The organism is Streptomyces sp. R33, from assembly GCF_041200175.1.
Classification (GTDB): Bacteria; Actinomycetota; Actinomycetes; order Streptomycetales; family Streptomycetaceae; genus Streptomyces; species Streptomyces katrae_B.
The window spans coordinates 4943611-5402036 of record NZ_CP165727.1 but is presented as its reverse complement, the minus strand read 5'-3'; the positions used below and the strand labels follow the sequence as shown (position 1 = coordinate 5402036).

General features: G+C 72.0%; 385 protein-coding genes, 5 tRNA genes, 3 rRNA genes, 1 other RNA gene, 6 pseudogenes and 1 riboswitch (2 of these 401 only partly in view). Of the genes and pseudogenes, 162 read left to right on the top strand and 238 right to left on the bottom strand.

Features of this window, described 5'->3' with window-relative positions:
* A protein-coding gene (locus AB5J51_RS24725; RefSeq protein ID WP_369778662.1) for an RDD family protein crosses the window boundary here: on the bottom strand, positions 1 to 518 show its 5' end (the start). Its footprint begins 1087 nt before the window's first position; only the first 518 of its 1605 coding nucleotides appear in the window; it begins with the start codon at positions 516 to 518; its stop codon lies beyond the left edge, outside the window.
* 269 nt (positions 519 to 787) lie between these two features.
* On the opposite strand from AB5J51_RS24725, the gene AB5J51_RS24720 reads away from it, so the two are divergent.
* Positions 788 to 1267, top strand: coding sequence for an SsgA family sporulation/cell division regulator (locus tag AB5J51_RS24720; RefSeq protein WP_053784850.1), 480 nt, complete (start codon positions 788 to 790; stop codon positions 1265 to 1267).
* Positions 1268 to 1314: 47 nt separating this feature from the next.
* Here AB5J51_RS24720 and AB5J51_RS24715 read toward each other — a convergent pair whose 3' ends face one another.
* Complete coding sequence (locus AB5J51_RS24715; protein WP_053784851.1) at positions 1315 to 2697, bottom strand: FAD-binding oxidoreductase; 1383 nt, start codon at positions 2695 to 2697, stop codon at positions 1315 to 1317.
* A gap of 105 nt (positions 2698 to 2802) precedes the next feature.
* On the opposite strand from AB5J51_RS24715, the gene AB5J51_RS24710 reads away from it, so the two are divergent.
* Complete coding sequence (locus AB5J51_RS24710) at positions 2803 to 4329, top strand: tetratricopeptide repeat protein (RefSeq protein WP_369778661.1); 1527 nt, start codon at positions 2803 to 2805, stop codon at positions 4327 to 4329.
* A gap of 155 nt (positions 4330 to 4484) precedes the next feature.
* Here the strand turns inward: AB5J51_RS24710 and hppD are convergent, their stop codons facing one another.
* Complete coding sequence (gene hppD, locus AB5J51_RS24705) at positions 4485 to 5639, bottom strand: 4-hydroxyphenylpyruvate dioxygenase (protein ID WP_030299922.1); 1155 nt, start codon at positions 5637 to 5639, stop codon at positions 4485 to 4487.
* 129 nt (positions 5640 to 5768) lie between these two features.
* On the opposite strand from hppD, the gene AB5J51_RS24700 reads away from it, so the two are divergent.
* From AB5J51_RS24700 to AB5J51_RS24685, 4 genes are all read left to right on the top strand, one after another.
* Positions 5769 to 6239 (top strand): Lrp/AsnC family transcriptional regulator, encoded by a 471-nt coding sequence (locus AB5J51_RS24700; protein ID WP_053784852.1) that lies wholly within the window; start codon positions 5769 to 5771, stop codon positions 6237 to 6239.
* Between the two features lie 77 nt (positions 6240 to 6316).
* Positions 6317 to 6922: a transcriptional regulator gene (locus tag AB5J51_RS24695; RefSeq protein ID WP_053784853.1), complete on the top strand. Its 606-nt coding sequence runs from the start codon at positions 6317 to 6319 to the stop codon at positions 6920 to 6922.
* Between the two features lie 58 nt (positions 6923 to 6980).
* Positions 6981 to 7193, top strand: a complete 213-nt coding sequence (locus tag AB5J51_RS24690; RefSeq protein ID WP_369778660.1) for a hypothetical protein — start codon at positions 6981 to 6983, stop codon at positions 7191 to 7193.
* Entirely contained in the window at positions 7190 to 8515 is a 1326-nt protein-coding gene (locus AB5J51_RS24685; protein ID WP_369778659.1) for an MFS transporter, read from the top strand. The genes AB5J51_RS24690 and AB5J51_RS24685 overlap by 4 nt, the downstream gene beginning before the upstream one ends.
* On the opposite strand, the gene AB5J51_RS24680 is transcribed toward AB5J51_RS24685, so the two are convergent.
* From AB5J51_RS24680 to AB5J51_RS24660, 5 genes are all read right to left on the bottom strand, one after another.
* On the bottom strand, positions 8445 to 9242 hold the full coding sequence (locus AB5J51_RS24680) for a S16 family serine protease (protein ID WP_133897914.1): 798 nt from the start codon (positions 9240 to 9242) through the stop codon (positions 8445 to 8447). The genes AB5J51_RS24685 and AB5J51_RS24680 overlap by 71 nt on opposite strands.
* A gap of 114 nt (positions 9243 to 9356) precedes the next feature.
* The gene (locus AB5J51_RS24675) at positions 9357 to 9998 is read right to left on the bottom strand and encodes an IclR family transcriptional regulator (RefSeq protein ID WP_053784856.1); all 642 of its coding nucleotides are present in this window, start codon (positions 9996 to 9998) and stop codon (positions 9357 to 9359) included.
* Between the two features lie 567 nt (positions 9999 to 10565).
* Positions 10566 to 12350, bottom strand: coding sequence for a DEAD/DEAH box helicase (locus tag AB5J51_RS24670; protein ID WP_053784857.1), 1785 nt, complete (start codon positions 12348 to 12350; stop codon positions 10566 to 10568).
* A gap of 126 nt (positions 12351 to 12476) precedes the next feature.
* Positions 12477 to 12695, bottom strand: coding sequence for a Fic family protein (locus tag AB5J51_RS24665; protein WP_369778658.1), 219 nt, complete (start codon positions 12693 to 12695; stop codon positions 12477 to 12479).
* 76 nt (positions 12696 to 12771) lie between these two features.
* Positions 12772 to 14253 carry an MFS transporter gene (locus tag AB5J51_RS24660; RefSeq protein WP_136225439.1) on the bottom strand — a complete coding sequence of 494 codons (1482 nt, stop codon included), beginning with the start codon at positions 14251 to 14253 and terminating at the stop codon, positions 12772 to 12774.
* 131 nt (positions 14254 to 14384) lie between these two features.
* On the opposite strand from AB5J51_RS24660, the pseudogene AB5J51_RS24655 reads away from it, so the two are divergent.
* From AB5J51_RS24655 to AB5J51_RS24630, 6 genes and pseudogenes are all read left to right on the top strand, one after another.
* Positions 14385 to 14720, top strand: a pseudogene (locus tag AB5J51_RS24655) (IS982 family transposase); the annotation flags it as partial.
* Between the two features lie 56 nt (positions 14721 to 14776).
* Positions 14777 to 15987 (top strand): IS3 family transposase gene (locus AB5J51_RS24650; protein ID WP_369778657.1). Its coding sequence is split into 2 segments (ribosomal slippage): positions 14777 to 15068 and positions 15068 to 15987, totalling 1212 coding nucleotides; the frame shifts between segments, so codons are not numbered across the junction.
* Positions 15935 to 17134, top strand: coding sequence for an IS30 family transposase (locus AB5J51_RS24645; protein WP_369776403.1), 1200 nt, complete (start codon positions 15935 to 15937; stop codon positions 17132 to 17134). Before AB5J51_RS24650 ends, AB5J51_RS24645 begins: the two co-directional genes overlap by 53 nt.
* Positions 17135 to 17141: 7 nt before the next feature.
* Positions 17142 to 17441: pseudogene (locus AB5J51_RS24640) on the top strand (integrase core domain-containing protein); the annotation flags it as partial.
* A 29-nt stretch (positions 17442 to 17470) separates the two neighbouring features.
* A pseudogene (locus AB5J51_RS24635) lies at positions 17471 to 18043 on the top strand (IS982 family transposase); the annotation flags it as partial.
* Positions 18044 to 18174: 131 nt separating this feature from the next.
* Positions 18175 to 18246: transfer RNA gene (locus AB5J51_RS24630), tRNA-Cys, on the top strand.
* Positions 18247 to 18306: 60 nt separating this feature from the next.
* Here AB5J51_RS24630 and AB5J51_RS24625 read toward each other — a convergent pair.
* The 12 genes from AB5J51_RS24625 to AB5J51_RS24570 all read right to left on the bottom strand — a co-directional run bounded on the left by AB5J51_RS24625 (position 18307) and on the right by AB5J51_RS24570 (position 34121).
* Complete coding sequence (locus AB5J51_RS24625) at positions 18307 to 18855, bottom strand: hypothetical protein (RefSeq protein ID WP_133897911.1); 549 nt, start codon at positions 18853 to 18855, stop codon at positions 18307 to 18309.
* Complete coding sequence (locus AB5J51_RS24620) at positions 18855 to 21119, bottom strand: hypothetical protein (RefSeq protein WP_369778656.1); 2265 nt, start codon at positions 21117 to 21119, stop codon at positions 18855 to 18857. The genes AB5J51_RS24625 and AB5J51_RS24620 overlap by 1 nt, the downstream gene beginning before the upstream one ends.
* Before the next feature lie 57 nt (positions 21120 to 21176).
* Entirely contained in the window at positions 21177 to 21605 is a 429-nt protein-coding gene (locus AB5J51_RS24615) for a hypothetical protein (protein WP_053784875.1), read from the bottom strand.
* A gap of 437 nt (positions 21606 to 22042) precedes the next feature.
* Positions 22043 to 23212, bottom strand: a complete 1170-nt coding sequence (gene mycP / locus AB5J51_RS24610) for a type VII secretion-associated serine protease mycosin (RefSeq protein WP_369778655.1) — start codon at positions 23210 to 23212, stop codon at positions 22043 to 22045.
* A gap of 27 nt (positions 23213 to 23239) precedes the next feature.
* Positions 23240 to 24667 (bottom strand): WXG100 family type VII secretion target, encoded by a 1428-nt coding sequence (locus AB5J51_RS24605; protein WP_369778654.1) that lies wholly within the window; start codon positions 24665 to 24667, stop codon positions 23240 to 23242.
* Positions 24667 to 25215, bottom strand: a complete 549-nt coding sequence (locus AB5J51_RS24600; protein WP_369778653.1) for a hypothetical protein — start codon at positions 25213 to 25215, stop codon at positions 24667 to 24669. Before AB5J51_RS24600 ends, AB5J51_RS24605 begins: the two co-directional genes overlap by 1 nt.
* A 168-nt stretch (positions 25216 to 25383) precedes the next feature.
* Positions 25384 to 27729 (bottom strand): xanthine dehydrogenase family protein molybdopterin-binding subunit, encoded by a 2346-nt coding sequence (locus AB5J51_RS24595; RefSeq protein ID WP_369778652.1) that lies wholly within the window; start codon positions 27727 to 27729, stop codon positions 25384 to 25386.
* A complete protein-coding gene (locus AB5J51_RS24590; protein WP_369778651.1) occupies positions 27726 to 29984 on the bottom strand; it encodes a 2Fe-2S iron-sulfur cluster-binding protein in 2259 nt (752 codons plus the stop codon). The genes AB5J51_RS24595 and AB5J51_RS24590 overlap by 4 nt, the downstream gene beginning before the upstream one ends.
* The gene (locus AB5J51_RS24585; RefSeq protein ID WP_107093410.1) at positions 29981 to 30883 is read right to left on the bottom strand and encodes a xanthine dehydrogenase family protein subunit M; all 903 of its coding nucleotides are present in this window, start codon (positions 30881 to 30883) and stop codon (positions 29981 to 29983) included. Before AB5J51_RS24585 ends, AB5J51_RS24590 begins: the two co-directional genes overlap by 4 nt.
* 510 nt (positions 30884 to 31393) lie before the next feature.
* A complete protein-coding gene (locus tag AB5J51_RS24580; RefSeq protein WP_369778650.1) occupies positions 31394 to 33046 on the bottom strand; it encodes a beta-N-acetylhexosaminidase in 1653 nt (550 codons plus the stop codon).
* A gap of 200 nt (positions 33047 to 33246) precedes the next feature.
* Positions 33247 to 33531: a DUF3039 domain-containing protein gene (locus tag AB5J51_RS24575; RefSeq protein WP_030010729.1), complete on the bottom strand. Its 285-nt coding sequence runs from the start codon at positions 33529 to 33531 to the stop codon at positions 33247 to 33249.
* A gap of 29 nt (positions 33532 to 33560) precedes the next feature.
* On the bottom strand, positions 33561 to 34121 hold the full coding sequence (locus AB5J51_RS24570; protein WP_053784881.1) for a YqgE/AlgH family protein: 561 nt from the start codon (positions 34119 to 34121) through the stop codon (positions 33561 to 33563).
* Between the two features lie 288 nt (positions 34122 to 34409).
* Between AB5J51_RS24570 and murA the strand changes: the two genes are divergently transcribed.
* Positions 34410 to 35756, top strand: coding sequence for a UDP-N-acetylglucosamine 1-carboxyvinyltransferase (murA, locus tag AB5J51_RS24565; protein WP_053784882.1), 1347 nt, complete (start codon positions 34410 to 34412; stop codon positions 35754 to 35756).
* A 262-nt stretch (positions 35757 to 36018) separates the two neighbouring features.
* Here murA and AB5J51_RS24560 read toward each other — a convergent pair whose 3' ends face one another.
* The 9 genes from AB5J51_RS24560 to AB5J51_RS24520 all read right to left on the bottom strand — a co-directional run bounded on the left by AB5J51_RS24560 (position 36019) and on the right by AB5J51_RS24520 (position 47237).
* The gene (locus AB5J51_RS24560; RefSeq protein ID WP_030161324.1) at positions 36019 to 36300 is read right to left on the bottom strand and encodes an HU family DNA-binding protein; all 282 of its coding nucleotides are present in this window, start codon (positions 36298 to 36300) and stop codon (positions 36019 to 36021) included.
* A gap of 392 nt (positions 36301 to 36692) precedes the next feature.
* Positions 36693 to 38096, bottom strand: coding sequence for an NAD-dependent malic enzyme (locus AB5J51_RS24555; RefSeq protein ID WP_053784883.1), 1404 nt, complete (start codon positions 38094 to 38096; stop codon positions 36693 to 36695).
* Between the two features lie 443 nt (positions 38097 to 38539).
* Positions 38540 to 40846 (bottom strand): UvrD-helicase domain-containing protein, encoded by a 2307-nt coding sequence (locus AB5J51_RS24550; protein WP_133897904.1) that lies wholly within the window; start codon positions 40844 to 40846, stop codon positions 38540 to 38542.
* Between the two features lie 115 nt (positions 40847 to 40961).
* A complete protein-coding gene (locus tag AB5J51_RS24545; RefSeq protein ID WP_053784885.1) occupies positions 40962 to 41531 on the bottom strand; it encodes an ABATE domain-containing protein in 570 nt (189 codons plus the stop codon).
* A 171-nt stretch (positions 41532 to 41702) separates the two neighbouring features.
* On the bottom strand, positions 41703 to 42785 hold the full coding sequence (locus AB5J51_RS24540) for an IS630 family transposase (RefSeq protein ID WP_369780307.1): 1083 nt from the start codon (positions 42783 to 42785) through the stop codon (positions 41703 to 41705).
* 52 nt (positions 42786 to 42837) lie between these two features.
* Positions 42838 to 43383, bottom strand: a complete 546-nt coding sequence (locus tag AB5J51_RS24535) for a GNAT family N-acetyltransferase (RefSeq protein ID WP_136225379.1) — start codon at positions 43381 to 43383, stop codon at positions 42838 to 42840.
* A 131-nt stretch (positions 43384 to 43514) separates the two neighbouring features.
* Entirely contained in the window at positions 43515 to 44672 is a 1158-nt protein-coding gene (locus AB5J51_RS24530; RefSeq protein WP_053784887.1) for a uroporphyrinogen-III synthase, read from the bottom strand.
* Between the two features lie 125 nt (positions 44673 to 44797).
* Positions 44798 to 46168, bottom strand: a complete 1371-nt coding sequence (locus tag AB5J51_RS24525; protein WP_053784888.1) for a NarK/NasA family nitrate transporter — start codon at positions 46166 to 46168, stop codon at positions 44798 to 44800.
* Positions 46169 to 46265: 97 nt separating this feature from the next.
* Positions 46266 to 47237, bottom strand: a complete 972-nt coding sequence (locus tag AB5J51_RS24520; RefSeq protein ID WP_369778649.1) for a LysR family transcriptional regulator — start codon at positions 47235 to 47237, stop codon at positions 46266 to 46268.
* Positions 47238 to 47321: 84 nt separating this feature from the next.
* Between AB5J51_RS24520 and AB5J51_RS24515 the strand changes: the two genes are divergently transcribed.
* Genes AB5J51_RS24515 through AB5J51_RS24505 form a run of 3 tightly spaced genes read left to right on the top strand, consistent with a single transcriptional unit; the run spans position 47322 to position 49136 of the window.
* Positions 47322 to 48578, top strand: a complete 1257-nt coding sequence (locus AB5J51_RS24515) for an MFS transporter (RefSeq protein ID WP_053784890.1) — start codon at positions 47322 to 47324, stop codon at positions 48576 to 48578.
* 28 nt (positions 48579 to 48606) lie between these two features.
* Positions 48607 to 48882, top strand: a complete 276-nt coding sequence (locus tag AB5J51_RS24510) for a type II toxin-antitoxin system Phd/YefM family antitoxin (protein ID WP_136225375.1) — start codon at positions 48607 to 48609, stop codon at positions 48880 to 48882.
* On the top strand, positions 48879 to 49136 hold the full coding sequence (locus tag AB5J51_RS24505) for a Txe/YoeB family addiction module toxin (RefSeq protein ID WP_053784892.1): 258 nt from the start codon (positions 48879 to 48881) through the stop codon (positions 49134 to 49136). The genes AB5J51_RS24510 and AB5J51_RS24505 overlap by 4 nt, the downstream gene beginning before the upstream one ends.
* A 72-nt stretch (positions 49137 to 49208) precedes the next feature.
* Here the strand turns inward: AB5J51_RS24505 and ssrA are convergent.
* The 5 genes from ssrA to ftsE form a co-directional block, all read right to left on the bottom strand.
* Positions 49209 to 49597: a transfer-messenger RNA gene (gene ssrA, locus AB5J51_RS24500) on the bottom strand.
* Positions 49598 to 49679: 82 nt separating this feature from the next.
* Positions 49680 to 50165 (bottom strand): SsrA-binding protein SmpB, encoded by a 486-nt coding sequence (gene smpB / locus AB5J51_RS24495; protein ID WP_030161337.1) that lies wholly within the window; start codon positions 50163 to 50165, stop codon positions 49680 to 49682.
* A gap of 18 nt (positions 50166 to 50183) precedes the next feature.
* Entirely contained in the window at positions 50184 to 51386 is a 1203-nt protein-coding gene (locus tag AB5J51_RS24490) for a S41 family peptidase (RefSeq protein ID WP_369778648.1), read from the bottom strand.
* 67 nt (positions 51387 to 51453) lie between these two features.
* Entirely contained in the window at positions 51454 to 52386 is a 933-nt protein-coding gene (gene ftsX, locus AB5J51_RS24485) for a permease-like cell division protein FtsX (protein ID WP_053784894.1), read from the bottom strand.
* Positions 52387 to 52402: 16 nt separating this feature from the next.
* The gene (gene ftsE, locus AB5J51_RS24480) at positions 52403 to 53092 is read right to left on the bottom strand and encodes a cell division ATP-binding protein FtsE (RefSeq protein WP_030161344.1); all 690 of its coding nucleotides are present in this window, start codon (positions 53090 to 53092) and stop codon (positions 52403 to 52405) included.
* Positions 53093 to 53329: 237 nt separating this feature from the next.
* On the opposite strand from ftsE, the gene AB5J51_RS24475 reads away from it, so the two are divergent.
* Positions 53330 to 53521 carry a hypothetical protein gene (locus AB5J51_RS24475; protein WP_053784895.1) on the top strand — a complete coding sequence of 64 codons (192 nt, stop codon included), beginning with the start codon at positions 53330 to 53332 and terminating at the stop codon, positions 53519 to 53521.
* Positions 53522 to 53610: 89 nt separating this feature from the next.
* Here the strand turns inward: AB5J51_RS24475 and prfB are convergent, their stop codons facing one another.
* Positions 53611 to 54720, bottom strand: coding sequence for a peptide chain release factor 2 (gene prfB / locus AB5J51_RS24470; RefSeq protein ID WP_133897895.1), 1110 nt, complete (start codon positions 54718 to 54720; stop codon positions 53611 to 53613).
* Positions 54721 to 55034: 314 nt separating this feature from the next.
* Here prfB and AB5J51_RS24465 point away from each other — a divergent pair, with 314 nt between their 5' ends.
* Entirely contained in the window at positions 55035 to 56045 is a 1011-nt protein-coding gene (locus AB5J51_RS24465; RefSeq protein ID WP_053784897.1) for an isopenicillin N synthase family oxygenase, read from the top strand.
* A gap of 62 nt (positions 56046 to 56107) precedes the next feature.
* On the opposite strand, the gene AB5J51_RS24460 is transcribed toward AB5J51_RS24465, so the two are convergent.
* The gene (locus AB5J51_RS24460; protein ID WP_369778647.1) at positions 56108 to 57370 is read right to left on the bottom strand and encodes a serine/threonine-protein kinase; all 1263 of its coding nucleotides are present in this window, start codon (positions 57368 to 57370) and stop codon (positions 56108 to 56110) included.
* A gap of 150 nt (positions 57371 to 57520) precedes the next feature.
* Positions 57521 to 59278 carry a protein kinase gene (locus AB5J51_RS24455; protein WP_369778646.1) on the bottom strand — a complete coding sequence of 586 codons (1758 nt, stop codon included), beginning with the start codon at positions 59276 to 59278 and terminating at the stop codon, positions 57521 to 57523.
* 468 nt (positions 59279 to 59746) lie between these two features.
* Between AB5J51_RS24455 and AB5J51_RS24450 the strand changes: the two genes are divergently transcribed.
* The 5 genes from AB5J51_RS24450 (at position 59747) to AB5J51_RS24430 (ending at position 69094) form a co-directional block, all read left to right on the top strand.
* Entirely contained in the window at positions 59747 to 62926 is a 3180-nt protein-coding gene (locus AB5J51_RS24450) for an FHA domain-containing protein (protein WP_369780306.1), read from the top strand.
* A gap of 117 nt (positions 62927 to 63043) precedes the next feature.
* Positions 63044 to 64432, top strand: a complete 1389-nt coding sequence (locus AB5J51_RS24445) for an ABC transporter substrate-binding protein (RefSeq protein ID WP_369778645.1) — start codon at positions 63044 to 63046, stop codon at positions 64430 to 64432.
* A 37-nt stretch (positions 64433 to 64469) separates the two neighbouring features.
* Positions 64470 to 65789 (top strand): carbohydrate ABC transporter permease, encoded by a 1320-nt coding sequence (locus AB5J51_RS24440; RefSeq protein ID WP_369780305.1) that lies wholly within the window; start codon positions 64470 to 64472, stop codon positions 65787 to 65789.
* Positions 65786 to 66697: a carbohydrate ABC transporter permease gene (locus AB5J51_RS24435; protein WP_133897890.1), complete on the top strand. Its 912-nt coding sequence runs from the start codon at positions 65786 to 65788 to the stop codon at positions 66695 to 66697. The genes AB5J51_RS24440 and AB5J51_RS24435 overlap by 4 nt, the downstream gene beginning before the upstream one ends.
* Positions 66698 to 66820: 123 nt before the next feature.
* Positions 66821 to 69094: a CDP-glycerol glycerophosphotransferase family protein gene (locus AB5J51_RS24430; protein WP_369778644.1), complete on the top strand. Its 2274-nt coding sequence runs from the start codon at positions 66821 to 66823 to the stop codon at positions 69092 to 69094.
* Between the two features lie 36 nt (positions 69095 to 69130).
* On the opposite strand, the gene AB5J51_RS24425 is transcribed toward AB5J51_RS24430, so the two are convergent.
* Complete coding sequence (locus AB5J51_RS24425; RefSeq protein WP_369778643.1) at positions 69131 to 69772, bottom strand: TetR/AcrR family transcriptional regulator; 642 nt, start codon at positions 69770 to 69772, stop codon at positions 69131 to 69133.
* A gap of 148 nt (positions 69773 to 69920) precedes the next feature.
* Between AB5J51_RS24425 and AB5J51_RS24420 the strand changes: the two genes are divergently transcribed.
* Positions 69921 to 70838, top strand: coding sequence for an ABC transporter permease (locus tag AB5J51_RS24420; protein ID WP_166663165.1), 918 nt, complete (start codon positions 69921 to 69923; stop codon positions 70836 to 70838).
* The gene (locus tag AB5J51_RS24415) at positions 70831 to 71649 is read left to right on the top strand and encodes an ABC transporter ATP-binding protein (protein ID WP_240805422.1); all 819 of its coding nucleotides are present in this window, start codon (positions 70831 to 70833) and stop codon (positions 71647 to 71649) included. Before AB5J51_RS24420 ends, AB5J51_RS24415 begins: the two co-directional genes overlap by 8 nt.
* 86 nt (positions 71650 to 71735) lie before the next feature.
* Here AB5J51_RS24415 and AB5J51_RS24410 read toward each other — a convergent pair whose 3' ends face one another.
* From AB5J51_RS24410 to AB5J51_RS24400, 3 genes are all read right to left on the bottom strand, one after another.
* Positions 71736 to 76706, bottom strand: coding sequence for an NAD-glutamate dehydrogenase (locus AB5J51_RS24410; protein WP_369778642.1), 4971 nt, complete (start codon positions 76704 to 76706; stop codon positions 71736 to 71738).
* A 353-nt stretch (positions 76707 to 77059) separates the two neighbouring features.
* Positions 77060 to 77761, bottom strand: a complete 702-nt coding sequence (locus tag AB5J51_RS24405) for an HAD family hydrolase (RefSeq protein WP_240805718.1) — start codon at positions 77759 to 77761, stop codon at positions 77060 to 77062.
* Complete coding sequence (locus AB5J51_RS24400; RefSeq protein WP_136227498.1) at positions 77758 to 78258, bottom strand: hypothetical protein; 501 nt, start codon at positions 78256 to 78258, stop codon at positions 77758 to 77760. The genes AB5J51_RS24405 and AB5J51_RS24400 overlap by 4 nt, the downstream gene beginning before the upstream one ends.
* A gap of 302 nt (positions 78259 to 78560) precedes the next feature.
* Between AB5J51_RS24400 and AB5J51_RS24395 the strand changes: the two genes are divergently transcribed.
* Complete coding sequence (locus AB5J51_RS24395; RefSeq protein ID WP_136227497.1) at positions 78561 to 78941, top strand: Rv3235 family protein; 381 nt, start codon at positions 78561 to 78563, stop codon at positions 78939 to 78941.
* A gap of 98 nt (positions 78942 to 79039) precedes the next feature.
* Here the strand turns inward: AB5J51_RS24395 and secA are convergent, their stop codons facing one another.
* Complete coding sequence (gene secA / locus AB5J51_RS24390; protein ID WP_053784908.1) at positions 79040 to 81811, bottom strand: preprotein translocase subunit SecA; 2772 nt, start codon at positions 81809 to 81811, stop codon at positions 79040 to 79042.
* Positions 81812 to 82037: 226 nt separating this feature from the next.
* Between secA and AB5J51_RS24385 the strand changes: the two genes are divergently transcribed.
* Together AB5J51_RS24385 and AB5J51_RS24380 are read left to right on the top strand one after the other, a co-directional pair.
* Positions 82038 to 82661 (top strand): GNAT family N-acetyltransferase, encoded by a 624-nt coding sequence (locus AB5J51_RS24385; RefSeq protein ID WP_369778641.1) that lies wholly within the window; start codon positions 82038 to 82040, stop codon positions 82659 to 82661.
* The gene (locus tag AB5J51_RS24380) at positions 82658 to 83818 is read left to right on the top strand and encodes a winged helix-turn-helix domain-containing protein (protein WP_053784910.1); all 1161 of its coding nucleotides are present in this window, start codon (positions 82658 to 82660) and stop codon (positions 83816 to 83818) included. Before AB5J51_RS24385 ends, AB5J51_RS24380 begins: the two co-directional genes overlap by 4 nt.
* Positions 83819 to 83839: 21 nt before the next feature.
* Here AB5J51_RS24380 and AB5J51_RS24375 read toward each other — a convergent pair whose 3' ends face one another.
* From AB5J51_RS24375 to mtrA, 6 genes are all read right to left on the bottom strand, one after another.
* On the bottom strand, positions 83840 to 84541 hold the full coding sequence (locus AB5J51_RS24375; RefSeq protein WP_030300047.1) for a response regulator transcription factor: 702 nt from the start codon (positions 84539 to 84541) through the stop codon (positions 83840 to 83842).
* A 199-nt stretch (positions 84542 to 84740) separates the two neighbouring features.
* A complete protein-coding gene (gene hpf, locus AB5J51_RS24370) occupies positions 84741 to 85436 on the bottom strand; it encodes a ribosome hibernation-promoting factor, HPF/YfiA family (RefSeq protein WP_053784911.1) in 696 nt (231 codons plus the stop codon).
* A gap of 270 nt (positions 85437 to 85706) precedes the next feature.
* Positions 85707 to 86450 (bottom strand): ComF family protein, encoded by a 744-nt coding sequence (locus AB5J51_RS24365; protein WP_369778640.1) that lies wholly within the window; start codon positions 86448 to 86450, stop codon positions 85707 to 85709.
* 85 nt (positions 86451 to 86535) lie between these two features.
* Positions 86536 to 88401 (bottom strand): LpqB family beta-propeller domain-containing protein, encoded by a 1866-nt coding sequence (locus tag AB5J51_RS24360; protein WP_369778639.1) that lies wholly within the window; start codon positions 88399 to 88401, stop codon positions 86536 to 86538.
* The gene (gene mtrB / locus AB5J51_RS24355; RefSeq protein ID WP_369780304.1) at positions 88391 to 90367 is read right to left on the bottom strand and encodes an MtrAB system histidine kinase MtrB; all 1977 of its coding nucleotides are present in this window, start codon (positions 90365 to 90367) and stop codon (positions 88391 to 88393) included. The genes AB5J51_RS24360 and mtrB overlap by 11 nt, the downstream gene beginning before the upstream one ends.
* Positions 90368 to 90437: 70 nt before the next feature.
* Positions 90438 to 91127, bottom strand: a complete 690-nt coding sequence (gene mtrA / locus AB5J51_RS24350) for a two-component system response regulator MtrA (RefSeq protein ID WP_189973359.1) — start codon at positions 91125 to 91127, stop codon at positions 90438 to 90440.
* A gap of 397 nt (positions 91128 to 91524) precedes the next feature.
* On the opposite strand from mtrA, the gene AB5J51_RS24345 reads away from it, so the two are divergent.
* The 6 genes and pseudogenes from AB5J51_RS24345 to AB5J51_RS24320 all read left to right on the top strand — a co-directional run.
* The gene (locus tag AB5J51_RS24345; protein WP_369778638.1) at positions 91525 to 92814 is read left to right on the top strand and encodes a hypothetical protein; all 1290 of its coding nucleotides are present in this window, start codon (positions 91525 to 91527) and stop codon (positions 92812 to 92814) included.
* Between the two features lie 7 nt (positions 92815 to 92821).
* Positions 92822 to 93502, top strand: a complete 681-nt coding sequence (locus AB5J51_RS24340; protein ID WP_369778637.1) for a DUF4129 domain-containing protein — start codon at positions 92822 to 92824, stop codon at positions 93500 to 93502.
* Positions 93499 to 94767 (top strand): DUF4350 domain-containing protein, encoded by a 1269-nt coding sequence (locus AB5J51_RS24335; protein WP_136227490.1) that lies wholly within the window; start codon positions 93499 to 93501, stop codon positions 94765 to 94767. The genes AB5J51_RS24340 and AB5J51_RS24335 overlap by 4 nt, the downstream gene beginning before the upstream one ends.
* Positions 94764 to 95726: a MoxR family ATPase gene (locus AB5J51_RS24330; protein WP_136227489.1), complete on the top strand. Its 963-nt coding sequence runs from the start codon at positions 94764 to 94766 to the stop codon at positions 95724 to 95726. The genes AB5J51_RS24335 and AB5J51_RS24330 overlap by 4 nt, the downstream gene beginning before the upstream one ends.
* A complete protein-coding gene (locus AB5J51_RS24325; RefSeq protein WP_369778636.1) occupies positions 95726 to 97036 on the top strand; it encodes a DUF58 domain-containing protein in 1311 nt (436 codons plus the stop codon). The genes AB5J51_RS24330 and AB5J51_RS24325 overlap by 1 nt, the downstream gene beginning before the upstream one ends.
* Before the next feature lie 46 nt (positions 97037 to 97082).
* Positions 97083 to 97448: pseudogene (locus AB5J51_RS24320) on the top strand (Uma2 family endonuclease); the annotation flags it as partial.
* 90 nt (positions 97449 to 97538) lie between these two features.
* On the opposite strand, the gene rrf reads toward AB5J51_RS24320, so the two are convergent.
* From rrf to AB5J51_RS24300, 4 genes are all read right to left on the bottom strand, one after another.
* Positions 97539 to 97655 (bottom strand): 5S ribosomal RNA (gene rrf, locus AB5J51_RS24315).
* A 76-nt stretch (positions 97656 to 97731) separates the two neighbouring features.
* Positions 97732 to 100855 (bottom strand): 23S ribosomal RNA (locus AB5J51_RS24310).
* Positions 100856 to 101138: 283 nt separating this feature from the next.
* Positions 101139 to 102663, bottom strand: a 16S ribosomal RNA gene (locus AB5J51_RS24305).
* The 16S, 23S and 5S rRNA genes sit together here, the layout of an rRNA operon.
* Before the next feature lie 598 nt (positions 102664 to 103261).
* The gene (locus AB5J51_RS24300) at positions 103262 to 104269 is read right to left on the bottom strand and encodes a stage II sporulation protein M (RefSeq protein ID WP_369778635.1); all 1008 of its coding nucleotides are present in this window, start codon (positions 104267 to 104269) and stop codon (positions 103262 to 103264) included.
* A gap of 111 nt (positions 104270 to 104380) precedes the next feature.
* On the opposite strand from AB5J51_RS24300, the gene AB5J51_RS24295 reads away from it, so the two are divergent.
* Both AB5J51_RS24295 and AB5J51_RS24290 read left to right on the top strand, forming a co-directional pair.
* A complete protein-coding gene (locus tag AB5J51_RS24295; protein WP_369778634.1) occupies positions 104381 to 105370 on the top strand; it encodes an RDD family protein in 990 nt (329 codons plus the stop codon).
* Positions 105371 to 105388: 18 nt separating this feature from the next.
* Entirely contained in the window at positions 105389 to 105694 is a 306-nt protein-coding gene (locus AB5J51_RS24290; protein ID WP_053791107.1) for a hypothetical protein, read from the top strand.
* Positions 105695 to 105721: 27 nt separating this feature from the next.
* Here the strand turns inward: AB5J51_RS24290 and AB5J51_RS24285 are convergent, their stop codons facing one another.
* Entirely contained in the window at positions 105722 to 106342 is a 621-nt protein-coding gene (locus tag AB5J51_RS24285; protein ID WP_053791106.1) for a hypothetical protein, read from the bottom strand.
* Between the two features lie 89 nt (positions 106343 to 106431).
* Positions 106432 to 107868: an adenosylhomocysteinase gene (gene ahcY / locus AB5J51_RS24280; RefSeq protein ID WP_369778633.1), complete on the bottom strand. Its 1437-nt coding sequence runs from the start codon at positions 107866 to 107868 to the stop codon at positions 106432 to 106434.
* A gap of 407 nt (positions 107869 to 108275) precedes the next feature.
* On the opposite strand from ahcY, the gene lepB reads away from it, so the two are divergent.
* Positions 108276 to 108818 carry a signal peptidase I gene (lepB, locus tag AB5J51_RS24275; RefSeq protein ID WP_369778632.1) on the top strand — a complete coding sequence of 181 codons (543 nt, stop codon included), beginning with the start codon at positions 108276 to 108278 and terminating at the stop codon, positions 108816 to 108818.
* Between the two features lie 84 nt (positions 108819 to 108902).
* Here the strand turns inward: lepB and AB5J51_RS24270 are convergent, their stop codons facing one another.
* From AB5J51_RS24270 to AB5J51_RS24245, 6 genes are all read right to left on the bottom strand, one after another.
* Complete coding sequence (locus tag AB5J51_RS24270; protein WP_053791104.1) at positions 108903 to 109838, bottom strand: cation diffusion facilitator family transporter; 936 nt, start codon at positions 109836 to 109838, stop codon at positions 108903 to 108905.
* A gap of 93 nt (positions 109839 to 109931) precedes the next feature.
* A complete protein-coding gene (gene manA / locus AB5J51_RS24265; RefSeq protein WP_053791103.1) occupies positions 109932 to 111089 on the bottom strand; it encodes a mannose-6-phosphate isomerase, class I in 1158 nt (385 codons plus the stop codon).
* Between the two features lie 43 nt (positions 111090 to 111132).
* The gene (locus AB5J51_RS24260) at positions 111133 to 112266 is read right to left on the bottom strand and encodes an SIS domain-containing protein (protein ID WP_053791102.1); all 1134 of its coding nucleotides are present in this window, start codon (positions 112264 to 112266) and stop codon (positions 111133 to 111135) included.
* A 144-nt stretch (positions 112267 to 112410) separates the two neighbouring features.
* Positions 112411 to 112596, bottom strand: a complete 186-nt coding sequence (locus AB5J51_RS24255) for a Trm112 family protein (RefSeq protein ID WP_030296876.1) — start codon at positions 112594 to 112596, stop codon at positions 112411 to 112413.
* An 86-nt stretch (positions 112597 to 112682) separates the two neighbouring features.
* Positions 112683 to 114053, bottom strand: a complete 1371-nt coding sequence (locus AB5J51_RS24250; RefSeq protein ID WP_369778631.1) for a phosphomannomutase/phosphoglucomutase — start codon at positions 114051 to 114053, stop codon at positions 112683 to 112685.
* 76 nt (positions 114054 to 114129) lie between these two features.
* Complete coding sequence (locus tag AB5J51_RS24245) at positions 114130 to 114561, bottom strand: DUF3499 domain-containing protein (protein ID WP_078988185.1); 432 nt, start codon at positions 114559 to 114561, stop codon at positions 114130 to 114132.
* A gap of 87 nt (positions 114562 to 114648) precedes the next feature.
* Here AB5J51_RS24245 and AB5J51_RS24240 point away from each other — a divergent pair, with 87 nt between their 5' ends.
* Positions 114649 to 115128, top strand: coding sequence for a metallopeptidase family protein (locus tag AB5J51_RS24240; protein ID WP_078988167.1), 480 nt, complete (start codon positions 114649 to 114651; stop codon positions 115126 to 115128).
* Positions 115129 to 115156: 28 nt separating this feature from the next.
* On the opposite strand, the gene AB5J51_RS24235 is transcribed toward AB5J51_RS24240, so the two are convergent.
* The 3 genes from AB5J51_RS24235 to AB5J51_RS24225 form a co-directional block, all read right to left on the bottom strand.
* Complete coding sequence (locus AB5J51_RS24235; protein ID WP_369778630.1) at positions 115157 to 116635, bottom strand: DUF5719 family protein; 1479 nt, start codon at positions 116633 to 116635, stop codon at positions 115157 to 115159.
* Positions 116632 to 120270: a glycosyltransferase family 2 protein gene (locus AB5J51_RS24230; protein ID WP_369778629.1), complete on the bottom strand. Its 3639-nt coding sequence runs from the start codon at positions 120268 to 120270 to the stop codon at positions 116632 to 116634. Before AB5J51_RS24230 ends, AB5J51_RS24235 begins: the two co-directional genes overlap by 4 nt.
* A 257-nt stretch (positions 120271 to 120527) precedes the next feature.
* Positions 120528 to 120791, bottom strand: a complete 264-nt coding sequence (locus AB5J51_RS24225) for a WhiB family transcriptional regulator (protein ID WP_003983763.1) — start codon at positions 120789 to 120791, stop codon at positions 120528 to 120530.
* 643 nt (positions 120792 to 121434) lie between these two features.
* Between AB5J51_RS24225 and AB5J51_RS24220 the strand changes: the two genes are divergently transcribed.
* The 3 genes from AB5J51_RS24220 to AB5J51_RS24210 are packed head-to-tail and all read left to right on the top strand — an operon-like array spanning position 121435 to position 124262.
* On the top strand, positions 121435 to 121944 hold the full coding sequence (locus tag AB5J51_RS24220; RefSeq protein WP_369778628.1) for a cysteine dioxygenase family protein: 510 nt from the start codon (positions 121435 to 121437) through the stop codon (positions 121942 to 121944).
* Between the two features lie 30 nt (positions 121945 to 121974).
* Positions 121975 to 122934 (top strand): 2-phospho-L-lactate transferase, encoded by a 960-nt coding sequence (cofD, locus tag AB5J51_RS24215; protein WP_053791096.1) that lies wholly within the window; start codon positions 121975 to 121977, stop codon positions 122932 to 122934.
* Complete coding sequence (locus AB5J51_RS24210; RefSeq protein ID WP_053791095.1) at positions 122931 to 124262, top strand: coenzyme F420-0:L-glutamate ligase; 1332 nt, start codon at positions 122931 to 122933, stop codon at positions 124260 to 124262. Before cofD ends, AB5J51_RS24210 begins: the two co-directional genes overlap by 4 nt.
* Before the next feature lie 26 nt (positions 124263 to 124288).
* On the opposite strand, the gene AB5J51_RS24205 is transcribed toward AB5J51_RS24210, so the two are convergent.
* Positions 124289 to 125326 (bottom strand): DNA-3-methyladenine glycosylase, encoded by a 1038-nt coding sequence (locus AB5J51_RS24205; protein ID WP_136226194.1) that lies wholly within the window; start codon positions 125324 to 125326, stop codon positions 124289 to 124291.
* 155 nt (positions 125327 to 125481) lie between these two features.
* On the bottom strand, positions 125482 to 126906 hold the full coding sequence (locus AB5J51_RS24200; RefSeq protein WP_053791128.1) for a peptidoglycan recognition protein: 1425 nt from the start codon (positions 126904 to 126906) through the stop codon (positions 125482 to 125484).
* A 139-nt stretch (positions 126907 to 127045) separates the two neighbouring features.
* On the opposite strand from AB5J51_RS24200, the gene AB5J51_RS24195 reads away from it, so the two are divergent.
* The 4 genes from AB5J51_RS24195 to AB5J51_RS24180 all read left to right on the top strand — a co-directional run bounded on the left by AB5J51_RS24195 (position 127046) and on the right by AB5J51_RS24180 (position 132942).
* On the top strand, positions 127046 to 127798 hold the full coding sequence (locus AB5J51_RS24195) for a TIGR03089 family protein (RefSeq protein WP_133897867.1): 753 nt from the start codon (positions 127046 to 127048) through the stop codon (positions 127796 to 127798).
* Positions 127799 to 128001: 203 nt separating this feature from the next.
* The gene (locus AB5J51_RS24190; protein ID WP_369778627.1) at positions 128002 to 129210 is read left to right on the top strand and encodes an LCP family protein; all 1209 of its coding nucleotides are present in this window, start codon (positions 128002 to 128004) and stop codon (positions 129208 to 129210) included.
* A gap of 224 nt (positions 129211 to 129434) precedes the next feature.
* A complete protein-coding gene (locus AB5J51_RS24185; protein ID WP_136226197.1) occupies positions 129435 to 131171 on the top strand; it encodes an LCP family protein in 1737 nt (578 codons plus the stop codon).
* A 127-nt stretch (positions 131172 to 131298) separates the two neighbouring features.
* On the top strand, positions 131299 to 132942 hold the full coding sequence (locus AB5J51_RS24180; protein WP_240805502.1) for an LCP family protein: 1644 nt from the start codon (positions 131299 to 131301) through the stop codon (positions 132940 to 132942).
* A 78-nt stretch (positions 132943 to 133020) separates the two neighbouring features.
* On the opposite strand, the gene AB5J51_RS24175 is transcribed toward AB5J51_RS24180, so the two are convergent.
* Positions 133021 to 134049: a glycosyltransferase family 2 protein gene (locus AB5J51_RS24175; RefSeq protein ID WP_053791091.1), complete on the bottom strand. Its 1029-nt coding sequence runs from the start codon at positions 134047 to 134049 to the stop codon at positions 133021 to 133023.
* Between the two features lie 175 nt (positions 134050 to 134224).
* Here AB5J51_RS24175 and AB5J51_RS24170 point away from each other — a divergent pair, with 175 nt between their 5' ends.
* The gene (locus AB5J51_RS24170) at positions 134225 to 135772 is read left to right on the top strand and encodes an LCP family protein (RefSeq protein ID WP_369778626.1); all 1548 of its coding nucleotides are present in this window, start codon (positions 134225 to 134227) and stop codon (positions 135770 to 135772) included.
* A gap of 19 nt (positions 135773 to 135791) precedes the next feature.
* Here the strand turns inward: AB5J51_RS24170 and AB5J51_RS24165 are convergent, their stop codons facing one another.
* Entirely contained in the window at positions 135792 to 136343 is a 552-nt protein-coding gene (locus tag AB5J51_RS24165) for an acyl-CoA thioesterase (RefSeq protein ID WP_053791090.1), read from the bottom strand.
* A 106-nt stretch (positions 136344 to 136449) separates the two neighbouring features.
* On the opposite strand from AB5J51_RS24165, the gene AB5J51_RS24160 reads away from it, so the two are divergent.
* The gene (locus AB5J51_RS24160) at positions 136450 to 137805 is read left to right on the top strand and encodes an LCP family protein (protein WP_133897863.1); all 1356 of its coding nucleotides are present in this window, start codon (positions 136450 to 136452) and stop codon (positions 137803 to 137805) included.
* A gap of 54 nt (positions 137806 to 137859) precedes the next feature.
* Here AB5J51_RS24160 and AB5J51_RS24155 read toward each other — a convergent pair whose 3' ends face one another.
* From AB5J51_RS24155 to AB5J51_RS24140, 4 genes are all read right to left on the bottom strand, one after another.
* Positions 137860 to 138942: a sugar phosphate nucleotidyltransferase gene (locus tag AB5J51_RS24155; protein WP_369780303.1), complete on the bottom strand. Its 1083-nt coding sequence runs from the start codon at positions 138940 to 138942 to the stop codon at positions 137860 to 137862.
* Positions 138943 to 139086: 144 nt separating this feature from the next.
* A complete protein-coding gene (locus tag AB5J51_RS24150) occupies positions 139087 to 140181 on the bottom strand; it encodes a hypothetical protein (protein ID WP_369778625.1) in 1095 nt (364 codons plus the stop codon).
* Positions 140182 to 140211: 30 nt separating this feature from the next.
* Positions 140212 to 140862 (bottom strand): hypothetical protein, encoded by a 651-nt coding sequence (locus tag AB5J51_RS24145; RefSeq protein WP_369778624.1) that lies wholly within the window; start codon positions 140860 to 140862, stop codon positions 140212 to 140214.
* 83 nt (positions 140863 to 140945) lie between these two features.
* Complete coding sequence (locus tag AB5J51_RS24140; protein ID WP_053693660.1) at positions 140946 to 142103, bottom strand: acyl-CoA dehydrogenase family protein; 1158 nt, start codon at positions 142101 to 142103, stop codon at positions 140946 to 140948.
* Positions 142104 to 142330: 227 nt separating this feature from the next.
* Between AB5J51_RS24140 and AB5J51_RS24135 the strand changes: the two genes are divergently transcribed.
* A complete protein-coding gene (locus AB5J51_RS24135; protein ID WP_369778623.1) occupies positions 142331 to 143674 on the top strand; it encodes a UDP-glucose/GDP-mannose dehydrogenase family protein in 1344 nt (447 codons plus the stop codon).
* Between the two features lie 10 nt (positions 143675 to 143684).
* On the opposite strand, the gene AB5J51_RS24130 is transcribed toward AB5J51_RS24135, so the two are convergent.
* The 4 genes from AB5J51_RS24130 to AB5J51_RS24115 all read right to left on the bottom strand — a co-directional run bounded on the left by AB5J51_RS24130 (position 143685) and on the right by AB5J51_RS24115 (position 147791).
* Positions 143685 to 144788, bottom strand: a complete 1104-nt coding sequence (locus tag AB5J51_RS24130; RefSeq protein ID WP_369780302.1) for a membrane dipeptidase — start codon at positions 144786 to 144788, stop codon at positions 143685 to 143687.
* 137 nt (positions 144789 to 144925) lie between these two features.
* Positions 144926 to 146122 (bottom strand): dipeptidase, encoded by a 1197-nt coding sequence (locus tag AB5J51_RS24125; RefSeq protein WP_240805503.1) that lies wholly within the window; start codon positions 146120 to 146122, stop codon positions 144926 to 144928.
* A complete protein-coding gene (gene purE / locus AB5J51_RS24120) occupies positions 146119 to 146655 on the bottom strand; it encodes a 5-(carboxyamino)imidazole ribonucleotide mutase (protein WP_053791083.1) in 537 nt (178 codons plus the stop codon). The genes AB5J51_RS24125 and purE overlap by 4 nt, the downstream gene beginning before the upstream one ends.
* Positions 146652 to 147791 (bottom strand): 5-(carboxyamino)imidazole ribonucleotide synthase, encoded by a 1140-nt coding sequence (locus AB5J51_RS24115; protein WP_078988154.1) that lies wholly within the window; start codon positions 147789 to 147791, stop codon positions 146652 to 146654. The genes purE and AB5J51_RS24115 overlap by 4 nt, the downstream gene beginning before the upstream one ends.
* 225 nt (positions 147792 to 148016) lie before the next feature.
* Between AB5J51_RS24115 and AB5J51_RS24110 the strand changes: the two genes are divergently transcribed.
* Positions 148017 to 148547 carry a GtrA family protein gene (locus tag AB5J51_RS24110; protein ID WP_053791081.1) on the top strand — a complete coding sequence of 177 codons (531 nt, stop codon included), beginning with the start codon at positions 148017 to 148019 and terminating at the stop codon, positions 148545 to 148547.
* Between the two features lie 63 nt (positions 148548 to 148610).
* Here the strand turns inward: AB5J51_RS24110 and AB5J51_RS24105 are convergent, their stop codons facing one another.
* On the bottom strand, positions 148611 to 149876 hold the full coding sequence (locus AB5J51_RS24105) for an ATP-binding protein (RefSeq protein ID WP_136226203.1): 1266 nt from the start codon (positions 149874 to 149876) through the stop codon (positions 148611 to 148613).
* Between the two features lie 12 nt (positions 149877 to 149888).
* Entirely contained in the window at positions 149889 to 150566 is a 678-nt protein-coding gene (locus tag AB5J51_RS24100) for a response regulator transcription factor (protein ID WP_030865957.1), read from the bottom strand.
* A 495-nt stretch (positions 150567 to 151061) separates the two neighbouring features.
* Between AB5J51_RS24100 and AB5J51_RS24095 the strand changes: the two genes are divergently transcribed.
* Positions 151062 to 152579, top strand: coding sequence for a peptide MFS transporter (locus tag AB5J51_RS24095; RefSeq protein ID WP_053791079.1), 1518 nt, complete (start codon positions 151062 to 151064; stop codon positions 152577 to 152579).
* Positions 152580 to 152660: 81 nt separating this feature from the next.
* On the opposite strand, the gene AB5J51_RS24090 is transcribed toward AB5J51_RS24095, so the two are convergent.
* The 8 genes from AB5J51_RS24090 to hutU form a co-directional block, all read right to left on the bottom strand.
* Positions 152661 to 153959, bottom strand: a complete 1299-nt coding sequence (locus AB5J51_RS24090) for a hypothetical protein (RefSeq protein ID WP_369778622.1) — start codon at positions 153957 to 153959, stop codon at positions 152661 to 152663.
* A 14-nt stretch (positions 153960 to 153973) separates the two neighbouring features.
* Positions 153974 to 155065, bottom strand: a complete 1092-nt coding sequence (locus AB5J51_RS24085; protein WP_369778621.1) for a hypothetical protein — start codon at positions 155063 to 155065, stop codon at positions 153974 to 153976.
* Positions 155062 to 156048, bottom strand: a complete 987-nt coding sequence (locus tag AB5J51_RS24080) for a hypothetical protein (protein ID WP_369778620.1) — start codon at positions 156046 to 156048, stop codon at positions 155062 to 155064. Before AB5J51_RS24080 ends, AB5J51_RS24085 begins: the two co-directional genes overlap by 4 nt.
* 17 nt (positions 156049 to 156065) lie before the next feature.
* Positions 156066 to 156731, bottom strand: coding sequence for an LPXTG cell wall anchor domain-containing protein (locus tag AB5J51_RS24075; protein ID WP_133897859.1), 666 nt, complete (start codon positions 156729 to 156731; stop codon positions 156066 to 156068).
* Between the two features lie 158 nt (positions 156732 to 156889).
* A complete protein-coding gene (hutI, locus tag AB5J51_RS24070; RefSeq protein ID WP_053791076.1) occupies positions 156890 to 158068 on the bottom strand; it encodes an imidazolonepropionase in 1179 nt (392 codons plus the stop codon).
* Positions 158069 to 158192: 124 nt separating this feature from the next.
* A complete protein-coding gene (locus AB5J51_RS24065; RefSeq protein WP_369780301.1) occupies positions 158193 to 159533 on the bottom strand; it encodes a formimidoylglutamate deiminase in 1341 nt (446 codons plus the stop codon).
* Positions 159524 to 160714, bottom strand: coding sequence for an allantoate amidohydrolase (locus AB5J51_RS24060; RefSeq protein ID WP_053791122.1), 1191 nt, complete (start codon positions 160712 to 160714; stop codon positions 159524 to 159526). Before AB5J51_RS24060 ends, AB5J51_RS24065 begins: the two co-directional genes overlap by 10 nt.
* Positions 160715 to 160749: 35 nt before the next feature.
* Entirely contained in the window at positions 160750 to 162414 is a 1665-nt protein-coding gene (gene hutU, locus AB5J51_RS24055) for a urocanate hydratase (RefSeq protein ID WP_369778619.1), read from the bottom strand.
* Positions 162415 to 162518: 104 nt separating this feature from the next.
* On the opposite strand from hutU, the gene AB5J51_RS24050 reads away from it, so the two are divergent.
* Together AB5J51_RS24050 and AB5J51_RS24045 are read left to right on the top strand one after the other, a co-directional pair.
* Positions 162519 to 163883 (top strand): diaminopimelate decarboxylase, encoded by a 1365-nt coding sequence (locus tag AB5J51_RS24050; RefSeq protein ID WP_369778618.1) that lies wholly within the window; start codon positions 162519 to 162521, stop codon positions 163881 to 163883.
* A 197-nt stretch (positions 163884 to 164080) separates the two neighbouring features.
* Entirely contained in the window at positions 164081 to 164566 is a 486-nt protein-coding gene (locus tag AB5J51_RS24045; protein ID WP_136226208.1) for a hypothetical protein, read from the top strand.
* Positions 164567 to 164681: 115 nt separating this feature from the next.
* Here AB5J51_RS24045 and AB5J51_RS24040 read toward each other — a convergent pair whose 3' ends face one another.
* Positions 164682 to 165524, bottom strand: coding sequence for a MurR/RpiR family transcriptional regulator (locus tag AB5J51_RS24040; RefSeq protein WP_053791071.1), 843 nt, complete (start codon positions 165522 to 165524; stop codon positions 164682 to 164684).
* Positions 165525 to 165714: 190 nt separating this feature from the next.
* Here AB5J51_RS24040 and AB5J51_RS24035 point away from each other — a divergent pair, with 190 nt between their 5' ends.
* The gene (locus AB5J51_RS24035; protein ID WP_053791070.1) at positions 165715 to 166080 is read left to right on the top strand and encodes a hypothetical protein; all 366 of its coding nucleotides are present in this window, start codon (positions 165715 to 165717) and stop codon (positions 166078 to 166080) included.
* A 416-nt stretch (positions 166081 to 166496) separates the two neighbouring features.
* On the opposite strand, the gene AB5J51_RS24030 is transcribed toward AB5J51_RS24035, so the two are convergent.
* Positions 166497 to 167882 (bottom strand): cystathionine beta-synthase, encoded by a 1386-nt coding sequence (locus tag AB5J51_RS24030; RefSeq protein WP_030296949.1) that lies wholly within the window; start codon positions 167880 to 167882, stop codon positions 166497 to 166499.
* A gap of 134 nt (positions 167883 to 168016) precedes the next feature.
* Here AB5J51_RS24030 and AB5J51_RS24025 point away from each other — a divergent pair, with 134 nt between their 5' ends.
* The 3 genes from AB5J51_RS24025 to AB5J51_RS24015 all read left to right on the top strand — a co-directional run bounded on the left by AB5J51_RS24025 (position 168017) and on the right by AB5J51_RS24015 (position 171588).
* Positions 168017 to 169069: an SGNH/GDSL hydrolase family protein gene (locus AB5J51_RS24025; protein WP_234382998.1), complete on the top strand. Its 1053-nt coding sequence runs from the start codon at positions 168017 to 168019 to the stop codon at positions 169067 to 169069.
* Between the two features lie 165 nt (positions 169070 to 169234).
* Entirely contained in the window at positions 169235 to 170455 is a 1221-nt protein-coding gene (locus tag AB5J51_RS24020; protein WP_053791068.1) for an acetyl-CoA C-acetyltransferase, read from the top strand.
* Between the two features lie 293 nt (positions 170456 to 170748).
* Positions 170749 to 171588 (top strand): hypothetical protein, encoded by an 840-nt coding sequence (locus tag AB5J51_RS24015; RefSeq protein WP_206310777.1) that lies wholly within the window; start codon positions 170749 to 170751, stop codon positions 171586 to 171588.
* Here AB5J51_RS24015 and AB5J51_RS24010 read toward each other — a convergent pair.
* Positions 171572 to 171937 (bottom strand): hypothetical protein, encoded by a 366-nt coding sequence (locus tag AB5J51_RS24010; RefSeq protein WP_053791066.1) that lies wholly within the window; start codon positions 171935 to 171937, stop codon positions 171572 to 171574. The genes AB5J51_RS24015 and AB5J51_RS24010 overlap by 17 nt on opposite strands.
* A 106-nt stretch (positions 171938 to 172043) precedes the next feature.
* Here AB5J51_RS24010 and AB5J51_RS24005 point away from each other — a divergent pair, with 106 nt between their 5' ends.
* Entirely contained in the window at positions 172044 to 172274 is a 231-nt protein-coding gene (locus tag AB5J51_RS24005) for a DUF4287 domain-containing protein (protein ID WP_030156482.1), read from the top strand.
* Between the two features lie 129 nt (positions 172275 to 172403).
* Here the strand turns inward: AB5J51_RS24005 and AB5J51_RS24000 are convergent, their stop codons facing one another.
* Positions 172404 to 173252 (bottom strand): Bax inhibitor-1/YccA family protein, encoded by an 849-nt coding sequence (locus AB5J51_RS24000; protein WP_369778617.1) that lies wholly within the window; start codon positions 173250 to 173252, stop codon positions 172404 to 172406.
* A 134-nt stretch (positions 173253 to 173386) separates the two neighbouring features.
* Positions 173387 to 173468: transfer RNA gene (locus tag AB5J51_RS23995), tRNA-Leu, on the bottom strand.
* 467 nt (positions 173469 to 173935) lie between these two features.
* On the opposite strand from AB5J51_RS23995, the gene AB5J51_RS23990 reads away from it, so the two are divergent.
* Both AB5J51_RS23990 and AB5J51_RS23985 read left to right on the top strand, forming a co-directional pair.
* Positions 173936 to 174700 (top strand): ABC transporter ATP-binding protein, encoded by a 765-nt coding sequence (locus AB5J51_RS23990; RefSeq protein WP_107093736.1) that lies wholly within the window; start codon positions 173936 to 173938, stop codon positions 174698 to 174700.
* A gap of 59 nt (positions 174701 to 174759) precedes the next feature.
* On the top strand, positions 174760 to 177312 hold the full coding sequence (locus AB5J51_RS23985) for an ABC transporter permease (RefSeq protein ID WP_136226211.1): 2553 nt from the start codon (positions 174760 to 174762) through the stop codon (positions 177310 to 177312).
* Between the two features lie 136 nt (positions 177313 to 177448).
* Here the strand turns inward: AB5J51_RS23985 and AB5J51_RS23980 are convergent, their stop codons facing one another.
* From AB5J51_RS23980 to AB5J51_RS23940, 9 genes are all read right to left on the bottom strand, one after another.
* Positions 177449 to 178834, bottom strand: coding sequence for a class I SAM-dependent methyltransferase (locus AB5J51_RS23980; RefSeq protein ID WP_369778616.1), 1386 nt, complete (start codon positions 178832 to 178834; stop codon positions 177449 to 177451).
* Positions 178835 to 179041: 207 nt separating this feature from the next.
* Positions 179042 to 180427 (bottom strand): NAD(P)/FAD-dependent oxidoreductase, encoded by a 1386-nt coding sequence (locus AB5J51_RS23975; RefSeq protein WP_030296962.1) that lies wholly within the window; start codon positions 180425 to 180427, stop codon positions 179042 to 179044.
* 446 nt (positions 180428 to 180873) lie between these two features.
* On the bottom strand, positions 180874 to 181815 hold the full coding sequence (locus AB5J51_RS23970; RefSeq protein ID WP_136226212.1) for a Ppx/GppA phosphatase family protein: 942 nt from the start codon (positions 181813 to 181815) through the stop codon (positions 180874 to 180876).
* Positions 181812 to 182360 (bottom strand): DUF501 domain-containing protein, encoded by a 549-nt coding sequence (locus tag AB5J51_RS23965; protein WP_136226213.1) that lies wholly within the window; start codon positions 182358 to 182360, stop codon positions 181812 to 181814. Before AB5J51_RS23965 ends, AB5J51_RS23970 begins: the two co-directional genes overlap by 4 nt.
* 74 nt (positions 182361 to 182434) lie before the next feature.
* Entirely contained in the window at positions 182435 to 182923 is a 489-nt protein-coding gene (locus tag AB5J51_RS23960; RefSeq protein WP_369778615.1) for a septum formation initiator family protein, read from the bottom strand.
* Between the two features lie 118 nt (positions 182924 to 183041).
* Positions 183042 to 184328, bottom strand: coding sequence for a phosphopyruvate hydratase (gene eno / locus AB5J51_RS23955; RefSeq protein ID WP_053688163.1), 1287 nt, complete (start codon positions 184326 to 184328; stop codon positions 183042 to 183044).
* A gap of 319 nt (positions 184329 to 184647) precedes the next feature.
* Positions 184648 to 185340, bottom strand: a complete 693-nt coding sequence (locus tag AB5J51_RS23950; protein WP_369778614.1) for a transglycosylase family protein — start codon at positions 185338 to 185340, stop codon at positions 184648 to 184650.
* 2 nt (positions 185341 to 185342) lie between these two features.
* A riboswitch (cyclic di-AMP (ydaO/yuaA leader) is annotated at positions 185343 to 185514 on the bottom strand.
* A gap of 282 nt (positions 185515 to 185796) precedes the next feature.
* Positions 185797 to 186843, bottom strand: coding sequence for a transglycosylase family protein (locus tag AB5J51_RS23945; protein WP_369778613.1), 1047 nt, complete (start codon positions 186841 to 186843; stop codon positions 185797 to 185799).
* Between the two features lie 102 nt (positions 186844 to 186945).
* A complete protein-coding gene (locus AB5J51_RS23940; RefSeq protein ID WP_369778612.1) occupies positions 186946 to 188220 on the bottom strand; it encodes a cytochrome P450 in 1275 nt (424 codons plus the stop codon).
* A gap of 130 nt (positions 188221 to 188350) precedes the next feature.
* Here AB5J51_RS23940 and AB5J51_RS23935 point away from each other — a divergent pair, with 130 nt between their 5' ends.
* Positions 188351 to 189547: a globin domain-containing protein gene (locus AB5J51_RS23935; RefSeq protein ID WP_234382995.1), complete on the top strand. Its 1197-nt coding sequence runs from the start codon at positions 188351 to 188353 to the stop codon at positions 189545 to 189547.
* A gap of 12 nt (positions 189548 to 189559) precedes the next feature.
* Here AB5J51_RS23935 and AB5J51_RS23930 read toward each other — a convergent pair whose 3' ends face one another.
* Entirely contained in the window at positions 189560 to 190567 is a 1008-nt protein-coding gene (locus AB5J51_RS23930) for a nucleoside triphosphate pyrophosphohydrolase (protein WP_136226233.1), read from the bottom strand.
* 61 nt (positions 190568 to 190628) lie between these two features.
* Complete coding sequence (locus AB5J51_RS23925) at positions 190629 to 191255, bottom strand: SurA N-terminal domain-containing protein (protein ID WP_053791052.1); 627 nt, start codon at positions 191253 to 191255, stop codon at positions 190629 to 190631.
* A 177-nt stretch (positions 191256 to 191432) separates the two neighbouring features.
* Here AB5J51_RS23925 and AB5J51_RS23920 point away from each other — a divergent pair, with 177 nt between their 5' ends.
* Positions 191433 to 193865 carry a YfhO family protein gene (locus AB5J51_RS23920; RefSeq protein WP_369778611.1) on the top strand — a complete coding sequence of 811 codons (2433 nt, stop codon included), beginning with the start codon at positions 191433 to 191435 and terminating at the stop codon, positions 193863 to 193865.
* Positions 193866 to 193874: 9 nt separating this feature from the next.
* Here the strand turns inward: AB5J51_RS23920 and AB5J51_RS23915 are convergent, their stop codons facing one another.
* Together AB5J51_RS23915 and AB5J51_RS23910 are read right to left on the bottom strand one after the other, a co-directional pair.
* A complete protein-coding gene (locus AB5J51_RS23915; protein WP_276611487.1) occupies positions 193875 to 195386 on the bottom strand; it encodes a serine/threonine-protein kinase in 1512 nt (503 codons plus the stop codon).
* Positions 195383 to 195967 carry a hypothetical protein gene (locus AB5J51_RS23910; RefSeq protein WP_206310774.1) on the bottom strand — a complete coding sequence of 195 codons (585 nt, stop codon included), beginning with the start codon at positions 195965 to 195967 and terminating at the stop codon, positions 195383 to 195385. The genes AB5J51_RS23915 and AB5J51_RS23910 overlap by 4 nt, the downstream gene beginning before the upstream one ends.
* Before the next feature lie 269 nt (positions 195968 to 196236).
* On the opposite strand from AB5J51_RS23910, the gene AB5J51_RS23905 reads away from it, so the two are divergent.
* Positions 196237 to 197088 carry a hypothetical protein gene (locus tag AB5J51_RS23905; protein ID WP_369778610.1) on the top strand — a complete coding sequence of 284 codons (852 nt, stop codon included), beginning with the start codon at positions 196237 to 196239 and terminating at the stop codon, positions 197086 to 197088.
* Between the two features lie 72 nt (positions 197089 to 197160).
* Entirely contained in the window at positions 197161 to 197343 is a 183-nt protein-coding gene (locus AB5J51_RS23900) for an antitoxin (RefSeq protein ID WP_369778609.1), read from the top strand.
* Between the two features lie 117 nt (positions 197344 to 197460).
* Here the strand turns inward: AB5J51_RS23900 and mfd are convergent, their stop codons facing one another.
* The 3 genes from mfd to AB5J51_RS23885 all read right to left on the bottom strand — a co-directional run bounded on the left by mfd (position 197461) and on the right by AB5J51_RS23885 (position 204579).
* The gene (gene mfd / locus AB5J51_RS23895; RefSeq protein ID WP_369778608.1) at positions 197461 to 200994 is read right to left on the bottom strand and encodes a transcription-repair coupling factor; all 3534 of its coding nucleotides are present in this window, start codon (positions 200992 to 200994) and stop codon (positions 197461 to 197463) included.
* 235 nt (positions 200995 to 201229) lie between these two features.
* Positions 201230 to 203806, bottom strand: a complete 2577-nt coding sequence (locus AB5J51_RS23890) for an ABC transporter permease (RefSeq protein WP_369778607.1) — start codon at positions 203804 to 203806, stop codon at positions 201230 to 201232.
* Positions 203803 to 204579 carry an ABC transporter ATP-binding protein gene (locus AB5J51_RS23885; RefSeq protein ID WP_369778606.1) on the bottom strand — a complete coding sequence of 259 codons (777 nt, stop codon included), beginning with the start codon at positions 204577 to 204579 and terminating at the stop codon, positions 203803 to 203805. Before AB5J51_RS23885 ends, AB5J51_RS23890 begins: the two co-directional genes overlap by 4 nt.
* A gap of 362 nt (positions 204580 to 204941) precedes the next feature.
* On the opposite strand from AB5J51_RS23885, the gene AB5J51_RS23880 reads away from it, so the two are divergent.
* Complete coding sequence (locus AB5J51_RS23880; RefSeq protein ID WP_369778605.1) at positions 204942 to 206519, top strand: MFS transporter; 1578 nt, start codon at positions 204942 to 204944, stop codon at positions 206517 to 206519.
* Positions 206520 to 206658: 139 nt separating this feature from the next.
* Positions 206659 to 207489 (top strand): hypothetical protein, encoded by an 831-nt coding sequence (locus AB5J51_RS23875; protein WP_369780300.1) that lies wholly within the window; start codon positions 206659 to 206661, stop codon positions 207487 to 207489.
* A gap of 1 nt (position 207490) precedes the next feature.
* Here the strand turns inward: AB5J51_RS23875 and AB5J51_RS23870 are convergent, their stop codons facing one another.
* Positions 207491 to 208348, bottom strand: coding sequence for an alpha/beta fold hydrolase (locus tag AB5J51_RS23870; protein WP_369778604.1), 858 nt, complete (start codon positions 208346 to 208348; stop codon positions 207491 to 207493).
* Between the two features lie 82 nt (positions 208349 to 208430).
* Between AB5J51_RS23870 and AB5J51_RS23865 the strand changes: the two genes are divergently transcribed.
* Positions 208431 to 208991, top strand: a complete 561-nt coding sequence (locus AB5J51_RS23865) for an ABATE domain-containing protein (RefSeq protein ID WP_136226220.1) — start codon at positions 208431 to 208433, stop codon at positions 208989 to 208991.
* A gap of 28 nt (positions 208992 to 209019) precedes the next feature.
* On the opposite strand, the gene AB5J51_RS23860 is transcribed toward AB5J51_RS23865, so the two are convergent.
* The 3 genes from AB5J51_RS23860 to AB5J51_RS23850 all read right to left on the bottom strand — a co-directional run bounded on the left by AB5J51_RS23860 (position 209020) and on the right by AB5J51_RS23850 (position 213628).
* Entirely contained in the window at positions 209020 to 209901 is an 882-nt protein-coding gene (locus AB5J51_RS23860; protein ID WP_240805506.1) for a cellulose-binding protein, read from the bottom strand.
* A gap of 135 nt (positions 209902 to 210036) precedes the next feature.
* Positions 210037 to 212607: an SUKH-4 family immunity protein gene (locus AB5J51_RS23855; RefSeq protein WP_369778603.1), complete on the bottom strand. Its 2571-nt coding sequence runs from the start codon at positions 212605 to 212607 to the stop codon at positions 210037 to 210039.
* Between the two features lie 7 nt (positions 212608 to 212614).
* Complete coding sequence (locus AB5J51_RS23850) at positions 212615 to 213628, bottom strand: SMI1/KNR4 family protein (RefSeq protein WP_053791042.1); 1014 nt, start codon at positions 213626 to 213628, stop codon at positions 212615 to 212617.
* Between the two features lie 230 nt (positions 213629 to 213858).
* On the opposite strand from AB5J51_RS23850, the gene AB5J51_RS23845 reads away from it, so the two are divergent.
* Positions 213859 to 214431 (top strand): YwqJ-related putative deaminase, encoded by a 573-nt coding sequence (locus AB5J51_RS23845; protein ID WP_078988145.1) that lies wholly within the window; start codon positions 213859 to 213861, stop codon positions 214429 to 214431.
* 11 nt (positions 214432 to 214442) lie between these two features.
* Complete coding sequence (locus AB5J51_RS23840) at positions 214443 to 214955, top strand: SUKH-3 domain-containing protein (protein WP_053791041.1); 513 nt, start codon at positions 214443 to 214445, stop codon at positions 214953 to 214955.
* A gap of 127 nt (positions 214956 to 215082) precedes the next feature.
* On the opposite strand, the gene AB5J51_RS23835 is transcribed toward AB5J51_RS23840, so the two are convergent.
* On the bottom strand, positions 215083 to 216372 hold the full coding sequence (locus AB5J51_RS23835) for a sensor histidine kinase (protein ID WP_369778602.1): 1290 nt from the start codon (positions 216370 to 216372) through the stop codon (positions 215083 to 215085).
* Between the two features lie 131 nt (positions 216373 to 216503).
* Between AB5J51_RS23835 and AB5J51_RS23830 the strand changes: the two genes are divergently transcribed.
* The 6 genes from AB5J51_RS23830 (at position 216504) to pth (ending at position 221617) form a co-directional block, all read left to right on the top strand.
* Positions 216504 to 217409 (top strand): hypothetical protein, encoded by a 906-nt coding sequence (locus tag AB5J51_RS23830; protein ID WP_369778601.1) that lies wholly within the window; start codon positions 216504 to 216506, stop codon positions 217407 to 217409.
* Positions 217410 to 217420: 11 nt separating this feature from the next.
* Positions 217421 to 217491: transfer RNA gene (locus AB5J51_RS23825), tRNA-Gln, on the top strand.
* A 109-nt stretch (positions 217492 to 217600) separates the two neighbouring features.
* Positions 217601 to 219046 (top strand): bifunctional UDP-N-acetylglucosamine diphosphorylase/glucosamine-1-phosphate N-acetyltransferase GlmU, encoded by a 1446-nt coding sequence (glmU, locus tag AB5J51_RS23820; RefSeq protein WP_053791114.1) that lies wholly within the window; start codon positions 217601 to 217603, stop codon positions 219044 to 219046.
* 145 nt (positions 219047 to 219191) lie between these two features.
* Complete coding sequence (locus AB5J51_RS23815; RefSeq protein ID WP_030297029.1) at positions 219192 to 220169, top strand: ribose-phosphate diphosphokinase; 978 nt, start codon at positions 219192 to 219194, stop codon at positions 220167 to 220169.
* A 179-nt stretch (positions 220170 to 220348) separates the two neighbouring features.
* Positions 220349 to 220936: a 50S ribosomal protein L25/general stress protein Ctc gene (locus AB5J51_RS23810; RefSeq protein ID WP_053791039.1), complete on the top strand. Its 588-nt coding sequence runs from the start codon at positions 220349 to 220351 to the stop codon at positions 220934 to 220936.
* 90 nt (positions 220937 to 221026) lie between these two features.
* Entirely contained in the window at positions 221027 to 221617 is a 591-nt protein-coding gene (pth, locus tag AB5J51_RS23805; RefSeq protein WP_030297032.1) for an aminoacyl-tRNA hydrolase, read from the top strand.
* A 272-nt stretch (positions 221618 to 221889) separates the two neighbouring features.
* Here pth and ppc read toward each other — a convergent pair whose 3' ends face one another.
* Complete coding sequence (gene ppc, locus AB5J51_RS23800; protein ID WP_053791038.1) at positions 221890 to 224655, bottom strand: phosphoenolpyruvate carboxylase; 2766 nt, start codon at positions 224653 to 224655, stop codon at positions 221890 to 221892.
* 383 nt (positions 224656 to 225038) lie between these two features.
* On the opposite strand from ppc, the gene AB5J51_RS23795 reads away from it, so the two are divergent.
* Both AB5J51_RS23795 and AB5J51_RS23790 read left to right on the top strand, forming a co-directional pair.
* A complete protein-coding gene (locus tag AB5J51_RS23795; protein ID WP_369778600.1) occupies positions 225039 to 226025 on the top strand; it encodes an acyl-CoA desaturase in 987 nt (328 codons plus the stop codon).
* Entirely contained in the window at positions 226022 to 226696 is a 675-nt protein-coding gene (locus AB5J51_RS23790; RefSeq protein WP_030297040.1) for a TetR/AcrR family transcriptional regulator, read from the top strand. Before AB5J51_RS23795 ends, AB5J51_RS23790 begins: the two co-directional genes overlap by 4 nt.
* Before the next feature lie 93 nt (positions 226697 to 226789).
* Here AB5J51_RS23790 and AB5J51_RS23785 read toward each other — a convergent pair whose 3' ends face one another.
* Positions 226790 to 227167 (bottom strand): VOC family protein, encoded by a 378-nt coding sequence (locus tag AB5J51_RS23785; protein ID WP_136225551.1) that lies wholly within the window; start codon positions 227165 to 227167, stop codon positions 226790 to 226792.
* Between the two features lie 2 nt (positions 227168 to 227169).
* The gene (locus AB5J51_RS23780) at positions 227170 to 228027 is read right to left on the bottom strand and encodes a trans-aconitate 2-methyltransferase (RefSeq protein WP_053791035.1); all 858 of its coding nucleotides are present in this window, start codon (positions 228025 to 228027) and stop codon (positions 227170 to 227172) included.
* Between the two features lie 175 nt (positions 228028 to 228202).
* On the opposite strand from AB5J51_RS23780, the gene AB5J51_RS23775 reads away from it, so the two are divergent.
* Positions 228203 to 228700: a MarR family winged helix-turn-helix transcriptional regulator gene (locus AB5J51_RS23775; RefSeq protein ID WP_030297045.1), complete on the top strand. Its 498-nt coding sequence runs from the start codon at positions 228203 to 228205 to the stop codon at positions 228698 to 228700.
* Here AB5J51_RS23775 and AB5J51_RS23770 read toward each other — a convergent pair.
* The 13 genes from AB5J51_RS23770 to rsmI all read right to left on the bottom strand — a co-directional run bounded on the left by AB5J51_RS23770 (position 228659) and on the right by rsmI (position 244894).
* Positions 228659 to 229423 carry a response regulator transcription factor gene (locus tag AB5J51_RS23770; protein WP_053791034.1) on the bottom strand — a complete coding sequence of 255 codons (765 nt, stop codon included), beginning with the start codon at positions 229421 to 229423 and terminating at the stop codon, positions 228659 to 228661. The genes AB5J51_RS23775 and AB5J51_RS23770 overlap by 42 nt on opposite strands.
* A gap of 492 nt (positions 229424 to 229915) precedes the next feature.
* Positions 229916 to 230863: a UDP-glucose 4-epimerase GalE gene (gene galE, locus AB5J51_RS23765; RefSeq protein WP_030297049.1), complete on the bottom strand. Its 948-nt coding sequence runs from the start codon at positions 230861 to 230863 to the stop codon at positions 229916 to 229918.
* Between the two features lie 95 nt (positions 230864 to 230958).
* A complete protein-coding gene (locus AB5J51_RS23760; protein ID WP_053791033.1) occupies positions 230959 to 231657 on the bottom strand; it encodes a response regulator transcription factor in 699 nt (232 codons plus the stop codon).
* 144 nt (positions 231658 to 231801) lie between these two features.
* The gene (locus tag AB5J51_RS23755) at positions 231802 to 233604 is read right to left on the bottom strand and encodes a PQQ-binding-like beta-propeller repeat protein (RefSeq protein WP_369778599.1); all 1803 of its coding nucleotides are present in this window, start codon (positions 233602 to 233604) and stop codon (positions 231802 to 231804) included.
* Between the two features lie 41 nt (positions 233605 to 233645).
* The gene (locus AB5J51_RS23750; protein ID WP_369778598.1) at positions 233646 to 235301 is read right to left on the bottom strand and encodes a PQQ-binding-like beta-propeller repeat protein; all 1656 of its coding nucleotides are present in this window, start codon (positions 235299 to 235301) and stop codon (positions 233646 to 233648) included.
* 155 nt (positions 235302 to 235456) lie between these two features.
* Positions 235457 to 237253, bottom strand: coding sequence for an ABC-F family ATP-binding cassette domain-containing protein (locus tag AB5J51_RS23745; RefSeq protein ID WP_053791030.1), 1797 nt, complete (start codon positions 237251 to 237253; stop codon positions 235457 to 235459).
* Between the two features lie 52 nt (positions 237254 to 237305).
* Complete coding sequence (locus AB5J51_RS23740) at positions 237306 to 238628, bottom strand: acyltransferase (protein ID WP_369778597.1); 1323 nt, start codon at positions 238626 to 238628, stop codon at positions 237306 to 237308.
* A gap of 98 nt (positions 238629 to 238726) precedes the next feature.
* On the bottom strand, positions 238727 to 239635 hold the full coding sequence (locus tag AB5J51_RS23735) for a 4-(cytidine 5'-diphospho)-2-C-methyl-D-erythritol kinase (protein ID WP_053791028.1): 909 nt from the start codon (positions 239633 to 239635) through the stop codon (positions 238727 to 238729).
* A complete protein-coding gene (rsmA, locus tag AB5J51_RS23730; protein ID WP_053791027.1) occupies positions 239632 to 240543 on the bottom strand; it encodes a 16S rRNA (adenine(1518)-N(6)/adenine(1519)-N(6))-dimethyltransferase RsmA in 912 nt (303 codons plus the stop codon). Before rsmA ends, AB5J51_RS23735 begins: the two co-directional genes overlap by 4 nt.
* Positions 240540 to 241739 (bottom strand): ubiquitin-like domain-containing protein, encoded by a 1200-nt coding sequence (locus AB5J51_RS23725; protein ID WP_369780299.1) that lies wholly within the window; start codon positions 241737 to 241739, stop codon positions 240540 to 240542. The genes rsmA and AB5J51_RS23725 overlap by 4 nt, the downstream gene beginning before the upstream one ends.
* 629 nt (positions 241740 to 242368) lie before the next feature.
* Positions 242369 to 243256, bottom strand: a complete 888-nt coding sequence (locus AB5J51_RS23720; RefSeq protein WP_133897817.1) for a TatD family hydrolase — start codon at positions 243254 to 243256, stop codon at positions 242369 to 242371.
* A 62-nt stretch (positions 243257 to 243318) separates the two neighbouring features.
* Positions 243319 to 243825, bottom strand: a complete 507-nt coding sequence (locus AB5J51_RS23715) for a hypothetical protein (protein ID WP_369778596.1) — start codon at positions 243823 to 243825, stop codon at positions 243319 to 243321.
* Between the two features lie 160 nt (positions 243826 to 243985).
* The gene (rsmI, locus tag AB5J51_RS23710) at positions 243986 to 244894 is read right to left on the bottom strand and encodes a 16S rRNA (cytidine(1402)-2'-O)-methyltransferase (protein ID WP_369778595.1); all 909 of its coding nucleotides are present in this window, start codon (positions 244892 to 244894) and stop codon (positions 243986 to 243988) included.
* 135 nt (positions 244895 to 245029) lie between these two features.
* Here rsmI and AB5J51_RS23705 point away from each other — a divergent pair, with 135 nt between their 5' ends.
* The 4 genes and pseudogenes from AB5J51_RS23705 (at position 245030) to AB5J51_RS23690 (ending at position 250331) form a co-directional block, all read left to right on the top strand.
* Entirely contained in the window at positions 245030 to 246799 is a 1770-nt protein-coding gene (locus tag AB5J51_RS23705) for a dolichyl-phosphate-mannose--protein mannosyltransferase (RefSeq protein WP_136225561.1), read from the top strand.
* Positions 246800 to 246932: 133 nt separating this feature from the next.
* Positions 246933 to 247904, top strand: coding sequence for an alpha/beta hydrolase (locus AB5J51_RS23700; RefSeq protein WP_369778594.1), 972 nt, complete (start codon positions 246933 to 246935; stop codon positions 247902 to 247904).
* A gap of 245 nt (positions 247905 to 248149) precedes the next feature.
* Entirely contained in the window at positions 248150 to 249793 is a 1644-nt protein-coding gene (locus AB5J51_RS23695) for a penicillin-binding transpeptidase domain-containing protein (protein ID WP_369778593.1), read from the top strand.
* Positions 249794 to 249865: 72 nt separating this feature from the next.
* Positions 249866 to 250331, top strand: a pseudogene (locus AB5J51_RS23690) (YbaK/EbsC family protein).
* Between the two features lie 37 nt (positions 250332 to 250368).
* Here the strand turns inward: AB5J51_RS23690 and AB5J51_RS23685 are convergent.
* The 4 genes from AB5J51_RS23685 to AB5J51_RS23670 form a co-directional block, all read right to left on the bottom strand.
* A complete protein-coding gene (locus tag AB5J51_RS23685; RefSeq protein WP_369778592.1) occupies positions 250369 to 251550 on the bottom strand; it encodes a serine hydrolase domain-containing protein in 1182 nt (393 codons plus the stop codon).
* 171 nt (positions 251551 to 251721) lie between these two features.
* Positions 251722 to 252504 (bottom strand): energy-coupling factor ABC transporter ATP-binding protein, encoded by a 783-nt coding sequence (locus tag AB5J51_RS23680; RefSeq protein WP_369778591.1) that lies wholly within the window; start codon positions 252502 to 252504, stop codon positions 251722 to 251724.
* Positions 252492 to 253253, bottom strand: coding sequence for a cobalt ECF transporter T component CbiQ (gene cbiQ / locus AB5J51_RS23675; RefSeq protein ID WP_133897810.1), 762 nt, complete (start codon positions 253251 to 253253; stop codon positions 252492 to 252494). Before cbiQ ends, AB5J51_RS23680 begins: the two co-directional genes overlap by 13 nt.
* A 1-nt stretch (position 253254) precedes the next feature.
* On the bottom strand, positions 253255 to 254313 hold the full coding sequence (locus tag AB5J51_RS23670; protein ID WP_136225569.1) for an energy-coupling factor ABC transporter permease: 1059 nt from the start codon (positions 254311 to 254313) through the stop codon (positions 253255 to 253257).
* A gap of 181 nt (positions 254314 to 254494) precedes the next feature.
* Here AB5J51_RS23670 and AB5J51_RS23665 point away from each other — a divergent pair, with 181 nt between their 5' ends.
* Positions 254495 to 254905 carry an SsgA family sporulation/cell division regulator gene (locus tag AB5J51_RS23665; RefSeq protein ID WP_136225571.1) on the top strand — a complete coding sequence of 137 codons (411 nt, stop codon included), beginning with the start codon at positions 254495 to 254497 and terminating at the stop codon, positions 254903 to 254905.
* Positions 254906 to 255013: 108 nt separating this feature from the next.
* On the opposite strand, the gene AB5J51_RS23660 is transcribed toward AB5J51_RS23665, so the two are convergent.
* Complete coding sequence (locus AB5J51_RS23660; RefSeq protein WP_369778590.1) at positions 255014 to 257221, bottom strand: MMPL family transporter; 2208 nt, start codon at positions 257219 to 257221, stop codon at positions 255014 to 255016.
* A 115-nt stretch (positions 257222 to 257336) separates the two neighbouring features.
* Complete coding sequence (locus AB5J51_RS23655; protein WP_053791016.1) at positions 257337 to 257927, bottom strand: TetR/AcrR family transcriptional regulator; 591 nt, start codon at positions 257925 to 257927, stop codon at positions 257337 to 257339.
* 153 nt (positions 257928 to 258080) lie between these two features.
* On the opposite strand from AB5J51_RS23655, the gene AB5J51_RS23650 reads away from it, so the two are divergent.
* Positions 258081 to 261371, top strand: a complete 3291-nt coding sequence (locus AB5J51_RS23650; protein WP_133897806.1) for a S41 family peptidase — start codon at positions 258081 to 258083, stop codon at positions 261369 to 261371.
* A 66-nt stretch (positions 261372 to 261437) separates the two neighbouring features.
* On the opposite strand, the gene AB5J51_RS23645 is transcribed toward AB5J51_RS23650, so the two are convergent.
* The 4 genes from AB5J51_RS23645 to AB5J51_RS23630 form a co-directional block, all read right to left on the bottom strand.
* Complete coding sequence (locus AB5J51_RS23645; protein ID WP_166663161.1) at positions 261438 to 261611, bottom strand: hypothetical protein; 174 nt, start codon at positions 261609 to 261611, stop codon at positions 261438 to 261440.
* A 76-nt stretch (positions 261612 to 261687) separates the two neighbouring features.
* Entirely contained in the window at positions 261688 to 262581 is an 894-nt protein-coding gene (locus tag AB5J51_RS23640) for an SDR family oxidoreductase (protein WP_053791013.1), read from the bottom strand.
* The gene (locus AB5J51_RS23635) at positions 262578 to 263492 is read right to left on the bottom strand and encodes an alpha/beta fold hydrolase (RefSeq protein ID WP_369778589.1); all 915 of its coding nucleotides are present in this window, start codon (positions 263490 to 263492) and stop codon (positions 262578 to 262580) included. The genes AB5J51_RS23640 and AB5J51_RS23635 overlap by 4 nt, the downstream gene beginning before the upstream one ends.
* Complete coding sequence (locus tag AB5J51_RS23630; protein WP_133899824.1) at positions 263489 to 265024, bottom strand: NAD(P)/FAD-dependent oxidoreductase; 1536 nt, start codon at positions 265022 to 265024, stop codon at positions 263489 to 263491. Before AB5J51_RS23630 ends, AB5J51_RS23635 begins: the two co-directional genes overlap by 4 nt.
* Positions 265025 to 265231: 207 nt before the next feature.
* Here AB5J51_RS23630 and AB5J51_RS23625 point away from each other — a divergent pair, with 207 nt between their 5' ends.
* A complete protein-coding gene (locus AB5J51_RS23625) occupies positions 265232 to 265888 on the top strand; it encodes a MerR family transcriptional regulator (RefSeq protein ID WP_234382987.1) in 657 nt (218 codons plus the stop codon).
* Here AB5J51_RS23625 and AB5J51_RS23620 read toward each other — a convergent pair.
* Positions 265870 to 266673 (bottom strand): exodeoxyribonuclease III, encoded by an 804-nt coding sequence (locus AB5J51_RS23620; RefSeq protein ID WP_369778588.1) that lies wholly within the window; start codon positions 266671 to 266673, stop codon positions 265870 to 265872. The two genes, AB5J51_RS23625 and AB5J51_RS23620, sit on opposite strands and share 19 nt — an antisense overlap.
* Before the next feature lie 38 nt (positions 266674 to 266711).
* On the opposite strand from AB5J51_RS23620, the gene AB5J51_RS23615 reads away from it, so the two are divergent.
* A complete protein-coding gene (locus tag AB5J51_RS23615) occupies positions 266712 to 267206 on the top strand; it encodes a GNAT family N-acetyltransferase (protein ID WP_369778587.1) in 495 nt (164 codons plus the stop codon).
* A 142-nt stretch (positions 267207 to 267348) separates the two neighbouring features.
* Here AB5J51_RS23615 and AB5J51_RS23610 read toward each other — a convergent pair whose 3' ends face one another.
* From AB5J51_RS23610 to galU, 9 genes are all read right to left on the bottom strand, one after another.
* Positions 267349 to 268701: a CoA transferase gene (locus tag AB5J51_RS23610; protein WP_369778586.1), complete on the bottom strand. Its 1353-nt coding sequence runs from the start codon at positions 268699 to 268701 to the stop codon at positions 267349 to 267351.
* A gap of 214 nt (positions 268702 to 268915) precedes the next feature.
* Complete coding sequence (locus AB5J51_RS23605) at positions 268916 to 272239, bottom strand: hypothetical protein (protein ID WP_369778585.1); 3324 nt, start codon at positions 272237 to 272239, stop codon at positions 268916 to 268918.
* A 344-nt stretch (positions 272240 to 272583) separates the two neighbouring features.
* Positions 272584 to 272657 (bottom strand) — tRNA-Ala (locus tag AB5J51_RS23600).
* A gap of 76 nt (positions 272658 to 272733) precedes the next feature.
* A complete protein-coding gene (locus AB5J51_RS23595) occupies positions 272734 to 273759 on the bottom strand; it encodes a hypothetical protein (protein ID WP_053787003.1) in 1026 nt (341 codons plus the stop codon).
* 177 nt (positions 273760 to 273936) lie between these two features.
* Positions 273937 to 274545, bottom strand: a complete 609-nt coding sequence (locus AB5J51_RS23590) for a GNAT family N-acetyltransferase (protein ID WP_053787002.1) — start codon at positions 274543 to 274545, stop codon at positions 273937 to 273939.
* Positions 274546 to 274562: 17 nt separating this feature from the next.
* Positions 274563 to 275063 carry a molybdenum cofactor biosynthesis protein B gene (locus AB5J51_RS23585; RefSeq protein WP_369780298.1) on the bottom strand — a complete coding sequence of 167 codons (501 nt, stop codon included), beginning with the start codon at positions 275061 to 275063 and terminating at the stop codon, positions 274563 to 274565.
* 128 nt (positions 275064 to 275191) lie between these two features.
* A complete protein-coding gene (moaC, locus tag AB5J51_RS23580) occupies positions 275192 to 275704 on the bottom strand; it encodes a cyclic pyranopterin monophosphate synthase MoaC (protein ID WP_030302752.1) in 513 nt (170 codons plus the stop codon).
* A 74-nt stretch (positions 275705 to 275778) separates the two neighbouring features.
* Positions 275779 to 277119: a gephyrin-like molybdotransferase Glp gene (gene glp, locus AB5J51_RS23575; protein ID WP_369778584.1), complete on the bottom strand. Its 1341-nt coding sequence runs from the start codon at positions 277117 to 277119 to the stop codon at positions 275779 to 275781.
* Between the two features lie 4 nt (positions 277120 to 277123).
* On the bottom strand, positions 277124 to 278026 hold the full coding sequence (galU, locus tag AB5J51_RS23570; RefSeq protein WP_053787000.1) for a UTP--glucose-1-phosphate uridylyltransferase GalU: 903 nt from the start codon (positions 278024 to 278026) through the stop codon (positions 277124 to 277126).
* A gap of 96 nt (positions 278027 to 278122) precedes the next feature.
* Between galU and AB5J51_RS23565 the strand changes: the two genes are divergently transcribed.
* Positions 278123 to 278737 (top strand): 5-formyltetrahydrofolate cyclo-ligase, encoded by a 615-nt coding sequence (locus AB5J51_RS23565; RefSeq protein ID WP_053786999.1) that lies wholly within the window; start codon positions 278123 to 278125, stop codon positions 278735 to 278737.
* Here the strand turns inward: AB5J51_RS23565 and AB5J51_RS23560 are convergent.
* The gene (locus AB5J51_RS23560; RefSeq protein ID WP_369778583.1) at positions 278727 to 281564 is read right to left on the bottom strand and encodes a penicillin acylase family protein; all 2838 of its coding nucleotides are present in this window, start codon (positions 281562 to 281564) and stop codon (positions 278727 to 278729) included. The two genes, AB5J51_RS23565 and AB5J51_RS23560, sit on opposite strands and share 11 nt — an antisense overlap.
* A 200-nt stretch (positions 281565 to 281764) precedes the next feature.
* Between AB5J51_RS23560 and AB5J51_RS23555 the strand changes: the two genes are divergently transcribed.
* The 8 genes from AB5J51_RS23555 (at position 281765) to mscL (ending at position 290425) form a co-directional block, all read left to right on the top strand.
* Positions 281765 to 283312, top strand: a complete 1548-nt coding sequence (locus AB5J51_RS23555; RefSeq protein WP_369780297.1) for a potassium/proton antiporter — start codon at positions 281765 to 281767, stop codon at positions 283310 to 283312.
* A 400-nt stretch (positions 283313 to 283712) separates the two neighbouring features.
* Positions 283713 to 285050, top strand: a complete 1338-nt coding sequence (locus AB5J51_RS23550) for an MFS transporter (protein ID WP_369778582.1) — start codon at positions 283713 to 283715, stop codon at positions 285048 to 285050.
* A 67-nt stretch (positions 285051 to 285117) separates the two neighbouring features.
* Positions 285118 to 285414 carry an FmdB family zinc ribbon protein gene (locus AB5J51_RS23545; RefSeq protein ID WP_078613644.1) on the top strand — a complete coding sequence of 99 codons (297 nt, stop codon included), beginning with the start codon at positions 285118 to 285120 and terminating at the stop codon, positions 285412 to 285414.
* Positions 285415 to 285498: 84 nt separating this feature from the next.
* The gene (locus tag AB5J51_RS23540) at positions 285499 to 286332 is read left to right on the top strand and encodes an S-methyl-5'-thioadenosine phosphorylase (protein ID WP_053786995.1); all 834 of its coding nucleotides are present in this window, start codon (positions 285499 to 285501) and stop codon (positions 286330 to 286332) included.
* A 278-nt stretch (positions 286333 to 286610) separates the two neighbouring features.
* Entirely contained in the window at positions 286611 to 287936 is a 1326-nt protein-coding gene (locus AB5J51_RS23535) for a hypothetical protein (RefSeq protein ID WP_369778581.1), read from the top strand.
* A gap of 509 nt (positions 287937 to 288445) precedes the next feature.
* Positions 288446 to 289003 (top strand): carboxymuconolactone decarboxylase family protein, encoded by a 558-nt coding sequence (locus AB5J51_RS23530; RefSeq protein ID WP_136225589.1) that lies wholly within the window; start codon positions 288446 to 288448, stop codon positions 289001 to 289003.
* A 210-nt stretch (positions 289004 to 289213) separates the two neighbouring features.
* Positions 289214 to 289750, top strand: coding sequence for a hypothetical protein (locus AB5J51_RS23525; protein ID WP_166663160.1), 537 nt, complete (start codon positions 289214 to 289216; stop codon positions 289748 to 289750).
* Between the two features lie 123 nt (positions 289751 to 289873).
* The gene (gene mscL / locus AB5J51_RS23520; protein WP_369778580.1) at positions 289874 to 290425 is read left to right on the top strand and encodes a large conductance mechanosensitive channel protein MscL; all 552 of its coding nucleotides are present in this window, start codon (positions 289874 to 289876) and stop codon (positions 290423 to 290425) included.
* A gap of 4 nt (positions 290426 to 290429) precedes the next feature.
* On the opposite strand, the gene AB5J51_RS23515 is transcribed toward mscL, so the two are convergent.
* Positions 290430 to 290651, bottom strand: a complete 222-nt coding sequence (locus AB5J51_RS23515) for a hypothetical protein (RefSeq protein WP_053786992.1) — start codon at positions 290649 to 290651, stop codon at positions 290430 to 290432.
* Positions 290652 to 290845: 194 nt separating this feature from the next.
* Here AB5J51_RS23515 and AB5J51_RS23510 point away from each other — a divergent pair, with 194 nt between their 5' ends.
* Both AB5J51_RS23510 and AB5J51_RS23505 read left to right on the top strand, forming a co-directional pair.
* Positions 290846 to 292000 (top strand): low temperature requirement protein A, encoded by a 1155-nt coding sequence (locus AB5J51_RS23510; RefSeq protein ID WP_053786991.1) that lies wholly within the window; start codon positions 290846 to 290848, stop codon positions 291998 to 292000.
* A gap of 113 nt (positions 292001 to 292113) precedes the next feature.
* Positions 292114 to 293340 carry a cytochrome P450 gene (locus tag AB5J51_RS23505; protein ID WP_369780296.1) on the top strand — a complete coding sequence of 409 codons (1227 nt, stop codon included), beginning with the start codon at positions 292114 to 292116 and terminating at the stop codon, positions 293338 to 293340.
* Between the two features lie 88 nt (positions 293341 to 293428).
* Here the strand turns inward: AB5J51_RS23505 and AB5J51_RS23500 are convergent, their stop codons facing one another.
* Both AB5J51_RS23500 and AB5J51_RS23495 read right to left on the bottom strand, forming a co-directional pair.
* Positions 293429 to 293920, bottom strand: coding sequence for a DUF5949 family protein (locus AB5J51_RS23500; RefSeq protein ID WP_053786989.1), 492 nt, complete (start codon positions 293918 to 293920; stop codon positions 293429 to 293431).
* A 56-nt stretch (positions 293921 to 293976) separates the two neighbouring features.
* On the bottom strand, positions 293977 to 294585 hold the full coding sequence (locus tag AB5J51_RS23495; RefSeq protein ID WP_053786988.1) for a DUF4352 domain-containing protein: 609 nt from the start codon (positions 294583 to 294585) through the stop codon (positions 293977 to 293979).
* 164 nt (positions 294586 to 294749) lie between these two features.
* Between AB5J51_RS23495 and AB5J51_RS23490 the strand changes: the two genes are divergently transcribed.
* Entirely contained in the window at positions 294750 to 295190 is a 441-nt protein-coding gene (locus tag AB5J51_RS23490) for a DUF6299 family protein (protein WP_136225593.1), read from the top strand.
* Positions 295191 to 295222: 32 nt separating this feature from the next.
* On the opposite strand, the gene AB5J51_RS23485 is transcribed toward AB5J51_RS23490, so the two are convergent.
* The 5 genes from AB5J51_RS23485 to AB5J51_RS23465 all read right to left on the bottom strand — a co-directional run bounded on the left by AB5J51_RS23485 (position 295223) and on the right by AB5J51_RS23465 (position 300603).
* Positions 295223 to 295420, bottom strand: coding sequence for a hypothetical protein (locus tag AB5J51_RS23485; RefSeq protein ID WP_053786986.1), 198 nt, complete (start codon positions 295418 to 295420; stop codon positions 295223 to 295225).
* Positions 295421 to 295508: 88 nt separating this feature from the next.
* Entirely contained in the window at positions 295509 to 297596 is a 2088-nt protein-coding gene (locus AB5J51_RS23480; protein WP_053786985.1) for a SpoIIE family protein phosphatase, read from the bottom strand.
* A 12-nt stretch (positions 297597 to 297608) separates the two neighbouring features.
* Complete coding sequence (locus tag AB5J51_RS23475; RefSeq protein ID WP_078987374.1) at positions 297609 to 297899, bottom strand: hypothetical protein; 291 nt, start codon at positions 297897 to 297899, stop codon at positions 297609 to 297611.
* A gap of 18 nt (positions 297900 to 297917) precedes the next feature.
* Positions 297918 to 299192 (bottom strand): NAD(P)-binding domain-containing protein, encoded by a 1275-nt coding sequence (locus tag AB5J51_RS23470; RefSeq protein WP_369780295.1) that lies wholly within the window; start codon positions 299190 to 299192, stop codon positions 297918 to 297920.
* 118 nt (positions 299193 to 299310) lie between these two features.
* Complete coding sequence (locus AB5J51_RS23465) at positions 299311 to 300603, bottom strand: ATP-grasp domain-containing protein (protein ID WP_369778579.1); 1293 nt, start codon at positions 300601 to 300603, stop codon at positions 299311 to 299313.
* A 294-nt stretch (positions 300604 to 300897) separates the two neighbouring features.
* Between AB5J51_RS23465 and AB5J51_RS23460 the strand changes: the two genes are divergently transcribed.
* Complete coding sequence (locus AB5J51_RS23460; protein WP_369778578.1) at positions 300898 to 302505, top strand: glycoside hydrolase family 26 protein; 1608 nt, start codon at positions 300898 to 300900, stop codon at positions 302503 to 302505.
* 5 nt (positions 302506 to 302510) lie between these two features.
* Here AB5J51_RS23460 and AB5J51_RS23455 read toward each other — a convergent pair whose 3' ends face one another.
* The 9 genes from AB5J51_RS23455 to AB5J51_RS23415 form a co-directional block, all read right to left on the bottom strand.
* Positions 302511 to 303653 carry a GNAT family N-acetyltransferase gene (locus tag AB5J51_RS23455; protein ID WP_369778577.1) on the bottom strand — a complete coding sequence of 381 codons (1143 nt, stop codon included), beginning with the start codon at positions 303651 to 303653 and terminating at the stop codon, positions 302511 to 302513.
* Positions 303650 to 304360 carry a hypothetical protein gene (locus AB5J51_RS23450; protein WP_053786982.1) on the bottom strand — a complete coding sequence of 237 codons (711 nt, stop codon included), beginning with the start codon at positions 304358 to 304360 and terminating at the stop codon, positions 303650 to 303652. Before AB5J51_RS23450 ends, AB5J51_RS23455 begins: the two co-directional genes overlap by 4 nt.
* A gap of 71 nt (positions 304361 to 304431) precedes the next feature.
* Positions 304432 to 305724 carry a glycosyltransferase gene (locus AB5J51_RS23445; protein ID WP_369778576.1) on the bottom strand — a complete coding sequence of 431 codons (1293 nt, stop codon included), beginning with the start codon at positions 305722 to 305724 and terminating at the stop codon, positions 304432 to 304434.
* Entirely contained in the window at positions 305721 to 306497 is a 777-nt protein-coding gene (locus AB5J51_RS23440; protein ID WP_053786981.1) for a polysaccharide deacetylase family protein, read from the bottom strand. The genes AB5J51_RS23445 and AB5J51_RS23440 overlap by 4 nt, the downstream gene beginning before the upstream one ends.
* Positions 306487 to 308283, bottom strand: a complete 1797-nt coding sequence (gene murJ, locus AB5J51_RS23435; RefSeq protein ID WP_369778575.1) for a murein biosynthesis integral membrane protein MurJ — start codon at positions 308281 to 308283, stop codon at positions 306487 to 306489. Before murJ ends, AB5J51_RS23440 begins: the two co-directional genes overlap by 11 nt.
* Positions 308280 to 309683, bottom strand: a complete 1404-nt coding sequence (locus AB5J51_RS23430; RefSeq protein ID WP_369778574.1) for an O-antigen ligase family protein — start codon at positions 309681 to 309683, stop codon at positions 308280 to 308282. Before AB5J51_RS23430 ends, murJ begins: the two co-directional genes overlap by 4 nt.
* Positions 309683 to 311200, bottom strand: coding sequence for an exopolysaccharide biosynthesis polyprenyl glycosylphosphotransferase (locus AB5J51_RS23425; protein ID WP_369778573.1), 1518 nt, complete (start codon positions 311198 to 311200; stop codon positions 309683 to 309685). Before AB5J51_RS23425 ends, AB5J51_RS23430 begins: the two co-directional genes overlap by 1 nt.
* Entirely contained in the window at positions 311197 to 312414 is a 1218-nt protein-coding gene (locus tag AB5J51_RS23420) for a glycosyltransferase (RefSeq protein WP_369778572.1), read from the bottom strand. The genes AB5J51_RS23425 and AB5J51_RS23420 overlap by 4 nt, the downstream gene beginning before the upstream one ends.
* Positions 312415 to 312433: 19 nt before the next feature.
* Complete coding sequence (locus tag AB5J51_RS23415) at positions 312434 to 313555, bottom strand: DUF3344 domain-containing protein (RefSeq protein WP_053787012.1); 1122 nt, start codon at positions 313553 to 313555, stop codon at positions 312434 to 312436.
* A 191-nt stretch (positions 313556 to 313746) separates the two neighbouring features.
* On the opposite strand from AB5J51_RS23415, the gene AB5J51_RS23410 reads away from it, so the two are divergent.
* From AB5J51_RS23410 to AB5J51_RS23390, 5 genes are all read left to right on the top strand, one after another.
* On the top strand, positions 313747 to 313974 hold the full coding sequence (locus AB5J51_RS23410) for a chaplin (protein WP_369780294.1): 228 nt from the start codon (positions 313747 to 313749) through the stop codon (positions 313972 to 313974).
* A 130-nt stretch (positions 313975 to 314104) separates the two neighbouring features.
* Complete coding sequence (locus AB5J51_RS23405) at positions 314105 to 314515, top strand: rodlin (RefSeq protein ID WP_136225600.1); 411 nt, start codon at positions 314105 to 314107, stop codon at positions 314513 to 314515.
* A 232-nt stretch (positions 314516 to 314747) separates the two neighbouring features.
* Positions 314748 to 314981, top strand: coding sequence for a chaplin (locus tag AB5J51_RS23400; RefSeq protein ID WP_136225601.1), 234 nt, complete (start codon positions 314748 to 314750; stop codon positions 314979 to 314981).
* Between the two features lie 120 nt (positions 314982 to 315101).
* The gene (locus AB5J51_RS23395; protein WP_369778571.1) at positions 315102 to 316286 is read left to right on the top strand and encodes a chaplin; all 1185 of its coding nucleotides are present in this window, start codon (positions 315102 to 315104) and stop codon (positions 316284 to 316286) included.
* A 164-nt stretch (positions 316287 to 316450) separates the two neighbouring features.
* A complete protein-coding gene (locus tag AB5J51_RS23390) occupies positions 316451 to 316798 on the top strand; it encodes a hypothetical protein (RefSeq protein ID WP_053786977.1) in 348 nt (115 codons plus the stop codon).
* Positions 316799 to 316885: 87 nt separating this feature from the next.
* On the opposite strand, the gene AB5J51_RS23385 is transcribed toward AB5J51_RS23390, so the two are convergent.
* Positions 316886 to 317125 (bottom strand): chaplin, encoded by a 240-nt coding sequence (locus tag AB5J51_RS23385; protein WP_053786976.1) that lies wholly within the window; start codon positions 317123 to 317125, stop codon positions 316886 to 316888.
* Between the two features lie 167 nt (positions 317126 to 317292).
* Complete coding sequence (locus tag AB5J51_RS23380) at positions 317293 to 317907, bottom strand: hypothetical protein (RefSeq protein WP_369778570.1); 615 nt, start codon at positions 317905 to 317907, stop codon at positions 317293 to 317295.
* A gap of 282 nt (positions 317908 to 318189) precedes the next feature.
* On the opposite strand from AB5J51_RS23380, the gene AB5J51_RS23375 reads away from it, so the two are divergent.
* Positions 318190 to 318600 carry a rodlin gene (locus AB5J51_RS23375; RefSeq protein WP_136225658.1) on the top strand — a complete coding sequence of 137 codons (411 nt, stop codon included), beginning with the start codon at positions 318190 to 318192 and terminating at the stop codon, positions 318598 to 318600.
* Positions 318601 to 318706: 106 nt separating this feature from the next.
* On the opposite strand, the gene AB5J51_RS23370 is transcribed toward AB5J51_RS23375, so the two are convergent.
* Positions 318707 to 319348 (bottom strand): vitamin K epoxide reductase family protein, encoded by a 642-nt coding sequence (locus AB5J51_RS23370; protein WP_369778569.1) that lies wholly within the window; start codon positions 319346 to 319348, stop codon positions 318707 to 318709.
* A 191-nt stretch (positions 319349 to 319539) separates the two neighbouring features.
* On the opposite strand from AB5J51_RS23370, the gene AB5J51_RS23365 reads away from it, so the two are divergent.
* Positions 319540 to 320322, top strand: coding sequence for a DUF6227 family protein (locus tag AB5J51_RS23365; protein ID WP_136225605.1), 783 nt, complete (start codon positions 319540 to 319542; stop codon positions 320320 to 320322).
* An 18-nt stretch (positions 320323 to 320340) separates the two neighbouring features.
* Here the strand turns inward: AB5J51_RS23365 and pfkB are convergent, their stop codons facing one another.
* Positions 320341 to 321291, bottom strand: coding sequence for a 1-phosphofructokinase (pfkB, locus tag AB5J51_RS23360; protein WP_369778568.1), 951 nt, complete (start codon positions 321289 to 321291; stop codon positions 320341 to 320343).
* A gap of 117 nt (positions 321292 to 321408) precedes the next feature.
* The gene (locus tag AB5J51_RS23355; protein ID WP_369778567.1) at positions 321409 to 322980 is read right to left on the bottom strand and encodes an MFS transporter; all 1572 of its coding nucleotides are present in this window, start codon (positions 322978 to 322980) and stop codon (positions 321409 to 321411) included.
* 63 nt (positions 322981 to 323043) lie between these two features.
* Between AB5J51_RS23355 and AB5J51_RS23350 the strand changes: the two genes are divergently transcribed.
* Entirely contained in the window at positions 323044 to 323988 is a 945-nt protein-coding gene (locus AB5J51_RS23350) for a YafY family protein (protein WP_053786969.1), read from the top strand.
* A gap of 110 nt (positions 323989 to 324098) precedes the next feature.
* Here the strand turns inward: AB5J51_RS23350 and AB5J51_RS23345 are convergent, their stop codons facing one another.
* The 4 genes from AB5J51_RS23345 to AB5J51_RS23330 all read right to left on the bottom strand — a co-directional run bounded on the left by AB5J51_RS23345 (position 324099) and on the right by AB5J51_RS23330 (position 328777).
* Positions 324099 to 325076 (bottom strand): sigma-70 family RNA polymerase sigma factor, encoded by a 978-nt coding sequence (locus tag AB5J51_RS23345; RefSeq protein ID WP_369778566.1) that lies wholly within the window; start codon positions 325074 to 325076, stop codon positions 324099 to 324101.
* A 381-nt stretch (positions 325077 to 325457) separates the two neighbouring features.
* A complete protein-coding gene (locus AB5J51_RS23340) occupies positions 325458 to 326225 on the bottom strand; it encodes a dioxygenase (RefSeq protein WP_369780293.1) in 768 nt (255 codons plus the stop codon).
* A gap of 183 nt (positions 326226 to 326408) precedes the next feature.
* Positions 326409 to 327947, bottom strand: coding sequence for an MFS transporter (locus AB5J51_RS23335; RefSeq protein WP_133897773.1), 1539 nt, complete (start codon positions 327945 to 327947; stop codon positions 326409 to 326411).
* Between the two features lie 92 nt (positions 327948 to 328039).
* On the bottom strand, positions 328040 to 328777 hold the full coding sequence (locus tag AB5J51_RS23330; protein ID WP_369778565.1) for a TetR/AcrR family transcriptional regulator: 738 nt from the start codon (positions 328775 to 328777) through the stop codon (positions 328040 to 328042).
* Positions 328778 to 329026: 249 nt separating this feature from the next.
* Between AB5J51_RS23330 and AB5J51_RS23325 the strand changes: the two genes are divergently transcribed.
* The gene (locus AB5J51_RS23325) at positions 329027 to 330304 is read left to right on the top strand and encodes a M6 family metalloprotease domain-containing protein (RefSeq protein WP_133897771.1); all 1278 of its coding nucleotides are present in this window, start codon (positions 329027 to 329029) and stop codon (positions 330302 to 330304) included.
* 41 nt (positions 330305 to 330345) lie between these two features.
* A complete protein-coding gene (locus AB5J51_RS23320) occupies positions 330346 to 330828 on the top strand; it encodes a RidA family protein (protein WP_053786966.1) in 483 nt (160 codons plus the stop codon).
* Positions 330829 to 330855: 27 nt separating this feature from the next.
* On the opposite strand, the gene AB5J51_RS23315 is transcribed toward AB5J51_RS23320, so the two are convergent.
* Both AB5J51_RS23315 and AB5J51_RS23310 read right to left on the bottom strand, forming a co-directional pair.
* Positions 330856 to 331731, bottom strand: a complete 876-nt coding sequence (locus tag AB5J51_RS23315; protein ID WP_369778564.1) for a xanthine dehydrogenase family protein subunit M — start codon at positions 331729 to 331731, stop codon at positions 330856 to 330858.
* An 839-nt stretch (positions 331732 to 332570) separates the two neighbouring features.
* Complete coding sequence (locus AB5J51_RS23310; protein WP_369778563.1) at positions 332571 to 333482, bottom strand: hypothetical protein; 912 nt, start codon at positions 333480 to 333482, stop codon at positions 332571 to 332573.
* 414 nt (positions 333483 to 333896) lie between these two features.
* On the opposite strand from AB5J51_RS23310, the gene AB5J51_RS23305 reads away from it, so the two are divergent.
* Positions 333897 to 333969, top strand: a tRNA-Arg gene (locus AB5J51_RS23305).
* A 159-nt stretch (positions 333970 to 334128) separates the two neighbouring features.
* On the opposite strand, the gene AB5J51_RS23300 is transcribed toward AB5J51_RS23305, so the two are convergent.
* The 5 genes from AB5J51_RS23300 to AB5J51_RS23280 form a co-directional block, all read right to left on the bottom strand.
* On the bottom strand, positions 334129 to 334713 hold the full coding sequence (locus tag AB5J51_RS23300) for a sortase domain-bontaining protein (protein WP_369778562.1): 585 nt from the start codon (positions 334711 to 334713) through the stop codon (positions 334129 to 334131).
* A gap of 42 nt (positions 334714 to 334755) precedes the next feature.
* Positions 334756 to 334986: a hypothetical protein gene (locus AB5J51_RS23295; protein ID WP_369778561.1), complete on the bottom strand. Its 231-nt coding sequence runs from the start codon at positions 334984 to 334986 to the stop codon at positions 334756 to 334758.
* A gap of 252 nt (positions 334987 to 335238) precedes the next feature.
* A complete protein-coding gene (locus tag AB5J51_RS23290) occupies positions 335239 to 335442 on the bottom strand; it encodes a hypothetical protein (protein WP_234382129.1) in 204 nt (67 codons plus the stop codon).
* A 109-nt stretch (positions 335443 to 335551) separates the two neighbouring features.
* Positions 335552 to 337471, bottom strand: a complete 1920-nt coding sequence (locus AB5J51_RS23285; RefSeq protein ID WP_369778560.1) for an MFS transporter — start codon at positions 337469 to 337471, stop codon at positions 335552 to 335554.
* Between the two features lie 153 nt (positions 337472 to 337624).
* On the bottom strand, positions 337625 to 340378 hold the full coding sequence (locus AB5J51_RS23280) for a D-alanyl-D-alanine carboxypeptidase family protein (protein WP_369778559.1): 2754 nt from the start codon (positions 340376 to 340378) through the stop codon (positions 337625 to 337627).
* A gap of 166 nt (positions 340379 to 340544) precedes the next feature.
* Here AB5J51_RS23280 and AB5J51_RS23275 point away from each other — a divergent pair, with 166 nt between their 5' ends.
* The 3 genes from AB5J51_RS23275 to AB5J51_RS23265 all read left to right on the top strand — a co-directional run bounded on the left by AB5J51_RS23275 (position 340545) and on the right by AB5J51_RS23265 (position 342889).
* A complete protein-coding gene (locus tag AB5J51_RS23275) occupies positions 340545 to 341285 on the top strand; it encodes a GPP34 family phosphoprotein (RefSeq protein WP_030302629.1) in 741 nt (246 codons plus the stop codon).
* A gap of 287 nt (positions 341286 to 341572) precedes the next feature.
* Positions 341573 to 342457 carry a helix-turn-helix transcriptional regulator gene (locus AB5J51_RS23270; RefSeq protein WP_053786959.1) on the top strand — a complete coding sequence of 295 codons (885 nt, stop codon included), beginning with the start codon at positions 341573 to 341575 and terminating at the stop codon, positions 342455 to 342457.
* A 219-nt stretch (positions 342458 to 342676) separates the two neighbouring features.
* Positions 342677 to 342889 carry a DUF397 domain-containing protein gene (locus AB5J51_RS23265; RefSeq protein WP_369778558.1) on the top strand — a complete coding sequence of 71 codons (213 nt, stop codon included), beginning with the start codon at positions 342677 to 342679 and terminating at the stop codon, positions 342887 to 342889.
* A gap of 165 nt (positions 342890 to 343054) precedes the next feature.
* Here the strand turns inward: AB5J51_RS23265 and AB5J51_RS23260 are convergent, their stop codons facing one another.
* Entirely contained in the window at positions 343055 to 343921 is an 867-nt protein-coding gene (locus AB5J51_RS23260; protein ID WP_369778557.1) for a hypothetical protein, read from the bottom strand.
* A gap of 131 nt (positions 343922 to 344052) precedes the next feature.
* Between AB5J51_RS23260 and AB5J51_RS23255 the strand changes: the two genes are divergently transcribed.
* From AB5J51_RS23255 to AB5J51_RS23235, 5 genes are all read left to right on the top strand, one after another.
* Positions 344053 to 345255, top strand: coding sequence for a PLP-dependent aminotransferase family protein (locus tag AB5J51_RS23255; RefSeq protein ID WP_369778556.1), 1203 nt, complete (start codon positions 344053 to 344055; stop codon positions 345253 to 345255).
* A 658-nt stretch (positions 345256 to 345913) separates the two neighbouring features.
* Positions 345914 to 346714: a hypothetical protein gene (locus tag AB5J51_RS23250; RefSeq protein WP_369778555.1), complete on the top strand. Its 801-nt coding sequence runs from the start codon at positions 345914 to 345916 to the stop codon at positions 346712 to 346714.
* Positions 346711 to 347379: an RNA polymerase sigma factor gene (locus AB5J51_RS23245; RefSeq protein ID WP_369778554.1), complete on the top strand. Its 669-nt coding sequence runs from the start codon at positions 346711 to 346713 to the stop codon at positions 347377 to 347379. Before AB5J51_RS23250 ends, AB5J51_RS23245 begins: the two co-directional genes overlap by 4 nt.
* A gap of 131 nt (positions 347380 to 347510) precedes the next feature.
* Positions 347511 to 348293, top strand: a complete 783-nt coding sequence (locus tag AB5J51_RS23240) for an SDR family oxidoreductase (protein WP_136225619.1) — start codon at positions 347511 to 347513, stop codon at positions 348291 to 348293.
* 40 nt (positions 348294 to 348333) lie between these two features.
* Positions 348334 to 350898, top strand: a complete 2565-nt coding sequence (locus AB5J51_RS23235) for a bifunctional FO biosynthesis protein CofGH (protein WP_136225620.1) — start codon at positions 348334 to 348336, stop codon at positions 350896 to 350898.
* Between the two features lie 110 nt (positions 350899 to 351008).
* Here AB5J51_RS23235 and AB5J51_RS23230 read toward each other — a convergent pair whose 3' ends face one another.
* Entirely contained in the window at positions 351009 to 352124 is a 1116-nt protein-coding gene (locus tag AB5J51_RS23230; RefSeq protein ID WP_369778553.1) for a tyrosine-protein phosphatase, read from the bottom strand.
* Positions 352125 to 352392: 268 nt separating this feature from the next.
* Between AB5J51_RS23230 and AB5J51_RS23225 the strand changes: the two genes are divergently transcribed.
* From AB5J51_RS23225 to AB5J51_RS23210, 4 genes are all read left to right on the top strand, one after another.
* A complete protein-coding gene (locus AB5J51_RS23225) occupies positions 352393 to 353661 on the top strand; it encodes an ADP-ribosylglycohydrolase family protein (protein ID WP_369778552.1) in 1269 nt (422 codons plus the stop codon).
* Between the two features lie 132 nt (positions 353662 to 353793).
* On the top strand, positions 353794 to 354654 hold the full coding sequence (locus AB5J51_RS23220) for an LLM class F420-dependent oxidoreductase (RefSeq protein WP_053786951.1): 861 nt from the start codon (positions 353794 to 353796) through the stop codon (positions 354652 to 354654).
* Between the two features lie 60 nt (positions 354655 to 354714).
* Entirely contained in the window at positions 354715 to 354960 is a 246-nt protein-coding gene (locus tag AB5J51_RS23215; RefSeq protein WP_133897744.1) for a hypothetical protein, read from the top strand.
* Entirely contained in the window at positions 354957 to 355487 is a 531-nt protein-coding gene (locus tag AB5J51_RS23210) for a hypothetical protein (protein ID WP_369778551.1), read from the top strand. Before AB5J51_RS23215 ends, AB5J51_RS23210 begins: the two co-directional genes overlap by 4 nt.
* 18 nt (positions 355488 to 355505) lie before the next feature.
* On the opposite strand, the gene AB5J51_RS23205 is transcribed toward AB5J51_RS23210, so the two are convergent.
* From AB5J51_RS23205 to AB5J51_RS23195, 3 genes are read right to left on the bottom strand one after another with little or no spacing between them, the layout of a single operon-like run.
* Positions 355506 to 355910 carry a PIN domain nuclease gene (locus AB5J51_RS23205; protein ID WP_369778550.1) on the bottom strand — a complete coding sequence of 135 codons (405 nt, stop codon included), beginning with the start codon at positions 355908 to 355910 and terminating at the stop codon, positions 355506 to 355508.
* Positions 355907 to 356149, bottom strand: a complete 243-nt coding sequence (locus AB5J51_RS23200) for a type II toxin-antitoxin system VapB family antitoxin (RefSeq protein WP_133897741.1) — start codon at positions 356147 to 356149, stop codon at positions 355907 to 355909. The genes AB5J51_RS23205 and AB5J51_RS23200 overlap by 4 nt, the downstream gene beginning before the upstream one ends.
* A gap of 45 nt (positions 356150 to 356194) precedes the next feature.
* The gene (locus tag AB5J51_RS23195; protein WP_136225625.1) at positions 356195 to 356620 is read right to left on the bottom strand and encodes an ATP-binding protein; all 426 of its coding nucleotides are present in this window, start codon (positions 356618 to 356620) and stop codon (positions 356195 to 356197) included.
* 126 nt (positions 356621 to 356746) lie between these two features.
* Between AB5J51_RS23195 and AB5J51_RS23190 the strand changes: the two genes are divergently transcribed.
* The 3 genes from AB5J51_RS23190 (at position 356747) to AB5J51_RS23180 (ending at position 359771) form a co-directional block, all read left to right on the top strand.
* A complete protein-coding gene (locus AB5J51_RS23190; RefSeq protein ID WP_136225626.1) occupies positions 356747 to 357583 on the top strand; it encodes a helix-turn-helix transcriptional regulator in 837 nt (278 codons plus the stop codon).
* Positions 357580 to 357825 (top strand): DUF397 domain-containing protein, encoded by a 246-nt coding sequence (locus AB5J51_RS23185; protein WP_136225627.1) that lies wholly within the window; start codon positions 357580 to 357582, stop codon positions 357823 to 357825. Before AB5J51_RS23190 ends, AB5J51_RS23185 begins: the two co-directional genes overlap by 4 nt.
* Positions 357826 to 359372: 1547 nt before the next feature.
* A complete protein-coding gene (locus tag AB5J51_RS23180; RefSeq protein ID WP_133897738.1) occupies positions 359373 to 359771 on the top strand; it encodes a VOC family protein in 399 nt (132 codons plus the stop codon).
* Between the two features lie 4 nt (positions 359772 to 359775).
* Here the strand turns inward: AB5J51_RS23180 and AB5J51_RS23175 are convergent, their stop codons facing one another.
* Both AB5J51_RS23175 and AB5J51_RS23170 read right to left on the bottom strand, forming a co-directional pair.
* Positions 359776 to 360570: a DUF4239 domain-containing protein gene (locus AB5J51_RS23175; RefSeq protein ID WP_369778549.1), complete on the bottom strand. Its 795-nt coding sequence runs from the start codon at positions 360568 to 360570 to the stop codon at positions 359776 to 359778.
* Positions 360571 to 360584: 14 nt separating this feature from the next.
* The gene (locus tag AB5J51_RS23170; protein WP_369778548.1) at positions 360585 to 361004 is read right to left on the bottom strand and encodes a winged helix-turn-helix transcriptional regulator; all 420 of its coding nucleotides are present in this window, start codon (positions 361002 to 361004) and stop codon (positions 360585 to 360587) included.
* A gap of 58 nt (positions 361005 to 361062) precedes the next feature.
* On the opposite strand from AB5J51_RS23170, the gene AB5J51_RS23165 reads away from it, so the two are divergent.
* The gene (locus tag AB5J51_RS23165) at positions 361063 to 361674 is read left to right on the top strand and encodes an NAD(P)-dependent oxidoreductase (RefSeq protein WP_369778547.1); all 612 of its coding nucleotides are present in this window, start codon (positions 361063 to 361065) and stop codon (positions 361672 to 361674) included.
* Positions 361671 to 362201, top strand: a complete 531-nt coding sequence (locus AB5J51_RS23160) for a nitroreductase/quinone reductase family protein (protein ID WP_369778546.1) — start codon at positions 361671 to 361673, stop codon at positions 362199 to 362201. The genes AB5J51_RS23165 and AB5J51_RS23160 overlap by 4 nt, the downstream gene beginning before the upstream one ends.
* Before the next feature lie 6 nt (positions 362202 to 362207).
* Here the strand turns inward: AB5J51_RS23160 and AB5J51_RS23155 are convergent, their stop codons facing one another.
* From AB5J51_RS23155 to AB5J51_RS23125, 7 genes are all read right to left on the bottom strand, one after another.
* The gene (locus tag AB5J51_RS23155; RefSeq protein ID WP_136225632.1) at positions 362208 to 362495 is read right to left on the bottom strand and encodes a hypothetical protein; all 288 of its coding nucleotides are present in this window, start codon (positions 362493 to 362495) and stop codon (positions 362208 to 362210) included.
* A gap of 155 nt (positions 362496 to 362650) precedes the next feature.
* Positions 362651 to 364231, bottom strand: a complete 1581-nt coding sequence (locus AB5J51_RS23150) for an APC family permease (RefSeq protein WP_369778545.1) — start codon at positions 364229 to 364231, stop codon at positions 362651 to 362653.
* Positions 364232 to 364464: 233 nt separating this feature from the next.
* A complete protein-coding gene (locus AB5J51_RS23145; protein WP_053790854.1) occupies positions 364465 to 365937 on the bottom strand; it encodes an aldehyde dehydrogenase family protein in 1473 nt (490 codons plus the stop codon).
* On the bottom strand, positions 365934 to 367673 hold the full coding sequence (locus tag AB5J51_RS23140) for an amidohydrolase family protein (protein WP_053790853.1): 1740 nt from the start codon (positions 367671 to 367673) through the stop codon (positions 365934 to 365936). Before AB5J51_RS23140 ends, AB5J51_RS23145 begins: the two co-directional genes overlap by 4 nt.
* 175 nt (positions 367674 to 367848) lie before the next feature.
* Positions 367849 to 368970, bottom strand: coding sequence for an LLM class flavin-dependent oxidoreductase (locus AB5J51_RS23135; protein WP_030303877.1), 1122 nt, complete (start codon positions 368968 to 368970; stop codon positions 367849 to 367851).
* 117 nt (positions 368971 to 369087) lie between these two features.
* Entirely contained in the window at positions 369088 to 369873 is a 786-nt protein-coding gene (locus AB5J51_RS23130) for an SDR family NAD(P)-dependent oxidoreductase (protein WP_053790851.1), read from the bottom strand.
* Positions 369874 to 369893: 20 nt separating this feature from the next.
* Positions 369894 to 370844, bottom strand: coding sequence for an LLM class F420-dependent oxidoreductase (locus AB5J51_RS23125; RefSeq protein ID WP_369778544.1), 951 nt, complete (start codon positions 370842 to 370844; stop codon positions 369894 to 369896).
* A gap of 181 nt (positions 370845 to 371025) precedes the next feature.
* Here AB5J51_RS23125 and AB5J51_RS23120 point away from each other — a divergent pair, with 181 nt between their 5' ends.
* A complete protein-coding gene (locus AB5J51_RS23120; protein WP_369778543.1) occupies positions 371026 to 371676 on the top strand; it encodes a hypothetical protein in 651 nt (216 codons plus the stop codon).
* A 69-nt stretch (positions 371677 to 371745) separates the two neighbouring features.
* Here AB5J51_RS23120 and AB5J51_RS23115 read toward each other — a convergent pair whose 3' ends face one another.
* Genes AB5J51_RS23115 through AB5J51_RS23105 form a run of 3 tightly spaced genes read right to left on the bottom strand, consistent with a single transcriptional unit; the run spans position 371746 to position 374689 of the window.
* Entirely contained in the window at positions 371746 to 372699 is a 954-nt protein-coding gene (locus AB5J51_RS23115) for a L,D-transpeptidase family protein (protein WP_369778542.1), read from the bottom strand.
* Between the two features lie 26 nt (positions 372700 to 372725).
* On the bottom strand, positions 372726 to 373991 hold the full coding sequence (locus tag AB5J51_RS23110) for a sensor histidine kinase (RefSeq protein ID WP_369778541.1): 1266 nt from the start codon (positions 373989 to 373991) through the stop codon (positions 372726 to 372728).
* Entirely contained in the window at positions 373988 to 374689 is a 702-nt protein-coding gene (locus tag AB5J51_RS23105; protein ID WP_369778540.1) for a response regulator transcription factor, read from the bottom strand. The genes AB5J51_RS23110 and AB5J51_RS23105 overlap by 4 nt, the downstream gene beginning before the upstream one ends.
* 102 nt (positions 374690 to 374791) lie before the next feature.
* Between AB5J51_RS23105 and AB5J51_RS23100 the strand changes: the two genes are divergently transcribed.
* The 7 genes from AB5J51_RS23100 to AB5J51_RS23070 all read left to right on the top strand — a co-directional run bounded on the left by AB5J51_RS23100 (position 374792) and on the right by AB5J51_RS23070 (position 381394).
* On the top strand, positions 374792 to 375304 hold the full coding sequence (locus AB5J51_RS23100) for a hypothetical protein (RefSeq protein ID WP_053790846.1): 513 nt from the start codon (positions 374792 to 374794) through the stop codon (positions 375302 to 375304).
* Positions 375289 to 376419: a peptidoglycan-binding protein gene (locus tag AB5J51_RS23095; RefSeq protein ID WP_369778539.1), complete on the top strand. Its 1131-nt coding sequence runs from the start codon at positions 375289 to 375291 to the stop codon at positions 376417 to 376419. The genes AB5J51_RS23100 and AB5J51_RS23095 overlap by 16 nt, the downstream gene beginning before the upstream one ends.
* Positions 376416 to 377153, top strand: coding sequence for an ABC transporter ATP-binding protein (locus AB5J51_RS23090; protein WP_369778538.1), 738 nt, complete (start codon positions 376416 to 376418; stop codon positions 377151 to 377153). The genes AB5J51_RS23095 and AB5J51_RS23090 overlap by 4 nt, the downstream gene beginning before the upstream one ends.
* Complete coding sequence (locus AB5J51_RS23085; RefSeq protein ID WP_369778537.1) at positions 377150 to 378352, top strand: ABC transporter permease; 1203 nt, start codon at positions 377150 to 377152, stop codon at positions 378350 to 378352. Before AB5J51_RS23090 ends, AB5J51_RS23085 begins: the two co-directional genes overlap by 4 nt.
* 76 nt (positions 378353 to 378428) lie before the next feature.
* A complete protein-coding gene (locus AB5J51_RS23080; RefSeq protein WP_369778536.1) occupies positions 378429 to 379022 on the top strand; it encodes a 2'-5' RNA ligase family protein in 594 nt (197 codons plus the stop codon).
* Between the two features lie 1455 nt (positions 379023 to 380477).
* Entirely contained in the window at positions 380478 to 380918 is a 441-nt protein-coding gene (locus AB5J51_RS23075; RefSeq protein WP_053790606.1) for an NUDIX hydrolase, read from the top strand.
* An 80-nt stretch (positions 380919 to 380998) separates the two neighbouring features.
* Positions 380999 to 381394, top strand: coding sequence for a VOC family protein (locus AB5J51_RS23070; protein WP_369778535.1), 396 nt, complete (start codon positions 380999 to 381001; stop codon positions 381392 to 381394).
* 32 nt (positions 381395 to 381426) lie between these two features.
* On the opposite strand, the gene AB5J51_RS23065 is transcribed toward AB5J51_RS23070, so the two are convergent.
* Complete coding sequence (locus AB5J51_RS23065) at positions 381427 to 382290, bottom strand: serine protease (protein ID WP_136225640.1); 864 nt, start codon at positions 382288 to 382290, stop codon at positions 381427 to 381429.
* Between the two features lie 45 nt (positions 382291 to 382335).
* The gene (locus tag AB5J51_RS23060; protein WP_053790600.1) at positions 382336 to 383556 is read right to left on the bottom strand and encodes an amidohydrolase family protein; all 1221 of its coding nucleotides are present in this window, start codon (positions 383554 to 383556) and stop codon (positions 382336 to 382338) included.
* Positions 383557 to 383699: 143 nt separating this feature from the next.
* On the opposite strand from AB5J51_RS23060, the gene AB5J51_RS23055 reads away from it, so the two are divergent.
* From AB5J51_RS23055 to AB5J51_RS23045, 3 genes are all read left to right on the top strand, one after another.
* Positions 383700 to 386930: a BTAD domain-containing putative transcriptional regulator gene (locus AB5J51_RS23055; protein WP_369778534.1), complete on the top strand. Its 3231-nt coding sequence runs from the start codon at positions 383700 to 383702 to the stop codon at positions 386928 to 386930.
* A gap of 173 nt (positions 386931 to 387103) precedes the next feature.
* On the top strand, positions 387104 to 387331 hold the full coding sequence (locus AB5J51_RS23050) for a hypothetical protein (protein ID WP_053790598.1): 228 nt from the start codon (positions 387104 to 387106) through the stop codon (positions 387329 to 387331).
* A gap of 264 nt (positions 387332 to 387595) precedes the next feature.
* Entirely contained in the window at positions 387596 to 388324 is a 729-nt protein-coding gene (locus AB5J51_RS23045) for a class I SAM-dependent methyltransferase (RefSeq protein ID WP_369778533.1), read from the top strand.
* On the opposite strand, the gene AB5J51_RS23040 is transcribed toward AB5J51_RS23045, so the two are convergent.
* Complete coding sequence (locus AB5J51_RS23040) at positions 388325 to 389938, bottom strand: FadD3 family acyl-CoA ligase (RefSeq protein WP_369778532.1); 1614 nt, start codon at positions 389936 to 389938, stop codon at positions 388325 to 388327.
* Positions 389939 to 390024: 86 nt separating this feature from the next.
* On the opposite strand from AB5J51_RS23040, the gene AB5J51_RS23035 reads away from it, so the two are divergent.
* The 3 genes from AB5J51_RS23035 to AB5J51_RS23025 all read left to right on the top strand — a co-directional run bounded on the left by AB5J51_RS23035 (position 390025) and on the right by AB5J51_RS23025 (position 392481).
* Positions 390025 to 391176: a lipid-transfer protein gene (locus AB5J51_RS23035; RefSeq protein ID WP_133897718.1), complete on the top strand. Its 1152-nt coding sequence runs from the start codon at positions 390025 to 390027 to the stop codon at positions 391174 to 391176.
* 103 nt (positions 391177 to 391279) lie between these two features.
* The gene (locus AB5J51_RS23030) at positions 391280 to 391705 is read left to right on the top strand and encodes a Zn-ribbon domain-containing OB-fold protein (protein WP_053790605.1); all 426 of its coding nucleotides are present in this window, start codon (positions 391280 to 391282) and stop codon (positions 391703 to 391705) included.
* A complete protein-coding gene (locus AB5J51_RS23025; RefSeq protein WP_369778531.1) occupies positions 391702 to 392481 on the top strand; it encodes an enoyl-CoA hydratase/isomerase family protein in 780 nt (259 codons plus the stop codon). Before AB5J51_RS23030 ends, AB5J51_RS23025 begins: the two co-directional genes overlap by 4 nt.
* Positions 392482 to 392529: 48 nt before the next feature.
* Here the strand turns inward: AB5J51_RS23025 and AB5J51_RS23020 are convergent, their stop codons facing one another.
* On the bottom strand, positions 392530 to 393012 hold the full coding sequence (locus AB5J51_RS23020; protein WP_133897716.1) for a hypothetical protein: 483 nt from the start codon (positions 393010 to 393012) through the stop codon (positions 392530 to 392532).
* A gap of 254 nt (positions 393013 to 393266) precedes the next feature.
* Between AB5J51_RS23020 and AB5J51_RS23015 the strand changes: the two genes are divergently transcribed.
* From AB5J51_RS23015 to AB5J51_RS23005, 3 genes are read left to right on the top strand one after another with little or no spacing between them, the layout of a single operon-like run.
* Positions 393267 to 394577 (top strand): hypothetical protein, encoded by a 1311-nt coding sequence (locus tag AB5J51_RS23015; protein WP_053790604.1) that lies wholly within the window; start codon positions 393267 to 393269, stop codon positions 394575 to 394577.
* A 37-nt stretch (positions 394578 to 394614) separates the two neighbouring features.
* Positions 394615 to 395112 (top strand): hypothetical protein, encoded by a 498-nt coding sequence (locus AB5J51_RS23010; RefSeq protein WP_369778530.1) that lies wholly within the window; start codon positions 394615 to 394617, stop codon positions 395110 to 395112.
* Between the two features lie 2 nt (positions 395113 to 395114).
* Entirely contained in the window at positions 395115 to 395624 is a 510-nt protein-coding gene (locus AB5J51_RS23005; RefSeq protein ID WP_053790590.1) for a hypothetical protein, read from the top strand.
* Positions 395625 to 395711: 87 nt separating this feature from the next.
* Here the strand turns inward: AB5J51_RS23005 and AB5J51_RS23000 are convergent, their stop codons facing one another.
* The 3 genes from AB5J51_RS23000 to AB5J51_RS22990 all read right to left on the bottom strand — a co-directional run bounded on the left by AB5J51_RS23000 (position 395712) and on the right by AB5J51_RS22990 (position 399800).
* On the bottom strand, positions 395712 to 396206 hold the full coding sequence (locus tag AB5J51_RS23000) for a peptidylprolyl isomerase (protein WP_053790589.1): 495 nt from the start codon (positions 396204 to 396206) through the stop codon (positions 395712 to 395714).
* Between the two features lie 56 nt (positions 396207 to 396262).
* On the bottom strand, positions 396263 to 398689 hold the full coding sequence (locus AB5J51_RS22995) for a serine/threonine-protein kinase (protein ID WP_199828192.1): 2427 nt from the start codon (positions 398687 to 398689) through the stop codon (positions 396263 to 396265).
* 310 nt (positions 398690 to 398999) lie between these two features.
* Complete coding sequence (locus AB5J51_RS22990; RefSeq protein WP_053790588.1) at positions 399000 to 399800, bottom strand: VOC family protein; 801 nt, start codon at positions 399798 to 399800, stop codon at positions 399000 to 399002.
* A 375-nt stretch (positions 399801 to 400175) separates the two neighbouring features.
* Here AB5J51_RS22990 and AB5J51_RS22985 point away from each other — a divergent pair, with 375 nt between their 5' ends.
* The gene (locus AB5J51_RS22985) at positions 400176 to 400823 is read left to right on the top strand and encodes a TetR family transcriptional regulator (RefSeq protein WP_053790587.1); all 648 of its coding nucleotides are present in this window, start codon (positions 400176 to 400178) and stop codon (positions 400821 to 400823) included.
* Positions 400824 to 400873: 50 nt separating this feature from the next.
* On the opposite strand, the gene AB5J51_RS22980 is transcribed toward AB5J51_RS22985, so the two are convergent.
* Positions 400874 to 401347, bottom strand: coding sequence for a nitroreductase family deazaflavin-dependent oxidoreductase (locus AB5J51_RS22980; protein WP_369780292.1), 474 nt, complete (start codon positions 401345 to 401347; stop codon positions 400874 to 400876).
* Positions 401348 to 401352: 5 nt separating this feature from the next.
* Positions 401353 to 402552 carry an acyl-CoA dehydrogenase family protein gene (locus AB5J51_RS22975; protein WP_369778529.1) on the bottom strand — a complete coding sequence of 400 codons (1200 nt, stop codon included), beginning with the start codon at positions 402550 to 402552 and terminating at the stop codon, positions 401353 to 401355.
* Positions 402553 to 402719: 167 nt separating this feature from the next.
* Here AB5J51_RS22975 and AB5J51_RS22970 point away from each other — a divergent pair, with 167 nt between their 5' ends.
* Entirely contained in the window at positions 402720 to 403913 is a 1194-nt protein-coding gene (locus tag AB5J51_RS22970) for an acetyl-CoA acetyltransferase (protein ID WP_369778528.1), read from the top strand.
* 1813 nt (positions 403914 to 405726) lie between these two features.
* Positions 405727 to 406422 (top strand): pyridoxal 5'-phosphate synthase, encoded by a 696-nt coding sequence (locus AB5J51_RS22965; protein ID WP_206310748.1) that lies wholly within the window; start codon positions 405727 to 405729, stop codon positions 406420 to 406422.
* 90 nt (positions 406423 to 406512) lie between these two features.
* On the opposite strand, the gene AB5J51_RS22960 is transcribed toward AB5J51_RS22965, so the two are convergent.
* From AB5J51_RS22960 to AB5J51_RS22950, 3 genes are all read right to left on the bottom strand, one after another.
* The gene (locus AB5J51_RS22960) at positions 406513 to 406716 is read right to left on the bottom strand and encodes an EF-hand domain-containing protein (protein WP_053786469.1); all 204 of its coding nucleotides are present in this window, start codon (positions 406714 to 406716) and stop codon (positions 406513 to 406515) included.
* 175 nt (positions 406717 to 406891) lie between these two features.
* Positions 406892 to 407308 (bottom strand): Zn-ribbon domain-containing OB-fold protein, encoded by a 417-nt coding sequence (locus AB5J51_RS22955; RefSeq protein WP_136225648.1) that lies wholly within the window; start codon positions 407306 to 407308, stop codon positions 406892 to 406894.
* Positions 407305 to 407757 carry a DoxX family membrane protein gene (locus AB5J51_RS22950; protein WP_369778527.1) on the bottom strand — a complete coding sequence of 151 codons (453 nt, stop codon included), beginning with the start codon at positions 407755 to 407757 and terminating at the stop codon, positions 407305 to 407307. Before AB5J51_RS22950 ends, AB5J51_RS22955 begins: the two co-directional genes overlap by 4 nt.
* A 169-nt stretch (positions 407758 to 407926) precedes the next feature.
* Between AB5J51_RS22950 and AB5J51_RS22945 the strand changes: the two genes are divergently transcribed.
* From AB5J51_RS22945 to AB5J51_RS22935, 3 genes are all read left to right on the top strand, one after another.
* Positions 407927 to 409165 carry a flavin-containing monooxygenase gene (locus AB5J51_RS22945; protein WP_369778526.1) on the top strand — a complete coding sequence of 413 codons (1239 nt, stop codon included), beginning with the start codon at positions 407927 to 407929 and terminating at the stop codon, positions 409163 to 409165.
* A gap of 278 nt (positions 409166 to 409443) precedes the next feature.
* A complete protein-coding gene (locus AB5J51_RS22940) occupies positions 409444 to 411678 on the top strand; it encodes an acetate--CoA ligase family protein (RefSeq protein WP_133897709.1) in 2235 nt (744 codons plus the stop codon).
* A gap of 105 nt (positions 411679 to 411783) precedes the next feature.
* A complete protein-coding gene (locus AB5J51_RS22935; protein ID WP_053786474.1) occupies positions 411784 to 412587 on the top strand; it encodes an enoyl-CoA hydratase/isomerase family protein in 804 nt (267 codons plus the stop codon).
* A gap of 15 nt (positions 412588 to 412602) precedes the next feature.
* Here the strand turns inward: AB5J51_RS22935 and AB5J51_RS22930 are convergent, their stop codons facing one another.
* Together AB5J51_RS22930 and AB5J51_RS22925 are read right to left on the bottom strand one after the other, a co-directional pair.
* Positions 412603 to 413394, bottom strand: a complete 792-nt coding sequence (locus AB5J51_RS22930) for a VOC family protein (protein WP_053786475.1) — start codon at positions 413392 to 413394, stop codon at positions 412603 to 412605.
* A 133-nt stretch (positions 413395 to 413527) separates the two neighbouring features.
* Positions 413528 to 414460 (bottom strand): hypothetical protein, encoded by a 933-nt coding sequence (locus AB5J51_RS22925; RefSeq protein WP_369778525.1) that lies wholly within the window; start codon positions 414458 to 414460, stop codon positions 413528 to 413530.
* Positions 414461 to 414599: 139 nt separating this feature from the next.
* Here AB5J51_RS22925 and AB5J51_RS22920 point away from each other — a divergent pair, with 139 nt between their 5' ends.
* Positions 414600 to 415226 carry a flavin reductase family protein gene (locus AB5J51_RS22920; RefSeq protein ID WP_053786477.1) on the top strand — a complete coding sequence of 209 codons (627 nt, stop codon included), beginning with the start codon at positions 414600 to 414602 and terminating at the stop codon, positions 415224 to 415226.
* A gap of 65 nt (positions 415227 to 415291) precedes the next feature.
* Here AB5J51_RS22920 and AB5J51_RS22915 read toward each other — a convergent pair whose 3' ends face one another.
* The 5 genes from AB5J51_RS22915 to AB5J51_RS22895 form a co-directional block, all read right to left on the bottom strand.
* On the bottom strand, positions 415292 to 415963 hold the full coding sequence (locus AB5J51_RS22915; protein ID WP_369778524.1) for a hypothetical protein: 672 nt from the start codon (positions 415961 to 415963) through the stop codon (positions 415292 to 415294).
* Positions 415960 to 416373 carry a hypothetical protein gene (locus AB5J51_RS22910; RefSeq protein WP_136227442.1) on the bottom strand — a complete coding sequence of 138 codons (414 nt, stop codon included), beginning with the start codon at positions 416371 to 416373 and terminating at the stop codon, positions 415960 to 415962. Before AB5J51_RS22910 ends, AB5J51_RS22915 begins: the two co-directional genes overlap by 4 nt.
* A gap of 101 nt (positions 416374 to 416474) precedes the next feature.
* Positions 416475 to 417542: a Zn-dependent alcohol dehydrogenase gene (locus tag AB5J51_RS22905; protein ID WP_133897704.1), complete on the bottom strand. Its 1068-nt coding sequence runs from the start codon at positions 417540 to 417542 to the stop codon at positions 416475 to 416477.
* The gene (locus AB5J51_RS22900) at positions 417539 to 418732 is read right to left on the bottom strand and encodes an acyl-CoA dehydrogenase family protein (protein WP_053786481.1); all 1194 of its coding nucleotides are present in this window, start codon (positions 418730 to 418732) and stop codon (positions 417539 to 417541) included. The genes AB5J51_RS22905 and AB5J51_RS22900 overlap by 4 nt, the downstream gene beginning before the upstream one ends.
* Positions 418733 to 418747: 15 nt before the next feature.
* Complete coding sequence (locus AB5J51_RS22895) at positions 418748 to 419668, bottom strand: SDR family oxidoreductase (RefSeq protein ID WP_136227445.1); 921 nt, start codon at positions 419666 to 419668, stop codon at positions 418748 to 418750.
* 117 nt (positions 419669 to 419785) lie between these two features.
* Here AB5J51_RS22895 and AB5J51_RS22890 point away from each other — a divergent pair, with 117 nt between their 5' ends.
* Positions 419786 to 420712, top strand: coding sequence for a cyclase family protein (locus AB5J51_RS22890; protein ID WP_136227446.1), 927 nt, complete (start codon positions 419786 to 419788; stop codon positions 420710 to 420712).
* Positions 420713 to 420803: 91 nt separating this feature from the next.
* On the opposite strand, the gene AB5J51_RS22885 is transcribed toward AB5J51_RS22890, so the two are convergent.
* The 5 genes from AB5J51_RS22885 to AB5J51_RS22865 form a co-directional block, all read right to left on the bottom strand.
* Positions 420804 to 421388 carry a hypothetical protein gene (locus tag AB5J51_RS22885; protein ID WP_159047173.1) on the bottom strand — a complete coding sequence of 195 codons (585 nt, stop codon included), beginning with the start codon at positions 421386 to 421388 and terminating at the stop codon, positions 420804 to 420806.
* 568 nt (positions 421389 to 421956) lie between these two features.
* Positions 421957 to 422427, bottom strand: coding sequence for an ATP-binding protein (locus tag AB5J51_RS22880; RefSeq protein WP_133897699.1), 471 nt, complete (start codon positions 422425 to 422427; stop codon positions 421957 to 421959).
* A 333-nt stretch (positions 422428 to 422760) separates the two neighbouring features.
* Positions 422761 to 423660 carry an acyl-CoA dehydrogenase family protein gene (locus AB5J51_RS22875; RefSeq protein WP_369778523.1) on the bottom strand — a complete coding sequence of 300 codons (900 nt, stop codon included), beginning with the start codon at positions 423658 to 423660 and terminating at the stop codon, positions 422761 to 422763.
* A gap of 5 nt (positions 423661 to 423665) precedes the next feature.
* Positions 423666 to 424829: an acyl-CoA dehydrogenase gene (locus AB5J51_RS22870; protein WP_053786487.1), complete on the bottom strand. Its 1164-nt coding sequence runs from the start codon at positions 424827 to 424829 to the stop codon at positions 423666 to 423668.
* Positions 424829 to 426016 (bottom strand): amidohydrolase family protein, encoded by a 1188-nt coding sequence (locus tag AB5J51_RS22865; protein ID WP_369778522.1) that lies wholly within the window; start codon positions 426014 to 426016, stop codon positions 424829 to 424831. Before AB5J51_RS22865 ends, AB5J51_RS22870 begins: the two co-directional genes overlap by 1 nt.
* 166 nt (positions 426017 to 426182) lie before the next feature.
* On the opposite strand from AB5J51_RS22865, the gene AB5J51_RS22860 reads away from it, so the two are divergent.
* Positions 426183 to 427748, top strand: coding sequence for a class I adenylate-forming enzyme family protein (locus tag AB5J51_RS22860; protein WP_369778521.1), 1566 nt, complete (start codon positions 426183 to 426185; stop codon positions 427746 to 427748).
* Between the two features lie 178 nt (positions 427749 to 427926).
* Complete coding sequence (locus AB5J51_RS22855; RefSeq protein WP_136227452.1) at positions 427927 to 429198, top strand: acyltransferase; 1272 nt, start codon at positions 427927 to 427929, stop codon at positions 429196 to 429198.
* 41 nt (positions 429199 to 429239) lie between these two features.
* Here AB5J51_RS22855 and AB5J51_RS22850 read toward each other — a convergent pair whose 3' ends face one another.
* Positions 429240 to 429758, bottom strand: a complete 519-nt coding sequence (locus AB5J51_RS22850) for an EF-hand domain-containing protein (RefSeq protein WP_136227453.1) — start codon at positions 429756 to 429758, stop codon at positions 429240 to 429242.
* 302 nt (positions 429759 to 430060) lie between these two features.
* Here AB5J51_RS22850 and AB5J51_RS22845 point away from each other — a divergent pair, with 302 nt between their 5' ends.
* Both AB5J51_RS22845 and AB5J51_RS22840 read left to right on the top strand, forming a co-directional pair.
* Positions 430061 to 430639, top strand: coding sequence for a sigma-70 family RNA polymerase sigma factor (locus AB5J51_RS22845; RefSeq protein WP_053786492.1), 579 nt, complete (start codon positions 430061 to 430063; stop codon positions 430637 to 430639).
* Positions 430636 to 431891 (top strand): annotated as a pseudogene (locus AB5J51_RS22840) (zf-HC2 domain-containing protein). Before AB5J51_RS22845 ends, AB5J51_RS22840 begins: the two are co-directional and overlap by 4 nt.
* Positions 431892 to 431957: 66 nt before the next feature.
* On the opposite strand, the gene purU reads toward AB5J51_RS22840, so the two are convergent.
* Together purU and AB5J51_RS22830 are read right to left on the bottom strand one after the other, a co-directional pair.
* Positions 431958 to 432833 carry a formyltetrahydrofolate deformylase gene (gene purU / locus AB5J51_RS22835; RefSeq protein ID WP_030298580.1) on the bottom strand — a complete coding sequence of 292 codons (876 nt, stop codon included), beginning with the start codon at positions 432831 to 432833 and terminating at the stop codon, positions 431958 to 431960.
* Between the two features lie 14 nt (positions 432834 to 432847).
* Positions 432848 to 433294, bottom strand: a complete 447-nt coding sequence (locus AB5J51_RS22830) for a hypothetical protein (protein ID WP_053786494.1) — start codon at positions 433292 to 433294, stop codon at positions 432848 to 432850.
* A 196-nt stretch (positions 433295 to 433490) separates the two neighbouring features.
* On the opposite strand from AB5J51_RS22830, the gene AB5J51_RS22825 reads away from it, so the two are divergent.
* The gene (locus AB5J51_RS22825) at positions 433491 to 434765 is read left to right on the top strand and encodes an ABC transporter substrate-binding protein (RefSeq protein WP_369778520.1); all 1275 of its coding nucleotides are present in this window, start codon (positions 433491 to 433493) and stop codon (positions 434763 to 434765) included.
* 30 nt (positions 434766 to 434795) lie between these two features.
* On the opposite strand, the gene AB5J51_RS22820 is transcribed toward AB5J51_RS22825, so the two are convergent.
* Positions 434796 to 436265: a hypothetical protein gene (locus tag AB5J51_RS22820; RefSeq protein WP_369778519.1), complete on the bottom strand. Its 1470-nt coding sequence runs from the start codon at positions 436263 to 436265 to the stop codon at positions 434796 to 434798.
* Positions 436266 to 436370: 105 nt separating this feature from the next.
* On the bottom strand, positions 436371 to 437750 hold the full coding sequence (locus tag AB5J51_RS22815; RefSeq protein ID WP_053786496.1) for a hypothetical protein: 1380 nt from the start codon (positions 437748 to 437750) through the stop codon (positions 436371 to 436373).
* Positions 437751 to 437970: 220 nt separating this feature from the next.
* Between AB5J51_RS22815 and AB5J51_RS22810 the strand changes: the two genes are divergently transcribed.
* The 3 genes from AB5J51_RS22810 to AB5J51_RS22800 all read left to right on the top strand — a co-directional run bounded on the left by AB5J51_RS22810 (position 437971) and on the right by AB5J51_RS22800 (position 441319).
* On the top strand, positions 437971 to 438651 hold the full coding sequence (locus AB5J51_RS22810; RefSeq protein ID WP_053786571.1) for a bifunctional DNA primase/polymerase: 681 nt from the start codon (positions 437971 to 437973) through the stop codon (positions 438649 to 438651).
* A 170-nt stretch (positions 438652 to 438821) separates the two neighbouring features.
* Entirely contained in the window at positions 438822 to 439664 is an 843-nt protein-coding gene (locus AB5J51_RS22805) for an ABC transporter ATP-binding protein (RefSeq protein WP_053786497.1), read from the top strand.
* Positions 439661 to 441319, top strand: a complete 1659-nt coding sequence (locus AB5J51_RS22800) for a transporter (protein WP_369778518.1) — start codon at positions 439661 to 439663, stop codon at positions 441317 to 441319. Before AB5J51_RS22805 ends, AB5J51_RS22800 begins: the two co-directional genes overlap by 4 nt.
* A 68-nt stretch (positions 441320 to 441387) precedes the next feature.
* Here the strand turns inward: AB5J51_RS22800 and AB5J51_RS22795 are convergent, their stop codons facing one another.
* Together AB5J51_RS22795 and AB5J51_RS22790 are read right to left on the bottom strand one after the other, a co-directional pair.
* Entirely contained in the window at positions 441388 to 442257 is an 870-nt protein-coding gene (locus AB5J51_RS22795) for an alpha/beta fold hydrolase (protein WP_053786499.1), read from the bottom strand.
* Between the two features lie 304 nt (positions 442258 to 442561).
* Positions 442562 to 443254 (bottom strand): metal-dependent transcriptional regulator, encoded by a 693-nt coding sequence (locus AB5J51_RS22790; protein ID WP_030156851.1) that lies wholly within the window; start codon positions 443252 to 443254, stop codon positions 442562 to 442564.
* Positions 443255 to 443444: 190 nt separating this feature from the next.
* Between AB5J51_RS22790 and AB5J51_RS22785 the strand changes: the two genes are divergently transcribed.
* On the top strand, positions 443445 to 444200 hold the full coding sequence (locus AB5J51_RS22785) for an SIS domain-containing protein (protein WP_053786500.1): 756 nt from the start codon (positions 443445 to 443447) through the stop codon (positions 444198 to 444200).
* Positions 444201 to 444213: 13 nt separating this feature from the next.
* On the opposite strand, the gene AB5J51_RS22780 is transcribed toward AB5J51_RS22785, so the two are convergent.
* The gene (locus AB5J51_RS22780; protein WP_369778517.1) at positions 444214 to 445560 is read right to left on the bottom strand and encodes a PAS domain-containing protein; all 1347 of its coding nucleotides are present in this window, start codon (positions 445558 to 445560) and stop codon (positions 444214 to 444216) included.
* A gap of 374 nt (positions 445561 to 445934) precedes the next feature.
* On the bottom strand, positions 445935 to 446597 hold the full coding sequence (gene pdxH / locus AB5J51_RS22775) for a pyridoxamine 5'-phosphate oxidase (protein WP_234382066.1): 663 nt from the start codon (positions 446595 to 446597) through the stop codon (positions 445935 to 445937).
* A gap of 200 nt (positions 446598 to 446797) precedes the next feature.
* Here pdxH and AB5J51_RS22770 point away from each other — a divergent pair, with 200 nt between their 5' ends.
* A complete protein-coding gene (locus tag AB5J51_RS22770) occupies positions 446798 to 447904 on the top strand; it encodes a citrate synthase 2 (protein ID WP_136225736.1) in 1107 nt (368 codons plus the stop codon).
* Positions 447905 to 447979: 75 nt separating this feature from the next.
* Here AB5J51_RS22770 and AB5J51_RS22765 read toward each other — a convergent pair whose 3' ends face one another.
* The 7 genes from AB5J51_RS22765 to AB5J51_RS22735 all read right to left on the bottom strand — a co-directional run bounded on the left by AB5J51_RS22765 (position 447980) and on the right by AB5J51_RS22735 (position 456814).
* Positions 447980 to 448597, bottom strand: a complete 618-nt coding sequence (locus AB5J51_RS22765) for a TetR/AcrR family transcriptional regulator (protein WP_030298607.1) — start codon at positions 448595 to 448597, stop codon at positions 447980 to 447982.
* Positions 448585 to 449322, bottom strand: a complete 738-nt coding sequence (locus AB5J51_RS22760) for an enoyl-CoA hydratase family protein (RefSeq protein ID WP_369778516.1) — start codon at positions 449320 to 449322, stop codon at positions 448585 to 448587. The genes AB5J51_RS22765 and AB5J51_RS22760 overlap by 13 nt, the downstream gene beginning before the upstream one ends.
* Before the next feature lie 95 nt (positions 449323 to 449417).
* Entirely contained in the window at positions 449418 to 450590 is a 1173-nt protein-coding gene (locus AB5J51_RS22755) for an acyl-CoA dehydrogenase family protein (protein ID WP_053786505.1), read from the bottom strand.
* The gene (locus AB5J51_RS22750) at positions 450587 to 452611 is read right to left on the bottom strand and encodes a biotin carboxylase N-terminal domain-containing protein (RefSeq protein WP_369778515.1); all 2025 of its coding nucleotides are present in this window, start codon (positions 452609 to 452611) and stop codon (positions 450587 to 450589) included. Before AB5J51_RS22750 ends, AB5J51_RS22755 begins: the two co-directional genes overlap by 4 nt.
* Positions 452612 to 452619: 8 nt before the next feature.
* Positions 452620 to 454218: an acyl-CoA carboxylase subunit beta gene (locus tag AB5J51_RS22745; RefSeq protein ID WP_136225740.1), complete on the bottom strand. Its 1599-nt coding sequence runs from the start codon at positions 454216 to 454218 to the stop codon at positions 452620 to 452622.
* Entirely contained in the window at positions 454215 to 456017 is a 1803-nt protein-coding gene (locus AB5J51_RS22740; RefSeq protein ID WP_369778514.1) for an acyclic terpene utilization AtuA family protein, read from the bottom strand. Before AB5J51_RS22740 ends, AB5J51_RS22745 begins: the two co-directional genes overlap by 4 nt.
* Complete coding sequence (locus AB5J51_RS22735) at positions 456014 to 456814, bottom strand: TIGR03084 family metal-binding protein (RefSeq protein WP_369778513.1); 801 nt, start codon at positions 456812 to 456814, stop codon at positions 456014 to 456016. Before AB5J51_RS22735 ends, AB5J51_RS22740 begins: the two co-directional genes overlap by 4 nt.
* A gap of 306 nt (positions 456815 to 457120) precedes the next feature.
* Here AB5J51_RS22735 and AB5J51_RS22730 point away from each other — a divergent pair, with 306 nt between their 5' ends.
* A protein-coding gene (locus AB5J51_RS22730; RefSeq protein WP_369778512.1) for an alpha/beta fold hydrolase crosses the window boundary here: on the top strand, positions 457121 to 458426 show its 5' portion. 308 nt of this gene lie beyond the right edge of the window; the window shows 1306 of its 1614 coding nt (coding positions 1-1306); it begins with the start codon at positions 457121 to 457123; its stop codon lies off the right edge, out of view.

Sequence of the window (458426 nt, the reverse complement as noted above, 5' to 3'; positions counted from 1 at the left end):
CCCCGGGCCGCGGCCTGAGCGGGGAACCGCTCCGCGGTGGCCGCCGCGGCGGACGGCGTACGGGCGAAGGACACCCCCGGCCCGCGCTCGGGCCGTTCGGCCGCGTCCAGCGGCTCCGGACGCGGCCCGCGGCCCGGCGAGACCCCCGCCGAAGGGGCGGGCGCGTGCCCCGCTTCGGGCTCGGGCGGCGGCGGGCTGCCCCAGGACACGCGGTGGTCGCGGGGCCCTCCGAAGCCGGACTGGTGCAGCGGGTCGGCCTGCCAGGCGGGTGCGGGAGCGGGAGCCGGTACGGCCGGCCCGTCGACGGGTTCGGGCCCGGGTTCGGGTTCGGGCAGCGCCTCGGTCACGCCGGTCTCGTCCAGGAACACCGGGCCAGTCTCGTCGGACCGCGCGGCGGGGCGGCTCGTACCCGGAACCCAGTTGAGGCCGTTCCAGTACCGGACGAATCCGGGGATGGACGGATCGGGGTAGTAGCCCTCGCGGGCCGCGTGCTCGCCGTCACCAGGGGAGGCCGTCAATGTCCCCAACTCCGATCGTGGCTTGAGGCTTGTGCAAGGGGAGGACCATAGCCAAGAACCGTGCCCCGACAGGTCCGGTAACGGGAGAATCCAAGCCTTTGAGCGAACGCCGCACCCTACGGCTGTTTTCAGCCAGCCGACAGGATCAGGCCAATCCCGGATTCGGTGCGCGAAGTCGCGTCATACCCGGGCACATCGGTGCTCTCTCCGGGTGTGGGGCGCGAACCCGGCCCCACGACACGAACCGGAGATCCCGAAGTGAGGCCGCCATGCACCACCCCGTCGTCGAGCGCGAGCTGGAACTCAAGCTGGTCCTGTCCCCCGAGCGCAGCATCGCCGTCCCCGCCCGGCTGGTGTACCTGACGGACGACCCCTACGCCGTGCACATCACCTTCCACGCCGGCTCCAGCACCCCCGTCAACTGGACCTTCGCCCGTGAGCTGCTCGTCGAAGGGGTCTTCCGTCCGTGCGGCCACGGAGACGTCCGGATCTGGCCCACGAAGGTCGACAACAAGGCCGTCCTCTGCATGGCCCTGACCTCCCCCGACGGCGACGCCCTGCTGGAGGCCCCGGCCGGCTCGGTGTCGGCGTGGCTGGAGCGCACGCTGCACGTGGTTCCGCCCGGCACCGAGGCCGAGCGGCTGGGCCTGGACGACGCGCTGGCGGAGCTGCTGGCGCCGACCCCGGCCGACGACCTGTGGATGCGGGACCCGTGGCCGTCGGACGAGTCGGCGGACGGCGACCTGTGATGCGGATCCGCCACCTCGGGCTCGTACGTTCCATACCGGGCGTACGGTCAGAAGAGCTTGCCGGGGTTGAGCAGGCCGAGCGGGTCGAAGGCCTGCTTGACCGCGCGCTGCATCTCCAGCCCCACCGGCCCCAGTTCCCGCGCGAGCCACTCCTTCTTCAGGACCCCGACGCCGTGCTCGCCGGTGATGGTCCCGCCGAGGGTCAGGCCGAGCGCCATGATCTCGTCGAAGGACTCGCGGGCCCGGCGCGTCTCGTCCTCGTCGGCCGGGTCGAAGCAGACCACCGGGTGGGTGTTGCCGTCGCCGGCGTGCGCGCAGACCCCGATGAGCAGGCCGTACGTGCGGGCGATGGCGGCCGTGCCGTCCAGCATCTCGGCGAGCCGCGAGCGCGGTACGCAGACGTCGTCGATCATCGTCGCCGGGCGCAGGGTGTCCAGGGCGGTCAGCGACATCCGGCGGGCCTGGAGCAGCAGTTCGGACTCGGCCTCGTCCTCGGCGGGGACGACGGCGGTGGCTCCGGCGGCCGTGCACAGCTTTCCCACGGCCGCGAGGTCGTCGGGGGCGTGCGGGGTGTCGAAGGCGGCGAGGAGCAGGGCCTCGGTGGTGTCGGGGAGGCCCATGTTGCCGAGCGCGTTGACGGCGCGGACGGTCGTACGGTCCATCAGTTCCAGCAGCGAGGGCGTGAGTCCGGCCTCCATGACGGCGCAGACGGCCGCGCAGGCGGCCGCGGCCGAGGGGAACTCGGCGGCGAGCGCGAGCTGCCGGGGCGGCGCCGGACGCAGGGCGAGGACGGCCTGGACGACAACGCCGAGGCTGCCCTCGGAGCCGACGAAGAGCCGGGTGAGGTCGTATCCGGCGACTCCCTTGGCGGTGCGCCGGCCGGTGCGCAGGAGCCTGCCGTCGGCGAGGACCACGTCGAGGCCGAGCACGTACTCGGCGGTGACCCCGTACTTGACGCAGCACAGGCCGCCGGACGCGGTGCCGATGTTGCCGCCGATCGTGCACTGCTCCCAGCTGGAGGGGTCGGGCGGGTAGTACAGGCCCTGCGCGGCGACGGCCCGTGAGAGCACCGCGTTCACGACGCCGGGTTCGACGACGGCGATGCGGTCGACGGTGTTGACCTCGAGGATCCGGTCCATCTTGACGAGGGAGAGCAGGATGCAGCCGTCGGAGGCGTTGGCGGCGCCCGACAGACCCGTGCGGGCGCCCTGCGGGACGACGGGGACCCGTAGGGCGGTGGCGGTGCGCAGCACGTGCTGCACCTGTTCGACCGTGCGGGGCAGGACCACGGCCGCCGGGCTGCCGGCGGCGCAGAAGTTGGCCATGTCGGTGGCGTAGGAGGCGGTCACCTCGGGATCGGTGAGGAGGGCCTCGGCGGGGAGCCCCTCCAGGAGGCTCGCGCGCAGACGTACGGAGAGATCGTCGTCCATGACATCCATGAGCCCAGCGTGACACCGGGGGCCATCGGTGTGAACACGGCCGCGACGGGCTTCGGACACCTCGGCTAACTCATCATATTGACGCACAGTGACCCCATGGACCGTATCGACCGAATCGCCCGAATCGACGAGGAAGCGCAGCAGCCCGCGCCACCCGTGACCTTCACCGGCCGCAAGACCCTCGTGGCGGCCGCGGTCGCGGTGGTCCTGATCGCCGGGGCCCTGCTGATCCGGCCGGCCCGCCAGGGCGACGACGCGCGCCCGCCGGGGCCCACCGAGCGGGCCGCCTCGGCGGTCGGCATGGGTGCGCCGGCGGCGGCGGTGGACCTGACGGCGCTGGTCGCGGACCGGGAGCAGTGGGTCGCGGGGCACGACAAGGACGACGCGTCCTGGGCGGTGCTCGGGGCGGCGTACCTGGAGCAGGCGCGCCGGACGGCGGAGCCCGGCTGGTATCCGAAGGCGGAGAAGGCGCTGAAGCGGTCGCTGGAGATCCGCCCGGCCGAGAAGGGCAACTTCGACGCGATGACGGGCATGGGCACGCTGGCCAATGCCCGGGGCGACTTCGCAACCGGGAAGAAGTGGGGCGAGCTCGTACGGGCGCAGGCGCCGAAGCGGTGGACGGCCTACCCGGTGCTGGTGGACGCGTACACGGGCCTCGGCGACTACAAGGCCGCCGAGCGGTCGATGGAGCGGCTGGTGGACCTGCGGCCGGGGCTGGCGGCGTTCATCCGGGCCTCGCAGGTGTACCGGGACCGCGGCTGGCGCGAGGACGCGACGATGGCGATGGAGCACGCGGGGGGTGCGGCGAAGTCGCCGGCGGAGAAGGCGTACGTGCTGTTCCGTCTCGGGGAGCTGGCCTGGGAGCGCGGGGACGCGAAGGAGGCGCTGCGCCAGTACGAGGGCGCGCTGCGGGCGGACCCGGCGCAGGCGGAGGCGCTGGGCGGCCGGGCCAGGGCGCTGGCCGGGCTGGGCCGGGGCGGGGAGGCGGTCCGGGACTACCGGATGGCGCTGGGCCGGGCGCAGGTGCCGCGGCTGGCGCTGGAGCTGGGCGAGCTGCTGGATGCGCTGGGGCGCGGGGCCGAGGCGAAGGTCCCGTACGACATGCTGCGCACGGCGGCGGCGCGGGGCGCGGCGGAGGGGGTGAACGAGGCGGTGGTCCTCGGCCTGTTCGAGGCGGACCACGGGAATCCGGCGGCGGCCGTGCAGCGGCTGACGCAGGAGTGGTCGCGGCACAAGAACATGCAGGTGGCGGATGCGCTGGCGTGGGCGCTGCACAAGACGGGCGACGACGCGGGGGCGCTGGAGTACGCGAAGAAGTCGACGGAGCGGGGGGCGCGGAGTGCGGACTTCGCGTACCACCGGGGGATGATCGAGCGGGGTCTGGGCGACGACGCGGGGGCCCGGCGCCACCTGGAGGAGGCGCTGCGCACGAACCCGCGGTTCTCCCCCGCGCGGGTCCCGCTGGCGAAGCAGGCCCTCGCCTCGATCGGCCAGCCGCCGCCGGGCGGCCCGGAGAACATGCAGCCGACCAAGCCGTGGGTCGCCCCGGACCTCCCGAAGGCGGCGAAGCCGAAGCCGAGCCCGTCGCCCAAGCCGGCCGAGTCCGGCCCGTCCAAGGCCTGAAGCCGCCGGCGAATCCAGCCCCGCCGGCCGGGGAACCGGGGCGCAGCCCCCCGCAACGGCGCCGCACCCGAAACCAACGGCAAGGCCCCCGGCGCCGACAGGCGGCGCCGGGGGCCCGGGACCTGCGACCTAGCCGGGGGCCCGGTACCTGCGGCCTACAGGTTGCCCCGCTTCTCCTGCTCCCGCTCGATCGCCTCGAACAGTGCCTTGAAGTTGCCCTTGCCGAAGCCCATCGACCCGTGCCGCTCGATGATCTCGAAGAACACCGTCGGACGGTCCTGAACCGGCTTGGTGAAGATCTGCAGCAGGTAACCGTCCTCGTCCCGGTCGGCCAGGATCTTCAGCTCGCGCAGCTCGTCGATCGGGACCCGCGTGTCACCGACCCACTCGCCGAGCGTGTCGTAGTACGAGTCCGGGACCGACAGGAACTGCACGCCCGCCGCGCGCATCGTGCGCACGGTCGCCACGATGTCGTTCGAGGCCAGCGCGATGTGCTGGACGCCGGGGCCGCCGTAGAACTCCAGGTACTCGTCGATCTGCGACTTCTTCTTCGCGATCGCCGGCTCGTTGATCGGGAACTTGACCTTCTTCGTCCCGTCCGCGACCACCTTCGACATCAGCGCCGAGTACTCGGTCGCGATGTCGTCGCCCACGAACTCCTTCATGTTCGTGAAGCCCATGACCTTGTTGTAGAACGCGACCCACTCGTTCATCCGGCCGAGCTCGACGTTGCCCACGCAGTGGTCGATCGCCTGGAAGGTCCGCTTGGCCGGCGCCGCCACCATCGGCTCGACGGCGACGTAACCCGGCAGGTACGGCCCGGTGTAGTCGACGCGCTCGACCAGCGTGTGGCGGGTCTGCCCGTACGTCGCGATGGCGGCCAGCACGACCGTGCCGTGCTCGTCCTTCATCTCGTACGGCTCGTCCAGCCCGCGCGCGCCCTGCTCGACGGCGTACGCGTACGCCGCCCGCGCGTCCGGGACCTCGATGGCGAGGTCGATGACACCGTCGCCGTGCTCGGTGACGTGCTCGGCGAGGAAACGGCCGTGGTCCGTCGTCGGCTTGATCACCGAGGTCAGGACGAAGCGCGCGGAGCCGTTGGTCAGGACGTAGCTGGCCGTCTCGCGGACGCCGTTCTCCGGTCCGGAGTAGGCGACGAGCTTCATGCCGAAGGCGGTGGAGTAGTAGTGCGCGGCCTGCTTGGCGTTGCCCACGGCGAAGACGACCGCGTCCATGCCCTTCACCGGGAAGGGGTCTGCCTCACGCGCGGTGTGCGGGGTGGTTTCGAGGTTCACCAGAGACTCAGTCATAGGCGCAGAGTCCCGCCGATCCACAAGCTGCGCAATAGTTTCCGTTTTGGCTGTACAGACTGACCAGCCGGAGCAGAGTATGCCTAAGAGATCTGTGCAGTATGACCAGCCGATCGAGGGAAGGCTTCCATGGGCATCGACGAACTCGACGGCCGGCTCATCGTCCTGCTCGCCCGCGAGCCCCGGATCGGCGTCCTGGAGGCCTCGCGCCGGCTCGGCGTGGCCCGCGGCACCGTGCAGGCCCGGCTCGACCGGCTCCAGTCGAACGGGGTCATCCGCGGCTTCGGACCGCAGGTGGACCCGGCGGCCCTCGGGTACCCGGTGACCGCGTTCGCGACGCTGGAGATCAAGCAAGGCCAAGGGGCCGACGTACGGGCGCACCTGGACGGCGTACCGGAGGTGCTGGAGCTGCACACCACCACCGGGCACGGGGACATGCTGTGCCGGCTGGTGGCGCGGTCCAACGCGGACCTCCAGCGGGTGATCGACCGGGTGGTCGGCTTCGAGGGGATCGTGCGGGCCTCGACGGCGATCGTGATGGAGAACCCGGTGCCGCTGCGGGTCATCCCCCTGGTGGAGCAGGCGGCGCACGAGGGCTGAGGGCCGCCCCGAAGTTCCAAAGAAGGCGTTGCAAAGAAACCCTTGCACAGGACTCTTTGCAAGCCTAGGGTTGAGTCATGCCCGAAGAGCCGGAAGCCCCGGAAACCCCAGCGGAGGCGGAACTCCAGGTCCGCAAGCTCGATGCCCGCTCCTTGCGCGGCCTCGCCCACCCGCTGCGCATGCGCATGCTGGCCGCCCTGCGTCACGACGGCCCGGCCACGGCCTCGCGGCTGGCGGAGCAGTTCGGGGAGTCCAGCGGGGCCACCAGCTACCACCTGCGCCAGCTCGCCGCGCACGGGTTCGTCGAGGACGCGCCCGGGCACGGCAAGGGCCGCGAGCGGTGGTGGAAGGCCACCCACGACGGCACGCAGTTCGACGAGACCCTGATATACGCCACCGATCCGGAGACGCGCGGCGCCGCCGAAGCCTTCCTGCACGAGATCATGACGATCCACGCGCAGGAGATGAACGCCTGGCTCGGCAACGCCCACACCTGGCCCCAGGAGTGGCGGGCCGCTTCTGACCTCAGCGACTTCACACTGCGCCTGTCGCCCGCCCAGAGCCACGAACTCGTCCACAGGATGCACGAGTTGGTGAACAGCTACCGCAACCTGCCGGCGGCCGACGACGCGGAGACGGTCCGCATCCACACGCACGCCTTCCCGCGCCACAGCGGCGAGTAACGGCCGCCTCACCTCCCTGGTTCACCTCTTCCCGCTCGCCAGAAGGAGTCGTCCTGCCATGAACACCTTCACGCACGCCGAGATGCACCTCGAGAACCACACCACCCGCACCGCCGAACTGGCCGCCGAGGCCGCCGCCCGGCACCTGGCCCGGTCGGCGGACGCCACCCCCGCCCTGCGCAACCTGCTCGGCGAGGCCCTCGTCAGCGCCGGGATCCGGCTGATGCAGCCCGCCCACCTCCAGGCCCGCATCGTCCGGCACGCCGCATGAGCCGACGACCGTTCGCGGCCGTCCTGGCCGCCAACACCGTTTCCATAGCCGGAAGTTCGCTCACCCTGATCGGCGTCCCGTGGTTCGTGCTCCAGACCACGGGCAGCGCCGGCCGGGCCGGGGTCGTCGCCTTCTGCGCCACCCTGCCGGTCGTCGTCGCCGCGCTCGTCGGCGGCCCGGTCATCGACCGGATCGGCCGCCGCCGGGTCTCCGCGGCCTCCGACCTCATCTGCGCCTTCTCGGTCGGCGCGATCCCGCTGCTGCACTACGCGGGCGCGCTGGAGTTCTGGATGCTGTGCGCGCTGATGGCCGTCGGGGGCCTCGTCCACACCCCCGGCCTGACCGCCCGCGGCGTCCTGCTGCCGGACCTCGCCGAGCACGCCGGGACCACCGTGCCGCGGGCGGCGAGCCTGTACGACGCGGTCTCCCGCGGAGCCCGGATGATCGGGGCCGCGCTGGCCGGCGTACTGATCGCGGTCTTCGGTGCCGAGTCCGCCCTGCTGCTGGACGCGGCCACCTTCGCCGTGTCGGCGCTGCTGGTCACCGCCTTCCTGCGCGGGGTACCGGCCGCCGAGCCGCAGCGCGCCTCCGGGAAGATCTCCTTGGCCGGCTACCGGGCCGAACTGGCCGAGGGCTGGACCTTCCTCACCCGCTCGCGGCTGCTGGCCGGCATCACCCTGATGGTGATGATGACCAACGGCCTGGACCAGGGCTGGTCCGCCGTCCTGCTGCCCGTGCACGGCCGCGAGGCCCTCGGCGGCGCCACCGCGGTCGGCCTGCTCGTCTCCCTCTTCGGCGGCTTCGCGCTGCTGGGCGCCCTGCTCTACGGGGTGTGGGGCGAGCGGTTTCCCCGCAGGACCGTGTACGCGACGGCCTTCCTGCTGTGCGGTGCACCCCGGTACGCGGTGGCCGCCTTCACCGACACCCCGCTGCCGCTCGCGGTGACGATGGCGCTGTCCGGGCTGGGCGCGGGCATGCTGAACCCGATCCTGACCACCGTGCTCTACGAGAGGGTTCCGGACGAGCTGCGCAGCCGCGTCTCGGGCGTGACCACGGCCGGCTGCGAGCTGACCATGCCGCTGGGCGGGCTCGCGGCGGGCCTGCTCGCCGACGGGTTCGGGGCGAGGCCGGCCCTGCTGCTGTTCGGCGGCGCGTACCTGCTGACCACGCTCGCACCGCTGGTCTTCCCGGCCTGGCGCACGATGGAGCGCCTGCCGGAGACCGGCCGGGATCCGGTCGCCACGGCGCAGCTCAGCAGGACGGAACCGGCTCTCCCCGGGTCAGCGCACGCAGCGACTGCACCGCATCCGTCAGAGAACTGACGGGGACCAGCCGGAGCCCCTCGGGGAGTTCGGACTGCGCATCGGCGCACTCGGCCTCCGGTACGAGGAACACGCTCGCCCCGTCGCGCTGCGCGGCCTGGGTCTTCAGGGCCACGCCGCCGACCGCGCCGACCTTGCCGTCCGCGCTGATGGTGCCCGTACCGGCGATGGTGCGGCCGCCGGTGAGATCGCCGCCGCTGCCGTCGCCGTCGAGCTTGTCGACGATGCCGAGGGAGAAGAGCAGGCCGGCGCTCGGGCCGCCCACGTCGGCGAGGTTGAGCTGGACCTTCACGTCCTTCGGGTCCTTGTGGAGGTAGCCGAGGGCCGCCTGGGTGGCCGTCGACTGCGACGTGGCCATTTCCTCCAGGTTGTGCTCCTCGATCTCCTTGTCGCTTCCGCCCGAGGGGTAGACCGCCTCCTTGGGCATGACCGCCCGGCTGCTGTCGAACCAGTCGTCGACGAGCTCGGGCAGGGTCACGGTGGTGGAGGGACCGGTGGCCTGGATGGTGGTCATCCGGAGCTGGCCCGTGGTCTGCCGGGTCGGGGCGCCCGTCACGGTGATCACGGGCTTGCCGTCGCGGGCGCCGAGCACGTCGGCCGTGAGCCCCGGCTGGGCGATCACGAAGGGCAGCGGCGCGAAGGCCGCGGCGGCGAACAGCCCGAGCACGGGCAGGGCGCAGACGGCCAGGGCGGCGGGACGCGGCAGACGTGTGAGGCGAGAGAGCACCCGCCCAATCTATCGGGCGCCCCCACCGCCCCCGCGCCCCGCCGTCCCGCCACCCCCGGCGCAGGGAGGGCGGCGCGCCTCGGCGCAGGACGTGGCGCGCCTCGGCGCAGGACGTCAGCGCAGGGCGTCGGCGACCTCGCGGGCGGCGTCCACGACGCGCGGGCCGACCCGCTCCGGCACGGCGTCGGACAGCATCACGACGCCCACGCTGCCCTCCAGTCCCGTGATGCCCACGAGGGGCGCCGCCGCGCCGCTGGCGCCCGCTTCGAGCTCCCCGTGGGTCAGTGTGTAGCCGGGCTCGGTGAGCGTGCCCTGACGGGCCGCCAGAATGGCCCGCCCGGCCGCCCCGCGGTCCAGCGGGTGGCGGAAGCCGGGCCGGTAGGCCACGTGGTAGTCGGTCCAGGTCGGCTCGACGACGGCCACGGCGAGCGCCTCGGTGCCGTCCACGAGGGTCAGGTGCGCGGTGGCGCCGATGTCCTCGGCGAGGGACCGCAGCGCCGGCAGGGCCGCCTCGCGCACGAGCGGGTGCACCTGCCGCCCGAGCCGCAGCACTCCGAGCCCGACGCGGGCCCGGCCGCCGAGGTCGCGGCGGACCAGGGCGTGCTGCTCGAGGGTGGCCAGCAGGCGGTAGACCACGGTGCGGTTCACACCGAGGCGGTTGGAGAGCTCGGTGACGGTCAGACCGTGGTCGGTGTCGGCGAGCAGTTTGAGGACTCTGAGTCCTCGGTCCAGAGTCTGGGAGGTTTCCGCGGTCACGACGCCTCTCCCTCTCTCGGTGAGCGGCGGTGACTCTCGGGATGGAACGACGCCGGTCCCTCGGCGACGCACGGAGAGGCCGCCGGTAGCGGCCATGGCACCGGCTGCGCTCCCGCGGCGGCGCTGCCACGGGGCGTTCGATGCGGGGACAGTAGCGAGCGGGTCCGCTCAGCGGAAGGCCTCGTCCAGAATCCGGGCGCCAACTACCCCTTTATGCCGGTTCAGGAGTGCCCGCGGAGGCGGTTCGTGAGCTCGGCCCGCCGACGGTGCCTGTGCGATCCCCCGACGCCGGTGCCGCGTCCGCGGCCCCCGCAGCGCCGTACGCGGACCCGCGGACGGACACGGAACGTGACCGGGGCCCGTGCGAACCTCCGCACGGGCCCGGTGTCACAGTCCGTAGAAAGTCCGTGGGAACGGGGACGGGACGACCGTACGAACAGGCGACCGGAGGCGGGCCACCGGGCCACCGGGCCACCGGGGTACCGGGCCACCGGGGTACCGGGGTACCGGGGTACCGGGGTACCGGGGTACCGGGGTACCGGGGTACCGGGGTACCGGGCTACCGCGCTACCGCATCCGCGTGGCCCACTCCTGCACCTTCTTGATCCGCTCCCGCAGCTGCCCCGCCGTCGCCTCCGCACTCGGCGGCCCGCCGCACACCCGCCGCAGCTCGGTGTGGATCACCCCGTGCGGCTTGCCGCTCTGGTGGACGTACGCCCCCACCATCGTGTTCAGCGACTTCCGCAGCTCCAGCAGCTCCTTGTGCGAGACCACCGGCCGCCGGTCCGCCGGCAGCTCCAGCAGGTCCGCCTCCGCGTCCGGCTTGCGGCGGCTGTGCGCGATCTGCCGCGACTGCCGCTTCTGCAGCAGCATCTGCACCTGGTCCGGCTCCAGCAGCCCCGGGATGCCGAGGTAGTCCTGCTCCTCCTCGCTGCCCGGGTGCGCCTGCATGCCGAACTCGGCCCCGTCGTACAGCACCCGGTCGAAGACGGCGTCGGACTCCAGCGCCTCGAAGGACATCTGCTCGTCTTCGCCGGTGTCCTCGTCCTCCTGCCGGTTCGCCTCGTCCATCTCCTTCTCGGACTCGGCGTACGGGTCGTCCTCGCCCTTCTTCTTCGGCTTGTCGAGGACGTGGTCGCGTTCGACCTCCATCTCGTTCGCGAAGCCCAGAAGATAAGGAATGGTCGGCAGGAACACGGAAGCCGTCTCGCCGCGCCTGCGCGACCGTACGAAACGCCCGACGGCCTGCGCGAAGAACAGGGGCGTCGAGATGGTCGTGGCGTACACCCCGACCGCGAGGCGCGGGACGTCGACGCCCTCGGACACCATCCGGACCGCGACCATCCAGCGGTCGTCGTTCGCGCTGAAGGTGTCGATGTTCTTCGAGGCGCCGGTGTCGTCGGAGAGCACCAGGGTGGCCTTCGTCCCGGTGATCTCGCGGATCAGCTTGGCGTACGCGCGCGCCGAGTCCTGGTCGGAGGCGATGACGAGCCCGCCCGCGTCCGGGATGCCCTTCCTGACCTCGGTCAGCCGCTGGTCGGCGGCGCGCAGCACGTTCGGCATCCAGTCGCCGCGCGGGTCCAGCGCGGTGCGCCAGGCCTGCGAGATGGCGTCCTTGGTCATCGGCTCGCCGAGCCGGGCGGCGATCTCGTCGCCGGCCTTGGTGCGCCAGCGCATGTTGCCGCTGTAGGAAAGGAAGATCACGGGCCGGACGACGCCGTCACCCAGGGCGTTCCCGTACCCATAGGTGTAGTCGGCGGACGACCGCCGGATCCCGTCGTTCCCCTCCTCGTAGGTCACGAAGGGGATGGGATTGGTGTCGGACCGGAAGGGCGTACCGGTCAGCGCGAGGCGCCGGGTCGCCGGGTCGAAGGCCTCGAGGCAGGCCTCGCCCCAGGACTTCGAGTCACCGGCGTGGTGGATCTCGTCGAGGATGACGAGGGTCTTGCGCTGCTCGCAGCGGTTGCGGTGCAGCATCGGCCGCACGCCCACACCCGCGTACGTGACCGCGACCCCGTGGTAGTCCTTGCTCAGCGGCCCGGCGGAGTACTCCGGGTCCAGCCGGATGCCTATCCGGGCGGCGGCCTCGGCCCACTGCTTCTTCAGGTGCTCGGTCGGCGCGACCACGGTCACCTGCTGCACGACATGGTGGTGCAGCAGCCAGGACGCGAGCGTCAGCGCGAAGGTCGTCTTGCCTGCGCCGGGCGTCGCGACCGCGAGGAAGTCCCGCGGCTGGGTCTGCACGTACCGGTCCAGCGCACCCTGCTGCCAGGCGCGCAGCTTGCTGGCGGTACCCCAGGGGGCACGGCCGGGGAAGGCGGGTGAGAGGTGGTGGGAGGCGGTAGTAGTCACGGTCTCCGGTTCGGGCTCTCGGCGGCGGGCGCGGCGTTCGTACGTAGGACAACCGGGCCACCCTACCGGGGCCGGCCGGCCCCTCGCGGAGGGACAGGCCCGTGACCTCGGCGGGTGCGGTGAGCGTCACATCCGGCGCAACCGCTCGGCGATACGGGCCACATCGGCCTCGCCGCCGGCCGCGACATCGATGACCAGGCCGTACGCGGCGTCCTGGTCGACGTCGGCGAGGTCGATGCCGTTCACGGCGAGGGAGGTCGCGCCGGCGAGCCGGGCGGTGCGCTTGTTCCCGTCGACGAAGGGAGGGTTGGTCGCGATCCCTGCAGCAGCGTGGCGGCCTGCCAAACCCGGCCCGGCCGGCGCTTGAGGCGCGGGGGTCCGGGGGCGGGCCAGCGCCCCAGCTGCCCGCGGTGCAGCCCGCCTACGCCTGCGCAGCCACCGGCTGCGGCCCGGACCCGTCGGCGTTCAGCCTGGTCGCGACCCAGGCCCCCGCCAACGCCACCGCGGCCATCGGCAGGAACACGACCAGGAACGCGGCGGGGTGCGAGCCCGGCCCCTCGGCGGTCACGGCATGCGCCGCCCCCACCGCTCCCCCGCCCAGCGCGGCGAACGCCGCGCCCCCCGCCGCCAGCAGCACGACATTGGCCAGCGCGTCCGAGATCTGCAGCGCAGCGGAGTTGGCCCCCGCCTCCTCCGGCGCCGAGAGCTCCAGCAGCAGCACGCTCGTCGAACCGATCACCAGCCCCATCCCCAGGCACCCCACCGCCCACGCGGCGGCCAGCGTCCACACCGGCACGGACTCGATCAGCACGGCCGGGGCGGTGGCGATGGCGAAGGCCACGAGCACCATCCCGGCGACCATCAGCCGCTCCCGGTACGGCGCCATCCGCCCCTTCGACTGCAGCCACGAACCGCCCGCCCAGGTCACCCCGCCCGCCGCGAGCGAGAACCCGGCCAGCGTCGGGCTCAGCCCCCGCTGGGTGACCAGCATCAGCGGCACGAAGCTCTCCGCCGCGATGAACGACCCCGCGGCCACCCCGCGCAGCAGCACCACCGACGGCAGCCCCCGCCGCGCCAGGTAGGTCCCGCGCGGCAGCAGCCCCCGTACGGCGGGCACCAGCAGCGCCGTACCGGCCGCGGCCGGGAGCAGCGACAGCCACCGCGGATCCTGGGCGGCGTACTGCAACAGGCCCGCCCCGACGGAGATCCCGAGCGCCAGCCGGATCCGCCGCCGGTCGGGGGCGGCGGGCGGCGCGTCCGGATCCACCGGGCCGGACGCGGTCCGCCGTATCGCCGGCAGGGCCACCACGAGCGGGACGACGACCAGCACCGGGATGCCGAGGAACACCCACCGCCAGCCGAGGTGCTCGGTCACGGTCCCCGCGGCCAGCGGCCCGACGATGGACGGCACCACCCAGCTCGCGGCGAACGCGGCCATGATCGCGGGCCGCAGCCGCTCCTCGTACGCACGGCTCACCACGACGTACAGGGCGACGATGACGAGCCCCCCGCCGAACCCCTGCACGGCCCGCCCGAGGACGAACACCCACATGTCCCCGGCGGTCCCCGCCAGCACGAGCCCGGCGGCGAAGGCCCCGATCCCGACGGTCAGCGGCCCCAGCGGCCCCTGCCGGTCGGCCCACTGCCCGGACAGCACCATGCCGAAGAGGCTGGTGGTGAAGTAGGCGGAGAAGGCGAAGGCGTACAGCCCGATCCCCTCCAGCTCCCGCGCGGCGACGGGCATGGCCGTCCCCACGGCGGTCGCCTCGAAGGCGATCAGAAAGATGACGGAGATGATCCCGATACTGAGCGTCCGGTACGCGGACCCCAGAATCCCGCCCTGGGCTCGGGGCGGGACCGGCGGAGCATTGCGCTGTGGCACACGGGGTTCGAGGGCACTCATCGCCCCAGAGTAAGGCGCGTGCCGGGGTTGCGCCCCTGTCATTTCGGCGGATCCCGCACTAGTCCGCGAGACCTAGACGAGTAAGTCCGAAGTCTTCGAGCGCATGAAGCGAGGGTCTCGTTGGTTCGCTTGTGACGACAAACCTCGAAACCCTCGCGACAGCACTGTACGTGAGGATCGATGACTCTCTGGCAGGAACGCGGCGGCCGGGCCGTCCTCCGAGGCTGACGGATGCCGAGCTGTTGACGCTCGCGGTGATGCAGGCCGTGCTCGGCTTCGTCTCCGAGGCCAGGTGGCTGCGTTTCGCTCGCTGCCACCTGGCCGCCGAGTTCCCCTACCTGCCCGGACAGTCCGGCTACAACAAGCGCCTGCGGGCCGCGAACAGACTGATCGGCCGGTTCATCCGAACCCTGGCCCGGGACACCGATCTGTGGCACGACGACGTGTGGATCGTGGGCCTTGACCCCGGGTTTTGGACACCGGAGACACTTGGATCTTGATGGTCCAGGAGAACGGAGTCCCCGTGGGGATGAAGCACTATCCCGCCGAGTTCAAGGCGGACGCGGTCGCGTTGTACCGGTCGAGGCCGGGAGCGACGATCAAGTCGGTCGCGGCTGATCTCGGGGTGAACACCGAGACACTGCGAAACTGGATCCGGGCCGCCGACGGGCGCCGGCCCGGCGCCCATTCCGCACCGCCGGCCGCTGCCCGGGATGGCGGTGACGACGTTCAGGCGGAGCTGGCCGCGGCACGCAAGAGGATCCGTGAGCTGGAGGAAGAGCGCGACATTCTCCGCAAGGCGGCCCGGTATTTCGCGACGGAGACGCGCTGGTGAACCGCTGCCAGTTCGTTGAAGATCACCAGCGCCGTCACGGCGTGAAGCGGCTCTGCGACATCCTCGGCCTCTCCCGCTCGAGCTTCTACTACTGGCGCCGCACCGCGGCCGCGAGGGCGGCCCGGCAGAACGTCGAGGCCGGGCTCGCGGCTCGGATACGCAAGGTTCACCAGGACTCCGACGGCACCTACGGAGCCCCCAGAATCACTGCCGAACTCCGTGACGAGGGCGGCCCGGCGGTCAACCACAAGCGCGTCGCGAGGATCATGCGGACCATCGGACTTGAGGGGGTCCGTCTGCGCCGCCGGCACCAGACCACCGTCGCGGACCAGGCCGCGGCGAAGGCGCCGGATCTGATCGGCCGTGACTTCACCGCGGTCGTAGTGAACACGAAGTACGTAGGAGACATCACGTATCTGCCGGTCAGTGGCGCGAAGCCGCTCTACCTCGCGACCGTCATCGACCTCGCCTCACGCCGGCTGGCCGGGTGGGTGATCGCCGATCACATGCGAGCCGAGCTCGTCACCGATGCCCTGGCGGCCGCCGAGCGAACCCGCGGGAGCCTGGCTGGAGCGATCATGCACACCGATCACGGCTCGCAAGGCGGATTCAACTGGTCGTCGCAACACCTCATGATCATGGAGGTGTGGGGTGGTTCGTCGTCAGCGGGCAGCGGATCGGGCGGTGCGTCCGAAGCTGAGGTCTCCGGGGCATCCGAAGTACCAGCGACACGTCGAAGTGGCGTTCTGGGCGGAGATCGCGAAGGGCCTCCTTGCCGAGGAGGCCGCGGGCATTGTCGGCGTGGCGCCGGCGGTCGCGACGCGCTGGTTCCGCCAGTGTGGCGGTATGCGGCCGTTCGATACGAAGCCCTGTTCGGGCAGGTACCTGTCGTTTCGTGAGCGGGAGGAAATCGCGCTCCTCAAAGCCCAGGGCAAGGGAGTTCGCCAGATCGCTCGAGACGTCGGTCGTGATCCGGGAACGATTTCCCGTGAACTGCGGCGCAACGCGGCCACCAGAGGCGGCAGGAGTGACTATCGGGCATCAGTCGCCCAGTGGAAGGCCGACATGGCCGCGCGCCGGCCGAAAACGGCGAAGCTGGTTGCCAACCCGCGGTTGCACGCTTACGTCCACGAGCGGCTGTCCGGTCAGATCAGCACGTCACGCGGCAGGGCGATCGCGGGTCCCGCGACAGGCGAGTGGACGGGACGGAACAAGCCACATCGCAAGGATCGGGCGTGGGTCCAGGCATGGAGTCCGGAGCAGGTCGCGAACCGGATCAAGGTTGACTTCCCGGATGATGAGTCCATGCGCATCAGCCACGAGGCGATCTATCAGGCCCTCTACATTCAGGGCCGCGGAGCGCTGAAACGCGAGCTCATCCTGTGTCTTCGGACCGGTCGCGCTCTGCGTGTGCCGCGAGCGCGATCACGGCGGAAGACTTGGGCGCACGTCACGCCGGAAGCGTTGATCAGCGAAAGGCCCGCCGAGGCCGAGGACCGTGCTGTTCCCGGTCACTGGGAAGGTGATTTGATCATCGGGCTGGAGCGTTCCGCGATCGGCACCGTGGTCGAGCGGTCGACCCGGTTCACGATGCTAGTCCATCTGCCCCGCGAGGACGGATACGGCACGATCCCTCGAACGAAGAACGGCCCCGCGCTGGCCGGCTACGGAGCGATCTCCATGAAGAAGGCACTCGCCAACACTATGTCGACGCTGCCCGAGCAGCTGACACGGTCCGTGACATGGGACCGCGGCAAGGAAATGTCGGCACACGCGCAGTTCCGCATCGAGACCGGCATCCCCGTATTCTTCGCCGATCCCCACAGCCCATGGCAGCGAGGCACGAACGAGAACACGAACGGACTCCTGCGCCAGTACTTCCCGAAGGGCACCGACCTCTCGCGCTGGTCCGCCGAAGAAATCGAAGCCGTCGCCCACACACTGAACACCAGGCCACGCAAGACACTCGGTTGGAAGACCCCGGCCGAAGCATTCAACGAGCAGCTACTGTTGCTCCAACAGACCAGTGTTGCAACGACCGGTTGAGTCCAAGCAATATACGAGTAGGGCCTTCGCTGAAGCCTGCAGGTCAGCAGGGGTCCTGCAGAGCATGGGCGCGATCGGGTCCAGCGCGGACAACGCCGCCGCGGAAAGCTTCAACGCCGCCTTCAAGAGGGAGACGCTCAAAGGCCGGAAGGCCTGGTCGAGCGAGCGTGAGGCCAGGCTCGACGCCTTCCGCTGGCTGACCCGTTACAACACCCGGCGCCGGCACTCCCGCCTCGGTCAGCGGTCTCCGATCGCCTACGAGAACACCCTCCGACCAGCAGCAACTACCCTGGCCCAAGCCGCATAGACGTGTTCAAAATCCGGGGTCAAGGCCCCGTGGACTCCACCCCGGTGGAGTGCGCCCGGTCCCGGCCCACCGTCAAGCGGTCCGACCTGGCCGGCTGGGCCGCCTACTCCTACTGCCCCTCGCACTCGCGGTTCTTCTGGGGTCTTCGCCTGCACCTGCTCTGCACCCCCGGCGGACTCCCGGTCGCCTGGGCCCTGGCCAACCCGAAAACGGACGAGCGGGAAGTCCTGGCCGCCATGCTCACCCAGGACGCCGATCTGCTGGCCACCCACCCCGGGCAGACCGTCATCGGCGACAAGGGCTACGTCTCCAAGCACCTCGACGCCTTCATGACCGACCACGGCCTGACCCTGCTCCGGCCCAGCTACCGCAACCGCACACCGCGGCCCGGCGAGCACCTGCTCAAGCCGGTCCGCCAGCTGATCGAGTCGGTCAACGACACCCTCAAGGGCCAGCTCGACCTCGAACGCCACGGAGCCAGGACCCCAGCCGGAGTCCTGGCCCGCGTCGGGCAACGGATCCTGGCCCTGACCGCGGCGATCTGGCACAACCGGGCCAACGGAACACCGTTAACCAGGTCACTCATCGCCTACGACCACTGACCAGCACTTCGGACTTACTCGTCTAGGCCCCCACGGCCCATGAACGCAGCATGGCAGTCACGTTGCAGCCCCCACGCCCCTCTTCCCGCCCCTCGGAACCCCTCGTACGGTCATACCCGTAACCACCCCACAGCCGTGTGCCCGAGTGGTTGAGGGACTCGCCTGCAAAGCGAGTTACGCGGGTTCGATCCCCGCCACGGCTTCTCCGAAGGCCGCTCAGGAGTGTTCTGAGCGGCCTTCTCTCTTCCGTCCCGCGGTGTCGGCTAGCTCGCGCACTGGGTCTGCTGCTTGCCCGCCTCGACGAACTTCGTCATGAGCCGGGTGAACAACGGGCGGGATCCGCCCTTCTCGACTTGGTCGGTGGATCCGCTGAGCGACAGCTCGACCTGAAAGGGCTCGTCGCTCCCCTTGCAGACGAGGAGTACCCGAGCCCCCGTGTTGTACACGATGCCCTTGTCGCCCAACGGCAGCGGATCCGCCGCCGGCTTGATCAGCTCGGTGTTCCAGAAGAAGCTCTGCTCCAACGGCTGGCGCGTCGCCGAGGCCAGGAACCGATCTTTGCCGTCCACATCGACGCTGCACGTGGCGCCCCGGCGCACCGCGGTCAGCCGCATGTCGGCCGGTCCCGACTCCTTCACCTGCTCGCCGTTGCCCACCAAGGGCCCCAGGTCGGATCGGGAGAACACTCCGAAGCAAGTGCGCTCGGGCAGCTTCGAGGCAGCCGTTTCGGTCCCCTCGGAGCAGCCGGTCAGTGCGGCCAGGGCTACGGGGGCGGCCGCCGCCAGCACAAGGGCGGACCGATGGACAGGCATCAGGAACCTCCGTTGGACGTCGCGACCTGGCCTCGGCCGACGGCATGGGCGTTCGCAGTCTCGGTCGACGCGACTCCAGCGAGGGCGTCGATGGTCCGCTGGGTCATGCCGGTTCCCTCGGCGGCCTTCCGGACCGACTGCGCTGCCGACAACCCGGCCTCCCTCTGGGCGTCCGTGTAGTCGATCACCGCCTTGTGGTCGATCTCGCCGATCTTCTCAGCCTTGTCCTTCGTCGCCCGCTCGACCACGCCTTCCGTGATGTCCTCCTGGAGCCACTCCACGACGTCCCCGGCCAGGGGGACCATCTCCAGGTACTTGCCGCCTGCCGCACTGATGGCGCGGTTGACCCACTTGGCGTTGTCCTCGACGCCCTTTACGTACTCTTCCTTCGTGTGGGCGTTCTCGCCGAACGTGCCCTCGGCCCTGGCCTCGGACAGGATGCCCGCGATCTGACCGCCCGGGTGTACGGCACTCTTGATCGCCGCGTCGACATCGTCGTATTCACTGCGATGCGCGATGACGTCGTTGATGAGCGTGGTCGTGAAGGCCCGCTGGGAGTTGGTGATCGCGCCGTACGCGTCCGGGTCCCGGCCCACCGCGCCGATGAACGCCGCCATGTCGGCTTTGTGGAAGTCGGCCATCTCACCGTTGGCCTTGATCATCCCGCTGCCGTTCTCCGCCGAGGCCTGGATGTCGGGCATATACTCGGCCGCCATCTGACCGAAGTGGCCTGACAGCCCCTTCAACGGGTCGCTGCCGTCCTCGCCGGGCTTCCCGGTGACCAGCTCGGGCTTGTCCCCGATCTTCTCGACGACCCGTTCCATGACGGCGGCCATCTCCTTGGTGTGCGGTACCGGCTTCGCGTCCTCGTCGCCGGTCACCCGGCCCGAGACGGCCGCTTCCAGGGCATTGCCGAGCGCATCCTGAGCCGGGTGGAGACTGCTGGTCCTCGACATGTCGAAGCCGTCCACGTACGGCTTCTTGTCGAGCATGTAGTCGACCATGCCCTGTGCCTTGCCGTGCTGCCCGCCGACCGTCTTGTCGTCCTTCGTGACGATGCCGTCCCCGTTACTGTCCTCACGTACCGGCTCGTTGAAGAAGGCGGTCGCGGCCTCCGGGTTGTGGTTCAACGCCTCCATGAGACCTGTCAGCGGGTAGAAGCCCCTGCCGCCCTCCGCCCCGTGGTTGAGGGTCAGCTTCGGGTCGAACGGCGCACCGTGCTCCCACACCTTCGGATTCTGCCGATCCATGGCGACCATGTCGCGGCCGACCGAGGTCAGGAACTCCTTGTCGTACGTCCCCTCGCGCAGCAGGGCCCCCAGCGCCTGGTAGCCGTAGACGTTCGTCATCAGGCCGACGTCCATCTCCTTGCGGCCCGCCTTCATCAGCTGGGTCGTCCACGCGGCGTCGAGGTGGTTCGGGACGTCCTTGTGGGTCGCCAGGCCCAGCATCGCGCCAAGGTCGCTCTGGATGTTGCCGACCATGAGTGCGCGGTCCAGGCCGGCCGGGCCGAGGCCGGTCGCATCCAGCGACATCCTCGAGTACGCCTGGAGGGTGCCCTCGGGACCCACCTGGCGGTAGAAGCCGGTCGCGAACTCGGGGTCGTTGCGGTTGTCGTCGAGCAGGTCCTCCAACTCGCGCAACGCCTCAGGATTACGCGCCGTGCCGCCCTCGCCGGTGACCTTCTTCATCAGATCGGCGGCGCGGTCGACCTGCTCCGCGTCGAGGGTGGTGTATTTCGGCGCGCTGAAGTCGTGGTCGTCGGCGAGATTGGCCTGGAGGGCGCGGACCAGCGAGTCGTCGGCGTCCTGCGCGTCCTCGACCGCCCGGTTGACCCGCTCCTGCCACAGACCGCGGTTCTTGCGGAGGGACTCCTGGTAGTCCGGGTCGTGCTGCGCGGCGTACTGGTCCTTCGGGTCGGCGAGCGGGACGGCGCTGACCCGCCCGGACTCGTCGATCCGGAAGCCGGCCGCCGGGGCCTCGTCGATCAGCTTCCTGATCTGGTCCTGGGCGGCCTTGAACGTGGCGTGCCCGTCGGTCAGGAGCAGGTGGATGCCCTTGGCCTCCTTGGCCGCGTCGTCGAACTCCTTGGCCGTCTTGTCGATGAACGGCCTGGCCACCCCGGCGGTGACCCCGCTCCACTCCGCCTTGTCGGCCTTGGCCTTCATCCCGTTGCGGGCGGACTCGGCCAGCTCCTCCAGCTTCGTGACCATCGCGCCCCAGTCAGTGATCGCGGTCCGGAGCTTGTCCAGGGGAGCGTTCATCACGTTCTCGTACGTCAGCACTTGTCCTGCGCCTTTCCTGCACGCCCTGTGCGGCCGCTACTTGAGGAGCTGGTCGATCTTGGAGGCCGTGAACTCGGCGTACAGGTTCTTCTCCTCCTTGTTGTGGGAGGAGACGGAGTAGTTCAGGCCGTTAGAGATGTTCGCGCAGGCCGCGATGAGGGTCTTCAACTGGCTCTCCCAGCGCGTGTTCAGCTTGAGCAGGGCGGCTCCGCTGGCGAAGTTCTCCTTGGAGAGCGCACCGGCAGCCTCGGCGGTCGCCGTGGCGGCGTGCTTGCCATCGGTGGACAGCCGCTCGTGGAGCTGGAAGGCCTCGGTTCCGATGGCGCCGATGTGGTCCTGGTTGATCTCGAGATCACCGCCGCCGGTCCCACCACCGCCGGGGTCGGTGGGGACGTGGTTGAGCCGCATCGAAACGCTGGCCGCGGCGGTGGCGCGCGCGGTGGACCATTCCTCGTCGAACGACATCGCGTGCTTTTCTCCTTGTGTCACATCAGCGTCTAACACGTTGAACTGTGCTCATGGTTACGGCTCCGGCGTTGAGCAGGCAGGCTCCCATCCCGGGGACGGCCGGGGGAAGGAGCCTGCTGGTGTCTGTCCGGTTCCGTACACGGGGTGCGGATGCGGGGGCCGGTTTGCGTCGGCCGGGGCTGGTGAGGCGGATGACGTTGCTGTCGCCTCGACGATGTCCGCCGGAACGGGTCGCCGGGGGCGGACAGCGCGGTGGGCGGGGCGTACTGCTCCGCAGCCGACGGGGTTACTTGGCCGCTCGGAGCCGGCCCACCGATGGGGTCCACCGCGAAGGGCCGAACCGTCTCGGCGCGGGCGGCCGGGAGCGCGGCGCCCCCGGCCGGTGGGAGACCCACCAAGACCGAGGTCGTCCCGCGCCTCCGCATCTGACGCCGTCAGGCGTTTCTACGCCGGATTACGACCGCCGTGACGGCGCCCCCGATGAGGACGCATGCCCCCAGGGCAAGCCCGATCCAGAGAATGCTGCTGCCGCCGTCCTTCTTGGCTTCCGCCTGGGGCGCACTGGACTCGGGCTTCTTGCCGTCGGCCGACGGGGCGGGCGAGTTCTTCCCGTCCGCCGCCGCCAGGTCGGGCAGCGGGAAGACATCCGCCGGACCGGGGTCGCCGGGGGTGGGCACGGCGATTCGAGGCCGGACGATGCCGTAGCCGATGTAGTCGTTGCGCTGAGCGCCGTCAGACGGCTTGCCGGCGGTGTTCAGGAGGACGCGGAGGACCTGGTTGTTGGTCCAGTTCGGGTGTGCGGACCAGAGGAGGGCGGCGGAGGCGGAGGCGAGGGCGGTCGCGTCGCTGGTGCCGTGGGTCTTACACAGCCCTGACTTGCCCTTGCATGCGGTGACGATGTCCATGCCCGGGGCAGCCATATCGATCTGCGGGCCGTGCTGGGATTCCTTCGTCGGCTCGCCCTTGGCGTCCACCGCACCGACCGCCACTACTCCGGGGGTTGCGGCGGGATACATGACCCCGTTGACCGTATCCCCGTCATTACCGGCACCGGCAAAGATCAGCTTCCCCTTGGAAAGCGCATACTTCACTGCTTCACGACGGGCTTCATCGTCTTTCGGCGTACCGGCAATGGCCAGGGAGATATTGATGACCTTGGCGTCGGAATCAGCCGCATACCGAATGGCATCGACCCAGGAGGGGGTGCTCAGCCCCTCCTGCACGCTGCCCACCCGGATCGGGAGGATCTTAGCCCCGGGCGCAAGACCGTATGCTCCATCGCCAGTCGGGTGCTTTCCAGTTGCGGCGATCATGGAAGAGACACCGGTGCCGTGCCCGTTGTAATCGTTGTCTCGGCCAGTCTCTACATCCCCAGCAGGAAAATTCTTGCCCGGTAGGACCTGGCCCGCGAGCTCCGGGATCTGGTCGACACCGCTATCGATCACCGCAACGTTGACGCCTTTACCGGTGCTGATCTTCCAGATGTCTTCGGCTTTCATCGTGTCGAGATGCCATTGCTGCGAGCGAATGGTCTCCGCATGGGCCGGGGTCGCGGCGACCCCGGCCAGCAGCAGGCCCACCAGGGCCGCGGTCGCCTTACGCATGTGCATCTCGTACAACGTCCGTTCTGCTCAGTCGATCACCGGCGGAGCAACACGACGGTCGCCCTGCCAGGTCTCTTCGTCTTCGACCAGGTAGTCGGGGCGTTCGCCGCCCTGGTCCTCACGTCGCCTGCCCGGAGCATGCGTACCCGCACCCGCGTGGCCCATGGCACCGCCGCCGTTGCGCACGAGACCCGAGCCGCCCTGGGTGAACGGCTGCCCACCGGTGGCCATGCGTCCGCCTGCCACAGACTGACGGCCGCCCACGATGCCGCCCGGCTCCGAGGCCAGCCGACGAGCCGCCGGGGAACCGCTCACGCCGCCGACGTGGCCACCGCCACCACCGTGGGGACCGCCGCCCATCACGCCTCGGCCCGTCTGCGTCCCCTCGGTGCCGATGACCGTACCGCGCGGGATACCCGGGTTGGGGCCGCTGGTCGGCACTTGGCGGCCGCCCATGATGCCGGAATCCCGCGGGGGCAGGCCGGCGATCGGGTTGACCTTGCTGAGGCCGTTACCGCCGGGACCGAGACTCGGGAGCTGACCGGGCCCGAGGCCGGGACCCGTCTTCCCGGTGATCGGCGGGAGCGCCACGGGCGGGATGGGAGCGATGGGGCCCGGTCCGGGGCCCACCGGGAGGTTGGGGACCGGTGTGCCCGTCGTCGGGGGCAAGGTCGTCGTGGGTGGCGGCAGGGTCGAAACGTGGTCGAGGTCCACGTCCACGTTGCGGTCCGGGATCCCGGGCACGTGCGTCGGCCCCGTCGTCTGGGGCAGAGTTACGTCCGCAGTCGGCTGGTGGCCCGGCACCAAACCAGGCTCGTTCGAGGGGGCCTCATGGCCCGCGGGCGCGTATGAGTGCGAGGATCCGACGGACCCAACGCCTCCGCCGGATCCAGGCCGCGCCATGTCCTCGCTTTCATAGACATGTGGCGGCACGAAGTTCCCCGGCGGCGGCGGAAACGTAGGAATCTCCGCCTTGTTCATCTCGCCGTACGACAGCTCGTACGACTGCGCCAGGTTGTTCATCAACCTGATCGACTCGCGGTGATCCGCGTCGAGCTTGCTCCGCTCCTGGCTGGCAATTTGCTGCGCATCCGGGTCGTTGTGCGCCTTGCGCGCCGCTTCCAGGTTCTCGGCGGACTTCGTGTCGTAGGCGGGCATGTCCCGCGCCTCGATCATCTTCTGGACGGTGTCACCCATCCACTTGGCGCCCGTCGCGCTGTACTCGCTCAGCCGGAGCGTCGCGTTGCCGGCCCGGCCCACCCATTCCTGGAAGGCCGTGGCCGCTTCACCTTCCCAGCCGGTGACGCGGTGGTTCTTGAGCTTCTCCGCGATCTTCGCGATGTCCTCGGACGCCTTCTGCAGGCGGTCGGCGCGGTCCTTGACCGCTGTCGGGTCCAGCGAGGCCCTCATCTCGCGCAGCTTCTGGTGCGAGTAGCCCTCAAAATTCGTTGCCATCAGTAGTTACCCCCCTTCGCGTTGCCACCGGTGCCAGGAGTCTCGGGGCCAGGGTGCTTCGACGCCGCCAGCTTGCGCTGCTCCTCCACATACGGGTCGCGCTCCGGCACGTACTCTTCCTTCGCCTTCTTGGCGATGGCCGCCATACGTCGCTGCGTGTCCTCGTCCACACCGCTGTAGCCCTTGCCCGCCATCAAGATCGCGATCCCCATGGCCTCGATCAGCCCCGCCAGGCCCTTCGAGAGCTTCTCCAGCTCCGAGACGACCGTCGTGTACGACTTGAAGAGAGCGTCCGCCTCCGGGAAGCCCGAGCCGAGCTTGGCTGCCGGCAGGGTGTTGGTAGCCAGCTTCTTGTGGTCCGCAGCCGAGCCCGTGAGGTCGTCCAGGAGGTCATCGACCATCTTCTGGTACTCCGACAGCGTGTCGTGCTCGATCTTCAGGTCGGCCGCGGCCTGCTGTGAGGCCGCCTGCCTCCTGATCGCATCCGCCAGGCCCGAATTGAGGCCACCAAGCCCCGCCAGCCCGCCCGGCGCGTTCTCCTCTGCCACGATGGCCTCCCCGACTCCCCGAAATCCCCGTGGTCGCAGCGTTTCCGCCGCTCCCCGTCCCCGTTCGCACCCGTTCGCACGCGCGCGTACTACGTCTTACCGATCACTCTAGCGACCGGTTCCGACAGTCCCAAGCTCGGGGTTGCACGTGCAATGGGGGTCACACGGTCATGAGTTGGGCGCCGCGACCGCCGCCGAGGGGCGGATCGGGAGCCTGTTGACCGGGCGGCCCGTGGCCGAACGTACCGCCGAGGCTACCGCCGCCGGGGCCGTGACCACAGGGATCGCACTGGCCGCCTTCGCCCCGAACGGGGCCACCACGTCCCGCTCTTCGACCAGTTTGACGATGCGTACCACCGGGGCGTCCAGCGACGTCGGCAGCGCATAGCCCGTCAGGTCGGGGTGGCGGATCAGGCCCGAGGCCGAGCGGAGGTTCTCCGTCAGCGCCGCGCCCACGCCCTGCGTGACGCCCGCTTCGATACGGGCCTCCAGCTGGCGGGGGTTGAGGATGCGGCCCACGTCCTGGGCCACCGCCAGCTCCACCACCCGTACCGAGCCCAGCTCGATGTCCACGTCCACCACCGCGCGGATCGCGCAGAAGGCCAGGCCCACGAAGGCGTCGCCCTGGCCGTCGCCGTCCAGGGGCTCCGTCGGGTGGGGGCGGCACTGGGCCGTCGCCCAGAGTTCCTTGCCCGCGATGGCTTCCGCGACCGACATCGAGAACGCGCCGTCGTACGACGTGATCCGGCCGTCCTGGATCTGGAGGAGTTCCGTCGACATGCCCAGCTTGTGGGCCATCGGCTGGAGGAGCTGGGTGCGGACCATCTTGGCCGCCCGCTCCACCGCGCCTCCGCTCACCCACGTGTGGCGGCCGTGCGCCGCCGGGCCCGCCGGCGGCTGGTCGGTGTCGACCGGGGCCGTCACCACCTCGTCCACGCCCAGCGTCTCCTGGACGATCTGGCGCGCGAGGGTGGAGAAGCCCTGGCCAGTGTCCACCGCCGCACAGATGACCGTCGCCGAGCCGTTGACGACCTTGACCGTCGCCGTCGAGACCTCGTCCGTTCCCTCCGCGCCGAGCATGTGGACCATGCCCACGCCGTACCCGACCCCGCGCCGCACCGCGCCCGGCTCGCCCGCGCCCTCCGGGCCGCCCGGCAGCAGCCAGTCCTCCTCCGGGGTGTCCTTCGGGAGGGAGGGGAGTTCGTGATCGCGGACCGCGCGCAGGAGTTCGGCCACGGGCGCCGGGCAGGTGACCGTCTGGCCCGTCGGGAGCAGGTCGCCGGTCGCCAGGACGTTGCGCAGGCGCAGTTCCGCGCCGTCGATGCCGAGGGCCGCGGCCAGTTTGTCCATCTGGCCCTCGTACGCGGCGCAGACCTGCATCGCGCCCTCGCCCCGTACGTGGCCCGACGGCGGGTTGTTCGTACGGACCGCCCAGCCTTCCACGAAGGCGTGCGGGACCACGTACGGGCCGCACGCGAACGCCACCGCCGCGGCCAGCGATTCGGAGGACGAGTCCGCGTACGCGCCCGCGTCCATCAGGATCTGGGCCTCGACCTTGACCAGGCGGCCGTCCGCGTCCGCGTGGTGGCGGTAGCGCAGCAGCGTCGGGTGGCGGTGGGTGTGGCCGAGGAAGGACTCCTCGCGGGTCGCGGCCAGCTTCACCGGGTGGCCGGTGCGCAGGGCCAGCAGGCCCAGCGGCAGCTGGAACGCCGCGTCCTCGCGGTCGGCGGTCGCGCCGGGGACGCCGGTCACCACGACCCGCACCCGGTCGGGTTCGAGGCCGAAGCACGCCGCCGCGAGGTCGCGGTCCAGGTGCGGGTCGGTGGAGGCGGTGTAGATCTCCACGCCGCCGTCGGGCCGCGGCACGGCCAGCCCGGCCTCGGCGCCGATGGGCGCGGGGTCCTGGCGGCCGATCCGGTACAGGCCCTCGACGACGACCTCGCCGGTGGCCTCCGGGTCGCCGTAGCGCAGCGGGATGTGCCGGATCAGGTTGCCGTCGGGGTGCAGGGCGGGGGCCCCGAAGGACTGCTCGGGGTCCGTGACCGCGTCGAGCAGCTCGTACTCGACGGCGATCGCGGCGGCCGCGAGGCGGGCGGTGTCCGGGTGGTCGGCGGCGACGGCGGCGATGGGCTCGCCGTGGTGGCGTACGACGTCGTGGGCGAATACGGGCCGGTCGGCGATCCGGCGGCCGTGCGTGGTCGCGCCGGGGACGTCGGCGTGGGTGACGACGGCGCGCACGCCGGGCATGGCGGCGGCCGCGGAGGTGTCGACGGAGAGGATGCGGGCGTGGGCGTGCGGGGAGCGCAGGACGGCGGCCCAGAGCAGGCCCTCGGCCCACAGGTCGGCGGCGTACGGGAAGGTGCCCTCGCTCTTGGCGCGCGTGTCGGCGGCCGGTACGGAGGCTCCGATTCCGCGCGGTACCTCGTGCTCGCCCGCCTCGGGCGGCGCGGCGGCCGAAGCGCTCGTGGAGACCGTTACCGTCGCCGTTGCCGTGGCCGCGTCGTGCCCGCTCACGCCATGCCTCCGTGGTGGTGGATCCCGCCCTCGCCGGGCGGCGCCTGGTGCGGGATGCGCGCCTCCGGGCCGTTCCCGGGACCGGACCCGTGAGCGGCCCCGTTCCCGGCCGCAGCCGCAGGCGCGTCGCCCGCAGCCGTCGCCTCGCGCTCCGCGACGACCTCGCGGACGGCCTCGATGACGCCCTTGTAGCCGGAGCAGCGGCACAGGTTCCCGCACAGGGCCTGCCGGGTCTCCAGCTCGCTGGGGGCGTGGTTGCCCTCCAGCAGGTCGTGGATGGTCATGGCCATGCCGGGCACGCAGAACCCGCACTGCACCGCACCCGACCTGCACAACGCCTGCTGCACGTCCGAAAGTTCCCCGCCGCTGGCGAGCCCCTCCACGGTGCGGACCTCGCTGCTCGCCGCCGTCGCGGCCGGGACCAGGCAGGAGGCCACGAGCCGGCCGTCGACCTGCACCGCGCACGCACCGCATTCGCCCTGCGAGCAGCCGTCCTTGGCGCCGGCGAGGCCGAGGCGCTCGCGCAGCACGTAGAGCAGGGACTCGCCGATCCACGCACCGGTGACGGGCCGGTCGGCGCCGTTGACGCGCAGGACGTAGGAAGCCAGCGGGTGCTCGTGATGGGCGACGGCCTCGGCAGTCGCTCCTTCTTCGTACGTCGGCCCCTCGGACGGAAAACCTCCGGCCGATCCCGCATCCGGCGCTGCCACAGCGCTGTCGGCGGTGTCCGCACCCGGCGCGCCCGCAGCCCCGGCTTCGCCAGAGCCCGAGCCCGGGCCCCCGACCGCCGCGGCCTGCGAAACCCCCCCGGCGGCTTCGCCCAGCCCGCCACCGCCAGCGCCACCAGCACCAGCACCAGCACCAGCACCGAACTCGAAGCCGCGCCCGTCCGTGCCGGCGGGCTCCGCCGTGAACCCGTGCTCACCGTGCTCACCGGCCGGCCCGGGCTCCGCCCCGGCGGCGCCGTGGCCGGATGCCGTGAAACCGTGCCCGTTCGTGTCCCCCGGCTCCGCGAAGCCGCCGGTACCACCCATGCCGTCTGCGCCCGGACCACCCGCGAGGGCGTACTCCGCCGCCGCGACGGCGCTCACCTCGCGCTCCCGCTCCGCGGCCCCGGCCGCGTCGGCAGCCGCAGCCACCGCCGGCAGCTCGGGGGCCTCCGCCCCCGGATGCGGCCGCTCCGCCGTGACCGGCGTCGCCGCCGGGCCGTGGGCGGCCTCTACGTCGTGCGGAGCCGGATGTGCCAGCTCCCCCTCCGGGAGCGTGCCCACGCCGGGCCCGCCCAGCACCCTCGGACCGCGCCCGGGGCCACCGACCCCGGGGCCGCCGAGCCGCCGCAGGCCCGCGCCCGAGGTACCCGCGTCGATCGCGTCCGCACGCGCCTCGGGCAGCACGCCCGAGCTCATCCCGGCACCGGGAAGCGCATCCGGAACGGCACCGGGAACGGCACCCGGAACGGAACCCGCAAGGGCGTCCGGACGCCCGGCTGCCGCCGCCTCGAAGTCGGGGTGGGTCGCCCACGGGGCAGCCGCGCCGCCCGGCAGCGTCGCCGGAGCCTGGCTCCAGTCGGCCTCCAGCCCGCTCCGCCGGAACTCGCCCGTCTCCTCGGGGATTTCCGGAAGGGTCCACTGGCCGGTGGTCACCGGCTCGGAGTCCTGCACGGCCTCCGGGAACCGCCACTCGGCGGTCGCACCGGGATCGTGGCCGGCCTCGGCCGAAGCCGGACCGTGGCCCGCGGCCCGGCCCTGGGCGGCGTGGCCGTGGGCCTGGCCCTGCCCGAGCTCCTGGCCGTGGCCCGAAACCTGCCCCTGGCCCTGCCCCTGATCCGCGAACGCCGCAGCCACCGACGCCGGAATCGGGATCGAGGCCGGGATCGGCCCGCCGACCGGCGCGGGCGCAGCCGCGCCCGCGGCAGCGGAACCGCCGGACCCCGTACCGCCCTGGGGCGTCGTCCCCGCGTCCGGCCACTGGACCGGAATCGTCCACGTCCCCGTGGCCGCCGGATCGGCACTGGCGGAGCCCAGCGGCACGATCATCGGCGGCGGCACGTAGCCGTGGCCGGGTGCCGCGAGCGGCTCACCGGTGCCCAGCGCGTCCAGCATGTCCTGCGGCAGTTTCACGAAGGCCGTCGCGTCGGAGTCGTACTCGCCGCCCTGCGGCACCGGCTCCCAGCCCCAGCCGTCGCCGGTCCGGCCCGCGGGCCCTGCCGGTCCCGCGTCCCCCGTCGTTCCGCTCACGTTCTCGTTCTCACTCATGAGGTCAGCGCCCTCCCCAGGGCCCTCCGTGCCAGTACGGCCACCGTCCGCCGCAGATGCAGTACGCCGGGAGCCACCGGTTCCCCCTGGTCGGGCACGCAGGCGGCCGCGACGTACTCGCCGAAGGCCTCCAGCGCCTCGGGGGCCAGGGTCCGCTCCCCGTCCCAGTCGATCAGCGAGGCCACCCACTGCTCGGCCTCCAGCGGCCGCAGCGGCATCGGGGCGACCGCGCCGATGGCACAGCGCACACCCCGGCGCGCCGGGTCCAGTACGAGCCCCACGGACGCCACGGCGCGCCCCGGCCCCGTACGGCCCGTGGCCTTCAGGAAGACCTGCGGCGCGTGCAGCAGCGGCACCCGTACGAAACCGATCAGCTCGCCGGGCCGCAGCATCTCGCGGCCGGCCAGCAGGTGCGAGACCGGGATCTCCCTGCGCGAGCCGCCCGGGCCGTGGATGACGAGGATCGCCTCCAGCGCGGCCAGTACGGGCAGTGCGTCGCCCGTCGGCGCAGCGGTGGCGATGTTGCCGCCGAGGGTGCCGGCGTTGCGGATCTGCGGCGGCCCGGCGGCGCGCGCGGCCGCGGCCAGCGCGGGGATCAGAGCGGCGAAATCCGGCCGTCCCATCCGCGCGTGGGTGAGCCCGGCGCCGAGCAGGGCGTGCCCGTCCTGGTACTGCCAGCCGCGGATCTCGTTGATCCGGCCCAGGCCCACCAGCGCGGCGGGCCGCAGCAGCCCGGCGTTGACGGCGGCCATGAGGTCGGTGCCGCCGGCGACGGGCACGGCAGCGGGCATGGCGGCGAGCGCCGCCACGGCCTCGTCGAGCGAGGCCGGCAGCGTCACGGACTGCGCCGCCTGCGGCCCCTGAGATGAATGCAGTGCATGCGGTGCGTGCGTGGTCAACCCAGCTGCCCCTTCCCGATGTCCCGGTCCCGGCGCTCACGCCTGTCCGCCGTACGGTACGTGCTCACCGCCGGGACGTGGCAACTCTGGCACATCTTCCCCACCACCCGGCGCGAGGGTCCGGCGGGCGCCCCCTGAAGCTCCCGGCCGTCCGGTTTCCCCCGTATCCACCGAATCAACCGAATCGGAAGTATTCGCCGAATACACCGAAATCGAGCAAGAGTTCCCGACAACCCCCAAGGACGAAGGACGTCCCGGAAGCCGCGAGAGTTCCACAGAAGTCCGAAGGATTCCGAACAGTGCCGAACCGTCCGGAAGGCCGCACACGACGGCCCGCAGCCGCCGACCGCCGCCCACGGCCGGCCGCGGCCCCCTGGACACCCCGCGCGACCACACGAGACCCCCGCAGCCGACGCGCCAGGGGCGTGCGAGGGCACGGCAGGCGCGCGGAAGGGCACGCAACGGCGCGGAACGGTTCCGGCCACCGGTCCCCGCCCGCCCCCACCCGCATCACACGTTCGGGGGCTCCCCTTCGATCGGACGCCCGAGCACCCCGGGCCGCCGCTGCCACGGCAACGGCCCGCCCGGCGGCCGGTAGTCGACGCCCAGCGCGTCCAGCCGCCGGTAGTGGCCGTCCATCCGGGCCTCGAAGCCCGGGTAGTCCCGCTCCGCCGGCTCCGGCAGCCGTGACCACACCACCTCCGCGAAGGCCGCCAGCCGGGGGAACACCTGGTAGTCGACCCGGGCCTGGTTCTCCATCACCTCGGTCCACACGTTGGCCTGCGCGCCCAGCACATGGGCCGCGGCCTGCGCGGACAGCTTCGGCGGCACCGGTTCAAAGCGGTACACGTCCTCCAGCGAACGCACGTACCCGATCGGCACCGGCTCGTCGGGGCCGCCCGCCTGACGGTGGTCCAGGTACACCTGCTGCTCCGGGCACATCACCACGTCGTGCCCGGCCTCGGCGGCGGCGATCCCGCCCGCGTACCCGCGCCACGAGGACACCGCGGCCCCCGGCGCGAGCCCGCCCTCCAGGATCTCGTCCCATCCGATGAGCCGCCGCCCGCGCTCGGCGAGCCAGCCGTCGAAGTGCCGGATGAACCAGGACTGCAGCCCGTCCTCGCCGTCCGCCCCCAACTCCCGGATCCGCTCCTGCGCGAGGGCCGAGGCCCGCCACTGCCCCTTGGGGCACTCGTCGCCGCCCACGTGCACGAACGGCGAGACGTCCGCCGGGAACAGCTCCAGCAGCTCCTCGAAGACCCCCTCGTAGAAGCGCAGTACGGTCTCGGTCGGCGCGAGCACGTTCTCGTTGATCCCCCAGTCGTCCCACACCTCCAGCGCGCCGGTGTCCACGACGTCGGTGTTGCCGAGCTCCGGGTACGCGGCGATCGCGGCCTGAGAGTGCCCCGGTACGTCGATCTCCGGGACCACCCGGACGTGCCGCTCGGCGGCGTACGCGACGATCTCGCGGATGTCGTCCTGCGTGTAGAAGCCGCCGTGCGGGGTCTCGTTCCACAGCGGCGAGGCCCGGTGCCCCCAGCGGCTGCGCGGCCGCCACGCACCGACCCCGGTGAGCCGCGGGTGGCGCTTGATCTCGAGCCGCCAGCCCTGGTCGTCCGTCAGGTGCAGGTGCAGCACGTTGAGCTTGTGCGCGGCGAGCAGGTCGATGTACCGCAGCACCCCGTCCTTCGGCATGAAGTGCCGGGCCACGTCGAGCATCATCCCGCGCCAGCCGAACCGGGGCCCGTCCTGGACGTCTCCCACCGGCAGCCGCCAGCCGCGGCCCGGCGCCGTGGGGGCGCGCCGGCAGGCCTCGGGCCCGAGCAGCTGACGCAGCGTCTGGGCGGCGTAGAAGAGGCCCGCCGGGTCGGCGCCTTCGAGGAGCACCCACCGTTGCGTGACGTGCAGCTCGTACGACTCGGCGCCGACGCTCGTCGCAAGCTCGGGGCGGAGCACCAGCCGGATCACCGCGCGCTCGCCGTACGACTCCCCCGCCGCCGGCGCGGGCAGCTCCCAGCCGGTGGCGGCGCCGAGCTCGCGGCGCAGCCAGCGGGCGGTGCCCCCGGCGCCGGGGCCGACGTCGAGCAGCGGATCGTCCAGCACGCACGTGCCGGCGTCGCGGGCGAATCGCGCGTACCGCGGCTCCGGAATCAAATCGGGCATGGCCTCGGCCCCTCCACCGTCCGGGCGTTGCGCGATGCGCAACGCGCGTTTCGCATGGCGCGTGGCGCCTGCGCTGCGGCCGACCTTAGCCCTGGCCCCGGGCACGGCAAAGGGCGCGGGGACGGCAAAGGCCCCCGGACGCGCACCGGCGCATCGGGGGCCTCGGTCCTGCCGGGCTGGAGCGAAGGACTGCTCGAGGACTACTTGTCCTTGCCGCCCTTGTCCTTGTCCCCGCCGGGACCCATCGACTCGTAGATCTCCTTGCACATGGGGCAGACCGGGTACTTCTTCGGGTCCCGGCCCGGCACCCAGACCTTGCCGCAGAGCGCGACGACGGGGGTCCCGTCGAGGGCGCTCGCCATGATCTTGTCCTTCTGGACGTAGTGGGCGAAGCGCTCGTGGTCGCCGTCGCCGTGGGACACCTGCGGCGTCGGCTCTACGAGGGTCCCCGTACCAGTCCCGCGCTCGGGCTCAAGAGTGCTCATAAAAGCCAGGGTACCGATCCCGCCGCGGGTCAGTTGAGCGACGGGTCGTCCGGATAGGTGGCGACCATCGCGAGCTCGCTGCGCTGGCGGCGCAGCACCGCGCGCCACAGCCTTTCCGGGTCGGGGAACGACACGTCCCCCGGCTCCGACTCGACGACGTACCAGGCGCCGTCACCGAGCTCGACCTCCAGCTGGCCCGGGCCCCAGCCCGAGTATCCGGCGAAGATCCGCAGCGAGCCGAGGGCCGCGGCCAGCAGCTCCGGCGGGGCCTCCAGGTCGACCAGGCCGATCGCCCCGTACACGCGCCGCCATCCGAGTGGCCCCTCCTCGCCCGGGATGACCGCCACCCCGAGGGCCGAGTCCAGGCCCACCGGGCCGCCCTGGAAGACGACCCCCGGATCGCCGGCCAGCGTCGCCCAGGGCAGCAGGATGTCGCCGACGCCCACGGGGGTGGGCCGGTTGAGGACCACGCCGAGCGAGCCCTGTTCGTCGTGGTCGAGCAGGAGCACCACCGCGCGGTCGAAGTTCGGATCCGCGAGGGCGGGGGTGGCCACGAGCAGCCGCCCTGTGAGGGAGGACACCTCGGTCATGCCGACATGATCTCGCACATTCGCCTTTCAGGGGGAGCGGGCGGAGGCATCGGATCGAACGCAGCTCAGGGCGCACCGCAGCAGGAAGGAGCGCGCGGGGCCGGTACGGGCGGAATGCGACACTCCGCCATGGGGTGGGCACTGAGGGTGTTGTGGCTAATTCATGACAGTCCTACGGCCGCGTCGACCTTACGAACAAGGGGGTCGTGCCCCTTACCCTTTTCCCTGGCCCCCTGCCCACCCTCCTCTGGCTTCGCCGGGGGAGCCCCTCTCCGGAACGCGAGATTCATGACCGGCACAGACAGAGACGACGTACTACTTGTCCATGGCGGTACCCCGCTCGAGGGCGAGATCCGTGTCCGCGGTGCGAAGAACCTCGTGCCCAAGGCCATGGTCGCCGCTCTGCTCGGCAGCGGACCCAGCCGGCTCCGCAACGTTCCCGACATCCGCGACGTCCGGGTCGTGCGCGGGCTGCTCCAGCTGCACGGGGTGACCGTGCGCCCCGGCGAGGAGCCGGGCGAGCTGGTGCTCGACCCGACGCACGTCGAGAGCGCGAACGTTGCGGACATCGACGCGCACGCGGGCTCGTCGCGCATCCCGATCCTGTTCTGCGGCCCGCTGCTGCACCGTCTCGGCCACGCCTTCATCCCGGGCCTCGGCGGCTGCGACATCGGCGGCCGGCCGATCGACTTCCACTTCGACGTGCTCCGCCAGTTCGGCGCGACCATCGAGAAGCGCGAGGGCGGCCAGTACCTGGAGGCCCCGCAGCGCCTCCGCGGCTGCAAGATCCGCCTGCCCTACCCCTCGGTCGGCTCGACCGAACAGGTGCTGCTGACGGCCGTCCTGGCCGAGGGCGTCACCGAGCTCAGCAACGCCGCGGTGGAACCGGAGATCGAGGACCTCATCTGCGTCCTGCAGAAGATGGGCGCCATCATCTCCATGGACACCGACCGGACCATCCGGATCACCGGTGTGGACCGTCTCGGCGGCTACAACCACAAGGCGCTCCCGGACCGCCTGGAGGCCGCGTCCTGGGCTTCCGCGGCGCTGGCGACCGGCGGCAACATCTACGTGCGCGGCGCGCAGCAGCGCTCGATGATGACCTTCCTGAACACGTTCCGCCGTGTCGGCGGCGCGTTCGAGATCGACGACGAGGGCATCCGCTTCTGGCACCCGGGCGGCCCGCTCAAGGCGATCGCGCTCGAGACGGACGTGCACCCCGGTTTCCAGACCGACTGGCAGCAGCCGCTGGTGGTGGCCCTGACCCAGGCCGCGGGCCTCTCGATCGTCCACGAGACGGTCTACGAGTCCCGGCTGGGATTCACCTCGGCCCTCAACCAGATGGGTGCACACATCCAGCTGTACCGGGAGTGCCTGGGCGGCAGCGCCTGCCGCTTCGGCCAGCGCAACTTCCTGCACTCGGCGGTCGTCTCCGGCCCGACGAAGCTGCAGGGCGCCGACCTGGTCATCCCCGACCTGCGCGGCGGGTTCTCGTACCTGATCGCGGCTCTGGCCGCCGAGGGCACCTCGCGGGTCCACGGCATCGACCTCATCAACCGCGGCTACGAGAACTTCATGGAGAAGCTCGTGGAGCTGGGAGCCAAGGTCGAGCTCCCGGGCGGCGACCTCGTCTGAGGCGTTTCGCCGGGCGAGTTCGAGGCGGGCGCCCCCGAGGGTGGCGCCCGCACCTCGCGCCGCCGGCCCTGCGGATCCGCGCCGCCGGCTCTGCAGATCGCGCCGCCGGCCCTGCAGAGGCCCGCAGATGCCCCGTCAAGGCCCTGCAAGGGGCCCTGGACAGGCCGAAGGGCGGCCACCCACCCGGGTGGCCGCCCTTCGGCGTTTCTCTGCGTACTGCTGCCGTCCCGAGGGCCTGCGCGGCCCCCGGCACAAGGGCGGACTACTTGCCCTTGGCGGCTTCCTTGAGCTTGGAGCCCGCGGAGACCTTCACGCTGAACCCGGCCGGGATCTGGATGGGGTCGCCGGTCTGCGGGTTGCGCGCGGTGCGAGCGGCACGGTGGGTGCGCTCGAAGGTCAGGAAGCCGGGGATGGTGACCTTCTCGTCGCCCTTGGCGACAATCTCGCCGACGGTCTCGGCGAGCGCGGCCAGAACGGCGTCGGCGTCCTTGCGGGTCACCTCGGCGCGCTCGGACAGAGCGGCCACCAGCTCACTGCGGTTCATGTTGTACTCCCGTGTTCAACTTGCCTTAGAGGCGTGAGATCGAAGCCGATGCTGCCAGGGCCCTCGGACAGTCCCCGGACCCGGGTCTGAACGTCAGACCCTCTCGCCCGGTTACGCATCCTGCCCCCACCAGCGGCGGGAAAGCCAATCCGGCACCCGCCAGGGTCACACGAAAAGCGCCACAGTCACGCCGCGGTGACGCTCCGTCCGCACTTGGTGGATGCGGACCGCGGACCTCGCGGGCATCCCCGCAACCCTAGAGGCGGCCCGGCGGGCCCGCATCTCGCGACGCGCCGGGATCGGGAAGCCGTGAGGGCCGTCACAGCGGCCCTCACGCCCCGCGCCGGAGCCCGTCGGGCCCTGGCCGGGACCCGCTTCGACCGGACCCTGCGTCAGGTCGCCGAGGCGGCCTTGCGGACGGCTCCGGCGACCGCGCCGGCCACCTTGTCGTTGAAGACCGACGGGATGATGTAGTTCGCGTTCAGCTCGTCCTCGCCGACGACGTCCGCCAGCGCGCTCGCCGCGGCCAGCATCATGTCCGTGTTCACCGTGCGGGACTGGGCGTCCAGAAGGCCGCGGAAGACACCCGGGAAGACCAGCACGTTGTTGATCTGGTTCGGGAAGTCGGAGCGGCCGGTGGCCACGACGGCGGCGGTCTGGCGCGCGACGGCCGGGTCCACCTCGGGGTCCGGGTTCGCGAGCGCGAACACGATCGCGCCTTCCGCCATGGCGGCAACGTCCTCGCCGGACAGCACGTTGGGGGCCGAGACGCCGACGAACACGTCCGCGCCGACCACGGCCTCCTTCAGAGTGCCCGTGTAGCCCTCGGGGTTGGTGTTGTCGGCGATCCAGCGCAGCGGGGAGTCGGCGTCCGCGTCGACCAGGTCGGGGCGGTCCGCGTGCACGACACCGTGGATGTCGGCGCTGACGACGTTCTTGACGCCGGCCGCGAGGAGCAGCTTGAGGATGGCCGTACCGGCCGCGCCGGCGCCCGACATGACGACCTTGACGTCGCCAACTGCCTTGCCCACCACGCGAAGTGCGTTGGTGAGGGCGGCGAGGACGACGATGGCGGTGCCGTGCTGGTCGTCGTGGAAGACGGGGATGTCGAGGGCCTCGCGCAGGCGGGCCTCGATCTCGAAGCAGCGCGGCGCGGAGATGTCCTCGAGGTTGATGCCGGCGAAGCCCGGGGCGATCGCCTTGACGATGGAGACGATCTCGTCGGTGTCCTGGGTGTCCAGGCAGATCGGCCACGCGTCGATGCCGGCGAACCGCTTGAAGAGGGCCGCCTTGCCCTCCATGACGGGCAGTGCGGCCATGGGGCCGATGTTGCCGAGGCCCAGGACGGCGGAGCCGTCCGTCACGACTGCGACGGAGTTGCGCTTGATGGTGAGGCGGCGCGCGTCCTCGGGGTTCTCGGCGATGGCCATGCACACGCGGGCGACGCCGGGGGTGTAGATCATCGAGAGGTCGTCGCGGTTGCGGATGGGGTGCTTGGACGCCATCTCGATCTTGCCGCCGAGGTGCATCAGGAAGGTTCGGTCGGAGACCTTGCCGAGGCTGACGCCCTCGATCCCCCGGAGCTTGCCGACGATCTCGTCGGCGTGCGCGGTGGAGGTCGCGGCGATGGTGACGTCGATACGGAGCTTCTCGTGACCGGAGGCGGTCACGTCGAGGCCGGTGACCGATCCGCCGGAAGACTCCACGGCGGTGGTGAGCTGGGAGACCGCGGTTCCGCTCGCGGGCACTTCCAGGCGGACCGTCATCGAGTACGAGACGCTGGGCGCCGTTGCCATGGCCGTGTTCCTCTGTTCTGTCCCTGGTTCTTCTGTACGCACAGGGTCCCGCTGCACGCCGGGTGCGGCAGGACCTGTTGTCCGATCGTCCCACCTACCAGCCAGTACAAGGTAACCAGCTACAAATTTCGGAAAGACACTTCCACCATACGAGATTGTCGGGATGCGGGGAAGCGTAGCCGCGTACGAAAAAGGTCCGCGCCCCTCGGTGACCGAGGGGCGCGGACCTGTGTGAACGTCTATGACACCGACCCGCCATGCTCGCCTCGCGGCAAGTGGTCGCTCTAAGCGACGAAGGTTGGGCCCGGGGGCTTGGATCGAGTCGGTGCCGTACCCAGGCTAACAAAGGATCGCCGGAAGCGATCCCCCTCCAGGGGCTTGACCTCGCCCGACCACGCCGTTGGCTGCGAGCCATCCGGTCGTACGGGGCGGGTTCGGCAGGACTACGGCCTCAGCAGCGCGGGGACGCCCGCCTCGTCGGGCTCGTCGCGGCCCGTCGAGACCACCGTCAGCTGCTGCGTCGCGCGGGTCAGGGCCACGTACAGGACGCGCAGGCCCGCCGGGGACTCGTCCCCGATCTCCGCAGGGGAGACGACCACCGTGGCGTCGTACTCCAGGCCCTTCGCCTCGAGGCTGCCGAGCGCCACCGCCCGCTCCCCCAGGTCCGCCAGCCAGCCCGCGGCCTCCGCGCGCCGGTCCATGGCCACCACCACGCCGACCGTGCCGTCCACCTGCTCCAGCAGCCGCCGGGTCTCCTCCCGGACCGCCGCGCCCAGATCGGCCCCGGCAGCCGTGAAGCGGGGCTCCAGGCCCGTGGAGCGGACCGCCGTCGGCGGCTCCATGCCCGGCATCGCCAGCCGCAGCACCCGGGCCGCGACCTCCGCGACCTCCGCCGGGTTGCGGTAGTTCACGGTCAGGGTGAACCGCCGGCGCGGCCGGGACCCCAGGGCCTCGTCCCGCGCGGCCGCCGCCTCGTCCGGGTCCGTCCACGAGGACTGCGCCGGGTCGCCGACCACCGTCCAGGTGCCGTGCCGGCCGCGGCGGCCCACCATCCGCCACTGCATCGGCGTCAGGTCCTGCGCCTCGTCGACGATCACGTGCGCGTACTCGGTGCGCTCCGCCGCGATCCGCTCCGCCCGCTCCCACTGGGTCTCCTCGCGGGTCGGCATCAGCTCCTCCAGCCCGCTGAGCTGGTCCAGCGGGTCGAGCTGCCGCTTGCGCCTGGGCCGGGCCGGCGCGCCGAGCAGCAGCTGGAGCTCGTCCAGCAGCGCCACGTCGTGCACCGACAGCGGGCCCTTGCCGTCCGGGCCCACCCGGCGCAGCGAACGCGCCAGCTGGCGGGTCTCGCGCGGGTTCAGGACCCGCCTCGACCAGCGGCCGAGCCGGCGCTCGTCAGCCATCGCGGCCAGCACCCCGCGCGGGGTCAGCTCGGGCCACCAGGCGTTGAGGAAGTCGATGAACGCGTCCTCGGTGGAGATGTCCTCGTCGAACGCGGAGCGCAGCTCGGCGGCGAGTTCGGGATCGCTGTGCCGGCCGGCCCCGCCCGAGCGCGCGTACAGGGCGTCGAGGAGCAGCTTGCGGGCGCGCGGGCGCAGCAGGTTCACCGGCGCGGTGCCGCTGAGCACGTTCTGCCGGATCCGGTTCAGCTCGTCGGCCTCCAGCTCCTGGCGCCGCCCGAAGGCCACGACGCGCAGCCGCTCGGGCGCGTCCCCGAGTTCCAGTGCGCCCCGTACGGCCTTGTGGAGCACCTTGCGCATGCGGGAGGAGCCCTTGATGCGGGCCACGGCCGGTTCGTCGTACGTCGTCGCCTCCGCGCCGTCGACCAGCGAGCCGAGCGCCCGGATGGCGACCTGGCCCTCCTCGCCGAGGGAGGGCAGCACGCCCTCGGTGTACGCGACGAGCAGCGGGGTCGGCGAGACGATCAGGATGCCGCCAGAGTAGCGGCGCCGGTCCTGGTAGAGCAGGTAGGCGGCGCGGTGCAGGGCGACGGCGGTCTTGCCGGTGCCCGGCCCGCCCGCGACCTCGGCGACCGAGGCGGCGGGGGCCCGGATCACCATGTCCTGCTCGGCCTGGATGGAGGAGACGATGTCCCGCATCGAGTGCGTACGGGCCCGCCCGAGCGCGGCCATCAGGGCGCCGTCGCCGATGGCGGGCAGCTCCCGGCCGTCGAGGAACGCGGTGATCTCGGGGCGCATCAGGTCGTCCTCGACGCCGAGCACCTTGCGGCCCTTGGAGCGGATGACGCGGCGCCGCACGACCCGGCCGGGGTCCTTGGGCGTGGAGCGGTAGAACGGCGCGGCGGCCGGCGCGCGCCAGTCGATGACCAGCGGCGCGTAGTCGGCGTCGAGCACGCCGATGCGCCCGATGTGGAGCGTCTCGGCGATGTCGGCGGTGAGGTCCTCGCGGATCGCGTCGTCGGCGGGCTGGACGGAGGTGTACGCGCCGTCGGGCCCGCGCTCCCCGTCCTTGCCGAGGACGAGATCGATCCGCCCGAAGAGGAAGTCCTCGAACTCGTTGTTCAGCCGGTTCAGGTGGATACCTGCCCGGAAGACCTGCGCGTCGCGCTCGGCGAGCGCGCCGGGCGTGCCGACCTGACCGCGCTTGGCCGCGTCGTTCATCAGGAACTCGGCCTCGTCGATTTTCTCCTCGAGGCGGCGGTACACCTGGTCCAGATGCGTCTGCTCGACCGCGATCTCCCGATCGCGGACGGAATCCGCCGTGCTGTCGACAGCGGCATTCTGCGCGGCCACCAAGGCCCCCTTCTGACGTGCATGGGCGACCGTCAACCGTACGCGAATCCGCACCCGGTCCGCACGCCCGTTCCGGTGACCGGGCGAAGATCACTGCCCGGGCGCCGTCCGGTCGCTACCCGGGGCGCGCCGCGAGGACCCTGCGGCGGTGCCGGGCGACCCGCTCGCGGTTGCCGCACAGCTCGCTGGAGCACCAGCGCCGCCGGTGGCCCCGCGAAGTGTCCAGGTAGACGCGGGTGCAGCCGTCCCCCTCGCAGGACCGCAGCAGGGCCCGCTCGCCGGGGTCGGTGAGCAGTTCCACCGCGTCCCGGGCGACGGCGGCGAGCAGCGCACCGCACTCCACCCCGCCGCACAACTCCCGTACGAGGTGACCCTCTTGGTCCTGGACGGCACACAGTCCCGGGGGTGGACCGGCAGCCAGCGCGTTGACCCGGGCCAGCGCGCCCTCGTCGGGACCGGCCCCGGCGAGCTCGGCCCGTACGAGGCTCCCCACGTCGCAGCGCAGCGCCCGGAAGGCCTCCACCCAGTCGGGGCCCACCCGGGCGATCGGCGTCCGGTCGGGCACGAGCCCGGCTCCGGCGAGCCACAGCCGCAGCTCGTCGCCGTCCTGGATCTCCTCGGCGCCCGCGGGGGCGGCGAGGGTGGCCACCAGGTCCAGGCAGACCCGCCCGGAGTCGAACCACATGCCCGTCACCGCCTCTTGCGCCGGACACCCCGTGGGGGCGTGCCTCTCAGAGTGCCGCGCGCCGCTTCGATGCGGAACCCCCCGTACGGGGGCCAGGGCGCGCGTGCCAGACCCCGCCGGCCTGGGGGCACCTCCCAGCGGTAGCTGGGGGAGGGACTTTGACGACACCCCCTAGTCTTCTGAGTCGGGAATTCTGTTCAGAAAGCTGGCGAGGCGTTCGAGGATCTCGTCTGCAGTCTTGGTCCAGACGTAGGGCTTGGGGTCGGTGTTCCAAGCGGCGATCCAGTCACGGATGTCCTTCTCGAGGGCCTGGACGGACTTGTGGACGCCTCGCCGTATCTGCTTGTTGGTGAGTTCGGCGAACCATCGCTCCACCAGGTTCAGCCAGGACGACCCGGTCGGCGTGAAGTGCAGGTGGAACCGGGGGTGGCCGAGCAGCCACTTCTTGATGTCCGGCGTCTTGTGGGTGGCGTAGTTGTCGCAGATCAGGTGGACGTCCAGACCGGCAGGCACTTCCTTGTCGAGCTTGACCAGGAACTTCTTGAACTCCTCGGCGCGATGCCGGCGATGCAGGGAGCCGATCACCTTGCCGGTGGCCACGTTGAGTGCGGCGAACAGGGTGGTCGTGCCGGCGCGGACGTAGTCGTGCGTTGACCGCTCCGGGACTCCTGGCATCATCGGCAGCACTGGCTGGGACCGGTCCAGGGCCTGGATCTGCGATTTCTCATCCACGCAGAACACCAGCGCCCGCTCGGGAGGGTCCAGGTAGAGGCCGACGACATCGTGGACCTTGTCGACGAAGTAGGGATCGGTCGACAGCTTGAACGTCTCCGACCGGTGCGGCTGCAGGCCGAACGCCCGCCAGATCCGTGAGACCGAGGACTGGGACAGGCCCATTTCCTTCGCCATCGACCGCGTCGACCAGTGCGTTGCGTTCTTCGGCGTGGACTCCAACGTCCTGGTGACCACTGCGGCCACCTGCTCATCCGTCACCGACCTGGGGCCGCCGGAACGCGGCATGTCTCCCAGGCCCGCGATCCGGTACTGCACGAAACGGGCCCGCCAACGGCCGACCGCATGAGGCGTCGATCCGAGACGGACGGCCACATCCTTGTTCGAGACGCCCTCGGCGCAGGCCAGGATGATCCGGCACCTCAAAGCCCACGCCTGCGGCGTGGAACGACGCCGCACCCACCCCTCCAGTGCGGCCCGTTCCTCGTCCGACAGCGTCAACTCGGCCTTCGGCCGCCCCATCCGCGCCATAGGCCAAGCCTACACATCTGAACAGAACTCAAGACTCAGAAGACTAGAGCGGCGGGTCGTCGTGCAGGATGCGCTGGAAGAGGCGGTGGTCGCGCCAGGCGCCGTTGATGTGCAGGTAGCGGGGCGCGAGGCCGTACTGCTCGAACCCGGCCTTGGCCAGGACGCGCTGCGACGCCACGTTGTCGACCAGGGTCCCGGCCTCGACGCGGTGCAGCCCGATCTCGTCGCGGGCGATCCGGCAGACCTCCTCCAGGGCGGCGGTGGCCAGCCCCTTGCCGGCCCAGGCCTGGTCGACCCAGTAGCCGACGCCGCCGCTGCGGAAGGGCCCGAGGGAGATGCTGCCGAGGTTGATCGTCCCGACGGGCGCGCCGGTGGCGGCCTCGACGAGCACGTACGGCGCGAGGCGACCGCCGTCGCGCTCGGCGAGCAGCGCCTCGATCCGGGCGACCTGGCCCTCCTTGGTGAAGAACACCTCGGACCGCCACGGCTCGAAGGGCGCCATGTACGCCCGGTTCCGCGCCAGCACATCGGCCAGCCCCCCGGCGTCCCCGACCTCGACGCCCCGCATCTCCACCCCGTCAATGATCATGCCCGCATCATTGCAGCGCCGAAGACGAAAATCAGCCCCGCCGACGGGGCTGGGCCGCATCCGGCCCGCCGGCGTTCGAGGCGCGGGGTCCGGGGCGGAGCCCCCGGCGACGGCGCCGCACCCGAGCCCGTTCAACCGGCGGAGCCACTGGCGCACTCACCCGCGTCCAGCGCCAACCGGTACCCCCTCTTCACCACCGTCTGGATCAGATTCGGCACGCCCAGCGCCCCCCGCAACCGCGCCATCGCCGTCTCCACGGCGTGCTCGTCCCGCCCCGCCCCCGGCAGCACCCGCAGCAGCTCCGGCCGCGCCACCACCCACCCAGGCCTGCGCGCCAGCGCCCGCAGCAGGGCCATCCCCGCCGGCGGCACCGGCCGCAGCTCCGCGTCCAGGAGCACCCCGTGCCCCCGGATCTCCATCCGGTGCCCCGCCACCGGCAGTACCCGGGCGCGCCCCGGCAGCTCCTGGCACAGCAGCTGCACGAGCGGGCCCAGCCGGAACCGCTCCGGCTGCACGGTGTCCACGCCGCGCGCCTGCAGCGGCAGCGCGGTCACCGGCCCCACGCACGCCGACAGCACGTCCCCCCGCAGCCCCGCGAGCACGGCCTCCGCCATCCCCCGCTGCTCCGCCCGGGACAGCAGCGAGGCGGCCGCCGGAGCCGAGGTGAAGCTCACCGCGTCGACCCCGCCGCAGGCCACCGCGTCCAGCAGCCGGTCCAGCGGCCCGAGGTCCTCCGGGGCCATCCACCGGTACACCGGGACCACGACCACTTCGGCCCCGCCGGCCCGCAGCGCCTCGACGAACCCGGGCAGCGGTTCCCCGTGCAGCTGGAGCGCGATGCGCCGCCCGGCGACCCCGGCGGTGAGCATCCGGTCGAGCACCTCGGCGAGGGACTCCGATTCCGGGGACCAGGTCTCCACCAGCCCGGCGGCCCGGACGGCGCCCTTCACCTTCGGTCCGCGCGCGAGCAGTTCGGCGGCCCGCAGCCGCGCGAGCAGCTCCTCGCCGATGCCCCACCCGTCGGCGGCCTCGATCCAGCCGCGGAATCCGATCGCGGTGGTGGCGACCACCGTGTCCGGTGCGCAGTCGATCAGTTCCTTCGTGGCGGCGAGCAGTTCGCTGTCGTCGGCCAGCGGCACGATCCGCAGGGCCGGGGCGTGCAGGACCGTGGCGCCCCGCCGGCGCAGCAGGGCGATCAGCTCGTCCGCCCGCCGGGCTGCGGTGACTCCCACGGTGAATCCCGCCAGCGGGCCCGCCGTCGGGGCGGTGCCGGTGTGCGTGTCGTCCATGGTGACCTGCCTTGCCCAGTGGGTCGGTATCACATCGCGCATCACGTGTCGCGTGAACGGGACCGAGCCTGTCAAGTCGGCGTGTCAGGCTCGGTTCCGTCGTATTTCGTGCCCGTAAACCGCCGTTACACCGAGGTGAGCTGCGGCTTCGCCCCGGCCCCGGCCGCCGGGAGCTCCGCGGGGGCGGGCCGGCGAAGGTATACCGCCCACGTCACCGCGCAGCACACCGCGTAGAAGCCGAGGAAGGTGACGAAGGCGGCCGTCCCGGACCCGGAGGTCGAGAACGCCTCCCGGAACACCAGGTTGATGCCGAGTCCACCGAGTGCGCCCACCGCGCCGATGAGCCCCATGGCGGCCCCGGACAGCCGGCGCCCGTACGCGGCCGCGGCCTCGGCGCCCATGCCCCGCGCGAGCCCCTTGGCCTGGAAGATGCCGGGGATCATCTTGTACGTGGAGCCGTTGCCCAGCCCGCTCAGCACGAACAGGGCCACGAAGCCGACGAGGAAGACCGACAGCGACTTCTGGCCGGAGGCGTAGACGACGACCCCGGTCGCGGCGGCCATCGCGACGAACGTCGCCAGGGTGATCCGCGCCCCGCCGAACCGGTCCGCGAGGGCGCCGCCGACGGGCCGGATCAGCGAGCCGAGCAACGGGCCGATGAAGGTGAGCGAGGCGGCCTGCAGCGGGGTGCGGCCGAACTGCGTCTGGAGCACGAGCCCGAAGGCGAAGCTGTAGCCGATGAAGGACCCGAAGGTGCCGATGTAGAGGAAGGCCATGATCCAGGTGTGGGCGTCCCGGGCCGCCTCGCGGACGGCGCCCGCGTCGTTGCGTACGGGAGCCAGGTTGTCCATCCGCAGCAGGGCCAGCGCGGCCGCGGTCACGATCAGCGGCAGGTAGACCGCCAGGAGCAGCCTCGGGTGTCCGGCCCCGGCGGTACCGATGACCAGCAGGGCGACGAGCTGCACCACGGGCACGCCGATGTTGCCGCCGCCCGCGTTCAGGCCGAGCGCCCAGCCCTTCTTGCGCAGCGGGAAGAAGGCGTTGATGTTGGTCATGGAGGAGGCGAAGTTCCCGCCGCCCACGCCCGTCAGGGCGGCCACCGCCAGGAAGGTCCCGTACGAGGTCCCGGGCTCCATGACGACCAGTGCGGCCACCGTCGGCGCGAGCAGCAGCAGGGCGCTGACGACCGTCCAGTTCCGGCCGCCGAACCGGGCGACGGCGAAGGTGTACGGCACCCGGACGAAGGCGCCCACGAAGGTCGCGGTCGCGATGAGGAAGAACTTCCCGGCCGGGTCGATCCCGTAGGCGGGGCCCATGAAGAGCACCATCACCGACCACAGGGACCAGATGGAGAAGCCGATGTGCTCGGAGAGCACGGAGTAGATCAGGTTCCGGCGGGCGATGCGCTCCCCCGACTCCTTCCAGAACGTCTCGTCCTCGGGTTCCCACCGCTCGATCCAGCGGCCCCCCTTGCGCGGTGCGGTCGTACTGGTCATCACACGCCTCCACAGCTGTCGCGTCCGTGGTGACGACCGTAGGAACGGCGCGTTTCGGCCCCGGTCCCCGCCGGATGACCGGTGGGAAACCTTGCACTCACCCGCCGCCGTGGGCGCCTGTGAGCGCCGCGGGGCGCCAGCCGGCCGGGGGTACGTCCAGCCAGCCGCGCTCGGCGGCGATCCCGGCCGCGGCCTGGTGCAGTGCGTCGAGTCCTGGGTGGCTGAAGCCCTTGCGCCAGACCATCGACAGCGGGGACAGCGGCAGCGGATCGACCAGCGGCCGTTTCACGGACCCGGGCAGGTCGAGGAAGTCCACGGTGACCAGCACCGGATGGCGGGTCTTGGCCATGACCCGGCGGAACTCCTCCTTCCCGATCGCGACAGGGGCGGGCGGCGCCAGGGCGATCCCGCGCCCGGCGAACAGTTCGCGGGCGAGCCCGGTCCACTCCAGGGTCCGCGGATTGCCGGCCCCCGCGTACACGGTCTCCCCGGCCAGCGCATCGAGCGGTACCTCGGCCCGCTCGGCCAGCGGATGCCCGTCGGGCAGCAGCACCGCGAGCGGCTCGTACCGTACGGGCCGGTGCGCGAGGCGGGCCCGCAGCGCCGGGTCCAGCCCGTGGGCGTACCCGAAGGACACGTCGAGGCGCCCGGCGGCGACCTCGGCGGCGGCGTACGTCAGCCCGCTCTCGAAGCGGGCCATCAGCTCGCAGTCCGGGGCGAGTTCCCGGGCTCGCTCGAGCACCGTACGGGCGGTGCTCGGCCCGTCGGTGTTCAGGTCCACGAGCAGCGGCCGGGGGACTGCGGAGGCGAACGCGGCGGCGAGCGCCTCGTGCGCGGCCAGCACCCGCCGGGCCAGCGGCAGCAGCCGCTCCCCGTCGGCGGTCAGCTCGACGGCGCGGGTCGTCCGTACGAACAGCACTGCGCCCAGGGCCGCTTCGAGCCGCCGCACGTCCCGGCTGAGCGCCTGCTGGGCGACGTACAGGCGGGCGGCGGCGCGGGTGAAGTGCAGTTCCTCGGCCACGGCGACGAACCCGCGCAGCAGCCGGGGTTCCACATCACGGGGATTCACCCGAGGAGACTAACAACGGAAGCGGGTGAATGGCCCCGGAACAGGTGTTGGACGCCCGGGCACCGCACGCCGGAGCCTTGGATCATGCCGCAGACCACCTCCGCCCCGCTGATGACCGTGACCGGTTCGACCCTCGTGATCGCCCCCGCCCCGCGCCGGCGGGCGGCCCGCGCGCCGGGCCCGTACGGCAGGCTCTTCGCCCTCCCCGGGACCCGCGCCTTCACCGCCGGGAACCTCATCGCCCGTCTCCCCATGGGCATGTTCGGCATCAGCGCGGTCATGATGATCGCCGGCCAGCGCGGCTCGTACGCCCTCGCCGGTGCGGTCACCGCCACCGGGCTGGCCGCCACCGCGGTGGTCGCGCCGTGGACGGCCCGCCTGGTCGACCGGTACGGCCAGGCCCGGATCGCCGTCCCGGCGACGCTGATCGCGGTGCTCGGCTCGGTGGGGCTGGTCCTCTGCGTCCGTACGCAGGCCCCCGCCTGGACCCTCTTCGCCTCCTACGCCGCCACCGCGACCACCCCCAACATCGGCGGCATGTCCCGGGCCCGCTGGACCCACCTGCTGCGCGACTCCCCCGCCGCGCACCACACGGCGATGTCCTTCGAGCAGGCCGCGGACGAGCTGTGCTTCATGTTCGGCCCGGTGGTGGCGGCGTTCCTCTGCTCGGCCGTCTTCCCGGAGGCGGGCACCCTCACGGCGGCCGCCCTCCTGCTGGCCGGCATGCTGCTGTTCACGTCCCAACGGGCCACGGAGCCCCCGGTGTCGGCGCCCCGGCACGGCACCTCCCCGCTGCGCGCGGTGCTGCCCCTCCTGGCCCTCTTCCTCCCGCTGGGCCTGCTCTTCGGCTCGATGGAGGTCACCTCGATCGCCCACCTCGAAGCCCGCGGCCTGGGCGCCGCCACCGGCCTGGTCCTGGCCCTCCAGGCGGCCGGCTCCTGCGCGGCCGGCCTGCTCTACGGAGCCTTCCGCCCGCGCAGCCTGCGGACCTGCCTGATCACCCTGGCCCTCGCGATGACCCTCCCCTGGGCGGCGGCGGCCACCGGCTCCCTCGCACTGCTGGCCGGCGCCCTGCTCCTGGCGGGCATGGCCACGGCTCCGACGATGGTCACGGCGATGTCCAAGATCCACGCCCTCGCCCCCGAGGGCCGCCTCAACGAGTCGATGACCCTGGCGGTGACGGCCATCCTGGCGGGCATAGCCCTGGGCTCGGCCACGGCAGGCTCCCTGGTGGACCACCTGGGCCCCACCACTCCCTACGCCCTCCCGGCGGCGGCAGCCGTCCTGGCCCTCCTCATCTGCCAGACGGTACGACTTTCCGGTACGAGTCAGGTACCGTGAAGTCGTACCACGACCGGAGGAGCGGACCATGTCCATAAGCGCCAGTGAAGCCAGGGCGACCCTGTTCCCGCTGATCGAACGCGTCAACACCGACCACGCCCCGGTGCGCATCACCTCCAAGAACGGTGACGCCGTTCTGATGTCCGCCGACGACTACGACTCCTGGCAGGAGACCGTCTACTTGCTGCGCTCCCCCGCCAACGCCCAGCGGCTGATGGAAGCCGTCGCGCGCGACCGCGAGGGCGCGGCGTCGGCCGCCAAGAGCATGGACGAGCTGCGGCAATTGGCCGGAGGGGAGGAGTGACGAGCGTTCACTTCGACCCGGCCGCGTGGGAGGACTTCCTGTTCTGGCTCTCCTCCGATCTGAAGATGGCCCGCCGGATCACCCGTCTGATCGGCGAGATCCAGCGCGACCCGTTCACCGGCATCGGCAAGCCCGAACCGCTGAAGGGCGAACTGTCCGGCTACTGGTCTCGCCGCATCGACGACGAACACCGCCTCGTGTACCGGGCGGACGACAAGGAAGTGAAGGTGCTCAAGGCGCGCTATCACTACTGATGCCGCCGACGCTTCCGGCATGACGAAGGCCCCGCAGCCTGACCGGCTGCGGGGCCTTCGCCCACATGGGATGAGTGGAGATGGCGGGAATCGAACCCGCGTCCAACGGTGCAGAAGCAGGGCTTCTCCGAGCGCAGTCCGCTGCGCTTTTCTCGGCCCCGGAGATCACACGGACAAGTCTCCGACGGGCTCAGTCACTGTTTGGTTTCCCTCCAACCCCCGTGACCGGGGCTAGAGGTTTAGATCCCTAATTGACGCCAGGATCCGGACCGGGACCACTTCCGGGCTGACGCTCCTCACAGAGGCTTCAGCTCACTGTTATTAGGCAGCGAGGGTGAAGCGGGAGTTATCGCTCTTGGAGTTGGCGATTATTTTTTGCGACATGTGGTTAGCGAGATCATTGCCGCTTCCTCGGCTCGCTTCCCCTGCATCGACATCCGCTGTCGAAACCGATCATCCCCATGTTTTTTTAACAAGGTGCTCCACCCCGGGGGGCGGTGCTGACGCCATGGTACGCGAAGTGGACCACGGGATGCCAGGAGATTACAGCTGACCGCGCTCCTTGCGCTTCACGGCCGAGATCACCCGGTTCGTCTCGCGCGTGTCCTGCTTCTCGCGCAGGGCCTGGCGCTTGTCGTACTCCTTCTTGCCCTTCGCCAGCGCGATCTCGACCTTCGCCCGGCCGTCCTTGAAGTACAGCGAGAGCGGCACGATCGTGTTGCCCGTCTCGCCGGTCTTCGAGTCCAGCTTGTCGATCTCCTCGCGGTGCAGGAGGAGCTTGCGCTTGCGGCGGGCGCTGTGGTTGGTCCAGGTGCCCTGGCTGTACTCCGGCACGTGCACGTTGTAGAGCCAGGCCTCGCCGCTCTCCACCGACACGAAGCCGTCCACCAGCGAGGCCCGGCCCTGGCGCAGGGACTTGACCTCGGTACCCGTGAGCACGAGGCCGCACTCGTAGGTGTCGATGATCGTGTAGTCGTGCCGTGCCTTCTTGTTCTGGGCGATCAGCTTGCGCCCTTTTTCCTTAGCCATAGTGCGGTCATTTTCGCACTACGGACCCACCCCGAGGCCACCCAATACCGTGCGCGCCCGTTCCTCGACGCCGTCACCCGCCGCGAGGTCCGGGGTGATGCCGTCGCCGTCGAGGCTGCGGCCCGCCGGGGTGCGGTACGTGCCGACCGTCAGCTCCGCCACCGAGCCGTCCGGGAGCTCCGTCGGCATCTGCACCGAGCCCTTGCCGAAGGTCCTCGTGCCCACCGCCACCGCGCGGCCGCGGTCCTGGAGGGCGCCCGTCACCAACTCCGCCGCGCTCATCGTGCCGCCGTCGACCAGCGCCACCAGGGGTCTCGCGGTGTCCCCGCCGGGGCTCGCGTACAGGGCGCGCTGGGCCCCCCGTACGTCGTACGTGGCCACCAGCCCGCCGTCCAGGAAGGCGGAGGCGGCCGTCACGGCCTCGGTGACCAGGCCGCCCGGGTTGCCGCGCAGGTCGAGCATGAAGCCGGCGCCGGACGGGGCCGCGCGGACGGCGGCCCGGACCTGCTCTCCCGAGCCGCGGGTGAAGGAGGCGACCTTGATGACGGTGATCCCGCCCGGGAGCTCCCGTACGGTCACGGGCTCGGTGTGCAGCTGCTCGCGGCGCAGGGTCTCGGTGCGGTCGACGCCGTCCCGGGTGAGGTGCAGGACGACGGGGGTGCCGGCCTCGCCGCGCAGCAGGGCGACCACGTCGCAGACGCGCAGGCCGGTGACGGGGTGGCCGTCGACGCTCAGCAGCCGGTCCCCGGCGCGCAGGCCGGCCCGGGCGGCGGGGCTGCCGGGCTGGACCTTCTCGACGGCGATGCGGTCGTCGCTGCGGCTCTCGATCCAGAGCCCGACGCCGGTCCAGCGGCCGTCGAGGTCGTCGGCGAAGGCTGCGTACTCGCCCTGGTCGTAGACCATGCCCCAGCGGTCGCCGCTGCGGCTGACCACCTCCTGGGCGGCCTTCTTGCCGGACTTGCCCTCGGCGGCGGCTTCGGCCGCGGCGCGGGCGACGGCCTCGCGGTCGGCGGTGCCGCCCTCCCGGGGCGCCTCGGACCCGGCCGCGGGGGTCTGCGTACCGGCGGCCGTTAACCCGGCGCCGGCGGCCCCGAGGGCGTCCGCGCGGTCCCAGCAGCCGGTGCCCGCCGCGGCGCCGACGGCGGCGATGAAGGCCAACGTCAAAACGGCCCCGCGACGCAGGTCGCGGGGCCGGAGACAGAAGGCGGGCAGTCCCGGCATGGCGCCGAGTCTAGGACAAGCCCCGTGGGGGCACGGCGGGTTGGCCGGACCTCACACGGGGCGCTTGTCACACCTTCAGGTACTTGCGCAATGCGATGAAGGCGGCCAGCGAGGGCATCAGCACCCCGATGACCAGCACCAACGGCAGCTTGGTCAGGACGGAGTCCCAGCCGATGAAGTTGATCAGTTCCATCTTGGTGCGCAGCGAGGCGCCGTGGTCGATGACGAAGTACTGGCCGGCGCCGAGCATGACGCAGGCGAACACGCCGCCGATGAGGCCCGCGAAGGCGGCCTCCATGATGAACGGGACCTGGATGTAGAAGCTGGAGGCGCCGACGAGCCGCATGATCCCGGTCTCCCGCCTCCGGCTGAAGGCGGAGACGCGCACGGTGTTGACGATCAGCAGCAGGGCCACGATCAGCATGATCAGCATGATGCCGAGGGCGGCCAGGTTGAGGTAGCCGAGCATCGTGAAGAGGTTGTCGAGCTCCTGGTGCTGGTCCTCCACCGACTGCACGCCGTCGCGGCCCGCGAAGGCGGTGGTGATGACCTTGTACTTCTCGGGCTGCTCCAGCTTCACCCGGAAGGATTCGGGCATCTGGTCCGGGGTGATCACCGAGGCGAGCGCGGTGTGCCCGAAGCGCTCCTTGTAGTGCTTGAAGGCCTCGTCCGAGGACTCGTAGTGGACCGTCTCGACGAGGTCCATCTTCTTCAGGTCGGCCTCGATCTGCTGCTTCTGCTCGGGCGTGACCGCGCCCTTGGCGCAGGCCTTGCTCCCGCTCTCGCCGGTCTCCTCCGCGTCACTCTTGTTGCAGAGGTAGATCGAGACGTTGACCTTGTCGTACCAGTAGCCCTTCATCTGGCTCACCTGGTCGCGCATGAGCAGGGAGCCACCGAACAGGGCCAGCGACAGGGCCACGGAGATGATGACCGCGAAGGTCATGGTGAGATTGCGACGGAGACCGACGCCGATCTCCGACATGACGAACTGGGCGCGCATGACGTCTCAAAGCCCTTCAGTGCTGGTAGCCGTAGACGCCGCGCGACTGGTCGCGTACGAGTCGGCCCTGTTCGAGTTCGATGACGCGCTTGCGCATCTGGTCCACGATCTGCTGGTCGTGCGTGGCCATGATCACGGTGGTGCCGGTCCGGTTGATCCGGTCCAGCAGCTTCATGATGCCGACCGAGGTCTGCGGGTCGAGGTTGCCGGTGGGCTCGTCCGCGATCAGGAGGGCCGGCCGGTTGACGAACGCGCGGGCGATGGCCACGCGCTGCTGCTCACCGCCGGAGAGCTCGCCGGGCATGCGGTCCTCCTTGCCGCCGAGGCCCACGAGCTCCAGGACCTGCGGTACGGCCTTGCGGATCTCGCCCCTCGGCTTGCCGATGACCTCCTGGGCGAAGGCGACGTTCTCGGCCACGGTCTTGTTGGGGAGGAGGCGGAAGTCCTGGAAGACGGTCCCCAGCTGGCGCCGCATCTGCGGGACCTTCCAGTTGGAGAGCTTGGCGAGGTCCTTGCCGAGCACGTGGACCTGGCCGTGGCTCGCCCGTTCCTCGCGCAGGACCAGCCGCAGGAAGGTGGACTTGCCGGAGCCGGAGGAGCCGACCAGGAAGACGAACTCGCCCTTCGCGATGTCCAGGGAGACATCTCTGAGTGCAGGGCGGTTCTGCTTCGGGTAGGACTTGGAGACGTTGTCGAATCGGATCACGGGTGCACCACGGTCGCCGGGAGTAGGTGTGCGGAGTCGGTGTGCGTGACCATACGCGAACGGGCGGGGGGTGGGGACCCGGCGTCCGGAGTTGCCCGATATATCCCCTGGTCCGGGAGGGGTCGGTCCGTGATTGCCCGGACGGGCCGCGCCGAATGTCGCGGGAGCTGGCACAGTGGTAGGGGAACGGAGTCGTTCCGTCAGGCGTTGTTCAAGGGGACGAGAGGAGGAGAGCGCATGACATATGACCGGCTCGTGTGCGCGAACTGCGCCGCGCCCGTCAGTCAGGGCCGCTGCCCGGTGTGCCGGGCGAACCGGGAGCGCCTCCAGCAGGAGGGTCCCTTCGCCGGCCTGAACCCGATGGCGCTCATCTTGCTCCTGGTGGTCCTGGTGGCAGCCCTGGCCTGGGTGGCACAGCAGGCGGCGTAGCCTCCCCGCGTTCCGATCATGACGTTCAGGCGTGGGAAGGGCCCGGACACCTCGGGTGTCCGGGCCCTTCCCATGCGTCGTTCGCCGCCTTACGCGGTCTGCTCCTGCTGCTTGCGCCAGCGGATGCCGGCCTCGAGGAAGCCGTCGATCTCGCCGTCGAGCACCGCCTGCGGGTTGCCGACCTCGAACTCCGTCCGCAGGTCCTTGACCATCTGGTACGGGTGCAGGACGTAGGACCGCATCTGGTTGCCCCAGGAGCTGCCGCCGTCCTTGAGGGCGTCCATCTTGGCCTGCTCCTCCTGGCGGCGCCGCTCGAGGAGCTTGGCCTGGAGGACGTTCATGGCGCTGGCCTTGTTCTGGATCTGCGAGCGCTCGTTCTGGCAGGAGACGACGATGCCGGTCGGGATGTGCGTGATGCGCACCGCCGAGTCGGTCGTGTTGACGCCCTGGCCGCCGGGGCCGGAGGCGCGGTACACGTCGATGCGCAGCTCGGTCTCGTCGATCTCGACGTGGTCGCTGGTCTCGACGACGGGCAGCACCTCGACGCCCGCGAAGGAGGTCTGGCGGCGGCCCTGGTTGTCGAAGGGGGAGATGCGCACGAGGCGGTGGGTGCCCTGCTCGACCGAGAGCGTGCCGTAGGCGTACGGGGCCTTGACCACGAAAGTGGTCGACTTGATGCCGGCCTCTTCCGCGTACGAGGTCTCGTAGATCTCGGTGGGGTAGCCGTGGCGCTCGGCCCAGCGCAGGTACATGCGCTGCAGGCGCTCGGCGAAGTCGGAGGCGTCGACGCCGCCGGCCTCGGCGCGGATGTTGACCAGCGCCTCGCGCTCGGCGTACTCGCCGGAGAGCAGGGTGCGGACCTCCATCTCGTCCAGCGCCTTGCGGACGGAGGTCAGCTCGGCCTCGGCCTCGGCGAGGGTGTCCGCGTCGTCCATCTCCTGGGCGAGCTCGAACAGCACCGCGAGGTCGTCGATGCGGCCGCGCAGGGTCTCGGTCTTGCGGACCTCGGCCTGGAGGTGCGAAAGCTTGCTCGTGATCTTCTGGGCGGCGTCCGGGTCGTCCCACAGGGACGGCGCGGCGGCCTGCTCCTCGAGCACGGCGATTTCTGCCCTCAGCTTGTCGAGGTCCAGGACGGCCTCGATCGACCCCATGGTCGAGGAGAGGGACTTCAGCTCTTCGGAAACATCGACGACTGCCACGGGTCCAGCGTAGCCGGTCCGCGGACGGCACTGTCCGGGCAGGCCGGATCACCCGTTCTGGTGACCGGGAGAACGGGCGTACGCTCACGGTATGACTCTCCTCCTCGTCAAGCGCCGCCATGTGGACCACATGCGTGTCACGACGACGAGCTGTCTGCCGCCGGACCACCCCCAAGCCTGATCCACCCCGATCCGACTTGGTCCTGTACGCGGCCCAAGCGGCTCCGGCGCCATCCCTGCCGGCGGCCCTCCCCATCCGCTGCCCCGACACCCTTTGGGGAACAGGACCCCGTGACATCCGAAACGGAGCCGTCATGCCGTCCGCGCACACTTCTCTTCCCGTCATCGATCTCTCCCAGGCCGACGACCCGACCCAGCGGGCCGACTTCCTGAAGCAGCTGCACGCGGCAGCCCGGGACACCGGCTTCCTGCACCTGACCGGGCACGGCATCACCGATGCGGAGACCGCCCGCATCCTCGAGCTGACCAGGGCTTTCTTCGCCCTGCCCGAGGCCGACCGGCTCGCCGTGAGCAACCTGAACTCGCCGCACTTCCGCGGCTACACCCGTATCGGCCACGAGCTGACCGGCGGGGCCTCCGACTGGCGCGACCAGCTGGACGTCGGCGCCGAGCGCCCGGCGCCGGTGGTGGGCCCCGGCGACCCGCCGTACCTGTGGCTGGAGGGCCCGAACCAGTGGCCACAGGCCCTGCCTGAACTGCGTCCGGTCGTGCTGGAGTGGCAGTCCCGGCTGGCCGCGGTGGCGCACCGCCTGCTGCAGGAGCTGCTGACCTCGATCGGCGCCCCCTCCGACTTCTTCGACGAGGCCTTCGCGGACCGGCCCCACCTGCACACGAAGCTGATCCGCTACCCGGGCTCCTCCCCGACCGGCGCCGACCAGGGGGTCGGGGCCCACAAGGACTACGGCTTCCTGACGCTGCTGCTGCAGGACTCGGTGGGCGGCCTGCAGGTCCGGCGGGGCGACGGGTTCCTGGACGTCCCGCCGATGCCGGGGGCGTTCGTGGTCAACCTGGGCGAGCTGCTGGAGATCGCGACGGAGGGATACCTGGTGGCCACGGACCACCGGGTGGTCAGCCCGCCGGGGGCGGTGGAGCGGTACTCGGTGCCGTTCTTCTACAACCCGCGGCTGGACGCGGTGGTGGAGACGGTTCCCGGGGAGTACCTGCGCTCGGCGCCGGGGGTGGCGCACGACGCGTCGAACCCGCTGCACGCGGAGTACGGCCGCAACGAGCTGAAGGGCTGGACCCGGGCCCACCCGGCGGTGGCCCGCCGCTGGCACCCGGAACTCGTCGCCTCGGGCACGTAGCCCCTGCGGGGCCGCCGGGGCGCCACCCGCCCCGCAGCCCCGGGTGGCTGCGCAGAGGGCGGCTACGGCTTCGACGGGGCCGAGTGCTTGCTGTCCTTCGGGGGTGGCGGCTCGTCGCCGGAGGCGGCCAGCCAGCCGCCGACGCCGAGGGCCGCCGCCAGGGCGACGGCTCCGGCCGTCAGCGCCAGGCGCCGCTTGCGGGCCGTCTCCGCGCGGTGGCGGGCCGAACCCGGCCGGTGGCCGCCCGCGGGGCGGGGGACCCGGGCCGTGCCCAGTGCGCCCCCGGCCAGCTCGTCCGGCCCCGGTACCCGCATCGAGGTGTGCGTGTCCCGGTTCGAGTCCGTCGCGGAGCCCGGCACCAGCGGGACCACCCCGCGGCGGCGGACCGGGCCGCCGTCGGCTTCCGCCGGCTGCACCGACTCCGGCTCGGGCTCCGGCTCGTCCGGCTCGTCCACGTCCAGCGGCGGCATCCCGGCCAGCAGGGGGAGCAGGTCCCTCAGGCGGACCGACAGCTCCGAGGCGCGAAGGCGCGACGCCGGCGCCTTCGCGAGGCACTGCACGATCAGCTGCCACAGCTCGTCGGGGATCCCGGGGAGGGGGACGACGGTCTCCGTCACGTGCCGGCGCAGGACCGCCCCCGGGTGGCCCCCGCCGAACGGCGTGAAGCCCGCCAGCAGCTCGTACAGGACGGTCGCCAGGGCGTATATGTCCACCGCCGCCCGCGGCGGCAGGCCCTCGACGATCTCCGGCGCCAGGTAGTCCGGCGTGCCGATGATCCGGGTCGTCGGGGCCGAGGCCCGCGCGCCCGGCGCCCCGGCGGCCCGCCGCGGCGAGTCGATCAGCTTGGCCACGCCGAAGTCCGTCAGCAGCGCCGGGTGCGATCCGCCCGGTCCCAGCGGCCCCTGCATGTCCAGCAGGACGTTCTCCGGCTTCACGTCCCGGTGCACGACCCCGGCCGCATGCGCCGCCGCCAGCGCGTCCGCGACGTCGGCGACGATCGCCACGGCCGCCTCGGGGGCGAGCCGGCGCTCCCGGTCGAGGCGCGTGCGCAGGTCCGTACCGCGTACGAGGTCCATGACCAGGGCCAGGTCGTTGCCGTCGACGACGAGGTCGCGGACGGAGACGACGTGGGGGTGGTCCAGGCCGAGCAGCGCGCTGCGCTCCTGGACGAAGCGTCCGACCAGCTCCTGGTCGGACGCGAGGTCCTCGCGCAGCAGTTTTACGGCGACGGGCCCGTCCGGCCCCTCGCCCAGCCACACCGTGCCCGCGCTGCCGCGCCCCAGGATCTGGTGCGCGGTGTACCGGCTGCCGATCTTCCGTGCCACGACTGCTCCCTCAGCGGCTGGCGTACGCACCAAAGCTACGCGGCCGGGTGGGGGTTGGACGCCCCGGAACGCGGCGACCTTCACTTCTGGGGGCGAAATCACGTCCCAGAAGTCGACAAATCCACGAAGTCGGCGCTACGAGGGCCCCGTTCAGGGCGTGCCGGTGCCCGTTCCGCCGCCCGTGGCGTCGCCGATCGCGCCGACCCAGTCGACGATGTCGGAGCCCCAGGTCCACAGCTGGTCCCACCAGCCCTTGCCGGTGCCGACCCACTCCTGGAGCGGGGTGAGCTCCCAGACCAGCCAGCCCGCCACGACGAACAGCAGGATCAGGACCAGGCAGCCCTTGAGGCAGCCCAGGCCCGGGATCTTGACCGGGTTGGCGCTGCGGCGACGCGGCTCGCGCGGCTCCCGGGGCGCGCGCTGCGGCGGGGCCTGCGGAGGCTGCTGCTGCGGGGGCGCCTGGCGCTGGGGCTGCCGCGGGGGCTGCTGCTGGTACGGGGGCTGCTGCGGCTGCTGGTACTGCTGGGGCGGCGGCTGCGGCTGGTAGTACGGCTGCTGCTGCGGAGGCTGCTGGTACTGCGGCGGCTGGGGGCGCTGCTGCTGGTACGGCTGCTGCGGCGGGCCCTGCCGGTACTGCGGGGGCTGCTGCGGCGGCGGGGGTGCCTGGCGCTGCGGGCGCCGGCGCAGCGGGTCCTCGCTCGGGTCGAGGTACTGGATCTGCGTCTGCTCGTTGCGGTCGCGCGCGGCCTGCATCTGCGACTGCCACGGGTGCGGCTGGTCCGGCTGCTGCACCGGGGGCATGACCGAGGTCGGGTCCGCGCCGGGGCCGCCCGTGCTGGGCAGCACCGAGGTGGCGTCGGCGGCGCCGACCGGCGGGAGTACGCTGGTCATGCCGTTCGGGTCGTACGCGCCCATCGGCGACGCGGCGGCGGCACGGCCGGGCAGCACCTGGGTCGGGTCGGCGGCGCCGCCCGGGGTCTCGGGGACCGGAGCGGGCGAGGGGTCGGGCGCGAGCAGCGCGCCGACGCCGAGAGCCGCCTCCACCTCGGAGGGGGCGCTGTGCACGCCGATGCCGGAGGCGACCACGCGCAGTCCGCGGGCCAGGTTCTCGGCGCTGGGGCGCTCGTTCGGCTCCTTGCGCAGGCAGCGCTCGATGACGATCCAGAGCGGCTCGGGCACGTTGGCCGGGCGCTGTGGGTCCTCGCTGAGGTGGCGGTGGAGCACTTCGAGGGCGGTGCCCCCGGCGAACGGCGGGCGTCCGGTGACCAGTTCGTACAGCAGGATGCCGGCGCCGTAGACGTCGACGGCGGAGGTCTGCGGGCGGCCCTCGGCGGACTCGGGGGCGACGTAGGCGGGGGTGCCGACGAACTCGTGCGTGCGGGTCAGGCCCGGGGAGTCGGCGAGGCGGGCGATGCCGAAGTCGGTGAGCATCGGCTTCATCTGGCCGCCGCGCTCGTCCAGCAGGACGTTGGCGGGCTTCAGGTCGCGGTGGACCACGCCGTCGGCGTGGCTGGCGGCGAGCGCGTCCGCGATCTGGGCGGTCAGCAGGCTCGCCGCGACCGGCGTGAAGGGGCCGTTCTGCCGGATGTACTTGTGCAGGTCCGGGCCGTCGATCAGGTCCATGACGAGGGCGAGGAGGTCGCCCTCGACGACGAGGTCGCGGGTGCGCACGATGTTCTGGTGCGTCAGGCGCAGCAGGACCGAGCGCTCCCGCAGGAAGCGCATGACGATGTCCGCGTCCTGGGCCAGCTCCTCCTTGAGGACCTTGATGGCCACGGTCTCGCCGGGCTGCCCGGCGACGGCTGCCTCCGCGCCGGCGGTCTCCCGCTGGCGGGCACGCCAGACGGTGCCCGTGGCGCCGCGTCCGAGCGGCTCCTCGAGCAGGTACTTGCTGCCGACTGGCCGCACGTCTCGCGCTCCCTGCTGTCGTCCTGCTGTGGTTCGTTTCGTGGTTCGTTTTCCGGCCCACTCTAGGGGGTGTCCCCGGGGAAGACGCGGGGTGCCGGGGGTTGGTTGCCGCACATATATACGAAGAGTGATGTTTGGCGGGGTATGCCGGGGGCGATTTTCCCCGGGGTTGCCCTGCGGTCCCCGGCCTTCCTCGGCTTTCGTCGGCTCGTATGACCGGATGCGCACCCCGGGTGGACGAGGGGTGTGATCATTCAAGATCATTTATTGGCCGGTGCCGGGCGTGTTGTCCGTGACAGGTGCGAGGATGCACCCGTACGGAACGGCCGGGACGGGAGCCCCGCCTTCCGGGCAGACCTGACCGGACGACGCGCCGTGCCGGGTGGGGGGTTGATCGGGCAGGCACGCCCGTCGTACCCCTGCCGGGCGCACGCACCGCGCACCGCGCAGAAGGGACCGCTGACGGCGATGCAGATCCGGCTGACCGTCCTTGGGTCGCGCAGCGGCCACCAGACCGCGCCCGCCGGCTGTGACGTGCTCGTCACCGCGCCCGTGGGCACCGCCCTCGCCGCCGTGGCCTCCGGCCTGGCGGCGACCGTCGGCGGACCCGACACCGGCGGCACGGTCGTGCTGTACGCCGGTACGGAGCGGCTCGACCTCCAGCGGCGGGTGCTCGGTGAGCCGCCGCTCGTGGACGGGGCGGTGCTGGGGCTGCACGCGCCGGTGCCGGACGTCCTGCCGGACGGCACGGACGGCGCGCAGCTGCACGTGGTGGCGGGCCCGGATGCGGGCGGGGTGCACCTGCTGCACCCCGGGGCGATCCGGATCGGGCGCTCGGCCGACGCCGATGTCCCGCTGGACGACCCGGACGTGTCGCGGCTGCACTGCGCGGTGACGGTGATGCCGGACGGGCGGGTGGCGGTGGCCGACCTGAACTCGACGAACGGCACGACGGTGGACGGTGCGGTGGTCGGGGCGCAGCCGGTGGCGCTGCCGCCGGGTGCGCTGCTCCGCATCGGGGAATCGACCCTCCGCCTGGCTCCCGACGCGGCGTCCCCGCTCCCCGTCGTCCCGGACCTGGAGGGCCACCTCTCCCTGGCCGGCCCGCCCCGGGACACCTCCGGCGAGGCCGGCCCCGACGCGGGGCGTTCCGGCGCGGGACGGTCCGCCGAGGCCGGCGCACAGCACGGCGCCCCCGGCGCCGACCGGACCTCCGGCCGGCCGTCCGGGCCGGGCCGGACCGACGGAGCAGAACACGGCCCGGCGCACGGGACACCGTCCGGCGAGGGCCGGGCCGGCGCCGGCGGCACCGGGTGGGGCGGCGCAGCCGGATCCCGCCCGGGCTCGGCGCCCGGCGGGCCCTCCGGGGCCGCTTCGGGCACGGGCCTGCACATCGGCACGCCCGGCGCCGACCAGGCCGGTCGGGCCGCGGCGGCGCACGGCTCCCCCGGCGCCGCACGGGGCGCAGCCGAACCCGGCGCGGGCGGGCAGGAGGGGTCCGGCGGGGAGCGGGCCGGGGGTGAACAGCGCGGAGGGCTCCGGCGGGGCATCGGGGCCTGGGCGCGGAAGTGGGTCCGGGGCGACGAGGGGCCCGCGTACGGGAGTGCAATCGCCGAGGCGGCCGTGGCCGCCGTGCCCGACGCCGACGATCCTGCCGCGCTGCTGCTGGCCGCGCTCGGGCCGACCCGGCGGTTGTGGTCCCGTCCCCGGGGGCAGCTCGACGTCGGCCTCGGGGCCGGCAGCCGGATCGCGTTCCAGGACGTCGGCTCGCTCGGCATCGCCGGGCCCCGTGCGCGACTGACCGGGGTCGCCCGGTCCGTCGTCGCCCAGCTCGCCGGGCTGCACGCGCCCGGCGAGCTGGAGATCGTGCTCCTCGCCGCCGACCGGGCGCGCGGTGTCGCCGAGCGGCGCGGCGACTGGGGGTGGCTCGGCTGGCTGCCGCACGTGCGCGCCGCGCACGGCCAGGACTGCCGGCTGCTCCTCGCGTACGACCGCGACCAGGCCACCGCCCGTACCGGTGAGCTGACCCGCCGCCTCGACGACAGTCCCCTCGGCACGCACTGGGCCGCCGCCGACCCCGGCAGCGTCCGCGAAGCCGCGGACGCCCACCAGGGCCCGTACACGCTCCTCGTCGTCGACGGCGATCCCGGCTCCGGGGCGCTGCGCGACATCACCGGCCGGCTCGCCTCGCACGGGCCGGCCGCCGGGATCCACGTCCTCGTGCTGGCCGAGACCCCGGCCGCCACGCCCGCCTCCCCGCTCGCCGAGACGTACGAAGCCGCCTGCGCGAGCAGCCCCGCCTTCCGGGACTGCGGGGCGGTCGCCCTGCTCAGCGGCGATGTGGCCACGACCGTACGGACGTTCACGGTGACGGGCGGCAAGCCGGTCCCGCCCGGTACCACCGCCACCGCCGACGCCGTCTCCGCGGCCTGGGCCGAGCGGTTCGCCCGGGCCCTGGCCCCGCTGCGCGCAGAGCCCTCCCCCGCCGCGCCCCGGCGGGCCGTCGCCGCCGCGCTGCCGAACAGCGCACGCCTGCTGGACGAGTTGGGGCTGGCCCGGGCCACCCCGGCCTCCCTGATGGCCCGTTGGGCCGCCGCCACCGACCAGGGGCAGGAGGTGGGCGGCCGCGCCGAGCTCGTGCTCGGCAGCGGGCGCCGCGGGCCGGTCGGGGCCGAGCTCGTACAGGACGGTCCGCACCTCCTCGTCGAGGGGCCCGCCGGCAGCGGCCGTACCGAGCTCCTGCGGTCGGTGGCCGCCTCCCTCTCCGCGGCCGCCCGGCCCGACCGGCTGGGCCTGGTCCTGCTGGACGGGGCCGGCGGCGAGCGCGGCGACGGGCTGCAGCCCTGCACCGAGCTCCCGCACGTCGCCGCCCACCTCGTGGCCTGCGACCCCGTCCGGATGCGGGAGTTCGCGCAGGCCCTCGGCGCCGAGCTGAAGCGCCGGGCCGAGCTCCTGGACGGGGTTCCGTTCGCCGAGTGGCACGCCCGGCACGAGGTGTCCCACCGGATGGTCTCGCCGCGCCGGCCCGGCCCCGGCGAGCTGCTCGGCGACCTCGACCCGCAGCGCACGGGCACGCTCCGGCTGCGCACGGCCGCCCCGCGCACCGAGCCCGCCGGGCCGAGCCCGCTGCCCCGGCTGGTGGTGCTCGTGGACGACTTCGACGCGCTGGTCGCGCCGGGGCTCGGCAGTACGGGCCGCCCCGCCGCCGGCTCCGTCGTCCGGGCGCTGGACGCGGTGGCCCGCGACGGCGCCCGGCTCGGCGTGCACCTGGTGGCGGCCAGCGCCCGCCCGGACCGTACGGCCGACAGCGAGCTGTCCCGTTCGAAGCCGCTGCGGATCGATCTGGACGCCCCCGACCAGCCGGGTCCCGGCCGCGGCCTGCTGCGGTACGCGGACGGGCGGACGGTCCCGTTCCAGGCCGGCCGGGTGACCGGCCGGATCCCGCGGACGGCGACGCAGCGGCCGACCGTGGTGCCGGTGGAGTGGGAGCGGATGGGCGATCCTCCGGCCCGCCGGCCCGTGCGCGAGCTGGGCAACGGGCCCACCGACCTGGCGCTGCTGGCGAGCGCCCTGGACCGGGCCTCGCACCTGGTCTCGGCGATACCCGTGCTTTTCCCGCCCGCCCCGCCGGCCGCCCCGGCGCCGTGAGCCCCGAACCCCGACCCCGCGACACGCGGCGACACGGCTGAGGCGGTATTGCGGGGGTGCGCGGCTCGGCGTAGACCTTGTGGGACCAGTCACACCACGGGCATCGGGGGCAGAGCCATGCGCAGGCAGGGAACGAGCCGTACGACGAACCGTAGAAGCAGCCACGCCGCCGCCTGGACGGCACTGGCGGCCGCGGGCGCCCTCGCGCTGAGCGCGTGCGGGGACGGCGGGGACAAGAAGGACGGCCCGCCGAAGGGCGGTGAGGCGTCCACGGCCGGGCAGCGGGTGGAATTACCGAAGCTGAACGGCGAGAAGTTGGAGGTCGCGGCGGTCTGGACGGGGCCGGAGCAGGCGAACTTCACGAAGGTCCTGAAGGAGTTCGAGAAGCGGACGGGTGCCACGGTCACCTTCGTCCCGGCCCAGGACCCGATCGTCACCTTCCTCGGTACGAAGATCGCGGGCGGCCAGCCGCCGGACGTGGCGCTGCTGCCGCAGGTCGGGGCCCTGGTCTCGGCGGTGCAGAACAAGTGGGTGCAGCCCGTCGGCCCGGAGGCCAAGGCGCAGCTCGACAAGAACTACTCGGACGGCTGGAAGAAGCTCGGCGCGGTCGACGGCACCCAGTACGGGGTGTACTACAAGGCCGCCAACAAGTCGCTGGTCTGGTACAACGCGAAGGCCTTCGAGGCGGCGGGCGTGCAGCCGCCGAAGACCTGGAAGGAGCTGCTGACCGCGGCCGACACCCTCTCCGCGTCCGGTACCCCGGCCGTCTCGGTGGCCGGTGCGGACGGCTGGACCCTGACGGACTGGTTCGAGAACGTCTACCTCTCGCAGGCGGGCCCGCAGAAGTACGACCAGCTCGCCAAGCACCAGATCAAGTGGACGGACGACAGCGTCAAGCAGGCGCTGACCACCCTCGGCGAGCTGTTCGGGCGCAAGGACTTCCTGGCGGGCGGCCCGAGCGGGGCGCTGGCCACCGAGTTCCCGAAGTCGGTGACGCAGACCTTCACCGGGGGCGGCCGGCCGGCGGCCGCGATGGTCTTCGAGGGCGACTTCGTGGCGGTGAACATCGCGCAGACCGAGGCGAAGGTGGGCGAGGACGCCCTCGTCTTCCCGTTCCCGGCGGTCGGCGGCAAGGCGCCGGTGGTCTCGGGCGGTGACGTCGCGGTCGCGCTGAAGCCGTCGGCCGGGGCGCAGGCGCTGCTGACGTTCCTGGCCTCACCGGACGCGGCGGAGATCCAGGCCCGCGAGGGCGGTTTCGTCTCCCCGAACAAGTCGGTCGACACGAAGGCCTATCCGAACGACATCCAGCGGAACATCGCCAAGGCCCTGATCGCGGCGGGCGACGACTTCCGCTTCGACATGTCGGACCAGGCTCCGGCGGCGTTCGGCGGGACCCCGGGCGCGGGCGAGTGGAAGGCGCTGCAGGACTTCCTGGCGAACCCGTCGGACGTGGCGGGCATCCAGGCCAGACTGGAGGCGGACGCGGCCAAGGCCTACGGGAACTGATCCCGTGGCAGCCAAGGCCACCGCGCCCACCCAGGCCATACCCCCCTCGGCTTCACGGTCCTCGGAGGCCCGGCGCCGCCGCATCGTCGCGGCGGCGTTCCTCCTGCCCGCCCTGGTGCTGCTCGGCGCGCTCGTCGTGCACCCCATCGGCTATTCGGTCTACCGCAGCTTCTTCGACCGCTCCGGCGACACGTTCGTGGGCGGCGGCAACTACCAGGAGATCCTGCACGACGACACGATCCGCACGGCCCTGAAGAACACGGCGCTGTGGGTGGTGCTGGCGCCGACCACGGCCACCGCCCTCGGCCTGATCTTCGCGGTGCTCACCGAACGGGTGCGCTGGGGCACGGCGTTCAAGCTGCTCGTGTTCATGCCGATGGCGATCTCGATGCTGGCGGCGGGCATCATCTTCCGGCTCGTGTACGACCACGACCCCGACCGGGGGGTCGCGAACGCGGTCTGGGTCGGGGTCCACGACACCTTCGCGGAGTCCTCCGCCTTCCCCAAGGCCCGTCCGGGCCGCGACTCCCCGCTGGTCCCGGCCGCCGGAGCCGCCGCGGGCGGCTTCACCACCCGGGATCCCGTACGGGCGGGCGTACCGGTGCTGCTCCCGCTGGTCGGCGTGGCTCCGGAGGACCTGCCCGAAGGGACCCGTACGGCCCGGGCCGCGCCCGCCGACCCCGGCAAGGTCACCGGAACGGCCTGGCAGGACTTCACCCGGGGCGGCGGCGGCCGGACGAACGGCGTCGACCCGACCGAGTCCGGCTTCGCGGGGATGCGGATCGAGGCGGTCAAGGACGGCAAGGTGGTCGACTCGGCCACGGCCCGCGCCGACGGCACCTTCACCCTGTCCGCGAAGGCCGACGGAGCCCTGCTGCGGCTGCCGGCGTCGAACTTCCGGGAGGCGTACGCGGGGGTGGAGTGGCTCGGCCCGACGCTGGTGACCCCGGCGGTGATCGGGGCGTACGTCTGGATGTGGGCCGGTTTCGCGATGGTGCTGATCGGGGCCGGGCTTGCCGCCGTACCGCGGGAGCTGCTGGAGGCGGCGCGGGTGGACGGGGCGAACGAGTGGCAGGTGTTCCGCCGGGTCACGGTGCCGCTGCTGGCGCCCGTGCTGGCGGTCGTCCTCGTCACCCTCGTCATCAACGTGATGAAGATCTTCGACCTGGTCTTCGTGATCGCTCCGGGCTCGGTGCAGGACGACGCGAACGTGCTCGCCCTCCAGCTGTACCGCACCTCCTTCGGCACCGACGCCGATCCGGGGCTGGGCAGCGCCATCGCCGTACTGCTGCTGGCGCTGGTGGTCCCGGTCATGCTCTACAACATCCGCAGGCTGCGGAAGGAGGGTTCCCGATGAGCGCCTCCGCCCAGGCCCGCCCGGGAGAACGTGCCGGTGCCCGCCCCGTTCCCCGCGCCGGTGCGCGGGCCGGCCGGCTCGCGGCCGGCGCGGCCTCGGGGGCCGTCCGCGTGTTCCTGGTGCTGGCCGCGCTGTTCTGGCTGCTGCCCACCCTCGGGCTGCTGATCTCCTCCCTCCTCTCCCCCACCGACCTGAACAAGGGCGGCTGGTGGCAGGCGCTGACCGCGCCGACGCGGCTGACGGCCGACAACTACGAGCGGCTGCTGGCCAACGACACCATCACGAACGCCCTGCTCATCACGGTGGCCATCACGGTCCCGGCGACCCTGCTCGTGGTCGTCCTGGGTTCGCTCGCCGGATACGCCTTCGCCTGGCTGGACTTCCCGGGCCGGGACTGGCTGTTCCTGATCGTGGTGGGGCTGCTCGTCGTCCCGGTGCAGGTGGCGCTGATCCCGGTATCGGAACTGTTCGGCGCCATAGGGCTGTTCGGGACCACGGCCGGGGTGGTCCTGTTCCACACCGCGTTCGGGCTGCCGTTCGCCGTGTTCCTGCTGCGCAACTTCTTCGCGCAGATCCCGCGCGAGCTGCTGGAGGCGGCCCGCCTCGACGGCGCGGGCGAACTGCGGCTGTTCACCAAGGTGGTGCTGCCGCTGGGCGCGCCCGCGATCGCCTCGCTCGCCATCTTCCAGTTCCTGTGGGTGTGGAACGACATGCTGGTCGCGCTGGTGTTCGCCGACTCGGCGCACCCGCCGGTCACGGTCGCCCTCCAGCAGCAGGTCCGGCAGTTCGGCAACAACATCGACGTGCTGGCGCCCGGCGCGTTCCTGTCGATGGTGGTGCCGCTCGTGGTGTTCTTCGCCTTCCAGCGGCAGTTCGTCACGGGGGTGATGGCGGGGGCGGTCAAGTAACTCCCACAGCCTCGTTGACGTGCGGCGTTGACGCTCGGTAACCCGAATGCCACACGCTGCGTAACCCGATCGCCACGCCGGGGGTTGCTGGGCAATATGCCCACGCCGACCCCTGGATGTGCCGTGCCCCGGTTCAGCGTCATCGTGCCCGCGTACAAGGTTCAGGCATACCTCCAGGAGAGTCTGGACTCGGTCCTGTCCCAGTCCTACCCGGATCTGGAACTGATCGCGGTGGACGACGCCTCCCCGGACGCCTGCGGCGCGATCATCGACGAGTACGCGGCGCGGGACGCCCGGGTGACCGCCGTGCACCTGGCGCACAACCTCGGCCTGGGCCCGGCCCGCAACGCGGGCCTGGCCCGGGCGACCGGCGACTACCTGGTCTTCCTCGACGGCGACGACACCCTCGCCCCGGGCGCCCTGCAGGCCATCACCGACCGGCTCAAGGACACCGGCTCCCCCGACGTCCTCGTCTACGACTACGCGCGCACCTTCTGGACGGGGGAGCTGGTGCGCAACCGCCTCGCGCACCGGCTGTCCGAGGAGGGCCCGGCCAGCTTCCGGCTCGCGGACCGCCCGGCCCTGCTCGGCATGCTGATGGTCGTCTGGAACAAGGCCTACCGCCGCGAGTACGTGGAGCGCGAGGGCCTGGAGTTCCCGCCCGGGTTCTACGAGGACACCCCCTGGACCTACCCGGCGCTGCTGGCCGCCGAGTCCCTCGCCGTCCTGGACCGGGTGTGCGTGCACTACCGCCAGCGGCGCACCGGCTCGATCCTGACCACCACCAGCCTCCGCCACCTCGACATCTTCGACCAGTACGACCGGGTCTTCGGGTACCTCGCCGGCCGCCCCGAGCTGGAGCGCTGGCGCCCCACCGTGCACCGGCGGATGGCCGAGCACTTCTGCGCCCTGTACGCGGACCCGCACCGCCTCCCGCGCAAGAGCCGCGCCGAGTTCTTCCACCGGGCCTCGGGGCTGCTGCGCCGCTACCGGGCCGCCGGCTCGCGGCCGCTGTCCCTGTCGCGCACCGACCGGATCCGGCACACCCTGATGCGGTTCGGGGTGCGCCGCACGTACCGCACGCTCTCGCTGCTCCGCTCGGCCGCGCTGGCGGCAGGGCGTACGGGGGCGTCGCTGTGGCGGGGCCTGCGCGAGAGCGCGCTGCGCCTGCACTACCGCGTCCAGCGGCTGCTGCCGCTGCGCCCGGAGCTGGCGGTCTTCTCCGCGTACTGGCACGGCGGCTACGCCTGCAACCCGGCGGCCGTCGAGGCCAAGCTGCGCGAGCTCGCGCCCCGGATGCGGACGGCGTGGATCTGCGACCCTCGGCACGCCGCGACGCTGCCGCCGCAGACGGCGATGCTCCGCCCCGGCTCCGCCGCGTACTGGACCGCGCTCGCCAGGGCCACGTACCTCACCACGAACGTCAACTTCGACCGCGCCCTGGTCAAGCGGCCGGGCCAGGTGCTGCTGCAGACCCAGCACGGCACCCCGCTCAAGCGGGTCGGCCTGGACCTCCAGGACCGGCCCGCGGCCACTCCCACCACGGACTTCGCGGGCCTGCTGCGCGGCGCGGACCAGTGGGACTACCTGCTCTCCGCGAACCGGCACTCCACCCTGGTGTGGGAGAAGGCGATCCCCTCCTCGTACACCACGCTCGAGTACGGCTACCCGCGCAACGACGCCTTCCACCGGGCCACCCTGGAGAACGTCCTGGCGCTGCGCGAGCGCCTCGGCATCCCGGCGGGCTCGACAGCGGTCCTGTACGCGCCGACCCACCGCGACTACCGGCGCAGCCGGCCCGAGCACCTCGACTTCGAGCGGGTGCTGCGCGATCTGGGCCCGCGCTTCACGATCCTGGCGCGCACGCACCTGACGTACGCGGACGCGCCCGGCCGGCAGGTGCGCCACCCGCGCCTGGTCGACGTCTCCGCGTACCCGTCGGTGGAGGAGCTCTGCCTGGCCTCGGACGCGCTGGTGACGGACTACTCGTCCCTGATGTTCGACTACGCGGCGCTGGACCGGCCGATCGTGATCCACGCGGACGACTGGGAGGCGTATGAGGCCGCCCGCGGCACCTACTTCGACCTGCGGTCGTGCCCGCCGGGAGCGATCGCCCGGACCGAGGACGAGCTGGTGGACATCTTCGCCACCGGCCACTGGCAGGGCTCGCGTTCGGCGCAGCTGCGAGCGGCGTTCCGCTCCCGTTTCTGCTCGTACGACGACGGCCGCGCGGCCGAGCGCGTCGTCCGCCGCGTCTTCCTGGGCCAGCCGGCCGCGGTCCCGCCCGTCGTCCCGCTCGCGGAGCGCCGCCCCGCTCCCACGGCCCCGTCCCCGACCCCCTCCGCCACCCCCGAACCCACACTGGCCCCGCTGACGACTCCCGGCCTCTGGCCGTAGCCCGCGGCCCCGGCTTCGGCGGCCACGTCGTCCGCGTCAGGACGCGGACGACGTGGCCGTCAGGCCCGCCACCACCGATCGGGCCAGGTCGTCCAGGTACTGCGCCGGCACGGCGTCGCGCACGACGACCTGCCGCCAGTAGAGCGGGCCGATCGCCAGGTCCAGCGCCCGGCCCGGGTCCGTTCCCGCCGCGAGTTCACCCCGCGCCACCGCCTCCGAGACGATCCCCTCGGCCATCCGCCGCTCCCCCTCCAGCAGGGCGCCGCGCACCGCGTCCGCGATCTCCGGGTTGCGGGCCGCCTCGACCAGCAGGTCCGGGATCACCGCCGAGGCGACCGGGTGCTGCAGCACGTGGGACATCACCTCGAGCAGGGCCCGTACGTCCCCGTACAGCGAGCCCGTGGCCGGCACCGGCAGGCCGTCCACCGCGAAGGCCCCCACCAGGTCGAGCACCAGGTGCAGCTTCGACTTCCAGCGCCGGTAGACGGCCGTCTTGCCGACGCCCGCGCGCCGGGCGATCCCCTCGATGGACATCCGCGAGAACCCGACCGCGGCCAGTTCGTCCAGTACCGCGGCCCGGATCGCCTCGGTCACGTCCTCGCGCAGGACGGCGGCCCCGGCGGGGGCACGGCGGGCGGGAGCGGGGGCGGGAGCGGCGGCGGCAGGGTCGGTGGTCATGCACAGAGCATAGCCGGGCACGCCGGGACCAGCTCGTCGCGACGATACGGTTGCGTTCCGACGTGCCGCGCCCTAACCTCGCCGTAGCGACGATACGGACCCGTCCCATCGCCGACCGACGCCCCGACCCCCGTCGAAAGCGACCCCCGTGACAGTGACCACCCACCCCGCCGAACCCGCGACGGAACCGGCGGCACCCGCCTCACTCGCAGCACTGGCGGCGGCCCACGGCCTGACCGTCAGCGGCGCCCGCCCCCCGCTCCCGAGCTACGTGCGCCGGCTCTGGGGCCGCCGTCACTTCGTGACCGCGTACGCCACCGCCCGGATGCACGCCACGTACAGCACGGCCCGGCTCGGCCAGGTCTGGCACCTGGTGACCCCGCTGCTCAACGCGGCCGTCTACTACTTCATCTTCGGCATCGTGATGAACGCCAGCCACGACGTGCCGGACTACATCCCGTTCCTGATCACGGGCGTCTTCGTCTGGGACTTCATCGGCAGCTCCATCAACGCCTCGACCCGTGCCGTGCACAGCAACCTCGGCCTGGTCCGCGCCCTGCACTTCCCGCGCGCCAGCCTGCCGCTGTCCACCGTCGTCCAGCTCTTCCAGCAGCTGCTCGTCACCATGGGCGCGCTCGTCCTGCTCCTGCTCGCCTGCGGCCAGACCCCGGCCCCGAGGTGGCTGCTGGCCGCGCCCGCCCTGGCCCTGATGGCCGTCTTCTGCGCCGGCGTCGCCATGGTCATGGCCCGCATCGGCAGCAAGAGCCCGGACGTCAGCCAGCTGATGCCGTTCATCCTGCGCACGTGGATGTACTCCTCCGGGGTCATGTGGTCCATCGACCAGATGCTCAGCAAGGACCACCTCGCGCACTGGGTCACCGTCGTGCTCAAGACCAACCCGGCAGCCGTCTACATCGACCTGATGCGCTACGCGCTGATCGACAGCTTCGACCCGCACGCGCTCCCGCACCACGTGTGGGCGATCGCCGTCGGCTGGGCCCTGCTCGCCGGCGTCGGCGGATTCATCTACTTCTGGAAGGCTGAGGAGGAGTACGGCCGTGGCTGACACCGCAACCGCCCCCGCACACCGCGCACCGTCCGTGGCGGTCGACGCCACGCGCGTCCCCACCGTCATCGCCGACGACGTCCACGTCGTCTACAAGGTGCACGGCTCCGGTGGCCGCAAGGGCGGCGCCACCGCCGCCCTCAGCCGGATCTTCTCCCGCAAGCCGGCCCCCGGCATGCGCGAGGTGCACGCCGTCAAGGGCGTCACCTTCGTCGCGTACAAGGGCGAGGCCATCGGCCTGATCGGCTCCAACGGCTCGGGCAAGTCCACCCTGCTCTCCGCGATCGCCGGCCTCCAGCCCGTGGCACGCGGCAGGATCTACTCCCACGGCCAGCCCTCGCTCCTCGGCGTGAACGCCGCCCTGATGAACGACCTCACCGGCGAGCGCAACGTGGTCCTCGGCGGCCTCGCGATGGGGATGTCCAGGCAGCAGATCCACGAGCGCTACCAGGGCATCGTCGACTTCTCCGGCATCAACGAGAAGGGCGACTTCATCTCCCTGCCCATGCGCACGTACTCCTCCGGCATGGGCGCCCGGCTGCGCTTCTCCATCGCCGCCGCCAAGGACCACGACGTCCTGATGATCGACGAGGCCCTCGCCACCGGCGACGCCGCCTTCCAGCGCCGCAGCCAGGCCCGCATCGAGGAGCTCCGCGAGCGCGCCGGCACCGTCTTCCTCGTCAGCCACGGCATCGGCACGGTCCGCGAGACCTGCGACCGGGCGATCTGGCTGGAGGCCGGGGTCCTGCGCATGGACGGCCCCTCCGCCGAGGTCTGCGACGCGTACGAGGAGTTCACGTCGGGCCGCTGACGCCTCGACCCCCTACGAGAACGGGCGGCCCCGGGACCATCAGGTCCCGGGGCCGCCCGTTCATCCGCCCAGGCGGAGCGCAGCGACTAGGCGTGGGCCCGCAGCAGCGAGCGCATCGTCCGCATCGCCACGGACAGGTTCGCCAGGTCGAAGTCGTCCGATCCCCGGATCTCGTCCAGGGTCGTCCGGGCCCGGCTGATGATCGCCGCGTTCTTCTCCTCCCACGCCTTGAAGCGCTCCTCGGGAGTCGAGTCGCCGTTGCCCACCGCCAGCACGTCGGCGGTCAGCGCCGCGTGTGCCGCGAACAGGTCCTCGCGGATGGAGGCGCGGGCCATCGACTGCCAGCGGTCGGCCCGGGGCAGCTCGATGATCCGGTCCATCAGCTGCGTGATGTCCAGGCGGTCGGCGAGGTCGTAGTACACCTCGGCGACACCCAGCGGGTCGACGCCGGTGCGGTCCGAGATCGCGACGATGTCCAGCGTCGGGAAGGCCGAGGAGAACCCGGCGACCTTGGCCGCCAGCTCCTCCGGCACGCCCTCGCCGATCAGCTCGTCCATGATCGACTGGTACCACTCGAGGTCGGCGCCCCGCACCAGCTTGGGCAGCTCGGACCAGACCGTGCTCACCCGGTCGGAGAAGAGCTCGATGGTCTCGGTGATCTGGAGCGGCTGCGGCCGGTTGTTCAGCAGCCAGCGCGTGCCGCGCTCGACCAGGCGCCGCGAGTGCAGCCGCACCCGGGTCTGGACGTCGGCCGCGACCTTGTTGTCCAGCGCCTCGACCGCGTCCCACACCTCGGCCAGGCCGAAGATCTCGCGTGCCGAGAGCTGCGCCCGGACGATCTCCTCCGTGGAGGCCCCGGTCTCCTCGCGCAGCCGGTGCAGGAAGGTCGAACCACCGGTGTTGACGGTGTCGTTGACCAGCAGCGTCGTGATGATCTCGCGGCGCAGGGCGTGCGTGTCGATCTGCTCGGGGAACTTCCCGCGCAGGGCGGCCGGGAAGTACGCGTGCAGCAGGCGGCGCAGGTACGGGTCGTCCGGCAGCTCGGTGGCGATGAGCTCGTCCGCCACCGTGATCTTGGTGTAGGCGAACAGGACGGCCAGCTCCGGCTGGGTCAGACCCTTGCCGTTGTTCAGCAGCTCGCGGATCTGCCGGTCGGGGGGCAGGAACTCCAGGCTCCGGTCCAGCAGGCCGGCCGTCTCCAGGCGGCGCATGAAGCGCTGCTGGGCGTGCAGCAGGCTGGGGGCCTGGGCGATGCCGTTGGCCAGGGCCACGTTCTGCGCGTAGTTGTTGCGCAGCACCAGGTGGCCGACCTCGTCGGTCATCTCCGCCAGCAGCTTGTTGCGCTGCTTGACGGTCATGTCCCCGTCCGTGACGACCGAGTTGAGCAGGATCTTGATGTTCACCTCGTGGTCGGAGGTGTCCACGCCCGCGCTGTTGTCGATGGCGTCGGTGTTGACCTTGCCGCCCTCGCCGCCAACGCCGATCCGGGCGAACTCGATCCGGCCGAGCTGGGTCAGGCCCAGGTTGCCGCCCTCGCCGATGACCTTGGCCCGGACGTCCCCGCCGTTGACGCGGATGGCGTCGTTGGCCTTGTCGCCGACGTCCGTGTGCGTCTCGGTCGACGCCTTGACGTACGTACCGATGCCGCCGTTCCACAGCAGGTCCACCGGGGCCTGCAGGATCGCCTTCATCAGGTCGGCCGGGGTCATCTTGGTGACGCCCGCCTCGATCCCGAGGGCCTCGCGGACGTGTGCGTTGACCGGGATGGACTTCGCCGAGCGCGGGTGGATGCCGCCGCCCGCGGAGAGCAGCTCCGCCTTGTAGTCGGCCCACGAGGAGCGCGGCAGCTCGAACAGGCGTCGGCGCTCGGCGTACGAGGTCGCCGCGTCCGGGGTCGGGTCGAGGAAGATGTGCCGGTGGTCGAACGCTGCGACCAGCCGGATGTGCTCGGAGAGCAGCATGCCGTTGCCGAACACGTCGCCGGACATGTCGCCGACGCCGACGACCGTGAAGTCCTCGGTCTGGGTGTCGTGGCCGAGCTCGCGGAAGTGCCGCTTGACGGACTCCCAGGCGCCGCGGGCGGTGATGCCCATGCCCTTGTGGTCGTAGCCGGCCGAGCCGCCCGACGCGAACGCGTCGCCCAGCCAGAAGCCGTACGACTCGGCGACGCCGTTGGCGAGGTCGGAGAAGGTCGCGGTGCCCTTGTCGGCGGCGACGACGAGGTAGGTGTCGTCCTCGTCGTGGCGGACCACGCCGTTCGGGGGCACGACCGCGCCGCCGACCATGTTGTCGGTGATGTCGAGCAGCGCCGAGATGAAGATCTTGTACGAGGCGATGCCTTCGGCGAGCCACGCGTCGCGGTCCACCGACGGGTCCGGCAGGTTCTTGGCGACGAAGCCGCCCTTGGCGCCGACCGGCACGATGACGGTGTTCTTGACCATCTGTGCCTTGACCAGGCCGAGGATCTCCGTACGGAAGTCCTCGCGGCGGTCGGACCAGCGCAGGCCGCCTCGGGCGACCTTGCCGAAGCGCAGGTGGACGCCCTCGACGCGCGGGGAGTACACCCAGATCTCGTAGGCCGGGCGCGGGGCCGGGAGTTCCGGGATGGCCTGCGGGTCGAACTTCATCGACACGTACGCGTGCTGCTCGCCCGCGTCGTTGAGCTGGAAGAAGTTGGTGCGCAGGGTCGCCTTGATCAGCGTGAGGAAGGACCGCAGGATCCGGTCCTCGTCCAGCGAGGCGACCTGGTCCAGGGCCCCGTCCAGCTCCTCCAGCATGGCGTCGATGAGCTCGGTGCCGGCGGACTGGCGGCCGGGCGACAGCCGCGCCTCGAAGAGCGAGATCAGCAGCCGGGTGGTGTGGACGTTGTTGCGGAGGGTGTCCTCCATGTAGTCCTGGCTGAAGTTCACGCCGGCCTGGCGCAGGTACTTGGCGTACGCGCGCAGCACCACGGCCTGGCGCCAGGTGAGCCCGGCGCTCAGCACCAGGGTGTTGAAGTTGTCGTTCTCGGCGTCGCCCTGCCAGACCGCGGAGAAGGCGTCCTGGAAGCGCTCGCGGGCGTCGTCACCGAGATAGGTGGCGTCGCCGTTGCCGGCGGGCAGCGGCATCCGCAGGCCGAAGTCGTAGATCCACGCGTTGGTGCGGTCGCTGCAGCGCAGCTCGTACGGGCGCTCGTCGGTGACCTCGACGCCCAGGCGCTGGAGCACGGGCAGCACCGCGGACAGCGAGACCTGCTCACCGGTGCGGTAGATCTTGAACCGGCGCTCGCCGGGCGCCGCGCCGACCGGCTCGTACAGCGACAGGGCGAACTGCCGGTCGCTGGCGGAGAGCCGCTCGAGGTGGCAGAGATCGGCCACGGCCGCACGCGGCGAGTGGTCGGCCTTGTAGCCCTCGGGGAAGGAGGTGCCGTACTTGCGCAGCAGCTCGGCGGCGCGCTCCTCGCCCAGCTCGGCGACCAGGGCCTCGCCGAAGCCGTCGGCCCAGGAACGGGCGGCCTCGACCAGGCGGGTCTCGAGGCGCTCGACGTCGGCGTCGGTCAGCGCGGGCAGCTCGGTGCCCTGCGGGACGCGGACGACGAAGTGGATGCGGGAGAGGATCGACTCGGTGTTCCAGGCGGTGAAGTCGACGCTGCTGCCGCCGAGCTCCTCCCTCAGGATGTCCATCAGGCGCAGCCGGACGCCGGTGGTGAACCGGTCGCGCGGCAGGTAGACGAGCGCCGAGTAGTAGCGCCCGTACTCGTCCTGGCGCAGGTACAGCCGCAGCCGGCGGCGCTCCTGGAGGTACAGGACGGAGGTGGCGATCTCGCGGAGCTTGTCGACCGGCGTCTGGAACAGCTCGTCGCGCGGGTAGGTCTCCAGGATCTGCAGCAGGTCGCGGCCGTCGTGGCTGCTCGGCGAGAAGCCGGCGCCTTCGAGGACCTCCGCGACCTTGCGGCGGATGACCGGGACGCGCCGCACGGACTCGGTGTACGCGGCGGAGGAGAACAGGCCGAGGAAGCGGCGCTCGCCCACGACGTTGCCCTCGGCGTCGAACTTCTTGACGCCGACGTAGTCGAGGTACGAGGGGCGGTGCACGGTGGAGCGGCTGTTGGCCTTGGTCAGCACCAGCAGGCGGTGCTCGCGGGCCTTGGCGCGGGCGTCGGCAGGCAGCCGGTTGAAGGACGGCGAGACCGGGTGGCCGTCGTCCTTGCCGCTGTGGTGCGGGTCGGAGCGCAGGATGCCGAGGCCGGTGCCGGGCACGGCGGCCAGCGAGTCGCCGTCGACCAGGTTGTACTCGCGGTAGCCGAGGAAGGTGAAGTGGTCGTCGGAGAGCCAGCGCAGCAGTTCACGGGCCTCTTCGAGCTCGTACTCGCGCAGGTCCGGGGCGACCGGCTCGTCGGGCAGGGCGTCGGCGATGCGCAGCGCGGCGTCGCGCATCTTCTCCCAGTCCTCGACGGCCTCGCGGACGTCGGACAGGACGCGCTTGAGATCGTCGTTGATCTGCTTCAGGTCGGCGCGGTCGGTCTCGCGGTCGATCTCGACGTGGATCCAGGACTCGACGAGGGAGTCGTGGGGGCGCGCGGTCTTGGGGCCGTGCGCGTCGCAGTCGGGGCCGAGGATCTCGATCAGCTTGCCGGTCAGGTCACGGCGGACGACGACCTGCGGGTGGATCACGACGTGGATGCCGCGGCCCTGCCGGGACAGCTCGTTCGTCACGGAGTCCACGAGGAACGGCATGTCGTCGGTGACGACCTCGACGACCGAGTGGCTGGACGTCCAGCCGTTCTCCTCGACCGTGGGGGTGTGCACGCGCACGTTCGCGGTGCCCTGCGGCCGGTTCTCGGCGAGACGGAAGTGCGAGAGCGCCGCCCCGAACACGTCGACCGGGTCCCGGTCGAGGAGGTCCTCCGGGGCGGTGTGCAGGTAGTAGCGCTGGAGGTAGGCGAGAGTGGTGTCCCGGTCGGGGCGCTCTCCCTGCTCGGCCCCAGTCGGAAGTAGCCCCCCGGCCGGGCTGTGCTCAGCTACCCGGGCCGCCCGCGCGAGCAGCTCGGCCTTTGCTTCGTCCAGCTTGGTCTGCATGTCCTCTGGCTCCTGTCGCGCGCCATTGCGTGACGTAGGTGAAGGAAGGAATGGCATGGCGCCGCGACGCGGGGTGACCGCAGGGGATCGGCGCTCTGCCGTGATGTGAGGCGGCCGGGAAGGAACTGGCCATGATCGGCTGCGGCTCCCGGCAGCAGGGATCAGCGAAGGCCCGGGCACGGTCGTGCGCCGGGCGCTGGCCGGAGGCGTCAATGCCTCCGATGACTATCGCGCTGATCACGGGTACCAGGCTATCTCGCCGGACCCCCTGTCCGTCACGCACCGGATCTGTACAAAAGCAGGTCCCGAACTTTGACGTTGTGCGCAGTGACGGGGGCATATTCGGCACGTATTTATTCGGCCAGTCGGCGAGCAGCGGATACGGCTTCTGCCAGCGTGTCGACGACGGCGACACCCGCCGATTCCAGACTGCGCCGGCTGTGCGAACCACCCGTGTAGAGGACGGCTCTCGCACCCACGTGCGCAGCGGCCAGGGCATCGTCCACGGCGTCCCCGATGAGGACCGTACGGGCGGCGGTCACCCCCGTCTGCTCCAGTGCCGCCAAATGGCGTACGAGATGCCCTGCCTTGCTCGTGTGCGAGGGGCCGGTACGGCCGTCGACGCGCAGGAAGTGCCGGTCGATGCCGTGCGCCTGCACGAGCGGTACGAGCTTCTCGTGGGGCGCCAGGGAGAGCAGGGACTGCGTGAGCCCGTCGGCCTGCCAGTCGCGCAGGAGCTCGCGGGCACCTTCGGTGAGCCCGGCGGCGTCGGCGGCGGCCCAGTAGTGGCGGTGGAAGGTGGCGTCCATGACCTCCCACTCGGCGTCGGTGGGCAGCCGTCCCATCAGCCGCTCGTAGAACTTCGGGACGGGTACGACGTACAGCTCGCGGTAGCGCTCCAGGGTGATCGGAGCGAAGCCGAACTCGGCGAAGGAGGCGTTGGTGGCGACGATCACGGCGTCGATGTCGTGCAGCAGCGTGCCGTTCCAGTCCCAGACTATGTGGACGGGGGCGGCGGGGTCGGCCGGGGTGGCCGGGGTACCGGAAGCGATCACTTGAGCAGCCCCGGGATCTCCTGGACGCCGAACCACAGCAGCTCGTGGTCCTCGGCGCCGTCCACGGTGAACTGCGCGTCGTCGTCCCCGCCGTCCGCGGCCCCGAGGGCAGCGGCGGCGGCCGTCACGTCGTCCAGGGCGTCATCGGCGTCCACGTGCACGGCGGCGGCCACGGAGAGGCGTACGGCGGCGGCGAGGGTCACCTGGCCGAGGGTGGCCTCGTCGACCCCGGGGGTCGCGGCGGCGGCCTTGTCGTCCACGTCGACGGCGACGACGACGCGCTTGCGCGGGGCGGCCGCGTCCTCGGCGAGCATCCGGAGGGAGGCCGCGGCGGCCCGGCCGAGGGCGGCGTACTCCAGCTCCTCCAGGTCGTCCGACACGTACCACTCCCGCAGGCCGGGCGTGACGGCGTACGCACGCAGCGGGGCGGGGCCCAGCTCACCCGCCTTGTGCGCCTCGGCGAGCCCGGGGAGGGTCAGGGGGACGTACACGCGCATGGCCGGCTGCTTTCGGTAGTCGGAAACGCCCTCAGGATACGACTTGACCGAACTCCGCCGGGTGACGGCTCCGGTCCCCCTTCGGGCTCCCGTCCGCCGCCCGGATTCCGTCCACCGCGCGCCGCTGTGAGGCGTGGCGACCGGCCGGGGGCCGCGCGGCGCCCACCCGGATAGGTGAACGGGTCCCGGCCCGCGCGGGCCCCGCGGACGCCGTTGCGGAGGGTGGTCACGGACCGTAGAAGTCCCCTACCAAGTTACCGCCCGGTACCGCTCCGGGCCCGGACTTCTCGGGGACGACCGCCATGACCAGGACCAGGAACACCACCCGGCCCCCCGGCCGCCACGACCAGCGCCGCCCCCGCATGCCGCGGGGCCCGCACGACTGGTTCGCGGAGCGGCTGCTGGCGGTGGTCAGCGGCCAGCGGCCGGTCCACTCGCTGCTGGGCCACACGGTCGGCCCGGCCTACGACCAGTTGGTCATCCTGGCCCCCACGGCCCCGTTGCGGGACCGGCTGCGCCCGGTCCTGCGCCAGTGCGGCCGCTTCCACCCGGGCCCGGGCGTGATCGAGGCCTTCGCCCGCATCACGACGGGCGACCGCGTCTCGGCGATGGCCTTCCGCCTGGAACAGGGCCCGGACCTCCGCTGGCGCTGCGCAGCCATCGAAATGGCGCCCCTCCCGTGACCGGGTCCCGGGGGCTCGGCTCGGGGCCCGGGAAACGCCGCGGGGCCGGACACCGTGTGCGGTGTCCGGCCCCGGCGGGGTGCCCGTGGGGGCAGGGGTCACTTCTTGCGGCGGCGGCCGCCCGCGGCCTTCTGGGCCTTGCGGCGCTCGGCACGCGTCATCCCGTCACCGGCCTCGTCGGCGTCGAAGTCGCCCTCGACGACCCCGCCCTCGCCGTCCACCGTCGGCGCCGAGAAGTGCAGCCGGTCCGGCCGCTGCGGAGCGTCCAGCCCCTTGGCCCGGATCTCCGGCTTCGTCAGCGACGGCGCCGCGTCCTGCACCGGAACCTCCTCGACCTGCTGCTCGACCTGGACCTCCAGGTTGAACAGGTAGCCGACGGACTCCTCCTTGATGCCCTCCATCATGGCGTTGAACATGTCGAAGCCCTCGCGCTGGTACTCGACCAGCGGGTCCTTCTGGGCCATCGCCCGCAGGCCGATGCCCTCCTGCAGGTAGTCCATCTCGTACAGGTGCTCACGCCACTTGCGGTCCAGCACCGACAGGACCACGCGCCGCTCCAGCTCGCGCATGATGTCGGAGCCCAGCGCCTTCTCGCGCGCCTCGTACTGCTCGTGGATGTCGTCCTTGACGGACTCCGCGATGAACTCGGCGGTGATGCCCGCGCGGTCGCCCGCCGCGTCCTCGAGCTCGGCGACCGTGACCTTGATCGGGTAGAGCTGCTTGAAGGCGCCCCACAGCCGGTCCAGGTCCCACTCCTCGGCGAAGCCCTCGACCGTCTCGGCCGCGATGTACGCGTCGATCGTGTCGTCCATGAAGAAGCGCACCTGCTCGTGCAGGTCCTCGCCCTCCAGGACGCGGCGGCGCTCGCCGTAGATGACCTCGCGCTGGCTGTTGAGGACCTCGTCGTACTTCAGGACGTTCTTGCGCGTCTCGAAGTTCTGGGTCTCGACCTGCGACTGGGCCGACGCGATCGCGCGCGTCACCATCTTGTTCTCGATCGGCACGTCGTCCGGCACGTTCGCCATCGACATGACCCGCTCGACCATCTGCGCCTTGAACAGGCGCATCAGGTCGTCGCCCAGCGACAGGTAGAAGCGGGACTCGCCCGGGTCGCCCTGACGGCCGGAGCGACCGCGCAGCTGGTTGTCGATGCGGCGCGACTCGTGCCGCTCGGTGCCCAGCACGTACAGCCCGCCGAGCGCCTTGACCTCTTCGAACTCGGCCTTCACGGCCGCCTCCGCGCGCTTCAGCGCGGCGGGCAGGGCGTGCGCCCACTCCTCGATGTGCTCTTCCGGGTCCAGGCCCTGCTGGCGCAGCTCCGCCTCGGCGAGGTCGTCCGGGTTGCCGCCGAGCTTGATGTCGGTACCACGGCCGGCCATGTTCGTGGCGACCGTCACGGCGCCGCGGCGGCCGGCCTGGGCGACGATCGAGGCCTCGCGCTCGTGCTGCTTCGCGTTGAGCACCTCGTGCGGGATGCCCCGCTTGGAGAGCTGCTGCGAGAGGTACTCGGACTTCTCGACCGAGGTGGTGCCGACGAGGATCGGCTGGCCCTTCTCGTGCTTCTCCGCGATGTCGTCGACGACGGCGGCGAACTTCGCGACCTCGGTCCGGTAGATCAGGTCCGGCTGGTCCTTGCGGACCATGTCGCGGTTGGTCGGGATCGGGACGACACCGAGCTTGTAGATCTGGTGGAACTCGGCGGCCTCGGTCATGGCCGTACCGGTCATGCCCGACAGCTTGGTGTAGAGGCGGAAGAAGTTCTGCAGGGTGATCGTGGCGAGGGTCTGGTTCTCGTCCTTGATGTCCACCCCTTCCTTCGCCTCGATCGCCTGGTGCATGCCCTCGTTGTAGCGGCGGCCGGCGAGGATACGGCCGGTGTGCTCGTCGACGATCATGACTTCGCCGTCGATGACGACGTAGTCCTTGTCCTTCTTGAACAGTTCCTTCGCCTTGATGGCGTTGTTCAGGTAGCCGACGAGCGGGGTGTTCACCGACTCGTACAGGTTCTCGATGCCGAGCCAGTCCTCGACCTTGGCGACACCGGCCTCGTGGATGCCGACGGTGCGCTTCTTCTCGTCGACCTCGTAGTCGCCGGTCTCCTCGATGCCCTTGAGCGGCTGGCCGGCCTCGCCCTTGGTGAGGCGGGTGACCAGCTTCGCGAAGTCGGCGTACCACTTCGTGGCCTGGTCGGCCGGGCCGGAGATGATCAGCGGGGTACGGGCCTCGTCGACCAGGATCGAGTCGACCTCGTCGACCACGGCGAAGTTGTGGCCGCGCTGCACCAGCTCGTCCGCCGACCACGCCATGTTGTCGCGCAAGTAGTCGAAGCCGAACTCGTTGTTCGTCCCGTACGTGATGTCGCTGCTGTACTGCTCCCGGCGCTGGGCCGGGGACATGTTCGCCAGGATGCAGCCGACCTCGAGGCCGAGGAACTTGTGCACCCGGCCCATCATCTCGGAGTCGCGCTCGGCGAGGTAGTCGTTCACCGTGATCAGGTGGACGCCCTTGCCGGACAGCGCGTTCAGGTACGCGGGGAGCGTGCCGACGAGGGTCTTGCCCTCACCGGTCTTCATCTCGGCGACGTAGCCGAGGTGCAGCGCGGCGCCGCCCATGATCTGGACGTCGTAGTGCCGCTGGCCGAGGACGCGCTTGGCGGCCTCGCGGACGGTCGCGAAGGCCTCGGGCAGCAGGTCGTCCAGGCTCTCGCCGTCCTGGTGGCGCTGCTTGTACTCGTCCGTGAGCGCCCGCAACTCGGCGTCGGAGAGGTTGACGAAGTCCTCTTCGATGGAGTTGACCTGGTCCGCGATGCGGTGCAGTTTGCGCAGGATCTTGCCTTCGCCTGCACGCATGAGCTTGTTGAAGACGGACACCGAGGTTTGTCTCCTTGCCGGTCGGGCCTGGCACTGGTTCGTACACGGGCACGGAGGGTGGGCCCCACCGCAACGGCCATCGTAAGCGAGGACGCGGTCGCGTCGGGAGGTCCGCACCTTCCGCAGGGCGCGAGCGCCCGGAATGAGAACGTACGGGAGCCGCCGAAGGTGCCGGGGCAGACGAAAAGTGTTCGCCCCCGGCACAGCGGCGAACCAGAATCACCCCATGGAGCCCACCACCCTGAACACCGCCCGTCTGGAGCTGCGCCCCTTCGGCCCGGCCGACGAGGACGAGGTCTACGCGGCCTGCCAGGACCCCGACATCCAGCGCTGGACCATGGTCCCCTCCCCTTACGCGCGCGAACACGCCCGCGGCTTCGTCGGCGAGTTGGTCCCGGGCGGCTGGCGCGAGGACACCGCCTGCTCCTTCGCCGTCCGCCTCGGCCCCGGCGGCCCGCTGGTCGCGGCCGTCGGCGTCCACGTGCACGAGGTCTTCGGGACGAAGGCGTACGAGATCGGCTTCTGGGCGGTGAAGGAGCACCGCGGGCAGGGCTTCATGACCGAGGCGGTGAGCGCCGTCGCCCGCTGGGCCTTCACCGAGCTGGGCGCCGCCCGTCTGGAATGGCGCGCCGAGGTCGGCAACACCGCCTCCCGGGCCGTCGCCGAAAAGGCCGGCTTCCGCATGGAGGGCCTCCTGCGGGCCTCCCTGCACCGCGCCGACTCCGTCCACGACTCCTGGGTCGGCGCCCTGCTCCCCGGCGACCTCGGCATCACCCCCGCCGTGCCCTACCTTCCGTCGGGCTCCCGTACGAGCCCGCTGTCAGTGGAGCCGCCTAGGCTGCAGCCATGACCTTGATCTCGCTGTCCGCCGACGAGGCACGCCGGATCGCCCTGCGCGCGCAGGGCTTCCTCGGGGCGCCCGACCGCCGCGGCGGGGTCCGCGGGGTGCTGCGGCATCTGGGGGCCGTCCAGCTGGACACGATCTCCGTGCTGGCCCGCTCGCACGAGCTGATCCCGTACGCCCGGCTCGGCGCGGTGGGCCGGGATGCCGTGGAGAAGGCGTACTGGTCGGACCGGCACGCCTTCGAGTACTGGTCGCACGCGGCCTGCATCCTGCCGATCGAGGAGTGGCCGCACTTCGCCTTCCGTCGCCGGATCAAGCGCGCGCACGGCTACCGCTGGCACAAGATGAAGGACAAGGAGGCCTCCTGCCGCCTCGTCCTGGACCGGCTGCGCGCCGAGGGCCCGCTGACCTCGACCGAGCTGGGCGGCGCCAAGAACGGCGGCCCGTGGTGGGACTGGTCCGAGACCAAGATCGCCGTGGAGTGGCTGCTGGACGCCGGCGACGTGGTCGTCACCGAGCGCCGCGGCTGGAAGCGGCTCTACGACCTCCCCGAGCGGGCGGTCCCGGACGCGCTGCTCCACGACGACATGGACGACGCCGAGTGCCTGCGCCGGCTCGTCGCCCTGGCCGGGCGCTCCCTCGGCGTCGGCACCCGCGCCGACATCGCGGACTACCACCGCCTCAAGGGCGAGCAGGTCGACGCGGTGATCGCCGACTCGGGCCTGGTCCCGGTCGAGGTCGAGGGCTGGGGCAAGCCGGCCTGGGCCGACCCCGCAGCGCTGGCGGCGGCTCCCCGGGGGCGCCACCGCACCACCCTGCTCTCCCCGTTCGACTCGCTCGTCTGGGACCGCCCACGCACCGAGCGGATCTTCGGCTTCACGCACCGGCTGGAGGCGTACGTCCCCAAGCCGAAGCGGATACACGGCTACTTCGCGATGCCTTTGCTGGCCGGCGGACGGCTCCAGGGCCGCGTCGACCCGGCCCGCGAGGGCGGCACGCTGGTGGCCCGGCAGCTCTCCCTGACCAGCCCCAAGGCGGCCCGCCCCATGGCGGAGGCGCTGCGCGAGGCGGCCGGCTGGGTCGGCTGCGACACCGTCCGCATCGAGCGCGCGGGCTCTGCCGAGGAGGCGGCCGCCGTCACCGCGGAGCTGGCCGCCCTCTGAGCCCGCACCCGGGGGCGGGCCTCAGCGGATCTCGAGGATCTTCTCCCGCATCGCGTAGACCACGGCCTCCATCCTGGAGTGCAGCTGCAGCTTCTCCAGGATGTTGCGGACGTGGTTCTTCACGGTGTTCTCGGAGATGAACAACTCCTTCGCGATGTCGCGGTTGTTCATCCCCGTCGCCACCAGCTTCAGCACCTCCAGCTCGCGGTCCGTCAGCCTCGGCGCCGGCACCAGCCGCCGCTCGTCCGTCCGCTGGATCATCGACTTGAACTCCGTCAGGAGCTTCGAGGCCATCGACGGACTGATCTGCGACTGCCCGTCGGCCACCGCGCGGATCGCCGTCGCCACCTCGTCGGTCGAGATCTCCTTCAGGAGGTATCCGGTCGCACCCGCCTTGATCGCGTCGTAGAGGTCCGCCTCCTCGTCGCTGATCGTCAGCATGATGATCTTCGCGGAGGGGGCCACCTCCTTGATCGAAGTGCACGCCTCGATACCGCCGCGCCGGGGCATCCGCACGTCCATCAGCACGATGTCCGGCAGCAGGTCCGCCGCCTTGTCCACCGCCTCCGCGCCGTCCCCCGCCTCACCGACGACCTGGATGTCCTCCTCCTGCGCGAGGACGATCTCCAGCCCGCGCCGGAACAGGGCGTGGTCGTCGACGACGAGCACCCGGATCGGCTCGCCGCCCTCATCACCGCGCACCGGCCCGAAGCTGTCCGCCATCGTTCCTCCCCCTGCATGTACCGAGCTGCCGTGCCAACCGGACGGCAAAGCGCGCCGGTTGACTGCCCGCCATGATTCCATGCCCGCGCCACCCGGCGGGGAGCCTGCGACAGCCATCTGGCGCATACGAGTCATACAGAGGCCCCCGGAGACGCTGCTGCGTCCCCGGGGGGCATTCACCGAAATTCAGGACGCGGCGTCAGCCGCCGAGCGCCCCGCCCGCGCCGGCGCCGGGCTCACCCGAGCTGGAGGCCTGGTCGGAGTTGAGGTGGATCACGCCGTAGTCATAGCCGTGGCGCCGGTAGACGACGCTGGGCATCTTGGTGTCGGAGTCGACGAACAGATAGAAGTCGTGGCCGACCAGTTCCATTTCGTACAGAGCCTGGTCGAGCGGCATGGGTGCTGCTGAATGCGTCTTCTCGCGGACGATGAGCGGGCCTTCGCCCTGTACTTCCAGCGATCCGATCCGGGTGGTCGGGATCGCCTCCGCCTTCTCCCCCGTGAACAGCTCGCCGTTCCCGTTCAGCTGGGCCACGCCCGGCACCACGTCGGCGACCTCTGCCGCCGAGAGCCGGCCGTTGCCACGGCGGGTGTAGCGCTTGTCGTGCTGCTTGCGCAGCCGGGCTTCAAGCTTCTCCTGTGCCAGGTCGAGCGCCGCATACGGGTCCGCTGCGGCGGCCTCGGCACGGATCACCGGGCCCCGCGAAATCAGGGTGATCTCCACGCGGTCGGAACGGTCGGCCTGGCGCGGGTTGTGCTCCTTGGACACCTCGACGTCCAAGCTGATCACCTTGGCGTCGAGCTTCTGGATCCGCTCCGGATTCAGCTTCTCGGCCACGTGCTTGCGGAACCGCTCGGGCACCTCGGTCTTGCGGCCCTTGACGACGATGTCCACGCAGAACTCCGTTCCCGGATAGCTCCGCCTCATGGGGCGAAGCGTCTCCCTTTCGCACCAGGCCCCGGTGAACACCGGAGCCCCGGACTTGGCGACTTTCACCTCCGAAACGTGCGATCCGATGCGTGTAGCCAGGACTCGCCAGTTCCTTACAACCGAACATATCCCTCCATGCCGGTTGTCGGCACCCGCTACCGGACCGTACCTCCGTTCAGGTGGCTGTTCTCTCTTACTACCTGCAACGATGCGCCTTCCCCGAGAGTTCCAAATCTATTCACAAGAGCGTTGCTCTGTACGGGTTGTCGACCGATTTCTTACGAAGGATCCTGGTGGAGCGGCCACCACCGCCGCCCCGGCCACCGCTGCGGCCGCCGTCGCCGCCCGCAGCGCCCGGGCGGCCTCCGCGAGCGTGGCTCCGGTGGTGATCACGTCGTCCACCAGGACGATCCGAGCCCCGGGCGGCAGCCGCACCACGCCCCCGGGGCGCACCCCCAGGGCCCCCGCCAGGTTCTCCCGCCGCTCCCGGCCCCCCAGACCCGCCTGATCGGCGACCGGCCGGACATGGCGCAGTACGGCTGCCACCCGCGCGGGAACACCGGCCCGCCGCAGCCGTCCCGCCGCCGCCAGGGCGATCCTGCGCACCGGATCGTGCCCGCGCGCCCGCACCTGCCGCCGCGCCGACGGCACCGGGACGAGCACCAGCTCCCGCCCCGCCCCGCCCACGCGGACGGCCGCGCGGACGGCCACCGCCAGGGCGGCACCGAGCGGCCCGGCCAGCGGCAGCACCCCGCGCTCCTTGTGCGCCAGTACGGCCTCCCGTACGGCCTCCTCGTACACGGCGGCCGCATACACCACGGGCAGCCCCGCAGGTCCCGGAGACGGCCGCACACACCCCGCCGCGGCCCCGCTCAGCGCCTGCGCGCAGCCCGCGCACAGCAGGACGCGGGCAGCACCGCAGCCGGTGCAGTCGACCGGCAGGACCAGCCCGGCGAGCTCCTGCCACCACCCCCGCATACCCACCACTGTGCCGGGCCGGCCCGACACCCCGCCACCCCTGTGGACAACCTGGGAGCGGGCATAAAAATGCAGGTCAGACTGCTTAGCCGGGGTAGACCGGAGCCCGGCCGCCCGGCGCCACCGTGCGCCACTGCGCCCCCGGCGGCAGCCACACGATCCCGTCCTCCTCCGAGTACGCGACCACCGGCTTCTTCTCGTCCTCCGTCGCCGCGACCGCGCCCAGCCCGGTCGCCCCGGGCAGGCTCGCCGCGACCATCGAACCGTCGGCCAGCATGTACCGGGCCTGCACGACCCCGCCGCTCTCCCGGCCCACCACCAGCAGCCGGCCGCGCGGCGCCCAGCTCAGCGCCGTCACGCTCGCCATCTGCGGGGCCGCCGGACGCAGCTCGCGCACCGACACCGGCCCCGCGTCGCCCTTGCCCTCGGGCCGCTCTATCCGGCCGATGTACAGGTTCTTGCGGCCGTCCTTCTCCACCAGCAGCGCTATCCGCACCCCGTCCGGCGACGCCTTCAGCGCCCTGATCCGCCCGCCGTCGAGCCCGGCCACGTCGATCTTCTGCGGGGCGCCCGTACCGCCCGGCACCCGGTACAGGGCCGCGTTCTGCGGATCCTGGTCCGCGATCCACAGGTCACCCGCCGTGTCCCAGCTCGGCGCACCCAGCACGTTCGGCTTGGCGCCCTTGCCGGTCAGCACCGGCTGCGGCATGGGCCCGGCCGTCGTCAGGTTCACCAGGTACAGCCCGTGCCCGTCCTCGGACACCACCGCCGCGCGCTTCTCGTCGTACGAGACCGCCGCGGATCCGATCTTGAACCCGGGGCTCGTGGCGGTCGGGGACAGCGGCCCCGGCACCGGCTCCGGCTTGTACTGCTGGTCCTCACTGTTGACGTCGAGCTTCATCCGGACCAGCCGGCTGTCGCTGTCCACGTAGTACTGGTACTCGGGAGGGTTCGGCCGGTGGGCGATCGTCCCCGCGGTCGCCTCGGTCACGGAGCACAGCGAGGACCGGTCCGAGCGCAGCAGCTCGACCCGCGCCAGCCGGGAGGCCGTCAGATCCTGCACGGTGTACAGGAGTTGCGCGGCCATCTTCTGGCACTGCGGCTGCGCGACGTTGTCGGCCTTGTCGTTGAGCGGCACCTTCAGCGCGTTCTGGCCGTCGTACGCAAGGGACTTGGTGCCCTCGCGCAGTTCCGTGCCCGTGGGGAAACTCGAAGTCACCACGGGCCCCAGCCACTTGGACGGCCCGGCCAGCAGCGACTGCACCGTCTGCGTGGTCGGGTCCATCCGCGAGTCGGGGTCGCTGCGCTGGCGCACGTACACCGGATCGGCGACGAGGCCGGCGCCCGCGAAGTAGTACTTGTTGACCGGCATGTAGATGCGCTGGAAATCGGACTCGCTGAGCACGAGGCTGCTCGGCGGCGTCGAGATCCGCCACTGCTTGTTCTCCTGGACCAGCTGGAGGTACTCCTCGTAGCGCGCCCCGGTGGTCTCCGGCTGGTACGCGCTGCGCTCGTCCACCGTCGCGAGCTTCGTGCCGGTCATCTTCCAGCGGGGGCCCGAGGGCTCCTTCTCGCCCTGTACGGAGAACCGGTCGATGCCCGCGGAGAGCACGGTGACGGCGGCGCCGGGCTTCCAGTTCTTCGCCGCGTCCTCGGTGAGGTACTTCCGGGCGGTCTGCAGCTGCGGGTCGTCGCTGGTCATCGCCTCGAGGAAACCGTCGACGATGTCGGCCGCACTGGCCTTGTCGGCCGGCGGCACGCCGAACACCCGCACCTGCGAGTCGACGCCCTGCGAGGCCTTCACCTCGCGGATCTCGCCGTGGTCGGGCATGGAGGCGCAGCCGGCCAGCAGCAGCCCGGCCGCGCCGAAGGCGTACGCCCGCACCGTCCGCCACCGGCGGCGGTCGTCCCTGCGTACCCGTACCCGTACCCGTGCGGGCTCAGCGTCCACCTGCGCCATCCTCCTGTGCTGCTGCCTGATCGGCCGTGCCGGCCCGGTCGGCCGACGCCCGGTCCGCCGCCGCCCTGTCCGCCGCCCTGTCCGCCGCCTGGTCGGCCGGGCGGGCCACGACGCGGGCCCCGTTGCCCGGCAGGGCCGTCGGGTCCGCGGGCACCGGCAGCGCCCCGGCGACCGCCGACCGGGGCGGTATCGGCGAGCGGTCGGGCCGCCCCGGGGCCGGCGGCGCCTGCGGGGGCGTACCGGCGCCCGCCGCGTCGGCCGCGGCCCTGGCCCGGTTGGCCCGGGAATCCTCCGGCTCCAGCGGGATCGGGGACCCGCGCAGCGGCTCGTCGGCGGTCCGCGGCAGCGTCAGCCGGAACTGCGAACCGCCGCCCGGCTCGCCCCAGGCCTGGAGCCAGCCGCCGTGCAGCCGCGCGTCCTCGACGGCGATGGACAGGCCGAGGCCCGTCCCGCCGGTGGTACGGGCACGGGCCGGGTCGGCCCGCCAGAAGCGGTTGAAGACGCGGGTGGCCTCGCCGGGCTTGAGCCCGACGCCGTAGTCCCGTACGGCCACCGCGACGGCCCCGCCCGCCGACGCGAGCCGGACCACCACGTCGCGGCCCTCACCGTGCTCCACGGCGTTGACGACGAGGTTGCGCAGCACCCGCTCCACGCGCCGCGCATCGGCCTCGGCTATGACGGGCTGGGTGTCGCCCAGCACCCGGATCCGGGTTCCCTTGTGCTCCGCGAGCGGTTCGGCCCCGTCGATGACCCGGCGTACGACCTCCCGCAGGTCGATCGGCTCCGCCTCCAGCGCCGCGGCCCCCGCGTCGAACCGGCTGATCTCCAGCAGGTCCGCGAGCAGCGACTCGAAGCGGTCGAGCTGCCCGGCGAGCAGCTCGGCGGAGCGGGCGGTGATCGGGTCGAAGTCGACCCGTGCGTCGTGGATGACATCGGCTGCCATCCGTACGGTCGTCAGCGGCGTCCGCAGCTCGTGCGAGACGTCGGAGACGAACCGGCGCTGCATCCGCGACAGGTCCTCCAGCTGCTGGATCTTGAGCTGGAGGTTCTGGGCCATCTTGTTGAAGGCCTCACCCAGACGGGCGATGTCGTCCTCGCCGGTGACCTTCATCCGCTCCTGGAGCCGCCCGGCCGAGAGCCGCTCGGCGATCCCGGCGGCCATCCGCACGGGCGTCACGACCTGGCGCACGACGAGCCACGCGATCGCGCCGAGCAGCACGACCACGAACACGCCCGCGGTGGCGATGGTGACCTTGATCAGGTTGAGGGACTCCTCCTCCTGCGTGAGCGGGAAGAGGTAGTACAGGTCGTACGGGTCCCCGTTGATGTCGGTGAGCCGCTTGCCCACGACCAGGGCGGGCTCGGGCGCCTTGTCCCCGGCCCCGGCCGTGTACTTGATCTGGGAGAACGTCTTGAAGGTCCCGGTGGCGTGGTTGACCTCCCGCCGCAGCTGCGGGGGAACGCTCGCCGTCGGATCCACGTTCCCGGAGGCGCGGGCGCCCTTGACGCCCGAGACGCTGGGCCCGCCCGGCTGCCCTTCGCCCTGCCCGCCGGGGCCGGCACCGAGCGCGACCACCTCGAAGGCGGTCTGTCCGCCACTGGCGAGCTGCTTGACCAGCGAGTTCATCCAGGTGCTGGCGTCCCGCCCGACCTTGTTGTCGGTGGCGTCGGGCCCGTCGACCGTGGAGGGCGTGTTGGCCTTCTCCTGCGCGACCGCGAACCCGCCCGCCGCCTGGCTCTGCGCGGCCTCCTCCTTGGCGTCGAGGAGCCCCTTGCTGACCTGCGCGATCACGACGAAGCCGAGCGAGAGGACCACGGCCAGCGACATCAGCAGCGTGGCGGCGACCACCCGCAGCTGGATGTTGCGCCGCCACAACCGGACAGCCGGAAGCAGCGGCCGTCGTACGAGGCGTACGAACAACCGCAGCACGGGGCCGCCGGGCGCTCCGTCGGCCATCTGACGGAGCTGCCGGCCGCCCCTCAGGGCGCCCCAGCGGGACCCGCGCCGGGACTTGCCGGGCTGCACGTCAGCTGGGTCCGGCCTTGTAGCCGACACCACGCACCGTCACGACGATCTCGGGGCGCTCCGGATCCTTCTCGACCTTGGAGCGCAGCCGCTGCACATGCACGTTGACCAGGCGGGTGTCCGCCGCGTGCCGGTAGCCCCAGACCTGCTCCAGCAGCACCTCACGGGTGAACACCTGCCAGGGCTTGCGCGCGAGCGCGACCAGCAGGTCGAACTCGAGCGGGGTCAGCGCGATCGAGGCACCGTCCCGCTTGACCGAGTGCCCGGCCACGTCGATGACCAGGTCACCGATGGCCAGCTGCTCGGGCGCGGGCTCCTCCGAGCGGCGCAGACGGGCCCGGATACGGGCCACCAGCTCCTTCGGCTTGAACGGCTTGACGATGTAGTCGTCGGCCCCGGACTCCAGGCCCACGACGACGTCCACCGTGTCGCTCTTCGCGGTGAGCATGACGATCGGTACGCCGGACTCGGCCCGGATCAGCCTGCAGACCTCTATGCCGTCCCGTCCGGGCAGCATCAGGTCGAGCAGCACGAGATCCGGCTTCGCCTCGCGGAAGGCCGCCAGCGCCTTGTCACCGTCCGCTACGAACGACGGCTCAAAACCTTCTCCACGCAGCACAATGCCGAGCATCTCGGCCAGCGCGGTGTCGTCGTCGACGACAAGGACTCGTCCCTTCATGCTTGACATCATCCCATTAGCTAATCGTTACCTGTCGGTGAGCTGTCCCACAGCCAAAAGGGCTGGAAATCGACCCTCGGACCTGCGTGGAGATCAGACCGACCAGTCTGCCCCGGATCCGGGCGACAATTGAAGGCGCGGGCCGCCGGAGTTCCGGGGGGACGGCCGGTCCGCTCAACGTTCCCACGTGGCACGATGGCAGCCGAATAGGGGGTGTCTTGTGGGTCGGGCCGGACCAGGGAGCGGCGTCCGGTGTCGTGGATCGCAAGGCGGAGGGAGGGAGTCGACGCGGAGCGTCGGCGACCGACGAGAACGCGGCGGGGCGCGGCACCGGACGCCGCGAGCCCGGCCTGACCCACAAGACACCCCCTGACGCCCCCCGCCCTGCTGTGCACGTGAAGGAGCGACGATGAACGACTCTCCGGGCCGGGCCGTGCCCGGACCCTCCCCGTCCGACGGCGAGCGGCCGGGCGCACCCGACGGCCGGGACGGCACCGAAGGAACCGAAGGCGGCACCCCGCCGCCCGCCGGCGGACCGAAGTGGTCCGCCGAGCAGCCGCCCCCCGGCGAGTGGTCCAGCCCCGGCGCCCCCCAGGCCCAGAAGGCCCCGCAGCAGCAGCCGCAGCCGGGCGCGGGCTGGGGCTCGTACGGCGGCCCGCAGGGCACCCCGGGCGCGCAGGGCCGGTACGGCTACCCGGGCGGCCCCGGCCAGTGGGGCAAGCCCCCGGCCGCCAAGCCCGGCGTGATCCCGCTGCGCCCCCTCGACCTGGGCGAGATCCTCGACGGCGCGGTCGCCACCATGCGCGCCCACTGGCGGAGCGTCCTGCCGATCACCCTGGTCGTGGCCACCGTCATCCAGGTCATCAGCGTGCTCGTGCAGAGGTACACCTACGCCGACCTCGCCGTCGTCTCCGACCCCGGCTCCCAGGAAAGCCTCGAGGACGTCCTCGACGCCCTCGGCGGCAGCATGGTGGCCGTGCTCGCGAACGCCTTCGTCCAGCTCCTCGGGACCATCGTGGCCACGGCCATGCTCACGATGATCTTCAGCCGTGCCGTGCTCGGCCACGGCTCCTCGATCGGCGAAGCCTGGCGCGACGCCCGCCCCCAGCTGCCCCGCCTGCTCGGGCTGACCCTCCTGACCGCCCTCGGCGGCGTCGTCATCATCCTCGTGATGCTCCTGCCCGGCATCCTCCTGGGCAGCGTCGGCATCGCCATCGCCGGCGGCCTCGCCGCGCTCCCGCTGCTCATCTGGCTCGCGCTCAAGTTCAGCCTGGCCTCGCCCGCGCTGATGCTGGAGAAGAGCAACGTCATCACCTCGCTGCGCCGCTCCTCGAGGCTCGTCCAGGGCTCGTGGTGGCGCATCTTCGGCATCACCGCCCTGACCGGCCTGATCACCGCGTTCGTCGCGGCGATCATCGTCTGGCCGCTGACGGCGGTCGGGTTCGCCATCGGCATCGCCGACGGCGGGATGGAAAGCCTCAAGAACGGCACCGCCGCCACGGGCTGGGCGCCGCTGATCCTCTCCGCGGTCGGCGCGGTCATCGCGCAGACCATCACCATGCCGATCCAGTCGGGCGTCACCGTCCTCCTGTACGTCGACCAGCGCATCCGGCGCGAGGCCCTCGACCTGGAGCTCGCCCGGGCGGCAGGCCTGGAGAACTACGGCCCGGACGCCGCCGCACCGCCGACCGGAGGCTGATGCACGGATGATGAGCACGGGGGGTCTCATCACGCTCTCCGCGGCGCTCCTGCCGGCCGCGGAGCAACCACCGGTGACGACACCGCGCGACGCCGCCCGCGAGGCGGCAGAGCACGAACTGTCCGAGCCGATGTACCACCGGGACGACCCGGGCCTGTTCCAGCGCGCCCTGGACCGGTTCTGGGAATGGGTCGGCAACCTCTTCGACCACGCCTCGGGCGCCACCCCCGGCGGCACCCTGGGCCTGGTCGCGATCGCCGCCCTCGTCGTACTGGCCCTCGCCGCCCTGTGGTGGCGGCTCGGCTCCCCCCGCCGGACCGCCACCGCGTCGGCCGGGGTCTTCGGCGACTCCTTGCGCAGCGCCGCCGACCACCGCACCGCCGCCGACGCGCACGCCGCCGCGGGCCGCTGGACCGAAGCCGTCCAGGAACGCATGCGGGCCGTCGTCCGCTCGCTCGAGGAACGCACCCTGCTCGACCCCCGCCCGGGCCGCACCGCCGACGAGGCGGCCGCCGAAGCCGCGCGCTCCCTCCCGGACCACGCCGACGCCCTCCGCGCGGCGGCCCGCACCTTCGACGACGTCACGTACGGCGGCCGCCCCGGCGACGAGGCCGTGTACGCCCGCCTCCGCACCCTCGACACCACCCTGGCCCGCACGAAGCCGCTCCTGACGGGACCCCCGGCATGACCGCCCCCGGCGCCCCAGACCCGCGCACCCCCGCCCCGGCAGCCGCCCCGCAGCCCGGCGCAGCCACGGCCAAGGCGCCCGGCGCAGCCCCTGGCACGGCCCTCGGGGGGATCACCCCCGGCGTCGTCTGGCGGCGTTCCCGCGGGGCTCTCATCTGCCTCGGCATCCTGCTCGTCGGCGCCGTCGCCCTCGCGGCCCTCGGCTCCGGGAGCCGCCACGGACGGCTCGACCCCCGCTCCGCCGACCCCGACGGCAGCAGGGCCGTGGCCGAGCTGCTCCAGGCCCGCGGCGTCACCACCCGCGTCGTCACCACCGCCCGCGAGGCCGCCGCCGCGGCCGGCCCCGGCACCACCCTGCTGGTCACCGACCCCGACCGGCTGGGCGACACCCAGCGCCGCGACATCCGCTCCGCCATCGACCTCTCCGGCGGCCGCACCGTCCTGCTCGCCCCCGGCGTCGTCAGCCTCCCCGACCTGGCCCCGGCCGCCCGCACCAAGGGTGACGCCCTCGACGAGAACCTCGACCCCGGCTGCGCCCTGCCCGCCGCCGTCGCCGCCGGCCGCGCCACCACCGGCGGCGGCCACCGCTACGCCGGCGGAGCAACCGGCACCGCCTGCTACCCCAGTGGCGGTCACCCCACCCTCCTCGTCCTCCCCTCCGGCACCCCCGGCGGCGACACCGTCCTCCTCGGCTCCGAAACGCTCCTCCTCAACAAGCAGCTCGCCTCCGAAGGCAACGCCTCCCTCGCCCTCCAACTCCTCGGCTCCCGCCCCGACCTCGTCTGGTACCTGCCCTCCCTCACCGAGGTCCAGGACGAGGACCCCGCCCAGGAGAAGGGCCTCCTCGAGCTCGTCCCCCGCGGCTGGGGCTGGGCCCTCCTCCAGCTCTTCACCGCCGCCGCCCTCGCCGCCCTCTGGCGCGCCCGCCGACTCGGCCCCCTCGTCACCGAGAAGCTGCCCGTCGCCGTCCGCGCCTCCGAGACCACCGAGGGCCGCGCCCGCCTCTACCGCAAGGCCGGCGCCCGCGACCGCGCCGCCACCGTGCTGCGCACCGCCGCCCGCGAACGCCTGGCCGCCCTGGTCGGCGTACCGCCCGGCCGGGCCCACGAACCCGCGGCCCTGGTCCCCGCCGTGTCCGCCCGCCTGACGGACCGACAGCAGGACCTGACCGCCCTCCTCTTCGGCACCACACCCACCACCGACGCGGCACTCGTCGCGCTCGCCGACCACCTCGACGCCCTCGAAAGAGAGGTCCGCACCTCATGACGGCCACCACGGACAGCGCCCGCTCCTCGCTGGAAGCGATCCGCACCGAGATCGCAAAGGCCGTCGTCGGCCAGGACTCGGCCGTCACCGGTCTCGTCGTCGCCCTCCTGTGCCGCGGCCACGTCCTCCTCGAAGGCGTACCCGGCGTCGCCAAGACCCTCCTCGTACGGGCCCTCGCCGCCTCCCTCGCCCTCGACACCAAGCGCGTCCAGTTCACCCCGGACCTGATGCCCAGCGACGTCACCGGCTCGCTCGTCTACGACGCCCGCACCGCCGAGTTCTCCTTCCAGAACGGCCCGGTCTTCACCAACCTCCTCCTCGCCGACGAGATCAACCGGACCCCGCCCAAGACCCAGTCCTCCCTCCTCGAAGCCATGGAGGAGCGCCAGGTCACCGTCGACGGCACCCCGCGGGGGCTCCCCGAGCCGTTCCTCGTCGCCGCCACCATGAACCCGGTCGAGTACGAGGGCACGTACCCCCTCCCCGAAGCCCAGCTGGACCGCTTCCTCCTCAAGCTCACCGTGCCCCTGCCCTCCCGCGCGGACGAGATCGGCGTCCTGACCCGGCACGCCGCGGGCTTCGACCCCCGCGACCTCCAGGCCGCGGGCCTGCGCCCCGTCGCCGGCGCGGCCGAGCTCCAGACCGCCCGCGAAGCCGTCGCCAAGGTGTCCGTCTCCCCGGAGATCGCCGGGTACGTCGTCGACATCTGCCGCGCCACCCGCGAATCGCCGTCCCTCACCCTCGGCGTCTCCCCGCGCGGCGCGACCGCCCTGCTGGCCACCGCCCGCGCCTGGGCCTGGCTCACCGGCCGCGACTACGTCACCCCTGACGACGTCAAGGCCCTCGCCCTGCCCACCCTGCGCCACCGCGTCCAGCTCCGCCCTGAAGCCGAGATGGAAGGGGTCACGGCCGACGCCGTCATCACCGCGATCCTGGCCCACGTCCCCGTCCCGCGCTGATGGCCCTCACCGGACGCGCCGCCCTGCTGGCGGCCCTCGGAAGCCTCCCCGTCGGCATCCTCGAACCCAGCTGGACGGGGATGCTCGCGGTCAACGGCACCCTCGCCCTGGCCTGCGCCGTCGACTACGCCCTCGCCGCACCGGTCCGCAGGCTCAACCTCACCCGCACGGGTGACACCTCGATCCGCCTCGGCGAACCGGCGCAGGTCCACCTCACCGTCACCAACCCGGGCACCCGCACGCTCCGGGCCCGGATCCGCGACGCCTGGCCCCCCAGCAGCTGGCTCCCCGGCACCGAGGCCGAAGCCTCCCGGCACACCCTGACGATCCCGGCCGGCGAACGCCGCCGGATCACCACCCGGCTGCTCCCCACCCGCCGCGGGGACCGCCGCGCCGACCGCGTGACGATCCGCTCGTACGGACCGCTCGGCCTGCTCGCCCGCCAGGGCACCCACACCGTCCCCTGGACGGTCCGGGTCCTGCCGCCGTTCACCAGCCGCAAGCACCTCCCCTCGCGCCTGGCCCGGCTGCGCGAACTGGACGGCCGTACGAGCCTCCTGACCCGCGGTGGGGGCACCGAGTTCGACAGCCTCCGCGACTACGTCCCCGGCGACGACACCCGCTCCATCGACTGGCGGGCCACCGCCCGCCAGGACAAGGTCGCCGTCCGCACCTGGCGCCCGGAACGCGACCGGCACATCCTGATCTGCCTGGACACCGGCCGCACCTCGGCGGGCCGGGTCGGCGACGCCCCGCGCCTGGACTCCGCGATGGACGCGGCCCTGCTGCTGGCCGCACTGGCCTCCCGCGCGGGCGACCGCGTCGACCTGCTGGCCCACGACCGCCGTACCCGTGCCCAGGTCCAGGGCCGCTCGGCCGGCGACGTCCTCCCGGCCTTCGTGAACGCCATGGCCACCCTGGAGCCGGAGCTCGTCGAAACCGACGCCCGCACCCTGGTCTCCACCGTCCTGCGAAACGCCCCGCGCCGGTCCCTGGTGGTCCTTCTGACGAGCCTGGACGCGGCCCCGATAGAGGAAGGCCTGCTCCCCCTCCTCCCCCGCCTCACGCAGCGTCACACGGTTCTGCTGGCTTCGGTCGCCGACCCCCACGTAGAGGAGATGACGAAATCCCGCGGCACGCTCGACGCGGTCTACGAGGCCGCGGCCGGCACCCAGTCCCAAGCCGCCCGCCGCCGCACCGCGGAACAGCTCACCCGCCACGGCGTCCACGTGGTCGACGCCACCCCGGACACCCTGGCCCCCGCCCTGGCAGACGCCTACCTGGCCCTGAAGTCCGCCGGCCGCCTCTAAGGGCTCCACTGGATACGCTGGCGGCGTACCCACCAGGAGGACATCATGGCCGATGACCGGCCTGACCAAGGTTCCGGATCTCATGGTCATCACGGAGGAGGACACCGACGACACGGCGAAGGTCGTCAACTCCCGCGATGTCCTGATGGTGGTGGAGGTCGTCTCCCGCACGAACTCACTGACCGACATCCGCGACAAGCTGCACGACTACCCGAGGATGGGGGTCCCGCTGTACGTCGTCGTAGACCCCCGCAAGGACAAGAGGACCGTCACGGTGCACAGCGACCCATCGGAAGGCCCCGACGGCATCCGCTACCGCAAGAAGGTCCCCCATGCCTTCGGGAGCACCGTCACCGCCGGCCGCTGGACGCTCGACACCAGCAGCCTCAAGAGCTACCCCGCCGACTGGTAGGAAAAGCGGCGCGAGACCGAATTTCGACCATCGGCCCGTAAACGCAGAAAAGCCCCGCACCATAAGGTGCGGGGCTTTCCCACAATGATTGTTCGGCGGCGTCCTACTCTCCCACAGGGTCCCCCCTGCAGTACCATCGGCGCTGAAAGGCTTAGCTTCCGGGTTCGGAATGTAACCGGGCGTTTCCCTAACGCTATGACCACCGAAACACTATGAAATTTGAACGCTGGCATGAACACAGCTGTTCGTTATTTCAGAACTAACACAGTGGACGCGAGCAACTGAGGACAAGCCCTCGGCCTATTAGTACCAGTCAGCTCCACCCGTTACCGGGCTTCCACATCTGGCCTATCAACCCAGTCGTCTACTGGGAGCCTTACCCTCTCAAGGAGGTGGGAATACTCATCTTGAAGCAGGCTTCCCGCTTAGATGCTTTCAGCGGTTATCCCTCCCGAACGTAGCCAACCAGCCATGCCCTTGGCAGGACAACTGGCACACCAGAGGTTCGTCCGTCCCGGTCCTCTCGTACTAGGGACAGCCCTTCTCAATATTCCTACGCGCACAGCGGATAGGGACCGAACTGTCTCACGACGTTCTAAACCCAGCTCGCGTACCGCTTTAATGGGCGAACAGCCCAACCCTTGGGACCGACTCCAGCCCCAGGATGCGACGAGCCGACATCGAGGTGCCAAACCATCCCGTCGATATGGACTCTTGGGGAAGATCAGCCTGTTATCCCCGGGGTACCTTTTATCCGTTGAGCGACGGCGCTTCCACAAGCCACCGCCGGATCACTAGTCCCGACTTTCGTCCCTGCTCGACCCGTCGGTCTCACAGTCAAGCTCCCTTGTGCACTTACACTCAACACCTGATTGCCAACCAGGCTGAGGGAACCTTTGGGCGCCTCCGTTACCCTTTGGGAGGCAACCGCCCCAGTTAAACTACCCATCAGACACTGTCCCTGATCCGGATCACGGACCGAGGTTAGACATCCAGCACGACCAGAGTGGTATTTCAACGGCGACTCCACCCCAACTGGCGTTGGGGTTTCAAAGTCTCCCACCTATCCTACACAAGCCGAACCGAACACCAATATCAAACTGTAGTAAAGGTCCCGGGGTCTTTCCGTCCTGCTGCGCGAAACGAGCATCTTTACTCGTAGTGCAATTTCACCGGGCCTATGGTTGAGACAGTCGAGAAGTCGTTACGCCATTCGTGCAGGTCGGAACTTACCCGACAAGGAATTTCGCTACCTTAGGATGGTTATAGTTACCACCGCCGTTTACTGGCGCTTAAGTTCTCAGCTTCGCACGCCCGAAAGCGCACTAACCGGTCCCCTTAACGTTCCAGCACCGGGCAGGCGTCAGTCCGTATACATCGCCTTACGGCTTCGCACGGACCTGTGTTTTTAGTAAACAGTCGCTTCTCGCTGGTCTCTGCGGCCACCCCCAGCTCACGGAGCAAGTCCGATCACCAGTGATGGCCCCCCTTCTCCCGAAGTTACGGGGGCATTTTGCCGAGTTCCTTAACCATAGTTCACCCGAACGCCTCGGTATTCTCTACCTGACCACCTGAGTCGGTTTAGGGTACGGGCCGCCATGAAACTCGCTAGAGGCTTTTCTCGACAGCATAGGATCATCCACTTCACCACAATCGGCTCGGCATCAGGTCTCAGCCTTATATGAGGGACGGATTTGCCTACCCCTCGGCCTACACCCTTACCCCGGGACAACCACCGCCCGGGCTGGACTACCTTCCTGCGTCACCCCATCGCTTACCTACTACAAGTCTGGTTCGTCGGCTCCACCACTTTCCTTTCCCCGAAGGGTCCGGAACGGCTTCACGGACTTAGCATCGCCTGATTCGATATTGGGCGTTTCAAAGCGGGTACCGGAATATCAACCGGTTGTCCATCGACTACGCCTGTCGGCCTCGCCTTAGGTCCCGACTTACCCTGGGCAGATCAGCTTGACCCAGGAACCCTTAGTCAATCGGCGCACACGTTTCTCACGTGTGTATCGCTACTCATGCCTGCATTCTCACTCGTGAACCGTCCACAACTAGCTTCCGCTGCTGCTTCACCCGGCACACGACGCTCCCCTACCCATCACAGCGGGCGTTGGCCCTATTGCTGCAATGACACGACTTCGGCGGTACGCTTGAGCCCCGCTACATTGTCGGCGCGGAATCACTTGACCAGTGAGCTATTACGCACTCTTTCAAGGGTGGCTGCTTCTAAGCCAACCTCCTGGTTGTCTCTGCGACTCCACATCCTTTCCCACTTAGCGTACGCTTAGGGGCCTTAGTCGATGCTCTGGGCTGTTTCCCTCTCGACCATGGAGCTTATCCCCCACAGTCTCACTGCCGTGCTCTCACTTACCGGCATTCGGAGTTTGGCTAAGGTCAGTAACCCGGTAGGGCCCATCGCCTATCCAGTGCTCTACCTCCGGCAAGAAACACACGACGCTGCACCTAAATGCATTTCGGGGAGAACCAGCTATCACGGAGTTTGATTGGCCTTTCACCCCTAACCACAGGTCATCCCCCAGGTTTTCAACCCTGGTGGGTTCGGTCCTCCACGAAGTCTTACCTCCGCTTCAACCTGCCCATGGCTAGATCACTCCGCTTCGGGTCTAGAGCGTGCAACTCAATCGCCCTATTCGGACTCGCTTTCGCTACGGCTTCCCCACACGGGTTAACCTCGCTACACACCGCTAACTCGCAGGCTCATTCTTCAAAAGGCACGCAGTCACGACCCATTGGGTAAACCCAATGAGCGACGCTCCCACGGCTTGTAGGCACACGGTTTCAGGTACTATTTCACTCCGCTCCCGCGGTACTTTTCACCATTCCCTCACGGTACTATCCGCTATCGGTCACCAGGGAATATTTAGGCTTAGCGGGTGGTCCCGCCAGATTCACACGGGATTTCTCGGGCCCCGTGCTACTTGGGAGATGAGCAAGCAAGCCGCTGATGTTTCGTCTACGGGGGTCTTACCCTCTACGCCGGACCTTTCGCATGTCCTTCGACTACATCAACGGTTTCTGACTCGCCGACCGGCCGGCAGACCGATCAAGCTCATTCCCACAACCCCGCATGCGCAACCCCTGCCGGGTATCACACGCATACGGTTTGGCCTCATCCGGTTTCGCTCGCCACTACTCCCGGAATCACGGTTGTTTTCTCTTCCTGAGGGTACTGAGATGTTTCACTTCCCCTCGTTCCCTCCACACTGCCTATGTGTTCAGCAGCGGGTGACAGCCCATGACGACTGCCGGGTTTCCCCATTCGGACACCCCCGGATCAAAGCTCAGTTGGCAGCTCCCCGGGGCCTATCGCGGCCTCTCACGTCCTTCATCGGTTCCTGGTGCCAAGGCATCCACCGTGCGCCCTTAAAAACTTGGCCACAGATGCTCGCGTCCACTGTGTAGTTCTCAAACAACGACCAGCCACCCATCACCCCACCAGACAAGCTGGCGAGTTCACTGGGGCCGGCACTGAAGACAAGACCATACGGCCGTACCTTCAGGACCCAACAACGTGCCAGGCACGATCCTCCGTCAGTGAGTCACTTTCCACGCCGAAGCAGTACTCGTGATCCATCCGGAAAACCGTGCCAACTAATCAACGTTCCACCCATGAGCTGACCGTGCAGAACGTTTGTCTGCAATCGGTACTGTGCTCCTTAGAAAGGAGGTGATCCAGCCGCACCTTCCGGTACGGCTACCTTGTTACGACTTCGTCCCAATCGCCAGTCCCACCTTCGACAGCTCCCTCCCTTACGGGTTGGGCCACCGGCTTCGGGTGTTACCGACTTTCGTGACGTGACGGGCGGTGTGTACAAGGCCCGGGAACGTATTCACCGCAGCAATGCTGATCTGCGATTACTAGCGACTCCGACTTCATGGGGTCGAGTTGCAGACCCCAATCCGAACTGAGACCGGCTTTTTGAGATTCGCTCCACCTCACGGTATCGCAGCTCATTGTACCGGCCATTGTAGCACGTGTGCAGCCCAAGACATAAGGGGCATGATGACTTGACGTCGTCCCCACCTTCCTCCGAGTTGACCCCGGCGGTCTCCTGTGAGTCCCCATCACCCCGAAGGGCATGCTGGCAACACAGGACAAGGGTTGCGCTCGTTGCGGGACTTAACCCAACATCTCACGACACGAGCTGACGACAGCCATGCACCACCTGTATACCGACCACAAGGGGGGCACTATCTCTAATGCTTTCCGGTATATGTCAAGCCTTGGTAAGGTTCTTCGCGTTGCGTCGAATTAAGCCACATGCTCCGCCGCTTGTGCGGGCCCCCGTCAATTCCTTTGAGTTTTAGCCTTGCGGCCGTACTCCCCAGGCGGGGAACTTAATGCGTTAGCTGCGGCACCGACGACGTGGAATGTCGCCAACACCTAGTTCCCAACGTTTACGGCGTGGACTACCAGGGTATCTAATCCTGTTCGCTCCCCACGCTTTCGCTCCTCAGCGTCAGTAATGGCCCAGAGATCCGCCTTCGCCACCGGTGTTCCTCCTGATATCTGCGCATTTCACCGCTACACCAGGAATTCCGATCTCCCCTACCACACTCTAGCTAGCCCGTATCGAATGCAGACCCGAGGTTAAGCCTCGGGCTTTCACATCCGACGTGACAAGCCGCCTACGAGCTCTTTACGCCCAATAATTCCGGACAACGCTTGCGCCCTACGTATTACCGCGGCTGCTGGCACGTAGTTAGCCGGCGCTTCTTCTGCAGGTACCGTCACTTTCGCTTCTTCCCTGCTGAAAGAGGTTTACAACCCGAAGGCCGTCATCCCTCACGCGGCGTCGCTGCATCAGGCTTTCGCCCATTGTGCAATATTCCCCACTGCTGCCTCCCGTAGGAGTCTGGGCCGTGTCTCAGTCCCAGTGTGGCCGGTCGCCCTCTCAGGCCGGCTACCCGTCGTCGCCTTGGTGGGCCATTACCCCACCAACAAGCTGATAGGCCGCGGGCTCATCCTTCACCGCCGGAGCTTTCAACCCCCGCCCATGCAGGCAGGAGTATTATCCGGTATTAGACCCCGTTTCCAGGGCTTGTCCCAGAGTGAAGGGCAGATTGCCCACGTGTTACTCACCCGTTCGCCACTAATCCACCCCGAAGGGCTTCATCGTTCGACTTGCATGTGTTAAGCACGCCGCCAGCGTTCGTCCTGAGCCAGGATCAAACTCTCCATGAATGTTTACCGGTAATCCGGTGCACACACACGTTGAGCGGGCCAGTCATGGTCGGAATATGACCGACTGACCACTGCGTCCTCGCTGTGTTGTTGCCTGCAAGCATCACCCGAAGGCGACCTCACAGGTCTTTTTCAAAGGAACCTCATCCACCGAAGTGGACGGGGTATCAACTTCTGGCGTTGATTTTTGGCACGCTGTTGAGTTCTCAAGGAACGGACGCTTCCTTTGTACTCACCCTCTCGGGTTTTCCTCCGGGCTTTCGTTCTTCGTTTCCGACTCTATCAGACTCTTTCGTGTCCGATTCCCGGTCGAAGCGGGGTTTGCTTTCCAGGTCTTCGCTTTCGCGTTTTCCCTTTCCGGCGATGCCGACCCTACCAGAAGTTTTCCACCGGATTTCCCGGCTTCGGATTCCTGGATGAGGAGTCGACGGTGCCCCAGTGGAATTCAATTCCTTGGGGGCGAGAGAGATGTTAATCGATCACTGCCGAACTTGTCCAGTTCGAGGCAACCGTTGAAATCTACCTCCCCACGGCGCCTGTGTCAACAGTCGCTGCGGGACGACGAGGAGACTAGCAGCTCAGCGGGGTCGTACGCACATCAGGCCGCGGTCGGCAGGGTGGCCGTCTGGTCGGCTGCCTCCACGTCGCCCGCCTCGCCCGCGCTCGAGGCCCGGCCGCCCAGGACGTAGACGTACGCCAGGAACGCGGCCTCGGCGACTACTCCGATCGCGATGCGGGCCCAGGTCGGGAGGCCGGAAGGGGTTACGAAGCCCTCGATCAGGCCCGAGACGAACAGGACCACCGCCAGGCCGATCGCCATGCCCAGCGCGGCGCGGCCCTGCTCGGCGAGGGCGGCGCGGCGGGTGCGGGGTCCCGGGTCGATGACCGTCCAGCCGAGGCGGAGGCCGGTGCCCGCCGCGACGAAGACCGCGGTCAGTTCGAGCAGGCCGTGCGGCAGGATCAGGCCGAGGAAGACGTCGAGGCGGTCGGCCGAGGCCATCAGGCCGATGCCGGTGCCGAGGTTGAGCATGTTCAGGAAGAGGATCCAGAGCACCGGAATCCCCAGGAACGCGCCCAGGACCAGGCATATCGCAGCGGCCTGGGCGTTGTTCGTCCAGACCTGCGCCGCGAACGAACCCGCCGGGTTGCTCGAGTAGTACGTCTCGTACCCGCCGCCCGGCTTCGTGAGCGCCTTCAGGTCGTCCGGGGCCGCAATGGCGCTCTGGACCTCCGGGTGGGTGGCTATCCACCAGCCCAGGAGCACCGCGATCGCGACGGAGATCAGAGCCGTCGGTATCCACCAGCGGCGGCTGCGGTAGACCGCCGCCGGGAAGCCGACGGTGAAGAAGCGGGCCGCGTCGCGCCAGCCGCCGCGGCGGGCGCCGGTCACCGTGGCACGGGCGCGGGCGACGAGCTGCGTCAGCCGGCCCGTGAGCCTGGGCTCGGGGGCGCTGGACTGGATCAGAGAGAGGTGCGTGGAGGCCCGCTGGTAGAGCGCGACCAGCTCGTCCGCCTCGGCGCCGGTCAGCCTCCGGCCGCGGCCCAGCAGCTGTTCGAGGCGGTCCCATTCCGCCCGGTGGGCCGTCACGAAGACGTCGAGATCCATCCGGTTGCCGCTCCCCTGCCCCAGGACCCTGCTTCTGCTTACTCCTGCCGTGGTCAGCTTGGCAGACTGGACGACCAAGGGGCGGGTCCGGTCACGGGAAAGGTGTGCAGGGTGAGCGATCTGGTGACGGGGGACGCGGTCGTCCTGGGTTTGCGGCCGGCGAGGCTGCCGAGCCGGGCACTGGCCATCTTCCTCGACCTGCTCGTGTACCTCACCGGGCATCTGATCATCTCGATCGGGCTGACCTTCGCGACCGCCTCGCTGGACGTGGCCGCGCAGGCCGCGGTGTCGGTGGCGAGCTTCGTCCTGGTGCTGGTCGGGGTCCCGATCGCAGTGGAGACGCTGTCCCACGGGCGCTCGCTCGGCAAGCTCGCCTGCGGGCTGCGCGTCGTGCGCGACGACGGCGGCCCGATCCGGTTCCGGCATGCGCTGGTGCGCGGGGCGATGGGGGTCGTGGAACTGCTGGGGACCTTCGGGGCCGTGGCCTGCATCGCGTCGTTGGTGTCGGCGCGGGGGCGCCGGCTCGGGGACGTGTTCGCCGGCGCACTGGTCGTGCGGGAGCGGGTGGCGGGGGCGCCGGTGATGCCGATGCCCCCGCCGCCGCCGTGGCTGGCCGGACGGTTCTCCGGGCTGGATCTGTCGGCCGTGCCGGAAGGGCTCTGGCTGGCGATACGGCAGTACCTGACGCGGATGAACCAGCTGGACCCGCAGGTGGGAGCCGCGATGGCGGCGAAGCTCGCGGACGATCTGGTCGCGCGTACGGGGACGCCGCCGCCGGTGGGGGTGCCGGCTGCCGCGTTCCTGATGGCGGTGGTGCACGAGCGGCAGGCCCGGGACGCGGCCCGCGCCTTCGGCGCCGGTCCCGGTGCGCCCGGGGTGCCCGGGACCGTGGCGGGCCTGCGGGGGACGGCTCCGGGGACGCCGCCCGCGTGGGGGCACCCGGCTCCCGGGGCGCCCGTACCTCAGGCCGTACCGCAGGCGGGTGAGCCGGCCCCGGTCCCGGGCGGGGCGCCCGCAGCGCCCGCCGCCCCGGTGGTGGCGCCCGCTCCGGCGGCTCCCGTGCCGCCGCGGCCCGCGACCGGGTTCGCGCCCCCGGCGTGATCGCCTAGCCTGCACGGCATGTCGGCGAACATCTCCTTCACCTTCCGCGTCACGGGCATCGAGGACGAGCCCCGGGCGCGGGCGGTCGTCGAGGAGCTCCGGGAGCTGATGCGGGACGAGAGCATCGGCGGCCAGGTGAGCATCGGCGTCGAGCCGGGGTGTGGTGGGCACGTCGTCACCGGCGGGACCGACTTCCCGGTCTCCGTCAGCCGCGCCCACCTGTGGTGCCCGGAGTTCGAGAAGTCCCTCGCCTGGTACGCGAAGGAGGCCGCGCCTTCGGCGACGTGCGCGGTCGAGTGGAGCCACCCGGACGAGGAGCACTGACGCCGGGCCGCCTCGCGGAGCGCCGCTTCAGTCCTCGGGGAAGGCCGACGGCGGGGTCTCCAGGTGTTCGAGCTCGATGCCCGGGGCCGCGAGGACCACGTCCCCGGCCAGGTGGACGGTGTGGACCTCGCCGGTGTCCAGGGCGGTGACGCGGTACTCGTCCACCACGAGCGGCCCGCTGTCCGTCTCGTGCTCGGCGCGCCCCAGCAGCGCCCAGGCCTGGTCGACCGTACGGGGCGCCAGCACCGGGTCGGTGAGTGCGACGAGCCGGACCCGGGTGGCGGGGGCGCCGGGGGTCAGGCGCAGCAGGCGGGCCGTCGCGACGAGGAAGGCCGGCGAGGTGCCGGTGAAGCCAGCGGCGGGGACGTTGCCCTCGATGGCCTCGGTGCCGGTGGGGTCGGAGCGCACCCAGGTGACACCGTCGATGGCGGCGCCGCGCACCTGCCAGCTGGAGGCGTTCACCTCGAGGCGGATGGGACGGCCGAGTTCGTCGACCGCCAGGTCGACCGAGCCGCGGTGGTCGCCGTCCGGGCCGGTGAGCTGGGAGACGTAGCGCCAGCCGGAGGGGCCGGGGGCGCAGTGGAAGTGCTCCTCGCCGAGCGGGGTGTGGTCGTGCGGGTCGTGGAGCGAGTAGCGGCCGCGGGGCATCGTGTCGGTCCTTGCCTGAGTACGGGGCAGGCCCCCGGCATCTCCGCCGGGGGCCTGCGTGACGTGCTGTCGCTGCTGCCGCGTGGGGATCAGTAGCGGTAGTGGTCCGGCTTGTACGGGCCCTCGATCTTGACGCCGATGTACTCGGCCTGCTCCGGGCGGAGCGTGGTGAGCTTGACGCCGAGGGCGTCGAGGTGGAGGCGGGCGACCTTCTCGTCGAGGTGCTTGGGCAGCACGTAGACGTCGGTCGGGTACTCCTGGGGCTTGGTGAAGAGCTCGATCTGGGCCAGGGTCTGGTCCGCGAAGGAGTTCGACATCACGAACGACGGGTGGCCGGTCGCGTTGCCCAGGTTCAGCAGACGGCCCTCGGACAGCACGATGAGGACCTTGCCGTCGGGGAACTTCCAGGTGTGGACCTGCGGCTTGACCTCGTCCTTGACGATGCCCTCGATCTTGGCCAGGCCGGCCATGTCGATCTCGTTGTCGAAGTGGCCGATGTTGCCCACGATCGCCTGGTGCTTCATCTTGGCCATGTCCGAGGCCATGATGATGTCCTTGTTGCCGGTGGTCGTGATGAAGATGTCGGCCGTCTCGACGACGTCGTCCAGCGTCGCGACCTGGAATCCGTCCATCGCGGCCTGCAGCGCGCAGATCGGGTCGATCTCGGTGACGATGACGCGCGCGCCCTGGCCGCGCAGCGACTCGGCGCAGCCCTTGCCGACGTCGCCGTAGCCGAACACGACCGCGACCTTGCCGCCGATGAGGACGTCGGTGGCGCGGTTGATGCCGTCGATCAGCGAGTGGCGGCAGCCGTACTTGTTGTCGAACTTCGACTTCGTCACGGCGTCGTTGACGTTGATCGCCGGGAACAGCAGCGTGCCCTCGGCCATCATCTCGTACAGGCGGTGCACGCCGGTGGTCGTCTCCTCGGTGACACCGCGGATCTCGGACGCGAGCTGCGTCCACTTCTGCGGGCTCTCGCCGAGGGTGCGGTTCAGCAGGGTGAGGATGTGGCCGTACTCCTCGGAGTCCGCCGTGGACGGGTCCGGGGCGGAGCCGACCTTCTCGAACTCGACGCCCTTGTGGACGAGGAGGGTGGCGTCACCACCGTCATCGAGGATCATGTTGGGGCCGCCGGTGGGGGTGTTCGGCCAGGTCAGCGCCTGCTCCGTGCACCACCAGTACTCCTCCAGCGTCTCGCCCTTCCAGGCGAAGACGGGGACGCCCTGCGGGTTTTCCGGGGTGCCGTTCGGGCCGACGGCGATGGCGGCGGCCGCGTGGTCCTGGGTGGAGAAGATGTTGCAGGAGGCCCAGCGGACGTCGGCGCCGAGGGCGACCAGCGTCTCGATCAGGACGGCCGTCTGAACGGTCATGTGCAGCGAGCCGGTGATGCGGGCGCCGGCCAGCGGCTGGGCCTCGGCGTACTCCCGGCGGATCGACATGAGGCCGGGCATCTCGTGCTCGGCCAGCGTGATCTCCTTGCGGCCGAAGGCGGCGAGGGAAAGGTCTGCGACCTTGAAGTCCATGGGTGCTGCTCCTCATGGTTCGAGAGGGTGGGTACGGCTGAGCCGGGCATCGCCCGTGGGGACGGTGCACCGAGCACTCAGTCCGTCGGGGGCCCTCTCTCCCCTCGGCCGGTCGCGAGGACCGCCCGACCGCCATCAGCAGCGACGCCTGACACTGACGACGAATCTACACCGAAGCAGGGGCAGTCCGGCGGGCGGTATTCAGGTCTTCCGGTTCTTTTGGACCGCCCCTCGAGGGTGGGAGGCGCAGGGCTCATCGGGGCCGAGAAGCGCCGATTTCCGCGAGCGGCTGCAGTCCCGCGCCGGACGGCCCGGCGATCCTCGGTGTGCTCCGCGAGATCCGGTAGCCGACCGCACCCCGGCTGCGGGCCCTTCGTACGGTTCCGGTTCACGGGCCGGGCGAAACGGTGTTCTACCGGAAGTCCACCGCGGACCTGCGGCGCGGCGACGTCGTGGTGTTCCGGCCGCAGGGATGGGACCCGGCGGGGGTCCGGGCGAACCGCATGCTGCGCGTCGTGGCGGTGGGCGGCGATGCGGTCGCCTTCGCGCCCGGCAGCGCGGCACCGACCCTCAACGGGCAGCCGCTCGCCGAGCCGTACCTGAACGGCGCGGATCCGGCCCCGGACAAGATCCGCTTCTCGGTCGCGGTGCCCGAGGGCAAGGTGTTCCTGATGGGCGACAACCGGGGGAACTCCGCCGACTCCCGCTACCACCAGGACGTGGCGGACGGGACGGTGCCGGTCGCGGACGTACTCGGGGTGGTCGTCGACGGGAGCCGGCCGGTGTTCACCGTCGTCCCCCTGGTGGTGATGAGCGGTCTGCTCGCGCTGCCGGTCGCCGCCGGGCTGGGGATCGCGGCGCTCGTCGCGCGCCGGCGGGCCGCGCGGCGGCCCCCGCAGGCCTGGCCGGTGTTCGGGGCCGTGGGGCCCGTCGAGGGCCCGCAGGGGTAGGCCGGGCGGGCCGCCCGTACGTACGAAGGCCCCCGCCGAGCGCGAGACGCGCGGCGGGGGCCTTCGTACGGGTGCGGCGCCGGGTCAGGCCTTGGCGGAGGTGTCCGACTGCGCGTGATAGATGTCCGGCTCCAGGTAGATCACGCGGGCGATCGGGACCGCCTCGCGGATCCGGGCCTCGGCGGCGTTGATCGCGTCGGCGACCTGCGTCGCGGTGTCGTGGCCCTCGACCGCGATCTTGGCGGCGACCAGGAGCTCCTCCGGGCCGAGGTGGAGGGTGCGCATGTGGATCACGCGGGTGACGACGTCGCCGTCGACGAGGGCTGCCCTGATCTTCTCGACGTCCTCCGTGCCCGCGGCCTCGCCGAGCAGCAGGGACTTGGTCTCGGCGGCCAGCACGACGGCGATGACGAGCAGCAGGGTGCCGATGCAGAGGGTGCCGATGCCGTCCCAGACGCCGTTGCCGGTCGCGAGCGCGAGGCCGACGCCGCCGAGGGCGAGGACCAGGCCGACGAGGGCGCCGAAGTCCTCCAGGAGGACCACCGGCAGCTCGGGGGCCTTGGCGCGCTTGATGAACTGGCTCCACGACAGGGAGCCGCGGATCTCGTTGGACTCCTTGATCGCCGTACGGAACGAGAAGCTCTCGGCGATGATGGCGAAGACGAGCACGCCGATCGGCCAGTACCAGGCCTCGATGGGGTGCGGGTGCTGGACCTTCTCGACGCCCTCGTAGATGGCGAACATGCCGCCGACGGTGAAGAGCACGATGGAGACGAGGAAGGCGTAGATGTAGCGTTCGCGCCCGTACCCGAAGGGGTGTTCCGGCGTCGCCTCGCGCTGGGCCTTCTTTCCGCCGAGGAGCAGCAGCCCCTGGTTCCCGGAGTCGGCCAGCGAGTGGACGCTTTCCGCGAGCATCGACGACGAGCCGCTGAAGACGAAGGCCACGAACTTGGCTACAGCGATGGCGAGATTGGCGGCGAGTGCCGCCACGATCGCCCTGGTACCGCCCGACGCGCTCATGGGTTTTCGGAGTCCCTTCCTCGGTGCGGCGGCCCTGCCCGGGGCGCCGCGCTACGGCGGCACATTGTTGCAGCCGCAGCGCCGGACGCCATGTCAGAGGGCGACGGTGGCCCGGAAGATGGTACCGATTCCGGACAGTTCGACCTTTTCGCCTGCCGGGACGAAGACCGACTCTCCGGGGGCCAGGGTCACTTCGCCGGCCTTCGGGCGGCCCGCCGTGCACAGCAGGATCTGCGGGGCGTCGTCCGGGAGGGTGTGCGGGGCGGCGCCGGCGGCCAGGGCGAAGCGGGAGAGGCGGAATTCGTCGATGGGGCTCTCGTAGACCTCCTCGCCATTGCCCTCGGGGCGCTGCACGGCCGGGTCGCCCGGCTCGAACCGCACGATCTTCAGCAGCTCGGGCACGTCCACGTGTTTGGGGGTGAGTCCGGCGCGCAGCACGTTGTCGGAGTTGGCCAGCAGCTCCACGCCGAGGCCGTCGAGGTAGGCGTGCGGGACTCCGGCACCGAGGAACATGGCCTCGCCGGGCTGGAGTCGGACGTGGTTGAGGAGCATGGCCGCGATCACGCCCGGGTCGCCGGGGAAGTGGTGCACGAGCGAGGCGTACGGCGCGTACCGGCCCCCGAGGCGTTCGACGGCGGCGCCGGTCTCCGCCACCGTACGGGCCATCTCGGCGCGGTCCGCGGTCAGTACGGCGGTGAGCATCTCGCGCAGGGCCGCCTCCTGCGGGTGGGCCCGGAGCAGGTCGACGTACGGCACGAGGGAGTTGACGCCGAGGCCCGCGAGCAGGTCGGCGGCCTCCAGCGGCGGGCGGAAGCCGCACAGGCCGTCGAAGGGCGTGAGCGCGCAGATCATCTCGGGCTTGTGGTTGGGGTCCTTGTAGTTGCGGTGGGCCGCCTCGGCGGGGATCCCGCGGCGCTCCTCGTCGGCGTAGCCCTCCTTCGCCTGCGCGAGGTCGGGGTGGACCTGGAGGGAGAGCGGGGCCCCGGCCGCGAGGATCTTCAGGAGGAAGGGCAGCCTGGGGCCGAATTTGGCGACGGCGGCCGCGCCGAGCTCGCGCTCGGGATCGGCGGCGATGACGTCCGCGAGGGTGGTCTCGCCGGCACCGCGGTCGAGGCGGGACGGGGCGCCCGGGTGCGCGCCCATCCACATCTCGGCCTGGGGCTCCCCGGTGGGGGCGACGCCGAGGAGCTGGGGGATCGCGGTGGTCGATCCCCAGGCGTAGGGGCGGATCGTGTTCGTCAGGCGGTCCATCTTCGTCCGTCTTCCTGGATGAAGGGCCGGCACGGTGGTGTGCTCAGCCGTGTCCCCTGCTCGCCAGCGCCAGGTAGGCGGTGGCGAAATCCGTGACGGCGAGGAGTTCGGCGAGCTGTTCCAGTTCGCTGCCTTCCTCTGGTTCGAGCTCGCTGATGGCCGTGTCGTGGCTGAGGGCGAGCTCGCGCGCGGCCGGGGCTGCGGAGAGGCCGCCCGTGGGCCGGTCGCGCAGCAGGACGATGCGGGCGCGGAGGGCCTGGGGCTCCTCCACCCGGTCACGGAAGAAGTCTTCGGGGTCGGCACCGGCGGCGAAGGAGCCGGCGAGCAGGACCCCGTGGGCGGGCAGCGCCTCGGGGAGGTCGGCGGCCAGTGCGGGGCGGCCGGCGAGTTCGGCGAGGGTGGCGGCGAAGCGGCGGCCGGCCGGGCCCGCGCCGGCGCCCTCGCTCCAGATGAGCGGGAGGGTGTCGGCGAGCTCGGCGGCGAGGGTCTTGGCCGGATTGGAGTACGTGGCGATGGCCGGTCCGCAGCGCTCGGCGGTGTGGTCGAGCCGGTCGGCGACGCGCTGGAGGGTGTCCGGGGCGGCGGTGATCAGCCCGACCTTGTCGAGGAGCAGCAGCAGCGGGGTCAGCAGGGCCCACAGGGCGCCGGGCCCGGCCGCGGCGGACTCGTCGTACTCCTGGTACGGGGCCTTGGCCATCGGGACCAGGAGCCCGTGCGCGCCGTCCACGGCCTCGCTCAGCGGGGAGCGCTCGGGGGCGACGGCGACGACGGTGCAGCCGCGCCGGTAGGCCTGCTCGGCGAGGACGGCGAGCCCGGGTTCGGTGCCGTCGGTGGTGGCGATGAGCAGCAGGTCGACAGAGCCGGCCCAGCCGGGCAGCGCCCAGCGCAGGGCGCCGGCGGCGTGTGCGACGCCGGTGGGGTGCAGGCGGGTGACGGGTGCGGAGGCTCCGGCGAGGGCGCCCAGCAGGTCGGCGACGCCGGTGGCGGCGGTCCCGGGGCCTGCGATGAGGACGGCCCGGGGCCGGCCGTCGGGGCGCAGGTCGGCGAGGCCTGCCTCGGTCGCGTGCCGGGATGCGGTACGGACTCTGGCCCCGGCCTCGGCGGCGCCGCGGAGCAGGCCGCGGCGGTCGGCGCGGGCAAGTTCGTCCGGTGCGTCGAGGAGCGACTCGTCGAGCATTGCGGCCTCCGGCTGACAGCTGGTTCAGAAGGGCGGGCGACTCGGTTGCTCGGGCGCCCGGCGCTGCGACGGGCGCCCCGTGGGGCCTGTGCGGTGCCTGCGCGGCCTGGGGCTGGACGCCCCGGGTGGCCGGGCGGCGGCGGCTCAGGCGGGGCGGCGTGCCTCGTCGACGAGGAGGACCGGGATGCCGTCGCGGACCGGGTAGGCGAGGCCGCAGTCCCGGCCGGTGCAGATCAGCTCGGGAGCCGCTTCGTCGGCCGACTTGTCCTCGAGGGGCGAGTGGCAGGCGGGGCAGGCGAGGATCTCCAGAAGGCCGGCTTCGAGCGGCATGGGGCGGTTCCCTTCGAACATGCGGATTGGGCGAGGTCAGCGTACCGCCGGGCTGCACGTCGCGCGGCCCGGCGGTGACACGGTGCTTACGCGCGGACCAGGGCCAGGACCTCGTCGCGGACCTTGGCGAGGGTCGCGGAGTCGCGGGCTTCGACGTTGAGGCGCAGCAGCGGCTCGGTGTTGGAGGCGCGCAGGTTGAACCACCAGTCGGCGGAGCTGGCGGTCAGGCCGTCGAGCTCGTCGAGGGTGATGCCCTCGGCGGTGCCGTACGCGGCCTTGACGGCGGCGAGCCGGCCGGCCTGGTCGGCGACGGTGGAGTTGATCTCGCCGGAGCCCTCGTAGCGGTCGTAGGAGGCGACCAGCCCGGAGAGCGGGCCGTCCTGGCCGCCGAGGGCCGCGAGGACGTGGAGCGCGGCGAGCATGCCGGTGTCCGCGTTCCAGAAGTCCTTGAAGTAGTAGTGCGCGGAGTGCTCGCCGCCGAAGATGGCGCCGGACTTGGCCATCTCCTCCTTGATGAAGGAGTGGCCGACGCGGGTGCGGACGGGGGTGCCGCCGTGCTCGCGGACGACCTCCGGGACGGACCAGGAGGTGATCAGGTTGTGGATCACGGTGCCGGTGCCGCCGTTGCGGGCCAGCTCGCGGGCCGCGACCAGGGCGGTGACGGCGGACGGGGAGACGCCCTCGCCGCGCTCGTCGACGACGAAGCAGCGGTCGGCGTCGCCGTCGAAGGCGAGGCCGAGGTCGGCGCCCTCGGCCTTCACTCGGGCCTGGAGGTCCACGATGTTCTTCGGGTCGAGGGGGTTGGCCTCGTGGTTCGGGAAGGTGCCGTCCAGCTCGAAGTACATCGGGACGACGTCGAGGGGCAGGCCGTCGAAGACGGTCGGGACGGTGTGGCCGCCCATCCCGTTGCCGGCGTCCACGACCACCTTGAGCGGGCGGATGCCGCTCAGGTCGACGAGGGACTTGAGGTGCTCGGCGTACCCGGCGAGGGTGTCCTGCTCGGTGACCGTGCCCGGGACGGTGCCGTCCGCGACGGCCGGGGCGCCCTGGTCGGACCACGTCTCGACGAGCTCGCGGATGGCGGAGAGGCCGGTGTCCTGGCCGACGGGGGCGGCGCCGGCGCGGCAGAGCTTGATGCCGTTGTAGCGGGCCGGGTTGTGCGAGGCCGTGAACATCGCGCCGGGCAGGTCCAGCATGCCGGAGGCGTAGTACAGCTGGTCGGTGGAGCACAGCCCGATCAGGGTGACGTCGACGCCGCGGACGGCGGCGCCGCGGGCGAACGCGCCGGACAGGGCGGGCGAGGAGGGCCGCATGTCGTGGCCGACGACGATCGCCGTGGCGCCGGTGACCTCGACGAAAGCAGCACCGAACAGCTCGGCCAGCGACTCGTCCCACTCGTCCGGTACGACACCACGTACGTCGTACGCCTTGACGATGTTCGAAAGATCTGCGGCCACTGCCTGCCCTCCTGAGGTGCTGTGCGTGGAGCAAACCTACCCTGCACGGAGAGCGACTTTTCAGACCATGTGTATGTCAGGAGTCGGGCGAACGCAGGACGCGCAGGTGTCCTCGACGGGTCTCCCCGGTGTTGCCGCCGCCGCTGCCGGGACGGGTTCCGCCGGCCTCGGCGGCCCGGTCGTGGGGGCGGGCCGCTTCGCGGACGGCGTTGGCCAGGGCTTCGAGGTCGTCGCCGCTCGGGCGGGACGGCGCGGAGCCGTCGGTGAGGCGCACGACGTCCCAGCCGCGCGGGGCGGTCAGGCGCTCGGAGTGCTCGGCGCACAGGTCGTAGCAGTGGGGTTCCGCGTAGGTGGCGAGCGGGCCGAGAACTGCGGTCGAATCGGCGTAGACGTACGTCAGTGTCGCGACGGCAGGGCGGCCGCACGCAGTGCGCGAACAGCGACGTACAAGGCTCACGACGTTGGACGGTACCGCACTCTTGACCGGGCCGCGACGACTCTCCCGCAGCCCACTCCCCCGTGTCGTGCCTGCGGAGGGGCGCGGCGGGTCCGGAAACCCCCGGGTGGGAGGGGTTGCGGGGGCTACGCTGCGGGGGTGACGGACAGCCCCCTGCCTCCCGGCCCGCCCCGCCCCGCCGAGCCTCCCGCCGAGCCGCGGCCGCGCCGTCGCGACCGGCACGGGCGGGGGATGCGCGGGCCGCTGGCCCCGCCGCAGGTGCCGCTGTCTGCGAGCCGGGCGGAGCTGTTCGGGGACCTCGTACGGGATTCGGTCGAGCGGCTCGAGCGGCGCTTCCCGCAGCTGGCGGAGGTGGAGTTCGTGGTCGCGGACGTCCCTGGACCGCCGGGTGGTCCGGACGCCGGCTGGAACGACGAGGCGGTGCCGCTCGGGGCGCTGTCGGAGGCGGCGGGCACGGGGCGGCCGGCGCGGGTCGTGGTGTTCCGGCGGCCGGTGGAGATCCGCACGAAGAGCCGGGACGAGCGCGCCCTGCTCGTGCACGAGATCGTGGTGGAGCAGGTGGCGGAGCTGCTGGGGCTGTCCCCGGAGACGGTCGACCCGCGGTACGGCCAGGACTGACCGGCCGTACCGCGGGCGCCTCAGGTTCCTAGTCGGTCAGGACCGTGAGGTCCTGGGTGGCCCTGGGGACCGAGACCATCGCGTGGTCGTCCGACAGCGGCTGGATCGTGAACATCGGGATGCCCTCGTGCGGCAGCGTCAGGGTGCGGGCCGCGTACACGGGGCCGCCGGAGACGGTCTCGACCGTCAGCGCGTAGGCGCCCTTGGCGCCCGCCGGGGCCAGTGACACCGTCTGCGTCGTGCCCGCCTTGACCGTGACCTCCTTCGAGGCCGGCTCCCCGGCCTCCGTGCCCGCCGAGGCCGTCACCTTCACCTTCGCGTCGGCGCCGCCCGCCGCCGTGAGCGCGAGCACCGTCGCGTTCTCGTCGGCCCGGTCGTCGGCGACGGTCGCCCGCGTCCCGACGGGCCCGGTCGCCGGGACGAAGCCCAGCTCCTGCTTGGCGCCGCTGCCGCGGACCACGCGGACGGCCGCCACCACCGGCACGGCCTTCTTGTCGTTCGCCGGGGCCAGCAGCAGCGAACCCGCTTCGCCCCGGGTCACGTCCTTCAGGTCGACACCCACCGTCATGCCGCCCTTGAGGTGCAGCTGCTCGTTGCCCGCCGGGCTGATCGAGCCGTTCGGCCCGGCCAGCTTGAGGGTGAGGTCCGCGTCCTCCTCGCCGGGCGCGAAGGCGACCAGCCGTACCGAGGTGGCGTCGGCCGGGATCCCGGGCAGCACCAGCGAGCCCGCCGGGTCGGTGGAGGCCGGCAGCCAGTCGGCGCCCACCCCCTCCTCGCCGACCTGCACGGTGGCGCCGACCCGGCCCGCCCGCGTCGTCACACGGGCGGTGACGTCCGCGAGCTGGGCCCCGGGGGCGAGGGAGGCCAGCGAGACGGACTTGGTGGACCTGGGGTCGATCCGGATGTTCTCGCCGGTGCCGCCCTCGGACTTGACCGCCCCGTCCGGGCCGAACATCTTGATGTCGATCACGGCCGCGGTGTCGTCCGGGTTGGTGAGGTGCACGTAGTCCTCGCGCCCCTTGGCCGTACTCGCGCCGGGGAACCAGAAGTCGGTGCCGGGCGCGGTGCAGCTCACGCCGAGGACGCCGCGCGCCCGGCCGACCGAGACCTTCGTGGTCTGCTGTGCGGTCCAGCCGGGAGCCAGGATCCCGTCGGCGACACCCACCAGTGCGGGCGCCTCCGCGCCGGAGGCGGCGGCCCCGGCCGGCTTGCCGCGCTCCTTGAGCTCGAGCACCGGCTTGGCCTCCTTGGTCGCGCCGAGGAGGCGGGCCGTGCCCTTGCCGCCGCCGGCCGCGCCCGGGGTGATCGCCGTGTACGTGGTCTCCGCGATGTCCGAGGAGCTGGGCGCCGGGCAGACCAGCGCGGACCGCTCCACCGGCATCCGGGCCGCGGCCGCCGTCCGGTCGTCGGCGGCCGGGGCGGCGGGGGCGGCGAGGTATCCGACGCCGGTGACGGCCGCCAGGGCCGCGGCCACCGCCGCCAGCGTCAGGGGTGCGCGCTGCTTCACTGCTGGGGGCTCCCGTCCGGACGCGGGTCGTGCTGTCCGTAGGTGTCGTACGGCTGCTCGTACGGCGGGTAGGGGTACGGCTGCTGCGGCTGCTGCGGGTACCCCTGCTGGGGGTCGTAGCCCTGCTGCGGGTACGGGTACTGCTCGTACTCCGGGGCCTGGGCGGGCGCCGGCACGTACGGCTGCTGGGGCTGCTGGTCGTACGCGTAGCCCTGGTCGCCGTAGGCCTGGTACGCGTAGGTCTCCTCCCCGTACACCGGCTGCGCCGGGATCTCCGCGTACGGATCGGCGACCGCGCCCGAGGGCTCCTCGGCGGCGGCCGTGGCGGCGGCCGAGGACTGCGCCTCCGCGCGCAGCCGGCGGGCCCGGCGGCCCTCTCCGGCCTCGGACCGCTCGGCGGCTTCCGCCTCTTCCTCGGGCAGGTCGTCGTCGAGGCTCGCCCGGCGGCCGGGCAGGGCCATCACGAGCAGCACCAGCGCGAGGAGGCCCTGGGCCCAGTGCCAGGCGGTCCGGGTCAGCGCGTCCTCGTGGACGAGGTCCAGGCGGCCGCCGGCGGCGGGCAGTTCGAAGCCCTGCGCCCAGCCGTCGAGGGTCTTGGGCTTGAGGGGTTTGCCGTCGAGGGTGGCCTGCCAGCCGGGGGCGGCCCGGTCGGCGATGCGCAGCATGCGGCCCGCTTCGCCGGCCGGGATCTTGGTGTGGGCCTCGACGGGGCCGGAGGCGACCGGGATGGGGGCCTCGCCCGGCTTGCCGGAGACGAGGACGGCGCGGGCGACCTGGCGGTCCACGCGCCACAGGGCGCTGCCGTCGAGCTGGCTCAGGCGGCTGAGCCCCGGGGTGGCGTCGAGGACCTTGCGCATCTGCTGCGGGGCCCCGTCGCGGACCAGGATGTAGCGGATGGCGAAGCCGCTGAGCTGGTCGGTCTGGTCGGCGCCGGAGCCTGCGACGAGGCTGGAGACGACCTTGTCGAGCTGGGGGCTGCTGCCGGCCGCGGCGGCGCGTTCGGCGTCGCCGAGGTGGCCGCCGGAGCCGCGGACCAGGGTGTAGGAGACGGTGGCGGGCGAGGTGCCACCGAGGACGAGGGTGCGGGCCTGGTCGCGGGTGCCGCTCTCCTCGGCGACGAACGCGGGGACCTGGACCGGGTCGCGCCGCTCCAGCGGGCCGTCGGCGCCGCTGATCATCCAGCCGGCGGCGCCGAGCAGCGGGCCGGCGACGGCGCCGAGCGCGATCAGCGCGGCCAGCGGCTGGCGCCAGCCGAAGCTGCTGGCGGCGACCCGCTCCTTGGCCCCCTCGGCGCCGACGGCGGCGGCCGCGAGGAGGGCCAGTCCGTAGACGAGGGTGGCGGGCCCGGCCCAGCCGGTGCGGTTGACGACGACGGCCAGGAGCAGGGCGGCCAGGGCGACGGCCCAGGCGGTGCGGACCGCGAACCGGCGCTCGGCGCGCAGCAGGGCGGCCAGGGCGGCGAGGACGATGCCGATGAGCAGCAGGCCGCCGGCGGTACGGGGGCCGCCGGGGCTGATGCCGAGCAGGTCCAGGGCGGTGGCCGAGCCGGATCCGTACGCCAGACCGGCCTCGTGCAGGAGCCGGCCGGGGTGCACGAGCAGGCTCAGCGACCAGGGGGCGAGCACGAGGAGCGGGACGGCGAGGGTGGCGAGCAGGCGCAGGCCGTACGTCTTCCACTCGGTGCGGCGCAGCACGAGGGCGGCGGTGCCGAGGACGACGGCCAGCAGCCATACGACGGGGGTGAAGGCGGTGGCCAGGGTCAGCAGGAGGGTGTACGTCCACACCGGGCGCCAGCCGGCCCGTTCGCCTTCGGCCGCGCCGTCACCGCCCTTGGGTCCGGCGGAGCCGAAGTTGAAGGCGGCGACCGCCGAGCGGGCGATGAGCGGGAGCAGGATCGCCAGGACGGCGGTGCCGAGGCGCCCGCCGGCCAGCGCGCCGGTGACGGCGGGCAGGAAGGCGTAGGCGACGGCGGCCCAGGCGCGCAGCAGCCGGGAGTCGACGAGCGGCCGGGAGGCGAAGTACGCGGTGAGCCCGGCGAGCGGGACCGAGCAGACCAGCAGCAGGGTCAGTGCCGCGCTGGTGGAGCCGAACAGCAGGGTGGCGAAGGCGCCGAGGACGGCGAGGTACGGCGGCGCCCCGGCGGTGGAGCCGGCGGCGACGGGCTGCCAGTCGTCGGTGTAGCTGCGCCAGAGGGCGAGCCCGCTGTCGGGGGCGGGCAGCAGGGCGCCGCCCATGAGGGAGCCGCCGCCGAGCAGGGCGCGGCAGGCGATGACGGAGACGAGCAGGAGGAGGGCGAAGAGGACGGGCGCGGGGTTGCGGGCGATCCGCTTGAGGCGCGCGAACTGTTCGATCTCGAGGTAGTCGGCGTCGTCGCCGCCGGGGCCGGACTCGACGGCTCCGCCGTGCCGGCCGATGGCGGCCGTGTCGGTGTCGCGGTCGCCGCCGAAGTACCCGGCGAGCTGTTCGGCGTTGGCCCGCAGGCTCGCGCCGGGCGGCGGGAACAGGGGGCGCAGTTCCTTGGCCGGGACGGCCGGGCGGCCCCGTCTGCGGCGCGCGCCGAGGATCCGGCCGGGGCGCAGCAGGGTGGCGAGGAGGCCCGTGATCTCGTCGACGGCCTGGCCGGGGGCCTTGCCGACGAGGTAGGCGAGGGTGCGGAGCACGGTGCCGACGAGGAGGCGCAGCAGGACGTACGGCAGGGCGCGCCCGGAGCTGTTGGCGAGCACCGTGTAGACGGCGCCGGCCTTGTCGACGCGGTGGGGGCTGGCGCTCGTACGTCCGGCGCAGTCGACGGTGCGGCGCTCGCGGGCGGCCGCCTCGGCGTGCCGCAGCACGGCGTCGGGGGCGACGAGGACGGTGTGGCCGGCGCTCTGGGCGCGCCAGCAGAGGTCGACGTCGTCGCGCATGAGGGGCAGGCGGCGGTCGAAGCCGCCGAGGGCCTCGTACACGTCGCGGCGCACGAGCATGCCGGCGGTGGAGACGGACAGGACCGGGCGGACCTGGTCGTGCTGGCCCTGGTCCTGTTCGCGGCGGTCGAGGCCCGTCCAGCGGCGGCCGCTGCGGGCGATGGTGACGCCGGCCTCGAGGAGCTGCTTCTTGTCGTACCAGCCGCGCAGCTTGGGGCCGATGACGGCGGCGTCGGGGTTGTCCTCGGCGACGCGCAGCAGTTCGGTGAGGGCGTCGGGTTCGGGGGCGCTGTCGTCGTGGAGCAGCCAGAGCCACTGGACGGGTTCGCCGTGGGGGAGTTCGGGGAGGTCGTAGGAGTCGTCGCGCCAGGTGCGGCTGACGGGGTCCCAGCCGCTGGGGCGCTTGAGGTACGGGAGGTCCTCGGGGCTCAGGGTGCCCGCGGTGCGGGCGGCTTCGTCGACGGCGGCGCCGAAACCGGTGCGGCGGGCGAGGTGGAGGACGCGGTCCTCGCCGAAGGCCTCGCCGAGCAGGCGCGCGGATTCGTCGGCGCTGCCGGTGTCGGCGGCGACATGGCTCTGCGCGGGGCGTTCCTGGCCGAGGAGGCCGGCGAGCGTCCTCGGTAGCCAGCGGGCGCCGTCGTGGGCGACGAGGACCGCGGTGACCACGTGCCGGGGGAACTCGGGTGTGGCGGCAGCCTGGTAGGAGGCCGTCGACTGGCTGTGCAGGGACATCGCTCTACTGGCCCTCCGGCCTGGGGATCCCCCCGGACGCGGTCCGGGGAGTGGGTCCGGGGGTGGTTGTGCTCCCGGAGGCTGCTGGACAGCGCCCCACACTAACGGCTGGGAACACAGCGGTCCGCCTCCTGCGGGGAAGGTGCAGGAGGCGGACCGTTTGCTCTGCTCATTGCTCTGTTCTGAAGCTTTGTTCCGAAGCTCGTTCTGCGTACTGACCGGTGTTGCCCAGTGTTGCCCTGTGTTGCGCTGCGTGCTCAGACCGCGGCTTTTTTCAGCCGTCGGCGTTCACGCTCGGACAGACCGCCCCAGATGCCGAATCGCTCGTCGTTGGCGAGTGCGTACTCGAGGCATTCGGAGCGGACCTCACAGGCGAGGCAGACCTTCTTGGCCTCGCGGGTGGAGCCGCCCTTCTCGGGAAAGAAGGACTCGGGGTCGGTCTGGGCGCAAAGAGCACGCTCCTGCCATCCGAGCTCTTCGTCCGCCTCCTCGACCAGCAGTTCCTGAAACAGCTCGGTCATGTGCGCCCCTCGCTCTGTCTGTGCGTCCCCGTGGTGGTGTCGTTACTGATCGCTACGTAACGACACGAGTGAAATTACAAGTGGGCCGCTCCAGCGCAGTCAAGCCGAGATCTGCTATTGGGCCCCTTATTCACTCTGCGGAACCAAGCGTATGCAGAAAGTGTTCATATCGCCAAAAATCGTGACACATGCCACTGGCGTCCCACTGTGCCCCTGTTCACCCGCAATCGACGCGTCACTCCGTGGTGAGGTTGCGATCAAGCCAAAGAAGCGGCGCAGATCACATTCCGGTCACGGAGCGGCGTGTCGCGGTCCGGGCGGTTCGTGGGCTCCGGCGTGACGTGGAGCGCCACCTCCCCTACATCGGTATGCACAAACCTTTCGCCGAGCACAGCAACCGGATCAGATGAAACTTTCGCGACAAACGAGGCATTGGGTTGACAGTCCGGCCCACGACCCGGTCTCCTTGTCCCCATGTCAGTGACCTCAGCAGCCACCCGGACCCCCATTCGTGGGTTCCTGTGCGCTGCCCAGGTTCGCTGTTGCTGTTGCTGCTGTTGATGCCTTCGGAGCCCCCGGCTCCCCTGAGCTCCGGCCCCCACAGCGACCGCCAGCACGACTGACATCCATCGAGGACTCCCCGATGAACACCACTCCCGTAACCGTCGAGAGCGACCTCCAGATCGCCGGCGACATCCTCTCCGTCCAGCACCTCCTGCAGCCCGCCCGCGAGCACCCGGCCACCGTCGCCGAGTTCGTCGGCCTCGCGCGCACCATCGCCGCGAACCGCGCCGAGTGGGAGCACCTGGTCGAGTACGACGCCACCACCCGCTGGTACAACCGGCTGCGCACCGGCCCCGGCTACGAGGTCTGGCTGCTCAGCTGGGTCCCCGGCCAGGGCAGCGGCCTGCACGGCCACGGCCCCTCCTCCGGCGTCCTGACCGTCCTCGAAGGCGAGCTCACCGAGCACGGCCCGCGCGGACCGCTCGCCCTCGGCGCCGGCTCCCAGCGCGTCTTCGCCCCCGGGTACGCCCACGAGGTCGTCAACGACGGCCTCGACGGAGCGGTCAGCCTGCACGTCTACTTCCCGGGCCTGACCGAGATGCCGATGCACCACTGCTCCCCGGCCCGGCCGGAGACCCTTTCGGTCTGACCGGCTCGCGCACCTGCCAGACTGCCGTGCATGCGCATTGTTGTTCTGGCCGGCGGCATCGGCGGCGCCCGTTTCCTCCGCGGACTCAAGTCGGCGGTTCCCGACGCGGACATCACGGTCATCGGCAACACCGGTGACGACATTCACCTGTTCGGGCTGAAGGTGTGCCCCGATCTGGACACGGTGATGTACACCCTCGGCGGTGGCATCAACGAGGACCAGGGCTGGGGCCGCACCGACGAGTCCTTCACCGTCAAGGAGGAGCTCGCCGCGTACGGGGTCGGACCCACCTGGTTCGGCCTCGGCGACCGCGACTTCGCCACCCACATCGTCCGTACGCAGATGCTCGGCGCGGGCTACCCGCTGAGCGCCGTCACCGAGGCCCTCTGCGACCGCTGGCAGCCCGGGGTCCGGCTGCTGCCCATGTCCGACGACCGCGTCGAGACCCACGTCGCCGTCAACGACCCCGAGAGCGGCGAGCGCCGCGTCATCCACTTCCAGGAGTACTGGGTCCGGCTGCGCGCCTCGCTCGACGCCGAGGCCGTCGTACCCGTCGGCGCCGAGCAGGCCAAACCCGCTCCCGGCGTGCTCGAGGCCGTCGCGGCCGCCGACCTGATCGTCCTGCCGCCGTCCAACCCGGTCGTCTCGGTCGGCACCATCCTCGCCGTGCCCGGCATCCGCGAGGCCGTGGCAGCCGCAACGGCGCCCGTCGTCGGCCTCTCCCCCATCGTCGGGGGCGCTCCCGTGCGCGGGATGGCCGACAAGGTGCTCGCCGCCGTGGGCGTCGAGTCCACCGCCGCGGCCGTCGCCCTGCACTACGGCAGCGACCTGCTCGACGGCTGGCTCGTGGACACCGCCGACGCGGCTGCGGTCGCCGAGGTGGAGGCCGCCGGGATCGCCTGCCGTGCGGTACCGCTGATGATGACCGACCTGGCCGCCACCGCCGCGATGGCCCGCGCCGCGCTGGAGCTCGCGGAGGCCTCCCGGTGAGCGTTCCCTCCGCCGCCTCCGTCCCCTCCGCTCCCGCCGTTCCCTCGTACGAGGTGCGCGCCGTCGCCGGGATCCCGGAGGTCCGCCCCGGCGACGACCTCGCGCGGCTCATCGCGGCGGCCGGGGCGGGGCTGCGGGACGGGGACGTCCTGCTGGTCACCTCGAAGATCGTCTCCAAGGCGGAGGGCCGGATCGTCCGCGCCGACTCCCGCGAGGAGGCCATAGACGCCGAGACCGTACGGGTCGTCGCGCGCCGGGGCCCGCTGCGGATCGTGGAGAACCGGCAGGGGCTGGTCATGGCCGCGGCCGGCGTCGACGCCTCGAACACCGAGCCCGGCACGGTGCTGCTGCTGCCCGAGGACCCCGACGCCTCGGCCGCAGCGATCCGCGCCGGCCTGCGCGAGCTGCTCTCCGTCGACGTCGGCGTCATCGTGACGGACACCTTCGGGCGGCCGTGGCGCACCGGGCTGACGGACGTGGCGATCGGCTCGGCCGGGGTGCGGGTCCTGGACGACCTGCGCGGCGGTACGGACGCCCACGGCAATCCGCTCAGCGCGACGATAGTGGCCACGGCGGACGAGCTGGCCGCGGCCGGGGACCTGGTCAAGGGCAAGGCGGCCGGGCTGCCGGTGGCGGTCGTACGCGGGCTGGGGCACCTACTCGGCGGAGGTTCGACGGCGGCCGATCTGGTGCGCTCGCCGGCCGACGACATGTTCCGGCTGGGCACCTCGGAGGCGGTACGGGAAGCCGTGACGCAGCGCCGTACGGTACGGGCCTTCACGGCGGACCCGGTGGACCCGGACGCGGTCCGCCGGGCGGTGGCGGCGGCCGTGACGGCCCCGGCGCCGCACCACACGACGCCGTGGCGGTTCGTCCTGCTGGAGTCGGCGGCGGCGCGGCTGGAGCTGCTGGACGCGATGCGGGACGCCTGGATCGAGGACCTGCGGCGGGACGGCAAGTCCGAGGAGTCCATCGCGAAGCGGGTGCGGCGGGGCGATGTGCTGCGCAATGCCCCGTACCTGGTGGTGCCGTGCATGGTGACGGACGGCGCGCACGACTACGGGCACGCCCGGCGCGATGCGGCGGAGCGGGAGATGTTCGTGGTCGCGATGGGCGCGGGCGTGCAGAACTTCCTGGTCGCGCTGGCCGGGGAGCGGCTGGGCTCGGCGTGGGTGTCCTCGACGATGTTCTGCCGGGACGTGGTGCGCAAGGTGCTCGGGCTGCCGCAGGACTGGGACCCGATGGGAGCGGTGGCCGTGGGCCACGCGGCCGAGGCCCCCCGGGAGCGGCCGGCACGGTCGGCGGAGGCGTTCGTCGAGGTGCGGTGACGACGGCGCCGCATTGACGACGCCGCCTAGATCTTGCCGATGTCGTTGCGGTACATGCGGGGTGCGCGGCGGGGCGGGGTGTGGCCGGCGAGGAGGATGAGGCGGGCCGCGCGGTGGCGCTGGCCGGCGTACGGGGCGAGCAGCTCCAGCATGGCCTCGTCGTCGGCGTCCCGGTTCCCGGCGAGGGCGTAGCCGATGATGCCGGGCAGGTGCAGGTCGCCGGTGGTGACCGCGTCGGGGGCGCCGTTGCTGCGCTGGAGGGTCTCGGCGGAGGTCCAGGGGCCGATGCCGGGTACGGCCTCCAGCCGTTGCGCCGCCGCGGTGAGGTCCATGGCCGCGGCCTCCTCGAGCCGGCGCGCGACCCGGACGGCGCGGACGATGGTCGCGGAGCGCTTGGCGTCGACGCCCGCCTTGTGCCAGTCCCAGGACGGGATCAGCGCCCAGGTCCGGGCGTCGGGCATGACGTACAGGCCCTGCGGGCGGTGCTCGGGGCCGGGTGCGGGCTCCCCGTACTGGCACACCAGGCGCCGCCAGGCCCGGTACGCCTCGTCGGCGGTGACCTTCTGCTCCAGGACGGTCGGGATCAGGCACTCCAGGACCAGTCCGGTACGGGTGAGGCGGAGGCCGGGGCGGCGGCGGTGGCTGGCGTGCAGGAGCCGGTGGCGGGGAACGAAGGCGGCGGGGTCGTCGCCGTCGCCGAGGAGGGCGGGGAGTCCGTCGAGCATCCACTCGGCGCCGGGGCCCCAGGCCTCTGCCTCGGCGGTACCGGTGCCCGGGCTCAGTGCCACGCGGAGGGTGGCCGCGCCCTGGGGGGTGCGGGTGGTCTTCCAGACGGAGCCGTCGGGGGTGGTGCGGAAGGTGGGGTCGCCGGGGCCGCGTCTGAGCGGGCCGAGCGTGAGCCCGAGGTCGACGACGCCCTCGGGGGTCCAGGTCCGGGCCAGGGCCCCGGCCGCGGTCCGGGCGGGCCCCGTTTGGGCCACGGGCCGCCCGGCGGTGCCTGCGGGCACGGTGGTGCGGCCGCCGCGGACGGCGGCGCGGGTGAGGGGGTCGAAGCGGCCGGCCATGCCATTGAGCGTAGCCCTGCGGGGCCGGTCCCCTACCCGCCCTGCCCCCTTCCCCGCGCTCCGCCCGGACCCCGCACGGCTGCGGCGCCGCTGCTGGGGGCCAGCCCCCGGACCCCCGCGCCTCGAACACCGGCGGGGGCTGGATCGTGCCGGATCTAGGGACGGCCCTGGAGCTTGGCCGAGGAGGTGCGGGTGGGGGGGAGTTGGCCGTACAGGAGCTTGCCCGGGCATTCCGTGGCGAAGCCGTCGCGGTGGCCCGAGATGACGTTCAGCTGCACGTTCGTGCCCTTCGCGAACTTGTTGCCACCGCCGGACTTCAGGGTGGTCTTCGCCCGCGGGTCCCGGTTGAACAGGCCCAGCTTCCAGGCCGTCAGCTGCGCCACCGCCTTCACCGCGGCAGCGGGCGGCGCGGTGGTCGAGTACGTGCCGATCACCGCGATGCCCATGCTGTCCGTGTTGAACCCCATGGTGTGCGCGCCTTGCACCGCCTTGGCGACTCCGCCCGCCCGGCCCTCGTACACCGTGCCGCACTTGTCGACGGCGAAGTTGTAGCCGATGTCGCGCCAGCCGCTGCTGACCACGTGGTAGCGGTACAGGCTGCGCAGTACCTTCGGGGCGTCCTTGCAGGTGTAGTTGTTGCCCGAGGCGCTGTGGTGGACGAAGGCGGCCTTGACCGTGCTCGTGTAGATGAAACCCGGCTCGCGCAGGGATTCGTCCGCGCCCCAGCCCAGCCGCGTGACGATCCGCGGCCGCGGGCCGATGTACGGGCGGGCCGCCGCGCTGAGGGTGCCGTCGCTGGCGAGGACCGCGTCGGCGGTGGAGTCCGCCTTGTTGAGCGCGGCGATCTCCATCGCCCCGAGCGGGGCCAGCGGGACGTTGGCGGAGGAGGACTCCGCCGTCTCCATGCTCATGCCCGGCAGGGCCTCCACGTCGCCCTTGTCGTCGCCATCGGGCTCGTCGGAGGTGCCCGAGGCGCCGTTCTTGGCGTCGATCACCGTCACCGGGTCCGACGCGCCGGGGTCGACGAGTTCGATCCGCAGGCCCGACGGGAGCCGGGCCGCCGCGCGGGCGGCCGGGGCGCCCGGTTCCGCCTGGACGCGGACCTCGACCCCGTCGGAGTCGCCGACCCACAGCGGGGCCGTGCTGCCGCGGACCCGGCCGGTGCCGCTCTCCGCGGTGCCGAGGTCGGGGGCGTGTTCGCTGTTGCGGGTCTCGACGTCCTGCCAGTCGGACCAGGTCCCGGTCGCCACCGCGCGGGTGCGGACCTGGACCCGGCCGAACAGTTCGGTGCTCGCGTCGTCCCAGACGACGCCGACCAGCGAGAACCTCTTGACCTCGCGCGGCGGCAGACCCTGGGTCTCGGGCAGCCGCGGCGAGGCGCTCATGCCGGGGACGCCGGGCGACCGGTCGGCCGCGGGCCCCAGGGGGGCGAGCGGCAGCGACTCGGTCGACCCGGCCGGGGCCACGGGGGCGGCCGCGCCCCCGGACGGCGCGGCCAGGGCCGGAGTGGAGAGCGCGAGCGGCAGGGCCAGAGCGGCGGCCGTCGCGACACCGATCGAGGAAGCAAGGAATCCACGCATGAAAGCGATGCTGAGCACAGTCACCACGAAGCGCCATCGGAGAACTGACGGACCGTCCGATCCGGTGCGCGTGTCCCTCGCCCGTACGGAGGAGCCGGTGCCCGCCGTACGGGCGGGGCCCGCGCGTAGGCTGGGGCGGGTGAACGCCACTGACCGCACCCCTGCCGACCTGCTGCGATCCGCGCTCGCCGCCGATCCGGGCCGCCCGCTCGTCACCTTCTACGACGACGCCACGGGCGAGCGCGTCGAATTGTCCGTCGCCACCTTCGCCAATTGGGTGGCCAAGACCGCCAATCTGCTCCAGGGCGACCTGGGCGCCGAGCCCGGCGACCGGCTCGCGCTGTTGCTCCCCGCGCACTGGCAGAGCGCCGTGTGGCTGCTCGCCTGCGCCTCGGTCGGGGTCGTCGCCGAGGTGGGCGGGGATCCGGCCGGTGCCGATCTGGTGGTGAGCGGGCCCGACACCCTGGAGGAGGCCGCGGCCTGCTCCGGCGAGCGGGTCGCGCTCGCGCTGCGGCCGCTGGGCGGGCGGTTCCCGCAGCCGCCCGCCGGGTTCGCGGACTACGCGGTGGAGGTGCCGGGGCAGGGCGACCGCTTCGCCCCGTTCGTCCCCGTGGACGCGGACGGCCCGGGGCTGGTGGTCGGCGGTGAGGAGTTCTCGTACACCCGGATCGTCGACCGGGCCCGCGAGGACGCGGCGAAGCTCGGCCTCGGCACGGGTTCGCGGCTGCTGTCCGGGCTCGGCTACGACAGCTGGGACGGGCTGTCGGCAGGGCTGTTCGCCGCGCTCGCGGCGGGCGGGTCCGTGGTGCTGTGCCGGAACCTGGACCGGCTGCCTGCGGACGGCCTGGCGCAGCGGATCGAGAGCGAGCGCGTCACCCACACCGCCGCCTGACCGGTCCCGCCGCAGGGCGGCGCCGTCACCCACTCCGCCCAACCGCACGGCGGGGCGATCTGTCACCCGGACGGCCCTAGACAGGGGCCTGCCCCCGGGCCCTCCCGACGGGCCGGGGGCACGATCGGCAGAGGCCGTGCATCCACCCGTACGGCCCGCACGAGTCACCGACTCAGCCGGTGCGGCGAGGGGACGGAACGCGAGTGACGGACAGCGCAGGCATACCGGGCGGCACCCCGGCCGGCGGAGGCTCCTCGAAGCCTCCGCGCGGCCGCCGGCGCCGTCTGCTGCGCTGGATCGGGCTCGGGCTGGCCCTGCTGGTCCTGGCCGGGGCGGCCACCGGCTGGTGGCTCTACCGCAAGCTCGACGCGAACATCACCGAGGACACGTCCGCGGCGGCCGAGCTCGAGCGCTACGAGCGGGAGCGCCCCACGCACCTCGTGGGCGGCGCGCAGAACATCCTGCTGATCGGCTCGGACTCGCGCTCCGGCGAGGAGAACGCCCGGTACGGGCGGGACGGGGGCACCGAGCGCTCGGACACCGCGATCCTGCTGCACCTGCCCGCGGACCGCAGGAGCGCGACGGCGGTCTCCATACCCCGGGACCTGATGACGCGGATCCCCGCCTGCCTGACGGAGGGCGGGAGCCGGACCGTCGAGCGGCTCGCGCAGTTCAACTGGGCGTTCCAGTGGGGCGGTGCCGCCTGCACGATCCGCACGGTGGAGAAAATGACCGGAATCCGGATCGACCACCACATGGTGGTGGATTTCGTCGGGTTCAAGAAGATGGTCGACACGGTCGGCGGGGTGGAGGTCTGCCTCAAGCAGCCGATGAACGACCCCGAGGCGAAGCTGAAGCTGCCGGCCGGCCGGCAGACCCTGCACGGGGAGCAGGCCCTCGGCTTCGTCCGCGCCCGCTACAGCCTGGGCGACGGCAGCGACACCGAACGGATGGAGCGCCAGCAGCAGTTCCTCGGCTCGATGGTCAAGAAGGTGCAGAGCAACGGTGTCCTGCTGAACCCGGGCCGGCTGTACCCGCTGCTGGACGCGGCGACCTCCTCGCTGACCACGGACCCGGGGCTGGCCTCGCTGCGCGACCTGTACGAACTGGTTCGGGGCATCCGGGACGTACCGGCCGAGCAGGTCAAGTTCCTGACGGTGCCGCGCCGCCCGTACGCCGCCGACCCGAACCGGGACGAGCTGGTGCAGCCGGCCGCGGCCCAACTCTTCGAGCAGCTGCGGGCGGACCGGCCGCTGACGGTCACCCCGCCGACGGCCGAAACCGAACAGCTCCGGGAGAGCGCCCGCGCCGGCGAATCCAACGCCTCCGCACCCCCGTCGGGAACCGGCTCCACCCCGGCTCCCGTCCCCACCTTCACGGGAACCACGGCGGGTACGGCCGATTGCCGGTAAAGCAATCCCCAAAGGCGGTGCCCGTACAGAGGGGGTTGGGGGGTTTGGGCCGTTATAAGGGCAGTGGAATTTGTCACCACCATGGTTTGCAGTTGACCTGGCCGGATAAGGTGAGCGATCCGGTGCCCCGGCCAGAAAAGAGGCCGTGCACCAGCAGCCGGATCGTTGACCGGGCGTCTTGGGGGAGGCGCGTCGCGAGGCACCGACGGAGGATTCGAGCAACCGTGGATGCGCAAAGCCGTGGGCGGGCGAACGATATCGACCCCGCAGACCAGTGGGTGCTCAATCCACGCACAGGCAACTACGAACTGCAACTGGACCGCTCCGCTGCGCAGCAGCGGCCTTCGGCCGCAGCTCCCCGCAGATCGTCCTCGGCCCGCCCCGGAGCGCCGGCAGCCCCCAAGGCCCCGTCCCCGGCGGTACCCGGCCCGCGGCGCGGCGACGGTCCGCCCGGGCGGCGCGGCGGACGTCCACGCAAAGGCGGCGCAGGCGGCGGCCGACGCAAGAGGATCCTGGTCGTCACCGGCGGCACCCTGGCCTTCCTGCTGGTCGCCGGTTCGGTGGGCGCGTACCTCTACTACGACCACCTGAACAGCAACCTCAACGTCACCGACGTCGGCGACGCGGGCTCGGGCGGGTTCAAGAAGGACCAGCCCATCAACATCCTGGTCATCGGCACCGACAAGCGCAGCGGCGCGGGCAACGAGGGTTACGGGGACGCGGAGAGCGTCGGCCACGCCGACACCACGATCCTCTTCCACGTCTCCAAGGACCGCAGCAACGCCACCGCGCTGTCCATCCCGCGCGACCTGATCACGAACATCCCCGCCTGCCCGACGAAGCAGCCCGACGGTTCGACGAAGACCATCCCCGGCCAGAAGGGGACGCGGTTCAACGTCAGCCTCGGCCAGGAGGGCCGCGACCCGGGCTGCACCATGCGTACGGTGAAGGAGATCACCGGCGTCACCGTCGACAACTTCATGATGGTCGACTTCAACGCGGTGAAGGTGCTGAGCACGGCGGTCGGCGGCGTTCCGGTCTGCCTCGCGAAGCCCGTGGACGACAAGGACTCCAAGCTGAAGCTGGACGCCGGCGAGCACCGGCTGCAGGGCGAGCAGGCCCTGGCCTTCGTACGGACCCGGCACTCGTTCGGGAACCACGGCGACCTCGACCGGATCAAGACCCAGCAGCAGTTCCTGGGCTCGATGATGCGCGAGATGAAGTCGAAGGAGACGCTGACCAGTCCGAAGAAGTTCTTCTCCCTCGCGGAGGCGGCCACCAAGTCGCTGACCGTCGACTCGGGCATAGGGTCCATCGACAAACTCACCAACCTCGCCGGTGAGTTGAAGGACATCGACCTGAAGAACATCACCTTCACCACGCTCCCGGTGCTCGACAACCCTGCCGAGCCCGAGGGCAAGAAGGCGACCGTCGTCGTCGACCAGCGCGTGGCCGACCCCCTGCTGAAGATGATCCAGGCCGACGTCTCGCTGACGGAGGTCGAGCAGAAGGAGCAGGCGGCGAAGGACGCGGCCGACGCGGAGGCCAGGAGCAAGGCGGACGCCCTGCTCCAGGGCAACCGCGCGCCCGCGGGCGACGTACGGGTGGACGTCTACAACGGCGGCGGACCCGGGGGCGCCGCCTCCAGCACCCTGAGCTGGCTGCAGAACAGCAAGGGCGTGAACAAGGCCAGCAACCGCGGCAATGCGCCCGCGAAGGTCGACGCGACGCAGCTGGAGTACGCGCCCAACCAGGCCGACCAGGCCCGGGCGCTGGCCGACATGATGGGCCTGCCGGCCACGGCACTGAAGATGGGCCCGGCGGACGCCGCGCCCAAGACCCCGATGAAGCTGACGCTCGGCGCGGACTTCAAGGGGGCGGGGGTCTCGCTGACGGCGCCTCAGAAGGCGCCGGAGGAGATTCAGCGGGCCGAGGCCGACAAGGCGGTCTGCGCCAAGTAGGCCGAGAGGCCTGACAGGCCGAGCAGGGCAAGAAGGCCGGACGGCCCGGACCGGCTGTCCGGCCGGGGGCCGGCCTGTGCCGGTGGACCGGCACACCACGACACGAAGTGAATCTTGAGGGGGACGTGTGAGGCACAGCAGTGTGCGAGGGGAGGGGGCGCCCGCCCAGCCCGACGGTGGCATATCCGGCGCCGGAGCCGGCAGCGGCGGCCCGAAGCGACGGGGCCGCCGGCGCGTGCTGCGCTGGGTGTCCACCGTCCTGTCCTTCCTCATACTCGCAACGGCGGCGGGCGGCTACCTCTACTACCGCCACCTCAACGGCAGCATCAAGACGGACGCGCTGAACCTCGGCGAGACCAAGCTGGGCGGCTCCAAGCCCAACGCCTTCGGGCAGACCCCGCTGAACATCCTCCTCATCGGCTCCGACGCCCGTGACGACGCGGCCAACCAGGCCCTCGGCGGGGCCAGGGACACCTTCGACGGCCCGCCCCTCGCGGACGTGCAGATGCTGCTGCACCTGTCGGCGGACCGCAGCAACATGTCGGTCGTGTCGATGCCGCGCGACACCATGCTGATGATGCCGAAGTGCACCGAGCCGGGCGGCAAGGTCCACCAGGCCAGCAGGGGCCTCGTCCAGACCAACGAGTCCCTCAGCCGGGGCGGGCCGGGCTGCACGGTCGCCGCCTGGCAGGAGCTCACGCACATCCCGATCGACCACTTCATGATGATCGACTTCAAGGGCGTGGTGACGATGGCGGACGCCATCGGCGGCGTCCCGGTCTGCGTCCAGCAGAACGTGGAGTCGCGCACCAAGGACGGCAAGGGCTCCGGCCTGAAGCTCCCCGCAGGAACGAACACCATCCAGGGCGAGCAGGCCCTGCAGTGGCTGCGCACCCGCTACGGCTTCGAGGACGGCACCGACCTCGGCCGGACCCACGCCCAGCACATGTACATGAACTCGATGGCCCGCGAGTTCCGCAAGAACGCCAAGCTCAGCAACCCGGTGAAGCTCAACAGCCTGGCGCAGGCGGCCATCAAGGCCATGGTCGTGGACCCCGGCCTCAACAAGATCGACAAGCTGTACGACCTCAGCATGGAGCTCAAGAAGGTCCCCACCGGGCGGATCACGATGACCACCATGCCGTGGGTGTACAGCACCCGCGAGGAGGGCCGGGTCGAGCCCAAGCCGGTCGAGGCCGAGGGCCTGTTCCGGATGGTCCGCGAGGACATCGCACTCGACGGCAAGGGGTCCGGGAACCCGGCCGCCGATCCGTCGGCGCCGGCCGCCTCCGGGTCCCCCGCCGCCTCCGGGTCCCCCGCGGCCCCGTCCCAGCCGGCCGCCGACCCGGCCGCGCCCCCGGCGAAGATCCCGGTCACGGTGCGCAACGCGACCGGCGGCAAGGACGGCGCCCAGACCCGGGTCAAGGGCCGGGCCGACGACGTCGCCGCCCTCCTGGTCGGCAAGGGCTTCACCAAGGCCTCGTCCGCCACGCAGACCGCGGCCGAGGACACCACCGTGATCCGCTTCTCGAGCCCGGACCAGGCGGGTGACGCGGCGGCCGTGGCCACCGCGCTCGGCCTGCCGGCGAGCGCCCTGGAGAAGTCCGACGACGTCACCGGGATCGTCCTGTTCGTCGGCAAGGACTGGCGGACCGGCAACGCGCCGACCCCGCCGCCGCCCGCCCCGACCAAGGCGCCGGACTCGGCCCGCCCGTTCAACGGCGACGACGACAAGGAGTGCATGGCGATCCAGCCGGGCTTCACCTGGTAGCGCCTGCACGTGAAGGGGCCCGGGGTGCTGTCGGCCGACAGCACCCCGGGCCCCTTCACGTGTACGTACGCGGCCCGCTCAGACCTCGCTGGCGAAGTCGCGGCGCACCGCCGGGCGGCGGCTCGCGATGACCTTGGCCGCGAGCGAGCGCGGGCTGGTCAGGAAGCCGAAGCCCCAGGACATGTGCATGGTGGCCATGGCCACCGGGATCTGCGCCCGCGCCTTCAGGGACAGGCCCTTGCCGGCCGGGATCGAGCCGACGGTGATCGCCGCGAGGTAGCCGGCCGGGACCACGAAGCCCCACGGGCTGACGACCGCACCGGCCAGCACGCCGGCCACGATCGCGCACAGGGCGGTCGGCGACGCGAGGTAGCGCAGGTTGATCGAGCCCGAGTGGTAGCGGGCCACCACGTGCCGCCAGCGGCCGTAGTCCTTGTACTGCTTGGCGAGCGCCCGTACGGACGGCCGCGGGCGGTACTGGACCTTCAGCTCGGGCGAGAACCAGATGAGCCCGCCGGCCTCACGGATGCGGAAGTTCAGCTCCCAGTCCTGGGCGCGGATGAACTCCTCGTTGTACCCGCCGGCCAGCTCCAGCGCCTCGCGGCGGAAGACGCCCAGGTAGACGGTGTCGGCCGGGCCGGCCTTGCCCCCGGTGTGGAAGGCCGCGTTACCGACGCCGATCTTCGAGGTCATCGCGGCGGCGACGGCGTCCTCCCAGGCGTTCTCGCCCTCGGCGTGCATGATGCCGCCGACGTTCTGCGCACCGGTCTCCTCCAGGAGGCGGACCGCGGTGGCGATGTAGTTCGGCGAGAGCATGCCGTGGCCGTCGACGCGCACCACGACGGGGTGTCGCGAGGCCTTGATGGCGGCGTTGAGGGCGGCCGGGGTGCGGCCGGAGGGGTTCGGAACGGTGACGACGCGGGGGTCCTCGCGTACGAGCTCGGCGGCGATCTCGTCGGTGCGGTCCTTGGACGGCCCCAGCGCGATCACCACCTCCATCTCACCGGCGTACTCCTGTCCGAGGATGTGGCGGACGGAGTCACGCAGATGGCGCTCCTCGTTGAGCACCGGCATGATCACCGAGACTGCGGGCTGCTGGGCGGGCATGTGGTCCTTCAAGGTCGGGTATCGGTGTCACGTTACCGCGTACGGGGGAAACGGGTGCGCGCCGCATGATCGGTAGGGACAGAGGCTGATCGTATGGGCCTACTGTTCTGACGATCTGCCCGCTGTGTCTGGTTCGTTCCTGTCGGCCCCTACTGCCCCCGCGGAGGTGTCCCCCGTGCCCCAGCCACACCGCCCCACCCGACCCGCCCGGCCCCCGCAGCCGCAGCGCGCGCGGCGGGGCGGTGGTCCGGCCCGGCGCCGGGGGGACCGGCCGCGGTGGGGGGTACGGCTGGCGGCCGGGCTGGCCGTGGCGGTGCTGGGCTCCGGGGCGATCGGGCACGCGGTGATGACCGGCCTGGACACCGGGATCGAGCGGGTGGACCCGTTCAAGGACATGAAGAACCGGCCGCAGGCCGGGCACGGCCTGAACTTCCTGCTGGTCGGCACCGACGGCCGGGACAAGATCACCCGGCAGGACAGGCGCGAGTACCGCCTCGGCGGCGCCCCCTGCCACTGCACCGACACCGTGATGCTGGTGCACCTCTCCGCGAACCGGCAGCGGGCCAGCGTCGTCAGCCTGCCCCGCGACAGCTACGCCGAGCTGCCCGCGCACCGGGACGAGTCCAGTGGGAAGCAGCACGGACCGCACGCCGTGAAGCTCAACGCGGCGTACGCGGAGGGCGGGCCGCAGCTGACCGTGCGGACGGTCGAGAACCTGACCCGGGTGAAGATCGACCACTACCTGGAGGTCGACTTCAGCAGCTTCATGAAGACCGTCGACGCGATGAGCGGCGTGGAGATCTGCACCGCCAAGGCCCTGCACGACAAGAACACCGGCCTGGACCTGCTGCCCGGCACCCACCGGCTCAGCGGCGGACAGGCCCTGCAGTACGTGCGCTCGCGCCACGTGGACGGGGCCGCCGACCTCGGCCGCATGCAGCGCCAGCAGCGGTTCGTCGCCGCCCTGGTCAAGCAGGCGACCGGCGGCGGGGTACTGCTGAACCCGGTGAAGTTCAAGGAGGTCAGCTCCACGCTGCTGGGCTCGGTCCGGGCCGACCGGGGCTTCGGATCGGAGCAGATGCTGGCCCTGGGTCAGGCCATGCGCGATTTCACCCCGGCCTCCTCGGAGTTCGCCTCGGTGCCGATCGGGAACCCCTCGTACCCCGTCAAGGGCATCGGCTCGACGGTGAAATGGGACGAGCCGAAGGCCGCGAAGCTCTTCGAGGCGCTGCGCCAGGACAGGCCGCTGGCCGCCCCCTCCGCACCGGGACCGGTGCGGGGGCAGGCGCAGGCACAGGCACAGGGGCAGGCACAAGGGCAGTCCGGGCTCCGGGCGCAGCAGCAGCCGGCGGTGCGGGTGGACGTGCCGCCGCAGCAGATCCGGGTCCAGGTGGAGAACGGGACCCGGATCGACGGGCTGGGCGGGCGGGTGGACACGGCACTGCGCGCCACCGGCTTCGACACCACCCGGGCCCCGGTGGGCGGCGCGAGCCGCAACGTCAAGCGCACGGTGATCGCGTACGACCCCCGCTGGGACCGCTCGGCCCGTACGGTCTCGACCGCGCTGCCGGGCAGTGAGCTGCGGGCGGTGGCGGGCCAGGGCCGGACGGTCCTGGTGATCGCCGGAGCGGACTACCGGAAGGTGGTGCCGGTCCGCCCGGAGGACCCGTACCAGGGCCAGGTCGGGGTGGTCACGGGCGACCAGGTGATCTGCGGGAAGTAACCGGCGGCCGGGCGGCGGCTCAGTCGCTGTCGAAGCCCTGGGCCGCGCGCTCCTCGCGCAGCGCCATGATCGCCCGGCGGCGGGCGAGCCGGTGCGTGCGGCGGATCTGGGCCTCCTGGTTGCGGCGGCGGTCCTGGTCGGTCTCGGGGAGCACCGGCGGGACCGTACGGGGCTTGCCCTCTGCGTCCACGGCGGTGAAGACGAGGTAGGCGCTGCCGACCTGGGTGGCGGGGGTCGACTCGTTCCACCGCTCGGCCAGGACCCGTACGCCGATCTCCATGGAGGAGCGGCCGGTCCAGTTGCACTGGGCCTTCACGTGGACCAGGTCGCCGACGCGGACCGGGGCGAGGAAGGCCATCTCGTCCATGGACGCGGTGACGGCGGGCCCGCCGGAGTGGCGCCCGGCGACGGCGCCGGCCGCGTCGTCCACCAACTTCATGATCACACCGCCGTGCACCGTGCCGAGGAGGTTGGTGTCGTTGGCCGTCATGATGTGGCTGAGGGTGGTCCGCGAGGCCGAGATCGGCTTGCCCTGCAGGTCGCCAGCCGTGGCGCCCGGTATCTCTGTCATGCGCCCACCTTAAAGCCGACGCGCAGGCATCAGCTGTGCAACAGCACCGGAACGAAGCTCCGCCCGGACTGTCGGGCACCCCGTCCGGCCAGGCATCCTAGGCGGCATGAGTGAGTGGCCCCAGGGGCGCAACGACAGCGGCGACGACCGGTACGGACGCGGCAGCGCACAGGCGCAGCCGGAGGGTGCCCGGCGGATGCCGCATGTCCAGCGCCGGCAGCAGCGGCCGGTGCCGCCGCAGCAGCAACCGCAGCGACCGGCGCAGCCGCCGGCCCGGCCCGGGCAGCCGCCCGCGTACGGGGTACCCCCGCAGCAGGCCCCGGGCCACGACACTTACGGCGGCTACGACAGCGGCTACAACACCGGCCAGGTCTACGGGCGCCCGCAGACCAGCCCGGCGGGTCCGGGCGGCCCGGGTGCGCCGAGCGGGCCCGGCGGCCCCGGGGGTCCCGGCGGGCCGGGCCGCAGGCCGGCCGGACCGGCTCCGGACTGGCGCAAGCGGATCAAGATCGGCTCCATCGTGCTGGTCACGGCGCTGCTCGCGACCACGATCGGCACCTACTTCTGGGCCGACTCCAAGGTGCGCCGCGAGGTCGACCTCTCCAAGGTCATCGAGCGCCCGAAGGAGGGCGACTGCACGACGTACCTGATCGTGGGCTCCGACAGCCGCGAAGGCCTGTCCGACGAGGACAAGAAGAAGCTCCACACGGGCTCGGCCGAAGGCAAGCGCACCGACTCGATGATGATCCTGGCGGCCTGCTCCAGCGGGAACACCATGATCTCGCTGCCCCGCGACTCCGACGTGGAGATCCCCTCCTTCGTCGGCTCCCAGTCGGGCAAGAAGTTCGCGGCGCAGGGCCGGCACACCAAGCTCAACGCGGCGTACGCGGAGGACGGCCCGGAGCTGCTGGTGCGCACCGTCGAGCACAACACGGGGCTGCGCATCGACCACTACGCGGAGATCGGCTTCGCCGGTTTCGCGAACATCGTGGACGCGCTCGGCGGTGTCGACATGAACATCGAGAAGGGCTTCAAGGACGAGAAGTCGGGCGCCGACTTCAAGGCCGGCGAGCAGACGCTCAACGGCGAGCAGGCCCTCGCCTTCGTCCGGACCCGGTACGCATTCGCCGAGTCGGACCTGGCGCGTACGAAGAACCAGCAGAAGTTCCTGGCGACGCTGGCCAACCAGGCGGCCACGCCGGGCACGATCCTCAACCCCTTCAAGCTGTACCCGGTGCTGGGCGCGGGCCTGGACACGCTGATCGTGGACAAGGACATGTCGCTGTGGGACATGGCCGACATGTTCTTCGCGATGAAGGGCATCAGCGGCGGCGAGGGCGTGTCGATGAACATGCCGATCGCGGGCGAGCGCGGCGGCAACCTGCTCTGGGACAAGGCGAAGGTGCAGCAGCTCGTCAAGCAGATCCAGAACGACGAGAAGGTCACCGTCACGGCCAACTAGCCGGACACGAAGATGCCGCCGACCTCACGTGGTCGGCGGCATCTTCGTGTGCTGTCAGCGGTCGGAGGAGAAGCGGACGGCGGCGGAGGGCAGTTCGGCCCCGCACCACACCCGCGCGCCCGCGCGCAGTTCGTTGTCGGAGCCGACGACGGCCCCGTCCCCGAGGACCGCGCCGTCCAGGACGGTGCGCGTGCCCACCGAGGCGCCCACGCCGATCAGGCTGGCGCGCACCCGGGTGTCCGGGCCGATGACCGCGCCGTCGAGCACGATGGAGCCGTCGACGACCGCGCCCGCGGCGATACGGGCTCCGGCGCCCACGACGGTGCCTCCGGACAGCTTGGCTCCGGCTTCCACCTCGGCGCCCGGGAGCACCAGGGACTCGCCGCGCGGGCCCGGGACGGCCGGGGAGGGGACGACTCCGCGTACGAGGTCGGCCGACGCCTGGACGAAGGACTCGGGCTTGCCGAGGTCCAGCCAGTACGTGTTCTCGGTGACCCCGTGCAGCTTCGCACCCGAGGCGAGCAGCCCGGGGAACGTCTCCCGCTCGACGGAGACGGGACGCCCCTGCGGAATCGAGTCGATGACACTGCGCCGGAACACGTAGCAGCCGGCGTTGATCTGGTCGGTGATGATCTCCTCGGGGGTCTGCGGCTTCTCGGTGAAGGCCAGCACCCGCCCCTCGGAGTCGGTGGGGACCAGGCCGAAGGCCCGCGGGTCCTCCACCCGCACCAGGTGCAGCGAGACGTCGGCGGCGGCCGCCCGGTGCGAGTCGACGAGCCCGGCGATGTCCAGGCCCGTGAGGATGTCACCGTTGAAGACGAGGACGGAGGAGTCCGGTCCGCCGGTCAGCCGCCGCGCGGCGTTGCGGATGGCTCCGCCGGTGCCGAGCGGCTCGTCCTCGACGACGTACTCGAGCGAGACGCCGAAGGCGGAGCCGTCACCGAAGTACGGCTCGAAGACCTCGGCGAGGTAGCAGGTGGCCATCACGATGTGCGTGACGCCTGCGGCGGCGGCCCTGGCTATCTGGTGGGCGAGGAACGGAACCCCGGCCGCGCGCACCATCGGCTTGGGGGTGTTGACCGTGACGGGGCGCAGACGCGTCCCCTGCCCCCCGACCAGCAGGATGGCTTCCAAAATTGTTTCTCCCCACCCGGTTCGGGAGTCCGAAGTTCTCCAAAGTTAGCCCATCCGGGAGGCGGCACAGGCCGGAGGCGGCTCAATTGTGTTCGCCGCCTCCTTCCGACAGGCGCTGACGCCCTCCTGAGAGGCCGCCGGGTCGTTCTACTGGAAGCTGAGCCGGTGCGGATGCGTCGGGGTGGCGGGGCAGGTGTGGACGCGCATGAGGCCGCGGCCGAGGTAGACGCCTGCCGGGTCACTGATCCGGTCGTCCGGTACGGAGTCCCGGTCCTCCAGCGGGATCCAGCTCTCGGAGGCTCCGTCCCATTCGCCGCCGGCCACGGTGAGCAAGGGGGGCATGGTTGCTCCGCAGACCTCGCAGCCGATGTGCACCGGGTCGGTGAGGTGCCACGGTGCGAAGCCTCCGACCTTCCAGCCGGGCGGGATGGACAGATCACCTCGGTAGGTGACCTCGTTCTCCCCGTCCTCACCGGCGCGCGCGGCGGCCATGGCGGCCTCGTACTCCTCGTACGTGTCGAAGCTGGAGGGCGAGGCCGAGGAGTCGAAGGCGTCGTCCTCTTCGTCGTCTCCTGCCTCCCACGCTTCGATGGCCTCCTGAAGGTCTTCGTCCAACAGGCCTTCGTACTCGTGCTCCACCACTTGTTCGGGGTGAAGCTCGCAGGTGTTCGGAACGCATTCGGCCCTGCCCACCACCACGGGCTCCGGGATCACGGCGAGGGCCTCGGTCACGTCTTGGGAGCGCCGCCACTTCAGCACGACGTCGATGGTCCGGCCGGGTCCGTGCACTTCGAAGGGGCACCAGAGGACCTGGAGGAGGTCACAGCCCTCAGGTCCGGTGAGGTCGAGGATGTCGCGTGCGAAGAGCTGCGCGGCGGCGAGCAGCGGAATCGGGTCCGCGTCGTCGATCCGGGGGGCGTGCGGTCCCGGCACAAGGGTGTCCAGGACCGCACGTTCGGCGTCGGTGGGACCAGTTCCGGGATCCCTGTGCCAGGCCTCGTCGAGGATCCGCCGCCGGAGGCGCACGTCTGACAGCCGGTGGCCCCAGCCCTTGGAGTGGACCACGGTGCACACGGGCCACGGCTCGTCCGCGGGCCACAGGAACGGGCCGGCCACCGAACTGTCGTCCGCCTTCGGGGAGCCGTGGCGCGGGTGCAGACGGGTGCTGGTGCGGCGGTGGTCGGCGAGTGCGGGGAACAGGCCCTCGGCATCGACCGGGCGGGGCGGGGTGGTGCGGGTCATGTGGTCCTCACTTGCTGTTCGGGGCGAGTGCTACACGCCGGTCCTGACGCCGGACGCAGGATTCTCGAGGCTGTGGGTGAAGGTGAAGCCCTTGTTTCCGAAAGCTGTGAAGTCCAGACGGATGGGGATGGGGTTGGCTCCCGCGTAGACGGGCACGATGCGGACGAGGCGTCCTTCGACCTGCCGGGAGGTCAGCCGGTCCATGGAGTCCCACGTGTACGCGACCGACACCCCTTGAGGGCTCGTACGGCAGGTCAGACGGCCCGCCTGATCGTAGGCGTAGCGAGTCCGGCGGCCGTCGAAGTCGTCCTCGGCCACGAGCCGTCCCGCGCTGTCGTAGGTGTAACTCCACTTTTGCCCGAGCGGGTTGGTCACCCGGGCCAGACGCAGTTCGGTGTCGTAGCGCAGCTCGTGGCGGGCGCCGTCTGCCGCGATACGGGCAAGTTGCATGTCGAAATGGCCGTACTCGGTGGCCGAGACACCACCATGGGCATCGGTATGGGCGAGGCAGTTGCCCTCAGGATCCCAGCGCCAGGACTCACGGCTGCCGTCGGCGGTGACGCGGTGCAGCAGCCGGTCGTCCGCATCCCAGGTGAAGTGCTGCGCACTGCCCGCGGGATCGGCGATGCGGGTGGGGCGGCCCCGAGCCGCCCTGCCCGCCGGGACGGTCGAGCAACGCAAGAAGCCCCGGCCGATCGGCCGGGGCTTCTTGCGGAAGTGTCATCACGGAGAGGCGGCGAAAGCGCCTGACCGCGAAAACCTTGCTACGGGAGGTTCCTCGCCATGACGATGCGCTGGACCTGGTTCGTGCCTTCGTAGATCTGGGTGATCTTCGCGTCGCGCATCATGCGCTCGACCGGGTAGTCGCGGGTGTAGCCGTAGCCGCCGAGGAGCTGGACGGCGTCCGTGGTGACCTCCATCGCGATGTCGGAGGCGAAGCACTTGGCCGCGGCGCCGAGGTAGGTGAGGTCCGCGTCGCCGCGCTCCGAGGCGGCGGCCGCCTGGTAGGTCAGCGCGCGGGCGGCGGAGACCTTCATGGCCATGTCCGCGAGCATGAACTGCACGCCCTGGAAGTCGCCGATCGGCTTGCCGAACTGCTTGCGCTCCTGGACGTAGCCCTTGGCGTAGTCCAGGGCGCCCTGGGCGATGCCGAGCGCCTGGGCGGCGATGGTGATGCGGGTGTGGTCGAGGGTCTTCATCGCGGTGGCGAAGCCGGTGCCCTCGGCGCCGATCATGCGGTCGGCGGGGATCCGCACGTTGTCGAGGTAGACCTCGCGCGTCGGGGAGCCCTTGATGCCGAGCTTCTTCTCCGGGGCGCCGAAGGAGACGCCCTCGTCGGACTTCTCGACGACGAAGGCGCTGATGCCCTTCGAGCGCTTCTCCGGGTCCGTCACGGCCATGACCGTGTAGTACTCGGAGACGCCCGCGTTGGTGATCCAGCGCTTGACGCCGTTGAGGACCCAGAAGTCCCCGTCGCGCACGGCGCGGGTCTTCATCCCGGCGGCGTCGGAGCCGGCGTCGGGCTCGGAGAGGCAGTACGAGAACATGCCGTCGCCCTTGGCCAGCGGGCCGAGGTACTTCTTCTTCAGGTCCTCGGAGCCGGAGAGGATCACCGGGAGCGAACCGAGCTTGTTCACGGCCGGGATCAGGGAGGAGGAGGCGCAGACGCGGGCCACCTCCTCGATCACGATCACGGTGGCGAGGGCGTCCGCGCCGGCGCCGCCGTAGGTCTCCGGGACGTGGACGGCGTGCAGGTCGTTGGCGACGAGCGCGTCATGGGCCTCCTGCGGGAAGCGGGCCTCCTCGTCGACCGCGGCTGCGAACGGCAGGATCTTCGCCTCGGCGAGCGAGCGGACGGACTCGCGGAGCATGTCGTGCTCCTCGGCCGGGCGGTACAGGTCGAAGTCGGCAGAACCCGCCAAGACTCTCACTCCCCAAGTGTGATGCGCGTGCGATGCGCGTGCGACGCATGTGCGCTGCGTGATGCTAACTACCGTTAAGTAACCCAAATCTTAGTGTCCGGCGTCGTGGCAGCGATATGTACGAGGTACGTGAGCTGCGTGACAGCCGGGTCTCCTGGGGAACGTCCCCTCGGACCGGCCCGACTATGCTCAGTGGCCGCAAACGGCCCCGCACCTCTGGAGCACCCATGGCCCCCCTCAGGATCACTGTGATCGGCACCGGCTACCTCGGCGCGACCCATGCCGCGGCGATGGCGGAGCTGGGCTTCGAGGTGCTCGGGCTGGACGTGGTGCCGGAGAAGATCGAGATGCTGTCCGCGGGCCGGGTGCCGATGTACGAGCCCGGGCTCGAGGAACTCCTCGCCGGGCACGTCGCGGGTCTGCCGGGTTCCACCGGGCGGCTGCGCTTCACGCAGTCCTGGGAGGAGGTCGGCGCCTTCGGCGACGTCCACTTCGTCTGCGTGAACACCCCTCAGAAGCACGGCGAGTACGCGTGCGACATGTCGTACGTCGACTCCGCGGTACAGTCACTGGCCCCGTACCTGACCCGGCCGGTGCTGGTCGTCGGCAAGTCCACCGTGCCGGTGGGCTCGGCCGAGCGGCTCGCCGTGAAGCTGGCCGAGCTGGCCCCGGCGGGCGCCGAGGTCGAGCTGGCGTGGAACCCGGAGTTCCTGCGGGAGGGCTTCGCCGTGCAGGACACCCTGCACCCCGACCGGATCGTGATCGGCGTCCAGGGCGAGCGCGGCGAGAAGCTGCTGCGCGAGGTGTACGAGACGCCGATGGCGGAGGGCACCCCGCTGGTGGTGACCGACTTCCCGACGGCCGAGCTCGTCAAGACCGCCGCGAACTCCTTCCTCGCCACGAAGATCTCCTTCATCAACGCGATGGCGGAGGTCTGCGAGGCCGCCGGCGGCGACGTGGTCAAGCTGGCCGAGGCCATCGGCTACGACGAGCGGATCGGCGCGAAGTTCCTGCGCGCCGGCATCGGCTTCGGCGGCGGCTGCCTGCCCAAGGACATCCGGGCGTTCATGGCGCGCGCCGGCGAGCTCGGCGCGGACCAGGCGCTGACCTTCCTGCGCGAGGTCGACTCCATCAACATGCGCCGGCGCGGCCACATGGTCGAGCTGGCCCGCGAGGCCGTCGGCGGCTCCTTCCTCGGCAAGCGCGTCGCCGTGCTCGGCGCCACCTTCAAGCCGGACTCGGACGACGTCCGCGACTCCCCCGCGCTGAACGTGGCCGGGCAGATCCACCTCCAGGGCGGCCAGGTCACCGTCTACGACCCGAAGGGCATGGACAACGCCCGCCGCGTCTTCCCGACGCTCGGGTACGCGGACTCGGCGCTGGAGGCGGCCCGCGGCGCGGAGGTCGTCCTGCACCTCACCGAGTGGCGCGAGTTCCGCGACCTCGACCCGGTGGAGCTGGGCGAGGTCGTCACCGACCGGCTGATCCTCGACGGCCGCAACGCCCTCGACACCGACCGCTGGCGCGCGGCCGGCTGGACGTACCGCGCGATGGGCCGCCCGCGGGCCTAGGCCCGGCGGCCTACGCCGGTCTGCGGTGCTGGGCGGCTCGGGCCGTGAATTCCGCGTCGCGCAGCACCCGCTGGGTGTTTTCCCAGGTCAGCAGGGCCAGGTCGGCCTCCGACCAGCCCCGCTCCAGCAGTTCCGCGATCAGCCGCGGATAGCCCGAGGGGTCGGTCAGGCCGGTCGGCCGTGGGGTGGCCAGCTCGGAGCCGAAGGTGGCACCGAGGCCCACGCAGTGCGGGCCCGCGACGGCCCGTACGTGTTCCACGTGGTCGGCGACCGCGTGGAGCGAGTCCCCGGTCTGCTCGGCGTCGAAGGTGACCATCGCCAGACCGTTCGCCGCCCGCAGGGCCAGCAGCACCTCGTCGGTCACGTTCCCCGGATGCGGGTTCAGCGCGGCCGCCGCGGTGTGCGAGACGATCACCGGGGCCTTAGAGGCCCCCGCGAGCTGGCAGGCCACCTCCGGCGTACAGCCGGTCAGGTCCACCAGCATCGCCAGCCGGTTCATCTCCCGGACCACCTCGTGGCCGAACGGCGTCAGGTCGTGGTGGGCCCAGGCCGCTCCCGCGGGCGCGAGTGCCCGTACGCCCAGGGCGTGGAACGCGCGCAGGGCGCCCAGCGAGTCGGTCAGCGTACGGCCGGGCACGGGGCCCAGGAACGAGGCGATCCGGCCCCGGTTGCGGGCATCGGCCATGTCGTCCGCGGTCAGCGCGAGGGACAGGCCGTCGGGATAGCGGCGCGTCAGGGCGAGCGCCACGTCGATCTGTTCCAGCGTCTCGGACACCACCTGGTCGGCGCCCGCGGCCTCGCGCGGCAGCAGCATCGACCAGAACTGGGCTCCGACCCCGCCGGCGCGCAGCCGCGGGATGTCGGTGTCGACGCCCGAGTCCGGGGTTTCGATGTCGTGGTACGGGCTCTGGCGCAGCGTCCAGACCAGCGTGTTGTGTCCGTCGGCGACGGGATGCACGGACAGCAGCGCGACGGCCCGCTCCAGGGCGCTGCCCGGTACCGCGGCGGGCGGGTCCTCGGCTCCGGGGGAGCCGGAGCCCGCGGGGGGCGTATCGGCGTCGTAAGCGGTGTGTGCGGTGTACGCGGCGTTCTGTTCATCCTGCAGGTCGGCCATGGCGTTCGCTCCGGTCTCGGCGGCAGCAGGGAGGGATGCTGCCACCGTGACACGCCGGACGGCCGGGTCGCCCGGCGGATGTGGCGTTCGGGTGTAACCCGCAGGTCACACCCCTCGCCGCAGCCGCCGGGCCGCGGCTACAGGACCGCGTTGGAGGGGCCGCGGGACGCCGAGAGCTCACGCGCCACCGCTTCGGCGTCGCGCAGCGCCCGTACGGCGTTGGACCAGGTCAGCTTGGCCAGGTCGGCGTGCGACCAGCCGCGCGCGAGCAGCTCCGCGATCAGGTTCGGGTAGCCGGCCACGTCGTCCAGTCCGGCCGGGGTGAAGGCCGTGCCGTCGTAGTCGCCGCCGATGCCGATGTGGTCGACGCCGGCCACCTCGCGCATGTGGTCGAGGTGGTCGGCCACCGTGGCGGCCGTGGCCACCGGGCGCGGCCGCTCCGCCTCGAAGGCGCGGTGCAGGGCCATCGCCTCGGGCGAGGTGTCCAGGTGGTGGAAGCCGTGCGCCCGCAGGTTCTCGTCCGCGGCCAGGGTCCACTCGACCGCTGCCGGGAGGATGAACTTCGGTACGAACGTGGCCATCGCGACACCGCCGTTGGCCGGCAGCTGCGCCAGCACGTCGTCCGGGATGTTGCGCGGGTGGTCGCACATCGCCAGCGAGGACGAGTGCGAGAAGATCACCGGCGCGGCCGAGACGGCGAGCGCGTCGCGCATCGTCGTCGCGGCGACGTGCGAGAGGTCGACGAGCATGCCGATGCGGTTCATCTCGCGGACGACCTCGCGGCCGAAGTCACTCAGGCCGCCGTGGCGCGGCTCGTCGGTCGCCGAGTCCGCCCAGTCGATCGTGTCGTTGTGCGTGAGCGTCATGTACCGCACGCCCAGCTGGTGCAGGGCGCGCAGCGTGGCGAGCGAGTTGTTGATGGAGTGCCCGCCCTCGGCGCCCATCAGCGAGGCGATCCGGCCGTCGGCGCGGGCCGCCTCCATGTCGTCCGCCGTCAGCGCCCGCACCAGGTCCGCCGGGTAACGGTCGATCAGCTGGGCGACGGCGTCGATCTGCTCCAGGGTGGCGCTGACCGCCTCGTCGCCGGCGAAGTCGGAGCGGACGTAGACCGACCAGAACTGCGCGCCGACGCCGCCGGCGCGCAGCCGCGGGATGTCGGTGTGCAGCAGGCCGCGCTGGTCGCCGGCGATGTCGCGCCGCGCCAGGTCGTAGCGGACCTGCTCGCGCAGGGCCCACGGCAGGTCGTTGTGCCCGTCGACCACCGGATGCGCGGCGAGCAGCTCGCGGGCCTCGGCGAGGCGGTCCGCCGCCACGGACGTGTGCGCCGCGCTCACTTGCCGAACCCGAAGGACTCCGCGCCCGCGACCTTCGTCCGCAGCCGCTTGCCCTTCTCGGTGGCCTGGTCGTTGAGCTCCTGCTGGAATTCCTTCATCCGGCCGAGCAGCTCGGGGTCGTGGGCGGCCAGCATCCGTACGGCCAGCAGCCCGGCGTTGCGCGCCCCGGCGACGGAGACGGTGGCGACGGGAACCCCTGCGGGCATCTGGACGATCGACAGCAGGGAGTCCATGCCGTCGAGGTACTTCAGCGGCACCGGGACGCCGATGACGGGCAGCGGGGTCACCGAGGCGAGCATGCCGGGCAGGTGGGCGGCCCCGCCGGCGCCGGCGATGATCGCCTTCAGGCCGCGCCCGGCGGCCTGCTCCCCGTACGCGACCATCTCGCGCGGCATCCGGTGCGCGGAGACGACGTCGACCTCGTAGGCGATCTCGAACTCGTCCAGGGCCTGGGCGGCGGCCTCCATGACGGGCCAGTCGGAGTCCGAGCCCATGACGATGCCGATGACGGGACCTGCGGTGGAGGTGCTCATGCGGTGATCGTTCCCCTGAGGTAGCCGGCTGCGTGGCGTGCGCGTTCCAGCACATCGTCCAGGTCTTCGCCGTAGGTGTTGACGTGGCCGACCTTGCGGCCGTGTTTCACGTCCTTGCCGTACATGTGGATCTTGAGCTGCGGGTCGTGGGCCATGCAGTGCAGGTACGCCGCGTACATGTCGGGGTAGTCACCGCCGAGCACGTTCGCCATGACCGTCCAGCGGGCCCGGGGGCGGGGGTCGCCCAGGGGGAGGTCCAGGACCGCGCGGACGTGGTTGGCGAACTGGGAGGTGATCGCACCGTCCTGGGTCCAGTGGCCGCTGTTGTGCGGGCGCATCGCCAGCTCGTTGACGAGGATCCGGCCGTCGGCGGTCTCGAACAGCTCCACGGCCAGGTGGCCGGTGACGCCGAGCTCCTTGGCGATGCGCAGGGCGAGGGCCTGGGCCTCGCCCGCGAGGGCCTCGGACAGGTTCGGGGCGGGCGCGATCACCGTGTCGCAGACGCCGTCCACCTGGACGGACTCGACGACGGGGTAGGCCACGGCCTGCCCGTGCGGGGAGCGGACGATGTTCGCCGCGAGCTCGCGGACGAAGTCGACCTTCTCCTCCGCCAGGACCGGGACGCCCGCCTTGAAGGGGGCCTCCGCGTCCTCGGGGGTCCGGACGAACCAGACGCCCTTGCCGTCGTAGCCGCCGCGCACGGTCTTGAGGATGACCGGGAAGCCGCCCACCTCCTCGGCGAAGGCCGCCGCGTCCGCCGGATCGCTCACGATCCGGTGGCGGGGGCTCGGGGCGCCGATCTCGTCGAGCTTGGCGCGCATCACCCCCTTGTCCGCGGCGTGCATCAACGCGTCGGGCCCCGGGCGGACGGGGACGCCGTCCGCTTCCAGGGCCCGCAGGTGTGCGATGGGCACGTGCTCGTGGTCGAAAGTGATCACATCGCAGCCGCGCGCGAAGGCGCGCAGCGTCTCCAGGTCGCGATAGTCGCCGATGACGACATCGCTCACGACCTGGGCCGCCGAGTCCTGTGGGGTGTCACTGAGGAGCTTGAATCTGATGCCGAGGGGGATGCCCGCCTCGTGGGTCATGCGGGCGAGCTGTCCGCCGCCGACCATGCCGACTACCGGGAACGTCACCTCTCCAGGGTATCCGCCGGTATTCCGCCATACGGACGTGGCCCTGGCCCGTTCTGGTCGACGCGCGTAGCATTCCCGCCCATGTGTGCCGTGCGTCGCACGGTGTGCGGAGGCACAGACGGGCCCGTGGGACGACACTTAGCATGTCTGGGTTGACCGAAGGCGGGCACACGCCTCCACGGACGCCTCCGCGCGGGGCGGCGAAGGACAGGACCGATCCATCTCATGAGCACCCCGCAGCAGGGATCCGCCCTCGACCGCCTCCGCGGCCTGGGCCGCGAGGTCGCGAAGTTCGGGGCCGTCGGCGGCGTGGGTGTGCTCGTCAACCTGGGTGTCTTCAACCTGATCCGCCACACGACGGACCTGCAGGTGGTCCGGGCGAGCGTCATAGCCACCGTCGTGGCGATCGTCACCAACTACATCGGCTTCCGGTACTTCACCTACCGCGACCGCGCACACACGGGGAGCTCACGCGAGCTGCCGCTGTTCGCGGCCTTCAGCGTGATCGGCCTGGTGATCGAGAACGGCGTGCTGTACACGGCCACCTACGGGTTCGGCTGGGACGGCCCGCTCGCCACGAACGTGTTCAAGTTCATCGGCATCGGCACGGCCACCGTGTTCCGCTTCTGGTCGTACCGGACGTGGGTCTTCAAGGCCCTGCCGGAAGCCGCCCCGGCTTCGCCGGCCGCCGCGGCGCGCGGCGGGGCCGGGAGCGGCGAGAGCTCCGCACGCGCCCCCGAGCCCGCCGGCAAGTAGCCGTACGCGGCCCTGCGGGCGCCCGGACGGCTCAGCGAACCGTCTGCTCAGCGGACCGTGTGCTCAGCGGACCGTGTGCTCCGGCTCCGGCCGCTCCGGCGCCGTCCGGCTCAGGAACAGCGCGAACACCGGCGGCTGCGTCTGCAGCAGCTCCAGGCGCCCCCCGTCGGCCTCCGCGAGGTCCCGGGCCACCGCCAGGCCGATCCCGGTGGAATTGCGGCCGCTGATGGCCCGCTCGAAGATCCGGTTGCCGAGGTCCGCCGGGACCCCCGGCCCCTCGTCCGTGACCTCCAGCACCGCCTGGTTCCCGATCACCCGGGTACGCAGCGCCACCGTGCCGCCCCCGTGCATCAGCGCGTTCTCCACCAGCGTGGCCAGCACCTGCGAGACCGCCCCCGGGGTGCCGACGGCCCGCATGCCCGTCTTGCCGGAGCGCACGATCGCCCGGCCCGCGCTGCGGTAGGCCGGCCGCCACTCCTCCACCTGCTGCTTGACGACCTCGTCCAGGTCGAAGGGGACCGCCGAGCCCGTGCGCGGGTCCCGCGAGTTCGTCAGCAGCCGTTCGACCACGTCCGTGAGCCGCTCCACCTGGGTGAGGGCGATGCTCGCCTCCTCCCGCACGGTCTCCAGGTCCTCGGTGACCGTGATCTCCTCCAGCCGCATCGACAGGGCCGTGAGGGGGGTGCGCAGCTGGTGCGAGGCGTCCGCGGCCAGCCGCCGCTCGGCGGTCAGCATCCGGCCGATCCGCTCGGCGCTGGAGTCCAGCACGTCCGCGACCCGGTCCAGCTCGGGGACCCCGTACCGCTTGTGCCGGGGCCGCGGGTCGCCGGAGCCCAGCCGCTCGGCCGTCTCGGCCAGGTCCGTGAGCGGGGAGGCCAGCCGGTTGGCCTGCCGTACGGCGAGCAGGACGGCCGCCACGACGGCGAGCAGCGCCACCGCGCCCACCACCGCCAGGGTCCGCCCGACCTCGCGGGTCACCGTGGAGCGGGACTCCTCGACGACGACGGTCTCGCCCTGCTCGCCCTTGGCGGTGCCGCGGATGACGCTGTCGGGGATCCGGTCGCCGACCTCCACGGGCGGCTGCCCGGGGACGGTGATGCGGGCGAAGCGGCCCATGTCCAGCTGCTCGGCGAGGGCCTGGGCGTCGATGGGCTTGTGCTCCAGGACGCTCGCCTCGACGATGCCGACCAGGCGCAGCGCCTCGGACTCGATGCGGTCCTGGGCACTGCTGGTGATCGTCCGGGTCTCCACGATCACGAGGGAGACCCCGAAGACGGCGATGACGACGAGCACCACGGCGAGCGTGGAGTTGATCAGACGGCGGCGCATGCTCCGGTGCCGCTAGCTCTTCTCGAAGCGGAAGCCGACGCCGCGGACGGTGGCGATGTAGCGCGGGTTGGCGGCGTCGTCGCCTAGCTTCTTGCGGAGCCAGGAGATGTGCATGTCGAGGGTCTTGGTGGAGGACCACCACGTGGTGTCCCAGACCTCGCGCATCAGCTGGTCACGGGTGACGACCCGGCCGGCGTCGCGGACCAGGACCCGCAGCAGGTCGAACTCCTTGGCCGTGAGCTGGAGCTCCTCCTCCCCCATCCAGGCGCGGTGCGACTCGACGTCGATCCGCACGCCGTGGGTGGCCGGGGCCTGGGTGGCGTCGTTGGCGCCGCGCCGCAGCAGGGCCCGTACCCGGGCCAGCAGCTCGGCGAGGCGGAAGGGCTTGGTCACGTAGTCGTCGGCGCCGGCGTCCAGGCCGACGACCGTGTCGACCTCGTCCGCCCGGGCGGTGAGCACCAGGATGGGGAAGCCATGGCCCTCGGCGCGCAGCCGGCGGGCGACCTCGAGGCCGTCCATGCCGGGCAGGCCCAGATCCAGGACGACGAGGTCGACGCCGCCCTGCAGTCCCGCGTCCAGGGCGGTGGGGCCGTCCTCCCGGACCTCGACCTCGTACCCTTCCCGGCGCAGGGCGCGGGCCAGGGGCTCCGAGATGGATGCGTCGTCCTCGGCGAGCAGTACACGCGTCATGTGGGTGATGGTAGTCCGCGGGGACGATGCGCAGGGGCGCACCTGCGCACCCCTGCCGATCTGGTCTTATGTCTGAGAGCGGCCTTCGAATGTGGCCAAACGGTTCCCTGACCGCCTTGTGATCCATCTCTCAAGTCCTTTCATATGCCGCAGTGTCGTGTCGTATGGTGGCGAGACGCCTGATGCACTACCTCTGAGACCTTTGTGCCGAAAAGCGAGCCGAAGGTCTCGATTCTGTCCGGATCGATCAGGGGGTCTTGACGACCTGCCTCTTCGACTTCGGTGACAGTGAATGACCTGTGGGCCGGGCCCCGCGCGCGAAATGGTGCGCCTGGGGCGTGGATCCCGGTTACGGACATCCCGCTGCCCCCCTCCTGTCGGGACGGGGGCAGACCCCTGGGCGTGGGGTGGGAACCCGTCGCCGGTGCCGGCCGCCCCCCACCGGGCGCTGTTCCGCTCACGAAGCGAAGCGTCCCGACCAAGCAAGGATCGACCATGGCTTCCAGCCTGACGAGGGACTCGGCGGATCCGTCCACCGAGAAGACCTTCTTCGGCCACCCCCGTGGCCTGGCCACTCTGTTCATGACCGAGATGTGGGAGCGTTTCTCCTACTACGGCATGCGTGCACTGCTGGTGTACTACCTGGTCTCGGGCGGCGCCGACGCCGCCACGGGCAGCCAGGGTGGCGGTCTGGCCATGACCGCGGCCACGACCACGGCCATCTACTCCGTGTACGTCTCCATGGTCTACCTGATGGCCATGCCGGGCGGCTGGTTCGGTGACCGCGTCTGGGGCGCCCGCAAGACCGTCGCCATCGCAGGCTTCGTGATCATGGCCGGTCACCTGTCGCTGGCCCTGCCGGGCCAGGCGATGTTCTTCGTCGGTCTGATCCTCGTCGCGGCGGGCTCCGGCCTGCTGAAGGCCAACATCTCCACGATGGTCGGCCACCTGTACGACGGTCCCGAGGACCCGCGCCGTGACGGTGGCTTCACGCTCTTCTACATCGGCATCAACCTCGGCGCCTTCGTCGCCCCGCTCGTCGTCGGAACGGTCGGCAAGGAGCACAACTGGCACCTGGGCTTCGCCCTCGCCGCCCTCGGCATGGGCCTGGGTCTGACCCAGTTCCTGCTCGGCACCAAGCACCTGAGCCCGAAGAGCAGCCTGGTCCCGAACCCGCTGACGCCGGAGGAGCGCAAGGCCGTCCTCACCAAGGTCGTCCTCGCGGTCGTGGGCATCGCCGTCTTCTACGGTGCCGTGGTCGCCCTCGGCGCCTACACGCTGAACTGGGCCCTGGTCCCGCTGACGCTGGCCGGTCTGTTCATCCCGATCGCCGTCCTGACGCGCATCAAGCGCGACAAGGACCTGTCGGGTGCCGAGCAGTCGAAGATGACCGCGTACATCTGGTTCTTCATCGCCGCCGCCGTCTTCTGGATGATCTACGACCAGGGTGGCTCCACGCTGTCCCTGTTCGCCGACGACAAGACCGCCAGCACCGTCTTCGGCCTCGGCTTCTCGGCCACCTGGTACCAGTCGCTGAACCCGCTGTTCGTGATGGCGCTGGCCCCGGTCTTCGCCTGGCTGTGGGTGTGGCTGGCGCGCAAGAACCAGGAGCCGAACACCATCGTGAAGTTCGCGATGGGCCTGGTCCTGATCGGTGCCTCGTTCTTCGTCTTCATCGTCCCGATGAACATGGCGGGCGGCGACGTCAAGGTCTCCCCGATGTGGCTGGTCTCGATCTACATGATCCAGACCATCGGTGAGCTGTGCGTCTCCCCGGTCGGCCTCTCCGTCACCACGAAGATGGCCCCGCAGAAGTACGCCTCCCAGATGATGGGTGTCTGGTTCCTCGCGGTCACCGCCGGTGACTGCATCACCAGCCTGCTCTCCATCGCCGGTGTGGACCTGAACGGCCTCTGGGTGATCGCCCTGCAGGCGGCCGCCGCCGCCCTGGCCGGCTTCGCGGTCTACGCGTACCGCAAGAAGGTCCAGGCGCTGATGGGCGACGTGCACTGACGCACCCCCGCAACGCGCGCAGCGGCCCGGCACACCTCCTGGTGTGCCGGGCCGCTGCGTTGTACGAAGCCGTCGTACGGGTTACCGCGTGCCGCGCAGCCGGCGCCACGGGGTGAAGGTGAAGACCGCGCCGCCGAGCAGGATCACCGTGCCCGCGACCAGGGCGAGGGCCTTGATGCCGCCCTCGTCCTCGGCGCCCGTCTCGGCCAGGCCGCCCGAGGCGGTGGTGGAGCCGGTGGTGGCCGGCGAGCCGGAGCCGCCCTCCTGGGCCGTGGTGTCGAGCTCCAGCGAGACGCCGCTGCTGGCCGCCTTGCAGGGCACGTTGATCGGCGTGGACCCGGGGGCCATCGTGACGTCGATCGTCAGCTGGTCCGGGCTCAGCGTGACCTTGCCGGTCTTGCCGGGCTTGTAGGTGCCGGTCATGTCACTGAGGCTGACCGGGGCCTTGTCCGGGATCGGCTCCGCGTTGGCCGGCCCGGAGACCTTGACCATGCCGCTGTCGGCGCCGCCGAGCTTGACGTTCATCGAGGGCTTGAGGGCCCCCGCCGGCAGGGCCATCGGGCTGGCCATCGCGCCCTTGGCGGTCTTGACGGTCAGGTCGTAGCTGCCGCCGTTCTTCTTGGCGTTGATCGTGACCGGGGTCTTGATGCCCCCGGGGACGACCGGGCCGCAGTCGAAGGCGACCTCGACGGGCTTGCCCGGGAAGTCGGTCTGACCCCCGCCGCCACCGCTGGTGGACCCGCCGTTGGCCGAGCCGCCACTGGTGGATCCACCGTTGGTCGACCCGCCGTTCGTAGACCCGCCGTTAGTGGAGCCGCCGTTAGCGGAGCCGCCGCTCGTCGTGCCGCCGCTGGTGCCGGCCGTCACGTCGATGGTGGCCCCGACGCCCACGGCGCCCGTGGGTGCGCACTTGGTGACGAAGGTGCCGAAGGAGAAGGTGACCGCGACGTCGTACTTGCCGGGGGTCAGGGTGATCTTGCCGGCCTTGGTGAGCTTCAGCTTCCCCTTCATCGTGGACATCTGCATGGGGGCCTTCTTGGGGATCGGCGGGTTCTTCTTCTCCCCGACGACCTTCAGCTCGCCGCCCCCGCCGCCCACCGTGATCCAGCCGGTGGGCTGGACCGAGTCCTGCGGGATGTCCATCAGGTCCGTGTTGTTCGAGGCCGGCTTCACGGTCTCCCAGGACACGTCGACCTCGTCACCGACCTTCGCCGAGGCCGGAGCGGTGACCTTGGCGGTGGTCTCGCCCTCCACCGGGTCGCCGCCGCCTGCCGGCGGCACGCACTTGACGTTGAACTTGGTCTCGGCCGCCTGGGCGGGAGTGGCCCCGATGGCTATGCCTGCGCCGCCGAGCAGCAGCGCGATCACGGCCGCGCTCACCCTCCGTTGGGTCTTCACAAAGGTCCTTTCGTCGTCGGGCTGTTCTCAGACGGTGCGGACGCCTGTGGTACGTGTGGGGATCTCGGCCCGGGCTCGCTGTCCGGGGTGAACCACGGCAGGACCGCCGTGGTGGTCCCGGGGGAGTCCTGCGCGGCCGCCGGCCCGGACTCGGCAGCGCCCGGCTCCGGGGCCTGCGCGCCCCGGTGGCGGCCGCCGGCCGGCGCCGTACGCGGCCGGACCCGGTCGACGACGGCCATGCCGATCCGGAAGACCGCGGCCGGGATCACCAGCAGGAGCAGGCCCCAGAACAGCAGCACCCCGTACGGGCGGTCCACGCCCCAGGGCTGCGTGGCCACGACCGTGTCGCCGTACTTGAGGGAGACGGTGTAGTCCCCGTGGGCCCCCGCGGCGAGGCTGACGTCCAGCCGGACCTCCGCCTTGCCGCCCGGCGGGATCGTGCCCTTCCACCGGACCTCGTCCCACAGCGGTGCGTACACCCCGTGGGCGGTGCCGAGCTGGAAGACCGGGTCCTTGACCGGGGCCGAGCCGAGGTTGCCGACGGTGACCGTGAACTTCCTGCCGGGCGGGGCGCCGAACCAGGTCAGCACCCCGTCCTCGCCCTCGAGCCGGACCCCGGTGAGCATCGCCAGGCGCGCCGTGCCGGACTCGGCGGGCAGCTCGGCCACCGGGTGGTCGGTGATCTTCAGGGGGGCGGCGACGGTGGACTGGTCCCCGTTGACGGAGGTGACGTTGACGACGCAGGGGCAGGGCTTGGGCGGTGCCACGACGGGCAGCCGGGCGGTGAAGTGCCCGTCGTCGCCGACCGAGACCGCGGTTCCGTCGGCGTTGGCGCAGCTGTTGGTGCCGCCGATCATGTTCTGTCCGCAGACCAGCAGCATCACCAGGGTCTTCGCCCGCCAGCCGGTGCCGGTGACGGTGATCTCCGTGCCCTTCGCGGCCTCCTGGAGCGAGAGCGCCACGGCGGGCTTGCCCTCGGCGGCCACCACGGCCGGGGCCGGGAACAGGACCAGGGCGCACACCGCCAGCCCCGCCGCGAGCAGGGCCCCGGCCTTGCCGCCGACCGTTCCGCCGACCTTGGCGCTCACCTGGATGCTCCCGTCAGCTCGTGTTCCGGTGCCCGGCTCCCCGCGGGTACGGGCTCCTCGTACGCCGGCGGCTCCCTGCGGCTGCGCCGGCTGCGTACGAGGAGCAGAGCGGCCGCGGTGACCCCGCCGAGGCCGAGCAGCCCGGCGCCCGTCCGGGCCGCGAGGCCCCAGGGCACGAACCACGCCGAGGCGGTGGCGGTGGCCGGGGCGGCGCCGGGGGCGGTGACCGTGAGGGTGAGGGCGACGTCGTCGAGGACCGGGGCGCCGGGCCAGGGCTCGGTCAGCGACACCCGCTGGCCGGGGAGCAGCTCCACCGGCAGGGCGCGGGCGGTCCGGCCCGGGACCTCGCCGAAGAGGCCCTCGGCGCGCAGCGCCAGTTCGGGGGCGAGGGCCACGTTGCCGCGGTTGACCAGGGTGTACGCGACCACCGCGGCCGCGCCCTTGCCGCGTACGGAGACGTCCTCGACCGTGAGGGCGGCCAGCGTCGGGCCGCCGACGCGCAGGTCGACCCGTACGCCCACCTCGCGGCCGTCCTCGGTGGCGACCACGGCGGCCGGGTGGTCGCCGGGGAGGGCCGCGGGCGGCAGGGTGACGGTGAAGGGGACCACCGCGCGGGTGCGGGGCGGGACCTTCACGGTGGCGGCGGCCCCGAAGCTGATCCAGGACCCGGCGCCGGCCGATTCCTGCCCGGGGCGCACGGCGAAGGCCCCGCCGGCCGTGTTGTAGGCGTCGGCCCCGCGCAGGGTGACGGTGCGCTCCCGGTCGGAGGTGTTGGTCAGGGCCAGCCGGTCCTCCAGGACGGTGCCGGCGGGGCCCGCGAGGTAGAAGGACGGCCGGGCCGCCGCGGCGCCGCCCGCGGCGGGCTCGGCGGTCCAGCCGGGCTCGTCGGCGGCGGCCCCCGCCACGGACCCGAACAGCAGGGCCGCGGCGAGCAGCGCGAGACACAGGCGCCGGACGGAACCGGGGATGTGGAGCACGGGCATGGCCGGGGGTGCTCCGTTCAGGACCGGGCCCGCTGGCCGCGCCGGGTCAGCCAGAGCACGCCGGCGGCGCCGGTGAGCAGCACGGTGCCGCCGAGGGTGCCGAGGGCGAGGGCGGAGTCGGTGGGCCCGGTCTGCGGGAGGGTGTCCTGCGGGGTGCTGCCCCCGGACTGCGGGCCCGCCGTCACGTCCAGCTCCAGGGACGGCTTGGGGCTGTTGCCGGGGGTGCAGGTGGTGGTGGTCCCCAGCGCCTTGATGGTGAGCACGCCCGCGGTGAAGGTGACCTTGCCGCTCTTCTTGGGGGTGTAGGTGCCCGAGAGGTCGGTGATCTTGATGGGGGTGTTGGCGGGCACGGCCTCGGGGTTGGGCGCACCCGACACCGGCACGGACACCTTCTCCGCGCCGTCGGCCAGGATGACGGCGCTGGGGCTCATCGCGCCCTTGCCGAGTTCGACGGGGCTGGACGAGACGCCCTTCTGGAAGGACATCGTCAGCTTGTAGCCGTCGCCCTCCTTGACGGCTTTGATGTCGATGGGCGACACCGCCGACTTGTCCCCGATGGGGGTCTTGCAGTCGTACGCCACGTCGACGACGTCGGCCCGGGCTGCGGGGGCGGCCAGCAGGACCGCCGTTCCGGCCAGCGCGGAGGCCAGCGCAAGCGCGGTGGAGCGTTTCCGGTCGGTCACCTTCGTCTTCCCCTCGGGCCACAAGTTACTGACGACACATCAGATTGGTGGCTCAAGGTACGCCCGGGACCTTGCGGAGGGAAGACACGGGACAGGCCTGGATCCACGGCCTTTCGGCCGCCTGGATTCAGGCCATGTCCGGGCGGATCGGCGGTCGTTCAGGCGGCGCGGACGCCTCGCTGCCAGACGGCGCGGACGAGCGGGACACCGGGCCGGTAGGCCAGGTGGACGTGGCTCGGGGCCTCCAGGAGGGCCAGGTCGGCGCGGGCTCCGGGGGCGATCCGGCCGATGTCGCTGCGGCGCAGCGCCCGCGCGCCACCGGCGGTGGCCGCCCACAGCGCCTCGTCCGGGGTCATCCGCATGTCCCGGACCGCGAGCGCGATGCAGAACGGCATGGAACTCGTGTACGAGGAGCCCGGGTTGCAGTCGGTGGACAGCGCGACGGTGGCGCCCGCGTCGATGAGGCGGCGGGCGTCGGGCCACTGGGCGCGCGTGGAGAACTCGGCACCGGGCAGCAGCGTCGCGACGGTGGTGTCCGCGGCCTGCACGAGGGCGTCGACGTCGGCGTCGGTGAGGTGGGTGCAGTGGTCGGCGGAGGCGGCCTCCAGCTCGACGGCGAGCTGCACGCCGGGGCCGTAGGACAGCTGGTTGGCGTGCACGCGCGGGATCAGCCCGGCGGCGGCGCCGGCGGTGAGGATCGCGCGCGCCTGGTCGCCGTCGAAGGCGCCCTTCTCGCAGAACACGTCCACCCAGCGGGCGTACGGGGCGCAGGCCGCCAGCATCTCGCCGGTGACGAGGTCGACGTAGCCGGCCGGGTCCTCGGCGTAGTCGGGGGACACGATGTGCGCGCCGAGGTAGGTGACCTCCTCGGTGTGCGCGGCGGCGATGCGCAGCGCGCGGGCCTCGTCCTCGACCGTGAGGCCGTAGCCGGACTTCGTCTCGAACGTGGTGGTGCCCTGGCGGCGGGCCTCGTCGAGGTGGCGCAGCAGGTTGGCCTCGAGCTCGGCGTCGGTGGCGGCACGGGTGGCGGCGACGGTGGTGCGGATGCCGCCGGCGGAGTAGCTGCGCCCGGACATCCGGGCGTTGAACTCGGCGGTGCGGTCCCCGGCGAAGACGAGGTGCGAGTGGGAGTCGACGAAGCCGGGGATCAGCGCACGGCCCTGCGCGTCGAAGGCCGAGTCGGTGGCGGGGGCGCCGGCGGCCGGGCCGACCCAGGCGATGGTCTCGCCGTCGATCACGACGGCGGCGTTCTCGATCAGGCCGAGGGGGCTGCCGTCGCCGAGCGCGGGGTCGTTGGTGACGAGGCTGCCGATGTTGGTGATGACGGTGGTGGTCATGGTTCCCTTCGGGTTCGTTCCAGCCCGCGCGGCGTTTGAGCGCACGGGCGCGGAGCGCACGTACGGGGGTCCGGGGCCTGCCTGCCCCGGTTTCGGGAAGGGGCGGGGTGGGGGGAGGACAACGTCAGCCGCGGACGGCCGCGATGGACTCGGACAGGGCGGACGCCACGTCCGGGACAAGGGTGTGCGACCCGTCGCGGACGATGTGCCGGCCCCCTACCACCGTGTGGCGGACGTCCGAGGCGGTGGCCGCGAACACCGCCGTCTCGGCGCCGAGCCGCGGCAGGGGACCTGCGGTACGGACGGAGTCCAGCGCGATCGTGGTGAAGTCCGCGAGCGCACCCGCCTCCAGGCGCCCCGCGTCGGCCAGACCAAGGGCCGCATGACCGTCCGCCGTCGCCGCCGTCAGCAGCGCGTTCGCCGTCCAGTGGCCCCGGGTCCGGCTGCTCAGGCGCTCGTTGAGCTCCATCGCCCGCGCCTCCTCCAGCAGGTCGATCACCGCATGGCTGTCGCTGCCGAGCGAGAGCGGGCTGCCGGCCTGCTGGAGCCGGCGGGCCGGGCCGATGCCGTCGGCGAGGTCCCGCTCGGTGGTGGGGCACATGCACGTACCGGTCGTGGTCCCGCCCAGCAGCGCGATGTCCCCGTCCGTCAGGTGCGTGTTGTGGACGCCGGTGGTGCGCGGGCCGAGGACCCCGTGGTCGGCCAGGAGCTGGGTCGGGGTACGCCCGTGCGCGGCCCGGCAGGCCTCGTTCTCGGCGGTCTGCTCGGAGAGGTGGACGTGCAGCGGGGCCTGCCGCTCCTCGGCCCAGCGGGCGACCGTGGCCAGCTGCCCGGCCGGTACGGCGCGCACGGAGTGGATCGCCGCGCCGATCAGGGCGTGCCCGCGGGGCTTGAGCGCCGAGACGCGCTCGGCCCAGGCGTCGGCCGTCCCGTCGGAGAACCGCACCTGGTGCGGGTTGGGCGCCTCTCCGAAGCCGGACGACAGGTACGCCGTGTCGAGCAGCGTGATCCGGATGCCCGCCTCCGCGGCCGCCTCGATCAGGGCCTCGCCCATGGCGTTGGGGTCCGCGTACGGGGCGCCGCCGGGTGCGTGGTGGACGTAGTGGAACTCGCCGACGTTGGTGATGCCGGCCAGCGCCATCTCCGCGTACACCGCGCGCGCGAGCGCGAAGTACGTGTCGGGGGTGAGGTTCTGGGCGACCTGGTACATGAACTCGCGCCAGGTCCAGAAGGTCCCGGAGCCCACCTGCACCAGCGAGCGCAGCGCCCGGTGGAACGCATGCGAGTGCGCGTTGGCCAGCCCGGGGACGGTCAGCCCGCGCAGTACCTCGGCCCCCGGCGGCGGGGCGTCGACCCCGGTCCGCAGGGCCGCGATCCGCCCGTTGGCGCCCACCTCGAGGGCCACGCCCGGCTCGACGTGGGCGCCGAGCCAGGAGTGTTCCAACCAGTACGTCTTCACCGGCAGGCCAGTCCTTCCAGTACGTCGGCCAGAGCGAGGACACCGGCCACGCAGTCGTCCTCGGGGGCGAACTCCTTCGGCGAGTGGGAGACGCCGGTCGGGTTGCGTACGAACAGCATCGCGGTCGGCACGGCTGCGGAGAGGATTCCGGCGTCGTGTCCCGCCCCGGTCCCGAGGACGGGGACGGAGCCGCCGAGGATCCGGTTCATCTCGTCGCGCAGCGCGTGCTCGAACTCGACGACCGGGGTGAAGGACTCCCGGACGATGGCCAGGTCGATCCCGTCCTGGTCGGCGCGCTCGCGGGCGGCCTTCTCGATGGCGGTGACCACCGCGTCGAGGGTGGCCTGGTCGGCGGCGCGGGAGTCGAGCCAGCCGCGTACGAGGGACGGGATGGCGTTGACCCCGTTCGGCTCGACGGCGATCTTGCCGAAGGTCGCGACGGCGCCGGCGAGGGCCGCCTCCGTACGGGCGGCCAGGACGGTCGCCGCGTACGTGAGCATCGGGTCGCGCCGGTCCACGAGGCGGGTGGTGCCCGCGTGGTTGGCCTCGCCGTGGAAGTCGAACCGCCAGCGGCCGTGCGGCCAGATCGCGGACGCGATGCCGACGGCGTCACCGGACAGGTCCAGCGCCCGGCCCTGCTCGACGTGCAGCTCGACGAACGCGCCGATGCGGGCGAGGCGTTCCGGGTCGGCGCCGATGGCCTCGGGGTCGTACCCGGCGGCCTCCATGGCCCGGGGCAGGCTGATCCCGTCGGCGTCGCGGAGCTCGTACGCCTTCTCCTTGGTCAGCTGCCCGGCGGCGAGCCGGGAGCCGACGCAGGCGAGACCGAAGCGGGCCCCTTCCTCGTCGCCGAAGTTGGTGATGGCCAGTGGCCTGGCGAACTCCGCGCCCCTCCTGCGGAGTTCGTCCAGGGCCGCGAAGGAGGACACCACGCCGAGGGGGCCGTCGAAGGCGCCGCCGTCGGGCACGGAGTCCAGGTGGGAGCCGGTGACGACGGCGTCACCGGCGAGGGGGTCGCCGAGCCAGGCCCACTGGTTGCCGTTGCGGTCGGTCTCGTACGTGAGGCCGCGGGCCTCCGCCTGGGCCTGGAACCAGGTCCGGCAGTCGGCGTCGGCACCGGTCCACGCGTAGCGGCGGTACCCGCCGGAGTCGGCGTGGCGGCCGATGGGGGCGAGCTCGTTCCACATGCCGTGGAACGAGGTCGCCCCTGCGGGGTTGTCGCTCACGCGTCGTCGCCCTCGCGCATGGGGACCCGGACGCCGCGCTCGTCCGCGACCGACTCGGCGATGTCGTAGCCCGCGTCGACGTGGCGGATGACGCCCATGCCGGGGTCGTTGGTGAGGACGCGGCGGATCTTCTCGCCCGCGAGCTTGGTGCCGTCGGCGACGGTGACCTGGCCCGCGTGGATCGAGCGGCCCATGCCGACGCCGCCGCCGTGGTGGATCGAGACCCAGGAGGCGCCGGAGGCGACGTTGACCATGGCGTTGAGCAGCGGCCAGTCGGCGATCGCGTCGGAGCCGTCGAGCATGGCCTCGGTCTCGCGGTACGGGGAGGCGACGGAGCCGCAGTCGAGGTGGTCGCGGCCGATGGCCAGCGGGGCGGCGAGGGTGCCGTCGGCCACCATCTCGTTGAAGCGCTCGCCGGCCTTGTCGCGCTCGCCGTAGCCGAGCCAGCAGATGCGCGCCGGCAGGCCCTGGAAGTGGACGCGCTCGCCGGCCATCTTGATCCAGCGGTGCAGCGACTCGTTCTCCGGGAAGAGCTCGAGCATGGCCTTGTCGGTCTTGTGGATGTCCGAGGCCTCGCCGGACAGGGCCGCCCAGCGGAACGGGCCCTTGCCCTCGCAGAACAGCGGGCGGATGTACGCCGGGACGAAGCCGGGGAAGGCGAACGCGCGGTCGTAGCCGGCCAGCTGGGCCTCGCCGCGGATGGAGTTGCCGTAGTCGAAGACCTCGGAGCCGGCGTCCATGAAGCCGACCATGGCCTCGACGTGCCTGGCCATGGACTCGCGGGCCCGCGTGGTGAAGCCGGCCGGGTCCTTGGCCGCGTACGCCGCCATGTCGTCGAAGTCGACACCCACCGGGAGGTAGGAGAGCGGGTCGTGGGCCGAGGTCTGGTCGGTCACGATGTCGATCGGGGCGCCCTCGGCCAGCATCTGCGGGAGCAGCTCGGCCGCGTTGCCGAGCAGGCCGATGGAGAGGGGCTTGCGGGCGTCGCGCGCCTCGACCGCGAGCTGCAGCGCGTGCCGCAGATCGTCGGCCTTGACGTCGAGGTAGCGGTGCTCGATGCGGCGCTCGATGGCGCGCGGGTCGACGTCGATGCAGATCGCGACGCCGTCGTTCATCGTCACGGCCAGCGGCTGGGCGCCGCCCATGCCGCCGAGGCCGGCGGTCAGGGTGATGGTGCCGGCGAGGGTCCCGTTGAACTTCTTGGCCGCGACGGCCGCGAAGGTCTCGTACGTGCCCTGCAGGATGCCCTGGGTGCCGATGTAGATCCAGGAGCCGGCGGTCATCTGGCCGTACATGGTCAGACCGAGGTGCTCCAGGCGGCGGAACTCCTCCCAGTTGGCCCAGTCGCCGACCAGGTTGGAGTTGGCGAGCAGCACGCGCGGCGCCCACTCGTGGGTCTGCATCACGCCGACCGGGCGGCCGGACTGGACGAGCATCGTCTCGTCCTGCTTGAGGGTCCGCAGGGTGCGGACCATCGCGTCGAAGGAGCGCCAGTCGCGCGCCGCCTTGCCGGTGCCGCCGTAGACGACGAGCTTGTCGGGGTGCTCGGCGACCTCGGGGTCGAGGTTGTTCTGCAGCATCCGGAGGGCGGCTTCCTGCTGCCATCCCAGGGTGCTGAGCTCGGTGCCTCGCGCAGCACGTACGGGGCGGGGTCCTGACATGGCGGTGCCTCCTCCGATGTTGGTCAATCTATTCACATCCTGACTTCCTGAATAGATTCAGTCAACAGCTGCGGGCCGACCCGCCGGATGATTGGCTGACGGACATGCCTGCCGAGATGCACGCGATGAACGCGATGACGCGCCGGGACATGGCCGTACGGGCCGCGGTCGAGCAGGGTCTGGTGGGCGGGGCGGACGCTGCGGAGCCGCTGGTCTGCCTGCTGGACGTGACCGGGATCCGGTCCTCCGCCGACGCTCTGACCAGCGCCTTCGCGAGCGCGCTGGCGCCCGGCACCCCCGTCCTGCACGCCTTCGCGGTGAAGGCCTGCCCGCTCGTGCCGGTGCTGCGGCTGCTCGCGGACTGCGGCCTCGGCTGCGAGGTCGCGAGCCCCGGCGAGCTGGTGCTGGCCCGGGCGGCGGGGGTCGGGCCGGAGCGGACGGTTCTGGACTCCCCCGCCAAGACGGTGGCCGAGCTGCGCGAGGCGCTGGCGCTCGGGATCGCCGTCAACGCCGACAACCGGCAGGAACTGGAACGCCTGGACGCCCTGGTCGCCGAGGCCCCCACGACGGCCCCTCTGGGGATCCGGATCAACCCGCAGACGGGCGCGGGCACGATCGACGCCCTCTCGACGGCCACCGCGACGTCGAAGTTCGGGATCGCGCTACGGGATCCGGGGGCGCGCGAGTGGCTCGTACGCGCCTTCCTGGACCGGCCGTGGCTGACCCGGCTGCACGCCCACTCGGGCTCCCAGGGCGTGCCCCTGCCCCTGATCGCGGAAGGGGTCCGCGCCCTCCACTCCCTGGCGGAGGAGATCAACGCCGCGGCCGGCCGCCGCCAGGTCGACACCCTCGACATCGGCGGTGGCCTGCCGGTGAACTTCGCGTCGGACGTTGAGAGCCCGACGTACGCGCAGTACGTGGCGGCCCTCCGCGAGGCCGTCCCGGCACTGTTCTCCGGCCGCTACGGCCTGGTGACGGAGTTCGGCAGGTCACTGCTGGCCAAGCACGGGCTGGTGCTCTCCCGGGTCGAGTACACGAAGACCACCGGGGGCCGCCCCATCGCCCTCACGCACGCCGGGGTCCAGCTGGCGACCCGTACGGTCTACGCGCCGGCGGCGTGGCCGCTGCGGATCCTGCCGTACGACGCGAAGGGCACCCCGAAGACGGGACCGCCGGTCGCCCAGGACATCGCGGGCCCGGCGTGCTTCGCGAGCGACCTGCTGGCCACGGCCCGGGAGCTCCCGGAACTGGCCCCGGGCGACCTGATCGCGGTCCCGGACACGGGCGCGTACTTCTTCACGGCCCACTACGGCTACAACAGCCTCCCGCGCCCGGCCGTCCACGGCTACACGACGACCCGCTCGGGCGCGGTCCACTTCACCCCGGCCCGCCCGGCCCAGTCGGCGGCATCGATCGTGACGGAGGCGGGCGGCGACTTCGGGGAGGCCCTGGTCCGGATGGACGACTGATCGCCGTCGGGTCTGCGGGGCGGGGAGGAGCGGGGCGGCAGTCCTCCCGGCGACATGGGCGGCTATCAAATCCACCAAAATCCGTCAAGTCACGAATTCCAGGGTCATGACGCGATCCGGCCGCCGGGGCTTACTGGATGCACGGGCTCACGCAGAACCGGTGGCCCACTCCCCCTCCCTCCCCTGGAAGGTCTCCCATGTCTCTCACCTCCCGCACCCTGCGTCTCGCGCTGCTGACCGCCTCGACCTCGCTGGCCGCCGGAGGCGTACTGCTCCCCACCGGCGCGTTCGCCGCCCCGGCGACGCCGCATACGATCACCCTCCCGGCCGACCGCGGCGGCAACGACCACGACGACCGCCGGGGCGAGGACAGCAAGGACGACCGGGTCCCGTCCGACGAGAAGGTCCCGTCTGACGAGAACCCCGCGGGCGAGGGCGAGGTTCCTTCCAAGCCGGCGGACTCCGACGGTGTGGTTCCGGAGAGCTACTGCAACGACCCGAAGGCGGCCCCGGGGCTGTGCGTCGACGGCAAGCCCCTGCCGAAGGGCGACGGCACCGTCAAGGTCCCGATGGGATCGGTGCTCTGCCTCGGGGTCGACACTCCCGAGCAGTGCGCGGCGAGGCAGCCCAAGCCCCCCGTCCCGGGCGGCACGGGCAGCTCCACCATCGGGCTCGCGGTCTGACACCGCCAGTCCCCGGAGCACACGAAGGGCGCGACTCCCCCAGGAGCCGCGCCCTTCCGCACACGCGCTCCGCCCCCCCGGGCCCCGGGGGGGTGGAGGCCCCGCACAGGAGCCCCTACTCCACGAACAGCCCCCGCGCCGCCGCCCGGGCGTCGAAGGCTTCCAGGCGGGCCTGGGCGTCCGGGAGGGCGTCCGCCATCGCCTCCAGGAGGACCCGGCCCAGCAGCATCGGCGCGCACGCGGTGTCGAAGGCCAGTCCCGTCCCGACGGGCGCCGGGATCAGCAGGTCCGAGGAGCGGGCCACCGGCGCGAACGCCGAGTCCGCGACCGTCACCACCTTCAGTCCGGCCGCCCGCGCGTGGTCCAGGGCCTCCGCCACCTCCCGCGGATGCCGCGGCAGCGCGAAGCACAGCAGCGCCGAGGCCCCGGCCCCGGCGGCCGCGTCGATCCGGTCGGCGAGCATCGAGCCGCCCTCGTCGAGGAGCCGTACGTCCGGATGCACCTTGGCGGCGAAGTACGCGAACCCGCGCGCCTGCGAGGACGCCGCCCGCAGTCCGAGCACGGGCAACGGCCTGGACGCGGCGAGCACCCGGCCCGCCTCCTCGACCGGCGAGGGGTCGGCCAGCATCGCCGACAGCTGCCGCAGGTTTTCGATCTCGCCCTGGACGGCCTGCTGGTACTCGTTGTACCCGTCCTCCTGCGCGGCCTCGGCCCGCTCGGCGGGAGCCACCTCGCGCAGGTGCCGGCGCAGCGCCGGATATCCGTCGAAGCCGAGCGCCACCGCGAAACGGGTCACCGAGGGCTGGCTCACCCCGGCCAGCTCGGCGAGCTCCACGCTCGACAGGAACGGTACGTCCGCCGCGCCCCGGACCATGCAGTGGGCGATCCGCCGCTGGGTGGGCGTCAGCCGGTGCCCCTCGAACAGCTTCTGCAGCCGTGCTGCCGGGCTGTCGCTCATCCCGACCCCCTCCGTCCCCGTGATTATTCAGTCACCGAGCACTCTGCATGCGGTTATGCAGGACGGCAAGCCGCGGACCGCTCCGCGAGACGGTCCGGAGCGTGGAGGGCGGGGATACGGGCGGCGACGGCCCGCGGATACGGGGGCTACCCCCAGTGCCGCGGCCGGCGCCCGTTCCTACCCTGGGCGCATGGAGTCCCAGGAGCTGAAGAAGGAACTCGACGCGACGTTGGACGCCCGGCGCGAGCTGGGGCCGGACTACGAGGCCGCGCTCGTGGACTCCTTCGTGGAGAAGGTCGACACCCAGGTGCGCCGCCGGCTGGCCGAGGAACGCCTGGCCGCCGTCCGCGGGGGCCGGGGCGGGGGCTCGCCGGCACCGCTGGACGGCACCTTCGGCGAACGCTTCGGTTTCGCGATCATCACACTGGTCCTGGCGATCCCGCTGTCGGCCATCGGCGCCACGCAGGCGGGGTTCAAGGGCCTGCTGGTCGCCTGGGCGGGCGTCGTCGGCGTGAACTTCGTCCACGCCGCCAAATCCTTCCGCCACCGCCCCTGACCGCTGCGCGGTCCCCTCACCGCTGCACGGGCGAGCGAGCCGAAGGGGCGCGCCTGGGGGCCCTGTGAGTCGGGCAACGGCGCCCCGGAGGCGAGCCGAGCCCCATAAAAAAGGGTGTGCGCGGGGACCGCCGCACCCTCGCGAGAGCGAGGGGCGGGACGACGGCGGTCCCCGCGAAGGACACGGGCCGGGTCAGGGCCGGCCGCGTCCGTGGCGTCCGCGCGGTCCGGGAGCCGCTCCGGATTCACGCCAACACCGTTCGGTGGTGCCGGCCGGGGCGTTTGCGCTCCTGCCGACAACCACCACTGTGCCGGAGCCGTGTTAAGCCGGTGCTGCCGCCACATGACGGGCCCGTACCGTTTGCGCGACATGCCGACCCGACTGCCGACACGACGTCATCCCGCCACCGGCAGCGGCTACTTCGCGCCCTTCGCGAGGAACGCCAGCAGGTCCTGACGGCTGACCACGCCGGTCGGCTTGCCCTCGACCAGCACGATCGCCGCGTCCGCCTCGCCCAGTACGGACATCAGCTCCGACACCGGCTCGCCCGAGCCGACCTGCGGCAGCGGCTTGCTCATGTGCTTCTCGAGCGGGTCGGACAGCGAGGCCTGCTTCGCGAACAGCGCCGACAGCAGCTCCTTCTCCACCACCGAGCCGATGACCTCGGCGGCCATCACGTCCGGGTGGCCGGCGCCGGGCTTGACGATCGGCATCTGCGAGACGCCGTACTCGCGCAGCACCTCGATGGCCTCGCCCACGGTCTCCTCGGGGTGCATGTGGACCAGGGACGGCATGGCGCCCTCCTTGTCCGCGAGCACGTCGCCGATGCGCGCCGCGGGGCCCGCCTCCTCGAGGAAGCCGTGACCGGCCATCCACTCGTCGCTGAAGATCTTGCTCATGTAGCCGCGGCCGCTGTCCGGCAGCAGGACGACGACGACGTCGTCCGGGCCGAGCCCCTCGGCGGCCTTCAGCGCCGCGACGACCGCCATGCCGCAGGAGCCGCCGACGAGGAGGCCCTCCTCCTTGGCGAGGCGGCGGGTCATCTGGAAGGAGTCCTTGTCGGACACCGCGATGATCTCGTCGGTGACGTTCGGGTCGTACGCGGTCGGCCAGAAGTCCTCGCCGACGCCCTCGACCAGGTACGGGCGGCCGGAGCCGCCGGAGTAGACCGAGCCCTCGGGGTCGGCGCCGATGACCTTGACCTTGCCGCCGGACACCTCCTTGAGGTAGTTGCCGGTGCCCGAGATCGTGCCGCCCGTGCCGACGCCCGCGACGAAGTGGGTGATCTTCCCGTCCGTCTGCTCCCACAGCTCGGGACCGGTGGTCTCGTAGTGCGAACGGGGGTTGTTCGGGTTGCTGTACTGGTCCGGCTTCCAGGCGCCCGGGGTCTCGCGGACGAGGCGGTCGGACACGTTGTAGTACGAGTCCGGGTGCTCGGGGTCGACGGCCGTCGGGCAGACCACCACGTCGGCGCCGTACGCGCGCAGCACGTTGATCTTGTCCATGGACACCTTGTCAGGGCAGACGAAGATGCACTTGTAGCCCTTCTGCTGGGCCACGATGGCGAGTCCTACGCCGGTGTTGCCGCTGGTCGGCTCCACGATGGTGCCACCGGGCTTGAGGGCACCGCTCTGCTCGGCGGCCTCGATCATCCGGACGGCGATCCGGTCCTTCACGGATCCGCCGGGATTGAAGTACTCGACCTTGGCAAGGACGGTGGCCTGCAGGCCTTCGGTCACACGGTTGAGCTTCACCAGCGGGGTGTTGCCGACGAGGCTGATCATCGAGTCGTGGAATTGCACCATGTTCTCCAGGGAGGGGACTCCACGGGTTCTCCGGGAGGTCCGGCCAGACTATGCGGAAAGGGATTGGCCGACCGGCAGTACGGGGCAGGAAGGTCATCGAGGCCAGGCAGCGAAGCGAGGTGGCTCGAGAGGTGTCCAGGGCGAGGACGGCCCGCCGGATCGCGGCGGGCGCGGCGTACGGCGGCGGCGGGCTCGGGCTGGTCGGAGCCGCCGCCGTGGGGCTGGTGCTGGCGGAGGTCCAGTTCGCCAAGCGGACGGTGGGCACCGGACTGGGCGATCCGCCGCGCGCGGACGGGCTGTACGGGAGCGAATTCGGCAGACCCGAGGCCGGCCCCGGGCTGGAACCGGGCACCGTCCCGCTGCGGCTCGCCATGCTGGGCGACTCCACGGCCGCCGGACTCGGCGTACGCCGGGCCAGACAGACCCCGGCCGCGCTGCTGGCCTCGGGGCTGGCGGCGGTGGCCGAGCGGCCGGTGGAGCTGCGCAACGTGGCCCTCTCCGGGGCCATGTCCGACGACCTCGACCGCCAGGCGGGCCTGCTCCTGGACGGCGGGCTGCCGCCGCCGGACGTGTGCGTGATCATGATCGGCGCGAACGACGTGACGCGGCGCATGCCGCCGACGCAGTCGGTGCGCCACCTCACCTCGGCGGTACGCCGGCTGCGGCTCGCGGGCGCCGAGGTGGTGGTCGGCACCTGCCCCGACCTGGGCACCATCGAGCCGGTGTACCAGCCGCTGCGGTGGCTGGCCCGGCGGGTCTCGCGCCAGCTGGCCGCCGCACAGACCATAGGGGTCGTCGCGCTGGGGGCCCGTACGGTCTCGATGGGGGACCTGCTGGGCCCGGAGTTCGCGGCGAACCCCCGCGAGATGTTCGGCCCGGACTCCTACCACCCGTCGGCGGAGGGGTACGCGACCGCCGCGATGGCCGTCCTCCCCACCCTGTGCGCGGCGCTCGCCCTGTGGCCGGAGTCGGACCGGCTGGAGGTCTCGCGCAACGAGGACATGCTTCCGGTGGCCAAGGCCGCGTCTGCCGCTGCCGGGCAGGCGGGCACCGAGGTCACGGCCGCACGCGGGCCGTGGGCCCTCCTCAAGCACCGTCGCCGCCGCCGCGTCCCGACCGAGGACGTCTCCGCGCCCCCGCCCAACCCGGACCCCGTCCCGGGCCCCCAGGTGGCCGGCACCTGACCCGTCCCGGGCCGATCCGGCGCGGGGCGGGGCGGAACAGGAGACGGCGGGCCGGGCGTTGAACCCGCGGAGCGACCGGCATCACATGCCGAAGCCGGTGACCTCGACCGTACGGGGCGGTAACTTCGCATGCGGTCCCGCAACGACGCACCCCTTGGAGTCCCGATGCCCGAAGCCGTCATCGTTTCCACCGCCCGCTCCCCCATCGGGCGTGCCGGCAAGGGCTCGCTCAAGGACGTCCGCCCGGACGACCTGACCGCCACGATCATCCAGGCCGCCCTCGCCAAGATCCCCGAGCTGGACCCGCGCCAGATCGACGACCTGATGCTCGGCTGCGGCCTCCCCGGCGGCGAGCAGGGGCACAACCTCGCGCGTATCGTCGCGGTGCAGATGGGCATGGACTACCTGCCCGGCACCACGATCACCCGCTATTGCTCCTCCTCCCTCCAGACCTCCCGCATGGCGCTGCACGCCATCAAGGCGGGCGAGGGCGACGTCTTCATCTCCGCCGGCGTCGAGACCGTCTCCCGGTTCGTGAAGGGCTCCTCCGACGGCCTGCCGGACACGCACAACCCGCTCTTCGCCGACGCCGAGGCCCGTACCGCCGCCGTCGCGCAGAGCGAGGGCAGCGACTGGCACGACCCGCGCGCGGACGGCCTGATCCCCGACGCCTACATCTCCATGGGGCAGACGGCCGAGAACCTGGCCCGTCTCAAGGGCGTGACCCGCCAGGACATGGACGAGTTCGGCGTCCGTTCGCAGAACCTCGCCGAGGCCGCGATCAAGAACGGCTTCTGGGAGCGGGAGATCACCCCGGTCACCACCCCGGACGGCACCGTCGTCTCCACGGACGACGGCCCGCGCGCCGGCGTCACCCTGGAGGGCGTCCAGGGCCTCAAGCCCGTCTTCCGCCCCGACGGCCTGGTCACGGCCGGCAACTGCTGCCCGCTCAACGACGGCGCCGCCGCGCTGGTCATCATGAGCGACACCAAGGCCCGCGAGCTGGGCCTGACCCCGCTGGCCCGGATCGTCTCCACCGGCGTCACCGCCCTGTCCCCCGAGATCATGGGCCTGGGCCCGGTCGAGGCGTCGAAGCAGGCCCTGAAGCGCGCCGGCCTGACCGTCGGCGACATCGACCTGTTCGAGATCAACGAGGCCTTCGCGGCCCAGGTCATCCCCTCCTACCGGGACCTGGAGATCCCGCTGGAGAAGCTGAACGTCAACGGTGGGGCCATCGCCGTCGGTCACCCGTTCGGGATGACCGGTGCCCGCATCACCGGCACGCTGATCAACAGCCTGCAGTTCCACGACAAGCAGTTCGGCCTCGAGACCATGTGCGTCGGGGGCGGCCAGGGCATGGCCATGGTCATCGAGCGCCTGAGCTGAGCCGGGGCGAGCATCCGTCCAGACGCCGCAAGGGATCCGCTTGATCCCTTGCGGCGTACTGACACCGATTCCAATCCCGTCGCGGCCGACCTGTGACCGAATCTCCCCCAGGATGTGACCTTTGTCCTGGGGGTTTGCCATTTCCCCAGGTCAGGGCACATCTGCACGCCCCTGGTGTGACCAAAGCCCTGTCCAATTCGTGACGTAATGCACTGCACGCCATTCCCAGGTCGGGACACTCTGATGTAGGAAGTCGGGGGATCGAATCAACCAGGAGTTAGTCAGTGAGCGCCATGTCTCTTGCCCTGCTGCTGACCACGGCCGCCGCCGCGGCCGTGGGCGCTGCTGCGCTGCACGCTGTACACGGCCTGCGCAAGCAGGTGGCGGCCCTCCGCGGTGAGCTGGCCACGCCGGCCCACGTCCGCGGCGGTGCGACCGTCCCGCACGCCCGCAGTGCCGTGCATTCCCCCGCCGCCGAGATACGAGCCGCCGTGGCCGAGGCCCTGGCCGAGGAGCGCGAGCGCGAGCTCGCCGAGGCGCGGGCCTTCTGGGCCGCGCAGGAGGCCCGTGACGCCGCCGACGCTTCCCCACGCTTCGCTGGGGAGGCCCCTACCTCCCTGCTGGGCGGCCTGCCCGGGCTCGGCGAGGACGGTCCGGCCGTCTTCCTGCCCCGCCAGGCGGACCTCGTGGGTCTGGAGCCGGTGCTCGGCGACGAGGCGGCCGACGACTACCCCGAGGATTCCGCCGAGCTGGCCGCCGCCCGCCGGCGTCACCCCTCGCACCCCGACTTCGTACCGGTCCAGGCCTCGGCCCCCGGCGCCGACCACGAGCGCACGGTCAGCCGCCTGGAGGAGCTCGCGGAGGCCCGCACGGCTCTCGCCGACGTCCGCCCGGGCCCGCTGGGCACGCTCGACGTGTACGTCTTCACCGACGGCACCACGCTGTGCATGACCCCGGGCCACCGGGAGACGGCGGAGCGCCTCGCCGAGGCCCTGCGCTCGGGCACCGCGCCGGTCCTGCTGGGCGGCTCGGGCATCTCGGGCGCCTATGCGCTGACCTTCTCCTGCGGTGACCCCCAGGACCCGGACAACAACGTCTACATCCTCGCGGACCGCGTCATCGCGTCGCTCTGACTTCCGCCTGTTCCACCAGCCGCACGGCCTCGTCCAGCATCTCGGACGGGGCCTTCGCGGTTGCCGGGGACTCCTCGGCAGCGGCGGCGCGCAGCGCCTGCGCGAGGTCCAGCCCGGCCACCGCGACCTGGTCCCCGACCACGAAGACCCCCGCGTCGGGCATGTTCCGCGCCGGAGCCGCCCCCTCGGCCCGCTCCGGCGCCTCGAGCACCTGGGCCCGTACGGAGAGCTCCCGGGCCAGCTCCAGCGCCTCGGCGGCGGCCCCCTGCCGGAGACGGCTCTGCGGCATGGCCCGCAGCCGGTCGGCGAAACGTTCCACGGCGGCGGTCAGAGGCGAAGTATCAAGCACCCGGCCGACCTTACGCGCCGCCGCGGCACCATTGCCAACGGGCGAACTCTCCGGCACGGTGGCGTGAAGAGAACAGCACAGCACGGCGATACCTCCGGAGGCGCCCATGTCCGTAGAGTTCTCCGAGCAGACCCACCGGAACATGATCGACAGAATCCCCCAGACCACCGGTCGTGAAGTCTCCGACTGGCTCCGCACGGTGGACGACGGCCCCTCCCTCGTCCGGTTCGAGGAGAAGGTCAGCTGGCTGCGCGGCGCGCACGAGCTCTCGTACGGCCAGGCCAAGGCGATCATCCACGAGTACGACCTGCGCAGGGCCGCCCGCAAGTTCGGCTGAGCCCTCCCCCGTCCCCCTGCCCCTCGATCCCCCGACCCCGACCCCGTACCCCCTCCGAGACGCGGGAAGGCCCCGCGAGCGGTGAGCTCGCGGGGCCTTCCCCACTCCGTGCGGACGGTGCCGGTACGACTAGTCGTCGCCGGAGAGGATCTGGAACAGGCGCAGCAGCTCCAGGTAGATCCACACCAGGGTCACCGTGAGACCGAATGCCGCCAGCCAGGCCTCGTCGCGCGGCGCGCCGTAGGCGATGCCGTCCTCGACCTGCTTGAAGTCCAGGGCGAGGAAGCAGGCGCCGAGGACGACGCCGATGATGCCGAACAGGATGCCCAGGCCGCCGCTGCGGAAGCCGAGGCCGTCGCCGCCCGCGAAGACCGAGAACAGCAGGTTCGCGACCATGAGCAGCATGAAGCCCATGGCGGCCGCCATCACGAAGCCGTAGAAGCGGCGGGTGACGCGGATCCAGCGCATCTTGTACGCGAAGAGCACCGAGGCGAACACGCACATCGTGCCGAGCACGGCCTGGATGACCACGCCGGCACCGAGGTAGGTGCTGGTGGCCGAGCTGATGACGCCGAGGAAGAAGCCCTCGAAGGCCGCGTAGCCCAGGATGATCGCCGGGGAGGCCTTGCGCTTGAAGCTCTGGACGAGTCCGAGGACCATCGCGACGAGCGCTGCGCCGATGGCGACGCCGTACGACTTGCCGACGTTCGCCGGGTCGACGGGCATGGCGATCCACGCGATCGTCGCCGTGAGGATGACCGTACCGAGCGTCATGGCCGTACGGCTCACGACGTCGTCCATCGTCATGACGCCGGTGCGCGCGGGCGCCTGCGGCATGCCGGTGGTCACGTCGGTGGCGTAAGGATTCGTCGCGTACGGGTTGGTCCCGGCCTGCTGGTGCTGCGCGTCAAAACCCGCGTAGCCCCCGCTGTCGCGGCTGAACCCCCGTCGCGAGAAGACCGGGTTGCTGCTCCTCATCTCACTCCTCCATGGCCACCGTGCGCGGCCTTGCAACAAGAGTAATGCGCTCGCAAAGAAAGCACCCTACTGCTCGAGGAGGATCTTAGGAGAAGGCACGGCGAAGCGCCGGAGATATCGGGAAGGTGCGGGAGTGCCCGGAGCCGGACTTGAACCGGCACGGCCTTAAGGCCAGCGAGGTTTAAGCTCGCCGTGTCTGCATTCCACCATCCGGGCAGGGCGTAGCGGCTCCCGTACAAAAAGCACTGAACGCTGCGCCGAGCCTATCCGGAACGCCCAGGTCGCAACCGGGTCCTCTATCCGATGTTGTCTGATTCTATTGGCGCTTGAGGGTCCGTCAGGAGCGAGAACACACGGTGGGCCCGTTACGGGTGGCGATCACACCCGAAACGGGAATGACGGGATTTCGATGGCTCGCGCCACCCTCCCGCCACCCCGGGCCACCCCGGGCCGCGCGCCCCGCCCCCGGGCACGGCCGGGCACCGGTCCGCCCCCGAGTGCCGCCCGGCCGGCTGTCATACCAGAGGAGGAGGCGGGACGTCCCGCGATCAGACTCCAGTGGGCCAGGGAACGGGCACCGCGGCTGATCCCCGGAGCCACGGGCGCGGCGACGATGGGAGAGTCCCGCCGATCAGCAGACCGCACCCCGGTCCGCAGCCCGAGGAGTCGCTTCCGTGACCACCATGAACTACGCCCCCCACACCACCCAGGCCGTCGCCGCCCGGGCGACCGGCCTCTCCAAGGTGTACGGCCAGGGCGAGACCCAGGTGGTCGCCCTCGACAACGTCTCCGTGGACTTCGGGCAGGGCCAGTTCACCGCGATCATGGGGCCCTCGGGCTCCGGCAAGTCCACGCTGATGCACTGCGTCGCCGGCCTGGACACCTTCTCCGCCGGCTCCGTCCGCATCGGCGACACCGAGCTGGGCACCCTCAAGGACAAGCAGCTGACCCAGCTGCGCCGGGACAAGATCGGCTTCATCTTCCAGGCGTTCAACCTGCTGCCGACCCTGACGGCGCTGGAGAACATCACCCTGCCCATGGACATCGCGGGCCGCAAGCCCGACAAGCAGTGGCTGGACAACGTGATCAGCATGGTCGGCCTCTCCGACCGGCTCGGCCACCGCCCGACCCAGCTCTCCGGCGGCCAGCAGCAGCGCGTGGCCGTGGCCCGCGCCCTGGCCTCCCGCCCCGAGATCATCTTCGGTGACGAGCCGACCGGAAACCTGGACTCGCGCTCCGGCGCCGAGGTCCTCGGCTTCCTGCGCAACTCCGTCCGCGAGCTCGGCCAGACCGTCGTCATGGTCACCCACGACCCGGTGGCCGCCTCCTACGCGGACCGCGTCATCTTCCTCGCCGACGGCCGCATCGTCGACGAGATGCTCAGCCCCACCGCCGACGGGGTGCTCGACCGCATGAAGGCCTTCGACGCCAAGGGCCGCACCAGCTGAGGGACTGCCCCTCCGCCAGTCCTCCGCCGCTGACCCACGACATCCTGGACTCCTCCACCATGTTCCGTACCGCCCTGCGCAACGTCCTCGCGCACAAGGCCAGGCTGCTGATGACGGTGCTCGCCGTCACCCTCGGCGTCGCCTTCGTATCCGGCACCCTCGTCTTCACCGACACCCTCAAGAAGTCCCTCTCCGGCCAGTCCGCCAAGAGCTACGAGGGAGTGGCCGTCTCCGTCACCTCCTACGGCCAGGGCCGCAACGCAGCGGGCGAGAAGGAGGGCGAGCCCGGCCTCAGCCAGCAGACCCTCGACAAGGTCAAGGCGCTCCCGGGCGTGGCCTCCGTCTCGGGGCGCGTCTCCGGCTTCGCCGGCGTCGGCGACGAGAACGGCAAGCTGATCGGCTCCGGCTGGTCCAACCAGGGCGCCAACTACACGCCCGCCAAGGACGGCAAGGACCCGCGCTACGCGTTCACCCAGGGCGCCGGCCCGGCCAAGGCCGACGAGATCGCGCTCGACAGGGCAACCGCCGACAAGGGCAAGTACAAGGTCGGCGACAAGGTCCGCGTCGCCACCAACGGCCCGGTCAAGGAGTACTCCCTCGCCGGTGTCTTCACCACCGAGGACGGCGCCGTCCAGGCCGGCGGCAGCCTGGTGCTCTTCGACACCAAGGTCGCCCAGGAGCTCTACCTCAAGCCCGGCTACTTCCAGGAGATGTCGGTCGGCGCCAAGGACGGCACGTCCGCCGACAAGCTGCTCGCCGACATCAAGCCCCTGGTCGACGGCAAGAACACCAAGGCGCAGACGGGTGCGGCGCTCGCCAAGGAGCAGGCCAAGGAGATCGAGAAGGGCCTGGGCCAGATGGGCACCATGCTGCTCGTCTTCGCCGGCATCTCGCTCTTCGTCGGCATCTTCCTGATCTACAACACCTTCACCATGCTGGTCACCCAGCGCACCAAGGAGCTGGCCCTGCTGCGCGCCGTCGGCGCCAACCGCGGCCAGGTCATGCGCTCGGTGCTCGCCGAGGCCCTGGTCGTCGGCGCCGTGTCCGCCGCCGTCGGCCTGATCAGCGGTATCGGCCTCGCGGTCGGCATGCGCTCCCTGATCGGCTCCTTCGGCGCCAAGCTCCCGGGCGGTGGCCTGGTGATCGCCCCGGGGACCGTCGTCGCGGCCCTGGTCATCGGCGTCCTGGTCACGACGATCGCCGCAGTGCTGCCGGCCTGGCGCACCGGCCGGATCGCCCCGGTCGCCGCCATGGGCAGCGCCCACCTGCCGGCCACCGCGAAGTCCCTGGTCCTGCGCAACGTCCTCGGTTCCGTCATCAGCCTCCTCGGCATCGGCCTGGTCGTGCTCGGCGTGTCCATGGGCGGCGACGAGGGCCGCATGACCATCGGCGCAGGCGCCTTCTTCATGCTCATCGGCATGATCGTGCTGCTGCCGCTGCTGTCCAAGCCGGTCATCGGGGCCGTCCGCCCGCTGCTGCAGAAGGTGTTCGGGATCCCCGGCAAGCTGGCCTCCCAGAATGCCGTCCGCAACCCGCGCCGCACCGCCGTCACCGCCGCGTCCCTGGCCATCGGCCTGACCCTGGTCACCACGCTGTCGGTGCTCGGCATCACCGTGGGCAAGGTCGTCGACCGCATGAGCACGGAGAAGCTCAAGGCGGACTACAAGGTCTCCATGGCCGACGACATGGGCGGCCTCGACAAGTCGGTGGCCGAGACCCTGGCCAAGGCTCCCGGCATCAAGGCCGTCTCCCCGCAGACGGCCGGCTACTTCAAGGTCGGCGAGGACTTCCGGTCGGCGTCCGGTGTCAACCCGGCCGCCATCGGCCAGCTGCTGAACATCGAGACGGTCAGCGGCTCGGTGGACTCCCTCGGCAAGGGCGAGATCCTGGTCGCCGAGAAGACCGCGAAGAAGCAGAACCTCGGCGTCGGCTCCACGCTCAAGGTGCGGTACGACGACGGCCAGGAGGCCACCCTCAAGGTCGGCGCGGTCTACAAGGACATGGAGGGCCTGCTCTCCCCGTACGTCATCGACGGCAAGATCCTCGGCGAGCACAGCGAGGAGCAGTACGTCCGCGAGGTGTACGTCAACGTCGACGGCGGGGCGTCCAAGGCCGGCCAGCAGAAGGTCATCGACGCCCTCGGCAAGAACCCGGCGATCACCGTCGCCACCCAGCAGGACATGCGCAACGAGATGGGCGGCATGATCAACACGATGCTGAACGTCATGTACGGCCTGCTCGGCATGGCGCTGATCATCTCGGTGCTCGGTGTGGTCAACACCCTGGCGATGTCCGTCTTCGAGCGGACCCAGGAGATCGGCATGCTGCGGGCGATCGGTCTCGACCGGGGCCGGGTCAAGAACATGATCCGCCTGGAGGCCGTCGTGATCTCGCTCTTCGGAGCGACCCTGGGCGTCGCCATCGGCATCTTCCTCGCCTGGGCGGTCGGCACCACGCTGGCGAAGGCCATGCCGAACTACGAACTGATCCTCCCGTGGGACCGGATCGGCATCTTCCTCCTGCTGGCCGCCGTGGTCGGCGTCCTGGCCGCCATGTGGCCGGCCCGCAGCGCGGCCCGCCTGAACATGCTGACCGCCATCAAGACGGAGTAGCGCAGAGCGGTTCGCAGGGACACGGAAGGGCCCCGGGGCACACGCCCCGGGGCCCTTCCCGCGTTCGTGCGGGGACCTGGGGTACGGGACCTGCCGTACGCGGGGCCTGCCGTACGCCGGGCCTGCCGTACCGGGCTCACGCGCCCCAGGTGCGCAGCCGCAGCGGCAGGCCCGAGCGGCCGGCCGTCGCGGGCTTCACCGCGAGGACCTGGTTGACGCCGAGCCGGCCGTGCTCGAAGCCCAGCGCCGAGGCCGCCATGTACAGCAGCCAGACCCGGGCCCGCCCTGGCGAGGTCAGCCGTACGGCCTCCTCCCAGTGCTCCTCCAGCCGGGCCACCCAGGCGCGCAGGGTCAGCCCGTAGTGCTCGCGCAGCGCCTCCACGTCGCGGACCTCGAACCCGGCGCGTTCCAGCTCGCCCACCGTCGTGCCCAGCGGGGAGAGCTCCCCGTCGGGGAAGACGTAGGCGTCGATGAACTCGTCCACGTGGTACGCCTCTTCGTCCGGGTCCGGCGGGCGCGCGATCTGGTGGTTCAGCAGCCGGCCGCCCGGGGTCAGCAGGCCGTGCAGGGTGCGGGCGTACTCGCGGTAGCGCTCCGCGCCGACGTGCTCGGCCATGCCGATGGACGAAATGGCGTCGTACGGGCCGTCCTTGACGTCCCGGTAGTCCTGGATCCGGATGTCGACCCGGTCGGCCAGGCCCTCCTCCGCGGCCCGCTTGCGGGCGTACACGGCCTGTTCGCGCGAGAGGGTGACGCCGGTGACGCGGACCCCGTACTCCCGGGCCGCGTGCAGGGCCATGGAGCCCCAGCCGCAGCCGACGTCGAGGAGCCGCAGGCCGGGCTCGAGGCCCAGCTTCCGGCACACCAGGTCGAGTTTGTCCCGCTGGGCGTCCTCCAGGGTGGCGCTGGGGCTCCAGTAGGCGCAGGAGTACACCATCGAGGGGCCCAGCACGTGCTCGTAGAACTCGTTGCCGACGTCGTAGTGATGGCTGATCGCCTGCCGGTCGCGGCTTCTGGTGTGCAGGGGGCCGCCGCGGCGCGGGGCCTCCTCCGGCGGCGGAGCGGGCGCCGGCCACGGCCGGGCCAGGGCGACGAGGTCGCGCAGGGCGGACCGGGCGGCGGGGTCGCGCAGCAGCGCGGCGGTCCCGGCGGCGCCCGTCATCGCCCGGTGCGGCAGGTGGGGGCGCAGGGCGGCGAGTTTGCCGAGCCCCGAGCGGCGGACCGCCGGCTCGGCTTCGGGGGCGGTGACGGGATCCCGCTCCCAGAGCAGGCCGGCCACCCGGTCGAGCAGTTCGAACAGGTCGCCCTCGACGGTGATGTCGCCGGCGACCCAGGCACGGGCCAGGCCCAGTTCACCCGGTCGCCACAGGACACGGCGCAAGGCGCGCCGGTTGGCCAGCACCAGGGTGGGGCCGGTGGGCGGTCCGGCCTCGCTGCCGTCCCAGGCGCGAATCCGGACGGGCACGGGGGCGCCCAGCAGTGTCTCGGCGAGAGCGGCCAGCCGCGGCGCGGCGTCGGTCATCGTAGGCACCTCCAGAACGATCCGACCGAACGGCCTACCCATTTCCGGGATCCGTCAATCGGACACCGCTCCAACGGCGGGGTCGCCGGAGGGCCGCCGAGGAGGCCGCCGAGGGGGCCGCCGGGAACGCCGAAGGGGCCGCCCGCACCACGGATGGCGGGCGGCCCCTTCGGGGACGTGCTGGAGGTGTTGCCGGTCAGGCCCGGGTCAGGAGGCCTTGGCCTTCGCGGCGGGGGCTGCCGCGGCGGCCGGAGCCGGCGCCGGCTTGGCGGCCTCGTAGAACTCCTCGCGCGGGGTCTCGAGCGCACCGAGGGAGACGACCTCGCGCTTGAGGAACATGGCGAGGGTCCAGTCGGCGAAGACGCGGATCTTGCGGTTCCAGGTCGGCATGGCCATGCCGTGGTAGCCACGGTGCATGTACCAGGCGAGCCGGCCCTTGAGCTTGATCTTCGTCTTGCCCATGACGATCATCGCGACGCCCTTGTGGAGGCCGAGGCCCGCCACCGCACCCTTGTTGGAGTGCGAGTACTCGGCCTGCGGGAAGCCCCGCATGCCCGAGATGACGTTGTCGCCGAGGACCTTGGCCTGGCGCAGCGCGTGCTGGGCGTTCGGCGGGCACCAGGCGTTCTCGACGCCGGCCTTGCGGGCGGCGACGTCCGGGACCTGGGCGTTGTCGCCCGCGGCCCAGATGTAGTCGGTGCCCTGGACCTGGAGGGTCGGGGCGGTGTCGACGTGGCCGCGCGGGCCGAGCGGCAGGCCGTAGCGGGCCAGCGCCGGGTTGGGCTTGACGCCTGCGGTCCACACGATGGTGTCGGAGTCGACCTCGAGGCCGTTCTTCAGCACCACGTGGCCGTCCACGCAGGAGTCCATGGAGGTGCTGAGGTAGATCTCGATGCCGCGGGACTCGAGGTGCTCCTTGCCCCAGGTGCCGAGCTTGGGCCCGACCTCGGGGAGGATCTTGTCGGCCGCGTCCACCAGGATGAAGCGCATGTCCTCGCGCTTGATGGTGGTGTAGTACTTCGCGGCGTCGCGGGCCATGTCCTCGACCTCGCCGATCGTCTCGGCACCGGCGAAGCCGCCGCCGACGAAGACGAAGGTGAGGGCCTTGCGGCGGACGTTCTCGTCCGTCGTGGACTCGGCCTTGTCAAGCTGCTCGAGGACGTGGTTGCGCAGGCCGATGCCCTCTTCGACGCCCTTCATGCCGATGCCCTGTTCGGCGAGGCCGGGGATCGGGAAGGTGCGGGAGACGGCGCCGAGCGCGATCACCAGGTAGTCGAAAGGCAGCTCGTACGCCTCGCCGACGAGCGGCGTGACGACGGCGACCTTGCGGTCCTGGTCGATGCTGGTGACCCGGCCGGTGAGAACCTCTGCCTTGGGCAGCACGCGTCGCAGCGGGACGACGACGTGCCGAGGCGAGATGCTGCCTGCGGCCACTTCGGGGAGGAAGGGCTGGTAGGTCATGTACGACCGCGGGTCGACGACCGTGACGGTCGCCTCGCCATAGCGCATCTTCTTCATGATCCGCTTGGCCGCGTACAGGCCTACGTACCCACCTCCTACAACGAGGATCCTGGGACGCTCCGTGGTGCTCATGGAACGAGTATCCAGCACCCAAAGGGGTGTCGCTCGTGAGCCCCTTCACAAGGTGCCGAAAGGGCTCTGCTACACTGCGCGGCCCACGTGACGGAGGTCATGGCGCCGAACGGGAACCAGGGTGTAACGGGAGTCGTTGTTCACCCGTCCTGAACTGGCCTCCAAGCCCGTAAGCGGAGTAGACCACCGGGTTGGTGGATACCTACCGACGAGGCCGGACTGCGCCCTCGAAACGCACGAACGCCACGAAAAAGAGGCCTGCGAGCCCCGGGAGCCCCCCAAAGAGGCCTTCCCGCGGCCCATCAGGCCCCGTTTCCTTGTGAAGAACTTCACGAACTTTCTGCGGAGGACGGGACCTAAAGCCCCCGTAAGGGCCCCCGGACGTCCCCGACAGGCTCCCCACGACGCCCGCACGAGCCCCGCACCAGCCTCCCGCGACCCACCCGTCAGGCGATGGACCAGGCGATTCCGTCGAGGATGTCGTGCTCCGAGACCACGACCTCCGCGGCGCCGATGCGCTCCATGATCGCGAGCAGCACGAGGGCGCCCGCGCCGATGACGTCCACCCGGCCCGGGTGCAGGACCGGGATCGCCGCGCGTTCGGCGTGCACCGACGTCAGCATGCGTTCGGTGATCTCACGGACCTGCTCGTACGGGATGCGCGCGTGGTGGATCGCGGAGGAGATGTACTCCGGCAGCCCCAGCGCGATCCCGGCGACCGTGGTCACCGAGCCGGCCAGGCCCACCAGCGTGCGCGCCTCGGACAGCGGGACCGTCTGCTCCACGAGGTCCAGCGCCGCCTCGATGTCGGCCTTTATGGCGGCGATCTGCTGCGCGGTCGGCGGGTCGGTGACCGCTCCGTCCACCACCAGGTGGCGCTCGGTCATGCGGACGCAGCCCACGTCGACCGAAAGGGCCGCCCGTACGTGCTCCTCGCCGACGACGAACTCGGTCGAGCCGCCGCCGATGTCCACCACCAGGAACGGCTTCTCCATGTGGGTGGTGCCCGTCAGCTCCTTGGTGGCGCCGATGAAGGAGAACTCCGCCTCCTGGTCACCGGAGATCACCTCGGGCTCGACGCCCAGGATGCCGAGGACCCCCTGAACGAACTCGTCCCGGTTCTCGGCGTCGCGGGAGGCCGAGGTCGCCACGAAGCGCAGCCGCTCCGCACCCAGCTCCTTGATGACCGCCGCGTACTCGCGGCAGGCAGCGAAGGTGCGCTCCAGCGCCTCCGGGGCCAGCCGGCCCGTCTTGTCCACGCCCTGGCCCAGGCGGACGATCGTCATCCGCCGGTCCAGCTCGACCAGCTCGCCGGTGGCGGGGTCGCAGTCCGCGACGAGCAGGCGGATGGAGTTCGTACCGCAGTCGATGCCGGCGACGCGGGTCACGCGTCCGCCTCCTTCTTCTCCGCCTTCTGCGCGCACGGGGTGACGCAGGCGCCCTTGGCCCACCACTCCGGCAGCATGGCGAGGGCCTCGTCGCCGAACGGGTTCACTCCGGGGCCGGCGGCCAGCGAGTGACCGACCAGCACGTGCAGGCACTTCACCCGGTCCGGCATCCCGCCGGCGCTCGGGAAGCCCTGGAGCACCTCGATGGCGTCACGGCGCCGGATGTAGTCCTCGTGCGCGGCCTGATAGGCGGCGGCCAGCTCGGGGTCCTCGGCGAGGCGGGCCTGCATCTCCTTCATCACGCCGTTCGCCTCGAGCGTGCCGATCGCGGAGGCCGCGCGCGGGCAGGTGAGGTAGTACAGCGTCGGGAAGGGCGTGCCGTCGGGGAGGCGCGGGGCGGTCTCCACCACGTCCGGCTGGCCGCAGGGGCAGCGGTGGGCGATGGCGCGCAGCCCGCGCGGCGGGCGGCCGAGCTGCTGCTGGAACGCGTCGATGTCCGCGTCGGTCGGCTCGGTCCGGTCGGTCTGGGGCGGGGGCGTCTGCATGCCTGGAGGAAGTCTCTTCGTTCTCGTGGATGGGTGCGGTGCTCGGGGCGCGGTACTCGCAGTGCCGTTGCCCGTCACTCGCCGGGGCGGTCGGCCTTGTCGACGCCGTCCCAGACGTTCGAGTACCAGGGCCGGCCGGATCCGGCCGTTCCGGTGCGGTGCCGCTCGGTGGCCCCCGCCCCGGGGTCGGTCATGATGTAGCTGATCTCGCCCGGTCGGACGAAGTGCAGGTGCTTGCGCGCCTGCTGCTCCGCGTACGCGTTGTCCTGCCAGCGGGCCTTCTCGTCGCGGAGGCGTTCGAGGCGTCGGCTCGCGGCCTCGGCGGCCCGCTGCTGCTCCGCGATCTCCGAGCGCTGGGAGACGTACTGGCGCATCGGATACGCGAGGGCGACGACCAGCGTACAGAGGACGAGCACCAGGAGTGCGGCCCGGCCGGTGAGCCGGCTGCGGCGGACCTGGCGGCGCGTCTGCGAGCGGTAGACGTGGGCGGCGGTCCGCTCGCCGAGCTGCTTGAGCCTGGTCGCGGTGGAGAAGGTGGAGAACCGATCCCGGTTCCCGGCCATTGATCCCGCCTCCCCTTGTACGCGGTACGCACTACGCAATACGTCCCCGCACACGGTACGGGACCGAGTGCGGGGACGTACGGAAGCAAGAGCGTGATTAACGCTCGGCCTTCAGCCCTCAGCCCTTGAAGCGCGGGAAGGCGGAGCGGCCCGCGTACACCGCGGCGTCGTCGAGGATCTCCTCGATGCGCAGCAGCTGGTTGTACTTGGCGACGCGGTCCGAGCGGGCCGGGGCGCCGGTCTTGATCTGACCGCAGTTCACGGCGACGGCGAGGTCGGCGATGGTGACGTCCTCGGTCTCACCGGAACGGTGCGACATCATGCACTTGAAGCCGTTGCGCTGGGCCATCTCGACGGCGTCGAGGGTCTCGGTCAGCGAACCGATCTGGTTCACCTTGACGAGCAGGGCGTTCGCGGAGCCCTCCTCGATACCGCGGGCCAGGCGCTCGGGGTTGGTGACGAAGAGGTCGTCGCCGACGATCTGGACCTTGGAGCCCAGCTTGTCGGTGATGACCTTCCAGCCGGCCCAGTCGTCCTCGTACAGCGGGTCCTCGATGGAGACGAGCGGGTACGCGGAGACGAGCTCCTCGTAGTACTCGGTCATCTCGGCGGCCGAGCGGGACTGGCCCTCGAACTCGTACTTGCCGTCCTTGTAGAACTCGGACGCGGCGACGTCGAGCGCGAGCGCGATGTCCTTGCCCGGGGTGTAGCCGGCCTGCTTGATGGCCTCGACGATGAGGTCGAGCGCGGCGCGGTTGGACTCCAGGTTCGGGGCGAAGCCGCCCTCGTCGCCCAGGCCGGTGGACAGGCCCTTGGTGTGCAGGACCTTCTTGAGGGTGTGGTAGACCTCGGCACCCCAGCGCAGCGCCTCGGAGAAGGACTCCGCGCCGATCGGGGCGATCATGAACTCCTGGATGTCCACGTTGGAGTCGGCGTGCGACCCACCGTTGAGGATGTTCATCATCGGAACGGGCAGCAGGTGCGCGTTCGGGCCGCCGAGGTAGCGGAAGAGCGGGAGGTCCGAGGCCTCGGACGCGGCGTGCGCGACGGCGAGGGACACGCCGAGGATGGCGTTGGCGCCGAGCGAGCCCTTGTTGTCGGTGGCGTCCAGGTCGAACATGGCCTGGTCGATCAGGCGCTGCTCGGTGGCGTCGTAGCCGACGAGCTCCGGGCCGATCTGCTCGATGACCGCGAGGACGGCCTTCTCGACACCCTTGCCCATGTAACGGTTGGGGTCACCGTCGCGGAGCTCAATGGCCTCGAAAGCACCGGTGGAGGCGCCGGACGGAACTGCAGCACGGCCGGTGCTGCCATCGTCGAGGCCCACCTCGACCTCGACCGTGGGGTTGCCTCGGGAGTCCAGGATTTCCCGGGCTACGACGACGTCGATGGACGGCACGAGCATCTCCTTCTGGGATGTGACGCTGGGTGTGCGGTGGCATGTCGGGCCGTGGGATGGCCCCGCCGACTAGAGCCTAACCGGCTCCGGGCACTAGGCCGGCCGACCGCCCGCCTCCTGGGACGAAAAAGGGCCCGAATACCCGCCTTCCGGTACATAGGACTCCTGATCGCCACCGTCCCGGCCGGGTCCGGGGCGGGTCCGGGAGGGGAACAGGAGGGGCCCGGGCCGGAAAAACGCCGCCGCCCGGCGCGTGAGGGGAAGACGCGCCGGGCGGTGGGGATGCTGCGTGCTGTGCTCGCTGCCGCAGTTGTTACGGCAGGGTTCAGCTGAGCTTCAGCTTCTGACCGGGGAAGATCAGGTCGGCGTCCGAGACGATGTCCTTGTTGAGCTCGAAGAGCTTCTCCCAGCCGCCCTTGACGCCGTTGGTCTCGGCGATGGTGCCGAGGGTGTCGCCGGGCTTGACCTCGTACGAGCCGTTGCCGGTCTTCGGGGCCGGGGCCTCGGAGCGCTCGGAGCGGGTCGTCGGAGCCTCGGAGCGCTTCGTCTCCTTCTTCGGCTCGGTCTTCTTCGGCTGGGTCTTCTTGGTCTCGGTCTTCTGCTCCGTCTTCTTCGGGGTGTCGGTCGTACCACCGCCGGTGTAAGAGGAGTTGGAGAGGCCGACGCCGCAGGACGGCCACGCACCCTTGCCCTGGCCCTTGAGGACCTTCTCGGCTATGGCTATCTGCTGCGACTTGGAGGCCTGGTTGGCCTGCGCGGCGTACGCCTTGCCGCCGTACGCGGCCCAGGTGGAGGACGAGAACTGCAGGCCGCCGTAGTAGCCGTTGCCCGTGTTGATGGACCAGTTGCCGCCGGATTCGCACTGCGCGACGCGGTCCCACTCGGACGCGGTGGCGGCGGAGGCCGAGCCGGCCGCCATCAGCGGGGCGGCGACGACGACACCGGTGACGCCGGCGAGCGTGACGATGCGGGCAGCCTTGGAGGCGCGACGGTGCTTGCCCTTGCCGGAAAGCAGCATGGAGTTCTCCTCACCGACGCCTGCGAGGTGAGCTGTCGGGTTCGGGCGGATGAGTGCCCGGCCGTGCGACGTGGCGCACGACTTAACCCCTAGCCGTTTCCGTGACCGTCTCTCAACGGCCGGTCCCGGCGCCTACCTTGGTTCCCCCGCTCCTGCCTTCGGCGCTTGACGCGACGACTGTTCCCTCCGGCCGCCGGCAGGATTCGGCGATGCGGTCGAAGGAGCCCGCGGTGGCGGGCGACTCAGAAGGTAGACAGGTCTCTCCCCGATGTTCAACGAGGAACACCGGGGAGAAACGGCCCCTACTTGCGCTCCCCTTACGGGCGTTTGCGCAGGTGAGGACGGGGTTTGCGGAAGGCTCCGGACGGGACACGCCAGTTGACCGGAAGAGACACATGTCTCACTTGCAGATAACGGACATTCAGCTCTTTCCGGGTGTCCGAAGTGCCGCTATTCCTAGCTTAGATCCAGGTTCTGGCCGGGCTTGATCAGATCCGCGTCCTCGCCGATGACCTGCTCGTTGGCCTGGTAGAGCGCGTTCCAGCCGCCCTTGACCCCCTTGGCAGACGCGATGGTGGCCAGGCTGTCGCCCGCCTGGACGGTGTACGAGGGCGCCGACACCCCCTCAGATGCGGCGGGCAGCTCGAGGGCGGGCGTACCACGGTGCTTGCCGGTGCCGGTGGGGTCCGGGATGGCACTCGGGTCGGTGGAGGCGCCCGGGGCGCCCGGGGCCGCGGGGGAGCCGGGGTCGGCCGGAACGACCGGAACGGTCGGGTCCGCCGGGCCGCCGGGCTTGGTCGGGCTTCCCGGGGCCGTCGGCGCGGTCGGGTCCGTCGGGGCCGTGGGAGTACCCGGGTTGGCGGTCGGGTCGCCCGGGAGCACCGGGACGGTCGGCGACGTGGACGGCACGTCCGGGTCGGGCATGACGGGCAGTCCGCTGTTCGGCGCGAGCGGCGCCGGCGGGAGCGTGAAGTCCGGCGCCGGGGCCGGAGCCGGGGTCGGGGCGCCGAAATCGTGCGCCTTCGCGCCGGTACCGCCGGCCGGGACCGAGTGGTCGGGGCGGGAGGGGCTCGCGGCGACGGGGCCGAGCGTGCCGGGCAGGCCCGGGTCCACGGACGCGGCGGGGGCCTGCCGGGTCAGCCCGGCCGACTCCGAGCACTGCCCCCACGCCTGGGGGCCCTGCGTGCCCAGGACCCGCTCGGCGACGGCGATCTGCTGCGAACGGCTCGCGAGGTCGGGGCGCTCGGCGAAGTCGAGGCCGCCGGAGGAGTTCCACTGCTCCTGCGTGAACGAAAGTCCGCCGTAGGACCCGCTGCCGGAGTTGGCGCTCCAGGAGCCGCCGCTCTCGCACTCGGCGACCTTGTCCCACGTGGAGGTGTCCGCCGCGCTCGCGCCGGTGGCGGCGAGCAGCGGCAGAGCCAGGGCGGAACCGGTGACTCCGGCGGTGACGACTATCGCGGGTACCTGGCGGGGGCGTCTGTGGCGGCCGTTCCCGGAACGCATGAGCTGCACCTTTCGCATAACGGCTGGGTAACGGCAGAACCTAGCCGTCTTAGCACGCAAGTCACAACTCTTGACCGTGGCTGACTTACGGTCAGGGTGCCTTCAGATGTTTCGGGCTGTGAACCTGACGGGAAGAGTGCGCAGGCCACGCATGATCAGACCCCCGCGCCAGCGAAGCTCGTTGGGCGGAACAGCGAGTTCCAGATCGGGCAGACGCGTCAGCAAAGTCGCAAGCGCCGTCTGCCCTTCAAGTCGTGCGAGCGGAGCACCCAGGCAGTAGTGGATGCCGTGCCCGTATCCGAGGTGCTGGTTGTCGGTGCGTGAGAGGTCGAGGGTGTCGGGATCGGCGAACCGATCGGGGTCCCGGTCGGCCGCGGCGAGGACGACGAGCACCGGATCGCCGGCCGCGATGTCCTGGCCCCCGAGGGTCAGCGGCTCGGTGGCGAACCGCCAGGTGGCCAGCTCCACGGGGCCGTCGTAGCGGAGCAGCTCCTCGATGCCGGTCTCCAGCAGGCTGCTCTCCCCGGCGGCCAGGGAGTCCTGGAGGCGGGTGCGCTGACCGGGGTTCATGAACAGGGCGTGCACCCCGTTTCCGATCAGGTTCACCGTGGTCTCGAAGCCCGCGAACAAGAGGATGAAGGCCATCGCCGTGGCCTCGGCCTCCGTCAGGTGGTCGCCGTGGTCGCTCGCGCGGATCAGGTCGGAGATGAGGTCATTGCCCAGATCATCCCTTTTGCGGTGGATGAGTTCGCCGAGGTAGGTCCGCATCTGCTTCACGGAGCGGGCGACACCGCCGCGCGGGCCGCCGCCGTGGCGGATCATCATCCCGGCCCAGTCGCGGAAGTCGTCCTGGTCCTCGCGCGGTACGCCGAGCATCTCGCAGATGGCGTAGATGGGGAGCGGGAAGGCGAACTCGTGGATGAGATCGGCTTCCCCCTTGCTCGCGAACCCATCGATGAGGTGGTCGGTCAGCTCCTGCACCCGCGGGGTGAACTCGGCCACCCTGCGCGGGGTGAACGCCTTCGACACCAGCCGCCGCAGCCGGGTGTGGTCCGGCGGGTCGATGTTGAGCAGGTGCGTCATCAGCTCCGCCTTGCGCTCCCCCGGGATCCCGGTCTTGCCCTTGGCGTGCGCCGGCTCCGCGTGGTGCGCCGGGTTCTTGCTGAGCCGCTGGTCCGCGAGGGCCTGGCGGGCGTCGGCGTACCGGGTGACCAGCCAGGCCTCGACCCCGCTGGGGAGCTTCGTGCGGTGCACCGGGGAGTGCTCGCGCAGCCAGGCGTACGCCGGATACGGATCGGTCGCGAACTCCCAGTCGAACAGGGGCGGGCCCTGGGGAGGAGTGCTGTCTGCGGGGGCTGCGGAGGTCGGCTCGTGCACCCGATGACCGTATCCCGCGGGCCGGCCGGCATCCCATATGGGTCGTTCGCCGCGGCTGTCCGTAGATCCGCCATCGCTTGACCTCGCGTTCCCCGGCCCTCCTACTTTCGGTTCTGTGGATGCGAGGATCTTGAAGAGCAGTTTCGCGGTGGTGGAGAGAAGGGCCGAGCACGCGGTCAAGTACTTCTACTCCCACCTCTTCTGGCACAACCCCGGGATCCGAGAACTCTTCCCGTCCTCCGCCGAGGACATGGAACGCCAGCGCGACCGGCTCTTCGCCGCGCTGACCCACGTGGTCGCCCACCTCGACGACGAGGGCCTCCTCCCCTATCTCCACCACCTCGGCCGCGACCACCGCAAGTTCCTCGCCAGGCCCGAGCACTACGCGGCCGTCGGCTCCAGCCTGCTCGCCGCACTCGCCCGGACCTCCGGAGAGGCCTGGACCCCGGGCGTGGAGAAGGCCTGGTCCGAGGCGTACCAGGTGATCGCCGACGCCATGATGGAAGGAGCCGCCGCGAGCGAGGACCCGCCGTGGTGGGACGCCGAGATCGTGCGCCACCTCCAGTACGGGGAGGACATAGCGGTGCTGACCCTGCGCCCGCACGCCCCCCTCCCCTATCTCCCCGGCCAGTACGTGAGCGTGAGCAGCGAACGGGTCCCGACGACCTGGCGCACCTACTCCATCGGGAACGCCCCGCGCCCGGACGGCACCCTCGACCTGCACGTCAGCCGCATCGAGCAGGGGCGGCTCAGCACCGCCCTGGTCCGCGAGGCCCGGCCGGGCGAGATGCTGCGGCTCGGCGCGGCCGGTGGGCGGCTGACCTTCCGCCGCGCCGACCGGCCGGTCAGCTTCATCGCGGCGGGCACCGGCTGGGCGCCGGTCCGGGCCATGCTGGAGGAGCTCACCGGGCAACCCCCCGATCAGGACGTGAGGCTCTTCGTCGTCGCCCGGGACGCCGCCCACCTCTACGACCGCCCGCTGATCGACGAGTACGCCGCCGCCTTCGGCTGGCTCGGCGTCACCTACATCACGCCCGCCCCCGGACAGCACCGCAACCAGGCCACCGGGCGGCTCGCGACCGCGCTCGGCCACCGGGCGCTGTGGCCCGAGCAGGACGTCTACCTCAGCGGCCCGCCGCCGTTCATCGACGAGACCGCGTACCTGCTCCGGGAGCTCGGTGCCCTCCCCGGCCGGATCTTCCACGACTCCGTACCCGCCGCCGGCACGGGCCACGGCCCGAACGGCCGGCCCCTGGGCTTCGGGGAGTGGTTCCTCAGCCGCCCCGCCCCGCACTGGCACGACCCGTCGGCGCGCGCCCCCCGGTAGACCTCCTGCGGGCTACTCGCCGGCCACGCCCTCGGCGGCGCGGATCGCGTCCCGGTAGACGCGGGCCGCGGCGCGCAGCGCGGTCTCGGGGTCGACGCCCGCCGCCTCGGCGCGCGCCGCCAGTTCCAGCAGTTCGTACCCGATGCCCTCGCCGCGGGGCAGTTCCACGGCCACGCCGCCCGTACGGACCCGGCCGGCGAGCTTGGCCGCGAGCGCGAGACCGGGCTGGCCCAGCGGGATCCCGTCGGTGACCGACTCCCGCTGCTTCTCGACCGCCTTGGTGCGCTGCCAGTGGGCGCTGACGTCCTCCGGGGTCTGCGCGTCCGCGTCCCCGAAGACGTGCGGGTGCCGGTGGATCAGCTTCTCGACGAGGCTGCCGGCCACGTCGTCGATGGAGAACGGCTCGTCGGTGTGCTCCTCGGCGATCCGCGCGTGGAAGACGACCTGGAGGAGCACGTCGCCCAGCTCCTCGCGCAGCGCCTCCCGGTCCCCCTCCTCGATGGCCTCGACCAGCTCGTACGCCTCCTCCGTGGCGTACTTGACCAGTCCTTCGTGGGTCTGGCGCGAGGTCCAGGGGCATTCCCGGCGGACCCGGTCCATCACCTGGACGAGGTCGAGCAGGCGCGCGCCGGGCAGATCGTAGGAGCCGGGCAGCAGCTCGAGGTCGGGCATGTCGACGCGGCCGGAGCCGGCGAGCCGGGCCAGCCCGTCGGTGAGGCGCTGGTCACCCTCGCCGCCGGGGATCACCACGACCGTACGGCCGCCGGCGCAGGCCTCGACCAGCGCGTGCGCGTCGGGGGTCTCGTGTGCGACCTCGACGCCCGCCTCGCGCAGGTACGGAAGCTGCGGGTGCCCCGGGTCGGCGCACAGCACCCGGTCCGCGGCGTGCAGGGTCTGCCAGGCCGGCCAGGACAGCAGGCCGGGGGCGACCCGGTGGCTGGCGGTCAGCAGGACGATCCGGCCGGCGGCGGTGTCGTCGGCAGGGGTGTCGCCGGCAGCGGCGGGATCGGCGGCGGGCACGGCGGGGGCGGGTTCGGCGGCGTGGTCGGTCACCCTCCGAACCTACCTCCGGACGGGTGGCTCAGGCTCCGGCGGGGGCCTGCTCGGGCCGGGTCCGCTGGACGATCCACGGGGTGTCCTGGTCGCCGAGCACGATCTGCTGAGCGTCCCAGACGCCGTAGCGCGGGTTCACCTCGATGTGCAGCGCCTTCGCGGCGGACGCGAGCTTCTCGACGGCCTTGTCCTGGCTGCCGTAGTGGTCGAAGAGCTTGTCGCGCAGCAGCTTGAAGCGGGCGTCGGCGTCGAGCTGGCCGGGCGCCAGCTGGGCCTGCTCGAGGGCGGCCGCGGCCAGCTTCTCGCTGCCGCCCGCCTTCTCCAGCTGGGCCTTGCGGAAGTCCTGGACCTCCTTCTCGCCGACGCTCACGCCCGCCTCCTTCGCGGCGCGTTCCAGGACGACGGTCTGGATCATCTTGTTGAGCTTGACGCGCTCCAGGCCGGGCGAGGCCTGGATGAGCTGGGCGGCGGTCGGCCCGGACCCGTTCTGCGCAGCGCGGACGTCGCCCACCTGGGCCTGCAGCGCGGAGGTGGTGATCCGTTCGCCGCCGACGACGGCCGCGGTGCCGGGGCGGGCCTGACCCGAGCAGGCGGACAGCAGGGGGGCCGCCACGAGCAGGGCGGCGGAGACGGAGAGCGCAGTGCGACGGTGCAAAGGAGCCTCCAGGGCCGGGAGATTGTGCGTCGGTGCACAAGGGCCGTGCGGTGATCGATGGTATGCAGTCAAGGTGATCCGAGCCACTGGTTCGACCAACGATTCCCGGGGTGTTGGGGTACGCGTTCACCCTCTGGCCATCCTGCTGTCCCCCGGCGCTGCCAAGGTCGGCCCACCATGTCGACACCGCACCGCTCGCCGCGCCGCCGGAGCCTGCACGGCTCGGCCCTCGCCGCCCTGATCACGGTGGTGGCCGTGTGCGCCGGGGACGCGGCCGCCCGCGTGTTCCCGTACGGGCACCGCCACCGCAGCATCAACGACCTCGGGAACCAGTTCGTCCCCTTCCACGCCCACCTGTGGGACCTCCTGCACGGGCGCGCGGAGGGCGGGCTGCTGCTCAACTGGCAGTCCGGCTACGGCACGAGCTTCCTGCCCGACTTCGGCACCTACCTCTCGAGCCCGTTCGCGGTGCTCGTCGCCCTGTTCCCGCGCGAGGACATCGACCTCGCGGTGTACGTGGTCACCGTGGTCAAGATGGGCGCCGCCGCGGCGGCGATGGCCTGGCTGCTGCGCACGCAGCGCCGCGGGCCGTGGTGGGCGGCGGGGCTGCTGGCGGCCTCGTACGCGCTGTGCGGCTGGTCCGTGATCGAGGCGTCGTACAACCCGATGTGGCTCGACGGGCTGATCGCGTTCCCGCTCCTGTGTCTGACGGGTGAATGGGCGCTGCGGGGGCGCCGGCCGGCGCTCGCCGTCCTCGTGGCGGCGCTGTGCTGGACGGCGAACTTCTACACGGCCTACATGGCGACGCTGGGCGCGGCGCTGGTCCTCCTGTTGCGGGTGGTGCTGACGCGCCAGGGGGTACGGGAGCGGCTGCGGGTGCTCGTCCGTGGTGCGGGGGCGACCCTGCTGGGCATCGCGGTGTCCGCCCCGGTGCTGGTCCCCCTCTTCCTGAGCTCGAAGCAGGCGTACCCGGGGTGGACGCGGCAGTTCGCGCCGGTCTCCTGGCCGGACCTGTTCGCGCGGGTCCTGCCCGGCACGTACTCCTTCTCCTCGCCGGCGCTCTTCGTGGGTACGGGGACGCTGCTGCTGGTGGCGGCCCTGCCGTTCCACCGGGCGGTGCCGCTGCCGGCCCGCCTGGGGTGGGCGGGGCTGACGGCGGCCGTCCTGCTCTCCTTCCAGTGGACGCCGACGCACCTGGCCTGGCACGTGTTCGCGACCCCGAACGGCAGCCCGTACCGGCAGACGTTCGTGCTGGCCGGGGTGGCCGTGATCGCCGCGTGGTCCGGGCTGGCGACGGCCGGGCTGCCGGGGCCGCGGGCGCTGGCGGCGGGGGCGGCGCTGCTGGCCGCCGCGGCCGTGGCGGCGAGCGGCAGCACGCTGGCGACGACGTGGGGGGTCGTTCTGTTCTGCGGCGGGCTGGCGCTCGCGGCGGGTGCCTGGTGGTGCCTGCGCCACCGCAGGCTGGTCCTCCCGGCGGCCGGGGTGCTGGCGCTCGTACTGATCGGACAGGCGGCCGCGACGACGGCGTTCGGGCACAAGGGCAAGCTGGGCGGCCTGGACGACTACCCCTCGTGGGGGGCGGCGCACACGGCGCGCGCCGAGGCCCTGGCCGGCGCCGAGGGCTGGCCCGCGTACCGCACGGACCCGAGCCGGCCGGCCCTGTCGGGCAACGATCCGCTGCTGCTGGGCGGGGAGGGCGGCGCGTACTACAGCAGCCACACCCCCGATGTGTTCACGCGGACGATGGTGGCCCTCGGGGCGGGCTGGACCTCGCGCGGGCGCAACGTGCAGAGCATCGACAACCCGGTGACGGACGCGGTGTTCGCGGTCGGCGCCCGCCTGCAGCCGGACGGCACGATCGGCCGCGCGCAGGTCGTCCCGCCGCTGGTCACGGTCCGCCCGCCGGGGCCCGTGCCCTCGTACGGCGAGGTCGACGGGCCCCCGTTCGCCAACCAGGAACTCCTGCTGGGCGCGAAGGTGTACGAGGACCCCGTCTCCCCCGGGGTGTGCCGCGCGGGCACGGAGGCCTACCTCTGGGCCCCGGAGTACAACGCGACGGCCCGCCTCGCGGACGGCCGCGCGTTCCGGCTGAACGGCAACGCCCCCCGCAACCGGGCGGCCCTCCAGCCGCTGGGCGCCTCCCGGGGGGCCTCCTCGGCGCTGGTCTTCGACGCTGCCGCGCCCCCGCGCTGGGCCCTGTCCTGCCTGGACCGCGCCCGCCTGGACCCGGCGGTGGCCGCGCTCCGCGCGTCGGCGCCGACGTCCCTGCGGGTCGGCTCGTCGACCGTGCGCGCCACCGTCCCGGCGGGCACCACGGGCACGGCGGTCCTCTCGTCCCCGGCGATCGCGGGCTGGACCTGCAACGACCGCCCGGCGACGCCGTACCTGGGCCTGGTCTCCGTCCCCGTGACCCCGGGCACCACGGCGATCACCTGTACGTTCCGCCCCCCGGGCCTCCTCCCTGGCACGGCCGTCGCGGCAGCGGCCCTCCTGCTGCTGGGCGCGTTCCTCGCGGTGCAGCGCCGCCGCATGCCCCGGGCCGGCCGGACGGTCGTACCGGGCGCCCGGGAGGCCGACGCCTCCGCGGAGCTCGCCGCGACCGGGGCGTGAGCGCCGGCGTCAGCGGACCTGGCTCAGCCAGTGCAGGGTGCGGCGGACCTCCGTCGAGAAGGGGTGCGCCGGGCCGTGGACGCGCTCGGCGTCGAACAGGAGGCGGGCCAGGGTGTCGTGGGCCGCGGGGCGGTCGCCCATGGAGAGCAGCAGCTGGGCTATCCGGCGGCGGACCTCCAGCGGGAGGCCGGGGTCCGGGTTGGCGTAGTGGTTCTCGAACAGCGGGAGCAGGGAGCGGTATTCGGCCAGGGCGGCGCCGGGGGCGCCGAGCTGTTCCAGGCACTGGGCCGCGTCGTAGCGGAAGCGCAGGGACTGGGGGTCGCCGGCTGGGAACTCGTCGGCCAGGCGGCGCAGTTCGGGCAGGGCGCGGCGGTACTGGCCGTCGTCCATCAGCGTGGCGGCGTACTGCTTGCGCAGGGAGCGGACCACCGGTGAGTGCTCGCCGTGCTCCGCCTCGGCCGCCGGGAGGATCCCGCCGAGGATGTCCACGGCCTGGGTGAGGCGGCCCTCGTCCAGCAGGCTGCGGGCCTCGTCCACCGCGGCCGGGATGTCCGGCTTCCGGGGCGGCGTCGGCGGGAGGGTCGGCTGCGGCGGGACGGTGGAGGCGCGGTCCGGCCAGGGGGCGTGGGGGCGCAGGAAGGGGCGGGTCGGGTCGAGCGTGCCCGCCGGCGTGCCCTCCTTGGGCAGCAGCGATGCGAGGGCCTCGTACACGTGCTGTGCGGAGGCGGGCCGGTCCTGCGGGTCCTTCGCGAGCAGGTGCAGCAGGACCGCCTCGAGCTGGTGCGGGATCTCGGGGCGCATCCTGCGGACCGGAACGGGCGGCTCGTACAGGTGGCGGTGCAGTACGCCGAGTGCGGTGGACCCGGCGAACGGGACGTTGCCGCTGAGGAGTTCGTACAGCAGGACGCCGAGTGCGTAGAGGTCGGTGTGGGGGCCCACCGCGCCGCCCATCGCCTGCTCGGGCGCCATGTACGCCGGACTGCCGATCGGTGTGCCGGTGCTGGTGAGGCGGGTGGTGTCGGTGTCCATCACCGAGGCGACACCGAGGTCGAGGACCAGCACGGTGCCGTCCGGGCGGACCATCACGTTGCGCGGCTTCAGGTCGCGGTGCACGATCGGCACCGCGTGCACGGCCGACAGCACCCCGCACAGCTGGGCGACCACGGCGACCGCCCACTGCCAGGGGTAGGGGTCGTGCTGGGCGAGGTGGTCGGCGAGGTCGGTGCCCTCGACGTAGCCCATGACGAGGAACAGCTCGTCGCCGTCGCTGCCCGCGTCGTGGACCGTGACCAGGCCCGGGTGGTCCACCTGCGCCGTGACCCGGCATTCGCGCACGAAGCGGCGGCGCAGCTCGTCGGCGACGGAGCCGGGGCCCGCCACCTTGTCGGGGCGCAGCAGCTTGACGGCGACGCGGCGGTCCAGCCGCTGGTCGTACGCCGTCCAGACCTGGCCCATGCCGCCCTGTCCCAGGACGGAGGCGAGCTGGTAGCGCTCGCCGATGATCCGGTCGTCGTCGGTCACCGGGCCGGGCCCTCACCTTCGCTGCCGGGCGGGTTCGGGTTCGCCTGCGGATTCGGGTGCGGGTGCGGCGTCTGCTTGCGCAGCAGTTCGCTCAGCTCGTCGAGCTCGGCGCGCACCTGTCCGATCCGCGGCGGGGTGGCCGGCCCGGGAGCCGGTGTGGGGGCCGGGCCCGGCGTCGGGGTCGGCGTGTGCTGCTGGGCCGGCGGGTACCCGTACGCCGGCCGGGCCTGCTGCTGCGGCGGAACGTACGGCGCGGGCTGCGCCGGGTACCAGGGGGCGGCCGGGGCCGCCGCCGCGCGGGCTGCGTAGTGGCGGATGTCGGCGACGAGGAAGTACACGCAGGTCAGGAAGCCGGTGATGATGATGCCGAAGGCGCCGGTATCGCTCTGCCAGCCGTCGGTGTTGGGCGTCGTGTCGGCGCCGATCAGTGCGATACAGGCGACGCTGAGCGCGCAGTTGACGGCCAGCAGCCACCAGTCCCGGGGCTTGCGGGTGACGACCGCGAGCCGCAGCATCGTGCCCCATCCCAGGAAGCCGCAGCTCAGGACGGGCAGCAGGGCGAACAGCACGCGCAGTGCCACGATTCCCCCGGTACTGGGCTGGGGGCCTTGCTGCGGCGGGAGGCCGGGGCCGTGCATCGCTGCTCCTGACGGACCGTGTCGACGAAGTTTCGGGTCTGAGCGTATACAGCGTTTCCGGCCGCCAGTGAGGGGATGCGCGCAACCGTTGCAGGGTCGCCGCACACCTTCGTCCGCCGCGGGCCGCGCCGCCGGGGCGGAAATCGTCGGGGCCTCCTGACCGGCGGCGACTACCCTCGGCAGTCGAGTTGTTGTTCCTAGGGGGAATCCACATGCGGAGCCGGACCATCGGCCTGTCGGTGCTGGCCACTTCGGCCCTGTTCGGGCTGACGACGGCCTGCCTGCCGGGGGGCGGGGGCAAGGCCGCCGACGTCGGCAGGGCGGCCCGCGCCGCCGAGCAGGCCTCGGGCGCGGCCACGCCGTCGCCGACGGCCAAGGGCAAGGACAAGAGCACGGGCGTGCTCGCGGACCTGTCGGGCGCCGAGATCCTGAGCCAGTCGTACGAGGCCATGCGCAAGGTCGAGTCGGCGCACGTCGTCGCGAAGCTGCGCGAGGAGGGCAAGCAGGTGGAGTTCGACCTCTCCCTCGACAAGAAGGGCGGCTGCAACGGCGCGATCCGGTACGAGGCCATGGGCAAGGTGGACCTCGTCAAGTCCAGTGACCTCATGCACTTCAAGGGGGACGCCGACTACTGGCGGGCCGTGGCCGCGAAGAAGCACACCCCCAAGAAGCAGACGGACGCGATGGTCACCATGCTCGCCGACCGCTGGCTGAAGATGCCGCTCTCCGACCCCGAGGCCGCCTCGTTCGCCCACGTCTGCGACCTCGGCAAACTGACGGGCGGCACCAGCAAGCCCAGCCCGCTGGCCCGCAAGGGCGAGACGGTCGCCATCGACGGCAAGCAGGCGCTGGCCATCACCTCGGCGGCCAAGGAGGGCACGGAGGTCGACTACATAGCCACCCAGGGCACCCCGTACCTGCTCAAGTCCACCATTTCGGGGGACGAGAGCGGGGAGATCCTCTTCTCCGCGTTCGGCACGCCGGTCGACACGGCCCTGCCGCAGGGCGCGGACGTCCTGGACCTGTCGAAGCTGGGTGGCGGCGCCCCCGGCGAATCGGTCTGACACCGGCCTCGGCGGGCGGATCCCCGCAAACGCGCGTAGCGTCGCAAAAGGGATACGGAAGGGAGCCCTCGCATGGGGATCTTCGACAGGGCCAAGGAAATGCTGCAGGCCCACGGCAAGCAGGCGAAGCAGGCGTCCGACGCCGCCGAGCAGCAGGTCAACCAGCGCACCGGCAACAAGTACGCCAAGCAGGTCGATCAGGGCCAGCAGCAGGTCGAGAAGCAGTTGGGCATCGACGAGGACCCGAACAGGTAGGCCCCGCCCGAGCAGCCTGCGGCGCGGCCGGGGACCCGCAGGTCACCGGCCGCGCACCGCGTCGCACGCAAGCGGTCGTACCGAAGCGGCCGTAAGGAAGCCGTCGTAAGGAAGCGCTTACGACCCGAGGATCGCGGTGAGGAACTCCCCGGTCCAGGCGAGCAGTTCCCGTCCGACCAGCGGCTTCCCGCCCACCCGGGCGGTCTTCGGCCGCGGGATCAGCACCTGCGAGGTGGCCGGCTTGAGCACCGCGCCCGGGTAGAGCCGCTTGAGGCGCAGCTCCTGCGATTCGCGCAACTCCACCGGCCCGAAGCGGATGTTGACGCCCTGGAGGGTGATGTCGCCGACCCCGCAGGCCCGCGCCAGCATCCGCAGCCCCGCCACCAGCAGCAGGTTCTCCACCGGCTCCGGCAGCTTGCCGTAGCGGTCGTGGAGCTCCTCGCGCACGGCCTTGATGTCCGCCTCGGAGTTCGCCGACGCGATGGACCGGTAGGCCTGGAGGCGCAGCCGCTCGCCGGGCGCGTAGTCGTGCGGGACGTGCGCGTCGACCGGCAGCTCGATCTTGACCTCGAGCGGCGGCTCCTCCTCCACCCCGCCCTCGACCGCGGCCCGGTAGTCCGCCACGGCCTCGCCGACCATGCGGATGTACAGGTCGAAGCCAACGCCGGCGATGTGCCCGGACTGCTCGCCGCCGAGCAGGTTGCCCGCGCCGCGGATCTCCAGGTCCTTCATCGCCACGTACATGCCGGCGCCCATCTCGGTGTGCTGGGCGATCGTCGCGAGCCGCTCGTGCGCGGTCTCGGTGAGCGGCTTCTCCGGCGGGTAGAGGAAGTACGCGTACCCGCGCTCGCGGCCGCGTCCGACGCGGCCGCGCAGCTGGTGCAGCTGGGAGAGGCCGAAGTTGTCGCCGCGCTCCACGATGAGGGTGTTGGCGTTGGAGATGTCGATGCCGGACTCGACGATGGTCGTGGAGACGAGGACGTCGAACTTCTTCTCCCAGAAGTCCACGACGACCTGTTCCAGGGCCTGTTCGGACATCTGCCCGTGCGCGGTCGCGATCCGCGCCTCGGGCACGATCTCGCGCAGCTTGGCGGCCGCCCGGTCGATGGACTCGACCCGGTTGTGGATGTAGAAGCACTGGCCCTCGCGCAGCAGTTCGCGCCGGATGGCCGCGCCGATCTGCTTCTCCTCGTACGGGCCGACGAACGTGAGCACCGGGTGGCGCTCCTCGGGCGGGGTGGTGATGGTCGACATCTCGCGGATGCCGGTCACCGCCATCTCCAGGGTGCGCGGGATCGGGGTCGCGGACATGGTCAGCACGTCGACGTTGGCGCGCAGCTTCTTCAGCTGCTCCTTGTGCTCGACGCCGAACCGCTGCTCCTCGTCGACGATGACCAGGCCCAGGTCCTTGAACTTGGTCTCCTGCGAGAAGAGCCGGTGCGTGCCGATGACGATGTCCACGGAGCCCTCGCGCAGGCCCTCCAGCGTGGCCTTGGACTCGGTGTCGCTCTGGAAGCGGGAAAGCGCCTTCACGCTGACCGGGAACTGGCTGTAGCGCTCGGAGAAGGTCCCGAAGTGCTGCTGCACCAGCAGCGTGGTGGGGACGAGGACGGCGACCTGCTTGCCGTCCTGGACCGCCTTGAAGGCGGCCCGGACCGCGATCTCGGTCTTGCCGTAGCCGACGTCGCCGCAGATCAGGCGGTCCATGGGGACGGACTTCTCCATGTCCTCCTTGACCTCGGCGATGGTGGTGAGCTGGTCGGGCGTTTCCGCGTACGGGAAGGCGTCCTCCAGCTCCCGCTGCCAGGGGGTGTCGGGCCCGAAGGTGTGGCCGGGGGCCGCCATGCGCGCGCTGTACAGCTTGATGAGGTCGGCGGCGATCTCCTTGACCGCCTTCTTCGCGCGCGCCTTGGTCTTGGTCCAGTCGGCGCCGCCGAGCCGGTGCAGGGTCGGGGCCTCGCCGCCGACGTACTTGGTGACCTGCTCCAGCTGGTCGGTGGGGATGTAGAGGCGGTCGCCGGGCTGGCCGCGCTTGGCGGGGGCGTACTCGACGAGGAGGTATTCACGGGTCGCGCCCTGGACGGTGCGCTGCACCATCTCGATGTAGCGGCCGACGCCGTGCTGCTCGTGGACGATGTAGTCGCCGACCTCCAGGGTGAGGGGGTCGATGGACTTGCGGCGCCGGGTCGGCATCCGGCCCAGGTCCTTGGTGGCGGTGCGCTGGCCGGTCAGGTCCGTCTCGGTGAGGACGGCGATCTTGAGCGCGGGGTCGACGAACCCGTTGTCGAGCGAGCCGCACGCGACGTGGACGATCGACGGCTCCAGGGTGCGCAGATCGGCCTCGAGCCGGGCCGCGATGCCCTCGCCGCCGAGCACCTCGACGGTGCGGGCGGCCGGGCCGTGGCCCTCGGTGAGGTAGACGGTGTGCCAGCCGTCGGCGATCCAGCCCTTGGTGTCGGCGAGCGCACGGGCGGTGTCGCCGCGGTAGGCCTCCGGGGCGTGCATGCCGAGCTTGAGCGTGTCCCCGCCGCCCTCGGCCTCGCCGGCCGCGAAGGGGGACACCGACCACCACATCATGCCCAGCTCGCGCGCGTGCTCCCGTACGTCCGCGATCCCGCGCAGCGAGGCCGCGCCGACGTCGATCGGGGCCTTGCCACCGCCGGCGGTGGCGGCCCAGGAGGCCATCAGGAACTCCTGGGAGGTCGCCACCAGGTCCGCGGCCCGGGTGCGCACCCGCTCCGGGTCGCACACCACGGCCATGGACCCGGTCGGCAGGACGTCGATCAGCAGTTCCATGTCGTCCACGAGGACCGGGGCGAGGGACTCCATGCCCTCGACCGCGATCCCCTCGGCGATCTTGTTCAGCAGTTCGCCGAGCTCGGGGTGCTCCTCGGCGAGGGCCGCGGCCCGCTCCCGCACCTCGTCGGTCAGCAGCAGCTCCCGGCAGGGCGGGGCCCACAGCCCGTGCTCGGCGACCTCCAGGGACCGCTGGTCGGCGACCTTGAAGTAGCGGATCTCCTCGACCTCGTCGCCCCAGAACTCCACGCGCAGCGGGTGCTCCTCGGTGGGCGGGAACACGTCGAGGATGCCGCCGCGCACGGCGAACTCCCCGCGCTTCTCGACGAGCTCGACGCGGGCGTACGCGGCCGCGGCCAGCGCCTCGGTGACCTCCCCCAGATCGGCGCTCACGCCCTGGCGCAGGCTCACCGGAACCAGGTCGCCGAGCCCCTTGACCTGCGGCTGGAGCACGGACCGGATCGGCGCGACGACGACGGAGACGGGCCCTGCGGCCGGGTCGTCCTTGCTCGGGTGCACGAGGCGGCGCAGTACGGCGAGCCGCCGGCCCACGGTGTCGCTGCGCGGCGAGAGCCGCTCGTGCGGAAGGGTCTCCCAGGACGGGTACTCGGCGACCTCGTCGGGCGGCAGGAACGAGCGCAGCGCGGCGGCCAGGTCCTCGGCCTCCCGCCCGGTGGCGGTGACCGCGAGCACGGTCCGCTCGGTCCTGGCGGCCAGCGCGGCGATGGCGAAGGGCCGTGCGGCCGGCGGTCCGACGAGGTCCACGTGCATGCGGTTGCCGTCGCCGGCCGCGGTGACCGCCTCGGCGAGGGCCGGGTCCCGGGTGACGGCGTCGAGCAGTCCGTGCAGGCTCATGAAAGGAGGCTTCCGTCCGGTGAAGGGGCAACGCGAAGGGCCCGACACGTCTCACGGGCCGGGGCTTCCCACCCTACGACGCGCCGGGGTCGCCCGCTCGCGGTATCCGGCACGCCCCGCGGGGGCCGGATACCGCGGGAACGGCACCGGCCCCGGCCCGCTCCGAAGAGCGGACCGGGGCCGGACCTTTCCCCGTGGTTCCCCCGTGGTTCCCCCGTGACGACCGCGTTGCGTACTACTCGCTCGCGATCGCGTTCAGTACGTTCATCCGCCCCGCCCGGAAGGCCGGGACCAGTGCGGCGAACAGGCCCACCAGGGCCGACCCGGCGAAGACGCCGATGATCGTCGACCACGGGATCTCCAGGACCTTCATGCCCTGGAGGGCGAGCAGCTGCTGGGCGGTGGCACCCCAGCCCATGCCCAGCCCGAGGCCCAGCAGCGCGCCGAAGAGGGCGATCACCACCGACTCCAGGCGGATCATGCGGCGCAGCTGGCGGCGGGAGAGGCCGATGGCGCGCATCAGGCCGATCTCGCGGGTCCGCTCGACGACCGAGAGGGCCAGGGTGTTGACGACGCCCAGGACCGCCACGATGATCGCGAGGGCGAGGAGCCCGTAGACCATGTTCAGCAGCGAGCCGACCTGGTCCTTGAGCGCTTCCTTGTAGTCGGTCTGGTTGCGCACCTTGTACTGCGGGTACTGCGCCAGGTCGTTCTTGAGCGCGGTGTAGGCGGTGTCCGCCTGCCCGTTCTCGGCCTTGGCCAGCAGCATGAACGGCCGCGGCATCCGGTCGGCGGGCAGGTTCGCCTCGGCGGTGGCCGTGCTGACGTACTTCACGCCCTTGTCGAGGTTGCCGTCGTCGCTGGTGATCGCGGCGACCTTCAGCTCGGTCTCCTTGCCTCCGGCGAAGGCCACCTTCATCCGGTCGCCGACCTTGATCGCGTGCGCCTTGGCGTACTCGGAGCCGACCGACATGGCGCCCGCGGCGTACGCGTCCTTGTGCTCGCCCGCGATCATCTTGCGCCGCACGTCCTGGGCGTAGGTCGGGTCGGTGACGCTCAGCTCGTCCTTGGCCGAGCTCCCGTCCGGCGCGGTCAGCTTCACCTCGGCACCCCGGTAGGCGGTGACGTGGGTGAGGCCCTTGGTGGCGCGCATCGCCTGCTCGGCCTGCGGCATCACGGGCTGGCCGTTCTCGGAGGCGACGATGAAGTCCGCGCCGACCGACTTGTCGAGTTCCTCGGTGGCGGAGGCCACCATCGAGGAGCCGACCACCGACAGGCAGGCGACCAGCGCCAGCCCGATCATCAGCGCCGCGGCGGTGGCGCCGGTGCGGCGCGGGTTGCGCAGCGCGTTGCGCTCGGCCAGCCGGCCGATGGAACCGAAGGGCCGCAGCACCGGGGCGGACAGCACCCGCACCACGCCGCCCGCGAGCAGCGGGCCGATCACGATGAAGCCGATCAGGGTGAGGACCACGCCCAGGCCGAGCCACATCGAGCCGGTGGAGGCCTTGTCGGCCTGCGCGGCCAGGAGCAGCGCGGCGGTGCCGGCGCCGGTGAGGACCAGGCCGAGCACGGCCCGTACGACGCCGGTCTTCCGGTCGCCGGGGGTGCCGGCGTCGCGCAGGGCGGCCATCGGGGAGACCTTGCCCGCCCGGAGGGCCGGGACGAGGGCGGAGACCACGGTGACGATGATGCCCAGGACCAGGCCCAGCACCGGGGTGGCGGGCAGGACCGTCAGGTCGTCGGTGGACAGGTGCATGCCCATGCTGCCCATGAGCTTCATCAGGCCGACGGCGATGCCGATGCCCGCGCCGATGCCCAGGACGGAGCCCACCACGCCGAGGAGCAGCGCCTCGACCAGGATCGACCGGTTGACCTGGCCGCGGTCCGCGCCGATGGCGCGCATCAGGCCGATCTCGCGGGTGCGCTGGGCGACCAGCATCGAGAACGTGTTGAAGATCAGGAAGATGCCGACGAGGAAGGCGATCCCCGCGAAGCCGAGCATCACGTACTTCATGACGTCGAGGAAGGAGCCGACGTCCTTGCGGTTGGAGTCCGCGGCCTCCTTCGCCGTCTGGAGCTTGTAGGTGTCCTTGCCGACCGCGGCGGCGATGTTCTGCTTGAGCTGGTCGTTGCTCACGCCGTCCTTGGCGGTCACGTTGACGTGCGTGAAGGTGTTCGGGGCGCCGAGCAGGCCCGTCTGGGCGGTCGCGGTGTCGAAGTAGACGACGGCCGCACCCGGGTTGGTCACCTTGAAGGCCGCGATGCCGCTGATCCTGGCGCGGATGTCGCCGGGCAGCGCGATGGTGCGCAGCTCGTCACCGATGGCGAGGTGGTGCTTCTCGGCGGTGTCGGCGTCGACCATCACCTCGGCCGGGCCGCGCGGGGCGATGCCGGAGGCGATCTTCATGGACTTGAGCTCGCTGTCGCTCCAGTTGCCCGCGATGGTCGGGGCACCGGTGGACGAACCCATGTTCTCGTTCTTGGCGTTGACGACGGTGACCGCCGTCGAGACGACGCCGCCCTCGGCGCTGCGGACGCCCTCGGCCGTCTTGACCTTCTCGACGGCGGAGGCGTCGAGGGTCTCCGGCTTGCCGCGGCTCGGCGCGTCCTCGCCCCCCTCGGCCGCCTTGGGGCTGACCGTGACGTCGGAGCTGGTCACCGCGAACAGTTTGTCGAAGGTGGTGTTCATGGTGTCGGTGAACACCAGCGTGCCGCAGACGAAGGCCACGGACAGCATGACCGCGATGGCGGACAGCGCCATGCGGCCCTTGTGCGCGACGAAGTTGCGCCGCGACGTCTTCATGACGCTCATGAGGTCCGTCCGCGGGCGTCGAAGTCCTTCATCCGGTCGAGCACCTGGTCGGCGGTGGGCCCGTACATCTCGTCCACGATCCGGCCGTCGGCCAGGAAGATCACACGGTCCGCGTACGAGGCGGCCACCGGGTCGTGCGTGACCATCACGATGGTCTGGCCGAGCTCGTCCACCGAGCGGCGCAGGAAGCCGAGGACCTCGGCTCCGGCCCGGGAGTCCAGGTTTCCGGTGGGCTCGTCGCCGAAGATGATCTGCGGGCGGGCCGCGAGGGCGCGGGCGACGGCCACGCGCTGCTGCTGGCCGCCGGACAGCTCGGTCGGGCGGTGCTTGAGACGGCCGGCGAGGCCGACGGTCTCCACGACCCGGTTCAGCCACTCCGCGTCGGGCTTGCGGCCCGCTATGTCCATGGGGAGCGTGATGTTCTCCAGGGCGTTGAGCGTCGGCAGCAGGTTGAACGCCTGGAAGATGAAGCCGATCCGGTCGCGGCGCAGCTGCGTGAGCTTCTTGTCCTTCAGCCCGGTGATCTCGGTGTCGTCCAGGTGGATCTGCCCACTGGTCACCGTGTCGAGACCGGCGAGGCAGTGCATCAGCGTGGACTTGCCGGAACCGGAGGGGCCCATGATCGCCGTGAACTGGCCGCGCTTGATGTCCACGTCCACCTCGTCGAGGGCGACCACACGGGTCTCCCCGGCGCCGTAGGCCTTGACGACCTTGCGCGCCCGGGCCGCGACGGCTTCATGCCCTCCAGTACCCCCGTGCCTGGTTTCGGTCATAGCCGTTGTCACGGTGCTTCCCCTCGTTCGTTGCGTTGCTGCGCGTGTGGCCGGGTTCCGGCGGGTCGGCCGGATCCGGTGTGTGATGCCGTCGTGAAGTCTGCGGGGCGCAGGCGGCCGGCGCGCTGGTGCCCATCGCCGTATCCACCGGGGGGTTAACCCCACCCCCGCTCGTATGAACCAGTTAAGGACCTCGCGGGGCCGTCCTCCTCCTCCGCCGGGACGAAAGACCCCTGGACCCTTGTGAGGAGCAACCCTTAGGGGTTCTCCCCCCTTTGGGGGACCGGCTCTGGGGGATACCGCCGGATACCCCGTGATGAGAGGGTGTTCCCCGCAGGTACGTGCACGGTGAAAGGATCTTGGTGGGCGCGGAGGAGAGCACGGGGGAACGCACCGGGGACGCCGCCGGGGCGGGAGCCGGGGCAACGGCGGCCGCCGGGAGCGGCAGCCGGCCGCCGCGCACGGCGCTCGTCGCCGCCCTCATGCTGAGCATGGCCCTGGTCGCCCTCGACAGCTCGATCGTCTCCACCGCCGTCCCCCAGATCGTCGGCGACCTCGGCGGGTTCTCGGTCTTCTCCTGGCTCTTCGCCGGCTACCTGCTCGCGATCACCGTCACCCTCCCCGTCTACGGGAAGCTCTCCGACACCCTCGGCCGGGGGCCCGTCCTGCTCTTCGGCATAGCCCTGTTCATCGCCGGCTCGGTGCTGTGCGCGCTCGCCTGGAACATGGCCGCCCTCATCGCCTTCCGCATCGTCCAGGGGCTGGGCGGCGGCGCCCTCCAGGGCACCGTGCAGACCCTGGCCGCCGACCTGTACCCGCTCAAGGACCGCCCCAGGATCCAGGCCAGGATGTCCTCGGTCTGGGCCGCCTCCGCCGTGGCCGGCCCCGCGCTCGGCGGGCTCATCGCCTCGTACGCCGACTGGCGCTGGATCTTCCTCATCAACCTGCCGCTGGGCGGGCTGGCCCTGTGGCTGCTCGCCCGCCATCTCGTCGAGCCCGCACGGTCCCCCGGCCGCCGCGGCCCGATCGACTGGGCCGGCGCCCTCGGCGTCTTCGCCTGCGGCGGGCTGCTGCTCTTCGCGCTGGTGCAGGGCGGGGTCGCCTGGCCCTGGCTGTCCGCGCCCTCGCTCGCCCTGCTGGGCGCGAGCGCGGTACTGGCGGCCGTGGTCGTCCGGATCGAACGCCGGGCCGAGGAACCGATTCTCCCCGGGTGGGTCTGGCGCCGGCGCACCATCGCCGCCGTGAACCTCGCCCTCGGCGCACTCGGCCTGCTCATGGTCGCGCCGCTGGTCTTCGTCCCGACCTACGCCCAGTCGGTCCTCGGCCTCGGACCCACGAGCGCCGGGCTCGTCATGTCCGCGATGACCCTCACCTGGCCCCTGTCCGCCGCCCTCAGCCAGCACGTCTACCGGCGCATCGGCTTCCGCAACTGCGCCGTCGTCGGGATCTCGCTGGCCGCCGTGATCCTGTTCTCGTTCACGCTGCTTCCCCATCCCGCCCGGCCCTGGCAGCCCACGCTGATCATGCTGCTGCTCGGCGCCGCCCTCGGCCTGTTCCAGCTGCCGCTGATCGTCGGGGTCCAGTCCACCGTGGGCTGGTCCGAGCGGGGTACGACGACGGCCTCGGTGCTGTTCTGCCGCCAGGTCGGCCAGAGCCTCGGGGCCGCCCTGCTCGGGGCCGTCGCCAACGCGACCATCGCCGCCCGGCTGGCCGACGCCCCGATGACCGGACTGCCGCACCACCTCGACGACGTCTCCCAGGCCCTCGACCGGCCCGCGCTGCTCCCGCCCGCCGCCGCCGACTACCTGCGCGCGTCGGTGGCCGCCGCCGTGGACCACATCTTCCTCGGCGCGAGCGCCGCGGCCGTGGCGGCCCTGCTGGTCCTCCTCCTGGTGGCTCCGCGGCGGTTCCCGATCCTGGCGGAGCATCAGGAGAAGTAGGGGCGCGCCCGGCTCCCGCTTGTCATGACCCCGGTCAACGGAGTACACCTCGGAGTCCTGAATCCGAGATCCGTTCCGGGGGGACGACATGGTTTCCGCACTCTTCGCACTGGCCTTACTGGCCGCCGTGGCCGGGCCGATCGGCCTGCGGCTGCGCCGCCACCCCGGCTTCGTCACCGGCCGCGACGGCCGCCTCTCCACCTCCACCACCCTGGCGCTGGCCTGGACCGTGATCCTGGTCTGGCTGCTGCTCACGATCCTCGCGTACGGGCTCACGGCGGGCGGCGGAGCCGACTGGTTCGCCGGGGAGCACGGCCCGCTGTCCTCCCTGACCACCGTCTACCTGCCGCTGCTCGGCGGCCCGTACGTGGCCCTGATCGCGGCGAAGACCGTCGTCGGCATCCGCGTGGAGAACGGCAGCATGGCCAAACCCGCCCCCAAGCCGACGCGCTCCGGGAAGCGGCCGCTGCGCGAGCTGATCGCGAACGACAGCGGGCGCACCGACCTCGTGGACCTCCAGTACGTGGCGCTGAGCGCGGTCACCATGCTGTACGTGGTGCTGTTCTTCCTCTCCGACGTGGGCGCCGGGCTCCCCCACCTCCCCGCCGAGATCTGGGCGCTGACGGGCGCACCGGCCGGGGCGTACCTCGTGAACAAGATGGCCACGCGCGCGAACCCGGTGATCACGGGCGTGGCGGTGCAGGGCTCCGCCCTGCGGGTGGAGGGCGGCGGCTTCGGCCCGGAGGCCCGGGTGGAGCTCGACTCCACCGCCCTGGCGACCGCGTACGACCCGGCGACGGGCACCCTGACCGCGCAGCTGCCGGCCGCCGCGCCCGCCGCCTTCACGGTGGTCGTCACCCACCGCGGCCTGCGCAGCGACCCCTACCGCCACGCACCCGCGGCGCCGGCCCCGGCCCCGGTTCCGGCCCCGGCCCCGGCCCCGGCCCCGGCTCAGCCCGCGGACCGGTAGGTCACGGGAGCTTCGCGAGGAAGACCTCGACCAGCGGGACGATCTCCCCGAGGTGCGTCTCCAGCGCGAAGTGCCCCGCCCCCTCCAACAGGTGCACCTCGGCCTCCGGCGCGTCCCGCAGGTACGCCTTCGCCCCCGCCGGCACGAAGAACGGGTCCCCCGCGCCCCAGACGACCAGAACGGGCACCCCGGACTCCCGCAGCCAGGCCTGCCAGGCCGGGTACCGGGCGAAGTTCGAGGAGTAGTCGAAGGCCAGGTCGGCCTGCGCGTCGGCGCGCCCCGGCAGCCCGACGTAGTGCACGTCGAGCGTCCGCCCGTCCGGGGAGACCAGGGCGGGGTCGGCGACACCGGCCTCGTACTGGAAGCGGATGCCCTCCGGGCTGAACAGGGCGCGCACCTTCTCCTCGTCGCCCGGCACCTCCCGCCGGTGTCCGGCGAACGCGCGGGCCGCGTCGGAGAGGCCCTCCTCGTACGCGTTGCCGTTCTGCACGATCAGGCCGGTCACCCGCCCGGGCCGGCGCACGGCGAGCCGCAGCCCGACGGGGGCGCCGTAGTCGAAGACGTACAGCGCATAGCGGTCCAGCCCGAGGGCGTCGGTGAAGCCCTCCACGATGTCCGCGAGCCGGTCGAAGGTGTACGTGAACCCGGCCGGGGTCTCGGTGCGGCCGAACCCGGGGTAGTCGGGGGCGATCAGCCGGTACGGGGTGCCGCCGAGGGCGTCCATCAGCCGGGCGAACTGGTGGGAGGAGGTGGGGAATCCGTGCAGGAGCAGCAGGACCGGTCCGTCGGCCGGGCCGCTCTCGCGGTAGGCGACGCGGACTCCGTCCACGTCGGCGGTGCGGTGGTGAACGCGCAGCATCACATGCCTCCAATGGCCTTGTTCCCATTAGTCTCACCCCAAAGCTTCTAACGGGTCAAGCGCTTCACGTAGCATTAGTGACATGACGTCGACGCCGCCGTTCCCCCTCACGGGCGAGCCCCTCGCCCTGGACCTGCTCAACACCCGGCCCACGGGCGCGGGCGACCTGATCGCCGGCCCGGAAGGGCTCACGGCCTGGCTGACCGCACAGGAGGACCGCCTCGGGCCGGTCGCGAAGGTGGGCCCGGCCGAGGTGGCGGCCGTGCACGCCGTACGGGAGGCGGCCGGCGCGGCGCTCTCGGCCGCGCGGCGCGGCGAGCGGCCCCCGGCCGGCGCCCTGCGCACGCTGAACGAGGCCTCGGCCGGCGCCCCGGCCCACCGGGAGCTCGCCTGGACTCCGGAAACCGGCCTCGCGGCGACCCCGCACCGAACGGGCACCCCGGCCCGGCGGCTCGCGGCGCAGCTGGCGGACGCAGCGGCAGAGCTCCTGACGGACCCCCGGGTGCGCGACGTACGGGAGTGCGAGGGCGCCGACTGCGTCCTGCTGTTCCTCCCGGCCCACCCGAAGCGCCGCTGGTGCGTGGCCTCGACCTGCGGCAACCGCGCCCGCGTGGCCCGCTACTACGCCCGCCACAAACCCTGACCCCGACCCCGGCCGGGCGGGCCGCCGATCAGCCCTCGGCCGGGGCGCGGCCCGTCAGGGCCGCCAGGCTCGAGCGCACGTGGTTCATGTGCGCCCGCATCTCGTCCTGCGCCTCCGCGTGCTCCCGCAGGATCCGGTCCGTCTCACGGCCGATCCGCTCCTCCCGCACCCGGGCCTCCGCCAGCAGCTCAGCGGCCCGCGCCTCCGCATCCTCCTGCCCGTGCCGCGCCGACTCCTCCGCCTCCGCGTAACCGCGCCGCGCCTCCGCCAGCCGGCCCTCCGCGTACCGCTCCAGCTCCGCGTGGCGCGCCTCCAGATCGGCCTCCCGGGCCGCCAGCTCCCGTTCCGCCGCGTCCCACCGCTCCACGTGCTCCTGCTCGCGGTCCGCCAGCAGCGCATCCGACCGGCGCCGCATCTCCGCCAGCGCCGCCTGCGCCTGCGAGCGCCACTCGGCCGCATCGTCCCTGGCCTCCGCCCGGACCGCATCGGCCTCCCGCTCCGCCCGCAGCAGCCCCTGCCGCGCCCGGACCTCCGTCTGCTCGCGCACCGCCTCCGCGTCCTGCCGCGCCAGCTCCGCCACCCGGTCCGCGTACGCCTCCGCCGCACCCGTCGCGTCCACCGCGTCCGCCCGCGCGTCCCGGCGCACGGCGTCCGCCTCCTCCTCGACCAGCAGCAGGATCCGCCGCGCCCGCTCGCTCAGCTCGTCGTACGTCTGCGGAGCCAGCTCGGCCACCGCCTCGCGCAGCCGCCCCGCCTCCGCCTCCATCCGCTTCGCCAGGACCGTCAGCCGCGCCACCCGCTCCCACGCCTCGTCCCGGCTCCCGGACAGCCGGGCGAGATACCGGTCGACCTCTTCGATGCGGTAGCCGCGACCTCGTACGGTCGCGAAACCCGGTCCGTGAGGTGACATGGGAGCAGTCATCCTGGAAGCGCCTCTCTCGGGGGGATTCCTGTCAAGGATGCGCCATTTGCTCCCAGAAGCCGGAATGGCCGGGCCGAGACCCTGTACGAGGGTCCCGGCCCGGCCATTCAACTGATCATCCGATCAGAGCAATCCGTCCCACATCTGCTCCAGAAGCACCGACCACCAGCTCTCCGGCGACGCCAGCGCCGCACTGTCGAGCCCGGCCAGATTCGTCTGGAAATCGACGGTCCAGCGCCCCGCCTGCTCCGGCGTCAGATGCTGACGCAGACGCCACATGTGACCCAGCATCGCCAGCGAACGGGCGAACTGCGGCAGGCTCGAATTCACGAACTGCGGCGGCACCGGCGCACCGCCCGGACCGGCCTCCACCGGCACCGCCACTATGTGCGCCGTCCCGTACTGCACGCACAACGCCTTGCCGAAGTCACTGCCCACGACCAGGTACGAACCCGCATCCGACGCCGGCTGCACCTGCCGCTGCGCAGCCAGCTCCGCCAGCGTCGGCACCGGCTGGCCCGGCACCGCCTGCGCCCAGAAGAACGGCCCGAAGTCCGTCGGCAGACCCGCCCACACCAGCGTCTGCGCCACGATCTCCGGCACACCCTGGCGGGACACCGCCCGCTGGTCGAAACGGAACACACCCTGCGGACCGAACGCCCCGGCCAGCTCCGCACCGATGGCATCCAGCGCAATCGCCGGCTGCAACGGCACCTGCTGCAACGGCGCCCGTACCGGCGCAGGGCGCGCCGGGCCGTCCGCCACCTGGTGCAGCTCACCCTGATGGGTCAGCAGATGCCGCATGCCCTGCTGACGACCCGCATGGTCCTTGCCGTACGGGGCCACGCTCGTGATCCGGACCTGCGGCCAGGTCTCCCGGATCATCCGCGCGCAATAACCGCCGGGCAGCTCGCACGACTCCAGCTCGGTGTGCAGTTCCAGCACCTGCTGCGGCGGCACGTTCATCGCGCGCAGCTCGTGCAGGATCTGCCACTCCGGGTGCGGCGTACCCGGCGCGGAACGCCGGATGAGCTGCTGCTCGGAGCCGTCGGGCGCGCGGTAGCGCAGCACGGCCTGGTAGCCGGGGCCGACCGTGGGCACACCGGCGGGCGCCGGGGGCTGCGGCGCGGGACCGGCCTGCGGCTGCCCGGGCGGGCCGGGAGGCGCGGGCGGCTGACCCGTCACGGCCGGACCCGCCAGCATCGTCGCGGCATGATCCAGCCCGCCCCCGGGCGCACCGGGCGCCCCCGGCGGACCGGGCGGCTGGGGTACGCCGGGACCCGCGAGCATGGTCGCCGCCTGATGGGCCGACCCACCGGGGGCCCCGGGCGGACCGGGAGGCGCAGGCGGCTGACCGGCACCCGGAGCCCCGGGCGGACCGGGAGGCGCAGGCGGCCGACCCGTCACGGCGGGACCGGCCAGCATCGTCGCGGCATGATCCAGCCCACGCCCCAGCGAACCCGGAGCACCCGGCGGACCGGGAGGCGCAGGCGGCTGACCCACACCGGAAGCACCCGGAGCACCGGGCGGACCGGGAGGCCCCGGAGGCGCAGGCTGACCCGTCACCGCCGGACCCGCCAGCATCGTCGCGGCATGATCCAGCCCACGCCCCAGCGAACCCGGAGCACCCGGCGGACCGGGAGGCGCAGGCGGCTGACCCACACCGGAAGCACCCGGAGCACCGGGCGGACCGGGAGGCCCCGGAGGCGCAGGCTGACCCGTCACCGCCGGACCCGCCAGCATCGTCGCGGCATGATCCAGCCCGCCGCCAGGCGCAGCGGGAACCCCCGGAGCACCAGGCGCACCGGGAGCCCCCGGCGGACCGGGCGGCGTCACCGGCTGCGCGCCCGGCCGCGAGACCTGGGCCTTGCTCGTCGGCGCATCGGCAATGGACCCGGAATCCGGGCCCGCGTCGGCCCCGAGGTGCAGGGCCGGCGCGATCGCCGTCCTGGGGAGCTGGCTGCCCCCGGGAATCAGCGCGGTCTTCGCCTCCGAGGCCCCGCCGGGCGGCGGCGCCACGTCCTCCAGGTCCGACCCTGACAGCGGCGGCGCGAACACCGTCGCGGGCAGCGGTACGGACACGTCGTCCGCACCGGGGTTCACATCGGTCCCGGCCCACGGCGTCGCCCCGACGGGCACCCCGTCGTTGGCCGTCGGCTCGTACGGCACCTCGCGGCGCAGCGGCACCGCCTCCACCGGCTCGGGCGCGGACGCCCGAACGGGCTCAGACGCAGCCGGCACCGCAGGCTCCGAAGCAGGCACGGGGGCAGGGGCAGGGGCAGGGGCAGGGGCAGCCGCGGCAGGCGCCGGCGCCGCCGGAATCCCCGCCCGGTCCGCCGCCTCCTGCAACCACTCCGGCGGACTCAGCATGAACGAGGTCTGCTCCGAGTCGATCCGCGGCGACGGCACCGACGCCTCCACCACCGGCGCAGCCGCAGCCCCGTACTCCTCCTCGTACCGGCGGATCACCTCACCCACCGGCAGACCCGGCCACAACGTCACCTCACCACTGTCCCGCGCAATGACCAGCCTCTGCCGGCCCCCACCGGACACCGGACCCGCCGCACGGTCCTCCGCCCACACCACGAACCCGAGCCCGAACTCCCGTACGCGCACCTCCCGGTGCTGGTACGCGGGCACGTCCCCGTTGATCCACTCCTCGGCGCGCTCCTGCGCCTGCGCAAACGTCACCATCGCGCCGTCACCCCTCCACCGGTGCCGCACCCGGCCCCGCAACCGACCCCGACACGGGAACCGAGCGTGCGAATCCGCCGTCCACCATCAGACCGGCCACCGTCTCCAACTCCGGCGGGTTCCCCGCCAACCGCTCGAGGAAGGCATCGAAATCGGCACCGCACGGCAGCAACAACCGCTCCACGCGCTCCTGCACCGACCAGCCGTCCCGGTCGCGGGCGTCGTCGTACGGGGAGAACCACACCGAGCCGATCGCCTCGCCCTTCACCTTCACCGCGAGCAGACCCCCCTGAACGAAGGCCACGCACAGGTAGTCCTTCGTCAGATGGTCCCGCAGACACTTGTTGACGTACACGAGGTCATTGACCGCCGCCTCCTCACGCACCGTGAAGAAAGGCTGGTCCACCAGCACACCGAGCTCCACGTCGAGACCCGCACCCACCGGCGCACAGCCACCCGCAGCCTTCAGGAACCCGCGGTACGCCTCCGGCAACCGGTAGCCGAGATCCTCCTCGACACCCTGCACCGCCTCCTCGGCCACCGACACCACCGACTTCGGCAACCCCAGGTGCACCGGACGCACCTCCTGCAACGGCCGCGTCCCACGCTTCTCATGGTCGACCGGCGCCGTCGCCAGCCCCGCGTGATGCCGCAGCAGCGCCTTCACCTCGACCGGGACCAGTTCCATCCGCCGCGTCCCCGCCACGTGGTGCCAGGTCCAGCCGTGCGGAGTCGCCACCGGCCCGACCGTGTCCCACAGCGCATGACCGGCCGCATGCATCGCCGCGTTCGCGGACACACAGTCCGTCAGCCGCAGCTCGTCCACACCGAAACCCTCCGGCGGCTCGGCAATCTCCACCGCAGCACGCGCGTACGGGGAGAAGTCGGGATGTCCGTCCCCGTCCATCCGCACACCGTGGGGATGCCGAGCGGCCCGGACCGGGTCCGGGAAATGCACGACCTGCCCCGAGTACGCGGCGTTGGGTGGCGCGGCCTGCTGCCCGAGCCGACCTGTCGTCATGGCGGTAGCCCCCTGCTGGATCTGGCTGGTTCACCACAGCCTATGTGCTCCGGCAAGAGCCTCACCCGCCCACGACCCCCGCACCCGCGCGAGGGCCAGGAACATCCGAATTGATACGAATATTCGACCCCGCTTCCACACGACAGGGGACATTTGACAGGCTGTCCCCTCAGCACGGGGGCGTGCGCGACAGCGGCCACCACCGCCGCCACGGGAGGGAAGACGCGACCATGCAGAACACCGCCACACGCACAGACACGGCCGACGACGCCTCGGGAACGGGCGGCCAAGGCACACAGGCGACCGGCCGGCCCGCCGGAGACCCACGCCTGCGCTGGAGCAGCACCGACGGCCGGCCCGCAGCCCCCGTCCTGCGCTTCCGCCGCGACGGCATCCTCCCCACCGTCGCCGCAGCCCTCTCCGTACGCGGCGAAACCCTCACCGGCACCGCCGGCAAAGCCGACCAGCCACCCGCACTCCACCCCCTCGTCCAGGACTTCCTCGACACCCTCACCAGCGGCCAGCGGGAACGCTTCACCGGCCGCTGCCCCGAAGCCATCCTGCTCTCCCGCCACCTCACCACCGCCGAAGGCGCCCGCAGCCGCCGCGCCTCCCGCAAACCCCTCACCGCGAACGAAGCCCGCCGCTCCCTCAAACACGCCAAGATCACCGCCCGCCGCATCCGCGAAGACGGCGACCCGCTCCACGGCACCTACGCACCCCCCTGCCGCTCCTGCGAAGCCCTCCTCGCCCACTTCGGCGTACGCGCCGTCGACCTCACCCCCGCCTCAGAGAAGGCCTGACCCCCACGACCATGACCACCTCCTCCGCCTCCTACGACCGCTCCTCGGCCACCCGCTTCCCCGCCGCCGTGGACACCGCCCTGCGCACCGCCGGCTGGGAACCCGGCCGCTGGGACATCAAGCAGGCCGAGTTCTGGGCCGACGCCCTCCGGGACCACACCACCCCCGCCGGACACCGGCACACCGTCTTCCCCGCCGCCGTCGAGGCCTGGGCCGAATTCGGCGGACTCACCGTCACCGCCCCCGGCCCGGGCCGCCAGATAGCGCCGGTCCCCGTGCGCCTGGACCCCCTCACCGGACTCCACCTCGCACGCACCTTCGCCGACCTCGGCCGCGCCCTGTCCACCGAGCTCTGCCCCCTCGGCGTCGACGCCGACGCCGACTCGCACCTCGCCATCGACCGCGAAGGCCGCGTCTACGGCATCGACCACACCGGCGACTGGTACCTCGGCGGCGCCGTGGACGAAGCCCTGACCCTCCTCCTCACCGGCCTCCAACCCACCCGCCTCACGACGGCCGCCTGACCCCCGGGCCGCGCCGCCGGCGGCAACCGCCCCGCCCAGCCGGGCACGGCGCTGCAGAACCGGCGGCCGTCCCGCACCGCCCGCCGCGGCGGCCGCCCCTACCACGGCACGGGCCGCCGCACGGGCCCTACGCCCGCCGGGAACCCCGCGGCAGCACCGCCGACACCTTGAAGCCCCCCTCGTCCGTCGGACCGGACACGAACACCCCACCCAGCCCGAGCACCCGCTCCCGCATCCCGACCAGCCCGTTCCCGCCACTCGGCAGCCCCGGCTGCACCACATCCGCCCCGCACGGCCCGTTCTCCACCTGCATGGCCACCTCACCCTCCCGATGAGCCAGCCGCACCACGACCCTCGCACCCGGCGCATGCTTGTGACAGTTGGTCAACGCCTCCTGCACCACCCGGTACGCCGTCTGCTCCACCTCCGCCGGATACCCCTCCCCCACACCCCGCACATCCAGCTCCACGACCATCCCGGCCGCCCGCGACTGCCCCACCAGCGCCTCCAACTCACCCAGCGAGGGCCCGGGCCCCTCCTCGAAACTCCCCACCAGCGCAGCCACCGGCACCACCGCAGCAGAAGCAGCGGCAGGAGCCCGCTTCGGCGACTCGGCCACCCGCAGCACCCCCAACATCTCCCGCAGCTCCGTCAACGCCTGCCGCCCCATGTCACCCACCAGCGCCGCGTTCTTCGCCGCCCGCGCCGGATCCTTCGCCGCCACCGCCTCCAGCGCCGCCGCATGCACCACCATCAGCGACACCCGGTGCGCCACCACGTCGTGCATCTCCCGCGCGATCCGCGTCCGCTCCTCCGTACGGGCCCACTCGGCCCGCTCCTCCGCCCGGTCCGCGAGCAGCGACAGCTCCCGCTCCAGCGAATCCGCCCGCTCCTGCAGGCTCTCCATCAGCCGGCGCCGCGCCCCTATGTACAGACCCAGCAGCACCGGCGGCACGGTCAGCGCCACCGCCACGAACACCGACAACACGATGACGAGCGAACGCGAGGCCCCCTGGTCCCCGCTGGTCCGCACGTACATCACCACGAACGTCGCGACCAACGACATCGACGTCAGCGTCGCCGTGATCCGCCGCGGCACCTCGCACTCGGCCAGCGTGTACAGCCCCACCACCCCGAGCAGGAACCCCATCGCGGCCGGCGACACGGCGATCCCCACCAGCACCACCGCGATCGGCCAGCGCCGCCGCAGTACGAGCGTGGACCCCACGAGCAGCCCGAACAGCACCCCCACCGCCACCGGCACCCCGGCCTCGCGCGCGAACGGCACCCCCTCGACGGCGCACTCGACGGCGGACACCACCGCCAGCCCCACATCGAGCACGGCCCCCCGCCGCCGCTCCCACCACAAGGGCCCGTCGCGCCCGGCCCCGCCCTGCTCTTCCCCCGAAACGGTCATGCCGTCCAGCGTACGCAGCGCCCCCAGCACAGAAGCGAACGGAATTCCGGGAAACCGAGGGCAATCGCACGTACGGCTGAATCGTCCGCTGAGCGAGACCTGAATCCCGCATTCCGGACGACATTGGCGACATGACCGAAATCCGACGTCGCCCCGGCGACGGCACAGGCGGCCTCCGCACGGGCGCCGCAACCTTCGAGGATCTCCGCGAGCAGGCCGTCGCCCTCCGCCGCGAGGGCCTCAGCCGCCGCCAGATCCGCGACCGCCTGAGCGTCCACAACAACGACATCCTCAATCGCCTGCTGGACGGCGAACCGGCCCCCGAATGGACGAAGCGCCCGAACGCGAAGGACGACCTCCGCGACCGCGCCCGCGAACTCCGCCTCCAGGGCATGACCTACGACCAGATCCAGGTCGAGCTGGGCTGCTCGAAGAGCTCCATCTCCCTCTGGGTCCGCGATCTCCCGACGCCGGAAAGGCGTCGCGCCCCGGAAGAAGCCTCGGCCATTGCGCGGCGGGGGTGGGAGCGCACCCTCGAAGTCCGCGAACAGGACCGTCGCGAGACCAAACGGGCTGCGGCCGCAGAGATCGGCGCCATGTCGGAGCGTGAACTCTTCCTCGTGGGTGTCGGCCTCTACTGGTCCGAGGGCAGCAAGGACAAGGCGTACGACCGCCGGGAACGCGCAATCTTCGTGAACAGCGACCCCGGAATGGTGACCGTTTACCTCGCCTGGCTGCGCCTGCTCGGCGTCGAAGAGGAACACCTTCGTTACGCCGTCACCATCCACGAAACCGCCGACGTCGGCGGCGCGGAGAGGTTCTGGGTAGAGCTCACCCGAGCCGCCCCCGGCCAGTTCCTCAAGACCACGCTCAAGCGACACAGCCCGAAAACCACCCGGAAGAACACCGGCGAGAGTTACTACGGCTGTCTGGCCGTTCGCGTACTCCAAAGCGCCGGTCTGTACCGTCGCATTGAAGGCTGGTGGTGCGGCATAGTAGGGGCTGCATCGCAGTTCGATCAGCCAAATCGGACATAAATGGCGAACTATCCCGAGTCGTCTAATGGCAGGACAAATGGTTTTGGTCCATTGAATGAGGGTTCGATTCCTTCCTCGGGAGCCTCGCAAGCTCGGGTCCTGACCAGTCGGTCGGGACCCGGCTTCGTTTCCGGGGTGTGGCCCCCCGGTATCCTTCACGGGTCCACCACCCGAAGCCGAAGGGCATCCCCGTGAGCGCCAACCGCCCGGCAGCCGTCGTCGTACTCGCAGCGGGTGAAGGCACCCGCATGAAGTCGGCCACTCCCAAGGTTCTGCACGAGATCTGCGGGCGCTCGCTCGTGGGCCACGTCGTCGCCGCCTCGCGCGAGCTGGACCCCGCACACCTCGTGGTCGTCGTCGGCCACGCCCGCGAGCAGGTCACCGCGCACCTCGCCGAGATCGACGCCGGCGTCCGCACCGCCGTCCAGTACGAGCAGAACGGCACCGGGCACGCCGTCCGCATGGCCCTCGAGGAGCTCGGCGGCACCGTCGACGGGACCGTCATCGTCGTCTGCGGCGACACGCCCCTGCTCACCGGGGAGACGCTGCAGCAGCTCGCGGCCACGCACGAGGCCGACGGCAACGCCGTCACCGTGCTCACCGCCGAGGTGCCGGACTCCACCGGCTACGGCCGCATCGTCCGGGACGGCGCCGGCGCCGTCACCGCCATCGTCGAGCACAAGGACGCCACCGACTCCCAGCGCGCGATCCGGGAGATCAACTCCGGGGTCTTCGCCTTCGACGGCGCCCTGCTCGCCGACGCGCTCGGCAAGGTGCGTACGGACAACAGCCAGGGCGAGGAGTACCTCACCGACGTGCTCGGCATCCTGCGCGAGGCGGGGCACCGCGTCGGTGCTGCGGTCGGCGCCGACCACCGCCAGATCCTGGGGATCAACAACCGCGTGCAGCTGGCCGAGGCCCGCGCGCTGCTCAACGCCCGTCTCCTCGAGCAGGCGATGCTGGCGGGCGTGACGGTGGTCGACCCGGCGAGCACGTTCGTGGACGTGACGGTGACGTTCGGGCAGGACGCGCTGATCCACCCGGGTACGCAGCTGCTCGGCGCGACGCACGTCGCCGAGGGGGCCGAGGTCGGTCCGAACACGCGGCTCAAGGACACGCAGGTCGGTCCGCGGGCGCGGGTGGACAACACGGTGGCGGACACGGCGGTCATCGGCGAGTCGGCGTCGGTCGGTCCGTACGCGTATCTGCGTCCGGGTACGGACCTGGGCCTGAAGGCGAAGGCCGGCACGTACGTGGAGATGAAGAACGCGAAGATCGGTGAGGGCACGAAGGTGCCGCACCTGTCCTATGTGGGTGACGCGACGATCGGTGAGTACACGAACATCGGCGCGGCGAGCGTGTTCGTGAACTACGACGGTGAGCACAAGCACCACACGACGATCGGCTCACATTGCAAGACGGGCTCGGACAACATGTTTGTGGCGCCCATCACGATCGGGGACGGCGCGTACACGGCTGCCGGGTCGGTGATCACGAAGGATGTGCCGCCGGGTGCGCTGGCGGTGGCCCGTGGTCAGCAGCGGAATATCGAGGGCTGGGTGGCTCGCAAGCGTCCGGGAAGTGCTGCGGCGACGGCGGCTCAGTCGGCGGTCCAGGAGGACTCCGACCCCCGTTGAGGCCTCGTTGAGGTGAACTGACCGGAAACAGGTACGCCCGGGACGGCGTACCGTGATAGGTGCACGCAATTCGGCTGGCTCACCGTGTGCGGGACGGACGCACACGGGGGCGAGCAGCTTTCAACACGTCTGAGGAGACTGTGCTGTGACCGGGATCAAGACGACCGGCGAGAAGAAGCTGATGCTCTTCTCCGGCCGCGCCCACCCCGAGCTGGCCGAGGAGGTTGCGCATCAGCTGGGCGTTGCCCTCGTGCCGACCAAGGCTTTCGACTTCGCGAACGGTGAGATCTACGTTCGTTTCCAGGAGTCGGCTCGTGGCGCGGACTGCTTCCTGATCCAGAGCCACACGGCTCCGATCAACAAGTGGATCATGGAGCAGCTGATCATGATCGACGCGCTGAAGCGTGCGTCGGCCCGCTCCATCACGGTGATCATCCCGTCCTACGGGTACGCCCGCCAGGACAAGAAGCACAAGGGTCGCGAGCCGATCTCGGCGCGTCTGGTCGCCGATCTGCTGAAGACCGCGGGTGCGGACCGCATCCTGACGGTCGACCTGCACACGGACCAGATCCAGGGCTTCTTCGACGGTCCGGTGGACCACCTTTCGGCGCTGCCGGTCCTCGCGGACTACGTGGGCGCGAAGGTGGACCGGACGAAGCTGACGATCGTGTCCCCGGACGCCGGCCGTGTGCGCGTCGCCGACCGCTGGTGCGACCGTCTGGACGCTCCGCTGGCGATCGTGCACAAGCGCCGGGACAAGGACGTCGCGAACCAGGTGACGGTCCACGAGGTCGTGGGTGAGGTCCGGGGCCGTGTCTGTGTCCTGGTCGACGACATGATCGACACGGGTGGCACCATCTGCGCCGCTGCCGATGCGCTGTTCGCGCACGGTGCGGAGGACGTGATCGTGACGGCGACGCACGGCATCCTGTCGGGGCCGGCGGCGGACCGCCTGAAGAACTCGAAGGTCAGCGAGTTCATCTTCACGAACACCCTGCCGGACCCGTCGGACCTGGAGCTCGACAAGATCACGGTGCTGTCGATCGCTCCGATGGTCGCGCGTGCGGTGCGCGAGGTCTTCGAGGACGGTTCGGTCACGAGCCTGTTCGAAGAGCAGCAGTAACCGGTAGTACAGAGATCCTTTTGGGTGCGGCCTCCGCGCCGGGTAGACTCTACGAGTTGCTCGGCGAGGGAGGCCGCACCTTTTTGGTGTCGGCGCTCCGTTATCGACGCGCTCTTCGTAGCAGGCCGTTCAGGCCGGGTGACCGTTGTCCTTCTTCCGTCACCCCACGAGGAGTGAGCATGTCCGAGGTCAAGCTTTCCGCCGAGCTCCGCACCACCTTCGGCAAGGGCTCTGCCCGTCAGGCCCGTCGCGACGCCATGGTTCCCGGTGTCATCTACGGTCACGGCAACGACCCGAAGCACGTCAACGTCGAGGGCCACGGCCTGGCGCTGGCGCTGCGTACCCCGAACGTCCTGATCTCCCTGGACATCGCGGGCGACGGCACCGAGCTGGTCATCCCGAAGGCCGTGCAGAAGCACCCGCTGAAGCGTTCGGTCTCCCACGTCGACTTCCTGATCGTCAAGAAGGGCGAGAAGGTCACGGTCGAGGTTCCGGTCGTCACCGAGGGCGAGCTGGCCGCGGGCGCCAACATGCTGGAGACCCTTCTGAACACCATCTCGGTCGAGGCCGAGGCGACCCACATCCCGACCGAGGTCACCGTCTCCATCGAGGGCCTCGAGGCCGGCGCCACCATCCACGCGTCCGACCTGGTCCTGCCGACCGGCACCACGCTGGCCGTCGACGGCGAGACCGCCGTTCTGCAGGTCGTCGCCCCGCAGGCCGAGGAGCCGGCCGCCGAGGCCGCCACCGAGGGCGCAGAGGCCTGAGCCTCGCTTTCCCACCTCAGCACTTGCTGAACGACCGCCGTCCGGCTCCACTGGGAGCGGGACGGCGGTCGTCCTCGTTAAGGAGCATGGATGTCGGACGATGCGGCGCCGTGGCTGATCGTCGGCCTCGGTAACCCGGGGGCGGAGTACGCGGGCAACCGCCACAACATCGGGTTCATGGTGGTGGACCTGCTGGCCGAGCGGATGCGCGGGAAGTTCAAGGCGCACAAGGCGCGGGCGCAGGTGGTGGAGGGCCGGATGGGTCCGCCGGGGCCGGCGAACCGGCGGGTGGTGCTGGCGAAGCCCATGTCGTTCATGAACCTGTCGGGCGGGCCGGTGACGGCGCTGCGCGATTTCTACAAGGTTCCGGTGGACCGGATCGTGGCGGTCCATGACGAATTGGACATCGACTATCCGACGTTGCGGCTGAAGCTGGGCGGCGGGGACAACGGGCACAACGGCCTGAAGTCGATGACGAAGTCGATGGGGCCGGAGTACCACCGGGTGCGGTGCGGTATCGGCCGTCCGCCGGGCCGTATGCAGGTGGCGGACTTCGTGTTGAAGGACTTCTCGTCGACGGAGCGCAAGGAGCTGGACTGGTTCGTGGACCGGGCGGCGGACTCCGTGGAGTGCCTGATCGCGGAGGGCCTGGAGCGGGCCCAGTCGGCGTACAACTCCTGACGGGCTACATCCTCGACGACGAGCACGGTGTCGGCGACCGGGTAGGGCCGAACACCGGCTGCGGTGCCGAGAACACGAGGTTGCCGTCGATCAGTTCGGTGTGCCGCGGGAGGCCGGGCACGCCATGAGGTCTTCGACGACGTACCCCTCCACGGGAGGCCGAGGCCAGTGCTGTCCCATGGTGCGATCCTCGTCGCTGCCGGCTGCGGCGCAGCCCGGTATCCGTGGCCGTCATCACAAAGGGTGACGGACACGGATACCGGGGTGCGGCGTCAGCCGGTGTTGCGCAGGCCTGCCGCCACGCCGTTCACCGTGAGCAGCAGGGCTCGGGCGAGCAGCGGGTCGGGGTCTTCGCCGCGGGCTGCGGCGGCGCGCTGGCGGGCCAGCAGGGAGACCTGGAGGTAGGAGATCGGGTCCAGGTAGGCGTCGCGGACGGCGAAGGTCTGCTGGAGGACCGGGTTGGAGTCCAGGAGCTTCTGGCCGCCGGTGATGCGCAGGACTTCGCGGACGGTGAGCTCGTGTTCGGCTTCGATGCGGGCGAAGACGTGCTTGAGCTCGTCGGGGACGAGGGTGTCGACGTAGTGGCGGGCGATCCGCAGGTCCGTCTTGGCCAGCGTCATCTCGACGTTGGAGAGGAAGTTGCGGAAGAAGTGCCATCGCTCGCCCATCTCGGCGAGGGCGGCTTCGCCGCCGGCTTCGCGCAGGGCCTTGAGGCCGGAGCCGACGCCGTACCAGCCGGGGACGATCTGGCGGGACTGGGTCCAGCCGAAGACCCACGGGATGGCGCGCAGGCCGTCGAGGCCGGCGCCGGAGTCGGGGCGGCGGGAGGGCCGGGAGCCGAGGTGGAGGTCGGCGAGCTGGTCGACGGGGGTGGCGGCGAAGAAGTACGACGGCAGGTCGGGGTCTTCGACGAGTTCGCGGTACGCGGTGTGTGCGGCGTCGGAGACGGTGTCCATGGCCGCGTCCCAGCGGGCGAGGTCGTCCTCGGACTGGCGGGGGGCGGTGTGCAGGGCGGAGGCCTGCAGGGTCGCCGCGACGGTCAGTTCGAGGTTTTCGCGGGCGAGGGACGGTACGAGGTACTTGTCGGAGATGACCTCGCCCTGCTCGGTGACCTTGATCTCGCCTTCGAGGGTGCCCCAGGGCTGCGCGAGGATCGCGTCGTGGGAGGGGCCGCCGCCGCGGCCGACGGTGCCGCCGCGGCCGTGGAAGAGGCGCAGGCGTACTCCGTAGCGGTGGGCGACGTCGCGCAGGCGGCGCTGGGCGCGGTGGATCTCCCACTGGCTGGTGGTGATGCCGCCGAACTTGCTTGAGTCGGAGTAGCCGAGCATGACCTCCTGGACGTCGCCGCGCAGGGAGACGAGGCGCCGGTAGGAGGGGTCGGCGAGCATGGCGTCGAGGATGACGTCGGCGGCCTTGAGCTCGTCGGTGGTTTCGAGGAGCGGGACGATGCCGATCTTGGCCCAGCCGGCGTGGAGGTCGATGAGGCCGGCTTCGCGGGCGAGGACGGCGGCGGCGAAGACGTCGTCGGCGCCCTGGCACATCGAGATGATGTAGGACTCGATGACTTCGGGGCCGAACTTCTCGAAGGCTTCCTTGATGGCGGAGAAGACGCCGAGGGTCTTGTGACCGGCGGCGTCGAGCGGTGCCGGGGTGGGTGCGAGGGGGCGGCGGGAGCGCAGTTCCTTGGCGAGGAGCTTCTGCCGGTAGTCGCGGGGCATGTCGGCGTAGCGCCAGGATTCCTCGCCGAGGCGGTCGAAGAGCTGGCCGAGGGCGTGGTGGTGGGCGTCGGCGTGTTCGCGGACGTCCATGGTGGCGAGCTGGAGGCCGAAGGCGGCCAGCGTGCGGATGGTGCGGTCCATGCGGCCGTCGGCGAAGAGGGCGCCGCGGTGTTCGCGCAGGGAGGTCTGGATGAGGGTGAGGTCGGTGAGGAGCTCGGCGGTGCCGAGGTAGTCGCGGCCTTCCTCGTGGGGGGTGCCCTTGGCGAGGCGCTCGCGGGTGTTGACGAGCTTCTGGCGGATGCAGGTGGCCTTGAGGCGGTACGGCTCCTCGGCGTTCAGCCGCTTGTAGCGCGGGCTGATCTCGGGGAGGCGTTCGAGGTCGGCCTGGAGGGAGGAGAGGAGTTCCTCGGTGGCGCCGGTGTAGCGGATGGAGTTCGACAGCAGTCCGCGCAGGTAGTCGACGAGCTCGAGGGCGTCGGTGATGCCGTGTTCGTGCTGGAGGATCAGTACGTCGCGGGTGACGTCGGGGGTGACGTTGGGGTTGCCGTCGCGGTCGCCGCCGATCCAGGTGCCGAAGGTGAGGGGGCGGGTGCCTGCGGGCAGCTCGACGCCGACGCGCTGGAGTTCCGCGGCGAGGTCCTCGAGTACGTCGCCGACGGCGCCGGCGTGGAGCTCGTCGAGGTAGTAGATGGCGTTGCGGGCCTCGTCGGCGGGTTCGGGGCGCACGACGCGGAGCTCGTCGGTCTGCCAGACGAGGTCGATGTTCTCGGCGAGGCGCAGGTCGTGGCGGCGGCGTTCGCCGGCGCCGGCGACGGGCTCTTCGAGGAGGGCGGCGATGCGGCGCAGCTTGTTGAGGACGCTGCGGCGGGCTGCCTCGGTGGGGTGTGCGGTGAAGACGGGTCGGACGTTGAGGTTCCGGACCGTTTCGCGCAGGTGTTCGGGGTCGGCGTCCTTGAGCATGTCGGCGGTGCGCGCGAGCAGCCCGCCTTCGGCGGCCCGGTGGGCGCGCAGTTCCTTGCCGCGGTGCACCTGTTCGGTGACGTTGGCCAGGTGGAAGTAGGTGGAGAAGGCCCGTACGAGCTTGGCGGCGGTCTCCAGGTCGGTCTCGCCGAGCAGTGCGGCGGCGGCTTCGCCGTCGGTGCGCGTCAGGGCGCGCACGCGTTCGACGAGGTCGAGGAGGTCTTGGCCTTCCTGGCGGACGAGGGTCTCGCCGAGGAGGTCGCCGAGGCGGCGGATGTCCGCCCGCAGCTCTGCGTTGGCGGCGACGGCGGTGGCCCGGGCCTTGGCCGGGGTGGAGGAGGCCTGGTCAGCACTGCTCACAGGTGCGGCTCCTTGCAGTGTTCGAGCGCTACTGGGAGGTGGGCTCCGGGGTGCGCTGGGGTGTGCGTCCCGGGTTTCCTTGCCCAGCCACGGCTGGGAGGGGTCCCGGGGGTGTCCCCCACCTGATGCGCAGCTCGGCTGCCCGTGCGGACCGCGCTGTCCGACGACACCAGGATAGGTGTCGTTCGCTCGCGCCCTGCTAAACGTCTCACCAGGCGGCGCGCGGCCTGCGGCGGGCGCTGTTTCGAGCGCCCCGGGCCCGGCCGTGCTCCTCTTGCCCCGGGCTGCGGCTTTGCCATACTTACGATGCCGTAGGTTACGCGTCCGTAGCCGGGGCAGGCGCCAGGCGTGCCTGCCGATTCCTCACCCCCCAGGGGATCCTCATGACCACCAGTCCCGAGCTGATCGAGGACGCCTCGGCGACCTCCGATTCCGATACCCCCGTGCCCTCCGCGACCCTCGGAGGCGAGAGCAAGCGGTCTGTCGAGCAGATCGCGCTGCTGCTGTTCATCGTCGTTCCCTTCCTGGCGCTGCTGGCCGCGATCCCGCTGGCCTGGGGCTGGGGGGTGAGCTGGCTGGACCTCGGCCTGATGGTGTTCATGTACTTCCTGGCCTGCCACGGGATCACCATCGGCTTCCACCGTTACTTCACGCACGGTTCCTTCAAGGCGAAGCGGCCGCTGCGGATCGTGCTGGCCGTGATGGGTTCGATGGCGGTGGAGGGGCCTCTGGTGCGCTGGGTGGCCGACCACCGCAAGCACCACAAGTTCTCCGACCACGAGGGCGACCCGCATTCGCCGTGGCGGTTCGGGGAGAGCGTCCCGGCGCTGATGAAGGGCCTGGCGTGGGCGCACATCGGGTGGCTGTTCGACGAGGAGCAGACCGACCAGCAGAAGTACGCCCCGGACCTGATCAAGGATCCGGCGATCCGGCGGATCTCGCGTGACTTCGTGCTGTGGACGATCGTGTCGCTGGCGATCCCGCCGCTGGTCGGCGGTCTGGTGACGATGTCGTGGTGGGGCGCGTTCACGGCGTTCTTCTGGGGCTCTCTCGTACGCGTGGCGCTGCTGCACCACGTGACGTGGTCGATCAATTCGATCTGCCACGCGGTGGGCAAGCGCCCGTTCAGGTCGCGGGACCGCTCGGGCAACGTGTGGTGGCTGGCGGTGCTCTCGTGCGGCGAGTCCTGGCACAACCTGCACCACGCGGACCCGACGTCGGCCCGGCACGGCGTGCTGCGCGGCCAGGTCGACTCCAGTGCCCGGCTGATCCGCTGGTTCGAGCTGGCGGGCTGGGCGACGGACGTGCGCTGGCCGTCCAAGGACCGCATCGATGCCCGGCGCAGGGAAAACGCGTCGAACGCGGCATGATGGGGGACGTGGCGATCGACGGCAGCAGTTCCAGCAGCGACAAGCCCCGGCGCGGCCGCCGGGTCCGGATGACGGGCGCTGAACGGCGTCAGCAACTGCTGGACATCGGCCGTGCCTTGTTCGCCGAGAAGGGCTTCGAGGGCACGTCGGTGGAGGAGATCGCGGCGAAGGCCGGGGTGTCCAAGCCGGTGGTGTACGAGCACTTCGGGGGCAAGGAGGGCCTGTACGCGGTCGTCGTGGACCGGGAGATGCGCCAGCTGCTGGACGGGGTGACGGGCGCGCTGACGGCCGGGCATCCGCGGGAGCTGCTGGAGCAGGCCGCGTTCGCGCTGCTGGACTACATCGAGTCGTACACGGACGGCTTCCGGATCCTCGTCCGGGATTCCCCGGTCGCCCAGTCGACGGGTACGTTCGCCTCGCTGATCAGCGACATCGCCACGCAGGTCGAGGACATCCTGGGGCTGGAGTTCAAGGCGCGCGGGTTCGACCCGAAGCTGGCCCCGCTGTACGCGCAGGCGCTGGTCGGGATGGTCGCCCTGACCGGGCAGTGGTGGCTGGACGTGCGCCGGCCGAAGAAGGCGGAGGTCGCGGCGCACCTGGTCAACCTGGCCTGGCACGGGCTGGACGGGCTGGAGTCGAAGCCGCGGCTGGTGGGCCACCGCAAGAGCTGAGCGCCGCGGCGGCGGTGGGTACGACGCGACGGCGCCCCGTCACCGGCGATCCGGTGGCGGGGCGCCGTCGCGTCGTACCGGGGCCCGTGGACGTCAGGCCGGGGGCTCCAGGCCGTGCTCTTCCAGGAACTCGATCCGGTTGCCGACGGGGTCCTCGGAGTAGAAGCGGCGGTACCCCGGCAGGTCGTCGTCCCAGACGACCTCGGCGCCCCGTTCCTCCAGTCGGGCGGCGTACGCCTCGATCCCGGTCACCCGCAGCCCCGGGTGTGCCTTGCGGGCGGGCCGGAAGTCCTCCTCGACGCCCAGGTGCAGCTGCACCGGCCCGGCGGCGAACCAGCAGCCGCCGCGGGCGGCGAGGAGGGGCGGTTTGGGGACCTCGCTCATGCCGAGGACGTGCGTGTAGTACGCGCGGAGCCGGTCCTCCGAGCCGGGCGGCGCGGCGAGTTGGACGTGGTCGACTGCGGTCAGCACGGTCAGAGCTCCTTGCGGGCGACGGCGAAGATGCGGCGGAACGGGAAGACCGTGCCGCGCGGACCGGGCGGGTAGGCCTCGCGCAGCAGGTCGCGGTACTCGGCGAGGAAGGCGTCCACGGCGTCCCGGTCGCCCCCGAGGGCGGTCAGGACGGGCCGCAGGGCGGTTCCCTTGACCCAGTCGAGCACCGGGTCGGGGCCGGACAGCAGCTGGTGGTACGTCGTCTCCCAGGTGTCGACGGCGCAGCCCAGCTCGGTGAACCGGGCCAGGTACTCGGCGGGTTCGAGGAGGTGGATGTAGCGGGCGCCGTGGCCGGCGAGCCGGCCCCGCCAGCGCGGGCTGTCGCACAGCTCGGCCAGGAGGGCGTGGCTGGGGGCGGTGAAGTTGCCGGGGATCTGGAAGGCGAAGGTGCCGCCGGGGCGCAGTCCGTTGATCCAGGCGGCGAAGGAGCCGGGGTGACTCGGCACCCACTGCAGGGCCGCGTTGGAGACGATCAGGTCGTAGGGCTCCTCGGGGTGCCAGCTCGCGAGGTCGCCGTGGCGGAAGTCGAGGCTGCCGCCGCCGGTGGTCCTGCCCGCGTACTCGTCGGTGGCGCGCCGGAGCATTTCGGGGGAGAGGTCGAAGCCGGTGATGTGGGCCTCGGGCCAGCGTTCGGCGAGCAGCGCGGTGACGTTGCCGGGGCCGCAGCCGAGGTCGGCGATCCGGGCGGGGCGGGTGGGGAGTTCGGGTATGCGGTTCAGGAGGTCGAGGAAGGGCCGGGTTCGGTGTCCGGCGTGCCGGAGGTACTGCTGGGGGTCCCAGGTGGGCGCGGCGTGGGTGGTGGCGGTGGGGATCCTTGCCGACGCGGTATCGGAATGCATGTTCGAGCCTCCCTACTGGCGGGGCGGGCGGAAGCGGAAGCTGTTCCGGCCCCCTCCATGCCCATCGTCACCCAAAATATATCTTGATGTCAAGATTCCCGATCTCAAGATATCCATGGCCGAGATCCTCGATTTGAAGAGACTTCACGTCGACAGACCCCTTACACTGATCGGCATGGAGGACGAGGTCGACCGATTGGTCGCGGCATGGCGGCGCGAGCGCCCTGACCTCGACGTGGAACCGCTCGAAGTGCTGAGCCGCGTCAGCAGGCTCGCCCGTCACCTCGACCGTGCACGCAGGCTGGCCTTCTCCGAGCACGGCCTGGAACCTTGGGAGTTCGACGTCCTGACGTCGCTGCGCCGCGCCGGCGCGCCCTACCAGCTCTCTCCCGGCCAATTGCTGACGCAGACGCTGGTCACCTCCGGCACCATGACCAACCGCATCGACCGGCTCGCCAAGAAGGGCCTCGTCGAGCGGCTGCCCGACCCCAACGACCGGCGGGGGGTGCTGGTCCGCCTCACGCCGGAGGGCCGCGACCGCGCCGACCAGGCCCTGGCCGGCCTGCTGGCCCAGGAGCGGGCGATCCTCGCCCAGCTCTCCCAGGCCCAGCGCGGCGACCTCGCGGCGCTGCTACGCCAGTTGACCGCTCCGTTCGACAACATCCCCGGCTAGGTCGGCCGGCCGCACCCCCGCCCGCCGGGCCAGCGCCACCGCCGCGAGCGTGGAGTGCACCCCGAGCTTGCCCAGCACGTTCTGCATGTGCGTGCGGACGGTGTGCGGGGACAGGAACAGCCGCGCCGCCACGTCCTTGCGGCCCAGCCCCGCCACCATGCAGCGCAGCACCTCGTGCTCCCGCGGCGTGAGGGACTCGACGAGCCGCTCGCTGTCCGTACGGTGCTTGCGCGCAGCGGTCAGTTCGCGGAGCACTCCGGTGAGCAGCGCGGGCGGGAGGTGGGTCTCCTCGCGCAGGACCCCGCGGATGACGGCCAGCAGCCGCGAGAGCGAGCAGTCCTTCGCCACCCAGCCGGAAGCCCCTGCCTGCAGGGCGTGTGCGGCCCGGCGGGGGTCGTCGCGCTCGGCGAGCACGACGGTGCGGACCCCCGGGTGGGACACCCGGACCCCGGCGACCAGCGCGATCCCGTCGGCGCCGGGCGGTGGCCCGGAGCCCTGCTCGCGCTGGGCGGGCACGGCCCCGGCGGCAGCGCCGAGATCGGCGTCCACCAGCAGGACGTCGAAGCGGCGGCCCTCGGCCACCGCCCGTTCGAGGCAGCGCAGCGCGGCGGGGCCGCTGCCGGCCGCGGACACGTCCACGTCGGGCTCGGCCGCGAGCGCGGCTGCGAGCGATTCGGCGAAGATGCGGTGATCGTCGACCACGAGAACCCGGATGCGAACCACAAAACCCCCAAGGGTCGGGGAACGGACGACTGCGGGTACGGCGCCCGGACCGGGTGATCCGCAGCTGCCGCGGCCGCCGCCGAGACATCTCTGCACTACCCCGGACCGGACGCCGTACCCGGCGTGTCTCGACCCCTGAATCAACACCGGCCCCCACCGGCGTCACGCATCAGCGTAGAACGGGTCGCTGCCCGCGGTTGGCCGAATAGCAGAAGTTTTCCGAGCGAATTTCCGGCTGGGCAGTGCCGAACGCGGTATGAGGTGGCCTGAATTCGCCGGTGGGGAAGGCCTGGAAGGCGGTTTCCGGCGCGCCCGTGCCACGGGCAGTTGCACGGAGGGCATTTCACCCGGCGCGTGCACGCCGGGCGCCCGCGCACCGCGCCCGCCCACGGCGCCGGCCCGCTCGCACGCGCTCCCTGCGCACGCCTCCGCACGCACCGCGCCCCCGCACCGTCGGGTGCGGGGGGCGCGGTGAACGGGCGCGGCCGGGAGTCAGGAACGGTGCTTGCGCGTGAAGTTCCAGGCGTCCGTGATGATGCCGGTGAGGTCCGAGCGGGCCGGGGTCCAGCCGAGCTTCTCGTGGGCGGCGCGCGCGGAGGCGACGAGCACCGCCGGGTCGCCGGCCCGGCGCGGGGCGACGACCTCGGGGATCTCCGCGCCCGTGACCTTGCGGACCGTCTCGACGACCTCGCGGACCGAGAAGCCGTTGCCGTTGCCGAGGTTGCAGATCAGGTGCTCGCCCTCGGTGGCGGCCTCCAGGGCTGCCAGGTGGGCCTCCGCCAGGTCGGCGACGTGGATGTAGTCGCGCACGCAGGTGCCGTCCGGGGTCGGGTAGTCCTCGCCGAACACCGAGATCGACTCCCGCTCGCCCAGCGCGACCTGGAGCACCAGCGGGATCAGGTGGGTCTCGGGGTCGTGCCGCTCGCCGAACTCGCCGTACGCGCCGGCCACGTTGAAGTAGCGCAGCGAGACCGCCGCGACGCCGTGCGCCGCGCACTCCCCCGCGATCATGTGGTCGACGGCCAGCTTCGAGGCGCCGTACGGGTTGGTGGGCTTGGTGACCGACTCCTCGGTGAGCAGGCCCTCGGTGGGCTCGCCGTAGGTGGCGGCGGTGGAGGAGAACACCAGCTTGCGCACCCCGGCCCCGCGCATCGCGGCGAGCAGGGCGAGCGTGCCGCCGACGTTGTTCTCCCAGTACTTGCCCGGGTTGACGACGGACTCGCCGACCTGCGAGGACGCCGCGAAGTGCAGCACCGCGTCGTAGGAGGGGTCCAGGTACCTTGCGGCGTCCTGGATCCGGCCCTCGATGAAGGCGGCGCCCGCCGGGACGCCCTCGCGGAAGCCGGTGGAGAGGTCGTCGAGGACCGTGACCTCGTGCCCGGCCTCCAGAAGGTGCGCCGCGACGACGCTGCCGACGTATCCGGCGCCGCCGGTGACCATGAACTTAGATGACGCCGTCTTGCTCACTCGCCTACTGCCTCTCGCAGGGGACTGCACGCCGGGTGCGTGCACATGCCGGTCACTGGCTTACCGGATTACGCGCCTCCGGGGAAATCGGCGGCCACCGGCACCGGCCCCGCCCGGTCCAGCAGACCGGTCCGGGCGGCCAGCGCGGCCGCCTCCAGCCGGGAGCCCACGCCCAGTTTCATCAGCACCCGCTGGACGTGCGTACGGGCGGTGCTCGGTGCGATCTCCATGCCCGCGGCGATGAGCCGGGTGTCCTCGCCCTCGGCGACCCGGACCAGTACCTCCACCTCGCGCGGGGTCAGCAGCCGCAGCAGCCGGCTGCCCTCGTCGTCGGGCTGGGCGGCGGGGTTGAGGAGCTCCGCGAAGGCCCCCTGGAGCAGCTGCGGGGAGATCGCGACCTCCCCGGCGCGCGCCTTGGCCAGTGCCCGCTCCACGCCTTCGATCCGCTCGTCGTGGCGTACGTACCCCGAGGCGCCGGCGGCGAAGGCGGCCGCGATCCCGCGCGGGCTCGGCACCGGGCCGAGGACGACGACGGCGATCTGCGGCCGCTCCCGCTTGATGCGCACGACCGGCTCGAAGACCCCGGGCTCGGCGGGCGTGGCGGTGCCCAGCAGGCAGACCTCCGGCGCCCGGCTGATGACCAGTTCGGCGGCGCCCGCGGCCGGCGCGGCCGCGGCCAGCACCCGGTGCCCGCGCAGCTTGAGGGCCGAGGCCAGCGCCTCGGCCAACAGCCGGTGCTCGTCGAGCACCATGACCCGTACGCCCATCGCGCACCCACCCCCGACCCTTCTGCCCCGGCAAGCTACACGCTTGTTCGACGGTGCGCGGCGGTTACCGCGCAGAAGCCCCCGGAAGGCGGACCTTCCGGGGGCTCGAGCCGTCTGCGGGGACCGGCCGGGATCGGCCGGGGATCAGCTGGCGCTGAAGGAGACGAACAGGTACTCGGGGTCGCCCTTGTCCGAGTAAGGCTTCCTGGCCGTGGTCCGGGAGATGAAGAGCTTGCCGTTGTGGTAGCGGTATTCGGAGAAGTCGGGCGAGAAGCCGGTCTCGGCGGTCCGGCTGGCCTTCTCGGCCGGGTTCTCCATGAGGACGGTCTCCTTCATCGTCGCGCCGTCGATGCTGACGATCTGGCCGCCCTTGTCGTACGGGGGCTCCTTGTAGGCGATGATGTGCGACCCGTCCATGCGGAGCGGGAACATGGTGTACCGCTCGCCCGCGTCGGCGCGGTCGGTGGTCTGCTTGCCGGTCTCCAGGTCGAAGGAGAGCAGCTCGTTGGTGCGGCCGGCTTCCGCCTGGCCCTGGTGCTCGATCGAGGGCAGGTAGAGCTTGCCGTTGCCGACCACGAAGCCGTTGCACTTCTCGACCTCGGTGCCGCCGCACTTGCCGCCGAAGTTGCCGGAGGCGAGCGAGATGCGCGCCTTCAGCTCGCCCTTGGGGTCGACGACGAAGAGGTCGCTGACGCCGGAGGCGTTCTTGGCGGTCTTGCCGACGTCGGCGGCGACGATGAGGGGCTTCGTGGAGACGATGGACGCCCACTCGATGCCCGGGGAGAGCTTGTACGAGGCCGTCTGGGCGCCGGTGGCCGGATCCAGGGTCTGGGCGTACAGGGTCTGGTTGTCACCGCGGCCGCACTTGCGGATCACGCCGAGGGCCTCGCCGCCGGCGTAGCCGCTGTCGTAGCAGCCCTCGCCGTCGACCTTGGGCGTCCACAGGGACTTCCCGTCGGCGAGGTTCCAGGCGGCGCCGCCGCTGGTGCCGCCGGCGGCGACGGTCTGGCCGCTGAGCGTGACCTCGTAGTAGGAGGCGGGCCTGTCACCGGTGGTGGCGCCCTTGGCGTTGCCCGACCACAGGAGCTTGCCGGCGTTCAGGTCGATGACGCCGACCTCGGTGCACGCCGGGTACTTGGCCTCGGGCGTGGGCTGCGTCGGGCGGAAGAGGATCGCCGTCTTGTTGTCGCTGACGTGCTTGGTCGCGCCGCACAGCTCGCCCGGGAGGGGGATCTCCCACTTCTTGGCGCCGTCGACGGTGTTGTAGCCCACGACCTTCGACACGTCGGACTTGACGTAGGTGGTGTCGGTGAGCCAGGAGCCCGCGACGGTGACGACCTCTTCGGGAGTCGGGTTCGGCTGGTTGAACAGCGGCTTCGACTTGACGTTGGCGGGCACCTTCTCCGAACCGGGGGTGCCGGCCGCGGGCTTGCCGCTGGGGCTGCCGTCCGCGGTGGGCCGCTTGTCGTCGCCGCCGTCGCCGTCGCCGGAGACGTACCAGAAGCCGCCCGCGATGATCAGGACGATGGCCAGCAGGGCGGCGCCGACGATCATCAGCTGGGTGCGCTTGTCGTTGCCGCCGCGCGGGGCTCCCGCGGCCGGCGGCTGGGCCGCCTGCATCGGGGCCGTGGGCGCACCGAACTGCGGCGGGGCGCCGGCGCCGGGGGCCGGCTGCTGCTGCGGGTAGCCGTAGCCCTGCTGCGGATAGCCGTACGCGGGCTGCCCCTGCGGGGGCCCGGCCGGCGCGGCCGGCGCGGCCGGCACGGCCGGCACGGTCGGCGGGACGGGCGGCTGCTGCGGGGCCGTCGGCGGTACGGGCGGCACCGGCGGGGTGCCGAACCCTCCGGACGGCGTGGCCTGCGGGGCTCCGAAGCCCTGTGGCGGGGGATCCTGCGGCGCTCCGAAGCCGCCGGCGGGCGGCTGGTTGGGGGGCGGCGGGGTACTCATCGCTTGCTACTGCCTCTCGGTGGGCGGCTCGGTGGACTCGTTCACTTGCCGAAGACCATCAGGAGCTTCTCCTCCTTGCCCTTGGCGAGTAGGCGGGTTTGGGAGATGAAGAGCCGGCCGTCCACGTAGTCGACCTTCGGGAAGTAGAAGGTGCTCTCGATGGGAGCGGAGGTTCCGGACGGGTTGCGCAGCAGCGCGGTGGGCGTGCCGCCGGCGGCGGGGATCGAGACGACCTCGCCGCCCTGGTCGGAGGTGGCCTTGCGGTAGGCGAGCAGCTGGCCGTTCGCGGCGCCGATCGGGGTGAGGGTGCGGCCGTCGCCGGCGGGGGTGCGCCACTTGACCTTGCCGGTGTCCAGGTCGAAGGCGACGATCTCGTTGGCCTTGCCGGACTCGGCGACGGTCGGCATGTAGAGGGTGTTCGCGTCGACGGCGGTGGTGGAGCAGACCTCGACGGAGCGGAAGAGGCCGCCGTCGCACTCGGTGGCGAAGCTGCCCTCGCCGCTGACGGTGGCGCGCTGCTTGCCGTCGGGTCCGATGACCACGATGGCGCGTTCCTTCTTGTCCTGGTTGCCGATGTCGAGGACGACGGGGTCCAGCGAGTAGATGGCGCCGACCTTGTACTTCGCGGGCAGCTTGAACGTCCAGCTCTTCTTGCCGGTGACCGGGTCGGCGGCCGACACCTCGCCGGAGAGGTCCTCGTCGTAGCAGGTGGAGAGGGCGATCATCTTGCCGTTGTTCACGGCGTACGAGTCGGGCTTGCAGCCCTCGGCGGTGGCGCTGCCGAAGAGCTTGTCGCCGTTGCTGACCTTGAAGGCGCTGGCGGTGCCGCTGCGGCTGACGGCGACGGTGTCGCCGGTGATGCCCAGGCTGGGGCTGGTCATGATGTCGAAGAGGCCCTCCTTGGGGACCTCCTTCGTCCAGCCTTCCTTGCCCGCCTTGAGGTCGACCTGCTTCATCTGGTTGCAGGTGGCGCTGTCGCCGTCGCCGTCCTTGAACATGACGACGGTCTTGCCCTCGGCTGTGGTCTGCCGGGCGACGGAGCAGATGGGAGTGGGGAACGCGAGCGTCCACTTCTCCTTGCCGTCGGTGACCCCGTAGGCGGTGAGGTTCTTCCAGACGCTCTTGACGACGGTGTCGCCGACGATCCACTGGCCGGCGGACTCCACGCCCATGCCGGGGCCGTCGACCTTGGCGGTCTTGAGCCAGAGGGTCTTGTCCTCGCCCTGCTTGCGGCCGGCGTTGAGGTCCTCGCCCGCCGTGGAGCCGTTGCCGCTGCCGTCGCCCTTGTCCACGCCTGTGGAGGGCTTCGCGTCGGCCGGGGCGGAGCTCTGCGCGACCGGCTTCTTCGGGTCGTCGTCGCTGCCGCCCGCGAAGGCGAAGTAGCCGCCGGTGCCGAGGACGAGGACGCCGGCCACGCCTGCGGCGATGAACACGGCCGTCTTCTTCTTCGGCGGCATGCCCCCGGCCTGCTGCATCGCGGCGGTCGGCGCGCCGGGCGGCGGGAAGTAGCCCTGCTGCGGCATCGGCGGCGCGGGCTGCATCGGGTGCATCGGCTGCGTCGGAGGCTGCTGGGGCTGCTGGGCGTACGGGTTCTCGCCCTGCTGCGGGTATCCGTAACCGGGCTGCGGCGGGCCGGGCAGGTGGCCGTAACCGGAAGGCGTGGGCGGCTGGTTCGGCGGCTGGGGCGGCTCGGTCATCAGCGCATACCTTCGGCGTCGGGTGGCGTAGGGGGATCACCTTTCTATCACTGACAGCGCTCTTACATCGGGCCGGTCCAACCCCTGTTCCCAAGGGAGGACCGGCCCGTGACAACGCCGTTATCAGGTCAGTTGACGCCTTCAGGTGACGGAATCTAGGCGTCCTCGGCCAGCTCGAGCCAGCGCATCTCCAACTCGTCCCGGTCCGAGATGAGTTCGCGCAGTTCCGCGTCGAGCTTCGCGACCTTGTCGAAATCGGTGGCGTTCTCGGCGATCTGGGCGTGCAGGTTCGTCTCGCGGTCCGCCATCTTGTTGAGCTGGCGCTCGATCTTCTGGAGCTCCTTCTTCGCCGCGCGCGAGTCTCCGGAGGCCGTCGACTTGGCGGCGGCCGGGGCGGGCGCCGGGGCGGCCGCCTCGATCATCTTCTGCCGGCGCTCCAGGTACTCGTCGAGACCGCGCGGCAGCATCCGCAGGCTGGCGTCGCCCAGCAGCGCCATCACCGTGTCGGTGGTGCGCTCGATGAAGAACCGGTCGTGGGAGATCACGATCATCGAGCCCGGCCAGCCGTCGAGGAGGTCCTCGAGCTGGGTGAGGGTCTCGATGTCGAGGTCGTTGGTGGGCTCGTCGAGGAAGAGCACGTTGGGCTCGTCCATCAGCAGCCGCAGGATCTGCAGCCGGCGCCGCTCACCGCCGGAGAGGTCGCCGACGGGCGTCCACTGCTTCTCCTTGGTGAAACCGAACTGCTCGCACAGCTGACCGGCCGTCATCTCGCGGCCCTTGCCGAGGTCGACGCGGTCGCGTACGCGCTGCACCGCCTCAAGGACCCGCAGGGACGGGTCGAGTTCGCCGACCTCCTGGGAGAGGTAGGCCAGCTTGACCGTCTTGCCGACGGTGACGCTGCCGGCGGCCGGCTGGACGTCGCCCTGGGTGCGGGCCGCCTCCGCGAGCGCGCGCAACAGGGAGGTCTTGCCCGCCCCGTTGACGCCGACGAGGCCGACGCGGTCGCCGGGGCCGAGGTGCCAGGTGAGGTGCTTGAGCAGGGTCTTGGGGCCGGCCTGGACGGTGACGTTCTCCAGGTCGAAGACGGTCTTGCCGAGGCGGGCGTTGGCGAACTTCATCAGCTCGGACTTGTCGCGCGGCGGCGGCACGTCTGCGATGAGCTCGTTGGCGGCCTCGATGCGGTAGCGCGGCTTGGAGGTCCGGGCGGGGGCGCCGCGGCGCAGCCAGGCCAGCTCCTTGCGCATCAGGTTCTGCCGCTTGGACTCCTCCGTGGCGGCGATGCGGTCGCGCTCGGCGCGGGCGAAGACGTAGTCGCTGTAGCCGCCCTCGTACTCGAACACGGAGCCGCGCTGCACGTCCCACATGCGGGTGCACACCTGGTCGAGGAACCAGCGGTCGTGGGTGACGCAGACGAGCGCGGAGCGGCGCTCCTGGAGGTGCTTGGCCAGCCAGGAGATGCCCTCGACGTCGAGGTGGTTGGTGGGCTCGTCGAGGACGAGCAGGTCCTGGTCGGCGATGAGCAGCTTGGCGAGCGCGATGCGGCGGCGCTCACCGCCGGAGAGCGGGCCGATGACGGTGTCGAGGCCCTGGCCGAAGCCGGGGAGGTCGAGGCCGCCGAAGAGTCCGGTCAGCACGTCGCGGATCTTGGCGTTGCCGGCCCACTCGTGGTCGGCCATGTCCCGGATGATCTCGTGGCGGATGGTCGCCGCGGGGTCGAGGGAGTCGTGCTGGGTGAGCACGCCCATGCGCAGGCCGCCGCTCTGGGTGACCCGGCCGGTGTCGGGCTCCTCGAGCTTGGCGAGCATGCGGATGAGGGTGGTCTTGCCGTCGCCGTTGCGGCCCACGACACCGATCCGGTCCCCCTCGGACACGCCGAGGGAGATGCCGTCGAGCAGGGTACGGGTGCCGTACACCTTGCTGACTGCCTCGACATTGACCAGATTGACGGCCATCAGGAGCGCTCCAGGTGGGGGTCCCCGGACGGGTCCCGGGGGAGGGTGTGGATCAGCCCCCCAGCCTAACCCTCCGGGCCGCTCCGGAACGTTCCACCAGGAGCCAGCCGCCCAGCGCCATGGCGATCGCGGCGGGCGCGGTGACCGGAAGGGCGATCAGGGTGGCGCTGTGGCCTTCGAGGAGGCCGCCGAGCCCGGTGCTGGACAGGCCGAGGATGCCGAGCAGGCAGAGGGTGATGCCGAGGGCGGCGAGCGGCCCGCTGCCGGGCTCGGCGGCCCCTCGCACCGGGGCTTCGAACCTGCGGAACAGGGCGACCAGTACGGCCGTCAGCCCGGCGGCGGCGAGCAGCCGCAGCGGCACCTGGGCCCACCAGGCGGCGGAGGCGGGTTCGGGGAGCGCGATGCCGAGCGCGAGCTGGGCCGCGTACACGGCGAGCATGGCGGTGAGGTGCCAGAGGAAGGCGGTCATGGCGCCCCCGTTGGCGGCGACGACCCCGCGCCAGACCCGGGGCCGGGCCAGCCAGGCGCCGGCGGGGCGGGCGAGCAGCTGCACGGCGCCGACGAGCCACATCCCGTGCGCCAGCAGGGCGAGGGTGGGCGGGGCCATGTTGGAGACCTTCTCGCCCGGCATCCCGACCATGGAGAGCGGGTAGGGGCCGTACGCGACGAGCAGCACCGCGCCGGTGAGCCCGGCGGCGGCGAGCAGGCCGGGGCGGGTGATCCGCCCGTCGGCGCGCAGGAAGCCGAGCTGGTGCACGGCGAGCCAGACGAAGGCGAAGTTCAGGAACTCGACGTACGGGACGGCGAGCGCGAAGCGGAGTACGTCGACGGCGGCGGCGGCCCCCGCGAGGAGGGCGAACGCCCCCCAGCCCCACCGCTGGTGGAGCTTCAGCAGGGCCGGGGTGAAGGCGACCATGGCGAGGTAGATCCCGATGAACCACAGCGGCTGGGTGACCAGCCGCAGGGCGGCCCCGGTCAGCCGCCCGTCCCCGCCGCCGGCGAGCTGCACGGCCAGCGCCGCGGCGGTCCAGACGAGGACGAAGACGAGGGTGGGGCGCAGCAGCCGCTGGAGCCGGGCCCGCAGGAAGGCGGCGTAGAGGGGCCGCCCTTCGGCCTTCCTCGCGAGGGACCGGTACGACAGGGCGTGCGAGAACCCGCCGACGAAGAAGAACACCGGCATGATCTGCAGGCCCCAGGTGAGCACCTGGAGCGCGGGGACGAGGGCGAGCAGGTTCCCTATGCCGTCGCTGCTGACGGCGGCCATGAGCCAGTGCCCGAGGAGCACGGTCCCGAGCGAGGCGACCCGCAGCAGGTCGACGTACCGGTCGCGGTCGGCGGGGGTGGCGTCGGCCATGGCCCGTGCGGTGGCTGTCATGGAGCTACGGTCGCCCTCGCGGGCCGTCTCCCGACAGGGCGCGGGTACTCAACTGGGGTATGAGTACCCGGGCACGGGCCGTCCGGCCGGCCGCGGGGTCAGGACGGCAGGACCGTGGCTCCCGGGGCCGGGCTGGACGCCACGCGCGTGGCACGGCACGTCCCGGACGCGGACAGGGCGGCCGCCACCTTCTCGGCGGACTCCGCGTTCCGGCACAGGAACGCCGTCGTGGGCCCCGAGCCGGAGACCAGCGCGGCGAGCGCACCGCCGTCGGTGCCCGCCGCCAGCGTCGCGGCGAGCTGCGGGCGCAGCGAGAGCGCCGCGGGCTGGAGGTCGTTGGCCAGGGTCGCGGCGAGGGCGTCCGCGTCGCCGGAGGCCAGGGCCGCCAGGAGCGCCGGGGAGGCGTCGGGCTGCGGGATCTGCGTACCCTCCGCGAGGCGGTCGAACTCGCGGAACACCGCGGGAGTCGACAGCCCGCCGTCGGCCACCGCGAACACCCAGTGGAACGTGCCCGCCTCGACCGGGGTGAGCAGCTCACCGCGGCCGGTGCCGAGCGCTGCGCCGCCGACCAGGCTGAAGGGGACGTCGCTGCCGAGCTCCGCGCAGATGTCGAGGAGCTGCGCCCGCGGGGTGTTCAGACCCCACAGGGTGTCGCAGGCCAGCAGGGCCGCCGCGCCGTCCGCGCTGCCGCCCGCCATGCCGCCCGCGACCGGGATGTTCTTCGCGATGTGGAGGTGGACGGCGGGTTCGATCCCGGCCCGGGCCGCGAGGATCTCGGCGGCCCGCGCCGCCAGGTTCGTCCGGTCCAGCGGGACCTGGTCCGCGTCCGGTCCGGCGCAGGTGACCGTCAGCCCGTCGGCCGGGGTGGCCGTCACCTCGTCGTACAGCGACACGGCGAGGAAGACGTTGGCCAGGTCGTGGAAGCCGTCCGGCCGCGCCGCGCCCACCGCCAGCTGGACGTTGACCTTCGCGGGGACCCGTACGGTCACGCTCGTCGTCCCGGTCACAGCGCGGGCCTCTCCTGCGCGGGCTTGTGCTCGGCGATCGCTGCGAACTCCTCCACCGTCAGCGACTCGCCGCGCGCCTGCGGGGAGACCCCGGCGGCGACCAGCGCCGCCTCGGCGCCCGCCGCCGAGCCGGCCCAGCCGGCCAGCGCGGCGCGCAGCGTCTTGCGGCGCTGCGCGAAGGCCGCGTCCACGACGGCGAAGACCTCCGCCTTCGTGGCGGTCGTCTTGATCGGCTCGGTCCGCCGCACCAGCGACACCAGGCCCGAGTCCACGTTCGGCGCGGGCCAGAAGACCTTGCGGCCGATGGACCCGGCGCGCTTGACGTGCGCGTACCAGTTCGCCTTGACGGAGGGCACCCCGTAGACCTTGTTGCCCGGCTCGGCGGCCAGCCGGTCGGCGACCTCCGCCTGCACCATCACCAGCGTGCGCTCGATGGTCGGGAAGCGGTCCAGCATGGTCAGCAGCACCGGCACGGCCACGTTGTACGGCAGGTTCGCGACGAGCGCGGTGGGCGGCGGGCCCGGCAGCTCCTCCACGAGCATCGCGTCGGAGTGCACCAGCGCGAAGCGGTCCTTGCGCGCGGGCATCCGCGCCTCGATGGTGGCGGGCAGCGCCGCGGCCAGGATGTCGTCGATCTCGACGGCGGTGACCCGGTCGGCGGCCTCCAGCAGCGCGAGCGTCAGCGACCCCAGCCCCGGCCCGACCTCGACGACCACGTCGTCGGGCCGCACCTCGGCGGTGCGCACGATCCGGCGCACCGTGTTGGCGTCGATGACGAAGTTCTGCCCCTTCTGCTTCGTCGGCCGTACGCCGAGTACGGCGGCCAGCTCCCGGATCTCTGCCGGGCCGAGAAGGGCGTCGGGGGGCGTGCTGGTCGAAGGCTCGGGCTGCTGCTCTGCGGTGCTCACCGGTAAAGCCTACGGCCGCAGTGGGGCCAGGGGGTCGCGCCCCTTTGTACGTAGAGCTTCTTCGCCCGGTACGTCTGTTCCGCGCCCGGGGCGTCCTGGGGGCGGCCGGAGCCGCCGAGGCTCTGCCAGGTGCGGACGTCGAACTGGTACAGGCCGCCGTAGGTGCCCGAGGCGTCGGTGGCTGCGGGGCGGCCGCCGGATTCGCACTGGGCCAGGGCCCCCCAGTCGAGGCCGTCCGCCCCGGAGACCGAGGTCGGCAGCGGCTTCGTGCCGACCTTGACCAGCTGGGTGACGGGCTCGCGGACGATCTCCTCGGCGATCTTGCGGGGCTTCTGCCGGACCCCGTTGACGGTGCGCAGGGCGTAGGTGACCCGGCGCGCTCCGGGGCGGCCCGCCCGCTCGACGACCTCGGTGCCGGCGAACAGGCCGTCGTCCTCGGTCTTCTCGGTCTCGTACGGGATGCGCTCCTCGCGGACCTCGCGGATGCCGGTGATGCGCAGCACGGTGACGGTCTGCCCGTCGCGCGGGAAGGAGGCGGGCGGGACGGAGGTGGTGTCCTGGCCCTGGAGGGTGATCCCGGCCTGGCCGAGGGCCTCCTGGATGGTGGCGGCGTTGGTGCGGATGGTGCTTTCGCGGCCGTCCGCCATGAAGGTGACGCTGCGTTCGGTGCGGACGGCGAGGGTGAGGCCGGCGCGGGGCACGGGGGCGGTGCGCGCGGCGGAGAGGTACGCGCCCTCGACGCGGATGCCGAACTGGCGCAGCGCGCCCTCGACGGTGCCGGCGGTGGTCCACACCTGGCGGCTCTGTCCGTCGAGGGTCAGGCGCACGGGGCGGCCGTAGCGGACGACGATCTCGTCGCCGTCGTCGAGGGCCTCGCCGCGGGCGGGGGCGACGAGGTCGTGGGGGCCGACGCCGACCCCTTCGGCGCCGAGGAGTTCTTCGACGTCGTCGGCGAAGGTGTGCAGCGTCCTGGGCTTCCCGTCCACGGTGAGGCGTACCGACTTGTCGGCGGCGACGAAGGCCGTGGTGCCGCCGGCCAGGAAGGCGACGACGAGCGCCTGGGGGACGATCCGCCGCCAGCTGTCCCGGCCCGCGGCCGTCCCGGCGGGGGCGGTGCGGCGCCGCCGGCCGGTCCCGGCGGGGACGGCCGGGATGCCCAGGCCGGCGCCGAGGCCTTGTCGGGTGGCTGCGCCGATGCCTTGTCCGGTGGCTGCGCCCGTGCCCGCTGCGGCGGGGTCCGGGCTGCGGCGGCGCCCGGTGCCGGGTCCGGCGGGCGCGGCGAGGTCCGCGCCGGCGGCGGGCGCCGCCCGGCGCCGCCCGGTGGGGGCGGGTACGGCGGGTGCGCGGCCGGCCTCGGCGTTCCTGCGGCGCCGGGTGGCCCGCCGGTCGCCGGTGCGCGGGGCGGGTACCACGGCCGACTCCGGGTCCGGGGCGGCCTCGTCGCCGTACACCCCGGTGAAAGGACTCTCGCTCACGACGCTCGCTCCACTGGTCCGGCCCCATCGGTTCGGGCACGGCACCCTAGCGGACGCCCGTCACTCACCAAAGCCGGACGGCTACCCAGCGTGTCGAGGAGTCGGCCGGGCCGGCCGGCCGGGCTAGGGGTGTCGTGCAAAGTAGCGTCGTCCGCCCGTGAGGGCGGGGCCGGCGGGGTCTGGTGCGTGTGATCGCAAGGCGGAGGTGGGGGTCCCCCCGCCGAAGGCAGGGGGAGGAGGCGACGCTCGCGTCGTCGACCGACGACAACGCCGCGAGCGGGCGTGCCGGACCCCGCCGGCCTGGGGGCACCTCCCAGCGGTAGCCGGGGGAGGGACTTTGACGACACCCCCTAGTAGTCGAAGGCCCGCGCCGTGTTCGCCGCCAGGGCGGTGGCCATCGCGTCCTCGTCGATCCCCCGTACCGCCGCCATCGCCCGTACGGTCAGCGGAATGAGGTACGGCGCGTTGGGCCGTCCGCGGTACGGCGCGGGGGTGAGGTACGGGGCGTCCGTCTCGACGAGCACCAGCTCCGCCGGGGCCACGGCGAGGGCCTCGCGAAGGGGCCGGGCGTTCTTGAACGTCACGGTCCCGGCGAAGGACATGTAGTACCCGGCGGCGGCGCATTCGCGGGCCATGTCGGCGTCCCCGGAGTAGCAGTGGAAGACGGTGCGCTCGGGTGCGCCCTCCTCGCGCAGGATGCGCAGGACGTCCGCGTGGGCATCGCGGTCATGGATGACCAGGGCCTTGCCCTGTCGCTTCGCGATCTCGATGTGCGCGCGGAAGGAACGCTCCTGCGCGGCCATCCCCTCGGGCCCGGTGCGGAAGTGGTCGAGCCCGGTCTCGCCGACGGCCTTCACGTGGGCGAGCTTCGCGAGCTCCTCGATCTCGGCCAGCGCCTCGTCGAGCGCGGCCTCGCCGCCCCCGGCGCGCGCGCCCTGCCGGGACCAGCCGTCGGGGTCCCCGTGCACGATGCGGGGGGCTTCGTTCGGGTGAAGGGCCACGGCCGCGTGGACGTTCTCGTACGCTGCGGCGGTCTCGGCCGCCCAGCGGGAGCCCTTCACGTCGCAGCCCACCTGGACGACGGTGGTCACGCCGACCGAGGCGGCCTTGGCGAGGCCCTCCTCGACGGTTCCGCCCTGCATGTCGAGGTGGGTGTGGGAGTCCGCGACCGCCACCCGCAGGGGTTCGGGCAGCGGCGGCGGGGTGTCCTTGGAGGCGTCCTTGGCGGCAGTGCTCATACGGCCGATCTTATGACCGGTCCGCTGACCACGGCCCGGCCCTCATGGCCGCGGCCGGGCCCTCACGACCGGCGGAACAGCCTCATCAGGCGGGAGAGCAGCCCCCCGCGCTCCGCGGCGTCGTCCACCGGGACGGGACCCGGGGCGTCGTGCAGCGGGGTCCTGCGCTGCTTCGGGGCCCGCGGGACGTTCGCGCCGGCCGGCACCGGGCCGGCGATCCCGGGCGAGATGCGGTGGTGGTAGAGCTTGTCGATCGTGCCGAGCACCGACGACACCTGGCCTTCCCGCATGATCCGCACCACGTGCCCGCCGCAGTTGTGGCAGGTCGGGTTCGACAGCGGGGAGGGGACCCGTTCGCCCTTGACGGTGTAGATGATGAAGGGCTGGCCCTGCCCGTCGACGTGGTGCTCGATCTCGTAGCCCTGCTCCCAGGCGTACCCGCACTTCATGCACGCGAACGAGTACGCCTCGTGCACGACGTGCACACCGGGCCTCGATACGGAGACGGGTGCTGCGGGGGCGGGTACGGGGGCGGGTACGGGTACCGAGGTGTCTGCGATCTCACTCATGCCAGCTCCTCTTGTTCCACTGGTGCCATTGCCAGTGGACGCCTCTTCGGGCGGGAGCGCATCAGGCCCTGTCGACTGTTGGACGGTCTTTGGGCGACTCATGCCCAAAGCGCCCGGTGCGCGGTCTGAGCTTTGCTTTTCAGGTTAGCTCTTTACCGTCTTACAGCACCTTTTGAGCCGCATTCTTTGCCGCAACCACTGCGTCGAAGACCTCCCGCTTGGGTACTCCGGCCTCGGCCGCGACCGCCGCGATGGCCTCCTTCCGCCGCTCCCCGGCCTCCTCGCGCACCCGCACCCTGCGCACCAGCTCCTCGGCGTCCACGTCTCCGGGCCCGGCCGCCGGGGCGCCCTCCACGACGACGGTGATCTCCCCGCGCACCCCCTCGGCGGCCCAGGCCGCCAGCTCGCCGAGCCCGCCGCGCTTGACCTCCTCGTACGTCTTGGTCAGCTCGCGGCACACGGCGGCCCGCCGGTCGGCGCCGAAGACCTCGGCCATCGCGGCCAGGGTGTCGTCGAGCCGGTGCGGGGCCTCGAAGTAGACGAGCGTGCGGCGCTCGCCCTCGACCTCGCGGAGCCGGCCGAGGCGCTCGCCCGCCTTGCGCGGCAGGAACCCCTCGAAGCAGAAGCGGTCCACCGGCAGCCCCGACAGGGCGAGCGCGGTGAGCACGGCGGACGGCCCGGGCACGGCGGTGACCTTGATGTCCTTCTCCACGGCGGCGGCGACCAGCCGGTAGCCGGGGTCGGAGACGGACGGCATGCCGGCGTCGGTCACCAGCAGCACCCGCTTGCCGTCCTCCAGCGCCTCGACCAGCTCCGGGGTGCGCGCCGACTCGTTGCCCTCGAAGTACGAGACGACGCGCCCGGTGGTGTGCACGCCGAGCCCCTGGGTCAGCCGGCGCAGCCGCCGGGTGTCCTCGGCGGCGACCACGTCGGCCCGCTCGAGCTCGGCCGCGAGCCGGGGCGGGGCGTCGGCGAGATCGCCGATCGGGGTGCCGGCGAGCACGAGCACGCCTGCGGAGGAGGAGGTCGAGGAGGCGGTTCCGGAGCCGGAGGGCTGGTCAGTCGTCACCGGTCCATCCTCTCAGCCGTCCCACCCGGCACACGTCGGCCGTCCCACCGGCACACGTCAGCCGTTCCACCCGGCACACACTCCTACGGTCCCCGGCACTGGGGTTCGCACAGGTGCGTTCCCTACGATGACCCGGTGACCAGTACCGCGACGCCGCCGCCCAGCCCCGCGGGGGCTCCGCCCGCCCCTCCGGCGGGGCGCGAAGAACAGCCGTCCACCTGGCTGCGCCGGCTGCGCAGCTTCGGCTACGCGCCGCCCGCCGACGCCCGGCGGCGCCCGGACGTCCGCACCCGTCTGATGCCCCCGTACGCCCGACCCTCAGAGCAGTTGTGGACCGCGCTCGGGGTCCCGCCCTCCGCGGTGGGCGCGTGGCAGCGGGTGCTGGCGTGGGCGGGGCCGTTGTTGGTGGCGCTGGTGGCCGGCGTGCTGCGCTTCGCGCACCTGGGCAGCCCGAAGGCGGTGATATTCGACGAGACGTACTACGCCAAGGACGCCTGGGCCACGATCCGGCAGGGCTACGAGGCGAGCTGGCCCAAGGACATCGACAAGTCGATCCTCGCCAACCCCGACGGGATCTCCCTCCCGCTGGACCCCGGCTACGTCGTGCACCCGCCGGTCGGCAAGTGGGTCATCGGGCTCGGCGAGTGGATGTTCGGCTTCACGCCGTTCGGCTGGCGGTTCATGACGGCCGTGCTCGGCACCCTGTCGGTGCTGATGCTGTGCCGGATCGGCCGCCGCCTGTTCCGCTCCACCTTCCTGGGCTGCCTGGCGGGCGCGCTGCTGGCGGTGGACGGCCTGCACCTGGTGATGAGCCGGACCGCGCTGCTCGACCTGGTGCTGATGTTCTTCGTGCTCGCCGCGTTCGGGGCGCTGCTCGTCGACCGGGACCGGGCCCGGGCCAGACTCGCCGACGCGCTCCCGGTGGACGAGGAGGGGCGCACCCTCCCGGACGTCGCCGTCGCCGAAACGCTGCGCCTGGGCTGGCGCCCGTACCGGATCCTGGCGGGCGTGTGCCTCGGCCTGGCCTTCGGCACGAAGTGGAACGGCCTGATCGTGCTGGCCTTCTTCGGCGTGCTGACCGTCCTGTGGGACGCGGCCGCGCGCCGCACCGCGGGCGCGGGCGCCCCGTACGCGGCGATGCTGCGCCGCGACGCGCTGCCGGGCTTCCTGTCGACGGTGCCGGTGGCGATCGCGGTGTACGTGGCCTCCTGGACCGGCTGGATCCTGTCGCCCGACAACGGCAAGGGCGGTTACTTCCGGGACTGGGCGGCGAAGAACGACCAGGGCAGTTCGCTGTCGTTCCTGCCGGAGTGGCTGCGCAGCCTGTGGCATTACGAGACCGAGGTCTACAAGTTCCACGTCGGCCTGACGTCGGGTCACACGTACGAGTCGAACCCGTGGAGCTGGCTGGTCCTGGGCCGTCCCGTCTCCTACTTCTACGAGTCCCCCGACCCGGGTGCGGACGGCTGCCCGGCGACGGAGGCGGGCAAGTGCGCGCGTGAGGTGCTGGCCCTGGGCACCCCGATGCTGTGGTGGGCCGGCTGCTTCGCGCTGCTGTACGTGCTGTGGCGGTGGTTCTTCCGGCGCGACTGGCGGGCGGGCGCGATCGCGTGCGCGCTGGCTGCGGGCCTGCTGCCCTGGTTCAACTACCAGGAGCGGACCATCTTCTTCTTCTATGCGGTGGTCTTCGTCCCGTACCTGTGCCTGGCGGTGGCGATGATGATCGGCGCTCTGCTGGGCCCGTCGGGCTCGACGGAACGCAGACGCGCGCTGGGTGCGATCGCGGCGGGCGTGCTGGTCCTCCTCATCGTCTGGAACTTCATCTATTTCTGGCCGATCTACACGGGCCAGACGCTCCCGATGGACTCCTGGCGCAACCGCATGTGGCTGGACAGCTGGGTCTAGCAGCCAAAACGACGGGCCCGGCACCTTCTGGTGCCGGGCCCGTCGTGATCGTTATTGACAGAGTTGCACCGATGCACTGCCGAGAGACGATGGGAGAGGGCCGTCCGACCGACTTCCGAGGCAGGAGCACACCATGGCTACTTCTTCGCTGCTCCCGGCACCGGTCCTGGAGCCCGAGGCCCAGGAACTGGTGGATTCCACGAAGCCGCACCCGCGCCTGTACGAAGTCCCGCCGGAGAACGGCCGGGAGATCCTTGACGATCTGCAGGCGGGCCAGGGGGTCGTCAAGCCCGCGGTGGACGAGGAGTGGGCGAGCATCGACGCAGGCCGATACGGCCAGGTCCGAGCCCGGATCATCCGCCCCCAGGGGGCGGCGAAAACCCTCCCGGTGGTTTTGTACATCCACGGCGCCGGATGGGTGTTCGGCGACGAGAACACCCACGACCGACTGGTCCGGGAACTGGCGACCGGAGCGGATGCCGCGGTGGTCTTCCCGGTCTACGACCTGGCCCCCGAGGCGAAATATCCCACTCAGATCGAGCAGAACTACGCGGTCGGAAAGTGGCTCGCCCAGAACGGCGAGGAGCGAAACCTCGACGCCTCCCGGATGGCGGTCTGCGGCGATTCGGTGGGCGGCAACATGTCCGCCGTCTTCGCGCTGATGGCCAAGGAGCGCGGCGATGTTCGACTGGCGGCCCAGGTGCTGCTGTACCCGGTCACCGATGCCAACTTCGACACCTCTTCGTACGAGCAGTTCGCCGATGGCTACTACCTCACCCGTGACGGGATGAAGTGGTTCTGGGACGCCTACACCACTGACCCCGAACAGCGCGCCGAGATCTACGCCTCACCCCTGCGCGCCGACATCGAGCAACTCCGTGGTCTTCCCCCCACCTTGGTCATCACCGATGAGGCCGATGTGCTGCGTGACGAAGGCGAGGCGTACGCAGCCAAGCTGCGCGAGGCGGGAGTGGACGTCACGGCGGTACGGGTGCTGGGGATGGTCCATGACTTCCTCATGCTCGACAGCCTCCGCGACTCCAAAGCGACCGTTGTCGCACGCACGATGGCCGTCGAAGCGCTGCGCCGAGCACTCCACGAATAACCCGACGCCGGGCTCGGGCACTTGTGCCTTGCCCCCTGCATGCCCGATCGAGGCCAGACGCTTCCGATCGGCTCGTGGCGCGGTCGGATGTGGCTGGAAAGCTGCGTCCGAGAGGGGCCGGGGCAGGATCCGAGGTGTTCCGGTCCGGTAACAAACTGCACTACACCCGCTCGCACAGCGTAAGGTCCGCACCAGAGGTTCTTTGAACATGTTCAGAGAACGGGGGAACTGGGGAGGGGACATACGTGAACGGGGCGGCGAAGGGTGCCATCGTCGGCGGGGTGTTTCTCGCGATGGTCGGCGGAGCCGGGTACGGGGTGTACGCGCTGGTCGGTGAAAGCGGCGACGGCGGCGACGACGGCAAGGACCGCGGCTCCGCCGTCCGGGCCGAGGAGGGCAGCGGGCCGGTCACCGACAAGGAGGCCGCGCAGACCGCGAAGGCCTTCTTCGCCGCGTGGGCGGCCGGGGACGCGCACGCGGCCGCGGAGCTGACGAACAACGTGCAGGCCGCGCAGACCGCCGTGGCCGACTACCGGGCGAAGGCCCACGTGTCCAAGGCCGTGATCACTCCGGGGCCGCAGACGGGTACGACCATCCCGTTCGGCGTCGCCGCGGAGGTCACGTACGAGGGCGCCACCAAGCCGCTCGCGTACGAGTCGAAGCTGACCGTCGTGCGGGGCGTGACCAGCGGGAAGCCGCTCGTCGACTGGCAGGCGTCGGTGATCCACCCGCAGCTGCAGAAGGACGAGAAGCTGCGCGCGGGCGCCCCGGCGGCTCCGCCGGTCAAGGCCGTGGACCGCAACGGCGAGGAGCTGAGCGCCGAGAAGTACCCCTCGCTGCGGCCGGTCCTCGACCAGCTGCGCCAGACGTACGGCGGCAAGGTGGGCGGAAAGGCCGGGGCCGAGCTGTGGATCGAACCGGCCGCGCAGGACGCGCCGAAGCGGACCCTGCTGACGCTGGTGGAGGGCGAGCCGAGCACGCTGAAGACGTACCTGGACGCCAAGGTGCAGGCGGCGGCCGAGAAGGCCGTCGCCAAGTACCCGGAGTCCTCGGTGGTCGCCGTCCAGCCGAGCAACGGGCACATCCTGGCCGTGGCCAACAACCGCAAGGACGGCTTCAACGCGGCGATGGAGGGGCGGCGGGCGCCCGGCTCGACGTGGAAGGTCGTGACGGCGGCGATGCTGATCGACCGGGGCAAGGCGGCGGCCGACCAGCCGGCGGAGTGCACGAAGGACGCCGTCTGGGGCGGCCGCACCTTCCACAACCTGAAGAACTTCGAACTGCCGGGCGCGAACTTCGCGACCAGCTTCGCGAAGTCCTGCAACACCGCCTTCATCAAGCAGATCGACGACGTCGACGACGACTCGGCTCTGGCGAAGGAGGCCCGGGAGGTCTTCGGCCTCGGGCTGGACAACTGGAAGACGGGCATCCGCTCGGCCGACGGCCAGGTGCCGGAGGCGAAGGGCGCGGAGGCGGCCGCCGAGTACATCGGGCAGGGCCGGATCACCATGAACCCGCTGAACGTGGCCTCGTTCACGGCCACCGCCCGCAGCGGCGTCTTCCACCAGCCTCTGCTCGTCTCGCCGGAACTCGACGGGCGGCCGGTCGCGCAGGCGGCGCGGCAGATGAAGCCTTCGGTCCAGCAGCAGCTGGTCCGGATGATGAAACTGACGGCCACCAGCGGCACGGCGGCCCAGGCGATGAGCTCGGTGGACGGCTCCGACAAGGGGGCGAAGACCGGCTCGGCGGAGGTCGACGGCGCGGGCAGCCCGGACAGCTGGTTCACGGGCTTCAGCCGGGACGTGGCCGCGGCGGCGATGGTCGAGGCCGGCGGCCACGGCGGCGACGCGGCGGGCCCGATCGTGGCGACGGTCCTGAACGCCTCCTGACGCCCCACCGCTGCGGGGGCTGCGCCGGAAAGGGCGTCGCGGGGGTGGTGCGCGGGGCGTTAGCGTGCCCGCATGACGACCAGCACCCACCCCCGCTTCGCGGAAGCCCTGGCCGAGCTGGGGCTCGACGTGACCGTACGCACGTTCCCGGACGGCACCCGGACCGCCGCCGACGCGGCAGCCGCGATCGGCTGTGAGCTCGGCCAGATCGCGAAGTCGCTGATCTTCGCTGGTGCCCGTGGTGGTCCTGATGGACGGGGCCTCGCGGGTGGACGTGGAGGCGGTGCGCCGGGAGCTCGGCGCGCAGAAGGTCACCCGGGCGGATGCGGCGCTGGTCCGGGAGACCACGGGCTACGCGATCGGCGGCGTCCCGCCCTTCGGGCACCGGATCCGCACCCGGGTCCTGGCGGACCGCTCGCTGCTGGCCCACGAGGTGGTCTGGGCGGCGGCGGGAACGCCGCACTCGGTGTTCCCGATGGCCCCGCAGGACCTGATCGCCCACGCGGGCGCCACCCTGAGCGACGTCCGCGAACGCTGACCCGCGGGGGCGCCCGGACAGGGCCGCGGCCGACGGGTCAGAGTGCGGACCGGACGGCCCGCACCAGGGCCTGGGCCCGGGGGTCGGCGGTGACCGACTTGGCGTGGGCGTTCGTCACGTAGCCGAAGCCGATCCCCGCCTCCGGATCCGCGAACCCCAGCGAGCCGCCCCGCCCCGGGTGCCCGAACGACGCCGGGGACAGCAGCGGCGAGGCCGGGCTGTGCAGCATGTAGCCGGGGCCGAAGCGCGTGTTGACCACCAGCACCCGGTCCGGCCCGGACGAGAGCTCCGTCCCCGCCAGCCGGGCCGTCTCCGGGGTGAACAGCCGCGTGCCGTCCTGCGTGTCGCCCAGCAGGGCCGCGTACAGGCCGGCCAGGCCACGTGCCGTGCCGGTGCCCGCCGACGCCGGGAGTTCGGCCGCCCGGAACGCCGGGTCGTTCTCGTCCGGCAGCGGGGTGATCGCCGCGAACGCCCGCCGGGTCAGCGAGGACGGGTCCGCCCAGGCCTCCGAAACGTTTCTCCGGGGGCGCGTCCGAAGACCCCCCGCCGTCTGCGGCGGGTCCACCGGGCCGACCCGGCCGACGCGCGCGGTCTCCGCCTGCGGCAGGCCGATCCAGAACTCCAGCCCCCGGGGTCCCGTGACCTCCTGCGCCAACCACTGCCCGAGCGATGCCCCGGTCACCCGCAGCACCAGCTCCGACAGCAGCCAGCTGTACGTCTGCGCGTGGTAGCCGTGCGCGGAGCCCGGCTCCCAGAAGGCCTGCTGCTCGGCGACCGCACGCGCCCCGGAGAGCCCGTCCACCGCCTCGGCGAGGGTCAGCGCAGTGTCCAGCGCCGGCACCCCGGCCCGGTGCGCGAGCAGGTCCCGGACCAGCGTCCGCTCCTTGCCGCCCGCCTTGAACTCCGGCCAGTACGCCGCCACGGGTGCATCCAGGTCCAGCAGCCCGCGCTGGTGCAGCAGCAGCGGTACGACGGCGGCCACGCCCTTGGTGGCCGAGCGCACCACCTGCGCGGTCCCGGCCGCCCACGGCTCGCCGCCGTCGCCGCCGTCCGCGTCACCGGCCTCGACGTCCTTCGGGCCCGCCCACAGGTCCACGACCTTCCGGCCGTCCCGGTACACGGCCACCGCCGCGCCCCGGTCCCCGAGCACCTCGAAGTTGCGTACGAAAGCGTCCCGGACGGCCTCGAAGCCCTCCGTCACGGTCCCGTTGACGTCCACGTCCCTGCTCCTCGTTCACCGCGGGTGCCGCTGGTCGGTCCGCCTGAAAGAGTCCAACACGGACCGGATCCGAGTCCTTCCCCGGGGTCGGTCGACAGGGAACCGCGACCGGCTGACCGGCGGACGGAGTCGGCGCCGCAGGCCGAAGCCCGGGAAGCGCCCCGGCGCCGATCAGTGCGAAGGCTGCGTCAGGGAGGGCGTGCGCGGGTCGAAGCCGAACGGGAGCTCCAGCCGGTGGGCCCGCATCAGCTCCTCGTCGCACAGCAGGTCCTGCGTGCGCCCGTCACCCGCGATGACGCCCTCGCTGAGGATCACCGCGCGCGGGCACAGCTCCAGCGCGTACGGCAGGTCGTGGGTCACCATCAGCACCGTCACGTCCAGCGAGCGCAGGATGTCCGCGAGCTCGCGCCGCGACGCCGGGTCCAGGTTGGACGAGGGCTCGTCCAGGACCAGGATCTCCGGCCGCATGGCCAGTACGGTCGCCACCGCGACCCGGCGGCGCTGCCCGAACGACAGGTGGTGCGGCGGCCGGTCCGCGAAGGCCTCCATGCCGACCTGCTCCAGCGCCTCGCGGACCCGCGTCTCCAGCTCCGCGCCCCGCATCCCGGCGGCCGCCGGACCGAAGGCCACGTCCTCGCGCACGGTCGGCATGAACAGCTGGTCGTCCGGGTCCTGGAAGACGATGCCGACCCGGCGCCGGATCTCGGCGAAGTTCCGCTTCTCGACCGGCAGCCCGGCCACCATCACCGTGCCGACCCCGCCGCCGAGGATGCCGTTGAGGTGCAGCACCAGCGTGGTCTTGCCGGCTCCGTTCGGGCCGAGCAGCGCCACCCGCTCGCCCTGTCCGACGGTCAGGTCCACCCCGAAGAGGGCCTGGTGCCCGTCCGGGTAGGCGTACGCGAGGCCGGAGACCTCGAGGGAAGGCGCGGGAGTCACAGCAGTCACAGGGTCCATCCCATCAGACAGACGGCGAGCGCCGCCGCCGGGAGTACGGCCGCGTACGCCCACTGGGCGCGGGTGGCCACGACTTCGTCGATCACCGGCATCGAGCCGGCGTAGCCGCGGCTGACCATCGCGAGGTGGACCCGCTCACCGCGTTCGTAGGAGCGGATGAAAAGGGCTCCGGCGGTCTTGGCCAGCACCCCCCAGTGCCGGATGCCGCGGGCCTCGAACCCGCGCGAGCGCCGGGCGATCGACATCCGCCGCAGCTCGTCGGTGATCACGTCGCCGTACCGGATCATGAAGGAGGCGATCTGCACCAGCAGCGGCGGCAGCTTCAGCTGCTGGAGCCCGAGCAGCAGCGCCCGCAGTTCGGTGGTCGAGGCGAGCAGGACGGACGCGGCCACCCCGAGCGTGCCCTTGGCCAGCACGTTCCAGGCGCCCCACAGTCCGGAGACGCTGAGCGACATCCCGAGCACCTCCACCCGCTCGCCCTGCGCCACGAACGGCATGAGCACGGCGAAGGCCACGAACGGGACCTCGATCAGCAGCCGCCGCAGCAGGAACCCTGCCGGGATACGGGCCGCGGCCGCGACCGCCGCCAGGAGGACGGCGTACAGCCCGAAGGCCCACACCGCCTCGCGCGGGGTGGACACGACGACCACGACGAAGGCGAAGGCCGCGGCCAGCTTGCAGTGCGGCGGCAGCGCGTGGACCGGCGAGTGCCCGTGCCGGTAGAGCTTGTGGGCGTGACCCGCGCCCATCTCAGACCGCCGTGGTCGAGGCGGCCGTCAGGTCCTGCGCGCGTCGGCGGCGCACGGTCCAGAAGATCCCGGTGCCGACGGCGACGGTCGCTCCGACGCCGATGACACCGGCGAGGCCGCCGGAGAGGCGGGCGTCGTCGACGTCCTTGACGCCGTAGTCGGCGAGCGGGGAGCCGGCGGCGGCGTGCTCCTTCACGTTCTGGTCGATGCCCTTGTCGGCGGCGACCTTCTCGAGGCCGTCCGGGCTGGCGGAGGCGTAGAAGGAGACGAAGCCGGCCAGTACGAGGGCGGTGACCAGGCCGGTGATCCACACGGGCTTCGCCGACCGGGCGGCCACGGCCGGGGGCACCGCGGCCGGAGCGGCAGCCGGGGCGTCGACCAGCTCGCCGCCGACGCGGAGCTTCAGCGGCGCGGCCAGTCCGCGCGCGCCGTGCACCAGGTCCGGCCGTACGGCCAGTACGGCGCCCACGGTCACGGCGGTGATGACGGCCTCGCCGATGCCGATCAGCACGTGCACGCCGACCATGGCGGTGAACACCTTGCCGAGCGGGACGTCGGTGGTCCCGCCGAGGGCGTACAGGAGGGTGAACATGACGGCCGCGCCGGGCACCGAGAGCAGTGCTCCGGCGAAGGCGGCGACGGTGACCGAGCGGCGGGTGTCCGGCAGGAGCTTCAGCAGCCCGCGGAAGACGGCGTAGGCGACGACCACGGTCACGACGCCCATGGTCACGACGTTGACGCCGAGGGCGGTCAGCCCGCCGTCGGCGAACAGGACGCCCTGCATGAGCAGCACCACGGACACGCACAGCACACCCGTCCAGGGGCCGACGAGGATCGCGGCGAGCGCCCCTCCCAGCAGGTGCCCGCTGGTGCCGGCGGCGACCGGGAAGTTCAGCATCTGGACGGCGAAGATGAACGCGGCGACGAGTCCGGCGAGCGGCGCCGCCCGCTCGTCGAGCTCCCGGCGGGCGCCGCGGAGGCTGACGGCCACGGCGCCTGCGGCGGCGACACCTGCGGCGATGGACACGGGGGCGTCGATGAAGCCGTCGGGCACATGCATGGGGCTGCTCCGCTTCCTGCGGTCTTTGAGCTGACAAAGTCTTTAACCGCTCAAGAATAGTGCCTAATTGCAAACCCTTGGCAAGAGCGTCCCCCGCACAAATACTGCCGCGCAGATTCGTGGGAATGTGCGAGGCTGGGGGCAATACGGACTCATATGTTCCGATTAGAGGAGTCTTGTCGTGTCAGCCACCGCCGAGAATCCCCCGGCCTCAGCCGCCACCGCCGTCGCCACCGCCGTAGCCGCCGCCGTCGAGGAGCGCGTCACCGCCCGCGTGATCACCGACGACCCGCTCTTCCGGAAGATCCCCGTCGCCCTGCGCTTCGCCCCCGCCGAGCCGCTCGCCGTACGGATCGTCTTCCCCTCCGGGCTCTCCCCCGAGGGCACCGAAAACGAGTGGGTCTTCCCCCGGGCCCTCCTCGAGGCGGGCCTCCAGGCCCCGACCGGCACCGGCGACGTACGCGTCTGGCCCTGCGGCCGCGTCCAGGCGGTCGTCGAGTTCCACTCCCCCGAGGGCGTCGCGGTGATCCAGTTCGACATCGCCGCGCTGCGCCGTTTCCTGCGCCGTACGAACGCCCCCGTCACCCGGTAGGCGTAACGGGACCACGCGAATTGCTGCGGGCGGGACGAGACGAAACGGGCCCGGCCCCGCACCTGGTGATCAGGTGCGGGGCCGGGCCGACACGTACGGCGGGGCGGGTCAGGCGTTGACCAGCTCGCGGTCCTTGTCCGGACCGTCCGCCTTCGGGGACCCCTCCGCACCCTCGAGGTGCTTGCGCAGGCTCTCGCCCTCCACGTCGACGTTGGGCAGCAGCCGGTCCAGCCAGCGCGGCAGCCACCAGGCCTTGTGGCCGAGCAGTGCGAGCACCGCCGGGACGATCGTCATACGGACGATGAAGGCGTCGAAGAGGACGGCGATCGCCAGACCGAAGCCGATCATCTTGATCATCTGCTCGCTGGCGCCGATGAAGCCCGCGAACACCGCGATCATGATGACGGCGGCCGCCACGACCACCCGGGCGCTGTACTGGAAGCCGGTCACCACGGCCTGGCCCGGGCGCTCGCCGTGGACGTACGCCTCACGCATGCGGGTGACGAGGAAGACCTCGTAGTCCATGGCCAGGCCGAAGACGACACCCACCATGAAGATCGGCATCATCGACATGATCGGGCCGGTCTGCTCCACCCCGAAGACCGAACCGAGCCAGCCCCACTGGAAGACCGCGACGACCGCGCCGAGGGCGGCGACCACCGAGAGCAGGAAGCCGAGGGCCGCCTTGAGCGGAACCAGGACGGAGCGGAAGACCAGCATCAGCAGCAGGAAGGCGAGGCCGACCACGAGCGCCAGGTAGGGCAGCAGCGCGTCGTTCATCTTCTGCGAGAAGTCGATGTTCATCGCGGTGGCGCCGGTGACGAGGACGTCGTCCCCGCTGCCGTCGCGGATCGTGTGGACCAGGTTCTCGGTCTCCACGGAGGACGGCCGGTCCTTCGGGATCACGGTGATGACCGAGGCGTCGCCCGCCTCGTTCGGGGCCGGCGGGGTGACCGCGGCCACGCCCTCCAGGCCCTTGATCCGGGCCTCCGTGTCGTCGGCGAGCTTCTTGTCGCCGTCGACGACCACCATCAGCGGGCCGTTGAAGCCCGGGCCGAAGCCCTCCGACAGCAGGTCGTACGCCTTGCGCTGGGTGGTGGAGACCGGCTGGGCGCCGTCGTCCGGCAGGCCCATCTCCAGCTTGCTCGCCGGGATCGCGATGGCGCCGAGGCCGATCACGGCGACGAGCAGCACCATCACCGGGCGGCGCAGCACGAACCTGGCCCAGCGGGTGCCGCCGTTGGCCTTCGGCTCGGCTGCGGCGGGCTTGCCCTTGCCGAACAGCCTGCTCTTCTTGCCCGCCGGCAGGACCTTCTTGCCCGCGAAGCCCAGGATGGCCGGGACCAGCGTCAGGGCGACGAGGACGGCGATGACCACGGTGCCCGCGGCCGCGAAGCCCATCTTGGTCAGCATCGGGATGTTGACCACGGCCAGGCCCACGAGGGCGATGACCACGGTGAGACCGGCGAAGACGACGGCGGAGCCTGCAGTTCCGGCTGCGCGGCCCGCGGCCTCGTCCCGCTCACGGCCCTCGGCGAGCTCCACGCGGTAGCGGGAGACGATGAAGAGGGCGTAGTCGATGCCGACCGCGAGGCCGATCATCATCGCGAGGGTGGAGGTGGTGGAGCCGAGGTCCAGCACGTTGGCGAGCGCGGTGATGGAGGAGACGCCGATGCCCACGCCGATCAGCGCGGTCAGCAGCGGCAGCCCGGCCGCGATCAGCGAGCCGAAGGTGATGACCAGCACGATCGCCGCGATCATGATGCCGACGATCTCGCCGGAGCCCGTCTCGGGAGCCGTCATCAGGGCGTCGCCGCCGATCTCGACGGTGAGCCCGGCGGCCTGGGCCGCTGTGCCGGAGTCCTTGAGCGCGTCGCGCGTCTCGTCCTTCAGCTCCATGCCGCTGACGGTGTACTTGACGCTCACGTACGCGGTGGAGCCGTCCTGGCTCACCGCCTGGGCCTGGTACGGATCGGTGACCGAGGCGACCTCGGCCTTGCCCGGGCCCTCCTTCAGACCGGAGACGATCTTCTCGACCTCGGTCTTGTACTGCGGGTCGTTGACCGAGGCGCCCGCGGGCGCCTTGACGACGATACGGGCGGTGGCGCCGTCGGCGGCCATGCCCGGGAACTTCTCGTCCAGCACGTCGAAGGCCTTCTGGGCCTCCGTGCCGGGTATGGAGAACGATCCGGAGGTGGGTGCGGACGCCGTCGCCGCGCCGAAGCCGGCGGCGAACAGCAGTGCCACCCAGACGAGGGCGACGAGGCCGCGGCGCCGGAAGGCGCCCCTGCCGAGTCGGTAGAGGAAGGTAGCCACGGAGGCGGTTCTCCCGTTCAGGTCGTGGGATGGATCCGGGATGGATCAGGGCGTGGAAAGCCGGCCCGACGACGAGAGCGGCGTGTCAGGAGCAGCAGGAGGTGTGCGGGCGGACTCAGACTCCGAGGGCGGGGAAGACCACGGAGTCGATGAAGTCGGCGAGGAACGCCTGGTCCACCGATCGGTCCTCCATCAGCGGCAACGCGATGAAGGCGCCGATCAGCATGTGCGGCACGAAACGGATCGCGGGGCAGTCCGGGGCGACCTCGCCCCGGTCCACGGCCCGCTGCAGGATCTCGTCGAGGCCGGAGATCTCCGGCTCCATGAGCAGCCTGCGCAACGCCTGGTGGAGTTCTGGACTCGTGTGGACGGCGTGGGCGAGCCCCCGCAGGAGCGCGGTGTCCTTCGCCATCTGCGCGTTGTCGGAGAGCTCGACCATGCGGTGGAGGTCGCCGCGCAGCGAGCCCGTGTCGATCTCCCGGAGGGAGGCCGGCTGGGTGCAGCGCAGCGCCTTGGCGACCAGCTCGGGCTTGCTCCCCCACTGGCGGTAGAGGGTGGCCTTGCTGGACTTCGTACGGGCGGCGACCGCATCCATGGTCAGCGCCTCGTAGCCGACCTCGCGGAGGAGGTCGAGGACCGCCTCGTGGAGTTCGGCTTCCCGCTCGGGGGTGATCCGGCTGCGCCGCGACGAGACTTCTTCGGACATCTCCGGCACCTCCCTTCCGAACGAAACTGTTTCGTACACCGATGACGATACCCCGGCCGCGAACGAAACGAAACCGTTCCGTTTCGATGAGGTGAGTGGCATGGATCACCTGTACGAGTTGCCAGGCCCCCTCGGCGCGGAAAGCATTGTGGGGTGAGTCACGACGGCGCGTACCTCCGCTTCCCGCACCTCCACGACGATCTGCTGTGCTTCGCCACCGAGGACGACCTCTGGGTCGCCCCGCTGGTCCCCGAAGGCGTAACCCCGGGCCGGGCCTGGCGGATCACCGTCGACCGGACCAGGGTCGGCCACCCCCGCTTCTCCCCCGACGGACGCCACATCGCCTTCACCACGTGGCGCAGCCTCGACCCCGAGGTCCACCTCGCCCCGGTGGACGGCGGCCCGGCCCGCCGGCTCAGCTACTGGGGCGCCACCGACACGCGTGTCTGCGGCTGGACCCCGCCCGACAAGGACGGCCACAGCGACATCCTCGCCGTGTCCTCGCACGGCCAGCCCTTCTCCTACTACGCCTGGGCCTACAGCCTGCCGACCGACGGCTCGCCCGGCGGCAGGCTCCCCTGGGGTCCCGTCTCCGACATCGCCGTCCACGACGAGCCGGGAGGAGAGCGGCGCACCCTGCTGCTGACCGGCAAGCCCCCGCACGAACCCGCCGCCTGGAAGCGCTACCGCGGCGGCGCCACCGGCCGGCTGTGGCTGCACGGCAAACAGCTCCTGGAGGACATCGAGGGCCACCTCGACGCCCCGATGTTCGTGGACGGCCGGATCGCCTTCCTCTCCGACCACGAGGGCATCGGCAACCTGTACTCCTGCCTGCCCGACGGCACCGACCTGCGCCGGCACACCGACCACGAGGAGTTCTACGCCCGGCACGCCTCCAGCGACGGCTCCCGGGTCGTCTACCAGTGCGCCGGGGACCTCTGGCTCGTCGACTCGCTGTCCCCCGGCGCCGCCCCGCGCAGGCTCGACGTCCGCCTCGGGGGGCCCCGCGCGGGCCGCCGTACGTACCAGGTCCCGGCCGCCAGCCACGTCGACTCGCTTTCCGTCGACGCCACCGGCCGGGCCAGTGCGGTCGTCATCCGCGGCAGCCTGTACTGGCTCACCCACCGCGACGGACCCGCCCGGACCATCGCCGACACCCCGGGCGTGCGGGTGCGGCTGCCGGAGATGCTCGGCAGCAGCGGGCAGGTCGCGTACGTGACGGACGCGGAGGGCGAGGACGCGATCGAGATCGCCTACCTCCCGCGGGCCTCCGGGGACCGTGAGCCGCGCCGGCTGGCCTCCGGCGAGCTGGGCCGCGTACTGGAACTGCTCTCCGATCCGGACGGGGAGCGGCTCGCCATCTCCTCCAACGACGGGCGGCTGCTGCTCATCGACGCGAGCGAGGAGTCCAACGGTGAGGTGACCGAGCTGATCCGGTCCATCAACGGGCCCGTCACCGACCTGGCGTTCTCGCCCGACGGCGCCTGGCTGACCTGGTCGCACCCGGGCATCGGGCGCTCGCTGCGCCAGATCAAGATGGCCCGGATCTCCGGCCCGGGCCCGCGCGCGATCGTGGACGTCACCAACGGGCGCTTCGAGGACGACCATCCGGTGTTCACCCGCGACGGCCGCTACCTGGCCTTCCTGTCCTGGCGCGGTTTCGACCCGGTGTACGACGTGCACACCGGCGACCTGTCGTTCCCGCTGGGCTGCCGTCCGTACCTGGTGCCGCTGTCCTCGGCGACCCCGTCGCCGTTCGCGTTCACCCCCGACGGGCGCCCCGCGGCGGGCGGACTCGACCCCGGCGAGGGCGAGGCCGCCGAGGCCGCCGAGGGCGACGGCGCGGTCATGGTGGAGGTGGAGGGGCTGGAGAGCCGCGTCACCCCGTTCCCGGTGACGGCGTCGAAGTACTCGGCCCTGTACCCGGTGCACGGCGGCGGACTGGTGTGGCTGCGCTGGCCGATCTCCGGCGCGCTCGGCGAGACGTTCGCCAACCCGGCCGACGTCAGCGGCAAGCCGACGCTGGAGTACTTCGACATCACGAAGGCGCGGAAGTCCGAACTGGCCTCCGGGCTGGACTGGTTCGCGGTCAGCGGCGACGGTACCCGGCTCGTCGTCAACGAGGACGGGGACCTGCGCGCGGTCCCGGCGACCGAGTCCGGCGACAGCGACTCCACCGTCTACCTGGACCTGCGGCGCATCCTGCACGAGGTGGACCCGGCGGCCGAGTGGCGCCAGGCCTTCGAGGAGGCCGGGCGGCTGATCCGCGCGTACTTCTGGGAGCCGGGCATGTGCAACATCGACTGGGACGGGGTGCTGCGCCAGTACCGCCCCCTGGTCGAACGGGTCGCCTCGCCCGACGAGTTCGCGGACCTGCTGCGCGAGGTGCTCGGCGAGCTCGGCACCTCGCACGCGTACGTCTCCCCGGCGCGCCGCAACGAAGGCCCGCCGCACTACCAGCGGCCCATCGGGCTGCTCGGCGCCAACCTCGTGCCCCGCGAGGAGGGCTGGGTGCTCGCGCGGGTCCTGCCGGGCGAGTCCTCCGACTCCAAGGCCCGCTCCCCGCTCGCCGGCACCGGCATCCGGGAGGGTGCCGTGCTCACCCATGTCGACGGCCGGCCGGTGGACCCGGTGACCGGGCCCTATCCGCTGCTCTCGGCGGCCGGGGGCACCACGGTCGAGCTGACCTTCAAGCCCGCCGAAGGCGAGGGCCGGGCCCGGCGGGTGGCGATCGTGCCGCTGATCGACGAGCGGCCGCTGCGCTACCAGGACTGGGTCTCCAAGCGACGCGCGGTGGTCCGCGAGGTCAGCGGCGGCAAGTGCGGCTACCTGCACATCCCCGACATGGGCGGCTCGGGCTGGGCGCAGTTCAACCGCGACCTGCGGATGGAGATGTCCCGGCCCGCGCTGATCGTGGACGTACGCGGCAACGCGGGCGGGCACATCAGCGAGCTGGTGGTGGAGAAGCTGACCCGCTCGATCCTCGGCTGGGACCTGACGCGGGGCGCCCAGCCGGTGTCGTACGCCTCCAACGCGCCCCGCGGTCCGATCGTGGCGCTGGCCGACGAGGCGACCTCCTCGGACGGCGACATGATCACGGCCGCGTTCAAACTGCTCGGGCTCGGCCCGGTGGTCGGCCAGCGCACCTGGGGCGGGGTGGTCGGCATGACCGGCCGGCACACCCTGGGCGACGGCACGGTCATCACGGTGCCGATGAACGCCGCCTGGTTCCCGGAGTACGGGTGGTCGGTGGAGAACCACGGCGTGGAGCCGGACCTCGCGATCCTGCGCACCCCGCTCGACTGGGCGGAGGGGCGGCACGCGCAGCTGGACGACGCCGTGTACGTGGCGCTGGAGCTGCTGGAGCAGGAGCCGGCGGCGGTGCCGCCCGGCTACGCGGACGTACCGGACCTGCGGCGTCCGAAGCTCCCGCCCAGGCCGTAGGCACGGGGAAGGGGCGCGGTCCGTGCAGTGCACGGACCGCGCCCCTTCTGCCACGAACTCCGGGCGTCAGAAGTCCCAGTTGTCGTCGAGCTCGTCGTGGACCTTTTCCTTCTTCTTCTTGGCCGGCTCGGGGGTGTGCGCACCGCGCTCGGACGCCTCGTCCTTCGCGCCCCTCCCGGCCGTCCTGGCCTTGTCCTGGAGCTCTTTCGCCTTGTCCTGGAACTGGTCCTTGATGCCCATGCTGTTCACTCCTGGTGGGGTGTAGGGGACTGGGCCTCGACCAGATTTGCACGAGCGGACAAAGCTCGCATTTCGATCAATGCCGCCCGGTGCCCTGCGCGCGCTCCTTCTCGTCGGCGGCCCCTCCGGCCCCCACAAGTCCCCTGGAGACACTCGTCAGCCTGGGCTCGAAGCGCTTCATCTCCCGCTGCCCGACGGTCGCGATGATCCCGGGCAGGTAGCCGCGCACGCCCTGCATCCCGCGCAGCCACCACTGCGCGTACACGTGCGGTGAGCGCCGTTCGATGCCGGCCACGATCCGGTCCACGGCCGGGCCCAGCGGGTAGGTGCGGTTCGACGGCCAGGGCAGCCGCTGGCGCAGTTCCCGCATGACCTCGTCCTGGTCGGCGCCGCGCACCATGTCGGTGTCGGTCCAGGAGAGGTAGCCGACGCCCACCTTGACGCCCTTGTGGCCGACTTCGGCGCGCAGGCAGTGCGCGAAGGCCTCGACGCCGGACTTGGAGGCGCAGTACGCCGTCATCATCGGCGCCGGCGTGATCGCGGCGAGCGAGGCGATCTGCAGGAAGTAGCCGCGGCTCTCGGTGAGTACGGGGAGGAAGGCGCGGGCGGTGACGGCCCCGCCGATCAGGTTGACCTCGATCACCCGGCGCCAGGCGTCGGGGTCGGAGTCGGCGAACGGCCCGCCGGAGGCCACGCCCGCGTTGGCGACGACGAGGTCGACCTTGCCGAAGCGTTCCTTGACCTCCTGCGCGACCCGGGCCATGGCCTCGTGGTCGGTGACGTCGGCGTGCCAGTGGTCGCTGTCGGTGTGCAGCCGTTCGGAGACCTCCTTGAGGGCCTCCGGCTCCAGGCCCACCAGCGCCACCTTCGCGCCGCGTGCGGACAGCTTGCGGGCGAGCAGCTCGCCGACCCCGCGGGCGGCGCCGGTGACGACGGCGACCTGGCCTTCCAGACTCCTGTGCGCACTCACTGCGTGACCTCCTTCAAGAAGTGCGCGCTCAGCTCGCGCACGGCGTTCGTGACGGCCTCGGGGGCCTCGATCGGGGTCATGTGTCCCATGCCGGTCAGCTCGGTCAGCCCCACGCAGTGCGGCAGCGCGGCGGCGAGCCCCCGGGCGTGCACGATCGGGGTGAGCCGGTCGTCCTTGCCGCCGATGACGGCGGTGGGCACGGTGAGCGCCGCCAGGTTCGCCCCGAGGTCCAGCCCGGCCAGCACCTCCGACCAGGCGTACCGGACCCCGGTCGGGCAGCCGTGCACGATACGGGCGCAGGCCTCGACCCTGTCGGGCGCGGATCCGGGGCCCATGGTGGCGTACTTCAGCACCCGCTTGGCGACCGGCGTGACGGGCCCGAGCGGGGCCCGCGCGCCGAGTACCGCACCGGTGATACGGGTCCGCACGCGCCCGGGACGCAGGGGTACGACCAGCGCCTCCGCGACCAGCCGGGCGCTGCCGGTGCTGCACAGCAGCGCGGCCGCGGTGTGCTCGGCGAACTCCGGCCGGCCGGCGGCGGCCATGATCGTCATGCCGCCCATGGAGTGTCCGGCGACGACCGCCCGCTCGCCCGGGACCAGGGTGGCCCCCATGACGGCGACCAGGTCGTCGGCGAGGGCGGTGGTGTCGTAGCGGGTGGCGGCGGGGCTGCGCCCGTGCCCGCGCTGGTCGTAGGCGATGACCCGGTGGTCCCGGGAGAGCTCCCGGATCTGCGCGGCCCAGAAGGCGGTCGAGCAGGTCCAGCCGTGCGCCAGCACCACGGCCGGCGCGCCCTCGTCCCCGTGCTCCTCCACGTGCAGCCGGGACCCGTCGGCGGAGACCGCGATCCGTTCCCGCCGGGCCGCGGGGGGTGCGTACGGCCCGGAGGTGACGTACGGCGGGCGGCTCATGCGGCGCCCTCCCCGGCGGTGGCCTGCGCCGCCCGGGCCGGGACCCGCTCGCGCTCGGCCTCGCGGAGGCGGACGACCTCGTACTCGGAGAGGTCCACGCTCCGCGTCTCCTTGCGGAACTCGCCGGTGGTGCCCGGCCAGACCGTCGTGTTGCGCCCCTGTGCGTCCAGGTACCAGCTGGTGCAGCCGCCGGTGTTCCAGACCGTGCGCTGCATGCGGGCCTGGACCTGCCGGTTCCACTGGTTCACGGCGGAGGGCCGGGCCGCGAGCGCGACCTGCCCGCCCAGGACGTGGAGCTGGCGCAGGTAGTCCGCCATGTAGTTCAGCTGCGACTCGATCATCAGGATCATCGAGCTGTTCCCGAGCCCGGTGTTCGGCCCGATGATCGTCATCCAGTTCGGGAAGCCGGCCGCCGTCGCCCCGCGCAGGGACTGCATCCCGTCCTTCCAGTGGTCCGCGAGGGTCCGCCCGTCCGCGCCCACCACCCGGTCGGCGATCGGCATGTCCGTGACGTGGAAGCCGGTGCCGAAGACGATCGCGTCGGCCTCGGTCTCGGTCCCGTCGGCCGCGATCAGGGTGTTGCCGCGGATCTCCTTCAGCCCGGAGGCGACCAGGTCCACGTTCGGCCGGGCGAGCGCCGGGTAGTACTCGCTGGAGAGCAGGATCCGCTTGCAGCCGATCCGGTACGAGGGCGTCAGCTTGGCCAGCAGCGCCGGGTCCTTGATCGAGCGCGCCATGTTGGCCTTGGCCAGCGACTCGATGAGCCCGAGCTGGTTCGGCCGCTTGGTGAACGCGCTGACCTGGAGCTCCCGGATCCCCCACAGCAGCCCGCGGCGGGCCGCCCGGGTGAACGGCAGCTGGCGGTGCAGCCAGCGCTCCACGCTGCTGATGGCCCGGTCGGTGCGCGGCATCACCCACGGCGGGGTCCGCTGGAACAGCGTGAGCCGCTCCACGTCGGGCGCGATGGCCGGCACGATCTGGATGGCCGAGGCGCCGGTGCCGATCATGGCGACGCGCTTGCCGCGCAGGTCGTAGTCGTGGTCCCAGCGGGCGGAGTGGAAGACCTTGCCGGGGAACTCGGCGAGCCCGGGGACCTCGGGCATCTTCGGGTCGGACAGCGGCCCGGTGGCGGAGACGACCACATCGGCGGTGAGCTCCCCGGCCGCGGTCTCGATCTCCCACCTCAGCCCGTCGGCGTCCCAGCGCATCATCCGGACCTCGGAGTTCAGCCGGATGTGGGGGCGCAGCCCGAAGGTGTCGGCGACGTGTTCGAGGTACGCCCGGATGGCCGGCTGCCCGGAGAAGGTCCGCGGCCAGTCGGGGTTGGGGGCGAAGGAGAACGAGTACAGGTGGGAGGGGACGTCGCAGGCGCACCCGGGATAGCTGTTGTCGCGCCAGGTCCCGCCGACGGAGTCGGCCCGTTCCAGTACGACGAAGTCCGTGATGCCCTCGCGCCGCAGCCGTACGGCCGCACCCAGCCCGCCGAACCCGGACCCGATCACTGCCACTCGTACGTGTTCGCGCTCGCCCATGCCACCCCTGCCGCCCATGCCCGCCGCCTTCCGCTTCCGCAGTCCCAGCCCAGCCCGGTCACAACCACACTGCAACACTGCCAGCAATCACTGGCACAATCGGGAGAGTAGAGCAGCTCCGTACTCATGGGTAGAGGTCGCGCCCGGAAAGTTACTGCCGGTACGCCATAGGCTTCGCCTGTGGAACAGACGGAAGCAGGGACGACAGTGCGTGAATACCGTACGGAGGAACTGGCCGAGGCGGCCGGCATCCCCGTCCGCACCCTGCGCTTCTACCGCGAGCGCAAGCTCCTCCCGCCGCCGCGCCGCGAGGGCAGGATCGCCTGGTACGACGACCACCACCTGGCCCGGCTGCGCACCATCGCCGCCCTGCTGGAGCGCGGCCACACCCTCGGCGGCATCGCCGAGCTGACCGCCGCCTTCGAGAACGGCCGCGATGTCGGCCAGCTGGGCGAACTGCTCGGCATCGGCTGGTCCGAGGAGACCCCCGTACGCCTGACCCCGGAGGCCCTCGCCGACTACTTCGAGGGCGAGGTCACCCCGGAGAACCTGGCGGCCTCCCTGGACCTCGGCTACCTCGCCACCGACGGCGACGAGATCGTCCACGTCAGCCGCCGCCTGCTGGACGTCTCCTCGGCGCTGGTCCGCGAGGGGGTGCCGCTCTCGGCGGTCCTGGAGACGGGCCGCCGGGTCCGCGAGCACGCGGACGCCATGGCGGCCCTGTTCACCGAGCTGATCTCCACGCACCTCACGGAGGAGGCCCTGCCGCGCATGCGACCCCTCGCCAAGAGCGTGGTCGAGGCGGAGCTCACCATGGCGATGGACCGCCTGCTGGCCTCAGGGGCTCAGGACCCCAGCTCGTAGACCACGGTCACGGGCGCGTGGTCCGACCAGCGCTCCGGATGCGTCTCGGCCCGCTCGACGAACGCCTTCACGGCCCGGGCGGCCAGCCCCGGGGTCGCGACCTGGAGGTCGATGCGCCACCCGGCGTCGTTGTCGAAGGCCCGCCCGCGGTAGGACCACCAGGAGTACGGCCCCTCGGTGTCGGGGTGCAGGCTCCGTACGACGTCCACGTACCCGGCGGTGTCGTACACCTCCCCGAGCCACTCCCGCTCCTCGGGCAGGAAGCCGGCGTTCTTGCGGTTGGTCTTCCAGTTCTTGAGGTCGGCTTCCTTGTGGCAGATGTTCCAGTCACCGCAGACGACGACCTCGCGCCCCCCGGCGGCGGCCCGCACCTTCAGCTCGGCGAGGTAGGGGAGGAACTCCCCCATGAACCGGTACTTCTCGTCCTGCTTCTCGGTCCCGGCCTCACCCGAGGGCAGGTAGAGGCTGGCGACGGTGACGCCCGGAAGGTCCGCCTCGACGTAGCGGCCGCTCGCGTCGAACTCGTCGCTTCCGAATCCCACCCGCACGGCGTCGGGCTCGCGCCGCGTGTAGAGCGCGACCCCCGCCCGGCCCTTGGCGGCGGCCGGCGCGAACACGGTGTGCCAGCCCTCGGGCGTACGGACCTCGTCCGGGATCTGGCCCTCCTCGGCCCGCACCTCCTGCAGGCAGACCACGTCGGCGTCCGACCCGGCCAGCCACGGGGAGAACCCCTTCTTGGCGGCGGCGCGGATCCCATTCACATTCACGGAGGTCACGGTGAGCATCCCCGCACCCTAACGGGAGCGTTCCGTACGATGTTCGGATGTCTCACGGGATCCAGCTCCAGGCAGTGCCGTACGACCACCCGGACGCGGTCAAACTCAATGACCAGGTCCAGCTCGAGTACCAGGTGCTCTACGGCGGTGAGGGGGATGTCACACCCCTCGACCCGGCGATGTTCGCCCCGCCGAACGGCCTGTACCTGCTGGCGTACGACGCCTCGGGCACGCCGGTGGCCAGCGGTGGCTGGCGCAGCCAGGACGAGAACGACGAGGGCTACTCGGACGGCGACGCCGAGGTCAAGCGCATGTACGTCGTCCCCGGGGCCCGCGGCCTGGGCCTGGCCCGCCACATCCTGGCCGAACTGGAGGCCGACGCCCGTGCGGCGGGCCGCACCCGCATGGTCCTGGAGACGGGAGACCGGCAGCCGGAGGCGATAGCCCTCTACCTCTCGTCGGGCTACACCTTCTCGGCGAAGTTCGGCCACTACCGCCACTACGACTCGAGCCGCTGCATGACGAAGCCGCTCGTCTCCTGACGCCCCCTTCGCACCGCTCCGCGGGCTTCGGGCTTTCCAGCCCGTCCGGCGCTTGAGGACCGGGGTCCGGGATGGAGCCCCGGGATACGGAGAAAGGGCGGGGCGGGGCGGGGAGAAGAGCCCCGCGCAGCGGCCCGGCAGGCTACCGCGGGAGCCACTCCGCCCGGTCCGTCCCCCACCGGGACGGCCCCCGCCCCCACCCCCCGAACGGCAGCGGCGACCCCGCATACCGCAGCACCCCGTACCCGGACTCCACCTCCCGCAGCCACGGCTCCGCCGCATACGCCTCCCCCGAGAGCCCGGCGGAGCCACCGGCCGGGACCTCCCGCACGAGCCACGACGCCGTCCCCGCCAGCGAGAACCGCAACGACCGCCCACCCCCCGCGGCCAGCGCCCTCAGCACGCCCGCCGCCACCAGATACCCGGTCCCGTGATCCAGCGCCTGCGCCGGCAGCGCCCCCGGCGCCCCGCCCGCCCCGTCCCCGTACGCCGCGGCCACCCCGTACCCCGCCTGCACCAGCGAGTCGAACCCCCGCCGCCCCGCCCACGGCCCCCGCCACCCCCAGGCGCACAGCTCCGCCACCACCAGCCCCGCCCGGCCGCGGGCCATCAGCTCCTCCGCCCCCAGCCCGTACCGCTCCAGCGCCCCCGGCCGGTACCCGGTCACCACCACGTCGGCCTCGGCCAGCAGCCCCTCGAAGACGGCCCGGTCCCCCGCGTCCGCCAGGTCCAGCAGCGCCGACCGCTTCCCGAACCCGGTGTCCGCGTGCGCATCGTCCGACTCCGCCAGCCGCGGCGAGTCGATCCGCAGCACGTCCGCCCCCAGCAGCCCGAGCGTCCGCGTCGCGACCGGCCCCGCGATGACACGGGTCAGGTCCAGCACCCGTACCCCGGCCGCGGGCCGCCAGGGCTGCGCCGCCGGCCCGAGCTCCCGCCCGACGCTCCCGGACTCCCGTACCTCCACCAGCGGCTGCGGATCCCCGTACTCGCCCGCCACGGCGACCGCCAGCCCGCCCGCCCCGTACGCCAGCTCCTGCACCTCGACGGCCCCGCGCCCCGCCACCGCGTCCCGCAGCGCCTCGGGCGTCGCGGACGGCAGTCCCAACGCCCGTACCAGAGCGGCCCGGTGATGCGGATAGTTGGCGTGCGTCCGCACCCACCCGTCGGCCGCCCGCCAGAACCCCGACAGCGGCGCGAAGTTCACCGGCTCGCGCCCCGCCACCCGCAGGTGCCGCTCGCTGACGAACGCGGTGGCCACGGCTCCCTCGTCCACGACCATCGGCTCCACCTCGTCCGCCGCGCGCCCCGCCCGTACCGCGGCCAGCTCCGCCGCGGCCAGCGCGCACACGCCCACGGTGGCCCGCGCCAGCTCCCGTACCGGCAGCGGCCCTTCCCCCAGCCCGCTGCCGCCCCGGTAGGCCACCCGCCCCACCAGCTCGTCCGCCCCGCCGAGTGCGCCCCAGGCCTGCCGCGTCCCACCGTCGAAGATCGTCATGGGCCCATTCTCCGAAGAACCCGCAAAAGCAGAAGATCCCGCCCGATCGTTGCGATCGGGCGGGATCTTCATCGTCCGTGGGCTGTTCACGAGTAGGTCTGACCTGCCACACCGGGGATCCTGAAAGATCGCTTCCCGAGTCGACGGTGATCGTTTCCCGGCTTCCGGAAGTCCGGGCCATGGGCGGACTGGGTCCGTGCCGCGGCTCCCTCGGTCAGCCGAGGTGGCCGAAGAGGTCGACGATCACATGGGCGGAGCCCCAACCGAGGTTGGCGATCTCCACCTTGCCGTCGGCGCCCACCGGCACCGTCACCAGGTTCGCCACGGTCCTGCCGGCCGTCCAGTTGAGGTTGGACGAGTCGGGGCGGGTGGTGCCCGACGGCCAGGCGGTCAGGTGGCCGTCGGACTTCGGGTCGGTCACCGTCACGTTCAGCACGACCGCCTTGGCACGGCCGAGTTCACGGCTGCCGGAGAGATCGAGCACGGTGCTCCCGCGCGCGGGCACCACGCCGGTGGTACGGGTGTCGAGCATGCGCTGGGGACCGGCGGTGTGGAAGGTGGCACCAGCCTGGTCGTCGGAGTAGTAGCCGAACACGTCGGCGATCAGGTGCACGGTGCCCCAGCCCGCGTTGAACAGCTTCACCGTCCCGTCCGCGCCGACCGGAACCACCACGTGGTTGGCCACGGTCTGGCCCGCCGTCCAGTTGAGACTGGACGAGTTCGGCCGGGGGGTGCCCGACGGCCACACCGTCAGATGCCCGCCGTCCTTCGCGTCCGTCACCGTCATGTTCAGCACCACGGCTTTGACGCCGCTCTGCGGGACACCACCACGCCCCGCGACCTGGAGTGACACCTCGCCGCGAGCCGGAACCGGGGTGGTGCCCGGCCGGCCCACCGCCGCCCGCGAGTCCAGCAGCCGCGCCGGGCCCGCCGCCGAGTAGGTGCTGCCGCCGACGTCCGCGGAGTAGTAACCGAACACGTCGGCGATCAGGTGGGCGGTGCCCCAGCCCGCGTTGCGCAGGTTGACCTTGCCGTCCGCGCCGACCGGGACCACGACCTGGTTCGGTACGGTCCGCCCGGTGGTCCAGTTGAGGTTGGAGGAGTCGGGGCGGGTGGTGCCCGACGGCCAGGCGGTCAGGTGGCCGTCGGACTTCGGGTCGGTCACCGTCACGTTCAGCACGACGGCCTTGACGCCGGACTGCGGCACTCCCGCCCGGCCCGCGACCTGCAGCGAGACCTCGCCGCCTGCTGGCAGCGGGGTGGTCCCGGGACGTCCGAGGGCCTCTCGGGTGTCCAGCAGCCGCGCCGGGGAGAGCGTGGTGAAGCGATCACCGGCCTGAGGGGCCGGGATGCCGTTGTCGGTGACGTGGATGCGCTGCCCGTCGGTGTCGGTCCAGACGATGTTCGTACCGGTGCGGTCGACGGCCCAGGACCGGTTCGGGTAGCGCTGGCGCTTCCACTCCTCGCCCTGGGCGAGCGTGCGGACCTGCACGGTGTTCTCACCGCCGGAGGTCCTGATGCCGTCGTGGAAGTCGAGCAGCAGCAGCCGGCCGGTGGCCAGGTCCTGGCGCACCAGGTAGCCGTCGCCGAGCAGCGACTCCCGCCCCCAGGTCGTTTGCAGCCATCCGGCGCTCTGCACCGGCACTGAGAGGGTCTGGCGGGTCACCGTGTCGTACACCCCGCTGGTGCGCACCGTGCCGTGGTTGTCCTGGCAGGCCCAGCTGACGAAGCGCCCGACGGCCTCCAGCAAAGTGGCCGGGCACGGCGTGGTGAAGGTGCCACGGTCCAGCGCGCCCCGGATGTCCGTGGCGCGGACGGTGGTGCTGCCCTCCATCGAGGTCCACAGTGTGTCGCCCTGCACGGCGGCGCCGGTCCCATGCGTCTGGAGCACCTGGGTACCGGTGTCGAGATCGCCGACGATCACCAGGCGGTTGGACGTGAAGTTGCCATACGCGTTCTTTTGCAGCAGCACGTAGCGGCCCGAGGCGTCCGCGGTCTGCATGGCGGTCTCGCCGTTCATGGGTACGGTGCCCGCCCACTCCCGATTGCCTGCCTGGCGGAAGACGACGAACCGGTCCCTCTCCACCGGTTCGTACTCCAGGTACCTGCCGTCCCCGGTGGACCGGAGGTCGGCGCAGCCGGCGCCGTGGTCATCGCAGCTGTTGATGGAGTGCGTGCCGTCGAGGTACTCGGCGGTCTTGACCGGGGTCGCGTCGTTCGAGATCCGGTAGCTGCGGAAAGCGCCGGTGATGTCGCCCGGCTGGAAGTGGATCGTGTCCGAGGCGGCGGTGAGTACGCCACCGCCGATCGACAGGCCGAAAACGGTCGCGGGCACATGAGGGACATCGACCAGCTTGCCGGCCTGCGGCTTGGCGCTGCCGTCCGCGGTGATCCGGTGCACGGCGGTCTGCGGCTGGGTGCCGTACGCGGGGACCTTCGGGCTGCCGACCGCGATGAGCGAGCCGTCCGGAGCGGGCAGCAACTGGGTGTCGGCGAACTCCAGCAGGTACTCGTAGATTTCTTCGTTCGAGCCGGTACCGGCGAAGTGCAGCGGACGGCCCCGGTTGTCGCCGGTGGTCCCCGTAGCGGATTGAGTGCCGATCAGCCAGTCACCCAGCAGCCGGAGCTCCCCCTCCCCCAGGTCGAAGGAAGAAGAACGGGAACTCAGCACGGTCTGCGGGTGCATCCGGTCCAGCACATCCACCGGGCGCTGGTAGCCGATGTGGAGCACCTTGTCCTTGGCCAGCCGGAAAGCGTTCGTGTGGTCGTACTGTCCCTCGTCGGGCAGCGCGGTGGTCTGCCCCGTCACGACGTCCACGAGGACGGAGTGGCTGAGGTCGTCCAGGCGGTGGCGCAGGATCAGCGAGTTCTGGTCGCCGTCGTGCACCCGGGGCGCGAGAACCGCGCCGGCCGGCAGCGCCACCTCGGTGCGGACCGTGGAGGCACCGTCCAGCCGGTTCAGGAACCAGCCCGTGACGGCGGAGGCGCTGCCCTTGAAGGTCAGCACGGTGCGCCCGTACGTCCCGGAGTAGCTCTGCCCGGCGGGGATCGTGACGGTGCCCAGCGCGACCGGCCGGCCGGTCGCCAGGTCGTACAGGTCGACCTTGGCGGGAGTCTGCGCCGTGGCCGCCGTGTGGATCGCCGCGGTGTCGGAGGAGGTTCCGTAGCGGTGGTCGGGAGCTCCCAGGTAGCCGCCGGCGGGCTCACCTCGGTCCAGGTTCCCGTCGACCGGAGCGGGCAGCCGCAGCCCGGTGTCGGTGGTGGCACCGGTGTCGTACCGGGTCCACAGCAACCGGTCGCTGCCCTCGCGGGCGTGCAGCAGGCCGGTGTCGCCGGCCACGAACAGCTGGTCCCTGGCCGGGAGGCCCCGCGGAGCCGCGGGCAGCACCAGCTCGGCAGGAGCACCTGCAACCGGGGCGGCGACTGCCGCGGACACGGCCACGGTCGACAACGCGGCGCCCGTGACCAGGGCCAGCGCGGCGGCCCCCAGCCCTCGGCGCAGTCGCAACGATCGTCGTACGGTCGGCTCCAAAGCCACCCTCTCATGGGTGAGTACAGGGGGAGGGACGCCGCGGAACCGGCCCCGCGCAGCCGCTCTCGCGGGCCGGTCGGCCTGGCTCTTCGTGCTCGGTCCCCCCCGATCGTGTCGGAGCATAACAACGGCGATCACCCGTCCACACGGTGCTCGGTGAGGGCGGTCGCGCTGAACTCCCGGAGCAAGAGCTCCCCATCGGCGTCGCGTCCGTTTCGAGCAGACATGCTCACGCCCGCCGCATGCGGACAACACCCCCGAACACCCCACAAACGCCGAGATCCCGCCCGGTCTTTCGACCGGACGGGATCTCATGACGTTCTCGGGAGCTACCCGTGAACTGTCGTTTGTGGACCTGTGGGGATTTGAACCCCAGACCCCCTCGATGCGAACGAGGTGCGCTACCAGACTGCGCCACAGGCCCTTGCGACGTGTGAAACATTAGCATCCCCGCGCGGGTGCTCCAAAACCGATACCGGGGAGCGTCCGCGCAGGTCCGGTCATTCGTTCGCGGCGCGGGGGCGGTCGTCGCTCTCGTACTGGTCGAACAGCGGTGTGCGGCCGCGGCCCTGGCCGCGCGGGCGGGCGTTCGGCTGGGGCTTCTGGTCCGGCTTCGGCTCGGCCTTCGGGGCCGGCGACGGCTGGGCGCGCAGGCGGGGGTCCGTCGGCTCGGCCGTGCTGGAGCGGGTCGCGCTCCAGGCGTCCGGGGTCGCCGGGCCGGTGGCGCGCGGGGCGACCGGGGCCGTCACGTACGTCGGCAGCGGGACCGGGACCGGCTCCCAGCTGTCACCACGGGCGGGGCCGCGTTCGCGCTCGCGCTGCTGGTCCACCCACTCGGCGTGGTCGGTCTGCTCGACCAGCGCGCGCCGTCCGGCCTCCTGCGGGGAGACGGGTGGCGCAGGGTCCGGTTCGGATCCGGCCGCGGCCTCCGGCTCACGGCGGCGCGGGCGGTTCTCGCGCAGCTGCCGGGCGGCGGCCTCGGCGCGCCGCCGGTCCATGGTGAACTCGTAGCGGCGCCGTTCCTGGACCCGCAGGTGCACGATGTACGCGCTCAGCAGCAGGGCCGGCACGGCGGGCGCCCAGAGGTAGCCCAGGCCGCCGACCGCCGCGACGATCGCACCGAGCGTGAAGATCAGGAAGAGCAGCGCGGTGGTGCGCCGGCGGCGCGCGAGTACCTGCAGGCGCTGCTCGCGCCGGTGCCGCTCCGCCACGGCAGACCTCGGCTCCGCCCTGGTCGGGGGCACGACGACGGGCCGGGCGTCGGCGTCCACGGAATTCACCGTTTCCGTCGCGGCGTCCGGGTCCGCGCGGTGCGCGGGCTCTGCCTCCTGGTCGCCGCGTTCCCGCAGCCCCTTGGCGTAACGGCGCTCCATTCCCGCCCGGCCGGAAAGCAGCCGAATGGCGGTGGAGAAGCGTTCCGTCGGACGGGCTTCGTTCAGCTCGTCCTGCCTCCGGAGCCACATGGGCACCAAGTAGGCGGCCCAGGCCCCGACAATGACTGCGTAGATGAGGCCGCTGCTGCTCACACCTCACACCGTAGAGGGGCGCGGCCGGGCGGATCCGCCAATTGGGCCGGTGTGTCGCACGAACTGGCTGATATCACGGACTTTTTTTGTGATTCTTCGGATCAGGTTATGGGCGAATCGGTTCCCCGACCCGATAATTCGAACAGATATTCGTTTACCGGGTCGCCTGGCCCCCTGCTACGCCGACGAGGTGCCCTGCCTGCGTCCGCGGTGCCAGCGGCGCAGCAGCCCCTCCGGGACCTCCTCCGCCGTCAGGGCGTACACGAGGTGGTCGCGCCACGCGCCGTCGATGTGGAGGTAGCGCGGCCGCAGCCCCTCCTCACGGAAGCCCAGTTTCTCCACGACCCGCCGGCTCGGCCCGTTCTCCGGGCGGATGCACACCTCGATCCGGTGCAGCCCCACCTTCGAGAAGCAGTGGTCCACGGCGAGGGCGACCGCCGTCGGCATGACGCCCCGGCCCGCCACCTCGCGGTCCACCCAGTAGCCGACGTGGCCCGCGCACATCGAGCCCCAGGTGATCCCGGCGACCGTCAGCTGGCCGACGAGGCGGCCCTGGTACTCGATGACGAACGGCAGCATCCGCCCCGCGTTCGCCTCGGCCCGCAGATGGCGGACCATCTGCCGGTACGTCGGCCGGTGGATCACCGGCCCCCACGGCGCGGGCGGCGGAATCGTCGCCTCCCACGGCCGGAGCCAGTCGCGGTTGCGCCGGTTGACCTCCCGCCAGGCGGTCTGGTCCCGCAGCTTTATCGGCCGGAGCGTGACGTCGCCGTCGGTCAGCACCACCGGCCAGGAGGGTCCGTTCAGCGCTGGCTCCCGTGAGGCTCCGCCGGTCTGGGGTGGTCGCCGCCCCGGATCTGGTCCACCGCGTGCGGCAGGATCCGGGCCAGGACGGCGAGGCCGTCGCGCACCCCGCCCGTCGAACCGGGCAGGTTCACGATCAGGGTGTGGCCCGCCACGCCCGCCAGGCCCCGGGACAGCGCCGCGGTCGGCACGGTCGCCAGGCTCTCGGCCCGGATGGCCTGCGGGATGCCCGGGATCTCGTAGTCCAGTACCCGCGCCGTGGCGTCCGGGGTGCGGTCGGTCGGCGAGATGCCGGTGCCGCCGGTGGTGAGGACGACGTCGTACCCGGCGGCCACGCCCTCGCGCAGCGCCTGCTCGACGGGATCCCCGTCGGGGACGACCCGCGGGCCGTCCACGGTGAAGCCGAGCTCCTCGAGCCCCTCGGCCAGCAGCGGTCCGCCCCGGTCGGCGTACACGCCCGCCGAGGCGCGGTTCGAGGCGGTGACCACGAGCCCCCGCAGGGTGCGCCCGGGCTCCCGGGCCGCGCCCGGAGCGCCCTCGGCCTCGGGCCCGGCCGCCCGGGTCCCGCCCGCCGCCGGCGGTACGGGTGCGTGGACGTGGCTGAAGGCGTCGCCGCCGCGCGGGGCGTTCACGCGCGCGTCCAGTCGCCGGACTTGCCGCCGGTCTTCTCCTCCACCCGGACGTCCGTGATGACGGCGCCCTTGTCGACGGCCTTCACCATGTCGATGACGGTGAGCCCGGCGACCGCGACGGCGGTCAGCGCCTCCATCTCGACGCCCGTGCGGTCGGTGGTCTTGACGGTGGCCAGGATCTCGACGGCGTCGTCGGCGACCGAGAGGTCCACCTTCACGCCCGACACGGCCAGCGGGTGGCACAGCGGGATCAGGTCGGGGGTCTTCTTCGCGCCCATGATCCCGGCGATCCGCGCGGTGGCGAGGGCGTCGCCCTTGGGCACGCCCTCGCCGCGCAGCAGCTCGATCACCCGGGCGGAGACGAGCACGCGCCCGCTGGCCCGTGCCGTCCGCGTCGTGACGTCCTTCTCCGAGACGTCCACCATCCGGGCCGCGCCGGCCTCGTCGATGTGCGTCAGCCTGCTGTGCTCAGGGGGTCCGGGGGTCGCCCCCTGGGAAAACGCTGCCATAGGTTCGTGCCGCTCCCGCTCCGGGCCCCGCAAGGGCCTGTGTGGTGCAACACGCTACCCGCACCGGCCGGACTTCAGCCGAGCAGGACCACTTCCAGCTCCGCCCCCGGCTCCACCGAGGTGACGTCCTCCGGTACGACCATCAGCGAGTCGGCGTGGGCCAGGGCCGCGATCAGGTGGGAGCCCGATCCGCCGACCGGGCTGACCGTGCCGCTCTCCGCGTCGTACTTGCCGCGCAGGAACTGGCGGCGGCCCGCCGGGGAGCGCAGCGCCTCGTCGGCCTTCAGGACCGCCCGCACGCTGGGCCGACTGACGTCCGCCAGGCCCATGAGCGCGCGGATCGCGGGGCGCACGAACAGCTCGAAGGAGACGTATGAGGACACCGGGTTGCCGGGCAGGGCCAGCAGGGGGGTGTGGTCCGGGCCGATGGTGCCGAAGCCCTGCGGCTTGCCGGGCTGCATCGCGAGCTTGCGGAAGTCCATCCGCCCGCCGTCGGGCTCGTCCCCGGCCGTGGCCACCGAGGACAGCGCCTCCTTGACCACGTCGTACGCACCGACGCTGACGCCGCCCGTGGTCACCAGCAGGTCCGCGCGGATCAGCTGGTCCTCGATGGCGGAGCGCAACGTCTCGGCGTCGTCGGCCACGGCCCCGACGCGGTAGGAGATCGCCCCGGCGTCGCGCGCGGCGGCGGCCAGCGCGAAGCTGTTCGAGTCGTAGATCGTCCCCGCGGCGAGGGACTCGCCCGGCTGGACCAGCTCGCTGCCGGTGGACAGCACGACCACGCGCGGGCGCGGCCGCACCCGTACGGTGCCCCGCCCGATGGCCGCGAGCAGCGCGATCTGCGGCGGCCCGAGCACCGTGCCGGCGGCCAGGGCGAGGTCCCCGGCCTGGACGTCGCTGCCGCGCGAGCGTACGTGCGCCCGCGACTCGGCGGCCCGGTGCACGCGCACCTCGCCACCCGCGCCCTCGGGGGCCTCGCTGGCCGGGATCATGCCGGCGGCCGCGCCGCCGCCGCTGCCGCCGTCGGTCCACTCGACCGGTACGACGGCCTCGGCACCCGGCGGCAGCGGGGCGCCCGTCATGATGCGGGCGGCCTGGCCGGGGCCGACGGTGGGCAGGTCGCCGCTGCCCGCCGCCACGTCCCCGATCACCGTCAGCACCGCGGGGAACTCCTCGCTCGCGCCCTGGACATCGGCCGTGCGGACGGCGTACCCGTCCATGGAGCTGTTGTCGAAGGGCGGGAGCGCGACGGGCACGGTGACGTCCTCGACCAGGACACAGCCCTGGGCGTCGAGCAGCTGGAGCTCGATGGGCTCCAGCGGCCGGATCGCGGCGAGGACGTCCGCGAGGTGCTCGTCGACCGACCACAGGCGCTGGGCGCCGTGGCCGGTGTCCTGCGGTGCGCGGCTGCTCAAGGTGCTACATCTCCTCCGTGACGTAACGGTGAAGCCAGGTGCGGAACTCCGGGCCCAGGTCCTCACGCTCGCACGCGAGGCGGACGATGGCCCGCAGGTAGTCCCCGCGGTCTCCGGTGTCGTAGCGGCGGCCCCGGAAGACCACGCCGTGCACCGGGCCGCCCACGGTCTCGTCGGCGGCAAGCTTCTGCAGGCCGTCGGTGAGCTGGATCTCCCCGCCGCGGCCCGGCTCGGTCTCCCGCAGTATGTCGAAGATCGCGGGGTTGAGGACATAGCGTCCGATGACCGCGTAATTGCTGGGCGCGTCGGCCGGGTCCGGCTTCTCGACGAGACCGGTGATCCGGACGACGTCCTCCTCGTCCGTGGCCTCGACGGCGGCGCAGCCGTAGAGGTGGACGTTGGCCGGGTCGACCTCCATGAGGGCGATGACGGTGCCCCCGGTACGGGCGTGGACGTCGGTCATCTGGCGCAGCAGCGGGTCGCGCGGGTCGATCAGGTCGTCGCCGAGGAGGACGGCGAAGGGCTCGTCGCCGACGTGCGGCTCGGCGCACAGGACGGCGTGGCCGAGGCCGCGCGGGTCGCCCTGGCGGACGTAGTGCATGGTGGCCAGGTCGCTGGACTCCTGGACCTTCTTGAGCCGGTCGTCGTCGCCCTTGGCGATGAGGGCCGATTCCAGCTCGTAGTTGCGGTCGAAATGGTCCTCGAGGGCGCGCTTGTTACGCCCCGTGATCATGAGGACATCGTCCAGGCCGGCCGAGACGGCCTCCTCGACGACGTACTGGATGGCCGGCTTGTCCACGACGGGGAGCATTTCCTTGGGCGTCGCCTTCGTCGCCGGAAGGAAGCGGGTGCCGAGACCTGCGGCCGGGATCACGGCCTTCTTGATCACAGGGTGCAACTGATTCATGGGCAGAACGATAGTGGGTCGAACAGACCGCTCCGGGCTTGATTCCGGTAAATAATTCCAACTTCGCCCCGATTTGAAAGGAAATCAGAGTCAGCTGTGGTATGGAACCCGCCGAACCCGTCCGAAAAGGCCGGGCTGCGCCGAGAACTCCTCGCCGCCCGCCGTGCCTTGTCCCCCGCATTCCTGCGTACGTCGGCCCTCGCACTCTCCCGCTCCGCTCTTGAACTGCCCGAACTGGCCGATGCGCACACCGTGGCCGCGTACGTCTCCGTCGGCGCCGAACCCGGCACCCGCGATCTGCTCGACGCCCTGCGCGCGGCCGGCAAGCGGGTGCTGCTGCCCGTCCTGCTGCCCGACAACGACCTCGACTGGGCGGTGTACGAGGGCCCGGGCGGCCTCGCCGAGGCCGCCCACCCCGGCAAGATGCGGCTGCTGGAGCCGGCCGGGCCCCGGCTCGGGCCGGACGCGGTCAGCGGCGCCGACGCCGTCCTGCTGCCCGGACTGGCCGTGGACGGCCGCGGGATGCGCCTCGGGCGCGGCGGGGGCTCGTACGACCGGGTGCTGGCGCGCCTGGCGCACGCTGGGGCGCACCCCGCGCTGGTCGTGCTCCTCTACGACGAAGAGGTGGTCGCGCGGGTCCCGGAGGAACCGCACGACCACCCCGTTCAGGCGGTGGCCACCCCGTCGGGGGTGATCAGATTCACGGCTTGAGCGTCAGCGTCTCCGCGGTCGCCTTGTCCACGGCCTCCTTGCCGAAGGACCAGTCCAGCAGCTCGCCCTTGGCCCACATGTCCGTCTGGTCGTAGTAGTTGTCGTGGTACGCGTGGCCCGAGGCGCCGGTCAGGTTGATCCAGCGGGACTTGTCCAGGTCGCTGAGGTTCACGATCATGCGCATCGACGGGACCCAGGTGACCCCGTACCCGCTGGAGGCGTTCCAGCCGGTCGCGTTCACGGTGGCCTCGCCGCCGCCCAGGTTCCACGGGCCGCGGTTGAGGAGCCACTGCATGAAGCCGGGGCCCTCGGTGCCGATGGTCTGGTTCTTCAGCGTCAGCTGGTGCAGGCGGCCCCAGCTCCAGGTGGACTGGTCCTTGCCGAGCTTGGCGGTCAGCTCCCAGCGGGCGTCCTTCATGGCCCGTGCGAACAGCTGGTCGCGGGTGGCGGTCGCCGGCTGGTTGCGGGCGGCGGGCGTCTGCCACCAGGCCGACTTCTCGTCCTTGACCAGGCGCCGGACCACCTCGAACCAGCGGTCGCCGCCGTCCGGCTGCGCCGAGTCGGAGTCGCGCGTACCGCACTCGCGGACCGTCTTGGCCAGGTCGTCGACCGGACCGCTGCTCTCCTCCTGGACGTTCATGCAGCTGCCCTCGATCCGCAGCTCCTTCGGCATCTTGTCGCCGAAGGACAGCTTGAGGATGTTGCGCCAGACCGCGTTGAAGTACGCGGCGGCCGCCGAGTCGGGCTCCTGCGTGTAGTTCCAGCCCTCCAGCAGCTTCTGCGCCGAGCGCACGTCGGGGTCCGAGACGTCGATCTTGGCCAGCATCGGGGTGAGCAGCGCGGCGATCTCGCTGCTGTTGTCCATCTGCATGGTGCGCATGTCGTCGGTGGAGATCTTGCCGTTGTCCTTGATCTTCGCCTCGATGAGGTCGTTGATCCGCTGGCTGCGCGCGCCGTAGCCCCAGTCGGTGGTCAGGACGTACGGGTACTTGCCCGCGCCGGTCCCGCTCTCCACGACGGCCTGGTTCGCGGTGACGATGTAGCCGCGCGCCGGGTTGTAGTCGTACGGCATCTCGTCCTGCGGGATGTAGCCCGCGTTGCCGTCCTTGCCACCCTTCCAGGCGTACTTGGAGTCCCAGCCGGGGGCCGGCATGCGGCCGTCGCCGGCACCGCGCATCGGGATGCGGCCCGGGGCCTGGTAGCCGATGTTGCCCTTCGTGTCGGCGTAGATCAGGTTCTGGGACGGCACCTCGAAGTCGCGGGCGGCGGCGCGGAAGCCCGCGAAGTCCTTGGCCCGGTCGATGCCGAAGACCGCGTCCATCGACTTGCCCGCGTCCAGGGCGGTCCAGCGCAGGGCGACGGCGTAGCCGTTGCCGCGGTCGGGGGCCGAGCTGGAGACGGGGGCGCGGCTGCCGACCGTGCCGAGCTCGTCGCTGCGGTCGGAGATCAGCGGGCCGTTGTTGGTGGTGCGGACGGTGATCTTCTTGCTGGCGCCGCCCGCGATCTTGATGACCTCTTCACGGGTCGTGAAGGGGACCACCCTGTTGTCGTAGACGTAGCCCTCGGGCTTGACCTGCTCGAGGTAGAGGTCGGTGACGTCGGCGCCGAGATTGGTCATGCCCCAGGCGATGTCGGCGTTGTGGCCGATGACCACGCCGGGCATGCCGGAGAAGGTGTAGCCGGCGACGTCGTACTTGCACTGGTTCGAGACCGCACGGCAGTGCAGGCCCATCTGGTACCAGACCGAGGGCAGCTGCGGGGACAGGTGCGGGTCGTTCGCGAGCAGCGGCTTTCCGGTGGTCGTGTACTTGCCGGAGACGACCCAGGAGTTCGAGCCGATGCCGCTGCCGTTGGGGCCGAGGATCGCGGGGATCTTGTCCAGGGTGGCCGCGAGCGAGGTGAGGGAGGTGCGCAGGCCCGCGGTCGCACCCTGGGCGCTCGCGTTGTCGGCGAGGCCGCTCGTGCCGGAGGCGCCGGGGGCGGAGGCCGTCGAGGCCTGGGAGCCGGAGCCGGTACCCGCGCCCGAGCCGGAGCCCGTCCCCGTGGAGCCGGCGGCCGCGCCGCCCTGGGGGGCGTACTTCCCGCCGTCGATCTTGCCGCCGTCGACGATCGCCTTGTTCCGGTCGAAGGGGTACGGCGGGTAGAGCTCGTCGATCTGCGCCTGCGTGAGCTTGTTGGACATCAGCGCGCGGTCGATCTCGTCCTGCATGTTGCCGCGCAGGTCCCACGCCATCGCCTTGAGCCAGGCCACCGAGTCCACCGGGGTCCACTGCTCGGGCTCGTAGTCGTCGCTGAGCTTGAGGGCGGAGTGCTCGACGGAGAGGTCCTTGCCGGACTTCCCCTTCAGGTACGCGTTGACCCCGTCGGCGTAGGCCTGCAGGTACTTCTTCGTCTCGGCCGAGAGCTTCGTGTCGTACTCCGCCTGCGCGACCTGGCGCCAGCCGAGCGTGCGCAGGAAGGCGTCGGTCTCGACCTGGCCGGACCCGAACATCTCGGAGAGCCGGCCGGAGGTCATGTGGCGGCGGACGTCCATCTCCCAGAAGCGGTCCTGGGCGTGGACGAAGCCCTGCGCGCGGAAGAGGTCGTCGTCGTTGTCGGCGTAGAGCTGGGGAATTCCGTGCGAGTCGCGTTTGACCTCCACGGTCCCGGTCAGGCCGGGCACCTTGAGGGTGCCGGTGGCCTGGGGGAACGAGGCGCGGACGTTGTCCATGCTCCAGTACGTCCCGTATCCGAAGCCCGCGAGGAGCGCCAGGACCAGCACGAGCACGATCAGACGGGCGCGTCGTCCCTTCTTCTTGACGGAAGGGGCGGTTTCGTTGGCGGGCATCGCTGTCCTTAGAGGGGCAGGGTGGTCCTGGGAGTGCTGGGAGCAACCATAGGCGCAGGACCGGGTGCGTTGATCCGCCAGGGGTCGAGGTGACGAGGACAGGGCCCGAGAGGCGTTTCACAATGTGGTTATCGCGTAAAGGGCGCGTCAAATATTAGGTAAGGTAACGAAGTACCTGCCGATCTTGCCGGACTTGTCGCCTGGAGGAACGTTCCACCTGGTGCCTTGAGGGAAAGGGCCGCCCGCTGACCGTCCACACGCTCAATGAGCTTCTGCTGGTCTGCTCGCTCGTGCTGCTCGTCGCCGTCGCGGCGGTACGCATCTCTTCACGCAGCGGCCTCCCCAGCCTGCTCATCTACCTCGGCATAGGCATCACGATAGGCCAGGACGGCATCGGCAACGTCGTCTTCGACAACGCCGAACTGACCCAGGTCATCGGTTACGCCGCGCTCGTCGTGATCCTCGCCGAGGGTGGTCTGGGCACCAAGTGGAAACAGATCAAGCCCGCCCTGCCCGCCGCGATCGTCCTGTCCCTGGTCGGCGTCGCGATCAGCGTCGGTGTCACCGCGGCCGGCGCCCATTACCTGGTCGGACTGGACTGGCGCCAGGCCCTGCTGATCGGCGCGGTCGTCTCCTCGACCGACGCGGCCGCCGTCTTCTCCGTCCTGCGCAAGGTGCCGCTGCCCGCGCGGATCACGGGTGTACTGGAGGCCGAGTCGGGCTTCAACGACGCCCCCGTCGTCATCCTGGTCGTCGCCTTCGCGACCGTCGGCCCGGTGGACCAGTGGTACGTCCTGCTCGGCAAGATCGCCCTCGAGCTGGCCATCGGCGTCGCGATCGGCTTGTCGGTGGGGTTCATGGGGGCGTACGGCCTGCGGCACGTGGCACTGCCCGCCTCCGGCCTCTACCCGATCGCCGTGATGGCGATCGCCGTGACGGCGTACGCGGCCGGCGCGATGGCGCACGGCTCCGGCTTCCTCGCCGTCTACCTCGCGGCCATGGTGCTCGGGAACGCGAAGCTCCCGCACTGGCCGGCGACCCGGGGGTTCGCGGACGGACTCGGCTGGATCGCCCAGATCGGCATGTTCGTCCTGCTCGGCCTGCTGGTCACACCGCACGAGCTGGCCCAGGACTTCTGGCCCGCCGTGGTCATCGGGCTGGTCCTGACGATGGTGGCGCGGCCGCTGGAGGTCTTCGTCAGCCTGCTGCCGTTCCGGCTGCCCTGGCAGGAGCAGGCCCTGATGTCGTGGGCGGGGCTGCGCGGCGCCGTGCCCATCATCCTGGCGACCATCCCGATGGTGACCGGGATCGAGGGCAGCGACCGCGTCTTCAACATCGTCTTCGTCCTGGTCGTCGTCTACACCCTGGTCCAGGGCCCGACCCTGCCGTGGCTCGCGCGCAAGCTGGAGCTCGGCGCCGGCGACGAGAGCGCGGCCGACCTGGGGATCGAGTCGGCGCCACTGGAGAAGCTGCGCGGGCACCTGCTGTCCTTCTCCATCCCCGACGCCTCGCGGATGCACGGCGTCGAGGTGAGCGAGCTGCGGCTGCCGCCGGGGGCGTCGGTGACGCTGGTGGTGCGGGACGCGAAGAGCTTCGTACCGCTGCCGTCGACCGTGCTGCGGCGCGGGGACGAGCTGCTGGTGGTGGCCACGGATCCGGTACGGGACGCGGCAGAGGCCCGGCTGCGGGCGGTGGCCCGGGGCGGCAAGCTGGCCGGATGGCTCGGGACGGGCTCGAACGGGGCTTGAGCGCGGGCCGTCCCGGACTTGAACAGAGAGTTAGAGCGTCGTTCTAATTCTATGTTTTCGGGGGTTTGCGAGTCGTTTCACCCTGTTTTGAAGCCCCGCGGAAGGCGAACTTCCAGTTAATCGCAGGTGAAGACACATTCTGTCACGGGAATCACAGGACGCTACGCGAGTACTACCTGTACGATAAAGGCACACCACATCGAACCAACTCTGCCTGACGCAGAGCTGGCGCGACCGCAAAGCGGCCGTGGCACCCTCCCGCAGTGGGCGCCCAGGTATCACTCGGTTCTGCGCAAGAGGACAGCTCTCGGGGCTCCCACATGTACGGGTGCGGTCGCTCACGAAGCGGCACACCGTCCGCAGACGGGGACGCTCTACCAGGCAGCGGAAAGGCCAGGCCGTGACATCCGCGGTCACGACCGACAAGTCCGCACGCCCCGGTTACGGGCAGCTCCTGCGCACGCCCGGCGCCATCGGCTTCGTTCTCCCGGGATTCGCCGCCCGGCTCCCGTTCGGCATGCTGACCATCAGCATCCTGCTGCTCGTGCAGCACACCACCGGTTCCTACGGCAGCGCCGGCATCGTCGCCGCCGTCACCGGCATCTCGATGGCGCTGTCCGCCCCGGTGATGGGCAAGCTCACCGACCGCCGCGGCCAGAGCGCCGTGCTGGTCCCCGTCGTCCTCATGCATTCCGCCGCCGTCAGCACCCTCGTGGCGCTGGCGCTGCTGGGCGCTCCCGTCTGGGCGCTGGCGCTGGCCGCCGTCCCGGCCGGCGCCTCCGTCCCGCAGGTCGGGCCGATGGTCCGGGCCCGCTGGGCCGCCAAGCTCGAGGGCTCCCCGCTGCTGCCGACGGCCGCCGCGTTCGAGTCCGTCACCGACGAGTTCACCTTCGTCGTCGGCCCGGTGCTGGCGACCGCCCTGTGCACCGGCGTCCACCCGGCCGCCGGTCTGATCACCGAGGCCGCGCTGACGCTGGCCGGCGGTCTGGTCTTCGCCGCCCAGCGCGCCACGCAGCCGAAGCTGCACGCCCCCGCGGCCGGCGGCGAGAAGCACGCCTCCGCGCTGTCCTTCCCCGGCCTGCGCGTCCTGATCGCGGCCTTCCTCGGCATCGGCGCCGTCTTCGGCGGCATGCAGGTGTCGCTGGCCGCCTTCTCGAACGAGATCGGCAACCCGGGCGCCAACGGCCTGCTGTACGGCATCTTCGCGGCCGGCAACATGACCGCGGGCATCGCCTGCGGCGCCATCGCCTGGAAGATCGGCCCCCGCCGCCGGCTGCTGCTCGGCTACGCCGGCCTGACCGTGGCCGCCTCGGTCCTGTGGACCGCCCACTCGATGATCCTGCTGGGCGCGCTCGGCCTGGTCGTCGGCCTGTGCATCGCCCCGGCCCTGATCACCGGCTACACGATGATCGAGTCGCTGATCCCGGCGAACGCCCGGACCGAGGCCTTCACCTGGCTGACCGGTGCGGTCGCCTTCGGTCAGGCCACCGCCGTGACCCTGGCCGGCCGCCTGACGGACGCGCACGGGTCCTCGTACGGCTTCCTGGTGCCCATGGCGGGCACCGTGCTGGCGCTGGCGACCCTGCTCGCGCTGCGGTCGAGGCTGGCCCCGAAGGCCCCGAGCCGGATCATCAACTCGTCCACGGGTCCGGCGGCCTCCGTCGCGGCCGAGCAGGCCCCGGCTCCGCGGGTGAACGAGCGTGGTGTCGGTCACCGCGTGCCGGTGACGGTGGACTGATCGGCCGGAATACGTCACCATGGAACGTCGTTAGCACTCATCGAGTCAGAGTGCCAGGAGGAAATTCGTGCCGACCTACCAGTACCAGTGCACCGAGTGCGGTGAGGGCCTTGAGGCCGTGCAGAAGTTCACCGATGACGCACTGACCGAGTGCCCGAACTGCCACGGACGCCTGAAGAAGGTGTTCTCCGCGGTCGGCATCGTCTTCAAGGGATCCGGTTTCTACCGGAACGACAGCCGTGGCGCTTCGTCGAGCAGCACCCCTGCCTCGAAGCCGTCGACGCCTGCCGCCCCCGCCGCTTCGTCGACGTCCAGCACGTCTTCGACGTCGAGCTCGAGCAGCAGCTCCACGTCGGCTGCCTGATCTCTGATCTCGCCCGTTCTTCGCAAGGCCCCGTCGCCCCTTCCGGGCGGCGGGGCCTTGTGCATGCCCGGTTAGGGTGGCGGCATGGCTAACGCAGAGATCGGTGTCATCGGCGGTTCGGGCTTCTACTCCTTCCTGGAGGACGTCTCCGAGGTCGAGGTGGACACCCCGTACGGGCCCCCGAGCGACTCCCTCTTCTTCGGCGAGCTGGCCGGGCGGCAGATCGCCTTCCTCCCGCGCCACGGCCGCAGCCACAAGGTCCCGCCCCACAAGATCAACTACCGGGCCAACCTGTGGGCGCTGCGTTCGGCGGGCGTGCGCCAGGTGCTCGGCCCGTGCGCGGTCGGCGGGCTGCGCCCCGAGTACGGTCCGGGCACGCTGCTCGTCCCCGACCAGCTGGTCGACCGTACGAAGTCCCGGGCGCAGACCTTCTTCGACGGCGAGCCGCTGCCCGACGGCACGGTGCCGAACGTCGTGCACACCACGTTCGCCGACCCGTACTGCCCGGTGGGCCGCTCGGTGGCGCTGGCGGCGGCGCGGGGCCGGGCGTGGGAGGCGGTGGACGGCGGCACGATGGTCGTGATCGAGGGCCCGCGGTTCTCGACCCGCGCCGAGTCGAAGTGGCATGCGGCGATGGGCTGGTCGGTCGTCGGCATGACGGGCCACCCGGAGGCGGTCCTCGCGCGCGAGCTGGGGCTCTGCTACACGTCGATGGCGCTGGTCACCGACCTGGACGCGGGCGCGGAGACGGGTGAGGGCGTGTCCCACACGGAGGTCCTGAAGGTCTTCGGCGAGAACGTCGGCCGCCTGCGCGAGGTCCTCTTCGACGCGGTGGCGGCGCTCCCGCCGACGGAGTCCCGCGCCTGCCTGTGCACCCACGCGCACGACGGCTGGGACCTGGGCATCGAACTCCCCTGAACTTGTTCTTCATGGTCTGATCCGGTCGCGTTCGATGATGCCCTCGGGGCGCCGGACGGTCTGCCCACGTCGTAGCGGGTGGCGGGCCGGAGCCGTACCCGCCTGAGCCACCCGAAGCCCTCCCAGCGCCCGGGCACCGGCGCCGCGCCGGCCCTGCGGGGTCGTGACCGCGGGCCCGCCACGTCCCGCATATCCCGTTGGAGGACGGGGCGGGGGGGCTGGTAGCGTCCGTCTGCTGATCGCCAGTCGGCGACACAGTGGTGTACAAGGGGGGAACAATGGCAACTCGTCGTGCCCTGCTGGCCTGTGCCGCAGCGCTGGCCGCCGGGAGTCTCGTACTGGGCGGCACCACGGCCGCACACGCGGACAGCGGAGTCACCGGCATCACGGTCCAGGAAGCTCACAACGACTGGACCAACAACGGCAAGATCGTCCTGTCCTTGACCGCGCCGAGCGCCGTCAAGAACGTCAACGTCAGCCTGTACTCGATGGAAACCCAGCAGACCGTGGCCACGGTGGGGAACTTCGATCTGACCTCCGGCACCGCCGAGAACGGTACGTGGAAGAACCGCGGGCGCATCCAGTTGCCGGACCTGGGCAGCTACCGCATCGACGTGTCGGCCTCCGACGAGGGCGGCGACACGCTTTCCGCCGCCGGCGTGGGCTATTTCTACTACGCCGTGCAGACGAACATGAAGGACACGAAGGTCGACCGCACCACGGTCGACTACCAGCACCGCAGCGTCACCATCAGCGGTCACCTGATGGGCCAGTGGCCGGGTTCCGGCGCCATCACCCCGATGGGCGGGCTGACCGTGGCGGTCAACTCGTACATGGAGTACGCGGAGGTGACGACCGCGGCCGACGGCAGCTTCTCCGCCACGCTCCCGGTCACCGACCAATACCAGAACCGCATCGAGGCGGCCTTCCAGTACGACCCGAACCACGTCTTCTACAACCAGTCCTCCTCGAAGACCTTCCCGATCACGGTGAAGAAGACCGCCACCAAGATCGTCGAGACCCCGAGCGAGCGGAAGGTCCCGTTCAAGGGCACGGTGAACTCGACCAGCGCCACCCTGCTCTGGAACTCGCCCACCGGCTGGCAGCCGCTGGCCGGCAAGACGATGGGCTCCAACTCCTTCGGCGACTTCGTCCAGCGCACCACGGACGCCGGCGGCAACGCGCTCTTCCCGGCGACCCAGCCGCTCTGGAGCAACTCCTCGATCGCGGTCGGCTGGCACAGCGACGACCTGTTCCTGGCCGACGCCCGGGCGAGCGTCGACATCATGGTCGTGCAGCCCGCCGCGTTCCGGTCCCTCACCGCGACCCGCTCCGATGCCGCGACCGTGGAGGTCGGCGGCAGCATGGCGTTCGAAGGCAACTCGACGCCGGGCACGATCCCGGTGAACATCCAGTACTCCGCCACCGGCAAGGGCGGCTGGACCACCGTTGCCACCGTGCCGGACGCCAGGTGGAACGGTGAGGGCTACGCCTTCTCCACCACCGCCCCGCAGGCAGGGGCGGGTTACTGGCGTGCGACCTACACCGGCGCGCCGCAGTTCGAGAACGCCGTGAGCCAGGTCGTGTACGTCGCCGCTCCCTGACGGCCCCGCGCGCCGGTCCGCAGCCCCCGGCGGCCGGGGCCCGGTCCGCGAGCACGGCATGACGAAGGCCCCGCCTGCGGTTGGGTTGCAGGCGGGGCCTTCGCGCGTCCCGCTGGCCGGGGGCGGCGGCGCAGGACCTCAGAGGCCGAGGTCGGTGAAGAACTGGTAGCCGGTGGGATCGCCGGCATCTGCCAGGCGAAGCCCTGGAGGAAGAAGCAGGCGATCAGACCTGGGGAGAGGTGGGGGTAGTGACCGTGACCGACACCGAGCGGTACGGGACGAACGGCAGCGTGCACCGTTCGCGGGCGGCCTCCGGGGGAGGGCGGCTTCGACCCGTTCGCGGACGACCTGCGCGGTTTCCTCGAAAACTCCGCGCCGCGGTGGTGCAGTTCGCCACCGCGAGGATTCCCGGAGAAATCCGAGGCGGGCTGTCACATTCCGGAGGGCCGTCCGGTCTCGGCTGGTGAAGGACCAACGGGACCGATCGTCCGATCCAGGAGGCGACCACCATGCCGCGCATCTCGCTCACCCCGCCCCGCACCCTCCTCATGCGCATCGGCGCGTGGTACTCGCGCCGCAAGTACGGCAAGGTGCTCGACCCCGGCCAGGCGTACGGACACAACTCGCGCGTGCTGTTCACGTACGTACGCCTCGAGCAGCAGGCGGCGAAGTGGCACGCCCTCGACGCCGGGCTCAAGCACCTCGCGGTGATGGCGGCGGCGGCCCGGATCAACTGCTCGTGGTGCATGGACTTCGGCTACTGGGAGGGGTTGGAGCGGGGACTGCCGGCGCGCAAGATCGAGCAGGTGCCGCGGTGGCGGGAGGAGCGCGGGACGTACACGGAGCTGGAGCTGCTGGTCATGGAGTACGCCGAGGCGATGACCGAGACCGAGCCGACGGTCACGGACGAGCTGGCCGCGGAGCTGATCGCGCGCCTGGGCGAGGCGGCGTTCGTCGAACTCACCGCGATGGTCGCCCTGGAGAACTGGCGCTCGCGGGTCAACCGGGCCTTCGGCCTGACCAGCCAGGGCTTCTCGGAGGCCTGCGAGATCCCGCCCCGGCCGTGAACCGCACGAAGGCGGGGTGATCAACGACGGCAGGACGATCGTCGCCCTCGACTTCGCCGGCCGAGACGCTCACTCCTGTGGGTGACGGCGTTGTCCACAGGCTGGGGATCGTCCACAGGCGCGAGCGGGATCCGGCGGGGCGGCGGATCGTGAGGGGTGTCCGGGTGATGGGCCCGGGCACCGGAACTCAGCCCACTGGTGGTGGCCGTCATGTCCAAGACCTCGTGCGTCTCTGCCCCTTCGTCCCCCTCCTCCCTGCCCACTCCCTCTCCGTGTCCCCCTGCCCGCCCGGTACCGTCCTTCCCCCCGCTTCGCGTCGGCCGGGGCGGGGACCGGCTGCGCCGCGCCGTACGGCGCCGGCGGCGGGCCGCTTCGGCCGGGCTGGCCGTCCTGGCGGCCGCCCTGGCGGTGGTGGGCGGGACGGAGGCGCAGGCTTCACGGGGCGCCGCGCCGCCGGAGGTGAAACCGCCGCCCGCGGCAGTGCGCTGGGTATCGGCGCCGGTGCGCATCGCGGACGCGGCGACGGTGCGGCTGCTGCGGTCCGGGGACCGGGTGGACGTGGTCGCGGCGGAGCGAGCCGGCCCGCCGCGGGTGGTCGCGGCGGGGGCCCGGGTCGTCGAAGTACCCGAGCCGGAAAAGGGCGTTGGGGACGGCGGGGCACTGGTGGTCCTGTCGGTCCCCCGGGACACCGCGCGGGCTCTCGTGGGGGCGGGCGCAGTGGCACGGCTGGCGGTGACGTTGTGCTGAACCGGACGGGAGTGCAGTCAAGTCACCACAAGACGGGCCCCGATTGGACACGCCGGGCCCGGACTGCCGTAGCTTTCGGAACCGTTGGCTCCATGTTCGGCGGATTCGAAGAGAGGCTCAGTGGTGAGCGAGAAGAAGGAGAGCGTCCTGGCAGGCTTCAAGGCCTTCCTGATGCGCGGCAACGTGGTCGACCTGGCGGTGGCGGTCGTCATCGGCGCCGCGTTCACGAACATCGTGAACTCGGTGGTGAAGGGGATCATCAGCCCGCTGGTGGGCGCCGTCGGCACGAAGAGCCTGGACGGCTACACGTCCTGCCTGAAAGGCCCCTGCGGCATCGACGCGAAGGGGGACGCCATCGGCGTCAACATCCTCTGGGGATCGGTGCTGAACGCCGCGCTGACCTTCCTGATCACGGCCGCCGTCGTCTACTTCCTGATGGTGCTGCCGATGTCGAAGTACCTCGCCAAGATCGAGCAGCGCCGTCGGGCCAGGGAGGGTGTCCAGGAGACCATGGAGATCACCGAGCTGGTGGTCCTCAAGGAGATCCGGGACGAGCTGATCGCCCAGCGCAGCCTGAACGGCCACGGGGGCCAGCGCGGTCAGGACGGTCAGGGCGGGTACGGCGGCCAGAGCGGCCAGTACGGCCAGTACGGCCACCCGGGCTCGGGGTACTAGCAGGTCAGAGGTGGTGCGGCGGCTTCTCGTCGAGGAAGCGGGCCAGGTCGGCGGCGCTCCCGCCGGAGGGCGGCCGCTCGCCCCATCCGCGGTCGGTGTCGTCCGCGGACTGCTGGTCCAGCGGGTCGTCGAAGACGAGCCGGGGCCTGGGCTTCACCGCGGGCGCGGCCTCGGGCCGGGGGTCGGGCTGCGAGGACTGCGGGTCGGAGGCGGGGGCGGTGCTCATGTCTCCAGGGTACGGCCGCCCCGGGCCGGTGCTGCGCCCCCGGAGCCGGCCGGGCTCCGGGGCCCGCCCCAGGCCGCGCCCCGGCTCTCGCCCGCAGTGCACAGGTCGGCCCGCCGTGCGTAGGTCAGGGGTTCCCGGCCCCGCCGGCCGCGCGCCTCGCCTGCCGGCCGGCGTACGGCTGGTGTCCTGGCGGTATGACGTACGTACCGATGACCTCCCGCAGCCGGGACGAGGGCCACCGGGCCGCTACCCCGCTGGAGCTGTTCTTCGACCTCTGCTTCGTGGTCGCGGTGGCGCAGGCCGGCCGGCAGCTGGTCCACGCACTCGCCGAGGACCACGTCGCCGCCGGCATCACCGGCTATCTCTTCGTGTTCTTCGGCGTGTGGTGGGCCTGGATGAACTTCACCTGGTTCGCCTCCGCCTACGACGTCGACGACGTGCCGTACCGGATCGCGACCCTGGTGCAGATCGCCGGCGTGCTCGTCTACTCGGCCGGGATCCCTCGCGCCTTCAACGACAACGACTGGACCGTCTCCGTCCTCGGCTACGTGGTGATGCGTCTCGCGCTCACCGCGCAGTGGCTGCGCGCCGCCGCCGGGGAGCGGGGCCCGGCCCGGCGCACCGCCCTCACGTACGCGATCGGGCTGGTGATCCTCCAGGCGGGCTGGGTGGCGCTGCTCGCGGTCCCCGAGCACTCCCGCAGATGGCTCTTCCTGGTGCTCGTGATGATGGAACTGCTCGTTCCGGTCCTGGCCGAGCGCAGCTACCAGACCCAGTGGCATCCGCACCACATCGCCGAGCGGTACGGCCTGTTCACCATCATCGTGCTCGGCGAGACCATCGCCGCCAGCACGGTCGCGGTCCAGTCGGCGATCGACGAGCACGAGGCGCTGGGCGAGCTGCTGCCGATCGCGGCGGGCGGGCTGCTGCTGGTCTTCGCCGCCTGGTGGATCTACTTCGCCGTCCCCGCGCACGACCGGCTGCAGAGCAACCGCCAGGCCATCCCCTGGGGATACGGGCACTTCGTCATCTTCGCGTCGGCCGCGGCCATCGGGGCCGGCATCGAGGTGGCGATCGAGCACGCGGTCGGCAAGGCCCACATCTCGACGCTCGCCGCCAACCTCTCGGTGTGCATCCCGGCGGCCCTGTTCTTCGCCTTCGTCTGGCTGCTGCACTCCCGCCACTTCAAACGCGGTACGGCCCAGCAACTGGTGCTGCCCGTCTCGGCGCTGATGATCCTCGCGTGTGCGTGGACCGGCGCGCAGGCGGTGCTGTGGGCCGGGCTGGTCGCCGCGGCCACCGTCGCGGTGGGCGTGACCTTGGTGCACCGCGAGCGTTCTGGTGCGTGAGGACGGCGGGCGGCGACGGCCGCGGCGGCCCCGGCGAACGCGCCGGCCGACAGGAAGAAGAAACGATGAAGGTCCCGGTACAGGGGTACGCGGACACGGGCTCGGGCACGGCGATGGCGGAGTACGGGGAGCTCGCCGACCCTGCGTTCTGGCAGCAGCCCCCTGCCGCGCGGCTCGCGGCGTTCGCCCGGCTGCGGGCGCTGGAGTCCCCGGTCTACGTGCCCGAGGGGAAGGGCCGCGGGCACTGGGCCCTCGTGCGCCACGCGGACGTGCAGGAGGCGAGCCGGCTCCCGAAGGTGTTCGCCAGCGCGCCCGGGGTGACCACCCCCGAGCCGGCCCGGTGGGTGCGGGCGCTGTTCGGGGACTCGATGGTCAACCTGGACGGCGCCGACCACGCGCAGCTGCGCAAGATCGTGCAGCGGGCGTTCACGCCGCGGCTGCTGGCGGCGGCCGAGCAGGACATCCACTCGGTGGCGGCCCGGATCGTGGACGACGTACTGGAGGACGGGCCCGACGAGTTCGTCTCGGCCGTGTCCTCCCGGCTGCCGCTCGAGGTCATCTGCAACATGATGGGCATCCCGGAGCGCTACCGCGCCGAGATCGCCGACCGCGTCAACCACGCCTCGGAGAACATCGGCGTCGAGCGGGGCCTGGCCTCGCGGCTGCGGATGCCCGGCCGCGGACTGCGGGCCCTGGCCAAGATGCAGCGGATGGTCGCGGGCATCGGGCGGGAGCGGCGCAAGAACCCCACCGACGACCTGATCTCCGCCCTGGTCACAGCGGACGTGGACGGGCAGGCGCTGAACGCCCGCCAGCTGGGGGCGTTCTTCTCGCTGCTGATGGTGGCCGGGGTGGAGACCACGCGCAACGCGATCACCCACGGGCTGACGCTGCTGACCGATCACCCCGACCAACGCGACTTGCTGCTCGGGGACTTCGAGGCGTACGCGGACGGCGCGGTGGACGAGATGATCCGGCACTCGACGCCGATCATCCAGTTCCGCCGGACCGTGGCCGCCGAACACACCCTGGGCGGACACCTGTTCCGGCCCGGCGACAAGGTGGTGCTGTACTACGCGTCCGCCAACCGCGACGAGGCCGTCTTCCCCGACCCCGACGCCTTCGACATCACCCGCTCGCCCAATCCGCACCTGGGCTTCGGCGGCGGCGGCCCGCACTTCTGCCTGGGCGCGCACCTGGCCCGGGTGGAGATGAAGGCCCTGTTCCGCGAACTGCTGACCCGGCCGGTGGGGCTGCGTGCGGTGGGGCTGCCGGACCTGGCGGGCTCGAACTTCGACAACCGCGTCCGCTCGCTCCGCTTCGCCTTCGAACGCCCGTAGGGCCGAGGTGGGCCCCGGAACGGGGTACCGGCCACCGGGCAGGCTGGGAGCCCGGCGGCCGGAGCAGGGGCTCGGCCCCCGGGGCCCGCTACTGCAGGCGCCGGACCGCGAGCACGCAGTGGGCGCTGCCCGTGAGCACGGCCTCGTCCCCCGCGAACTCCTGGAGGGTCTCCGGCGCGACCGGCTCCCCCGGGACGGCCTCGGGCCAGGCACGCGTGGCGAACAGGAAGTAGGCCTGGCCGCTCTCGTTCGCCGCGGCGACCCACTCGGCCGGGGCGGTGCAGGTCGCGTTCAGCCCGGGCAGCGTCAGCGCGACCTGGTTGTCCACCAGCATGATCTGCACCGGGAAGGCGGCCGGGTTGCGGGTGCCGTCCATGACCACGTCGCCGATGGGCAGGCCGATCTCCTCCAGCAGCCCGCGGGCGGCCTTCTCGCCGGCCTCCCGCCCCTGCGGTCCGTCGCCGAGGGTATAGGCGAGCAGGTACGGGATGTCGTGACCCTCGGAGGGGTCGCCGATCCAGGCGAGCACGGAAAGGGTGCCGAGCTGGGACCGGTCGATTTCGGCTTGAGTTGAAGTCATGCGCCGCACCCTAGTGGTCTCTCCCGCGGCCCTTTCAGGCCTTTCACCCGGGCGGGCTAGACGGCCCAGAATCCCTCTCCGGAATTCGCCTGCATGTTCGCGTCCTGGTACTGGAGCCGCACAATGCGCGCCTTTTCCGGGATTTCGAACACCACCCATCCATCGGCCTGCTCACCCACGGCGAGGGAATCGAAGACGAGCGGTTTGCCGGTGGTCAGTTCACCGGTCGGCACCACCGGGTGGCGACCCCCCGCGCTGTCGTACGCCCACATGCGCCCGAGGGCCCCGTACGAGGCCCCGCCGACGTTGACGAACGACATCGAGGCGGCCACCCAGCGCTTGCCCGCGGGCGGCGCGTAGTTCTTCTCCACGCTGACCGCGGGGTCGACGTACGCGGTGAGCACGGCCTGCAGGTGCCGGCCCACCTGGCGGCCGTGCACCCGTACGGAGTCACCCACATGGGCATCCCTCGCGGCGGCCTGGCCCGCCCCCGGGGCCGCGGCCGCCGGATCCTCCTCGGCGCCCGGCACGCCGTCGTCCACCGGGACGGCGGGCGCCGCGGCCGGGGCGAGCGCGGCCCCCTCGGGGGCGCCGGAACAGGCCGTGGCACCGAACAGCAGGAGGGGCAGGAGAGCGGCGGCGAGGACGGAAGCGGACTGGCGCATGCGTGATCCCTTCGGGGACCTTCGGGGACGTATTCCGGTCAGTCTCACGCGCCCGAGCGGGCAATTGCACACACCGACACGGGCGTGCGGAAGGAGTTGCCCGCCATCTGCCAGCACAATGCGTTTCGGCGCTTTTGTGCCGACCCACCCCCCATGGAGGATTCATGCGAGTTTCCACCCGCCGACTGGCCGTCACGGCGCTTTCCGCGCTGGCCGCGGCCACCGTATTCACCACTCCCGCCGGCGCCCGGAGCCACGGCGATGAGATTTCCGTACAGGAATTCGGTCACCTCTCCCACGGCGGCCGCGTCACCCTTTTCGGGACCTACACGTGCCGGCCCTCGTCACCCCGTGGAGTGCAGATCCAGGTCACCCTCGTGCAGGACGGAACCCGCCTGGGCTTCGGCGGCGAGGAGGCCGTCTGCGACGGGTACGAGCACGACTGGTCCGCGTCGGCCCCGCTGGACCTGGTGCACCTGCACCCGGGTGCGGCCGGCGCGGAGGCCAGGCTCCAGTCCGCGAGCCTGCACTCCGGGTTCACCTTGCGCGTGTCCCACCTGGCGAAGACGGAGCGGGAGATCCGGCTGGAGGAGAAGCACCACTGACGCACGCACCGGGCCGCAGCCGGTAGCCGCCGCTACCGGCAGGCGGGCGCCACGCCGGTCATCGACATGAACGCGACGGTCCGGCAGCCGGTATCGGAAGGGGGGCGCCCCGCCGTGCGGTGCACGGCCGTCGGAACCCCGACGGCCAGCAGGAGCAGCGCGAGCAGAGCGGTCGTGGCGCCCTTGCCCGGCCGCTTGTTCAGCCGGTGCACGGCAGGATCCGTGTCCATGCGGTCGTCCGTTCCATGGACCGCATCATCACTCCACCCCCGATGCTCCACAACTCGGCGTGACCATCCGGTCACCCGCGCCCCCGGATCACCCCATGCTCCGGACGCTGCCCGCGACGTCGAACTCGCACCACACGGCCTTGCCGTCACCCCGGGACTCCACTCCCCAGTGCGTGGCCAGCGCGTCCACCAGCAGCAGTCCGCGCCCGGTGGTGGCGGCCTCGCCCGGGGTGCGCCGGCGCGGCCAGACGCTGGAACGGTCCTTCACCCACAGCCGGATCCGCCGGACCGGCTCCGGCAGCACCTCCATGGTCAGCACCGCCCCGCCGTCCGTGTGCAGCAGGGCGTTGACCAGCAGCTCCCCGGCCGCCAGTTCCACGTCGTCGGCGAGCTCCGGCATGCCCCAGTCGCGCAGCGCCTGGCGCAGGGCGTAGCGGGCTTCCGAGAGCCCCTCCGGGTCCGCCTGGTGGATGTACTGGTGGATCCGCGGGGCCCGGTGGGTGCCCGGGTCGGGGGCCCGGCGCAGCACCAGCAGGGCCACGTCGTCGCCGGAGCCCCATCGCTCCCAGAGCCGGTCCGAGAGGTGGTCGGCGAGCGCCCCCGCCTCCTGCGGCCCGCTGCGCACGGCGTGCGCCAGGGCCTCCATGCCCTGGGTGATGGCCGTACCGGGCTCCTCCACCAGGCCGTCGGTGCACAGCACCAGCGTCTCCCCGGGGACCAGGTCGAGCCGGGTCTCGGGGAAGTCCTCCTGCTCGAAGACCGAGGCCAGGCCGAGCGGCAGCCCGCCGCGTACGTTGGGCCAGCCCGTACGCCCGTCGGTGTGCCGGATCAGCGGCCCGAGATGGCCCGCGCGGACCGCCCGTACGCCGCCGGTCTCCAGGTCCACCTGTGCGTACATGCAGGTCGCGAAGCGCTCGGTGTCGAGCTCGGCCAGGAAGCGCGAGGCCCGGGCCAGCACGGTCGACGGAGCATGCCCCTCCCCTGCGTACGCGCGCAGCGCGATCCGCAGCTGGCCCATGATCGCCGCGGCGTGCGTGTCGTGGCCCTGTACGTCGCCCACGACGATGCCGACCCGGTCGCGGGGCAGCGCGATCACGTCGTACCAGTCACCACCGACCTCCCGCCCGCTCCACGCGGAGTGGTAGCGCACCGCGATCTCGCCGCCGCTGATCTCCGGGATCCGGCGCGGGAGCATGGAGGCCTGCAGGCCGGTCGCGAACTCCCGCTCCTGGTCGAACAGGAGCGCACGCTGGAGGGACTGCGCCACGATGCCGGCCAGGCCCAGGCACAGGTTGCGCTCCTCCGGGCTGAAATCGCTGCGCCGCCGGTAGAACAGCACGAGCCCGCCGATGGCCTTGGCCTGTGCGATCAGCGGCAGATAGGCGGCGGCATCGAAGCGGATCCGGCGCAGGTAGTCCGCGAGCAGCGGGAACTCGCCCGCCAGCTCGGCGAGGGAGGTGACGAAGCGCGCCTTGCGGGTGAGCACCGCCTGCGACAGCGGCAGCGAGCCGTCCAGCCGAGTGAACTTGCGCTCGCTGAGGATCTCCAGCGACTCCCCGCTCAGCGCGATGATCTTGATGGCGCCGTTCTCGACCAGCCCCAGGGCCAGCCCGTCCGCGCCGAGCCGCTCCAGGGCTCCGGCCCCGGTCAGCGTGGCCGTGACGTCGTCGACGGTCACCGCCCGCGACAGGGCCTCCGTCGTCCGCTGCACGATCGTGGCCTGCTGGGCCCGCGCGGACTCCAGCTTCCGCAGGATGGTGGCGTGCGCGAGCTCGGCGGTCGCGTCCCGCACGATCCCGACGATCCGCAGGGGCCGCCCGCCGGCGTCCCGCAGGATCCGCCCCTGCGTGTGCGTCCACTGGTCGACGCCGTCGCGCCGCTGCACCGTGAAGTACGCCCCGTACGTCTCGGCGCCGCCGTCCAGGGCGGCCTGCGTGGACTCCGCCAGCCGTGCACCGTCGTCGGCGGGGATCCGCAGCCCCAGCCCCTCCGGGGTGTCGCCGAACTCCTCCCGCTCGAGGTCGAAGACCACGAGCCCGGCCTCGTCCAGCAACAGCGTCCCGGTGTCCAGGTCCCACTCGAAGCTGCCCATGCCGTTGAGCGCGAGCCGCTCCCCGGGCCCGGTCGCAGGGTCCCGCCGGCCCTGCTCGGATCTGTCGCGCTCCGCCGCTGCCACGAGACACACCACCTAACGGCCGGGCCAGCACGGCTGGGAGATCAGCCGCTCCCACTCCTCGTCAGGATGCCCCGGAAGGGTGCGCCCGGCCTCCCGCCAGCGCTTGACGAGGGAGAGGTAGATGGTCGACTGGTCCGGTGCCGCATGCGCGGGAGGGGCGTACGGCGAGGCGGTCCTGGGCGGTGTGGTCCTGGGCCCGGCGGCGGTCCTCGGCGCGGCGGACCTGGGCGCGGCGGGCTGCTCCGCCCGGCTGGCGGGAATGCGTACCCAGCCACGGCCCTGTGCTCCCTGCTCCGCACTCATCGCGGACCCCTCTCGACCTCACCGCAGAGACGTCTTCGGATGCCCGGCACCGGCCCGGTCTGGCCGTACGGTCCCGGCGGAGCCCGTCGGCCTGCCCCGGGCGCCGAGGCGCTTTCGGACTCCTCCGACCAGTCTCCCCGCCGTGAACCCCGCACCGTGCACGAATCGCATGGAAGGGCCGAATGAGGGAGCCGTCAGCAGCCCCGCGAAGAACAGCCCGGGCCAGGAGGACTCGAAACCGGCACTGAGCTCCGGCGTGCCGCTGTCCCCGACGGTGCCGAGGACGGCACGCAGCCGGGCGTCCAGCAGCTCCAGCCGGTCCAGGTGCGGGGCGAACCCGGTGGCCGCGACGACGTGCGCGACGTCCAGTACGACGGACTCCCCGGCCGCGGTGGTCAGCCCGAGCCGGGTCCGCCCGCCCACCGGCACCGCCCGGTGCAGCCGGTGCCCCAGCAGCACCGGGACGCTCCGCTCGAAGCGGTCCCGCAGCCACCAGGCCCCGGCGGGCCCGAGCGCGGTCGCGGCGATCCGCTCCCGGGTCGGAGCGGGCAGCCGGCGCACCGCCCAGGGCAGCTCCGACCACACCCAGCTGCGCCAGCCGGTGCCGAGGCCGCTGTGCGGATCGCGCAGGGCGCGCAGGGCCGGGCGCTCCAGCGGCTGGGGCACGGTGTTCCAGTTCAGCCGGGACCGGCGGGCGACGAGACAGGGCCGGGCCCCGTTCTCGGCCAGCAGGGCGGCGGTCTCTAGGGCCGCCTGCCCGGCCCCGACCACCGCGACCTCGCGGCCGGCGAACCGGGCCAGGTCGCGGTGGCCGCTGCTGTGCGAGCAGTGCCCGGGGGGCAGATCCCGCAGCGCCTCGGGGAAGTGCACGAACGGCATCACCCCGACGGCGATCGCGACCGTACGGGCGAGCAGCGGCGGCCCCTCGGCGGTGCGGACCAGGAACCCGTCGCCCTGCGGGCTGACCTCGGTGACCGTCACCTCCTCCACCTCGGGCGCGGCGCGGCGGGCGAACCACATGCCGTACGAGCTGAAGGTGCCGATCGGGAGCGGGCTGCCGTGCTCGGCCGCCAGCCCGCGGGTGGCGCAGTAGGCGGCGAGGGTGTGCCGGCCGCCGGGCGCGGACAGGTTGGAGGACCAGGGCTCCGACTTCAGGTACATGCCCTCGGGCATGTGGTCCCGCCACGAGGCCATGGGCCGTCCGAGCACCCGTACTCCGAGACCCGCCGCCGCCGCGTGCGCGGCGATCGACAGCCCGTACGGCCCGGCGCCGACCACGACGAGATCGTCCACCCGCGTCACCGCTGTCCCTCCAGTCTCATGGGCCCCTCGCCCGTGCCAGTGCCTCCGGCCCTGCGCATGTCGGGCCCCCGCGGCGCCGGAGACGGCGACGGGGGCCGATGGCGGGGCGTCATCGGGTCACCAGTTCGTCCGGTTCGGCAGGAGCGGTCGGCGGGGTCAGGTCGCGGGCGCGCTGGCGCGGGGCGCGGACCACGGCCCGGGCCGTACGGCGGCCGTGTGCCGGTACGCCGCGCAGCGCGCGCACCCCCTTCGCCGCGCCCCGGCCCAGGAACGCGGCGAGCATCCCGAGGAAGGGCATCGGGTCGTCGGCGGCGAACCAGGCCGCTTCCACCCGCCCCCGCTCCGCCCGCGGCGCCACCCGCACCGGCCGCACCAGCCGCCCGGGCCCGCCGCCCGCGGCGCGGTCCTGCCCCGGCCCGGCGTCTTCGGGTGCCGAGGGGGACGGGAGCGGCGGGCGGGCCGGGGACCGCCACGGGAGCCGGCGGCCGCGGAGCGACGCCAGCAGGGCGTAGTTCTCCGCGACGAACACCCGGCCCGGACCGCCCGCGGGCTCCGGGACCCGTTGCCCCGTCAGATCCAGGTACATCGCCTGGACCACGTCCAGCCCGCCCGCATCCGTGAACAGCCGGAACTGTGCGCCCGGCCGGGGGTTGAAGTCCACCAGCCGGAAACAGCCCTGCTCGTCCCGGCGGAAGTCCAGGTCCAGGATCCCCTGGTAGCCCAGCCGTTCGGCGAGCCGCAGCCCCGCCTCCTCCACCGCCGGATCCGGCAGCCAGCGCCCCACCGCCGTCAGCCCCGTCCGTACGGGCCAGGACAGCTCCTTGCGGCCCGACCCCGCCAGCAGCGGGTGCCCGCCCCGGGCGAAGGCTCCGTGGAAGAACCAGTCGGTGTCCGTCCCGGCCGGCAGGAACCGCTGGAGCAGCAGCCGGCTCCCGGCCTCCGCCGTGCGCTCGTAAAGGCGGCGCGCCTCGGCGGCGGTGTGCACGAGCGTGGTGCTGCGCAGCCCGCCGCCCGGGGGCAGCAGCCAGGGCCGGCTCCACTTGGCGACCGCCGGCAGGCCGAGGCGCCACGCGGCCTCCGCCGCCTCCGCCCCGCTCGCCGGGATCACCGTCTCCGGGTGCGGGATGTCCCAGCGTGCGCACAGCAGCGCCAGCTCGGCCTTGTCCGCCACCCGCGCCGGCAGCCCGTCGGGCTGATGGGGGATCCGGAACCGCCCGTCCAGCATCGGTGCGATCCGCGCGACGGCGATGGCGCTCAGGTCGTCCATCGCGACGAGCACCGCCGGCCTGCCGATCCGCTCCGACACCCCGACCAGGCACTCCAGCAGCGTCTCCGGAGCCTCCGGGTCCAGCCCGCCGGCCGGTCCGGGATGCACGGCGTGCAGGTAGCGCGAGCGCCCCATGGGACCTCCCCCGGCCTCGACGACGGCATGGACCTCCACGCCCCTCCGCCCGAGAGATCTGACGGCGCCGAGGGTTCCGTGGTGGAACGGATTCCGATCGAGTCTGAGCACTACAGCAGGCACATGGCCGTCGAACGCGTGCATGGGAACGGTGTCTTTCACCTAGTCGGACCAAGCGGGGAGGATGCGCAGCTGCGAATGGCCTACGCAGCGGTCACCGGACAGGCCATTCGTCAGATGTGATGCCTAACGTCTTTGACAAGCACACCGATTCAGGAAAGCTCGGGAGACGCCATGCCCAGACCACACCGCCGACTGGCGAGCACCTGCATCGGTACGGTCACGGCCGGACTGCTCGCCACCGGGGCCGCGCTCGCGGCCCCCGAGCGGGAGCAGCCCAAGGGCTCCGACATCGCCGTGGGCGCCTTTCTCGACTCCGGTCCGCCCGGAGTCGCCCGGATCCCCAACCTGTCGCGCTGGCTGGGCGGCAAGGAGATCCGGGTCGGCCACACCTATCTGCCCGGGGACCGCTGGGCCCGCATCGAGGGCCCCGACTTCCTGGAGCCGTGGGCCGAGTGGCGCCGTGCCAAGGCGGACCGGCTGTTCGTCCTGAACGTGCCCATGCAGGAGCGCAACGAGGACCGGGTCCCCGACCGCAAGGTGGCGCAGCTGATCCGGGCGGGTGCGAAGGGCGAGTTCGACCGGCACTTCGAGAAGCTCGCCCGACGGCTGGTGGAGCTGGGCGTCCCGGACACGGTGATCGTGCTCGGCTGGGAGATGAACGGCGCCACGTACACCCACCGCTGCGCGCCGGACCCGGAGGGCTGGAAGCAGTACTGGCGGCGGATCGTCAACGCGATGCGCTCCGTCCCCGGTGCGGAGTTCAAGTTCGATTACGCCCCCAACCGCGGGTCGGACGCGATCGGCTGGACCAACTGCTACCCGGGCGACGACGTGGTCGACATCGTCGGCATGGATTCGTACGACCAGGCTCCCGGCAAGACGTTCGACGAGATGGTCAAGCAGCCGTACGGGCTCCAGCAGCACGTGGATTTCGCGAAAGCGCACGGCAAAGAGATCTCGTACCCGGAGTGGGGGCTGTTCCGGCACGGGGACAACGCGGAGTACGTGCGGCGCATGCTGAAGTGGATCGAGCAGCACAGGCCGCTGTACCACACCATCACGGACTACTGCCCGCACGGCGTGTGGCAGTGCAAGCAGAACCCGAAGTCCGCGAAGGCCTTCCGGGCCGCGCTCGCGCCCCAGCGTCCGGACCCGGTCCCGACGCCCGTGGTGCCCACGCCGGTCATCCCGACGCCGGTCGTGCCGACGCCCGTCGTACCGACCCCGGTCGTACCGACCCCGGTGATCCCGACGCCGGTCGTGCCGATCCCGCAGATCCCGACCCCCGAGATCCCCGTGCCCTCCCCGGCGATCCCGTCGCCGGAGATCCCGGAGATCCCGCAGATCCCGAGTCCGCAGGTCCCGCTCCCGCTCCCGGTCCCGGTGCCGGTGCCGGTCCCCTCGCCGGAGATCCCGAGCACGAGCCCGAGCCCCGAGCCCGTGCCGGTGCCCGAGCCCGTGCCGGTCCCCGAGCCCGTGCCCGAGCCCTCGCCGGCGGTCCCGTCGCCCGAGACCCCGGTGGACCCGAGCCCGGACCCCGTCCCGGTGCCGGTCCCGTCGCCGGAGATCCCGAACCCGGTCCCGTCGCCGGAGGTCCCGGTCCCGAGCCCCGTCCCGAGCCCGGTCGTGCCGAAGCCCGAGCCCCCCGAACCGCCCGCCAACAGCACGGAGTGGTGCGTGCCGCTCAACTTCGGCGAGTGGCTCTCCAAGCTGGTCGGCAAGCAGTCGGTCTGCATCAAGATCAACTGGGGCAAGGACTCCGGCTTCTGGCCCTGGTAGAACCGTCATCGGACCCGCAGTTCGTTGAGCCGCGCCCGCCAGTCCCTGGCGGCCGGCAGGGCCTCGCGCAGCGCGTCCACCGCACGCTCGCGCCCCGTCACCTGCGATTCGTGCAGGCGGAGCAGGGGCGCGAGCGCCGTCCTGGCCAGCAGGAACCGCTGGTTGACGACCGTCTCGGGCCGCCAGTGGTTCTTGTACGGCTCGTTGCCGCGCAGGAAGCTCACCACCGGGCGGCCCTCCGCGAGGGCGCGGCCGGCCTCGTAGCGCAGCAACAGCGTCGCCACGTCCACCTTCCGGGTCCGCAGGTCCGGGTCGGCCCCGTACAGGTAGCCGCCGCTCAACGCCCCCGACAGCAGGGTGACGTTGGCGGCGACCACCTTCCCGTCCAGCCGGAACTCGGTCAGCCGGCCCTCGCCGGCCCGCACCATCCGCCGGGTGGCCCGGGTCAGGTGCTCGGCGAAACGGGGCCTGAGGTGCTCCGGGGTCACCCCGCGGCCGCGCCACTGCTTCTCGTGGAGCTGCAGCAGCGTCCGTACCGCGCGCGGCACCTCCTGCTCGGTGACCTCGTGCTCCTCGATCCCGGCCGCGTCGGTCTTGCGCAGCTTGGCCCGGACCCGCTGGGCACCCGAGGCCGGCATCCGCTTGACCAGCTCGTCGAACGGCAGCGCGGGCAGCTCCATGCAGGTGGAGTCGGCGAGCTTGCTCCGGATCCCCGGCCACTGGCCGTACAGCGCCTCGGCGGCGGCCCCGGGCCGCACCTCGCGCAGGTCGACGACCGCGCCGCGGGCGGCCCGGTGCAGCCCGCGGGCCAGCGCCGGAACGACCTGGTCGGCGTACTGCGCGTCCACGAGCACGTCGAAGTAGTCGGTGATGCCGCCGCCGAGCGGCACCAGGAGCGGCAGCGGCCGGTGGACGAGCATCAGCGCGCAGGCGCCGACGAGTTCCCCGCCGCGCCGTACGAGCACGATGCGCAGCCGCCCGTCCCGGCCGTACGAGAGCCACCAGGAGTGCAGCCAGGCGTGGCTCTGGAAGGGAGTGGCGGTGGGACAGGCCCGGAAGAGCCGGTTCCACGGCTCTTCCAGCGCGGCGAACTGCCGGGGGTCGCGGCACAGCGTCACCGACAGGGCCCCGGTGGAGCCCGTAGTCATCGCACGGACTCCTTCTCCTTGGTCTCGTTGTGGTCGCCCTGGGCGGGCAGGGAGGCGTACTCCTCGACGACCGGCTGTTCCTCGGACCGGCCCTCGGGCCGCCGGCTGCGGCCGGGCCGGGCCAGCAGCCACAGCCCGCCGAGCAGCCCGCCGGCGCACAGCCCGACGGCCCCGCTGACGGTGGCGGACGGCGAGGCGGGCTCGCTCGGCGCGACGGCCTGGTTGAACAGCAGCAGCTGGACGCCGGTGTTCTTGGCGGCCTGATTGCTGCTCAGCGAGAGCGCATCGGCAACGGCGTTGGCGATGTCCGCGGCTTCGGTCGGGCTCTTCGACGTTCCCGTGATGGCGATCATCGGGGACTCGGGGGAGGTCTCGGCGCGCACCTGCGTACGGAGCCGGCGGGCGCTGATGCCCGCCCGGGGCTGGGCGTACGCGAGGGTGGAACTGCTGGTCGCGATGCGCGCGTACGCCTGGGCGAAGCCGAGGGCGGTCGCGGGCTCGGTGGTGTCGTCCGGGACGGCGACGACGTAGCTGGTGGCGGCGTACTCGGGCGCCTTGAGCACCCCGTACGCCCCGCCCGCGGCCAGCCCGAGAGCGGCGGCGACGGGCAGAGGCCACCACGCGGGCGGCGGCAGCAGCCGCACCCTGCGACGACGGCGGTCGGTCTTCTTCTGATCGGACTTCTTCTGATCGGCGGTGTCAGCCATCTACGTGCCTTCCTGGAGGAATGGGAGTTCTTTCGGGCCCCGCGTCGGGAGCCCCTTCGGCGCTGCGTGAATCAACCGCCCGGCGGCACTTCCAGCCCCGCCGGCGTGTGAGGCGCGGGGTCCGGGTCAGCGCCCCGGGAGTCCGGCCTGCGGCCGGCCGTCGACCGCACCGCAGCGCCTTCCACGGCGCAGCCCGGCAGTTCCGGCCCGGCCGGCGGCCGGGGCGCAGGGGCCGGGGCTCCGGACAGGGCCAGGGCGTAGACCTCGAGGAGCTGGTCCGCGCTGCGGGCGATGTCGTAGCGGCGGACCACTGGTGGCGGCGGCAGCCGACGCGCGCCCGCCTCCATGTGCCCGCGCAGGGCGGCGACCAGCTCCTCCGTCCCGGTCCCGATCCGCCGCGCCCCCGGCGCCTGCGCCGCCGGGAGGTCGTCGATCGCCGGACAGGTGACGTGCAGCACGGGCAGCCCCGCAGCCAGCGCCTCCACGACCGCCAGCCCGAACGCCTCCTCCCGCGACGGCGACACGAAGACGTCCATCGCGGCCAGCAGCGCCGGGATCCCCGGCGTCCGCCCGTCCGCGCTGTCGCCCAGCGGGTCCCGCTCCCCCAACAGATGGACCCGGCTCTGCGCGCCCAGCTCCGCCGCCAGCCGCCGCAGCGCCGCCCGCTCCGGACCGTCCCCGGCGAGCAGCAGATGCGCGCCCGGCAGCGCCGCCACCGCCCGGACCAGCGAGTCGAACCGCTTGCCCGGCACCAGCCGCCCGACCCCGCCGACCACGAACGCCCGTTCGGGCAGCCCGCTGCGGGCCCGGGTGGCCCTGCGCACGCCTTCGTCGAAGCGGAAGCGGACGGCCTCGATCCCGTTCGGTACGACATGCACCCGCGCGGCCGGCACGCCCCACCCCTCCAGCCGCGCCGCCACGGTGTCCGACACCGCCACGGTCGCCGCGCCCAGCCGCTCACTGGCCAGGTACAGCGCCCGCACCCCGGACGTCAGCCGCCGGCCCTCGATCTCGCCCTCGCCGAGGGAGTGCTCGGTGGCCACGGTCGCCCCGACCCCCGCGAGCCGGGCCGCGAGCCGCCCGTACACGCAGGCCCGGTACAGGTGCGTGTGCACGAGGTCGTACTGCTCGCGCCGGATGAACCGCACCAGCCTCGGCAGCGCCCCCAGGTCCCGGTTGCCCCGCATCCCCAGGTGCACCACCCGGACCCCGTCGGCCCGCAGCCCCTCGGCCACCGGCCCGGGGTTGGTCAGGGTCAGCACGTCGCAGCGCATCGGCATGTGCCGCAGCAGCAGCCTCAGTTGCTGCTCGGCGCCGCCGACCCCGAGCCCCGTGATGATGTGCAGCGCCCGTGGCGACTTCATCGGTGCACCGCCCGCCGCAGCTCCCGCACCCGGTGCCGCAGCTGCTTGATCCGCAGCCGCCCGGCCCCGTCCGCCTGGCTGACGTGGGTGCGCGGCAGGGCGTGCGGGCCGGCCAGCCGCCCGGGGTCGATGGCGCACGCGTACCCGTACCCGGCGGCCCGCGTCGCCGCGACGACCCGCTCGTCGAGGTGCCCGTACGGGTAGCAGAACCCCTCCGGCAGGGTCCCGGTCAGCTCCCGGATCAGCTCGCGGCTGCCCCGCAGCTCCTGCTGGAGGATGTCGTCGGCGGCCGCGGTGAGGTCCTGGTGGAGCAGCCCGTGCGAACCGATCTCCTGTCCGGCGGCGGCCACTTCGCGGATGCCCTCGGCGGTCAGCAGGGACTTGCGCGGACCGAGCGGGTCCCACGCGTTGTCCACCCCGAGCCGCCCGGGCAGCACGAACAGCGTCGAGGTGCAGTCGTGGCGGCGCAGCAGCGGCAGCGCCCGGGTCAGGTAGTCGGTGTAGCCGTCGTCGAAGGTCAGCCCGACGAGCCCGGCGCCGCGCCCGGCCGCGTGCGCCCGGAGCAGTTCGCCGACGGACACCCCGCGCAGGCCCCGGGAGCGCAGCCACAGCAGCTGGCCCTCCAGCGTGCCCGGGGTGACGGTGATGCCGTACGGGTCCTCTGCGGGGTCGGTGAACTCGGCGACCGAGTGGTACATCAGGACCCACGGCGAGGCGGTCCGGCGGGCGGGGACCGTCGCGGCGGCCGGCGCCGTGCGGGTGTCAGCGGGCATTGCGGAACCTCTGGGTCATCTTGGTGATCTGGGCGGGCAGGGCGGTGATCTCGAGCGCCCGTATGGCCATGCCGCAGGCGCCGAACATGGCGGGAACGAGCAGGCAGCCGAGTGCGGCGCTGAGCATCGGGTCGGGGATCATGGGACCGGCGATCCAGCCGGTGCCGCAGGCGCCGACGGCGGCGACGGAGAGCCGGCCGATGCTCAGCGCGACCCGGCGGACCTGGATGGCGACGATCCGCGAGCCGAGCCCGGTGAGCAGCAGGACGGCGGTGGTGGAGATGCCGGCGGCGTTGGCTGCGGCGATGCCGTACGTGCCCCACCAGCGGACGGCGAAGGCTCCGGCCACGATGTTGACGAGGAGTCCGGCGCCCATCGCGAGCGCCGGGAACCAGGTGGGCCGGGCGGTCGAGAAGAAGGGCCGGGACAGCGCCCCGACGAGGCAGTGGCCGAGGAGTCCGAGGCCGTAGACCCGCATGACGGAGGCGGTGGCCATTGTGTCGCGGTGGGTGAAGGCGCCGCGTTCGAAGAGGACCTGGATGATCTGGGGCGCGTACCCGATGACGAGGGCGCTGCCCATGAGGACGGCGAGGGAAGCCAGTGCGAGGTCCTGTTCGACGCGCCGCCGGGCCTTCTCGCGCTCGCCGCCGGCCATGGCCTGGGCGACGACGGGGAAGGTGACGGTGCAGATCATCAGCGACAGCACCATCGGCATCTGCGCGACCTTCTGCGCGTAGTTCAGGTGCGAGATGGCCCCGGGCGGCAGCGAGGCGGCCAGGAACCGCTCGACCAGGACCTGCGACTGCCGGAACACGGCGAAGAAGATGACCGGGGCGATCAGCCCGAACGCCATCAGGGTGGGCCGGTCCCGGTCGCGCTGGCTGCGCGGCGCGCCCTTCGCGCGGGACGGGCCGAAGCCCACGTTCCGGATGAACGCGGGCAGTTGGACCAGCGCCATCAGCAGCCCGCCGACGGCGACCCCGGCGGCCGCGGCCCGCACCCCCCACGCCGCGTGCAGCGCGACCATCGTCCCGATGATCCCGACGTTGTACGAGACGTAGATCGCGGCCGGTGGAACGAACGAACGGTGCGCCCGGAGGGCGGCGCTGAAGTACCCCGCGATGCCGAACGACAGCACGGTCAGTGCGGTCATCCGGGTGCACTCCACGGCCAGGTCCGGATCCGGCAGTCCGGGCGCGAGCACGGCGACGACGAGCGGCGCGGCAACGACCAGCACGGAGGCGACGGCCGCCAGGAGCACCGCCAGCCGCGGCAGGGTCGCCCCCACGAGCAGCCGTACGGGGTCCTGCGCGCGGGCCTCCTTGCGGGTGAGCCCCGCGCGGCCGGCCGCCCGCCGGGCCAGGGCATGGCTGAACGCGGGCACCATCAGCAGCGCCATGGCGTCCTCGATCAGCAGCGTCGAGGCCATCTCGGGCACGGTCCAGGCGATCAGGAACGCGTCGCTGTCGTGCCCGGCCCCGAAGAGATGCGCGATGGTCTGGTCCCGGACCAGCCCGAACACCGCCCCGGCGGCGGTCAGTCCCGCCGTGACGGCGGCGGCCTTGGCCAGGAACCGCCCCAGCGGAGCCGGCGCGCTCCCGCCTCCGCTCCCGCCGGCTCCGCTCCCCCCGGCCCCGCCGACCGCCCGCGCATGGCCGGGGCCGAGCGGGGGAACGGGGGGCACCGGCGGGACCGGAGCCGGGTCGGGGTGCGGCGGACGGCCCGCAGCCGCGGCGACTTCGGTCGCCGCGGCCGCGGGCCGCCGCCAGGGCGTCGTATCCGTCACCGGCCGTCCGCACCCGGTACGGCGCGCAGGCCGGCGGCGAGGCCGGTGCGCCCGTCCGCGGCAGCGGCGAGGCCGGTGGCGTCCTGCCGGGAGGGCAAGGCCCACCAGGCCGCCAGGCCGATGATCACTCCGGTCAGGACGGTGGACGGCCCGCCGATGTCGGCGTACAGGAAGTCGGTGAGCTGCCAGACGAACAGCCCGATCGCGATCAGGCCGCAGTCCTGGAGCCCGGACCCGCCCGTGGCGCACCGCCGCAGTCCCGCGACCAGCAGCGCCGCCCAGCCTCCCGCCAGCGCGGTCAGCCCGATCAGGCCCTGCTCGCTCAGCACCAGCAGGTACATGTTGTGCGGGGAGAGCAGCGGCTGGCGGATGTACGCCTGCCCCGCGCCGGCGGTGTCGCTGCCGGAGGACAGCCCCAGCGAGGAGTGCCCGTCCCGGTTGGCCGGGAAGCCCTTGAGGCCCACGCCGACCGCCGGCCGCTCGCGCCACATCGACTCGGCGGCGGCCCACATCGTGTAGCGGTCGGTCACCGACTGGTCGGGGGCGCTGGAGACCTGGGTGATCGAGGTCAGCCGCTCCGCGACCATCTCGGAGCCGACCCCGAGCCCGCCCACCAGCACCACACCGGCCGCGGCCAGCGCGAGGAGCACCTTCAGGGCCCGCCGGATCCCGGCCAGCAGCATCACCAGCACCGCCGCGCCGGCGGTGGCGATCCAGGCGCCCCGGCTGAACGACAGCACCAGCGGCACCACCAGTACCAGCGCAGCGGCGCCCGCCGACTGTCGTACCCGGCGGGGCAGTCCCGGAGCCAGCGCCGCGGCGGTCGCCACGACCAGCCCGTACGCCACCACGGTGGCCATGCCCATCACGTCGCCGGGGCCGAACGTGCCGACGGCCCGGACGTCCTCGCCCTGGTACGAGGCCCCGGTGTGGGTCGCGTACTGCACGACCCCCACCGCGCCCTGCACCAGCGCCAGCACCACGAAGCACCCCGCAGCCAGCCGGAACTCCCCGGCGTCGCGCACCAGCAGCACGATCGCCGCCGGGACCAGCACGAACACCTGGAGGTAGCGCACGAAACCGGGCAGCGCCGCGTACGGGTCCCCGGCGGTCACGGTCGCGACGGCCAGCCCCACGGCGGGCACGCCCAGCACAGGCACGCCCAGCGGGCTCAGCTCCCGCACCCGCCCGCGCAGCGCCTGCACCACGCACACGAACACCAGCACCAGGGATGCGGCATCGGCCGGTCCGACCTTGCCGGAGGTGCTCGCGTCACCCGCCGCGATCGGGGCGAGGAGCAGCAGGACGGTCGCGGCGAGCGGCAGCAGCGGCCAGTGCCGCCGCAGCAACCCCGCGGCGTCGGGCGGCCGGGAGCCGCCCAGGGATACGGCGACGCTCATCAGCTGCCCCCCAGCCGGAAGCGGAAGAAGGAGGCCGCGGTGCGGGCGAGGATCCACAGGTCCTGCCACAGCGACCAGGTGTCGATGTAGTGGTTGTCGAAGCGGGCCCGGTCCTCGATGGAGGTGTCCCCGCGCAGGCCGTTGATCTGGGCGAGCCCGGTGATGCCGACGGGCATCCGGTGCCGGGCCTCGTAGCCGGGGTGCACGGCGGCGAACTTCGCCACGAAGAACGGCCGTTCCGGCCGCGGTCCGACCAGGCTCATGTCACCCCGTACGACGTTCCACAGCTGCGGCAGCTCGTCGAGCGAGGACTTGCGCAGCAAGGAGCCGATGGGGCTCATGCGGTGGTCGCCCGCGACCGTCCACCGGGTGGCGGACTCGTGCTCGTCGGCGCGCAGGGTGCGGAACTTCAGCAGCGTGAACGGGCGCCCGTACAGGCCGACCCGCTCCTGCCGGAAGATCACCCCGGGCCCGTCGGAGATCCGTACCGCGAGCGCGCACACGCCCATCACGGGCGCGGCCGCGATCAGTGCGATCGCGGCCAGCAGCCCGTCGACGGCCCGCTTCACCCAGCGCTCCACCGGCCGGGACGGGCGGGGCAGCAGCGGCTGTACGGCGTACCCCCACAGCTGGTCGGCGGGTTGGGCCACCCGCATGCCGGTCACCTTGGCGGTGCCGGCCGGGTCGGCGAGCCAGAGCCGGCAGCCGTGGTCGTGGAAGAGGCGGACGAGGGAGGCGGTGCGCTCGTCGGCCTCCGGCGGGCGGGTGAACACCGCGTGCCGGACCGAGTTCTGGATGACCGCGCGCCGGATGTCCTCGTGGGTGGCGAGCACCGGCACGCTGCCGCCGCCCTCCTCGCCGGCGCCGGTGTCGGCGAGCCCGACGGGCCGCAGCCCGTACTCGGGGCGCCCGTGCAGGGCGGCGGCGACCGCGCTCGCCCCGGCTCCGGGGCCGACGACGAGGGCGGAGTAGGGGCGGCGCCGGGCGGAGCGGCAGCGGAGCCCGTTGGCGAACCCGCGGCCCGTGCACGTCAGCAGGATCTGCAGGCAGACGGCGCTCAGCAGGGCGGACCAGCCCAGGGCCCGGCCCCCTGCCGTGGCGGCAACGACGGCGGCGACCCCGCACCACAGGACGGCGGCCCGCCCGGCCAGCGCGGGCAGGTCCAGCAGCGCGGAGGGCGCGAGTCGCGGCCGGTACAGACCGGCCTGCGCGTGCAGCGCGGCGGCCAGCACGGCGATCGGGGCGGCGGCCTCGGCCGGCAGCGCCGCCCCGGGCCGGGCCAGGACCGTCGTGGTCAGTACGGCCGCCAGCGCGTCGGCGGTCAGCAGCGGGACGACCCCGTCGCGGCGCCGGACCCGCTGCGGCCGCGCCAGGGGCCGGGCCGGGTCGGCCCTGGGCCGGCGCGGGGGGTGGATGGCGGTCACGGACCGTCGGACGGCTGCGGTGCCGGCGGTGCCTCCGGCGGGCCCCGTGCCGCCCTGCCCGGTGTGCCGGGCGGGTGCGCTGTCCATCGTCATCGGCTGATGCGCTCCTGGTTCAAGGGCCGGGGCCTGCCCAGCAGTTCGTGGTACAGACCGGTGACCGCGTCCGTGGTCCGCCGCACGTCGAAGTCGGTCCGGGCGTGCTGCTGGGCCTGCTCCCCGAGTTCGGCGAGCAGCCGCGGTTCGGCGAGGAGCCGTCCCAGGGCCTTGGCCAGGGCCGTCGGGTCCTCCGGCGGTACCAGGCAGAGCCGTCCCTGGCCGGGCGGCAGACTCTCCCGGGCACCGCTGACGTCGGAGACCAGGACCGGTCGGCCGCAGGCCATGGCTTCGAGCGGGGCGAGCGCCATGCCCTCCCACCGCGACGGCAGTACAACGAGATCGGCGGCCCGAAGCCACGGTCGGATGTCGGGGGCGGCCCCCGCGAAGAGCACCCCGGGTGGGGCGGTGCGGCGCAGCCGCTCGGTGTCGGGGCCGTCGCCGACGAGCGCGAGACGGGCCTCGGGGAGGTTGCCGAGCACCTCTCGCCAGGCCCGGAGCAGGATGTCCTGGCCCTTCTGGTGACAGAGCCGGCCCACGCAGACGGCGAGCGGCCCGTCCCCCAGGAAGGCGGTGGGCAAGGGCAGTTCGGTACGCGCCCGGGTCCGGTCCGCGGCCCGGTCGGGCCCGCCGGGGCGGAAGTGGTCGAGGTCCACGCCGTTGCGGATCACCGACCAGTGGGCGGCGATCCCCTCGGCCTCGCCGGCCCGGCGTTCGGCCTCGCTGACGCAGAGCACCCGGTCGGCCCAACGGGCCCCGAACCGCTCCCAGCGCAGGGCGAGCGCGGCGGTGGCCCCGCCGACGGCGTCGAAGGACCAGGCGTGCGGCTGGAAGACGGTGGGCACGGCCCCGCGGACGGCGAGCCGCCCGGCGAGGCCCGCCTTGGCGCTGTGGGCGTGCAGGACGTCGGGCCGGATCCTGCCGATCACCCGCCGGGCGCCGAGCACTTCGGCGGGCAGGTCGGGCCCGGGGGCCCGCCCGGCGCGCCAGGTGAGCACCTCGGCTCCGGCGCTACGGGCGGCGTCGGCGAGCTGTCCGCCGCGCGGGCAGCCGACGGCGGTCCGCAGACCGGCGGCCGTCTGCGCGCGGACGAGGTCGACGACGACACGGGCGACACCGCCGTCGACGGGCTGGACGAGATGCAGGACGGACAGGGGACGGGGAATCGGGACCTGCGCAGGGGAGAACTGCGCAGGGGGAGGCTGTTTCGGCACGCGGAGCGGTCTCCTACGTTCAGCGGCGCGCGTCTGTCTGAACGAAGAGCACGCCGAGGAATTGACCCTGGCTTTCGCCCGCGAACCTGAAGCTCAGGCTGCGGGCGCCACCGGACAGGGCGGGACTCAGGTCGAACACGTCCGCGTCATATCCGAGATTATTCATATGTTCGGGCTGTCGCACGAAAGACTGATGTCCGAATTCCGTGATCGTGGAATTCATAACATCATTAAAAGGATTTTCTGCATCGCTGACGTCGACCCGGCGGCCGCTGTCGGCGGTCACCGTGAGTGAGTCGCCGAGGGTCCCACGGTCCCCGTCGTACGCGACCACCCCGGCCTTGCCGGCGGATCCGGCGGCCGCGTCGAGGCCGGCGATCTCGACCGTCTCACCGGCCGCCCCGCCCGCACCGGCGGCGAGCGACTCGAAGCCGTCCCACAGCGAGATCCGGCGTACCGGCTCCTGCGGGTGCTCGTAGGCCACGACCAGCGTCCAGCCGCCCCAGGCACCCACCTCGGAGTTGCCCATCGCGATGTTCAGCTGGGCGACCGTCCACATCCCGGCGCCGCCCTTGCGGACCAGCGGGGTGACGTCGGCCGAGGCCTGGTAGGCATCGCTGCCCGCATCCGTACGGTGGCCGATCACGGTGTCGGCGAGGACTTCCTTGTACGCCCCTCCCGGCTCGGCGACCAGCACCCGGCCGTTGTCCTGCGGCGGCTTCTGCTCGCCCACCCGCAGGTTCCCGCCCCAGTACAGGCGGGCGTACGAAACCTTCGCGCCCTGCGGGACCTTGAGCTCGGCGCGGGTGGAGTTGTAGGTGTCCGGGTCCTTGTCGACCTCGCTGTAGAACATGTCGAAGTCGCCGTTGACCCCGGCCGCGCCCCGCTTGACGTCGGCGCACGGCTCGGCGTCCGGCGCCTCCTCCCGGCGGCAGGCGATGGAGGAGTTGGAGGCCCGTACCAGCCCGCCGCGCTGGACGGCCTGGTAGCGCTGGGTGAACGGGATCTTGGGCATTTCCCGCACGGCGGGTGCCGCGGGGCCCGGCGGTGCTGCGGCCGCGGCCACAGCAGGGACGTTCGCCGAAAGTACGAGGCAGGACAGCAGACCGAGCGTGCCGAGGAATCTTCGGGACGAACCCATGAACCCCGTCTCCATTTTCGATCAAGGGGACAAAACAGGAGTGAACTTTGTCAGAAGTCGGGCGGGAAATCACGCCGGACTCGCTCGTACGGCCTTTTGGGCGATAACACGCACCCTCGCAGTCGGCGGGTCGTTATGCGGTTGCACCACCGTTCGAACCGAAAGGAAAATCGGAGATGAAGAAGAGGCTGATGCGCGGCGCCACGATGGCTGTCGCGGGCGCTGCGGTCCTGATGGGCGGCGCGGGCCTCGCCTCCGCGGACAGCTCGGCGGAGGGCGTCGCGGTGGGGTCCCCCGGCGTACTGAGCGGCAACCTGGTCCAGGTCCCCGTCCACATCCCGGTGAACGTCTGCGGCCTGTCCGCCAACCTGGTCGGCGTGCTGAACCCGGCGTTCGGCAACACCTGCGTCAACGCCTGACCGTCCCCCCTGCCGTCAACCGTGCTGCCCGAAACGACGGCATCCGGGTGAAGCCACGCAACCCGAACCGGAGCCGGGGCGTTGTTCCGGGTGCTCCACCACCGGGCAATCCAGCAAAAAAGGGACGACAATGATCAAGAAGATGATGGCCACTGCGGCTGCTGCAGCCTCGGTCGTGGGCATCGGTGCCGCTCTGGCCCCGCAGGCGATGGCCATCGGCAACGACAACGGCATCAACACCGTGAACGGCAACGGCGCTTCGCAGATCTACGGCAACCAGGCCACGTACGGGACCATGAGCCCCCAGATGGCGCTCATCCAGGGCTCGTTCAACAAGCCCTGCATCGCCCTGCCCGCGAAGGCCAACGTCCAGAGCCTGATCGGCGCCGTCCCGATCGGCCTCCAGGACATCAACGTCCTGTCGAACCCGCAGAACCAGCAGTGCACCGAGAACTCCACCCAGGCCAAGGGCGACGAGGCCCTCTCGCACATCCTGGACAACATCCCGATCCTGTCGGGCAACGGCGCCGTCCACAGCTGACCCGGACCGCGTGCCAGCGAGGCCGCCGCACCCGCTCCGGGTCGCGGCGGCCTCGCCGCTTGTCGGCGCCCCAATAGCGTCGTAAATTCACCGCAGTTTCCGTCCTCCGGGCGTTGGGGTGAATTTCGGTGAATTACGGAGCCGCCCGCAAAAATCTGCGGTTTCTTTTTCCGGACCCACTCGTTGTTATTTCTGCAGTGGACACGCCTCTGCGGGAAGGATCGAAATCAAAATGACGTACAAGAAGGCAGTGGTGCTGGCCGCCGGCGTTCTGATGGCCGCCGGTGCCGCCTCGCCCGCCATGGCCGACGCGGTCGCCGACGGCAAGGCCATCGGCTCCCCCGGCGTCCTGTCCGGCAACGCCGTTCAGGTGCCGATCAACATCCCGATCAACCTCTGCGGCAACACCGTGAACATCGTCGCGCTGCTGAACCCGGCGTTCGGCAACGTCTGCATCAACCGCTGACGCAGCGCTTGCGCCCGCAAGGGCGAACCTCCTCGGGGTGGCCTCGGAGTGCACGGCGGTGCACTCCGGGGCCACCTTCGATTCAGCACCGGCGGGAGTGCCGGAGACAGGGAAGGACCCATGCGACAGGTACTGAGCCGACAGGTACTGGGCAAGGGGGTGCTCACGGCGGCGGCCGCCTCGAGCCTGCTGTCGATCGCGACCGGCGCGGCCTGCGCGCACCCGGCGGCGATGGCCGAAGCCTCGCATTCGCCGGGTGTGCTGTCCGGCAACAGCGTCTCGGTACCGATCACCCTCTCGCCGAACGTGTGCGGCAACAGCGTGGACGGCGGAGCAGCGCTCAACCCCTCGTTCGGGAACAAGTGCGCCACCACGACCGGTACGGACGCACACCACGCCGACCACGACTACGGGCGCTACCTCAGTCCCGAGAACGCCGAGGTCTTCGAGCGCTACCTCGAGGAGCGTCAGGGCGGCCGGCACGCGCTGCCGGAGCAGCGCCGGGAGGAGCCCCGTCACGAGGAGTCCCGCCGGCCGGAGCCGCGGCACGCGGCACCCCGGCACGAGGAGTCCCGCGACGAGGGCGGCTACGGCGGTTCGGGTGAGGAGGGCGACCGGAGCCACGGCGGACCGGCCGACCACCGCGATCAGGGCGGACCGCGCGGGCAGGGCGGTCACCGCGGCCCGGACGAGGAGGAGTGCGACGACCACCCGCACGCCCTCCCGGCCCCGGCGCCCGCGGCCCACCACGCGCCCCCGGCACCCGAGCGGCCGCAGCCTCGGCCCCACCCGAGGCCGGAGGCGGAGCACCCGGCTCCGAAGCCCGCCCCGGTCCCCGAGGCGCCAGTGGCGCAGACGCCCGCGCCGCCGAAGCCCGCGCCGGAGCCCGTCCCCGCTCCGGTGACCCTCCCGGCCCCGGTCGCGGAGGCGCCCCGGCCGCTTCCGGCCCCCGCTCCGGTCGCCGAGGAAGCGCCCGTCCCCGCGCCGCCGCACGGCAGCCAGTTCGTGGAGCACCCGGCCCCGGCGCCCGCTCCCGAGGTCGTCCGTCCCGCCGACCAGCCGCCGGCCGCCCCCGCCGGCGACGTCCCCGTTTACCTGGCACCGGCACCGGCACCCGCACCGGCGCCCGTCCCCGCGGCCCCGGTCCCGGTCCCGGCCGCGCCCGTTCCCGCGCCCGCCCCGGCGCACGTTTCGGCGCCGGCGCTCGCCGAGACCGGCGCGGGTCAGCCCGCCGCCGCGGCTGCCCTCGCCTCGGCACTGATCCTGGGCGGCGCCATTCTGTACCGGAGGTCCCGTATCTCCTGACCGGCAATACCGGTAATCGGAAGAAATATCGGCCGGAGAATCCCTGACGGGTTCTCCGGCCGTTGCCGTACGCGTTTCCGCAGCGGCGGGGAATCGTTACCCAGGACGAAAGCGGCGCGACGGTCGCCACTGGTCCCTGTCCACGAAAGAAGAGGATTTCGATAATGAAGCTCACGAAGGTCGCCGCGGTCATCGCCGGCTCCGTTGCCGCGCTCGGCGCCTCCGCTCCCGCCTTCGCGGCCGACGCCCCGGCCGTGATGCCCCCCACGAGCCTGACGGGCGGGGCCACCGAGACGTTCGACTCGCTCGCCCCGGTCACCGAGTCGCTCCCGCAGACCCTGGGCAACGGGCTGGCCGAGCAGGGCGAGGCCGTCACCCAGGTCGTGGACACCGCCCAGCGCGTCAATCAGGTCCGCAACAATGCGCCGGCCGAGGTGCTCGAAGTCGCGAACGGACTCACGCAGGTGTCCCCGCTCCTCGGCGGCGTGAAGCTCAACGGCGGGGCGCACTGAGCCGGTCGGGTCGCCTCCCCGGCACAAACCACTGTGGGCGCCACCGGCCGAGGCCGGTGGCGCCCACAGTCAAGTGTGCGACAGACGTCAGTCGTTGACGCAGACGTTGCCGAACGCGGGGTTCAGCGCAGCGATCACGTTCACGGTGTTGCCGCAGACGTTGATCGGAACGTGAACCGGGACCTGGACCAGGTTGCCCGAGAGGACACCGGGGGAGCCCACGGCCGCGCCCTCGGCCGACGAGTCGGCCATGGCGGAGCCGGCGGCACCGGCCGCAGCGAGACCGGCGGAGGCCAGGACCAGGGCGGCCTTCTTGGCAGAGTTCATGGGAAGTGCACCTTCTGTTCGATGTTCTGCCCCGACGCGGGGCTCACACCGAGCGAAACGGTTCAGACTCCCGGACGACACGGCCTCGCGCGCAATCAGACCTGTTCAGCTCAATAGTCGTAACCACGCACGGTTTTCCGGCGCCTTCCTCCGCCACCCCGCCTCCCCTACGGGAGGCCCGGGACCTCCGGCACGATCTCCACCGGCGTCAGGACCGGGTTGGCCGGTGCCGGTGCCGGCTTGGCCGGGACCGCCGGTTTGGAGACCGGGGCGGCCGGCTTGGCCACGGGTGCCGCCGGCTTCGAGACCGGGGCGGCCGGCTTGGCCACGGGTGCCGCCGGCTTCGAGACGGGGATCTCCGGAACCTCGGGGATCTCCGGGATTTCGGGAATCTCGGGGATCTCGGGGATCTCGGGGATCTCGGGAATCTCCGGGATCTCGGGGAGGGAGGGGATCGGCAGCGACGGGATCGCCGGGATCGCCGGCAGGTTCGGCAGCGTCGGCAGCTGGATCGGCGGCAGCGTCACCCCCGGCAGCAGGCCCTGCAGAGACTTGAGGAGTCCGTCCAGGGTGGCGGTGATCCCCGCGAGGAGGTCGTCGAGCGGGCCGGCCGCCGCCACACGGCGGTCGATCTGCTCCTGGGCGGCCGCCACTCGTTTCCTGACGGCGGCCGACGCGTCACCGTCCGCGGCGCCCGCGGGGGCGGCCGCGCCGGTGAGTATGACGACGGCGAGGGCCGACGGGACGAGGACGCGACTGCGGAACGGCTTCGTGCGGTGCATAGGGGTTCCTTCGGTGGTCGCACAGAGGCGGACCCGAGCGATCCGCTTCCTTACCCACCGTGCGAACACCCTGCACGGAGCGCAACCGGAGCGAGCGGGATGCCGGTCGGCCGTAAGGGCTGCGTACGGGCTTCGCGCACACGTCCGCAGGAGGCTCACCCGGGGTGGGGAAAACCTCGAGCCGAGCGGGCCGTTCGGGTGAAGCCGCGGAACCAACCCCCAGGCAGGGCAGTTGACCAGGACGCTCCACTAGCGGGCACTCGTGCGACAAAAGGACCAATGATGCTCAAGAAGATCATGACTGCTGCCGCGGTCACCGCCGCCGCCGTCGGCGCGGGCGCTGCTGTTGCCGCCCCGGCCATGGCCATCGGCAACGACAACGGGGTCACCACCATCAACGGGAACGGCGCTTCCCAGATCTACGGCAACCAGAAGACCGCGGGCGACCTGAGCCCGCAGCTCAGCCTGGTCCAGGGCACGCTCAACAAGCCCTGCGTCGGCCTGCCGGTGAAGGTCAACATCCAGAGCCTGGTCGGCGCCGTGCCGATCGGCGTCCAGGACGTCAACCTCCTGTCGAACCCGCAGAACCAGCAGTGCACCGAGAACTCCACCCAGGCCAAGGGCGACGAGGCCCTCTCGCACATCCTGGACAACATCCCGGTCCTGTCGGGCAACGGCGCCGTCGGCAGCTGATTTCCGCTCCCCTGACTTTTGCAGTCCGGGCCCACCCCGCCCGTGGAGCGATGTGACGAGGGCCCCGGCAGCCTCCAGCTGCCGGGGCCCTTGCGCGTGCCGGGCCTCACCCAGTCCAGAACTCCCACCACCGGGTGAGGATCAGCATTCCGATCACTCCGATGTGCAGGGCGGGCGGGGCCCAGCCGAACTCGGCGAAGAAGGTCCGCACCGGGCCGGGAGCGGGCAGGGCGCGGGTGCGGACGTTGTACGCGGTGACGGCCCAGAACATCAGCAGGGTGGCCACCCAGGTCAGACAGCACCACAGGCAGAGCGCGTTGATCTCGTACAGGGACTGCGCCATCAGCCAGCTGCAGAAGCCGACTCCGAAGACGGTGCCGGCGTTCAGTCCCAGCCAGAACCAGCCGCGGTAGCGGGCGCCGGCCAGCAGGCCCGCGCCGAGGCACACGACCGCCCCGTACGCGACCAGTCCCAGCAGGGGGTTGGGGAAGCCGAAGGCCGCCGCCTGGTCGCTCTGCATGACGCTGCCGCAGGAGACGACGGGGTTGAGGCTGCAGGCGGGCTTGAAGTCCGGGTCCTCCAGCAGCAGGAACTTGTCGAGGGTGATCACCCAGGAGGCCAGCACCCCGGCGGCCCCGGTCAGCACCAGCAGCCAGGCCAACGCCCGGGGGGTGGCGACCGGTTCGTCCTCGTCTCGACTGTGGGGCCGCCCCTGCTGGCGGGGAAGGCCCACTGTTTTCGTAGCCATACGGCCCATGTTCTCCCGCTCCGGCACAGACCCGGGTGAACCATGCTCATCCCTGCGCAAGTTGACCTGAAGGGGTGGGGGAACCCCTGATGCTTCCCGGACGTTTTACCGAATCCCGGACGTGATGTCAGAGCCAGGGGCTACGTTGAGCGTCCGCGAAGTCACTAGCTGCGACGGCCTGGAGACCCACCTTGAGCGATCCGTACGAGACAACCGCGGCGCACCTCGAGCGACTCCTGGGCCGCGCCCTCAACTCCTTCGACCTGCCGGACCGGTTGGTCGAGCGCCTCGGTACGGCGCTCGCCCACAGCTCTTCCCTGTACACCACCCACCACAGCCCGGCGGCGGGGCGGTGGCGGGAGACCCACCGACACACGTACCTGCTGTCCGACGGCGGTTCCGCGTCCTTGTGGGAGCTGGTCTACCGGCTGGAGGACGACCGGACGATCCGGCACGAGGTCTTCGCGAGCAAGGCGGAGACCTGCCTGGCCGTGGCCCGGCTGTTCGGCGACGCCCCGGCGGAGGCCGCGTTCGACCCGGAGCTGGATCCGGCGTTCGCCGCTGCCGAGGAGGAGCCCGACACCGACGTGGCGGTACTGAGCGCACTGTTCGCGGCCGGTGCGCCGACGCACCGGCACCGGGAGTACGGGGTGGAGGAGTCCGCCGACCATGCGCGCAGGGTGCTGCGGCGTGCGGAGAACCCGGACCGGCCCGGCGAGGGGACGGCGCTGCTGTTGAGATCGGCGTACGCGCACCAGATCACCCAGGCGTTCGGCACCCGGCCGTGCAGGGCGGACGGGCGCAGTGCCGGATTCAGCCTGTACGAGCACTCCTTCGTGCTGCTGGACGGGAGCGAGCTCAGCCTGTGGGAGGTCGAGCACACGGCGACGCCGGACGGGCGGCACATGTGCGAGGTGTACGAGAGCGAGGCGGCCGCCCGCGGGGCGATGGAGCTCCGCGCGAGGGTGAGATGACACCGCTTCAGCGCAGGTTCACGGCGTGGCGGGGGCGGACAGGCGGCGGTCCGGGGGCGGGTTCTCGGTGACGCGGACCGCCTCGGGGCGCAGGTCCGCGGGGACCGGCATCGCGCTGCCGGGGAGCTGCACCGCGGCCGCGCCGTGGGCCAGGGCAGAGGCGAGGGCCCCGGGGCCGGTCCCGCCCGCGATCAGGAAGCCGGCCAGGGAGGCGTCGCCCGCTCCGACATCGCTGCGGACGGCGGCCACGGGGGCCGTGCCGTGGAAGGTGCCCTCGGCGCTCACCAGGAGCTGGCCGTCCGCGCCGAGCGAGGCCAGCACCGCGCCCGCGCCCCGGGAGCGGAGCTCCTGGGCCGCGCGGGCGACCTCGCCCAGGGTGGCCAGCGGGCGGCCGACCGCCTGGGCGAGCTCCGCGGTATTGGGCTTGATCAGGTCCGGGCGGGCTTGAAGTGCGGCGCTCAGCGCCGGGCCCGAGGTGTCCAGTGCGACCTTGGCGCCGGCCTCGCGGGCCCGGGCGACCAGGTCGGCGTACCACTCGGGCGGCAGGCCGCGCGGGAGGCTGCCGCAGGCCGCGATCCAGGCCGGTTCTCCGGCCTCGGTACGGACGGTCTCCAGCAGGAGGGCGGATTCCTCCGGGGTGAGTTCGGGACCGGGCGCGTTGATCTTGGTGAGGGTGCCGTCCGGTTCGACGAGGGAGATGTTCGACCGGGTCTGCCCGGCGACCGTCACCGCGGTGACGTCCACGCCCTGTGCACCCAGCAGTTCGGCGATCAGTGCGCCCGAGGCGCCGCCGAGCGGGAGGACCGCCGTCGTGAGGACTCCCGCGGCGGCCACCGCGCGGGAGACGTTGACCCCCTTGCCGCCGGGGTCGACGCGGTCGCCGGTGGCGCGCAGCACGGCGCCGCGGTCCAGCGAGGGGACCTCGTACGTCCGGTCGAGGGAGGGGTTCGGGGTGACGGTGAGGATCATACGAGCACGACCTCTGCTGATCACGCGCCCACCGTACGCCCGTTCCGGAGCAAACCAAAGCAAACGGGCATGTCCGCCGGCAGCAGCGGACATGCCCGTCGGGGGAACGGTGCGGGGCTACCCGGCGGGGACGGCCTCCGGAGCGGCCGCGGGCTCGGCCTGCAGGCCGCCCTCGCGCTGCTCCATCGGGACCGACTTGCGCGGCAGCACGAACATCACCGCGAAGATCACGATCATCACGGCCGCGATCCACCACAGCGCACCGTGGAAGGCATCGACGTACGGCGCGCCGAAGACGCGGTCGTCGTCCATCAGGCCGAAGAAGACGACGGAGGTGAGGCCGAGGCCCAGCGCGTTGCCCATCTGGCCGGTGGTGTTGATCAGGCCGGAGGCCGAACCGGCGTGCTCGCGCGGCACCTCGGACAGCACGGTGTCGTTCAGCGGCGCGACGATCAGCCCCATGCCGAGGCCCATGAGGATCAGGGGTGCGGCCATCTGCCAGGAGGCGATCTCCATGCCGTAGTGCTGCGCCTCCCAGATGTAGAGGAGGATGCCCCCGGCCATGACGAGCGCGCCCGCCTGGAGCACCTTGCGGCCGAAGCGCGGTACGAGCTTCCCGACGGACATGCCCGCGGCGGCCGAGACGGAGAGGGAGAACGGGATGCCGGTGGCACCGGCCTTCAGGGCGCTCCAGCCGAGGCCCATCTGCATGTACATCGTCCAGACCAGGAAGAAGATGCCGGTCGCGATACCGAAGGTCAGCTGGACGGCGATGCCGCCCGCGAAGCTCTTGACCTTGAAGAGCGAGAGCTCCACCAGCGGGGAGCCGTCCTTGCGGATCTTGTACTTCTCGTACGCGATGAAGGCGGCGAAGACGAAGGGCGAGGCGATCATGCTGACGAAGCCCCAGACCGGCCAGTCGTTCTCGCGGCCGTGCGTGAGCGGAAAGATCAGCATGACCAGGGCGAGGGTGGCCAGCACGACACCGACCACGTCGAGGCGCAGGGCCTTGGGCGCCTTCGACTCGATGATGAACTTGCGGCCCAGGATCACGCCGGCGATGCCGACCGGCAGGTTGATCAGGAAGATCGGGCGCCATTCGAGACCGAAGAGGTTCCCCTCGGTGAGCAGGGCGCCGAGCATCGGGCCGGAGACGGCGCCGAGGCCGACGACCGCGCCGAACATGCCGAAGACCTTGCCGCGCTCATGGGGCGGGAACGTCACGTGGATGATCGCCAGCACCTGCGGGACCATCAACGCCGCCATGGCTCCCTGGAGGATGCGGGAGGCGACGAGCATGTCGGGGTTGGCGGCGATGCCGCAGAGCAGCGACGCGGCGGTGAAGCCGGCGATGCCGATGAGGAAGAGGCGCTTGCGGCCGTAGATGTCACCGAGACGGCCGCCGGTGATCAGGCCGGCCGCGAAGGCGAGCGCGTAGCCGGCGGTGATCCACTGGATCGCGCTGGTGGAGGCGCCGAAGTCCTCGCGCATGCGGGGTATCGCGATGTTGACGATCGTGACGTCGACCAGGTCCATGAAGGCCGCGGTCATCACGATGGCGAGCGCCAGCCAGCGGCGGCGGTCGGCGGGCGAGCTGGAACCTGCTGCGTCGTGGACGGTGTCGTTCCGCTCTTCTTGTACGGGCCCGTTCTCTCGCTCGGGCGCTGTCTGGGACGTCTCGCTGCTCATGGAGAGAAACCTAGACGGGATGTAGGTCAGTTGGTGTCCTATTTGGCTGGCAACCTGGATCGCATGACGGACACCCCGGCACGGCTGCTCACCCTGCTCTCCCTGCTCCAGACCCCGCGCGAATGGCCCGGGAGCGAGCTGGCGGAACGACTGCGGGTGAGCGCGAGGACCATCCGGCGCGACATCGAACGGCTGCGGGAACTCGGGTACCCGGTGGAGGCCACGCTGGGCGCGGAGGGCGGATACCGGCTGGTGGCGGGGGCCGCGATGCCGCCGCTGCTGCTGGACGACGAGGAGGCGGTGGCGATCGCGGTGGGCCTGCGCGCGGGCGCCGGGCATGCGATCGAGGGGGTGGAGGAGGCGTCCGTACGGGCCCTCGCGAAGCTGGAACAGGTCCTGCCGGGGCGCCTGCGGCGCCGGGTGGGCGCGCTGCAGTCGGCCACGATCGCGGTGACGCGCGGGGACGGGGCCAGCGTGGACCCGCGGACGCTGACGACGATGGCGTCGGCGGTGGCGGGGCCGGAGCGGCTGCGGTTCGCGTACCGGGCGCGCGACGGGGCGGACTCGCGGCGGCTGGTGGAGCCCTACCGGCTGGTGAGCACGGGAAGCCGGTGGTACCTCGTGGCGTACGACCTGGACCGGGAGGACTGGCGGACGTTCCGCGTGGACCGGGTGGCGGAGCCCTTCGCGACGGGCGCGCGGTTCACTCCGCGGGAGCTGCCGATGGAGGCGGCTGAGTTCGTACGGCGCGGGCTGCGGGGCGGGGAGACGTACGCGGTGGAGGTGTCGTTCGCAGGCCCGGCGGAGGCGCTGCCGGGGTGGCTGCAGGCAGAGGCCGAGCCCGAGGGCGCGGGCTGCCGGGTGCGCTTCCCGAGCGCGGACTCCCCGGAGTGGGTGGCGGCCCGCCTCGCCCTGGTCGGCATCCCCTTCACGGTCCACGCCCCGGACGTCCTGGCGGCGGCCGCCCGTGCGCTGGCCGCGCGCCTGACCTCGGCGACGGCTCCGTAGCGGGGAGGCCGCCCGGGGGCTTCACCGCCGCAGGGGCGCAAAAGGGAGCCCCCGGCGTCTGGGGGGGGTAGACGCCGAGGGCTCGTTCGAGGGGCTTCGCGCGGGCCGGGTCAGGCCACTGCGTCGAAGCCCGTGTCGCGGGCCATGCGCTTCAGCTCGAGGAGCGCGTGCTTCTCGATCTGGCGGATCCGCTCCCGCGTCAGGCCGTGCTGCTTGCCGACCTCCGTCAGGGTCCGCTCGCGGCCGTCGTCGATGCCGTACCGCATCTTGATGATCGACGCCGTGCGCTGGTCCAGCTTGCCCAGCAGGTCCTCCAGCTCCTCGCTGCGCAGGAGCGACAGGACGGACTGCTCCGGCGAGATCGCGGAGGTGTCCTCGAGGAGATCGCCGAACTGCGTCTCGCCCTCGTCGTCCACGGACATGTTCAGGCTGACCGGGTCGCGCGCCCAGTCCAGGACGTCGCCCACGCGCTTCTCCGTCGAGTCCAGCTCGGCGGCGATCTCCGCGTGGTCCGGGTCCCGGCCGTTCTCCCGGTTGAACTCCCGCTGGATCCGGCGGATCCGGCCGAGCTCCTCGACCAGGTGGACGGGGAGGCGGATGGTGCGGGACTGGTCGGCGATGGAGCGGGTGATGGCCTGGCGGATCCACCACGTGGCGTACGTGGAGAACTTGAAGCCCTTGGCGTAGTCGAACTTCTCGACGGCGCGCACCAGGCCGGCGTTGCCCTCCTGGATCAGGTCGAGCAGGGGCAGGCCGCTGCGCGGGTAGCGGCGGGCGACGGCCACGACGAGGCGGAGGTTGGAGCGGATGAAGATCTCCTTGGCGCGCTCTCCCTCGGCGGCCAGGGCCTCCAGCTCCTCGCGCGACGGCGCCTCGCCCTCGCGCTCCGTCTCGCCGTCGAGGATCTGCTGGGCGTACACGCCCGCCTCGATGATCTGCGAGAGCTCCACTTCCTTGGCCGCGTCGAGCAGCGGGGTACGCGCGATCTCGTCCAGGTACATGCCCACCAGGTCGCGGTCGGCGAGCTCCCCGCCCACAGCGCGGGCGCTGCCCCTGGACTGACGACGGGCGACGGCGCGGGTTGCCATGCGTGCTCCCTTGCAATGAGTTAGGTCGCGTTGCGGCTGCTGGAACGCGGCTCTGCGTCCCTGGACACTCTCCCGAGTGCCCGCTTCCGAAGGAAACAACGACTGGAATCGGGACAGAATTCCCACGCCGGTCCCTCTTTTTCGAGATCTTGCAGTATCCTGCCCCGCCGCCCTCGCGCAGGGAGCGGGCGGGATACCGTCAGAGCTCGAAGAGGTGCAGGTCAGACCCGCGTTCGAGGCCGGCTCGGAAGCCTTCGCCGACCCGTACGGGTGCCGCTTCCGTGAGACCGCCGTCACACGCCGCGACACGCGCCGTGGCTGCACTCCACCCCTGAAGACGGCCCTCGCCCGTTTCCGGTTGCCTGGACAACCGGCCCATTCCTAGCCGAACTGGACCGACCGCTTCGAAAGGCCCATCCAGAAGCCGTCGACCGCGTCGGAGCGGCGGGCGAGATCGCCCGAGGCGTCCGCGGCGCCGAGGGTGACGAAGAGCGGGGCGAAGTGCTCCGTACGGGGGTGGGCGAGGCGGCCCGCAGGGGCCTTGGCCTCGAAGTCCAGCAGCGCGTCGACGTCGGACGCGGCCAGCGCCTCGCGGCCCCACGCGTCGAACTCCGCCGACCAGGACGGAACCCCAGGACCGGTGTGGCGCAGCGCGGCCAGGTTGTGGGTGAAGAAGCCGCTGCCGACGATCAGGACGCCCTCGTCGCGCAGGGGTGCGAGCTTGCGGCCGATGTCCATCAGGCGGCGCGGGTCCAGCGTGGGCAGGGAGATCTGCAGGACCGGTATGCCGGCCTCCGGGAACATCTCCACGAGCGGGACGTACGCGCCGTGGTCGAGGCCGCGGTCCGGGAGGTCCTGGACGAGGGTGCCGGGGGCGTGCAGGAGGGCCCGTACGGAGGCGGCGAGCGCGGGGGCGCCGGGGGCGTCGTAGCGGACCCGGTAGTAGTGCTCGGGGAAGCCCCGGAAGTCGTACACGAGCGGGACCCGCTCCGTGGCGCCGAGGGCGAGCGGCGCCTCCTCCCAGTGCGCGGAGACCATCAGGATGGCGCGGGGGCGGGGCAGCGCGGCGGACCAGGCGGCGAGCTCGCCCGGCCAGACCGGGTCGTCGGCGAGCGGCGGGGCGCCGTGGCTCAGGTAGAGCGCCGGCATACGGGCCGGGGGCTCGGCGGACAGGGAATCGGGGGACGGGGAATCGGCGGGGTTCGGGATGGTCGTCACGGGGCGCTCCTCGTTCGTCAGCACGGGACCGCGCCGGGCACAAAAACGACCCCGTGTTGTTCAAATTTGAACGACACGGGGTCGGCAGTCATTCCCGGGGTTCCCCGAGCCGCGTCAGTGGGCGATCACCGGGACCTTCACCTCGGCGTCGGCGCCCGCGCCGGCACCGGAGGCGACGGGGCCGCCGGCGCCCGGACGGCCGGTGTTGATGAGCGTCAGCGCGATGGTCGCGCTGGCGGCGAGGATGCCGACCGCCCACCAGATGGCGCTGGAGTAGCCCTCCACCATCGCCTGGGCCTGGATCAGCTTCGCCGCCGGGCCGCCCGCCGCGGCCTCGGCCGCGTGGTCGGTCAGGTACGCGGTGGTCGCCGAGGCGGCGATCGTGTTCAGCAGGGCGGTGCCGATCGCGCCGCCGACCTGCTGCGAGGTGTTGACCATGGCGGAGGCGACACCGGCGTCGGCCGGGTTCACCCCGTGCGTGGCCAGCGACATGGCCGGCATGAACGCCGTACCCATGCCGAGGCCCAGCAGCAGCTGCGCCGGCAGGATCAGCGCCGGGTACGAGGACCCGACCTCGAGCTGGGTCAGCATCAGCATGCCGCCGGCGGCGAGCAGGAAGCCCGGGCCCATCAGCAGCCGGGGCGCCACCCGGGTCATCAGGCGGGCGCCGATCTGCGTGGAGCCCGTGATCATGCCCGCGATCATCGGCAGGAAGGCGAAGCCGGTCTTGACCGGCGAGAAGCCCTTCACGACCTGGAGGTAGTAGGTGAGGAAGAGGAACAGGCCGAACATCGCGATGACGGCCAGGCCCAGGGAGAGGTAGACACCGCCGCGGTTGCGCTCCAGCAGGACGCGCAGCGGCAGCAGCGGGGACTTCACCCGGGACTCGACGAACACGAAGGCCGCGAGCAGCGCCGCCGAGGCGATGAACATGGCCACGGTGACCGTGTCGGACCAGCCGGCCGACTCGGCGCGGGTGAAGCCGTAGACCAGCGCGACGAGGCCGAGCGTGGACAGGACCACACCGGGGATGTCGAGCGGCGCGCGGTTGCGGCCGCCGGCGGGCTCACGGATGACCAGCCAGGCACCCACGGCCGCGGCGATCGCGAACGGGATGTTGACGAAGAAGGTCCAGCGCCAGTTCAGGTACTCGGTGAGGAAGCCGCCGAGGATCAGGCCCACGGCGCCACCGCCGCCGGCGATCGCACCGTAGATGCCGAAGGCCTTGGCGCGCTCCTTGGCGTCGGTGAACATGACGGCCAGCAGGGAGAGCGCGGCCGGGGCGAGCAGTGCGCCGAAGGCACCCTGGAGGGCGCGGGCGCCGAGCATCATCGCCTCGCCGTTGGCGGCGCCGCCGAGCGCGGAGGCCAGGGCGAAGCCGATGAGGCCCACGATGAAGGCGTTCTTGCGGCCCCACTTGTCGGCGATGCGGCCGCCGAAGAGGAGCAGTCCGCCGAAGGCCAGCGCGTACGCGGTGATGACCCACTGGCGGTTGCCGTCGGAGATGCCGAGGTCGGTCTGGGCAGACGGAAGGGCGATGTTCACGATGGTCGCGTCGAGGACGACCATCAGCTGCGCCAGGGCTATGAAGACGAGTGCCTTCCAGCGGCTGGGATCGGCAGCCGGCGCGAGGGTCGCGGCCGTTTTTGGCATGGGGATACCCATTTCGTGTGCGGAATGACTGAAAAAGATACGTCTACAACGTTTAGCCGGGTTTACGACGCTAGCGGGCGCGACCCGGGGCGTCACATGGTTTTCTGCCTCAGGTCCTCGAGGGTGGCCGCCGAGCCGGGCAGCTCGGAGCGGGCCGGAGCCCGCAACCCGTCCAGGAACAGCTGGAGATGACGGTGGACGAATCCCTCCACCTCGGTGCAGCTGATGCCCGGCAGGGGCCGGCTGAGCTGGGAGAGGGCGATCATCAGGTCGCCGACGCCGATGTCCGTGCGGATCAGCCCGGTCTCCTGACCGGCCGTCACCAGGGTCTCGACGGCTTCCGCCAAGGCCTCGCGGGCCGCGACGAGTTCGGGGTGCTCGCCGTCGAAGTCACCGGCGAGCATGGGGCACAGGGCCCCGATCCGCTCGTCCGCGGCGGCGTGCGTGAAGCGGCACAGCGCGGCGAAGGCGTCGGGCTCCTCGGCCAGCGAGTCCTCGGCCTGGGCCGTGACCCGGTCCATGACGAAGAGCACGACGTGGTGGACCAGGGCGGCCCGGTCGGGGAAGTGCCGGTAGAGCGTGGCGTTGCCGATGCCCGCCCGGCGGGCGATCTCGTCGAACGGTGCGCCCGAGCCCAGCTCCACGAGCACCTCGCGCGCCGCCACCAGGATCCGCTCGCGGTTGCGGACGGCGTCCGCGCGCGGACGCGGGACCCGCGCGGGCCGGGGCTCCGGGGCCGTCGGGCCGGCGCCCGACAGGTCCGTGCCCGGCAGGTCCGCGACCGCCTCCGGGGCGGCCGGCGCCGCCACGAGGGTGGTGGAGCGCTTCATTCGAGGCCTCCCTGGGCCTGGGACTCGTACACCGCCCCCTGTAAACGGGGAGCTGGTCCCCGCTTTGCGGGACTCCCGTACAAACGGGGATTGAGTCCCCGGTTATTTCACTCTCATGTGTGACCCGGGTCACATCGCGACTCCCGTTCGGACGCACCCGACGCGCGGGCGCGCCGCAGCCGACGGAGGGTGATCGCACAGAGCGCAGTCCGGGCCCGGCCGGCTGCCGCGGACCCGAAGGCGATCTCCATGCCGCAGACCCGCCACCGGATACGCACGCCACGCCGTGCCGGCGCCTACATCGGCCTCACCGTACTGGCCCTCGGTGTCACCGCCACCGCGAGCACCGGGATCGCCGACCGCAGCCACTCCGCGGCCGGGCCCGTGGCCACGAGCGCCGAGTCCGCGCTGGCGCCCTGCCGGATCACCGGCGCCATGGGCGTGCAGATGTCCGAGGGCATGCCGACCCCGCCGGGGTACTCCCGTTCGACCGGCGAGGTCCGGGCGCTGAACCTGATGATCGACTTCCCGGACGCCAAGGGCGAGGGCACGGCGCTGGACCGGCTCGCGGAGTTCTTCCCCCAGACCTCCGACTGGTTCCGCACCAGCTCCTACGGCCGGCTCACGTACCGGGCCGAGGCGCCGATAAGGACCTGGCTGCGGATGCCGATGCCGTTCGCCGCGTACGGGATCGAGCGCGGCTCCGCGTACGAGCCGGGCTACCGGCAGCTCGTCGAGCACATCGCGAAGGCCGCCGACTCCGAGGTGGACTTCAGCCGCTACGACCTGGTCAACATCCTGGTCACCCCGAACGCCGGACCGTCCGCCCTGGACACCGTGCTCTCGGTGACCTTCTCCGGCAACGGCGAGGCCCCGATGGCCGACGGCGTGCCGCTCGCCAACACGTCCTTCGTCTACAGCCGCCAGGACGACGGCTCGGGCTCCTACCGGGAGACCGGCTACCGGGTGCTCCCCCACGAGAACGGGCACGTCTTCGGACTGCCCGACCTGTACACCCCCGACGGCGGGGGCGCGGTCGGGCACTGGGACATCATGAGCGAGGACTGGGGCGCCAACAACGACCTGCTGGGCTGGCACAAGTGGAAGCTGGGCTGGCTGGACGGCTCGCAGATCAGCTGCGCCTCGAAGTCCGGCATCAGCGACCACACCCTGACCCCGCTCGGGGTGGAGGGCGGCACGAAGCTGGCCTTCGTACCGGTGTCGGAAAGCGCCGGGTACGCGGTGGAGGTGCGCACCCGGTCCGGGAACGACGAGGCCGTCTGCAAACCCGGCGTACTGATCTACAAGGTGGACTCCCAGGTGGACACCGGGCGCGGGCCCGTGACCGTCTCGGACAGCGCGAACGGCAGCGGCGGCTGCACCCGGCGGCCCAACGTGCACGGGGAACTGTCGGACGCGCCGTTCCGGCCGGGCGAGACGTTCACCGACGACAAGGCCGGCATCAGCATCTCGGTGGTGGGCGAGCTGCGCAACGGCAGCTTCCAGGTCCGGATCACCCGCCCCTGAGGCCGAGCGGCTTCAGCCCACGAAGACCCAAGGAGAACCCGATGACGACCGGCACCCCCGAAGAACGGCTCGCCGCGGCCGGGCTCAGCCTCCCGAAGACGCTCGCCCCACTGGGCACGTACGTGCCCGCCCTGGTCAACGGGCATTACGTGTACACCTCGGGCCAACTCCCGATGGTCGACGGCGAACTGCTGCTGACCGGCAAGGTCGGGGCCGAGGTCAGCGCCGAGCAGGCGAAGGAGCTGGCCCGGCAGTGCGCGCTGAACGCCCTCTCCGCGATCGCCTCGGTCAGCGGCGACCTGTCCGCCGTCAAGCGCGTGGTCAAGGTGGTCGGCTACGTGGCCAGTGATCCGCGGTTCACCGGCCAGCCGGGCGTGGTCAACGGGGCCAGCGAGCTGTTCGGCACCGCCTTCGGCGACGCCGGCATCCACGTCCGCAGTGCGGTGGGGGTGGCGGTGCTGCCGCTGGACGCACCCGTGGAGGTCGAGGTCACCGTGGAGCTGCACACCCCGATGGGCGTCTGAGGCGTCTGAGGCGTCTGAGGCGCAGGGTCACGCGGCTCCGCCGGCCTGGTACTCCTGCCAGGTCCACAGGAGTTGGCGGCGGGCCAGGACTCCGACGGCGTGGCGGCGGTAGCGGGCGGTGCCGCGGATGTCGTCGATCGGGTTGCAGGACGCGGCCGCGAGATCCCCGAACTGCTTCGCGATCGACGGGGTGATGACCTTGCGGGACTCCCAGAAGCCGCCCTCTTCGAGCGCCGCGGCCAGGAACTCCTCGGCCGCCTTCGCCCGGATCGGCGTGGGGGCCGCGGAGCCGATGCCCGTACGGACGGTCCGGGTCGCCGGGTGCAGGGCCAGGCCGAAGGCGCAGACGGCGATGACCATGGCGTTGCGGGTGCCGACCTTGGAGAACTGCTGGGGCCCGTCGGCCCTGGCCACGTGGACGGCCTTGATCAGCTCGTCGGGGGCGAGGGCGTTGCGCTTGACCCCGGTGTAGAACGCGTCGATCGGGATCAGCCGGGAGCCCCGTACGGACTCCACCTCGACCTGCGCGCCGGCCGCGAGGAGCGCCGGGTGCGCATCACCCGCCGGGGACGCCGTACCGAGGTTGCCGCCGACGCTGCCGCGGTTGCGGATCTGCGGGGAGGCGACGGTGTGCGAGGCGAGGGCCAGCCCCGGGAGTTCCGCGCGGAGGTGCTCCATGATCTCCGTGTACGGGACGGACGCGCCGAGCCGTACGACGTCCTCGCCGATCTCCCATTCCCGCAGCAGCCCGATGCGGTTCAGGTCCATGAGGTACTCCGGCCGGCGGTGGTCGAAGTTGATCTCGACCATCACGTCGGTGCCACCGGCGATGGGCACGGCGGTGGGGTGCTCGGCCTTGACGGCGAGCGCCTCTTCCCAGTCGGCAGGGCGAAGGAAGTCCATGGGTGTCCCATGGACCGGGGTGTTCGGACTCAAACCGAATCAGGCGGAATTCCCCCGGCCATCGCGTTCCGAGCGGCCTTCCGCGGAGCCACCGGCCCGCTCTCTGCGAAGGCTCCCTGACGGGTCGTCCTCCGCCGCAGCGGCAACCCGCGTGTCCGGCTGCTCCAGGGCCCGATCATGCGGCAGGCACGAGCCGACGTCGAGCCTCGCTTGTGGAGGCGCATCCGTGGAGCACGATCCGCTGGCCTGTCGGAGGTCAGGCCTTCGTGGCCTTCGCCTTCGTGGGGCTTGACGGAAATACCAAAACCGCAGGTCAGAAACCTGGCACCGAGGTCACTCAAAACGCTCTGCCGTCCTTTCTGGAACGCAGTACGCAACGCCCCAGGTCAGAGCCACGCTGATACCTCACCCGCCAGCGCATCCATGCCGCGGCTCCCAGGGGGCTGGATGCCCTTCCGGTCCCCCAGATGGACGCGTGAAGTCCCGTTACTGACGGCCCACCAGCCACGGCCGTGGGGCACCTGCGGGGCTGCTGTTCGCCGGCGACGATCAGAAGGGTGGTCGGCGACGGGTCACCGCGCCGGTGGCGTAGCTCCGGTGCGGGCGTGGTGCATAGGCCGACTCACGTGATGTCCAGTGCCCAGAGACACCATCCCTGACGGCTGATCCTGAAGTCGCCGCTCGGAATCACCACCTGGAGCCAATCCAGGCCTTCCGCCCGGAGGGCGGCTGCTGAGGCTGATCCCTCGTACTCAGTTTCCACGCCCCCAGACCCCGAGCAGGCCCGGTACGCGACTCCCATCGCGCACCAGGCCTGTGGTGTCGCCATCGAGACGCAGTCAGGCCTGTTCCCAAGGTGCGGGATTCGGGCGGCGGTGCCACCACCAGCCGACCGGCGTCTGCTCTGCGGAGCCGCCGGTCAGCTCTCTGCGGAGACTCCCTGACGGGTCATCCTCTGTCGCCGCGGCAAACCGTCTGTCCAGCTGCTCCAAGGCCTCGTCGAGTAGCTCAGTGACATCAAGCGGCAGGTGGGCACCAATTCCCGCCAGCTCGTCACGCGATTCCAGCCGCTCCCGGTAAAGGTCGGCCGGATACCAGCCCGACGGCGCCCACCCGGATTCCATTTGCGTGATGACCCTCTCCCAAACCACCAGGTTGCCCTTCGCGGTCCAGACGGGGCTACCGGTGCCGTCGTCGAGGGAAAGCCTCGCGAGGCCCGAGGCGGCCTGCCGCACCTTCTCCACCGATGCCGCGAAGGCCCAGGCCACCGGCGTATCCGGCCGCTGTTCCCGTACGATCTCGGCGAATCTCGTCACGGTCGCCCCGGGCAGTTGCGGCACTGGCGCCTCGACGGCAGTGATCGCGTAAAGGGGAGGCTCGTCATCGGAGAGTTCGAGCCGGGCTCGGGTGAGAACGCCTTCCGGGGTCACCGCCCAGTAGGCACTCGGCGGTGCTTCCTCAGCGGGAAACAGGACGGTCGTCATGGCGGCCTTCGCGAACCCTGCGGCGAGGTCGGACTCGGGCGGCTGATCAGCGACGTGTTCCTGGGCGTAGACGTCTAGCGACCAGGCCACATCACCTTGAACTGCCCGGTATTCGCACGAGACGGGCGCATCCCAGTTGCGGAGGTCGGGGTCGCCGTCAGAATCCGCCACGTCCACGTCACCTACCGCGATACCGAGGCATCCGGCAAGGGCGAGGGCCATGGTCTCGGGCCTGACGGGGTCGACGGTAAGGAGGTTGTATGTCACGGATACGTCCCGTTGTAGATGGCCAGCGCTTTCTCGACGATGCCTGGATTGTTCGTGAATCGTGCCCCGGGTCCACAGCCGACCAGAGCCACCCCGGACGCGAAACGGACATCCAGAAGCGCTTCGGCAACGCCGACACCGTCCCGACAGAGGCCCCACGCACCCGACATCGCCGAAACACGCAGGTCACAGGGCCCGAGATGGACGTGGCCGAGGCGCACGCCAATCGAGGCGACCTCGGCCAGCCTGATCCGCTAGGCTGTCAGCGGTCAGACGGCTACCAGGCGTGTGCCCGGGATAGTGTCCGCCAGGACGCCGCTCCGCCCGCATACGCACGCAAGCTGACCAGGGCGTTTGTCAGTCCGCGTCGACCTGCCCCACCGGGGTTTCCGACACGGTTCGCGACAAGCCCCCGCCTTCGTAGCTCAGGGGATAGAGCACCGCTCTCCTAAAGCGGGTGTCGCAGGTTCGAATCCTGCCGGGGGCACGCGGCTGAGGGCCAGTTCGGAGGAGCGATCCTCTCGGACTGGCCCTTTCGCATGCGTGCAGCGGGTTCTCCCGGGTAGTGCCGATCGGGCGTCTGACGGGGCGTCGGCCTGGTCGCGGAGCGGGTGAGGAGCGCGCCTGCGGTGCTGGGGGGCGGCGGTCAGGTCGTCAGGTCGGCGTAGAAGATGATGTTGTTCGTGCGGTGGCCGTCCTTGATCTCGCCGCCGCAGGTCAGCAGGCGGAGTTCGGGGCGCTGCGTGTCGGCGTAGACCTTGTCGGTCGGGAAGTCCTTCTTGTTGACGTCCTCGATCTCGCGGATCTTGAACTTGGCGGTCCTGCCGTCCTCGCGCGGCACCTCGACGAGATCGCCGAGTTTGATCTTCTCGACGTCCTTCATCAGGGCCGGGCCGTGCCTGGTGTCGAAGTGCGCGACCAGGACGGAGACGCCCTTCTCGCCCGGCGTGACGCCCTCCGTCCACCAGCCGGGGCTGTTCGCGTCCGTGTCGGCGTTCGGTACGCCGAGCTCGCCGGTGGCGGCGTCCACCTTCAGGTCGACCATCTTCTTCGCGTCCACGCCCGCGGCTTCGATCCTCATACCGGTCGGCTTCGACGGGGGGAGGGCGGTCGATGTGCGGGCCACGGGGGCCGCGGAGGTGCCGGCGACCTTCGGTTCCGGGGGGAGCTCGGTACCGCAGGCCGCCAGGGCGGCCGTGACGGACGCCGCCAGGGTCGTCGTCACGATCACGCGGCGCGTGCATGGGATGAGGGTGCTGGACATGGTGTGGGATCAGCCCTCGGCGCGGCGGCGGCGGAGCATCGTGACGCCGAGGCCCGCGGCGCCCGCGGCGGCCAGCCCGGCGCCACCCGCGATCAGCGCCGCGCCCTCGGTCCAGCCCTCCTGCACGACCTCCTCGGCCGCCGCGTCAGGGTCGTCGGCGGCGAAGGCCCGGGTGGCCGGGAGTGCCAGTGCGGTGAAGGCACCGGCGACGACGGCTGCGGTACGGAAGGTGGAGCGCACGGGTGGTTCCCCTCGGGTCGCAGTCGCCTCTGGTCTCGGTCCGGGCCGGCCACGTTCGATGTGGTTCGCCCTGGCGACGACCCCGACGCTACGAGGGTGATGTTTTGGTCATCCGTCGGCAATGTAACAGTTGTCCGGATCCTCGCCCACAGACCCGTCAAGGACCAGAGTCCCTGGTCACAGACGCACGAAAGCCCTCCCGGCCGGAACCGGAAGGGCTGACGCCCATCGACTGGCGACGTGGGTGTGGGATCAGCTCAGGCCTCTGCTGCGTTCACCGATGCGGTCACCCTGCGGAGTGCCGGCCCGCTTGAGGGCCGCCTTCGTGTGCGCCCCGCCCTTGACCTTGCTCCGCACCAGACCGTCGAAGCCGTGGCCTGCCGGGCGCGGCGGCCGATCCGGATCCTGGGCCTGGAAGGCCTCTCGGAAATCCCGCTTCTGCTGCTCTTTGCTCATCCCGTCGTCAACTCCCTCGGGAAGCACCCAATCGGACTATTGGGATGGTATGCAGATATCCGGAGCAACGCACCCGGACCGTGCGTAAAAACTCCGGACCCGCCTCCGATCAGGGCCGCTGCGCCGCCCCCGCCACCCAGCGGGTCAGCTCCTCCGGGCACGGCGTCCCCCGCGGCAGCTGGTACTTCGCCGCCACCCGGTACACCCCCGGCCCCGGTGCCAGCAGCTCCGTCCACACATCGCCCGCGGTGTCCGGAGCGGCCTTGAACAGGCACCCGGCCGTGTTCGCGTACTCCTTCGGCAGCGTGCCCGAGCCCGAGCCGCCGCCCCCGCTGCGCGCCTTCGACGCGAACGTCTCCTGCGGCGGCGGCACCGGCTTGCCCGCGCCGTCCACCAGCCCCAGCCACGGCGAGTGCGGGATCCGTACGAGCACCCGCCCGGCCGCCTTCACGTCGACGACCAGCTGGTCCGCACCCGCCCGCACCACCGTGGCCTGCCCGGACACCAGGTCCGTCGGTGCGTCCACCTTGAAGAGCCGCCAGTTCGCGTCGCCCCACACCTGCTGGAGGTACGGGAGCCCCGCGCGCACCAGCTTCGCCTCGTCCTCCCCGCCCGAATCGGGTTTGTCGGCCGGCAGCACCACGTAGTGCACGGCCCAGCGGTCCAGCCACTCCCGGTAGCTCTCGGCCGTGAGGGTGTCGTCGTAGAAGAGCGGGTTCCGCTCGAGGTCCGCCTGCCGGTTCCAGCCGCGCGCCAGGTTCACGTACGCGGGGAAGGCCGAGGACTCGCGGTGGCTGCTGGCCGGGACCACCTCGACGCGGCCGCGGTCGGCGCCCGCCTTCTGCAGCTGGTCGACCAGCGGGGCCAGCTCGCGGTTCCACGCGGCCACCGGGGTCGTGCGGACGATGTCCGTGATGCTGTTGGCGGTGATCCAGATGTTGATCCCGGCGAAGGCGAGCAGCACCGCGTACCAGTGCCGGGTGCGCGGGACCGCGTACGGGACGGCCGCGAGCAGCACGGCCCCGCCGAACAGCATGACCAGCCGGGTGACGTTCGAGCCGACCTGCGAGTCGATCGCCCAGGTCAGCAGGACCCCGAAGGCGTAGACGGCGGAGGCGATCCGGACCGTCTTCCACCGCTTCGGTACGAGGAACAGGATCGCCAGCCCGAAGAAGAACGGCGGCGCGGCCGAGCCGAGCTTCATGGGCTGCGTCCCGGAGAACGGGAACAGCCAGGCCGACAGCCCGACCACCGCCGCCGGGGCCAGCCCCAGCGCGTACGCCCCGGGGCGCCGCCCGGACAGGAACAGCGCGGCCGCGATCACCCCGAGGAACAGTCCGGCGACGGGGCTGGAGGCGGTCGCGAGCGCGGCGAGCGGGGCCGCCACCGCGGCCTTGGCCCAGCGCCGCTCCGCCCATTTGCGGGGCCAGCAGAAGACGGCGGCGACGGCACCGAGCGCGAACATCGCGCCGAGGCCGAAGGTGACCCGGCCGGACAGGGCGTTGCAGAGCAGCCCGTACGCCCCGGCGAGGGCCGGCCACAGCGGCTCGCGGACGGTGCCGCGGCACCGGGTCAGGATCAGCGCGAGCAGCCCGGCCGAGACCGTGCCGGCGACCATCATCGTGGTCCGTACGCCGATCATGTACATCACGTACGGGGACACCACGCTGTACGAGACCGGGTGCATGCCGCCGTACCAGGCGAGGTTGTACGCCGAGTCCGGATGGCGGCCGACGAACTCGGCCCAGGCGTCCTGCGCGGCCAGGTCGCCGCCGCTGTTGGCGAAACTGAAGAACCAGACGACGTGCAGGACCGCGGCGAGCACGGTGGTGACCGCCACCGGGTGCCGGCGGGCCCAGCCGAGGACCCCGGGGGTCCCTGTCCCGCCGGGAGCGGGCGCGGGAGCGGCAGCGGCTGCAGGGACGGCGCCCGAAGCGGAGCCGGCGCCGGCCTCGGGCACACCGGATCCGCCGGCGGCGGGTGGTGCGCTCCGGCTCTGGCTCTGGCTGTGCTGTTCAGCAGTGGTCACTGCCGTACTCCCCGGACTTCCGGGACTTCCCGGCACATGGATCGAACATCTGCGGCCCTTCTCGGGTCCCGTTCCCGGGTCGCTAGACGCGCCACGGCGCCCCGGGGTTGCCCGGGGCGCCGAATCGCGCGGTCAGCTCACCGATGCCGGCGATCAGCCGACACGGGTCAGTTTGCTGCCGATGCCGGGCGCGGCGAGATCACTCTGCAGCGCCACCGGCACCTTCACCTGGCTGGCCCCTTCACCGACGGTCAGCACGCCGATCTCGGTGCCGGCCTTGGCGCTCTGCGGGAGCTTGCCGTCCCCGCCGGCCAGCTTGATGTCGACCGTGAGCGAAGGCCAGCCGACCGCCGCCACGTCGCCGGTCGCGACGACCGGGGTGCGGCCGCCGAGACCGTCGTCCACGTACCCGACGACGTCGCCCTTCTTCACGACGGGCGCGTCCACCAGCATCTTCTGCGTGGCGAGCATGACCTGCTTGCTGGCCGCGATGGCGGTGTCGAGGATCGGGCTGCCGTGCTGGCCGAGCACCGCGCCGACGATCAGCTGCCTGGTCTTGCCGACCTGCTTCTCGGCGGCGAAGAGCAGGTTGCCGCCGGCCTTGGTGGTGGAGCCCGTCTTGATCCCGAGGGCGCCGTTGTACGGGATGAGGGTGTTGTAGTTCCGCCACTTCTTGCCGGACGGGTCGATCCATTCCGGCAGCTTGGTGATGGCGATCAGCTCCGGCATCTCGACGACCTTGAGACCGAGCTTGACCTGGTCCTCGGCGGTGCTGACCGTCGTCGCGTCCAGACCCGAGGGGTCGGTGTACGTGGTGTTGGTCATGCCGAGTTCCTTGGCGGCGTCGTTCATCTTCTTGACGAACGCCTCCTGGTCGCCGCTGGCGTCCCAGCGCGCGAGCAGCCGCGCGACGTTGTTGGCGGACGGGATCATGATCGCGGCGAGGGCGTCGTACTCCGAGATCTTGTCGCCCGCCTTGAGCGTGTTGACGGTGGACTCGCCCTCGGAGTCCTTGTTGCCGTCGTCGACCGCGGTCTTGTCGACGTCGATCATCGGACCCTTTTCCCCCTTCTTGAGGGGGTGGTTCTTCAGGATCACGTACGCCGTCATCGTCTTGGCCACGCTGCCGATGGCGATCGGCTTCTGCTCGCCGAAGCTGCCGACGGTGCCGAGGCCGGCCGCGGCCATGTGGGCCTGACCCTCCTTCGGCCAGGGCAGGACCGGGTTGCCGCCGTCGAAGGTGTACGAGGACTTCGCGGTCATCGTGAGCTTCGGCTCGGGCAGCGGGCGCACGAGCTGGACGACGGCGAGGATGATCGCGAGGAGCGCGACGAGCGGGGCGTAGATCTTGAACCGCCGTACCGCCGTGCGCAGGGGGCTCGGCGGCGGGGGCGGGTTGTTGGTGAGGTCCGCGAGCATGTCGAGCGGCGGCTTGGGCGGCAGCGGCTGCTGCGTGGTCCGCTCGGTCCGCTCGGGGACGACGACCGGCTTGGGGGCGGCGGGCGCCGGGGCCGGGGCGGCCGGCGATGCCGACGCCGCGGGCTTGGACGCCGGGCCCTCGTCCTTGCGCAGCGGCACGAACGTGCTGGGCCGCTCCCCGCCGACCGCCTTCGGCGGCACGGGGCCGGAGGCGGCGGGCTTCTCCGGAGCCGAAGCCGACGCCGACGCCGACGCCGGTGCCGATGCCGACGCCGATGCCTGGGGCGACGCCTTCGCGTCCGGCTTCACGGCCCGGAAGACGGCGGTGCGCTCGCCGTCCGCAGGCCCGTCGGAAGTCTTGCCTGCGGCGGGGGCCTTCGGGGCACCCGAGGCGGCATCCAGCTTCGGAGCGCGGAAGACGGCGGTGCGCTCGCTGTCCGCCGCATCGGCGGGGGCCGCGCCCTTGGCGTCACCGGAAGCGGAACCCCCGGCAGGGCCCCGGTCACCGCCGGCCGGCTTCTCGGCGGCGGACGCCGAGGCATCCGTACCGCTCCCCGGCTTCACGGCACGGAAGACCGCGGTGCGCTCGCCGTCGGCCGCCGGCTTGCCCGCGGCCGCGGCGTCCGTACCGCCCTTGGCCGGAGCGGAACCGGACGGGGACGGGGAGCCCGGCTTCACGGCACGGAAGACCGCGGTGCGCTCGCTGTCGGCCGGCGCATCGGCGGCAGCCTGCTTGTCAGCGGCGGGCACCGAACCGGAATCCGTGCGAGCGCCGCCCGCAGGCTTGTCCCCGGCGGAAGCGGAAGCCGAACCTGCGTTCGGGACGCGGAACACCGCGGTGCGCTCACTGTCAGCCTTCGGCTCGCCCGCGGAAGCGGAAGCCGAGCCCGGCTTCTCGGCCGGCGCATCGGCAGCCGCGGGCTTCGCAGCCGCGGACGCGGGGGCATCCTTACGGCCCTTGGCGGAGGCGGGCTCCGAGCGCGGCCGCTCGGCGTCCGACGACTCGTCCGCAGAAGCGGAATCCGAGCCGGAAGCGGAATCAGAGTCAGAGTCGGAATCGGAGTTGGAATCGGAGTCGGAATCGGAGTCGGGGACATCCGCGTCCGGCTTCGGCGCGCGGAACACGGCGGTGCGCTCGCTGTCGGCCGGGGCCGAGTCGCCCTCGGCCTCGGCCGCGGCCTCGGAGTCCACCCGTCCGGAGGACCCGGCGCCCGGCTTCGGCTCCGCGGCGGAGCCGTCGGCCTCCGCCTCCGCGTCGGTCGTCGCCACCCACGCCGCCACCGCCTCGCGCAGCGGATCCCGACTCGTGCCCTCGCCGGAGCCGGAACCCGAGCCGGAGGCGGAAGCGGTCCCGGACTCGGGTTCCCGCGGCCGGAACACGGACAACCTCGGGTCACGCTCCGCGGAGGACATCGCCGCCCCCGACGCTCCTTCATCAACCGACTTGTCGGGGGACTCGCCCGCCACCAGTTCCTCCTCGATCGCCACCACGTCCGGCTGTCCGAATGTCTAACAGTGTCCCGTCTAGGGGGCATCGCCCCCGTGCTAGACGAGAACGACATAGTTGCGGGTTCCCCCACAAAGCGACCACGCGCTCTCGACAGATGAATGTGAGAGGCGTCACCCTGTCACTCATCCACGCGGGGAGGCATGGATGGGCAGGAGCCGCAGAACAATTCCGGAGGAGCTTCTGCTGCTCGCTTTGGACCCGACCACGGGTACCACGGCGCAGCCGCAGTCGCTCGACCTCGGCCTGGCCGGGGCACAGCTAGTAGAGCTGGCTCTGGCAGGACGGATAGCCCCTGACGGGGATCGTATCGCCGTGGTGATGCCACGGCCGACAGGAGATCCGACTCTGGACTCCGCACTGGAACTGCTGCGCAGGCGCGGCAGCCCGGTACGGGCCGTCCACTGGATCGGTGGACCCCGGTTGGGGCTCCGCCAGATTTACCTCGCTCATCTGGAGCGCTGCGGCATGGTGCATGCCGTCGCGGGACAGATGTGCGGAGTGCTGCCGACGACTCGCTACCAGGCGACCGACACGGCGATCAGCCGGGAGATCCGCGCCCGGCTCGACAGTGCGATCCGCACCGGCGTACCGCCGGACCCGCGGACCGCGGCGCTCGCCGCACTGGCCCACGCGGTCGGACTCGGCAAGCACCTGTACCCCGGCAACGAGGGGCGGTCGTCCAGGTCCCGGCTGCGGGATCTGATCCGGCACGACCCGATGGGCGGACTCGTGGCGCACGCCGTCATGGACGTCCAGAACGGTGTGGCTGCGCAGCCACGCCGTGACCGCGCACCGGCGGCACCGCCGCCCGCCCGGGCCACGGCGAACGGCGTTCCGCTGCAGGCACGCCGGACGGGCGCGATGGCCCGCGCGGCCGCGCACTGATCCACTGCTTCAGGGATTCACGGCTTCACGGCTTCACGGCTTCACGGCTTCACGGCACCACGGATCCACTGCTCCACCGAACCGCCATCGCCGCAACCGGCGTCCCCGATGACCCGGTTCGGGAGCCGCCAGCGCGCGGGATGGCGAGGCCGGTCCGCCGGCCCCGCCGTCCCGCGCGTCTGCGTTTCCGGGCCGTTCTCCGGCGCCGCCCCGCCCTTCGGTGGCAGTCTGCTCACCATCAGACACGCAGAGAGACAGAACCAGAAGAAGGCGGAGGTGCCGTTCAAGTGGCGTCCAATGTCAATCCCACCGTCCGACGCCGCCGACTGGGCATGGAGTTGCGCAAGCTCCGCGAAGACAAGGGCATGACGGCCGAGCAGGTCGCCGAGCGCCTGCTCGTCTCCCAGTCGAAGATCAGCAGGCTGGAGAACGGCCGCCGTTCCATCAGCCAGCGTGACGTCCGCGACCTGTGCGACGTGTACGAGGTCGAGGACCGCCGGCTCGTCGACTCCCTCATGCAGATGGCCAAGGACTCCCGCCAGCAGGGCTGGTGGCACGCCTTCGGCGACATCCCGTACAGCGTCTACATCGGCCTCGAGACGGATGCCGCGAGCCTGCGCACGTACGAGCCCCAGATGGTGCCCGGCCTGCTCCAGACCCCGGAGTACGCCCAGGCCCTCATCCGCGGCGCGCTGCCCGAGACGGCCCCGGTCGACGTGGAGAAGCGCGTCCAGGTGCGGATGCACCGGCAGAAACGGCTCTCCGAGACGGACAACAACAACCCGGAGGTCGGGCCGCTGCGGCTGTGGGCGGTCATCGACGAGGCCGCGCTGAGGCGGCACGTGGGCGACCCCCAGCTGATGATCAGGCAGCTCGAGTACTTGATAGAGCAGTCCGAGCAGCCGTACATCACCGTGCAGGTGATGCCGTTCTCGATGGGCGCCCACCCGGGCGTGAACGGCCAGTACGCCATCCTGGAATTCCCGGACGCGTCCGATTCGACGGTCGTCTACATCGAGGGCGTGACGAGCGATTTGTACCTGGAGAAGGCCAACGACGTCCAGAAGTACAGCGTGATGTACGAGCACCTGCGCGCGCAGGCGCTCAATGTGGAGCAGACGCGTCAGTTCATCGCCGAGATCATCGGCGAGTATGCGGGCAAGGGGAAGTAAAAGCGGAGGCAGCGGACACCGCGTCGGCGGCAGGTGGCGAGGGGGCCGGTACGGTACACCGTTGCTCCCCGGCCACAGAAGTCCTGAATGGAATATGCCACTCGGTCGGGTGAATGACCTCTTCGCCCGTCGGAAGGTGCCGGTAGCGTCGATCACGTCGGTCAGGAAACCGAAATGGCCGACACATCACTGGCACAACTCGCTGAACCGGAGAGAAACATGGCTATTCGTCAGGGCGCCACGGACAACTGGATCAAGTCCTCCTACTCCGGCGGAAACGGCGCTTGCGTCGAGGTCAAGTCCCCCGTCATGGAGGCCATCGCGGTGCGCGACTCGAAGGTGCAGGACGGTCCGTCCCTCACCTTCGCGCCGGGCTCCTGGACCTCGTTCGTGGCCGACGTCACCGAGGGCCGGCTGGGACGCCTCGCCTGAACGTCACGGCGTACGACCCCGCCGACCCTTCCGCTGCACCACGCGCAACAACCGCATTACAGGAACCACCTGCAACACCTGCACCGCCTGCACCATTGACTGGAGCCCTCTCGACTGGCCCGCCGTCCCGGCCGAGGGGGCTCGGCCATGTCCGGGGCCAGGCGACTAGCGCAGTTCGTTCACGTACCGGTCCGTCCCCGGCACCGTCGGGATGAACGGCGCCACCAGCTCCACCCGCCCCAGCCCGGCCTCGGCGACCTTGGCGTCCAGCCCCCGGAACCGGTCCCAGCAGGTGCGCGGATCGGCCTCCAGGAACCACAGCAGCGTCAACCGGGTGTCGACCCCCTCGACCTGCTTGACGTACGTCATCCGGTCGCCGGGCAGCGGGGTCGGCCGGAAGACCGTCACCATCGCGGCCGGCGAGCCGTGCAGCCACTTCGGCAGGGCGCGCGAGCGCAGCCACTCCAGCAGCTCCGCCCGCTGCTCGGGCCCGTCGGCGTCGACGACCTGGACGACGAGGCCGGCGTACGGGTGGTCGAGGGCGTGGAAGTCCCGGGGGCCGGCCGCCCCGTCGCGGTAGACGGTGGCCTCGTGGTCCTGGAAGGACGTGAAGACGTGGGTGCGGTCCTGGTAGACGCGGCCGTCCCGGCCCAGCCGCTTGTTGATGCCGACGGTCCATTTCATGTGCTCGTCGTAGCGGCCCTCGGTGACCCAGTACGTGGAGATGTAGCACCCGGCGGTGACGGGCTGGGCGACGGCCGACTTCTCCGGGTAGCGCAGTTCCCGGAGTTCGCGGGTGGCGACCCAGCGGCGGCCCGCGTACATCCAGGGCATGGCCATGGCGCCGGCGTAGTAGTGGTCGTCCTCGTACCAGCGGTTGTACGCGTACTCGTGGCCCGGGTGCGGTTCGACCATGGTGATCAGCGCATGGCCCGGGCGGACGCCGTACGGGCCCACGGCAGCCAGCTCGGCGTAGGTGTCGGGGTGGGTGTCGGGATGGGTGTCCTGGCTCTTCCGGTTCTCCGTCGTCATGGGGAACGGTCTAGCTGATGCTGCATCAGATGGGGAGGGGGTGCGCTGCGTTCCACTCCCTGACATGTAGCTGCCATATGCATCTTTTCGCGGTTAGGATGCGCCCCACTCGCCTCCCCGAAGGAGTTCCCGTGTCGTCTCCCTCTGCTCTTTCCGCGTCCCCGCCGCCCGCCTTCGCCGCCCGCGCCCGCGCCGTCGCCGGCTCCCCCATCCGCGAGATCCTCGCCCTCACCGCCCGCCCCGGGGTGATCTCCTTCGCGGGCGGCCTGCCCGCACCGGAGCTCTTCGACACCGAGGGCCTGCGGGCCGCGTACGACGCCGCGTTCGCGGCGTCGGCGAGCCGGGCGCTGCAGTACTCGACCACCGAGGGAGCGCCGGAGCTGCGGGAGGCGGTGGCCGCGCGGGCGGCGGCCCGGGGGCTGGAGACCGCCGCGGACGACGTACTGATCACCACCGGGTCCCAGCAGGCCCTCACGCTGATCACCTCGGCGCTCGTCGAGCCGGGCGACGCGGTCCTCGTCGAGAACCCGACCTACCTGGCGGCGCTCCAGTGCTTCGGGCTGGCGGGAGCGCGGGTGATACCCGTGCCCTGCGACGAGCAGGGCATCCTGCCCGATGCGCTGGAGGAGATCGTGGCGCGGGAGCGACCCAAGCTGCTGTATGCGGTGCCGACGTTCCAGAACCCCACCGGGCGCACGCTGCCGGGCACCCGGCGGGCGGCGGTGGCGGAGATCGCGGCGCGGCGCGGGCTGTGGCTGGTGGAGGACGATCCGTACGGGGAACTCCGGTTCGAGGGGGCCGAGATCCCGTGGCTCGCGGCGCACCCGGGGGCGGAGGACCGTACGGCGCTGCTCGGGAGCTTCTCGAAGATCATGGCTCCGGGGCTCCGGCTGGGCTGGCTCCGCGCTCCGGCCGCACTGCGGCGGGCGGCGGCGGTGACCAAGCAGGCGGCGGACCTGCACACGTCCACGGTGGACCAGCTGGCGGCGGCGCACTACCTGCGCGAGGCGGACCTCGACGCGCACGTCGCGACGGTGCGGGCCGCCTATCGGGACCGGCGCGATGCCCTGTTGGCGGGCCTGGGCGCGGCGCTGCCGGCGGGTTCGGCCTGGAACCGGCCGGAGGGCGGGATGTTCGTGTGGGCCCGGCTGCCAGAGGGGCGCGACGCGACGGCCCTGCTGAAGGAGGCGATATCGCGCGACGTGGCATTCGTTCCGGGAGCGCCCTTCTACACGGGCACGCCCGACCCTCGTACGTTGCGCCTGTCGTTCACGACGCACACGCCGGACGAGATCGGGGAGGGGCTGGGACGGCTGGCCCGGGCAATGGGGTAGGGCTGCGGGGCGGACCGAGCTGATCGACAGAGCTTTCCGGCCACCGCATTGACGGTGCGTCACCCCTGCGGCGAGCTGCGCGATCGCGGTGGATCGCCGAGGAATCGGAACCGGGTACGCGGGATGTGCGGATTTCGCAAGGAAGTTGGGGTGCCGACCTGGGAAATCGGGGCAGGCGGCGGAAGTTAACACAGCACCTGACGGGTCACGAGCGAACAGCCCCAAGCCGCTTACCGGTGACGAACGTCACAACTCGTGATTGATCGATCAAAATTCATGGGCTCAAATCAGCCATCCGCCAATGGCGGCATGACCGTGGCCTGCGAGGAAGCCCGCCGCCTCTACCCTTCCCGGAGTCGCAGCGGCGGGCCCCACTCCGACGCGTGTCGAGTGCGTCGCACCCCTTCTTGCTCAAGGCCGCCGATTCCGGACCTCACATGTGACGCAGCTCACAAGAAGTCACTCATTGGATCTTGACCGTCACAGGAAGTGGTGGACGGGATTCCAACCCGGAGATAAAGATTGACGCTCGGCTGTCGGCGCCCATCACACCCTTCCCGGACTGACGACGCACACCGGCGGCCTGGCAAGCAGCACGAGATCCACGGCTCCACTCCGAAGTGTCGAACCCCCGAGTGCGATGTGAGGTTGTCGTTCGATGTCCTCCCCCAAACCGGCGGACCAGCCCGCCGCCCGGCGCCCGAAGAACAGCGGGGCACCCGCCGGGAACGCCCGGAAATCCCCCACGCCCGCGCCGCAGGGCGGCCCGCAGCCCAAGGGCAGCCCGCAGTCCAACGGAGGCCCGCGTCCGGGCGGCGGTGACCGCCGCCGGCGCCGACGTCCCGCCGCGCCCGGAAAGCCGGCCCCCGGGGCGCCGGTCCCCGCCCCGCGCAGCCCCGGGACCGCGGGCGGCGCGGCGGCCCAAGCCGCCCCGGCCGCCACGCCCTCCACTGCGGACCAGGACGCTCCCTTCGTCCGTACCCGGCTCTTCGCCCGGTTGGCGGGGGCCGTCCTGACCGGCCTGCAGCTGCTGCCCGGCACCGACAGCCTCCACCCTGGGCTGCGCGTCTCGGCGATCGTCCTGCTCGTCCTGGACGTCCTCACCGAGACCGGCAGCAAGGCCTCCGCCGCCCGGCGGAGGCTGAAGGACTGGGCGGCCACCAACGACCTGGCGCACGTCACGCTCGCGCAGGTGCTGCGCCACCTCCCGTCCGCGCCCAAGCTGCGGATCACCGTCCGCGGCGTGAGCGTGGCCATGCTGGCGCTGCAGTGGAACGACCAGCTCGAGGACTGGCACACCGGATTCCTCGTCACCGCGGTCACCGTCCTGCTCCTGGACCTGTCCACCCAGGTGTTCGGCAACCTCGTGCGCCGCATCAGGTCCGGCATCGGCCCCGACTCCGACCCCGACGGCACCCCGGCCGCGGACGACGCCGGCGGCGACACCCCGAATCGATGACCCTGTACGCCAGGCACACCGGCCTCTCCTCGCCCGGCGGCGAGGAGAGGCTCCCGCGTGACCGCGACGACCACGACGGCCGGCACCGCGGCAGAGCCGGGGCCGCACCCGGCGAGCACGTCGAAGACCGGGGGCCGGCCTTGCTCTCACAGGCGTCCGCCGAGGAGTTCACGTCGTTCTGGGCGGCCGAGGCCTCGATGATGTGGCGGTACGCGGCCTCCCGGTTCTCCGCCCACGACGCGGACGACCTCGTGTCCGAGACCATGATCGTCATGGCGGCCAAGTGGGACGACCTCGCCGCTCGCGGTGTCCGCCCCCGGCCTTACGCCTACGGTGTCCTCAAGCTCAAAGCGCTCAAGTTCGTCCGCCACCGCGCCAGCGAACCGCTGCTGCCCGACCCTGCCGAGGAAGCCGTACCGGGCGTAGAGCACGCGGCCTCCGCCGAGCGCATAGCAGTGGCCAACATCGAGTTCCACAACATCATGGCCCTCCTGCGGTCCGCGCTCACCGACCGGGAGCGCCGCATCTTCGTCATGGCGCACCTGCACGACATGAGCACCCGCCAGATCGCCGAGGCCCTCGACACCGAGCCGCACAACGTCCGCAAGTCCCTCTACCGCAGCAACCACAAGCTCCGCGGCCGCCTCGAGGACCGCCGCTGCTGACCGGCGGTCCGCAAGGCGCAGCGGGTAGCCCTGCCCGCAGACCGCATGCCACCCCCCTTCCCTCGTACGCCCTCCCGCCGTAGCCTGACGCACCGTCAGACGCAGGACACCCTCGCCGGGAGGCCACGCACATGCTGCTGCAAGGGAAGACCGTCATCGTCTCCGGTGTCGGGGCCGGGCTCGGGCATCAGGTGGCTGCGGCTGTGGTCCGCGACGGGGGGAACGCCGTACTCGGGGCACGGACCGAGGCCAACCTCGCCAAGTCAGCCGCCGAGATCGACCCCGAGGGTGCCCACACGGCCTACCTGCCGACGGACATCACGGACGAGGGGCAGTGCGCGGCCCTCGCCGAGCTGGCGCAGACGCGGTTCGGCGGGATCGATGCCGTCGTGCACGTCGCCGCCTGGGACTCGTACTTCGGCGGGCTCGAGGACGCCGATTTCGGAACGTGGTCCCAGATCATCGACGTGAATCTGCTGGGGACGCTGCGGATGACCCGGGCCTGTCTGAGCGGGCTCAAAGCGGGGGGCGGGTCCGTCGTCATCGTGGGCACGCAGTCCGCCGTCGCTGCGCCCAACGAGGTGCAGCAGGCTGCGTACGCGGCCTCCAAGGGGGCGCTGACCTCTGCCATGTACTCCATGGCCCGCGAGCTCGGCCCGCACCGGATCAGGGTCAACACCGTGCTGCCCGGGTGGATGTGGGGCCCGCCCGTGCAGGCGTTCGTGACCTTCACCGCGCACACCGAGGGCGTCCCCGAAGCCGAGGTGCACGCCCGGCTGACCGAGCGGATGGCCCTGCCCGACCTCGCCACGGACGGGGACGTCGCCGACGCCGCCGTGTTCCTCGCCTCCGACCGGGCGCGGGCGATAACCGGCCAGTCCCTGCTGGTCAACGCCGGTGAGCTGATGCGATGAGCCACCTCGCGGCCGGGACGTCGGATCGTATGCTCACCGCATGACGACTCCGACCGAAAACGCGATGCGCCGCGCGCTCAAGCGAGCCCGCGACGGCGTCGCGCTCGACGCGACCGAGGCGGCCGTACTCCTCCAGGCGCGCGGCGCGGACCTGGAGGACCTCGCCGCCTCCGCCGCCCGGGTCCGTGACGCCGGCCTCGCGGCCGCCGGCCGGCCCGGCGTCATCACGTACTCGAAGAGCGTGTTCATCCCCCTGACCCGCCTGTGCCGCGACAAGTGCCACTACTGCACCTTCGCCACCGTCCCCGGCAAGCTCCGGCGGGCCGGGCACGGGATGTACATGTCGCCCGACGAGGTGCTCGACATCGCCCGCCGGGGTGCCGCCCTCGGCTGCAAGGAAGCGCTCATCACGCTGGGGGACAAGCCCGAGGAGCGGTGGCCCGAGGCGCGTGAGTGGCTCGAGGCGCAGGGGTACAGCGACACCGTCTCGTACGTGCGGGCCATTTCGATCCTGATCCTGGAGGAGACGGGGCTGCTGCCCCATCTGAATCCGGGTGTGATGTCGTGGGCCGATTTCCAGCGGCTCAAGCCCGTGGCCCCGTCCATGGGCATGATGCTGGAGACCACGGCCACGCGGCTGTGGTCCGAGCCGGGCGGCCCGCACTTCGGTTCCCCCGACAAGGAGCCGGCCGTACGGCTGCGGGTGCTGGAGGATGCCGGGCGGTCCTCCGTGCCCTTCACCTCCGGGCTGCTCATCGGGATCGGCGAGACGTACGAGGAGCGCGCGGAGTCGCTGTTCGCGCTGCGCCGGGTCGCCCGCTCGTACCACGGCGTGCAAGAGCTGATCATCCAGAACTTCCGCGCCAAGCCGGACACGGCGATGCGCGGCATGCCCGATGCCGAGCTGGACGACCTCGTCGCCACGGTCGCCGTCGCCCGGCACGTCATGGGCCCCTCGGGCTGCCTCCAGGCGCCGCCCAACCTGGTCGACGGGGAGTACGCGAGGCTGATCCGGGCCGGCATCGACGACTGGGGCGGCGTCTCGCCGCTGACCCCCGACCACGTGAACCCCGAGCGGCCCTGGCCGCAGATCGACGTGCTGGCCGAGCAGTCCGCGGCGGCCGGCTTCGAGCTGCGCGAGCGGCTCTGCGTCTACCCGGAGTTCGTGCAGCGCGGCGAGCCGTGGCTGGACCCGCGGCTGCTGCCGCACGTACGGGCGCTGGCCGATCCGGAGACGGGCCTGGCGAACCCCGACGCGACCGTCGAGGGGCACCCGTGGCAGGAGCCCGAGGAGGGGTTCGACTCGTACGGGCGCACCGATCTGCACGCCACCATCGACACGGAGGGGCGCACCGGCGACCGCCGCGAGGACTTCGACCACGTCTACGGGGACTGGGACGCGCTGCGCGAGGCGGCGGCCCCCGGCATGGTCCCGGAGCGCATCGACACCGACGTACGGGCGGCGCTCGCGCAGGCCGCCGACGATCCGACGAAGCTGACCGACGCACAGGCCCTGGCCCTGCTGCACGCGGACGGCCCGGCGCTGGACGCGCTGTGCCGGATCGCCGACGACCTGCGCAAGTCGGTGGTGGGCGACGACGTCACGTACATCGTCACGCGGAACATCAACTTCACGAACGTCTGCTACACCGGGTGCCGCTTCTGCGCCTTCGCGCAGCGCCGTACGGACGCCGACGCGTACACGCTGTCGCTGGACCAGGTCGCCGACCGGGCCGCCCAGGCCTGGGACGTGGGCGCGGTCGAGGTGTGCATGCAGGGCGGCATCCACCCGGACCTGCCCGGGACGGCGTACTTCGACATCGCGCGCGCCGTGAAGCAGCGGGTGCCGGGGATGCACGTGCACGCGTTCTCGCCGATGGAGGTCGTCAACGGCGCGACGCGGACGGGCATGTCCGTACGGGAGTGGCTGACGGCGGCCAAGGAGGCCGGACTGGACTCCATCCCGGGCACGGCGGCGGAGATCCTGGACGACGAGGTCCGCTGGGTGCTGACCAAGGGGAAGCTGCCGACGGCGGACTGGATCGACGTCATCACCACGGCGCACGAGCTCGGGATCCGGTCCTCGTCGACCATGATGTACGGGCACGTGGACCAGCCGCGGCACTGGCTGGGGCACTTCCGCACGCTGGCCCGCATCCAGCAGCAGACCGGCGGTTTCACGGAGTTCGTGACGCTGCCGTTCATCCACACCAACGCGCCCGTGTACCTGGCGGGCATCGCCCGGCCCGGCCCGACGGTCCGCGACAACCGTGCGGTGACGGCGATGGCCCGGATCCTGCTGCACCCGCACATCACCAACATCCAGACGAGCTGGGTGAAGCTCGGTGCGGAGGGCGCTGCCGAGATGCTGCGCTCGGGGGCCAACGACCTCGGCGGCACGCTGATGGAGGAGACCATCTCCCGGATGGCCGGATCGAGTTACGGGTCGTACAAGTCGGTACGGGACCTGATCGCCGTCGCGGAGGCCGCCGGGCGGCCCGCGAAGGCCCGCACGACGCTGTACGGGGAGGTGCCCCAGGAGCGGCAGCAGGCGGCGCGCGCCTCGGACGGGCACCTGCCGGAGCTGCTGCCCGTACTGGACTAGGCGCAGGCGTACGGGCGTACGGGCGTACGGGCGTACGGGCGTACGGGAACGACCGAACGGCCCGGCGGGGAGCGATCCCGGCCGGGCCTTCGTCGTCGCTGCCGGGGGGATCAGCCGACGAGGAGGTCCTTCTTGAGCTGCTTCAGCTCGCGTGTGTCGATGCCGAGCCCGTCCTTCAGGTAGCGGTCGAAGGTGCCGTACTTCGCCTTGACCTCGTCGTAGCCGGAGTTGAGGTACTCGGGGCGCACGTCGAGCATCGGCTTGTAGACGGCGGCCTGCGGGGCCGGCAGGTGCGAGAGGACCGCGTCGTTGGCGGCCTTGCGGTAGTCGTTGCTGGCCAGGTAGTCGGCCATGACGGTGTCGCTCGGCACGCCGAGGGCGGTCAGCAGCGTGGCGTTGGCCCAGCCGGTGCGGTCCTTTCCGGCGGTGCAGTGGAAGAGGACGGCGCGGTCGCGGTCGCGCTCCAGGCCCTCGAAGACCTGGCTGTACGCCTTCTTGCCGCCCTCGCCGCTGACCATCGCCTTCTCGGCGTCGACCATGGCCTTGACGGCCTCGTCGGGGGACTTCGGCAGGGACTGGAAGGAGCCGGAGCCGGCGAAGACGTCGGCGACGGTGTACCGGGCGCCGACCGGGACCTTGTCGGGGTCCGTGGTGCGCTCGGTCTCCATGCGGAGGTCGAAGACGGTCTTCACGCGCAGGCGCTGGAGCTTGGCCAGGTCGGCCGCGGTCAGCTTGTCGAGGGCGTCGGAGCGGTAGACCTCGCCCATCTTGACCCACTGGCCGGTGGTGGTGCGGTAGCCGCCCGCGTCGCGGAAGTTGACCGCCCCCTCCAGCTTGATCAGGCGGTCCGCGAGGCGCAGGCCCTCGCCGCGGTCGGGCTGGAAGTCGAACCACTGGCGGTCCGCGGCGGGCAGCCCCGACACCACGGCGGTGCCCTCGGCGCCTCCCTTGGCGACGACCTTGCCGTTCGCCTTGATCTCGACCCGCTTGGCGCCCTGGGCCTTCCACTTCAGGGTGAACGCACCGTCGGCGCCGGCGGTGACGGTGGCCTCGGTGAAGGGTATGGCGGTGCGGCCGTGGTGGTGGCCGGACCAGGGGAGTTCCCAGCCGTTGGCGGCCGAGGCGGCGGTGGCGGCGGGGGCCGCGACCAGGGAAGCGGTGAGCGCGGAGGCGACGACGGTCGCGGCGAGGAGTGCCTTCTTCATGCCCTCGAGGCTGTTGGCCACCGAAGAACTCTGCATGAACGAGACATGGCCGAAACCGACCGGCTCCAAGGCGAGTGGCAAAACGTGCCACTTATCGATCAAGGCGCGCTACCTGCACTTCTACTGGCCCTTTCGGACCGGATGTGAACGAGATGTCTGCAGGCGCCTGCACCCGATCCGGCCGTTCTGCGCGCGCATACGGGCCGCTGGACGACCTCCCTCCGAATTCGACCGGACGTGTCCATTACAGTGCGCGCCAGAACATGCCGGGGCGGGCAGGGGGATCGCGATGGACCACACGACGACCGAGAAGCCGGCCGAAGAGCACACGGCACCGGCTGCCGGGCCCGGCGCCGGAGCAGGGTCCGGCGGGACGCTCGGCGGGCGGTCCGCAGCCCCCGGGGGCCGGTCCCGGACCCTCGGCGGGCGGTCCGGTGCGGCCGTCGGGCTCTGGGGGCGCACCGAGCAGCAGGACTTCCGCAGCCGCGTCCGCGGCACCCTCCTCGGCTCCGCCCTCGGCGACGCCTTCGGCGCTCCCCTGGCCGACCTCTCCTTCGACGCCATACGCGAGGCCCACGGTCCGCAGGGCCTGACCGAGCCCGCCCCCGCGTACGGGCGCCGCGGCACGGTCACCGCCGCCACGCAGCTCACCCTGTTCACCGTCGACGGGCTGATCCGCGCCCACGTACGCCGGGACACCGGCGCCTGGCACCCGCCCACCGACATCCACCGCGCGTACCGGCGCTGGGCCGCCACCCAGCACGACTGGGGCCCCGACGAGCGCCGCAAGGACAACGGCTGGCTCGCCGGGCAGGAGTGGCTGTACGCCCGCCGCGGCCCCGAGCGCGCCTGTATGACCGGCTTCGCCGACGACGTCCTCGGCACCCTCGGCCGGCCGAAGAACCCCACCGCCCGCGATGCGGCCGCCGCCACCCGCTCGGCCCCCTTCGGCCTGCTGGTCGGCTGGGATCCGGCCCTGGTCCTCCAGCTCGCCACCGAATGCGCCGCGCAGAGCCACGGCCACCCCGCCGCGTACCTCACCGCCGGAGCCTTCGCCGTCATCGTCCACGGCCTCACCCGCGGCGAATCCCTCGACGGGGCCGTCCAGCGCGCCCTCGGCCTGCTCGGCGCCCGCCCGGGCCACCAGAACGTCACCGACGCCCTCCAGCGCGCCGTCGCGGCAGTCCCGCAGGGCCCGCCGTCCGCGCAGGCCGTCGCAGCCGTCGCCGCGGGCGAGGACGGCGATGCCGGCGGCGCCGAGGACGCCCTCGCCGTCGCCGTCTACTGCGCGCTGGTCGCCGAGGACGTCCCGTACGGCCTGCGCCTCGCCGTCAACCACGGCGGTGATTCCACCGCCGCCGGCGCCCTCTGCGGCGCACTGCTCGGCGCCCTCCACGGCGAAATCGCCCTCCCCGGCGCGTGGCTCGCGGACCTCGAAGGCCGCGCCACCCTGCTGGAAATCGCCGACGACTTCGCCCTCGAGATGACCCAGGGCCCCACCCTGCACGGCCCGGCGGTCCCCGCCTCCGGCTGGCCGACCCGCTACCCCGTCGGCTGACGCCCCCTCAACAATCCGACCCGCAGGCCGTAGCGTGACCTTCGCCGGTCCCGGGCGCCACGGACCACCCGTACGCCAGGGGGGAACCCGTACACCCGGACAGCCCGAAGAGCCACGGAGGTGCCCTCAGCCATGCGGATCGCCACGACCATCTTCCTGACCGACCACACCGTCTCCCCCGTCCGTCTCGCCCGCTCCCTCGAGGAGCGCGGGTTCGCCGGGCTCTACCTCCCCGAGCACACGCACATCCCGGTCAGCCGCGAAACGTCCGCGCCCATGGGCGGCGAGCTCCCGGAGATGTACGGGCGCACCCTCGACCCCTTCGTCGCCCTGGCCCAGGCCGCCGCCGTCACCGAGCGCCTCACCCTCGGCACCGGCATCACCCTGGTCGCCCAGCACGACCCGATCGACCTCGCGAAGCAGATCGCCACCCTGGACCACCTCTCCGGCGGCCGCTTCACCCTCGGGATCGGCTACGGCTGGAACGTCGAGGAGGCCGCCGACCACGGCGTCGATTGGCGCACCCGCCGCGAACTGGTCCGGGACCGGATGGCCCTGATGCGCGCCCTGTGGGCCCCGGAACCCACCGCGTACGTCGGCGAGTTCTCCTCCGTCCAGGCCAGCACCGCCCACCCCAAGCCGGTCCAGCCCCCGCGCGAGCTCGGCCCCGGCCACCCCCTGCACGGCCCCCGCACCCTGATCGGCGGCGCGGCCGGCCCGAAGCTCTTCTCGGCCATCGCCGACCACGCCGACGGCTGGCTCCCGATCGGCGGCGGCGGACTCTCCGAGTCCCTGCCGGTGCTGCGCCAGGTCTGGGAAACCGCGGGCCGCGATCCGAAGAGCCTCCAGGTGGTCCCGTACGCGGTCCAGCCGAACCCGGGCAAGCTCGCCCACTACGCGGACCTGGGCATCGAGGAGGTCGTCCTCCAGCTCCCGTCGGCGAAGGAAGCCGAGATCCTCCGGGTCCTGGACGACTTCGCGCAGTACCTCTAATTCGTTCGACGCGGGCAGACGGCCGGCCCGACGATGGCCCCCGAAAGGGGGCTGATCCACTTGCCGGGCCAGCAAAAGCGCAAACGAAGCCGGGAACGCGCCCACCGCCGGGCAGCGGCCGTACCCGGCCACTGGGAACCGCTGTTCTCCACGCAGGTGCACGCGGAGCTGAAGGAGTACGTCCGCCGCCTCCACGCCGAACGCACGGTCGAGCCCGAGTGCCTGCGCATCGACCAGTTCTGCGGCCGCAACACCCACCCGTCCACCTACCAGGTGAGCATCTTCGTCCGGGACGAATCCGCATGAGCATCCGGTGGGAGAGCCTCCCGGCCGGCATCCGCGAACAGGCCGACGGGTACGTCCTCCAGGACCGCCTGCTGTTCGCGGTCCGGACGGTCTGGGAGGCCGGCCGCGCCCAGGGCCTCGACCTGAACGCGGCCCAGGACCTGATCGCGGCCCGCTACGAGCACTTCGGAGACCGGGTGGCCCGCACCCCCGACTGCCCTGTCGACCTCGACTCCCTCGCCGCCCGCGCCGCCGGGTTCCCCGGCCGCCTCGTGGCGGTCGAGGCCGTCTGGGACGGTGACACCGTCCACGACTGGTTCGTGAACCTGCTGGCCATCACCGAGGACCCGGCCGGAGAGCACCACCTGGCCACCATCCACTGGGGCGCGGCCGTCCGCGCCCTCGGCGACACCGACCGGGGCCCCCTCGGCCCGCACGCCGCCCTCGCCACCCGGGCGGGCTCGGCCCTCGCAACCCATCGCGGCGTCCCGTTCCACTTCGCCAGCCCGACCGAGCCGGACGACGAGGCACCGCGCTGGCGGCCCTGACGCGACGGTGCAGCGCCCTCAGTCCGCGATGCGCCGCACGGGCTGCCCCGTGATGCGGGCGATGGTCTCGAAGTCCGCGTCCTGATGGAGGACGGTCAGCTTGTGATGCTGCGCGGTGACGGCGACGAGCAGGTCCACCGGGCTCGCGCTCTGGTGGCAGCCTTCGTCGGCCATCCTCTGCTGGAGTGCCGAGGCGTCCTCCCAAGCGGAATCACGGGTTACGAAGTACGGAAAGGTCTCCCGCAGCAGACCGTCGGCCTCGTAGTAGGTCGGGCGGCCCCCGACGGCACGCAGGAACTCCTGGCGAACCGGCGCACACAACCCCACCACGCCTGAGGTGACCACCTCGTCCCACGCGGGAGCGGCCTGCCGACGGTAGAAACGGACGAGTGCGCTCGTGTCGATCAGGAAGTTCTCGCTCACGCAGCCGATTGCCTTCCCGGCTCCCGCATGCCCCCGGCATCGCCACCCTCGATGGCGGAGAAGTCGATCTCGCCGTCGGCGACCATCTGCCGCATACGCTCAACCGCAGCAGCTCTGCGGCGGCGATCGGCGATCTCCCGCAGGGCGGCGTTCACGGTGTCTCGCTTGGTCGTGGTGCCGAGGTGCCGGGCCGCTTCCGCCAAGGCCTCGTCATCCAGATCGATCACCGTTCGGGACATCGCGGCCTCCAGACCGGGGCGTATATACGATTCTCAAAGAAGATATCACCGTCGGCCGAGCTCGGCCCAGACCGTCTTGCCGATCAGCCGGTCCGTGACCCCCCAGTCGACGGCGACGGCATCGACGATCCGCAGGCCGTAGCCGCCCTCGGCCTGATACGCGTGCGGCAGCAGGACGGGCCGCCGCTCCCGCCGGGCATCGGACACCTCGATCCGGAGCACGCCCTCGAGGAGCGTCAGCCTGAGCTCGAAGTCCCGCCCGGCGGTGCGCCCGTGGGTCACGGCATTGGCGGTGAACTCGGCGAGGATCCGCTCCGCGTCCTCGGACAGCGGAGTGCGGTGCGGGATCCCCCAGTCGTGCAGTTCGACCATGGCGAGACACCGCGCGAGGCGGGCCCCGCGCCGGGTGCTGCTGAAACGCTGCGTGAACACGCGTACGAGGGTCTGGGTGGGCCCAGAGGGTGCGGTCATGGAAGCAACGTGCCGGGTGGACAAGGCAGTTCCCAGAAACCCGACCGCTACTTTTCATCTGTACGAGTTCACGCTCTGGACAGTGGCGGTCACCGTCCGTGAACCTGAACGCGGGAGGTGACCGCGATGGTGAGTCACGAAGAGAGCGGTGCCGGCGAGGTCGAGCCGGACAGCGGCCTGCGGAACTTCGGGGAAACCGTAAAGGCCTTCCGTAAACGCGCGGCACTCACACAGGAGCAGCTGGCCGAGCGGGTCGGGTACTCGGTCCAGTACGTCGGCTCGGTCGAGCAGGGCCGTCGGCACCCGTCGGTGAAGTTCGTGAGCCGGTCGGAAGAGGCACTGGACGCCTTCGGCGTCATCCGCATCGCGGCGAGGGAGCTGACGCGAAGGCGGGGGCTGGCGTCATGGTTCAAACCATGGGCAGATCTGGAGGAGGAAGCGATCACCCTCGACACCTACGAGTGCCGCTCGGTTCCCGGGCTGTTACAGCCGGAGTCGTACGCCCGAGCCTTGGTCGCCGACGTTCTTCCGCCGCCCACTACTGACGAGGTGGAAGCCCGGATCTCGGCTCGTCTGGACCGACAGAAACTACTGTCGCGCACCCCGTACACGGTCTTCAGCTTCATTCTCGACGAGGCGGTCATCGAGAGGCAGACCGGCGGACCCGCAGTAACCCGCGAGCTGATCAACCACCTGCTGGAGTGTGCGGAGCTTCCCAATCTCGACCTGCAGATCATGCCGAAGATCAGCCCACAACACGCGGGACTCGGGGGCCCCTTCCGCCTCCTGGAGACTAGTGACAACGAGTGGGTGGGATACAGCGAGGGCCAGCAATCAGGCCGCCTCATTTCTGACCCGAAAGACCTCAGCCTCCTCCATCTGCGGTATGCCAAACTTCGCATCCAGGCCCTCAATCCTGCTGACAGCGCGGGCCTGTTGATGCGAATGCGAGGATCCCTGTGAACAGCTCCCCGTTGCGGTGGTTCAAGAGCAGCTACAGCGGCAGCGAGGGCGACGACTGCGTAGAGGTCGCCCTCTCCTGGCACAAGTCGACGTACAGCAGTGGCGACGGGGACGACTGCGTAGAGGTCGCCTCGTGCGCCGACGCCGTTCACATCCGGGACTCGAAGCTCACGGCGAGCCCCGAACTGGCCGTGCACCCGACGACCTGGACGGCTTTCCTCGGCGGGATCACCGGAGCCTGAGCTCCGGCCCGACGGCATCAGAGGGAGTCCGGGGGTTTCCCGCCAGTCCACTGTCCTTCCGTGTCGTGCCGGTCCCTCAAGGGCGCTCCTTCGTCGCGTCGCTACGCGATGGCCTTCGGCCACCCTTGACCGACCGACCCGCCCCGGAATGCCATAAGACTGCCGGGAAGCCCCCGAAGGAACGGTCAGGGGACAGATACCCACACGGGTTCGTCAGAGATGTCCGACCTTGTCCCCGTCCAGCCCCACCCCCATTCCCCGGGACCACCGAGTCCGGCCAGCGACGGGGCCGCGGGGAGGGCACGGCCCCCTGAAGGGCCCAGAGCCACCTTTTCGGACCCAGGCAGGGTCAAGCGCACCAGACAGCGAAGAAATGACCACGCGGTGCCGGTCGGGCCGTGGACGCCCCAAATCGCTACGCGCTCCGCCCGGTTTGGCGGCTGACGGCCGTCTGGGGCTGGACATAGGCCGCCCACGACCGGCACAGGCTGGCCTGGGATGCGAGTGCGGGTGGTTTGTCCCGTTTTGCTGCCCGATTGAGGCGTGAACGGGCGCTTGTCGGAGTGGGGGGTTGAGAAATCCGCCATCAGACTCCGTCTGGCCCCCTTTCGCTCCCCAACAGGCTGCAGACGCCCGAAAACCCGGCCACGGAGGCGTCTGGGCGGCCTATGCCCAGCCCCAGACGGCCGCCGGACGCCGGACGCCGAGAGATGAGGAGCGCGTAGCGATCTGGGGCGCCTGCGGGCCCATGCCTACCGGCGTGGTCATCTGGCCGCTGTCTGGTGCAGGTTGACCCCGCCCGGGTCCGGAAAAGGCTTCATCTGGGCCCTTCAGGGACCGTGGCCTCCCCCTGCCCCTCTCCTGCTCTACCTCGGTGGTCCTGGGGAATGGGGTGCGGATGGACAGGGGCTCCCGCTCGGCATCTCTGATCGGGGCCAATCGGAACATGAACCTCCCGGCCATTCCTTCGGGGGCTTCCCGGCAGTCTTATGGCGTTCCGGGGTGGGCCGGGCAGTCAAGGGTGGCCGAAGGCCATCGCGAAGCGACGCGACGACGAAGGAGGAGCGCCCTTGACGGCCCGGACCGCACCGGAAGGACAGTGGACTGACGGGACGCCCCCGGACACTCCTCCGACGCCGCTCACGCATACCCCGCCCTTGAGGTCCCGGCTCGCCTTACCGACGCCGCTCCCGCGGACCCGCCCCCGCGTCCCGGCTGACCCTTCCGCTGCCGAGTGCACGGACCCCGCCCCCTGGCCACCGATCCGCTCTCCCGACCTCGAGCACTCAGACCCCACCCCGAGGTCCCGGCCAGCCTTACCGACACCGCTCAGACGGACCCCAACCCCGACATCCCGGCTGGCCTCACCGACGCCGAGTGCACGGACCCCGCCCCGACACCCCGGCAGACGTCACCGACACCGCTCAGCCCGCCCCCCCATCCCGATCGACCCCTCCGACCCCAACCCCCCAACTCCCCTTCCACCTCCCCCAGTCCCCACCCCAGCCCCCGCCCAGCCCCCACCCCGTACCCCGTACCCTCCCCCAATGATCACTTCAGGCACCCACATCCGTATCGCCCGGCCCTCCCTCGACCTCGTCGCCGCCGAGCGGTTCTACGTCGGCGGGCTCGGGCTCGGCGTTCAGTGGCGGAGCGCCGACGTCGCGCCCGGGGAACACGAGCTGCTGATGGTCGGGCCCGTCGGCGGGGGCTGGCACTTCGAGCTCACCCGAAACCCCGCCGACCCCGTCGCGCCCTCCCCCACCGTCGACGACCTGTTCGTCGTCTACCTCGGCGAAGCCCCCGACGAGGCCCTCGTCCAGCGGCTCGTCGAGCACGGCGGGACCCGGGTCGCCGCGCACAACCCGTACTGGGACGAGTACGGGGTCACCGTCGCCGACCCCGACGGCTACCGCCTCGTGCTCTGCTCCCGCACCTGGGGCTGACCCCCTAGGAGGCGGGCCAGAACTGGGCCAGCGCCGCCTCCTTGTACGGGGCCGGGGTGACGCTGAGTTCCCCCGCGAAGGGGCGGTCCAGCACCATCACCAGCAGCAGGCTGAAGCCGATCAGCGCCGCCACCGCCGAGACGAACAGCAGCTGCATCTTCAGGCTGCGCAGACCGAACAGGAACGTGAGCGGGAGGATCACCAGTGCGCCCCCGTACACCAGCACCTGGAGCAGCGCCGGCAGGGACGTTTCGGCCATCGTGATGCGGGCCCGCCGCTGCGCGGCGACGTCGTTGAGGCGGCCGGCGGCCTCACCGTAGAAGGTCTCGCTGCGGGTGCCGGTGGGCTCGTACGCCTGGAGCGCCTTGTACAGCCCGTGCGTCTGATCGGCTGTGGCCTCGTAGCTCGGCCTGCCGTCGCGCATGAGCGGCCACTGGATCTCGACGACGGCGTGCACGTAGTCGCCCACCGCCCGCTCCACGCGGGCGCGTTCGGCCGGCGGGAAGGCCTCGGCGCTGCGGACGACGAGGGCGAGGTCGGTCGCCTCGGTCGCGACGACGGTCTGGGTGTTCTCCAGCTGCGTCCAGAGCGTGACGACGACGAAGGCCAGGATGATGCCGTAGATCGCACCGAACATGCCGAGGGCGACGCCGACCATCTCGTTGTGCTCGCCGCCGGCGAGGTGCGGGAAGCGCCGGCGGGCGGCGAGGCTGCCGCCCACGGCGAGGGCGACGAAGCCGCCGACGAGGAGGATGCCGAGGTTGAACGTGCTGAAGGTGTTGAGCAACCAGAGGATCATGGCCTGCTCAACGATCAACTCCCGGCCGAGGACCCGCCCGCGAGCCCCGCTTCCTGGGCGTCGATGAGCTCGTCCCAGTGCTCGCGCGTCCAGTCGCACGCCGCGTCCAGCGGGCCGAGGAGGCCGTGGCCGAGCGGGGTGAGGGCGTACTCGACGCGGCGCTCCGGCGGTGCCTGCTGCGTCCGTACGACGAACCCGTCGCGCTCCAGGGCACGCAGCGACTGGGTGAGGGACTTGGACGTGATGCCGCGCAGCGGGACCTTGAGTTCCGAGAAGCGGCGGGGCCCGCCTTCGAGGCAACGCAGGATCATCGAGGCCCACTTGTCGCCGATCCGGAACGGGACCAGCGGTGACGGGCAGACGGGGTCGAACATCTCCGGGTCGAGCGGCCCCCGTCCCGGCTCCCGTTCTCGTTCTCGTTCTGCTTCACGCATGATCCACACGGTAGGCCGGTATCCGATCGGTAACCAGGCCCTTTCCTAGGGTCGCCCCATGACGAACAACGGCAGGGGAATCAAGGTCATCGTGTTCGGCGCCCGCGGGCGGGTCGGCCGGGCCGTCGTCGCCGAGGCGCGGGCGCGCGGGTACGAGGTCACGGAGGCGGGGCGCGGCGACGGGGACGTCACCTCGGCGGCCGACGTGGCCCGGCTGGCGGTGGGGCACGATGCGGCGGTCGCGGCGGTGTACGACGCACAGGCGGCCCCGGGGGAGTTCTTCCCGGCGGCGGCGCGGGCGCTGGCGGCGGGCCTCGCGGAGGCCGGGGTCGGGCGGCTCGTGTCCGTCGGGCTGGCGTCCGTACTGGCCACGCGGTCGGGGGCGGCGCTGATGGACACACCGGGGTATCCGCAGGAGTGGCGGGAGTTCTACGTCGGCCACGGCGCCGGGACCGAGGCCCTGCGGGCGGCGGCGCCGGCGGGGCTCGACTGGGCGGTGCTGAGCCCGGCCGGGGACTTCGCTCCCGCCGGGGCGTCCGGCGGCGGCTACGCGTTCGGCCCGGCCGACGCCGCCGGGCGGATCGCGCACACCGACTTCGCCCGGGCGGTGCTGGACGAGATCCGGACCCCGACGGTGCACCGCGCCCACGCGGGGGTGACGTCGGCATGACGGTCGACCCGATCCGCCCGGCCGACCCGATCCGCCCTGTCGACCCGATCCGCCCCGCCGACCCGATCCGCCCGGTCGGCGCGGCAACCACCACTACCGCCACGGACAGCGCGAACCCCTGGGTGGCCGAGCACATCCGGCGCTTCGAAGAGACCGCCGGGCAGCCGCGGCCCGGGATCTCGGACCTGCTGCTGACCACGCGGGGGCGGCGGTCCGGGCTGCTGCGGCGCACGGCGCTGGCCTACGTACGGGACGGGGACGGGGACGGGGCCGCGTACGTCCTGACGGCTTCGAACGCGGGCGCCGAACGGCACCCTGCGTGGTACCTGAACCTGGAGGCCGACCCCGCCGTCACGCTCCAGGTCGGCGCCGGGACCTTCGCCGCGACTGCCCGCCGGGCCACCCCGGCCGAGGCGGAGCGCCTGTGGCCGGTGGTGGTGGCGGCGATGCCCTCGTACGCGGCCTACCGGGCGGCGACGGACCGCGAGATCCCGCTGGTGCTGGTGACCCGGGCGGGCGGCGCCTAGGGGGTGTCAGCGGATCGCCGGGGTCTTCGGCAGGCCCTGCAGGGCCTTGCCCGCGCCCGCGAGCGAGGTGTCGGTGGCCTTGGTGGCGGATCCGGCGGCGGAGGCGGTGACGGCCACGGCGGTCTTCGTGTCCTGTACGGCCTGGCCCGGGTGGTCGGCGATGTCGCCGACGCGGTGGGCGAGCGGGGCGGCCGCCTGAAGGTTGGGCCCGTCGGCGTGGGCGGCGACGGGGGTCAGGGCGAGGGCACCACCGGAGAGGACCAGGGCGGCAAGGCTGCGCTTCATGGCGTTCATACCGTGCAGAACGACCCGCCGGTGCCCCGGTCACCGCCCGGCGGCACTTTGGGGTGACGGCCCGTGCGCCCACGGCGCCACGGGTCGGCAACGCCCGCGGCCCCGGATACCGGGGCGGTCCGGGGCCGCGGGGGCGCAGTGGTTCAGGGGTGGGGTCAGTCCTCGACGACCAGGGCCGGGGTGGACCTCGTCAGGATCCGGCCGCGGAAGAAGGCCGGGCTGCGGCGTTCCGTGATCAGCATGATCACCAGGCCGAGGGCCAGCAGGCCGACGCCGATGACGAAGACGCTGCCGACGCCGAGGACGGTGGAGCCGGAGCCGTACGAGGGGTTCCACATGTCGATCAGCGTCTTGAAGAAGACGGCGGCCAGCAGGAGGCCGCCGAGGACGGGGAAGACGCCCTTGAAGATCAGGTCCCGCGCGGAGCGGCGCAGCTCGCTGCGGAAGTACCAGGCGCAGGCGAACGCCGTCAGCGAGTAGTAGAAGCAGATCATCAGGCCGAGCGCGAAGATCGTGTCGGTCAGGACGTTCTCGCTGACCAGGGTCATCACGGTGTAGAAGGCGCCGGTCGCGACGCCCGCCATGACGGTGGCGCGGCCCGGGGTCTTGAAGCGCGGGTGGACCTTGGCGTAGGAGGCGGGCAGGGCCTCGTACGTGGACATGGCCAGGACCGTGCGGGCGACCGGGATGAACGTGGTCTGGAGCGAGGCGGTCGCCGAGGCGAGGACCGCGACGAAGAGCAGGATCCCGAGCACCGGGCCCATGACCGGGCCGGCCAGGGCGGCGAAGACGTTGCCGGAGGTCTCCGGGTTGCCGAGGCCGAGGCCGGTGGTGCCGGAGCCGACGGCCATCTGGGCGGCGATTCCGGTGGCCAGGTACGAGCCGACCAGGACGACCATCGCGATGAGCGAGGCGCGGCCGGGGGTCTTGGCGGAGCCGGTGGTCTCCTCGTTGGTGGCCAGGCAGGCGTCCCAGCCCCAGTACATGAAGATCGAGAGGGAGAGTCCGGCGGTGAAGGCGCCCATGGACTCGACCGCGAAGGGGTTCATCCACTGCCAGGAGAAGTCCGGGCCGGCGTCGAAGACGCCAGCGCCGGCCGAGGCCTTCTGGAAGGCCATCGCCACGAAGAGGGCGAGGACCACGAGCTGGAGGCCGACCAGCGTGTACTGGACGCCCTTGGTGGCGGTCATTCCGCGGTAGCTGATGGCGGTCGCTGCGGCGATCAGGGTGAGGCAGGTGGCGATGTGGACGAGCTTGTCGTCGTCCAGGGCGGCGATCGACGCATTGCCCGTGATCTCGCCGGCCAGCAGCCAGAAGTAGGAGGTGGCGACGCCGGCCAGGTTGGAGAGCACGATGATCGTGGCGATCACCAGGCCCCAGCCGCACATCCAGCCGATCCGCGGGCCGAAGGCCTTCACGGTCCAGGTGAAGGAGGTGCCGCAGTCCGGCACGGCCTTGTTCAGCTCGCGGTACGCGAAGGCGACGAGCAGCATCGGCAGGAAGCCGGCCAGGAAGACCGCCGGCATCTGGACGCCGACCTCGCCGGCGGTGGAGCCGAGGGTCGACGTCAGGCAGTAGACGGGCGCGACGGTGGAGATGCCGATGACGGCGCTTCCCACCAGGCCCACGGAGCCCTTGCCGAGCCCCTTGCCGCGTACGCCGCCGGCGCCGCCCTCGCCGCCGGCGACGCCGTTCACCGTGTCTCCGACCCGAGGCCGAACGTCCAGCTGTGTCATGGGTCAGGACGTTAGAGGCTGCGTTTTCCATATCCGGAGGGATTGAGTCCGAGCGGCTACCGGCGGGAACACCTTCGAATCCAGAGCTCACGACGGTTCATTAACCCGTAATGAAAGGTTCATGCACATGTCCGCCCCCTGCTCAACAGGGAGCGGACAGCCCGTTCCGGAATGCGGAAACCGCAGCAGTACCCCTTATGTGCCGCTTTGAACTTTCCCGTGTGACCTGGGTCTCAGCCCGCCCAGACGATCGACTGCATCTCGCTGTACGCGTGCAGCGCGTACGAGCCCACGTCGCGCCCGACGCCCGAGCGCTTGAAGCCCCCGAACGGGGCCTCCATGTTCCGGCCGATCGTGTTCACGCCGACCCCGCCCGCCCGCAGCCGCCGTGCCACCCGGAAGGCGCGCGCCGCGTCCCCTGACCACACGTAGCTCAGCAGGCCGAAGTCGCTGTCGTTGGCCAGCCGGACCGCCTCCTCCTCGTCCCCGTCGAACGGCACGACCACGACCACCGGCCCGAAGATCTCCTCCCGGACCACCCTCATGTCGTTCGTGCAGTCCACCAGCAGCGTCGGCGCCACGTAGAAGCCGCGGCCGTCCCCGACCACCGGCCGCTCGCCGCCGTACGCGATCCGCGCGCCCTCCTTGCGCCCGAGCTCGACGTACGACTCCACGCGGTCGCGGTGCGCAGCCGAGATCACCGGCCCGACGACCGTGCCCGCCGCCGCCGGGTCGCCGACCTTCATGAAGGCCAGGTAGCCCGTGAGCTTCTCGACCAGCTGCTCGTACACCGACCGGTGCACGATCACCCGCGTCGGCGCCGTGCAGATCTGGCCGGAGTAGAAGGAGAAGGTGGTGCCGATCCCCATCACGGCCGCGTCCAGGTCGGCGTCCTCGAAGACGATCGCCGCGCCCTTGCCGCCCAGCTCCATCAGCTGCCGCTTCATCGAGCGGCCGCAGACCTCCGCGATGCGCTGCCCGACGCCCGTGGAGCCGGTGAACGACACCATGTCCACGTAGGGGGAGTCCACCGCGGCCTCGCCGACCTCGACCGAGGCGCCGCAGACCACGTTCACCACGCCGGCCGGGGCGCCCGCCTCGTGCAGCGCCTCGGCCATCTTGAACACCGACAGCGGATCCTGCGGGGCCGGCTTGACCACCACCGTGTTGCCCATGGCCAGGGCCGGGGCCACCTTGCCCGCCGGGTTCGCCCACGGGTTGTTGTACGAGGTGATGCAGGTGACCACGCCGACCGGCTGGCGCACCTCCAGCGCCCCCAGGATGCTCGCCCTCCCCATCGGGCCGGCCTCGGTGACCTGCGGCGGCAGCCCCCGCTCCACCGGCTCGAGGGCGCCCTTCGCGTACCGCCGGAAGCGCGAGACCCCGACCCCGACCTGCATCCCGCGCGCGATGCCGGTCGGTGCGCCCGTCTCGGCGCGGGCGAGGGCCGCCCACGGCTCGTACTCGCGCTGCATGATGTCCGCGGCCCGGTCGAGGATGGCCGCCCGCGCCTCGGGGGCCGTACGGGACCAGGCCTCGAAGGCCTCCGCCGCCGCGCGCGCCGCCTCCTCGACCTGGGCGCGCGAGGCCTCGGGCGCGAGCCCGACCACCGATTCGTCCGCCGGGTTGACCACCTCGTAGTGCCCGGCGGCGGGCTCCACCCACTGGCCGCCGATGTACAGCTTCTGCTGCAGGGGCTCGCTCAACGCGTGCTCACCGTCCTCGTGTCGCGGCCCGAGCGGAGCACGGTCCCGGGGATCGCGCCCGTCACCTCGTCGTCGCGGATGGTCTCCACGCCGTTGACGCGTACGGACACGATCCCGATCGCCCGGGCGTCCAGCCGCGGGCTGTCGCCGGGCAGGTCGTGCACGAGCGTCGCCGGACCGGCCTCGATCCGCTCCGGGTCGAACAGCACCAGGTCCGCGTGGAACCCCTCGGCGATCCGTCCTCGCTCGCGCAGCCCGAACAGCTGCGCCGGGTCGTCGGTGAGCATCTTCACGGCCTGCTCCAGCGGCACCAGCTTGCGGCCGCGCAGGCAGTCCCCGAGGAAGCGGGTGGTGTACGGGGCCCCGCACATGCGGTCCAGGTGCGCGCCGGCGTCGGAGCCGCCGAGCATGACGTCCTCGTGCTGCCAGGTCTCGGCGCGCAGCGCCCAGCTCGCCGGGTCGTTGTCGGTGGGCATGGGCCAGAGCACCGTACGCAGGTCGTCGTTGGCGCAGATCTCGACCAGGCACTGGAAGGGGTCCTGGCCGCGTTCGGCGGCGATGTCGTTCACGACCCGGCCCGAGAGGCCCTCGTTCTCCTTGCTGTACGTGTCGCCGATGACGTAGCGGCCGAAGTTGGCCAGGCGCCGGAAGACCCCGGCCTCCTTGCTGTCGGCGCGGCGCAGCATCTGCGCCCGTACGCCGGCGTCGCGCAGCTTCGCGATCCGCTCGGGCACGGGCAGGCCGAGGATCTCGCCCCAGCCGGGGATCAGGTTCAGCGCGCAGAAGGTGCCGAGCGACATGTTCATGGGAGTGAGGATCGGCATGGTGAGCGCGACGATGCGGCCGCCGGCCTTGCGGGCGCGTTCGCTCGGTACGAGCTGGCGCGGCACCCGTTCGGGGACGGCGGCGTCGATGGTGAGGACGTTCCAGTTCAGCGGGCGGCCGGCGGCGGCGCTCATCTCGACGAAGAGGTCGATCTCCTCGTCGGCGAACTGGTCGAGGCAGCCGGCGACGATGGCCTCGAGCTGGGTGCCCTCGTGTTCGGCGACGGCCTTCGACAGCGCGATGAGCTCGGCCGGCTTGGCGTGGCGGGAGGCCACGGGGGCGCCGTCGCCGTCGGAGTGGGTGGCGGACTGGGTGGTGGACAGGCCCCAGGCGCCGGCGTTCATGGCGTCGTGGAAGAGGTCGAGCATCTGCTGCATCTGCTCGGGGGTGGGCTGGCCGCCGACGGCATCGGCGCCCATGACGTGCCGGCGCAGTGCGCAGTGGCCGACCATGAAGCCCGCGTTGACGGCGATCCGCCCTTCGAGGGCGTCGAGGTACTCGCCGAAGCCGGACCAGGTCCAGTCGACGCCTTCCTCGAGGGCCTTGAGGGCCATGCCCTCGACCTTGCTCATCATGCGGCGGGTGTAGTCGGCGTCTTCCGGGCGGGCCGGGTTGAGCGGGGCGAGGGTGAACCCGCAGTTGCCGCCGGCGACGGTGGTGACGCCGTGGTTCATGGAGGGGGTCGCGTACGGGTCCCAGAAGAGCTGGGCGTCGTAGTGCGTGTGGGGGTCGACGAAGCCGGGGCACAGGACGAGCCCGTGCGCGTCCTCGCTGGTCCGGGCCTCCTCCGTGACCGTGCCCGGCTCGCCGATGACGGCGATCCGCCCGTCGCGCAGGCCGACGTCGGCCACGCGGGCGGGGGCGCCGGTGCCGTCCACGACGGTGGCGCCCTTGATCAGGTGGTCGAGCATGGCGTCCCTTCTGCCGGTGTTCGTGTTGCTGACCGTCGTCCCGGGGGCTCCGCCCAAGATCCCCGCGCGCCCCGGCCGGGGGCCGCCGGGCCGGCCGCGGCCTCGGCATGACCTCCGGCCGGGGCCGGTGCGGGACGGCGGTCCGGGAAGACGCCGCCCCTGTTCCCCCGCCGGGTCAGACGGCCTGGCGGAAGCGCGTCGTGCGGTGGACCGGGTCCGTGTCGATCTTCGGGATCACGTGCTCGCCGATGAGCTTGATGGTGGTCATCGTGTCCTCGTACGAGACGCCGGTCGGCAGGCCGAACGACAGCTGGTCGGCGCCCGCCTGCTCCCAGCGCTTGCACTGCGCGAGCACCTCGGACGGGTCGCCGCAGATCAGCAGTTCCTCGGCGATCAGCAGCTCGATGATCTCCGCGTTGTACTCGGGCAGCGTCTCGGGCCACTGCGGGATCGCCTCGGGCCGCGGGAAGGTGTCGTGGTAGCGGAAGACCAGCGACTGGAAGCGGTTCATGTTCGCGTTGACCGCGATCTCCACCGCCTTGTCGTGCGTCTCGGCGCATATCGCGGTGGAGGTGACCATCACGTTGTCGTTGACGAACGCGCCGATGGCCTTGGCCTCCTGGATGGCCGTCTTGTACTGCTCCAGCACCCACTCCATGTCGGAGACCTTCTGGACGCTGAAACCGAGGACGCCGAGGCCCTTCTTCGCGGCCATCGCGTACGAGGAGGGGGAGCCGGCGGCGTACCACATGGCCGGGTGGGCCTTGCCGTACGGCTTGGGGAAGATCTTCCGCGGCGGCAGCGACCAGTGCTTGCCCTGGAACCCCTCGTACTCCTCCTGGAGGAACATCTTGGGGAACTCGGCGATGGTCTCTTCCCAGATCTCCTTGGTGGCGTTCATGTCCGTGATGCCGGGCAGGAACCCGAGGATCTCGTGGCTGCCGGCGCCGCGCCCGGTGCCGAACTCGAAGCGCCCCTTGGAGAGGTGGTCGAGCATGGTGACCTTCTCGGCCACCTTGACCGGGTGGTTGACCGGGGCGAGCGGGTTGAAGATGCCGGAGCCGAGGTGGATGCGCTCGGTGGCGTGGGCGAGGTAGGCGAGGAACACCTCGTTCGCCGACAGGTGCGAGTACTCCTCCAGGAAGTGGTGCTCGGAGGCCCAGGCGTACTTGAAGCCGGACTTGTCGGCCTGGATGACGTACTCGGTCTCCTCGACCAGCGCCTTGTGCTCTGCCTCGGGGTCGACCTTGGACCGCGCCTCAGGCACGTATCCCTGCACGAAGAGCCCGAATTCCAAGGGGGTTCACCGTCCTTTGATTTCTGACGTGTCGTCAGATTCGATGAGTCGACTGTTCCACCGCGGAAGCGCGAGCGTCAATACCTGACGCTCCATCAGATGGGGTGGAGGCAAGATCTAGAGGATGCTGACGCCCGCCATCCAGCCGCCGTCGATCACGAACGGCTGGCCGGTGATGTACGAGGAGTCCTCGCTGCTCAGGAACAGGGCCAGTTTGGCGATCTCGTCGGGCCGGCCCACCCGGCCCATCGGCACGACCCGCTGGTAGAGCTCCGCCATCGCGTCCCGGGCCTCGTCGCTCATGTTGGCCGGGTCCAGCAGGCCGGGATTGGCCATCGGGGTGTCCACGGCGCCCGGGCACATCGCGTTGACCCGGATGCCCTTGGCGGCGAGCTCCAGCGCGGCCACCCGGGTCAGGCCGACGATCGCCGCCTTGGTCGCCGCGTACGAGCCGACGTACGCCATGCCCGTCAGACCGGTGTACGAGGAGGTGTTGACGATGGTGCCGCCGCCGGCCGCCTCGATCTCCGGGGCCACGGTCTTGATGCCGAGGAAGGCGCCGACCTGGTTGACCTGGACCAGCTGCAGGAACTCCTCCAGCGGGGTCGAGACCAGCTCGTTGAAGCGCAGGATGCCCGCGTTGTTGACCAGGCCGTCGATCGGGCCGAAGGCCTCCTTGGCGGCGGCCACGGCGGCCGCCCAGTCCTCCTCCCGGCTCACGTCCATCCGTACGTACCGGGCGCGGTCCTCGCCTATCTCCTTGGCGACGGCGGCTCCCTGCTCGTCCAGCACGTCGCCGAGGAGCACCTTGGCCCCCTCGGCGGCGAAGAGGCGGGCTTCCTGCTCGCCCTGGCCGCGCGCCGCACCCGTGATGACGACGACGCGCCCGTCCAGCTTGCCCATGCCCATACTCCTAGTCGTTGTCACCGGTCGTTGAGAAGCGGGCCGACCTCGGCCCCGAAAGCGGCGATCTGGTCGGTCAGTTCGGCGCGGTCGCGGCTGCGGAAGCGGACCTGGATCTGGTCCACGCCGAGCGCCCGGTACTCGCGGAGGGACTCGGCGAGCGCCTCCGCCTTGCCGGTGAGGGTGCGGCGGCCGGTGTCCCAGCCGGGCTCGCCGACGTACAGCGCCTCGGTGATCGCGCCGAACTCGATGGGGTCCGCGACCCCGGCCCCGGCGCGGAGCTCCTTGATCCGGGCGATCTGGCCCGGCAGCCTGTCGCGCGGGTCGCCCTGCGGGAGCCAGCCGTCGCCGCGAACGGCGGCCCGGCGCACGGCGGCGGGCGAGGAGCCGCCGACCCAGACGGGGATGCGGGCCTGGGCGGGGCGGGGCAGCTGGCCGAGGTCCTTGAAGGAGAACAGTTCACCCTCGAACTCCGGGTACTCCTCGGGCCCGAGGGCGGCGCGCAGCGCGTCCAGGGTCTCCTCGAGGAGGGCTCCGCGGCGGGCGAAGTCGGCGCCGAGGACCTCGAACTCCTCCTGCACGTGGCCGGCGCCGACGCCGAGGATCAGCCGGCCGCCCGAGAGGTGGTCGAGGGTGGCGTACTGCTTGGCGCTGAGCAGCGGGTGGCGCAGGCCCAGGATCGCGACGTGGCTCAGCAGGCGGACGTGCTCGGTGATCCCGGCGAGGAAGGCGAGGGTGGCCACCGGGTCGTACCAGACGGTGCTCATGGGTCCGGCGAGCCGGCGCGGGATGGCGACGTGGTCGCAGGTGGCGACGTACCCGAAGCCGGCCCGGTCGGCGGCCCGCGCCACCTCGGCGAGGTCGACGGCGGTGGCCGAGGCCTCCCAGGGCTCGGCGTAGATGGTGCTCTGCGACTGGATCGGGAGCTGCATCCCGTAGACCAGCCGGCCCTCCGCAAACACGCGCGCCATGCCGCACCGCCTCGCTTCGTCTGTCGCCCACGTCTTCGGCTGCCGATGCGCGTCCCGCCGGCGCCGGGGGCCATCGTCGTAGCTGACGGACCGTCAGGCAAGGGGTTCGACCCGGCCACGCGCAAGGTGATCCGTGCGCGGGGGATGTGCCGGGAGGGGCGCGTTGGCTAGGGTGCCGCGAGTGGATCTCTTTCTGACGCTGGTCAGCGGGGTGGCGTGGACCGTCGTGTACGTGGAGGCGATCCGGGTCGGCCTGCGGGACCGGACCTATGCGATGCCGGTGGCCGCGCTCGCGCTGAACTTCGCGTGGGAGGTGACGTACGCCGCGGGCGAGTTCATGAGCGGGGTCTCCGCGCAGGGGATCGTCAACGTCGTGTGGGCGGTCGCCGACATCGCGATCATCTGGACGTACCTGCGCTTCGGGCGGGACGAACTGCCCGAGTTCGTGACACGGCCGCTCTTCGCGGCGTGGAGCGTGCTCGTGTTCGGCACCGGCTTCGCCGTGCAGTGGCTGTTCGTCGCGCACTTCGGGACGCACGACGCGAGCCGGTACTCGGCCTTCCTGCAGAACCTGCTGATGTCCGGGCTGTTCATCGCCCTCTACGCCGACCGGCGCGGGCCGCGCGGGCAGTCCCTCGTGATCGCCGTCGCGAAGTGGCTCGGGACGCTCGCCCCGACGCTGCTCTTCGGGGTCCTCGAGGACTCGCCGTTCATCCTCGGGCTCGGCGTCATGTGCAGCGTCTTCGACCTGGCGTACATCGGGCTGCTGCTGAGGCAGCGGCGGGTGGCCGCCGCGCCGGCCGGCCGGGAACCGGCCGGTCTCGCGGTCTGACCACGACGATCGGGAGGCGGCCGGTCGGAAGCCGGCCGGTCGGAAGCCGGCCGGTCAGAAGCCTGCCGGTCAGAAGCCTGCCGGTCCCATCACGATGACCGGCTTCGCCGCCGGGTCCAGGGTGGTCAGGAGCTTCTTCATGGCCTCCTTCGAGATGCCGATGCAGCCCTGCGAGGGGCCGTTGTGGTCGACGTGGAGCCAGATGCCGCCGCCCTTGTCCTCGCCCTCCGGCTTGAACAGGTCCAGCGGGGAGACCCCCGTCCGGCGGTTGTAGTCGATCGCGATGACGTATTCGAAGGCACCCGCGAGGGACTCGCCGTTCACTCCCCGGCCGGTGGGGACGAAGAGCCGGTTGTGGTCGTACGGGAGCTTCGTGCCCGGCGGCTTCGCCAGCAGCCCGCCGGCGTCGCTCAGGGTGAACACGCCCACGGGTGTGGTGAGGTCCCCGTCCTCGCGTTCGGACGAGTTCCAGCCGCCGGCGCCGTTGTGCGCGGGCCAGCTCTCGGTGGTGCGGACCCAGCCGGCTCCGGCCGCCTTCCGGCTGTAGAGGGTCGCCGTGGACTCCGAGGAGTCCCTCCCCTTGCCGGTGACGAGGAGGAGCTGGCGGGCGGTGGCCGGGATCCTGGCCGCGGTCTCGTCGCTGACGTCGGCCAGGCCGTGGGCGGGGTCGTCCGGGGCTGCGGAGGCGCCCGGAGCACCCGGAGCACCCGGAGCACCGGATGCCGCCGGTGCACCGGGGGCGCCGCGTACCTCGCGGGCGGCGCGGGCATCGCCTGCAGGGTCGGCGGAGCCGGTGGTCTTGGCGGGCCCGGTGGGCTTGGCGGAGCCGACCACGGCAGCCGCGCCCCCCGAGCGGTCTCCGGTCCGGGCCTGGGCCGTGGCGCCACGGTGGTCGTCCTGGGCCGTGTACGCCCATCCGGCCCCGAAGGCCAACAGGCCCAGGGCGGCGACGATGGCGGCCCGCCGGGGCGAGCGGACGGCGCGGTACGTGCGGGGACTGCGGGAGCGGGGGTGCTTGCTCATGCCCCCGACGGTACACATCGGAACATTCAGGACTCTTGAGGCGGCGGCCGGAGCGGCGCGGGTCCCACCGGAAAGCGGACCCTGACGGTCAGTCCGCCGCCCGGAGCGGGATTGGCCCGCGCCACCAGCTTCGCGCCGTGCGCCCGCGCGACCGAGGCCACGATGGAGAGCCCGAGGCCCGCACCCTCGCCCGCGATGTGCTGCCGCTCGGCCCGCCGCCGGAACGGTTCCAGCAGCCGCGGCACGTCGGCGGGGTCGATCACCGGCCCGGTGTTGGACACCGTCAGCGCCCCGTCGGCGGAGGTCGCCACGCCGATCCGGCCGCCCGGCCGGTTGTGCCGTACGGCGTTGCCGAGCAGGTTGCGCACCAGGTGGGCCAGCAGCGCCCGGTCACCGGTCACGACCAGCGGCGCAAGGTCCCGTACGACGTCCGGCCGCCCGGCCCCCGGGCCGGACTCCGGGCCCGCCCCGGCCCGGGCGGCCTCCGTGAGTTCGACTTCGACCAGGGCCGCCAGGTCCACCGGGGCCGTGGTCTCCAGTCCCTCCTCCGACACCGCGAGCAGCAGCAGCGACTCGATGAGGTGCTCGCTGGATTCGGCGACGCCGATCAGCTTGGAGCGGATCCGGGCCACCTTCTCCGGCGGCGGGTCCCCCGCCAGCCCGATCTCGGCGGCCGCCCGCTGGACGGCGAGCGGGGTCCGCAGCTCGTGGGCGGCGTTGGCGGCGAACCGGCGCTGCGCGCCCACCAGGCTCTCCATCCGGTCGAGCATGCCGTCGAAGGTGTCGGCCAGACGCTTGAGCTCGCCTGGCGGGGCCTCGAGGCCGATCCGCTCGTGCAGGTTCTCCCCCGAAAGGCGGCGGGCCGTTTCGGTGATGACGCCGACGGGGCGCAGCACCCGGCCGGCCATCCACCAGGCCAGCCAGATCGACGGTACGGCGAACACGGCGAGGGCGACGAGCGAGACGATCAGCAGCTCGTGGAGGGTGGCGGACTCGACGGCGGAGGAGAGGTTGCGGGTCACGGCCCACGTCCGGAGCTGCTCCTGGGTGGGCTCGGCGGCGCCGGGCGGGAGCCGCTGGGCGGGGACGGCCTTGAGCGGTTGGCCTTCGACGGCGGCGCGTTCGAACGCGGTGCCGGGGACGGCGGTGGTGACGGCTCCGCTGATGCGGGTGTAGAGGCCGCCCCGCAGCAGGATGTTGATCAGGGCGATCAGGCCGCCGCCGGCGAGGACGAGCAGCGAGCCGTAGAGCGCGGTGAGACGGGCGCGCTCGGAATGGAGCACTGCTCTCATCGCGGATCGGCGATCTTGGCGGTGCCCGGGCCCGTCTCCGGACCGGCGATCCGGTAGCCCGCGCCCGGCACGGTCTCGATCAGCGGCGGCTCGCCCAGCTTGGCCCGCAGCTTGCTGAGGGTCACCCGTACGGCGTTCGTGCTGTACGAGGTGTCCTCCTCCCACACCTGCTCGATCAGGTCGTCGTTGCCGAGCACGGCGCCCTCGGCCCTCAGCAGTGCCTCCAGTACGGCGAACTCCTTGCGCGACAGCGCCATCCGGTGCCCGTCGCGGGTCGCGGTCCTGCGGGCCGTGTCGACGGCGATGCCGCAGCGCTCCAGCACCGGCGGCAGGGCCGGCCGGGCCCGCCGGCCCAGCGCCAGGACGCGGGCGAGGAGCTCGTCGTACGCGAAGGGCTTGGTCAGGTAGTCGTCGGCGCCGAGGCCGAGCCCTTCGACCCGGTCCCGTACGGTCCCGGAGGCGGTCAGCATCAGGACGCGGGTCAGCAGCCGCTCGCGCACGACCTGCCGGCAGACCTCGTCGCCGTGCAGGCCGGGCAGGTCGCGGTCGAGGACGAGGACGTCGTACTCGCCCAGGCGCAGGCGCCGCAGGGCCTCGAGGCCGTCGCCCGCCTCGTCGACGGCCAGCGCGTCGCGGCGCAGCCCGTCGGCGATCATCTCCCGGAGGAATTCCTCGTCCTCCACCACCAGAACTCGCATGCCGCCTTCTTTACCGGAATCTCGCATTTCCTCGTCATAAGCAAGATCGGAGAGGGAAGCGAAACCCGCCTCCCGTGCAGGGTCGGCCGCATGAAGCGATCCATGACCATGACCACGGCCGCGGCCCTCACCGGGCTGACCCTCTTCGTCACCGCGTGCACGGGCGGTGTCGGTTCGGACGGGAAGGACGGGAAGGACGGGAAGAAGGACGACTCCGCCAAGAACAACGCGTCGAGCGGCGGCGGCAGCGGTACCACCAGCGGCGCCGATGCCGACAAGGCGCTCAAGACGCGCAAGTGCCTGCGCGAGCACGGCATCGACGCGCCCGACCCGGAGCCCGGGCAGGACCCGCGCGGCATGACGCTCGGCTCGGGCAGCGAGGATCCGGAGGCGCTGAAGAAGGCCTTCGAGGCGTGCGGGCTGCAGGCCCCCGGGACGGGCCAGATGTCGCAGGAGCAGAAGGACAAGGCCTTGAAGTGGGCCAAGTGCATGCGGGACAACGGCGTGAACATCCCCGACCCGGAGTTCAACGGCAGCGCGATGAGCGCGACCAAGATCCCCGAGGGCCAGGAGAAGGCCTTCGAGGAGGCCCAGAAGAAGTGCGACGCCGCATGAGGCGGCGCGGCAAGTGGCTGCTGGGCTCGCTGGCCGTCGTACTCGCCGTCTCGGGCGGCGGGTACGCGGTGACGGCCCAGCCGCGGGGTGATTCGGACGGTTCGAAGGACCGGCGCGCGGACGGGCTGCCGCAGCAGACGGCTCCGGTCACGCGCGGGGACCTCAGCTCTGGGCTCACCGTGGAGGGCACCCTCGGCTACGCGCAGGAGCGCAAGCTCGCCGCGGGCGGCCCGGGGGTGCTGACCTGGGTCGCCGGCGCCGGCACGGCGATCGAGCGGGACGGGAGGCTGTACGAGGTCAACGGCAAGCCGGTGCGGCTGATGTACGGGAGCACGCCCGTGTACCGGCCGATGAAGACCGGAGACAAGGGCGAGGACGTCAAACAGCTCAAGCGGAACCTCCAGGCCCTCGGGTACGGGACCGGTCTCGACCCGGAGGACGGCGCCTTCACGGCGGGCACGGCGACGGCGGTCAAGCGCTGGCAGAAGGCGCACAAGGCGGCGGAGACGGGCGAGGTCGGCAAGGACGACATCGCCTTCGCGGCCGGCCCGCAGCGGGTGCAGAAGAACGACACGGCGGTCGGCGACGAGCCGGCGCCGGGCAAGCCGGTGCTGACCCTGACCAGAACAGAACGGATGGTCCGGTTCCAGTTGGACGTGGCCAAGGCGGGCGCGGCGAAGACCGGCGACAAGGTCACCGTGAACCTGCCGGGCGGCGGCAAGGCGACCGGGAAGATCGATTCGGTGGGCAGCACGGCGAACCCGGACGACCCGAACGGCGGCGGGGGCGGCGGCGGAGCCGGTGGCGGTGGCGGTGGCGGTGGCGGGAAGCCGAAGGTCGAGGTGAGCGTGTCCCTCGACAACGCCTCCGAGATCAAGGGCCCGGACCAGTCCCCGGTGTCGATCCGGCTGACCGGCGAGACCCGCAGGGGCGTGCTCTCCGTACCGGTCAACGCACTCCTCGCGCTGTCCGGCGGCGGCTTCGGCGTACAGGTCGTCGAGAACGGCGCGGTCCGTGACGTCCCGGTCGAGCTCGGCATGTTCGGGCAGGGCCGCGTCGAGGTCAAGGGGGACGCCCTCAAGGAGGGCATGCAGGTGGGGATCCCGAAGCAGTGACGACGACAGTGGCCGCTGCAGAGAACCGGCACGCGCGCGCCGTCGTGGAGCTGGCGGGCGTCACCAAGGAGTACCCGGACGGGGTCAAGGCCCTGCGCGGGGTGGACCTCACCGTCCTGAACGGCGAGCTCCTCGCCATCGTCGGCCCGTCCGGCTCCGGGAAGTCCACCCTGCTGCACATCGTCGGCACCCTCGACCGCCCGAGCGCCGGCGCGGTCGCCATCGCCGGGCACGACATCGCGACCCTGTCCGACCGCGCCCTGTCGGCACTGCGCTCACGCCATGTCGGCTTCGTCTTCCAGTCCTTCCACCTCGTACCGGGCATCAGCGCGCAGGCGAACGTCGCCGAGGGGCTGCTGTACTCCGGCCTCTCGCGCGCCGAGCGCGGCCGCCGGGCGGCGCGGGCGCTGGAGCGGGTCGGCCTCGGGGACCGGATGGAGCACCGGCCGCACGAGCTGTCGGGCGGGCAGAAGCAGCGCGTGGCCATCGCCCGGGCGGTGGCCGGCGAGCCGGACCTGCTCCTGGCCGACGAGCCGACGGGCGCACTGGACTCGGCGTCGGGGCAGTCGGTGATGGAGCTGCTGCACGAGCTGAACGCGGACGGGGCCACCATCGCCGTGATCACCCACGACCAGGAGATCGCGGCGAGCCTGCCGCGACAGGTGCGGATCCGGGACGGGGAGATCGTGGCGGACCTGTGGAACACGGCGCGGGCGGAGGCGGGAGCACGATGAGGGCCTCCAGGAAGCTGACCCCGTCCCGCCTCGGCCCCCGGGACGTCCTGCACGTCGGCTCGGCGGGGCTGCGTTCCCGGCCGACGCGGGTGTTCCTGTCCGCGCTCGGGATCGCGATCGGCATCGCGACGATGATCGCGGTGGTCGGGGTGTCCTCGTCCAGCCAGGCCGAGCTCCTGCGGGAGCTCGACAAGCTGGGCACGAACATGCTGGTGGCGACGCCGGGCCAGTCGATGTTCTCGGGGCAGGACACGAAGCTGCCGAAGGAGGCCCCGGGCATGATCTCCCGCATCGAGGGGGTCGAATCGGTGGGCACGACGGGCGACGTCGCGCAGTCCGTACGGCGATCGGAGAACATCCCGAAGGAGGAGACGGGCGGCATCGGCCTCAAGGCCACGAAGGACGACCTGCTGGAGGTGCTGCGCGCCCGGATGCAGAAGGGCACGTGGCTGAACGGGGCCACCGGACGCTACCCGTCGGTGGTGCTCGGGAACGTGTCGGCGGAGCGGCTGGGCATCACCGAGCCGGGACAGCAGGTGTTCATCGGCGGCCGGTACTTCACGGTCATCGGCATCCTGGACCCGGTCCCGCTGGCCCCGGAGATCGAGCGCTCGGCACTGATCGGCTGGGAGGCGGCGGAGCAGCTGCTCGGCTTCGACGGCCACCCGACGGCGGTGTACGAGCGCTCGGCGGACGACCGCGTGGCGGCGGTCCGCAGCCTGATCGCCCCGACGGCCAACCCGCAGTCCCCGAGCACGGTCTCGGTGACGGACCCGTCGGCGGCGCTCCAGGCGAAGGCGGCCACGGAGGGCGCCTTCAGCACGCTCCTGCTGGGGCTGGGCGGGATCGCCCTGCTGGTGGGCGGGGTCGGGGTCGCGAACACCATGATCATCTCCGTCCTGGAGCGCCGCCACGAGATCGGCCTGCGCCGTTCGCTGGGCGCGACCAAGGGCCAGGTGCGCATCCAGTTCGTCACGGAGTCCCTGCTCCTGTCGGGCCTCGGCGGCCTGGCGGGCATCGCCCTCGGCGCTGCGGCCACGGCGGCCTACGCCCGGGCGGGCGACCTCCCCTGGGTGGTCCCCCTCTGGGCGGTGACGGGCGGCTTCGCCTCGACCCTGGCGATAGGCACCCTGGCAGGCCTCTACCCGGCAGTCCGCGCGGCCCGCCTGTCACCGACGCTGGCGCTGCAGGCGGGGTGAGGGGGCGGGGCGGGTGGCGGGTGGCGGGGTGCGGTGGCACCCGGGTGGTGGGCGCCGGGTGGCACCATCCGGTGTCATGGCACCCGACTCCACCGACACCGCGTCCCGCTCCACGCCGGGCAGCACGCCCAACACCACATCCGGCACGGCCCGGTACGAGGCGGGCCAGACGGGCCTCCTCGTGAAGGTCCCCGAGGCCGAACCAGCCGTTCGCGCATGGCGCGAACGGCTGGACCCCTCGGCCCTCGCCGGGGTCCCGGCGCACGTGACGGTGCTCTTCCCGTTCCTCGACGAGCACCTCATCGACGCCACCGTCCACGCGGCGCTCGCCGAGACCCTGGGCAGCCACCGGGCCTTCGACGTCCGGTTCGCCGAGAGCCGCCGCTTCCCGGCGGTGCTGTACCTGGCCCCCGAGCCGGACACGCAGCTGCGACTGCTCACCCGCGCCATCACCGACCGCTGGCCGCAGGCCCAGCCGTACGGGGGCCGGTTCGCGGACGTCGTCCCGCATCTGACGGTCGCGCAGCGACAGGAGCCGGAAGTACTGGCCGAGATCGAAGCCGACCTGGCGCGCTCGCTCCCCCTCACGACCCGCATCTCGTCGGTCGACCTGATGGTCCACGACGGAGTGGCATGGCGGGACCGGGCGTCGTTCGCACTGCGGGGGTGAGGGGCGGAAAGGCCGACCGGGGCGAAGGCGGGGTCCGTGCACTCGGCGTCGGAAAGGCCAGCCGGGACGCGGGGGCGGGGTCCGCGTAGTCGGCGTCGAAAGGCCAGCCGGGACGTCGGGGGCGGGGTATGCGTGAGCGGCGTCGGAGGAGTGTCCGGGGGCGTCCCGTCAGTCCACTGTCCTTCCGTGTCGTGCCGGTCCCTCAAGGGCGCTCCTCCTTCGTCGTCGCGTCGCTTCGCGATGGCCTTCGGCCACCCTTGACCGACCGACCCGCCCCGGAATGCCATAAGACTGCCGGGAAGCCCCCGAAGGAATGGCCGGGAGGTTCATGTCCAGGCGATGGCCCATCAGAGATGCCGGCCAGGGGCCCCGTCCATCCGCACCCCATTCCCGGGGACCACCGAGCCTGGCCAGTGACGGGGCCGCGGGGAGGGCACGGCTCACTGAAGGGCCCACAGGCTCCCTTCCGCGCCCCGGCAGGGCCAACCTGCACCAGACAGCGATGAGATGACGCTGCAGTGCCTGTCCGGCCGTGGACGCCCCAAATCGCTACGCGCTCCGCCCGGCTTGGCGTCCGTCGGCCGTCTGAGGCTGGACACAAGCCGCCCAGACACCTACCCGGGCGGGTTTTCGGGCGTCTGCACGCCATTTGGGGCGAAAAGCGGGCGAGAAGGAGCCTGATGCCGGATTTTTCAACCCCTCACTCCGACAAGCGCCCATTCACGTCTCAACCGGGCACCAAAACGGGGCAAACTACCCGCAGTCGCATTCCATGCCGGCCTGTGCCGGTCGTGGGCGGCCTATGTCCAACCCCAGACGGCCGTCAGCCGCCAAGCCGGGAGGAGCGCGTAGCGAATTGATGCGTCCGCGGGCCCACTCCTACCGGCAGGGGCATCTGGCCGCTGTCTGGCGCGGGTTGACCCTGCCTGGGTCCGGAAAGGGCGCCCATGGGCCCTTCAGGGAGGCGTCCCCTCCCCCTGGCCCCATCCTGCTCTTGCTCGGTGGTCCTGGGGAATGGGGTCCGGATGGACAGGGGCTCCTGCTCGGCATCTCTGATCGGGGCTGGTCGGAATCCGAACCCCCCGGCCATCCTTCGGGGGCGTCCCGGCAGTCTGTTGTCTTTCCGGGGTGGGCCGGGCAGTCAAGGGTGGCCGAAGGCCATCGCGAAGCGACGCGACGACGAAGGAGGAGCGCCCTTGACGGCCCGGACCGCCCCGGAAGGACAGTGGACTGACGGGACGCCCCCGGACACTCCTCCGACACCGCTCACACATACCCCGCCCCCGCGCCCCGGCCGACCTTTCCGCCGCCGCCCCCGTCACCCCACCCCCGCGCCCCGGCAGGCCTCCGACCCCGAGTACGCGGACCCCGCCCCCATCCCGCCCTGCGGCTCCGACCCCTACCCGCCGCCCCCGCCACCTGCACAGAACCGACCCCCCGTCGTACGCTGATCTGATGAGAACTCCCAGGCAGGCAGCCCGCATTGTCATCCTCTCTCCGACCGGTTCGGTGTTCCTCTTCCGTGAGAACAACATCGAGGTCGGGATCCACTGGCTGCCGCCCGGCGGGGGGATCGATCCCGGGGAGACCCCCGAGGAGTGCGTGCGGCGGGAGTTGCGGGAGGAGACCGGGTGGACCGACCTCGAGCCGCAGCGGCTGCTCTGCACCTGGGAGCACGACTTCACCCACGAGGGGATCCCCGTACGCCAGCACGAGCACATCTACGTCACCACCGGCCCGCGCCGCGATCCCGTCCCGGAATCGCCCGACGCGCACTGGCGCTGGCTGTCGCAGCAGGCCCTGGCTTCGCTCGGGGAGCCGCTGTGGCCGCCGCGGCTCGCGGAGCTGCTGGCCGACACGCCGGCCGAGCCGGTCCACCTCGGGCTCGTGGTCTGACGCGGCAACGAGGACAGGCACTGACCTACATCATGGCTAGAGTCCTGGCACTGTCATCGACGACGAGCCGAGGAGCTTCCGTGTTGCGAGGTCTGACCACCGTCAGTTTCTGGGCCGCCGATCTGGACGCGGCCAAGGCCTGGTACACCGAACTCCTCGGCGCCGGCCCCTACTTCGAGCGGCCGGGGTACGCCGAGTTCCGGCTCGGCGACTACCAGCACGAGCTCGGGCTGATCGACCGCCGCTACGCGCCCGCCGGCGCGCCCGCCGAGCCGGGCGGCGCCGTCGTGTACTGGCACGTCGACGACGTCGACGTGACGCTCGAGAAGCTGCTGTCCATGGGCGCGAAGCAGTACGAGCCGCCCACGGAGCGCGGGCCCGGCTTCGTCACCGCCTCGGTGGTCGACCCGTTCGGCAATGTCCTGGGCTTCATGTACAACGCGCACTATCTCGACGTGCTCGGCGAGCGCCCCTGAGCCGGCGCCCGCTACTCACCGGGCCCCGCGGCTCACCGGGACGCGGAGGTCGCCTTCGCGTACAGCGTCGCCGCGTACTCGCCCAGGATCGTGCTCGTCGAGACGTCGTCCGTGTCACCGCCCGTCAGGATGCCGATGATCTTGCCGTCCTTCGCGAGCCAGGCGCTGCCGCTCGTGCCGCCCGGGAAGTCCGCGCAGTCGAAGCGCTGTTCCGTCTCGGTCTCGCGGACCGCCGATGCCGTGCACGTGCGCGGGACCTTGCGGTCCGCCGGGTAGCCCGTGACGGTGATCTCCTCGCCCGTGCGCCCCGTGGTGTCCAGAGTGGCCGCGCCCGTGACGTCCTCGATGTTGCGGCCCGTGGCGTCCGGGGCGAGGCGGGCGAAGGCGAGGTCGTAGTCGTCGTCCGTACCGTCGGCCCAGCGGGGGTCCTCGAAGACCTCCTCGATCGTCCAGGCTCCGTACGGGGCACCGCCGTTCGCGTACGCGGGTGCGAAGACCGCTCCCCCGGCGCCGGCCTTCCCGGCGACCAGGCAGTGCCCGGCGGTGACGATCAGATTCTTCCCCGGGCTGTGCACCACGGTGGCGGTGCAGAAGTGGTCACCCTGCACGCCGCCTTCGAACAGGGCGCCGGTGAAGGCGGCGGGGCTGCCCGGACGGGGCGTGCCCGAGGTGTTCAGTTGCGGCTGCTTCGCCGCTTGCGATCGCGAAGACGGGCTCGGCGAGGGCCTCGCCGGGGCCGCCGCCTCGACGCGCGCGCCCGACCCGCCCTGCGCAGCCGGCACCACCTTCGTCATGGCAGCGGACGCGCCCAGCGCCGCCACCGCGCACAACACCCCGGTCACCACGGTCCGCTTGTCCACCGCCACCGCCCCTCCCACTTTGCTCCGGCGAAGCATGCCTTGATGTTCACCTTCGCCGCAAGGGGACCCCCGGGCTCTCGCCTACGCGCCCGCCCACAGGCCTTCCGGCGTCAGTCCGAGCAGGTCGATCGCGTTGCCGCGCACGATGCGGTCCACTACGTCCGGCGCGAGGTGGGACATCTGGGCTTCCCCCACCTCCCGGGACTTGGGCCACGTCGAGTCCGAGTGCGGGTAGTCCGTCTCGTAGAGGACGTTGGCCACGCCGATCGAGTCCAGGTTCTTCAGCCCGAAGGGGTCGTCGAAGAAACATCCGAAGACGTGCTCCGCGAAGAGCTCCGACGGCGGCCGGTGCACCTTGTCCGCGACACCGCCCCAGGCCCGGTTCTCCTCCCAGACCACGTTCGCGCGTTCCAGGATGTACGGGATCCAGCCGATCTGGCCCTCCGCGTACATGATCTTGAGGTTCGGGAAGCGCTCGAACTTGCCGCTCATCAGCCAGTCGACCATCGAGAAGCAGCAGTTGGCGAAGGTGATGGTGGAGCCGACGGCCGGCGGGGCGTCCGCCGAGGTGGACGGCATGCGCGACGAGGAGCCGATGTGCATGGCGATGACCGTGCCGGTCTCGTTGCACGCCTCGAGGAACGGGTCCCACTCGTCGGTGTGGACGGACGGCAGCCCGAGGTGCGGCGGTATCTCCGAGAAGGCGACCGCGCGCACGCCGCGCGCCGCGTTGCGGCGGACCTCGGCGGCGGCCAGCCGGGCGTCCCAGAGCGGGATGAGGGTGAGGGGGATCAGGCGGCCGCGGGCGTCCGGGCCGCACCACTCCTCCACCATCCAGTCGTTGTAGGCCCGTACGCCGAGCAGCCCGAGCTCGCGGTCCTTGGCCTCGGTGAAGGTCTGGCCGCAGAAGCGGGGGAAGGTCGGGAAGCACAGCGCCGACTGGACGTGGTTGACGTCCATGTCGGCGAGGCGGTCGGGAACCGAGAAGGACCCCGGGCGCATCTGCTCGTACGTGATCACCTCCAGTTTGATCTCGTCGCGGTCGTAGCCGACGGCGGTGTCGAGCCGGGTGAGGGGGCGGTGCAGGTCTTCGTAGACCCACCAGTCGCCGATCGGGCCGTCGTCCCCCTTGGCGCCCATGACGGGGGCGAACTTGCCGCCGAGGAAGGTCATTTCCTTCAAGGGGGCGCGGACGATCCGGGGGCCGGTGTCCTGGTATTTGGACGGGAGCCGGTCCCGCCAGACGTGGGGAGGTTCAACCGTGTGGTCGTCCACCGAGATGATCTTCGGGAAGGTCTCCATGACTCCCACGGTAGCGTCAATCTGACGAACCGTCAGCTAGTTGGACGGCGATTGGGAAGTGATCGGTCCGACACGGGCTGACGGGTAAGCGCAAGACAGGGCAGACTGGCCCTTACACCGACGGAAGGCAGGGGGGACGACAGATGGACGGCATACCGGCCATCCCGCACCAGCGGAACCACCCCGAGGCAGCCCGGCGCCATTCCGCTGCCGCGCCGGACGCCACGGCGGGGACCCGGCCCGGCAGCCCCGCCGACCCGCCGGACACCGCGCGCGGCGCCCATGCCGGTACTCCGGCGGCCGCTCCGGCCGCCACGGCGGCCGCCACGCCGCATGCCACGGCCGACGCCTCGGCCAACGCCACATCCGGAACCCGGCCGTCCGCCACGGACTCCGCCGCCACCGCGGCCGCCACCCCCGCCGAGCCGGACGCGACCAGCGCCCCCGATGCCCACCCCGCTCCCGCGCCCACGGGCACCCGCTTCGCCGTCCTCGGGCCCATCCGCGCCTGGCGCGGCGGCGAGGCTCTGCCCTCCGGCACCCCGCAGCAGCGCGCCCTGCTCGCCGCGCTCCTGCTGCGCGGCGGCCGTACCGCCACCGCGCCCGAGCTGATCGACGCCATCTGGGGCGAGGACCCGCCGCAGCAGGCCCTCGCCACCATCCGTACGTACGCCTCCCGCCTGCGCAAGGTCCTCGCGCCCGGCATGCTCGTCAGCGAGTCCGGCGGCTACGCCATCCGCACCCCCACCGGCGCCCTCGACCTCGGCATCGCCCGCAGCCTCGCCGCCGACGCCGAACAGGCCCGCACCGCCGGCGACCGCACCCTCGCCCGTACGCTGCTCGCCCGCGCCCTCGACCTGTGGGACGGCGAACCCCTCGCCGGGGTCCCCGGGCCGCACGCCGAGACCGAGCGCACCCGGCTCGCCGAATGGCACCTCCAGCTGCTGGAGACCCGCCTCGACCTCGACCTCGAGCTCGGCCACCACGCCGAGGCCGTTTCCGAGCTCACCGCGCTCACCGCCGCGCACCCGCTGCAGGAACGGCTGCGCGAGCTCCTCATGCTCGCCCTGTACCGCAGCGGCAGGCAGGCCGAGGCCCTCGCCGTGTACGCCGACACCCGCCGGCTCCTCGCCGACGAACTCGGCGTCGACCCCCGGCCCGAACTCTCCGCGCTCCAGCAGCGCATCCTGCGCGCGGACGCCGAACTCGCCTGCGCCGAAGACCCGGTCCCGGCCGCCGCGCCCGCACACGTGAGGCCCGCCCAATTGCCCGCCACCGTCGCCGACTTCACCGGACGAGCCACCTTCGTCAACGAGCTCGGCGAGATCCTGTCCGGCGTCGGGGGCCAGGTCATGGCCGTCTCCGCGCTCGCCGGGATCGGCGGTGTCGGCAAGACCACCCTCGCCGTGCACGTCGCGCACGCCGCCCGCCCGCACTTCCCCGACGGCCAGCTCTACGTCGACCTCCAGGGCACCGAGCCGCGGCCCGCCGAGCCCGTCGCCGTCCTCGGCTCCTTCCTGCGCGCCCTCGGCACCCCCGACACGGCCATCCCGGACAGCGCCGCCGAGCGGGCGGCGCTGTACCGCTCCACGCTCGACGGCCGCCGGGTCCTGGTCCTGCTCGACAACGCCCGCGACGCCGCCCAGGTCCGCCCGCTGCTGCCGGGCACCGCGGGCTGCGCCGCCCTCGTCACCAGCCGGGTCCGCATGGCGGGCCTCGCCGGGGCCCATCTCGTCGACCTCGACGTGATGAGCCCCGAGGAGGCCCTCCAGCTGTTCACCCGGATCGTGGGCGCGGAGCGGGTCGGCGCCGAGCGCCAGGCCGCCCTCGACGTGGTCGGCGCCTGCGGCTTCCTGCCGCTCGCCATCCGCATCGCCGCCTCCCGGCTGGCCGCGCGCCGGACCTGGACGGTGTCCGTCCTCGCCGCGAAGCTCGCCGACGAGCGCCGCCGTCTCGACGAGCTCCAGGCCGGCGACCTCGCCGTCAAGGCCACCTTCGAGCTCGGCTACGGCCAGCTCGAGCCCGCCCAGCAGCGCGCGTTCCGCCTCCTCGGCCTCGCCGACGGGCCCGACATCTCGCTGGCCGCGGCAGCCGCCGTACTCGACCGGCCCGAGCACGAGACCGAGGACCTCCTCGAGGCTTTAGTGGACTGCTCCCTCCTCGAATCGGCAGCTCCCGGCCGCTACCGCTTCCACGACCTCGTACGCCTCTACGCGCGTGCGTGCGCCGAGCGCGACGAGCAGCCGCCGAGCGGCCGCGACGCCGCGCTGGACCGGCTGCTGGACTTCTACCTCGCCACCGCCTCCGCGGTGTACGCGGTGGAGCGCCCCGGCGACCGGCTCCCCGCGCACCTGTCCGCCACCCACTACCCCGGCCTGCGCTTCGCCGAGCCGCGCGCCGCCCTCGACTGGCTCTACGCCGAGGCGGACCCGCTGCTGGCCTGCGTCCGGCAGGCCTCCGTGCGCTCGACCGGGCATGCGGACGTACTGCGCCGGGCGGTCGACCTCCTGTGGGCGGCCAAGGACCTCGCCGAGTCGGGGGCCAACTCCAAGCAGTACGAGTCCGCCGCCGTGGCCCTGCGCGACGCCGCACACGCCGCGAAGGACCCGCATGCGGAGGGCCGGGCCCGGACCACGCTCACCAACGTCCACCTGGTCGCGGGCCGGTTCGACGAGGCCGACGACGAGGCCCGGCAGGCGATGGACCTCGCCCGCGAGGCCGGCGACCCGCTGCCCAGCTGCTGGGCGCCCAACGACCGCGGGATCATCGCCCTCTACCAGGGCCGGCACGCCGACGGCGAGCGGTACCTGCTGGAGGCCATCGAGAACTTCCGCGCCGACGGCAACCACATCGGCGAGGCCAGCGCGCTGTGCAACCTCTCCCGGATCCACGTCGAACTGGGCCGGCTGAGCAGCGCCATCGACCTCGCCGAGCAGGGCATCGCCATATACGACCGGATGGGCCTGACCCTGCGCCTGGCCAACGGCCGCTACGCGCTGGGCATCGCCCTCACGCAGGCGGGGCGGCTCGGTGAGGCGCAGGAGCAGCTCACCGAAGCGCTGTCGCTGTTCCACGACAACCGGCAGCCGCTGTGGGAGGGCGTGACGCACTTCCGGCTCGCCGTGGCCCACCTGGCCGCGCACCGGCCCACGCTGGCCGCCGCGCACGCCGAGCAGGCCATCGCGCTGCGCGGGATCGGCGGGGAGTGGCGCCGGGCGACCGTGCTGACGGTGCTGGGCAAGGCGCTGCGCAGGCTGGGGCAGCGGGACCGGGCGCGGGTGTGCTGGCGGGATGCCGAGGTCGTCTTCAAGCAGCTGAAGTCGGCCGAACTGGCCGAGGTGCAAGCTCTGCTGGCTTCGGAGATTGCGGCCTGAGCTGCGCCGATCGGCGGATGAACGAGGCATTCATCGTTCGTTTATCGCCGTCCGCCACGATAGGTACATCGACTCACCGCGTCGGGGGGCGCGAGAGTCGGCTGGAGGACCACCCGTTCGGCGGTCCGCGGGGGAATCGCCGAACGGGCCCGACCCATCCATCAGGAGAACCGATGACGACGAACGAGAACATCCTGCCGAACGACGGCGACATCAAGCCGATGGACAACCACGCGTCCGGCATCGAGATCAAGCCGCTCGACGACAGCCTTGCACCGGGCGTCGACATCACGCCGATGGACAACCACGCCTCCGGCATCGAGATCAAGCCGCTGGACAAGCAGGCTTCGGGCGAGGACATCGTGGCGATGGACAACCACGCGTCCGGTACTCGTCCGTAAGACGTCCCACGGGGGATACGGGGGACGGGGGGACGGTCCCACGGGGGATACGGGGGACCGGGAACAACGGGGGGACCGCGGGGGATTCGGGGGAACCCGCCGCGGTCGACGGGGGAGCACGGCCCACCGGGGTCACGGGGGACCCGGGGGGGAGCACGAACGACGGGGGAGCACAACAAGGACGGCGGTCGCGGTGGCCCGGAGGGGGAGCCACCGCGGCCGCCGTCGCATGCCCGCGTCACCTCGGTTCATTAGGCTGGGACCGTGTTCACCTCCCAGGGACCGACCGTCCGCGAGCTCGCCGTGCAGGCCCTCTCGTCCGTCGAGCGCGGGTACGACCTGCTCTCGCCCAAGTTCGACCAGACCCCCTTCCGCACCCCGGACCGCATGCTCGACGCGGTGGAGGAGGCGCTCGCCCAGTACGAGGGCTCCTTCGGGGCCGGGCTGGACGTGTGCTGCGGGACCGGCGCGGGGCTGGGGATGCTGCGGCGGCTGTGCCGGGACCGGGTGACCGGGGTGGACCTGAGCGCCGGCATGCTGGCCGAGGCCGCGCGGGCGCACCCCGACGAGCGCATCGACCTCGTACGGGCCGACGCGCGGGCGCTGCCGCCCGGACTGGCCGGCTCGTACGACCTGGCCGTCAGCTTCGGGGCCTTCGGGCACTTCCTGCCGGCCGAGCGGCCCGCCCTCTTCTCCGGCGTCCACGCCGCGTTGCGCCCGGGCGGCGTCTTCGCCTTCCCGATCGGGGCGCCGATCCCGCCGACCTCGCCCGTGTGGTGGGCGGTGGCGGGCTTCGACGCCGCGATGCGGGTGCGCAACGCGGTGTGGCGGCCGCCGTTCGTCATGTACTACCGGACCTTCGCGCTGGGCGGCGTCCGGGCCGACCTGCTGGCGGCCGGCTTCACGGTGGAGACCCTCCCGCTGGAGCCCTTCGGCCGCCGGGACGACGGAACCCCCCGCTGGCGCCTCCTCCTGGCCCGGAAGGCCACCTGATCAGCGGGCCCGGAGTTCGCGTTTGAGGACCTTGCCGCTCGCGTTGCGCGGGAGTTCGGTGACGAACTCGACCTCGCGCGGGACCTTGTAGTTGGCCATCTCGCGGCGCGACCAGGCGATCAGGTCGTCGGCCGTGAGGGTGGAGCCGGGGCGGCGGACCGCGTACGCCTTGCCGACCTCGCCGAGGCGGGGGTCGGGGACGCCGACGACGGCGACGTCCGCGATGTCCGGGTGCAAGCCGATGAGTTGCTCGATCTCGGCGGGGTAGGCGTTGAACCCGCCGACGATGAACATGTCCTTGATCCGGTCGGTGATGCGCAGGTTGCCGTCGGTGTCGAGGACCCCGACGTCGCCGGTGCGCAGCCAGCCGTCCGGGGTGACGGCCGCGGCGGTCTCGGCCGGGTCCTCGAAGTAGCCCTGCATGACGTGGTGGCCGCGGACCCACACCTCGCCCGCCGTCCCGGCGATCTGGGCGTACCCGTGCTGGTCGGCGATCTTCACCTGGGTGTCCGGGATGGCCCGTCCCGAGGTCGATGCGATGACCTCGGCCGGGTCGCCGCGGCGGCACATCGTGACGATGCCACTGGCCTCGGAGAGCCCGTACGCGGTGAGCACGGTGGAGATGTGCAGTTCGCCGCGCAGCCGCTCGACGAGCCGGAGCGGGACGACGGCGGCGCCGGTGACGACCAGGCGGAGGGCGGACAGGTCGTGTTGGTCGCGCTGGGGGTGGTCGAGGAGGGACTGGTGGAGGGTGGGCGGGCCGGGGAGTACGGAGATCCGCTCGGCGGCGATGTTGGCGAGGACGGTGTCCACGTTGAAGACGGGCTGCGGGACCATCGTGGCCCCGCGCATCAGGCAGGCGATGATGCCGGCCTTGTAGCCGAAGGTGTGGAAGAAGGGGTTCACGATCAGGTAGCGGTCGCCCTCGCGCAGGCCGGCGAGCTCGCTCCAGACGTCGTAGCAGCGCAGGGACTGGGCGTGGGTGATGACGGCGCCCTTGGGGCTGCCGGTGGTGCCGGAGGTGAAGATGATGTCGGAGGGGGCCTCGGGGCGGATCGACTCGGCGCGCTCGCGCACGGCCTCGGCGCCGACGCCGTCCCCGCCGGCCAGGAAGTCCTTCCAGGTCCGGAAGTCCTGGGGTGCGTCCTCGGCGAGGACGACGACCTGTTCGAGGTGCGGCAGCCCGGGCAGCGGGCCGCGGCCGCCGTCCCCTTCGGAGGCGGCCCGGCGCAGGGAGGCGACGTACGAGGTGCCGAGGAAGGTGCCGGTGACGAACAGCAGCCTGGCCCGGCTGCGCCGCAGGACGTACGCGGCCTCCGAGCCCTTGAAACGGGTGTTGAGGGGGACGAGGACGGCGCCGGCCGAGACGGCGCCGAGTGCGGAGACGATCCACTCCAGGGTGTTGGGGGCCCAGACGGCGACGCGGTCCCCCGGTTCGATCCCGGCGGCGATGGCGGCGGCCGCGGCGCGCTCCACGCGCTCGCCGAGCTGCGCGTAGCTGATGCGGACGCGCCCGTCGACGACGGCCTCGCGGTCGGCGTACTGCCCGGCCGCGGCGCGCACCAGTCCCGCGATGCTGCCCCAGCGCAGATCCCCCCGGACGTCTTCGCTCATCGCACACCCCTCCCAGTAGCTGACTATCCGTCAGATTAGCTGTAGCCTTCGCGGCTGTCAGTACTGGTGCAGCCCCGGAGGTGGCGATGGCGGCAACACTCAAGGACGCTACGGCGATAGTCGGGATCGGCCAGACCGCCTTTGCCAAACGGCTCCCCGAGTCCGAGAAGGAACTGGCCTGCCGGGCGATCCTCGCCGCACTCGCGGACGCCGGAATAGCGCCCTCCGAAGTCGACGCCTTCTCCTCGTACACGATGGAGGAGACCGATGAGGTCGAGGTGGCGAAAGCCATCGGCGCCGGCGACGTCACCTTCTTCTCCAAGATCGGCTACGGCGGCGGCGGTTCCTGCGCCACCGTCGGCCACCTCGCGGCCGCCGTAGCCACCGGGCAGGCGAGCGTCGGCGTCGCCTGGCGCTCGCGCAAACGCGGCTCCGGCCCGCGCCCCTGGAAGAACACCGCCGTCCAGCTGCCCACCCCCGGCCAGTGGACCCGCCCCTTCGGGCTGCTGCGGCCCGCCGACGAGATCGGCATGCTGGCCCGCCGGTACATGCACGAGTACGGCGCCACCCGCGACCACCTCTTCAACGTCGCCATGGCCTGCCGCAACCGGGCCAACGAGAACCCCGCCGCGATGATGTACGAACGCCCGCTGACCCGCGAGATGTACATGACCTCCCGCATGATCAGCGACCCGCTGTGCCTCTTCGACAACTGCCTGGAGACCGACGGGGCGCTGGCCTGCGTGATCGTTTCCGCCGAGCGGGCCCGCGACTGCCGCCGGAAGCCCGTCTACGTCCACTCCGTCGCCCAGGGGCTGCCCGCCCAGCACCACGGCATGGTCAACTACTGGAACGACGACCCGCTGTCCGGCCCCGCCTGGACCGCCGCCCGACACCTGTGGAAGCAGGCCGACTTCGGGCCGCAGGACGTGGACGTGGCCCAGATCTACGACGCGTTCACCCCGCTGATCCCGCTCTCCCTGGAGGGCTACGGCTTCTGCGGGCGCGGCGAGGGCGCCGCGTTCACCGAGGGCGGGGCCCTGGAGATCGGCGGCCGGCTCCCGATCAACACCGGGGGCGGCGGCCTGTCCGAGGCGTACGTGCACGGCTTCAACCTGATCAACGAGGGCGTCAAGCAGCTGCGGGGCGTCTCCACCGCCCAGGTGCCGGACGCCGCGACCTGCCTGGTGACCGCGGGCGAGGGTGTCCCGACGTCCGCGATCCTGCTGCGAGCCTGAGGAGCGAGCGACCATGACGACGACCCCGGCACCGGCGACGCCTCCGGCCACGGACCCTTCCCCTTCCCCTGCCCCCGCGCCTGCCCCGGCCCCCGCCGACCAGCTGCTCCTGCCCGTCCCCGACGAGGACGGCGCCCCCTTCTGGGAATACGCCGCCCAGGGCGAACTCCGCGTCCAGGCCTGCACCGCGTGCGGCCGGCTCCGCTTCCCGCCCAGACCCTGCTGCCCGCACTGCCAGTCGTTCGACTCCGAATGGCTGCCGATGAGCGGCCGCGGCCGCATCTGGTCCTACGTACGGCCCCACCCGCCGCTGCTCCCCGCGTACGCCGCGCAGGCCCCGTACAACGTGATCCTCGTGGAGCTCGCCGACGCCCCGCACATCCGCCTGGCCGGAAACCTGGTCGCCTCCCCCGACGCCCCGCTGAACTCGGTGGACCCGGCCCGGCTGCGCATCGGCGCCCGGGTGCAGGTGGTGTTCACCGAGACGGGCGGGATGACCGTGCCGCGCTGGGTACTGGAGAAGTCGTGACGGTACGGGTGGAGCGGGACGAGGCGGGCGGGGTCGCGGTCGTCACGCTGGACCGGGAGCGCAAGCACAATGCGATCGACCTGGCGACGGCCGCCGAACTGGCCGAAGTGTGGCGGGAGTTCCGCCACGCGGAGGCCGTCCGCGCGGTGGTGCTGACGGGGGCCGGACCGGCCGCGTTCTGCACGGGCATCGACCGCGGCGTCTTCGTGCCGCAGCCCGCCTCCCCCTACTCGGTCGACGACCCGCTGCTGTCGGTCGGCCCGAAGGCGAACGACCTGTGGAAGCCGGTGGTCGCCGCCGTCAACGGCATGGCGTGCGGCGGGGCCTTCTACCTGCTGGGCGAGTCGGAGTTCATCGTCTCCTCCCGGAGCGCGACGTACTTCGACCCGCACACGACGTACGGGATGGTCAGCGCGTACGAGGCCGTGTACATGGCGCAGCGGATGCCGTTCGGGGAGGCCGCCCGGATGTCCCTGATGGGGACGGCCGAGCGGCTCTCCGCGCAGCGGGCGTACGAGATCGGCCTGGTCTCGGAGCTGACGGCGCCCGAGGAGCTGCTCCCGGCGGCGCTGCGGGCGGCACAGACCCTGGCCGGGTATCCGACGGAGGCGGTGCAGGGCACCGTACGGGCCCTGTGGTCGGCGAAGCAGGCGGCGCTGCATCAGGCGCTGGCGCAGGCCCCGGCGCTGATCTCGCTGGGGAACCTCTCCCCGGAGCGGCAGGCGGACCTGTTCGCCGGCCGCCGGGCGGCGGCCCCGGAGCCGCGGGTGCGCTGAGCGGCGGCGGCGGCCTCGGCCGGGCCGGCAGCGCCGGCCCCGCGGCGGCTAGTCGATCCGGCCGACGACGCAGGTCTTCACGTCCGCGGCCTTGTCGTCGTGGACCATCGGGGCGGTGACGGTCTGGGTCTCGCGGGCCTTGAGCGTGACGCGGACGGAGGTCCGGTCGACGACGCCGTTCGCGCCCTCGAAGGTCAGCGGGACGTCGACCGTGCGTTGCTTGTCCACGTCGGAGGTCACCCTGAGGACGGCCTTCGGGCTGCCGGGTCCGGCGCAGTCGACGACCTGGGCGTGCGCGGGCGGGCCGGCGCTCTTGCTGGGCGACGGCGTCGACTTCCCGCCGCCGTTGCTGTTGTTGCTGCTGTTGTTGCTGTTGTAGCTGCTCTTCTTCTTCGAGCTGGAGCACCCGCCGCCGCTGCCGCTGCCCTTGCTCTTCCCGCCGTGCCCGCCGTGGCCGGACGAGAAGCCCGTGAGCGCGAAGACGACGGCGACCAGTACCGCGGTGAACCTGATGTGACGTCCGGCCGGCATGGCCCGACCCCCTCCCCTGACGACGGCGGGCCACGCTATCACCGCCGCGCGCGCCCGGACACGGGGGCTGCAGGGCGTGCCACGTGCAGGAAACGTGAGGGCCCACCCGGCCCTTGGCCCGTCCACAGTTGCCATGCATATGATCAAACCCGGCCAACGGGGAGGCGCACCATGTCCGGTTCCTTGCGGCGCAGTCGAAGGTGAAGACGCGGTAGAAGCTGTGAGGGGATCCGGTGCTGACCTACTACGAAGTCATGACCACGGACCTGGGCCTGCTGACGACGGCCGCCGCCAAATGGGAGGAGATGGCGGGCGAGCTGAAGAAGGTCGAGACCCGCTACGCCGACTCCGTGCAGAAGATCACGCTCGGCGGGGAGAGCTGGAACGGCGTCAGCCAGCAGACCGCCCACACGAACTTCGCGGCGACCCGCTACGAGTACACGGCCGCGCAGTCCCAGGCCAAGGCGATCGGGAGCCTGCTGCGTGACGCGCACGAGAAGTTCACCGATCTGAAGAAGAAGCTGGAGAGCGCGCGCGACGACGCGATAGCCGCCGGCATGACCGTCTCCGAGCAGGGACGCGTCGCGTTCGACTACGCGAAGCTCACGCCCGCCGAGCGCAGCGCCTACCACCACGACCCCGACGGCCAGAAGACGATCAGCGAAGCCGTCGGCAAGTGGCAGCAGCACATCGACGACCGGGTGAAGGCCGTCTCCGAGCTCGACCAGAACGTCAAGACCGCCCTCAGCGCCGCCGTCATCGACAGCAACCGGGACGCCCTCGGCAAGGGCGACGACGAATCGCTCACCGGGTTCAACCGCTACGCCGAGGGCGACCTGGACAAGGCCCCCAAGAAGCTCGACGAGACGCCCCCGGAGCGGCCGAAGGCCGACGACGGCCTCACGATCACCGGGCCGGACGCCGGTATGAAGCTCACCGGCGTCAAGTACGGCAAGGAAGGGTCGATCAAGCTCTACGCCGACCTCTTCCACATGACGTACAAGGGTGAGTACAACAACGGGTCGCTCACGCTCGCCGGCCTCGACGACATCTACGTGGGAGCGCGGGGCAGCGCCAACTTCGGCATCACCGACAAGGGCCTCGCCGCCAAGGCCGAGGCTTCCGCGGGCGTCCGGGCGATGCTGGAGGGGCACGCCAACTACGGGGTCGTCGGCGGCTACGGGCGCTTCGAGGGGTTCGCGGGCGGCGAGGCCTCCGCCAGCCTCGGGTTGGGCAAGGACGGCTTCAACGGCGGCTTCAAGGCGTTCGCCGGCGAGAAGGGCGCCGTCGCCGCGGGCACGGAGGTCGCCGGGCTCGGCGCCGGCGCCACGGCCGAGGGATGGGCCGGTGCGGGCGCGGAATTCAAATGGGACCTCGGCAAGGGGGAGGACGGCAAGTACCACTTCGGCGGCAAGGCGGGCCTCGCCCTCGGGATCGGCGGCGCCGTCGGAGGCGAGTTCACGGTCGACCCGGGCAAGGTCAAGGACGCCGCGGGCGACGCGGCCGACTGGGTGGGCGACACGGCCGGCTCCGTCAAGGACGAAGTCACCAGCTGGTTCGACTGATCGACTGACGTACTCCCCCGTGGAAGGAGGGCCTGAAATGCCCACGACCCTGCCGGTGCCGATCGAGTTCGGCCTGCCCGACGGCTGGCGAGCCGCCCCACCGGACGAGGTGGGCGCTCAGGGCGTGGCGTTCATCGCGCTGCACCCGCAGCCGGACGCCGGATTCACCGCCAACATCACCGTCGACGGCGACTTCCGCCCGGACGGGGCGACCCTGGCCGACATGGCCGACGAGTCGGTGGAGCGCCTGCGCCGGGCCGCCGAGTCGGTGACGGTGACCAGCCGCCGCGAGCTCGGCTCCGAGGCCGCGCCGTGTCTGGCCCAGCGGGTGGCCCTGTCGGCCGTCGCGGGCGGGGTGCGCCGCGACCTCGTCCAGTCCCACGTCTACCTGGCCGTACTGGACCTCGAGAACCCGCACCGGCGTGCGGTGATCCGGCTGGTCCTGACCTCGACCGCGGCGCAGGAGGACGGTCTGCTGGACGACTTCCGGGAGTTCCTGCGCACGGTGAGCCTGGACACCGGGGAGGGGGCCTAGCGATGGGCCGTCTCTGGGACCGGTACATGGGCACGGTACGGGCCGACAGCGGCCGGGCGGCGATCCCCACCACGGAACTGCGGGCCGCCCTGCTCGCGCTGAACGGCACGGGCGTGGTGTTCAGCGTGCGCGAGACGGGCGGCGGGGGCGCCGACCTGGTGGCGGACTGGAAGATCACGGAACCCGCCACCGGCTCCGGCCCGGGCCGCCGGCAGGTGGAGCGGACCTTCAAGGTCTGGATGCGCCTGCTCCCCGCGGAGCGCGAGGTACGGGCCATGGACGAGCAGTGGGCGGTGACGCGGGCCGGCAGCCCGCCCGGCCGGACCGTCCAGCGCGAGCACGGCCGCGGGCCGATCCGCCGCAGGCACAAGGAGTGGACCTTCGAGCGCGACGCCGAGGGCCGCCGCCGGAAGGTCGAGTCGTTCCGCCTGGACACCCGGGACCTGAAGGACCCCCTGCGCAACGCGGTCCTCGCCGCGGGCTGGTCCTGGCACGGAGTCCGCACGCTCTGACGCGTACCCGAGCCGGCGCGGACATGGCGGCGGCCCCGGCCCCCGGTGAGGGGGCGGGGCCGCCGAGCCCGTTCAGGCGGGAGGGGATCAGGCCTCGACGACGCCCGAGGCCGCGACCTCGATCTTGCCGCGAGTGGCGCCCGAGGGGGTGCCGAGCTTCTCGATCTGGTCCACGATGTCCTGGCCCTCGACGACCTCGCCGAAGACGACGTGCTTGCCGTCCAGCCACGGGGTGACGACGGTGGTGATGAAGAACTGCGAGCCGTTGGTGTTGCGGCCGGCGTTCGCCATCGACAGCAGGTACGGGCGGTCGTGCTTCAGCTGGAAGTTCTCGTCGGCGAACTTCTCACCGAAGATGCTCTTGCCGCCGGTGCCGTTCTGGTTGGTGAAGTCGCCACCCTGCAGCATGAACTGCGGGATGACGCGGTGGAACGGCGAGCCCGCGTAGCCGAACCCGTGCTGGCCGGTGGCCAGCTCGCGGAAGTTCTGGGCGGTCTTCGGGACGACCTCGTCGAAGAGGTTGAAGACGATGCGGCCGGCGGGCTGGCCGTCGATGTTGATGTCGAAGTAAACGTTGCTCATGGGCTCCATCCTGTCACTCCCGGTGCTGCGCGCGACCCGGAGGGCCCCGAAACCCCTCACCCGGCCGTACGGGTCCCCGTTCCCTTGGCGGCGTCCAGGGCGTACACGCAGCGGTCCTTGCTGCACGCGTAGACCACGCCCGCCTCGGCCACCGGGGCGCCCGTGATCTCCCCTCCCGTGGCCAGCTTCCAGCGCAGCTGGCCGCCCGCCGCGTCCAGGGTGTACAGGCAGTGGTCGGCGGAGCCGAAGTGCACGCGGCCGTCCGCCACCGCCGGCGGGCCGGTGATCTCGCCGCCCGCGGCGAACCGCCACTTCGGGGTGCCGGTGACCGCGTCGAGCGTGTACAGCGCGCTGCCCGCGCCCAGGTGGACGTTGCCGTTCGCGACCAGCACCGGGTCCGAGGAGGGCCGCGGCTCGGTGGCGATGCGCCAGCGGTCGGTGCCGGTGGCCGCGTCCAGGGCGTAGACGGTGCCCAGGTAGTCGGCGAGGTAGACCCCGCCGCCCGTGACCGCCGCGCCGGGCGCGAAGGCCGGGGCGGCCAGGAAGACCGCGGGGGCCTCGAAGTGCCAGCGGACCCGGCCCGAGGCCCGGTCCACGGACAGCACGCGGGTGCCGGCGGCGATGTAGACGTTGCCGTCCGGGGCCGGGGTGACCCGGACCGGGACGTTGCCGCAGGAGGCCGCGTCGCCGACCGGGTACGACCAGGCCTCGCGGCCGCTGCGGGCGTCCAGGGCGCGCAGCCGCGCGTCCTGCCACACGTACACCGTGCCCTCGTGCAGGACGGGGGCCGCCTCGGGGGTCTCGAAGTCGCTCTGGGCGCCGGTCAGCTCCCACAGCTTCTGACCGCTGGACGCCTCCCAGGCCTGTACGCCGCCACCGCGCGTGGCGGTGACGACCGTGCCCCGGTCGGCGCGCAGGGCGTACACCCAGGCGTCGGTGTTCAGGCGCCAGCGCTCGGAGCCGTCGGAGGCGTCGAGCGCGTAGAGGGAGGGGCCGTCGGAGGCGTGGATGCGGCCGTCCGCGACGGCCATGGACCAGGCGACGTCGCGGGTCTTGAACTGGCGGCGGCCGCTGGCCACGTCCAGGGCGTGCACCTCGAAGGAGGTCACGTAGAGCAGGTCTCCGGCGACGGTCGGGGTCCCCCAGACCTCGTTCGACATGCGGAAGCGCCACGGGCGCCAGCGGCCGCTGTCCGGGGCCGGGCCGGGCGACGGCACCACGGCCGACGCGGAGGAGGAGGCCGGGCCCGAGCCGTGCGGGGCGACCGCGACACCGCCCGGCGGGCGGACCCAGCCGGTCGCCGAGTCGGCGGCGGACGCGTGCGCGGCGGGCGCCGAGGCGCTCGCGCGGGGCCCGGGCCCGATCGGCACCGGGGAGCCCCCGAGGCGGACCGGCTCGCCGGAGGGTGCCGGGGACGGCGCGGGGGACGTCGGCCTCGGCGGGTGCTGAGGGCGCTGCGGGAGGGCCTGCCCGGTCCGCGGGTCCACCCACGGGTCGGCGTCGCCGCGCGGCTCCCGGCGGTGCGTGGCGGCTTCGGCGCCGCGCCCGGCAGGGCGGCCGGGCGCCGGAACGGGCGCGACCGCCGTACGCTGCCCCGCCCGCCGGGCCTCGATCATCGCGACGGCCCGGCCCGGCAGCCACGCCGAGGCGGTACCGCTGTCGTCGCCGCCGTCGAAGAGGTGCGGGGCGAGCTGCGCCTGCAGGTCGGCCGGGGTCGGGCGGTGAGTGGCGTCCATCTGCATGCAGGAGTCGATCAGCGGCCGCAGCTCGTCCGGGAGCCCCTCCAGGTTGGGCTCGTCGCGCAGCAGCATGAACACCGTCTCCACCGGGTTGGCCCCGTGGTACGGCGGATGCCCGGTCGCGGCGAAGACCAGGGTCGACCCGAGCGAGAAGACGTCGCTGGCCCCCTTGACGCTGCGCGAGTCCTTCGCCTGCTCGGGCGACATGTACGCGGGCGTGCCGACGGCGACGTTCGTCATGGTCAGGCGGGTGTTCGAGACGCCGCTCGCGATGCCGAAGTCGATCACGCGCGGGCCGTCCTCGACGACGAGCACGTTGGACGGCTTCAGGTCGCGGTGGACGAGGCCGGCGCCGTGGATGGACTGCAGGGCCTCGGCGATGCCGGCGGCGAGCCACCGTACGGCCTGGGCCGGCATCGGTCCGCACTCGTTGACGATCTCCTCCAGGGAGGGCGCCGGGACGTACGCGGTCGCCAGCCACGGCACGGCGGCCCGCGGATCGGCGTCGACCACGGCCGCGGTGTAGAAGCCGGACACGGCGCGCGCCGCCTCCACCTCACGGGTGAAGCGGACCCGGAACAGCTGGTCCTCGGCGAGCTCGGTCCGCACCGTCTTGATCGCCACCCGGCGTCCGGATGCCGACCGCGCGAGATAGACCAGCCCCATGCCGCCGGCGCCGAGCCGTCCCAGCACCTCGAAGGGGCCGATCCGTCTCGGGTCGTGCTGCGTCAGCTGCTCCACCACTCGCCTCACAATCCCCGTACGGGCCCTTGCCGGGCCCGTTCCCACCTGCACGCGCGCCGGCACGGCGGTCGGCCCCGTGCAGCGTCTCACCCCGGGCGCCGCCCGGGGTCGCGCAACCCCGATTCTGTCAGGCCCGCGCCGGAGCCGTGTCGTCACAGTCCGGGCGGGGCGGCCCGGCGTACGGCGGACGGACGACGGACGGCAGACGTACGGGCGCACCGCGTACGGCCCGGGGGCGGCCCGACCGCCCGGCGGTCCCGTACGGCGGTCCCGTACGGCGGTCCCGTACGGCGGTCCCGTACGGCGGCCGCTACTCCATCCGCCCGGAGCGGGTCTCCGAGAGCAGCGCGAACACCGCGCCCTGGTTGTCGGCGACGACCGCGATCCGCCCGTACGGCGTGTCGAAGGGGTCGGCGGTGACGCGGCCGCCGAGCCGCTTGACCGTCGCGACGGACTCGTCGCAGTCCGGGACGGCGAAGTACACGAGGAAGTGCGCCGGCATGATCTCCGGGAACGCGTCCGTGATCAGGCTGCGCCCCATCACGGCGGTCTCCGCGCCGGGCCGGCTGCCGGGCGGGGACCACAGGCGGTACTCGACGCCCGTGCCCGCGTCGTCCTGGTCCTCGGGGACGTAGCCGAAGACGTTGGCGTAGAACACGTCGACCGCGTCGCGGGCCCGCGTGTAGACCTCGCTCCAGCAGTACGTGTAGGGCTCCTGCTGGGCCTCGAAGCCGTCGTGGGTGCCGGGCTGCCACAGGCCGAAGACGGCCCCGCCGGGGTCGGCGGCGAGCGCGGCGGCGCCGTACGGGCCCACCGGCTGGGGGTCCATGACCATCTGGCCGCCGGAGGCGCGGATGCGGGCGGCGCACGCGTAGGCGTCGGAGGTGTGGAGGTAGATCCCCCAGACGGTGGGCATGCGGCCGTCGGGTTTGGGGGCGAGGGCGGCGACGTTGCGCCCGCGGCTGTAGGCCTGGGTGTAGCCGCCGTACTCGGGGCCGGCGCTGCCGCCGAAGGTCCACCCGAAGAGCTCACCGTAGAAGCGCTTGCCCGCCTCGACGTCCGGAAGCGAGGCGTCCACCCAGCAGGGTGTGCCCTCCGCGAATGCGGCCATGGCCCGTTTCCTTCCGTCGTGCCCTTGCCCCGTGCCCCTCAGCCATGATCTGCCCGAAAACTTGTCCACAGCCTGTTGATAAGACTAATCGGGGGATACCGAGAGGAAGCGGGCGGGTCACCCGGGCGGGCGTCCGCCCGGATTTCGCACCGGATCCGCCCCGGATCCACCCGGGATCCGCCCGCCACGCACCCGGAACCGACACCTCCCCGGAGCCCCGCCCGCCCGGATTCCGAGCGGAACCGGGCCGGGCCCCGACCGGAAACGGCCCCCTGGCAGGGCCCGGGGTGGGGGCTCCGCCCAGGCCAGGCGTCGGGTAACCCCATTTGCAGGCGGCCGAATCGCGCGCAGATCACCCCTCGGTAAGCTGACGGCATGACAGGACAAGTACGCACCGTCGACGGCCGCGTTGCCGGCCGGCGCGGTCAGGCGACGCGGCAGAAGCTGCTCGACTGCCTCAGCGAGATGCTCAGCTCCTCGCCGTACCGCGACGTCAAGGTGATCGACGTCGCGCGCAAGGCCGGCACCTCCCCCGCGACCTTCTACCAGTACTTCCCGGACGTCGAGGGCGCCGTCCTGGAGATCGCCGAGCAAATGGCCACGGAGGGCGCGCAGTTGACGGCGCTCGTCGAGGGCCGCAACTGGGTCGGCAAGGCCGGCTGGCAGGCCGCCGAGGAACTCGTCGAGGGATTCCTGGACTTCTGGCGGCGCAACGACGCGATCCTGCGGGTCGTCGACCTCGGCGCGGCCGAGGGCGACAAGCGCTTCTACAAGATCCGCATGAAGATCCTGAACTCCGTCACCAACTCCCTCACGGAGTCGATGAAGGAACTCCAGGCCAAGGGCAAGGTCGACAAGGACCTCAGCCCGGCGGCGATGGCGGGTTCACTGGTCGCGATGCTGGCCGCGGTGGCCTCGCACCAGAAGGGCTTCCAGACCTGGGGCGTCAAGCAGGCCGAGCTCAAGCCGAACCTGGCGCTGCTCGTCCACCTGGGCATCACGGGCAAGAAGCCGACCAAGTAACGGCGGACCCTCCCCGGGGTCCGCCGCCCTCCCCCTCCCCCCGCCTGCGATCAGCGACGCTCCAGACGGAACAGCCGGATCTCGCGCTCGATGCGCGCCTGGTACGTCGCGTACGGCGGCCAGAACCTCAGCACGGCCTGCCACGCCGCCGCGCGCTCCTCGCCCTCCAACAGCCGGGCCCGTACGGCGATGTCCTGGCCCTTCCAACTCACGTCCGCGTCAGGGTGCTTGAGCAGGTTCCCGGTCCACGCCGGGTGCCCGGGGCGGCCGAAGTTGGAACCGATGAGGAGCCAGCCGGCCCCTCCCTCCTCCGGCATGCAGGCGAGCGGCGTGGTGCGCGGTTCGCCCGTCTTCGCACCCTTGGCGGTCAGGATCACACCGGGCAGCATCTGGGCGCTGAGCATGACCTTGCCGCGGGTCAGCTTGTGCACGGCCTTGTCCACGGCGGGGATGAAGTGCGGTGCGATCTTGGCGAACAGCATGGTCGAGGAGACCTTCTGCATCAGCTTGACGCCGGCTGCCATTGCCATCAGACGGCCACCTTCTCTTGTGGGGCGGTGAACAGGCCCGCACGGTGGGCGGCGTGCGCGCGCAGCCGGTGGACCGGGCCGAACAGCAGCTCGTCGGCCGCAGCCCGCTTGAAGTACAGGTGCGCGTCGTGCTCCCAGGTGAAGCCGATGCCGCCGTGCAGCTGGATCGCCTCGCCGGACGTCACCCGCAGGGCCTCCAGGGCCTGGGCGAGGGCGAGGCCGCCCTGCCGGGGGTCCCAGGCGGCGTAGTAGGCCGCCGAACGGGCCGCCTGCACGTGTACGTAGAGGTCGGCGAGGCGGTGCTTGACCGCCTGGAACGAGCCGACGGGCCGGCCGAACTGCTCGCGCTGGCGTACGTACTCCACCGTGCGGGCCAGCGCCTGCCCGGCCGCGCCGACCGCCTCGGCGGCGAGGACGGCGGCGGCGGTGCGCCCGGTGGCGGCGAGCGCGGCGAGGACGCCGTCGTCGGTGGTGTTGTCGCCGTCGACACCGAGCAACTCGGCCGGGGTGTCGCGGAGTTGGATACGGGCCTGCGGCCGGGTCTCGTCCAGGGTGGCCTGCCGCGACCGGACGAGCCCGGGGGCGTCCTCCCGTACGAGGAACAGCAGGGTCCGGCTCCGGGCGAACCCGCCGGTGTGCGCGGCGACCAGCAGCAGGGAGGCGCTGTGCCCGTCGAGCACCTGCGCGACCTCCCCGTACAGCCGCCAGCCGCCGTCCTCACCGGCCTTGGCCTGGACCCCGCCGGCCCGGCCCCCGCCGGCCCACTCCCCGGGGGCGTTGTCGCCGGTCAGGGCGAGGGCGGTGGACAGCGCCTGGCCGGGGACGGCGAGGGCCGCGGTGAGCCCGCCGGCCGCGAGCGGCGGGAGCAGTGCGGAGCGCTGGGCCGCGGCGCCGAGGGCGGTGATCAGCGGTACGGCGAGCACGGCGGTGGCCAGCAGCGGCGAGGGCAGCAGCGCCCGCCCGGTCTCCTCGCAGGCCAGGGCCAGGTCGGCGGGGGCGCAGCCGACGCCCCCGTACTCCTCGGCGACGGCGATGCCCGGCAGGCCGAGCTGCGCGGAGAGCTGCTGCCACAGCTCGCGGTCGTGTCCGGCGGCGGTGCGGACGGCGGCTTTGACCTCGTCCGGGCCGCAGCGCTTGCCCAGGATCTCGCGCAGGGTACGGCGCATCTCGTCCTGCTCCGCGGTGAAGGCGGCATCCATCGTCGGGCTCCTCCCCGTATCTGACGGGCCGTCATGTTAGGGCGGTCGGCGGCAGATGCACAGGGGGCGGGGAGGTCGGGTGCCGAAGGGGGACCAAAAGGCGACGGGAGGGGGATCGGATTGCGTGGACTAGAAACTGACGATACGTCAGATGTACGGTCGGATGCATGCCTGGACCCACGCCTGAACCTCGCAACGGACGCCGCCGGGTCGCCGTCGTCGGCGTCGCCCTCTCGGACTGCGGCCGGGTGGACGGCCCCACCCCGTACGCCCTGCACGCACAGGCCGCCCGGCGGGCACTGGCCGACTCCGGCCTGGACCGCTCCGCCGTCGACGGCTTCGCCTCGGCCGGCCTCGGCATCCTCGCGCCCGTCGAGGTGGCCGAGTACCTGGGGCTGCGCCCCACCTGGGTCGACTCCACCTCGGTGGGCGGCTCGACCTGGGAGGTCATGGCGGCGCACGCGGCGGACGCGATAGCGGCCGGCCACGCCAACGCCGTGCTGCTCGTGTACGGATCCACGGCGCGCGCCGACATCAAGGCCCGGCGGCGCACCTCGAACCTCTCGTTCGGAGCGCGGGGGCCGCTGCAGTTCGAGGTGCCTTACGGACACACGCTGATCTCCAAGTACGCGATGGCGGCGCGGCGCCACATGCACGAGTACGGGACGACCCTCGAGCAGCTCGCCTCGGTGGCAGTCCAGGCCCGGGCGAACGCGGCGACCAACCCGGACGCGATGTTCCGCGACCCGATCACGGTGGACGACGTCCTGTCCGGCGAGATGATCGCGGACCCCTTCACGAAGCTGCACTGCTGCATCCGCTCCGACGGCGGCTGCGCGGTGCTGCTGGCGGCGGAGGACTACGTACCGGACACCGCCAAGTCCCCGGTGTGGATCCTGGGCACGGGCACGTCCGTCTCCCACACCACGATGTCGCAGTGGGAGGACTTCACGGTCTCCCCAGCAGCCGTCTCAGGCCGCATGGCGTTCGAGCGGGCGGGGGTGACCCCGGCGGACGTCGACCTCGCGGAGATCTACGACGCCTTCACGTACATGACCCTGGTCACCCTCGAGGACCTCGGCTTCTGCGCGAAGGGCGAGGGCGGGGCCTTCGTGGAGAAGGGCCGCCTCCTACGGGACGGAGAACTGCCGGTCAACACCGACGGCGGCGGCCTCTCGGCCTGCCACCCGGGCATGCGCGGCCTGTTCCTGCTGGTCGAAGCGGTCCGCCAACTCCGCGGCGAAGCCGGCCCGGCCCGCCAGGTCACCAAGCGCAACGGCAACCTCCCCGAGGTGGCCCTGGCATCGGGCACGGGCGGCTGGTTCTGCTCGTCGGGGACGGTGATCCTGGGGCGGGGGTGAGGGGGGGGTGCGCCTGCTCGGGGCCGGGGGTGTCGGTCGTGACGCCGGGCGGCGGGGGCGCACTCGGCGGCGGAAGGCGGAACAGAAGAGGGCGGCGGGGGCCACGCACCCGTCGGCCGAAGGCCGAACGGAAGGAGGCGGCGGGGGCCACGCACCCGCCGGCCGAAGGCCGAACGGAAGGTGAGGCGGCAGGGGCGCGCACTCGGCGGCGGAAGGTGGAACGGCAGGCGGGGCGGCGGGGGCCACCCACCCGGCGGCGCGAAAGCTGGCGCACGTGCGGGCGGCGGGGTCCATGCGCTCCGCGTCGGTAAGGCCAGCCGGGATGTCGGGGGCGGGGTATGCGTGAGCGGTGTCGGTGTGTGTCCGGGGGCGTCCCGTCAGTCCACTGTCCTTCCGTGTCGTGCCGATCCCTCAAGGGCGCTCCTCCTTCGTCGTCGCGTCGCTTCGCGATGTCGCTGCGCTCCACCCTTGACCGACCGACCCGCCCCGGAATGCCATAAGACTGCCGGGAAGCCCCCGAAGGAATGGCCGGGAGGTTCATGTTCCGATGAGGGCCCATCAGAGATGCCGAGCAGGAGCCCCTGTCCATCCGCACCCCATTCCCCGGGACCACCGAGCAAGAGCAGGATGGGGCCAGGGGGAGGCCACAGTCCCCCAAAGGGCCCAAAGGAAGCCCTTTCCGGACCCGGGCAGGGTCAACCTGCACCAGACAGCGGCCAGATCCCCCTGTCGGTAGGAGTGGGCCCGCAGGCGCCCCAGATCGCTACGCGCTCCTCATCTCTCGGCGTCCAACGGCCGTCTGGGGCTGCCATAAGCCGCCCAGACGCCTCCGTGGCCAGGTTTTCGGGCGTCTGCAGCCTGCTGGGGAGCGAAAGGGGGCCAGACGGAGTCTGATGGCGGATTTCTCAACCCCCCACTCCGACAAGCGCCCCTTCACGTCTCAACCGGCCGCCAAAACGGGACAAACAACCCGCAGTCGCATCCCGGGCCGGCCTGCGCCGGCCATGGGCGACCTATGTCCAGCCCCAGACGGCCGGCGGACGCCAAGCCAGGAGGAGCACGTAGCGAATTGGGGCGTCCACGGACCAACTCCTACCGACAGGGGGATCTGGCCGCTGTCTGGTGCGGGTTGACCCCGCCCGGGTCCGGAAAGGGCTTCATCTGGGCCCTTGAGGGAGGCGTTCCCCTCCCCGCGGCCCGGCACCGGCCTGGATCGGTGGTCCTGGTCGCCTGGGTGCGGATGGACAGGGGCCGCCGGTCAGCATCTCTGATCGGGGCCAATCGGAACATGAACCCCCCGGCCATTCCTTCGGGGGCTTCCCGGCAGTCTTATGGCATTCCGGGGCGGGTCGGTCGGTCAAGGGTGGCCGAAGGCCATCGCGAAGCGACGCGACGACGAAGGAGGAGCGCCCTTGACGGGCCGGCACGACACGGAAGGACAGTGGACTGACGGGACACCCCCGGACACACACCGACACCGCTCACACCGACCCCGCCCCCGACGTCCCCGCTCGCCTTACCGACACCGCTCACACAGACCCCGCCCCCCGACATCCCGGCTGAGCTTTCCGCTGCCGCTCCCGCTGCCCCGCCCCCGACGTTCCGGTCGGGCCTTTCCGACGTCGAGTGCACGGACCCCGCCCCCGACATGCCGGTCGAGCCTCTCCGACGCCGAGTGCACGGCCCCCGCCCCGACAGCCCGGCTCGCCTTACCGACACCGCTCACCCAGACCCCGCCCCCCACGTCCCCGCTGACCCTTCCGCCCCCGTTCCGGCGAATACCGAAGGCGGGTCGCATGGTTCGATGAGCGGCATGACCCGCGAGATCAGCAGCTCCGAGATGGATGACATCGAGGCGTTCCACGCCACCCTGCACTCCCTGCGCGTGTGGGACGGCCCGCTGCCCGGCTTCGACCCCGGGGCCGCGCCCGCCGAGCCGTTGGCGCTGTTCCGGGAGTGGTTCCTGCACGCCGCCCGGGCCGGGCAGCCGGAGCCGCACACGATGAGCCTTGCGACGGTGGACGCCGACGGGCGGCCCGACGTACGCACCCTGATGCTCCACGACGCCGACGGGCAGGGCTGGCACTTCGCCTCGCACGCCACCAGCGCCAAGGGCCGGCAGCTGGCCGGCCGGCCGGACGCCGCGCTGGGGTTCTACTGGCCCGCCGTGGCCCGGCAGATCCGGATCCGCGGCCGAGTCACGGCCTGCGGGGCGGAGGAGAGCCGGGCGGACCTGGCGGTCCGTTCGCGGGGTGCGCTCGCGGCGGCGCTGACGGGCCGGCAGAGCGAGATGCTGGGCTCGGTGCAGGAGCTGGCGGAGGCCTCGGCGGCCGCGTGGGAGCGGGCCGGTGCCGAGCCGGACGCCCCGGTCCCGACCTGGACCCGGTACGTGCTGGACGCCGCTGAGGTGGAGTTCTTCCAGGGTGACGCGGCCCGCCGACACGTCCGGCTGCGCTACCGCCGCGACGACGACGGCACCGGCTGGGCCCGCGAGCTGCTCTGGCCCTAGGGGGCGCCGGGCGGCAAGGCGCACTTCAGCCTCGGCCTCAGCCCCCTTGGGACCGTAGGGCCCAGGGGGGCTGTCTTCCCTCGCGGCGGCCTACTTCATCATGTCCTGGAACTCGTTGAAGTCGATGATGCGGTCACGGTTCTTGTCCGACTCCATGGCCGCGGTCACCTTCTCCCTGAGGTGTCCGTGGTGGCCTTCGCGCTTGAAGTGGTTCGCCAGTTCGACGATGTTGATCTGCCCGTCGCCATCCGTGTCGATCTGCTCGAACAGGCTCATGGCTTCGCCCTCGGTCATGACTTCCTCCCGAATTCACAGGACCGTGTAGGTTTTCATGGCCCACTACACACAGTGGTGGGCCGCTACACACAGTGGCAGATCCGCTGTGCGATACCCGCACCCGCACCCGGCGGCCATACGGGTGTGTCGCCAGACCCCGCGCCCGGTCATCCGGAAGGTGTCCTACGGTCCGTCAGGAGCCCCCGGGGCGGAACACCGCCACGTGGACACCCTCCGCCGCCTCGCGGAACGTCACCTGGAGCGGCATCCCGATGCGCAGCTCCCCCGGGGCGCAGTCCACCACCTCGGTCATCATCCGCGGGCCCTCGGCCAGGTCGACCACGGCCGCCGTGTACGGGACGCGCGTGCCGAACGGCGGGAGGTCGTTCCGGTGGATCACCGACCAGGTGTAGAGGGTGGCGCGGCCGCTCGCCGGCTCCCAGGCCACCCGGTCCTCGCCGGCCCAGCAGAAGGGGCAGAACTCCCGCGGGTAGTGGTGGGCCCGCCCGCAGTCCGCGCAGCGGCGCAGCAGGAGCCGGCCCTCGGCGGCCGCATCCCAGTAGGGGCGGGTGAAGTCGTCGGCCTCGGGGAGGTCGTAGCGGGTGCTCACAGGAAGAGTCCCGTCGCCGCGTCCAGGGACCACGTCTGCCAGGCCATCGCGAAGAGCGCGACGAGCGTGATGAGGGCCATCATCGCGTTCTGGCCCTGCTCGGCCCAGTCGTGGATCATCAGGACGAGGTAGAGCAGGTTCAGGAGCAGGCCGCCGACCAGGGCGATCGGGGTCAGGAAGCCGAGGACCAGGCCCAGGCCGAGGGCGAGTTCGGCGTAGACGACGATGTACGCCATCAGTCGCGGGCGGGGCTGGACGACCTTCTCGAAGCCGCCCTTCACGAACGGCCAGCGGTGCTTGCCGGCGACGTCGGCGGCCCAGGCGATGCCGGTGCCGCGTTCGAACCAGCCCTTCTTGTCCTTGTGCCGCCAGCTCTCCAGCCACCACAGGCCGAGGCCTATCCGGAGCACGGCGAGCCATTCGGCCCCACTGAGCCAGACGGTCTGCATCGGGCCCTCCTCCCTTGCCACCCTGATCTGACGGTACGTCAGTTCAGCGGATCGGCAGCGATCCCGCAAGGGTCCCGCCCGGGCCCGGAAGCCGTCCGTGATCGATCCGCAATCGATTCCCTCCCTGTCCGCGACCCATCAACGCTGTGTGTCGATACGCTCACTCCTCATGCCCGGAGTCCCCACACCCCCCGACTTGACCACCCAGCCCCGCCCGGTGTACGTGATCGGCGCCGGCCCCGGAGGCCTCGCCGCGGCCGCCGCGCTGCGCGCCCGAGGGGTCCGCGCGGTGGTCGTCGAGAAGTCCGACGAGGTCGCCGCCTCCTGGCGGAAGCACTACGACCGCCTCCACCTGCACACCACCCGGCGGCTCTCCGCCCTCCCCGGGCTGGCCATGCCGCGCCGGTTCGGCCGGTGGGTCTCGCGCGACGACGTGGTGCGGTACCTCGAGAAGTACGCCGAGTTCCACGAGCTGGAGCTCGTCACCGGCGTCGAGGTGATCCGGATCGACCCCGCCCCCGGCGGGGACGGCTGGCTCCTGCACGCCACCGGCGGGCGGGTGCTCGACGCCCGGGCCGTCGTCGTCGCCACCGGGTTCAACCACACGCCCGCACTGCCCGACTGGCCGGGCCGCGACGCGTACGCCGGGCAGCTGCTGCATGCCGCCGAGTACCGCAACGCCATGCCGTACGAGGGCCGGGACGTGCTCGTCGTCGGCACCGGCAACACCGGCGCCGAGATAGCCGTCGACCTGGCCGAGGGCGGGGCCGCGCGGGTGCGGCTCGCCGTGCGCACCGCCCCGCACATCGTGCGCCGCTCCACCGCGGGCTGGCCCGCGCAGCGCACCGGGATCCTGGTGCGGCGGCTGCCCGTACGGCTCGTGGACCGGCTCGGCGCGCTCGTCGCCAAGGCGTCCGTCCCCGACCTGGCGGCGTACGGACTCCCCCGCCCCGGCAACGGCCTGTACAGCCGGGTCAAGGAGGGCGCGATCCCGGTCCAGGACGTCGGCCTGATCGATGCCGTGCGCACGGGCCGGGTCGAACCGGTCGCCGCCGTCGCCTCGTTCGAGGGCGCCGAGGTGGTGCTCGCGGACGGATCGCGGATCAGCCCGGACGCGGTGGTCGCGGCCACGGGATACCGGCGCGGCCTGGAGGGCCTGGTCGGACACCTGGACGTACTCGACGGGCGCGGCAGGCCCCGTACGCACGGCACCCGTACGTCCGCACAGGCCCCCGGCCTGTACTTCACCGGCTTCACCAACCCCATCAGCGGGATGTTCCGCGAGATGGCCCTGGACGCCGAGAAGATCGCCAAGGCCCTGTCCCGCCGGCTCGGCCCCGGAACCGGCCTCCCGCCGGCCGAGCCCCTCCCGGACACGGGCCTCCGCCCGGTCGACCCGCTCGCGTAGGCGCCGATCCGGCGGACCGTCGGTCCGCCGGGCCATCGGTCCGCCGGGCCATCGGTCCGCCGGGTCATCGGTCCGCCGGGCCGCCGAAGTCGCCCCTTTCCGGTCTTCCGCAGAACAGGCCGAATCCGGTCCTGGACCCGTCCCGGCGGGATCTGGGACCGTTCCACACATCACCTCCACCAGCTTTCCTACGCAGCACTGTTCCTGACGACACGTCAGTTCAGTAATCTGACTACGCGTCAGTTATTGAGGTTCATCGAGCAGGAGCGGGCGGAACGATGCTTGGATCTACTCACGGCACCCTCACCACCGACTTCCGCGCACGTGTCGAGGCCTGCGGGGAGTCCCCCAGGACGGCCGTCCACTCCACGGCGGCGCCGTCCGCCGCGGACACGGTCGCGGTGGACGTCAGCGGACGGCCCCTGCACGCCGATGCCCCCGACCTGGACCGGTTCTTCCGGCCCGAGTCCGTGGCCGTCATCGGCGCCTCCGACGCCGAGGGCAGACCGAACACCGGCATCACCCGCCAGCTCATCGCCTGGGCGGAGCGCGTCGGCGCCCGGATCCACCCCGTGCACCCCACCCGCCCCACCGTCTTCGGTCTGCCCTGTCACGCCTCCGTGGCCGACCTGCCCGAGCAGGTGGACCTCGCCGTCCTCCTCGTCGGCGATCCCCTGCCGGTGATCGAGGAACTGGCCGAGGCCAAGGTGAAGTTCGCCGTCGCCTTCGCCTCCGGCTTCGCCGAGACCGGTGACGCTGGCGCCGCCGCCCAGGCCCGGCTCGCCGCCGCGGTCCGGCGCTCGGGCCTGCGTCTCCTCGGCCCCAACACCAACCTCAACGCCTTCGAGAAGTTCCGCGACGACCTCGACGGCCCGGCGATCGCGCTGATCACCCAGTCCGGCCACCAGGGCCGGCCCGTCTACACCCTCCAGGAGCTGGGCATCCGGCTCTCCCACTGGGCTCCCACGGGCAACGAGGCCGACCTCGAGACCTCCGACTTCATCTCCTACTTCGCCGAGCAGCCCGAGGTCGGCGCCATCGCCTGCTACGTGGAGGGCCTCAAGGACGGCCGGTCCTTCCTGCTGGCCGCCGACCGGGCCGCCCGCAACGGCGTCCCCGTCGTCGCCGTCAAGGTCGGCCGCACCGAGACCGGCGCCCGGATGGCCGCCTCCCACACCGGGAAGCTGACCGGCGCCGACACCGTCGTGGACGCCGCGATGCGGCAGTTCGGCGTCATCCGCGTCGACGGCCTGGACGAGCTCCAGGACACCGCCGCCCTGCTCGCGAGGGCCCGTAAGCCGCTGGCCGACGGGGTCGTCGTGTACTCCATCTCCGGCGGCACCGGAGCCCACTTCTCCGACCTGGCGACCGAGGCCGGGCTCAGCCTCCCCACCCTCTCCCCGGCCAAGCAGGACGAGCTCCACCAATGGATCCCGGAGTACCTGAACGTCGCCAACCCCGTCGACAACGGCGGCCACCCGGTCGGCGACTGGCGCGGCCGGAAGATCATCGACGCGATCCTCGCCGATCCGGCCGTGGGTGTGCTGATCTGCCCGATCACCGGGCCCTTCCCGCCCATGAGCGACAAGCTCGCGCAGGACCTGGTGGACGCGGCCGAGCAGAGCGACAAGCTGATCTGCGTGATCTGGGGTTCCCCGGTCGGCACCGAGGAGGCCTACCGCACCACCCTGCTCGGCTCCTCCCGCGTGGCCACGTTCCGTACGTTCGGCAACTGCATCACCGCCGTCCGCGCCTACCTCGGCCACCACCGGTTCACGGCCGCCTACCGCTCCCCCTTCGAGGACGCGCCGCGGACTCCGTCCCCCTCGTACCGCAAGGCGCAGGCGCTCATGCGGCCGGGCCAGCAGCTCAGCGAGCACGCGGCGAAGCAGCTGCTGCGGGCCTACGGAATACGGGTGCCCCGCGAGCAGCTCGTGACCAGCGCGGCGGCCGCGGTACGGGCGGCCGGCCTGGTCGGCTACCCGGTGGTGATGAAGGCCTCGGGGCCGCAGCTCGCGCACAAGACGGAGCTGGGCCTGGTGAAGATCGGCCTGACCTCGGCGAGTCAGATCCGCGACGCCTATCGGGAGCTGACGGACATCGCCCGCTACGAGGACGTCCCGCTCGACGGCATCCTGGTCTGCCAGATGGTGGAACGGGGGGTCGAGATGGTCGTCGGCGTCACGCAGGACGACCTGTTCGGCCCGACGGTGACGGTGGGGCTGGGCGGGGTCCTGGTGGAGGTCCTCCACGACGCGGCGGTACGGGTCCCCCCGTTCGGGGAGGACCAGGCGCGGGCGATGCTGACCGAGCTGCGCGGGCATGCGCTGCTGGAGGGCGTGCGGGGAGCGCCGCCGGCGGACGTGGACGCACTGGTGGAGGTCGTCCTCCGCGTCCAGCGGATGGCGCTGGAGCTGGGCGGTGTGCTGTCGGAGCTGGACATCAACCCGCTGATGGTCCTCCCGCGGGGCCAAGGTGCGGTGGCGCTGGACGCCCTGGCCATCTGCCGCTGACGCCACCGGGCCCCGCCGGCGTTCGAGGCGCGGGGGTGCGGGGGCGGCGCCCCCGCACCGGCGCTGCGGCATCAACCACCCACACCCCGAACGGGAGATCGACTCATGACCAGCGCCCCCGCCGACGAAGTCCTCCACCGCATCGAGAGCGGCGTCTCGTGGATCACCCTCAACCGCCCCGAGGCCATGAACGCCGTCACCTGGGACCAACGCGAGCGCGTCATCGCCCTGCTCGCCGAGGCATCCGCCGACCCCGCCCTCCGAGCCGTCGTCCTCACCGCCACCGGCAAGGGCTTCTGTGCGGGCGCCGACCTGCGCGGCGCCCCCGCCGCAGCAGGCGAAAGGGTCGCCGGCGACGTCGCCCGCATGATCCGGCTCGGTGCGCAGCGCCTGATCACCGCCGTGCTCGACTGCGAGAAGCCGGTCCTCGCCGCCGTCAACGGCACGGCCGCCGGCATCGGCGCCCACCTCGCCCTCGCCTGCGACCTCGTCATCGCCGCCGAATCGGCCCGTTTCATCGAGGTGTTCGTCCGCCGCGGCCTGGTTCCCGACGGCGGCGGCGCGTACCTGCTCCCGCGTCTGGTCGGCCCGCAGAAGGCCAAGGAGCTGATGTTCTTCGGCGACGCCGTCCCGGCGGCCGAGGCCGAGCGGCTCGGCCTGGTCAACCGGGTCGTCCCGGCCGAGGAGCTGGAGGCCACCGCCCGCGAGTGGGCGGAGCGCCTCGCGCAGGGCCCGACCCGCGCCCTCGCGCTGACGAAGCAGCTGGTCAATGCCTCCTTGGACGGTGACCGGGCAGCCGCACTGGCCGCCGAGGCCACCGCTCAGGAGATCAACATGACCACCGCCGACGCCAACGAGGGCGTCGCGAGCTTCGTGGAGCGCCGCTCCCCCAAGTACCTCGGGCGGTAGCCGTCGACCGGCAGCTCACATCTGCGGGTTCGGCTTCAGCAGCGCGAACACCGCGCCGTACGGGTCCGCCACCCACGCGATCCGGCCGACATCGGGCACGTCCGCCGCGGGCATGAGCACCGACCCGCCGTTCCCGCTCGCCGCCGAGACGGTGGCGTCGACGTCCGCGACGTTGAAGTACGGCACCCAGCGCGGCTTCTCCACGCCGCCGCCCGCGCCCTCGCCCATCGGCGCGATGCCGCCGAACGAGGTCTGCTGCTGGTCGCCGTCCTTGAGGCTCAGCACGCGGTAGGTCATCCCGGGTGCCTCCATGTCCTGGCTGCGCCAGCCGAAGACCCCGTCGTAGAAGGTGAGGGCCGCGGCGGGGTCGGGTACGTGCAGCTCCGCCCAGATCAGGGTGTTCTCCTCGGAGACCTTCCCCAGCCCGCCGGTCTTCCCGGGCTGCCAGATGGCGAACTCGGCGCCCTGCGGGTCGGTGGCCTGCGCGAGCCAGCCCTCGCCCATGACGTCCATGGGCTCCATCCGGATCTTCCCGCCGCCGGACTGGACGGCCTTGACGGTGGCCTGCACGTCCGGGCTCATGAAGTGCACCATCCAGGCGGACTTCGCCCCGTCCTCGGTGAGCGGCCCGAGCGCGGCGACCGTCTTGCCGTCCACCTGGAAGAACCCGTACCCGCCGGCCTCGGGACCCAGGGCGGTGAAGGACCAGCCGAAGACCGAGCTGTAGAAGGCGGCGGCGCCGTCGGTGTCGGGACTGCCGAGGTCGAGCCAGACGGGCGATCCGATACGGAAGTCGGTGCCGAGCATGGGAGTCCTCCTGAGGGGCGGGTGGATCGGGATCGGGCCGGGGGCCACGATGCCGACCTCCCGCGGGGCTGTCCGCCATACGGGTCCCGGCAGGGCAGTGGATTCACCCGTACGGGCGAGCGTCGGGCCGGCGCTACACGCGGTGCAGGGTGGTCACGTCCGGGCCGCCCGGGCCGTCCGGATCGCGGACCACGTAGAACAGCTCGGGCTGGTCCGCCGTGCCCGCCACCTGCCAGTCGCCGAAGCTGCAGCCCCCGATCGAGAGCGAGACGCGGTCCCGCGGCCCCCGGTGGAAGATGCCGCCGGACTCGTGCTTCGGCTCGAAGTGCCACGTCCCGGTCCCCGAGCACGCCTCCCACAGACCGGAGTTCCTCTTCCCGGGCGGCAGATTACCGACCTCCGCCTCGCCGTTCTCCCGCAGGCTCAGCCGGTACGCACCGCCGCCGCCTACCCATTCCCCGACGTACTGGCTCCGCTCCAGCCGCGGCGGTTCGTACGCGTGGAAGCCGGTCCGCACCTGGAGGAAGCCGCCGAGCGCGGTGACGAGCAGGGCGATCCCGGTGAGGGCGCCTACCCGGGCCAGCATGCCGCCCCACCACAGCCACCGGTGCCGCGCGTACCAGGCCGCCGTCACCGGGAGCACCCCGGCGCCCGCGATCCAGGCCGCCGCCGGGACGAACGGGACGTCCCAGAGGGAGGTGACCCACCAGGCGTGGGCCGCGGTGAGCACGGCGGCCCCGGCCACCGCGCAGAGCGCCCCCCGCGCCGCCTCCCATCGCGGGCCGCCCAGGAGCCGGGCCAGGGCCATCGCCGGGAGGGTGAACAGCAGCCAGTGCAGATATGCGGCCAGGACCACCAGGAGGATCAGCCGGGGAACCGCGGCGGCGAAACCGGCTCCGAAGGTGACGTCGTGGTCGTCGCGCATGCCGGTGGTGGCGATGAAGACCGCTCCCGCGACGACGAGTTGCGCGATGAAGGGCAGTTCCGCCCCGGTCGCGAGGCGCGACCACCTGCCGCGCCGTTCGGCCGGATCCGGCGCCGGCGCGTGCACGTCTGGCATCACCATGGCCCCCACCCCCACAGCAATTGAACACGTTCAATCGATGAGGACGATACACCTTTCCGATTTCCCAGTCACCCGGCCGCACCCCTTCCCATCTGACGGACCGTCAGCTTCAATCGTTGACGTGATGGGACACGCAGGGATGGCGGCCACCGTCGTCCGATACCTCAGGTCAGTCGGCTCCCCCACCTCCGCCCCGTCGGAGCAGGACCCGGATGCCGGCCACATCGATGCGCTGCCGCGCCCCGAGCTGCGGGCCGTCGGCGACGACGAGCGCGCGCCCGTCAGCCCCGCCGAGTTCCGGGCCGTACTGGGGAACTTCGCCAGCGGGGTCACCGTCATCACCGCGCCGCCGGCGGACGGCGAGGACGGGCCGGCCGGTTTCGCCTGCCAGTCCTTCGCGTCGCTGTCCCTGGACCCGCCCCTGGTGACGTTCATGGTGGCCCGTACGTCGACCACCTGGCCGCGGATCGCCCGCGCCGGGGTGTTCTGCGTCAACATCCTGGGCGCCGAGCAGGGCGAGCTGTGCCGGGCCTTCGCCGTCAGCGGCGCCGACAAGTTCGCGGGGATCGCCCACGTGCCCGCCCCCGTGACGGGGTCACCGCAGCTCGAGTCCGTGCCCGCCTGGATCGACTGCCGCATCCACGCCGTCCACACCGGCGGGGACCACCTGATCGTGGTCGGCCGGGTCGAAGCCATGGGCGCCGCCGGCGAGGACGGCCCGCTTCTCTTCCACAAGGGCCGCTTCGGCCGCCTCGCCGCCGAGTAGCTCCGGAGCCCGGGAGCCTCGGAGCCCTGGAGGTCCAGAGCTCAGGGGCTCAGAGGCTCAGGAGCTCAGGGCGAGGAGGGCCCGGCGCCCCACACGACGACGTCACCCTTGAACGCGGAGGTGGCGGTATCGAACGCTCCGACGGTGATCACCGCGACCCTGCCCCCGCTCGACCTCACGCAGTACCGGGCTCCCGTGACGACGGGGAGGTCCCCCGCCCCCTGAGTGTCGATCAGTTCCGCGCAGCGCCGGAGAGTCGGCTCGGCCTCACCCTTCCAGCGGGCGATGCCGGATGCGCCGTAGATCTTGTGCTCCGGCCTGTCACCTGTGTCGTAGTTGACGTAGAAGCTGGCGCCGACGTTGTTCATGAGCACCTTCGGCGCTCCCGCGTCGAGGTCGACGTACGTCAGCCGCACGCCTTCCGACCGGACGGGCTGCGCATCCCGGACGGCCGGGGGCGAGATCTGCGGGGCCGGGGACTGCACGGCACCGGAAGCGGCGGGATCACTCGCGGGCGAGGAGCCGGTGCCCCCGGGATCACCCCCCACGAGCACGGCGACCACCGCCGCCGCGGCCACGGCGACCGCCGTGGCCACAACGGCGGCGACCACCGCCGCACGCGAACGCCGCACGTGAAAGTGCTGCTCGGTGACGTGCTGGTCCCGGCCGGCCTGGAAGACCCTCCCGTGCCCGGAAGCCTGCGCGTCCGTGCGACTGCCGCCGGGCCGGTCGGTCATCGCTCGGTGATGTGCTGGTCCCGCCCCGCCTGGTACACGCGGGCGTTCCCGCTCGCCCGCGCGGTCATGCGTACCTCGCCCACGTCGGCTCCCCGCGCCGCCTGCGACTGCCCGACCTCGTCCAGCAGCGCCCTGAGCGCCCCCGCGATCTCCGGATTCTCGACGAGCAGGCGACGCACGCGCCCCTGCCACTCCGCGCGCAGCTCGGCCTCGGACAACTCGTCGCTTCCGGCCCGGGCGGCGAGCAGATCGTCCCGGCAGGCGTCGAGGTCGGCGCCGACCGCATCCGCCCGCTCGGGATACACCCGCCTCCACACCGTGACGACCCCGTCCCGCAGGCGCGGCCACGCGTCCGTGGCGACCGAACTGATGATGGCCGCGGAAGCCGCTTGCGCCAGCTCGTTCAACATGGCCCCTCCCTCGACATACCCAGATGGTAGGACAACTCGCCCCAGAACGAGGCTTGTTGGCGCCAGGGCGGGGGCCGGGAACCGCGATCAGCGGCCCCGCCTCAGAACGTGAGCACGCCGCGCGCCACCCGCCCGTGCCGGGCATCGTCCACGGCCTTCGCGAAGTCCTCGATCGGGTAGGTCTCCGTGACGAGTTCGTCGAGCAGCAGCCTCCCCTGCCGGTAGAGCTCGGCGTACAGGGCGATGTCCCGCTGCGGGCGGGAGGAGCCGTAGCGGCAGCCCATGACGGTCTTGTCCAGGTACATGGACGAGACCTGGAACGAGGCCTCCTCCTTGTAGCCGGGGACCCCGAGCAGGACCGCCTGTCCGTGCCGGTCCAGCAGGTCGATGGCCTGGCGGATCAGCTTGACGTTGCCCACGCACTCGAAGGCGTGGTCGGCGCCCGTCGGGAGGATCTCGCGGACCGCCGCCGAGGAGTCGGGTACGGCCGAGGCGTCGATGAAGTGCGTGGCCCCGAACTGCCGGGCCACCGCCTCCTTGGCCGGGTTCGCGTCCACCGCCACGATGGTGGTCGCGCCCGCGATCCGGGCGCCCTGCAGCACGTTGAGCCCGATGCCGCCCGTGCCGATGACGACCACCGATTCGCCGTGGTCGACCCGGGCCCGGTTCAGTACGGCCCCCACCCCGGTCAGGACACCGCAGCCGATGAGCGCCGCCGAGGTCAGCGGGATGCCGGCCGGGATCTTCACCGCCTGGACGGCCTTGACGATCGTCCGCTCGGCGAAGGCCGAATTGGAGGCGAACTGGAACAGCGGCTTCCCGCCCCGCGAGAACGGCTGGCCCGGCATCCCGATCGCCTTGCGGCACATCGTCGGCCGTCCCCGGTCGCAGTCCGCGCAGGCCCCGCAGTTCGCCAGGGTCGACAGGGAGACGTGATCGCCCGGCGCCACATGCGTCACTCCGGACCCGACGGCCTCCACCACCCCCGCGCCCTCGTGCCCCAGCACCACCGGCGGCGGGAACGGTATCGTCCCGTCGATCACCGACAGGTCGCTGTGGCACAGCCCGGCCGCTGCGATCGCGACCAGCACCTCCCCCGGTCCCGGGTCGCGGATCTCGAGGTCCTCGACCACCTGGGCCTGCTTGCCGTCGAACACGACGCCTCTCACCTGGGCTCCTTAGGCAGGCCGAGCACACGCTCGGCGATGATGTTCCGCTGGATCTCGTCCGAGCCGCCGTAGATCGTGTCGGCACGGGTGAACAGGAACAGGCGCTGCTCCTCGTCGAGTCCGAGTTCGTACGGGATGCCGGGCGCCCACGCCGCCGGCCCGGCGGAGGCCGCGGCCCCGCGGACCGCCACGGCCAGCTCGCCGAGCCGCCGGTGCCAGCCGCCCCACAGCAGCTTGGCCACGCTCGGTGCGCCCGGATCGTCGGCGGCGCCCAGCGTCCGCAGGGCGTTCCAGCGCATCGTGCGCAGCTCGGCCCACTGCCGTACGAGGCGCTCGCGCAGTACGGGGTCCCCCGTGCCCGCGGCCACGTACGCCCCCAGCACCCGCTCCAGTTCCGCCGCGAACCCGATCTGCTGGACCAGCGTGGAGACCCCGCGTTCCAGGGCGAGCAGGCCCATGGCCACGGTCCAGCCGTTGCCCTCCCCGCCGACGACCTCCGCCGCCACCGCGCCGTCGAAGAACACCTCGTTGAACTCGCTCGTCCCCGACATCTGGCGGATCGGCCGGACGTCGACCCGCCCCGGCTGGTCCATCCGTACGAGCAGGAAGGACAGCCCGTGGTGGCGCCGCGAGCCGGGCTCGGTCCGGGCCAGCACGAAGCACCAGTCGGCGTCCCGGGCCAGGGAGGTCCAGATCTTCTGCCCGGTGACGCGGAACGGGCCGTCGCCCGCGTCCCGTACGGCCGTCGTACGGATCCCCGCGAGGTCCGATCCGGCGCCCGGCTCGCTGTACCCCTGGCACCACAGCTCCTCGCCGCGCGCGATGCCGGGCAGGAAACGGTCCCGCTGCTCGGGGGATCCGTACGCGATCAGGGTCGGCGCGAGGAGGTTCTCCCCGATGTGGCCCACCCGGCCGGGGGCGCGCAGCGCCGCGTACTCCTCGGCCCAGACGACCTGGCCGGTCAGGGAGAGCCGCCGGTTGCCGTATCCCTCGGCGTCCCAGCCCTGGCCGATCCAGCCGCCGCGGCCGAGTTCGCGCTCCCACGCGCGCCGGGCGTCGACCCCCTCGTGCTCGCTGCCGGGCCCGCCGAGGCCGAGGGCGTCCGCGTACGGGCCCACGAGGTGCTCGGTGAGCCAGGCCCGGGCGCGGGCGCGCAGTTCCTCGTCCTCGGCCCCGAAGCTGAAGTCCATGTCGTCGGGGCTCCCCTACGCGTTGGGGCGGTCCTTGGCGGCCGCCGCCTTGGCCATGGCCTCCAGCTGCGCGAGCATCGGCATCGGGTCGGTGCCCACCGTCCCGGGCAGGAAGTCGGCGATCTTCTCCGGTGTCCAGGAGCCCTCGGCGTAGCCGGCGCGCAGCTCGCGCGGCTGCGCCCAGACGGCGATCTTCGGGCCGGCGATCGTGTAGACCTGCCCGGTGATCTTCTCGCCGCCGGTGGCGACGGCCTTGTCGGAGAGCAGGTAGGTGACGAGCGCCGCGACGTCCTCGGGCTCGCCGATCTCCTTGAGCTCCATGGGGACGTTCGCCGACATGCGGGTGCGGGCGACGGGTGCGACGGCGTTGGCGGTGACCCCGTACTTGGCCAGCCCGAGCGCGGCGGAGCGGACGAGGGAGATGATCCCGCCCTTGGCGGCGCTGTAGTTGGCCTGGGCGACGGAGCCCTGGTGGTTGCCGCTGGTGAAGCCGATGAGGGTGCCGGAGCCCTGGCGGCGCATGACGGCGGAGGCGGCGCGGAACACCGTGAAGGTGCCCTTGAGGTGGGTGGCGACGACCGGGTCCCACTCCTCCTCGGACATGTTGAACAGCATCCGCTCGCGCAGGATGCCGGCGACGCACACGACGCCGTCGATCCGGCCGAACCGGGCGAGGGCGGTGTCCACGATGCGCTGGCCGCCCGCCATGGTGGAGATGTCGTCGGCGACGGCGACGGCCTCGCCGCCGGCGGCCTGGATCTCCTTCACCACGCCGTCGGCGATCTCGCTCGTCGGCTCCCCGCCCTCGATGCCGACCCCGTAGTCGTTGACGACGACCTTGGCGCCCTCGGCGGCCGCGGCGAGCGCCACGGCCCGCCCGATGCCCCGGCCCGCGCCGGTGACGGCCACGACCTTGCCTGCCAAGAAGTTCCCCACACCCGACCCCTTCCCGCGTTTTCTGACGGTCCGTTAGATTCTATGGGCAGTCAGACACGAGAACACAAGCCCCAGTTCGTCTCGCATCCGTCCGCCAACAGGGAGCTGATGAGATCCATGGGCATGCCCCCCGAGTTCCACGACATCGCCAAACGCGTCAACAACTGGGGCCGCTGGGGCGCCGGCGACGAGATCGGCACGCTGAACCTGATCACCGACGAGGTCGTGCGGGCGGCCGCGGCCGAGGTCCGCTCGGGCCGCCGGATCCCGCTCGCGCTCCCGCTCAAGGAGGACGGGGTCCAGGCCGGCCTGATCCCCGGCCGGATCAACCCGCTGCACACGATGGTGCAGATCAACCAGGAGCTGTTCGGGCCGGGCACGGTGGCGTGCAGCGACGACGCCGTGACCATGGGGCTCCAGGCGGGCACCCACTGGGACGCGCTCACGCACGTCTCGCACTCCGGGAAGATCTACAACGGGCGCCCGGCCGGGACGGTGACGGCGCACGGGCGGGCCGAGTTCAGCGGCATCGACAAGGCCGGGCACATCGTCTCGCGGGGCGTCCTGCTGGACGTGGCCCGCGCGAAGGGCCTGGACCGGCTGCCCGGGGGCCACGCGGTGACGCCCGAGGACCTGGCGGAGGCGGAGGAGTTCGGCGGGATCACGGTCCGGGCGGGCGACGTCGTCCTGGTCCGCACCGGCCAGATCCAGGTGTACCTGGCGGGCGACAAGCACGGCTACGGTTTCCCGTCGCCGGGCCTGTCCGTCCGCACGCCGGAGTGGTTCCACGCGCGGGACGTGGCGGCCGTCGCCAATGACACCCTGACCTTCGAGATCTTCCCGCCGGAGATCGACAACCTGTGGCTGCCGGTGCACGCGCTGGACCTGGTCGAGATGGGCATGCACCAAGGCCAGAACTGGAACCTCGAAAAGTTGTCCACAGCCTGTGCAGAAGAGAACCGGTACGGCTTCCTGCTCTCGGCCATGCCGGAGCCCTTCGTCGGAGGCGTCGGCACCCCTGTCGCCCCGGTGGCCGTCCTCTGAGTCCTCCGCCCCGGCCTCGCCTCGGGCCTCCGGCGGGTGGACACCGGGGCCCGCACCCACCGACGGGTGCGGGCCCCGGGCGTTTTGTCCGTCAGCGGTAGCGGGCCGCGGCCGAGGCGAAGGCGGGGGCCTCGGCGGGGGTCACCGCTTCGACGGCGACCCAGGAGAGGTCGGCGAACTCGATGTTCATACGGCCCTTCTGGAGCAGGCCCGTCCCGTTCGCGCGGACGACGGTGATCGCCGATCGCGGGACCTCCCAGTACTGCTTCATCTCGGGCGTCGACTGCCACAGCGGCGAGACGTCGGTCAGGGCGAACCAGCGCCGGTCCGTCACCACGAGGACGTCCGTCGCCGCGCCGCGCGCGTTGGCCCGGCTGATCAGGTACCGGCCGGCCGCGCTCTGCCAGCCGCCCTCCATGCCCTTGCCGTCCGCCGGGTCGGGGACCCGGTCGGCCTCGTCCCGGCGCGGGTCGTGCGTGCGGGCCTTGAAGAGCTGCTGGAGGGAGCGCGGGAGCTTCTCCTCGATCCGCCGGCCGAGCGCCGCCGGCTCCGGCGGCGCGAGCAGGTCCTCCGGAGGACTCGGCACACCCGGCCCCGGCTCACAGGCACATACGGCGATCAACTGCTCGTCAGGCTGCAGAAATTCCTCGGCCTGGCGACGCCTGTCCTGGTTCACGCGCTTTGCTCCTACTGCTGAGTAACATCGGTGCGTCCCCAATTGTCCTCGAAGCGGAATGCCTCGTTACCACCGGGTCCGACACCCCCCTGTGGGATGCATCCCGCAGGCCGACGCCGGGGCCGCGTACGGTCGTTGGGGTCGCGGCCACCCGGTCGCGCGGGCTCCACATGGCGGCCCACAGCATCGGCGTGATCGCCATCCAGGCCGGGGGGCCGGCAGCCGGGTCATCGAAACGCAGCCCGCGCAGGCCTGCGAGGCGCTGCAGATCATCGGGGGCACCAGCCGCGAGACCCTCGCGACGGCCCTGCGCCGTACGCTCGTCGCAGCCGGCACCGGATCGCTGCGGCGCGGGGCGATCAAGGCGTACGAGATGGGGCTGGTCACGCCGCCCCGGTGAAGGCGGCGCGGTCCAGCGGGTGGCGGCGCGCGGTCGTGCACGCCCCGAGCGCGGCACGGCAGCCGCCACCCCACGACCCGCACTCGTCAAGGTCTGCCCTTGGCGTCCCCTCGCGACGAATCGCTCAGTACAAGGGTGATCAACAGTTGACGAACCGTCAACACCTCGTTAGAGGTACACGCGCGGTTCCCGCGGCGACCCACATACTCTGTTCGAGCCTTCACCCCGCTCGGGTGCGCGGTCCGCGGGCTTGTCGGCGCGGTCGATCTCGCACCAGATCCGCTTGCCCGCGCCCTCGCGCTGCCAGCCCCAGCGGTCGGCCAGCCCGTCCACCAGCTCCAGCCCGCGCCCGCCCGTGTCGTCCCCGGCGGCCTGCCGCCGGGCCGGGCCGCGGGAGCTGGCGTCAGCGACCTCGACGCGCACCCCCGGCTCCCCGAACAGCATCCGCAGGACGGCCGGACAGCCCGTGTGCACGACGGCGTTGGTGACCAGCTCGGAGATCAGCAGGATCAGCGTCTCGGCGAGCGGTTCGTCGTCTCCTATGCCCGACCCCGCCAGCCGGGACCTCGCCCAGCGGCGGGCCCGGCCGACCTCGGCGGGATCCGGTCCTACCTCCAGCTGAACCTGAAGCACCTGCACCGCTCACACCATCCGAACCGGCGGACACTTCGCCTCGCGACAGGATGGGATCACCGAGTGTGATCCCCTTGCGGAGCAGCATGGTTGACATACAGTCACCACAACAAGCGCTTCGGGCATATTCCAGCGCGAAGGAGTAGGCGTGGTGCATACTGTGCGACGCTCGCGCCGCTCAACCGCTCGCATTCCCGGGAGCGTACCGGAGCAGGTCCCCGACTCCGGGCCGCAATGAGGCGGGCCAAGGACACAAACCGATATCAACTCTCTGTAATCGGACATGCGTCCCGCTCCGTCCCGACCGTGCCCCGTTCCGCCCCGTTCCGTGACAGCGAGCTACCTCGCGGCGGTCAGCAGCTCCGCCGCGAGGGCTTCCTCGGCCTCCCCCGCCGTCCGCCATTGCCGGGCCCGCACCCAGGCGCGCTTGAGGTGCAGATGGACATCGGCCTCCCAGGTGAACCCCATTCCGCCGTGCACCTGCAGGCAGTCCCGGGCATTGCGTACGGCGGCCTCGTCGGCCAGCAGCTTGGCCCCGGCCACCTCCGCCGGGTCCGCGGTCACCGCCGCCGCGTAGAGCGCCGTACGGGCCACCTCGGCCCGCACCAGCATCTGCGCGCACAGGTGCTTGACCGCCTGGAACGCCCCGATCGGCTGCCCGAACTGCTCGCGCTCCTGCGCGTACCGCACCGCCAGCTCCACCGTCCGCAGCGCGCTGCCCGTCTGGAGGGCGGCCGTCAGCAGCGCGCCCTCGTCGCGGTACGCCGCCACCGCGCTGCCCGGCGCCGCCACCCGGTGCAGCGGGGTGAGGGGGTCCGCCGAGCGCACCGGCTCACCCGAAGGGAGCGACGGCACACCGAGCACCGCGTCCGCGTCCGCGAGGTGGGCCACCAGCGGCCCGTCCAGGTCGAGCGCGGTGACCACCGCGGTCCCCTCCGCCGCCCCCGGGACCGTCCCGGCCGCCAGGTGCGTGGCCACCAGCGGCCCCGGCAGCAGCGCCCGCCCGGCCTCCTCGAAGACGAGGACCGCCTCCGGCAGCCCGAGCCCGACCCCGCCGTCCGGCTCCGGGAGCCGCAGCGCGAAGAACCCGGCCCCGCCGAGCTCCCGCCACAGCCCCCGGTCCAGGGCTCCGCCCGAGTCCACCGAGGCCCGCAGCGCCTCGCGCCCGTACCGGCCCGCCAGCAGGTCCCGTACGCCGGCCCGCAGGTCCTGCTGCTCCTCGGTCAAGCGGAAGTCCACGGCCCTCACCGGCCCTTCGGGAGGCCGAGGATCCGCTCGGCGACGATGTTCTGCTGGATCTGCGAGGTGCCCGCCGCGATGGTGTACGAGAGGGACGAGAGCCGGTCGAGCACCCATTCCTCGTCCAGCACGAGGGAGTCCGCGCCGAGCACCTCGGCGGCGGTGTCGTACAGCTCCTGCCGCGCGTGCGAGTAGGCGAGCTTGAAGACGGAGCCGCCGATGCCGGGGACCCCGCCGGTCCTCTCGGACTCGCTGACGTTCCACTGGGTGAGCCGCCACAGGGCGCCGAACTCCCCGTACAGCCGCCCGAGCCGGCGCCGCAGCACCGGATCGTCCCACCGGCCGTTCGCCTTCGCCGTGCGCGCGAGCTCGCCCAGGGTGCGGCGGCAGGCCACGACCTCGCCGACGAAGGCCGTCCCCCGCTCGAAGGAGAGCGTGACCATGGTGACGCGCCAGCCGTCGTTCTCCGCCCCGACCCGGTTCGCGACGGGCACCCGGACCTCGTCGAGGAACATCTCCGCGAACTCCGTGGACCCCGCGAGGGTGCGCAGGGGCCGGACCGTCACCCCGGGGGCGTCCATGGGCATGGCGAGCCAGGAGATCCCGCGGTGTTTCGGGACGGCCTCGCTGATGGGGTCGGTGCGTACGAGCAGTTCGCACCAGTCGGCGACCTCCGCGTGCGAGGTCCAGATCTTCGAGCCGGTGATCACGTAGTCGTCGCCGTCGCGCACGGCGCGCGTGCGCAGCGAGGCCAGGTCGGAGCCCGCGCCGGGCTCGCTGAACCCCTGGCACCACACCTCGTCCCCGCGCAGTACGGGCGGCAGCCAGCGCGCCCGCTGCGCTGCGGTGCCCTCGGCGGCGATGGTCGGGCCGGCGTGCAGGAGGCCGACGAAGTTGGCGCCGACGTACGGGGCGCCGGCGCGCTCGGTCTCCTCCAGGAAGATCAGGTGCTGGGTCGGGGTGGCCCCGCGCCCGCCCGCGTCGACCGGCCAGTGCAGCCCGGCGTACCCGGCGTCGTACAGCCTGCGCTGCCAGCCCGCGTCGTACGCGCGGCGGCCGGGCCAGTCGTCGGGCGACGGTTTCGCGGGCAGCTCGGGCAGCGTTTTGCCGAGCCACACGCGCAGCCGGGCCCGGAAGTCCTGTTCCTCCTCCGTGTACGTCAGATCCATCAGACGAGGTCCAGCCCGAGCATCCGGATGGCGTTGCCGCGCATCAGCTTGTAGACCGTCTCGTCGTCCAGCCCCTTGACGTGGTCGAGGGCGACCTCCTTGGTGTGCGGGAAGGTCGAGTCCACGTGCGGGTAGTCGGTCTCGAAGGTGGCGTTGTCGCGGCCGACGACGTCGAGCGAGGCGATGCCGTGCTTGTCGCGGAAGAAGCAGCAGAACATCTGCCGGTAGTAGTACGTGGACGGCGGCTCGGGGATCAGGTCGCGGACCCCGCCCCAGGCCCGGTGCTCCTGCCACACGTCGTCGGCGCGCTCGAGGGCGTACGGGATCCAGCCCATCTGGCCCTCGCTGTACGCCAGCTTCAGCGTCGGGAACTTCACCAGCACCCCGCTGAACAGGAAGTCCATCATCGAGGCCATGGCGTTGTTGAAGCTGAGCGAGGCCTGGACTGCGGGCGGCGCGTCGGGCGAGGCGGCCGGCATCTGGGAGCTGGACCCGATGTGCATGTTGACGACGGTGCCGGTCTCCTGGCAGACGGCGAAGAAGGGGTCCCAGTAGCCGGAGTGGATGGAGGGGAGCCCGAGGTAGGTGGGAATCTCGGAGAAGGTCACGGCCTTCACTCCGCGGGCCGCGTTGCGCCGGATCTCCGCCACCGCCAGGTCGATGTCCCAGAGCGGGATGATGCACAGCGGGATCAGCCGGCCGCCGCTGTCGCCGCACCACTCCTCGACCATCCAGTCGTTGTAGGCGCGCACGCAGGCGAGGGCGACCTCCTTGTCGTGGGCCTCCGCGAAGGTCTGCCCGCAGAAGCGCGGGAAGGTCGGGAAGCACAGGGACGCCTCGACGTGGTTGAGGTCCATGTCGGCGAGGCGCGCCTTCGGGTCCCAGCACCCCCGCCGCATCTCCTCCCTCGTGATCCCCTCCAGGGTCATGTCGTCGCGGTCGAAGCCGACGGCGGCGATGTTGCGCTTGTACGGGAACTTCAGGTCCTCGTAGATCCACCAGTCGGTCGGCGGGCCGTCGGGGTCCATGGAGATCACGTACTTGCCGCCCGTGTACTCGAGCTCGCCGATGCCCGCGGTGAGCGCCTTGGGCCCGCGGTCGCGGTACTTGGCCGGCAGCCAGACGTCGAAGAGGTGCGCGGGTTCGATGACGTGGTCGTCGACGCTGATGATCCGAGGCAGTTCCATGGTGTCCCCTCGCCGCAAGCCGGATGAGTGCCTGAGTGAATCTGCGGATCCGCGAATCTGATGGTTCGTCAGAAACAAGCTAGCTCCGCCACCCCTGGACCGACAAGCGGCCGAGCCCTACGCTCTCCGCGTGATCTGACGAACCGTCAGCGAAGGGGAGGCTGCGATGCCGGACAGCAGGGACACGCAGGACACCGCGATACGGCTCGGCCAGTCCCCCACCCTCTGGGAGCTGGTCCTCCGGCGGGCCGAGCTGAGCCCCGGCGCCACCGTGCTGATCGAGGCGGCCGAGGACCCCGCCGACGACCGGACGCTCACCTTCGCCGAGCTCCGCGACCGCGCCGAGCAGGTCGCGGCGGGCCTGTACGGGAAGGGCGTACGGCCGGGCACGGTCGTCGCCTGGCAGCTGCCCACCCGGATCGAGACGGTCCTGCTCTCCCTCGCCCTCGCCCGGATCGGCGCCGTCCAGACCCCGGTGATCCCCTTCTACCGGGACCGCGAGGTGGGCTTCGCGCTGCGCGAGTCCAAGGCCGAGTTCTTCGCCGTCCCGGGCGTCTGGCGGGGCTTCGACCACACGGCGATGGCCGAGCGGCTCGGCGCGCGCGGCGTCTTCGAGGCGTACGAGGGTCTGCCCACGGGCGATCCGGCCGTCCTCCCCCCGCCGCCCGGCAACGGGACGGACGTCCGGTGGATCTACTGGACCTCTGGCACCACCTCGGACCCCAAGGGCGTCCTGCACACCGACCGCTCACTCATCGCGGGCGGCTCCTGCCTGGCCCACGCCCTGCACCTGAGCCCGGCCGACGTCGGCTCGATGGCCTTCCCCTTCGCGCACATCGCGGGCCCCGACTACACGGTGATGCTGCTGCTGTACGGCTTCCCCGCCGTCCTCTTCGAAAAGTTCGCGATGCCGGACGCGCTGGCCGGCTACCGGCGCCACGGGGTCACGGTGGCCGGCGGTTCCACAGCCTTCTACTCGATGTTCCTCACGGAGCAACGCAAGGACCCGGGGTCGAAACTCATCCCCACCCTGCGCCTGCTCGCGGGCGGCGGCGCCCCGAAGCCGCCGGAGATCTACCACGCGGTCGTCCGCGAACTGGGCTGCCAGCTGACCCACGGCTACGGCATGACCGAGGTCCCGATGATCACCATGGGCGCCCCCGACGACACCCCGGAGCACCTCGCCACCACGGAGGGCCGCCCCCCGGCCGGCATGTCGATCCGCATCACGACGCCGGACGGCGCGCCCCTGCCCCCGGACACCGACGGCGAGGTCCGGCTGCGCGGCGAGGCGGTCTGCCAGGGCTACCTCAACCGGGACACCCCGGCGGACGCCTTCGACGCCGACGGCTACCTGATCACCGGCGACCTCGGCCACCTGACGCGGGACGGCTACCTCGTCCTCACCGGGCGCAGCAAGGACGTGATCATCCGCAAGGGCGAGAACATCTCGGCGAAGGAGATCGAGGACCTCCTGCACCTGCTCCCGGGCGTCGGCGACGTGGCCGTGATCGGCCTCCCGGACCCGGAACGCGGCGAACGCGTCTGCGCGGTGGTGGAACAGCCGGCGGGCGCGGCCCCCCTGACCCTGCCGCAACTGACGGCCCACCTGCGCGCCCAGGGCCTGTCCCCCCACAAACTCCCCGAACAACTGGAGCTGGTCGAGGCCCTCCCCCGCAACGACGCCCTCCGCAAGGTCCTGAAGTACAAGCTCCGCGAACGCTTCGCCTAGGCTCCGCGAACCCTTCGCCTAGGGCTGCGTGCCGCCACTGCCGTCCGGCGCCCGCCCGGCAGTGGCGGATATCTCAATCCGGAAGGCCCACCGGCGCGCACACGGGCCGCGTGTCACAATTATTTGTCCTTTTCACACAAGCAGAGCGCCCCTCCGGGTCCCGTTCGCGAGAGGCGTCATGCGAGTCCGCGATACCCCCCTGAGCCGTGTCCGGTGGTCTCACGGCACCGTCGCCGAACTGTTCTCCGGACGGGACAACAGCCTGGGGTTGCTGCGGCTGCTCCTCGCGTCCGCCGTCGTCGTCTCCCACGCGCGCATCCTCGGATTCGGGTCCCGCGAGTTCGGCTACAGCTTCGCCTCCGGACAGACCGACCTGGGCAAGATGTCCGTCTTCGGCTTCTTCATCCTGTCCGGCATCCTCGTCACCCGAAGCGGCAACCGGCTCCCCGTGGGGCGCTTCCTGTGGCACCGGGCGCTGCGACTGCTGCCGGGCCTGTGGGTGTGCCTGCTGGTGACGGCCTTCGCCGTGGCGCCGTTCCTGTACTGGCGCCAGCACGGCGGCCTGACGGGCTTCTGGAACCAGGGCGAGAGCCCGTTCGACTACGTCCGGGCCAACTTCGCCATCCGGGTGCACCAATGGGGCATCTCGGGCGTACTGGACGGCGCCATGCACAAGGGGCTGACCCACAACCGCAGCTTCGACGGTGCGCTGTGGTCTCTGGAGTACGAGGTCCTCTGCTACCTCGGCGTCGCCCTGCTCGTCCTCGCCGGGGCACGGGCGGGAGGAGTGGTCCGCGCACGGCGCGCCATCCTCGCCGGGGCGGCAGTCCTGGGCTGGTTCGTCCTGAGCGAGGCCCTCGCGGACCCCCTGACCAACGCGACGGAGATTCCGATGCGCGACGGGATGCCCGCCGTGCCGATCGTCGGCGGCTTCGTCGTCAACTGGGTCTTCTACCTCGGCTTCGCCTTCGTCCTCGGGGCGCTCATCGAGGTGTACAAGGAGCGGATCCCGGTCAGCGACCCGCTGGGCGTGCTCGCCGGCCTGACCCTGCTCGCCACCCTGCACTACGGCTGGTTCTACGTCGTCGGAGTTCCGGCTTTCGCCTATCTGCTGCTGTGGCTCGCGATCCGGCTGCCCAAGCCGTTCCGGCGGGTGGGCAGCAAGCACGACTACTCGTACGGGATCTACATCTACGGCTTCGTCGTGGAGCAGGCGGTGGCCGCGCTCGGCGGTGCCCGCTGGGGCTTCGGCGTCTACCTCGCGCTGGCCGCGGGCGGCACGCTGATCGCGGCGGTGCTCTCCTGGCACCTGGTCGAGCGCCCGGCCATGCGACTGAAGGACCTCGGCCGTGCCCGCCCGGCCGCGCCGGGGCATGCGGACGGAGCCATGGGCTCCCCGGCCCCGGCCGTGGACCAGGACCTGGCCCGCGCGGGCACGGCGGCCCAGTAGCGCGCGGCCCCGTACCGCCGGGGCCGCCGCCACGGATCCGGCTACGCGTCCGGAGCTTCCACGCCGCAGTAGCCTGCGAAGGCCGACAGGATGTCCTCCTCCGCGATGCGGCCGTCGCCGTCGCCGTCCAGGGCCGTGGCCACCTGGCCGGCCAGTTCGGCCGGAGTGCCCAGGGCGCGCAGGACGCGGACCGCCGCCGCCGGGGTCGGGCCGCGGCCGTCCTCGTCCGCCACCGCGATCACCGCGTGCAGGAACGGCCGCGCGATCTCCGCGAACCGCTGCGGGTTGTCCCGCAGCCGCTTCGCGGCCCCGGTGATGAACTCCTCGCGGGTCACGCGCTGGTCCCCATCGACGTCCGCGATCCCGGCCATCCCCTGCCAGAAGGCCTCCGCACCTGCAAAGACGGCCTGGCCCTTGTCCGACCGCGCGGTCGTGCCGAATTCGGCCAGCACCGCCTTCGCGGCCGCGCTGAAGTCCTCCCGGTCGATATATCCGTTCCCGTCCTGGTCGAAGGTGGCGAATCGGGCGGCGATCTTGCGCTCGTATTCTGCGCTGTCCATATTCGGCGTTCCGCCTTCACATGTGCGGTGGGGTGCAGTTCAAGACAAGCCAGGAGCGTAAGGCCTATGTGGCCTGCCCGTTAAGCGAAGTCGTCAAGGAGGTGGCCGCATCGAACCCGCGCACGGGAAGCGCGGTGGGGCGCGTACACCTGTGCCCATGTGCCGTGGCCCGCCCCACCCTTCACACCCCGCGACCCGCCTATCACGCAGGGCACACTTCAAGGGTCCGGTTCCCCCAAAACGGGCGCGAAGCCGCCTGTGGCCATTACATTCGATGCGTCGACACACGGCTGGGGGCAGTTATGCCGAAGGACGTACCACCGCGCTGGGACCGCCGCATGCAGCAGCGCCTCGCCCGCGGCGAGGCCGCCGCGCTCGGAGAGCTGTACGACCGCTTCGCCTCGCTCGTGCACAGCCTGGCGCACCGGGTCCTCGGCGACGAGAAGGCCGCGGACCGGATCACCCGCGAAGTGTTCGGCTACATCTGGGAGAACCCGGACGCGTACGACCCCAAGCAGGGCTCCATGCGGTCCTGGGTCGCCCGGATCACCCAGGGCCAGGCCGTGGCCCGGCTGCGGCAGGCCGAACTGGGCCGCGGCTCGCGCGAGGAGCTCGAGCAGAAGGTGCGCAGCGCCAGCGCCGCCGCCCGCGCGGACTACATCGTCACGTCCATGCCCGCGCCACTGCGGGCCGCGCTGGAACTCGCGTACTTCAAGCGCCGCGATTACCGGCAGGCCGCCGCCGACCTGCAGATCAGCGAGGACGAGGCCCGCCGACGGCTGCGCCTCGGGCTGCAGTTGCTGTCGACCGCCAACGCCCTCCCGCAGGAGGACGCCGCACCGCCCGGATACGGCCCGCCCGGATATGGAACGCCCCGATGAACGGCCCCGCCGACCCGCCCGCCGACGAATACGAGGAACAGCGCCCCGCCGGTCCGCCGCGCATACCGGGTCCGCGCGGGGCCGCCGACGACCTCGACCCGCGGCACGCACCGGAGCCGCTGCCCCAGCCGCAGCCGGCGGCTGCGCCGCAGCCGCCGCGGTCGCACGCCGTTCTGAAGTCCCTGCTCGGCGCGTGGGCGCTCGCGGCGTGCTCCGCCGAGGAGACCCAGGCGGTGGAGGACCACCTCACCGAGTGCGCGCCCTGCGCGGAGGAGGCGCTGCGACTGCGTGACGCGGTGGGCCTGCTGCACCCGGAGGAGAGCCTCGACCTCAAGCCGCTGCTGCGCTCACGCGTCCTGGAGGACTGCCTCGGCAAGCGGCCGGCCCGGATCCCGGTCCCGGCGTGGGCGAGCCCGTACGACACGGAGACGGCCCGGCTCGACGCGCTGCTGCGGGACTTCGGCGACTCGGAGTGGCAGACCCCGGTACGGCTGAAGTGGTTCGAGGAGGAGCGGCGCCAGTACCGCCGGCGACGGTGGCCGGGGTGATCGGGCACCTGCTCACGGTGGACGGGATGGTCGCGACGGCGCTGGGCCTGGACGATCCGCTGGGCCCGGAGGCACCGTCGGACGCGACGGGCCGTACGGAGCACTACTGGGCCTCCGCCGTGCAGCCCCTCACCCGGCAGATCCGCGAGCCGTGGCGGGAGCAGGGGCACACGCTGGTGCGGACGGTGTCGTTCGCGGGGCGGGGCGTGGGGCAGCTGTCGGTGGACTACGGGGCCTTCGCGCTGCCGCTCGGGGACGCGTTCCTGGAGCGGGCCTTCGAGTGCTGGGTGCATGCGTGGGACATCGCGGAGGCGGTGGACTACCCGTACGACCCTCCGTCGGGGCCGCACCTGAACCGGATGATCGACCTGGCGGCCCGGCTGCTGCCGAGCGCGCTGGCCCACCGGCGCCGGGCGGGGCTGGCAGCCCCGGCCCGCGGCCTGGTCGCCGCGGGCGCACCGGGGCGGACGCTGCACCTGGAGATCGAGGGCGCGGGCGGCGGCAGCTGGGACATCGCGCTGGACTCCCCGGCGGCGAAGCCGTCGCCGGAGCACACGGTGGCGCGGATCGCACTGGACGGCGCCGAGTTCTGCCAGCTGGCCGCGGGCCACATCTCCCCGGAGGAGGCCGCGGTGGGCCAACACGGCGACCGCGAAGCCATCCGCGACGTCCTCTTCGCGGCGGCGTCCCTGAGCCGCCTCTAGACCCCGGCGATCCGGCCCCGCCGGCGTTCGAGGCGCGGGCGGGGCCGGCTCCGGCTCCGGCTCCGGCTACGCGAAGACGACCGTGCGGGTGCCGTTCAGGAGTACGCGGTGTTCGCTGTGCCACTTCACGGCCCGCGCCAGCGCCTGGCATTCGACGTCGCGCCCGATCGCCACCAGCTGGTCCGGCGTCACCTCGTGGCCCACCCGCTCGACCTCCTGCTCGATGATCGGGCCCTCGTCCAGGTCGGCCGTCACGTAGTGCGCGGTGGCACCGATCAGCTTCACACCGCGCGCATGCGCCTGGTGGTACGGCTTCGCGCCCTTGAAGCTCGGCAGGAACGAGTGGTGGATGTTGATGATCCGCCCGCTCAGCTCCTTGCACAGGGTGTCCGACAGCACCTGCATGTACCGCGCCAGCACCACGAGCTCCACGTTCTCGGCCCGCACCAGCTCCAGCAGCTGCGCCTCCGCGGCCGCCTTCGTGTCCTTCGTCACCGGGATGTGGTGGAAGGGGACGTCGTACGAGCGGACCAGCTCGGCGAAGTCGGTGTGGTTGGAGACCACCGCCGCGATCTCGACCGGCAGCGCGCCGATGCTCGTACGGAACAGCAGGTCGTTCAGGCAGTGCCCGAACTTCGACACCATCAGCACGATCCGCATGCGGTCGTCGGAGCGGTGGAGCTCCCAGTCCATCCGGAACGAGTCCCCGATGGCGGCGAAGCTGGCCCGCAGCTTGTCCAGCGTCACCGGAGCGTCGGCCGAGAAGTGGACCCGCATGAAGAAGAGGCCGGTGTCGTGGTCGCCGAACTGACGGCTGTCCTCGATGTTGCACCCGGTCATGAACAGGTAACTGGACACGGCGTGCACGATGCCCTGCTTGTCCGGGCAGGACAGGGTCAGTACGTACTGCTGGGGGGCCTGGGGCTGCGGGTCGTCGCTCATGACCCCACAGCCTTTCACACCGCGCGGGTCACGATCCTCAGCAGTTCCAGCGACTGCGGTGCGGCGTCCGGTTCGTCCCCGTCCGCGGTCGCGAGCCGTACGTGCGCCTCGCGCGCGGCGCGTACCGCCTCGGGCCAGGCGTGGTGCTCGAGGTAGGCGGAGACGGGGGCGTCGGGCCCGACCTGGTGCAGGATCCGCAGCACCCGCAGCACCGCGAGGTCCACGAGCGCGGCCTCCTGGGAGTCGCGGAAGATCGTGCCGACGTACTTCTCGGCGGACCAGCTGTCGAGCCAGGTGTCCTCGACGAGCCGGTACACGGCGTCGGTGACGTCCCCGTACCCCTCGACACCGGCGAGCCAGGTCTCCTCGTGGAAGACCGGGTCGGAGAGCATGTGAAGCGCCGAGCGCACGTTGCTGCGCCAGCGCCACCACGGCATGTCGTTCAAGGGCATGCCGCCCATGGTGGAGGAGCGGCCGCCGCGGCGGGAAGAGTTCTTCGAACCTTGGGCGAATGTCACGCTTTCGATCGTACGTTCACGGCCGGCACGATCTTGAAGCGCCTGTGTGCAACCGCTCCCCTGCAATTCACCTTCGCGTCACTCCTTGTTGTGTCCATCTCATTTTCCAGTTACCCGTGGGGCGGAAGGGTGCATGGACATGACCGATTGGCGACGCACGGCATCCTTCTCCCGCACCCTTCTGGCAACGGCGATGGGCACGTGTCTCGCCGCCGGTTGCGGGATGCTCCCCGGAGGCCCGGGGGGCTCCGGGGACACCATCACGGTCATGACCTTCGCGCCGCAGGGCACGAAGGCGACCAACATGCCCGGAATGCCCGGCATGGCCAAGGCCTATGAGGCCTGGGTCAACTCCAAGGGCGGCATCAACGGCCACAAACTGCGCGTACTGACCTGCAACGAGAAGAACACCGCGAACGGCGCCGCCGACTGCGCCCGCAAGGCCATCAGCGAGAAGGCCGTCGCGGTCGTCGGCTCGTACAGCCAGCACGGGCGCGCCTTCATGGCCCCGCTGGAGGCCGAGGGCATCCCCTTCATCGGCGGGTACGGGGTCTCCTCCGAGGAGTTCCAGAGCCCCTTCTCCTACCCCGTCAACGGCGGCCAGCCCGTGCTCCTCGCCGGCGCCGGGCACCAGCTGGGACGGGCCTGCAGCCAGGTCGCCGTCGTCCGCCCGGACACCCTCGCGGGCGACTCCATGCCGCTCCTGCTCAACGCCGGGCTCAAGGCGAACAAAATGCCCGACGCCAACGACATCCGGGCCGCCGAGGACTCCGCGGACTACACGCCGCAGGCCCGCGAAGCGCTCGCCGACTCCTCCGGCGGCAAGGACAAGGGCTGCGTCACGGCCGTCCTCGGCGAGCGCACGGAGACGTTCTTCGACGCCTTCCGCCGCGTCGACGACAAGCACAAGAACCCGCAGATCTCCTCGGTGCTGGGCAGTGTCAGCCAGGCCGTGGTCGACCGCACCGGCGGCAAGGAGAGCCCCTTCGAGGGCGCGTACCTCACCAGCTGGTACCCGGTGTCGACCGATCCGCTGTGGGAGCAGATGCGGAACGTGATCTCCGAGCACGCGTTCGGCAACGACGCCGTGGACGCGGACGACAGCGGGACGCAGACCACCTGGATCGCCTACACCGTGCTCAACGAGACCATGAAGCGGTTCAAGTCCGGCGAGGACCTCACCGCGCGCAAGGTGGCACGCGCGCTGAACCAGTCGGAGCCGGTGAAGACCGGCGGGCTGACCCCGGACCTGAGCTGGCGCTACAAGGACATGCGCGCCGTCGCCGGCTTCCCGCGCATGGTGAACGGGCGGGTCAACTTCCAGGTCGTCCAGGCGGGCCGGCTCGTCGCCCAGCAGGGCGAGCAGTCGATGGACATGACCCAGACCCTGGAGCAGGCGCCCCGCGCGGCGTAGGCGCTCGCCCGGCTCCTCCCGGGCCACCGTCTAGAGCTGGGACTTGTCCCGCTTGGTGAGGCCGTACTTGGCCGCGATCGTGTTCCACAGGGTCGCGGCCGACTCCTTCGCCTTCGTCGCCTCGCCGCTCGCCTTGTCGCCGTCGGAGCTGTTGTCGGTGTTCTTGGCCTTCCCGTCCTTGCAGCCCTTCTTGTCGCCGGCGGCGTCGTCCGCCCAGGCCGCGTAGCTCTTGTCGGCGGCCGCGGAGGACTGCCAGGCCTTGGTGAGCGAGGCGGCCAGCCTCGTGTTGTCGGGGAGCTGGTCCAGCTTCAGGTCCTGGAGACGGGTGACGAGCTCCTCGCGCTGGCGGGCGGCGTCGCGCAGGTCGGTCGCCGCCTGGCCGAGGTTGCGGCAGCCCTTGATGTCGTCGACGGACCGGATGACGGCGGCGCGGCTGTCGTTGCTGTCCGCGAGGAGCTTGTCCAGCTGGACGGCCTGCGCCCGGGCCGGGTCCACGGGCGCCTCGCCGGCGGACGCGGCCGAGCTTCCGGCGCTCGGGGTCGCGGCTGCCGCAGCGGGGTCGTTGTTCTGCGCCTTGCCGTCGCTGAGCAGCGCGCCGACGCCGAGCCCGACGACGGCCAGGCCGATGACGACGGCGGCGATCACGCCGGCCGGCACCCGTCGGGGCGCCTCCGGCGGGGGCGGGGGCGGCGCGTACTGCGGGTGCTGCTGGAACTGCTGGGGCTGGGCCTGCGCCTGGGGCGGTACGGGCCGCTGCCCGCGCGGCGGATAGCCCCGCGGCGGCGGCTGACGCAGCACCGGCTCCTGTACGGGCGGCAGGTGCTGGGTGTGCCCGGCGTCGGCGCCGTCCCCGCGGAACAGCGCGTCGAACCCGTCGGTGACGGGCGGGATGTACTGGGTCGCGGCCTCGCCGTGCGCCGGCCCGGCCGGAACCGGCGGGATGTACTGCGTCGCCGCCTCACCGTGCGCGGAGGCGGACGGGACCGGCGGGATGTACTGCGTGGCGCCTTCGTCGGGCGCCGGCCCGGCCGGAACCGGCGGGATGTACTGGGTGGCCCCTTCGTCGGGCACGGGCCCGGCCGGAACCGGCGGGATGTACTGGGTGGCCCCTTCGTCGGGCACGGCCCCGGCCGGAACCGGCGGGATGTACTGGGTGGCCCCTTCGTCGGGCACGGCCCCGGCCGGAACCGGCGGGATGTACTGGGTGACCGCCTCGGGCAGCGGCGGGTAGCCGTACCCGTGCGGCTCCCCGGGACCCTCGTAACCGGGCCCCACCACATGCCCGGGCGCCGGCTGCCCCGGCTGCGGCGGGCCCGCCGGAGGCTGCTCCGCCGCCGGGGGGTAGCCGTACGCCGGCCCGCCCGGCTGGTGCGCCGGCGGGTAGCCGTACGCGGGCTGCCCCGGGCCCTGCGGCTGCTGCGGGTACGCCGGGTCGGGACCCCACGGCGCACCGGCCTGCGGGGCCGCCTGTTGGCCGCCGCTCTGTCCGCTCTCCGTCACCGGGACTCCTTCGCCGACTACGCCGGTATTCCGAATCGTCGGCTCACGCTACCCGGTCACCCCCCGCCCACGGCAGGCCCACCCGCCCCGCCGCCGCCGGGCCGGCTACGCCACCACCTCCAGGCGGGCCGTGAACTCGCGGGCCGCCGGCTCGTCGCGGTACGGGGCGAGGCGGGTGCGGAAGTCGTCCAGATACTCCGCGCCCCGGTTCGAGCGGATCCCCGACAGCAGGTCCGCCGCCTTCGCGGCGGTCTGGCAGGCCTGCTCCACCTCACGCTGCTGCACCTGCGCCGACGCCAGCAGCAGCAGCCCGATCGCCCGGCGCCGCGCCTTGCCCGCCGGAAGGCCCCGCAGCGCGTCCTCCGCCTGCCTGGCCGCCGCGTCCGCCTGGCCCAGGTCCCGGTGGCAGTGCGCCAGCTCGTCCGCGAGGTACGCCGCGTCGAAGTGCCGGATCCAGACCGGGTCGTCGCCCGACTCCGGCTCCGCCCGCTCCAGCGCCGTCACGGCCCGCGAGGACAGCACCGCCGTCGCCCGGGTGTCGCCCAGCAGCGCGTGCCCGCGCGCCTCGGCGGCGTAGAACATCGCCTCCACCCGCGGCGTGACCTGCCCGCGGGTCCCCTCCTGAGCGGCCCGCGCGAGCTGCGCGATCTCCCGCGGATTGCCCAGTTCCGCCGCGAGGTGGCTCATGGACGCCGCGAGCACGTAGCCCCCGTACGCCCGGTCCCCGGCCGCCTGCGCCAGCCGCAGCGCCTGGATGTAGTAGCGCTGCGCCAGGCCCGGCTGCCCGGTGTCCACCGCCATGTAGCCGGCCAGCTCCGTCAGCCGGGCCACGGCCGCGAACAGCGCCCGCCCGACCGGCTCCCGGTACGAGCCGCCGATCAGCCCGGAGACCACGGAGTTGAGGTAGTGCACGACGACGGGCCGGACATGGCCGCTGCCGAAGCGGTGGTCGAGGTCCTTGAGGGCCTCGGTGGTCGCCCGTACGGCCTCCACGTCCGGCATCCCGACGCGCGAGCCGCCGCTGCGCGCGACCTGCGCGTCGGCGCCGGTGATCAGCCAGTCGCGGCTCGGCTCGACGAGCGCCGAGGCGGCCACGCTCGACCCGGACAGGAAGTCGCGGCGGCCGACGTCGCTCCGCCACAGCTCGCTGACCTGCTCGATGGCGCCGATGACGGTCGGGGAGAACTGAAGGCCGATGCCGGAGGCGAGGTTCTTGCCGTTGGCCATGCCGATCTCGTCGATGGTGACGGTCCGGCCGAGTTTGCGCCCCAGCGCCTCGGCGATGATGCCCGGCGCCCGGCCGCGCGGCTGCTGGCCGCGCAGCCACCGGGCCACGGAGGTCTTGTCGTAGCGGAGATCGAGGCCGTGTTCGGCCCCGCACATGTTGACGCGCCGGGCGAGCCCGGCGTTCGAGCACCCGGCTTCCTGGATGAGCGCCTGTAGCCGTTCATTCGGCTGGCGCGCGACGAGAGGCCTGGCTGCCATGAAAACCCCCAGTAGCCGCGGGTGATCGTTGGAATGATCACTTCCCGCCTGAGTTGCGGAGAATCATCCGCTCTGCGTCGTGTCGCTACCCAACTCCGGCGCCCCGACCTCCTACGCGCCCCCAATCGTGCTCCAGTGCGCCCCGTATGCAGGATCGATGCACCGCCCACCGGCCGGTTTACGCCCGTAACCCCGGGTGACCCCGGGAGTTGTGATGGGCGTGGAAGAGACCATCGCAGTCACGGAGACCGCACCCATCCCCAAGCAGCGCGGCGAGCAGCTGCTGGACCATGCCGTGCGGTACGCGGAAGAACGGCACTGGGACGTCTTCGCCGGCACCTGGCTGGAGTCCGCGGACGGGCGGGAGCTCTGCTCCTGCGGGGCGCAGGACTGCCCGGCGCCGGGCGCGCACGCCACGGTGAAGGACTGGGCGGCGCTGGCCACGGGCAGCGCGGTCCAGGTGCGGCGGATCTGGGCGAAGCGCCCCGAGGCCTCGATCCTGCTGCCGACGGGCCGGACGTTCGACGCGCTGGACGTGCCGGACTCCGCCGGGTTCCTGGCGCTGGCGCGCCTCGAGCGGATGGAGCGCACCCTGGGGCCGGTCGCCCTCACGCCCGACCACCGGATGCTGTTCTTCGTGCTGCCGGGCGCCGGGGCGAAGGTGCCGGACCTCGTGCGCAAGCTCGGCTGGTCGGCGGCCTCGATCGACCTCGTCGCGCGGGGCGAGGGCGAGTACGTGGCCGCCCCGCCCACCCGCTTCGGCGGCCGGGGCTCGGTCCAGTGGGCGCGCCGGCCGACCCCGGCGAACCGCTGGCTGCCGGACACGGAGGAGCTGATCGCCGCGCTGGCGTACGCCTGCGGTCGCGAGGCCGCGGCGGACCGGGACCGCCGCAGCTCCTGACCTGCGCCCCGGAGGATCTCCGGAGATCCGCGGAGATCCTCGGAAGACCGCAGGTCAGGACAGGGACATTCCTGTACGGAAACTCATGACATAAGTAACTGCCCCGCCTCACCCCGCCCTCCTATCGTGAAGAACGCAGGACCACGGGGAACACAGCGAGAGGCAGGCGCATGCCGGACCAGGCAGATGCGACGGGTGGGACGTACGGACCGGACGGCGCGCGAACCGCGCCGTCCGCCGGACGGGCGGCGGTACGGGTAGAGGGCCTGTGGAAGCGCTTCGGCGAACAGGTCGCGGTCGCGGGGATCGACCTCGAGCTGCCCGCGGGGCAGTTCATCGGCCTGGTCGGGCCGAACGGCGCGGGCAAGACGACGACGCTGTCGATGGTGACCGGGCTGCTGCGCCCCGACATGGGGCGGGTCTTCGTCGCCGGGCACGACGTGTGGAGCGACCCGGTCGAGGTGAAGTCGCGGATCGGCGTGCTGCCGGAGGGGCTGCGGCTGTTCGAGCGGCTCTCGGGGCGCGAACTGCTCGGCTACATGGGCCGGCTGCGCGGACTGCCGGGCGAGGAGACCGACAAGCGGGCCACGCAGCTGCTGGACGTCCTGGACCTCGCGGGCTCGCAGCACAAGCTGGTCGTGGACTACTCGACGGGCATGCGGAAGAAGATCGGCCTGGCGGCCGCCCTGCTGCACAACCCCGAAGTGCTGTTCCTGGACGAGCCGTTCGAGGGCGTCGACCCGGTGTCGGCGCAGACCATCCGCGGGGTGCTGGAACGGTACACCTCGTCCGGCGCCACGGTCGTCTTCTCCTCCCACGTCATGGAGCTGGTCGAGTCGCTGTGCGACTGGGTCGCCGTCATGGCCGCCGGCCGGATCCGCGCCGCGGGCCCGCTGGCAGACGTACGGGGTGACGCGCCCTCGCTGCAGGCCGCGTTCCTGGAGCTGGTCGGCGCGGGCGCCCGCGACGCGGGCGACTCGCTGGACTGGCTCGGCGGGCAGGCGGCCCGATGAGCGCCGCATCCGCCTCCGCTCCGGCCACCGCCACGGCCACGGCACCGGCCGTGGCCGGCGCGGTCGACCTGACCTCCGTCTTCGTCCGCCTGAAGCTGTCGCTGATCCGCAACGGGCTCAAGGGCTCGTCGAAGCGCAAGGCCGCCTACTTCGGCTCGCTGGCGCTCGCGCTGGTCGTGGCCTGCTTCGCGATGCTCGGCCTGGCCGTGCTGCACGGGAACGCGCACGCGGGCACGGTCGTCGTCCTGCTCGCCGCGATCCTGGCGCTGGGCTGGACGTTCATGCCGCTGTTCTTCCCCAGCGGGGACGAGACGCTCGACCCGAGCCGGCTGGTCATGCTGCCGCTGCGGCCGCGACCGCTCGTACGGGCCCTGCTGGCCTCCTCACTGGTCGGCATCGGCCCGCTGTTCACGGTCTGCCTGGCGGTGGGCTCGGTGGTGGCCGTCGCGCGGGGCGCGGCGGGCATCGTGGCCGCCGTACCGGCCGTACCGCTGCTGGTGCTGGGCTGCGTCACGCTGGCCCGCGCGGTGGCCACGGCCAACGTCCGGCTGCTGACCAGCCGCAAGGGACGTGACCTCGCGCTGCTCAGCGGGCTGCTGATCGCGGTGGGCGCGCAGCTGGCCAACTTCGGGAGCCAGCGCCTGTTCCAGTCGGGCGGCCTGGCCCAGCTGGAACCGGTCGAGGCCGTGGTGCGGTGGCTGCCGCCCGCGACGGCCGTCGGCATGGTGGACTCCGCGAGCAAGGGCTCGTACGGCGTGGCGGCGGGCCAGCTGGCCGTGACCGTCCTGGCGCTGGTGCTGCTCCTGCGGTTCTGGGAGCGGAGCCTGACGACGCTGATGGTCACCCCGGACGGATCGACGATCGCGGCCTCGCAGCCGTCGGCGAAGCGGGATTCCGCGGACGGCGCCGGGGTCTGGTCGTTCCTGCCGGGCGGGCGGACGGGCGCGGTCATGCAGCGCACGCTGCGGTACGTGGTCCGTGACCCGAAGACGAAGTCGGCGTGGGTGACGGCGCTGGCGATCGGCCTGATCATCCCGGTCTTCAACGCCCTTCAGGGAACGGGCTCGGTGTACCTGGCCTGCTTCGGCGCGGGCATGCTCGGCGTCCAGATGTACAACCAGTTCGGGCAGGACACCGGGGCGTTCTGGATGGTCGCGCAGACCATTGCGACCCCGCGGGATGCGTTCGCGGAGCTGCGGGCCCGCGCGTACGCCCTGGCCCTGGTCACCGTCCCCTACACGGTCGTGGTCACGGCCGTCACGGCGGCGCTGGTCCACAACTGGGGCGGTTTCCCGGCGGCGCTCGGGGTGGGGCTGGCCCTGCTGGGCTCGATGCTGTGCACGGGGGCGCTGGCCTCGGCCCACTTCCCGTACTCGATCCCGACGGACGGCGCCTTCAAGAACGTCGCCCCGGGGCAGGGCGGGCTCGCCTGGGCGGGCATCTTCGGCGGCATGCTCGCATCCGCGGTGATCTGCTCGCCGGTGATCGTCCTGGCGGTCTACCTCAGCGTGGCGGACCACCCGTCGCTCACCTGGATCCTGCTGCCGCTGGGGGCGGCCTGGGGCACGCTCGCCACGTGGGCTGGCCTGCGCCTGGCGGCGCCGACGGTGGCCCGGAAGCTGCCGGAGATCCTGCTGGCGGTCAGCAAGGGCTGAGCCGCCGCCGGAACGGAACCGCCGCCCCGCCCGCTGACAGCCTGCTGATACGCCTCACCTCGGCGCCGTCAGGGCGCGGCGGCCCTGACCTGGTCCAGGAAGGGTTCCAGGGCGGCGCGCCAGGCCGCCGGCTGGTCGTAGTGGAGGTAGTGGCCCGCGTCGGGGATCTCGGCGTACTGGCCGGCGGGCAGGACGCGGACCATCTCCTGGGCCTCCGCGCGGCCGAGTTCACCGTCCAGGCCCCGGACGACGAGGGTCGGGCAGCGGACCTGGGCCAGTTCCTCCCAGTGCGCGTCATGGACCCAGGTCTCGCGGGCCCTGAGCATCTGGCGGCGGGAGAACAGGGGGCGCCAGCCGTCCTGCGCCTGGTGCATCACCTCGGCGAAGAAGGCGCCGCGGCCGGGGTCGGGGCGTTCCACCCGGGGGTCGTCCTCGCCGAACCAGCGGCGGGCGGCGTCCTGGGTGGGGAAGGGGAGGGGCCAGCGGTGGAACCATTCCTCCCATTCCTGCTGGGAGGCCTCGCCGAGGGCGGAGGCGCGCATGTCGCAGATGACCAGGGCCTCGACCAGGTCGGGGCGGCGGGCGGCCAGCTGCCAGCCGGTGAGGGCGCCCATGGAGTGGCCGATCAGGGTCACGGGGCCGAGGCCGAGCTGCTCGACGACGGCCTCGGCGTCGGCCACGAAGGCCTCGCGTGTGTACGGGCCGGCGGAGGGGCGGTCGCTCTGGCCGTGGCCGCGCTGGTCGAGGGCCACGACACGGCGGCTCTCGGCGAGCCAGCGGGCGGTGCCCGCCCAGTGGAAGGCGCGGCCCATCAGGCCGTGGAGTAACAGCACCCTGGGCACGTCGGGGTCCGGGGGCGCAGTGGCGGCGGATTCCCGGAACTCCCAGGCGGCCAGGCGCACACCGTCGGCTCCTGTCACATCGATGCGCTGTACCACGGCAGATGCACCCCCTTCGCTCGCGGCCAGACTATCGAACCCGTATTCGAAAACGGGGTTCTCGGCTCCAACACCGCTCTTTTGAGTGACCTTGCTCAAGGATTGGCCGCCACTGCCGATGGAGATCCTTTCAACAGGGAGGCGGGCCGCTCGGGGAAGACGGTCCGAAGGGGATGACCTTGAGAGCTCGGGGCTCCAGGTCAACAAAGGGGAGGACCGGTCCCGGCGCCGCAAGGCGCCGGGACCGCCCACTTCCACCCCCTCGAACGTCGCGTGCGTACGGTCAGTGGCCGGCGGCCACCGGTCAGCGCTTGGCGACGAACACGTGCGAGGCGATCTCCGCGTCCAGCTCTGCGGCCTCGCCGCCGCTGCCGACCAGCACACCGCCCGGCGACTCGGTCACGCTGACCACCGAGCCGGGCTGCACACCCGCCCGCCGCAGCGTGTACATCAGCTGGGCGTCCGTCTGGATCGGCTCCCCGATCCGGCGCACGACCACCGTCTTGCCGTCCGCACCCGGGTCCAGCTCCGACAGGCTGACCATGCCGTCCTCCAGGAACGGGTCCGCCTCGGCCTTCTCGCCCAGCTCCTCCAGCCCCGGAATCGGGTTCCCGTACGGCGATTCCGTCGGGTGGCGCAGCAGCTCCAGCACCCGCCGCTCCACCGCTTCGCTCATCACGTGCTCCCAGCGGCAGGCCTCGGCGTGCACCTGCTCCCACTCCAGGCCGATGACGTCGACGAGCAGGCATTCCGCTAGCCGGTGCTTGCGCATCACGCGCGTCGCGAGGCGCCGGCCCTCCTCCGTCAGCTCCAGGTGACGGTCGCTCGCCACGGCCACCAGGCCGTCCCGCTCCATGCGCGCCACCGTCTGGCTCACCGTCGGGCCGCTCTGGTCGAGCCGCTCGGCGATACGGGCGCGCATGGGGACCACGCCTTCCTCTTCCAGCTCGAGGATGGTGCGGAGATACATCTCCGTGGTATCGATCAGTCCGGACATTCGTGCCCCTCGGATATCGTGCGCTGGCCCTGTCCCCAATTCTGACGCATCGCGCGGACAACCGTCCCGTGCCTGACGTCAAGCCCCGCCCGGGACATCCGTTGACGTTCGTATTGACACGCCCTTGGTCCAGACCGCACGGTGAGCGGCGGACACGGACGAACCCCACCTCTGGAAGGGCCATCGGCGTATGAGCGAGAGCAAGCTGGCCGGTCAGTTCCTCGACGCCGCGATCGGGCTCCTGCAGCGCGTGCGCGACGAGGAGGCCGCGCACATCGCCGAGGCCGGCGCCGCCGTCGCCGACGCCGTCGCCGCCGGGAACCGGCTCTTCGCCTTCGGCGCGGGCCACTCCTCGCTCCCCGCCCAGGACGTGGTCTACCGGGCCGGCGGACTCGCCCTGATGAACTTCCTCGCCGTCCCCGGCACCGTCGGCATCGACGTCATGCCGGCCACCCTCGGCAGCGCCCTGGAGCGGGTCGACGGCCTCGCCGGGGCCGTCCTCGACAGCAGCCCGGCCGCCCGGGGTGACGTCCTCGTGATCATCTCCCTCTCCGGGCGCAACGCCCTGCCCGTCGAGATGGCCATGAACGCCCGCGCCATCGGCCTGAAGGTCATCGGCGTGACCTCCGTGGCGTACGCGACGGAGACCAGGTCGCGGCACGTCTCGGGCACCTTCCTCAAGGACCACTGCGACATCGTCCTCGACAGCAAGATCGCGGTCGGCGACGCCGAACTGAGCCTCGACGGCATCGACGCGCCCTTCGCGCCCGCCTCCACCGTCGTGACCAGCGCGATCATGCAGGCCGTGATGGCGGCGGCCGCCGGCGAGCTCGCCGCCCGCGGCATGGAGCCCCCGCTGCTGCGCTCGGGCAACGTCGACGGCGGCCACGAATGGAACGGCCGCGTCCTGCAGGAGTACGGCGACAGGATCTTCTTCCGCCACTGAGCGACGACACCCCCTAGGAACGCGGTAATCCGTCGCCGGGGGTGCGCGGCCGGGCGGCCAGGTCGAGATCGGCCGCGACCCGGGCCGCCACCTCCTCCGCGTACGCCGCGTCCGCCTGCTCGAAGGCGGCCCGCGAAGCGCCCCGTACGAACGTCAGCGCGCCCAGGGTCCGCCCGCGGCTGCGCAGCACCGTGCACAGCACGTGCGCCGCGTCCTGCGGCCACTGCCGTTCCCGCGCCCAGCCCGCGGCCGCCTCCCCGCGCGGGGCACTCGTACGCACCGAGCCGATCCGGTCCAGCGCCTGCAGCGCCGGATGCCCCGGCTCGTACCGGGCCTGGCTCGCCCCCGCCGCCGGCCCCGCCCCGGGCAGCATCGGCGGCGAGGCCGCCACCCGTACGAGGCGCTGGCGGTCCGGGGCGGCCGACTGCTCCAGTACGTCGAGCAGCGCGTGCTCCGCGAAGCCGGCCAGGGCGAAGTCCAGCCGTACGGCGGCCGCCTCGGCCGGGTCCTCGCACTCGGCGGCCGCCCGGCCCGAGCGGTGCAGCTGGCCGGCGCGGAACCGCAGCTGCGCCGTGTCCAGCGCCGTCTGCCGGGCCTCGGTGATGTCCTGGAACAGCCAGCCGACCCCGAGTGGCACCGGCTCCTCCGCGAGCGGCGACCCCAGCCGCAGGAACCCGGACCGCCAGCACCGCCGCCGCACCCCCTCCGGCGTACGCACGGACACCCACAGCTCCACGGGCGCCGGCGGCGACCCGTCGGCGAGCACGTGCTGCAGCGCCCCCTCCAGCTCCTCGACGCCCTGGACCAGCAGCTCCCCCAGCGGCCGGCCGAGCAGCGCGGTGCGCCCCGATCCGAAGGCGCGGGCGGCGTGCGCGTTGACCACGGCGGGCCGCAGATCCACATCGACGAGGACGACACCCCACGAGGCGTCGTCCATCAGCGCCTCGCTGAGCGCGATGGACCGCTCCAGGTCGATCTGCGCGTGCACCTCGCTGAAGGCGCAGTACACCCCGGCGGGCTTCCCGTCCGCCCCGGGCACCCCGGCGGACTGGGTCCGCACGAGCACCCGCCCGCCCTCCTTGGTCAGCAGAGCGAACTCGTGCACCTGGCGCCCGGGCACGTCCTGCGCGGCCATGAGCCGCTCCTCGACGTCCTGCGCGTCGGCGGCCCGCACGGCCCACCCGGCGAACCCCTTGCGCCCGACCGCCTCGGCGGCGGTCCAGCCGAGGATCCGCTCGGCCTCCCGGTTCCAGTGCGTGATCACGCCGTCGGAGTCGAACGCGCACAGGGCCGCGTCCATCCCGTCCAGCAGCGCTGCGAGCAGATCGTCGGTGGTCTCACTCCGTCCGGAAGCACTCACCTGGCACCCCCTGCAGGTGTTCGCGTGTGCGGCACGTCAGATCATTCAACTGGAACGTGACGCAGCCCACACCGCATTCCCTGAATCGCCCCGAAATAAATCACTTGAGGACCTCGGGAAGCGGTTCTAGGCTCGGCCGTACACGAGAAGGGAGGTGGTTCCCGAAATGTACGGAAACCGGACGCGTGAGGTGGCTGCGGGCTAAGGGCCCGTCGTCGCACGCACCCAGTGCGGTGCCCGGCGGGTACGCCAGGCGCCAATCCCAAGCAGTCACCCGACCCGCGGGCTCGCCGGTACGTCCGGCCGGCTTCTCTCACTGCAGGAGAGAAACCCGAGCCCGCGGGTCGTCTGCGTTCTAGCGGGTCGTCTGCGTTCTAGGGGCAGAGGCGTTCCAGGCGCCACTTGCCGTCCTCGAGGACGTAGCGCAGGCGGTCGTGGAGCCGGTTCTCGTGGCCCTGCCAGAACTCCATCGCGTCGGGGACGATCCGGATGCCGCCCCATTCGGGCGGGACGGGAACCTGCTCGCCCTCGGGGTAGCGCTCCGCGAGTTCCGCGTAGCGGCGGTCGAGCTCGGCGCGGGAGCCGATCACCCGGGACTGTTCGCTGGCCCAGGCGCCCAGCTGGGAACCGTGCGGGCGGGAGCGGAAGTACGCCGCCGTCTCGTCGCGGCCGATCCGCGAGGCCGTGCCGGTGACGATGACCTGGCGGGCGATGGGGTGCCAGGGGAAGAGCAGCGCGACGTGCGGGTTCGCGTCGATCTCGCGGCCCTTGCGCGAGCCGTAGTTGGTGTAGAAGGCGAAGCCCCGCTCGTCGAACTGCTTCAGCAGCACCGTGCGGGAGCTGGGGCGGCCGTCGGGGGTCGCCGTCGAGACGACCATCGCGTTCGGTTCGAAGAGGTGCGAGTCGGCGGCCTGCTGGAACCACTCGGCGAACTGCCGCATGGGGTCCTCGGCGAGGCTGCCCTCGTGGACGATCTCCGAGCGGTACTGCTTGCGCATCGTGGCGGGGTCAATGTCCTGGTCGGTCACGCGAGCCATCCTGCCGCAGGAGTGCTCGCGGCAGTGTGCCGTATGTCACGCTTCCGCCTGCCATCCGGAACCGCCAAAATCTTGGGGCCGGTCCGGAGGTCCCCACACGGGTGACCGACGGCCGTGCCGGGCATCAACGGGGATGACCGCGCCGGACCGCGAGTCACGCCGGGAGCCGCGCGTGTTCGCACTATCTGAGGAGCCGCCTGATGTCCGACTTCGTACCCGGGCTCGAAGGGATCGTCGCGTTCGAGACCGAGATCGCCGAACCGGATAAGGAGGGCGGGTCGCTCCGCTACCGCGGGGTCGACATCGAGGATCTCGTCGGGCACGTCTCGTTCGGCAACGTCTGGGGCCTGCTGGTCGACGGGGCGTTCAACCCGGGCCTGCCCGCCGCCGAGCCCTTCCCGATCCCGGTGCACTCCGGTGACATCCGTGTCGACGTGCAGTCCGCGCTCGCCATGCTCGCCCCCGTGTGGGGTCTGAAACCGCTGCTCGACATCGACGAGCAGACCGCCCGCGACGACCTCGCGCGCGCCGCCGTGATGGCGCTGTCGTACGTCGCCCAGTCCGCGCGCGGGCAGGGCCGGCCGATGGTGCCGCAGAGCGAGATCGACAAGGCCGAGTCCGTGGTCGAGCGGTTCATGATCCGCTGGCGCGGCGAGCCGGACCCGAAGCACGTCAAGGCCGTCGACGCGTACTGGACCTCGGCCGCCGAGCACGGGATGAACGCGTCGACGTTCACCGCGCGGGTGATCGCCTCGACCGGTGCGGACGTCGCCGCCGCCCTCTCGGGTGCCGTCGGCGCCATGTCCGGGCCGCTGCACGGCGGTGCGCCGTCCCGCGTCCTCGGCATGATCGAGGAGATCGAGCGCAGCGGCGACGCCGTGGCGTACGTGAAGAAGGCCCTGGACAAGGGCGAGCGGCTGATGGGCTTCGGGCACCGCGTGTACCGGGCCGAGGACCCGCGCGCCCGTGTGCTGCGGCGTACCGCCAAGGAGCTGGACGCGCCGCGCTACGAGGTGGCCGCCGCGCTGGAGAAGGCCGCGCTGGAGGAGCTGCACGCGCGCCGCCCCGACCGGGTGCTCGCGACGAACGTGGAGTTCTGGGCCGCGATCATGCTGGACTTCGCGGAGGTCCCGGCGCACATGTTCACCTCGATGTTCACCTGCGCCCGTACCGCCGGCTGGTCGGCGCACATCCTGGAACAGAAGCGCACGGGCCGCCTGGTGCGCCCGTCGGCCCGCTACATCGGCCCGGGTCAGCGCAACCCCCGCGAGATCGAGGGGTACGCCGACATCGCCTCGACGGCCTGAGCCCCTCCTTCGTACGCCGGTCGCCGGTCAGGGCGCCGCCTCCCGTGAGTACGGGGGCGGCGCCCTCGGTGTTCCTCAGCCGAGGGTGTCGTCCAGGATCCGGGACCACTGGGCGACCACGCGGGCACGGCGGGCCGTGTCGTCGGTGAGGACGTTGGCCAGGCCGAGGCCGCGGGCCATGTCGAGGAGGCCCTGCACGGTCTCGCGTACGCCGGGGACGGACTCGTCCGCGCCGAGGAGCTCCACGGCGATGCGGTGGGTCTCGCGGCCCACGCGGGCCTCCAGTTCGGTGACCTGGGGGCGCAGCTGCTCCTCGTTGGAGGCGGCGACCCACAACTGGAGGGCGGCCCGGAAGAGGGCTCCGGTGTAGAGGTCGACGAGGGCTTCGACCACGGCGGGGCGGGCGGCGGGTCCAGCGTGGAAGAGGTCGAGCAGGGCGGCGGAGCGTTCCTCGGCGACGTAGGCGACGGCGGCGGTGAACAGGTCCTCGCGCGTCGGGAAGTGGTACTGGGCCGCGCCTCTGGAGACACCGGCGCGTTCGGCGACCACGGCGACGGTGGAGCCGGCCCAGCCCTGTTCGGCGAGGCAGGAGACGGCCGCTTCCAGGAGGTGGCGCCGGGTGACGCGGCTGCGGGCCTGCTTGGGGCCGGGCTGGGCGTCCTGCGCGGGGCCGGCGTCGGTCACAGGGCCCATGACGGGTCCCGGCGTTCGAAGCGGGCGCTGATGCCCTCGCGGGCCTCGGCGGAGCCGAAGTGGTGTGCGGACAGCTCGGTGAGCGCGGCGCCGTCGTGGGCGAGGACGGCTCGCACCGGGGCGGTGAGGAGTTCCTTGGTGGCGGCGAGGGCCTGCGGGCCGGCTTTGCGCAGACCGGTGAGGACGGGTTCGAGGACCTGGTCCACGTCGTCGCCGTGGAGGGTGAGCAGGCCGATCCGGACGGCTTCGGCGGCGTCGAAGGCCTCGGCGGTCAGGAAGTACCGGGCGGCGGCGCGCGGGTCCAGGCGCGGCAGCAGCGGCGCGGAGATCACGGCCGGGACCACGCCCAGGTGGGTCTCGGTGAAGGCGTACGTGGAGGCGGGGCCGGCGGCGGCGATGTCGCAGACGCCGAGGAGGCCGAGGCCGCCCGCCCGGACGTGGCCGGTGACGCGGGCGACGACCGGCTTGGGGAGTTCGGCGATCTCGCGGAGCAGGGCGAGGAAGTCGGCCGGGTCACAGGGGGACTTCAGGTCGGCCCCGGCGCAGAAGGTGCCGCCGGTGTGGGTGAGGACGACGGCCCGTGCCTCCGGGTCCGCCGCCGCGTCGGCCAGGGCCCCCCGCAGCTCGCCGACGAGGTCCGCGGAGAGGGCGTTGCGGTTGGCCGGGGAGTCGAGCGTGAGGGTGGTGACGCCGCGCGCTCGCGCGGCGTCGACTGGGCGGGTCATGCCATGTCCTCCGGAGGTTGTGCGGATCGTGGGGCGGGCGGCGGCCCGCCGGCGCCCGGCCGGACGGACGGCCGGGCCGGGACGCCGGAGACCCCTCAGTACGACTTGGGCAAGCCCAGGGTCTGGTGCGAGACGAAGTTGAGGATCATCTCGCGGCTGACGGGGGCGATGCGGGACACCCGGGAGGCGGTGATGAGGGAGGCCAGTCCGTACTCGCGGGTGAGGCCGTTGCCGCCCAGGGTGTGGACGGACTGGTCCACCGCCTTCACGCAGGCCTCGGCGGCAGCGTACTTGGCCATGTTCGCGGCTTCACCGGCGGCCATGTCGTCGCCCGCGTCGTAGAGGTGGGCGGCCTTCTGCATCATCAGGCGGGCGAGTTCGAGGTCGATGTGGGCTGCGGCGAGGGGGTGGGCGATGGCCTGGTGGGCGCCGATCGCCTCCTTCCAGACCTGGCGGGTCTTCGCGTACTCGACGGCCTTGGCCAGGGCGTGGCGGCCCATGCCGATGGCGAAGGCGGCGGTCATGATGCGCTCGGGGTTGAGTCCGGCGAAGAGCTGGAGCAGGCCCGCGTCCTCGTCGCCGACGAGGGCGTCGGCGGGCAGCCGTACCTCGTCCAGGACCAGTTCGAACTGCTTCTCCGCCGCCTGGAGTTCCATGTCGATGACGGAGCGGGAGAAGCCGGGGGCGTCGCGCGGCACGATGAACAGGCAGGGCTTGAGGCTCCCGGTGCGTGCGTCCTCGGTGCGTCCCACGATGAGGGTGGCGTCGGCGATGTCCACGCCGGAGATGAAGACCTTGCGCCCGGTCAGCACCCACTCCTCGCCGTCGCGGCGGGCCGTGGTGGTGATGCGGTGGGAGTTGGAGCCGGCGTCGGGTTCGGTGATGCCGAAGGCCATGGTGCGGCTGCCGTCGGCGAGGCCGGGGAGCCAGGCCTGCTTCTGGGCGTCGGTGCCGAAGCGGGAGATGACCGTGCCGCAGATGGCGGGCGAGACGACCATCATCAGCAGGGGGCAGCCTGCCGCCCCCAGCTCCTCGAGGACGATGGAGAGTTCGGCGATGCCGCCGCCTCCGCCGCCGTACTCCTCGGGGAGGTTGACCCCGAGGTAGCCGAGCTTGGCGGCGTCGGCCCACAGCTCGTCGGGGTGGCCGCCCTCGCGGGCGATGCGGGCGAGGTACTCGCGTCCGTAGCGCTGCCCGAGGGCGGCGACGGCGGTGCGCAGGGCCCGGTGTTCTTCGGTCTCGACGACGGCGCTGGTGGCAGGGCTCATGCTGGCGTTTCCTCCTGGACTACGGCGAGCAGGGCGCCGAACTCGACCGTGTGGCCGAGGGTGGCGTGGAGCGCGGTGAGCGTGCCGGAGGCGGGCGAGACGATGCGGTGCTCCATCTTCATGGCCTCCAGCCAGAGCAGGGGCTGCCCGGCGGTGACGGCGGCGCCGGGGGCGAGGCCCTCGGCGACGCGGACGACGGTGCCGGGCATGGGGGCGAGCAGGGAGCCGGGTTCGGTGCGGTCCTGGGGATCGGTGAACCGGGGGACGGGGGTGAGGGTGTGCGCGCCCAGCGTGGGGGTCCCCCCGCCGAAGGCAGGGGGAGAGTCGACATAGGTCTCGGCGGCTTCGAGTCCGGCTCCGGTGCCCCCGGTGTTCGATTTGTGTTTCACGTGGAACATCCGGCGGACGCCCTCGACTTCGAGGGTGACGAGGTCGGGCGCTGCGGCCAGGACTCGAACGCCGGGATGGTCGACGAGCTCCGGAGGTCCGCTGCGGGCGGGCCGGTAGCGGACCTCGTACGCGGTGCCGGCCGCGCTGTAGCGGCGGATCTGCGGCTGGGAGCGGAGGTTGCGCCAGCCTCCGAGGCGGGCGGCGAGCGGGGCGTCCGGGGCCGCTGCGGCGGCCGCGAGGGCGGCTGCGACCGCGGCCAGGGTGGCGTCCGGGCTGCCTTCGGTGAGGGCTCCGAGGTGGCGCTCGTAGAACCCGGTGTCGAGCCGTGCCGCGGCGAACTCCGGGTGCAGCAGGGAGCGTACGAGGAGCTCGCGGTTGGTGGTGAGCCCGTGGATGCGGGCTCCGGCCAGGGCATGGGCGAGAGCGCGGACGGCCTCGGCCCGGGTGGGGGCGTGGGCGACGACCTTGGCGAGCATCGGGTCGTAGTGGACGCCGACGGTGTCCCCGTCGGCGAAGCCGGTGTCGACGCGGACCTCACCGGGGACGGCGAGGGTGTGCAGGACTCCGGTCTGGGGGCGCCAGTCCTGGGCGGGGTCCTCGGCGTACAGGCGGGCCTCGACGGCGTGGCCGGCGGGCTGCGGAGGCGTCAGCGGCAGGGCGGCGCCCTCGGCGATGCGCAGCTGCAGGGCGACGAGGTCGAGGCCGAAGACGGCCTCGGTGACGGGGTGTTCCACCTGGAGGCGGGTGTTCATCTCCAGGAAGTACGGGCGTCCGTCGGCGGTGACGAGGAACTCGACCGTGCCCGCTCCCTGGTAGGAGACCGCGCGGGCGGCGGCCACGGCGGCCTCGTGGAGGGTGGTGCGCAGTGCCTCGGGCAGGGCCGGGGCCGGAGCCTCCTCGATGACCTTCTGGTGGCGCCGCTGGAGGGAGCAGTCGCGGGTGCCGAGGGCCCAGACGGTGCCGTGGGAGTCGGCGAGGATCTGGACCTCGACGTGGCGGCCGCGTTCGACGTAGGGCTCGGCGAAGACCTCGCCGTCGCCGAAGGCGGAGCGGGCCTCGGCGGAGGCGGCCTCCAGCTCCTCCTTGAGGGTGTCGAGGTCGCGTACGACGCGCATGCCGCGGCCGCCGCCGCCCGCGGCGGCCTTGAGCAGGAGGGGCAGGTCGGCGGCGGTGGCGTCCGCCGGGTCGACGGGGTCCAGGAGCGGGACCCCGGCGGCGCGCATCAGCTCCTTGGCCCGGGTCTTGGAGGCCATGGCCTCGATGGCCTCGGGTGGCGGGCCGATCCAGGTGAGTCCGGCGGCGAGGACCTCGCGGGCGAAGCCGGCGTTCTCGGAGAGGAACCCGTAGCCGGGGTGGACGGCGTCCGCGCCGGCGGCGAGGGCGGCCTTGATGACCAGGTCGCCGCGCAGGTAGGTGTCGGCGGGGGCGGCGCCGGGGAGGCGCACGGCCGCGTCGGCCTCCCGTACGTGCAGGGCTTCGGCGTCGGGGTCGGAGTGGACGGCGACGGTGGCGAGGCCGAGGGCGCGGGCGGTGTGGAAGACGCGGACCGCGATCTCGCCGCGGTTGGCGACCAGGAGGGAGGTCAGGGGCCGCTGGGTCAGGGGCTGCTGGGTCAGGGGCTGCTGGGTCATGTGCGGGCTCACATCCGGAAGACGCCGAAGCCGCCGCGGGCGCCCTCGACGGGGGCGTTGTGGACGGCCGACAGGCACAGGCCGAGGACGGTACGGGTGTCGCGCGGGTCGATGACCCCGTCGTCGTACAGCCGCCCGGACAGGAACATCGGCAGGGACTCGGACTCGATCTGCGCCTCCACGAAGGCGCGCATCCCGGCGTCGGCCTCCTCGTCGTACGGCTGTCCCTTCGCGGCGGCGGACTGGCGGGCCACGATGGACAGGACGCCGGCGAGCTGCTGGGGGCCCATGACGGCGGACTTGGCGCTGGGCCAGGCGAAGAGGAACCGCGGCTCGAAGGCACGGCCGCACATGCCGTAGTGGCCGGCTCCGTAGCTGGCGCCGATGAGGACGGAGAGGTGCGGGACGCGGGAGTTGGAGACCGCGTTGATCATCATCGAGCCGTGTTTGACGATGCCGCCCTGCTCGTACTCCTTGCCGACCATGTAACCGGTGGTGTTGTGGAGGAAGAGGAGCGGGATGTCGCGCTGGTTGGCGAGCTGGATGAACTGGGCGGCCTTCTGCGACTCGGCGCTGAACAGCACGCCCTGGGCGTTGGCGAGGATGCCGACCGGGTGGCCGTGGAGGGTGGCCCAGCCGGTGACCAGGCTGGTGCCGTAGAGGGGCTTGAACTCGTCGAAGTCGGAGGCGTCGACGATGCGGGCGATGACCTCGCGGGGGTCGAAGGGGGTCTTCAGGTCGGCCGGGACGATGCCGAGGAGTTCCTCGGGGTCGTACTTCGGCTCCTCGGCGGGCTGTGGATCGGGGTGGGGCTTGCGGTGGTTCAGGCGGGCGACGACGCGGCGGGCCTGGCGGATGGCGTCGTGCTCGTCGAGGGCGTAGTGGTCGGCGAGGCCGGAGGTGCGGGCGTGCATGTCGGCTCCGCCGAGGGACTCGTCGTCGCTCTCCTCGCCGGTGGCCATCTTGACGAGCGGCGGACCGCCGAGGAACACCTTGGAGCGGTCCTTGATCATGATGGTGTGGTCGGACATCCCCGGGATGTACGCGCCTCCGGCGGTGGAGTTGCCGAAGACGACGGCGACGGTGGGGATGCCGGCGGCCGAGAGCCGGGTCAGGTCGCGGAAGACGGCGCCGCCCGGGATGAAGATCTCCTTCTGGGAAGGGAGATCGGCGCCGCCGGACTCGACGAGGCTGATGCAGGGGAGTCGGTTCTGGCGGGCGATCTCGTTGGCCCGGAGGGCCTTCTTGAGCGTCCAGGGGTTGGAGGCGCCGCCGCGGACGGTGGGGTCGTTGGCGGTGACCAGGCATTCGACGCCCTCGACCGTGCCGATGCCGGTGACGATGGAGGCGCCGACGGGGTAGTCGCTGCCCCAGCCGGCGAGCGGGGACAACTCCAGGAAGGGCGTGTCCGGGTCGAGGAGCAGCTCGATGCGCTCGCGGGCGAGGAGCTTGCCGCGGTCCTTGTGGCGGGCCGTGTACTTCTCGCCGCCGCCGAGGAGGGCCTTGGCGTGCTCGGCGTCGACCTCGGCGAGGCGTTCCCGTGCGGCGGCGCGGGCGGCGGCGAACTCGGGGGCGTGGGGGTCGACGGTGGTGGTGAGTCGGGTCATGGGCCGGTCCCCTCCGGGGCGGGCAGCAGGTGGGTGGGGATGTCGAGGTGACGGGCGCGCAGCCATTCGCCGAGGGCCTTGGCCTGGGGGTCGAAGCGGTGGGCGGAGGCGACGCCGGCGCCGAGGATGCCGGGGACGGTGAAGTTCAGGGCGCGGAGGTTGGGCAGGGGGTGGCGGGTGACGGGGAGACCTGCGGTCTCGGGGAGCAGGGTCTGGAGGGTCTCGACGGTGAGCGTGCGGTGGAGCCAGTCCCAGGCCTCGTCGGATTCCACCCACACCCCGATGTTGGCGTCGCCGCCCTTGTCGCCGCTGCGGGCGCCGATCACCCTGCCGAGGGGGGCGCGCGTCATGGGCCCGGCGGGGCTCTCCCCCGCCCCGCCCCTTCCCGCAGCACCGGTCAGCGCCTTCGCCGCGGGCGGGACTCCGCCCCGGACCCCGGCGGGGGCTTCGCCCCCCGGACGCCCGTCCCGGGGCTCCGCCACGGACCCCGCGGCGCCCGGCGGCACGTCCGGGATGCGGGGGGCCGGGTGGCGGGTGCCGTCGGGGAGGACCGCCACGTGGGGGACCGAGCTCGCCGGGATCGTCGACGACGTGAACACGCCGTACGGCTGGGCCGGGCCCGGCGGGGTCGTGACGTGGAAGCCCGGATAGCTGGCCAGGGCCAGTTCGATGGCCTCCGAGGTCAGCACGCGGCCCACCCGGTCCGCGGAAGGGTCCCACACCACCAGGCGCAGAAGTGCGCTGGCCGTCTCCTCCGTCTCGGCGTCCTCGTGGTCCGTACGGGCCAAGGTCCAGTCGGCCGTGGCCACCTGGGACAGCGCATCGGCCAACTGCGCCCGGACCAGCGCCGCCTTCGCCTCGATGTCCAGCCCGGTCAGGACGAAGACCACCTCGTTGCGCCAGCCGCCGATGCTGGTCACGCCCACCTTGAGGGTGGGTGGCGGGGCCTCGCCCGCGACTCCCGTGATCGCCACCCGGTCCACATCCACCTGCGACAGGCGGACCGTGTCCAGGCGGGCCGTGACGTCCGGGCCCAGGTAGCGGGGGCCCTGGGTCTCGTACAGGAGTTGGGCCGTGACCGTGCCCGTGGAGACGACGCCGCCCGTGCCCGGGTGTTTCGTGATCACCGACGAGCCGTCCTCGGAGATCTCCGCCAGCGGGAACCCGGGCCGGCGGACGTCGTGCGCCGTGAAGAAGGCGTAGTTGCCGCCGGTGGCCTGGGTTCCGCACTCCAGGACGTGGCCCGCCACCACCGCCCCCGCCAGCCGGTCGTAGTCGTCCGGCGCCCAGTCGAACCACCAGGCCGCCGGCCCACTGACCAGGGCCGCATCGGTGACCCGGCCCGTGACAACCACGTCCGCGCCCGCCCGCAGGCAGGCCGTGATGCCCGCGCCGCCGAGGTAGGCGTTCGCGGTCAGCGCCCCCTCCGTGAACGGCATCAGGTCGTCGCCCTCGACATGGGCGACCGACACCGGGACCCCGGCCTTGGCGGCGAGCGTGCGGATCGCGCCGGCCAGTCCCGCCGGGTTGAGGCCGCCCGCGTTGGCGACGATCCGTACGCCCCGCTCGTGCGCGAGGCCGAGGCCCTCCTCCAGCTGGCGCAGGAAGGTCTTGGCGTAGCCGAGGTCGGGGGTCTTCAGCCGGTCGCGGCCGAGGATCAGCATGGTCAGCTCGGCGAGGTAGTCGCCGGTCAGCACGTCCAGCGGGCCGCCGGTCAGCATCTCCTCGAACGCGCTGAAGCGGTCCCCGTAGAACCCGGAGGCATTGCCGATGCGCAGCGGCCGCCGGAGGCCGGTCATCGTGTGGCCCCCGGGGCGCGGCCGGGGCCCGCCGGGCCCGCGAAGGCCTGGGCGATGTCCAGCCAGCGGTCGGCCTCGGGGCCGGTCGCGGTCACGGCCAGGTCCGCACGGTGGGCCCGCTGGGTCACCAGCAGGCAGAAGTCGAGCGCCGGGCCGGTGATCCGGTCGGCCGCGTCCGGCGGGCCGTAGACCCAGGGCTCACCGCCGTCCGGGGGTACCAGCTCCACCCTGAACTCCCCGGCGGGCGCGGGCAGTCCCCGCACGGCGAACGCGTAGTCGCGGGCCCGTACGCCGATCCGGGCCACGTGCCGCAGCCGCGCGGTCGGGGTACGGCGTACTGCGAGGGCGTCCGCGACGTCCTGGCCGTGCGCCCACGTCTCCATCAGGCGGGCGCTCGCCATGGAGGCGGCCTTCATCGGCGGCCCGTACCAGGGGAACTTGGCGTCGGGCGAGGCCGCGGCCAGCGCCGCGTCGAGGGCGGCGCGCCCGGCCCGCCAGCGGTCCAGCAGCTCCGCGGGCGGCAGCGCGGCGCCCTGGGCCGCGCCCTCGTCCACGAAGGAGCCGGGGGACTTCACCGCCTCCTCGACCATCAGGGCGAAGCCTTCGGGGTCGGTGAGGGAGACCAGCGCGGCACGGTCGGTCCAGTGCAGGTGGGCGATCTGGTGGGCGACGGTCCAGCCGGGCGCGGGGGTGGGCCCGGCCCATGCGGCGTCGGGCAGGTCCCGTACCAGGGTTTCGAGTTCGAGGCCTTCCTCGCGCAGATCGGCGAAGACGGCGACAGCTGACGGATCGAGCACGGCGGGCTCCCCTTTCGGCGTGAGGGGAAGACTGGCAGCCGTCAGCAAAACAATCAAGCATGCTTGCATGATTTGCCCATCGGGCGCCGCCTTCGCGCCATCACCCCCAACTGGCCTGGGTCACCGCTGATTTCGCGGTCGGCACCTACCCCGGGCAGGTCCGGGGCCACGGCCGCCGCGAGCCCGGAGGAGGCGATTCAGGCCGTACGTCGGAAAGCACCGAAAGATCACCGGATGTCGCATCGATACTGAACGCTTCGTCCCCCACCCCGCGAAGAATTCACTCGACGAAGAGGATGAACCGACGTGATTCCAGCCGCTTTCTCCCTCTATCCCGAACTCGACGCGAACACCCTCACCGCCTTCGTCACCGCCCTCGAGACGGGCGACGTCACCGGCCTCGCCCCCGCCCGCGCCGCCGAGGTCGCCGACACCCGCTCCGTCGCCGTCTTCAGCCGCGCCAAGGTCGCCGGCGCCGACGGGGACCTGCTCGACGCCGCGCTGTGGCGGCACAACGCGGTCCAGCCGCGGCCGGTGATCGTGATGCCCTCGCCGTGGACGAACCACGGCTGGCTCCCGTACGCCGTCCAGGCCAGCGTCTTCGCGGCACGCGGCTACAACGTCCTCGCCTACAGCACCCGCGGCTTCGCCGGCTCCGAAGGCCAGGTCGACGTGGCCGGCCCGCTCGACGTCGCCGACGGCAGCCGGGCCCTGGACCACCTCATCGAGCGCACCGCGGGCCCGGTCACGAGGATCGGGTTCCTGGGGGACTCGTACGGCTCGGGCATCAGCCAGCTCGTCGCCGCGCACGACACCCGCGTCGACGCGGTGGTGGCGCTCAGCACCTGGGGCGACCTCGGCGAGGCCTTCTACGAGAACCGGACCCGGCACGTGGCCGCCGTCGAGGCGCTGCTCAAGGCCGCGTCCAAGGCCCGGCTGAGCCCGCAGACGCAGAGCGTGTTCGAGAACGTCCTCGCCAACCGCGACATCCGGGGCACCCTGCGCTGGGCCGAGCCGCGTTCGCCGTTCAGCCACATCAAGGAGCTCAACCGCCGCCAGGTCCCGGTGTACTTCTCGCACGCCTGGCACGAGACGCTCTTCCCCGGCAACCAGACGCTGAAGATGTTCAACGAACTCACCGGCCCCAAGCGCCTCGACCTCTCCATCGGCGACCACTCGGGACCCGAGATGACGGGCATGATCGGCCTGCCCAACCGGATCTGGACGAACGCCCACCGCTGGTTCGACCAGCACCTCAAGGGGATCGACAACGGCATCGCCGACGAGGGCCAGATACTCAGCGAGGTCATGTGGGGCCAGGCCCTGGAACCCCGCCCCACCTGGCATTCCGTCACCGAAGAGGTGCGCCGGCTGTACCTGGTGAGCGGCGGGGAGCTCGCCGAGCGGCCCGAGGCCGGCTGGAGCGCGGGCGTCCTGTGCGGGGTGGACACCCCGGCGACCGTCGCCGACGAGATCGTACGGTCGGGGTACGACGAGATCGCGGGCCGTCCGAAGGCCTACCGGACCGGCGACATCGACCGCACCGTCGCCGCGGTCTGGGCGGCGGACCCGGAGGCGGAGACGACCCGGCTGCGCGGCACGCCCCGCCTGC

Coding starts and splice junctions, on each gene's coding strand:
- AB5J51_RS24720 (WP_053784850.1), top strand. CDS start 788: ATGCACCACCCCGTCGTCGAGCGCGAGCTGGAACTCAAGCTGGTCCTG.
- AB5J51_RS24715 (WP_053784851.1), bottom strand. CDS start 2,697: ATGGACGACGATCTCTCCGTACGTCTGCGCGCGAGCCTCCTGGAGGGG.
- AB5J51_RS24710 (WP_369778661.1), top strand. CDS start 2,803: ATGGACCGTATCGACCGAATCGCCCGAATCGACGAGGAAGCGCAGCAG.
- hppD (WP_030299922.1), bottom strand. CDS start 5,639: ATGACTGAGTCTCTGGTGAACCTCGAAACCACCCCGCACACCGCGCGT.
- AB5J51_RS24700 (WP_053784852.1), top strand. CDS start 5,769: ATGGGCATCGACGAACTCGACGGCCGGCTCATCGTCCTGCTCGCCCGC.
- AB5J51_RS24695 (WP_053784853.1), top strand. CDS start 6,317: ATGCCCGAAGAGCCGGAAGCCCCGGAAACCCCAGCGGAGGCGGAACTC.
- AB5J51_RS24690 (WP_369778660.1), top strand. CDS start 6,981: ATGAACACCTTCACGCACGCCGAGATGCACCTCGAGAACCACACCACC.
- AB5J51_RS24685 (WP_369778659.1), top strand. CDS start 7,190: ATGAGCCGACGACCGTTCGCGGCCGTCCTGGCCGCCAACACCGTTTCC.
- AB5J51_RS24660 (WP_136225439.1), bottom strand. CDS start 14,253: ATGAGTGCCCTCGAACCCCGTGTGCCACAGCGCAATGCTCCGCCGGTC.
- AB5J51_RS24645 (WP_369776403.1), top strand. CDS start 15,935: ATGCGGCCGTTCGATACGAAGCCCTGTTCGGGCAGGTACCTGTCGTTT.
- AB5J51_RS24625 (WP_133897911.1), bottom strand. CDS start 18,855: ATGCCTGTCCATCGGTCCGCCCTTGTGCTGGCGGCGGCCGCCCCCGTA.
- AB5J51_RS24620 (WP_369778656.1), bottom strand. CDS start 21,119: ATGAACGCTCCCCTGGACAAGCTCCGGACCGCGATCACTGACTGGGGC.
- AB5J51_RS24615 (WP_053784875.1), bottom strand. CDS start 21,605: ATGTCGTTCGACGAGGAATGGTCCACCGCGCGCGCCACCGCCGCGGCC.
- mycP (WP_369778655.1), bottom strand. CDS start 23,212: ATGCGTAAGGCGACCGCGGCCCTGGTGGGCCTGCTGCTGGCCGGGGTC.
- AB5J51_RS24605 (WP_369778654.1), bottom strand. CDS start 24,667: ATGGCAACGAATTTTGAGGGCTACTCGCACCAGAAGCTGCGCGAGATG.
- AB5J51_RS24590 (WP_369778651.1), bottom strand. CDS start 29,984: ATGAGTGAGAACGAGAACGTGAGCGGAACGACGGGGGACGCGGGACCG.
- AB5J51_RS24580 (WP_369778650.1), bottom strand. CDS start 33,046: ATGCCCGATTTGATTCCGGAGCCGCGGTACGCGCGATTCGCCCGCGAC.
- AB5J51_RS24575 (WP_030010729.1), bottom strand. CDS start 33,531: ATGAGCACTCTTGAGCCCGAGCGCGGGACTGGTACGGGGACCCTCGTA.
- AB5J51_RS24570 (WP_053784881.1), bottom strand. CDS start 34,121: ATGACCGAGGTGTCCTCCCTCACAGGGCGGCTGCTCGTGGCCACCCCC.
- murA (WP_053784882.1), top strand. CDS start 34,410: ATGACCGGCACAGACAGAGACGACGTACTACTTGTCCATGGCGGTACC.
- AB5J51_RS24560 (WP_030161324.1), bottom strand. CDS start 36,300: ATGAACCGCAGTGAGCTGGTGGCCGCTCTGTCCGAGCGCGCCGAGGTG.
- AB5J51_RS24555 (WP_053784883.1), bottom strand. CDS start 38,096: ATGGCAACGGCGCCCAGCGTCTCGTACTCGATGACGGTCCGCCTGGAA.
- AB5J51_RS24545 (WP_053784885.1), bottom strand. CDS start 41,531: ATGTGGTTCGACTCCGGGCGGGTCTGCCTGGACCTGGTGGCCACCCTC.
- AB5J51_RS24540 (WP_369780307.1), bottom strand. CDS start 42,785: ATGGGGCGGCCGAAGGCCGAGTTGACGCTGTCGGACGAGGAACGGGCC.
- AB5J51_RS24535 (WP_136225379.1), bottom strand. CDS start 43,383: ATGATCATTGACGGGGTGGAGATGCGGGGCGTCGAGGTCGGGGACGCC.
- AB5J51_RS24530 (WP_053784887.1), bottom strand. CDS start 44,672: ATGGACGACACGCACACCGGCACCGCCCCGACGGCGGGCCCGCTGGCG.
- AB5J51_RS24525 (WP_053784888.1), bottom strand. CDS start 46,168: ATGACCAGTACGACCGCACCGCGCAAGGGGGGCCGCTGGATCGAGCGG.
- AB5J51_RS24515 (WP_053784890.1), top strand. CDS start 47,322: ATGCCGCAGACCACCTCCGCCCCGCTGATGACCGTGACCGGTTCGACC.
- AB5J51_RS24510 (WP_136225375.1), top strand. CDS start 48,607: ATGTCCATAAGCGCCAGTGAAGCCAGGGCGACCCTGTTCCCGCTGATC.
- smpB (WP_030161337.1), bottom strand. CDS start 50,165: ATGGCTAAGGAAAAAGGGCGCAAGCTGATCGCCCAGAACAAGAAGGCA.
- AB5J51_RS24490 (WP_369778648.1), bottom strand. CDS start 51,386: ATGCCGGGACTGCCCGCCTTCTGTCTCCGGCCCCGCGACCTGCGTCGC.
- ftsX (WP_053784894.1), bottom strand. CDS start 52,386: ATGCGCGCCCAGTTCGTCATGTCGGAGATCGGCGTCGGTCTCCGTCGC.
- AB5J51_RS24475 (WP_053784895.1), top strand. CDS start 53,330: ATGACATATGACCGGCTCGTGTGCGCGAACTGCGCCGCGCCCGTCAGT.
- AB5J51_RS24465 (WP_053784897.1), top strand. CDS start 55,035: ATGCCGTCCGCGCACACTTCTCTTCCCGTCATCGATCTCTCCCAGGCC.
- AB5J51_RS24450 (WP_369780306.1), top strand. CDS start 59,747: ATGCAGATCCGGCTGACCGTCCTTGGGTCGCGCAGCGGCCACCAGACC.
- AB5J51_RS24445 (WP_369778645.1), top strand. CDS start 63,044: ATGCGCAGGCAGGGAACGAGCCGTACGACGAACCGTAGAAGCAGCCAC.
- AB5J51_RS24435 (WP_133897890.1), top strand. CDS start 65,786: ATGAGCGCCTCCGCCCAGGCCCGCCCGGGAGAACGTGCCGGTGCCCGC.
- AB5J51_RS24425 (WP_369778643.1), bottom strand. CDS start 69,772: ATGACCACCGACCCTGCCGCCGCCGCTCCCGCCCCCGCTCCCGCCCGC.
- AB5J51_RS24410 (WP_369778642.1), bottom strand. CDS start 76,706: ATGCAGACCAAGCTGGACGAAGCAAAGGCCGAGCTGCTCGCGCGGGCG.
- AB5J51_RS24400 (WP_136227498.1), bottom strand. CDS start 78,258: ATGCGCGTGTACGTCCCCCTGACCCTCCCCGGGCTCGCCGAGGCGCAC.
- AB5J51_RS24395 (WP_136227497.1), top strand. CDS start 78,561: ATGACCAGGACCAGGAACACCACCCGGCCCCCCGGCCGCCACGACCAG.
- AB5J51_RS24385 (WP_369778641.1), top strand. CDS start 82,038: ATGGAGCCCACCACCCTGAACACCGCCCGTCTGGAGCTGCGCCCCTTC.
- AB5J51_RS24380 (WP_053784910.1), top strand. CDS start 82,658: ATGACCTTGATCTCGCTGTCCGCCGACGAGGCACGCCGGATCGCCCTG.
- AB5J51_RS24375 (WP_030300047.1), bottom strand. CDS start 84,541: ATGGCGGACAGCTTCGGGCCGGTGCGCGGTGATGAGGGCGGCGAGCCG.
- AB5J51_RS24365 (WP_369778640.1), bottom strand. CDS start 86,450: ATGCGGGGGTGGTGGCAGGAGCTCGCCGGGCTGGTCCTGCCGGTCGAC.
- mtrB (WP_369780304.1), bottom strand. CDS start 90,367: ATGGCCGACGGAGCGCCCGGCGGCCCCGTGCTGCGGTTGTTCGTACGC.
- mtrA (WP_189973359.1), bottom strand. CDS start 91,127: ATGATGTCAAGCATGAAGGGACGAGTCCTTGTCGTCGACGACGACACC.
- AB5J51_RS24345 (WP_369778638.1), top strand. CDS start 91,525: ATGAACGACTCTCCGGGCCGGGCCGTGCCCGGACCCTCCCCGTCCGAC.
- AB5J51_RS24340 (WP_369778637.1), top strand. CDS start 92,822: ATGATGAGCACGGGGGGTCTCATCACGCTCTCCGCGGCGCTCCTGCCG.
- AB5J51_RS24335 (WP_136227490.1), top strand. CDS start 93,499: ATGACCGCCCCCGGCGCCCCAGACCCGCGCACCCCCGCCCCGGCAGCC.
- AB5J51_RS24330 (WP_136227489.1), top strand. CDS start 94,764: ATGACGGCCACCACGGACAGCGCCCGCTCCTCGCTGGAAGCGATCCGC.
- AB5J51_RS24325 (WP_369778636.1), top strand. CDS start 95,726: ATGGCCCTCACCGGACGCGCCGCCCTGCTGGCGGCCCTCGGAAGCCTC.
- AB5J51_RS24300 (WP_369778635.1), bottom strand. CDS start 104,269: ATGGATCTCGACGTCTTCGTGACGGCCCACCGGGCGGAATGGGACCGC.
- AB5J51_RS24290 (WP_053791107.1), top strand. CDS start 105,389: ATGTCGGCGAACATCTCCTTCACCTTCCGCGTCACGGGCATCGAGGAC.
- AB5J51_RS24285 (WP_053791106.1), bottom strand. CDS start 106,342: ATGCCCCGCGGCCGCTACTCGCTCCACGACCCGCACGACCACACCCCG.
- ahcY (WP_369778633.1), bottom strand. CDS start 107,868: ATGGACTTCAAGGTCGCAGACCTTTCCCTCGCCGCCTTCGGCCGCAAG.
- AB5J51_RS24270 (WP_053791104.1), bottom strand. CDS start 109,838: ATGAGCGCGTCGGGCGGTACCAGGGCGATCGTGGCGGCACTCGCCGCC.
- manA (WP_053791103.1), bottom strand. CDS start 111,089: ATGGACCGCCTGACGAACACGATCCGCCCCTACGCCTGGGGATCGACC.
- AB5J51_RS24260 (WP_053791102.1), bottom strand. CDS start 112,266: ATGCTCGACGAGTCGCTCCTCGACGCACCGGACGAACTTGCCCGCGCC.
- AB5J51_RS24255 (WP_030296876.1), bottom strand. CDS start 112,596: ATGCCGCTCGAAGCCGGCCTTCTGGAGATCCTCGCCTGCCCCGCCTGC.
- AB5J51_RS24230 (WP_369778629.1), bottom strand. CDS start 120,270: ATGTCCCTGCACAGCCAGTCGACGGCCTCCTACCAGGCTGCCGCCACA.
- AB5J51_RS24225 (WP_003983763.1), bottom strand. CDS start 120,791: ATGACCGAGCTGTTTCAGGAACTGCTGGTCGAGGAGGCGGACGAAGAG.
- AB5J51_RS24220 (WP_369778628.1), top strand. CDS start 121,435: ATGAACACCACTCCCGTAACCGTCGAGAGCGACCTCCAGATCGCCGGC.
- cofD (WP_053791096.1), top strand. CDS start 121,975: ATGCGCATTGTTGTTCTGGCCGGCGGCATCGGCGGCGCCCGTTTCCTC.
- AB5J51_RS24205 (WP_136226194.1), bottom strand. CDS start 125,326: ATGGCCGGCCGCTTCGACCCCCTCACCCGCGCCGCCGTCCGCGGCGGC.
- AB5J51_RS24200 (WP_053791128.1), bottom strand. CDS start 126,906: ATGCGTGGATTCCTTGCTTCCTCGATCGGTGTCGCGACGGCCGCCGCT.
- AB5J51_RS24175 (WP_053791091.1), bottom strand. CDS start 134,049: ATGCCCGCCCAGCAGCCCGCAGTCTCGGTGATCATGCCGGTGCTCAAC.
- AB5J51_RS24165 (WP_053791090.1), bottom strand. CDS start 136,343: ATGACAGAGATACCGGGCGCCACGGCTGGCGACCTGCAGGGCAAGCCG.
- AB5J51_RS24160 (WP_133897863.1), top strand. CDS start 136,450: ATGAGTGAGTGGCCCCAGGGGCGCAACGACAGCGGCGACGACCGGTAC.
- AB5J51_RS24150 (WP_369778625.1), bottom strand. CDS start 140,181: ATGACCCGCACCACCCCGCCCCGCCCGGTCGATGCCGAGGGCCTGTTC.
- AB5J51_RS24135 (WP_369778623.1), top strand. CDS start 142,331: ATGGCCCCCCTCAGGATCACTGTGATCGGCACCGGCTACCTCGGCGCG.
- AB5J51_RS24130 (WP_369780302.1), bottom strand. CDS start 144,788: ATGGCCGACCTGCAGGATGAACAGAACGCCGCGTACACCGCACACACC.
- purE (WP_053791083.1), bottom strand. CDS start 146,655: ATGAGCACCTCCACCGCAGGTCCCGTCATCGGCATCGTCATGGGCTCG.
- AB5J51_RS24110 (WP_053791081.1), top strand. CDS start 148,017: ATGAGCACCCCGCAGCAGGGATCCGCCCTCGACCGCCTCCGCGGCCTG.
- AB5J51_RS24105 (WP_136226203.1), bottom strand. CDS start 149,876: ATGCGCCGCCGTCTGATCAACTCCACGCTCGCCGTGGTGCTCGTCGTC.
- AB5J51_RS24100 (WP_030865957.1), bottom strand. CDS start 150,566: ATGACGCGTGTACTGCTCGCCGAGGACGACGCATCCATCTCGGAGCCC.
- AB5J51_RS24095 (WP_053791079.1), top strand. CDS start 151,062: ATGGCTTCCAGCCTGACGAGGGACTCGGCGGATCCGTCCACCGAGAAG.
- AB5J51_RS24080 (WP_369778620.1), bottom strand. CDS start 156,048: ATGCCCGTGCTCCACATCCCCGGTTCCGTCCGGCGCCTGTGTCTCGCG.
- hutI (WP_053791076.1), bottom strand. CDS start 158,068: ATGACCACCACCGTCATCACCAACATCGGCAGCCTCGTCACCAACGAC.
- AB5J51_RS24060 (WP_053791122.1), bottom strand. CDS start 160,714: ATGTGGAACGAGCTCGCCCCCATCGGCCGCCACGCCGACTCCGGCGGG.
- hutU (WP_369778619.1), bottom strand. CDS start 162,414: ATGTCAGGACCCCGCCCCGTACGTGCTGCGCGAGGCACCGAGCTCAGC.
- AB5J51_RS24050 (WP_369778618.1), top strand. CDS start 162,519: ATGCCTGCCGAGATGCACGCGATGAACGCGATGACGCGCCGGGACATG.
- AB5J51_RS24045 (WP_136226208.1), top strand. CDS start 164,081: ATGTCTCTCACCTCCCGCACCCTGCGTCTCGCGCTGCTGACCGCCTCG.
- AB5J51_RS24040 (WP_053791071.1), bottom strand. CDS start 165,524: ATGAGCGACAGCCCGGCAGCACGGCTGCAGAAGCTGTTCGAGGGGCAC.
- AB5J51_RS24035 (WP_053791070.1), top strand. CDS start 165,715: ATGGAGTCCCAGGAGCTGAAGAAGGAACTCGACGCGACGTTGGACGCC.
- AB5J51_RS24020 (WP_053791068.1), top strand. CDS start 169,235: ATGCCCGAAGCCGTCATCGTTTCCACCGCCCGCTCCCCCATCGGGCGT.
- AB5J51_RS24015 (WP_206310777.1), top strand. CDS start 170,749: ATGTCTCTTGCCCTGCTGCTGACCACGGCCGCCGCCGCGGCCGTGGGC.
- AB5J51_RS24005 (WP_030156482.1), top strand. CDS start 172,044: ATGTCCGTAGAGTTCTCCGAGCAGACCCACCGGAACATGATCGACAGA.
- AB5J51_RS24000 (WP_369778617.1), bottom strand. CDS start 173,252: ATGAGGAGCAGCAACCCGGTCTTCTCGCGACGGGGGTTCAGCCGCGAC.
- AB5J51_RS23990 (WP_107093736.1), top strand. CDS start 173,936: ATGAACTACGCCCCCCACACCACCCAGGCCGTCGCCGCCCGGGCGACC.
- AB5J51_RS23985 (WP_136226211.1), top strand. CDS start 174,760: ATGTTCCGTACCGCCCTGCGCAACGTCCTCGCGCACAAGGCCAGGCTG.
- AB5J51_RS23980 (WP_369778616.1), bottom strand. CDS start 178,834: ATGACCGACGCCGCGCCGCGGCTGGCCGCTCTCGCCGAGACACTGCTG.
- AB5J51_RS23975 (WP_030296962.1), bottom strand. CDS start 180,427: ATGAGCACCACGGAGCGTCCCAGGATCCTCGTTGTAGGAGGTGGGTAC.
- AB5J51_RS23965 (WP_136226213.1), bottom strand. CDS start 182,360: ATGCAGACGCCCCCGCCCCAGACCGACCGGACCGAGCCGACCGACGCG.
- AB5J51_RS23960 (WP_369778615.1), bottom strand. CDS start 182,923: ATGGCCGGGAACCGGGATCGGTTCTCCACCTTCTCCACCGCGACCAGG.
- eno (WP_053688163.1), bottom strand. CDS start 184,328: ATGCTCGTGCCGTCCATCGACGTCGTCGTAGCCCGGGAAATCCTGGAC.
- AB5J51_RS23950 (WP_369778614.1), bottom strand. CDS start 185,340: ATGCTGCTTTCCGGCAAGGGCAAGCACCGTCGCGCCTCCAAGGCTGCC.
- AB5J51_RS23945 (WP_369778613.1), bottom strand. CDS start 186,843: ATGCGTTCCGGGAACGGCCGCCACAGACGCCCCCGCCAGGTACCCGCG.
- AB5J51_RS23920 (WP_369778611.1), top strand. CDS start 191,433: ATGTCGACACCGCACCGCTCGCCGCGCCGCCGGAGCCTGCACGGCTCG.
- AB5J51_RS23905 (WP_369778610.1), top strand. CDS start 196,237: ATGCGGAGCCGGACCATCGGCCTGTCGGTGCTGGCCACTTCGGCCCTG.
- AB5J51_RS23900 (WP_369778609.1), top strand. CDS start 197,161: ATGGGGATCTTCGACAGGGCCAAGGAAATGCTGCAGGCCCACGGCAAG.
- mfd (WP_369778608.1), bottom strand. CDS start 200,994: ATGAGCCTGCACGGACTGCTCGACGCCGTCACCCGGGACCCGGCCCTC.
- AB5J51_RS23890 (WP_369778607.1), bottom strand. CDS start 203,806: ATGAGCGTCATGAAGACGTCGCGGCGCAACTTCGTCGCGCACAAGGGC.
- AB5J51_RS23885 (WP_369778606.1), bottom strand. CDS start 204,579: ATGACCGAAACCAGGCACGGGGGTACTGGAGGGCATGAAGCCGTCGCG.
- AB5J51_RS23870 (WP_369778604.1), bottom strand. CDS start 208,348: ATGCTGCGCGTTCACCACCGCACCGCCGACGTGGACGGAGTCCGCGTC.
- AB5J51_RS23865 (WP_136226220.1), top strand. CDS start 208,431: ATGACGTCGACGCCGCCGTTCCCCCTCACGGGCGAGCCCCTCGCCCTG.
- AB5J51_RS23860 (WP_240805506.1), bottom strand. CDS start 209,901: ATGTCACCTCACGGACCGGGTTTCGCGACCGTACGAGGTCGCGGCTAC.
- AB5J51_RS23855 (WP_369778603.1), bottom strand. CDS start 212,607: ATGGTGACGTTTGCGCAGGCGCAGGAGCGCGCCGAGGAGTGGATCAAC.
- AB5J51_RS23850 (WP_053791042.1), bottom strand. CDS start 213,628: ATGACGACAGGTCGGCTCGGGCAGCAGGCCGCGCCACCCAACGCCGCG.
- AB5J51_RS23845 (WP_078988145.1), top strand. CDS start 213,859: ATGCAGAACACCGCCACACGCACAGACACGGCCGACGACGCCTCGGGA.
- AB5J51_RS23840 (WP_053791041.1), top strand. CDS start 214,443: ATGACCACCTCCTCCGCCTCCTACGACCGCTCCTCGGCCACCCGCTTC.
- AB5J51_RS23835 (WP_369778602.1), bottom strand. CDS start 216,372: ATGACCGTTTCGGGGGAAGAGCAGGGCGGGGCCGGGCGCGACGGGCCC.
- AB5J51_RS23830 (WP_369778601.1), top strand. CDS start 216,504: ATGACCGAAATCCGACGTCGCCCCGGCGACGGCACAGGCGGCCTCCGC.
- AB5J51_RS23810 (WP_053791039.1), top strand. CDS start 220,349: ATGTCCGAGGTCAAGCTTTCCGCCGAGCTCCGCACCACCTTCGGCAAG.
- pth (WP_030297032.1), top strand. CDS start 221,027: ATGTCGGACGATGCGGCGCCGTGGCTGATCGTCGGCCTCGGTAACCCG.
- AB5J51_RS23795 (WP_369778600.1), top strand. CDS start 225,039: ATGACCACCAGTCCCGAGCTGATCGAGGACGCCTCGGCGACCTCCGAT.
- AB5J51_RS23790 (WP_030297040.1), top strand. CDS start 226,022: ATGATGGGGGACGTGGCGATCGACGGCAGCAGTTCCAGCAGCGACAAG.
- AB5J51_RS23780 (WP_053791035.1), bottom strand. CDS start 228,027: ATGCATTCCGATACCGCGTCGGCAAGGATCCCCACCGCCACCACCCAC.
- AB5J51_RS23775 (WP_030297045.1), top strand. CDS start 228,203: ATGGAGGACGAGGTCGACCGATTGGTCGCGGCATGGCGGCGCGAGCGC.
- galE (WP_030297049.1), bottom strand. CDS start 230,863: ATGGTCACCGGCGGCGCCGGATACGTCGGCAGCGTCGTCGCGGCGCAC.
- AB5J51_RS23760 (WP_053791033.1), bottom strand. CDS start 231,657: ATGGGCGTACGGGTCATGGTGCTCGACGAGCACCGGCTGTTGGCCGAG.
- AB5J51_RS23755 (WP_369778599.1), bottom strand. CDS start 233,604: ATGAGTACCCCGCCGCCCCCCAACCAGCCGCCCGCCGGCGGCTTCGGA.
- AB5J51_RS23750 (WP_369778598.1), bottom strand. CDS start 235,301: ATGACCGAGCCGCCCCAGCCGCCGAACCAGCCGCCCACGCCTTCCGGT.
- AB5J51_RS23745 (WP_053791030.1), bottom strand. CDS start 237,253: ATGGCCGTCAATCTGGTCAATGTCGAGGCAGTCAGCAAGGTGTACGGC.
- AB5J51_RS23740 (WP_369778597.1), bottom strand. CDS start 238,628: ATGACAGCCACCGCACGGGCCATGGCCGACGCCACCCCCGCCGACCGC.
- AB5J51_RS23720 (WP_133897817.1), bottom strand. CDS start 243,256: ATGAGCACTGCCGCCAAGGACGCCTCCAAGGACACCCCGCCGCCGCTG.
- AB5J51_RS23715 (WP_369778596.1), bottom strand. CDS start 243,825: ATGAGTGAGATCGCAGACACCTCGGTACCCGTACCCGCCCCCGTACCC.
- AB5J51_RS23700 (WP_369778594.1), top strand. CDS start 246,933: ATGGCTACTTCTTCGCTGCTCCCGGCACCGGTCCTGGAGCCCGAGGCC.
- AB5J51_RS23680 (WP_369778591.1), bottom strand. CDS start 252,504: ATGGACCCTGTGACTGCTGTGACTCCCGCGCCTTCCCTCGAGGTCTCC.
- cbiQ (WP_133897810.1), bottom strand. CDS start 253,253: ATGGGCGCGGGTCACGCCCACAAGCTCTACCGGCACGGGCACTCGCCG.
- AB5J51_RS23670 (WP_136225569.1), bottom strand. CDS start 254,313: ATGCATGTGCCCGACGGCTTCATCGACGCCCCCGTGTCCATCGCCGCA.
- AB5J51_RS23655 (WP_053791016.1), bottom strand. CDS start 257,927: ATGTCCGAAGAAGTCTCGTCGCGGCGCAGCCGGATCACCCCCGAGCGG.
- AB5J51_RS23645 (WP_166663161.1), bottom strand. CDS start 261,611: ATGGGCATCAAGGACCAGTTCCAGGACAAGGCGAAAGAGCTCCAGGAC.
- AB5J51_RS23635 (WP_369778589.1), bottom strand. CDS start 263,492: ATGAGCCGCCCGCCGTACGTCACCTCCGGGCCGTACGCACCCCCCGCG.
- AB5J51_RS23630 (WP_133899824.1), bottom strand. CDS start 265,024: ATGGGCGAGCGCGAACACGTACGAGTGGCAGTGATCGGGTCCGGGTTC.
- AB5J51_RS23620 (WP_369778588.1), bottom strand. CDS start 266,673: ATGCTCACCGTGACCTCCGTGAATGTGAATGGGATCCGCGCCGCCGCC.
- AB5J51_RS23615 (WP_369778587.1), top strand. CDS start 266,712: ATGTCTCACGGGATCCAGCTCCAGGCAGTGCCGTACGACCACCCGGAC.
- AB5J51_RS23610 (WP_369778586.1), bottom strand. CDS start 268,701: ATGACGATCTTCGACGGTGGGACGCGGCAGGCCTGGGGCGCACTCGGC.
- moaC (WP_030302752.1), bottom strand. CDS start 275,704: ATGGCAGCGTTTTCCCAGGGGGCGACCCCCGGACCCCCTGAGCACAGC.
- galU (WP_053787000.1), bottom strand. CDS start 278,026: ATGAATCAGTTGCACCCTGTGATCAAGAAGGCCGTGATCCCGGCCGCA.
- AB5J51_RS23560 (WP_369778583.1), bottom strand. CDS start 281,564: ATGCCCGCCAACGAAACCGCCCCTTCCGTCAAGAAGAAGGGACGACGC.
- AB5J51_RS23540 (WP_053786995.1), top strand. CDS start 285,499: ATGGCTAACGCAGAGATCGGTGTCATCGGCGGTTCGGGCTTCTACTCC.
- AB5J51_RS23535 (WP_369778581.1), top strand. CDS start 286,611: ATGGCAACTCGTCGTGCCCTGCTGGCCTGTGCCGCAGCGCTGGCCGCC.
- AB5J51_RS23530 (WP_136225589.1), top strand. CDS start 288,446: ATGCCGCGCATCTCGCTCACCCCGCCCCGCACCCTCCTCATGCGCATC.
- AB5J51_RS23525 (WP_166663160.1), top strand. CDS start 289,214: ATGTCCAAGACCTCGTGCGTCTCTGCCCCTTCGTCCCCCTCCTCCCTG.
- AB5J51_RS23515 (WP_053786992.1), bottom strand. CDS start 290,651: ATGAGCACCGCCCCCGCCTCCGACCCGCAGTCCTCGCAGCCCGACCCC.
- AB5J51_RS23510 (WP_053786991.1), top strand. CDS start 290,846: ATGACGTACGTACCGATGACCTCCCGCAGCCGGGACGAGGGCCACCGG.
- AB5J51_RS23505 (WP_369780296.1), top strand. CDS start 292,114: ATGGCGGAGTACGGGGAGCTCGCCGACCCTGCGTTCTGGCAGCAGCCC.
- AB5J51_RS23500 (WP_053786989.1), bottom strand. CDS start 293,920: ATGACTTCAACTCAAGCCGAAATCGACCGGTCCCAGCTCGGCACCCTT.
- AB5J51_RS23495 (WP_053786988.1), bottom strand. CDS start 294,585: ATGCGCCAGTCCGCTTCCGTCCTCGCCGCCGCTCTCCTGCCCCTCCTG.
- AB5J51_RS23490 (WP_136225593.1), top strand. CDS start 294,750: ATGCGAGTTTCCACCCGCCGACTGGCCGTCACGGCGCTTTCCGCGCTG.
- AB5J51_RS23485 (WP_053786986.1), bottom strand. CDS start 295,420: ATGGACACGGATCCTGCCGTGCACCGGCTGAACAAGCGGCCGGGCAAG.
- AB5J51_RS23475 (WP_078987374.1), bottom strand. CDS start 297,899: ATGAGTGCGGAGCAGGGAGCACAGGGCCGTGGCTGGGTACGCATTCCC.
- AB5J51_RS23465 (WP_369778579.1), bottom strand. CDS start 300,603: ATGGGGCGCTCGCGCTACCTGCACGCCGTGCATCCCGGACCGGCCGGC.
- AB5J51_RS23460 (WP_369778578.1), top strand. CDS start 300,898: ATGCCCAGACCACACCGCCGACTGGCGAGCACCTGCATCGGTACGGTC.
- AB5J51_RS23455 (WP_369778577.1), bottom strand. CDS start 303,653: ATGACTACGGGCTCCACCGGGGCCCTGTCGGTGACGCTGTGCCGCGAC.
- AB5J51_RS23450 (WP_053786982.1), bottom strand. CDS start 304,360: ATGGCTGACACCGCCGATCAGAAGAAGTCCGATCAGAAGAAGACCGAC.
- AB5J51_RS23445 (WP_369778576.1), bottom strand. CDS start 305,724: ATGAAGTCGCCACGGGCGCTGCACATCATCACGGGGCTCGGGGTCGGC.
- AB5J51_RS23440 (WP_053786981.1), bottom strand. CDS start 306,497: ATGCCCGCTGACACCCGCACGGCGCCGGCCGCCGCGACGGTCCCCGCC.
- AB5J51_RS23430 (WP_369778574.1), bottom strand. CDS start 309,683: ATGAGCGTCGCCGTATCCCTGGGCGGCTCCCGGCCGCCCGACGCCGCG.
- AB5J51_RS23425 (WP_369778573.1), bottom strand. CDS start 311,200: ATGACGATGGACAGCGCACCCGCCCGGCACACCGGGCAGGGCGGCACG.
- AB5J51_RS23415 (WP_053787012.1), bottom strand. CDS start 313,555: ATGGGTTCGTCCCGAAGATTCCTCGGCACGCTCGGTCTGCTGTCCTGC.
- AB5J51_RS23410 (WP_369780294.1), top strand. CDS start 313,747: ATGCGCGGCGCCACGATGGCTGTCGCGGGCGCTGCGGTCCTGATGGGC.
- AB5J51_RS23405 (WP_136225600.1), top strand. CDS start 314,105: ATGATCAAGAAGATGATGGCCACTGCGGCTGCTGCAGCCTCGGTCGTG.
- AB5J51_RS23400 (WP_136225601.1), top strand. CDS start 314,748: ATGACGTACAAGAAGGCAGTGGTGCTGGCCGCCGGCGTTCTGATGGCC.
- AB5J51_RS23395 (WP_369778571.1), top strand. CDS start 315,102: ATGCGACAGGTACTGAGCCGACAGGTACTGGGCAAGGGGGTGCTCACG.
- AB5J51_RS23390 (WP_053786977.1), top strand. CDS start 316,451: ATGAAGCTCACGAAGGTCGCCGCGGTCATCGCCGGCTCCGTTGCCGCG.
- AB5J51_RS23385 (WP_053786976.1), bottom strand. CDS start 317,125: ATGAACTCTGCCAAGAAGGCCGCCCTGGTCCTGGCCTCCGCCGGTCTC.
- AB5J51_RS23380 (WP_369778570.1), bottom strand. CDS start 317,907: ATGCACCGCACGAAGCCGTTCCGCAGTCGCGTCCTCGTCCCGTCGGCC.
- AB5J51_RS23375 (WP_136225658.1), top strand. CDS start 318,190: ATGCTCAAGAAGATCATGACTGCTGCCGCGGTCACCGCCGCCGCCGTC.
- AB5J51_RS23370 (WP_369778569.1), bottom strand. CDS start 319,348: ATGGCTACGAAAACAGTGGGCCTTCCCCGCCAGCAGGGGCGGCCCCAC.
- pfkB (WP_369778568.1), bottom strand. CDS start 321,291: ATGATCCTCACCGTCACCCCGAACCCCTCCCTCGACCGGACGTACGAG.
- AB5J51_RS23355 (WP_369778567.1), bottom strand. CDS start 322,980: ATGAGCAGCGAGACGTCCCAGACAGCGCCCGAGCGAGAGAACGGGCCC.
- AB5J51_RS23350 (WP_053786969.1), top strand. CDS start 323,044: ATGACGGACACCCCGGCACGGCTGCTCACCCTGCTCTCCCTGCTCCAG.
- AB5J51_RS23345 (WP_369778566.1), bottom strand. CDS start 325,076: ATGGCAACCCGCGCCGTCGCCCGTCGTCAGTCCAGGGGCAGCGCCCGC.
- AB5J51_RS23340 (WP_369780293.1), bottom strand. CDS start 326,225: ATGCCGGCGCTCTACCTGAGCCACGGCGCCCCGCCGCTCGCCGACGAC.
- AB5J51_RS23335 (WP_133897773.1), bottom strand. CDS start 327,947: ATGCCAAAAACGGCCGCGACCCTCGCGCCGGCTGCCGATCCCAGCCGC.
- AB5J51_RS23330 (WP_369778565.1), bottom strand. CDS start 328,777: ATGAAGCGCTCCACCACCCTCGTGGCGGCGCCGGCCGCCCCGGAGGCG.
- AB5J51_RS23325 (WP_133897771.1), top strand. CDS start 329,027: ATGCCGCAGACCCGCCACCGGATACGCACGCCACGCCGTGCCGGCGCC.
- AB5J51_RS23320 (WP_053786966.1), top strand. CDS start 330,346: ATGACGACCGGCACCCCCGAAGAACGGCTCGCCGCGGCCGGGCTCAGC.
- AB5J51_RS23315 (WP_369778564.1), bottom strand. CDS start 331,731: ATGGACTTCCTTCGCCCTGCCGACTGGGAAGAGGCGCTCGCCGTCAAG.
- AB5J51_RS23290 (WP_234382129.1), bottom strand. CDS start 335,442: ATGAGCAAAGAGCAGCAGAAGCGGGATTTCCGAGAGGCCTTCCAGGCC.
- AB5J51_RS23275 (WP_030302629.1), top strand. CDS start 340,545: ATGGGCAGGAGCCGCAGAACAATTCCGGAGGAGCTTCTGCTGCTCGCT.
- AB5J51_RS23265 (WP_369778558.1), top strand. CDS start 342,677: ATGGCTATTCGTCAGGGCGCCACGGACAACTGGATCAAGTCCTCCTAC.
- AB5J51_RS23260 (WP_369778557.1), bottom strand. CDS start 343,921: ATGACGACGGAGAACCGGAAGAGCCAGGACACCCATCCCGACACCCAC.
- AB5J51_RS23250 (WP_369778555.1), top strand. CDS start 345,914: ATGTCCTCCCCCAAACCGGCGGACCAGCCCGCCGCCCGGCGCCCGAAG.
- AB5J51_RS23245 (WP_369778554.1), top strand. CDS start 346,711: ATGACCCTGTACGCCAGGCACACCGGCCTCTCCTCGCCCGGCGGCGAG.
- AB5J51_RS23240 (WP_136225619.1), top strand. CDS start 347,511: ATGCTGCTGCAAGGGAAGACCGTCATCGTCTCCGGTGTCGGGGCCGGG.
- AB5J51_RS23235 (WP_136225620.1), top strand. CDS start 348,334: ATGACGACTCCGACCGAAAACGCGATGCGCCGCGCGCTCAAGCGAGCC.
- AB5J51_RS23225 (WP_369778552.1), top strand. CDS start 352,393: ATGGACCACACGACGACCGAGAAGCCGGCCGAAGAGCACACGGCACCG.
- AB5J51_RS23220 (WP_053786951.1), top strand. CDS start 353,794: ATGCGGATCGCCACGACCATCTTCCTGACCGACCACACCGTCTCCCCC.
- AB5J51_RS23210 (WP_369778551.1), top strand. CDS start 354,957: ATGAGCATCCGGTGGGAGAGCCTCCCGGCCGGCATCCGCGAACAGGCC.
- AB5J51_RS23200 (WP_133897741.1), bottom strand. CDS start 356,149: ATGTCCCGAACGGTGATCGATCTGGATGACGAGGCCTTGGCGGAAGCG.
- AB5J51_RS23195 (WP_136225625.1), bottom strand. CDS start 356,620: ATGACCGCACCCTCTGGGCCCACCCAGACCCTCGTACGCGTGTTCACG.
- AB5J51_RS23190 (WP_136225626.1), top strand. CDS start 356,747: ATGGTGAGTCACGAAGAGAGCGGTGCCGGCGAGGTCGAGCCGGACAGC.
- AB5J51_RS23180 (WP_133897738.1), top strand. CDS start 359,373: ATGATCACTTCAGGCACCCACATCCGTATCGCCCGGCCCTCCCTCGAC.
- AB5J51_RS23175 (WP_369778549.1), bottom strand. CDS start 360,570: ATGATCCTCTGGTTGCTCAACACCTTCAGCACGTTCAACCTCGGCATC.
- AB5J51_RS23170 (WP_369778548.1), bottom strand. CDS start 361,004: ATGCGTGAAGCAGAACGAGAACGAGAACGGGAGCCGGGACGGGGGCCG.
- AB5J51_RS23165 (WP_369778547.1), top strand. CDS start 361,063: ATGACGAACAACGGCAGGGGAATCAAGGTCATCGTGTTCGGCGCCCGC.
- AB5J51_RS23160 (WP_369778546.1), top strand. CDS start 361,671: ATGACGGTCGACCCGATCCGCCCGGCCGACCCGATCCGCCCTGTCGAC.
- AB5J51_RS23155 (WP_136225632.1), bottom strand. CDS start 362,495: ATGAACGCCATGAAGCGCAGCCTTGCCGCCCTGGTCCTCTCCGGTGGT.
- AB5J51_RS23150 (WP_369778545.1), bottom strand. CDS start 364,231: ATGACACAGCTGGACGTTCGGCCTCGGGTCGGAGACACGGTGAACGGC.
- AB5J51_RS23140 (WP_053790853.1), bottom strand. CDS start 367,673: ATGCTCGACCACCTGATCAAGGGCGCCACCGTCGTGGACGGCACCGGC.
- AB5J51_RS23130 (WP_053790851.1), bottom strand. CDS start 369,873: ATGGGCAAGCTGGACGGGCGCGTCGTCGTCATCACGGGTGCGGCGCGC.
- AB5J51_RS23125 (WP_369778544.1), bottom strand. CDS start 370,844: ATGGCGCGCGTGTTTGCGGAGGGCCGGCTGGTCTACGGGATGCAGCTC.
- AB5J51_RS23115 (WP_369778542.1), bottom strand. CDS start 372,699: ATGAGCAAGCACCCCCGCTCCCGCAGTCCCCGCACGTACCGCGCCGTC.
- AB5J51_RS23110 (WP_369778541.1), bottom strand. CDS start 373,991: ATGAGAGCAGTGCTCCATTCCGAGCGCGCCCGTCTCACCGCGCTCTAC.
- AB5J51_RS23105 (WP_369778540.1), bottom strand. CDS start 374,689: ATGCGAGTTCTGGTGGTGGAGGACGAGGAATTCCTCCGGGAGATGATC.
- AB5J51_RS23100 (WP_053790846.1), top strand. CDS start 374,792: ATGACCATGACCACGGCCGCGGCCCTCACCGGGCTGACCCTCTTCGTC.
- AB5J51_RS23085 (WP_369778537.1), top strand. CDS start 377,150: ATGAGGGCCTCCAGGAAGCTGACCCCGTCCCGCCTCGGCCCCCGGGAC.
- AB5J51_RS23080 (WP_369778536.1), top strand. CDS start 378,429: ATGGCACCCGACTCCACCGACACCGCGTCCCGCTCCACGCCGGGCAGC.
- AB5J51_RS23075 (WP_053790606.1), top strand. CDS start 380,478: ATGAGAACTCCCAGGCAGGCAGCCCGCATTGTCATCCTCTCTCCGACC.
- AB5J51_RS23065 (WP_136225640.1), bottom strand. CDS start 382,290: ATGCTTCGCCGGAGCAAAGTGGGAGGGGCGGTGGCGGTGGACAAGCGG.
- AB5J51_RS23060 (WP_053790600.1), bottom strand. CDS start 383,556: ATGGAGACCTTCCCGAAGATCATCTCGGTGGACGACCACACGGTTGAA.
- AB5J51_RS23055 (WP_369778534.1), top strand. CDS start 383,700: ATGGACGGCATACCGGCCATCCCGCACCAGCGGAACCACCCCGAGGCA.
- AB5J51_RS23050 (WP_053790598.1), top strand. CDS start 387,104: ATGACGACGAACGAGAACATCCTGCCGAACGACGGCGACATCAAGCCG.
- AB5J51_RS23040 (WP_369778532.1), bottom strand. CDS start 389,938: ATGAGCGAAGACGTCCGGGGGGATCTGCGCTGGGGCAGCATCGCGGGA.
- AB5J51_RS23035 (WP_133897718.1), top strand. CDS start 390,025: ATGGCGGCAACACTCAAGGACGCTACGGCGATAGTCGGGATCGGCCAG.
- AB5J51_RS23020 (WP_133897716.1), bottom strand. CDS start 393,012: ATGCCGGCCGGACGTCACATCAGGTTCACCGCGGTACTGGTCGCCGTC.
- AB5J51_RS23015 (WP_053790604.1), top strand. CDS start 393,267: ATGACCACGGACCTGGGCCTGCTGACGACGGCCGCCGCCAAATGGGAG.
- AB5J51_RS23010 (WP_369778530.1), top strand. CDS start 394,615: ATGCCCACGACCCTGCCGGTGCCGATCGAGTTCGGCCTGCCCGACGGC.
- AB5J51_RS23005 (WP_053790590.1), top strand. CDS start 395,115: ATGGGCCGTCTCTGGGACCGGTACATGGGCACGGTACGGGCCGACAGC.
- AB5J51_RS23000 (WP_053790589.1), bottom strand. CDS start 396,206: ATGAGCAACGTTTACTTCGACATCAACATCGACGGCCAGCCCGCCGGC.
- AB5J51_RS22990 (WP_053790588.1), bottom strand. CDS start 399,800: ATGGCCGCATTCGCGGAGGGCACACCCTGCTGGGTGGACGCCTCGCTT.
- AB5J51_RS22985 (WP_053790587.1), top strand. CDS start 400,176: ATGACAGGACAAGTACGCACCGTCGACGGCCGCGTTGCCGGCCGGCGC.
- AB5J51_RS22980 (WP_369780292.1), bottom strand. CDS start 401,347: ATGGCAGCCGGCGTCAAGCTGATGCAGAAGGTCTCCTCGACCATGCTG.
- AB5J51_RS22975 (WP_369778529.1), bottom strand. CDS start 402,552: ATGGATGCCGCCTTCACCGCGGAGCAGGACGAGATGCGCCGTACCCTG.
- AB5J51_RS22970 (WP_369778528.1), top strand. CDS start 402,720: ATGCCTGGACCCACGCCTGAACCTCGCAACGGACGCCGCCGGGTCGCC.
- AB5J51_RS22965 (WP_206310748.1), top strand. CDS start 405,727: ATGACCCGCGAGATCAGCAGCTCCGAGATGGATGACATCGAGGCGTTC.
- AB5J51_RS22960 (WP_053786469.1), bottom strand. CDS start 406,716: ATGACCGAGGGCGAAGCCATGAGCCTGTTCGAGCAGATCGACACGGAT.
- AB5J51_RS22950 (WP_369778527.1), bottom strand. CDS start 407,757: ATGCAGACCGTCTGGCTCAGTGGGGCCGAATGGCTCGCCGTGCTCCGG.
- AB5J51_RS22945 (WP_369778526.1), top strand. CDS start 407,927: ATGCCCGGAGTCCCCACACCCCCCGACTTGACCACCCAGCCCCGCCCG.
- AB5J51_RS22940 (WP_133897709.1), top strand. CDS start 409,444: ATGCTTGGATCTACTCACGGCACCCTCACCACCGACTTCCGCGCACGT.
- AB5J51_RS22935 (WP_053786474.1), top strand. CDS start 411,784: ATGACCAGCGCCCCCGCCGACGAAGTCCTCCACCGCATCGAGAGCGGC.
- AB5J51_RS22930 (WP_053786475.1), bottom strand. CDS start 413,394: ATGCTCGGCACCGACTTCCGTATCGGATCGCCCGTCTGGCTCGACCTC.
- AB5J51_RS22925 (WP_369778525.1), bottom strand. CDS start 414,460: ATGGTGATGCCAGACGTGCACGCGCCGGCGCCGGATCCGGCCGAACGG.
- AB5J51_RS22920 (WP_053786477.1), top strand. CDS start 414,600: ATGGCGGCCACCGTCGTCCGATACCTCAGGTCAGTCGGCTCCCCCACC.
- AB5J51_RS22915 (WP_369778524.1), bottom strand. CDS start 415,963: ATGACCGACCGGCCCGGCGGCAGTCGCACGGACGCGCAGGCTTCCGGG.
- AB5J51_RS22910 (WP_136227442.1), bottom strand. CDS start 416,373: ATGTTGAACGAGCTGGCGCAAGCGGCTTCCGCGGCCATCATCAGTTCG.
- AB5J51_RS22900 (WP_053786481.1), bottom strand. CDS start 418,732: ATGGACTTCAGCTTCGGGGCCGAGGACGAGGAACTGCGCGCCCGCGCC.
- AB5J51_RS22890 (WP_136227446.1), top strand. CDS start 419,786: ATGGGCATGCCCCCCGAGTTCCACGACATCGCCAAACGCGTCAACAAC.
- AB5J51_RS22870 (WP_053786487.1), bottom strand. CDS start 424,829: ATGGATCTGACGTACACGGAGGAGGAACAGGACTTCCGGGCCCGGCTG.
- AB5J51_RS22865 (WP_369778522.1), bottom strand. CDS start 426,016: ATGGAACTGCCTCGGATCATCAGCGTCGACGACCACGTCATCGAACCC.
- AB5J51_RS22860 (WP_369778521.1), top strand. CDS start 426,183: ATGCCGGACAGCAGGGACACGCAGGACACCGCGATACGGCTCGGCCAG.
- AB5J51_RS22855 (WP_136227452.1), top strand. CDS start 427,927: ATGCGAGTCCGCGATACCCCCCTGAGCCGTGTCCGGTGGTCTCACGGC.
- AB5J51_RS22850 (WP_136227453.1), bottom strand. CDS start 429,758: ATGGACAGCGCAGAATACGAGCGCAAGATCGCCGCCCGATTCGCCACC.
- AB5J51_RS22845 (WP_053786492.1), top strand. CDS start 430,061: ATGCCGAAGGACGTACCACCGCGCTGGGACCGCCGCATGCAGCAGCGC.
- purU (WP_030298580.1), bottom strand. CDS start 432,833: ATGAGCGACGACCCGCAGCCCCAGGCCCCCCAGCAGTACGTACTGACC.
- AB5J51_RS22830 (WP_053786494.1), bottom strand. CDS start 433,294: ATGGGCGGCATGCCCTTGAACGACATGCCGTGGTGGCGCTGGCGCAGC.
- AB5J51_RS22825 (WP_369778520.1), top strand. CDS start 433,491: ATGACCGATTGGCGACGCACGGCATCCTTCTCCCGCACCCTTCTGGCA.
- AB5J51_RS22815 (WP_053786496.1), bottom strand. CDS start 437,750: ATGGCAGCCAGGCCTCTCGTCGCGCGCCAGCCGAATGAACGGCTACAG.
- AB5J51_RS22805 (WP_053786497.1), top strand. CDS start 438,822: ATGCCGGACCAGGCAGATGCGACGGGTGGGACGTACGGACCGGACGGC.
- AB5J51_RS22800 (WP_369778518.1), top strand. CDS start 439,661: ATGAGCGCCGCATCCGCCTCCGCTCCGGCCACCGCCACGGCCACGGCA.
- AB5J51_RS22790 (WP_030156851.1), bottom strand. CDS start 443,254: ATGTCCGGACTGATCGATACCACGGAGATGTATCTCCGCACCATCCTC.
- AB5J51_RS22785 (WP_053786500.1), top strand. CDS start 443,445: ATGAGCGAGAGCAAGCTGGCCGGTCAGTTCCTCGACGCCGCGATCGGG.
- pdxH (WP_234382066.1), bottom strand. CDS start 446,597: ATGGCTCGCGTGACCGACCAGGACATTGACCCCGCCACGATGCGCAAG.
- AB5J51_RS22770 (WP_136225736.1), top strand. CDS start 446,798: ATGTCCGACTTCGTACCCGGGCTCGAAGGGATCGTCGCGTTCGAGACC.
- AB5J51_RS22765 (WP_030298607.1), bottom strand. CDS start 448,597: ATGGGCCCTGTGACCGACGCCGGCCCCGCGCAGGACGCCCAGCCCGGC.
- AB5J51_RS22760 (WP_369778516.1), bottom strand. CDS start 449,322: ATGACCCGCCCAGTCGACGCCGCGCGAGCGCGCGGCGTCACCACCCTC.
- AB5J51_RS22755 (WP_053786505.1), bottom strand. CDS start 450,590: ATGAGCCCTGCCACCAGCGCCGTCGTCGAGACCGAAGAACACCGGGCC.
- AB5J51_RS22750 (WP_369778515.1), bottom strand. CDS start 452,611: ATGACCCAGCAGCCCCTGACCCAGCAGCCCCTGACCCAGCGGCCCCTG.
- AB5J51_RS22745 (WP_136225740.1), bottom strand. CDS start 454,218: ATGACCCGACTCACCACCACCGTCGACCCCCACGCCCCCGAGTTCGCC.
- AB5J51_RS22740 (WP_369778514.1), bottom strand. CDS start 456,017: ATGACCGGCCTCCGGCGGCCGCTGCGCATCGGCAATGCCTCCGGGTTC.